Annotated in this window: 269 protein-coding genes, 8 tRNA genes, 1 other RNA gene and 2 pseudogenes (1 of these 280 cut by a window edge); 138 read left to right on the top strand and 142 right to left on the bottom strand. The window is 42.8% G+C overall.

Translation table 11 applies throughout. The features are described from left to right. The first annotated feature begins 469 nt into the window (after window positions 1-469). Window positions 470-2,539, top strand: coding sequence for a TonB-dependent receptor domain-containing protein (locus ACT3S4_RS02330; protein WP_444760348.1), 2,070 nt, complete (start codon window positions 470-472; stop codon window positions 2,537-2,539). Between the two features lie 146 nt (window positions 2,540-2,685). Beyond that, entirely contained in the window at window positions 2,686-4,080 is a 1,395-nt protein-coding gene (locus ACT3S4_RS02325; RefSeq protein ID WP_444760347.1) for a PepSY-associated TM helix domain-containing protein, read from the top strand. Window positions 4,081-4,119: 39 nt separating this feature from the next. On the opposite strand, the gene ACT3S4_RS02320 is transcribed toward ACT3S4_RS02325, so the two are convergent. The 4 genes from ACT3S4_RS02320 to ACT3S4_RS02305 all read right to left on the bottom strand — a co-directional run bounded on the left by ACT3S4_RS02320 (window position 4,120) and on the right by ACT3S4_RS02305 (window position 8,437). Further along, on the bottom strand, window positions 4,120-4,890 hold the full coding sequence (locus ACT3S4_RS02320) for an iron ABC transporter ATP-binding protein (protein ID WP_444760346.1): 771 nt from the start codon (window positions 4,888-4,890) through the stop codon (window positions 4,120-4,122). A 101-nt stretch (window positions 4,891-4,991) separates the two neighbouring features. Beyond that, window positions 4,992-6,053: an iron chelate uptake ABC transporter family permease subunit gene (locus ACT3S4_RS02315; protein WP_427548644.1), complete on the bottom strand. Its 1,062-nt coding sequence runs from the start codon at window positions 6,051-6,053 to the stop codon at window positions 4,992-4,994. 116 nt (window positions 6,054-6,169) lie between these two features. Next, window positions 6,170-7,270 (bottom strand): ABC transporter permease, encoded by a 1,101-nt coding sequence (locus ACT3S4_RS02310; protein ID WP_265089717.1) that lies wholly within the window; start codon window positions 7,268-7,270, stop codon window positions 6,170-6,172. A gap of 117 nt (window positions 7,271-7,387) precedes the next feature. Continuing rightward, window positions 7,388-8,437, bottom strand: a complete 1,050-nt coding sequence (locus ACT3S4_RS02305) for a siderophore ABC transporter substrate-binding protein (RefSeq protein WP_427548641.1) — start codon at window positions 8,435-8,437, stop codon at window positions 7,388-7,390. A gap of 515 nt (window positions 8,438-8,952) precedes the next feature. Between ACT3S4_RS02305 and ACT3S4_RS02300 the strand changes: the two genes are divergently transcribed. The 3 genes from ACT3S4_RS02300 to ACT3S4_RS02290 all read left to right on the top strand — a co-directional run bounded on the left by ACT3S4_RS02300 (window position 8,953) and on the right by ACT3S4_RS02290 (window position 11,216). Beyond that, complete coding sequence (locus ACT3S4_RS02300; protein WP_444760345.1) at window positions 8,953-9,927, top strand: TonB family protein; 975 nt, start codon at window positions 8,953-8,955, stop codon at window positions 9,925-9,927. A gap of 115 nt (window positions 9,928-10,042) precedes the next feature. Then, on the top strand, window positions 10,043-10,732 hold the full coding sequence (locus tag ACT3S4_RS02295; protein ID WP_443558316.1) for a MotA/TolQ/ExbB proton channel family protein: 690 nt from the start codon (window positions 10,043-10,045) through the stop codon (window positions 10,730-10,732). Window positions 10,733-10,814: 82 nt separating this feature from the next. Then, window positions 10,815-11,216: an ExbD/TolR family protein gene (locus ACT3S4_RS02290; protein WP_045444454.1), complete on the top strand. Its 402-nt coding sequence runs from the start codon at window positions 10,815-10,817 to the stop codon at window positions 11,214-11,216. A gap of 157 nt (window positions 11,217-11,373) precedes the next feature. On the opposite strand, the gene ACT3S4_RS02285 is transcribed toward ACT3S4_RS02290, so the two are convergent. Next, window positions 11,374-11,847, bottom strand: a complete 474-nt coding sequence (locus tag ACT3S4_RS02285) for a DUF2799 domain-containing protein (protein WP_250162997.1) — start codon at window positions 11,845-11,847, stop codon at window positions 11,374-11,376. Window positions 11,848-12,347: 500 nt separating this feature from the next. On the opposite strand from ACT3S4_RS02285, the gene ACT3S4_RS02280 reads away from it, so the two are divergent. Both ACT3S4_RS02280 and topA read left to right on the top strand, forming a co-directional pair. Beyond that, window positions 12,348-12,944, top strand: coding sequence for a hypothetical protein (locus ACT3S4_RS02280; protein WP_238035162.1), 597 nt, complete (start codon window positions 12,348-12,350; stop codon window positions 12,942-12,944). A gap of 287 nt (window positions 12,945-13,231) precedes the next feature. Next, window positions 13,232-15,898: a type I DNA topoisomerase gene (topA, locus tag ACT3S4_RS02275; RefSeq protein ID WP_444760344.1), complete on the top strand. Its 2,667-nt coding sequence runs from the start codon at window positions 13,232-13,234 to the stop codon at window positions 15,896-15,898. A gap of 116 nt (window positions 15,899-16,014) precedes the next feature. On the opposite strand, the gene ACT3S4_RS02270 is transcribed toward topA, so the two are convergent. The 3 genes from ACT3S4_RS02270 to lon form a co-directional block, all read right to left on the bottom strand. Continuing rightward, entirely contained in the window at window positions 16,015-16,572 is a 558-nt protein-coding gene (locus ACT3S4_RS02270; protein WP_250162995.1) for a superoxide dismutase family protein, read from the bottom strand. 171 nt (window positions 16,573-16,743) lie between these two features. Next, window positions 16,744-17,895, bottom strand: a complete 1,152-nt coding sequence (locus tag ACT3S4_RS02265) for a hypothetical protein (protein ID WP_443558320.1) — start codon at window positions 17,893-17,895, stop codon at window positions 16,744-16,746. A 143-nt stretch (window positions 17,896-18,038) separates the two neighbouring features. Continuing rightward, window positions 18,039-20,471, bottom strand: coding sequence for an endopeptidase La (gene lon, locus ACT3S4_RS02260; RefSeq protein WP_444760355.1), 2,433 nt, complete (start codon window positions 20,469-20,471; stop codon window positions 18,039-18,041). Window positions 20,472-21,087: 616 nt separating this feature from the next. Between lon and ACT3S4_RS02255 the strand changes: the two genes are divergently transcribed. Beyond that, window positions 21,088-22,461 (top strand): Na+/H+ antiporter family protein, encoded by a 1,374-nt coding sequence (locus ACT3S4_RS02255; protein ID WP_444760343.1) that lies wholly within the window; start codon window positions 21,088-21,090, stop codon window positions 22,459-22,461. A 94-nt stretch (window positions 22,462-22,555) separates the two neighbouring features. On the opposite strand, the gene ACT3S4_RS02250 is transcribed toward ACT3S4_RS02255, so the two are convergent. The 3 genes from ACT3S4_RS02250 to ACT3S4_RS02240 form a co-directional block, all read right to left on the bottom strand. Continuing rightward, window positions 22,556-22,993: a hypothetical protein gene (locus ACT3S4_RS02250; RefSeq protein WP_444760342.1), complete on the bottom strand. Its 438-nt coding sequence runs from the start codon at window positions 22,991-22,993 to the stop codon at window positions 22,556-22,558. Window positions 22,994-23,134: 141 nt separating this feature from the next. Further along, complete coding sequence (locus ACT3S4_RS02245; protein WP_444760341.1) at window positions 23,135-23,383, bottom strand: hypothetical protein; 249 nt, start codon at window positions 23,381-23,383, stop codon at window positions 23,135-23,137. Then, window positions 23,383-24,117, bottom strand: coding sequence for a 5-formyltetrahydrofolate cyclo-ligase (locus ACT3S4_RS02240; RefSeq protein WP_444760340.1), 735 nt, complete (start codon window positions 24,115-24,117; stop codon window positions 23,383-23,385). Before ACT3S4_RS02240 ends, ACT3S4_RS02245 begins: the two co-directional genes overlap by 1 nt. A gap of 111 nt (window positions 24,118-24,228) precedes the next feature. On the opposite strand from ACT3S4_RS02240, the gene fumC reads away from it, so the two are divergent. Then, window positions 24,229-25,632 (top strand): class II fumarate hydratase, encoded by a 1,404-nt coding sequence (fumC, locus tag ACT3S4_RS02235; RefSeq protein ID WP_444760339.1) that lies wholly within the window; start codon window positions 24,229-24,231, stop codon window positions 25,630-25,632. A 248-nt stretch (window positions 25,633-25,880) separates the two neighbouring features. Then, window positions 25,881-26,615 (top strand): HNH endonuclease, encoded by a 735-nt coding sequence (locus ACT3S4_RS02230; RefSeq protein WP_444760338.1) that lies wholly within the window; start codon window positions 25,881-25,883, stop codon window positions 26,613-26,615. A gap of 129 nt (window positions 26,616-26,744) precedes the next feature. On the opposite strand, the gene ACT3S4_RS02225 is transcribed toward ACT3S4_RS02230, so the two are convergent. From ACT3S4_RS02225 to ACT3S4_RS02210, 4 genes are all read right to left on the bottom strand, one after another. Next, a complete protein-coding gene (locus ACT3S4_RS02225) occupies window positions 26,745-27,557 on the bottom strand; it encodes a MipA/OmpV family protein (RefSeq protein WP_444760337.1) in 813 nt (270 codons plus the stop codon). A gap of 230 nt (window positions 27,558-27,787) precedes the next feature. Further along, window positions 27,788-28,762: a rhomboid family intramembrane serine protease gene (locus ACT3S4_RS02220; RefSeq protein WP_444760336.1), complete on the bottom strand. Its 975-nt coding sequence runs from the start codon at window positions 28,760-28,762 to the stop codon at window positions 27,788-27,790. A gap of 145 nt (window positions 28,763-28,907) precedes the next feature. Beyond that, window positions 28,908-30,095, bottom strand: a complete 1,188-nt coding sequence (locus ACT3S4_RS02215) for an alpha-hydroxy acid oxidase (protein ID WP_444760335.1) — start codon at window positions 30,093-30,095, stop codon at window positions 28,908-28,910. Between the two features lie 36 nt (window positions 30,096-30,131). Further along, window positions 30,132-30,449: a glutaredoxin family protein gene (locus ACT3S4_RS02210; RefSeq protein ID WP_087814428.1), complete on the bottom strand. Its 318-nt coding sequence runs from the start codon at window positions 30,447-30,449 to the stop codon at window positions 30,132-30,134. Window positions 30,450-30,676: 227 nt separating this feature from the next. On the opposite strand from ACT3S4_RS02210, the gene mtgA reads away from it, so the two are divergent. The 6 genes from mtgA (at window position 30,677) to ACT3S4_RS02180 (ending at window position 35,482) form a co-directional block, all read left to right on the top strand. Further along, window positions 30,677-31,363 carry a monofunctional biosynthetic peptidoglycan transglycosylase gene (mtgA, locus tag ACT3S4_RS02205; RefSeq protein ID WP_045453173.1) on the top strand — a complete coding sequence of 229 codons (687 nt, stop codon included), beginning with the start codon at window positions 30,677-30,679 and terminating at the stop codon, window positions 31,361-31,363. Between the two features lie 237 nt (window positions 31,364-31,600). Next, window positions 31,601-33,808: a polyphosphate kinase 1 gene (gene ppk1, locus ACT3S4_RS02200; RefSeq protein ID WP_444760354.1), complete on the top strand. Its 2,208-nt coding sequence runs from the start codon at window positions 31,601-31,603 to the stop codon at window positions 33,806-33,808. Window positions 33,809-34,180: 372 nt separating this feature from the next. Next, complete coding sequence (locus ACT3S4_RS02195; protein ID WP_201599979.1) at window positions 34,181-34,351, top strand: hypothetical protein; 171 nt, start codon at window positions 34,181-34,183, stop codon at window positions 34,349-34,351. Between the two features lie 75 nt (window positions 34,352-34,426). Continuing rightward, entirely contained in the window at window positions 34,427-34,678 is a 252-nt protein-coding gene (locus ACT3S4_RS02190; RefSeq protein ID WP_372814791.1) for a hypothetical protein, read from the top strand. Between the two features lie 124 nt (window positions 34,679-34,802). Next, window positions 34,803-35,201 (top strand): hypothetical protein, encoded by a 399-nt coding sequence (locus tag ACT3S4_RS02185; protein ID WP_201599985.1) that lies wholly within the window; start codon window positions 34,803-34,805, stop codon window positions 35,199-35,201. 80 nt (window positions 35,202-35,281) lie between these two features. Further along, window positions 35,282-35,482 (top strand): hypothetical protein, encoded by a 201-nt coding sequence (locus ACT3S4_RS02180; RefSeq protein ID WP_193008751.1) that lies wholly within the window; start codon window positions 35,282-35,284, stop codon window positions 35,480-35,482. Between the two features lie 155 nt (window positions 35,483-35,637). On the opposite strand, the gene ACT3S4_RS02175 is transcribed toward ACT3S4_RS02180, so the two are convergent. Beyond that, complete coding sequence (locus ACT3S4_RS02175) at window positions 35,638-36,333, bottom strand: tRNA-(ms[2]io[6]A)-hydroxylase (RefSeq protein ID WP_444760353.1); 696 nt, start codon at window positions 36,331-36,333, stop codon at window positions 35,638-35,640. 689 nt (window positions 36,334-37,022) lie between these two features. Here ACT3S4_RS02175 and ACT3S4_RS02170 point away from each other — a divergent pair. The 11 genes from ACT3S4_RS02170 to ACT3S4_RS02120 all read left to right on the top strand — a co-directional run bounded on the left by ACT3S4_RS02170 (window position 37,023) and on the right by ACT3S4_RS02120 (window position 51,268). Further along, window positions 37,023-39,221, top strand: a complete 2,199-nt coding sequence (locus tag ACT3S4_RS02170) for a malate synthase G (protein ID WP_444760334.1) — start codon at window positions 37,023-37,025, stop codon at window positions 39,219-39,221. A gap of 733 nt (window positions 39,222-39,954) precedes the next feature. Further along, window positions 39,955-40,998: a porin gene (locus tag ACT3S4_RS02165; protein ID WP_109589414.1), complete on the top strand. Its 1,044-nt coding sequence runs from the start codon at window positions 39,955-39,957 to the stop codon at window positions 40,996-40,998. Window positions 40,999-41,193: 195 nt separating this feature from the next. Next, window positions 41,194-42,828, top strand: coding sequence for a CTP synthase (locus tag ACT3S4_RS02160; protein ID WP_045444494.1), 1,635 nt, complete (start codon window positions 41,194-41,196; stop codon window positions 42,826-42,828). A 230-nt stretch (window positions 42,829-43,058) separates the two neighbouring features. Beyond that, window positions 43,059-43,934, top strand: coding sequence for a 3-deoxy-8-phosphooctulonate synthase (kdsA, locus tag ACT3S4_RS02155; RefSeq protein WP_444760333.1), 876 nt, complete (start codon window positions 43,059-43,061; stop codon window positions 43,932-43,934). 30 nt (window positions 43,935-43,964) lie between these two features. Next, a complete protein-coding gene (locus ACT3S4_RS02150) occupies window positions 43,965-44,219 on the top strand; it encodes a heavy-metal-associated domain-containing protein (RefSeq protein WP_198329356.1) in 255 nt (84 codons plus the stop codon). Window positions 44,220-44,451: 232 nt separating this feature from the next. Continuing rightward, on the top strand, window positions 44,452-44,676 hold the full coding sequence (locus tag ACT3S4_RS02145; RefSeq protein WP_011280902.1) for a heavy-metal-associated domain-containing protein: 225 nt from the start codon (window positions 44,452-44,454) through the stop codon (window positions 44,674-44,676). 219 nt (window positions 44,677-44,895) lie between these two features. Beyond that, entirely contained in the window at window positions 44,896-47,256 is a 2,361-nt protein-coding gene (locus ACT3S4_RS02140; RefSeq protein ID WP_444760332.1) for a heavy metal translocating P-type ATPase, read from the top strand. A 320-nt stretch (window positions 47,257-47,576) separates the two neighbouring features. After that, the gene (gene eno / locus ACT3S4_RS02135; RefSeq protein WP_444760331.1) at window positions 47,577-48,893 is read left to right on the top strand and encodes a phosphopyruvate hydratase; all 1,317 of its coding nucleotides are present in this window, start codon (window positions 47,577-47,579) and stop codon (window positions 48,891-48,893) included. 118 nt (window positions 48,894-49,011) lie between these two features. Further along, window positions 49,012-49,320 carry an FtsB family cell division protein gene (locus ACT3S4_RS02130; RefSeq protein ID WP_055125147.1) on the top strand — a complete coding sequence of 103 codons (309 nt, stop codon included), beginning with the start codon at window positions 49,012-49,014 and terminating at the stop codon, window positions 49,318-49,320. A 150-nt stretch (window positions 49,321-49,470) separates the two neighbouring features. Next, window positions 49,471-50,238, top strand: a complete 768-nt coding sequence (ispD, locus tag ACT3S4_RS02125; RefSeq protein WP_444760330.1) for a 2-C-methyl-D-erythritol 4-phosphate cytidylyltransferase — start codon at window positions 49,471-49,473, stop codon at window positions 50,236-50,238. 406 nt (window positions 50,239-50,644) lie between these two features. Continuing rightward, complete coding sequence (locus tag ACT3S4_RS02120) at window positions 50,645-51,268, top strand: BLUF domain-containing protein (RefSeq protein WP_045444510.1); 624 nt, start codon at window positions 50,645-50,647, stop codon at window positions 51,266-51,268. A 382-nt stretch (window positions 51,269-51,650) separates the two neighbouring features. Here the strand turns inward: ACT3S4_RS02120 and ACT3S4_RS02115 are convergent. From ACT3S4_RS02115 to pyrC, 4 genes are all read right to left on the bottom strand, one after another. After that, window positions 51,651-51,726: transfer RNA gene (locus ACT3S4_RS02115), tRNA-Glu, on the bottom strand. A gap of 53 nt (window positions 51,727-51,779) precedes the next feature. Beyond that, window positions 51,780-51,977 (bottom strand): hypothetical protein, encoded by a 198-nt coding sequence (locus ACT3S4_RS02110; protein WP_140412980.1) that lies wholly within the window; start codon window positions 51,975-51,977, stop codon window positions 51,780-51,782. Window positions 51,978-52,275: 298 nt separating this feature from the next. Beyond that, window positions 52,276-52,935, bottom strand: a complete 660-nt coding sequence (rnt, locus tag ACT3S4_RS02105) for a ribonuclease T (protein WP_201600334.1) — start codon at window positions 52,933-52,935, stop codon at window positions 52,276-52,278. Window positions 52,936-53,226: 291 nt separating this feature from the next. Beyond that, on the bottom strand, window positions 53,227-54,297 hold the full coding sequence (gene pyrC, locus ACT3S4_RS02100; RefSeq protein ID WP_444760329.1) for a dihydroorotase: 1,071 nt from the start codon (window positions 54,295-54,297) through the stop codon (window positions 53,227-53,229). A gap of 327 nt (window positions 54,298-54,624) precedes the next feature. Here pyrC and ACT3S4_RS02095 point away from each other — a divergent pair, with 327 nt between their 5' ends. Beyond that, a complete protein-coding gene (locus ACT3S4_RS02095) occupies window positions 54,625-55,863 on the top strand; it encodes an argininosuccinate synthase (RefSeq protein ID WP_055125142.1) in 1,239 nt (412 codons plus the stop codon). Between the two features lie 155 nt (window positions 55,864-56,018). Here the strand turns inward: ACT3S4_RS02095 and ACT3S4_RS02090 are convergent, their stop codons facing one another. Next, window positions 56,019-57,317 (bottom strand): hypothetical protein, encoded by a 1,299-nt coding sequence (locus tag ACT3S4_RS02090; protein WP_444760328.1) that lies wholly within the window; start codon window positions 57,315-57,317, stop codon window positions 56,019-56,021. Window positions 57,318-57,463: 146 nt separating this feature from the next. On the opposite strand from ACT3S4_RS02090, the gene ACT3S4_RS02085 reads away from it, so the two are divergent. Next, the gene (locus tag ACT3S4_RS02085; RefSeq protein WP_444760327.1) at window positions 57,464-58,003 is read left to right on the top strand and encodes a L,D-transpeptidase family protein; all 540 of its coding nucleotides are present in this window, start codon (window positions 57,464-57,466) and stop codon (window positions 58,001-58,003) included. A 214-nt stretch (window positions 58,004-58,217) separates the two neighbouring features. After that, on the top strand, window positions 58,218-58,832 hold the full coding sequence (locus ACT3S4_RS02080; protein ID WP_444760326.1) for a nitroreductase family protein: 615 nt from the start codon (window positions 58,218-58,220) through the stop codon (window positions 58,830-58,832). A gap of 330 nt (window positions 58,833-59,162) precedes the next feature. On the opposite strand, the gene ACT3S4_RS02075 is transcribed toward ACT3S4_RS02080, so the two are convergent. Continuing rightward, on the bottom strand, window positions 59,163-60,854 hold the full coding sequence (locus tag ACT3S4_RS02075) for a CYTH and CHAD domain-containing protein (protein ID WP_444760325.1): 1,692 nt from the start codon (window positions 60,852-60,854) through the stop codon (window positions 59,163-59,165). 251 nt (window positions 60,855-61,105) lie between these two features. Here ACT3S4_RS02075 and ACT3S4_RS02070 point away from each other — a divergent pair, with 251 nt between their 5' ends. After that, a complete protein-coding gene (locus tag ACT3S4_RS02070) occupies window positions 61,106-62,338 on the top strand; it encodes a DUF4349 domain-containing protein (protein WP_444760324.1) in 1,233 nt (410 codons plus the stop codon). A 137-nt stretch (window positions 62,339-62,475) separates the two neighbouring features. Here ACT3S4_RS02070 and ACT3S4_RS02065 read toward each other — a convergent pair whose 3' ends face one another. Continuing rightward, a complete protein-coding gene (locus ACT3S4_RS02065; protein ID WP_444760323.1) occupies window positions 62,476-64,062 on the bottom strand; it encodes an isocitrate lyase in 1,587 nt (528 codons plus the stop codon). 689 nt (window positions 64,063-64,751) lie between these two features. Here ACT3S4_RS02065 and ACT3S4_RS02060 point away from each other — a divergent pair. Both ACT3S4_RS02060 and ACT3S4_RS02055 read left to right on the top strand, forming a co-directional pair. Next, the gene (locus ACT3S4_RS02060; protein ID WP_045444529.1) at window positions 64,752-65,741 is read left to right on the top strand and encodes a LysR family transcriptional regulator; all 990 of its coding nucleotides are present in this window, start codon (window positions 64,752-64,754) and stop codon (window positions 65,739-65,741) included. A 418-nt stretch (window positions 65,742-66,159) separates the two neighbouring features. Then, window positions 66,160-67,542, top strand: a complete 1,383-nt coding sequence (locus ACT3S4_RS02055) for an NAD-dependent succinate-semialdehyde dehydrogenase (RefSeq protein WP_444760322.1) — start codon at window positions 66,160-66,162, stop codon at window positions 67,540-67,542. Window positions 67,543-67,692: 150 nt separating this feature from the next. Here ACT3S4_RS02055 and purN read toward each other — a convergent pair whose 3' ends face one another. Both purN and purM read right to left on the bottom strand, forming a co-directional pair. Further along, entirely contained in the window at window positions 67,693-68,400 is a 708-nt protein-coding gene (gene purN, locus ACT3S4_RS02050) for a phosphoribosylglycinamide formyltransferase (RefSeq protein ID WP_444760321.1), read from the bottom strand. After that, window positions 68,400-69,449: a phosphoribosylformylglycinamidine cyclo-ligase gene (gene purM / locus ACT3S4_RS02045; protein WP_444760320.1), complete on the bottom strand. Its 1,050-nt coding sequence runs from the start codon at window positions 69,447-69,449 to the stop codon at window positions 68,400-68,402. The genes purN and purM overlap by 1 nt, the downstream gene beginning before the upstream one ends. Before the next feature lie 341 nt (window positions 69,450-69,790). Between purM and ACT3S4_RS02040 the strand changes: the two genes are divergently transcribed. The 3 genes from ACT3S4_RS02040 (at window position 69,791) to ACT3S4_RS02030 (ending at window position 72,798) form a co-directional block, all read left to right on the top strand. Then, window positions 69,791-70,897 (top strand): AI-2E family transporter, encoded by a 1,107-nt coding sequence (locus tag ACT3S4_RS02040; RefSeq protein ID WP_045444540.1) that lies wholly within the window; start codon window positions 69,791-69,793, stop codon window positions 70,895-70,897. Between the two features lie 332 nt (window positions 70,898-71,229). Further along, window positions 71,230-72,033 carry a DnaA regulatory inactivator Hda gene (hda, locus tag ACT3S4_RS02035; protein WP_060491634.1) on the top strand — a complete coding sequence of 268 codons (804 nt, stop codon included), beginning with the start codon at window positions 71,230-71,232 and terminating at the stop codon, window positions 72,031-72,033. A gap of 75 nt (window positions 72,034-72,108) precedes the next feature. After that, entirely contained in the window at window positions 72,109-72,798 is a 690-nt protein-coding gene (locus tag ACT3S4_RS02030; protein WP_193008733.1) for a DUF2057 family protein, read from the top strand. A gap of 267 nt (window positions 72,799-73,065) precedes the next feature. Here ACT3S4_RS02030 and ACT3S4_RS02025 read toward each other — a convergent pair whose 3' ends face one another. Then, the gene (locus ACT3S4_RS02025) at window positions 73,066-73,542 is read right to left on the bottom strand and encodes a Dps family protein (RefSeq protein ID WP_426241531.1); all 477 of its coding nucleotides are present in this window, start codon (window positions 73,540-73,542) and stop codon (window positions 73,066-73,068) included. A gap of 409 nt (window positions 73,543-73,951) precedes the next feature. Then, the gene (locus ACT3S4_RS02020; RefSeq protein WP_045453124.1) at window positions 73,952-74,611 is read right to left on the bottom strand and encodes a YcxB family protein; all 660 of its coding nucleotides are present in this window, start codon (window positions 74,609-74,611) and stop codon (window positions 73,952-73,954) included. 433 nt (window positions 74,612-75,044) lie between these two features. Here ACT3S4_RS02020 and serS point away from each other — a divergent pair, with 433 nt between their 5' ends. Both serS and tkt read left to right on the top strand, forming a co-directional pair. After that, complete coding sequence (gene serS, locus ACT3S4_RS02015; protein ID WP_444760319.1) at window positions 75,045-76,331, top strand: serine--tRNA ligase; 1,287 nt, start codon at window positions 75,045-75,047, stop codon at window positions 76,329-76,331. 256 nt (window positions 76,332-76,587) lie between these two features. After that, window positions 76,588-78,585 carry a transketolase gene (gene tkt / locus ACT3S4_RS02010; protein WP_444760318.1) on the top strand — a complete coding sequence of 666 codons (1,998 nt, stop codon included), beginning with the start codon at window positions 76,588-76,590 and terminating at the stop codon, window positions 78,583-78,585. A 79-nt stretch (window positions 78,586-78,664) separates the two neighbouring features. Here the strand turns inward: tkt and ACT3S4_RS02005 are convergent, their stop codons facing one another. Beyond that, window positions 78,665-79,792 carry a Shedu immune nuclease family protein gene (locus ACT3S4_RS02005; protein ID WP_444760317.1) on the bottom strand — a complete coding sequence of 376 codons (1,128 nt, stop codon included), beginning with the start codon at window positions 79,790-79,792 and terminating at the stop codon, window positions 78,665-78,667. 97 nt (window positions 79,793-79,889) lie between these two features. Here ACT3S4_RS02005 and ACT3S4_RS02000 point away from each other — a divergent pair, with 97 nt between their 5' ends. After that, window positions 79,890-80,909: an NERD domain-containing protein gene (locus ACT3S4_RS02000; RefSeq protein ID WP_444760316.1), complete on the top strand. Its 1,020-nt coding sequence runs from the start codon at window positions 79,890-79,892 to the stop codon at window positions 80,907-80,909. A gap of 12 nt (window positions 80,910-80,921) precedes the next feature. Here ACT3S4_RS02000 and ACT3S4_RS01995 read toward each other — a convergent pair whose 3' ends face one another. From ACT3S4_RS01995 to exaC, 9 genes are all read right to left on the bottom strand, one after another. Continuing rightward, complete coding sequence (locus tag ACT3S4_RS01995) at window positions 80,922-81,893, bottom strand: peptide ABC transporter ATP-binding protein (protein WP_444760315.1); 972 nt, start codon at window positions 81,891-81,893, stop codon at window positions 80,922-80,924. Beyond that, window positions 81,890-82,972 carry an ABC transporter ATP-binding protein gene (locus tag ACT3S4_RS01990; protein WP_444760314.1) on the bottom strand — a complete coding sequence of 361 codons (1,083 nt, stop codon included), beginning with the start codon at window positions 82,970-82,972 and terminating at the stop codon, window positions 81,890-81,892. The genes ACT3S4_RS01995 and ACT3S4_RS01990 overlap by 4 nt, the downstream gene beginning before the upstream one ends. Before the next feature lies 1 nt (window position 82,973). Continuing rightward, window positions 82,974-83,888, bottom strand: coding sequence for an ABC transporter permease (locus tag ACT3S4_RS01985; protein WP_087814459.1), 915 nt, complete (start codon window positions 83,886-83,888; stop codon window positions 82,974-82,976). A gap of 142 nt (window positions 83,889-84,030) precedes the next feature. Further along, entirely contained in the window at window positions 84,031-85,047 is a 1,017-nt protein-coding gene (locus ACT3S4_RS01980) for an ABC transporter permease (protein WP_045453107.1), read from the bottom strand. Window positions 85,048-85,253: 206 nt separating this feature from the next. Further along, window positions 85,254-86,894: an ABC transporter substrate-binding protein gene (locus tag ACT3S4_RS01975; protein WP_444760313.1), complete on the bottom strand. Its 1,641-nt coding sequence runs from the start codon at window positions 86,892-86,894 to the stop codon at window positions 85,254-85,256. A 457-nt stretch (window positions 86,895-87,351) separates the two neighbouring features. Further along, window positions 87,352-88,995 (bottom strand): GMC family oxidoreductase, encoded by a 1,644-nt coding sequence (locus tag ACT3S4_RS01970; RefSeq protein ID WP_444760312.1) that lies wholly within the window; start codon window positions 88,993-88,995, stop codon window positions 87,352-87,354. A 196-nt stretch (window positions 88,996-89,191) separates the two neighbouring features. Continuing rightward, entirely contained in the window at window positions 89,192-89,518 is a 327-nt protein-coding gene (locus tag ACT3S4_RS01965; protein WP_201560332.1) for a DUF779 domain-containing protein, read from the bottom strand. Window positions 89,519-89,724: 206 nt separating this feature from the next. Further along, a complete protein-coding gene (adhP, locus tag ACT3S4_RS01960; protein ID WP_444760311.1) occupies window positions 89,725-90,753 on the bottom strand; it encodes an alcohol dehydrogenase AdhP in 1,029 nt (342 codons plus the stop codon). A 97-nt stretch (window positions 90,754-90,850) separates the two neighbouring features. Continuing rightward, window positions 90,851-92,377 carry an acetaldehyde dehydrogenase ExaC gene (gene exaC, locus ACT3S4_RS01955; protein WP_201539987.1) on the bottom strand — a complete coding sequence of 509 codons (1,527 nt, stop codon included), beginning with the start codon at window positions 92,375-92,377 and terminating at the stop codon, window positions 90,851-90,853. 290 nt (window positions 92,378-92,667) lie between these two features. Here exaC and ACT3S4_RS01950 point away from each other — a divergent pair, with 290 nt between their 5' ends. From ACT3S4_RS01950 to ACT3S4_RS01930, 5 genes are all read left to right on the top strand, one after another. Continuing rightward, window positions 92,668-94,596: an AAA family ATPase gene (locus tag ACT3S4_RS01950; protein ID WP_444760310.1), complete on the top strand. Its 1,929-nt coding sequence runs from the start codon at window positions 92,668-92,670 to the stop codon at window positions 94,594-94,596. A gap of 175 nt (window positions 94,597-94,771) precedes the next feature. Beyond that, window positions 94,772-95,962 carry a type I glyceraldehyde-3-phosphate dehydrogenase gene (locus tag ACT3S4_RS01945; protein WP_250162960.1) on the top strand — a complete coding sequence of 397 codons (1,191 nt, stop codon included), beginning with the start codon at window positions 94,772-94,774 and terminating at the stop codon, window positions 95,960-95,962. 162 nt (window positions 95,963-96,124) lie between these two features. Further along, window positions 96,125-96,215: transfer RNA gene (locus tag ACT3S4_RS01940), tRNA-Ser, on the top strand. Window positions 96,216-96,298: 83 nt separating this feature from the next. After that, window positions 96,299-96,389 (top strand) — tRNA-Ser (locus tag ACT3S4_RS01935). A 262-nt stretch (window positions 96,390-96,651) separates the two neighbouring features. Beyond that, the gene (locus ACT3S4_RS01930; RefSeq protein WP_444760309.1) at window positions 96,652-97,530 is read left to right on the top strand and encodes a hypothetical protein; all 879 of its coding nucleotides are present in this window, start codon (window positions 96,652-96,654) and stop codon (window positions 97,528-97,530) included. Between the two features lie 120 nt (window positions 97,531-97,650). Here the strand turns inward: ACT3S4_RS01930 and ACT3S4_RS01925 are convergent, their stop codons facing one another. The 3 genes from ACT3S4_RS01925 to ACT3S4_RS01915 form a co-directional block, all read right to left on the bottom strand. After that, the gene (locus ACT3S4_RS01925) at window positions 97,651-98,385 is read right to left on the bottom strand and encodes a hypothetical protein (protein WP_444760308.1); all 735 of its coding nucleotides are present in this window, start codon (window positions 98,383-98,385) and stop codon (window positions 97,651-97,653) included. A 326-nt stretch (window positions 98,386-98,711) separates the two neighbouring features. Further along, a complete protein-coding gene (locus ACT3S4_RS01920) occupies window positions 98,712-99,053 on the bottom strand; it encodes a hypothetical protein (protein WP_055125114.1) in 342 nt (113 codons plus the stop codon). A gap of 374 nt (window positions 99,054-99,427) precedes the next feature. Then, window positions 99,428-99,503 (bottom strand) — tRNA-Asn (locus ACT3S4_RS01915). Window positions 99,504-100,020: 517 nt separating this feature from the next. Between ACT3S4_RS01915 and ACT3S4_RS01910 the strand changes: the two genes are divergently transcribed. The 14 genes from ACT3S4_RS01910 (at window position 100,021) to ACT3S4_RS01845 (ending at window position 114,899) form a co-directional block, all read left to right on the top strand. After that, the gene (locus tag ACT3S4_RS01910; RefSeq protein WP_055125113.1) at window positions 100,021-100,365 is read left to right on the top strand and encodes a DMT family transporter; all 345 of its coding nucleotides are present in this window, start codon (window positions 100,021-100,023) and stop codon (window positions 100,363-100,365) included. Window position 100,366: 1 nt separating this feature from the next. Continuing rightward, entirely contained in the window at window positions 100,367-100,939 is a 573-nt protein-coding gene (locus tag ACT3S4_RS01905; protein WP_109589373.1) for a TetR/AcrR family transcriptional regulator, read from the top strand. A gap of 171 nt (window positions 100,940-101,110) precedes the next feature. Beyond that, the gene (gene betB, locus ACT3S4_RS01900; RefSeq protein ID WP_109589371.1) at window positions 101,111-102,625 is read left to right on the top strand and encodes a betaine-aldehyde dehydrogenase; all 1,515 of its coding nucleotides are present in this window, start codon (window positions 101,111-101,113) and stop codon (window positions 102,623-102,625) included. A gap of 117 nt (window positions 102,626-102,742) precedes the next feature. After that, window positions 102,743-104,443 (top strand): choline dehydrogenase, encoded by a 1,701-nt coding sequence (gene betA / locus ACT3S4_RS01895; protein ID WP_109589630.1) that lies wholly within the window; start codon window positions 102,743-102,745, stop codon window positions 104,441-104,443. A gap of 257 nt (window positions 104,444-104,700) precedes the next feature. Next, entirely contained in the window at window positions 104,701-106,746 is a 2,046-nt protein-coding gene (betT, locus tag ACT3S4_RS01890; RefSeq protein WP_444760307.1) for a choline BCCT transporter BetT, read from the top strand. 190 nt (window positions 106,747-106,936) lie between these two features. Continuing rightward, the gene (locus ACT3S4_RS01885; protein WP_045447188.1) at window positions 106,937-107,428 is read left to right on the top strand and encodes a M48 metallopeptidase family protein; all 492 of its coding nucleotides are present in this window, start codon (window positions 106,937-106,939) and stop codon (window positions 107,426-107,428) included. 163 nt (window positions 107,429-107,591) lie between these two features. Beyond that, window positions 107,592-108,077 carry a hypothetical protein gene (locus ACT3S4_RS01880; protein ID WP_444760306.1) on the top strand — a complete coding sequence of 162 codons (486 nt, stop codon included), beginning with the start codon at window positions 107,592-107,594 and terminating at the stop codon, window positions 108,075-108,077. A 200-nt stretch (window positions 108,078-108,277) separates the two neighbouring features. After that, on the top strand, window positions 108,278-108,712 hold the full coding sequence (locus ACT3S4_RS01875; protein WP_444760305.1) for a tetratricopeptide repeat protein: 435 nt from the start codon (window positions 108,278-108,280) through the stop codon (window positions 108,710-108,712). Window positions 108,713-108,831: 119 nt separating this feature from the next. Beyond that, a complete protein-coding gene (locus tag ACT3S4_RS01870; RefSeq protein ID WP_444760304.1) occupies window positions 108,832-110,016 on the top strand; it encodes a flavin monoamine oxidase family protein in 1,185 nt (394 codons plus the stop codon). A gap of 3 nt (window positions 110,017-110,019) precedes the next feature. Next, complete coding sequence (locus tag ACT3S4_RS01865) at window positions 110,020-110,961, top strand: DMT family transporter (protein ID WP_444760303.1); 942 nt, start codon at window positions 110,020-110,022, stop codon at window positions 110,959-110,961. A gap of 389 nt (window positions 110,962-111,350) precedes the next feature. Further along, window positions 111,351-113,111, top strand: a complete 1,761-nt coding sequence (locus ACT3S4_RS01860; RefSeq protein ID WP_201605047.1) for a TrkH family potassium uptake protein — start codon at window positions 111,351-111,353, stop codon at window positions 113,109-113,111. A gap of 57 nt (window positions 113,112-113,168) precedes the next feature. Further along, window positions 113,169-113,870: an NAD-binding protein gene (locus ACT3S4_RS01855; protein ID WP_443215413.1), complete on the top strand. Its 702-nt coding sequence runs from the start codon at window positions 113,169-113,171 to the stop codon at window positions 113,868-113,870. Between the two features lie 43 nt (window positions 113,871-113,913). Then, a complete protein-coding gene (locus tag ACT3S4_RS01850) occupies window positions 113,914-114,456 on the top strand; it encodes a DUF3124 domain-containing protein (protein WP_444760302.1) in 543 nt (180 codons plus the stop codon). Between the two features lie 29 nt (window positions 114,457-114,485). Then, window positions 114,486-114,899, top strand: coding sequence for a PaaI family thioesterase (locus ACT3S4_RS01845; protein ID WP_444760301.1), 414 nt, complete (start codon window positions 114,486-114,488; stop codon window positions 114,897-114,899). 91 nt (window positions 114,900-114,990) lie between these two features. Here the strand turns inward: ACT3S4_RS01845 and ACT3S4_RS01840 are convergent, their stop codons facing one another. The 7 genes from ACT3S4_RS01840 to ACT3S4_RS01810 all read right to left on the bottom strand — a co-directional run bounded on the left by ACT3S4_RS01840 (window position 114,991) and on the right by ACT3S4_RS01810 (window position 121,699). Further along, window positions 114,991-115,605 (bottom strand): YceI family protein, encoded by a 615-nt coding sequence (locus tag ACT3S4_RS01840; protein ID WP_444760300.1) that lies wholly within the window; start codon window positions 115,603-115,605, stop codon window positions 114,991-114,993. Window positions 115,606-115,779: 174 nt separating this feature from the next. Continuing rightward, a complete protein-coding gene (locus tag ACT3S4_RS01835; protein ID WP_444760299.1) occupies window positions 115,780-116,571 on the bottom strand; it encodes a PAP2 family lipid A phosphatase in 792 nt (263 codons plus the stop codon). Beyond that, window positions 116,568-117,041, bottom strand: coding sequence for a diacylglycerol kinase (locus ACT3S4_RS01830; RefSeq protein WP_250162943.1), 474 nt, complete (start codon window positions 117,039-117,041; stop codon window positions 116,568-116,570). Before ACT3S4_RS01830 ends, ACT3S4_RS01835 begins: the two co-directional genes overlap by 4 nt. A gap of 236 nt (window positions 117,042-117,277) precedes the next feature. Then, a complete protein-coding gene (locus ACT3S4_RS01825; RefSeq protein WP_444760298.1) occupies window positions 117,278-118,624 on the bottom strand; it encodes a sensor histidine kinase in 1,347 nt (448 codons plus the stop codon). Window positions 118,625-118,696: 72 nt separating this feature from the next. Further along, window positions 118,697-119,383 (bottom strand): response regulator transcription factor, encoded by a 687-nt coding sequence (locus ACT3S4_RS01820; RefSeq protein ID WP_250162941.1) that lies wholly within the window; start codon window positions 119,381-119,383, stop codon window positions 118,697-118,699. Between the two features lie 40 nt (window positions 119,384-119,423). Beyond that, the gene (locus ACT3S4_RS01815) at window positions 119,424-121,127 is read right to left on the bottom strand and encodes a phosphoethanolamine transferase (RefSeq protein WP_444760297.1); all 1,704 of its coding nucleotides are present in this window, start codon (window positions 121,125-121,127) and stop codon (window positions 119,424-119,426) included. 131 nt (window positions 121,128-121,258) lie between these two features. Beyond that, on the bottom strand, window positions 121,259-121,699 hold the full coding sequence (locus tag ACT3S4_RS01810; protein ID WP_444760296.1) for a CopD family protein: 441 nt from the start codon (window positions 121,697-121,699) through the stop codon (window positions 121,259-121,261). A 63-nt stretch (window positions 121,700-121,762) separates the two neighbouring features. On the opposite strand from ACT3S4_RS01810, the gene ACT3S4_RS01805 reads away from it, so the two are divergent. Next, window positions 121,763-122,242, top strand: coding sequence for a hemerythrin domain-containing protein (locus tag ACT3S4_RS01805; RefSeq protein WP_444760295.1), 480 nt, complete (start codon window positions 121,763-121,765; stop codon window positions 122,240-122,242). A gap of 24 nt (window positions 122,243-122,266) precedes the next feature. Here ACT3S4_RS01805 and modA read toward each other — a convergent pair whose 3' ends face one another. The 14 genes from modA to ACT3S4_RS01735 all read right to left on the bottom strand — a co-directional run bounded on the left by modA (window position 122,267) and on the right by ACT3S4_RS01735 (window position 138,903). Next, on the bottom strand, window positions 122,267-123,112 hold the full coding sequence (modA, locus tag ACT3S4_RS01800; protein ID WP_444760294.1) for a molybdate ABC transporter substrate-binding protein: 846 nt from the start codon (window positions 123,110-123,112) through the stop codon (window positions 122,267-122,269). 94 nt (window positions 123,113-123,206) lie between these two features. Then, window positions 123,207-123,698 (bottom strand): molybdenum cofactor biosynthesis protein MoaE, encoded by a 492-nt coding sequence (locus ACT3S4_RS01795; RefSeq protein ID WP_444760293.1) that lies wholly within the window; start codon window positions 123,696-123,698, stop codon window positions 123,207-123,209. Between the two features lie 59 nt (window positions 123,699-123,757). Beyond that, entirely contained in the window at window positions 123,758-124,048 is a 291-nt protein-coding gene (locus ACT3S4_RS01790; protein WP_055125092.1) for a MoaD/ThiS family protein, read from the bottom strand. A 60-nt stretch (window positions 124,049-124,108) separates the two neighbouring features. Further along, entirely contained in the window at window positions 124,109-124,627 is a 519-nt protein-coding gene (gene moaC, locus ACT3S4_RS01785) for a cyclic pyranopterin monophosphate synthase MoaC (RefSeq protein ID WP_250162936.1), read from the bottom strand. 35 nt (window positions 124,628-124,662) lie between these two features. Continuing rightward, a complete protein-coding gene (gene mobA, locus ACT3S4_RS01780) occupies window positions 124,663-125,472 on the bottom strand; it encodes a molybdenum cofactor guanylyltransferase (protein ID WP_444760292.1) in 810 nt (269 codons plus the stop codon). 3 nt (window positions 125,473-125,475) lie between these two features. Beyond that, on the bottom strand, window positions 125,476-126,006 hold the full coding sequence (gene moaB, locus ACT3S4_RS01775; protein WP_068404978.1) for a molybdenum cofactor biosynthesis protein B: 531 nt from the start codon (window positions 126,004-126,006) through the stop codon (window positions 125,476-125,478). 67 nt (window positions 126,007-126,073) lie between these two features. After that, window positions 126,074-127,189 carry a GTP 3',8-cyclase MoaA gene (gene moaA, locus ACT3S4_RS01770; RefSeq protein ID WP_444760291.1) on the bottom strand — a complete coding sequence of 372 codons (1,116 nt, stop codon included), beginning with the start codon at window positions 127,187-127,189 and terminating at the stop codon, window positions 126,074-126,076. 334 nt (window positions 127,190-127,523) lie between these two features. After that, window positions 127,524-128,819 carry a molybdopterin molybdotransferase MoeA gene (locus tag ACT3S4_RS01765; protein WP_444760290.1) on the bottom strand — a complete coding sequence of 432 codons (1,296 nt, stop codon included), beginning with the start codon at window positions 128,817-128,819 and terminating at the stop codon, window positions 127,524-127,526. Window positions 128,820-128,963: 144 nt separating this feature from the next. Continuing rightward, window positions 128,964-129,863, bottom strand: a complete 900-nt coding sequence (locus tag ACT3S4_RS01760; protein WP_372862747.1) for a peptidylprolyl isomerase — start codon at window positions 129,861-129,863, stop codon at window positions 128,964-128,966. A gap of 296 nt (window positions 129,864-130,159) precedes the next feature. After that, the gene (narI, locus tag ACT3S4_RS01755) at window positions 130,160-130,885 is read right to left on the bottom strand and encodes a respiratory nitrate reductase subunit gamma (protein ID WP_045447153.1); all 726 of its coding nucleotides are present in this window, start codon (window positions 130,883-130,885) and stop codon (window positions 130,160-130,162) included. 14 nt (window positions 130,886-130,899) lie between these two features. Continuing rightward, window positions 130,900-131,754: a nitrate reductase molybdenum cofactor assembly chaperone gene (narJ, locus tag ACT3S4_RS01750; RefSeq protein WP_444760289.1), complete on the bottom strand. Its 855-nt coding sequence runs from the start codon at window positions 131,752-131,754 to the stop codon at window positions 130,900-130,902. 1 nt (window position 131,755) lies between these two features. Continuing rightward, window positions 131,756-133,294: a nitrate reductase subunit beta gene (gene narH / locus ACT3S4_RS01745; protein ID WP_055125087.1), complete on the bottom strand. Its 1,539-nt coding sequence runs from the start codon at window positions 133,292-133,294 to the stop codon at window positions 131,756-131,758. 122 nt (window positions 133,295-133,416) lie between these two features. Continuing rightward, entirely contained in the window at window positions 133,417-137,175 is a 3,759-nt protein-coding gene (locus ACT3S4_RS01740) for a nitrate reductase subunit alpha (RefSeq protein ID WP_444760288.1), read from the bottom strand. A gap of 348 nt (window positions 137,176-137,523) precedes the next feature. Then, on the bottom strand, window positions 137,524-138,903 hold the full coding sequence (locus ACT3S4_RS01735; protein WP_055125085.1) for a NarK family nitrate/nitrite MFS transporter: 1,380 nt from the start codon (window positions 138,901-138,903) through the stop codon (window positions 137,524-137,526). A 401-nt stretch (window positions 138,904-139,304) separates the two neighbouring features. Between ACT3S4_RS01735 and ACT3S4_RS01730 the strand changes: the two genes are divergently transcribed. The 3 genes and pseudogenes from ACT3S4_RS01730 (at window position 139,305) to ACT3S4_RS01720 (ending at window position 143,284) form a co-directional block, all read left to right on the top strand. Beyond that, on the top strand, window positions 139,305-141,338 hold the full coding sequence (locus ACT3S4_RS01730) for a histidine kinase (RefSeq protein WP_444760287.1): 2,034 nt from the start codon (window positions 139,305-139,307) through the stop codon (window positions 141,336-141,338). Between the two features lie 74 nt (window positions 141,339-141,412). After that, window positions 141,413-142,030 carry a response regulator gene (locus tag ACT3S4_RS01725; RefSeq protein WP_444760286.1) on the top strand — a complete coding sequence of 206 codons (618 nt, stop codon included), beginning with the start codon at window positions 141,413-141,415 and terminating at the stop codon, window positions 142,028-142,030. Window positions 142,031-142,051: 21 nt separating this feature from the next. Beyond that, window positions 142,052-143,284 (top strand): annotated as a pseudogene (locus ACT3S4_RS01720) (IS3 family transposase). On the opposite strand, the gene ACT3S4_RS01715 reads toward ACT3S4_RS01720, so the two are convergent. Continuing rightward, window positions 143,285-143,926, bottom strand: coding sequence for an MFS transporter (locus ACT3S4_RS01715; protein ID WP_444760285.1), 642 nt, complete (start codon window positions 143,924-143,926; stop codon window positions 143,285-143,287). It abuts the pseudogene before it with no gap. 322 nt (window positions 143,927-144,248) lie between these two features. Between ACT3S4_RS01715 and ACT3S4_RS01710 the strand changes: the two genes are divergently transcribed. After that, complete coding sequence (locus ACT3S4_RS01710; protein WP_444760284.1) at window positions 144,249-144,650, top strand: DUF1971 domain-containing protein; 402 nt, start codon at window positions 144,249-144,251, stop codon at window positions 144,648-144,650. A 78-nt stretch (window positions 144,651-144,728) separates the two neighbouring features. Here ACT3S4_RS01710 and ACT3S4_RS01705 read toward each other — a convergent pair whose 3' ends face one another. Beyond that, window positions 144,729-145,856: an alkene reductase gene (locus tag ACT3S4_RS01705; protein ID WP_238035363.1), complete on the bottom strand. Its 1,128-nt coding sequence runs from the start codon at window positions 145,854-145,856 to the stop codon at window positions 144,729-144,731. A gap of 178 nt (window positions 145,857-146,034) precedes the next feature. Here ACT3S4_RS01705 and ACT3S4_RS01700 point away from each other — a divergent pair, with 178 nt between their 5' ends. After that, complete coding sequence (locus ACT3S4_RS01700) at window positions 146,035-146,931, top strand: LysR family transcriptional regulator (protein ID WP_444760283.1); 897 nt, start codon at window positions 146,035-146,037, stop codon at window positions 146,929-146,931. 141 nt (window positions 146,932-147,072) lie between these two features. Here the strand turns inward: ACT3S4_RS01700 and ACT3S4_RS01695 are convergent, their stop codons facing one another. Both ACT3S4_RS01695 and ACT3S4_RS01690 read right to left on the bottom strand, forming a co-directional pair. Then, window positions 147,073-149,007 carry an oleate hydratase gene (locus ACT3S4_RS01695; protein WP_444760282.1) on the bottom strand — a complete coding sequence of 645 codons (1,935 nt, stop codon included), beginning with the start codon at window positions 149,005-149,007 and terminating at the stop codon, window positions 147,073-147,075. A 203-nt stretch (window positions 149,008-149,210) separates the two neighbouring features. After that, the gene (locus tag ACT3S4_RS01690) at window positions 149,211-149,687 is read right to left on the bottom strand and encodes a hypothetical protein (protein WP_444760281.1); all 477 of its coding nucleotides are present in this window, start codon (window positions 149,685-149,687) and stop codon (window positions 149,211-149,213) included. A gap of 630 nt (window positions 149,688-150,317) precedes the next feature. Between ACT3S4_RS01690 and ACT3S4_RS01685 the strand changes: the two genes are divergently transcribed. Together ACT3S4_RS01685 and ACT3S4_RS01680 are read left to right on the top strand one after the other, a co-directional pair. Then, window positions 150,318-152,675: an ATP-binding protein gene (locus ACT3S4_RS01685; RefSeq protein WP_444760280.1), complete on the top strand. Its 2,358-nt coding sequence runs from the start codon at window positions 150,318-150,320 to the stop codon at window positions 152,673-152,675. 33 nt (window positions 152,676-152,708) lie between these two features. Continuing rightward, window positions 152,709-153,647 (top strand): response regulator, encoded by a 939-nt coding sequence (locus tag ACT3S4_RS01680; protein ID WP_444760279.1) that lies wholly within the window; start codon window positions 152,709-152,711, stop codon window positions 153,645-153,647. Between the two features lie 75 nt (window positions 153,648-153,722). Here ACT3S4_RS01680 and ACT3S4_RS01675 read toward each other — a convergent pair whose 3' ends face one another. The 4 genes from ACT3S4_RS01675 to ACT3S4_RS01660 form a co-directional block, all read right to left on the bottom strand. Further along, window positions 153,723-154,625 (bottom strand): urease accessory protein UreH domain-containing protein, encoded by a 903-nt coding sequence (locus tag ACT3S4_RS01675; RefSeq protein WP_444760278.1) that lies wholly within the window; start codon window positions 154,623-154,625, stop codon window positions 153,723-153,725. Between the two features lie 88 nt (window positions 154,626-154,713). Continuing rightward, window positions 154,714-157,017, bottom strand: coding sequence for a TonB-dependent receptor domain-containing protein (locus ACT3S4_RS01670; RefSeq protein ID WP_444760277.1), 2,304 nt, complete (start codon window positions 157,015-157,017; stop codon window positions 154,714-154,716). Between the two features lie 467 nt (window positions 157,018-157,484). Continuing rightward, window positions 157,485-158,075, bottom strand: coding sequence for a hypothetical protein (locus ACT3S4_RS01665; protein WP_444760276.1), 591 nt, complete (start codon window positions 158,073-158,075; stop codon window positions 157,485-157,487). Window positions 158,076-158,569: 494 nt separating this feature from the next. Next, window positions 158,570-158,959, bottom strand: a complete 390-nt coding sequence (locus ACT3S4_RS01660) for a hypothetical protein (RefSeq protein ID WP_444760275.1) — start codon at window positions 158,957-158,959, stop codon at window positions 158,570-158,572. Window positions 158,960-159,498: 539 nt separating this feature from the next. Here ACT3S4_RS01660 and ACT3S4_RS01655 point away from each other — a divergent pair. Then, window positions 159,499-159,759: a hypothetical protein gene (locus tag ACT3S4_RS01655; RefSeq protein WP_444760274.1), complete on the top strand. Its 261-nt coding sequence runs from the start codon at window positions 159,499-159,501 to the stop codon at window positions 159,757-159,759. Between the two features lie 95 nt (window positions 159,760-159,854). On the opposite strand, the gene ACT3S4_RS01650 is transcribed toward ACT3S4_RS01655, so the two are convergent. The 4 genes from ACT3S4_RS01650 to ACT3S4_RS01635 all read right to left on the bottom strand — a co-directional run bounded on the left by ACT3S4_RS01650 (window position 159,855) and on the right by ACT3S4_RS01635 (window position 164,348). Continuing rightward, on the bottom strand, window positions 159,855-160,562 hold the full coding sequence (locus ACT3S4_RS01650; RefSeq protein WP_444760273.1) for a hypothetical protein: 708 nt from the start codon (window positions 160,560-160,562) through the stop codon (window positions 159,855-159,857). Window positions 160,563-161,010: 448 nt separating this feature from the next. After that, entirely contained in the window at window positions 161,011-161,997 is a 987-nt protein-coding gene (rluF, locus tag ACT3S4_RS01645) for a 23S rRNA pseudouridine(2604) synthase RluF (protein WP_444760272.1), read from the bottom strand. A gap of 216 nt (window positions 161,998-162,213) precedes the next feature. Continuing rightward, window positions 162,214-163,404 carry a low temperature requirement protein A gene (locus tag ACT3S4_RS01640; RefSeq protein ID WP_444760271.1) on the bottom strand — a complete coding sequence of 397 codons (1,191 nt, stop codon included), beginning with the start codon at window positions 163,402-163,404 and terminating at the stop codon, window positions 162,214-162,216. Between the two features lie 38 nt (window positions 163,405-163,442). Next, entirely contained in the window at window positions 163,443-164,348 is a 906-nt protein-coding gene (locus tag ACT3S4_RS01635; protein WP_444760270.1) for a LysR family transcriptional regulator, read from the bottom strand. A 144-nt stretch (window positions 164,349-164,492) separates the two neighbouring features. Between ACT3S4_RS01635 and ACT3S4_RS01630 the strand changes: the two genes are divergently transcribed. The 3 genes from ACT3S4_RS01630 to ACT3S4_RS01620 are packed head-to-tail and all read left to right on the top strand — an operon-like array spanning window position 164,493 to window position 166,214. Continuing rightward, window positions 164,493-164,885, top strand: a complete 393-nt coding sequence (locus ACT3S4_RS01630; protein ID WP_444760269.1) for a DoxX family protein — start codon at window positions 164,493-164,495, stop codon at window positions 164,883-164,885. Window positions 164,886-164,938: 53 nt separating this feature from the next. After that, window positions 164,939-165,493: an NADPH-dependent FMN reductase gene (locus ACT3S4_RS01625; RefSeq protein ID WP_201503061.1), complete on the top strand. Its 555-nt coding sequence runs from the start codon at window positions 164,939-164,941 to the stop codon at window positions 165,491-165,493. Further along, window positions 165,486-166,214 (top strand): YoaK family protein, encoded by a 729-nt coding sequence (locus tag ACT3S4_RS01620; RefSeq protein ID WP_444760268.1) that lies wholly within the window; start codon window positions 165,486-165,488, stop codon window positions 166,212-166,214. Before ACT3S4_RS01625 ends, ACT3S4_RS01620 begins: the two co-directional genes overlap by 8 nt. Before the next feature lie 83 nt (window positions 166,215-166,297). Here ACT3S4_RS01620 and ACT3S4_RS01615 read toward each other — a convergent pair whose 3' ends face one another. Continuing rightward, window positions 166,298-166,624, bottom strand: coding sequence for a GNAT family N-acetyltransferase (locus tag ACT3S4_RS01615; RefSeq protein WP_201503059.1), 327 nt, complete (start codon window positions 166,622-166,624; stop codon window positions 166,298-166,300). Between the two features lie 219 nt (window positions 166,625-166,843). Between ACT3S4_RS01615 and ACT3S4_RS01610 the strand changes: the two genes are divergently transcribed. The 3 genes from ACT3S4_RS01610 to ACT3S4_RS01600 all read left to right on the top strand — a co-directional run bounded on the left by ACT3S4_RS01610 (window position 166,844) and on the right by ACT3S4_RS01600 (window position 169,230). Beyond that, window positions 166,844-167,557 carry a pirin family protein gene (locus ACT3S4_RS01610; protein WP_444760267.1) on the top strand — a complete coding sequence of 238 codons (714 nt, stop codon included), beginning with the start codon at window positions 166,844-166,846 and terminating at the stop codon, window positions 167,555-167,557. A 56-nt stretch (window positions 167,558-167,613) separates the two neighbouring features. After that, window positions 167,614-168,552: a pirin family protein gene (locus ACT3S4_RS01605; protein ID WP_372862832.1), complete on the top strand. Its 939-nt coding sequence runs from the start codon at window positions 167,614-167,616 to the stop codon at window positions 168,550-168,552. A 69-nt stretch (window positions 168,553-168,621) separates the two neighbouring features. Next, a complete protein-coding gene (locus tag ACT3S4_RS01600; protein WP_444760266.1) occupies window positions 168,622-169,230 on the top strand; it encodes a nitroreductase family protein in 609 nt (202 codons plus the stop codon). 323 nt (window positions 169,231-169,553) lie between these two features. Here the strand turns inward: ACT3S4_RS01600 and ACT3S4_RS01595 are convergent, their stop codons facing one another. The 4 genes from ACT3S4_RS01595 to ACT3S4_RS01580 all read right to left on the bottom strand — a co-directional run bounded on the left by ACT3S4_RS01595 (window position 169,554) and on the right by ACT3S4_RS01580 (window position 174,548). Beyond that, a complete protein-coding gene (locus tag ACT3S4_RS01595) occupies window positions 169,554-170,951 on the bottom strand; it encodes a hypothetical protein (protein ID WP_444760265.1) in 1,398 nt (465 codons plus the stop codon). An 87-nt stretch (window positions 170,952-171,038) separates the two neighbouring features. Further along, window positions 171,039-173,378 (bottom strand): TonB-dependent receptor, encoded by a 2,340-nt coding sequence (locus tag ACT3S4_RS01590; RefSeq protein ID WP_444760264.1) that lies wholly within the window; start codon window positions 173,376-173,378, stop codon window positions 171,039-171,041. Between the two features lie 816 nt (window positions 173,379-174,194). Further along, on the bottom strand, window positions 174,195-174,404 hold the full coding sequence (locus ACT3S4_RS01585) for a MerR family DNA-binding protein (protein WP_372862265.1): 210 nt from the start codon (window positions 174,402-174,404) through the stop codon (window positions 174,195-174,197). Next, window positions 174,405-174,548, bottom strand: a complete 144-nt coding sequence (locus tag ACT3S4_RS01580; RefSeq protein WP_443558411.1) for a MerR family transcriptional regulator — start codon at window positions 174,546-174,548, stop codon at window positions 174,405-174,407. It abuts the gene before it with no gap. Window positions 174,549-174,693: 145 nt separating this feature from the next. On the opposite strand from ACT3S4_RS01580, the pseudogene ACT3S4_RS01575 reads away from it, so the two are divergent. Beyond that, window positions 174,694-174,936: pseudogene (locus ACT3S4_RS01575) on the top strand (DUF2938 family protein); the annotation flags it as partial. On the opposite strand, the gene ACT3S4_RS01570 reads toward ACT3S4_RS01575, so the two are convergent. Further along, a tRNA-Val gene (locus tag ACT3S4_RS01570) sits at window positions 174,887-174,963 on the bottom strand. The pseudogene ACT3S4_RS01575 and the gene ACT3S4_RS01570 overlap by 50 nt on opposite strands. A 309-nt stretch (window positions 174,964-175,272) precedes the next feature. Between ACT3S4_RS01570 and ACT3S4_RS01565 the strand changes: the two genes are divergently transcribed. Next, window positions 175,273-176,250, top strand: coding sequence for a glutathione S-transferase family protein (locus ACT3S4_RS01565; protein WP_443558413.1), 978 nt, complete (start codon window positions 175,273-175,275; stop codon window positions 176,248-176,250). A gap of 104 nt (window positions 176,251-176,354) precedes the next feature. On the opposite strand, the gene hemB is transcribed toward ACT3S4_RS01565, so the two are convergent. From hemB to ACT3S4_RS01540, 5 genes are all read right to left on the bottom strand, one after another. Further along, window positions 176,355-177,362, bottom strand: a complete 1,008-nt coding sequence (gene hemB, locus ACT3S4_RS01560; protein WP_444760263.1) for a porphobilinogen synthase — start codon at window positions 177,360-177,362, stop codon at window positions 176,355-176,357. Between the two features lie 241 nt (window positions 177,363-177,603). Further along, entirely contained in the window at window positions 177,604-179,415 is a 1,812-nt protein-coding gene (locus ACT3S4_RS01555; RefSeq protein ID WP_444760262.1) for an efflux transporter outer membrane subunit, read from the bottom strand. Beyond that, a complete protein-coding gene (locus ACT3S4_RS01550) occupies window positions 179,412-182,642 on the bottom strand; it encodes an efflux RND transporter permease subunit (RefSeq protein WP_109589278.1) in 3,231 nt (1,076 codons plus the stop codon). Before ACT3S4_RS01550 ends, ACT3S4_RS01555 begins: the two co-directional genes overlap by 4 nt. Window positions 182,643-182,676: 34 nt before the next feature. After that, complete coding sequence (locus ACT3S4_RS01545; protein WP_045447023.1) at window positions 182,677-184,074, bottom strand: efflux RND transporter periplasmic adaptor subunit; 1,398 nt, start codon at window positions 184,072-184,074, stop codon at window positions 182,677-182,679. Window positions 184,075-184,694: 620 nt separating this feature from the next. Next, window positions 184,695-185,720: a polyprenyl synthetase family protein gene (locus ACT3S4_RS01540; RefSeq protein WP_227675969.1), complete on the bottom strand. Its 1,026-nt coding sequence runs from the start codon at window positions 185,718-185,720 to the stop codon at window positions 184,695-184,697. A 551-nt stretch (window positions 185,721-186,271) separates the two neighbouring features. On the opposite strand from ACT3S4_RS01540, the gene rplU reads away from it, so the two are divergent. The 3 genes from rplU (at window position 186,272) to lolA (ending at window position 188,073) form a co-directional block, all read left to right on the top strand. Continuing rightward, a complete protein-coding gene (gene rplU, locus ACT3S4_RS01535; protein WP_010199185.1) occupies window positions 186,272-186,583 on the top strand; it encodes a 50S ribosomal protein L21 in 312 nt (103 codons plus the stop codon). Window positions 186,584-186,674: 91 nt separating this feature from the next. Further along, window positions 186,675-186,932, top strand: a complete 258-nt coding sequence (rpmA, locus tag ACT3S4_RS01530; protein WP_055123782.1) for a 50S ribosomal protein L27 — start codon at window positions 186,675-186,677, stop codon at window positions 186,930-186,932. Between the two features lie 454 nt (window positions 186,933-187,386). Continuing rightward, the gene (lolA, locus tag ACT3S4_RS01525; RefSeq protein ID WP_201581828.1) at window positions 187,387-188,073 is read left to right on the top strand and encodes an outer membrane lipoprotein chaperone LolA; all 687 of its coding nucleotides are present in this window, start codon (window positions 187,387-187,389) and stop codon (window positions 188,071-188,073) included. A gap of 166 nt (window positions 188,074-188,239) precedes the next feature. Here lolA and scpB read toward each other — a convergent pair whose 3' ends face one another. From scpB to mrdA, 8 genes are all read right to left on the bottom strand, one after another. Further along, entirely contained in the window at window positions 188,240-188,785 is a 546-nt protein-coding gene (scpB, locus tag ACT3S4_RS01520) for an SMC-Scp complex subunit ScpB (RefSeq protein ID WP_413786818.1), read from the bottom strand. Between the two features lie 136 nt (window positions 188,786-188,921). Continuing rightward, window positions 188,922-189,728: a segregation and condensation protein A gene (locus ACT3S4_RS01515; RefSeq protein WP_201560177.1), complete on the bottom strand. Its 807-nt coding sequence runs from the start codon at window positions 189,726-189,728 to the stop codon at window positions 188,922-188,924. A 158-nt stretch (window positions 189,729-189,886) separates the two neighbouring features. Continuing rightward, window positions 189,887-190,987 (bottom strand): tryptophan--tRNA ligase, encoded by a 1,101-nt coding sequence (locus ACT3S4_RS01510; RefSeq protein ID WP_444760261.1) that lies wholly within the window; start codon window positions 190,985-190,987, stop codon window positions 189,887-189,889. Window positions 190,988-191,142: 155 nt separating this feature from the next. Beyond that, window positions 191,143-192,234 (bottom strand): LpxL/LpxP family acyltransferase, encoded by a 1,092-nt coding sequence (locus tag ACT3S4_RS01505; protein WP_444760260.1) that lies wholly within the window; start codon window positions 192,232-192,234, stop codon window positions 191,143-191,145. 231 nt (window positions 192,235-192,465) lie between these two features. After that, window positions 192,466-192,852 carry a 30S ribosomal protein S9 gene (rpsI, locus tag ACT3S4_RS01500; RefSeq protein WP_045451158.1) on the bottom strand — a complete coding sequence of 129 codons (387 nt, stop codon included), beginning with the start codon at window positions 192,850-192,852 and terminating at the stop codon, window positions 192,466-192,468. A 10-nt stretch (window positions 192,853-192,862) separates the two neighbouring features. Next, complete coding sequence (gene rplM, locus ACT3S4_RS01495) at window positions 192,863-193,291, bottom strand: 50S ribosomal protein L13 (protein WP_045447009.1); 429 nt, start codon at window positions 193,289-193,291, stop codon at window positions 192,863-192,865. A 210-nt stretch (window positions 193,292-193,501) separates the two neighbouring features. After that, complete coding sequence (gene rsmD, locus ACT3S4_RS01490; RefSeq protein ID WP_443558430.1) at window positions 193,502-194,188, bottom strand: 16S rRNA (guanine(966)-N(2))-methyltransferase RsmD; 687 nt, start codon at window positions 194,186-194,188, stop codon at window positions 193,502-193,504. A gap of 36 nt (window positions 194,189-194,224) precedes the next feature. Continuing rightward, complete coding sequence (gene mrdA / locus ACT3S4_RS01485; protein ID WP_443558432.1) at window positions 194,225-196,210, bottom strand: penicillin-binding protein 2; 1,986 nt, start codon at window positions 196,208-196,210, stop codon at window positions 194,225-194,227. Window positions 196,211-196,688: 478 nt separating this feature from the next. Here mrdA and ACT3S4_RS01480 point away from each other — a divergent pair, with 478 nt between their 5' ends. The 6 genes from ACT3S4_RS01480 (at window position 196,689) to adk (ending at window position 203,682) form a co-directional block, all read left to right on the top strand. Then, window positions 196,689-198,023, top strand: coding sequence for a hypothetical protein (locus ACT3S4_RS01480; protein WP_087815527.1), 1,335 nt, complete (start codon window positions 196,689-196,691; stop codon window positions 198,021-198,023). 253 nt (window positions 198,024-198,276) lie between these two features. Next, window positions 198,277-200,307 (top strand): heme lyase CcmF/NrfE family subunit, encoded by a 2,031-nt coding sequence (locus ACT3S4_RS01475; protein ID WP_443558434.1) that lies wholly within the window; start codon window positions 198,277-198,279, stop codon window positions 200,305-200,307. A gap of 1 nt (window position 200,308) precedes the next feature. After that, window positions 200,309-200,968 (top strand): DsbE family thiol:disulfide interchange protein, encoded by a 660-nt coding sequence (locus ACT3S4_RS01470; RefSeq protein WP_055123790.1) that lies wholly within the window; start codon window positions 200,309-200,311, stop codon window positions 200,966-200,968. After that, window positions 200,965-201,528 carry a cytochrome c-type biogenesis protein gene (locus ACT3S4_RS01465; protein ID WP_426138662.1) on the top strand — a complete coding sequence of 188 codons (564 nt, stop codon included), beginning with the start codon at window positions 200,965-200,967 and terminating at the stop codon, window positions 201,526-201,528. Before ACT3S4_RS01470 ends, ACT3S4_RS01465 begins: the two co-directional genes overlap by 4 nt. Continuing rightward, window positions 201,525-202,805, top strand: coding sequence for a c-type cytochrome biogenesis protein CcmI (gene ccmI / locus ACT3S4_RS01460; RefSeq protein WP_193008326.1), 1,281 nt, complete (start codon window positions 201,525-201,527; stop codon window positions 202,803-202,805). The genes ACT3S4_RS01465 and ccmI overlap by 4 nt, the downstream gene beginning before the upstream one ends. 220 nt (window positions 202,806-203,025) lie before the next feature. Next, window positions 203,026-203,682 carry an adenylate kinase gene (adk, locus tag ACT3S4_RS01455; RefSeq protein ID WP_444760259.1) on the top strand — a complete coding sequence of 219 codons (657 nt, stop codon included), beginning with the start codon at window positions 203,026-203,028 and terminating at the stop codon, window positions 203,680-203,682. A gap of 241 nt (window positions 203,683-203,923) precedes the next feature. Here the strand turns inward: adk and secB are convergent, their stop codons facing one another. The 4 genes from secB to rsgA form a co-directional block, all read right to left on the bottom strand. Continuing rightward, window positions 203,924-204,376, bottom strand: a complete 453-nt coding sequence (gene secB, locus ACT3S4_RS01450; RefSeq protein ID WP_045446997.1) for a protein-export chaperone SecB — start codon at window positions 204,374-204,376, stop codon at window positions 203,924-203,926. A gap of 168 nt (window positions 204,377-204,544) precedes the next feature. Further along, on the bottom strand, window positions 204,545-204,808 hold the full coding sequence (grxC, locus tag ACT3S4_RS01445) for a glutaredoxin 3 (RefSeq protein WP_045446994.1): 264 nt from the start codon (window positions 204,806-204,808) through the stop codon (window positions 204,545-204,547). Between the two features lie 318 nt (window positions 204,809-205,126). Beyond that, window positions 205,127-205,582 carry a rhodanese-like domain-containing protein gene (locus ACT3S4_RS01440; RefSeq protein WP_045446990.1) on the bottom strand — a complete coding sequence of 152 codons (456 nt, stop codon included), beginning with the start codon at window positions 205,580-205,582 and terminating at the stop codon, window positions 205,127-205,129. A 180-nt stretch (window positions 205,583-205,762) separates the two neighbouring features. Beyond that, window positions 205,763-206,866, bottom strand: coding sequence for a ribosome small subunit-dependent GTPase A (gene rsgA / locus ACT3S4_RS01435; protein WP_444760258.1), 1,104 nt, complete (start codon window positions 206,864-206,866; stop codon window positions 205,763-205,765). A gap of 230 nt (window positions 206,867-207,096) precedes the next feature. On the opposite strand from rsgA, the gene orn reads away from it, so the two are divergent. Beyond that, window positions 207,097-207,684 carry an oligoribonuclease gene (gene orn, locus ACT3S4_RS01430; protein ID WP_444760257.1) on the top strand — a complete coding sequence of 196 codons (588 nt, stop codon included), beginning with the start codon at window positions 207,097-207,099 and terminating at the stop codon, window positions 207,682-207,684. 132 nt (window positions 207,685-207,816) lie between these two features. Here the strand turns inward: orn and ACT3S4_RS01425 are convergent, their stop codons facing one another. Together ACT3S4_RS01425 and ACT3S4_RS01420 are read right to left on the bottom strand one after the other, a co-directional pair. Then, window positions 207,817-208,671 carry a UDP-2,3-diacylglucosamine diphosphatase gene (locus ACT3S4_RS01425; protein ID WP_109589257.1) on the bottom strand — a complete coding sequence of 285 codons (855 nt, stop codon included), beginning with the start codon at window positions 208,669-208,671 and terminating at the stop codon, window positions 207,817-207,819. 115 nt (window positions 208,672-208,786) lie between these two features. Further along, window positions 208,787-209,302, bottom strand: coding sequence for a peptidylprolyl isomerase (locus tag ACT3S4_RS01420; RefSeq protein WP_045446977.1), 516 nt, complete (start codon window positions 209,300-209,302; stop codon window positions 208,787-208,789). A 273-nt stretch (window positions 209,303-209,575) separates the two neighbouring features. On the opposite strand from ACT3S4_RS01420, the gene ACT3S4_RS01415 reads away from it, so the two are divergent. The 5 genes from ACT3S4_RS01415 to ACT3S4_RS01395 all read left to right on the top strand — a co-directional run bounded on the left by ACT3S4_RS01415 (window position 209,576) and on the right by ACT3S4_RS01395 (window position 215,284). Then, window positions 209,576-211,315, top strand: a complete 1,740-nt coding sequence (locus tag ACT3S4_RS01415; protein WP_444760256.1) for a glutamine--tRNA ligase/YqeY domain fusion protein — start codon at window positions 209,576-209,578, stop codon at window positions 211,313-211,315. Between the two features lie 146 nt (window positions 211,316-211,461). Continuing rightward, on the top strand, window positions 211,462-212,223 hold the full coding sequence (locus tag ACT3S4_RS01410) for a phospholipase D family protein (RefSeq protein ID WP_444760352.1): 762 nt from the start codon (window positions 211,462-211,464) through the stop codon (window positions 212,221-212,223). Between the two features lie 237 nt (window positions 212,224-212,460). Continuing rightward, window positions 212,461-213,099: a peroxiredoxin gene (locus tag ACT3S4_RS01405; RefSeq protein WP_201605010.1), complete on the top strand. Its 639-nt coding sequence runs from the start codon at window positions 212,461-212,463 to the stop codon at window positions 213,097-213,099. Window positions 213,100-213,333: 234 nt separating this feature from the next. Beyond that, complete coding sequence (locus ACT3S4_RS01400; protein WP_109589253.1) at window positions 213,334-213,996, top strand: glutathione S-transferase family protein; 663 nt, start codon at window positions 213,334-213,336, stop codon at window positions 213,994-213,996. A 307-nt stretch (window positions 213,997-214,303) separates the two neighbouring features. Next, complete coding sequence (locus ACT3S4_RS01395) at window positions 214,304-215,284, top strand: META domain-containing protein (protein WP_444760255.1); 981 nt, start codon at window positions 214,304-214,306, stop codon at window positions 215,282-215,284. A gap of 129 nt (window positions 215,285-215,413) precedes the next feature. Here the strand turns inward: ACT3S4_RS01395 and ruvC are convergent, their stop codons facing one another. Next, window positions 215,414-215,998, bottom strand: a complete 585-nt coding sequence (ruvC, locus tag ACT3S4_RS01390) for a crossover junction endodeoxyribonuclease RuvC (protein ID WP_045446965.1) — start codon at window positions 215,996-215,998, stop codon at window positions 215,414-215,416. A 259-nt stretch (window positions 215,999-216,257) separates the two neighbouring features. On the opposite strand from ruvC, the gene ACT3S4_RS01385 reads away from it, so the two are divergent. After that, the gene (locus ACT3S4_RS01385; protein WP_238035222.1) at window positions 216,258-216,878 is read left to right on the top strand and encodes an FxsA family protein; all 621 of its coding nucleotides are present in this window, start codon (window positions 216,258-216,260) and stop codon (window positions 216,876-216,878) included. Window positions 216,879-217,011: 133 nt separating this feature from the next. On the opposite strand, the gene ssrS is transcribed toward ACT3S4_RS01385, so the two are convergent. Beyond that, window positions 217,012-217,207, bottom strand: a non-coding RNA gene (gene ssrS, locus ACT3S4_RS01380) — 6S RNA. A gap of 260 nt (window positions 217,208-217,467) precedes the next feature. Here ssrS and gpmI point away from each other — a divergent pair. Together gpmI and ACT3S4_RS01370 are read left to right on the top strand one after the other, a co-directional pair. Then, window positions 217,468-219,126 carry a 2,3-bisphosphoglycerate-independent phosphoglycerate mutase gene (gene gpmI / locus ACT3S4_RS01375; RefSeq protein ID WP_444760254.1) on the top strand — a complete coding sequence of 553 codons (1,659 nt, stop codon included), beginning with the start codon at window positions 217,468-217,470 and terminating at the stop codon, window positions 219,124-219,126. A gap of 352 nt (window positions 219,127-219,478) precedes the next feature. After that, on the top strand, window positions 219,479-220,981 hold the full coding sequence (locus ACT3S4_RS01370) for a S41 family peptidase (RefSeq protein ID WP_444760253.1): 1,503 nt from the start codon (window positions 219,479-219,481) through the stop codon (window positions 220,979-220,981). 75 nt (window positions 220,982-221,056) lie between these two features. Here ACT3S4_RS01370 and ACT3S4_RS01365 read toward each other — a convergent pair whose 3' ends face one another. The 3 genes from ACT3S4_RS01365 to ACT3S4_RS01355 all read right to left on the bottom strand — a co-directional run bounded on the left by ACT3S4_RS01365 (window position 221,057) and on the right by ACT3S4_RS01355 (window position 225,497). Then, window positions 221,057-222,772 (bottom strand): sigma 54-interacting transcriptional regulator, encoded by a 1,716-nt coding sequence (locus ACT3S4_RS01365; RefSeq protein WP_444760252.1) that lies wholly within the window; start codon window positions 222,770-222,772, stop codon window positions 221,057-221,059. A 100-nt stretch (window positions 222,773-222,872) separates the two neighbouring features. Then, window positions 222,873-224,666 (bottom strand): sensor histidine kinase, encoded by a 1,794-nt coding sequence (locus ACT3S4_RS01360; protein WP_444760251.1) that lies wholly within the window; start codon window positions 224,664-224,666, stop codon window positions 222,873-222,875. A gap of 195 nt (window positions 224,667-224,861) precedes the next feature. Beyond that, complete coding sequence (locus ACT3S4_RS01355; RefSeq protein ID WP_055123802.1) at window positions 224,862-225,497, bottom strand: response regulator; 636 nt, start codon at window positions 225,495-225,497, stop codon at window positions 224,862-224,864. Between the two features lie 427 nt (window positions 225,498-225,924). Here ACT3S4_RS01355 and ACT3S4_RS01350 point away from each other — a divergent pair, with 427 nt between their 5' ends. Both ACT3S4_RS01350 and ACT3S4_RS01345 read left to right on the top strand, forming a co-directional pair. Next, on the top strand, window positions 225,925-227,013 hold the full coding sequence (locus ACT3S4_RS01350) for a serine hydrolase (protein WP_045451193.1): 1,089 nt from the start codon (window positions 225,925-225,927) through the stop codon (window positions 227,011-227,013). A 171-nt stretch (window positions 227,014-227,184) separates the two neighbouring features. Further along, window positions 227,185-227,853, top strand: coding sequence for a thiamine phosphate synthase (locus ACT3S4_RS01345; RefSeq protein ID WP_444760250.1), 669 nt, complete (start codon window positions 227,185-227,187; stop codon window positions 227,851-227,853). 48 nt (window positions 227,854-227,901) lie between these two features. Here ACT3S4_RS01345 and ACT3S4_RS01340 read toward each other — a convergent pair whose 3' ends face one another. Next, window positions 227,902-228,231 carry a TraR/DksA family transcriptional regulator gene (locus ACT3S4_RS01340; protein WP_193008300.1) on the bottom strand — a complete coding sequence of 110 codons (330 nt, stop codon included), beginning with the start codon at window positions 228,229-228,231 and terminating at the stop codon, window positions 227,902-227,904. A 355-nt stretch (window positions 228,232-228,586) separates the two neighbouring features. On the opposite strand from ACT3S4_RS01340, the gene ACT3S4_RS01335 reads away from it, so the two are divergent. From ACT3S4_RS01335 to ruvB, 5 genes are all read left to right on the top strand, one after another. Next, a complete protein-coding gene (locus ACT3S4_RS01335) occupies window positions 228,587-229,801 on the top strand; it encodes a phosphoglycerate kinase (RefSeq protein ID WP_193008298.1) in 1,215 nt (404 codons plus the stop codon). Between the two features lie 259 nt (window positions 229,802-230,060). Beyond that, window positions 230,061-230,447, top strand: coding sequence for a hypothetical protein (locus ACT3S4_RS01330; protein ID WP_055123806.1), 387 nt, complete (start codon window positions 230,061-230,063; stop codon window positions 230,445-230,447). Window positions 230,448-231,002: 555 nt separating this feature from the next. Beyond that, a complete protein-coding gene (fba, locus tag ACT3S4_RS01325; RefSeq protein WP_045446949.1) occupies window positions 231,003-232,040 on the top strand; it encodes a class II fructose-bisphosphate aldolase in 1,038 nt (345 codons plus the stop codon). 81 nt (window positions 232,041-232,121) lie between these two features. After that, window positions 232,122-232,742, top strand: coding sequence for a Holliday junction branch migration protein RuvA (ruvA, locus tag ACT3S4_RS01320; protein ID WP_045446946.1), 621 nt, complete (start codon window positions 232,122-232,124; stop codon window positions 232,740-232,742). Window positions 232,743-232,944: 202 nt separating this feature from the next. Next, window positions 232,945-233,925, top strand: coding sequence for a Holliday junction branch migration DNA helicase RuvB (gene ruvB / locus ACT3S4_RS01315; protein ID WP_045447074.1), 981 nt, complete (start codon window positions 232,945-232,947; stop codon window positions 233,923-233,925). 91 nt (window positions 233,926-234,016) lie between these two features. Here ruvB and ACT3S4_RS01310 read toward each other — a convergent pair whose 3' ends face one another. The 5 genes from ACT3S4_RS01310 to ACT3S4_RS01290 all read right to left on the bottom strand — a co-directional run bounded on the left by ACT3S4_RS01310 (window position 234,017) and on the right by ACT3S4_RS01290 (window position 240,340). Beyond that, entirely contained in the window at window positions 234,017-235,432 is a 1,416-nt protein-coding gene (locus ACT3S4_RS01310) for an FAD-binding oxidoreductase (RefSeq protein WP_201560141.1), read from the bottom strand. A gap of 357 nt (window positions 235,433-235,789) precedes the next feature. After that, a complete protein-coding gene (locus ACT3S4_RS01305; RefSeq protein WP_201560140.1) occupies window positions 235,790-237,451 on the bottom strand; it encodes an ABC1 kinase family protein in 1,662 nt (553 codons plus the stop codon). Between the two features lie 137 nt (window positions 237,452-237,588). Continuing rightward, entirely contained in the window at window positions 237,589-238,293 is a 705-nt protein-coding gene (locus tag ACT3S4_RS01300; protein WP_201560139.1) for a ubiquinone biosynthesis accessory factor UbiJ, read from the bottom strand. A gap of 118 nt (window positions 238,294-238,411) precedes the next feature. After that, window positions 238,412-239,548 carry a bifunctional demethylmenaquinone methyltransferase/2-methoxy-6-polyprenyl-1,4-benzoquinol methylase UbiE gene (gene ubiE / locus ACT3S4_RS01295; protein WP_444760249.1) on the bottom strand — a complete coding sequence of 379 codons (1,137 nt, stop codon included), beginning with the start codon at window positions 239,546-239,548 and terminating at the stop codon, window positions 238,412-238,414. An 81-nt stretch (window positions 239,549-239,629) separates the two neighbouring features. Next, window positions 239,630-240,340 (bottom strand): FFLEELY motif protein, encoded by a 711-nt coding sequence (locus ACT3S4_RS01290; protein WP_045451210.1) that lies wholly within the window; start codon window positions 240,338-240,340, stop codon window positions 239,630-239,632. A 253-nt stretch (window positions 240,341-240,593) separates the two neighbouring features. On the opposite strand from ACT3S4_RS01290, the gene ACT3S4_RS01285 reads away from it, so the two are divergent. Both ACT3S4_RS01285 and ACT3S4_RS01280 read left to right on the top strand, forming a co-directional pair. Next, window positions 240,594-242,222: an ATPase gene (locus tag ACT3S4_RS01285; RefSeq protein ID WP_201560137.1), complete on the top strand. Its 1,629-nt coding sequence runs from the start codon at window positions 240,594-240,596 to the stop codon at window positions 242,220-242,222. A gap of 607 nt (window positions 242,223-242,829) precedes the next feature. Beyond that, window positions 242,830-244,437 carry an inorganic phosphate transporter gene (locus ACT3S4_RS01280; RefSeq protein WP_444760248.1) on the top strand — a complete coding sequence of 536 codons (1,608 nt, stop codon included), beginning with the start codon at window positions 242,830-242,832 and terminating at the stop codon, window positions 244,435-244,437. 109 nt (window positions 244,438-244,546) lie between these two features. Here the strand turns inward: ACT3S4_RS01280 and ACT3S4_RS01275 are convergent, their stop codons facing one another. Next, window positions 244,547-246,190 carry an aminotransferase class I/II-fold pyridoxal phosphate-dependent enzyme gene (locus tag ACT3S4_RS01275; protein ID WP_444760247.1) on the bottom strand — a complete coding sequence of 548 codons (1,644 nt, stop codon included), beginning with the start codon at window positions 246,188-246,190 and terminating at the stop codon, window positions 244,547-244,549. A 474-nt stretch (window positions 246,191-246,664) separates the two neighbouring features. Between ACT3S4_RS01275 and msrB the strand changes: the two genes are divergently transcribed. The 4 genes from msrB to ACT3S4_RS01255 all read left to right on the top strand — a co-directional run bounded on the left by msrB (window position 246,665) and on the right by ACT3S4_RS01255 (window position 248,245). Beyond that, on the top strand, window positions 246,665-247,090 hold the full coding sequence (gene msrB / locus ACT3S4_RS01270) for a peptide-methionine (R)-S-oxide reductase MsrB (RefSeq protein WP_045448234.1): 426 nt from the start codon (window positions 246,665-246,667) through the stop codon (window positions 247,088-247,090). Window positions 247,091-247,251: 161 nt separating this feature from the next. After that, window positions 247,252-247,737, top strand: coding sequence for a glutathione peroxidase (locus ACT3S4_RS01265; RefSeq protein WP_444760246.1), 486 nt, complete (start codon window positions 247,252-247,254; stop codon window positions 247,735-247,737). A 304-nt stretch (window positions 247,738-248,041) separates the two neighbouring features. Continuing rightward, window positions 248,042-248,117, top strand: a tRNA-Val gene (locus ACT3S4_RS01260). 51 nt (window positions 248,118-248,168) lie between these two features. Further along, window positions 248,169-248,245 (top strand) — tRNA-Asp (locus ACT3S4_RS01255). A gap of 287 nt (window positions 248,246-248,532) precedes the next feature. Here ACT3S4_RS01255 and ACT3S4_RS01250 read toward each other — a convergent pair. Continuing rightward, window positions 248,533-250,014, bottom strand: a complete 1,482-nt coding sequence (locus tag ACT3S4_RS01250) for an ATP-binding protein (RefSeq protein ID WP_444760245.1) — start codon at window positions 250,012-250,014, stop codon at window positions 248,533-248,535. 1 nt (window position 250,015) lies between these two features. Continuing rightward, entirely contained in the window at window positions 250,016-250,783 is a 768-nt protein-coding gene (locus tag ACT3S4_RS01245) for a heavy metal response regulator transcription factor (protein WP_087815471.1), read from the bottom strand. Window positions 250,784-251,006: 223 nt separating this feature from the next. Here ACT3S4_RS01245 and ACT3S4_RS01240 point away from each other — a divergent pair, with 223 nt between their 5' ends. The 3 genes from ACT3S4_RS01240 to copM all read left to right on the top strand — a co-directional run bounded on the left by ACT3S4_RS01240 (window position 251,007) and on the right by copM (window position 253,024). Then, on the top strand, window positions 251,007-251,615 hold the full coding sequence (locus tag ACT3S4_RS01240) for a DUF411 domain-containing protein (protein WP_444760244.1): 609 nt from the start codon (window positions 251,007-251,009) through the stop codon (window positions 251,613-251,615). Between the two features lie 81 nt (window positions 251,616-251,696). Then, window positions 251,697-252,164: a DUF305 domain-containing protein gene (locus ACT3S4_RS01235; protein ID WP_227675967.1), complete on the top strand. Its 468-nt coding sequence runs from the start codon at window positions 251,697-251,699 to the stop codon at window positions 252,162-252,164. Window positions 252,165-252,289: 125 nt separating this feature from the next. Further along, window positions 252,290-253,024: a CopM family metallochaperone gene (copM, locus tag ACT3S4_RS01230; RefSeq protein WP_227675966.1), complete on the top strand. Its 735-nt coding sequence runs from the start codon at window positions 252,290-252,292 to the stop codon at window positions 253,022-253,024. Between the two features lie 259 nt (window positions 253,025-253,283). On the opposite strand, the gene ACT3S4_RS01225 is transcribed toward copM, so the two are convergent. From ACT3S4_RS01225 to ACT3S4_RS01180, 10 genes are all read right to left on the bottom strand, one after another. Next, a complete protein-coding gene (locus tag ACT3S4_RS01225; RefSeq protein WP_201560131.1) occupies window positions 253,284-253,997 on the bottom strand; it encodes a GAD-like domain-containing protein in 714 nt (237 codons plus the stop codon). A 267-nt stretch (window positions 253,998-254,264) separates the two neighbouring features. Beyond that, complete coding sequence (locus ACT3S4_RS01220; protein ID WP_444760243.1) at window positions 254,265-255,479, bottom strand: hypothetical protein; 1,215 nt, start codon at window positions 255,477-255,479, stop codon at window positions 254,265-254,267. A gap of 45 nt (window positions 255,480-255,524) precedes the next feature. Next, window positions 255,525-256,634: a hypothetical protein gene (locus ACT3S4_RS01215; protein WP_444760242.1), complete on the bottom strand. Its 1,110-nt coding sequence runs from the start codon at window positions 256,632-256,634 to the stop codon at window positions 255,525-255,527. A gap of 196 nt (window positions 256,635-256,830) precedes the next feature. Further along, window positions 256,831-257,529, bottom strand: coding sequence for a hypothetical protein (locus tag ACT3S4_RS01210; RefSeq protein WP_201560129.1), 699 nt, complete (start codon window positions 257,527-257,529; stop codon window positions 256,831-256,833). Between the two features lie 9 nt (window positions 257,530-257,538). After that, window positions 257,539-258,915: a hypothetical protein gene (locus ACT3S4_RS01205; protein WP_201560128.1), complete on the bottom strand. Its 1,377-nt coding sequence runs from the start codon at window positions 258,913-258,915 to the stop codon at window positions 257,539-257,541. Continuing rightward, complete coding sequence (locus ACT3S4_RS01200) at window positions 258,915-261,602, bottom strand: DUF2345 domain-containing protein (protein ID WP_444760241.1); 2,688 nt, start codon at window positions 261,600-261,602, stop codon at window positions 258,915-258,917. The genes ACT3S4_RS01205 and ACT3S4_RS01200 overlap by 1 nt, the downstream gene beginning before the upstream one ends. Before the next feature lie 172 nt (window positions 261,603-261,774). Beyond that, a complete protein-coding gene (locus ACT3S4_RS01195; protein WP_055123824.1) occupies window positions 261,775-262,611 on the bottom strand; it encodes an OmpA family protein in 837 nt (278 codons plus the stop codon). 110 nt (window positions 262,612-262,721) lie between these two features. Next, window positions 262,722-263,702 (bottom strand): type VI secretion system-associated protein TagF, encoded by a 981-nt coding sequence (gene tagF, locus ACT3S4_RS01190; RefSeq protein ID WP_444760240.1) that lies wholly within the window; start codon window positions 263,700-263,702, stop codon window positions 262,722-262,724. Continuing rightward, entirely contained in the window at window positions 263,699-267,742 is a 4,044-nt protein-coding gene (gene tssM, locus ACT3S4_RS01185; RefSeq protein ID WP_444760239.1) for a type VI secretion system membrane subunit TssM, read from the bottom strand. Before tssM ends, tagF begins: the two co-directional genes overlap by 4 nt. 66 nt (window positions 267,743-267,808) lie before the next feature. Then, window positions 267,809-269,605, bottom strand: a complete 1,797-nt coding sequence (locus tag ACT3S4_RS01180) for a hypothetical protein (protein ID WP_444760238.1) — start codon at window positions 269,603-269,605, stop codon at window positions 267,809-267,811. 417 nt (window positions 269,606-270,022) lie between these two features. On the opposite strand from ACT3S4_RS01180, the gene ACT3S4_RS01175 reads away from it, so the two are divergent. The 4 genes from ACT3S4_RS01175 to icmH all read left to right on the top strand — a co-directional run bounded on the left by ACT3S4_RS01175 (window position 270,023) and on the right by icmH (window position 274,073). Then, window positions 270,023-271,072, top strand: coding sequence for a M15 family metallopeptidase (locus tag ACT3S4_RS01175; protein ID WP_444760237.1), 1,050 nt, complete (start codon window positions 270,023-270,025; stop codon window positions 271,070-271,072). 31 nt (window positions 271,073-271,103) lie between these two features. Then, window positions 271,104-271,790, top strand: coding sequence for a hypothetical protein (locus tag ACT3S4_RS01170; protein ID WP_201560122.1), 687 nt, complete (start codon window positions 271,104-271,106; stop codon window positions 271,788-271,790). A 9-nt stretch (window positions 271,791-271,799) separates the two neighbouring features. Next, window positions 271,800-273,146 (top strand): type VI secretion system baseplate subunit TssK, encoded by a 1,347-nt coding sequence (gene tssK, locus ACT3S4_RS01165; RefSeq protein ID WP_198330582.1) that lies wholly within the window; start codon window positions 271,800-271,802, stop codon window positions 273,144-273,146. A gap of 114 nt (window positions 273,147-273,260) precedes the next feature. Continuing rightward, a complete protein-coding gene (icmH, locus tag ACT3S4_RS01160; protein WP_201560120.1) occupies window positions 273,261-274,073 on the top strand; it encodes a type IVB secretion system protein IcmH/DotU in 813 nt (270 codons plus the stop codon). Window positions 274,074-274,327: 254 nt separating this feature from the next. On the opposite strand, the gene ACT3S4_RS01155 is transcribed toward icmH, so the two are convergent. Further along, window positions 274,328-274,403, bottom strand: a tRNA-Asn gene (locus tag ACT3S4_RS01155). Between the two features lie 307 nt (window positions 274,404-274,710). After that, entirely contained in the window at window positions 274,711-275,913 is a 1,203-nt protein-coding gene (locus ACT3S4_RS01150; protein WP_201560119.1) for a pyridoxal phosphate-dependent aminotransferase, read from the bottom strand. A 541-nt stretch (window positions 275,914-276,454) separates the two neighbouring features. On the opposite strand from ACT3S4_RS01150, the gene ACT3S4_RS01145 reads away from it, so the two are divergent. The 8 genes from ACT3S4_RS01145 to ACT3S4_RS01110 all read left to right on the top strand — a co-directional run bounded on the left by ACT3S4_RS01145 (window position 276,455) and on the right by ACT3S4_RS01110 (window position 284,702). Next, a complete protein-coding gene (locus ACT3S4_RS01145) occupies window positions 276,455-277,192 on the top strand; it encodes an SDR family NAD(P)-dependent oxidoreductase (RefSeq protein ID WP_444760236.1) in 738 nt (245 codons plus the stop codon). 60 nt (window positions 277,193-277,252) lie between these two features. After that, the gene (locus tag ACT3S4_RS01140; protein WP_444760235.1) at window positions 277,253-278,968 is read left to right on the top strand and encodes an NAD(P)/FAD-dependent oxidoreductase; all 1,716 of its coding nucleotides are present in this window, start codon (window positions 277,253-277,255) and stop codon (window positions 278,966-278,968) included. A gap of 41 nt (window positions 278,969-279,009) precedes the next feature. Then, window positions 279,010-279,990, top strand: coding sequence for a DUF1365 domain-containing protein (locus ACT3S4_RS01135; RefSeq protein WP_444760234.1), 981 nt, complete (start codon window positions 279,010-279,012; stop codon window positions 279,988-279,990). Window positions 279,991-280,073: 83 nt separating this feature from the next. Then, the gene (locus tag ACT3S4_RS01130) at window positions 280,074-281,567 is read left to right on the top strand and encodes a class I SAM-dependent methyltransferase (protein ID WP_444760233.1); all 1,494 of its coding nucleotides are present in this window, start codon (window positions 280,074-280,076) and stop codon (window positions 281,565-281,567) included. Window positions 281,568-281,668: 101 nt separating this feature from the next. Next, complete coding sequence (locus ACT3S4_RS01125) at window positions 281,669-282,079, top strand: DUF2177 family protein (protein ID WP_444760232.1); 411 nt, start codon at window positions 281,669-281,671, stop codon at window positions 282,077-282,079. 126 nt (window positions 282,080-282,205) lie between these two features. Next, window positions 282,206-282,751, top strand: coding sequence for an acyl-CoA thioesterase (locus ACT3S4_RS01120; protein WP_055123836.1), 546 nt, complete (start codon window positions 282,206-282,208; stop codon window positions 282,749-282,751). Window positions 282,752-282,857: 106 nt separating this feature from the next. Then, window positions 282,858-283,979, top strand: coding sequence for a cation diffusion facilitator family transporter (locus tag ACT3S4_RS01115; protein ID WP_444760231.1), 1,122 nt, complete (start codon window positions 282,858-282,860; stop codon window positions 283,977-283,979). A 15-nt stretch (window positions 283,980-283,994) separates the two neighbouring features. Further along, window positions 283,995-284,702, top strand: a complete 708-nt coding sequence (locus ACT3S4_RS01110) for a DUF2059 domain-containing protein (RefSeq protein WP_444760230.1) — start codon at window positions 283,995-283,997, stop codon at window positions 284,700-284,702. Window positions 284,703-284,879: 177 nt separating this feature from the next. On the opposite strand, the gene dps is transcribed toward ACT3S4_RS01110, so the two are convergent. Next, window positions 284,880-285,362: a DNA starvation/stationary phase protection protein Dps gene (gene dps / locus ACT3S4_RS01105; RefSeq protein WP_045445281.1), complete on the bottom strand. Its 483-nt coding sequence runs from the start codon at window positions 285,360-285,362 to the stop codon at window positions 284,880-284,882. Window positions 285,363-285,733: 371 nt separating this feature from the next. Between dps and uvrB the strand changes: the two genes are divergently transcribed. The 4 genes from uvrB (at window position 285,734) to ACT3S4_RS01085 (ending at window position 291,405) form a co-directional block, all read left to right on the top strand. Further along, window positions 285,734-287,845: an excinuclease ABC subunit UvrB gene (gene uvrB, locus ACT3S4_RS01100; RefSeq protein WP_444760229.1), complete on the top strand. Its 2,112-nt coding sequence runs from the start codon at window positions 285,734-285,736 to the stop codon at window positions 287,843-287,845. Between the two features lie 239 nt (window positions 287,846-288,084). Further along, window positions 288,085-289,149, top strand: a complete 1,065-nt coding sequence (locus tag ACT3S4_RS01095) for a pyridoxal phosphate-dependent aminotransferase (RefSeq protein WP_444760228.1) — start codon at window positions 288,085-288,087, stop codon at window positions 289,147-289,149. Between the two features lie 547 nt (window positions 289,150-289,696). Continuing rightward, complete coding sequence (locus tag ACT3S4_RS01090) at window positions 289,697-290,749, top strand: pyridoxal phosphate-dependent aminotransferase (RefSeq protein ID WP_444760227.1); 1,053 nt, start codon at window positions 289,697-289,699, stop codon at window positions 290,747-290,749. A gap of 278 nt (window positions 290,750-291,027) precedes the next feature. Beyond that, entirely contained in the window at window positions 291,028-291,405 is a 378-nt protein-coding gene (locus ACT3S4_RS01085; RefSeq protein WP_087815765.1) for a hypothetical protein, read from the top strand. 152 nt (window positions 291,406-291,557) lie between these two features. On the opposite strand, the gene ACT3S4_RS01080 is transcribed toward ACT3S4_RS01085, so the two are convergent. Together ACT3S4_RS01080 and ACT3S4_RS01075 are read right to left on the bottom strand one after the other, a co-directional pair. Next, window positions 291,558-291,947 (bottom strand): hypothetical protein, encoded by a 390-nt coding sequence (locus ACT3S4_RS01080; RefSeq protein WP_201539954.1) that lies wholly within the window; start codon window positions 291,945-291,947, stop codon window positions 291,558-291,560. A 196-nt stretch (window positions 291,948-292,143) separates the two neighbouring features. Further along, complete coding sequence (locus ACT3S4_RS01075) at window positions 292,144-292,377, bottom strand: hypothetical protein (RefSeq protein WP_201560108.1); 234 nt, start codon at window positions 292,375-292,377, stop codon at window positions 292,144-292,146. 204 nt (window positions 292,378-292,581) lie between these two features. Here ACT3S4_RS01075 and ACT3S4_RS01070 point away from each other — a divergent pair, with 204 nt between their 5' ends. After that, entirely contained in the window at window positions 292,582-292,896 is a 315-nt protein-coding gene (locus tag ACT3S4_RS01070) for a hypothetical protein (RefSeq protein WP_201560107.1), read from the top strand. 109 nt (window positions 292,897-293,005) lie between these two features. Here the strand turns inward: ACT3S4_RS01070 and ACT3S4_RS01065 are convergent, their stop codons facing one another. Next, complete coding sequence (locus ACT3S4_RS01065; protein ID WP_055123847.1) at window positions 293,006-293,521, bottom strand: hypothetical protein; 516 nt, start codon at window positions 293,519-293,521, stop codon at window positions 293,006-293,008. Window positions 293,522-293,841: 320 nt separating this feature from the next. Between ACT3S4_RS01065 and recJ the strand changes: the two genes are divergently transcribed. Next, on the top strand, window positions 293,842-295,671 hold the full coding sequence (gene recJ / locus ACT3S4_RS01060; RefSeq protein WP_444760226.1) for a single-stranded-DNA-specific exonuclease RecJ: 1,830 nt from the start codon (window positions 293,842-293,844) through the stop codon (window positions 295,669-295,671). Window positions 295,672-295,744: 73 nt separating this feature from the next. Here the strand turns inward: recJ and ACT3S4_RS01055 are convergent, their stop codons facing one another. The 7 genes from ACT3S4_RS01055 to ACT3S4_RS01025 form a co-directional block, all read right to left on the bottom strand. After that, the gene (locus ACT3S4_RS01055; RefSeq protein WP_087815759.1) at window positions 295,745-296,410 is read right to left on the bottom strand and encodes a trimeric intracellular cation channel family protein; all 666 of its coding nucleotides are present in this window, start codon (window positions 296,408-296,410) and stop codon (window positions 295,745-295,747) included. A 112-nt stretch (window positions 296,411-296,522) separates the two neighbouring features. Then, entirely contained in the window at window positions 296,523-297,158 is a 636-nt protein-coding gene (locus ACT3S4_RS01050) for a trimeric intracellular cation channel family protein (protein ID WP_201539950.1), read from the bottom strand. Window positions 297,159-297,264: 106 nt separating this feature from the next. After that, window positions 297,265-298,419, bottom strand: coding sequence for a multidrug resistance efflux transporter family protein (locus ACT3S4_RS01045; RefSeq protein ID WP_444760225.1), 1,155 nt, complete (start codon window positions 298,417-298,419; stop codon window positions 297,265-297,267). Window positions 298,420-298,480: 61 nt separating this feature from the next. Beyond that, entirely contained in the window at window positions 298,481-299,212 is a 732-nt protein-coding gene (gene queE, locus ACT3S4_RS01040; RefSeq protein ID WP_444760224.1) for a 7-carboxy-7-deazaguanine synthase QueE, read from the bottom strand. Window positions 299,213-299,453: 241 nt separating this feature from the next. Beyond that, window positions 299,454-300,275 carry a 2,3,4,5-tetrahydropyridine-2,6-dicarboxylate N-succinyltransferase gene (gene dapD / locus ACT3S4_RS01035; RefSeq protein WP_444760223.1) on the bottom strand — a complete coding sequence of 274 codons (822 nt, stop codon included), beginning with the start codon at window positions 300,273-300,275 and terminating at the stop codon, window positions 299,454-299,456. A gap of 143 nt (window positions 300,276-300,418) precedes the next feature. Further along, on the bottom strand, window positions 300,419-301,375 hold the full coding sequence (locus tag ACT3S4_RS01030) for an alpha/beta fold hydrolase (RefSeq protein ID WP_201560101.1): 957 nt from the start codon (window positions 301,373-301,375) through the stop codon (window positions 300,419-300,421). A 135-nt stretch (window positions 301,376-301,510) separates the two neighbouring features. After that, a complete protein-coding gene (locus tag ACT3S4_RS01025; RefSeq protein WP_444760222.1) occupies window positions 301,511-303,244 on the bottom strand; it encodes an amidohydrolase in 1,734 nt (577 codons plus the stop codon). Between the two features lie 534 nt (window positions 303,245-303,778). Between ACT3S4_RS01025 and arsS the strand changes: the two genes are divergently transcribed. Genes arsS through ACT3S4_RS01005 form a run of 4 tightly spaced genes read left to right on the top strand, consistent with a single transcriptional unit; the run spans window position 303,779 to window position 307,074 of the window. Then, window positions 303,779-304,777, top strand: coding sequence for an arsenosugar biosynthesis radical SAM (seleno)protein ArsS (gene arsS, locus ACT3S4_RS01020; RefSeq protein WP_201560099.1), 999 nt, complete (start codon window positions 303,779-303,781; stop codon window positions 304,775-304,777). Window positions 304,778-304,789: 12 nt separating this feature from the next. Beyond that, window positions 304,790-305,653: a DUF547 domain-containing protein gene (locus ACT3S4_RS01015; protein WP_444760221.1), complete on the top strand. Its 864-nt coding sequence runs from the start codon at window positions 304,790-304,792 to the stop codon at window positions 305,651-305,653. Window positions 305,654-305,692: 39 nt separating this feature from the next. Further along, window positions 305,693-306,418, top strand: coding sequence for a TIGR04283 family arsenosugar biosynthesis glycosyltransferase (locus ACT3S4_RS01010; protein WP_444760220.1), 726 nt, complete (start codon window positions 305,693-305,695; stop codon window positions 306,416-306,418). 17 nt (window positions 306,419-306,435) lie between these two features. Further along, entirely contained in the window at window positions 306,436-307,074 is a 639-nt protein-coding gene (locus ACT3S4_RS01005) for a TIGR04282 family arsenosugar biosynthesis glycosyltransferase (protein ID WP_444760219.1), read from the top strand. 112 nt (window positions 307,075-307,186) lie between these two features. On the opposite strand, the gene mtnP is transcribed toward ACT3S4_RS01005, so the two are convergent. Continuing rightward, window positions 307,187-308,098 carry an S-methyl-5'-thioadenosine phosphorylase gene (gene mtnP, locus ACT3S4_RS01000; protein ID WP_444760218.1) on the bottom strand — a complete coding sequence of 304 codons (912 nt, stop codon included), beginning with the start codon at window positions 308,096-308,098 and terminating at the stop codon, window positions 307,187-307,189. 517 nt (window positions 308,099-308,615) lie between these two features. On the opposite strand from mtnP, the gene ACT3S4_RS00995 reads away from it, so the two are divergent. From ACT3S4_RS00995 to ACT3S4_RS00985, 3 genes are read left to right on the top strand one after another with little or no spacing between them, the layout of a single operon-like run. Next, the gene (locus ACT3S4_RS00995; RefSeq protein WP_444760217.1) at window positions 308,616-309,635 is read left to right on the top strand and encodes a TAXI family TRAP transporter solute-binding subunit; all 1,020 of its coding nucleotides are present in this window, start codon (window positions 308,616-308,618) and stop codon (window positions 309,633-309,635) included. Further along, window positions 309,616-310,176 carry a DUF1850 domain-containing protein gene (locus ACT3S4_RS00990; RefSeq protein ID WP_444760216.1) on the top strand — a complete coding sequence of 187 codons (561 nt, stop codon included), beginning with the start codon at window positions 309,616-309,618 and terminating at the stop codon, window positions 310,174-310,176. Before ACT3S4_RS00995 ends, ACT3S4_RS00990 begins: the two co-directional genes overlap by 20 nt. Then, window positions 310,148-312,238: a TRAP transporter permease gene (locus ACT3S4_RS00985; protein WP_444760215.1), complete on the top strand. Its 2,091-nt coding sequence runs from the start codon at window positions 310,148-310,150 to the stop codon at window positions 312,236-312,238. Before ACT3S4_RS00990 ends, ACT3S4_RS00985 begins: the two co-directional genes overlap by 29 nt. Before the next feature lie 125 nt (window positions 312,239-312,363). On the opposite strand, the gene lipA is transcribed toward ACT3S4_RS00985, so the two are convergent. Both lipA and ACT3S4_RS00975 read right to left on the bottom strand, forming a co-directional pair. Continuing rightward, entirely contained in the window at window positions 312,364-313,407 is a 1,044-nt protein-coding gene (gene lipA, locus ACT3S4_RS00980; protein ID WP_055123860.1) for a lipoyl synthase, read from the bottom strand. A gap of 174 nt (window positions 313,408-313,581) precedes the next feature. Further along, window positions 313,582-314,007 carry a carboxymuconolactone decarboxylase family protein gene (locus tag ACT3S4_RS00975; RefSeq protein WP_444760214.1) on the bottom strand — a complete coding sequence of 142 codons (426 nt, stop codon included), beginning with the start codon at window positions 314,005-314,007 and terminating at the stop codon, window positions 313,582-313,584. Window positions 314,008-314,447: 440 nt separating this feature from the next. On the opposite strand from ACT3S4_RS00975, the gene acnB reads away from it, so the two are divergent. The 3 genes from acnB (at window position 314,448) to ACT3S4_RS00960 (ending at window position 318,559) form a co-directional block, all read left to right on the top strand. Continuing rightward, a complete protein-coding gene (acnB, locus tag ACT3S4_RS00970; protein ID WP_193007569.1) occupies window positions 314,448-317,051 on the top strand; it encodes a bifunctional aconitate hydratase 2/2-methylisocitrate dehydratase in 2,604 nt (867 codons plus the stop codon). Window positions 317,052-317,328: 277 nt separating this feature from the next. After that, window positions 317,329-317,901: a hypothetical protein gene (locus ACT3S4_RS00965; RefSeq protein ID WP_444760213.1), complete on the top strand. Its 573-nt coding sequence runs from the start codon at window positions 317,329-317,331 to the stop codon at window positions 317,899-317,901. A gap of 214 nt (window positions 317,902-318,115) precedes the next feature. After that, window positions 318,116-318,559, top strand: a complete 444-nt coding sequence (locus ACT3S4_RS00960; protein WP_444760212.1) for a PACE efflux transporter — start codon at window positions 318,116-318,118, stop codon at window positions 318,557-318,559. A gap of 125 nt (window positions 318,560-318,684) precedes the next feature. Here the strand turns inward: ACT3S4_RS00960 and ACT3S4_RS00955 are convergent, their stop codons facing one another. Further along, window positions 318,685-319,482, bottom strand: a complete 798-nt coding sequence (locus ACT3S4_RS00955; protein ID WP_055123862.1) for an enoyl-CoA hydratase/isomerase family protein — start codon at window positions 319,480-319,482, stop codon at window positions 318,685-318,687. 471 nt (window positions 319,483-319,953) lie between these two features. Here ACT3S4_RS00955 and ACT3S4_RS00950 point away from each other — a divergent pair, with 471 nt between their 5' ends. Continuing rightward, complete coding sequence (locus ACT3S4_RS00950; protein WP_444760211.1) at window positions 319,954-320,766, top strand: alpha/beta fold hydrolase; 813 nt, start codon at window positions 319,954-319,956, stop codon at window positions 320,764-320,766. 179 nt (window positions 320,767-320,945) lie between these two features. Here ACT3S4_RS00950 and ACT3S4_RS00945 read toward each other — a convergent pair whose 3' ends face one another. The 3 genes from ACT3S4_RS00945 to ACT3S4_RS00935 all read right to left on the bottom strand — a co-directional run. Then, window positions 320,946-322,010: an HpcH/HpaI aldolase/citrate lyase family protein gene (locus ACT3S4_RS00945; protein ID WP_444760210.1), complete on the bottom strand. Its 1,065-nt coding sequence runs from the start codon at window positions 322,008-322,010 to the stop codon at window positions 320,946-320,948. 213 nt (window positions 322,011-322,223) lie between these two features. After that, entirely contained in the window at window positions 322,224-323,420 is a 1,197-nt protein-coding gene (locus ACT3S4_RS00940; RefSeq protein ID WP_444760209.1) for a cysteine protease StiP domain-containing protein, read from the bottom strand. 63 nt (window positions 323,421-323,483) lie between these two features. Continuing rightward, a protein-coding gene (locus ACT3S4_RS00935) for an HAD hydrolase family protein (RefSeq protein WP_444760208.1) crosses the window boundary here: on the bottom strand, window positions 323,484-323,838 show its final stretch. The gene runs 473 nt beyond the window's last position; 355 of the gene's 828 nt are visible here — the last part of the coding sequence; the start codon falls outside the window, past its right edge; its stop codon occupies window positions 323,484-323,486.

The following is a 323,838-nucleotide window of genomic DNA, read 5'->3' as shown; positions in this document are numbered from 1 at the left end:
AGTCGTAGGTTTAAACCTGACTAATTGGTCAACTATCTAAGGGTATAGTGAAAGGGTTGGCCATTGCAACGTTTTTTTTCATGTTGATGGCTTTATTTCTTAAATAATAACAGTCTATTAGACGAACATAGCGCAGTGGATTTGGTTTGCTCGCTATTTTGACTTGTCTGAAAACAGTAAGCAACAAAACGGAATAAGCCAGCCAGATTTAGCGCTATTCTTTAATATTAAATTTCTCGCATTAATTATTGCCAAATTGTTAATACTTCGTTATTATGCCTCTCATTATTTAAATGCTAACAATTATCATTAACATTGTTATTCGTATGAAAGGTTTTGGCTTTGTCAAGACTCCAATCGTCTAAAAAATGGTTTTCAACAATAAGCGGTGCAACTGCCACAAGCTGTGCTCAACAGTAAATAGCTTTTAAAAATTCTAATTTGTGATAGTCAACAAGGTGAGTGTGTTATGCGTGAAGTAAAGTTATCAAAACTATCTAGTCAAATGACGGTATTGTCCATGGGCGTGGCAGCGGTATTATGGTCACAAGCAGTCAGTGCAGCACCTGCAGAAGACATGCCAAGCACCACGTTGCAGACCATTACGGTGACAGCCAATAGCTCAGTACGTGATAAAGTGCAAACCGATTCTGTTTACATAGAAGACTATACGCCAGCGCAGCAAGCCAGCCATTTAAGCGATTTTTTGAATGTCGTTCCTGGGGTTACGGTAGGTGGTACCTCAGCGGTCAATCAGCGTATTCGTATTCGTGGTCTTGAAGACAGCAACCTAAAAGTCACTATCGATGGGGCGCGTCAAGAAGGCAAACTTTTTTATCATATGGGTGATATTACTATTGACCCTGATTTGCTTAAGCAAGCAGATGTCTCAGTTGGCAACAATTCTGTCACGCTCGGTAACGATGCCATTGGCGGGGCGGTGGCTTTTAAAACCGTTGATGCAGTGGATTTGCTGAAACCGGGTCAAAGAATAGGGGCTAAAGTTCACGCAGGCTATGCTAGTAATAATGACGAGCTACTAACGTCAACGACTGTATATGCCGCACCAACGGACAATGTTGACTTACTGGCTTACTATGGCAAGCGCGATAGCGATTCTGGCGAAGATGGTAACGGTCGTGAGCTGTTTGAAGACAGTAAAACTGAAAGCATCTTATTAAAGGCGGGTGCTTATATTGCGGATGACCATCATATTGGCGCAAATTTCAGCCAAACTGAAAAGAAAGGTATTTTCCCATTCCGTCCAGACTTCCCTAGCCGCTCTGAGCCTCCAATTCCGCAACAGGTGAAGCGCGATACTTATGGTATTGATTATAGCTTTAATCCTAGCAACCCACTGATTGATGTAGATACCAACGTGTATCAAACCAAAACCCGCATTTTGCGCGATTCTGATTATATCAATGATCCAGGTTTTGATTTTAACGCTGAAGTTCAAACCACAGGCGCAAAAATCCAAAACACCAGTGACATTGCTACGAATGTTGGCACACACAAGCTTATCTCTGGTATTGAGCATTACAAAAAAGAATCGGAGATGGAGCGCGACTTCGTCAAAGCAGGGTCAGACGAGGCAACCAATACATCAGTATATCTAGAAGACCAATGGAAAAATGGTAAGCTCACTTTAACACCTGGTGTGCGTTATGACCGCTACAAATCTCCTGAGTTTATCTCTGGTGGCAAAACCTATGATAATGTCGTTGGTGCACTTGCCGCAAGCTATGAGATTGCACCATTGACGCAAGTATTTGCTAGCTACACGCAGTTATTTAATGGTCCTGACTTAAGCCAAACCATTTTTAATTCAAATGGTGACAAAACGTACGTTAATAATGACTTAAAAGCAGAAGAAGGGTCTAACGCTGAAGTGGGTATAGTCACAACCTTGCGTGATCTAACGGTAGCTGGTGATGCACTACAACTAAGCGGTAAGTACTTTGAAACCGATATCGAAAACTACATCGAATTTGTTCGTTCCGGCGGAACTCGCGTTGGCTTAGACTGTGTCACTGGACAATTAGGTGGTGAATGCCAAGGTGTCATCAATAAAGATGAAGATTTTAAAATTAAAGGGGTTGAGCTCGCTGCCGACTATAAAATGAATAACTTTAGTATGGGTTTGAGCTATTCACGCGCACGCAGCAAAGGTGAAAAAACGGGCTACAGCATTCCTTCAGTGACTGGAAGCAGCTCAGAATCAGGCGATAAATATATGGTCAATCTGGCTTATGCCCCAACAGAGACCACAGATATCGGCTGGCGCAGTACGTATGTTGCTTCAGTGATGCCGAATACGTCTGAAAATGAGATTGAAAAACCAAGCTATAATGTTCATGATATTTTTATGAACTATTCGCCAAAACAAGTTGATGGATTAAAAGCCACGCTTGGCGTTTATAATCTTTTTGATGAAGCTTATGCGAGCCACTCATCTCGTCTAAATCCGATTGATGATGTTGCTACTGACTTTGAGAAAGGTCGTAATATCAAAGCGTCATTGACGTATCAGTTCTAATCTTATTGTCACTTGATGATAGATGAAAGGGCCAGCTGTCTGTATAGGATAGCTGGCTTTTTTATGGTCAGTAAATGGCGAAGCATGTGATAGCAATTACAACTTTTTTTGAATACCAATCAAAATAACCAATGAATAAAGAAACGATGAATAAAAAACCAATACTAATGACTTTATTTCCCCTTACGTTGCGTCAGAGCTGTTTATGGATTCATCGTTATACTGGGCTTGCGATGGCCGCCTTTTTGATCATTGCTGGTATCACGGGCACGCTATTGGCGTTTCATGATGAGCTAGATGATGTGTTCAATCACAAGCTGGCAAATATTGAAGCGCAACACAAGCCGCCACTACCGATCGCCTTACTGCATGATGCTGTTATCAGCGCCTATCCACAGTATCAATTTTCTAGTATGCCAACGTCAGTAGAGCTGAACAAATCAGCGGTTTTTTCGGTCGATAGAGTCCGAGGTGAAAGCGCCAAAAATCAGCCCAAAGCGCCATTTCAAGAGGTCTATATCAATCCCTTTACGCGTGAAATCATCGGTACACGTGATAAAGAGGCGTGGGCATGGCGCAATACGATGTACAAGGTATTTTGGTTGCACCGAGATTTATTGCTAGGTGATATCGGCAAATTAATACTGGGTATCGTGTCTTTAATCTGGACGATTAATTGCTTTATTGGCTTTTATTTAACCTTTCCAAGAGCAGTTAGTGCCAATAAATCTCAACAAACCGCATTGAGAAAATCATCTGGCAAACCCCGCGCTTCGTTTTTTAAACGCTGGCTACCTGCTTGGAAAATCCGCCGTAAGACCAATGCTTTTAAGCTCAATTATGACTTGCATCATGCGTTTGGCTTATGGTTATGGCTCATGTTGTTTGTCATTGCGTGGTCGAGTGTTGGTTTTAATTTAAAACCGATATATCAGCCCGTAATGCAAGCGCTGGTAGGACTTGAAGGTAGAGATGAAGGCAAAGGAGATAAACAAAATAAGCCTGCGATAAACACTGAATCTAGTAGTGATGAGGCGACTACTATTGGCACTAATATGAACAGTACTAATAAGGTAGACAAGGCTAATAGCATTGCTTATTTAAGCAGGCAGGCAGAGATCGCCGCGCAAAAAAATGGCGTCAGTGTCCAGCAGCTATTGGGAGTGCGTTGGGTAGAAGAAGACAATCAATGGCAAATGCGCTTTAAAACCAATAAAGATATCGGTAAAAAAGGCGGTGCGTCATCTATCACGGTTGACGCCGCAACAGGCAATGTCGAGCGTGTTAATTTTGGGTATCAAAGCTCATTTGGTAATCAAGCTGATCAATGGATGACAACGCTACACATGGGACATATCAGCCATGGCGTAGGTCATTTGTTGTATCAAATATTTTTAGCATTGACGGGGTTAGCCGTGGCGGTATTGTCTGGCACAGGTGTGTATTTATGGGTCAAAGGGCGTCAAAGTCGGTTAAAGCAAAAGCAAAAATTGACGGTTAAAGACAACTCTTTGAAGCGATTACGCGAAACCAGCCATTAACAATCAGCTATAAAAAATGGGCTATAGAACACACTGTACTTAAACCGCATCGACAATCACTGGGCGACCTTGATGACTGAGCACGGTAACATCGACGTTATACAGATCCTTCATGGTTGCTTGGGTGATGACCTCTGCAGGTTGACCAACAGCCATCACCTGACCATCTTTCATGGTGACCACGGTATCGGCAAATTGTGCGGCTTGATTGATATCGTGCAGCACGATGACCACCGTTTTTTGCTGAGTATGGCTTAACTCACGCAGCTCACGCATCAAGCGACCAGCATGGTACATATCCAAATTATTCAGCGGCTCATCGAGCAACAAATACGGCGTATCTTGGCAAACAATCATCGCAATTAACACCCGCTGACGCTGACCACCCGATAGTGTCGATAAAAAACGCTCGGCTAACGGCGCAAGCTCAAAACGTTCGATAATTTCTTGCACTTTTTGCTGATCGTCCGCCGTCGGTTGCCCTTGGTGATAAGGATAGCGCCCAAACATCAGCAGCTCATGCACGCGCAGTCGCCCTTGTACTTGGTTGTCTTGTCCAAGCATCGCCACAGTTTTGGACAAGGTTCGCGCATGACAGCTAACAATATCACGTTCCTCATTATCTACAGCGAAACGGACCTGTCCCGACTGTAGCGGTTGCAAACGTGCCATCACCGAAAACAACGTGGATTTACCGGCACCATTGGGACCAATCAGGGCAATCACTTGTGCACTTGGTAACGACAACGTAATGTTATGAAGAATTTGCTGTTTGCCAATATGGTGCGAGATGTTATTAAGTTTAATCATAGTGGTTCTTATTTTTACAAAGGATCTAATTTTTCATTACTATATCAATGGCCAATTAGATAATTGGCTACTAGGTTAATGGTTACTAAATAATCGCGGTCTTAACGACGCTGAGTCATAAAAATCAATATTAAGAATACCAAACCACCAGCCAATTCAATGACCACCGATAGTACCCCTGCCATGCCCAATAGTTGCTCAAATATCGTCTGACCGAGTACCAAGCAAATCATCGCCACCAAACAGACCAATATCAGACGCTCGCTGTGATACATATGGCGAGCGATACGATTGGTTAGCGCACAAACTAACAGACCAAAGAAAGTCACTGGACCGACCAATGCGGTTGCCGTGGCGACCAATACCGCAATGACCGTTAATAGTCCAAACGCTAGGCGTTGATAATTGATACCGAGGTTAATGGCTTGTGATTTGCCAAGCATCAATACGTCACATTGATAACGCCAGCGCCAGATAAATAGCGCGCTAATGGCACAGATAACAATGCTGATACCAAGCAGCTGCGGATTGACCGTATTAAATTGCGCGTAACTGGCAGATTGCACAACGACGAAATCATCAGGATTAATTAGCCGTGCAATCAGCGCCGATAAGCTGCGAAACAAGACCCCAAAGATAACGCCCACCAATATCAGTCGCGTCAGATCCTGACTGCTTTTTGAAAATAGCAGCTTAAATAATAATAATGACGCGCCAAACATTAAAACAATTTCAAGGGTGAATTTGGCAAGAGGATTGATACTAGTAAAACTTATTGCACCCAAAAAGAAAACCAACAGGCTTTGTAATAAAACGTATAGAGAGTCAAAGCCCAGCAATGACGGCGTCAGGATAGGGTTGTGCGTTAAGGTTTGAAACAATAAGGTCGATACGCCAATCGCATAACCGACCACCATTAACGCCAGTAATTTCTTACCTCGCAGTGGTAGTGCAAAGTCCCAATGCCCGTTGACATTGACTGTCAAAAATAGGATGGTTGAGATCAGCAATATGATAGCGGCAATGGATTTTGGGTGATTGACTATAAATGTCCAGAGTCGCGCAAGACAACTTTGTCCAAAAGTAGTTTTGTCGTTATTTACTGAAGCACTGTCATCTAGAGTGTTATTGGCTGTGGCGCTAGGCTTAGACGGTAAAAACATGCGTAAATCCTATAGTGCTAGGCTTATCTAATCAGACAAAACAACGATAAAAGAGAGAGAAGAGGCAAAGAGGTTTGATCAGTCGTTATGAATAAAAAACTTTATGGCGAGTTATTTTATTGCTCAGCAGGCGCACGTAATAATAGCCATAAAAACAGTACCGTACCAACGACTCCAAAAACTGTTGCCACAGGCACTTCAAATGGATAGCGAATCGAGCGTCCAATAATATCGCACAATAGCACTGCCGAAGCGCCCAATAATGCCACCGCTGGTAAGCTACGGCGCAATTTATCCCCCATCAGTCGGCTGACGATATTAGGCACGACCAAACCAATAAAAGGAATCATGCCAACGGTTACAACGACAACTGCACTCATCATCGCCACCATACCAACGCCAACCCATGTTACTTGTCGTTTGCTGATGCCTAAATTGAGCGCGATATTGTCACCCAAACCGACGATGGTCAGCTTGTCAGCAATGATATACGCCAGCACGCACAATCCGCCCGTCAGCCATAGCAGCTCGTAACGACCTGCTAAGACGCCAGAGAAATCACCAAATTGCCAAACGCTGAGCATCTGTAACGATTCTGTTTGATAGGCGATAAAGGTCGTCACTGCCTCGATAATGCCACCGAAGACGATACCAATTAGCGGGATCATCAAAAAATCCGTCGGCGGAATACGATGAATCAGCAGCATAAACAGCATCATGCCAAATACTGCGGCGATGGTAGCCACGCCCATTTTGACAATGAGCGCACTGGCTGGAAATAGCAGACTAACCACCAATAATCCCAGTGCGGCGCTTTGAGTTGCACCGACCATCGATGGCTCAACGAAGCGGTTTTTGAGCACCACTTGAATAATCATCCCAGCAACTGCCATGGAAACACCGGTCAAGATAATAGCGATGGTACGCGGTAGGCGACTGACCAGTAGCAGTGAGCTATCGGAGTTGGCGCTATGGTTGATAAGGCTGTGAAATATACCTGACCATGAAAAATCAGCCACCCCAATTGATAAGCTTAATAACACCAAAAGCCCCATAATAATGAGGCTGCCCGTGTTGATGACCCACGGCGGTATAGAAGCACGGCGATTTTTAGAACTTAGACCATGGCTTGCGCTTTTTTGCCAACTCGTTGATGCGGCTGGTAAAGTAGGGCGGGCTTTAACGCTGGTCTGCGCACGAGAGGAAAATAATGGCATATCAGCTACTGGCTTAAAGTTAGGGTTGGCAACTGACAGTGATGACAGTTGCCTAAAAACGAATGACGCTTATTTAACATGTTGCTTGTGTAGCATATTGCTTATTTAACGCATCATTTACTTAGCGTTAGCAAAAGCCTCTTTAATGGTCGTCAAATCCTGCATCCATTGATAATAACCGCCAAAGGCAAGATATGAGTCTGGGCTAAGGTAAACCACTTGATTTTTACTCCATGCGTTGGTTTGCGCGACCAATGGATTGTCCAATACGGCTTTGGCACCAGCACCATCTTCACCAATGGCGGCACTGCGATCGACGACGAATAACCAGTCTGGATTGGTTTTTTGGATGTATTCAAACGAGATTGGCTGACCGTGGCGCGCATCGGCGATTTGGTCATCTGCCATCGGAATATCTAGCACGGTATGGATAAAACCGTAGCGGGATTTGTCGCCGTAGGCAGACAGCTTATTGCCATTGACCATGACCACTAAGCCTTTACCTTTATCTTTGGTTAATGTTTTGGTCTCATCAATGAGCCCATCGATATTACCTTGCAGTTTCGCTGCTTGAGCACTTTTACCGAACAATGCACCCAAATCATGCAAACGCTGCTTACTAGATTCATAGATATTTGCCGTATCAATCGTCATGTCGAGCGTTGGCGCAATACTGGACAGCGCATCATATTTTTCTGCCATGCGTGAGCCGACCAAGATAGCTTGCGGCTGCATCGCGTTCAACGCCTCAAGATCTGGCTCAAATACGGTGCCGACTGTTTTTGGTTCAGGCTGTGTTTTAGAGTGTAAATTGTCTAATTTTAGACCGCTTGGCATGCCATCGACAGCAACATCAAGCGCGGCCAAATCCTGCATCAATGTCATATCATAGACCACCAACGGCGATGGATTCATTGCCAAGTCGACCTTACCTTTTGTCGTATCAACGGCAATGGTTGCCACAGAAACATTGTCATTATTGGCAATATTCGAGGCATTATCTGCCGTTGGATTTTCATTCTGGGCATCGGCTGGTTCAGAGTCGTTAGACTCAGGTGAGCTACAACCTGTCACACTGATCGTAGCAACCAGAGCGGTCACCATGGCAGTCAGTAAAGGGCGTTTGAAAAAAGGAGTAGAGCGGTTAGGCAATAAAGTAATAGACATAAATAACTCGGTATATCAGCTGGTTGGACAAAGGATGTATCAAATAATCGGTCATATAAAAGTAAAAAGAACTTCATCGATGTGATGCTTCACACCATACAATGCTCGACGGTATTACTTTTGAAGTTATGATTTTTTATGGGTTGTTTTTACGCTTAGCTATTGAGACGTTCAACATGCCTTAATATCTTGAGATTTTGTAATCTTAAAAGATACGCAGTCGATTAGGGGCTATGATAAATTAATTGAGACTCATTATCAATACAAATGATAATGGTTTTTATTACGTCACTTTATTACATGGGGTTTGACTGCCTTGGCACAATAAGCATGCATAGCGATATTTGAGAAAGGGTGGTCGAATGCCTAAGCAAATTTTGCTTATTAATAACGCTAAATGATAGGCCGATTATTTGCCTGATAAGCAAAATTATTATAAATTTATTATTGATAATAATTATCGTTTGCATTATTATCTACGCCATTCTACCTCGGTTAATGAATATTAGGGTGTTATGAGTTCAACGGATTTAGACGCGCCACCACTTAAATTGATACTCGCAGCCATTATTATAGTGGTGGGCTTGCACGTGCTGACGGCAGTCGCATTGGTGGCGATCAAGACGCCTGAGATAAAAGTTGAACCAAAAAAAGACACACCACCTATCGAGATAGAGATGGTGACGTTACCTGTCAAAACAGCCGTCCCTGAAGTAGAAAAAGTTCAGGAAATAACGCCCAAAAAAGCAGCGCCTAAAACAGAGTCAAAACCTGAACCTAAAAAACCGGCACCGTCAAAACCTAAAGTAGCTCCAGTAGTGAAGGCCAAGCAAAATACACCAGAAAAACCAGTGGTAAAAGCCAAAAAGGCTGATATAGCACCTGTCGTAAAAGTAGAAAAAAAGAAGCCGGATATTATTAAAAAAGAGGTATCGAAAAAGCCAATAGTAGAATCGAAAGTGGATACCTCAATGGCTGATAGTCAACGTGAAGCTGAAGAACGACGTAAAATTCTAGCAGCAGAATCACAAAAGGCCGCTCAAGAAGCCCATGATAGAGCAGTGCAAGACGCTAAGAAAATAGCCGATGCCAAGGCTGCCCGAGAGGCTCAAGCCGAAGCGAATGCCAGAAAAGCAGCGGAAGAGAAAGCGGCTAAAGATGCCGCGCAAAAAGCAGCAGCCACTGCAAGCAATGAACCCGTGAGCTTTACTGCTGGTGATGCGGAGATGATAAAGACACCACGATTTAGTGTTCCTGATTCTGTTCTAAGAAGGGCCAAGACGGGTGATACTTTTAATGTACTATTGAAAGTGACGGTGGATAAACAGGGCCGGGTTAGTGATGTGCTTTTAGTTGGAAAATCAGGCAATAGTATAGTAGACAAAGAGGCGGTAAAGAAGATGCACTCTGCTAGGTTCAGACCTTTTATTAAAAATGGCGTGCCCGTGGTAGGTGTTGTGACTCTACCAGTAAGCCATGTCGTAGACTAATACTAGTATTCAAATAATTTTTTCAAAAAATACTCATTCATAACTGTCATGATGAGGCTGGCGGCGCTCTGCACAGCATTATCATGTAATGGCATTAAACACTAAGGAGTCTGACATGGACTTTATGCAATACTGGCAAATCAGCGACATGGTGACAAAAACCTTGTTCTTTTTGTTGCTTGCTTTATCTATTCTTTCTTGGGTGACTGGCATTATTCGTGTGCTACAAAGCCGCAAATTGGCCGCCAATGTTGCAGATGATTTGAGTCAACAGATTCAAGTAAAGCAGGCTGAGATGATAGCAGCAGATGCCACTACTCGCCGTTTGGTTACTGAGCAGATCTTGCTCAAGCATATTGGTCGTTACCGTTTTGCTAGTGAGCGCGGCTTACCTATTCTTGGGACGACGGCCGCAATTGCGCCATTTATTGGTTTGTTTGGGACGGTATGGGGTATTTTTCATGCGTTACATAACATTGGCATGAGTGGGCAAGCAGGCTTGGGACAAGTAGCAGGGCCAGTCGGTGAGGCACTTATCATGACAGGTTTGGGGATCGCCGTGGCGATTCCAGCCGTGGTGTTTTATAACCTTGCAGTGCGTATCAATCGCCGTGTGATGTATCACGCCAACGATAGAGCGCATGACTTATTGGCACGTTCTGCCGAAATGGTCGTTACCCAGCAGACGTTAACGGACAGCAAATCGACTGTTACCCAAGATTCGTTAGCAAAGGGTATGCACTCAAACACAGCAGATGCTCAGCGAGTGACTCATTATCACAGTTCAGCCGCGTCGCAGCCTTAACGACTATCCATTGATGGGGCAGTTCGTTAGGCGATAGTCAAGCGAGCTATATTGCGAATAACCAAATGTATTGAGAGTGATTATGGCATTTCAATTGGGTGATGATGACAGTCAAAGTATGAGTGAGATGAACCTCATTCCGCTTATCGACATCATGCTGGTATTGATGATTATATTTCTATTGACGGCGACCGTACTGAATCCGACAGTGCCACTAGAGTTGCCGAAGACCAGTGCTGCGTTAAATGAGGCGCCACCAGAGGCTATTCAAATTAGCATCGATAAAGACGCAGGGATATTTTGGGACAGCGATGCGATTAGCATGGAGGAGTTAGAGGCACGGTTACAACAGCAAAGTGCTGGAGGTAAAGACCCCTCTGTACAATTGCGTGCTGACAAAGACAGTAAGTATGACACGGTCGCTCAAGTGCTAGCCGCTGCCAGTCAAGCAGGACTTACGAAGATAGCCTTTGTCAATGAATAAGGCGAGTCTATAAAAAACGTGATTATCATATGATGTTTGCTAGATAGCCAACCATCAAAAAGGTAGCTAATATAATAATAAAACAAAAATAATAAACTTTTCTCCAGCCTCAATGAGTACTTAAACCTCAAATTAAGTACTCATTGGGGTTTTCTTTTTACCAGCCATAGCCAAAGGGATGATAGCCGTAACCGAAGCGCCCAGGCCCGTAGCCAAACGGATAAGGCGAACGTAAGTAATCGAGATCACGTTGACGGATATAGTAGTAACGTCCTTGCGCGTAAGCTTCTTCTAGCTTTTCGATGCCTTCGAGCGGACAAACGGGCTGCCAGTCGTAGCCTTCGCGACCAAGTTTATAAGCATTGAGCTCGGTGCAGTAGCTTTTGAGACCTTGCTGTCGCCCTTGCTCCCATTGTATGCGGTTGGGCAGGGGACCACCTACCTTTGCGCAGCTATCAGCGTAATGACCAAAATAAGCACCTGAACGCCCTTGTAAGCCATCAGCGTAGCCGACTTCTTGCCAGTTGCTTTCCTGACATTGCTGCGGGGTGAGACTTTGCGTCGTTGCACAGCCTGATAGGGTAAATAAGGCAGCGCTTACTAGCGAGAGGGTAAGCCCAGTTTTACTCATGAGTTTATGGACACATTTGCTCGCTAGTGAAGCGGTCGATGAGTTTCGCTTAAGAAGATAATTCATAATAAACCTGCGCGCGTTTAAAATTATGGTTTATCATAGCACTTTTTGATGCTGACAACTTTTTGTATCTCGTTATTATGCTGTTTTTTATTCGAGTTAAGTGTTTGATCTATTAGCACATATAGCCAAACCATCGAGATTCGAAAACGCGAGTGGTTGATGGTTATCAACTCATCATGCTTGATTTTTAACGGTTCGTGCTCATTATAAGCATCTATATAGTAGCCAGTATTCAGACAATCATTTATTAAACAGTCGCTTATCAGGATGCTACTGGTTAGAAAATTACTGGTTAAAAAGTTACTGCTCAAACAATCAATGATTGCTTTTTTATAGTTAGTTGGGCAATCACTGTCTTTGTTGTAGCCTGTTGTATAGATAGTAGCGGTTTTATTTTTTAGTACATTTTCATTTATCCAAAAGGCCGGACCATCATGGGAACATTCATTGGCGTTATCATTGTACTATTTGTATTAGGGAGTATGATGGCGCTCAAACCTAACGGTATCGATCAGCGTTTGGATAAGCTGCGCATGACTGCGCGTCGTTTGCAATTGAATCCAAAGCTGGTGAGCTGCCCTGATTGGATCAAAGGTAAAGACAACGAATATGGGCGTGGAATGTTAGGTCAATACTGTTTAGTGTTAGATGATGTGCAGCTGCCGCACACGCGCTATCAAGTGATTGATGGGCAATGGCGACCAGATAGTAGTTTCGTCGATACAAGCAAAGATGATGTTAAGCTCACGATTCCAAGTGCGATTCGTGCTAATAACAGCCCTAATAATACGATTATCAAGAAGACCAATTTTAGCTTGGATAAAGCGCCCCTAGACTTGCCAGTCAGTATTGAGCCATTTGTTAAAGGTTTGCTGACTAAGGCCAATAGTATCGTGATTTATTGGGAAGATATCGCTTATGTGCGTCCTTCATCCAATCCTGCTTATCAGCAAAAATTGATTGAAGCAGATTTGTTGGTGCTCAAAAAACAGCTTGAACAATGGGCGTCAGAGATGCAAAAGCGCCTATAAAACGGCTACAAGGTAGAAAATAATTTTTTAATCTCCATTTATAAGCAATATGCAAGCACTTTTGGCAAACTCTCAGTCATTTACAGTTGACAGTGTAACGCTTAGCAGTGTAACGTCTTTATAACTGACTCTTTATCTTATGGTTATTGTTTGTTTTATAAACGTTTTTTTAAGCAGCTATTACTATAATGATTCACCGCGCTACTATAACTCACAATTATAAATTGCCATGCTGCTGTATTTATTCTTACTCTTAATTTACTCATATAATAATGGTGTCGTCACATATGGCAAAAACCGCAACCAAAAAAAGTCCAGCACCCGCTGCTGTTAATCCCAAAGGCAGTCCAAAGGGCAAGTCTTTGGTGATCGTAGAATCACCTGCCAAGGCAAAAACAATCAATAAATACCTTGGCGATGACTTTATCGTGCGCTCCAGTATTGGTCATGTCCGTGATCTACCGGTTGGCGCAAGCAAAAGTGCAAAAAAACCAACAACGACCAAAAAAGATGACAGTCTAAGCAAAGAAGAAAAAACCCAGCAAGCCTTGGTGCGGCGCATGGGCGTCGATCCAGAACATGATTGGGCAGCAGTTTATGAAGTATTACCTAACAAGACTAAGGTTATCAAAGAGCTAAAAGCTTTAGCCAAAGACGCTGACAAAATCTATCTGGCGACGGATATGGATAGAGAAGGGGAAGCGATTGCGTGGCACCTAAAAGAAGTCATCGGCGGCGCTGACAGTAAGTATGAGCGCGTGGTTTTTAACGAGATTACCAAATCCGCCATTCAAAATGCCTTTAAGCAGCCCTCCAAACTTGATATCGATCGTGTCAATGCCCAACAAGCGCGGCGCTTTTTAGACCGTGTCGTTGGCTTTATGGTATCGCCGCTGCTGTGGCAAAAGGTTGCTCGCGGTCTCTCTGCAGGTCGCGTCCAGTCAGTTGCTATGCGTTTGGTCGTAGAAAGAGAACATGAAATTCGCGCCTTTATACCAGAAGAGTATTGGCAAATTCATGCCGATACTCACGTTGCCAGTAGCAAAAAGGACGCTGAGCAAATTGCGATTCGCTTAGAGGCGACCAAGCAAGGCGGCAAAACGCTTAAGCTCGTTAATAAAGAGCAAACAGATAAAGTCTTAGAAATTCTTAACTCAAGTGACTTTATCGTCAAAGAGCGCGAAGAGAAGCCAACGCAATCGCGTCCGAGTGCGCCATTTATCACCTCGACATTACAGCAAGCCGCCAGCACGCGCTTGGGTTTTTCGGTTAAGAAAACCATGATTTTGGCACAGCGCTTATATGAAGCGGGTCATATTACTTATATGCGTACCGACTCGACTTTCTTATCTGGTGATGCACTTGCTGCGGTACGTGGCTATATCGAAGACAGCTATGGCGCAAAATACGTACCAGAAAAGCCAAATTTTTACGGCAACAAACAAGGCGCACAAGAGGCGCATGAGGCGATTCGTCCTTCTAACGTCAATATGAAGTCAACGCAGCTTAGAGGGGTTGAGCGTGATGCCATCCGCTTGTACGAGCTGATTTGGCGTCAGTTTGTCGCTTGTCAGATGCTGCCAGCAAAATACTTGTCAGTGAATCTATTCGTCGCTGCCAATGATGTCGAGTTAAAAGCACGTGGTCGTACGTTAGTATTTGATGGTTACACCAAGGTTATGCCACCAGCGAAGACTGACGATACTTTGCTTCCGGATGTCAAAAAAGGCGATAAACTAATACTAGATAAGCTCGATCCGAGTCAGCATTTCACCAAGCCGCCACCGCGCTATACCGAGGCAAGTTTGGTGAAAGAGCTTGAGAAAAAAGGTATCGGTCGTCCATCGACGTATGCGTCTATCATCTCGACCATTCAAGATCGCGGCTATGTGAAGCTTGAGAACAAGCGCCTGTTTGCTGAAAAAATGGGTGATATCGTCACCGACAGACTAACCGAAAGCTTCCCAGATTTGATGGATTATACCTTTACCGCCGCGCTAGAGGACAAGCTTGACCATGTAGCAGAAGGTGATACAGATTGGAAAGATGTCCTTGATAATTTCTATGGCGACTTTAAAACAACGCTTGATCGCGCCAAAGAAAAAGACGGTATGCGTCCAAATGATCCAACTGACGTACCAGACGTGCATTGCGATCTTTGCGATCGTCCAATGCAATTACGTACTGGCTCAACGGGTGTATTCTTAGGGTGTACTGGCTATAATTTACCGCCAAAAGAGCGCTGTAAAGGCACTAAGAATTTAATGCCCGTCGAAGCTTTTGCCAATCTTGATGAGGCAGAAGGCGATGATGAAGCGGCAGAAGTTCGAGATTTGATGGAGAAAAAGCGTTGCCCGAAATGTAGCACGGCAATGAATGGCTATATCGTCGATGGCGGTTTGAAACTGCATGTGTGTGGTAACAATCCTGATTGTGATGGTTATGTCTTAGAAGAAGGCAAGTTTGAAGTGCCTGGCTCTGATTCTCCAACCATTGACTGTAATAAGTGCGATGGACAAATGGAGCTAAAGACGGGACGTTTTGGTCCTTACTTCGCTTGTCAGCAATGTGATAATACGCGTAAAGTGCTAAAAACAGGCGAAGCCGCACCGCCGCGCATGGATCCTATTCATCTGCCAGAGCTGAAATCAACCAAGCACGATGATTACTTTATCTTGCGTGAAGGGGCAGCTGGGATGTTCTTGGCGGCGTCTAAATTCCCGAAAGTACGCGAGACACGCGCACCAAAGTTGGCTGAGCTACGCCAAATCAAAGATAAAATGGAAGATAAATTTCAGTATCTGTTTGAAGGTCCAGATGAAGATCCAGATGGTAATCCCACCATTTTACGCTGGTCACGTAAGAAGAAAGAGCAATATATCGGCTCTGAGAAAAATGGCAAGGCCACACGTTGGGGTGTGTATTGGCGTAATGGCAAATGGGTAGAGGAGTAAGTCTGTCTTACTTTTACCATCAATCGCTTTAAATAAAAAAACCTCTTAGATAATCTAAGAGGTTTTTTTGTGCTATTCATAGTTGTGCTATCAATAACAGCTAAGTTCAGATGCTATTAGTTCTTTTCGATGATACCGCAAGCAACGCGGTCGCCTGCATTACCAGCTGGTTGGCTAGTATAGTCATCAGCACCGCTATGCACGATAAAGGCTAGACGATTAACGCTATATTTACCTGCATCCGCGACAGAGATTTTCTTATTCACATAGTTAATAGTAGCCACGCCATCTGCATTGGCAGTCAGGTTAGGTAAGTCGCCAGCATGACCATTCATGTCGTCAGGGTTAGAGTGAGGCTTATTGTCTGGATTAAAGTGACCACCTGCCGCTTTACCCATATCAGCACAGCTACCCGTTTCATGAATATGTAATGATACTGTTTTGCCCGGCTGCAAATTCATCAGCTTACCGTAGACTTGTACGCCGCCATCAACTGGACGTAAGAATACTTGACCCACTTCATTTTTATTGCCAGCGACTGCATTGATAGTAGATTTTAAGGCAGGTTGGCTAAGTGGATTGCCAGTTTGCATTTGACCTTCGACCGTTTGGCAACCCGTCATTACTAACGCTGAACCACATAATAGCGCGCTTGCAAGAATCGTCTTATTCATTATTATCTCCATTTATATTTAATCATTATGATGAGTTTCTATAGTTTTGGTTAAGATATTCAAATATTGCCTAATACCGCAACCAGTATAGCCAAGCGTTAGATATAGTTATTCATCAAATGCGCAACAATCGGTTAATAAATGTAAGTATCGTATGGGTTTGAAAATTGTTTACGGTATTTTCTTTACTTCGTTTTGCCATACTAGAGTTTCGCCAGTCTCCATCGTTTGCAATAAATTATAGCGAGGCATATCAGTCTGATCGTCTGCTGTTGGCGATATTGATTGTGAAGGTTGCAAACTCAAACTAAGAGTGCTCTGGCTATTACTGATAAGCTTAGCAAGCTCGCCCTCAATTCTATTACCAGTAACACCGCAGCCCATGAGCGTTTGTGGCCCCGAGCCAACTAGCAATGTATAATCTTTCATCAAAATATAAGGACCACCGATACCATTGCAGCTAGAACTAAAAAATGCGTATTGACTATCGTCATACCCTCTAAATTTTAGCGACACTGGAAACTCTGGATGATAAAAATGACCAATAGACTCTCGAGATATTACCTGCCCTTTGTCATTAAAAGTATTACGAACGGCGCTAACCAGCCGCCAGTCATAGTGCTCTAATAATGCCTTATCAATAGGGAGTCCAGTCGGTTCTTTAAATGTCCTAGGCGTACCATCAAATGTTAACGTATTGCCATTTTCGATTTTAATGAACAAGCTTTTCGATGCCATTTGAGTATTAACGAGTTTGCTTTTTGCGACTGGTAATAGCTCAACATCTAACTTAATAATATTATTATCGTTAGGAAATAACTTTTTGATATTTGTATTACTTACTTTATTTTCAGGAGCATTTTTGCAGGTTGAGGGTCTTTCTCTGAGCTCGCTACCATACTCAAAAGGCGGTGCGGACATCCATACGAATTTGATATCAAAATGTTGGCAGCCTTGAAACAAGCTTAACGAACTGGGCGCAATTTCTAAAGTAATCGGCGCGTCAGTGTTAATATTAATAGCGTTACTTTTTTTGTCTTTAACTTGTGTTAACTGCCAATAATAATTACTTGCCCATTGCAGCGTCGTAACTTCATTAGCTGTTTCATCAGCTACCACTACAATTTTTTCTTCCAGCTTTTCAGTTTTTATGATGGGCTGATATGATATTGGAGCAGAAGTGCTAGAGCCAGTCACTATTGAGTTAGCAGGTGTAGAATTATCTTTTGCAAGATTAGACTGACAACCTATTAGCGCTGCTGGAAAAGAGATAGCGAGCAATAAAGATAGCGTTAAGCGGTTTAAAATCAGGTGGTTTAACATTATAGCTATTACCAAATAAACATTTGTCTAAAATATAGCATAAGGTCTTAACCAGATTGTTGTTTATTATTACCAAAAGAAGCCGCCCATCGTTATGATGAGCGGCTTTCTGATTTATAAGACTGGATTAATAACTAATCAGATTAGTTATGCAGCGCCTTGCTTGAGGTTTTATCAACCGTCACTTTCGCAGGCTTAAGCGGAACTGGCATACTGACCAAAGCAACTTTTAATATCTCATCAATCGTTGCCACTGGCTGAATGGTCAGACCAGCTTTCACGTTATCAGGAATATCGGCCAAGTCACGCTCATTAGTCGCTGGAATCAACACATGCTTGATACCACCGCGATGGGCGGCCAATAGCTTCTCTTTTAGACCACCGATACGCAGGATTTTACCGCGCAGTGTAATCTCACCTGTCATGGCGATATCTGGACGAATAGCAATGCCCGTCAATGCAGAGACTAGCGCTGTGGTAAGAGCACCACCAGCAGAGGGACCGTCTTTCGGGGTCGCACCTTCTGGCATATGCACGTGGACATCCGTGGTTTTAAAGGTCTCATAATCGATACCTAAGCTATCACCGCGAGCACGTACCACGCTCATGGCAGCGCGAATCGACTCTTTCATCACATCGCCGAGTGAACCCGTAAAGCTGAGCTCGCCTTTACCTTTCATCGCCACCGCTTCGATGGTTAATAACTCACCACCGACTTGTGTCCAAGCAAGACCAGTGATACGACCAATCTCAGGCTCTTCTTCAGCCAGACCATAGTCATACTGATGGACGCCGAGATAGTCATCGATGTTTTTGTCATCGACCACAATTAGCTGACGTTCTGCTTTCTTCGGAGCACGTGCACCATGAGTTTCAACCGAACCGCGAACCACTTTACGGCAGATTTTATTCACTTCACGCTCAAGGTTACGCACACCAGCTTCACGCGTATAGCTTCGCACGATGCTATGCAATGCCGCTTCAACAATCTCAATCTCGCCTTCTTTGAGACCGTTATTCTTGATCGCTTTTGGCACAAGATACTTCTGCGCGATATTGACCTTTTCTTCTTCGGTATAGCCCGGCAGACGAATGACTTCCATCCGGTCAAGCAGGGCAGGCGGGATATCCATGCTGTTGGCAGTACAGATAAACATCACTTGCGATAAATCTAAGTCCATATCTAAATAATGGTCGTTAAAAGTATCGTTCTGTGATGGATCTAACACTTCAAGCAACGCTGATGCTGGATCACCGCGGAAGTCTTGCGCCATCTTATCGATTTCATCTAATAAGAATAGCGGGTTTTTAACTTCGACTTTAGCCAGTGACTGAACGATTTTACCTGGCATCGCGCCGATATAGGTACGGCGGTGACCACGAATCTCTGCTTCATCACGCACTCCGCCTAGTGCCATACGTACAAACTTACGACCAGTCGCACGGGCAATCGACTCGCCTAATGAGGTTTTACCAACACCTGGAGGACCGACTAAACAAAGAATCGGACCGCGAAGTTTTTTCACTCTTGATTGCACGGCGAGGTATTCTAAGATGCGATCTTTCACATCTTGCAAGCCGTAATGATCTTCGTCCAATACCGTTTTTGCTTTTTCTAAATTGATGGAAACCTTGGTTGTGGCATTCCACGGTGTGTCCAAAATCCATTCAATATAGTTGCGCACCACGGAAGACTCTGATGAGGCAGGTGGCATCATTTTGAGCTTTTTCAGCTCCTGATCCGCTTTTTTGCGCACATCTTCTGGCAAGTCGGCATCTTCTAGACGCTGCTCTAGCTCAGCCACATCATCTTCGCCATCGAACGCGCCGTCATTCATATCTGACAGCTCATTTTTAATGGCTTTCATCTTCTCATTTAAGAAGTATTCGCGCTGATTGTCTTCCATTTGCTGACGGACAGCTTCTTGGATATCTTGTTCGATATTTTGTTCAGCACTCTGCTTAACCAAATATTCGGTTAAGGTATTGATATGGGTTTTAAGATCATCATTTTCTAAGAATGATTGCTTAATATCTAAATCCATCGACACACGGGTCGAGATGAAATATACCAACTCAAGCAAGTCATCGATACGTTTTGCCACACGAGTCAGCTCGCGAGCATTACGCAGACGCGCATCCGCATAGCTTTCAAATAATGTGGTTAATGCTTGAATCGTGTTTTTCTGCTGGCTCTCATCCATACTGACATCAAGGTCAGCACGCTCAAAGCTTGCCATTAATAATGTATCGTGATTTTCTATATTATCAACGCGCGCACGATATTGACCTTCGATCAATACTTTGATGCAGTTCTCATCACTGTCATGCGGCATGGTACTGACGATGCGGCAAACCGTCCCGTATTGATACAAGTTGTCTTGATCAATGTCTTCAGTCAGCGAGTCTTTTTGTGCCACGACCAAGACTTTATTGCCATACTCAGTCTGTGCCAATTCAACGGCTTTTACCGATGGCTCACGACCGACGAACAAGGCAATCTGCATGTGCGGATAAACGACAACATCGCGCAATGCCAGTAGTGGTAAATAGTTTTCTGTACCGTCACCTTTTATACTATCGTCTTTCGCGTCATCGTCTTCAATAGTGTTGTCCTTGTCTTCATTATCTTTATCATCACTATCTTTGCTATCACTATCTTCAACGCGATCAGCTGTTGCAGCTACATCACCTGTCGTATCGTCAGGCGCGCTGTCTCGCTCCTGATCATTAGCAACAGTAGATGAAACGTCGACATCGATGTCGATATTGTCTTGGGCAATTTTATGTTCACTCATATATTCTTCCTCGTTCACCAGACTTGTAAAGTCAAGTTCGTGGTTCATGTTTAGATAAATGGTGCTCACCGATAAAATTGCAAGGCTTGTGGGCAAAGTCACACGCTTATCTGCGCAAAATAGTTATATCTATCTAAAGACTGCGAGTCATATTGTTATTTATAATTTTAAATATTAGCTGAAATTTAATGTATACAGAGCATGGGTAATAAGTGCATAGCTAACACCTATTGGGTTCTGTGCGTAGGATTTGTGTGCAAAATAAGGTAAACTGACGCGCGTATTAAACGGTGGTTTTAGCGTCAAGCGGTTTAGAGGCGAGGATGATATCCATCATCCATGAGATATTAATAGGTCTTCATCAGGCTATAGCAGACAGAATAAGAGGCAATATATGACCATCAATGCGGTACTGCTGGCAGTCATCATCATGCTAGGGCTGTCTTTGGCGCGTGTACACGTGGTACTCAGCTTATTAATCGGGGCGCTGGCAGGCGGACTCATCGCTGGTTTGGGTATGACTGATACTTTGAATGCCTTTCAAGAAGGTATCCGTAATGGCGCGCAAATCGCGCTGTCTTATGCGCTGCTTGGGGCGTTTGCGGTGGCAATCGCGCATTCTGGCTTGCCACAGTCACTGGCAGGGGCGGTGATCAAACGCATTGATGCTGGCGTCGCAGGTATAGGGGCAGGTGGCATGATTAAATACATGCTGTTTGCAGGTTTAATCACCATGAGCTGCTTTAGCCAAAACTTAATCCCTATTCATATTGCCTTTATTCCATTGCTAGTACCGCCATTATTACTCGCCTTCAATCGCATGCACATTGATAGACGTTTAATTGCTTGTCTACTGACTTTTGGTCTCGTGACTACTTATATGTTTATTCCGTATGGCTTTGGTGATATTTATCTCAATCAAATCATGCTGAAAAACGTCGGCGAAGCAGGCATTGATATCAGTAACATCTCAGTCACCAAAGCCATGGCAATTCCGGCTTTGGGTATGTTTGTAGGCTTACTCGTCGCCGTATTTATCAGCTACCGTAAACCGCGCCAGTATCAGCAGCTAGCAATTGATAAAGCTGCGCATGATGAAGTGTTAGAGGGTGACGCTTTAAGCAAAACTGCAGCTAGTGCGCAAACACAAAGCAAGATGAAAACGCTGGTTGCGCTCGCCGCAATTGTGACGGCATTTGTGGTGCAGATGTATACCGACTCACTTTTGCTTGGTTCAATGTTTGGCTTTGGCGTCTTTATGGCAACGGGCGTCGTTAAATGGAGTGAAGCCGATACAGTCTTTAATGACGGTATCAAATTGATGGCGATGATTGGCTTTATTATGATTACCGCGCAAGGCTTTGCAGAAGTGATGAAAGCAACTGAGCAGATTCAGCCATTAGTTGATGGTGCCGCATCATTATTCGCAGGTAATAAAGCGATAGCCGCATTTATTATGCTATTAATTGGTTTAATTGTGACGATGGGTATTGGTTCGTCATTCTCGACCATTCCTATCTTGGCCGCGATTTATGTGCCGCTATGTATCTCTTTAGGGTTTTCGCCTTTAGCAACCGTGGCGATTATTGGTACGGCTGGCGCGTTGGGCGATGCAGGTTCTCCAGCGTCAGATTCGACTCTTGGACCCACTTCTGGTCTAAACATCGACGGTCAGCATGACCATATCAAGGACAGCGTAGTGCCGACATTCTTGCATTACAATATTCCATTATTGATATTTGGTTGGATTGCGGCGATGGTGTTGTAAGGTTGTAAAATACCTAAGTTATAAGATAATGAAAAAAAGACGCTTTTCTAAGCGTCTTTTTGGTTTTCAAAAAATCATTTAATTAGGAAAAATCTTAAGAAACCAATGTTATCTCTTCATTGTGTGAGCCTTGTTTAAAGTCTCTTATCCCTTTAGATAGAAGGTATAGAAAAAATAACTCAATCACAGGATCATAAATCCGCTCTAGTTTTAGATTGCCATTACTGTAGTCTATGATTGATAAACCAAATAAAACTAGCAAAATTAATAAGACTATAGGAGAAATTATGGCAATAAAGCGGTGAAAAAATATATTATTAGGCTGCCTTATTCGTTTTATTTCAATATAAGTTGTCAATGCAAAGGTAAAAAATGCAACTAACGCAAAAGAAAAACTTCTCAGCTCGGCAATATCAAAATCATTGTAATCATAAATATAAGCAGCTGGTGTGAGAAACAACATAATTACCCAAAAGTAAAAGCAGACTTGTAATGAAGCGGGTGACATGAACTCTTTTTTTGCTTTATTCATGGTAGATTGAACCAGTGTTGTAATGATAATTATTTACAGTAATTGTATTTCATAATTTAAAAATAAACAATAGTCCATATCATGTAATATATCAAGAGGTTACTAATATAGTAGCTCTTCAATTGACCAGTTGGTGATTTCTTAGTTATCTGTACTTTTATCAAAATCTTTCAACTCACCATTCAAATTACTCAAAAAAGCATCACTTTGCGCCAGTAATTCATTTAAGCGTTTCTCATTAACCACCTTTGCTAATTCATCGGAGTCGAAGGACTGTTCTTGACTGTAGTAACGCAACTCTCTAGCGTCCTCGTTACCTAACGTTTGCAAATACTCATCCACATTATCAGCGCTAGAGTTAGTATCCATTGCTTGCTTATCATCTTTCATCAAAACCACCTTATGCCGCTTGGCGTAATTAAGCCATCTAGTGGCACATCCCACGGTTGCCGCTGTAATTGTTCAACCACTTGAAAATCATAACACCAGCCAATTTTTAATGGCTTTTTAGAGCCTGACCGATAGCTTTTGTTAAGGGTCGTATCATAAAAGCCGCCACCCATACCCATACGATTGCCGTTGAGGTCTACCGCTACTAATGGACAGATAATCACATCCAATTCTTGCGCCCAAAGTAAACGGCGATGATGGTTTTGCTTCATCCCTAAATGATGAATCCGTGTCGGTATGTTAAGTAGCTTTGAATGATAAACAGGCACAAAGCGCAGGTGTTTATCCTCGTTGCCATTGCTAGTACGACCGAGCGAACCAACCACAGGCAGATAAGGTAAATAGCCTAAGCGTTGACACCAGTCTAATATTGGCTGAGTAGGTAGCTCACCAAAGCCATCGTAATATAAGCCAATACGCGCACGCGGAGGTAAGCGCTGTTGCAACTTGATTAAATGCAAGCTTGCAGACTGAGCATATTGTCTGCGTGTGCCATCACTTAATTGGCGGCGCTGGCGGGTAAATAGCCGTCTGGGCGGATTGCTAAAGGTAGATGTATTCGACTCAGCATTTTTTAACTCAGGATGCATAGATATACTATCCAATAATGTATTAAATTGATGATGGCTGTTGTTTTTAGAGAGCAGCAATGGCGATTTGTGAATATTCAACACGCCTTAGTCATGCTATCATAACGCCACTTTACAGCGTATTTTCCTTTATGTGCAGCGTGTGTTGCACTTTTTTCGAAGCAGCTATACAACAAACCATCAAAGAGGGTAGTTATGTCGACACAGAATCAGGCAACTCGTACCGAAAAAGATACCATGGGCAATGTGGAAGTCCCAGCTGACGCTTATTGGGGTGCGCAAACTCAGCGTAGCCGTGAGAACTTTAAAATCGGTGGCGAGACGTTGCCACGTCCAATGATTGAAGCAATGGCGCTAGTGAAAAAAGCCGCTGCGATTACCAATGCCAGCCTTGAGCGTATCGAAGGCGATAAGCGCGATTTAATCGTGCAAGCCGCTGACGAAGTCATCAACGGTGGTCTAACCGATCAGTTCCCATTGGTTGTATGGCAGACGGGTTCTGGTACCCAGTCAAATATGAACATGAACGAAGTACTCGCCAACCGTGCCAACGAAATCGCTGGTTCTGAGCGCGGCAGCTACACGCCGATTCACCCAAATGACCATGTCAACCATGCACAGTCTACCAACGACAGCTTCCCAACGGCGATTCGTGTTGCCGCTGCGCGTGAAATCAACGGTTTATTGATTCCAGCCGTAAAAGCACTACGTGATACCTTGGCTGCTAAAGCGAAAGAATTTGATAGCATTGTTAAAATCGGTCGTACGCATTTGCAAGACGCCACGCCTTTGACCTTAGGTCAAGAATTTAGCGGCTATGTAAGTCAACTTGACCATTCATTGGTACGTATTGATAACGCGCTACAAGGCCTATACGAATTGCCACTAGGCGGTACTGCGGTTGGTACCGGTCTAAACGCTCATCCTGACTATGCGGTAAAATCAGCTGAGCAACTATCTACCTTGACAGGCTTACCATTTGTGACGTCACCAAATAAATTCGAAGCACTAGCCGCTCGTGATGCTGAAGTATTTGCGTCAGGTGCACTAAAAACCCTAGCCGCTAGCTTAAACAAAATCGCTAACGACGTCCGTTGGTTGGCATCAGGTCCTCGCTGTGGTCTAGGCGAATTAACGATTCCTGAAAATGAGCCAGGTTCATCTATCATGCCGGGTAAAGTAAACCCAACCCAATCAGAAGCAATGACGATGGTTGTGGCGCAAGTGATGGGTAACGACGTCACTATCAGCATGGCAGGCGCGTCAGGTAACTTTGAGCTAAACGTTTATAAGCCAGTGATTGCGTTCAATCTATTGCAATCTATCAAGCTGCTTGGTGATGCGTGCAATAGCTTCAACGAAAACTGTGCTGTTGGTATCGAGCCAGTCAAAGACAAAATCGATGACTTCTTACATAATTCATTGATGCTCGTTACTGCGCTTAACCGTCATGTTGGTTATGAGAATGCTGCGAAAATCGCTAAGACGGCTTACAAAGAAAACAAAACCTTGAAGCAAGTTGCAGTTGAGTTAGAGCTATTAACTGAAGCACAGTTTGATGAGTGGGTAATTCCTGCTGATATGGTACATCCTAAGTAAGCAGTAGACCAAATAATGACCTGCTACGGCGTCAGACTCGCTTAATGTACGATCAGTACAATTTGCACTCGTCTTTCTTGTAGCAGCGTCATATTTGTTCCACTGAGAATTTAGAAATAAAAAGACCTTGTCATATGACAAGGTCTTTTTTATTTTTTGAGCTAGCTCTGTCCTTTGTTTATGTAAGTCAGTAAAATGTGCAATAATCCAAATTTATAGACGCTTTCAGTCATTTAGGCGAAATAATTATGTATAAGAATTTGCCGAATATATGTTATGAGTGTGGAGCTACACTAGATAAAGAGAGCCTAACAAAGGAGCACGTACCTCCTAAATCTTTTTTTCCTAAAAGTGATAGAGACTCTTTGATAACTGTGCCCGCATGCGTAAAACACAATGGCGGTAAATCTGATGATGATGAGTATTTTTTTCAAATTATATGCATGCAAATCCAAGCTAATGAAAAAGGACAAGATATTGCTACAAACAAAGCTGTAAGGGGTGTATTAAGAAATAGAAAGATAACTAAAGACCTAGCTAGTAATGCCACTCAAGTCTATATTGATGAAGATAGAACGGGACAGCTCAAACCTACCTTCGCATTCAAATTCGATGACGAAAAATTAGATAATAGTATATCCTCTATTTGTAAAGCATTATACTATTACGAGTTTCATAAAGTTTTTATTGGTGACATCAAAACTTACTATGAATTTCAAATATCACTTGATGAAGACTCAATAAAGCAGAATCAGGAGTTTGAAAAAATCAGGCATTTAATAAATAAAAACTTTTCTAACATCGAAAAAAAGGGTAAAAATCAAGATGTTTTTTACTATCAGGTAATGGAGATACCTAAAGGTTTAGAGTTCTCTCTTGCTATTAGACTCTGCTTTTATGGAGGTGTGGGTATCGTTGCTCTTTTGAAAAAAGAGCCAAAATTCAAATTTAATGCATTTATGAGCGCATTAATTAAAATGTAATAATGATCATCTTTATAAATACTTGAGCTGTATCTGACAGCTTTTACAGTCAAGTTAATTCAGCCAAATCATCCACAAAAAAAGCCAAGCAAAATGCTCGGCTTTTTTATATCAAACATCTAATCTCAACTAGAACTTATAAAGCAAACCAAGCGTCGAAGTTGACTCAGTACGCGAGTCAACCATTGGGCTATCGTATTGTTCATTCGGCAAATAGCTTAAGCTTTGATTGGCAAACAATGCCCAGCGTTCATTGAAATCATAGTTGGCACTAATGTTAACGTAAGGGTTCAAGCTCGAATTAGACTTATAAGCGGCGACGCCTGTTTCCGCTGACTCTTTTTCACTGACGCCATAATAGTATTCATTATAGTCAGCATCGTTGTATTCAAAGCCAATGCTTGGATAGACCGTTAGCTTGTCTTTCGTAATTCTAGCAAGATACGTCAAGCGAGCTGTGTTACCACCGCTACGGTCAAGCACATCAGTACCTATCTGAGCGCGAAAGCCGCCGATAGGGGTACGGCGTTGATAGCTTAAACCAGCTTCTACTGATGACTTACGTTCATCAAGACCTTGTAATGCACCTCTAGCATCATCAGGATCGAAATCGTTGCCAGCGAGCTGAGCATAAGCCGACAGCTGATTGACGCCATCATTGATTGCATAGACACCGGCTTGAGCGCCACGCACATAGAATCTATTGTTGTCATAAAACGCGCCTGGCAACACACGTACATCGAGGCTGTCTTCCATATCGTAGGCTGAGTTGACGGCTATGACGTTGACGCCCACGCTTAATACAGCGTCTTGGTCAGTAGGTAAATTGTCCTTAAAAAGTGCAGCATTGGACATACTGGCGACACTAAATAACGCGGTAGCCGTTAATGCGCTAAGCATGACGCGCGTAGAAATATGAGGTAGCGCTACAGGTTTAAACATAATAGAGTCTCGTGAATGGATGAAATAATTGGGGGCAATCGTGTATAGTCAAGGAATTTTAGAATCGCTACAAGGCGACCGACCGCAGATAGTAAACTGAGTACATCTAGAGCGGGTAACACCGTAGCGGTTTAAAAGTGCTCTGACTTATAGCAAGAAGCGAGTAAGAAAAACCTAACCAGTAAGCTGTTATCATGAACTATTTAGCAATGATAAATAACTATGAAGGTTTACTCAATGGTTTTTAATACTTGTAGTATTTGATCATGAATATCTTGCCACCACCAAATAAAGCCAATGCTAATCAGTAGCATCATTAGCCATGGTAGTAATTGCCAAATAAAGATAGATTTGGTCGCTGTTTCTTGTTCACTAAGGTGGCTGTGATTAGCATGAGTATTTAAGTGTGAGTTTACAGCAGAGTCGGGGTGGAAACTGCTGTTATTGTCAAAATCAACATTATTAAAGTGCTCATTATTAGCAGAAGAATTAGTATCGCTGCTTGCTGGAAAATTAATATAAGTCGTTCGATAACGGTCGTCATAAGTGGCTGGGTTAGGCATATTCTGTAACGCTATTGTCATACGCTGACGGTAGGCGATTGCGAATGCCAGCGCAATCACTAAGCCAGTCACCGCGCCGCCAATATGCCCCGCATTGTCGATACCCGGTACGGCAAAACCATAAACAAGGTTGATGCCCATGATAAATATCAAGCTCTTAAGATTGAGCACCATGCCATTGACCGATATTTTAAACAGTGCGGCTATTAATAGTGCTGCGCCGATACCCATGATGCCCCCTGACGCCCCAGCCGATAGCCCCGGTTGACCAGTTCCTTCTACGATACTGTGCCACGTGACATAGTTATTCAGTAAGTTGCCCCCGATCGCCGCCAGTAAAAACAATGCCAGAAACTTGGCTGAGCCAAACATCGGCTCGGCAATCTGCCCAAAGAAATACATGGCAAATCCATTAAACAATAAATGCATCAAGCCAATGTGTAAAAAGGCACTGCTGACCAAGCGCCACGGCTCATCACCCATGGTAAACGGCAATGCATTGGCACCCCATTTTAAGAGTGCCTCAGTCGATGGATTATTGGCATCGACGCCTGTCAATACCTGCATGATGAATAACCCAATAAAGCTGATTAATAGCAAAGTAGTGACAGGGGCTGTTTTTAATAATTGTTGAATGGTCATAAAGGTGAGATATCATTAGAATGTTATAAATAGAGTATAAAGGGTATGATCAAATAATGTCATACATCTGCATGACATTATGATTTAACGACTAGTACTCTTAAACAATTAGTGCCCTTAATAGTGGATCGTTTTAACGACATGTTTAACGATTAGCAACTTTGAGGTTCTCATAAGTGCCTTTTACCAATATATCAGTGGTGACCTTATTGATATCGGTATGACCACAGAACGCCATCGATAGATCGCATTCTTTATGAATGATTTCCAGCGCACGGCGCACGCCATCTTCGCCATAAGCGCCCAGACCGTAAAGAAAAGCACGACCAATCATCGTGCCTTTTGCACCCAATGCGCGCGCTTTTAGCACATCCTGACCCGAGCGAATGCCGCTGTCTAACCACACCTCGATATCGCTATTTTCAGCCTGCACCGCTTGTACGATATCGGATAGGGCAGAAATGGAGGAGAGGGCGCCATCTAATTGACGCCCACCGTGGTTTGAGACGACCAGTGCATCGGCACCGCTACGAGCAGCCATAATGGCATCTTCAGGTTCCATGATACCTTTAATAATTAATTTGCCGCCCCACATATCTTTGATGCGCGCCACGTCATCCCAGCTCAAGCGCGGATCAAATTGCTCTTCCGTCCAAGCGGTGAGAGAAGATAAGTCATCGACGCCTTTCGCATGACCGACGATATTGCCAAAGCTATGACGTTTGGTGCCCAGCATATTCATACACCACTGAGGCTTGGTCATCAAGTTGACGATATTGGCAAATGTAGGTCTAGGCGGTGCAGACAAGCCATTTTTGATGTCCTTATGGCGCTGTCCCAGCACTTGTAAATCCGCGGTGAGGATCAATGCCGAACAATTGGCATCTTTCGCCCGCTGAATGAGATTGGCCACATAGTCATGATCGCGCATCACATATAGCTGAAACCAAAAGGGCTTGCTGGTATGAGTGGCGATATCTTCGATAGAGCAGATACTCATGGTCGATAGCGAAAACGGCACGCCGAATTTTTCTGCTGCCCGCGCGGCATGAATCTCACCATCCGCCCACATCATACCGGTAAAGCCAGTGGGCGCGATGGCGACGGGCATTTTTACCTCTTCACCAATCATCTGGGTTGCTAAACTGCGATTGTCCATATCTACCAATACCCGCTGGCGTAACTTGATACGGTCAAAATCGGTTTCATTGCTACGATAAGTCGTCTCAGTCCATGAGCCTGAATCGACATAATCATAAAACATACGCGGTACTTTACGTTCGGCAACGCGGCGCAGGTCTTCAATTTCAGTAATTTTGCTCAAATTTTTCATTATGTTCTCACTACATCGTTTTTTATTGTTGGCTTGCTATGATTGTATGAAAAGTTGCTGTAAATCCATGACTGAAAATGGATAGTTTAATCGTGTTGATGGTGTCAAAATCACCGGAATAGTGGTGGCAAATTCCATCATCAATGGTTCATCGAAATGTGCGATATCGACCTGTTGACAGGCAATCGGCTGTACAGCTTGAAATTGAGTCAGCACTTGCTTCGCGATGTCGCACAAATGACAGCCAGACGTTCCAAGTAGCCACCATTTATCATTATTTTCAGCATGACCAAGATCGGGGTTTGCAGCAACCATACGTTCTCGTAAGGCTTTTATATTATTATCATCGTACATATTTATTCTCTTGTCTTAATACTTGTCACAAAGTTTCGGTTTTTAGGACTTCGATTGCCAGTATAAATACGGCCTGATCTTTTTTACGTAGACTCTATGGCATGATAAAGAAGTGGGGTAAGTAATGACAGCGATTGTGAGATTAGGTAAGATGACCTGCTGTTTTTAATTACTGGCTCTTCAGCTCATCTTATCTTATTACCTTTTCAATCACTTGGATATCGCGCATGGCAAGTTTTGGCAAATTTTTCAAACGATTATTGATGGCAATCATGCTATTGGTCGTCGCATTTCATGTATTAGTTGCTGGGCTACTATTAATTTGGAAAACGCAGCCGATTAATAACAGCATGTTTATGCTGACTCATCGTTTGACGGGTGGTACTGTCACCCAGACTTGGGCTGAATACGATGCCATCGCAAAATCTGCCAAACAAGCCGCGATAGTGAGTGAGGATTCGACATTTAGTCAGCACAATGGTTTTGATTTCAAAGGCATTGAGGCGGCACGTAAGAAAAATGAAGAGACGGGTAAGATGTCCGCTGGTGGCTCGACGATTACCCAGCAACTAGCAAAAAACTTGTTTTTGACCTCGCATCGCTCGTATGTGCGTAAAATTGAGGAAGCGATTATTACTGTCATGATTGAAACATTATGGGACAAGCAGCGTATCTTGACCGCTTATCTCAATGTGGCAGAGTTTGGCAATGGTATTTATGGTATCGAAGCAGCAGCTCAGCATTACTTCGATAAATCTGCGGCCAAGCTGAACCGTGATGAATCAGCCTTACTTATCGCTATGTTGACCAATCCAAAATACTACGAAGACAATCAGGGTGATAGACGTTTACGCAATAAACAACGTATTATCAAAAAGCGCATGAGCAATGCGGTGTTACCACAATCAGCTTAATGGATTGTACCTATGACCATTTAATAAATAGCGCCGTGTTTTTGCATGATAGTTTTAATTGATAGTTTTAAGTGACGGTTTTAAGTGACGGTTTTAAGTGATAGTTTTGAATGGCAGTTTCGAGTAATAATGAATGAAGAAAGAACCCTGATAAATTTCTTAGTGGAAAAGCGATTATAAAAGACAATTGGTATTGAAGATGATGGCGTATCGATAACGCAAAGGAGTAGTGACGTGATGGATGTGAATAATAAGCAGGACACTGATAGCAATAATACAGTGATAGCAGTTGATAATAAAAGCCATACAGAGAGCCACAATGACAATTTAACTGAGGTTGCATGGCAGCGTTCAGAAGACGGCAGCTATTCACCCAGCAGTTATATCAATCGCGACTTGTCTTTATTACAGTTTCATTTACGTGTCTTAGCGCAGGCGGCAAGTCCTCGTCATCCGCTACTTGAGCGCTTGTTTTTCTTGATTATTTTCTCATCGAATATCGATGAGTTTTTTGAGATTCGTGTCGCAGGCATTATGCAAAAGCTCAATATTGGTGATGTTTCGACCAGTGTTCATGGCATGCGTCCCAGTGAAGTGCTGAATGAGATATCTACCGTAATGCACGACGCTATCGCTGAGCAATATCGTATTCTCAATGAAGATATCTTACCAGCACTGGCGCTTGAGGATATTCGTTATCTAAAACGCGATGAGCTAAATGCTGAGCAGTCGGCATGGATGAAGCGCTACTTCACTGAGCAAGTATCGCCAGTGTTGACACCGATTAGCATCGATCCGGCGCATCCGTTTCCGCGTTTGGTCAATAAGAGCTTAAACTTTATCGCCACTTTAGAAGGTAAAGATGCCTTTGGTCGTGATATCAATCTAGCGATTGTGCCCGCACCGCGCAGTTTGCCGCGCGTGATTCGCCTGCCTGATGAGCTGACAGGTGGCAAAGAACATCACGTCATGCTCTCAGCTATTATTCATGAGCATATCGGTGAGCTGTTCCCTGGTATGAGTGTGACGGGCTGCCATCAGTTTAGACTGACGCGCAATGCCGATTTAGATTTGGCTGATGATGTTGAAGATATTGCTAAGGCTCTGGAGGGCGAGCTAGAAAACCGCCGCTTCGGTGATAAAGTGCGGCTAGAAGTCACCACCGATTGTCCAACGCCTATCAGCGATTATTTGCTCAATGAGTTTGAGCTGCATGACAATCAGCTGTACCGCGTCAATGGTCCTGTCAACCTAACGCGCTTATTGTTTGATTTCAATATTCCAGCGCTGCGCTATCAGCCCTTTACCCATGTAGTGCCAAAAGAGTTCCGCCGTGAGATGGATAAGCTGGACAAAGCAACCAGTATGTTTGCCGCCATGCGTAAAAGCGATGTGCTGGTGCACCATCCTTTTCATGCATTTTCACCGATTATCAATCTGCTTTGGCAAGCGGCGAGCGATCCTAAAGTGTTAGCGATTAAGCAGACATTGTACCGCTCAGGCACCAATTCAGAAATTGTTAAAGCATTGGCGGCTGCTGCTCGCAATGGCAAAGAAGTCACTGCCGTCATCGAGCTGCGTGCGCGTTTCGATGAAGCCTCTAATATCGCCGTCGCCAATTATTTGCAAGAAGCGGGTGCGGTCGTCGTGTACGGGATTGTCGGCTATAAAACCCACGCCAAGCTGATGCTTATTGTGCGCCGTGAGGATGATCGAATCCGCCGCTATGTGCATTTAGGGACGGGCAACTATCATGCCGCCAATGCCAAAGTTTATACCGATTATGGTTTATTTAGCGCAGATCCTGATATCTCAGAGGATGTACATAATATATTTCAAGAGCTGACGGGAATGGGTAAGCCTGCCAATCTCAAAAAGCTGCTGCATGCGCCTTTTACCTTGCATGATAAGTTGATAAGTTTTATCGATGATGAAATTGCTCATGCGAAAGCCGGCAAGCGCGCTCATATTATCGTTAAGGTTAACGCTTTAACCGAACGTCGATTGATTAGCAAGTTTTATGATGCCTCGCAAGCAGGCGTCAAAATCGAGCTCATCTTACGCTCCATGTGTTGTTTGCGTCCGCAAGTAAAAGGTCTGTCAGAAAACATTACTGTACGCTCTGTTATTGGGCGTTTTTTAGAGCATACGCGTGTTTATTATTTCTATAATAATGGCGACGAACGCTTATATTGTGGTAGTGCAGACTGGATGGATCGTAATTTATTCCATCGCGTCGAAGTGGCGTTTCCAATCGAAGACAAAAAACTGTTTAAACAAGTATATCAAGACGGTTTACTTAACTATCTGAAAGATAATACCCAAGCATGGATACTTAGCGGTGATGGTGCTTGGCAGCAGCTGCAACCAGCCGCAGGTGAAACGCCGCATACCGCTCAAGAGTATTTATTAAAAGTGATTAATGGCGTTGATGCATCAAGCTAGCTTAATATTTCAACGACATCTTCAAAGCGATAAAGACGTCTTTACAATCAATAAATATCAAGCAAAAAACCAAGTGTAGAGTATTCTCTATGCTTGGTTTTTTTTGGATAAACGATTTTTCTAAGTTACAAACTGTCTTGTAACCTCACATTTATTCACATATTGATACGGCAGCACACTGGTGCAGTCCGTTATCTCATCCTTATAATCAAGGTCAGCCCTCACGCTATTATTAAACGGATTTGATGGTTTAATAAACCATTAGCACTCTAGTAATTCATGCAAAATTGATCGTATTACTATCATTGATCGTATTACGAAAAAGAGCAGGGACTGCCTAAATCAACGAATTATAAAAATAGGAAACACCTTATGAGCAATACCGATAATGACACATCAGATATCAAAAAAGCTGCTGAGCAAGCAGACAGTCAGCAAATTGCGCGAAATCTCAAAGACAATAAAGAGGTCGATGCGCCTGAAGCATTAAGTAAAGACGAGCAAACCTCTTTTATTGAAGATGATTTGCGTACGGATAAATGATAAATAAGCTGTGATATAAACATTTGGATTAACTTATTTTATCTATTAATGACATATTGATGCGAGGGATCTGCAATGCCAAATAATACTCATCCAAACTATGAAGAAGCGGTACCAGTTCGTGATCCAGCCGCTTTACACCCAGACAATGCACAAGACAGTTATGAAGGTCGTAAGCACGAACCTAATATCGATGGTCCACAACAAGAGTCGCAAGAAACCGACGAGATATATGTTGACCCTCGTAAAGAAGAGAATTTACCCGCTGGTGGCAAGAACGTCGCAGATTTGAATGCCTATGACCTAAGCCAAGAAGGCAATGAATAGTATAAATTGCTGGCTAGGTTGAGTTGGGCATTAAATCAGGCTCACCATTTGCTAAACCGCCATAAAAACCCTAAGCACATTAAGCAATTGCCAAAACACGAATAACAATAATAAGGATATAGCCATGCAAACCAATGATCCAGCACTCACCAAGACACGCATCAGTGAAAATGATGACTTAATCGATAGTCATGATTCTGCTAATAGCTTCTTTAGTAGTCCTACTTCTAATGACAAGGAGCATAGTGATACTGATAGTGGCATTGAAAAGAACATCACTGAAAATAAAGGAACGGATACTTTCAAAGAAGGCGTCGTCAATTCAGAGCATGTCAATGATAATGACAACCCCGCACGTCAGCCTGATCGTCGAGACCAAGAAGGTAACGCCTTTGATGATGGCGTGAATGAGCATACGATGGTTAGCGAGACATTCAAAAGCGAAGGTATTAACAACATGAATCGTTATGCAAATATTGATAATGCCCAAACACGAGTGTTAAATCCTGACGAAAAGGATTAATAGCTTTTTATAAAAAATCGAATGAATACAAATTTTTTATCTTTATAGAATGATTATGATGATAATAATAAGGAGTAATGATGAATACGCCAGATGACAAGGCTGTCAACCAAGTCCATGAGTTAAGAGATGCGAACGATAACCATGGTATCGTACCTGATGATGCGCTACAAAAAGTCAATCCAGCAGCGGCAGAAAGGGCAACCGATGATCACGATCCTCATCATGTTGCGAAGGATAGTAAACAGTACGACAGCTCATTAATGAAGGATGATAAATAACCATTCATTTTGCTATAACGAAGTTCAAATAAAAGGCTAATAAATGAAGTAACAGATCAAAGCATGAAACTTGGCTAGTTACTTCACTTTTTTGCTGTATAAATTTTACTGTATAAGAGGGTATATAATATAAAGTGATACCTAATCTTACGTATTTAAGCAGGTGTGCCGCTATGAAAGCGTAGCTCATGATCTGGGCTAGAAATCAGTTCTGCTTCTACTTCTTTAAAAAATGCGACACGCTCATCAATATCATCCTCAGACAGTGATTGAGCCAAGGCTAAATAATCCTCAAAGTGACGACTCTCTGACTTAAGTAAGTAGCGATAATACTTTGCCAAGCGTTCGTCGTCGATGACTTCAGCAAGGGCGGCAAAACGTTCACAAGAGCGTGCTTCGATAAATGCGCCAATTATCAATACATCAACCATCGCTGCTGGCTCATAAGTACGTTTGTGTTTTAACATGCCTTTAGCATAACGTCCAGCACTCAGATATTTCCACGCCTGACCACGGTCATTCATAATACCTAAGACCTGCTCATAATGCAGCATTTCTTCACGTATCAATTGCGCCAATTTACGCTGCAAATCATAAGAAAACTCATAGCGGAATATGAGATTCATGGCAGTGCCAGCGGCCTTTTTTTCGCAATTGGCATGATCTTGAATGATCAGCGGCACATTCGCAATCGCCGCATCAACCCAAGCTTGTGTTGTGCGCGCACCCAAAAAATTATAAACAGCAGATAGGTCAACCTTAATCGGGGTGCGTAGCTTTGCGATATCGACATCGTCCTCATCTATCTCGTCTTTTACTATACTAGGTTCTTCTATATTGCTGTCTTTCATAACTTTGTCGTTACTGTTCTTGGTTCTTATATCTTCTTTATTCATAGTTTTTGCCATAATCGAACGTTTAAAAGGTCTTTTTCTAATATTAAATAGATAACAGTTAAGCATAAATCCGTGAGGTAATGATTACTGACAGTTTGTCTATGCGATATCAGGTACTAATCAATGAGTACTAATAAAGCCTCTTAGCGCCTGTGTCACATAGGTTATCATTATAATACAACCCCAGTATTTATTTAATGAATGATGTTTTCTTGTTTATTTCTTTATTTGATAGTAGGATGATATTTTGCTTAAGCGCTATTTTGCCTTACTATTGATGTGTCGCTATATTGTGTTGTCGCAGTGATGATGCTTGCCAATGTTATGCAGTTGAAGCCGTTTACAGTAGGTGCAAGGCAACCGAGCTCAAATCATACACTGAGCACGTTAAGCAAGGTTGATACCATCATCCGTTATAAATGCTTTGACCATGCTAATGGCTAATGGCTAATGCGGCAAGAATATAGGTTAATAGCATAGCATAAATAGTTAATTCGCTATTCACCACAAGCTTGTATGATATATCAGTAGGTTTGCTTAGTATTTCATCTAAATTTGGAATAGATGTCTAAGACCGACAATGTGTAATCATTGCGGTAGCAACTTCGTATTCACACCCCTCACGAACAGATAAGGATAACAACATGAGCCAGTCTTCTAACGCCAATCGTATTCAAAAAGGCATTCTTGCCATCGACCAGCAATTGTATGACTTTATTGAAAACGAAGTGCTGCCGAAAGTCGGTGTTGATTCAGATAGTTATTGGTCAGGTTTTGAAAAAGTCATTAAGGAGTTTACGCCGCGCAATAAAGCATTGCTTGCAACTCGTGACAAGATTCAAGCGCAGATTGACCAGTGGCATCTGCAACATCCTGCCAAAGACGGCAACATTGATTATCCTGCTTACAAAGCATTCTTACAAGAGATTGGCTATCTGTTGCCAGAAGGCGATGATTTTAAAGTTAGCACAGAAAATGTCGATGATGAGATTGCTCATATTGCAGGGCCGCAGCTAGTCGTACCAGTACGTAATGCGCGCTACGCATTGAACGCAACCAACGCTCGTTGGGGCAGCTTGTATGATGCTTTATATGGTACTGACGTTATCAGTGACGAAAATGGTCAAGAAGCAAAAGGTGGTTACAATCCAACTCGTGGCGCTGCTGTCGTTGCTTATGCCAAACAATTCCTAGATGAAAACTTTGCATTGGCGTCAGGTTCATATAACGACGCGACCGGCTTTAAAGTGGTCGATGGTAAGCTTGAAATTGTCCAAGGTGATAGTAGTACTGAGCTAAAAGATGCCGAAAAATTCGTTGGTTTCGTCGGTGATGCAGAAAGCCCAACGGGTATTTTATTAAAAAACAACGGTTTGCATGCAGAAATTCAAATAGATGCCAACCATCCAGTCGGTAAAGACGATCCTGCTCATATCAAAGATGTGCTACTAGAGTCAGCCATTACGGCGATCCAAGATTGTGAAGACTCAATCGCTGCTGTTGATGCAGAAGAAAAAGTGGAAGTGTATCGCAATTGGCTTGGTCTCATGAATGGTGACTTGCAAGAAACCTTTGAAAAAGGTGGCAAAACCCGCACACGTCAGCAAAATCCAGATCGTGAATACACCACCCCAGATGGTGGCAAGCTTATCCTGCCAGGTCGTTCATTATTGCTGATTCGTAACGTCGGTCACCTCATGCAAAACCCTGCAATATTGGTCGACTTGGGTGATGGTCAAGAACAAATATTTGAAGGCTTGATGGATGGTCTGATTACGCCACTATTAACGCTCAATGACCTTAAAGGTAAAAATGAGCTATCGAATTCACGTAAAGGTTCAATGTATATCGTGAAGCCAAAAATGCATGGCCCTGAAGAAGTCAAAATGGCCAACGATTTATTCAATGCAGTAGAAGATTTATTAGGCTTAGAGCGTAATACCATCAAAATCGGTATCATGGATGAAGAGCGCCGTATGACGGTCAACTTAAAAGAAGCCATCCGCCAAGCGAAAGAGCGTGTCATTTTCATCAACACAGGTTTCTTAGATCGTACTGGTGATGAGATGCATACCAGCATGAATGCAGGCCCATTTGTACCTAAGGGTGAGATGAAGTCACAAGCATGGCAGCCAGCCTACGAGCAGTGGAACGTTGATATCGGTTTAGAGACTGGTTTACAAGGTGTTGCTCAGATTGGTAAAGGCATGTGGGCGAAGCCTGACGAGATGAAAGAGATGATGGACACCAAAGCTGCACATCCTAAGTCTGGAGCCAGTACCGCATGGGTACCATCACCAACAGGGGCAACCTTGCACAGCATGCACTATCATCAAGTGAGTGTTGCTGATGTTCAAGACAGCCTAAAATCACGTGAGCGTGCCAGCTTAGACGACATTTTGACCATTCCTTTAGCAAAAAATACCAATTGGACTGATGAAGAGAAACAGCAAGAGCTAGACAATAATGCTCAGGGCATCTTAGGATATGTTGTGCGTTGGGTAAACCAAGGCGTTGGTTGTTCTAAAGTACCGGATATCAATGATGTGGGTCTAATGGAAGACCGTGCGACTTTACGTATCTCAAGTCAACATATTGCCAACTGGTTGCATCACGATGTCGTGAGCGAGCAGCAAGTGATGGATACGATGAAGCGTATGGCAAAAGTGGTAGATGAGCAAAATGCAGGCGATAGCGACTATCAGACGATGGCAGATAGCTTTGACCACTCTTATGCATTCAAAGCGGCCTGTGACTTAGTGTTTAAAGGTCGAGAGCAGCCGAGTGGCTATACTGAGCCATTATTGCATCAGGCACGCCTTGATCTAAAAGCAGGCTGTTAATATTACGCAGGTTAATATTAAAATATGACATACTTGACATTCTATTATGATACTGTCATGACTAAATGAGGCTTGTTGTTGGCTTTTATACTTAATAAGGAGTCTGTAATAGCCATTGACTAAGGTTATAGTCTGGAAACAAGAGCAGTGAAAACGCCTTTTTTACTGTTCTTGTAGCAATTTTCCGATCTCAATTGTGACTGTCAGTATGTCATAAACCACATTTATTATTTTTTATTAGCCGTACTTGTTAATGAACAAGTACGGCTTTATTTTTGTTAATGAAAAGGTATTCATTACGCTAGTTTCAAGTTCTTGGTAATTATATTAATCAATAATATCTTTATCTATTTGAGCAGATAGGGGTTTTTTTACAATGACCCATATTCTATAGTAGATATGGTGTTCAACAAATACTGGGTTTAAAAAGCAAAAAAAAATGTTGCAAATTATGTCAAAGTTGTTATGCTTGTATTCGAAGTATGAGTTTGGTAACGGATGTTACGCAACGGAGCGATAAAGACCTAAGATTACATGGCAGTTACTTTTTAATCCCAGTTATGTAAGTCATTGTTTTTTTCATCTTACTGTAATAGAACTTCGCCACACTTGTTTCTGACTAATCTCGGTAGCCAGTTACACATTATATCTTTGAGGATTTGTGACGATACCATTATGAGCACCAGCTAATCATAGCTAGCTTATTACTAAAATTGTAAAGTGGAGATACCCCATGAAAAAACTACTTTTAGCTACAGCAGTTGCTGCCTTATCTGTATCTGCAGCCAATGCAGCTCCAACTATCTACGGTAAAGCATTCGTAACTGCCGATTATGTCAATGCTGAAATTGACTACCCAAATGGTGCCGATAATGCAGACAGAGATTCTGACTCAGTACAGATTAACTCAAATTCTTCACGTATCGGTCTAAGAGGCTCTGAAGCCATGACTGCTAACACTGATGTTATCTATCAGTTAGAGTATGGCACACGTGTCGATGGCGATAGCGATGGTTTTAGCAATCGTGATACGTATCTTGGTGTTGTAAACAAGCAGTTTGGTGAGTTCCGTGCTGGTAAAAACCAATCTACTTTAGACAAGATTAACAACGTTGTTGTAAACGATGGTTATTGGGATAACTTAGGTGGTAATAAGCTTGAAGAAGACGAAAACTATGGTGGCCTAAATATGGCTGATAGTAGACGTATCAATAGCTCAGTTATTTGGATGGCTCCAAAGTATAACGGTCTTCCATTACAGCTTTCTGTAATGTACAGTGCTGACGAAAGCTTTGTTGAATCAAGCAAAGATCGCGATAGTGGCTTTGGTGCTGCATTAATGTTTGACCAAGGTACTGGCTTCACTGCTGGTGTTGCTTACGACAAAGACCAAAATATTGCTGGTGATATCATCCGTGGTACAGCGACTGTAGATTTAGGTAAATACATGGCAGCTCCTGTGACTCTAGGTGCTTTGTATCAAGTAGCTGATTTTGACTATGATTATTCTACTAAGAAAGAAAAAGGTCTAGTAGTTAGTGGTGCTTTAGGCCTATCTAACTTTGCTCGCCCAGCAACTGTATATGTTCAGTATAATAAAACTGATAACTTGGATGGCATTAACAACTTTGACTCAGATCAAATCGTTGTTGGTGGTAAATACTTCTATCAAGACAATATGATTGTGCACGCTTATGCTGGTAATAACTCAGCTGATATTGGCAATGCTGATGCTGACGTACTAGCTATCGGTGGTGGTCTAGAATACTTATTCTAATCTAAGCATTAGAATCTGATTATAAAAACTCATCCTTCGGGGTGAGTTTTTTTTGTTATGTCCTATTTGAGTGGGTAGTTCGTTATAATAGCTAAGTACTAAAAATTGAATGTTTCAAAGAGTTTATGCTTTTGCCCTATATTTTTTGACGTATTTTTAGTAAAATCCTTCTTTACCAATTACCGACAGAGTACTATGACCAAGTTTATATTTGTGACCGGTGGGGTAGTGTCCTCACTAGGAAAAGGTATCACCGCAGCCTCTCTTGCAGCGGTCTTAGAAGCCCGTGGCGTGACTGTCACGATGACCAAGATGGATCCGTACATCAACGTCGATCCAGGTACGATGAGCCCATTCCAGCATGGCGAAGTATTCGTCACCGAAGATGGTGCAGAGACTGATTTAGATTTGGGTTACTATGAGCGCTTCTTACGCCATTCAAAAATGAGTAAGAGCAATAACTTTACTAGTGGTCGTATCTATCAAAACGTGCTAAATAAAGAACGTCGTGGTGAATATCTTGGTGGTACAGTACAAGTTATTCCGCATATCACTGATGAAATTAAGAGTAAAATTTTAGCCAGTGGTGAAGGTTATGATATCGCCATTATTGAGATTGGCGGTACCGTTGGTGACATCGAATCGTTACCATTTATGGAAGCCGTCCGCCAAATGCAAGTGGAGCTTGGTCGTAATAGAGCCATGTTGATGCATTTAACGCTAGTTCCTTACATTGCTAGTGCAGGCGAGACCAAAACCAAACCAACGCAGCATTCAGTAAAAGAGCTGCGTTCTATCGGTTTGCAGCCTGATATATTGATTTGCCGCTCTGATCACCACATCTCGCAAGACAACCGTCGCAAAATAGCGCTGTTCACCAATGTGGAAGAGCGTGCGGTTATTATGTGTGAAGATGCGCAAAGTATTTATCAAATACCACGCACGCTTCATGAGCAGGATCTTGATGATTTGATCTGTGAGCGTTTTGGTTTAGATGTACCAGAAGCAGATTTGAGTGATTGGGATAAAGTAGTTGAAGCGCAGCTTAATCCTGAAATGAGCCTGACGGTAGCGATGGTTGGTAAATACGTCGAGTTACCTGATGCTTATAAATCGATCAACGAAGCACTGCTGCATGCTGGTATCACTCATAAAGCCGATGTCAAAATTGACTATGTTGATGCTGAGCGTCTAGAAGATGATGACAGCTTATTGGCGCAGCTACACAATGCTGATGCCATCCTAGTACCGGGTGGTTTTGGTGAGCGTGGTACCAATGGTAAGATAAAAGCCATCACTTATGCTCGTGAAAACAACGTGCCATATTTAGGTATTTGCCTTGGTATGCAGTTAGCAGTGATTGAATACGCGCGTAATGTACTCAAAATCGATGCCAATTCTTCTGAGTTTGATCGCAAAACGGCAGAGCCTATCATTGGTCTCATCACTGAGTGGTTAGATGAGCGCGGCGAATTACAGATTCGTAGCGATGACTCTGACCTTGGCGGCACTATGCGTCTAGGCGCGCAGCAAGCCGAACTGGTTGCTGGTAGCAAGCTTAGCCAAATCTATGGCGCCAAAAATATCACTGAGCGTCATCGCCATCGTTATGAGATGAACAATCGCTATATCGAGCCATTAGAGCAAGCAGGCATGACCATATCTGGTTATTCTGCCAAACAGCACTTAGTAGAATCGGTCGAGATTGCTGATCATCCTTGGTTTGTCGCCGTACAGTTCCATCCTGAATTTACCAGCTCGCCGCGCGGTGGTCATCCACTGTTTAACAGCTTTGTAAAAGCGGCTAAGAACTATAACGAAAGCAAATAATCGTTAATGTATAAAAATTTACATGTATAAAAAAGACTGATCTTCGGATTGGTCTTTTTTTTGCGTTTCATTTTATGACTGTGGTTATGAATGAGATTATTTTTAAGTAATACACATGACAATTTTTCTAATGGTTGGTCAGCAATTACGCTTAACCCCTTTTTTTACTGAGTCTATCGGTTACAATATGGGAGAGAAATATTAATAACAATAAAGAGGGTAACGACTTCATGGAACATTTATCAACAGCGCAATCACATATCAAACTTACTACGCCAAATGGCAACACTCTTAATATCGGTAACGACCAACCATTTGTATTATTTGGTGGTATGAATGTTTTAGAATCAAAGGAATTGGCCTTCGAGATTGCAGAGCAATATATCGAAATATGTCAGCGTTTGGGCATTGGCTATGTCTTCAAAGCCAGTTTTGATAAAGCCAACCGTTCAAGCCTGCACTCATATCGAGGTCCTGGATTAGAGCAGGGTATTGATTGGCTGGGGCAAATCAAAGAAAAATTCCAAGTTCCTATTATCACGGATGTACATGAGCCGTATCAAGCGGCACCCGTCGCTGAAGTCGCAGATATCATCCAATTACCAGCATTCTTATCGCGTCAGACAGATTTAGTACATGCGATGGCGAAGACGGATGCGATTATTAACATCAAAAAAGCGCAGTTTTTAGCGCCGCATGAGATGCGTCATATCATTAACAAATGCCTTGAAGGTGGTAACGATAAGTTGATCCTTTGTGAGCGCGGCAGTGCCTTTGGTTACAATAATTTGGTCGTTGATATGCTTGGTTTTGATACCATGAAGCAGATGAATATCCCTGTGTTTTTTGATGTGACGCATAGCTTACAGCAGCCAGGCGGCCGTAGCGATAGTGCGGGTGGACGCCGTGAACAAATTACAACCTTGGCACGAGCAGGGATGGCGACAGGACTGGCAGGGTTGTTTCTAGAAGCGCATCCAAGCCCAGAGACTGCAAAATGCGATGGTCCGTGTGCGCTACGTATGAGCCAGTTAGAGCCGTTTTTGCGTCAGTTGAAGCAAATTGATGACTTGGTCAAAGGCTTTGAGGTGTTAGATACCCATTAATGTATTTACAGACAATAAGAGGCTGAGATTATGGCGATGCAAACAGCAACAGTCAGTATCGAAAATATCGATGATGATGAAGGATTAAAGAGTGTGATGACAGCGCTGAAAAATATCACAGGGGTGACGGCCATCGAGCTTGATCCTGATAATCATGTTGCCACCATACGTTATGAAGATACAGACACCAGTATCCATGCGTTTACGGCGGCAATTAGTACTGTCGATTATGTGACCCAGCCGTTTCCTCTTGATGCACCGCAAAACCCACGTCATGATGATTAGACGTTATTCTAAAATAAGCGCTATTGTCTGTCACTTAGGCATAAATTCACGGTTCTATTAATAAAGTGATAATCAAAGAGCCTTGTTGTTAACCGTGATAGGGTTTAAGCTGGTTAAGTGCTATTTTTATAACGTCTTAAAAGATAGCCGTCTTAAAAAGACAATTATAAAAGCAGTTCTTTAATAAAAGTATTTACCTATAAAACCCAGTTACAAAAATAAGGAGCCTCTCATGGCAAACCAAACACGTATTATTAAAATTGATGGCATGACTTGTGGTGGCTGTGTGGCCAGTGTGCATAACGCCACTGCCGATATCGATGGCTTAGACGATATCAGTATTGAGCTGGCAGATAATCAAGCGACGGTTACTTTTGATGATAGCAAAACCAGTGTAGAGACAATTGCTGCTGCTATCGACGATGCTGGCTTTGATGCCACTGTTGCCAATGCTTAACCTGTTTCATTTGTATTAAAAAACCGGCTATAAAGGCTGGTTTTTTAATGGTTAAAAATTATTGATAGTAGCGTACTCATTATTCAGTTCGACCATACCAATATCAAATTTAAAAGTGTGCTATTTGTTTGACTTAGATATTCCATCCACTGAGTTGCTGTCCTAGCTCAGACGACTTTATAACGCCATAACGCATAAACGCCATACCGAGTTTTATTTATGAATGATACTACCCAAACCGACAATCATGACGCCTACGATGTAAAAACTGATATTCAATCCAATACGCCGCTCGCGCCGCAGCGTGCACATTTGCAGCTGGCCATTGATGGGATGACGTGTCAAGCCTGCGCCTCGCGAATTGAGAAGGTGCTCAACAAAAAGCCGTCGGTATACGAGGTGAGTGTAAACTTCGCTGGCGAGACTGCGAATGTTGATTATGACCCAACGCAGACCACGCCTGAACAAGTGACAGAATGGGTAAATAAAACAGGCTTCGTTGCCAATTTGCAGGCGGCCGATAGTTTGTTCGCAAAAACAGACGAAGATACCGCGACTCAGTACCCATGGCGTTTGATTGGGTTATGGATTTGTTTGGTGCCATTTTTAGTTGGTATGGCAGGTATGCTCGTTGGGCAGGGTATGGCGTGGATGCCGCCGATTTGGATTCAATTTATATTAGCGACCATTGTACAGTTTGGATTTGCCTTGCCATTTTACAAAAGCGCTTGGGCGTCTATCAAAGGTGGTCTTGCCAATATGGACGTGCTAGTCGTCATTGGTACCGTGACTATTTGGGCGTATTCAACATATCTGTGGCTGACCCATGGCGATGGCACTTTAAACAGTTTGCTGCAAAGTGGTCATGCTGGTGGTCACGGTGCGGATGGCAGTCCTGCGGTGTATTTTGAAGCAGGCGTCATGGTCATTGCTTTTGTACGTACGGGTAAGTATCTAGAAGAGCGCACCAAAAAACACAGCCTCAATAGTATCGATTTATTATTGTCCTTAACGCCCGATGAAGTCGAACAGCAGCAGCCTAATGGTGATTTTCATAATGTTGCTCTTAAAGACGTGCAAGTTGGTGATATTTTGCGTGCCAAGCAAGGCAGCCGAGTTGCAACCGATGGGGTGGTTATCGATGGTGCTGGCTGGTGTGTCGAGAGTCATTTAACGGGTGAGTCGGTACCGCTTAAAAAAGAAGTGAGAGATAAATTATTGGCAGGGGCGTTGGTTGAAAATGGCAGCTTATTATACCGCGTCAGTGCTAAAGGTAGTGATACAAAGCTTGGTGATATGGTACAGGCGCTCAGCGATGCCCAAGGCTCAAAAGCCAATTTAGCCCGTCTTGCCGATAGAGTGACGGCAGTATTCGTACCAGTCGTCGTTGCCATTGCGCTTATCACCTTTGGGGTGACGTGGTGGCTGACTGGGATGATGGATACTGCCTTGATGCATGCCGTCTCGGTGTTGGTCATTGCATGTCCTTGTGCTTTAGGTTTGGCAACGCCAGCCGCTATCATGGCTGGTATGGGCGTTGCTGCTCGTCATGGTGTCTGGTTCAAAGACGCACAAAGCCTTGAAGCGGCAGGCAATATCGATACGGTGGTGCTCGATAAAACGGGCACATTAACCATCGGTAAGCCGACTATCGTGGACCATGTGATGGTGGATAAATCGATCGCAGTCGATGATGTGTTACAAATTGCCGCAAGCGTTGAAGCACATGCCAGTCATCCACTAGCAACAGCATTGGTTAACGCGGCTATTGAGCGAAATTTGCCGTTGATGAATGTGACTGATATTAGTGTCATTAAAGGCGCTGGTATACAAGCCAATATTGAAGGTTTGGGTGTGGTAAAAGTTGGTACTGCAGAGTTTGCTAATTTAACACTGCCTAAGCTGATGCCAAAGGTATGGCAAATTGCCAGTACCGTTGCCGTTAGTATTAATGATGAAGCTTTGGGTGCTTTTGCTCTAGCTGACGACTTAAAAGTAGATACTCCGAAGGCTATTACTGCGCTGCAAGACGCAGGTATCAATGTCATTTTGATGAGTGGTGATAAGCAGTCTGTGGTCGATCATGTGGCAGGGCAGCTGGGCATTGAGCAAGCTTATGGTAAAATGAGCCCACGCGATAAGGCCAGTCAAATTGCCTTGTTGCAAACGGCTGGTCATAAAGTTGCAATGGCAGGCGATGGTGTCAACGATGCGCCAGCGATGGCAACTGCCGATGCAAGCTTTGCCATGTTTGAAGGCACAGACGTCGCCCAGCATAGTGCGTCAGCCCGCTTGATGGGTGAGTCGCTGATGCATATTGATGCCGCGCAAAAAATAGCTAATGCAACAGTGCGCAACATCAAGCAAAATCTGTTTTTTGCTTTTATTTATAATTGCCTTGGTATTCCGCTGGCCGCTTTTGGTTTCTTAAACCCTATGATTGCCGCCGCTGCGATGGCGCTTAGCTCTATTTCAGTATTAATGAATGCCTTACGATTGACCCAATTTAAAACAAAGGTTGAGCTGGATAACACAGTATCTGGCTCCCACGCTAAAACAGAACGTCTAACAAAAGCATAAGAGTCATATGGCTCTTAATATTATAGGTGCTGAGACAAATCCATAATTGGTAATTTGTTTATCTAAGTGTGATTTTATCAGCGCCAGTCGGTGCAAGATAAGGGAAGTTTGGCAAAATTTATGCTATGATGCCAAGCACTATAGCTAACGGTTAAAGTATTAAAACTACCTTTAATCCTGCTCAAAACTTGCTGACTATATAGATAAGCAAAGCTGGTTTGAGCATAGCACTATACGATATTTTGCTTTATCTTTTTTGTATTCTAGTTGCCGTTATTTATCCCACAAACTTGGCATGACCAAAGGAATTAACAGACATTATGTACGCTGAAGAAACCACCAACGTCACCGCAATTAAAGACATTCGCGCCCGTGAGATTTTAGACTCGCGTGGTAACCCAACCATCGAAGCTGATGTAATCTTAGCTGATGGCACTATCGGCCGTGCTGCTGCCCCAAGTGGTGCATCAACTGGTTCACGCGAAGCGCTTGAGCTACGTGATGGTGACCAAAGTCGCTATATGGGTAAAGGTGTTAAGAAAGCCGTTGCTAACGTCAATAGCCAAATTCGCAGCGCGTTGATGGATAAAGACGTCACCGAACAGCAAGGCATTGATGATGCAATGATTGCGCTAGATGGCACAGAAAACAAAGACAGCCTTGGTGCTAATGCCATGCTAGCGGTGTCTCTTGCCACTGCAAAAGCCGCTGCCAAGTCACAAAATCTGCCATTACATCAATATATTGCAAACTTGCGCAATCAGACGTCGCTGACGATGCCTGTACCGATGATGAATATCTTAAACGGTGGTGAGCATGCGGATAACACGGTTGATATCCAAGAGTTCATGATTGAGCCTGTTGGTTTCACCAGCTTCTCAGAAGCATTGCGTGCTGGTACAGAAATTTTCCACAGCTTGAAATCTGTGTTGAAATCACAAGGTTTAAATACTGCGGTTGGTGATGAAGGCGGTTTTGCGCCAAACCTGCGTAGCAATGAAGAAGCCATCACCGTTATCATGCAAGCGATTGAGCAAGTCGGCTATAAAGCGGGCGAAGATATTCATTTGGCGCTAGACTGTGCGGCTAGCGAATTTTACAAAGATGGTCAATATATCTTGGCAGGCGAGGGCAACAAAGCCTTTGATAGCCAAGGATTTTCAGATTATCTAGTCGGCTTGGCGCGTCAATATCCTATTATCTCTATCGAAGACGGGCTTGACGAGTCTGATTGGGATGGTTGGAAATATTTGACTGAGCAGATTGGTGATAAAGTTCAGTTGGTTGGTGATGATTTATTTGTGACCAACCCTGCTATCTTGCAAGAGGGTGTTGATAAGCATATTGCCAATGCAATTTTGATTAAGTTTAACCAAATCGGTACCTTGTCAGAAACGCTAGATGCGATCTATCTAGCGAAGAAAAATGGCTATGCAACCATTATCTCACATCGTTCAGGTGAAACTGAAGACAGCACCATTGCAGATTTAGCCGTTGGTACGGCTGCTGGTCAGATTAAAACTGGCTCTCTATGCCGCTCAGACCGTGTGGCAAAATACAATCAGCTGCTACGTATCGAGCAACAAGTACGTGCAAGCTACCGTGGTCGTGAAGAGTTCATCGGTCTACGTGGTTAACAAGCCAGATTTCTTGCTACAGCTAGGCGATATCTCATCATTAATATGGTGATATATCGCTTAGCAAGCTGGTTTTTTATTTTATTATTGTCTCTATGTTGTTCGGCGTTATTATCTTATGAAATACTTTAGCCAATTTATGCTACTTGCTCTAGCCGTTGCCGTCCTTTTGGGATTGCAATATCAGTATTGGCTGGGCGAAAATGGTCGCTTTGAGCATAATAAATTGCTGACTCAAATCGAAGAACAACAACGCTTAAACGAAAACCAAGTGGCAGCAAATAACTTATTGCGTACTGATGTGCATGACTTAAAAACTGGTCTTGAGGCAGTGGAAGAGCACGCTCGTTTAGACTTGGGTTTGATTAAGCCGAACGAGACCTTTGTACAAGTATCTACGGCGCCCACGACGCATAGCCGTTATTAATTGCTCTTAACTGTCTAAAATTATGATCTTCTATTGTCTATAATAGAAATCTTATTCACCTGAAATTCGTTACTTCTCTTATTCCTCGTCTATCCCTAGCAATACTATCATGGGCTCTAACCATGAATACTACTTTATGAATATTGCCTTATGAATATCACACCTAATGTACATGCCATGATCGTTGCTGCGGGTCGCGGTAGTCGTTTTGGTGCCTCTATTGCCAAGCAATATACGATGTTGCAAGGGCAGACCTTGCTACAGCATAGTGTGGCACGGCTTGCTAGTAGTGCTTATATTGATACATGTTTATTAGTCGTCGCAGCAGATGACAGTACAGCACAAACATTGAATTTTGCGCTACCCATACATTATGCCATGGGCGGCGCTGAGCGCTGGCAGTCTGTACAGGCAGGGGTAAAGGCGATTATTGAGGCGGGAGCTGACGATTCAGATTTGGTTATTATTCATGATGCGGCGCGTCCTGCGGTTCCCAGTCATGATATTGAACAAGTCATCGAAGCGGCGATGCTAGAGCCCTATGGTGCTATCTTAGCGACACCGGTGGCTGATACTTTAAAGGAATCCTATCCGCAGTCTACCGCTCAATCTGAGCTTGTAGGTGAGACGCCTGTAGTTAACCTGACAGTGAGTAGCAGCCCACATTCTTACGCTAAACGTACTATCGATCGCCGTCATATGTGGCAAGCACAAACGCCGCAAGTGTTTCGCTTAGGTCAGCTGCAAAAAGTATTAACTTATGTCGCTGAACACGAGCTCACCATTACTGATGAAGCCAGTGCATTTGAATATTTAGACCTACCCATTCGCCTCGTGACTGGCAGTCGCCAGAATATCAAGCTCACCTATCCTGATGATGCTATCTTGCTCGCAGCGATTATTACCGCTCAGTTCTGAGTAGACAAAAAATAATTAAACACTCGCAATAGTCATCAGTCTGTATCAATCTCATTAATGAGCCGGTAGTCTTATCGCTCATTGGTGACGGCTTTTATCATTACTTTCCCCTCCCATATTACCTATTTATCCTATTGCTTCCCAAAAACTACAGTGTAAACTCTCAATATAAATAATTGCGAATTATTGTTTGGTTTTCTCAATTAATGATATAAGATAAACATATATTGCTTTGATGACTAAACTAGCCTATGATGTAACCAACTTAATACAATTAATATAAACATTTATAAAATCAATAATATACCAAGCCTATTTGATATTTTCAAAGATCTTGTTTCTATGTTTTTTCTAAATTTAGTATGGTTGTCTTAGCTACATTTACCTAAAAATAGGGAGAAGCTGATTGTCAACAATCAACGATTCGACAAATCCAGTGACGACAGATCTCTGCCAGCTTATATATATAAGCCAAATTACTTCGACTGGTCTTTCAAGTCCCAGCACGCTTAACGACATCTCAGAGGTCGCGATTGAGCGTAACCAAGCCGATAATGTTACGGGTATTCTTTGCTATGGCAATGGCTACTTTTTTCAATGTGCAGAAGGGTCAGAACAAGATTTAACCAATCTAAAGAATCGCTTATTATTAGACGATCGACATAAAGAATTAAAAATCTTAGATTTTTCAGAAATTACCGAACGCCGTTTTTCGAACTGGTCTCTACGCTCCATTACACTTGAACGTTGGATGACCAAAGAGCCTGAGCTGAAAAAACTCATGCCATTTAAACCCTATGATTGGGGCTCTAACGCATGGCGCGAATTTTTAGATATCTTACAAGGGTATTATGAGGAACAAGCAAGAACTGGCAATATTGACACGCCACCTATCAAGTACAGCACGTTAGGGGTGACGTTAAGTAAGGTTGTTGGTCAGCATCAAGCATTCTTCTTGATTCAAACAGTACTCGGTATCATGATTGTGATGACATTGTTGTGGCTAATGCTATCAGATAAGATTTGGTAGTTTTTGTAAAAATAGACTGTTTGACTTAAAAATCCAGTATTCAATGCTGGATTTTTTTGCTTAAATTTATGATAAAAAATTCAATAAATAAACAAAACATCAAGTTAGGTATAGAAACCATAGATAGCGACACTTAGTAAATATACCTTAATATCTTGAGCGAACTTAATACCGAATCTTATCTATAAAATTAATTATGCTTCATTTATCAAGTAAATCGGCGATGACGAACTGAGTGCTAAGATATCAAGAACCTCATGATATAAAAAACAGGCATACAAAAGCCCAATCACAAGAGTATGTGATTGGGCTTTTTGGTGGTACGCTTATTAGTCTTATCAGATGCTTTGCAGCAAACTTGCTAATAAGTGACGCCAAATAGTGGCGTCCCCAGGGGGATTCGAACCCCCGTTACCGCCGTGAAAGGGCGGTGTCCTAGGCCTCTAGACGATGGGGACTAGTAACACAACACCTCAGCTGCTTTCACCTTTATGCTGAAGTGGTGCGTATTCTAATAGCGTCTGCGCTTGCTGTCAAGCCTTTTTCTTCTTCTTTTTAAAATTAAGTATCTTTTTTTGATCGCACGGCGAGGATGTAAGTCATTACGCTTTAAATGATAGCGAATCCATAGAGAAGTACAAGCACTAATAGTCAATGCGAGCAGCATATAACCGAGGATGGTTCCCCATAACTTAAGCTGTGGATCCATAAGAGAGTCCCTCCTATTACGCCTCGATAGCATGAATCGTACTGGCTATCGAGACAATGTGGGCAACTTAAACCATCTATAGGATATAACGAGACGTTCTAATGTGAGTAATTACAGCAACTTGTCTGGTTTTTGAATTGTTTTACACAATATGATATTCAACGGTTAGACAAGTTGCTGATTTATTGTGATATCAATCATATCCCTATTGATTGTAAAACCAAGATGTCAAAGTCATCAAGTATTACAAATAGCACTATTATGGGTAGTTGGCAATATAGGATATGTGATAAATGGATTATTTGTGACTACTCTCAGTCGAATCCTCTTTATTTTCTTCAGTATGCATCGCATTAGCCAGCATAGGATAATGGTTTAGGATATGACAAAACAGCTCAGCAGTCTTTTGTGTATCGTATAGGGCAGAATGTGCGTCATTACCATCGAAATCAAGCCCTGCTGCCTTACAAGCACGTGCTAGTACTGTCTGACCAAATGCCAGCGCAGATAAGGTCACTGTGTCAAAAACTGAAAAGTTATGAAACGGGTTGTGACTTTTGTTATTGGTACGCAGCACTGCCGCATTCAAAAACGCTAAGTCAAAATGGGCGTTGTGCCCAATTAAGACGCACTGGCGGCAGTCCTCAGTACGGCGTACTTCTTTTAACCCCTTAAAGATACGGCGTAGTGCTGTTTTTTCATCTTCGGCAATGGCTTTACGCATTGGATTGTTGGGATCAATGCCAGTGAAGGCAAGGGCACTTGGCTCAAGATTCGCGCCTTCAAAGGGTTCGATATGAGCATTGAATGCTTCCCCAGGATAAAACACACCTTGCTCATTCAGTAGTACAGGAATGCAGGCAATCTCTAGCAAAGCATCTGTTTGCGCATTAAAGCCGGCAGTTTCCACATCAACGACGACAGGCAGAAACTTACGAAATCGGTCTTTTAGACGCATGGGTGCTAGCTCGTCTGCTGCGGTATCTTCTGTGTGACTATGTGACGCGATCTTAAGGCTATTTTCTACAGGGTTTGATGGGTTTTCGTCAGGTAAGGCGGCATCGTTTGGAGTGGTCATATCTGGTTAAATCGCTTTTATCAGTCGTACTGTTATATTGAATTGAGACATTAAATGAAAAATAAATAACCTATGATACAAATCACACTACTGGTTAGTAGATGTCATTCTTATCATAGGGTTAAACTTCTCAAGTTAAAATAGAATACAGATGGTTTTGCTTAGTGCGTTTTATGCTTTGATAGACCAAGGCAGTGTCTCGCCTGCCATAAGCGGGGTCAATGATGAGCCATCATAGTAGGGATAGGCTGCTGGCACTTGCATAGGCGTATTGACAAGCATAATCGTGCTTTCATTGACTGGCAGTCCATAGAACTGAGCACCAAAACGACTGGCAAAGCCTTCTAACTTGTCTATTTTTCCCACGCTATCGAAAGCGGTGGCATACAATGGCAAGGCAGTTGCAGCGCTATAGCAGCCAGCACAGCCACAAGCGGCTTCTTTTTTATCCGTCGCATGTGGAGCTGAATCAGTGCCTAAGAAAAACTTAGGGTTGCCACTGGTTGCCACATCTAGTAATACTCTTTGATGGCTTTCACGCTTCAAAATAGGCAAGCAATAAAAATGTGGCTTGATACCGCCAACCAATAGATGATTGCGGTTAAACATTAAATGCTGCGGAGTGATAGTGGCGGCAATATGATTGCCTTGTGCTAAGACAAAGTCTGCCGCATCACTGGTAGTAATATGCTCGACGATAATCTTTAATGTAGGGAATTTGACAATGATTTGCGCCAACACTTCGTCTAAAAAGCGCTTTTCACGGTCAAAGATATCCACATGATCTTGCGTCACTTCGCCATGTATCAATAGTGGTAGGTTGTACTTTTCTAATGCTTCAAAAACATCGACACAGGCGTTAATATTGGTGACACCATCAGCCGAATTGGTAGTCGCGCCAGCAGGATAAAGCTTGACCGCTTGGACGATACCTGATTGTGCTGCCATCTCGATATCTTGGGCAGTGGTTTTGTCAGTGAGATATAAAGTCATACGTGGATCGAATGCAGTTTTGCGCTCAGCACTCAGCTCACTGGCTACTAAGTGCGCCATGATACGGTCGCGATAGGCGCGCGCATCGTCAGTGTTCTTAACAGGAGGCACTAAGTTTGGCATACATATGACACGGTTAAAGCTGTTTGCTGCGTGCGATACAGTAGTGCTCAATGCTTTGCCATCACGCAAATGGATATGCCAATCGTCTGGCTGAAGGATGGTCAATTCTCTAATCGAATCAGTCATAATGTCGTCGCGCTCTATATCGTCATATACGGAAATAAAAGGAAGGGATACTGTACCGCTATCATAACAGATTTGCCTACTTGACTAAATATGCGGCTAAATATCTGTACATAATACATGGGTTGTTTTTTAATTTGCGGCAATCAACTGTCACCTATATGTGAATAATTGAAATTTATTGACCCAAAATTTAAATCAAAAGCTTATGCCATGGGGCAGTTGCACTTTTGCCTATAGTAAATATGATGTACACTGAGCAAGTAATTTATCTTTTGATTGAATATTAGCGCTTTTCCTAACACTAAATGCTCACAATAGGAGTTCTTCATGGCTCAACTTGATCCAAAAAATATTAATAAAATCGTCTTGGCCTATTCAGGTGGTCTTGATACCTCCATCATCGCTAAATGGCTGCAAGAGACTTATGATGCAGAAGTGATTACCTTTACTGCTGATATCGGTCAAGGCGAAGAAGTTGAGCCAGCCCGCGCCAAAGCTGAAGCCATGGGCATCAAACATATCCATATTGAAGACTTACGTGAAGAATTTGCCCGTGATTATGTATTCCCGATGTTCCGTGCCAATGCCATCTATGAAGGCGAGTATCTGCTAGGGACTTCTATCGCCCGTCCGTTAATCGCCAAGCGCTTGGTTGAGATTGCTAAAGAACACAATGCCGATGCGATCAGTCATGGCGCGACTGGTAAAGGGAATGACCAAGTCCGTTTTGAGCTTGGCGCCGTTGCTTTATCGCCTGACGTGGTTACCATTGCCCCTTGGCGTGAGTGGGACTTGTCTAGCCGTGAGAGCTTGATGGAATATGCCAAAGAGCATAACATTGCGATTGATTATGCGGGCAATAAGAAAAAATCTCCGTACTCAATGGACGCCAACTTACTACACATCTCTTATGAAGGCGGTATTTTAGAAGACCCTTACGCCGAAGCAGAAGATGATATGTGGCGCTGGTCAGTCAGCCCAGAAGAAGCGCCTGACGAAGCACAATATCTAGAACTAGAATACAAAAAAGGCGACATCGTTGCCATCGATGGTGAAGCACTTAAGCCGTATGAAGTGATGATTAAGCTAAATGAGATTGGCGGTCAGCATGGTATCGGACGCCTAGATATCGTAGAAAACCGTTATGTTGGCATGAAATCACGCGGTTGCTATGAGACGCCAGCGGGTACCATTATGCTAAAAGCGCATCGCGGTATTGAGTCACTTACACTCGATCGTGAAGCGGCGCATTTAAAAGATGAGCTGATGCCACGCTACGCCAAAACGATTTATAACGGTTATTGGTTCAGTCCTGAGCGTATGATGCTACAAGCATTGATTGACAAGTCACAAGAATATGTCAATGGCACAGTACGTGTGAAGTTATACAAAGGTGCTGTGAGCGTTGTTGGTCGTAAGTCAGATGATTCGTTGTTTGACGAAAAAATCGCGACTTTTGAAGATGATGCGGGCGCTTACGATCAAAAAGACGCAGAAGGTTTCATCCGTCTAAATGGTCTACGTTTGGCGATTGAAGCCAGTCGTGGTCGTGATTTATCGAAGTAAGCCGGTCTTAATAGACTGTGCTAGATAAAGCATGAATAAAAAATATGAATAGAAAAGGCGCTATATGAAAAGCGCCTTTTTTTTGTGGATTTTTTGAAGGTTTGTTCGATGATTTTTTGCTAGTCAAAAAGTTCTGTATTCAGAGCTTTTATTTATTATTGAGACGCTTTTGTTTCTTTATCATCAGACTCATCATCGTCCACCATGACAATAGCCACATCCTGCTGTTGACGCTCTTCGATAATATCTTGTTCTATGACCTCTTCTGTCGCCAGTAACACACCGTCAGATTTTTGGCTTTGATACTTGAGCGCTGCAAGCCCGCCAAGTACACTGATAACAGCAATAATAATCAGGATAACCGGATTTTTCCAGAGGGGTATTGATGCCTCGTATTCAATGGGCTTTTCGCTGGTGGTGGTCGGCGTATTGTCGTTATTACCACCAACTAAACCTAAGCTTACCAAAGGCGGTTTGGGTGCGCTGGCAGGTTCGGAGGTAATACGTAGGCGATTACGACTGAGGTAGATATCTGAGATTTTTGCGAGCTGTAATAGCCAGCGTTGGTGTGGCAGAACAATGGCTTGCATTTCTGTAAAGACTAGCATGTCGTTATGGCGACCTTGCTGCAGGTTATCAGGGGAGCGCCCAATGGCTTTTAAATAATTACCAGTTGCCAATTGCATATCTTGCACAGGCTGTTGATTTTCAGGCTTGAATGTTGTCAATTCATGCCAGTAAGGATTGAACGCTGGTGGGGTGTCAGCGAGCTGCTCTGTACTTAATAAGGCACGTTCTGTATTAGGATTGTTTTCGGATTTGGCGGCTGCCTTTGTTTTTACTGTCGAGTCTAAATTGACCTCTGATATTGCGACTAGACTGTTATCTTCATTTACCCCATTGAATTTAACAGAGACAGACGCTGGCTCATTCATGGCAAAGCGAGCAGCTGATAAAAACTGTGGCTGTAAAGCGAACCATTTATCCATCTCGTCGTTATCAAGTTGGCTATAGTCAGCTAAAATAGCCAGTTCACGTAAGACAATCACGCATAGAGACGTGAGGAGTATCTGTACTTGCTGCGTTGTTGCGTCAATCTGCAGAGCAATATAGTCACTCGCTTTAATCACGCGAGCATTATCATAAAATATCGCATCCGCCGCTTCATGGCGATGATATAACGTCGCATTCATCGTCGAAAAATTCATCGAATTATATTGGCGTAGCTCTTTGACAGCGCCGCGACTAAATAGCTTTTTGCTCACAGCTTGTCCGTCGTTATGCTGCTGGTAAGCAAGTAAGGCACTGATAATGGCTTGCAAACTGGCATCCATTGCCAATCGAGCTTGTGGTAATGAAAGCTTGGCGGCATCGGCCAATAAAGATACCATTGGCTTAGTATCTTGATAGAGAAAATCATACATCGACACACGTGTCGGTGAAATAGTCGTCATAATCTGCTAGCATCAAAAAGTGTGCCCCTATATTACGGTGCCAAAAGCCTTGATACAATCCCTTAATAATAGAAAAAATCAATCCACTTACTTATCACGCGGTCAATAATGATATCTATTGGGTAAATGACCGTTGGAAACATTCTATGACAAATAACGAAAGCTATAACGAGAAAAATAACGAAAGTTCTGATGTGCAGTTGGTGGTTAATATTGCTAAGCAAACATTAACGCTCTACCAGCATAATAGAGAATTGGCTCAATATACGGTGTCTACTGCTAAAAATGGCATTGGCAGTCAGCAAGATAGCGGCTGTACACCTCTTGGCAAACACTTTATCGCCAAAAAAATTGGCGCAAATGAACCCATGAATGCCGTGTTTATCGGACGCGTCCCTACGGGCGAGAGATATAGTGCTGAGCTTGGTGAACGACATCCTGAACGCGATTGGATATTAAGCCGTATTCTTTGGCTAAGTGGTGTGGAAGAGGGCTTTAATAAAGGCAGTAACAGTCAAGGTGGCTGTGATACTTATCAGCGTTATATTTACATTCATGGTACGCCAGACAGTGAACCGATGGGCGCGCCACTCTCGCACGGCTGTATACGTATGCGTAATAAGGATATTATTGAATTGTTCGACCAAATTGCAGAGGGCATATTGGTGACGGTTGTCGCTCATTAACCATTTTTAGCCCATTTAGGTACTTTCATTCAGGCTCAGGACATGCCCTAAGTAAAACAGAATAACTTCATAGAGTGATTGATAAATAAATATTTATAGAGTCTAGATATTATTTAGCATATTGCTATAATAGCTTGCTTATGAATGATCGACTTGCCATACTAAACATGGCTCGTTTGACCTATATTTTATGATAATTATAAGGATAATATCGATGTCTAAAGAAAGCCTAGTTACTTTACAACAAGCTTTTGATGAACGCCGGTCAATATATGCTTTGGGCAATGAGCTGCCAGTAGAGCCACAAGCAATTGTCAATATGGCAGAGCGTGTTTTATTACATACCCCTTCTGCTTTTAATTCACAATCTTCGCGTCTGGTCGTACTGTTTGGTGCCGAGCACCAGGAATTGTGGGATATCGCTGAAGAAAAACTGCGTGCAGCCGTCGGCGATGGCGACTTTTCTGGGACTAAGCAAAAACTAGATGGCTTCCGTGCGGCGGCGGGTACGGTGCTGTTTTATGAAGATAAAAACGTGACTGAGTCATTGCAAGAGCAGTTTGCGTTATATGCAGATAGATTTCCAGTTTGGGCGCAGCAAACCTCAGCCATGCATCAGTATGCGATGTGGACAGAGCTACGTACTTTAAATGTTGGTGCCAACCTACAGCACTACAATCCGCTTGTGGATGAAGACGCAGCTAAGGCTTTTGCTATCCCAGATAGTTGGGAATTGGTGGCACAAATGCCATTTGGCAACATTGTTGAGCCTGCTGGCGAGAAAACGTATCAGCCAGTTAGTGAGCGTATGAAAGTGCTAGGTTTATAAAAGCGCTGAGCTGACAAAAGAGCTAGACTTAGAAAACCAATATCAATCTTCGATATTTAATTGGCTGAGTTAAAGCGTTAATTTTTTAATATAGTTTAGTTCACTTATCCAATCGGAAAAAGCCCTTTAAAAAACGCACTTCAAAAAAAGACAGCCCATATAAAGTGCGCTGTCTTTTTTTATTCTAAGCTTAGTTTATTTTAAGCTTGGTTCATGTTGCTATAGTCGATTCAATTTAAAAGTAGTACAAGGCAACCGAGTGTATATGTGATACTTCAAGCGAGGCTAACGCTGTAATGCTTTTATAGTGGAATGACTATAAGAGCATTTTTACCGCAATACAGAGCTGTCTGTCACTTTCGCCAAGCGTTTTTCTGTGCGCTTAAGGTCTCTCACTAGCATGGCTGCAAACCACCCAGCGCCATATAACGCACTGCTATCTGTCTTCGATTTTAATTGATAGCGCTGTTGGTACATTTTATGATTATGATATTTATTCAAAGTCTTTTGCGCTTTTGCTAAGTATTTTAGCCAGCGTTTGCTTTCCTTTTTCGCTTTTTTCTTTTTTGACTTTTTCTTATCTAATAATGGCGTGGCAAACTCACTGATATAAAGTAAGGTGGTTAACTGCTCATGCAGCTCGTGCTCTGCATTATTACCGTCTAGATCAATATTTTCTATATCGTCACTTTTTGACTCTACGTTTTCTAAGTCACTATCGTCTAAGTCAACACTTTGTAAATCATCATCTTTTAAATCATTGCTTTCTATATTAATGTTATTTGAGCCAACGTCTTTTTTACTCTGTAGCTTTTGCACTGCTTCGCCAAGCTTTGCCTGCTGTTTGGATAAGGTTTTTGCCAGTTTATCGATGGCGAGTTGATCAGCCTGCGGTTCAAGGCTTGGGTCGCTCATGGTAAAGGCGATCAGCTCAAGTAAGGCCATCTGAAAATCGTTGGCACTGATGACATCTTTCGGAGTAATCTTCAGCGCATCCATATCTGTTGCCCAATCGACAGTAGGTGCACCTTGTTGTTGCAAATTAGGCTCTATATGTGAGGCAAGATGGGCAAGCTCTCGATATTCATTCAATAACATGGCTGTTTGTTTTAGTATCGGCAGCCAGTCTGGATTGATTTCGTCAGAATAGCTGGCAAATGCTTGTAGGGCAGCTTGTAAGCGGGTAATACCAATGTATAGTTGTAATGCATGGTCGTCCTCTTCGCTGCCAGCGACGATAGCGCTGCTATTGGGCAGTATTTGCAACAGACAGTTATGTACCGCTGCACGCACAAAGGCAGGCATACTGATTTTCTTATCGATATTTAGCTGATCAAGGTCAGCGTGGACAGCTGGACTATGCTGCTGTTCTGTGATGAGTAAACCACCGCGCTCAGCTTTTGTCACCGTAGACAAACAAAGCTTGTAGCGCTTACACCAAGTTTTGGCGGTTGCAAATAAAAAATCGATATCTCCTGATATCAGCTCAAACTCAATCTCTTGAATAGCATCACGCTGAGTATCATCATTACCGTGAATAATTTCTCCATAATCGTACGCCATCTCGACATGGTTATTTGCATCACCATCACTACCACTATCATCCACTAGCAATCGTGTGGTGCGCTCTACATCGGTCACATATAACCGTGTGAGATTTTTAGCCAGTTTTTTTAGCTTAAATTCAGCCAGGGCAGGGGCGACAGAGGTGTTTTTATAAATAGTTAAATCAGGCATGAGCGTATTATTATCGAGCATCGCTTGTACTTGTTCATTATCCAGTACCGCATTATGCTCTAGGCGTGCTGCAATGCCATCGCCGCCCGCTTTGATGGTCTGTACCCAAGCATCGCCTTCTTTACGGATACGCAAGCCAATGCCTGCCTCTGCAAGCTGTTGGTCTGGGGTATCATAATAATGGGCAGCCAGTTGTGTCACCTCAGAAGACTTGACTCGTGCTTGGCGCATCAAACCTTTCAGTCGCGACTCTGGTACCAAAAACTTTAGCTCTATCTCTTGCATGATGGCTCCCGATTATTTTAATAAATTTGAATGACTACCATCGTATGAAAGCTATCGGCGAATAACAAGCAAAATTTTTTCTATAAATAATTTGAGCCAATATTAGAGATATACTTTTAGTAAGTAATCATTATAATTAACGTTAATTATTAAACAAAAGTAGGATAAAGGTGGTTGGCTTTACAATAGAAGCTAAAATATTTTTATCCAATATGTTTACCATATCTCATAAAATGCCGGATTATAAAATAATGACGCAATGCAATCAAAAGAAGTATGACATTCAGCAGTCTCATTCAATATTACTGCCTAAAGCCTTGTTTCCATCAGTTTTATGTCTACCAATAATGCTTGGGTCTGTGTTATTGATAGGCGGCTGCGATAGCTCTTCTGAATATGCAGAGAGTAGTGCTGATATGGAGTCGGTTCAGTCTGCAACGGAGGAGGTTGCTGATAGTGAGATGGTCGGCATCATGTCAGATGCCGCAGTCGACAATGCATCCAATGGCTTAGAGGTTGCAAACCTATCGAGCACTAGTGAACAGACCCTTGGTAGTCAGGCAGCAGACATTAAAATTGCTGGCAAAGCGCTATTGATAACTGCCAGTGCTGATTTTAAAGTTGAAGATGTTGTCAAAACTAGTGATGCTATTGAGAGTTTGACACGGCAACAGGCTGGTTATGTGGCACTTAGCAATATTAGTAATCATCCACGTGATAGTCGAACCTTTGTACAAGGCAATAAAAATATCACGATTACAACCTACACTCGTCAAGCTGACATGACGGTTCGTATTCCTCGCGCCAATGTCAGTAAGTTCCTAGCGCAATTACAACAGCAAGTCGCATTTTTAAATGGGCAGCAGTTTAGTGCTCAAGATGTGACATTAGATATTTATCGTGAACAGCTAGCGAGTCAGCTAAATAGTGATATGGCAAGCGAGCTTAGCCAAGAACGCCTGAGTAGTAAAAATGATAAAGACCAAGGCAGCAATGTTGATGCTATTACCGCGACTTATGCGGCACGTCGTCAGCAAGAGCTTGCCAAGCTTGAGCAACTGGCTATTGCTGATAAAGTTCAATATAGCACCATTAACCTGACCTTTATGCAGCCAGATATCAGTTATAAAGAAACCACACAAAATCTGGATGTGCTATTAGATGCTGAGCAGCCAAGTTTTAGTAGTCAAGTGGGTCAAGCATTTAAAGATGGCTGGGAGATACTTAGATCAGTAGCGCTTGGATTGATACAACTGTGGTGGCTGCTTGTACTTGGCGGTATTTTTTATCTAATTTACAGAATGATAAAGTCAATCTATCGTAAATTTTTTAAACATGATCCCCGTATAAAAAATATGAAGCGTGAGCTGATGGGTGAAAATCCAAAAAGTCACGATTCAGTCGGTATACAGAGTAGTCAGGAAGAGGATAATAGCAATAATATGAAAGAGGCTGATAGTAAGGATAATAACCACACAAATTAAGAATTAACAAGCTCACAATGCTCAAAATCTTACAATAATAGAGTGCAAATAAGCAGACATAAAAAAGCCGCCCTACAAGATAGGACGGCTTTCTCTATAACTGGTACTTACGAGATGTACTTATAAGTGGTCGGTGATTAGAACTGGTTCATCGTGTTCTTGCCGCCGCCAGCTTTAAGGGCGTTTTCACCTGAGAAGATCTCTTTGTGATCATCGCCAAGGTCAGAGCCAGCCATTGCTTGGTGCTTCACACAAGCGATGCCTTCACGGATTTCTTTACGTTGTACGCCAGCAGCATAAGCAAGCATACCATCTTCACCGAAGTAGCCTTTAGCAAGCTCATGCACGCTAAGCGCAGTGGTGTGATAAGTAGGTAGCGTGATTAAGTGATGGAATACACCTGCTTCACGTGATGCATCACGTTGGAAGTTTCTAGCCGCTTCGTCAGCTGCGGTATCAAGTTCAGTACCATCGTAATCCGCACTCATCAAGTCATCTTTATTGTAGGCAGATAGGTCTTTGCCTTCTTCTTCCCACTGAGCGATGATTTGCTTACGGAAGTTAAGCGTCCAGTTGAATGATGGGCTGTTGTTGTATACAAGCTTGGCTTTTGGCTGTTGCTCTTTAATACGATCAACCATCATTTTGATGTGTGCGACGTCTGGAGTCGGTGTTTCGATCCATAGTAGATCAGCGCCATTTTCTAGAGCCGTTACACAGTCAAGTACGACACGGTCGATGTTCGTTTCTTCACGGAACTGATATAGACCGTTTGGTAAACGAACTGGACGTACTAGTTTGCCGTTATGCTTAAGCAAGCTGTCGTTCTCTTTGGCGTTTTCTAGCGTGACTTCTTCCATCTCGATAAAATCGATGTACTGAGAAGCAAGATCGCCTGGCTCATTTGATACTGGAATTTTTTGCGTTAGTGACGCGCCTTCAGAGTCAGTACGAGCAACGATAACGCCGTCTTCAACACCAAGCTCTAAGAATGCATAACGAATAGCGTTGATTTTTGCGATATAGTCTTCATGCGGTACAGTGACTTTACCCGCTTGGTGACCACATTGCTTAGCGTCAGATACTTGGTTTTCAACCTGAATGGCACAAGCACCAGCTTCGATCATTTGCTTGGTTAGCAAGTAAGTGGCTTCTTCGTTACCGAAACCTGCATCGATATCAGCAATGATTGGCACAACATGTGAATCAAAGTTTTCGATTTTGGCTTGGATTTCAGTCGTGTCTTGACCCGCTTCTTCAGCAGCGTTTAGCTCACGGAAGTAGTCGTTCAATACTTTAGCATCTGCTTGACGCAAGAACGTGTAGATTTCTTCGATTAGCTTAGGTACTGAGGTTTTTTCATGCATTGATTGGTCAGGTAGAGGACCAAACTCAGAGCGAAGGGCTGCAACCATCCAACCTGATAGGTAGATGTAAGTTTTAGACGTAGTACCGAAATATTTTTTCTTAGCGTACATAGTTTGTTGTGCCACAAAACCATGCCATGCACCTAAAGACTGCGTGTACTGAGACGTATCATTGTCATAGTCTTCCATGTCTTGACGCATGATTTTTGCAGTATATTTGGCGATATCTAAGCCCGTCTTAAAACGGTTTTGTGACATCATACGTGCCGCATCGGTTTCGCTGATATTCTGCCAGTTACCGTGCTTTTGCTTTAATTCACGTACTAAGTCGATCGCTGATTTATATGCAGTTGACATCTATGTCTCCTTGGGGTGGTGAAAATTAGTAACTTAGAAAATTACAAGTATTGAGGTAATTTTGATATATGTAGAAAGATGCTGGCAGAAGTAAAAATCTAAAATATAAACCTTGTGCGTTAGCAATCTCTACTAAACTATAAGAAAATTATGATAAAAGCAAATAAAACCTGTCGAATTGGTCAGCTTTTATTATTGGGTCTTTCGTTTTAGGTTGAATGCGCTTTTTTATAAGTCTTTTTAACTGTTAAAGTGCTTATTGCCCTAAAAAGTGCCAACTACTCATTCAAGCTTAAAAACAAATGAGAGCAAAAAATTAAGTTTGCGTAATAAATGTTATGTCCGTATTTCCGCATGAAAATGCGATAAAATACCTGTGGTAGTCAATCCATCAAAACGCACGGCGACAGCCTAACATTAAACAAGGACTAATTAAGCGCTTGCTAGCCACTATAGCTAGGTTGCCTTGATTTATCTAGTTTATGATTATTATCTTGGGTATTTAGTTTTATGATAGTATATATAAAACAATGACTTATAATTAATGATTTCAGTTATAATAAGCGTATATCAAAATAATTAATATAAAATTGTCCTTATTTCATGCTGTTATAGATGATTTATACTAAATAACAGGGCAAAAAACGCCGCGTTTGTAGTGGTATTTATTTTAAGGTAAAGAGACATATATGAATTTGCAGCGGGTAGATTTAAATTTATTGGTACATCTAGATGTGTTGTTACGAGAAAAAAACGTCACTCGTGCAGCTGAGCAGCTTGGCATTACCCAACCTGCGATGAGTAATATTTTGCGCCGGCTGCGTAAGCTATTTAATGATCCGTTGCTGGTACGCTCATCCGAAGGCATGACGCCGACTGAACGCGCTTTGGAGTTACAGCCTCGTATCCGTGAAATACTGGCAGATTTGACACAAGTATTAGAGCCACGCACAGAGTTTCGTCCTTATAGTACCTCGCGCGTTTTTCGTATCATGACCTCAGACTATGCTGAAGCGACATTGGTACCAAAATTGGTCAAAGCATTGCGCTCAGAGGCACCAAATGTCATCTTGGATTTCCTAACGCCATCGGACGTCTCATATCGTGATATGGAGCAGGGGCGAGTGGATTTGGCGATCAACCGCTTTAATGAAATTCCGCAAAGTTTCCACCAAGTTTTGGTCTGGCGTGATACCTTTAGCTGCCTATTGTCCTCTGACAGTCCTTATGCTCATCGCTTTAATCTCAAAAATTATCTTAAGGCGCAGCACGTTTGGGTCTCTAAAACTGGTATGGGTGTGGGATTTGGTGTCAATCCAGAAAAATCTGGTGGCCTAGGTTCAATTGATCAAGCACTGCAACGTTTAGGTCAAAAACGTCAAATCAGTGTTTTTACCCGCCACTATCAAATGCCAGCCATGCTTGCAGCCAATAAAGATTTGGTTGCAACTTTGCCTACGCGTGTGGCAAAAATGCAGGCTAATAACGATAGTATCATGATGGTCGAGCCACCATTTTTTATCCCTGAATTTGAGCTAACAATGGCGTGGTCGCCTTTGTTGCAGCATCATCCCGCCCATCGTTGGTTGCGTCAGCTTATCATGCATGTGGCTCGTCAAATTGTTGACGAAGAAGAGAATCCACCACAAGAAATTCCTGTGATGAATCATTTGTTTTAAGCCATTTATTTTTGGTTATCGATTGCTTATTTATTAAACCAGCCCAAGCGCTGGTTTTTTTATTGGCGTAATTTTACTGAAAAATCTCGTCCAAGATTTTGACCCAATAAATCAGTCAGTCACATTCTTAACATCTTACGAACACTTCTTTATAACTTGTAAAACTACTCGTTGCACATTTTGCTATGATAAATCCCACTTAAGAAAAAAGACAAATACATAGCCTATTGTTAAGTTATACGACAGTATCGGATTTCATAAAATCGTTGATGAAGTTGTTCAATTTAATCATATGCGTTCACAAAAATGACCATTCTTGGCTTATGTGTTTCTAAGGTTTATGTGTTTCTAAGATTTCAGATATTGAAGCGATCAATTTTAAACCAATAAAATAGTTGAATAAATAAGGATAATAATCATGGCAGATATTACTACTATAAACCCAGCAACGGGTGAAGCGATCAAAGAATACGATTACATGAGTAATGACGAGGTGAACAAGATTGTTGAATCCTCGCACCAAGCATTTACTGAGTGGCGTAAAACCAGCCATGAGGCGCGTGCAAAAGTCATCATTTCCATCGGTGAGACATTGCTTAAGTACAAAGAAGAGTTGTCTAAACTTATGACTGAGGAGCGTGGTAAGCTCTATAGTCAGAGTTTGCAAGAAATAGATTTGTGTAAAGCAATTTGCGACTATACCGCAGAAAAAGGGGTGGCTGCACTTGCTGACGATGAACGTGATATTGAAGGCTTGAAGAAAGGTATTGTGACTTATCAGCCTATCGGTGTCATCTATGGCATGCAGCCATGGAATTTTCCTGCTTACCAAGTATTCCGTTATACCATCGCAAATCTGATGGCAGGTAATAGTATTTTACTCAAGCACGCGTCAAACGTGACTGGTTCAGGCTTGTTAATCGAAAAAATCTTCCATGAGTCAGAGTTACCAAACGATTTGTTCCGTACGATTTTAATCGATCACGACCAATCAGAAGCATTAATCGGTCATGACAAAGTGCGCGGTGTCACACTGACAGGTAGCGACGGCGCTGGTAGCATTGTGGGTCAGCAAGCAGCAAAAGCCATTAAAAAGGTGGTGCTAGAATTAGGCTCAAACGATGCCTTTATTGTCTTAGAAGATGCTGATGTAGAGTTAGCGGTCGAAACTTGTACCCAAGCGCGTCTCATTAATAATGGTGAAACTTGTGTCGCCGCTAAGCGCTTTATCGTCGTTGATAGTTTATACGATGATTTCCGTGAACGCATTGTCAAAAAGTTTGCAGATGCTAAATCTGGCGATCCGATGGATGATGCCTCTGATCTTGGTCCATTAGCCCGCAAAGATTTACAAGAAAAGTTGCATGAGCAAGTAGAAGACAGTGTGGCAAAAGGTGCAACGATTGCTGTTGGTGGTCAATTGCCAGAAGGAAAAGGCAGTTTTTATCCAGCAACTATCTTGGAGAATGTCGAAAAAGGCCAACCTGCCTATGACGACGAATTATTTGGTCCTGTCGCCTCATTAATACGAGCCAAAGACCAAGATGATGCATTACGCATTGCCAATGACAGTCGCTACGGTTTGGGCGGTGCTATCTTCTCTAAAGACGAAGACAAAGCCATTCGCCTAGCGCGTGAAGAGTTTGATACGGGCATGGTCTATATCAATGGTTACGGTCTTGCAAATCCAGCGTTGCCATTTGGTGGAGTAAAAAACTCAGGTCATGGTCGCGAGCATGGCGGTTTTGGTATCAAAGAATTTGTAAATATTAAAGGGTTACATGTTCATAAAAGTCAATAATAGCTGACGTCTTCGGGATTAATATGCTTTAGAAGATTTTAAAGGTAGCTATTAGAAAGCCCAGTCATTCATTGAGTGACTGGGCTTTTTTATGCGAAGAGTTTAAGTTTGACAATTGGTGCCTGATAATTTGTGACTGTCGCTATTTACTCAGTCGTTCAAATATAGTTTTAACGGTAGCGTTGGTAAAGACATACTTTGTTGATTGGATGCTTGAGCATGGTCTAGCGAGAGTGCGCCTTTGGCCAATAATAAAATCGTCCAAGGGAGCAATTGATGCTCAAGCTTTTGCACGCGTACTTGCAAGCTATCGGCAGTGTCTTTTTGATGTATCTCTAACAGCGCTTGGGTCAAAACAGTACCCGCGTCGAGCTCAGCGGTGACGACATGAATACTACAGCCATGATGTCGCTCACCTGCTTGTATCGCACGCTGATGGGTATCAAGGCCTTTATAGACAGGTAGCAAAGAGGGATGTAGATTAATCATCGGTGCGGGCGCACTATCGATAAATGAGCCACTCAAGACACGCATAAAACCAGCTAACACAATGAGATCTGGCTGCCATGCGCTTAATTGCTCGCTGGCATGACTCTCAAAAGTCTTGATTCCCATGCGTTTGCCGCTAGCAACATGTGACAATACTGCCACAGGAATGTCAGCGTCTTTTGCACGGGTAATGGCATAAGCATCCTCACGGTTACTAATGACGCCAACAATCTCAATCGGCAGTGCGCCAGCTTGCATCGCATCTATCAGTACTTGCAAGTTGCTACCACTACCAGATACCAAGACAGCAATGCGCAAAGGCTTGCTGTCTTGGCGTGTATTGGTTGATATTAACGATATTTCTGACATTAACGGTACACCACAGCATCCGCTTCGCGCTTCACCATTTCACCTAATTGCCAAGCTTTTTCACCAGCATCATTCAAAGTTTGAATAGCCGCATCTGCTTTATCTTTAGGCACGACAATGACAAAACCAACGCCGCAGTTAAAAGTGCGGTACATCTCGCTTTGTTCAATATTTCCTTGGGTTTGTAACCAAGTGAATAGCTCTGAGAACTGCCAGCTAGTTGTATCAATGCTAGCAGCTAAACTCTCTGGTAATACACGTGGTAAATTATCGGTTAAGCCGCCACCAGTGATATGTGACATTGCATGCAGCGCTGAGCTACCAAGAGTATCTTGTAGCGCTTTAATCGCTTTAACATAGATGCGAGTAGGGGCCATTAACGCATCTTGGATAGGCTGACCGTCTAATTGCTCATCACTGCTAGTCACATCAATGCCGCTGACTTCGATGACTTTACGTACCAATGAATAACCGTTTGAGTGTGCACCACTTGAGGCAAGAGCGATCAATACATCGCCTTCCGCGACGTTTTCGCCAGTGATGACTTCCGCTTCTTCAACCACACCGACACAAAAGCCTGCCAAGTCATAATCGTCGTCTTGATACATGCCTGGCATCTCAGCCGTTTCACCGCCGATCAGAGCACAGTTTGATAGCTTACAGCCTTCACCAATACCAGTGACCACAGTCGCTGCTACATCAATATCAAGCTTGCCAGTTGCATAATAGTCTAAGAAAAATAATGGTTCTGCACCGCACACCAATAAATCGTTGACGCACATGGCGACCAAGTCGATACCGATCGTGTCGTGACGGTTTAGCTGTAATGCCAGCTTGAGCTTAGTACCGACGCCGTCAGTGCCCGACACGAGGAGAGGAGAGGTGTAACCAGTTGGTATACGACAAAGCGCTCCAAAGCCGCCAAGTCCGCCCACAACCTCAGGACGAGAGGTGGCTTTTGCCACTGATTTAATACGCTGTACCAACGCATCGCCAGCATCAATATCAACACCAGCATCTTTGTAGCTTAAAGAAGGCTTGTTACTCATGGTCATCTCACAAATTTTATAGGGAATGAAGGTCTGTCAGTAGAAAATCGAGTTGGTCGTGTTAATTCTGAATATAGTGGGCGCATTATACCCAAAAATGACCCTTACTCGCAAAGCAACTTACGGATATTTGGCGGATATTTCACGAAGACTGACTTTAAGTGGGAAATAAAAAGTTAAGAAACAAAAAATGACGGATTTTTTGCTGTACTCTGCGATAATGGAACGCTAAATTTATTGTCGATAACAGTTCGCTATTACACCGTTGTTGTACGATAAGACGTATCATTTCTTTCAATTATGCTCCCATCTTAAATCAGCCTATCATAGGATTCCTTGTCATGATGAACCAACCAATAGATCCTTTTTTTCGGCGCTTATTTATTGTCGTTGCGATGGTGGTGGGTATATTATTACTGTATTTGATGATGCCAGTCATTATACCGTTTGTCTTTGCTTTCGTACTGGCTTACTTGTTCAATCCGCTGGTCAAACGCTTATCGAAGTATATCAAGCGCTGGGTGGCGATTATCATTGTCTACTCCACCATCACTCTAGGAATGGTGCTACTGCTTTGGTGGTTGATACCGACCTTGTGGCATCAGTTGCAAGCGGCGTGGGAGTACCTGCCTAAGGTCTTAACTTGGTATAATGAAGTCGTACGTGAATGGTTCGTTAACAACAGTCGTATTAATCTGCCAGAGTTGGAGTCTAAGGGGTTTTCTGAGACATTGGTTGAATACATGCAGACCAATTATAAGTTTGAAGATGCCAGTACCATGATGAACCAAATATTGGTGTCGAGCATGAACTTTATCAATAATGCTGGACTCATTGTGCTGGTGCCGATTCTTACCTTTTATTTCTTATTTAATTGGGATCAGCGTCTGCAAACATGGAAGCTGGCGATTCCCGCTGCGTATAGCAAAAAAGTCATTCAAATTGCTCGAGAGTGTGACCTTGCGTTGATGGCATTTATCAAAGGTCAGCTATTGGTGATGGTATTATTGGGTGCTATTTATGCGGTGCAATTACAGCTTATTGGGCTTGAGCTTGGGCTGATTATTGGTATGGTTGCCGGTATTGCTAGCTTTGTTCCTTATTTGGGTTTTGGCATTGGTTTTATCGCTGCCATTATAGCCTGCCTGTTCCAGTTTGGGCTAAATTGGACGTATTTGTCGCTGATCGTCGGAGCTTTTTTAGTTGGGCAAGCCGCAGAAGGTTATATTCTACAGCCGTTATTATTGGGTGATAAGATAGGTCTATCGCCGCTGTGGGTGATTTTTGCCGTATTGGCAGGCGCAAGCTTATTGGGTTTTGTTGGTATGCTAATTGCTTTGCCAGTTTCTGCCGTGCTTAATGTACTGTTTCGCCATTTATACATCTACTATCGTTCGACAGATTTTTATAAAGGTCGTAAGCAATTGGCTTTATTCGAGAAGAGATAAGTATTTTATCGTTACATTGATAGAGTCATGGGGAATTAATAGTAAATGGTGTGAGAGGTAAACAGTGATGGATAAGGCTTAATAGGTAAAAGACTTGTCAGTCATTTTGCAAATATGTTATATATAGGCGCAGTATTGACAGTATCAGCCGTTATCCAGTTGGTCGTTAACAAGATGACTTTTGATTAGGTGATTCTCAGATATACTCTCGATTAAAACAACGAGATGCTAACGCAGCAAGTTTATATCAGGTAGTATAAGAGCATCTCAAAGACAGTTATTAATAATTTATCCTTTTATTTATTGCATTACGCAAAACGAGTTGATGATTCATGGCAGAAGCACAGCTAAGTCTCAATCTGGACATTAAGCATGATGCAAGTCTAAGTGACTTTGCCGGTCCTGGTTGGATGTCGATTATTGATGCAGTGCGGCAACTACATGTCGGCCTGATCGGTCAGCTGTACCTATTTGGCAGTCCTGCTACGGGCAAGTCGCACTTATTATCTGCTATCTGTGAGTCATTTATTGAGATGGACAAGTCAGCGATTTGTTTGTCACTCAATGAGTTGATTCATACCGATGTGCACGTCCTCTCCTCTCTAGAAAACTTCGATCTAATCGCGATCGATGATTTAGAGGTGCTAGAGCAGAGCAGTCAATGGCAAGAAGCCTTATTTCATTTGATTAACCGCAGTCGTGAAGGTCAGCGTCAATTGTTGTTTGCAGCCAATAAGCCTGCTGGTGATTTGCCCTTTCAATTGAGGGATTTGCTGACTCGTTTGGCACAAGCACCTACGTTTAAAGTACCCAATGGTCATGACTTAGCCGACCGTCAGGCGTTATTACAATCTATCTTGCGTCGACGTGGTTGGCAGTTTGATGATCGAATTATTGATTATTTGCTTACTGAAGGACCACATCGCATCGGTGCGATGATGGAAGTACTCAATTATATTCAGCCAATGTTCTCGAACCTTGGGCGTAGCAATATATCCAAAGCCGTCATCACTGACGCATTGCGTACCATTGATGAGCAGACACTAGCAGCAGAGCTTGCTGATATTGCGCAAGAGACACAAGTAGATAACGATTCAGCGGAACAAGATCAACATACGATGCCACTCGATTTTTAGCATTAAAAACTAAAGTCTTTTATCCAAAGCGCTTTTACTATTGCCAAAACGTTTTCACTATTAATGGAATCACTTATGAAATCCAATGCTTCTTTGCTAAAAAAACTGACCATCAGCACGTTGCTTATTGGAGCAGGCTCGGTCTCTATGCTGTCGCATGCTGAAGTAACGCTACTGGTTGATGACCATATCAAAGTCACGGCTATCAATGGGCAAGAAGTGCAGCAGAGCGCTTTTCAACCATTGACTAAAAAGTTCACGCTTCAGCCGGGTCAACATGCGATTACTGCGAAGTATGATCGCTTATACGACTTGCGCCGTGATGAGCATGATTATTTACGTTCGGGTAATGTGAGCGTGACGGCAGAATTGGCGGACAATCAAACCTATCGTCTGACCATGCCGAATCAGCCAGAAGAGTATGCAGCAGCTAAAGAATATGCCAAGCGTCCGATACTGGCAGTAGAGAAAAACAATACTGTGGTTGCAAGTCAGCAAGGTATCGCTGGTAATCAAGGTGGCTTGTTGTCAGGTTTAGGCAAGGCGTTCGGCGGTGTATTTGGTGGGGCAGATGATGCAGAGCTACAGAATCAGCGTGCGATTGCCGCATTAGATCAACCAAATGTGAATACGGGTACGGTAGCGACTACTAAGCAAACCACTAGCGTTAATTCATCTGCTAATACCTTAGATCAATTTATGCAAATTTGGTTACAAGCCACGCCTGCCGAGCGCGAAAAAATGCGTCAATGGATGCAAAAGTAAGGTTTCATTAGCAACAGCAAGCACAAAAAAAGCACCTAAAGTAGGTGCTTTTTTATGATCTAGATTTTAGGGCGTGTCCTCAATTCAATCAATTACTCTCTAAATGGGCTAAAAATGGCTAAATTTTGTTAAACATCGTCAAATAGCTTATCAATATCTCGATATTAACAGCGCTATTTTCCTTGGTTAACTGCAATTTATCTCATTTTTATCACCATTTTTAAAATGAGGACACGCCCTAGTGATGTACTGTTTTTTTAGCAATGATTAACCCAAAAAGGCATTATACATCCAGATGAGCTTTTCTTGCTCTTGTACATAGGCATCTACCAGGTCAGCTGTCCCTTGATCTTCGCTGTCTGCTGCTAGAGCCGATACTTTACGCTGCTCTGCAATTAAAGCTTGTAAACCCGTTACCACGCCTTTCACACAAGCATTGCCATCTTTGACGTTTTTATCTTCTTGAATGCTAGTATGCTGAGTAAAATCGCTATAAGCGTGCAGCGGTGTGCCGCCCAAAGTTAAGATACGTTCAGCGATTTCATCAATTTGTAACTGTAGCGCAGTATACAGTTCTTCAAATTTTGGATGCAAGGTGAAAAAATGCTCGCCTTTTACATTCCAGTGATAGCCACGGACGTTTAAATAAAAGACGTGATAAGTTGATAATAAATTGTTTAGTTGTGCAATGACTTCGCTCATGTCAGCTTTTTCTAGACCGATTTGATTAGTAGCGTTACTCATAATATTATCCTTATAGTTTGAGTGTTGAGATAAAACATTAAATGAAGAAGATGAGAAGTGTAGCAACTCGTGTGCTGCATTACTATGCTCGTTAATATATTAACGCTTTTCAGCCTTAAAAAGTAACAATCTTAGAAAATAGTATGATAAAACTGCCATATAGAATGGCGTCAGCTTAAGCTAAAATCATAACTATACATTCATGTAATTTAGAGCAATTATCACCTTTCTTTCTTTTGATAACTATTATAATAGCAGAGCACCATCGATAATTTAATTTCAATAAATTTATAATTACGATTGGTTTTGTAAAAAGTATTTTTTATTGATCATTTCTTTATTGATCATTTCTTTATTGATCACTTCTTTATCGCTCATATAATAAGCGATAAAGAAGTTTTCTACTATTTTATGCTGGCGGCTGTAAGTTTTCAGGGTTTAAACCTTTAACGGGGATAACTTCTTGCAAATGCTGACGTACCGTATCGATTGGGAACTTCTGTGCTTCTAAGCGCTTTGGCACAATTTGGCTGCCTTGTTGACCTTTCATCTCAAACATCATAAAGATATAGTCGTCCGTCTCATCCCAGCTTTTGACAGCTGACCATGGAATGACGGCTTGCTGGGTCGTGCCTGCTCGCATTTGCATGCCGCGCATTTGGTTGTTATTAAATGTGTCAGGCTGATTCACTGGCATCGCCATGACGAGGCCATGCTTTTGTACGCCCAATTTCATCTGACGCATCTCATCCGGCATTTCTTGATCGGCCACTTGCTTGTCAAACTCTCTTTTGACATACCATTTAAAGCCAAGGGTACGAACCAGTAAATAAATGACGACTGAAACTAGCATCAGCCAAAAGATAATGGTTGAGTAGCCTGTCACAAAAACCAACCCTGCGATCGCTAGTACCACGGTTACCGCCATAATGATCCATTCTTTCGTTTTGATACTTTTTAGACCGAAAGAAGGGCTGGCACTGGCAAATAGCTCGTATTGTGCTTGGTGAAATTCTGCCTCAGTTAGGTTTAAGGCGACAGGTTGTAGCGTATAGGGGTACAAGGCCATAAAGGTTTCTCAAATACTTGTATTGAAAGTGTTGGGTTTAAATCGACAAAACGTAGCAGCTACGTCGTACTAGGCTAGAAGTCGAATAAAAGGTATGCGCTTATCTTACCGAAAAGTACCCCTAAATGAAACATATAAGCCGCTCTGTTCGTTGATAGAGGTGATATTAATGGTTTTAACAAAGATGGGCGAGGCTTATTGAGGTAAGCTGAACTTTGAGAGATGCATTTAAAGCAAATATAACTGGCTACAGATAATGAAAGTAATAAATGAAAATTCAATCAGCAGAGGTCAAAACATGGTCAAATCTGCTGTGTCTTGGTATTATAGCGGCTATCACTTATTTTGATAAAATCAGCACCTTTAAAAACAGTATCTTTAAAAATAACACTTTCGAACCTCTTCCTCACTTCTAGCGTTACAGGCAACTATTATGATTGATCCAAAACTCTTACGCGGCGATTTAAGCGATTTACAACAGCAACTGGCCACTCGTGGTTATGCACTTGACATAGATTTTTGGCAAACGGTTGAGTCAGAACGTAAATCTTTGCAGATCAAAACCGAAGAGTTGCAGTCGAGCCGTAACGCTGGTGCTAAGCAAGTGGGTGCTTTGAAAAAATCAGGCGAAGATGCCAGTGCGCTATTGGCTGAGATGCAGAATGTCAGCGGTGAGATTAAAACAGCCGAAGACGAGCTGCGCACTCTACAAGAGCGTATCAACAAAGCTGCTATGCAAATTCCAAATATTCCAGCAGCCGATGTGCCAGTGGGTACGTCAGAAGAGGATAACGTAGAAGTGCGCAAGTGGGGCACGCCACGTACTTTTGACTTCGAGATTCAAGATCACACTTATATTGGCGAGACACTTGGTATGCTCGACTTTGAAGCCGCGACTAAGCTGACTGGCAGCCGCTTTAATGTGCTAAAAGGACAGTTGGCGCAAATGCATCGCGCCCTGATTCAATTTATGCTCAATACCCATACTATGAAGTACGGCTATCTTGAGACCTATGTGCCTTATATTGTGAATTCAGACAGCCTCAAAGGTACAGGACAGCTGCCTAAGTTTGAAGATGATTTATTTAAGCTGAAAAATCATACAAACAACGAAGACATGGATTTTTATCTCATTCCTACTGCCGAAGTGCCAATGACCAACTTGGTACGTGGCGAGCGTTTAGACATTAGCGAGCTGCCACTTAAATTTACCGCGCACACGCCTTGTTTCCGTAGTGAGGCGGGCTCTCATGGTCGTGATACTCGTGGTTTGATCCGTCAGCATCAGTTTGAAAAAGTTGAGATGGTCAATATTGCCACGGCTGAGCAATCTGATGACTTATTAGAAGCAATGACTGGACAAGCAGAATATATCTTGCAGCAGTTGAACCTACCATACCGCACCGTTCAGTTATGTACGGGTGATATGGGCTTTGCAGCACAAAAGACCTATGACATCGAAGTATGGTTACCGAGCCAAGATACCTATCGTGAAATCTCAAGCTGCTCTAACTGCGGTGATTTCCAAGCGCGCCGTATGGGAACACGTGTCAAAGATGGCAAACAAACCAGCTTGGCACACACGCTAAATGGTTCAGGCTTGGCAGTGGGTCGTACACTATTGGCAGTGATGGAAAATCATCAAAACGCTGACGGTAGTATCACGATTCCAGAAGTATTGCGTCCGTTTATGGGCGGTGCTGAGACTATTTCAGTTTAATATCTATATTGCTTGTACTAGCTGTGAGTTACTAAGATGACTCACAGCTTTTTAATATAGGGTAGTTTGATAAAACTGATATGAATAATTATTAAACACAAACGATTCTGTCATACCATTTCTTGGCTAGCCTCATAGCAAATATGTTAATATTACACTTTGATTTTATAGTCTATAACTTAGGGACGCATTTGGCGTCCTTATGCTTATACTCCTTTGAGTAAACTCTCCTCTTAGCCCAATACTAGGACACTCTATGCCAGCTCCAATTAGCGAACGTAAATTAGCCAATGCCATCCGTGTACTGTCGTTTGATGCGGTTCAAAAAGCCAACTCTGGACATCCAGGCGCGCCAATGGGTATGGCCGATATTGCCGAAGTTTTGTGGCGCAAGTTTTTGAAGCACAACCCAACCGATCCACAGTGGCACAACCGTGATCGCTTTGTCTTATCGAACGGTCATGGCTCAATGCTTATTTACTCATTGCTGCATTTATCTGGTTATGATGTCAGCGTTGATGATCTGAAAGGGTTCCGTCAATTGCATTCGAAAACCCCAGGTCACCCTGAGCTTGGCTATACACCTGGTGTCGAAACGACCACTGGTCCACTAGGACAAGGTATTGCTAATGCCGTTGGTTTTGCTATCGCTGAAAAAACCTTAGCCGCACAGTTCAATCGTGATGGCCACAACATCGTTGACCACAATACCTATGCATTCTTAGGCGATGGTTGCTTGATGGAAGGTATCAGTCATGAAGTGTGCTCACTGGCTGGCACGTTAGGTCTTGGCAAGCTTGTCTTCTTCTACGACGACAACGGCATTTCTATCGATGGTAATGTCGAAGGTTGGTTCACTGATGATACCGAAGCGCGTTTTGAGTCTTACGGCTGGCAAGTGATCAAAGTTGACGGTCACGATACTGATGCAATCACTCAAGCAACTGAACAAGCGCTAAAAGAGACTACTAAACCAAGTCTTCTGATTTGTAAAACGACGATCGGCGCGGGTAGCCCGAACAAGCAAGGTCTAGCGGCCAGTCATGGCGCACCGCTAGGTGATGACGAAATCGCTTTAACTCGTGATGCGTTGTCTTGGAAGCATGCTCCATTTGAATTAGATGATGAAATCTATGAAGCATGGGATGCTAAAGCTAAAGGTGATGTACAGCAGAAAAATTGGGATGCAGACTTTGACGCTTATAAAAAAGTCTATCCTGAATTGGCGTCTGAATTGTTACGCCGTTTAAATGGTGACTTGCCTGCTGACTTTGATAATCAAGCACAAGCCTATATTCAGCAAACTCAAGAAGCGGGCGGCGATGTTGCCAGCCGTAAAGCCAGTCAAAACGCTATCAATACCTTACAGCCATTATTACCAGAATTGCTAGGCGGTTCAGCGGATTTAGCTGGCTCAAACCTGACGCTATTCAAAGGCGCTAAGGGCATCGAAAAAGACGCTGACGGCAACTATATCTATTATGGCGTACGTGAGTTCGGTATGACCGCGATTGCCAATGGTATCGCATTGCATGGCGGCTTTATCCCTTACGTAGCAACCTTCCTGATGTTTATGGAATACGCACGTAACGCGGTACGCATGGGCGCATTGATGAAGCAGCGCGTCATCCATGTCTATACGCATGACTCTATCGGTCTGGGTGAAGATGGCCCAACGCATCAGCCAGTTGAGCAATTGACTAGCCTACGTACCACGCCAAATCTACGTACATGGCGTCCGTGTGATGCGACTGAGTCTGCAAGCGCTTGGGTAGAAGCAATCAAATCAGAAAACAATCCATCAGCATTGATCTTTAGCCGTCAAAGCTTGCCACATCAAGCACGTGACAGTGAGCAAGTAGCGAACATTACCAAAGGTGGTTATGTACTGGCAAAAGAACAAGGCGAGCTAAAAGCCATCATCATTGCAACTGGTTCAGAAGTTGGCCTTGCGATGGAAGCGTACGAAACATTGAACGCAAATGGTGTTGGCGTCCGTGTGGTCTCTATGCCATGTGCTGAGATTTTCGTTGAGCAAGATGCTAGCTATCGTGAAGCCGTATTGCCTGCCAATATCCGTGCTCGCGTCGCTGTAGAAGCGGCTCATGTAGATTACTGGTATAAATTCGTTGGTCTAGATGGTAAAGTCATTGGCATGACTACCTATGGCGAATCTGCTCCTGCAGACCAGTTATACAAAGAGTTTGGTATCACTACCGACGCTGTGGTTGAAGCGGTAAATAGTTTGGTTTAGCAAACTATTTGAATAACTTTAAAGCCCTAAGCTAATTAGATTAGCTTAGGGCTTTTTCAATTCTATACAGTAGGAAAAATTACGATTTGTGTTCAACGATAAATTTGGCTCTTTCATATAACTCATCATAGGTAATGATTTCAACGTTTCGAGAGTCTCTACGAAATAATTCAAAAGTTTTCAGTTTTATCTTTTTTTCTTTGTCAGAGCTTTTACTCTCTTCTAAATTTGTTAACGAACCAATAATTAAGAAAGTTTTAGAGTCGCACGCACTTTGTGTAATTGTTTTTCCATCCTCGTCAAACAGTTCTTTTTGTTCTACCTTTATTTCACCACAAGCTTTTTGCTCAAGAATTTGTGAGTAAGAGTCAAGTAACTCAGGAGATAATTTCCAGCAACCAGCTCGATTTTGAGAGTTCTTGAACAAAGTAGTAGTAGGAAGTTTGATTTCTACGAAGGATGTAAATCTCTTATCACCAAGTAAAAAATCTGATATTACCCCGTCTTTACCCGCGGCATCTGTATCAGAAGCATGAAATTCTTTCTGCAATATACCTTGGAATCGGTAGTCTAGTCCGTAACCAAATATCCATTGGTTTAAAGTGAAAAATTCCTGCCAAGCTGTTTCATCTTTTGTGTTTGGTTTGTCTAAAACCTCTCTTTTATATTCAGACATATAGTCTTCATCTAATAGCATTCTAAATATTTCTAATTGGGATTTTCTATATCCAGTGCTAACAATGTCATGAGATGTGATGTTATCAGATGCTAATATTTGCTTCAAAATATCTTCACCTTCTCCATTTTCCATTATTTTCATAAAATTTTTGAATATTTCTGCATTATCGTTATTTGAAGAAAGAGTTGTTTGCTTTTCATTAAAGCTACTAACATCGATATCAATTAGAAAAGATAAAAAGGCTTTAAGTTGATTAGTACAAATTTTATTTAAACGCAAAGTCTCTTTTTCTTTTCCTCCAACAAATTTTGCTATTTCCAGTGTTCGAGCTTCACTACTATTTTTGCTAAATATGATTTTTATCTGAGTTCTTGAAGCGAGTTTGATCAAGTAAGTTGATCCATTTTCAATAATTTCCTCAGAAATTATTGAAAAGAACTTTCCCCCTTCAAATTCATGTTGATAGATTGTATCCAGTTTTGAGTTGAAAATAATTTCTTCTTCATTGGGCTTTGTTAAATCAAACATGATTGGTTTATCTCTTTTTTATAGACTATTGTTTATAATAGAATGTATCATAAGTATGCTCGATAGTATTAAGTATTTTTCTAGTTTAAGGAAAGAGATGTCCCTAAAATCCAGCTTCAAAGGTTTCCTAGGCGAGACCGTTATCAACGTCGCCATGTGGTTAAAACTAGAAAAAGACGTCTACCACCGATTAAATGGTATTACCTTGCCAAGAGCTAATGGTGGTAGTACCCAAATCGACCATATTATCGTCTCCGTATACGGCATCTTTGTCATCGAAACCAAAAACTACAAAGGCTGGATATACGGTAGCGAAAACCAAAGACAGTGGACACAAGCTTTCCCAAATGGCAGTAAATTCAAATTCCAGAACCCATTGCGCCAAAATTATCTGCACATTAAGACGCTCGCGGATCTATTAGGGTTGGAGCTGTGCTACTTTCATTCAATGATTGCTTTCATCGGTGAGTGTGAGCTGAAAACCCGTGATGAGTTGCCTGAACACGTATTGACAGGTGGTATGGTCTCTTATGTGAAGAAGAAACAAGATGAGATACTGACTGAAGACGAGGTTAAGTCCATCGTTGAGCAGATTAATAGCAAAAGATTTAGCAAGTCTTGGCGCACTAACAGAGAGCATAAAGCCTATCTAAAAGACAAGCATAGCCCGTTTAATCAGCAGTCTAGCGGTAACGCTACTGATAAACCAATTGCTAAAGTGGCTAATCAGCCTAAACCAGAGCCGATAGTAAAAGAAACCACTAAACGAGCCGCGCTGAAAAGTAGAGAAGTGCTGCAATGGTCTGGTCAGACTGAGATTGAATCTAGCGAATTAATAACTGACAGTCTGAATATTCAGCAGACAAATACACCATATGATATGGACAATAAAGTGTTCCTTACACCGTTTGAAATTGTAGAGCCTGAGCCACAGGTGGAAGCACCTACAATATTTGAGGCGACAAACCCTACTGTTAATCTCGTCCAAGCGCCAACTTGCCCGAAATGCAACGGCGAGATGGTCAAACGCACTGCAAAAAAAGGCGCACGCCAAGGACAATCCTTTTATGGGTGCGCGCAGTTTCCTAAGTGCCGATCCGTAGTAAATATTGCTTAGCCTTTAATCCTCTTAACCATATATTTCTTCTAAACGTAAACAAGCCACCAATCGACCATCCCATTCGCGCAGTTGTGGCTCTACTTCGCTGCATTGTGGTTTGGCATATGGGCAGCGTTTATGCAAGGCGCAGCCACTCGGTGGATTCAGCGGGCTTGGTAGCTCACCTTGTAGCGTTAAGTCGTTCTTATGGCCGTTCACAGTTGGTGCAGCCGCTAATAAAGCGATGGTATACGGATGTTTTGGTGCGTTATAAATCGCCTCTTTGGGTCCGTGTTCGACCGCTTGACCTAAGTACATCACCATCACATCATCTGCCACATGGCGCACGACAGATAAGTTGTGCGAGATAAAGACGTAAGCAGTATGATATTCGTCCTGTAAATCCATAAATAGATTCAATACTTGTGCTTGAATCGATACATCGAGCGCGGAAGTCGGCTCATCAGCGACGACAATCTTTGGATTCAGCATCATAGCGCGGGCGAGGGCAATACGCTGGCGCTGACCCCCTGAAAACATGTGTGGATAACGGCCAGCATGCTCTGGACGCAGACCAACATTTCTCATCATCTCATTAATCTTGTCGCGCTTTTCTTCCTTTGACAGTTTAGTATGAATATCTAATGGTTCAGTCAATTGATAACCGACAGTATGGCGCGGGTTTAAGCTACCATAAGGGTTTTGAAAGACCATTTGAATTTCGGTACGCAAGTCTTTTAGTGCTTTTCTGCTGTAGTCGGTCGTCCCTTCATCATTGATAAACAGCTGACCATCAGTAGGAGATTCGATGAGCGTTAGCTGGCGGGCAAGCGTGGACTTACCACAGCCTGACTCACCAACGACGGCCAGTGTCTTGCCAGCCTCAAGCTCAAACGACACACCATTCAATGCTTTAACGTAAGCTTTTGCTTTACCCAACCCTTGAGATACAGGGTAGTGCTTGTGTAGGTTGTCTGCTTTTAGGACCACTTTATTACTCATACTTGTGACTCCAAGGTAGCAGCGTGAGAGGTAGATAGGTGAGAAGGCAAGCTGGGTAATTCTGAGTGAATACAGCGCACTTTGCCATTGGGCGTATCTAAAATGGGCGGTGGCACTTCACAGGCAGGCTCTTTGTACGGGCAGCGAGGAGACAACAAGCAACCACTCGGACGATCGTATTGGCTGGGCACGACTCCGGGTAAGCTGTTCAGACGGTCTTGACCGATAGCCAGCTCTGGGATAGCTTGCAGCAATGCTTCCGTATAAGGGTGTGCAGGTTTTTGAAAAATCTCCGGCACGGTACTGGTTTCGACCACTTGTCCAGCATACATGACCGCGACATCACGCGAGTTTTGCGCGACCAAACCCAAGTCGTGGGTAATCAGTATCATTGCCATCTGTTTTTCGCGTTGTAATCGGTTGAGCAAATCCATGATTTGTGCTTGTACCGTGACATCGAGCGCGGTGGTAGGTTCATCAGCGATGAGTAGTTTGGGCTCACAAGCAATTGCCATCGCAATCATGACCCGCTGACTCATACCGCCTGATAACTGATGCGGATAAACCTTGAGTCGGTTTTTGGCATCGGGCATCTCGACCAGCTCTAACAGCTCTAAGATACGCGCCTGTACGGCTGAACCACGCAAACCAAGATGCTTACGTAAGACTTCGCCCAGTTGCATCTCAACCGTGAAGCTTGGATTTAAGCAAGACATGGCATTTTGAAAGATCATAGAGATGTCTTTGCCAATGATACCGCGTTTTTCTTTTGCTGACATACTGAGCATGTCTTTATCATCGAACATAACGCGCTTGGAACGGACAGTTGCAGAGGGTGGTAGTAGCCCCATCAGTGCCATCATAGTGACCGACTTACCCGAGCCAGATTCACCCACGACAGCGATGACCTCACCTTGTGTAATCTTTAACGACACATCATCGACTGCACGAAAAGCGCGCACACCTTGCCCGAAAGTCACTGAAAGATTTTCAATATCTAACAGCAATGGTGATTCTTTTTTTGATGCGTCATTCATAGAAGTGTGAGTGATAGGCGTTTTAATTAATGGTTCAGTCATCTTAGGTCACCTGCTTTAATTTGGGATCTAGCGCATCGCGTAGGCCATCACCAGTCAAGTTAATCGACAATGCGGCTAAGAAAATAGCGACACCGGGCCAAATCGCTAGCCAAACATTACTTTGAATATATTGACGCGCCGTACCAAGCATTGCACCCCATTCAGCATCGGGTGGCTGAACACCAAAGCCTAAGAAACCAATCGCACCTGCTTCTAAAATAGCAGAAGAGAAAATCATCGTCGCCTGCACGATGAGCGGTGCCATACAGTTGGGCAAAATGGTGATAAATAACAATCTAAGCACACCAGCGCCCATCACTTGTGAAGCGATAAAATACTCACGCTGTAGCTCTACCATCGCGGTAGCACGAGTCAAACGAATAAAAGGTGGTGTACAGACCAAGGCGATCGTAATAATCGTATTGGTCATAGAAGGCCCTAAGATAGCGGCAATGATGATGGCCAATAGTAAGCTCGGGTAAGACATCAAGATGTCATTGACCAGCATGACGGCTTTGCCCCAAACCTTGGGCCAAAATGCAGCACTAAGTCCCAATGAAACACCGACTAACATGGCAAGAGTCGTCGCGCTCAGACCGATAAATAGAGAATAACGCGCGCCATACATCACCCGAGACAAGGTGTCTCGTCCAGCATCATCCGTGCCCAGCCAAAACATGGTATTGCCGCCATCCAGAAAGGCAGGCGGCAACTGCTCTTGACCAGTAAATAACTCGTAAGGGTCATGGGGCGCAATGGCAGGCGCAAGGATGGCAATAATGACCATCAATGCCAGTACAATAAAACCAAGCACCGCGCCTTTATTTCGGCAAAACGTCGATAAAAATAGCTGCCAAGATGACGGCGGTGTGGCGGCCATAAGATTGACATCAGAGGGAAGAACAGAAGGCTTCATGAGCAGTTCCTATAGTGGCTAGCGCGTTGAAAGTATGTAGAGTTCCATTTCTAGCAATCATTTAAAATGTGCTAAAACTTACTCAAGACCATACAAACACCAATAACCACTATTTATAATATGAGTATTTATCAATGTTAAATTAAGAAGTATGTCGAATACGCGGATTGATCAGACCATACAAAATATCAATAAATAAACTAACCAAAATCAGGGCAGTGGCGACCAATAAAATACCGTTTTGCACGATAGGATAATCACGAGTGAAAAACCCATCAAGCAGCCAATTACCAACACCTGGCCAACTAAAGATAGTCTCAGTGATAATAGCCCCCGCGAGCAAGGTCGCCATCTGTAAACCAATCACAGTCACCACAGTAATCAAGGCATTGCGCATGACGTGTACCAATATCACGCGGCGCGGCGATAGGCCTTTGGCGCGCGCTGTACGCACGTAGTCCTCATCTAACACCTCTAGCATCGCCGAGCGTGTCATGCGTGCAATCATTGCGAGTGGTATGGTCGATAAGGCAATAGACGGTAGGATAAAGTGTTTGACCACGTCCCAAAACGCGCCAGGTTCTCCTGATGTTAACGAGCCCAATAACCATGATCCATATAAAGGTTTGACGTCTAAAAACTGCGCGACAGATATGACACCAGCAACGGGCAACAGGCCGAGATAATGGGCGAATATACCCGTGAGGATAGGTCCCAATAAATAGATGGGCATAGAGTAGCCAGCCAGCGCCCCTGACATTAGAGTGTAGTCAATCCATGTACCACGTCGTAGCGCGGCAAAGATACCTAAGCTCACACCGACAACACTGGCAATGACAATGGCACACAAAGCCAGCTCTAAGGTTGGTACAAAATGCGCAAAGAAATCTTGTAATACCGGAGTACGAGTACGAAAGGATTGACCAAAATCACCGGTCAATATTCCGGTTAAGTAATCCCAATATTGGACAATGAGGGGTTTGTCTAAGCCAAGTCTTTCTAACGCGCGAGCATGTAGCTCTGGATCTACCATACGCTCACCCATCATAATCTCGACAGCATCTCCAGGGACGAGCCGAATTAAGGTGAATGTCGATAGCGTTAAGCCAAGATAGACAGGAATTAGAATGGCAATGCGACGCAAAATGTAAAGTAGCATGGGCTGCTCAATTCAATAGTTGTGGTTCAATCGTTTGAGATCGATGAGTAGAATGTTGGCAGAGATGAGAGAGTCGGTGACAAAATGCTTAAAAAATGCTTAATAAGGCGCTTAACTCATATAAATACGGCTGGAGCAGAGTGTCTGACCCAGCCGAATATAAATTAAACAATCATGCATGTCTTACCGGACGTCATCAGATCAGGTTATTCAACCTTTACACCATCGAAGCGTATTGAGCCAAGCGGACTAATTTTATAATCGACGACGTTTGGTGCGGTGAATACCGTGACCACCGAATGCGCCATTGTCGTCCAAGGCAATTGCTCTTTGAATATCTTCTGAGCTTGTACATAGTCGTTGACGCGCTCATCTTGATTGGTAATCTGACGGGCGTTAGTCACCAAAGTGTCAAAGTCTTTATTACACCAACGTGAGTAGTTATTGCCACCGACCGCATCACAAGATAATAGCGTACCAAGCCAGTTATCAGGATCCCCATTGTCACCAGTCCAGCCCGCTAGAATGACATCAGGCTCACCTTTAGCAGCGCGGTTTAGATACTCGCCCCATTCATAAGTCACAAGCTTGGTATCGACACCAATTTTTGCCCAATCTGCTTGTAGCATTTCAGCCATGAGTTTGGCATTAGGATTGTATGGGCGTTGAACGGGCATATACCATAGATTAATGGCAAGTTTGTCCGCGCCTGCTTCTTTGATAAGGGACTTGGCTTTTTCCACATCATAAGGCGCATCTTTGATAGATTTGTCGTAACCCCATTGTGTGGGCGGCATTGGATTGGTGGCTTTTAATCCTTCGCTTTGATAAACCGCATTGATAATAGCGTCTTTATTAATTGCCATGTCTAATGCTTGGCGAACCTTAAGGTCGCTAAGCTTCGGTTTTTCAACGTTATATCCGACATAACCGACGTTAAAGCCGGGTTGATCGAGAACGGTGGCCTTACCAGATTTTTTAACAGAGTCAATTTCGGCAGGTTTTGGATAAGCGGACACATGACATTCGCCTGCTTGCACTTTTTGGGCACGAACTGCTGAATCTTTGGTGATGACAAAGACTAGATTATCAATATGAATATCATCTTTGTTCCAGTAGTCTGGATTTTTGGTATAACGAATTTGCGCGTCTTTTTGATAAGAAGTAAAGACGAAAGGTCCTGTACCAACGGGCTTGGTGTTGATATCAGCAGCATTACCAGAAGCCATTAACTTTTCTGCATACTCAGCAGAATCGATATAAGCGAAGGGCATCGCTAGGTTCTGTAAAAATGGCGCATTGGTTTCGCTGAGCGTGATTTTGACGGTAGAGTCATCAACCTTTTCGATATTGGAGATAATATCAGGTAGCCCCATACCGACCGAATAGGGGAACTCAGCAGGATAGGCTTTATTAAATTCAAACTCTGGATTGGTGATACGCTCTAGCGTAAAGACAATGTCATCTGCGTTGAAATCACGGGTTGGGGTAAAGTAATCGGTCTTACCATATTTAACCCCTTTACGTAGGTTAAAGGTATAAGTCTTGCCGTCTTCACTAATATCCCAGCTTTCGGCTAAGGCTGGCTGAATCTCAGTACCATCTCTTTTGAACTCCACTAAGCCGTTGTAGATGGGAAAGGCGCTCGCATCAAAATCTGTACCTGCAGTGTACTGTGCTGGATCGAATCCAGCCGGACTACCTTCTGAGCAATAAAGTAAGGTTTTGGCTGCTTTAGCATCTGAGCTGGCAGCAGATTCATCGGTGGTTTTGTTGTCGCCGCTACAGGCACTGATGCCTAGAATAACTGTCGCCAACATCGTCAATTTGAAGAGTGATTTTTGCATTATTACATCCTATGTAATGATAAATAGTCGCCAATATATTTATAAGATCGTTTTTGACCTATAAATATAATGAGCGTGCTTTTAATTCCCTTTAAAGCAATTGTTTATATCGTGTTTTTGATATGCAAAATAAAAAATATTTCAGGTTGTATTAACCATTATTCAGATTTGCAAAAAATACCGATATAAATAAGTGGTTTAAATATACTCTGTTCAACAGTGGTAATGCAAGACATCCGTAAGGTAATTTGATAGAAAACGTTCTGTTTTACTATCTTTATTGCCGAATTTGTTAGAGTTTCTCCTTATTTTAGAAATGCTGATAAAAATAACCACGAAAAAATATGGGTTGAATTTTTATACAATCTGCTTATTTTCATTTTATTGAATATAAAGTTTTAGTAGATAAGCTTCTTAAATAAAAATACTAATTATAAGACGCATATCTTCCCATGTTTTATGGCGTGATTCGTTCGATATGACCGTGACTTGCTTTGATAATATCTGCTAGTTTTTCAGCAATCATAATCGTTGGCGCATTGGTATTACCGCTGATTAGAGTCGGCATGATTGAGGCATCAATGACCCTTAATCCATTTACACCGCGTACTTTTAATTGCAAATCGACCACTGAATTGCTGTCTGAGCCCATACGGCAAGTGCCGACAGGATGATAAATGGTATCTGACTTGTTGCGAATATAGCCGAGCATACCGTCTTTTTCGATATAGGGGGCAGGGTAGTCTTCAGTAATATATTTGGCAATGGGTGATTCTTGCATGATGGCGCGCGTACGCTCCGCGCCTGCAATCATATATTCCACATCTTTTGGGTGCGAGAGGTAGTTTGGATCAATCAATACCGCGTCTGAGGGGTCGGCGGAGTCCAGTCTGACCGTACCGCGGCTTTCAGGGCGTAGGTAGCAACTGTGACAAGAGACCGCAAAGCCACGTCTGAGATCACGACCGTGCTCAATCACGCGGGATATGACAAAGTGCAGTTGGGTATTTGGCCACTCTTTTGGATCATCACCGACACTAAAGAACGCGCCCGCTTCAGCATAGTTGGTAGACAAAAGGCCTGTACCATCCTTTCTCCACTGCCGAATACTTTTGGTCAATGTCGAAATCGTCGCCATACCAATACCGATGACGTCAGTGGTATTGACCTCGTAATCAAAAACGACATCCAAATGATCTTGTAGATTACCACCAACATCGGGCGCATCTACCACGACGTCGATGCCATGCGATTGTAGATGCTCAGCAGGTCCAATACCTGACAACATCAGGACTTTGGGTGAGCCAAAAGTGCCCCCAGATAATATCACTTCATGACGCGCCATAACCGCATGCTCGACGCCATCTTTTTCATAAGCGACACCAACGGCTTGTTTGTCTTCAAAAATGACGCGGTTGGCTTGGGCGTGGGTGATGACGGTCAGATTTGATCGGTTTTGTACTGGATGTAGATAAGCCGCTGCCGCAGAGCAGCGTTGACCTTGTTTTTCGCCATGAAAATGGGTGACTTGATATAGCCCTGTACCGTCTTGCTTTTCGCCATTAAAATCTTGATTATGCTCTAAACCATTGGTGATGGCGGCTTCTACGAATGCTTTGGAGATATCACGCGGACTTAGTAAGTCGCTGACATGCAGTGGTCCGCTATCACCATGCAGCTCGCCGCTACCATGAATATTATTTTCCGCTTTGATAAAATAGGGCAGTACATCATCAAATCCCCAGCCAGTACAGCCTTGTTCTACCCAACGTTCATAATCGAGCGCACTACCACGCGTATAAATCATGGCATTAATAGCCGATGAGCCACCCAAGCATTGACCACGTGGTTGGAAGCCACGACGGTTGTTCAGGTGCGCTTGCGGCGTAGTTTGAAAGCACCAATTATTCAGTTTCAGCGGCTTGCCTGGTACCATCAAAATCAGTCCGGCAGGGACACGGACAGCAAGGTCTTTACCTTCACCGCCATATTCTAATAAGCAGACACTAATGTCTGAGTTTTCTGTTAATCGGCTAGCAAGTACGCAGCCAGCTGAACCACCACCAACGATGACGTAATCAAATTTTTTATCAAACTCCATTTTATATTCCTTCTAGCATCCATGCTGAGTAAAACGTGCTCGTTAAAACGCGTTTATTGAAATAGGGTACGCATTACAGTATCTATTATTTTGCTGGAATAATAAAATAAAAATGACTAAGGGGTGTTTGTCGATCAACATATTGCATGGCAAAACAATACTAGGTCGTTAAAACGCTGGTATATGCTATTTAAACTTATATAGCACATATCTCTGAACGTACGATAAAGCGCTTACCTTCTGGTATTTCAAGCGAAAAACTGGCTCCGCGCCCATCGACCACATCTATCGTTAGGTCGGTATGTTGCCAGAGCTTATGCTGAGCTTTACCCATATAAAATGGACAGCCAACCAGCTCGCCGATGAGTACGTCTTGTCCGCCTACTTTAAATTCGTCCAATGGATAACACATGGGTGAACTGCCATCGCAGCAGCCGCCTGATTGATGAAACATCAGCTCGCCGTGCTTAGATTTTAGTAAGTCGATTAATGCTTTACAGGACTCTGTCGCTGTGACGTTCATAATGATTTCCTTATCGTTAGACCCGAACGAATGTCTTTCATAATCATACTGAATAGAAAATAAAGGGTCGCATCATATTCACTCACATCATTTATCATATGTGGTTGAAAGTGATACGACCCTTTACTGATGGTTACTCTAGCCAGTCATTGAGACGGTATTACGAGTCTCAAAATATCATAAAGCATGTGGCTAGATAATGGTTGCTACAGACTATAGTCAATGACAATGCGACCTTCGATTTTGCCATCACGCATACGATCAAAGATATCATTGATATTTTCTAGTGGCTCAGCGGCAACGGTGGCTTTTACTTTGCCTGCTGCTGCCATGTCTAGTGACTCTTGCAAGTCGAGACGCGTACCAACGATTGAGCCACGAATGGTAATACCATTTAAAACAGTATCAAAAATGGATACTGGGAATTCGCCCGTTGGTAGACCATTACAGACCAAAGTACCACCGCGTCGTAACATGCCTAATGCTTGATCAAAGGCTTTTGAAGATACTGCTGTCACGAGCGCACCGTGAGCACCGCCGATTTCTTTTTGTAGATATTTAGCAGGGTCAGTATTTTTCGCATTGACAGTGACTTTGGCACCCAGTTTTTTAGCGAATGCCAGTTTTTCATCATCAATATCCACAGCAGCAACGTTCAATCCCATTGCAATGGCATACTGAACTGCCATATGTCCAAGTCCACCGATACCTGAAATGACAACCCAATCGCCTGGCTTGGTGTCGGTCATTTTAAGACCTTTGTAAACCGTGACGCCTGCACATAACACTGGTGCAATTTCAATAGAGTCAACGCTTTCAGGAATGATACCGACATAGTTGGCATCTGCTAGCACGTATTCTGCAAAGCTGCCGTTTACAGAATAACCAGAGTTTTGTTGGCTTTCGCATAAAGTTTCCCAACCACCTAAGCAATGAGTACAGTGGCCACAAGCAGAGTAGAGCCAAGGGATACCGACTCGGTCGCCTTCTTTGACATGATGCACATTGTCACCAACGGCAGTGATAAGACCAACGCCTTCGTGCCCTGGGATAAACGGTGGGCTAGGTTTGACTGGCCAATCGCCCTCAATGGCATGCAAATCGGTATGACAGACACCTGATGCCTGCATTTTTACGACGATTTGACCAGCACCTGCGGTTGGAATATCTACTTCTTCAATTTCTAAGGGTTGTCCGAATTCATGCAGTACGGCCGCTTTCATTTTATTACTCACGTTGTAACTCCTTGTCATCGTTCTTTACATTAAGATGCTCGGCGAGCATCGAGGTCGCACTTTACGGTTTTGCCATAAAGTGCTTTGAAAAACAGAATTAAAAGAAGCCCATTGCTTTAGGACTATAAGAGACCAGCATATTTTTGGTCTGCTGATAATGGTCTAGCATCATTAAATGGTTTTCGCGGCCGATGCCTGATTGCTTGTAGCCACCAAATGCTGAGTGTGCAGGGTAGAGGTGATAGCAATTCGTCCATACTCGACCAGCTTTGATGCCACGACCGAAACGATAAGCACGAGTACCATTACGCGTCCAGACACCAGCACCAAGACCATATAAAGTGTCATTGGCTAGCGCCATCGCTTCTTCATCGTCTTTAAAAGTGGTGACAGCAAGTACAGGGCCAAAGATTTCTTCTTGGAACACACGCATATCATTCGTGCCTTCAAAGATAGTCGGCTGCACATAATAACCGTTTGCCATATCGCCATCATGCTTGGCAAGTTCACCGCCAACAAGGACTTTTGCCCCTTCTTTTTTACCAATATCAAGATAAGATAGGATTTTTTCTAACTGATCTGAGCTGGCTTGCGCGCCAATCATGGTGTCAGTATCGAGCGGGTTGCCCATTTTGATGGCTTTCACGCGAGCGATACAGCGTTTCATGAATTCATCATAGATGCTTTCGTGGACGAGGGCGCGTGATGGGCAAGTACAAACTTCACCTTGGTTTAGCGCAAACATGACCAAACCTTCAACCGCTTTATCTAAGAAGTCATCGTCTTCATCCATGATATCAGCAAAGAAGATATTTGGGCTTTTACCGCCCAGCTCTAGCGTGACTGGAATGATATTTTCACTGGCGTATTGCATAATTAAGCGACCAGTGGTGGTCTCACCAGTAAAGGACACTTTATCGATACGCGGGTTGGAAGCGATTGGTTTACCAGCTTCTACACCAAAGCCGTTAATGACGTTTAGTACGCCTTTAGGTAAAATATCCGCCGCGCCTATGACGTCAAGCATGTATAAAACAGAAGCTGGAGTTTGCTCGGCAGGCTTGAGGACGATACAGTTACCCGCAGCAAGGGCGGGGGCAATTTTCCAAATCGCCATTAAAATAGGGAAGTTCCAAGGAATAATTTGACCAACGACGCCTAGAGGCTCATGGAAATGATAGGCAACGGTATCTTCATCAATTTGACTAATGCCGCCTTCTTGTGCGCGGATAACGCCCGCAAAATAACGCAAATGGTCGATGGCGATTGGGATATCAGCGGCGAGAGTTTCGCGAACTGGTTTACCGTTTTCATAGCTTTCAGCGATAGCGATTGCCTCTAAATTGGCTTCGATACCATCAGCAAGTTTGAGCAACATATTAGAGCGATCAGTGACACTGGTTTTGCCCCATGCGTCTTTTGCGGCATGAGCCGCATCTAGCGCCGCTTCAACATCGGCAGCTTTAGAGCGCGCAATCTGACAGAAAGTTTTACCATCGATTGGACTTGAGTTGTCAAAGTATTCACCATCGATTGGTGCGACCCACTCACCATTGATGAAGTTGTCATATTTTTTGCGGAATTGAACAGGACTATTTTCAGTATTGGGATAGGCGTATAACATTAACGACTCCTTGTTGTGTATTATGGCTAGTTAAGAACAAACGACTTAAGCATAAATATTTGGCCATCCTGACCAAGCTATGACCCTATCGTACTGAGCTTTAGCGATGAGCGATAATGACTTTTTATAATGATATATTTCGTATCGTATAACTTTAAGTTATGTGGCTTATCAGGGTTAAAGTCGTCCGCGAAACGGATGTAGCTGCTATAATTGTTGGCAGCTTTTTCTCTTATTGTTTGCTCTTAAGCTGTTTTTCTTATTACTATTAACTTAATTGGTTTAGATATATGCGTCAATCTTCTGCTCTTGATATCTTAAAAACGGGTCAAAATGTCTTTTTGACTGGCTCAGCAGGTTCAGGTAAGACTTATACGCTCAATCAATATATCGACTATCTGCGTGCGCGCCGTGTGCCTGTCGCCGTCACTGCGAGTACCGGTATTGCTGCCACACACATGAATGGCACAACGATTCATAGCTGGTCCGGCATCGGTATCAAAGATGAGATAAGCGACCGCGACTTGACTACGTTATCACGCAAGCAGTTTTTGGCAGACCGACTAAAAGACACCGCGGTATTGGTCATTGATGAGATATCGATGTTGCATGCTAAGCAGCTCAATTTGGTCAGCCAAGTACTCAAGCATATCCGCAAAAATGACAAAGCCTTTGGTGGTATCCAAGTGGTCGTAGCTGGCGATTTTTTCCAGCTGCCGCCGATTGGTAGTAAGGGTGAAACCAACCGTGAAAAATTTGCCTTTATGTCTGAAGCGTGGCTTGATGCCAAGTTCCATATTTGCTATCTGTCTGAGCAACACAGGCAGGTTAGTGAAGCGGCCAATGGCGGGCTTGATTTGGACGATATTCTCAACCAAATTCGTCGTCAGGAAGTCACTTTTGAATCGATTGCCGCGCTGGAGGCAACCTTTGATCAAAATGTCGATATCAAACGTACTCGTCTTTATACGCACAATCTCAACGTTAATAGCATCAATGATAAAGAGCTTGCCGCGTTAGAGGGCGAGATGATGCGCTTTACCGCCACGTCTACGGGCGACAGTAAATTGGTTGAGACCCTTAAAAAAACGGTACGTACCCAAGACGATTTGGTACTAAAAGTCGGTGCTAAGGTGATGTTTATCAAAAACAATACCGAACTTGGTGTGTCCAACGGTACGATGGGTGAATTGATTGGTTTTGCCGCTGTTAAAATCGATGATGATAGCAAAGACAGCAGTGATGATTTAATCGAAGACGATGACGACAGTGCTGAAAGTGAGACTGATAAGAATGTAAAAGGCAAAAGTAAAAAAGCCATAAAAGAGAAATCCAAAGCCAAAAAGCCAACGACGCAAAAAATGCCCGTGGTTCGGCTCAATTCAGGGCGTGAAGTTGTTGCTGAACCTGAAGAATGGATCATCGAAGATGAGACAGGAGATGTGCTGGCAAGCTATGAGCAAGTACCGCTTTGTTTAGCATGGGCGATTACCATTCATAAGTCACAAGGCATGACCCTCGATGCTGCTGAGATTGATTTATCGCGTACTTTTGAGCTGGGGCAAGGTTATGTGGCATTGTCACGATTAAAATCGCTGGCAGGTCTGCAGTTGCTGGGTATGAACGACATGAGTTTACAGCTTGATCCGCTAGCACGCGGCGCGGACAAACGGTTTTTGGTGCTGTCCGATGAGGCTGATGCCAATTATTCGATGCTTGATGAAGAGAGCATGACGCAGGCACATGAGAAATTTATTTTAAAATCGGGCGGTACGCTGAGTAAGTCAGTGATTGACGCTTACTCCACTTTGCAAAAAAAGCGCCGCGAGCAACAACAGGCGCAAATAGACAAAAAACAGAAACTGGGCAATCAAGTTTCAGATAAGTCGGACAGTACCTTGCTTGCGACGCGATTATTATTAGAGGAAAGCTTGTCGATTGCAGAAATCTCGCAAGCCCGTCAGCTTTCACAATCAACGATTATGCGTCATATTGCTGATCTAAAATCACAAGATCAAAGTCTTGCCTGCGATCACTTGCGTCCAGAGGATGAGGTGATGACTGCTGTTGGTAATGCTTATGTCGCCATCAAGGTTGCCAATAATCCAAACGACTTTAATGATGATGGTAGTATCAAACTGCGCCCGATATTTGATTATCTTAAACAAAGTATCGACTACAACACCATTCGCTTAGCACTGATTTTTATAACGCCTTAATGCCGAATGGCGTCTTGATACTGAGTATGACAATTCAGGGTTCAAGCATTCACCAAAGCCATTTAGCTTTTATATAACAATTCTTAGAGCCGATTAACAACTTGTTGGTTTTGTTTCATTGTAGCGCTGACTTTGTAGTGCTCAATTTTTTATCCCTTTATAGCGATATCTTTTTATGCCTGATTTTTCGAGCGCCACTTATCAATTAACGTCTGACCCAGTAGCAGCAGCGGCGTTTTATGCATCTAGTGATGACACACAGCCACTGAGGGTTGTTATCAATGGTTTTGGACGTATAGGGCGCAACGTTTTGCGGGCATTGCTAGAGCGCTTTGAGGTATTAGGCCGTGCGATCCATGTCGTGGCAATCAATGATTTAGCCCCTGCTGACATTCTGTTGCACTTATTAAAGTTTGACAGCACGCATGGTCGCCTAAGTCGCCTTGGGGTCAGTGCTGATATTGTGGCGAGTAGCAACGATGAAGCGAGCGATGACGGTAACAATGACAGCGCCACACAGCTTTGTCTGACAAAAAACAATTATACCTATTGTATCAATTTATTCTCAGAACGTAACCCTGCGCAGTTGCCTTGGCAGGCGCTGGGTGTCGATGTGGTACTAGAGTGTACCGGACATTTTCGCTCTTATGAGCAAGCACAACTGCACATAGTGGCTGGGGCGCAGCAGGTGATTATCGGTGCGGCACCATTCGATGATGTCGATGCTTGTATCGTTATGGGCGTTAATACTGATGAGCTAACACGTGAGCTGCCGATTATATCGAGCGTTTCTTGTACCACGCAGGCCTTGGTTCCCTTGATTGCGACGCTTGATACCGCATTTGGGGTAAAGTCAGCGATGATGACGGAGATTCATGCGGTCACCGCTGATCAGACAGTGCTTGATCAAGCGCACCGTGACCCAAGACGCGCGCGCGCGTCTGGTTATAATATTATCCCAACCACCTCTAGCAGTATCGCGGCGACAGAGCGTGTGCTACCTGCTATGGTAGGCAAGATAAATGGGCATTCGATACGAGTGCCTACCATTGATGTCGCAGCTATTGATGTGACCTTTGTTTTTGATACGCCCGATGTGTCTGTCGAGGCAGTCCGCGAGGCACTCAAATCTGCCAGTCAGGCACATTTGCGTGACATCATGGCTTATACGGATGAGCCATTGGTATCCAGTGATTTTATCCATCAGACTGAGTCTTTGATCATTGATGGTCAGCAACTCATGCAAGTGGGTAGTCAATACAAGGTTTTTGCATGGTATGACAACGAATGGGGTTATGCCAATAGACTACTAGATATGTGTCTACATCTGGCTTCTTATGAAAAACCTATCGTCAATCCTCTATAAAAGAGTGACCGTGTTAACCTTGCTTGAAGTATTACATATACCTCTGCATGCAGTTGCCTTGACTCTCTTTTAAACGGAATCAACGATAGCATCAAAATAATTTAAATTCGTGCAATTAATTGCTTGCATTCTTACGTTATATCGCTATAATAACGCACAAATGGAGACGTGGCAGAGTGGTTGAATGCACCGGTCTTGAAAACCGACAAGGGTTTGTAGCCCTTCGAGAGTTCGAATCTCTCCGTCTCCTCCAAATTCGAAAGCCGCAATCATTATTAATGATTGCGGCTTTTTTTGTTGCATTTTTATTTTATATCGTTATAATAATGCACAAATGGAGACGTGGCAGAGTGGTTGAATGCACCGGTCTTGAAAACCGACAAGGGTTTGTAGCCCTTCGAGAGTTCGAATCTCTCCGTCTCCTCCAAATTCGAAAAAAGCCCTAATCAGTGATGATTGGGGCTTTTTTTATGTTCAAAAAGCAATTTTTATATAGTTTCTGTATTGATTATCGTTGGATTATCATCTTTTTAATTAGTGGATTATATTGATAGACATACTCTGTGGTTACAAAATTGTGAAAAGCATCAGTTAAAAAATATAGTATATATTCTAATAAGTAAATATAATAAAGTTGTATTTAATATGCCTAATATCGCCTTGTAGCTAAATAACCTGAGGATAATCTAATGAATAAAATAGCATTATACTTATTGGCTAGCACTCTACTTTTAGGTTGCGGCGGTGATGATTCTGAGTTTAACTCTAATCCGACACCGACACCGACACCGACACCGACACCGACACCGACACCGACACCGACACCGACACCGACACCGACACCGACACCGACACCGACACCGACACCGACACCGACACCGACACCGACACCGACACCGAGCGTTAAGTTAATACCAGGCTTTTATGCAGGTAGTAACAATGAAGGTGAGCTTTTAGACGCTCTCGTAGATGACGATAGTAACTTGTGGCTTACATATATAGAAATTGATGATTCAAATGGAGACGAGAATCCTATAGGTTTTATTAAAAGTAATAACTCAGTATTAATTAGTAATAGTAAATTTAATGTTCCAGCAAAAAATTATTCTTTTGATAGTCGTCCTTCCCGTGATATTAACGTTAGTGGAGATTATAAGTTAGGTGTTATCGACGGCAAATTAATAGAATTACCTTCAAACTCAATAGCGTATAATTTAAATTTTAATCAAGCATCATTTAAAAAGCATAACTTTAACCAGATTGATAATAAAACATTCGCAGGTCCTTTATATGTGACTAGTGGAACGAATATAATTTCTGCAACCATTAAATTTACTACTAATGGTAATTTTAATGGTGTGGATAGCAAAGGTTGTAATATGATAGGAAAGTTCACACCAGCTGCTTCAGGAAGATACTATATAAGCACTATAACTTTTGGCCAAATCAACTGTGCTGCTGCTGGAGAAACTCTAACAGGTAATTCAATATTGGATGATAATGACAACAATCTACTGCTTCGTGCTACCAATGGTAGTGGAGATATAGGTATGTCCTTTGGGAGCTAATATCAGTAAAAAAAACAATACTCTTTGATCGTATTTAAAAAATCCTAATCAGTGATGATTGGGGCTTTTTTTATGCTGGATATTTATCCTATTATTTTATAAATATTCTGCAGCACTTTTTTATCTCATTAGCGACTCATCAAACTTAATTTCCTGCCCATTCTCCAATATCAATGTGCCTTTACTGATCATGATGGTCAAGTCTTTGGTATTTTTAATAGCACGCATAACATTGATGTCTTCAATACTGCTCTCGATGATGATCTTACCAGACTGCTCTGGTTTAATAGGCGGGTCAAACTGTGTTAGTGGTACGTTAAAGCTTTTGCCCTGCGCCAAGTTAGCATCTTGCATGGTCAGTGTGCCCTTAAAGCTTTGAATGGCGACCTTGCCGTGATTAGAGAGCATAAACTGTAGTTTTACTTGATTTAAGCTGTCACTATCGCTGGTTTTGACTGGTAGTAGAGCGACAGGATAGTTCTGCGCATTGGCACTATAAGCTGGCTGACTGCTGACGATGGGGCTTTTTTTACCTGTTGGATTGTTTGGATGTAGTCGTTCGTATTCACGCTGTTGCACAAGGGCTTGCTTGATAGTGGTACGCGGCATCGCCCCCGACTCATAGGCACCGCTGAGTTTCATTCGCAACATGTAGCGGCTGAGTAATTGCTGCTCAGATTCAGGTAACTGCTCAAAAGTGGTGCCGAGTTTTTTCTGCCACTGATCTGAGTTGGTCGGTATGGTTTTTTTGGTTGGATCCGCGGTTGGCTGTGAGCAACCAGAAACGATTGGTAGTATCGCTAAGGCAATCGTCAATAACAAAGCTTTATTCAAGCGTTGATGTAAACTCGCCATCGTACACCTCCTTAAAAATCTTTATGGATAATAAAGAATGACAACAAAATAATGAGCGTTTTCTTAATATACCTCGTTTGATGAAAGGTTGTGTTTAATTATCGCTAAATGCTGTATCGCAAGCAAAATAGGCATATTTTTGTTATATGACAGCAAAAAAGGGCAGGAGACGTACTATTTATAATAAGTTCTGACAAGCAATCATGATCGGTATTTTTATTCACAATAGATATTTTTATTACGCCCACAAAAAAAAGACTGAGTGCCGTTAAGCAAACTCAGTCTTTTTTATTAACAGCAGTAACAGCTAACGACTGTTTGAATAGTTAGTCATGAGCTTGGTCATTTTCTTGCAGCTCAGATAGTGAGTGAGTAATATTATTATTGTGGGTCACGACAATAGCCTCATCAATAATACGCTGGCTGACCCCGCGTTTACGCAGGCTTTCGATGAACACCTCGTCATGGGCTAGGGTGTAGTCTTGATGATCGCGGTCAAGCCCTTGGCGAATATATAAACGAATAAGCCCTTGGATGCGTTTAAACCCCAACTCTTTTGAAGTGGCTTCTAATAGCGAAATCATCTCTTCAGACAAACGAATACTGATCGGGCGCATGATTTTTTGCGGATGATCAGAAAACTTATTTTTCACACGTACAGGTATCATAATAAACCATTATTTTTAGTGAGTAGGAGTAAAGCACTCAGACAAAAACTAACCCAATCAAAACTATCCTTACCATACAACAAAAACGCCTAAAAGAACACCGTAGCCATGCCAATCGTACTAGGGCGTGTCCTCAATTCAATCTATTAACCTCTAAATGGGCTAAAAATGGCTAAATTTTGCCAAACATCGTCAAATAGCTTATTAATATCTCGACATTATTTGTGCTACTGTCCTTGTTTGACGGCAATTTATCTCATTCTTGTCACCACTTTTAAAATGAGGACACGCCCTAAGATTGCGACTATCTTCTTAATTGAAAACGGCAACCATAAAAAAACCTTCATCAAATAATGATGAAGGTTTTTAGTATATGGCTCTCCAACCTGGGCTCGAACCAGGGACACACGGATTAACAGTCCGTTGCTCTACCAACTGAGCTATTGGAGAATAAGTTGGTATAACGATATGTTAGATAAGCGCTATTGCTTGTCTTGTTTGCGTTATGTGGGGCACATTTTAGCCAAGTTGTTATAGGCTGTCAACCTTATTATGCCATTAATTATAAATATTGTTGTTATCTATCAAAAATAACCAGCAATCCCTTATAAAGCGGGCTGTTTTGGCAAATTTTGACCGCTAAAATATTATTTTTTGACTAGGGCGTGTCTTCAATTCAATCGATAAATCTCTAAATGGGCTAAAAATGGCTAAATGAGTTAAAGAATGAGCTAAAAGTGGTCAAAACCCTTATTTATGTAAGTTGGATATAAAATCTAGCGCTAATTTGATTAGACAAGTCGCCTATCTTTTTGAATAGTAAAACAATCTGTACCTCCCTCGAAACAAAAAAATCAGAAACAGCCCTTCACATTGCTAGAATATTTCTATAGAATACCGACCGTATGGTTTCTTTAATGTATATACATTATTAATATGTGATCAATCTGAGACAGGTAACCTAATTATGAGTCCCACCACTATTGCCTACGGTTATCTAGCCATCGCCATTATTTGCGAAGTGGTTGGCACGACCTTTTTAGTCAAGTCAGAGCAGTTTACGCGTTTGGTGCCGACCCTGATTATGGGTGTGCTTTATGCCATCTCGTTTTACTTATTAACTCAAACCATCAAAACCATACCGCTTGGTATTGCTTATGCACTATGGGGCGGGTTGGGGATTGTGCTGACATCGCTCGTAGGCTTGATGTTTTTTAAGCAAAGTCTTGATACAGCAGCTGTGGTTGGTATCGCTATGATTGTGGGCGGTGTCGTGGTGATGAACTTATTCTCTAATTCTGTGGTGCACTGATATGGAAATGGAAAACGCTTACAAACGTAAAAAACAGCCCGAAGTTGTCCGTCGTGCGCTACTAGATCAGGCAGCGCGAATCACGTTAGAGCAGGGCTTATCAAAAGTGACCTTTCAGGCGGTCGCTGATGCGGTCGGGGTGACCAAAGGCGGGGTGATGCATCATTTCACCACTAAAAATGCACTCATCCTTGAAGTGTTTCATGATGCGATGGCAAAATTTGAGGCAGAAGTCAATCAAGCCATGGCAGAAGACCCTGTGCGTTATGGCTCTTTTACTCGTGCCTATATCAATGCCACGATTAGCTTAGGCGAAAAAGGGCAGGAAGAGCTCGATAGTCAAGCAACCTTATATGCATTGATGCTAGGCGATAGCGAGTTACGTGAGTTGTGGGCCAAGTGGGCAAATGCGCAATTAAAGAAACATCAAGCAACCGACAATACCGAAACCTTATGTATGGTACGTCTGGTGGCTGATGGTATTTGGCTCTCTGATTTTTCGGGGATTAGTATCTCAGATAAAACCTCTATTCATAAGCGTTTGATAAAAATGACGCAACCTGAGAATGAATAAAATACTGTTCTTAAATGATTGATCAAAGCAGCTTTTTTATTAAAAAAGCATTGAAAGTCAGGCTTGTAGTAATAGCCACTATAAATTTATTTTAAACATTTAACCCATGACGACATTATTTAGCATTAGCTTGTTTATAAGGCTTTTGCCAGTCGTTAATAGGAGCACCGCATGACAGATTCAAAAACACACCTAAGCAACTTAACAGACATCATTGATTTAGAGAAGGTTCAAACTGCTTATATTAATGGTCGTTACTTAGCAATCGACGAATCGCTTGCTACTTTTGAAGACATCAATCCAGCCACGGGTGAAGTGTTAACTACCGTTCAGCAAACGACCAGTGAACAGATTAATGAAGCGGTAAAAGCGGCACAAAAAGGTCAAAAGGTTTGGGCGGCGATGACGGCGGTTGAGCGCAGTCGTATTTTGCTAAAGGCGGTTGCGATATTACGTGAGCGCAACGATGTACTCGCGTTACTTGAAACTAAAGACACGGGCAAAGCGCTCTCTGAAACCAAATATGTCGATATCGTGACTGGTGCTGATGTCGTTGAGTATTACGCAGGGCTTGCGCCGATGATTGAAGGTCGTCAGATTCCATTGCGTGATACTAGCTTTGTCTATACTCGCCGCGAGCCGCTCGGCGTCGTCGCAGGTATCGGCGCGTGGAACTATCCGATTCAAATCGCGATGTGGAAAGCAGCACCAGCTTTAGCCACTGGGAATGCGATGATTTTTAAACCTTCTGAAGTCACGCCATTGACTGCATTAAAGTTAGCGGAAATATTGACAGAAGCGGGTCTGCCAGATGGCGTCTTTAACGTTGTGCAAGGCGATTATAAAGTCGGCGAAGCGTTAACACAGCATCCTGATATCGCCAAAGTCTCATTTACCGGTGGTGTACCAACGGGTAAAAAAGTGATGGCGAGTGCCGCATCTTCGTCGCTGAAAGACGTAACCTTGGAGCTTGGCGGTAAGTCGCCCTTGATTATATTTGATGATGCGGATATCGATACCGCCGCTGATATCGCGATGATGGCGAACTTCTATAGCAGTGGTCAGGTCTGTACCAATGGCACGCGTGTGTTTATCCCTAAAGCCTTACAAGCTAAGTTTGAAGAAGCCATATTATTGCGTGTCGAGCGTATTAAATTGGGCGATCCGATGGATGAGAACATCAACATGGGTCCATTGGTCAGCTTCCCACATATGGAAAGAGTGCTTAGCTATATCGAGCAAGGTAAAGCGAGTGGTGCACGACTGCTAACAGGCGGCGACCGTATCACGTCAGGCACACTTGCCAATGGCGCCTTTGTCGCACCAACCGTATTTACCGATTGCAGCGACGATATGACTATAGTACGTGAGGAAATCTTTGGTCCCGTGATGTCGATATTGACTTATGAGACTGAAGAAGAAGTGATTCGCCGTGCCAATGATACCGAGTATGGTTTGGCTGCAGGAGTCGTGACTGCTGACTTGACCCGAGCGCATCGCGTGATTGCACAGATTGAAGCGGGTATTTGCTGGTTAAATACGTGGGGCGAGTCGGCTGCACAAATGCCAGTGGGCGGTTATAAGCACTCAGGTATCGGCCGCGAAAACGGCATTGAAGCCCTTGAGCATTATACGCAGACCAAGTCTATCCAAGTAGAGCTTGGTAAGTTTGAATCGGTATTTTAATCACTTTTGCTGTGAAATTTTTAAAACGGTAAGGCTGAATTATTAGGACTAATTTGTCCTTTTGGCACCGCCTTACTGATATGAAATGATGGATTTTTTAATATTATGGAGCGTTTTATGACATCAACCACACCTGAATATGACTACATCATCGTCGGCGCAGGTTCAGCAGGAAATGTGCTGGCCACCCGCTTGACCGAAGATGCCAACATTAAGGTGTTGCTGTTAGAAGCGGGTCGCCCAGACCACCGCTTAGACTTTCGCACGCAGATGCCAGCAGCGCTCGCTATGCCGTTGCAAGGTACTACTTATAACTGGGGTTATAAAACCGATCCTGAACCCTATATGAATAACCGCGTCATGGATTGTGGTCGCGGTAAAGGGTTAGGTGGCTCATCACTGATTAATGGGATGTGTTATATCCGTGGTAATGCCTTGGATTTTGACGATTGGGCGAAAATCAAAGGTTTAGAAGATTGGACCTATTTGGACTGCTTGCCGTATTTCAAAAAGCTAGAGAATCGCGATGCTGGTGAAAATGACTATCATGGCGTCGGTGGTCCTGTCGAGATGACCACTTCAAAACCAGGGGTCAATCCGCTGTTCCAAGCGATGATCGAAGCAGGCGTGCAAGCAGGCTATCCAAGTACCGATGATTTAAACGGCTATCAGCAAGAAGGTTTTGGGCCGATGGACCGCTTTGTCACGCCTAATGGTCGCCGCGCTTCGACTGCTCGCGGTTATCTCGACCGTGCCAAACCGCGTAGCAATATCACCATTTTAACGGGTGCATTGACTGACGTGATTTTGTTCGATGGCAAGCGCGCTGTCGGCGTTAAGGTAGAACATCAAGGTCAAACCAAGAATTTCTACGCGTCTCGTGAGGTGATTGTTTCATCAGGTGCGATTGCCTCGCCGCAATTATTGCAGCGCTCTGGTATTGGTTCTGGTCAATGGCTCAAAGATTTGGGTGTCAATGAGATTTTAGATTTACCGGGTGTTGGTAATAATCTACAAGACCATTTAGAGCTGTATATGCAGTACGAATGTAAGCTGCCAGTGTCGATTGCGCCTGCCAATAAATGGTGGAATAAGCCAGCCATTGGTGCCGAATGGTTATTTAATGGCACAGGACTTGGCGCCTCAAATCAGTTTGAAGGTGGCGGTTTTATTCGTACCGATGAGAAGTTTACCCATCCTAATATCCAGTACCACTTCTTGCCATTAGCAGTGCGCTACGATGGTCGTAGTGCAGTGAAGTCGCACAGTTTCCAAGCGCACGTGGGCTCATTGCGCTCGCCAAGTCGTGGTCGCGTCAAGCTGACCTCAAAAGACCCAAGCGTGCATCCGAGCATCTTGTTTAACTATATGTCTCACGACCAAGACTGGCACGAGTTCCGTGCGGCAATGCGTATCACCCGTGAAATTATGCATCAGCCAGCGCTCGATCCTTATCGTGGTCGCGCCATTGCGCCAACGGATGATCTAGTGACCGACGCACAGCTAGACGAATATGTCCGTAATCATAGCGAAACGGCTTATCATCCGTCGTGTACCTGTGCGATGGGTGAAGGTAATGATTCAGTCGTCAATGGCGAAGGACTCGTACACGGCATCGATGGCTTGCGCGTCGTTGATGCATCGATTATGCCAAATATCATCAGTGGTAATTTAAACGCCACCACCATTATGCTTGCCGAAAAAATCGTCGATAAGATGCGCGGCAAGCAGTTGCCACGCTCGACGGTAGACTATTACGTTGCCAATGGTGCACCGCTTAGAACTGAGCCGATGCGCGCTTACCGCTCTACTGTCTAAAGAGCTATATGAGCTATTAGGCAATGAAATATATAAGCAATTTCAATAAGAAGACCTTTCCACGCAAAGGTCTTTTTCATCAGCGCTAACGTATTAAATATTTTTAATACTGTTGTGGCTGCCTTTGATTGTCATTTAAATTTTTATTTACATCGCAATTTTCATTTATTGGTACTGCTTTGTGCGTCATACAGTCATCAAGTTATGACGGACAAATCAATATCAGACCCTGTTTAATTTACCTATTGAGGTCTTTTATGTACAGCTCGCCATCAAAAGATGCGACGAAACCCCTGACTCTAAACAAGACGGTTTTTTTAGGTTCAGCTATTATTTCTATTTTATTAATTATCTGGACGATTGCGTTTCCAGATTATAGTGAGACATTGTTAAGCTCAAGCATGGCATGGGTATCAGAGAGTTTTGGCTGGTATTACATGCTGGTGGTTGCCGCTTATAGTATATTTGCACTATTTGTTGGTTTTTCTAAATACGGCGATATCAAGCTTGGGCAAGATCACGAAAAAGCCCAGTTTCCTTTCCTAGCATGGGCCGCGATGCTGTTCTCTGCGGGTATCGGTATTGATTTACTGTTTTTTGGTGCCTCTGAGCCATTGATGCATTATTTAACGCCGCATACGGGGCTGGAGCCTGCCAGTGCAGAAGCCATGCGCGAAGCACTTGCGCAAACCTTTTTACATTGGGGTCTACACGGTTGGGGTATTTATGCCTTAATCGGTATGGCACTGGCGTATTTTGCGTATCGTAAAAACATGCCATTGGCACTGCGTTCACCACTGACGCCTATCTTTGGTGAGCGTTTAATTAAGGGCTGGCTTGGCGATGGCATTGATACCTTTGGTGTTGTTTGCACCTTAATGGGTATCGCCACCAGCTTAGGCATTGGGGTATTGCAGGCCAATGCGGGTTTGACTCATGTTTTCGGTATCGAGTCTAGCAAAATGGTACAGAGCCTGATTATCTTAGGGGTGGTTGTTGCTGCGGCTATCTCTGCGATGACGGGTGTTGAAAAAGGCGTACGCCGTTTATCTGAATTTAATATGCTATCGTCGATATTGCTATTAATCGCCATATTGGTGATGGGTAATACAGTGTATTTGCTGAATACCTTTACCCAAAATATTGGTCAATATTTCCAAACCATTCTCTTTAAAACTTTCGATGTATATGCCTATGACGGTACTGCTGGTGCCGATTGGAAATCAGGCTGGACGATATTTTTCTGGGCATGGTGGGTCGCTTGGGCACCATTTGTTGGTCTATTTATCGCGCGTATTAGCCGTGGTCGTACCTTACGTGAGTTTGTCTTTGGCGTGATGTTTATTCCGCTGGGTTTCATTTTTGCCTGGTTCTCTATCTTTGGTAATTCGGCGATAGACTTGGTTGCTAATGGGGCAACTGAGCTTGGCGAAATCGCCGTCAATGATGCCGCGATGGGTATGTTTGCCTTGTTTGAGTATTTTCCTTACAGTGACGTTTTATCATTCGCTGGTGTGGTCATTGGTTTAGTATTCTTTGTGACTTCAGCGGACTCAGGCGCTTTAGTATTAGCGAATTTGAGCTCACGTGGCATGACTAATGACACCGATGCCCCGGTTTGGTTGCGTCTGTTTTGGGCAGCAGCAACAGGTCTTATCACTTTGGGATTATTATTCGCTGGTGGCTTTGCCTCATTGCAGTCAGTATCTGTGATTGCTGGTTTGCCATTCTCGCTTATCCTTGTGCTCTATATGATGTCAATGTGGAAGTCGCTAAAAGAGGAAGGTAATAAACGTAAGGCCAGTACGATTGGTACGGCTAATGTGCTGGATAGTGGTAAGAGCTGGAAAGCACGCTTGCAACGCATTGTCAGTTTCCCTAGACATGCACAAGTTGAACGCTTTTTACAAAATGTGGTTAGACCTGCCATGACGGAAGTTGAAAAAGAATTTGCTGCAGGCGGTCTAAAAACCTCTTTGGACATCCGTAACCCTGAACATATCGGACAAGATATAGATGAAGGCATGGATGAAAGTAGCGGTCAAATAGATGGTCTAAAATTGCGAGTTGGACATGGCGATGAAGATGACTTTATTTATGAAGTGAATTTGATTAAAGCGGAGCGTCCTAACTTTACTTTGAGCACGTCAACTAAGAATGCAGAGTACTATTATCGTGCCGAAGTGTTCTTGAGCGAAGGCTCACAAGAGTATGACTTGGTAGGTTACTCCAAAGAGCAAGTGTTGGTCGATATCTTAAATCAGTACGAGCGCCATTTGCAGTATCTACATTTAGAGCGTTAATTGATTTATCAACACGTCCTGAATATTTAAGTAAAAACACTTAAGTAAAAATATGGTAAGAAATAACCCCATAAGTTGAATGCAGCTTATGGGGTTGTTTTATGAAAAATAAAATAAGTAGATATAGGGTAAAATATATAAAGATGCGTTTCGGATTATCAGTTTCGAAATATTAGCAAAGGATAAGTTTGTGACCACATTAAAGTACATCGCTCATTATTCTGAGCAAGTTCAAACCCAAGCGGCATTGCTGATTAGCGATGGTAAATTGGGCGCATATCTAGAAAAAAAGTATCCCACTCAGCACCAAATAAAAAGTGATAAGGCGCTTTATCAGTATATCAATGAGATAAAAAACCAATATATGCGCAAAGTGGGACAGCTATCGAATGTCAGCTATAGCAGTAAATTAACGGTCCTCAAACATGCGCTAGGTATTCATACCACCCAGTCTCGCATACAGGGCAGTAAGCTAAAATCCCACAACAGCATCACCGTGGCGAGTTTGTTTCAAGAAGCGCCGCCTGAGTTTTTGCGCATGATTGTCGTGCATGAATTGGCGCATTTTAAAGAGCATGAGCATAATAAAGCTTTTTATCAATTATGCTGTCATATGGAGCCTGAGTATCATCAGTTTGAGCTTGATACGCGGTTGTGGCTGCACTGGCGCGAACTGAGTTGATCGCAGTGCTGTATTCTTTTCTTCTCAAAATGAGGACACGCCACAGATTGTATTTCTTATCATAACTTTCTTATCATAAATAATATTATACCTTTTATTAATATATTTTAGTGTATAGTTTAATAACGATGATTTTAATGATTGTTGATAAATGGAGAAGATGATGAAACGGATAGTTGCTACTGCACTTGCTATAAGCGCCGCCTCACTGATGGTTGGCTGTACAGCGACCAATGCCATGTCACAAAAGAGTGACGTCATTCCAGAGAATAAAAAACCGACGCCATCGGTGTTGATAAATGTGACATCAGACGATGCTCAAGTGCAGCTCATGTCGATGGTGCTAACTATGCAATCCGCGCAGCAAGGTGCCAATACTCGAGTATTGCTCTGCGGTCCAGCCGGTGATATGGCGCTCCGTGACGCACCCAAAAGTGTGACCACAGCACAACCGCCTAAAAATATGAGTCCACAGGGTTTGATGCAAATGGTCATGAAGAATACCAATACTAAGGTTGAGGTTTGTGCACTTTATCTACCGAGTAAGGGTATTGACCAGTCGGCACTGATTGACGGCGTGAGTGCTGCTGATCCTGCTGCCATCGGGGCGTTAATGGTCGATCAAACCACCAAGATAATGAGCTTTTAGGCAGATAAAAAACAATTAGTAGTTTGATGAATAAAAAGGGTGTGATATCGACTATCGCATCCTTTTTTTGTGCCAATCCTCTTAGCTGGTGGAATTGCGTTATAATCCCAGCTAAGCACTGTTTACCAAGTAATATTCGCCAAGTACTCTTGGCTGAAAAACAAGTACCATAGATCCTAATTCATAAAAGGTTATGAGCAATGATTAATACCAAAATTTATAAAGCAATTTATACCTTAGCTGAAGAGTTATTGGAAGCTGATCGTATAGGCAATCAAGCAGCATTTGATGGATTTTATGCCGAATTAGAAGCCATTTGTAATGATAATGAAAATACCGATAAAGACCATCCAGAACAGTGGGAAACATTGGCTGACTTTACCGAAGATTTAGACGAAGCCTTAGTTATTTATGACAAGGCCTTAGCCAAAGCGACTGCGATCAATTCAAAAGATCATCTGTCGTCGATTGCTTTTTCTATGGCGGTACTACAGCTTGAGACAGGTAACAAAGAAGCGGCTATCCTAAACCTACAGAATGCCAAAATTACGGCTAATAAGATTGAGGATAAAGAGTTTAAGGTTGAGATAGACGAGCTGCTGACCAAGTTGTTGGCTGAAGAATCTCAACTATAATCAATCCTCTATAAATTGAGTACGGTGTTAGTCTCGCTTAGCCTACTAATTGTAGTACTTTCACTCGGCTTCCTTGTATCCAAATTATATTGAACCGACTATAAATAGGGTGATCCGATATGCAATACAAACCTGTGGTGATAGTTGGCGGTGGTTTGAGTGGGTTGTATGCGGCGTTTTTATTGGAACAAAAAGGCATCGATTATATCCTGTTAGAGGCTCGCGATAGATTGGGCGGGCGCATCGCTGTTGCGAAATCATCAGTAGATCAGAATGCTAGTAGACAAAGTGTCGATAATGAAAAATCAAACGATGGCTTCGACTTAGGGCCATCGTGGTTTTGGCCAGAGTATCAGCCGCAGTTGAGCAGCCTTATTGAAATGTTGAGTTTACCACGTTTTGCGCAGTTCGAGGACGGTGATATGATGGTTGAACGTGCCGCCGATAAGTTACCTATCCGTACCCAAGGCTATCAAAGCTCGCCACCGTCTATGCGTCTCGTCGGTGGTATGGCAGCGCTCATTGATGCTCTGTATGCGCGCTTAAATCCTGCGCGCATTATCACGGGGCAAATTGTAAAGCATGTAACCAAGACTGAGCGCTGTATCAGCATAGAGAGCGAATGCAGCGCTGAACAGATGACAGCTGGTCAAATAACTACTTATCAAGCGCAACATGTGCTCCTTGCGCTACCGCCTCGTTTGGCGGCGAATAACATCAAGTTTGAACCTGCTTTACCACAGCCATTGATAAAAGAATGGCAAGAGACCGCGACATGGATGGCGCCACATGCCAAATATGTGGCGGTTTATGATTCGCCATTTTGGCGCAATCAAGGATTATCAGGGTCAGCGAGAAGTGCAATAGGGCCACTTACTGAGATTCATGATGCGTCCTTGGTAGAGGGCGAAGGTGCATTGTTTGGCTTCTTTGGCGTTCCTGCTTACGTCCGTCAAAGCGTCTCAGAAATGGAGCTAAAAGCCCATTCCCGAGCGCAGTTGGTACGTTTATTTGGTGCACAGGCAGAGACGCCAACGGCTGAGTATCTGAAAGACTGGGCGCAAGATTCATTGACCGCGACGCCTGCTGATGCCAGTGGCGCAGGTCAACATGCCGTAGCACCTACCGCTAAGCCGAATACAGGTGCATGGCAAAACTGCCTAACGGGTAGCGCAAGCGAATGGTCAGAGGCGTTTCCTGGTTATATTGCTGGTGCTATCGACGCAGCAAATAAGGCAGTACAAGGTTTAGATTTAGGTTTGTCTGATGAGCTATCGTCATCAGCGTCGCTACCAATAGGATAGTTGATGAGTGAGTCTTTAGAACAGCAAGCTTCTCGCAACACCAGCACATGGCTCCTCCCTTTTGCTTGCTTGTTAGGCGGAGGAGGTCTGATTGGTATTTCTACCAATTTGGCAAAATATGCTAGTGAGATAGGTATTACACCACTGGCATTTCTCTTTTGGTCCATCACGGGCGCTGCTGCTATTTTATTGATCGTTGCCTTCATACGGCACGAATTACCTCCCTTAAATGCGCGTAGCTTTGAATACTATTTTGTGGCCGCGCTCATCAGTGTTGCAGGTTCTAATTTACTACTGTTTTCGGCTATCCCACATGTGGGTGCAGGTTTCGTCGCGCTCATTATCTCGCTTCCACCATTGTTGACTTATCTTGGCGCATTGGCACTGCGGATGGAGCGATTTAATATCGTCCGCGCTTTGGGTGTGGCCGCGGCGCTTCTTGGCGCAGGAGTATTGGCAGCGCGTAAGTTTACAGCACCCGATGCCAGTGTTTTTTGGATTTTGATCGCGCTTTGCGGGCCAGTATTACTGGCTATTGGTAATATATATCGTACCTTACGCTGGCCTGATAAAGCGTCGCCTAGTGCACTCGCGCCAGGTATGCTAATAGCGGCTTCGCTGTTGCTGCTGTCATTTAGTGTATTGCCTAATTTTTCAGTGAATATGCCACTAGACTGGGTGCTGCTAGGTTTGATTGGCATACAAGCCGCCGTATTTGCAGGTCAATTCTTATTGTTGTTTTTACTACAAAAAACTGGCGGTCCTGTTTTATTAAGTTTATTAGGATCGGTCGGCGCAGTTGTCGGTGTGCCAGTGGCCATTTTTCTGCAGGGTGAGGTGCCGCCAGAAGGGTTGTTTCTGGGTGCTTCATTGATCGCACTGGGCGTTGGTTTGGTGACATGGGGCGGGGTGAAAATGGCGACCACATCGACAGAAACTACGTAAATATGATTATTGGGATATAGCGCTCATAAATACGCCAACCTATAGACTAATGAACCTACTAGAGCATATGTTTGCACTGCAACTATCCAAAAATGTAGCCATGTAAAAATGTCGCTATATAGAAATGCTACTATTTAAAAATGTCATTAAGCGACCCTCACAGTGATCATTTTTTATCTAATCCAACCTCACAAAACCTCGTTAAAACGTAAATATTACCGTCACTGCCAATCTATAATTTATCTACAGCCATCTTAGCAATCAGTATGGCTAGGTATGAGCGTTCAACAGGGCATCATAATTGGTTACGATTATCTAAAATCAGTTTTTGTGAGTAACACAAAAAAGGAGTATAAATATCGTGGTTATTCCTATCATGGATTAGGGCGATGCATGCAGCCAAGCGTTATCGATTGTTAAATAATGTCACGATTGTCATTAGTATTATCGGCGTAGCCATTGCTTTATTAGACAGTGGTTTCACGCTGCCGATGTGGCTACAACAGGTTTTCCATATTTTTTATCTGGCGATTATTTTTTTAGGCTTTGTTGTGACGGCAGGGCGTTACCTCTATAGCAAAAAGCCGCTGACTCTAAATAAAGTTGCGGTCTTTGACTTACTGACCAGTATCGCGATTGTCATTTTACTGGTAGCGCATTTCACTGATTTGGTGCGTTCTGGGATGTCGGTCGCTGTTGATGGCTTCGTTGCCATCAAAATTGCTGTCTTTGTGACCTTTATTCGTGAAATATCTGACCACGATTTTAATCTCAATCGTACCTTTCTAAACCCTGCACAGTTTTTTATCTTAAGCTTCCTGTCATTGGTATTGGTCGGTGCATTGCTACTGATGATGCCCAATGCAACGACGCAGCCGCTGTCTTTCATTGATGCGCTCTTTACCGCGACCAGTGCTGTCTGTGTGACTGGTCTCATCGTGGTAGATACGGCGACTTATTTCACGACTTTTGGGCAAGTCATTATCATGGGGCTGATACAGATCGGCGGCTTGGGTATTTTGACTTTTGTGACGTATTTTAGTTATTTCTTTAAGGGCGGTGTCAGTTATGAGACGCAGGCGAGCATCAGTGAGATGTCTTACATGCGCGGCATGGGTGATGTGGTATCGACCCTCAAGTCCATCCTATATGTGACATTTGCCGTTGAGGCAGTGGCTGCGGCACTCATTTATATCAGTATTTATGACATACCAGATATGGATTGGTCTGAGCAGTTATTCTTCTCTGTTTTCCATGCGATTTCTGCGTTCTGTAATGCTGGATTTTCTACATTTAGCGCTGGCATGTATGATGACGCGCTACGTTTTAATTACCCATTACAACTGATTATCGCTACGACCTTTATCTTTGGCGGCATGGGTTTTGTCATTGTGGTCAATGTGCTGCGTTATTTACGTGATCGTGCCGAGCGCCTGATCTATCGCCATGATCAGCGTTATATTTATCGACCATGGTTGCTTAATATTAATAGCCGCATAACCTTGATTACGACGGGCGCTTTATTGTTGGTAGGTCTCATCGGTGTGATGATATTTGAATATAACAATGTGCTGGCAGACCATCGCAGTTTTTTCGGTAAGCTTGTCACAGGGCTGTTTACTGCTGCCACGCCGCGAACCGCAGGATTTAATACCATCGACATGGGTGAACTCGCGTTTCCCACGATTATGTTGACGATATTTTTGATGTGGATTGGTGCCTCGCCAAACTCGACGGGCGGTGGTATCAAAACCAGTACGTTTGCGATTGCCTTGTTAAACACTTTGAGTTTGGCACGTGGTCAGACCAATGTTGAGGTCTTTAAGCGGCAGATTGCTGACATCTCGATTCGCCGTGCATTTTCTATTATGTGGCTGTCTTTATTGGTCATCGGTATGGGCGTGACGCTCATCAGCTATGATCAACCAGAGCTTGATTTAATCAAGGTGGTTTTTGAGTGTTTTTCAGCTTACAGCACGGTGGGATTAAGTTTGAATTTGACGACAGAGTTATCAGATTTTAGCAAAATAGTGGTGTCAGTCATTATGTTTGTTGGGCGTGTCAGCATGTTGACCATCTTTATTGCCCTACTTAAAAATAGACGCCAGCGCAATTATCGCTATCCAACTGAAGAAATCACGATCAATTAAATGGTCGTAAATAAGCCATTTCATCATTAAAAAATACTGAAAAAGGTTAATAAGGTTATGAAATATATCATCGTAGGGTTAGGGAACTTTGGCTCATCGCTAGGCATGGCGTTGACCCGTCAGGGGCACGAAGTGATTGCCATTGACAGCAGCATGCAAAAGGTTGAGGCGTATAAGGAAGTCATCTCTCATACCATCTGTATGGATGCCACGGATGAATATACCGTCAATGGTTTACCGATTGTCGACACCGATATCGTTATTGTCGCAATCGGTGAAGACCAAGGCGCAAACGTCATGGCGACTGCATTATTTAAAACCCTAAAAGCAAAACGTTTGATCAGCCGTAGTATTAATCCACTGCACGAAAAAGTGTTGCAAGCTATCGGCGTTGATGATTTGATTCATCCTGAAAAAGAGGCGGCCAATCGCTGGGCCAAACGGCTGTCGCTACGTTATTTCGTCGACTCGTTTGAGCTGAGTGATCATTTCAGTATGGTAGAGATTAGCATTCCTAAGTCGTTGATTGGTCAGACCGTTGATGACTTGCAATTGGAGCAAAAGTTCAATATTCGATTGCTTAGTACCCTGCGCTATGAGTATTATGAAGACAGCTTTGGTCGTACGCAAAGTAAGCCTAGTATTAAAGGTTTGGCTGCGCCTGAGCAAGTATTGCAAGATAAAGACGTATTGGTCATCTACGGTGCTAACAAGCATATCAACGAGTTTCTGCGTAGTGTCGGTGTAAACATCAAATAAACATTTGCAACAGCCATGACATGAAAAGGCAAAGGGGAAACTTATGAGTAAGCGCACTATATCCATCTTGTTGCTTGCGACGATGGCATTGTTGTCAGGCTGTGACCCGACGCCGCAAGACCCGAACGTGTTGTATTCAGAAAAACATCAAGACCCCATTCAAGAGCTGGAGATGACAACAGCGGTTGATCGTAGCCAGTTTGCCTATAAACAAACCTTTTATGTGCCCATTTATTCTGACATTTATACCGATAGAGACAATCGTAAAGTCTTGCTATCAGCGACTTTGAGTGTACGCAATACCACGCTAAAAAAATCACTGTATATCAATAAAATTGACTACTATGGCACTGATGGAACCTTTATAAAATCCTATTTAAACAAACCGATTGAGCTTCCAGCAATGGCCACGCTCAATTATATCGTCGAAAAAGAAGAGGATAAAGGCGGATCGGGCGCCAACTTTATCATCGAAGTCGAAGGGATAGACGAGACGGTCAAGCCTGTCATTGAGGCGGTGATGATTGGTAATTTTAGCAATAAAGGCTTTGCATTTAGTACAGAAGGTACGCCAGTGGTGCATTGATTAAGGATAATAAAATCCAAGGAAGAGATATGTCTGCAACCAAAGAAGAAATTGTCGCCTTTATGGCGTTGGAATTTCCACAAACCAAATGTGTCATCGAGGCAGTCGGCGACAATCGCTCGATCTTATCACACGATATTGGGATCAATGAATTGCGTCCCGGTGGTACGGTCTCTGGACCAGTATTGATGAGCATCGCTGATGTGGCTCTCTATGTGGCGATACTTGGTAAAATAGGTATTGTGCCATTAACGGTGACGACGAGTTTGACCATTAACTTTTTGCGCAAACCCTCAGCAGAAGCACGTATTATCGCTGAGTGTACGTTGATAAAAGTAGGTCGCACGCTAATCGTTGGCGAGGTTGCGCTTTATTCTGAAGGCTCTCGCGACATGGTGGCTCACGTAGTTGGCACGTATTCCGTACCGCCTCAGCCTGTTTAGCTATTTTTAGCCCATTTGTAAAATGAGGACAGGCCCTAAAAAAGCAGTGCTATAAAAATTAATGTCATAAAATTAATGCTGATAAGGACTGCTACTGTTTGGTTGCCTCGACCTGAATGTTTAAATGAAGGTTTTTAGTGACGCCAAACCACGCATATTTATCGATATTCCATTTGGTGCGATCAATCATCGCCGTAAAATCCCCACCACAAATATCTTTTTTGAGCGTGGGATGTAGATAACAGTCAAACTTAGTCGCTGTTAAGCTAATAGGGTGGGTTTCGCCATGCAGCGTTAGATGACCGTCTACTTTTGTGACCATTGGGCGTGATTTGTCTTGGCTAAAATACCATTTGTTAGAATCAAAACGTGCCAATGGAAAGCGCTGCATATCAAAGAAGCTAGGGCCTGTCAAAGTCTGGTTAAATGCTTTATTCCCCGTATTTAGAGAGCGGATCGGAATGACCAAGGAGATATTGCCAGTTTTTAAACTTGAGTCATATTGCAGTTGACCTTGGACATTATAAAAGCCGCCCGCAGTGGCAGGGGATTGGAAGCGTTCAATGGCAAAGCGCACATGGGTGCCAGCAGGATTGATGGTATAACTGGCGGCATGGCTGCTATGTGCAGCGCTTATTATTAATAATGTCAGTGTCAGTAAAGGGTAGATAGGTGATCTTTGTAGAACAAAAGATAGGATGCTCATAGCTACATTCCTTTGCGGGCTATTGATAAATAAAGAACGTCGTCGATGAGCGCAATCCATGCTGTTACTCAATGTTAAGTCAGTCAGCAATAACTATTTATACATTATTTATCAAATGCTTAGTAGCTTTATTTTCATAAGGGTATCATTGTTAATTTGGCTATTATTCAACAGTTAAGATTGGGTTTTCGACGATTTTTGAAAGCTTGCCGCATCAGGTTTTTTGCCATTAGCATTGATACTGTTGGCTTTATTCGCTACTGGGTATTTAAAAAATAGCGTTGCAAGCGCGCAGGTTATGGTCAATGATAGAAGCATCGATACTAATGTATGACTAAAAAAATGATCACCAAACAGCATCTTATACAGTCCCATCGTCCATCCTACGACCGTGACTATTTCAAATATTCTATAGCGATACTGATGTAGAGTGGGTAAAAATGCCAAGCCATATAGAGAAAATCCGGCACTGGCATGAGCCGCTGGGAAGCACTTGGCAGGCGTGTTAGCGACTATATTTTGCCAAATATTTAGATAAGGCAAGTCGCCACCAAACAGTATTAAATGATTGGGGCAACTGACATGAGTCACACCTTTGAGTAGCGCAATCATACTGGGAACGGCAATTAAAACAAGCAGTAGATAACTTATTTCACGCGTGGATAAAGGCGTGAGCAATTTATCGTACTTAGTATTTTTTATTACCAGATTGATGTCTGAATTCTGTTTATGTCTCAGAATTAGAATGGTTATGAGATAAATGCCAAGTAAGATGAGTAGCAATTTAGGCAAGTCATAAAAAATAAAGGCGAAAGGTTGTGTGCCTTTTTCTAGTAGCCAGTGTCCATTAGTGTAAAAAATCTCACTAATATGAATGTCTAATTGGCTGTGCTCAAACAACAGTGTCGCTATGATGGTCAAGCATAGGAGTTTAAGCCAGACTCCATTGGCTGAATATGTTTTCAAAATACAACACTCAATAATGCCATCATCCACAAGATAAATAGCAGCATTAATGCCAGAAATTGCGCCGCAGAGCCAACATCTTTGGCTATCTTTGCCAGTGGATGCTTGGCGGTCGATGTGTGATCGACACTGGCTTCGATTCCAGTGTTAATGAGTTCGACAATTAATGATAAGAAAGAAGCGACGACCAGCAGCATTTTGATGCTGATAGTGAAAGGGCACAATATAATAGCCATGAATAATATGAGATTAAGCCAAAATACTTGTCGAAAAGCCGCCTCAAATTTGTAAGCTGCTTTAAAGCCATCTAGAGAGTAACCAACGGCTTTTATAATACGGTAAAATCCTGTTTTACCCTTGGCGTCACTAGCATAGCTATGAGGTAGCAGTTGTTTTTTGCCTGTTATTGGGCTTAAAACCCCACGACTGGCAGACTGGTCTTCAAGATTAATAGGATTTGCTTTATTCATGTCAAATGCTTCACAGTCTATTAATATCAAGGTATGCGATAAGTTTCAATCATTCAATCATTCAATCATTCAATCATTCAATCATTCAATCATTCAATCATTCAATCATTCAATCATTCAATCATTTAACTATTTAATCGTGGAAAAAATAAATGGACAAAATAAATCAGCAGATATTAAGTATAAGCGGGCAGGCATTAAGAAAACGTTAAGCTTTTTTAAAATAGAGATCTTCTCTAATGATAATTGATGATAAAGGTACTGCCACCTAACGGGTTGACTTGATGGGTAAGCTGCCAGCCCATATGTGTCATGATGCGCTGTATGATACTGAGTCCCAAGCCTGTGCCTTCTGCTGGATAATGGGCGTCAGCTGCCGATGACGATTCTGTATCCAATGAGATGTCTTTATACTGCTGCTCTAGACGCTCAAATCTCTCATATAGCAGCGGCATCATCACCTCAGGAATACCTAGACCAGTATCAGTGACGGTGATTTTTTCAGCATCGATAGTGATGATGACCTCACCCTCATCGGTGTACTGAAACGCATTTTTTATCAAATTACCCAGTGCCATTTTTAGTAGTTCAGGTCGTACGTGTGCGACATACAGCTGTTCTGCCACTACTTTACAGGTGACTGACTTATGGCGAAGCAAGTAATTTAAGCGCTGTACTTCATTTAACGCGATGTCATTGATAGACGTTGGCGGTGCATCCAGTTTTTCAGGAGCACGAGACAGCAATAATAAGGCGCTGATAATCTCCGAGGTTTCTTTGGCGGTCGTACTGATACGAGTGGCAAATGCGCTCAAGTGAGGGTCGTTTTCTAGTTGTGAGGACAATACTTCTGATGCCCCCATGATAATCGTCAAAGGCGTGCGCAGCTCGTGACTGACATCACCAGTAAATAGCTGCTCGCGTTTGAGGTACTGCTCAAGTTTGTGGTTTTTTTCATCGATTGCGCGTGCTAACACGCCAACCTCGGAGGGCAGATGCGTCAATTCCGTCAAGTTGCGATGATCTGTTTCTACGGCTTGCTTTAAGTCTAATAAAGGTTTAATGATTTGCTTGGAGGACAGCGATGAAAATATCGCTGCAATCAATAAGCTCAAAATGACTGCTACTTTTAGGGCGTTGGCAAATATGTCTTCTAAATGCTCAAATATGGCCAAAACAGGGTAATTCCCCATCACCATTTCAGTGTTTTCTAAGTAGGTTAAAATGTAGTTTTCTTTGTCTTTTTTATAATTAAAAAAATGTAACTCTGTTGTCGATTGACCATTTTTAGTGGTGACAGTGACGGGCATTTCTTGTACGGTTTGGGTGGTCAGTTTTTGCAGATTGCTCGGTGCGTTATCGAAGCGATAAATTTTAATACCCGGTTCAGCGCTATAAATAGGCTGATCGCCTTCTTTTTCTTGGCTAAGCTCTAACTGTTGCAATAAGCGAGCTTTGACCAGCTGTTGCTCCATTCTGACTTCGGCATACATGAAAATACTGACGAAAGTGGCACACAGTAATAGGGCAAATAACAAGTAGGAGAGTCGAAACTTATTGGCAATGGAGTCGATATTAAACATGGTATTTACTTCGTTGTGAAAGACAATATGAAAGACAGTGAAAGTCAAATAAGGACATCAGCCGATGATTTTTTAGGCTTTATCAGGATCAATAATCTGATAACCGACACCGGGCAACGTGACTATCATGATTTTATCGAACGGCTTATCTACCTGCGCACGAACCCCGTGCATGTGAGTGCGCAGTGCATCACTGCTTGGTATGTCTTCGCCCCATACCTTTTCTTCCAGCTCGGTTTTGCTAACTACGCGTGGCGCGGCGCTCATTAAGGTATGCAGTATTTTGAAGCCTGTTGGTGTGAGTTTTAGCGACTTACCTTCACGTGTAATCGTATGCTCACTATGATTTAAAGACAACGTGCCAACGGTTAAACCATGCTCAAAATGATCATCTTTATGTCGGCGTATGAGAGCCTTAATACGAGATTCTAATTCCACCAATGAGAAAGGCTTAACCAGATAATCGTCAGCGCCACTATCGAATCCTGCCACTTTATCTAAAATCGTATCGCGAGCGGTCAGCATCAATACTGGCGTTTTGTCATGCAGCTCTTCCCTGAGCTTTTTGCACAGTTTAGTGCCATCCATACCTGGCAGCATGACATCTAACAAGATGACGTCATATCGATTATTCGATGCGAGCGTTAAGCCACTAATGCCATTATGGGCATTGTCTAGCTCAAAGCCTTTCGGCTCAAAAAAAGCATAAATATTGGCGACGATATCGGGATTGTCTTCAATGATGAGTATCTTGTGCATGAGTATTATTACCTAAAAAGGCGGAGCGATGATAAAGAATTCAATTAGTCACTTTAAAAAAGGTGGGTGCTGCTTTGGTTTCGTCAGTGGTGATACCAAAAAACTGAAGCAAGGTTGGCGTAATAAAATCATGTGATACGGGCTGATCAATCATGTTAGCAAGGCTACTGTTAGCAATAGTGCTGCTAGCAATGCCGTTGCCAGTCGGTGACCAAATAATCACTGGCACGTGCTTTTGTGCATTTGGCGCAATAGCGTATGGCAGACCATGCAAGTAAATATTGTTTTCGCCCAAACTTTCTCCATGATCACTAATATATACCATCACCACCTCATAATCTTGCTCATAGGGTTTTAATGTGTCGATCACGCTATTTAAAAAATAATCTGTATAACGAATGGCATTGTCATAACCATTGATAACTGATTGGTTGTCGCATTTTGATAGCTCATTGGTCATACAGACGGGCTGATATTCTGCAAAATCTTTAGGGTAGCGCTTAAAATAGGCGGGTCCATGATTGCCCATTTGATGCAGCAAAATAAGTGTGTTTTTAGGTGTCTCTTTCTGTGAGCTGCCTGACTTAACCAGTTTATCAAAACCATCAAGCATGCCTATATCTCGACACTCAATATCACAATCTGGATTGAGCGCGGCTGTTTTATAATCCTCAAAAGTTACGCGGTCAGCCACCCCTTTGGCACTAGAGTTATTGTCTCGCCAAACGACATTGACGCCTTGCTTGTGTAGCGTATCAAGCACGTTTTCATTGTAGTTAGCGCTATCAGGGTCATAATTTTTTCTATTGGCGTAGCTAAACATGCAGGGTACTGAATAGGCGGTGGATGTGCCGCATGACGAGGCGTCTTTAAAGCTGTAAATGTCTGATTGTTTTGAAAGCAAAGGCGTGGTGTTGCGCTCGTAACCATTTAAGCCAATATGGTCAGCTCGAACGGTTTCTCCTACTACAAATACCATCAACTTAGGTTTTACAGCGCTGTTGCTAGTGTTGCTGCGTTTTGCATCTGTGGCATGAGGGATTAGCGTATCGGGACGACGGCGCTCAGCGATATAATCAGTACCCAGTTTGATAACAGAGTAAACAGGGGTAATAGGATTGACATAACTACGGACTATTTTGTGCTGGCGAAAAAAGCTGGCGTATTGGTCACCAAATGGTACCAGACACACCGCTACCAATACGATAGGTAATAATAGGGTGACTGATTTTTGAAGGGTTGCTTGTTGCCAAGACAATCGCTTTAGACGAATGTTACCAATCATGAAAGCAGGCACTATACCTAATAGAAACAGGCGAATAAATAGACTGGGTGCCATTAATCCCATGGCTTCTGCTTGATCGGTTTGTAAGCCGTTAATGAGCATATCACGATTAAATATCGTCCCGTAGGCGTCGGTAAAGTAACCACAGATGGCTGCAATCAGCACCATTATGATGAGCACTACTTTTGCCGTTGAGCGATAACACAGCAGTGACAACACCAACCACATCAGCCCAAATAATAAGCCTATGATGGAAAAAATAAAGCCCGTGTTTGTGCTCAATGGATAAACGCTGAGTACTTGCTCAAAAAAGCCAATATTCGCCGTCGCTACTAAGTACAGAGCAACGGCTATGATCAGATGATTGAGATTGATCTCACGATCATATAGCTTGCTCAGGGAGCGGCTTTTTTTATTAGCTTTGGGCGCATCGATTTTGGCGGCTTGAGATATTGACATACAAGTACTTCTCAACAGGATGGTAAGGAGTGTAATGCCTTACAGTAACAAGTACGCTGTTAAGAAGATGTTAAGGTAGTTAAATTCAATGAGATATTAGGACATATCCACAACCTAAACGATGACACATCCTAATTTAAACCTGTGCGAAAGAGCGTGCCAACGACAACAAAGGCGACAGAAAATAAAGTGACCAATATGATATTGATTGAAAATCCTTTCAGGGTCTGAATAGACAATCTGGGTATTCGATAGAAACGAGCGTGCAGGGCAACCAAAACAGTCATTAGCAATAATAGTAATTTGAGACTAATAAGAATACTAAAATCATTATCAAGTTTAAACCATGCAGCAATGTTGGGTAATAGCTGGTAGGCCATCCAAAGTCCAGTGATTATTTGCAGCACCAAAGCTGGGATCCCAACCCTCTCAAACAGCTGCTCAAACTGCATCAGACCATCAATATTTCGGGATGATAGCGCTTTTGGTAAGACCACCAAGGTCAAAATCAGATGACCACCTGTCCAGACAGTAGCGCCTAACAAGTGTAGTATGAGTATATAGTTAAGCATAGATAACAATCCTTAAATGCCACTGACATAGGGCTTTATGTCGATTAACTGAGGTACTTAATCATGAAACGCGCCGCACAATTACAACCATTATCTCGTCAACATCATCTAGGTCTAAATCTATCTCGCCATGCTAAAGAGTGTGCTGATGAACCTAACGCAATTGCCGAGCATTGGCTAAATATCACGTCTTATATTAACGAGATGCAACAGCATTTTCAGATTGAAGACAATCTAATTGCTCATGCCCTACAGCCTCATAGCAGCTCCAAACCTGAGGTGGCATCGGTACTAAATACACTTGATGCGCAGCACAAGTCCCTGCATGCACTCATGGCAGAGGTTCAAGGTTTGCCGCACTCTCAAAGCAATCACGTCACCGTTGGACAAGTCAAAAAACTCGCCACCTTGCTATATGATCATATTCGTTTTGAAGAACGAGAATTGTTTCCTATCGTTGAGCGCTATCTGACAACAGAAGAATTAGAGGCTATTTATGATGCCAGTCCAGACAGTATCAAACGCTCCGATGAGAACCGTTAGAGCACGTTTTTTATCAAAGTTGTCTTACTCTATAGCGAGATAACCTGCGTCAGAAAAATACTGTTGTCCAGCAGGCGAGCGCAGATAGTTTGAAAAATCTGTCGCGGCAGTAGTCTCACTAATCACCAACCCGTCTTGCAAAATAGGGGGATAAGTGTCTGGCGCTAACGTATAGAACTGCTCAGGCGTGGCTTTAATCGCTGTCAGTTGTGATTGAGCGATAAAGCCATAATCGACATTACCAGTGTGCGCATATTGAAACGCTTGCCCGATATTTTCAGCTTGAATAATGCGACTTTGCTCAGTGAGCGTGTCAAAGATTTTTTGTGTTTGTAGATAGGCTTGTGCCGACTTGCCATAAGGGGCAAGTTCTGGATTGGCAATGGTGATTTTGCTATCAGATTCAGACATCAATAATGCATTTAAAGTAGTAGTATTGAGTCCTTTAAGGGATTTGTTAACACTATAAAGTGCCAGCTGACCTTGGGTATAAGTAAAGGGCTCGTGGGTTGCTTCGTCAGCAGATTTTGCGTTATCTAGTTTTTCTTTGGCAAGTTTGGCAGGGAATTCTTGATTGGCGGATAAAAATATATCGTAAGGTGCGCCAGAGGTAATCTGCGCATATAACTTACCTGAAGAGGCATACGTCACGTCAATCGCTTGTGCAGGCAAGTTCTTATCCATTTTATAACCCGCAATAATCTCAGGCAATACATCTGATAAGTTGGCAGCCGCTGCGATGCGCAGTGTTTGACTTTGCTCAGTGGTGTTTTCGACATCTGATTGGAATGGCTGAGTGGTTTGCTCTTTGCTACAAGCAGTTAGCATTAACGCTAAGCAAGCTGATGATATCGTTATTATTTTAATCATTATTATAAAACCTTCTTATTATTGCTCTCCAGTGTCGCTCACTGTTATTGCTAAAGGTTAGCTATCGCTTTGAGTAGTCATTTGAAGCGCATTATTACCCATTATTACTAAGCCATTTAGAGGAATCATCTTGGTAATATTCTTGCTTCCAAACTGGAATGTCGGCTTTAATAGTATCCAATATCCAGCGACAAGCATCAAAGGCAGGATAGCGATGCGCTGAGACGACGCCAACCCAAATAGCGACATCACCAATCTCTAATGCACCGATACGATGGATGGCAATGGCATGGGTAATCTCAAAGCGCTTTTTGGCTTCTTCAATAATGGCGCGACCTTGATTGATGGCAAGGTCTTCATAACCATAATAGGTCAAACGATTGACGCTACTGGCATTATTGTGATTGCGTACCCGTCCTTCAAAGCAGACAAACGCGCCGCAGCTGTCATTATCAAGTATGCTTTTAAGCCGACTTTCATCAATATCGGTATCTAAAAGTGCAAAACCATCACGTTCAGCGATGAGATACGCCTCATCGATGCTACGCTTGATGCTCATCGACTGCCCATGTACATTGTCTGTCATAACCATTTTCTCGTATTATTTTTAAGATTCTTAGTGATACAAATGATATTTAAATGGTTTTAACCACCAGCCACTGGGGTGATAAAAACCACGCTATCGCCGTCATAAATCTCATCGGTCCACTTGGCAAAATAGTCATTTACCGCCACGCGCAGCTCTGACTGCGGGCGACTAAAGCGATGCTTTTGGCGTAGTTGTTCGTACAATTCGGTCAATGAAGTCGACTGTGGCACCTTGATTTTTTCTTCATGGCAATTGGCTTCATCGGCTAAGCTGGCAAAATATAAGACGTTAATATTCATCAAGGCATCTATCTCTGAATTTGTATTGCTTTCTACTAAAGTGCTCATAGAAATCTCCATTATTTATTCATTACTAAGCTTTTTGTAGATGGTATTCATAAAGCCAATTTAAGCATGTTGATAGTCGGACTTACCGCCGGTTTTTTTCATGAGATGGATATTATCAATCACAATGTCATGCGAGATGGCTTTGGTCATATCATAAATGGTTAAGCAAGCGACACTGACGGCGGTTAATGCTTCCATTTCTACCCCAGTTTTATGAGTAACTTTGACGGTAGCAGTCACAGTGAGACTGTTTTGGTCATCATCGTATGCAAAGCTTAAGCTAATTTTATCTAAGGGCAAAGGATGGCAAAGTGGAATCAAGTCGTGGGTGCGTTTGGCTGCCATGATACCGGCAATATGAGCAGTCTGAGTGATGCTACCTTTTTTGGTCATGCCGTCAGCGGCTTTGATTTGCGTATAAATGTCTGCAGGAAAAACCACTTGTCCGCTTGCATGTGCTTCTCTGGTGCTAGCCGTTTTGCCACTCACATCGACCATGGTAATATCACCGTCGCTGTCTAAATGGGATAAGCCAGATTGATTGTTTTTATTATTGTTGTTCACTTGGTCGCTATTCATTTTTATTTCTCTTAAATGGTCAGTTTTTCTGAAAGCTAGTTTCTCTCAATAAACCTTTTTATAAGTCGTTTAGTTTGTAAGTCGTTTAAAGCTAAATAGGCATGCTCAAAATCTTTAGGCGTATTGAAATTGGTCAAATACTGCCAGTTTTTTGCAAAAGGGACGGGCTGCACAATCGGTTTAATAAACTTCATCACTTGCCGCTGTCCATCGTCAATATAATCCTTTAAATCAGGCTCAATACTTAAACGATATAAACCTAACAATGGATATAAATGACTGTCATCGGTCAGGCAAATAACAGTTTTATCAGGATTTTTCGTCATATAAGGTTGCAGTTTTTGCCATAAATCGGTGACAGGAATTAAGCTGTCACAGCTGATAACCATCAACCAAGATTGCTGCCAGCTTGCGTCTTTTGTTAATTGGTTTGAACTTACCAAACTCTTTAATGATTGCAGCGCTGCTTCAATCGCTACCAACGCGCCACCTGTTTCAATCGGCTTATCATCTTTTTTAGAAACACTTTTACTAGAAAGAGTGTTAGTAGAAAGATAATCAGTAATATGGAAAATTGGCGACGGCAGTTTTTTCTTAGACAAATCTGCATTGACGCTAAAACCACGTCCGTTATCAGCAATCATAATAGGTAGATTGCTCATCATCGCAGCGCTTAATTCAAGCGCTTGTCTGACATGATAATCAAGCAAACGCTCACCTGTTGGCAAGATAAGCTCAGCTTTTGGCGATCCCATACGTTTGGAGGCGCCGCCTGCTAAGATAACGATACCGGCTAAGCGGCTGAGTTCATCAGCTTTGATTAAGCTGTCTGCAACTTCCAGCATCAATCAATCGTGACCTGGATTGGTGCGCATAAAGTGCGGCACAAAGTTACAAGGGCGCGTGCGGCTATCGAGCTGCTCTTGTAAGATACCTTCCCACGCAGTGCGGCAAGCACCTGACGAACCGGGCAGGCAAAAAATGCCCGTACCGTTTGCCATACCAGCAACGGCGCGAGATTGGATGGTAGACATGCCGATATCGTCTTTTGAGATTAAGCGGAACATTTCGCCAAAGCCATCGACTGATTTATCAAATAATACGCCAACCGCTTCTGGCATACTGTCGCGGATATAAAAACCAGTACCGCCCGTGGTGATAATAGCGTGCACATCTGGGTCGGCAATCCAGTTACTGATGACGGCTCTGATTTTATAAATGTCATCAATTATCAGTTGACGATCTGCCAGCTGATGCCCTGCTGCGGACACTTGGTCGACCAAATACTGCCCTGAGGTGTCTTCTGCAAGAGTACGGCTGTCAGAAACCGTCAAGATGGCGATATTAAGCGGGGTAAAAGGGGCTTGCAGCTTACTCATGAATAATCCTTAATAAATAGGCTTGTTATAAAAAATGAGAAATTTAATTATTGGTATATTTTTGATTCTAACCACCAATCATCGACAAGTTATTCATCATGCCGCTATTGGATTCATGAAGATGATGATGTTCAGGTTTGATTGGCATAAAGCTATGGAGGGTATTAACAAGCCCTGCCACATCGTCTTGTTCCAGATGCTGACGAATATCGTAATTACCTTGGTCAAATAGGCATAAATGTACTTTGCCTTGACTGCTAACCCGTAAGCGATTGCAGCTATCACAAAAATGGGCAGCGTAAGGGGCAATCATACCGATACGACCTTTATAATCTGGATGGCTGTATTCTATCGCTGGTCCATCGTTGCTGCCACGTATATGAGTTTGCCAGCCATTTTTTAATAAGTAATTGGTAATAATATCGGACTGTGCATGCTGCGCAAAAAATAAATCGCTATTATCACTGGTCTGCATAAATTCAATAAAGCGATAAGTGACCGCTCTGTTTTTAACATAGTCGATGGCATTCATCAGATTTTCAAAGGCAGTTTCTGCCATTAAAATACTGTTAATCTTTAGCTTAATATCTGTGGTTGCCAGTAAGGTATCCATATCAGCTAAGAGCTGCGGCAACATATCAAAGCCAGTCATCTTATGAAAAGTCGCGGCATCAAAGCTGTCCATACTGATATTCAGCTGATTCAGCCCAGCGGCTTGCCAGCTAGCTAAGTGCTTACCAAGCTTATAACCATTACTGGTCATGGCAACGGTTTCAATGCCTTTGGTGTTTTTGATGGTTCTGATAATGTCTACCACGTCACGACGTATAGAAGGTTCGCCGCCTGTAATCCTGACTTTTTTAGTACCAACTTCCGCAAATCCGCGGATTAACGTGGCAATTTCAGTAACGCTAAGCTCGTTTTGTGGTGGTTTGCCTTGATAGCCATCTGGCAGGCAATATTCACAGCGAAAATTACAGAAATCAGTAATCGATAGACGCAAATAGGTGAGACGTCGTGCGAAACCATCGGTTAATGGTTGAGAGAGCGTGACCGGAAAATACGTCGACGTGCTAGCAGCTCTCGTCGCAACGTTCGATGATGAGTCACCATCAAAAATAACGGGTGCAGCGGCAGGCGAATACAATTGCGCATTACCTAGGGTAGGGGCAAGATGGTTCATAGATGATTACCATTAATATTAAGTATAGTGTGTACTTTTAGGCGTTGCCTCAGGTTGTGAGTGGGAAGTTCTATTTAGTTATGATTATGACAGTTTACACGCAAATAACCATTCACCGTAAGTGACCCAAAAACTACCACTAAAGTAGTAGATGCTACTTGGTTGTGATTCTTAAAATCAACATACGCCACAAGCAGTTTCTCATGATTCATGGCTAATCAACAGTATAAAGAGTTATTAACTGTGTAACTCTTTACACCCTTGATTAGCCATGCAGCTTTTTAGCTATACTGTTATTAATGATTCAATTATTTAGCTGTTTTTTAGCTATTATTCAGCGATGCAACCAAGGGAAAGGTTGCACTTTTACGGTTTCACCAGCGGGTACATTGCCAGAATCTTGTGCTAGTACAATAAAGCAATTGGCGTGGCTTAGTTGTTTGATACGGTGCGATTGTTGCTTGGTAAAGCTTTCAACTTGGAAATCGCCAAGTTCGTTTTGGGACAATATACCTCTTTGAAAATCCATCCGTCCTGTTGATTTTTTGACATCATTTTTAAGCGTTGCAGTGAGACTTAACTGCATGGGTCGCTCTTGTGGCGCAGCGCCTGCCATTTGCCACAAGGCTGGGATCACAAATTGTAGGCTACCAACGATGGTCGATAGCGGATTGCCGGGTAAGCCAAAATATAGCACGGGCTTGGCAAGATCTTTAGTTAGCTCGCCAAAGACAAATGGCTTACCGGGTTTCATCGCAACTTTATAGTGGTTAATCTGCCCAAGCTGCTCAATAACCGTGGTTAAAAAGTCATAGTCGCCAACCGATACGCCAGCCGTAGAGATAAGGACGTCGCACTCTTGCATGGCTTGGGTTACGGCGGTGGTGGTTTTGTCTAAATCATCAGCAATGATGCCATAATCACGAATAGTAATGGGTAAATCAGCGAGTAAGCTTTTTAGGGTAGGCGTGTTCGAGTTATAGATTTGCGCCAAACTCGTCAGCTCATTGCCAATGGCCACTAGCTCATCACCGGTTGCGAGTACACCAACGGTTAAAGGCTGATAGACCGTCACTTGACCAAAGCCCAAATTCGCCAATAAGCTAATATCAGCAGGATTTAGGCGTTTACCTTTTAATAAAACCGCTTCGCCAACTTCAATTTCTTCGCCTTGTTTACGGATATTATCATCAGGCTTAGCGTCTTGACTGAGAGTAATAGCATAAGGGTGTGATTTATCAATGCTATCTTTTATGGCGGTAAAGTTGGTATTTTCTTGCATAATGACCGTATCACAGCTGTCAGGAACGACCGCACCGGTAAAAATACGCACCCCTTGTCCTGCTGAAATGTCGCCACTATAAGGACTGCCCGCTTGTGATTCACCCACGATATCAATCGTGCTGTCTGCTGCAAGCACGCTGTCTTTAGCGATCGCATAACCATCCATCGCCGATAGATTTTGTCTTGGTATAGCAAAAGGCGAGACGATATCTTCTGCCAATATATGATGACGGCTGTCTAATAAGTCGTAGCTTGCGACCACTCTTTTATATAGCGGATAGTCGTTAGTATTATAAGTTTCTATGCGCTGCTGTATTTCAGAGATAAGTCCTGCAACCGTAATCATAAACGTCTACTCATTTTATTAATATTGAACTGTGTTATTGATATTGAACGACACATAGCATAAAAAGGGTGTTGTATCACAAGAACCTTTATACCATAGCAGCTACTTTATAACATAAGAATTAAGTGACCGACAGCGGACTGCTTAGCCACGGAATATATTCTCTTGCTCAAGCGTCATCTCGATACCTTGGATATCAGCTTCATGCGCTAAGGTAAACAAGTAATCGCATAATGATTGGTGAAAGGCTTGTTGGCTCAGTTTATTATGGATCGCAGGGCTGACTTGCTCATAAGTCATCTGTATCCCAGGTTCTTTATTGAGCACCTCAACGATATGAAAACCGTAACGGCTTTCAATAGGGCTTGGCGCAAGTCCTTTATCGAGCTTAAACAATACACCTTCAAATTCTGGTACGGTTTGACCTTTGCTAATCACACCCAGTTCGCCACCTTGCTCTTTTGAAGGGCAAGCAGAATGCTGGCGTGCTAACTGGATAAATTCTGCATCAGGATTGGCGTTATTTTTGATTTGTTCGATAAACTCATACGCGGTCTTTTTAAGTTTTAAGCGTTCATCGCCATCTTCAGGCGGGCATGCCAATAAAATATGGCGTACAGTCATGATGGGATCAGTTTTAAAGTCAGTCATATTCTGCTTATAATAGCGCTCACAGGTTGCCATATCTGGCATCGTTGCTTGAACGTTTTTGTCTATTAAAGTAGAGATAGCTTGCTCTTCGTCGTTTTCCCATGCTGCTTCACCAAGGCTTGGCTCATCTAAAACCGCCAATCTCAGTAATTCGCGCACAACCAGTGCTTGCGTCGCTAAAAAGACGGCGTCTTCTTTGTTTTCTGCTGGATGATATTGCAGCTCTTGGGCGATATTGGTTCTATCTATCATCACCCCATTGACCGTCACTGAAGGCAGCTCATCACGGCTAGAGGCAATCAGGTTTTTATGGTTACTGCGCTCTTCTGCCATTGCTTTTTCGATGAACTCTTGGTCAGAATGCGGTTTTTGCAAATCAGACAAGGTTGGCATTACTCTAAGAATATCATCACCGCGACCAGTAGGAGTGTGATCGGCATGACTGTGACTGTGATTGTCATTATCATGGCTGTGATGTTTACCACTGTGCACATGAGCGTTTTGGTTGGTCGCATGGTCGGCTGGATTGTAGGTACTGACAGTCATGGCTTTGCTCCACTAAGGATTCTGGTAATAGAAATTCTAAAATATAGGGCGTGTTGATTCATCGTTAAAGGTAGGGTAAAGAGCAGTATCTAGGTGAGGGTAGGGTTAAAAATGCCATTCCATTTAGATACTGCTCTACAGCCTTACTGAGAGTTCTTTTGTCTGACAATTTGATAGCGACGGCCGAAATACCAAATTGGCGCGCTGATGATATGAATAAGCCGTGTAAACGGAAATATCGCAATCAGGGTGATGCCTAGCGCCATATGCAGCTGATAAATTAAGTCAGTTTGCTCAATGCGCGCCGCTGCCTGCAAAGGTCTTAAAATTGTGATGTCCTGTGCCCAGCCTGCCAAATTCATCATGGTGTAGCCATCTAAATGCTTCACTGACGTAAAGATGGACAGCAGACCCAAGTTCAGCTGGATAAATAACAGCACCAGTACTAGCTTGTCTGAGAACGATGAGGTGTTTGAGATACGGTCATCGGTAAAGCGTCGCCACATGAGCATGACTAAGCCAAACCAACAAAACACGCCTGCGATACCCCCAACGACCACTGCTAAAATCTGCTTATGTCCGGCGCTGATAAATCTGTCATAGAGAAAATGCGGCGTCAACATTCCAAATAAATGACCGAGGAGCACCACGATAATGCCAACGTGGAATAAGTTGCTGGCAAGGCGCATGTTTTTGCTTCTGAGCATCTGCGTCGAGCCTGTCTTCCATGAATACTGAGATAAATCAAAACGTACCCAAGTACCAATAATAGCGATGGTCAATGCCACATACGGATAAACGCCAAAAAGGAAAATTTGTAGCCAGTTTAGGTTGGCTAAAGACTGCACACTAGGATCTGCGATATTCATGTCCTTTCTCCTTATTATGATTTAACCGGCTGGTTGGTTTTAAAATCTACCCAGTGCACTGGGGCATCGACCGCATTAGCAGCAGAGGCATTTTTTATACCAGCTTTTGCTGCAAGGTTTTGGGTACTTGTTTGTGACGGGCAGCGCTCTTCTTGTTGCGCATCCAAAAACGTCACCACTTCTTCTTCCCATTCTTTATCTAATGCTTCAAAGCTGTCATCACGCTTCTCTTTGCTGATTTTTTCTTGATACTCTTCAACGATATCGAGCGGTTTACCAGCGATTTGCAATAGCGCATTGAAGCAGCCTTTATACAAGCTACCGCGACCCTCTAATCTGGCGGCAAGCAAAGCGAGGATATGGCTCACATCAGCGATATCCATACGAATTTGAATGTCGTCTTCAATAATGGTTGCTTGATACGCTAAAAATTCGAGATATAAAGGCAGATAATCAGGCAGCTCTTTGACGCTAATCTCAAAGCCCGCTTCTTGATATTGACCCATCAAATCGACCATCGCTTGACCACGGTCGCGCGACTCGCCATGTACGTGCTCAAACAACCACAATGATAAAGAACGACCGCGCTCAAACAGACCGTCATAACGCGCTTGCGCCTCAAGAGAGCCGGTATCGATTAAATCTTCAATCAAATCGATGATTTGTGTCCGTACTTCTGGGCTAATCAGTGTTGATTTAGCGACAATCTCTGTGCAATCGGCAAGCGTATCACCGAGAAACAGCTCATTACTTGGATAGTCGATAAGTAGACTGAGTACCTTGAGTAGCTTCAAATTCGAGTTGCCGATGGTTGGTTGGGTAATTGGCTCATGCACTGAAGTGCTGTTATTAAGTTGAGTAGTTTGCATCTTATGACTCCCACTTTTGGACAGTATCGATGAAATCGCGGCGATTGGTTTTGCGTTGTCCAAACATGCTATTGTCCGAATGTCCTGAACAGCCTTCGCCAAAGGTGAATCCGCAACCATTACGCTCAGCGAATGCATCACTCAATGCTTCTTCACGATGCGCCGTTGGAATCACAAAGCGATCTTCGTAGTTAGCAATAGCGAGATAGCGATACATCTCTTCCACTTGCAGCTTGGTCAAACCCACATCATCCAAGATACTTTGGACTTCTTGTTTTTCAACCAATTGCATACGCTTGTAGCTACGCATAGCAAGTAGGCGCTTCAATGCCAAACGTACTGGCTCTTCATCGCCTGCGGTAAGCATGTTTGCTAAATAGCGCAGTGGAATACGTAAACTGTCGACATCTGGAATGAGACCATCCATACCGACTTTGCCTGCTTCAGCAGCATTTTGAATCGGTGATAATGGCGGTACATACCAAACCATCGGTAGCGTGCGGTATTCAGGGTGTAGCGGTAGCGCAAGCTTCCAATCCATCGCTAGCTTATAAACTGGTGAGCGCTGGGCTGAATCAATGACCGATTGCGGTACACCGTCTTTTAATGCTTGGGCTATAACAGCAGGGTCATTTGGATCTAAAAATACATCCAACTGCGCTTGATAAAGGTCTTGCTCGTTAGGGGTGCTTGCTGCTTCAGCGATTTTGTCAGCATCATAAAGCAGTACGCCCAAGTAGCGGATACGACCAACACAAGTCTCTGAACAAACCGTTGGCAAGCCTGCTTCAATACGCGGATAACAGAAAATACATTTTTCAGATTTACCCGATTTCCAGTTGTAATAAATTTTCTTATAAGGGCAGCCTGAGATACACATGCGCCAACCGCGACATTTTTCTTGGTCAATCAAGACGATGCCATCTTCTTCACGCTTATAAATCGCGCCACTTGGGCATGATGCGACGCACGTAGGGTTCAAGCAATGCTCGCAAAGACGCGGCAAATACATCATAAAGGTGTTTTCGTATTCGCCATAAATCTCCGCTTGAATGTTGTCGAAGTTTTTATCTTTACGACGTTTTTCAAACTCTGAACCTAAGATTTCTTCCCAGTTAGGACCCCATTCAATCTTTTGCATACGTTTGCCGGTGATGGCTGAGCGCGGGCGAGCAATAGGCTGATGGTTGCTGATAGGGGCGGTATGTAGATGCTGATAATCAAAATCAAACGGTTCGTAATAATCATCAATCTCTGGCAAATCAGGGTTGGCAAAGATATTGGCCAATACTCGAAATTTACCACCGATGCGCGGATTGATGGTGCCGTTGGCATTACGTATCCAGCCGCCTTTCCATTTGGTTTGGTTTTCCCACTCTTTGGGATAGCCGATACCGGGTTTTGACTCAACGTTGTTAAACCACGCATATTCCATACCTTCACGGCTGGTCCAGACGTTTTTACAGGTGACTGAGCAGGTGTGACAACCGATACATTTATCAAGGTTAAGCACCATGCCGACTTGCGAACGAATTTTCATGGATCTGTGCTCCAAATATTAGTAGAAAAAGCAGCCTTTATTCTTCATTGATGTCGTTTCAAAAGATGTCGTTTTAAAAATATGTCTTTTAAAACGACGGATTTTCAATAGAAGAAAACGCTTTAATCCTCAATGGTGGTTGGTAATGGGCGTGGTAATTCGTTATCGGGTTTGTCCTCGAGCCAATCGATTTTTGACATCTTACGAATCACGACAAACTCGTCACGGTTACAGCCAACAGTGCCATAATAGTTAAAGCCATAAGACTGCTGGGCATAGCTACCAATCATGTGGGTCGGCTTCAAAATCGTCCGAGTGACCGAGTTATGAATACCGCCGCGCGTGCCTGTTTGCTCAGAACCGGGAATATTGACCAGTTTTTCTTGGGCGTGATACATCATGGTCATGCCTTCTTTGACCCGCTGGCTGACGATGGCACGAGCGGTGATAGCACCATTGGCATTGAACAGCTCAATCCAATCGTTATCGACGATGCCAGCTTTTTGAGCATCGACTTCCGACATCCAAACACAAGGGCCGCCACGGCTTAGGGTTAGCATGAGCAAGTTTTCAGAGTAGGTACTGTGGATGCCCCATTTTTGGTGTGGTGTTAAGAAGTTCAGGACAATCTCTTTATTACCATTTGGCTTAGCGTCTTTGAGCAGCTCAGTGGTCTTGGTATCAATCGGTGGACGATACTGCTGCATTTGCTCGCCAAACGCCTGCATCCAAGGATGGTCTTGATAAAACTGCTGGCGACCAGTAATCGTGCGCCAAGGAATCAGCTCATGGACGTTGGTATAACCGGCGTTATAACTGACTTCATCTGATTCAATACCTGACCACGTTGGGCTTGAGATGATTTTGCGTGGTTGGGCGACGATATCTTTAAAGCGGATTTTTTCATGTTCGCTAGATTTAGCAAGGTGAGTATGGTCGCGACCGGTGAACTCAGAGAGTGCAGCCCAGCCTTTTACCGCCACATGACCATTGGTTTCAGGCGCGAGCATCAAAATCATCTCAGAAGCGTTAATCGCCGTATTAAGACGCGGTCTGCCTTCAGAGATACCCGTTTCAGTCACACGGTGATTTAAATCGCCAAGCTGTTTGACCTCGGTTTTCATATCCCAATTCAGACCTTTGGAGCCATTGCCTAATTTTTCTAGGGCAGGGCCCATAGAAGTAAACTTCTTGTAAGTGTTTGGATAATCACGCTCAACCACTTTAATCATCGGGCAGTTTTTACCCGGTACAGGTTTTTCGCCAGCCGTTTTCCAGTCAGTGCCACCAAATGGCTGGGCCAATTCACCCGGCGTGTCATGTTGCATCGGCAAAGTAACGACGTCAGTCTCAACGCCTAAGTGACCTTTTGATACTTCAGAGAAGCTCTTGGCAATGCCTTTATAAATTTCCCAATCGGTTTTAGATTCCCACGCAGGGTCGGTTGCCGCAGTTAATGGGTGGATAAAGGGGTGCATGTCGGAGGTATTCATGTCATCTTTTTCGTACCACGTTGCTGTTGGTAGTACGATGTCAGAATACAAACAGGTAGATGACATACGGAAGTCTAGGGTGACAACCAAATCTAATTTGCCAGTAGGGCCTTTTTCTACCCAATCAACTTCTTTTGGTTGCAGGTGACCCTCTGCATTTTCCTTATTGAGCAAGCCGTTTTTGGTGCCCAAGAAATAATGCAGCATATATTCATGGCCTTTACCTGATGAGCCCAATAAGTTTGAGCGCCAGATAAACATATTGCGCGGGAAGTTGTCAGGATTATCAGGGGATTCACAAGCAAAGCGTAAGCTGCCGTCTTGTAGAGAATCGACCACATACTCTTCCACATCTTTGCCGCAATCGGCGGCTTTGGCGGCGATGGTCAGTGGGTTACGATTGAGTTGTGGTGCTGAAGGCAACCAGCCTGCGCGTTCTGCTTGGATGTTGTAATCAAGCATATGCTCAGGGAAAAACTTTTTATCAACGAGAGGCGAGAGGATTTCATGGGCAGAGATGGTCTCATGACGCCACTGTGAGCTGTGATTGTAAAAGAAGCTCGTGCCATTCATATGACGCGGCGGACGATGCCAATCAAGCGCAAATGCCAATGGCAACCAGCCGGTTTGAGGGCGTAGTTTTTCTTGCCCAACATAATGCGCCCAGCCGCCGCCAGATTTACCGATACAGCCGCATAGCATGAGCATGTTAATCACGCCGCGATAATTCATATCGAGGTGATACCAGTGGTTCATACCCGCGCCGATGATAATCATCGATTTACCATGAGTTTTATGGGCGTTTTCAGCGAATTCACGCGCGACTTGGATGACGCGCTCACGGCTCAGACCGGTGATGACTTCTTGCCAAGCAGGTGTGCCCGGTACGGTTGCATCGTTATAATCGTCGGTGACGTGCTCGCCGCCGACACCATTATCAACCCCAAGGTTGGCAACGGTTAAATCAAAGACGGTCGCCACGATAGCGGTGCTGCCATCGGCCAAAGTAATGGTTTTACAGGGGACGGTTTTTTGCTGTATCGCTTCGCCTGGTACTGAGGTGAAATGCGGATGATCCACATGACCAAAGTAATCAAAGCCGACTTTGCAGGTTTCATTGCTGTCTTTTAAAGTCAGCGTTAGGTCAATATCTGCGCCTGTGGTGCCGTTTTTTTGTTCAAGATTCCATTTGCCTTTTTCGCCCCAACGGTAGCCGATTGAGCCAAGTGGAGAAACCAGCTCGCCATCACTGTTTAGACCGATGGTTTTCCATTCAGGATTGTTTTCTTGACCTAAATTATCGATTAAGTCAGAAGCACGCAGATAGCGACCCGCATGGCGCGCGCCTTCTTCACCTTCTAGCATGACGAGCACAGGTAAGTCGGTATAGCGCTTGGCGTAATCTAAGAAATAGTCACTAGGCTGCTTAAGATAAAACTCTTTGATAATCACATGACAAAATGCTTGCGCGACTGCCGCATCAGTACCTTGTTTTGGGTTTAACCATAAATCAGTTAATTTCGATACTTCCGCATAGTCAGGGGTGATAGAGACGGTTTTGGTGCCTTTATAACGCACTTCGGTAAAAAAATGCGCGTCAGGTGTACGCGTTTGCGGAACGTTTGAGCCCCACGCAATAATATAGTCAGAGTTATACCAATCGGCTGATTCTGGCACGTCGGTTTGCTCGCCCCAAACCATTGGCGAGGCTGGCGGCAGGTCACAATACCAATCATAGAAAGATAAGCAGACACCACCAATCAACGATAAATAACGACTACCGGCGGCGTAACTGACCATCGACATCGCAGGAATCGGAGAGAAGCCAACGATACGGTCAGGACCAAAGGTTTTGGCAGTATAGACGTTACTAGCGGCGATGATTTCATTAACTTCTGCCCACGTTGAGCGAATAAAACCGCCCAAACCGCGCTTGGATTTATACTGTTCTGCTTTGATAGGGTCTTGGACAATGCTGCCCCAAGCATCGACAGGATCAGGATACTGCGCTTTGGCTTCACGCCATAATTTTAGAAGCGGCTTACGTACTTTAGGGTATTTCACACGGTTCGCTGAATACATGTACCAGCTATAACTTGCGCCACGAGGACAGCCACGCGGTTCGTGGTTTGGTAAGTCTGGACGGGTTTCAGGATAGTCAGTTTGCTGCGTCTCCCACGTGACCAAGCCGTTTTTTACATAAATTTTCCATGAGCAAGAGCCGGTACAGTTGACCCCATGCGTTGACCGCACGACTTTGTCATACTGCCAACGGCTACGATACACATTTTCCCAGTCACGAGACTCATCGCGCGTCTCACCATGCCCATCGGAGAATTCGCCCTTTTTACGTTTAAAAAAACGGAATTGGTCGAGTAAATGGCTCATTTCGCTATCCTCTGTATTATTGCCTATGGGGTATCTAAAGCTGAATGGCGTGGTAAAAACAACCCTTTGCCCAAGCTGTAAATGTTTTTCGATGGTATTATTTTAAGTAAGCCATCGCCCTCTTGCTATCCGCTAACATGAGCAGAGCACTACCACCTTAGTAGTAGCGGTAAATGATAAAATTAGCTTAAAAAATCGTTAAGTATTTATGAGTTGGGCTTATTTATAAGCAAAATATGGATTGGTGAAAATAAAAAAAGTGCTACTTACGCTGGCAAGTAGCACTATAAAGAGAGATGTTTTTAATTTAAAAATCTGTTTTTAGAGGATGATTTATACAAGGCTGCTTTAGCAAGGAATCTCAGCATTAGGGCGACTGTAATACCACCATGTCAACACAATACAGAGAACATAAAAGACAATTAAAGCGATAAAAGTACCATCAACACCCAGCCCTGAACCAAACATTTTTGGGACAAAGAATGCGCCATAGGCCGCTATCGCTGAGGTAAAGCCAACCACTGCTGCTGATTCTTTACGTATCTCGACAAACAAGTCCTCTGTACCTGCTTTTTGAGGTTCAAGGCGTTCATGAAAGGTTCTGAAGATAACGGGAATCATGGTAAAGGTAGAGCCGTTACCGATACCCGTGGTAATAAACAGCACCATAAAGGAGATAAAGTATCCGACAAAGCTGCCCTCATGAGTCTCGCTAGGGAGGAAATACATCACCGCCACTACCGCCAATACCATCACGATATAGTTCCAAAAAGTCACTTTTGCGCCACTGGTTTTATCAGATATCCAGCCACCTAAGGGGCGAAATAGCGCACCAACTAAAGGACCCAAGAAGGCAAATTTAAGCGCATCAATGGCGGGAAATGAGTTTTTAATTAGCATCGGAAACGCGGCTGAAAAACCAATGAACGAGCCAAAGGTTGCCATATATAGGATACACATGATCCAGTTATGTTTGCGTTTAAAGATAACGGATTGGTCTTTAAAGGAAGCTTTAGCAGTGGCAATATCGTTCATGCCAAACCATGCCAGTGCTGAAAATAGCAGAATAAAGGGTACCCAAATAAAGCCTGCATTTTGTAGATAGAACAGCTGACCGCTTGCAGAGACTTGTGGGTCGCCGCCTAAGCTACCAAAGGCTGCTACCAATATAATCATCGGTACAACGAACTGCATCACCGACACGCCAAGGTTACCCAAACCCGCGTTTAGCCCAAGAGCAGTGCCCTGTTCTGCTTTTGGAAAGAAGAACGAGATGTTGGACATGGAGGAGGCAAAGTTACCACCACCGAAGCCACAAAGTAGGGCAATGATGGCAAATATCATAAATGGCGTATCAGGGTTCTGAACCGCAAAGCCCATCCATAATGCTGGAATTAACAGGGATAAGGTAGATATTGCTGTCCAACGTCGCCCACCAAAGATAGGCACCATAAAAGAATAAAAAATTCGCAGCGTTGCCCCTGATAGTCCGGGCAGCGCGGCGAGCCAAAACAACTGCCCATCATCAAAATCAAAACCAATCTCTGGCAGACGGACGATGACGGCACTCCATACCATCCATACTGCAAACGCCAATAGCAACGATGGAATGGATATCCATAAATTTCTACGCGCAACCTTTTTGCCGCCTCCTTCCCAAAATTCTTCTACTTCAGGTCGCCAGTCAGTGATGAGCTTACCACCTTTAAAGTTGTAATTATTGCCCATGTTATTCCTCACTTAGTATCAGCTATGCCTAGTTATGTTCAGTATTTTTTATCATCAAATGGCTGTCTAAACTTACAGTAAACCGTAGCGCTTACTCTTGTTATTGTTGATAACAAAGAGCCGCCATAATGGCTTATGAGCGCTATGAATCACTTGCTCTATCAAAAAATGATAACTCACGGTACTGTGTTATCACGGTGAGTAGTATTCATACATAGTGGTATACTGATGACTAAAAGGGGTATATTGCGGGCAGGTTTATCAATAAAGTTTTGCTTGTCGATGGACTGATAAGTGTGCTGTAGTATTTTTTATGCTGTGTGTTTTTTGCTTTTGCGACGTTCAATTTTAAGATCTCAAATCTTTTGTGCGGCAAATGTTTGATGGGAGCGCTATTAATCATGTCTAATCTACGACGGCAGTCTTTGTTCCTTCATACTTGGATTGCTATTACGATCATCGCTACTTTGTTTTTGATGTCAGCGATAGGCAGCGGTGCGCTCGCTTGGGTCGCAAAGTCTGATGCTGAGGCGATTAATACCGCAGGCTCGATACGCATGGCAACGTATCGTATTAGCTTTCAGCTAGCGACTGACTTTGCGGATAACCATCCCTTTAGCTCAAGCCTAAATATCAAACAAGATGGCTTAGATAGTGACAATGCGCCGCAGGTAGAAAAGCAAGACAGACTGGATTTCTCTAATAAAAGTGAGTCTGAAAAAATAGACATACTGGTTGAAGACATGGAGAGTCGTCTCAACAAATTACAAGCGTATCAACTGACCAGTGCCAACAGAGATAAGGCGATCAGTGAGCAATGGAGCCAGATAAAATCACAATGGTTTCGTGATTTAAAACCAGCATTGTTGGCACAAGACAAGCAAGGCTTTTATAGTGATTCAACCAAGTATATTGACGATGTTAATCGTTTTGTTGGCGCGTTACAGGATAGAAATGAGCAGCGTCAGACATGGCAGCAAAATCTACAAATACTCTCACTGATACTGAGCATGATTATTATGCTGATAGGCGTACGGAGATTACAGAACTCAGTGCTAACGCCTATTCAACAACTCATTAAAGCCAATCGGGCGTTTAAAGAAGGCAAATATGATACGAGAGTGTCTATCAGCGGTTATAGAGAATTTGAAGCACTTGGCAATTCTTTTAACGGTATGGCCAGTACCATTGAGAGGTATCAGCGCTCACTTGAGAGTGAGGTACAGACAAAGACCCAGCATCTGGTAAAAGCCAACCAAGCCTTATCATTGTTTTATGATTTCTCAAAGCAATTGACCAGTAGTCCTGTGAGCTTACATCGGCTTGATGAATTGATTACTGGCTTTGGGTGTATATTCCCATATTTAGATTTTACGCTGTGTATCCAAAGCAATATTCTCACCAATAAAAACTCTATAGCCCTACACGATGATAGGATGAAGGAGCTATGTACCAAACTCACTTGTGAAAGCTGCTCTATTAAAGAAGACGTTTATACCAAAACGTTTCCGATTATTCATCAAGATATAGAGTTTGGTGAGCTAAAGGTAAGACCGAAATCTGTCTTAATGACCAATAAAGCTTATGCAGAAGATGAGAAAAAAAGCGAGGAAGATTCAACACGCATCAAAGTAGTAGAGGTGGATAGTAGTTATTTAATTGCTAAAAACAATGAGTTGATTGTTGTGCTGACCAATCTCGTCAGCACCGCCTTATCGCTACGCAGACAAAGGCAGCAAGACCATCAGCTTATTCTACTTGAAGAGCGCTCGACCATTGCTAGGGAGTTGCATGATTCTTTAGCACAGTCATTGTCTTATCTAAAAATACAAGTCAGCGTGCTCGAAAAACATTTGCAACTGTCTGCTGATAAAGACAGTGGGCTGGTGGTATTTGATGAGCAAAGTCAAATCAAGGTTGGGCAGCATATCAGTCAAATAAAAATGGGTCTGAACTCTGCTTATCATGAGCTGCGAGACTTATTGACGACTTTTCGCTTGACGATTGATAGCGGCACTTTTGATGAAGCTTTATATGAGGCGGCTGATGAGTTTGCTGTAAAAGGGCAGTTTGACATAAAGGTCAACAATCAAATCCTATCCTTGAATCTAACGGCAACGGAACAAGTGCATCTCATTCAAATTATAAGGGAGGCGTTGTCGAATATCAGTCGCCATGCCCACGCTAACAGCGTCACTATCGATTTGGTTTATGATGATGAAAGTAATTATGTAGCGATGATGGTCAATGATGACGGCATCGGCATATCAGGGACTGTCAATCAGACCCAGCATCATGGTCTAATGATTATGAAAGAGCGTGCCTATAAATTAGGCGGTGATTTGATTATCTCTAATAATGTACCCGCAGGTACCAGCGTCATTGTCAGGTTTGTACCCAGTTTCTTTACGGATTATATGGCTGAGCAAAACTAAGTGAATAGGCTTAGTAAACGCTCTTAACCACTGCATTGTGTTTTTTGTAGCATTTTTCAATTTGTGAGTATTTTATGACTACTAAAGTTTATACGTCTGCTTCTCCGGCTCGGCTGTTATTGGTCGATGATCATCCTATGCTGCGCCGCGGTGTCGCAGAACTGCTCAGTCTCGAAAGTGATGTCACCGTCGTTGGTGAGGCAAATAACGGACAAGAAGCGTTGGATTTTTTGGCAAACAATCCGGTCGATCTGGTCATTCTAGATCATAAAATGCCAGTGTTGACTGGTATCGAAACCTTAAGAGAAATCAAAGCCAGAAATATTGACGTGGCTACCTTGCTATTTACAGTTTCTGACAGCGGAGAAGACGTACAAGAAGCGTTGAAATTAGGGGTGGATGGTTATTTGCTAAAAGATATGGAGCCTGAGTTAATCATCGTCGATATTAGAAAAGTGTTGCGCGGTGAGCTGGTTATCAGTCCCAATTTGGCTTCAATATTGGCGCAAACATTACGTGCACCAAGCATTGAAGATATCGCTGGCAATCTCACCACTAGAGAGTTGCAAGTGATTCAAATGATTGCTGAAGGCTTAAGTAATAAAATGATCGCCAACAAACTGGATATCGCAGAATCCACAGTAAAAGTGAGCTATGCTGAAAAAACTGTAGAACCAAACTTGGTAAACTAACGACTCAATGAGGAGTTTATCATGACTAAGAAAATCAGAACCTATAGTGCAGCATTCAAAGCAGAGGCCGTTAAAAAGATAGCAGATAATGATGGCAATGTTTCAGTAACGGCAAAGCAGCTTGGCATCGCTATGCAGACCTTATCTAACTGGCAAAACAAAGCTAATAAAGGCAAGCTAATCGGTACTAAAGAATATGATCCTGAGCTTATGACTATACTAGAAGAGAATAAACGTCTTAAACGTGATCTCAAAGTTGCTCAAGAAGAGCGAGACATTCTAAAAAAGGCCACGGCGTACTTCGCCAATGAGGAACGTTAAGAAACAGTCTAGTAGACTGTTTTAGTGACGCAAGACGTAGGGCTATGCCCGCAGTGACAGTTGATGAAGTACGTCTTTATCAAGGATAACCAGAAAATATTTAGCATCACCTGCATGTGTCACGTATTAGATGTTAAGCCATCAAGCTATTACAACTGGATCAATCGTGGTGTCAGTAATCAGCAGATTCATCGCAATCAGTGTGAGTTGCTAGTTCGCGTGGCTCATGATGAGACTAAGCAGCGCTATGGCTATGAGCGATTGCATGCTTACCTTACAAGGCAAGGATATGCCATAAGTAAATATATGGTTAGACGCATTAAAGAAGAGTGCGGCATTAAATGCCGTCGCCATAAACGCTTTAAAGTCACCACCAACTCAAACCATAACAAGCTTATCTATCCAAACCGTCTAGAACAGAAATTTAATGCCAATCGCCCTAATGAGGCTTGGGTCAGTGACATCACTTATATTTGGACAGATGAGGGTTGGCTATACTTAGCAGGTGTTAAAGACTTATACACCAAAGAGCTTGTCGGTTACGCTATTAACAAGCGTATGACCGCAGATTTAGTATGCCGTGCACTCAACATAGCGATTAAGAATAAACGACCTACTAAAGGGCTAATCGTTCATTCTGACAGAGGCAGTCAGTACTGTAGCCATGCCTACCACAAGATCATTAAACAGCATCAGTTTACAGGATCTATGAGTGGCAAAGGCAATTGTTTCGACAACGCTCCGATAGAAAGTTTCTGGGGCGTATTAAAGAATGAGTTGGTGTATCACGAAGACTATAAAACAAGGTTCGAAGCCATCAGCGATATCATTGGCTATATTGAGCTGTACTACAACCAAACGAGGATTCAAAAGGGTTTGGGCTATAAAACGCCAAGACAGGTGTGGTTTGATTATTATCGTCAGGCTGCGTAACTAAAATCTCCCAAGTTTAAGTCTACGGGATTGACGGCAGGGGTCAGGGCCATCGGTGATTAAAAACCAATAGGCCACCCCATAAGCGGCCATCAGTAAGCCAGATAATGCAATTGCCCAGCGCCAACCGTCATCACCACCAAAGAACTGTAGCGCAACCGTAGGAATGGTAATCGCTGCGGCAGCTGAACCAAAATTACCCCAGCCTGCATAAAACCCTTCGGCAAAGCCAATGTCTTTTGGCTTAAACCAAAGGGCAGTCATGTGAATGCCAACGACGAACCCTGCGCCCACGATAGACATAAATAGGCGAGCGACGAACAGCTGCATTGCGGAATCACCAAAAGCGAAGAACCATGTCGGTATCGCCATGACGACCATCAGTATGGAAAACACGCGACGCGGACCGAAGCGATCCAATGCCATGCCAACCACCACTCGCCCTGGAATGGTCAAAGCAACGTTGGCAATGAGAAATAATTTGATATGTTCAGAAGTTAAGTAGCTTTCGGCCTCTAGCATAGAAGTGGCTAGTGGCGCCATATTGAACCAGACATAAAAGGTCAGAAAAAAAGCAATCCACGTATAGTGGAGCGCTCTTATATCACGGCGTTCAACCTCAAGTAGCTCTTTTGCATGCATGACAAGTATTCTCCACCGTCGAACTGGATAGTTTAGATGGAGTTAATGTAGCAATAAGTAAGCTCGCTAACCATTAGGCGAAAGCAGTATGAATGTCATTTCACATACTACTTAATGGGGATTAAAAAGTGGCTTTAATATCCTATATATTGATGGTTAACTAAGATGATATGAGGATAGTAATACATTTGAAAATATGATGCGCTATAGTAATAACCATTACTGTACGTGTTTTTCTCGTTTACCAATAAAATTTTATTCTCAAGTACGCTGTTAATAAAAAGGATTTGGATACACCCATCAAATTAGCCAAGGAGTTACCATGAGTCATACTGTCGCCTCAAACCCCATCATACCCAGCCATTGGAAAATAAAACGTTCGACCCACTTTTTTACTAAAGATAAAGTCCCAAAAGCCTTGTTGACTCATCACAATACGGCAGAGGGCGTATACGGCCAAATTTGTGTCATGCAAGGCACGGTAACCTTTTATGGCTTTGCTGATGAAGCCGCTACTGAACCTGAAAAAACCATTGTTATTAAAGCAGGGCAGTTCGCTGTCAGTCCGCCTCAATATTGGCACCGCGTAGAATTAAGTGATGATGCCCAATTCAATATTAATTTTTGGACAGAAGCGGATACTGGTAATAAGTCGCTGTTCAATAGCTCAAAGATACATAGCAAGCCTATCAAAGAGTTATTTGATCAGTCGGATGAATCATAAGGGCTATATATATGAATCAGCTATTAAAAATATCCTATTCATAAGCAAAAAAATAAGGCCATGAATGGCCTTATTGTATTAAGAGTTTTGATAATAAGGATAATCATTATAGCCAATTTCGGTGCCACCATACATCGTGGTAGGATCTGCCTCGTTGAGTGGCCAATGATTGGCAATGCGCTCAGGTAAATCGGGATTAGCAATAAAAGGACGACCAAAAGCAAATAAATCGCCATAACCTTTAGCTAGCATATGCACCGATTTTTCCGTCGTGTATTTACCCGCATAGATAATACGTCCTGAAAACTCCGCTCTGACGGCTTGATAAAACGTCTCTGGTAAATCAGGAGCATTGTCCCAGTCAGCTTCTGCAATAGATAAATAAGCGATGCCCGCTTGTTCAAGTACTTTAATTGCTTCAATATACGTATGATGTGGATCTGATTCCACCAGCCCTAAATATACGCGAGTCTCATCTGTGCTAGCAAACAGCGGTGCGAAACGTACGCCTAAGCGATCAGCACCAACCACTTCACTGACGGCAGCCACGATTTCTTTTAAGAAACGCAAGCGATTGGTCAATGAACCGCCATACTGATCATCACGTGTGTTGCTATGCTCAGAGATGAACTGATTCACCAAATAGCCATTGGCACAGTGCAGCTCGACGCCATCAAAACCTGCCTCCAATGCATTGCGCGCGGCTGCCGCATACATAGCGACCAGTTCACTAACTTCATCAGTACTGAGTGCGCGTGGCTCACTAGGATCGGCTAACGCGCCTGCACCTGGTGCTGTTTCGATAAATACTTTTACATTGTCAGCAGTGATAGCTGATGGTGCAATTGGCTGAGCGCCTTGTGGTTGTAAGCTGGTATGAGACACGCGACCCACATGCCAAAGCTGAGCGAAAATGATACCACCTGCTGCGTGTACCGCTTGAGTGACCTTTTTCCAGCCTTCGATTTGGGCATGCGAATGTATGCCTGGCGTCCACGCATAACCTTGACCCCTTGGCTCAATTTGCGTGCCTTCAGTGACCATAAAACCAGCAGAGGCGCGCTGTGTATAGTAGCTTGCCATTAATTCATTAGGAATATTGTCCGGTTGCGTGCTGCGAGAGCGTGTCAACGGTGGCATGACAATACGGTTTTTTAACGTATATGGTCCAAGTGTGACAGATGCAAATAATGGGCTGGTATCGATATTAGATGGTTCCATAAAACTCTCTTTTAAAACAAATAGATTGGGTTATTGTTTAAACCATTGAGCTTGTTTTGATGCTTTATTACTGCGTAAGTAAGGTTGGCAAGCATAGAGTTTTATGGATACAATCGGAAACAGGATTTTGTTGTTTAAGATACAATTATAAATGGTACATATTATGAATGGAATTAACCGACTTGATATCAAGCAGTTGCGAGTGCTACATGCGTTGCTTGATCTAAAAAATCTCTCACAAGTCGCGCGCAAAATGGGGCTGACACAGCAGGCAATCAGCGAACAATTACGTAAGCTGCGTGATTTGTTTGATGATCGTTTGTTTATTCGTCAAGGCAATAGCATGGTGGCAACTCCCAAAGCGCTATCGATGCAGCAACCCATTAGTCGTATATTAGAGCAGTTAGAAGCACTGTTAGAGCCAGATGTGTTTTCGCCGCAGATTTATAAAGGCGTATTTACGATTAGCGCGACCGACTATGCGACGCAGGCATTATTACCGCAGTTGTTTCATATAACGCGCCGCGCCGCGCCTGATTTGAAGTTAATCGTACGTGATTTTGCCTCAGACAATGTCAATCAGCTTATTGCGGCAGGCGAGCTTGATCTGCTGATTACTTTCCCAGAATTTATCCCTGATAACTTGGTTTATGTGACGCTGCTTGAAGAACAACATTTCTGCATTACTGGTTGCAATAATAGTTTTACAACAGAGCCGCTATCACTGGCGCAAATTGCCGCACACTCGCAGCTGGTGGTGTCACCTTCACGCGCTAACTTACGTGGTTCTCATGATCAGTGGTTTGCAGAAAAAGGTCTTAAACGAAATATCGTTATGTCCGTTCCTAGCTTTTCTGCGGTGCCAGATATCCTTTATACAACCGATATGATTGCATTTTATCCCTCGCGTTTATTGCCAAACAGTCGGGTTAAAGAGCTCAAAGTGGAAGCCCTGCCACCCACATTTAAGGTGATAGCAGCATGGCACCCACGTACCAGTCACAGTGGTATACACCGTTGGCTGATTGAGCAGTTACAGCAGTTATCCAAGTCTAACTAAGGCCTGTCCTCATTTCTATCTGCATTTTTAAAATGAATGCATCCCCTAGAGCGTTATCGCTTTTATTTTTCGTTATTAGTTTTACTAAAGCTATTTTCATCAAAGCTGCTTTTATCAAAACTAACATTACTTATGCCAGACCTACTTATGCCAAAGCCCTTTGATTGCTTCCCATTGCTGAGTAAATATTGAGTCATTGCCGTTGGTGGATTGATTGGCTTTTGGCAATATGTGCTCGTAATAAGTACCTTTAAGAAGCTTAGTTAATAGACCTTCGCCGATGAAACCTTTACCATCGTTGAGTGTATTCGCGGCTTTCAATAATTGACGGATATCGTATTGTAATGGGTTTATATCGGGGACTTGTTTTTGCACATTTAGTAGCTCATAAACTGCGACACGAGCAGTACGAACAGAGCTCTCCATGGTAAATACCACATCATTATGTGTCTCGACGAACTGACCGACTAGACCCATATTGACACAACCATCAGGGACTATCTCAGGACGATCGCCTTTAGCACGGGGCATAAACATCGAGGTAATGTAGGGCATATAAGCCGTTCTGACGATGGTATTGGCCATGATATTTTCTATATCATCGAGGATGCCAAGGTGATGACAGAGTTCGCTCAAGATCTCTTTGCCTGTACATTCTGTGATGGGTTTTTTGACATAATTGCCTTCTTTATCCATAAACAAGGCATATAGCCATACGACTAGCGTGTCTTCTGGCTGATCAGGGAAATGCGGTTGACGGTTACAAGTAAAGCTCATCAACCAGTTTGAATCCGTAATCGTAATAATGCCACCGGTCACTGTTTTACCCTTATAAGGATCGTTGACAGACAGAGTTTTGAGCTTATCAATAAAGGCAGACGGCTGGCAGGTCAACGTCGCCGACATCCAAGCAGATTTATCCACATGCTGATTAAATTTTTCTGGGTGACCAAAGACGGCAGATTGCTTAGCCAGATTATTCCATACTTTCCAACCAGACGATTGCCCCATGCTGTCTTTTGTGAAGTCTAGCGTCGGCGCAGTATTGTCATCACCATAGCGGGTATCTTCGGTCATGGAACCAGTCGTCACGATGACGAAATCATTGCTACCCATAGGAATGGTGGTTTGCTCACTCGCTTTCTCCGTGATGATCGCTTTGACCTTTTTGGTGCCTGTTACCTTGTCAGCATGCTCAAATTCAATGTCTAAATCGGTAACGAGCGTGTCATACTGAAACTGCACGCCTTTATCTTTTAAATAATTTTGTAGTGGCTTAACAAAGCTATCAAATTGATTATATCTTGGGAATACCAGCGCAGACATGTCGTTTAGACCGTCCAATGCGTGTAAAAATCGATGCGTATAAAGCTTAAACTCAAGTAAGCTGTGCCAGTTTTCAAAAGCAAACATGGTTCGCCAAAATGTCCAGAAGTTGCTGCTCAAAAAACTGTCATCAAAATAATCTTCAATAGTGATATCGTCTAGCTCTTCCTTGGGTTTTAATAGCAAGCGAATTAACGCGAGTTGGTTGGCTTTACTCAATCCCAGTTGACTGAAGTCTTTTATCTCGCCTTGCTTATGGATCAGGCGTGCAATAGAGTAATTGGGATCGGTGTCATTTGCTATGCGATACTCATCCAAGGTGCTATAAGGCGCAGGCATTTCGAGAGCGGGGATATCTTGGAATAAATCCCAAAAGTTTTCGTAAGTGAAATCCATTTCACGACCGCCGCGCACCATATAACCCGTTTCAGGATTGCCGCTACCATCTAAGGAGCCACCTGCCACGTCAAGATGCTCTAAAATAGTAATGTTTTCAGCGGGTACTTTGCCATCTCGGATGCAGTAATAAGCACTGGCCAAACCTGCAATACCGCCCCCAACAATATAAACCTTACTGTCCTGATAAGCGTCAGTGGGCGCCCCAATATTGCGCTGATAATTACCAATTTGGTCAGGAAAGGGTAAGCGCTTGCCTGGTATGTTTGCTACACGGGTTTTACTGGCATCAGGCTGATGGATAAATGTGTCGTGGTCTACCGGATTATTGATTTGAGTCTTTATAATTTTCATAGGTTCATCCTTATTGAGTAAGACTGATATAAAAGGTTATTTGACTAAAATTAAGGGTTTATAGACAGACTATAGGGTATTTTTATTAAACAATAATGACATCGGTTGAAAGTAATATAAGTACTTATTTGCCAAATTATGCGTTATCCATTGGCTAATGGCTGGCTATTTATGATGTGCTAACCACAATAAATTCTATGCAATTACGTAGGTGCTGTTTCATACGCTCCAGCAACGGCACAACCTTGATAGCTTTTATTATCATAAGTTAACGTCACCGTAAATTCATTCTGATAGCCATTATCATCGGTACAAATCTGGCTATTTATATTCATAATGATAGGTTTGCCGCTAACGGTACTCACGTATTCCACACCTTCGGCATAGGTCGAACGAGAGACAACGATGGTCGTTGGTTTCAAAAAATCTGCTTCAATGCTGAGTTGGTTGCCATCAATTACTGTGCGCCAACTTTTTTCTGTATTACCAAAAGCGGTGAATGCTGATAACGGTTCTTTGGGGCTGGACGGCTCCACGCTTAGCTGTTCGTCAGCGTTTTCTTTTGTTGTGTTGGTAATGATAGCTGTTGATTCTTTTGCCGTGGTTGGTGGATGACTACTACAAGCCATTAGTGAAAGACTGCTTGCTAAGCACAAAGTACTAAAAAACAAAGAGCGCATCGCTTTTCCTTTAATATTTAAAAGAGAAAGACTTTGTGAGCGCCTTTCTTTAGGGTTAGTTGAATAGCTGTATGAGCGAGTTATATCAAGCTCTGAGTGTACAACAGATAGGCTTTGCAATCAGTGATAAGTGACGGTGATCCGCGATATTATATAAAATACAAACACACCCTCTATATTAGTATTATTAATATAACATATGTATAAAATTTCACAGTACAGAACAAGATAAACTTGGTAGATTCTATAGTCATAGAGATATTGATGACATAAATAGAAAAATTAGGGACTGACTTGAATATGAAGAAGCCACTTAAAAAATAAGTGGCTTTTTTGTGCCTTGCAATAGCTGATAGTACAGCTATGCGCTCAATAAGCTGCATGATGTTATTGATGATAAAAAGAGAGCAGCGCTAAATGATTGCAAGGTTGTATTTACCAACCGCAAGCTAATTGTTGTTAATTAAAAGATGCTGGTCAACAGATAAGAAAACAAAACTTTTGTCATCATATTGTCATGATGGCATCGTATCCTTGAGCCCACTATAAATGGTGGTTTCGTATCACTGATGTCTTTATTCATTAAGTGATTCATTGATGATGGTAGACGCATCAATATAAGGTTTATCTATGAGTGTTGCTGGTCGGCTTGGTAGTATTTCCACACGCATGCTGATTATTTTAGCATTGGCTTTTTTACTAATTATCCTGATGGTGTACTGGGTCATCGAAACCCAAGCTAAGCCTCGTATACTGGAGATGACTTCAGAGACAGTGGTTGAAACGGGTAACGAAGCCATTAATAGCATTATGGCGAATATCAGCCATGTCGACGGACTGGCAAAGGCAACCAGTGCGATGGCGGGCGGCTTGCCAAAAGAAGACATACTTTATAGAGAAACCTTTGGTAATCTCATGCAACAGACCGATCAACGGATTGTGGGCGGCGGCGTGTGGTTTGATCCAAATATGTACGCTCAAAACCGAGAGCGCCAGTCCTTTGTGTGGGCGCGGGATGACTCAGGCAACATGCAACCGTTAGAGCAGTATAATCAAGTGCGCCAAACGCCGAGTCCCTATTATAGAGAGTGGTGGTACATTCCTGCGATGTACGCACGTCATGACCACTGTGTCTGGAGCCGTGCGTATGTTGATCCGCAAAGCAATCAGCCGATGATGACGTGTGCCAAGGCATTGTATGACAGTCGCAATCAGGCTTTTGATGGAGTGGTGAGCTTTAATCTGCTATTAGATAACCTCGATGACGCTATGAAAAAGTGGCAAGATAAGCTGGGTGGTTATGTCTTTTTGGTAGACTTGGACAATCGATTTTTGACCTTTCCTGATCAATCTATGGTCACGCAAGCGACTGAAGATAATCCGCAAGGCGAAATGGTAACCGCACATCAATTGGCCGAGAAACATTCAAGCTTTGCCCCTATTGCGGACAGCCTAGATAGCATTAATCAAACACTCATCGATGAGGCTGTTGCCAGAGATGAAAGTCGTTATACGCTCGCGGCACGTAGTATTTTGAGTACGACCAATCTTGATAAAATCAGCGAACAAGAATCCAAGTTGCTGTCAGCATTGCTGCTATTGAATATTGACCAAACGTTTAATCTGGTAGACAGTCACTTGATTGAGACCATCGCTGTGCCCAATGATTTTGTGTTGCAGCAGTCCGCCACCGCCTTTGTGTTTCGTATGCCATTTACCTATTGGAAGATGGTCATCGTCAAGCCCAATAATGACATGATGAGCGTAGCAAATGCGTTGTCGAACCAACTGATTCAAACCATGCTACTGGGTTTTATTCCTATCCTGTTGTTGACCGCGTGGGTGTTCCGTCGCTACTTTACGCGACCGCTAAAATATATGGCACTAGCAGTGGCTGATATGGGCGCATTAATTGAGCAAAAAAAATATCAACAATTAAGCGCCCTTAAATTGCCACACTCAAATGTCAGCGAAATTCAAATCATCAGCGAGCAGACCAACCAATTGATCGACCGCGTCGTCGAAAATGAAGGCGCGCTTGCCGAAATCAATGTCCATCTAGAAAAACAAGTCGCCGCCCGTACGCAAGACTTGCAGCAAGCCATGGATGAGTTAAAAGCCTCACAAGTGCATCTAGTGCGTTCTGAAAAAATGGCTACATTAGGTCAAATGGTGGCGGGCGTGGCGCATGAGGTCAACACACCGCTGGGCTATGTGCGTAGTAATATGGAGTTGGTCGGTGATAATCTCGTGCGTTTTGATGAGCTGCTACAGCATACCGATCAATTATTGCAGGCGTTAAAAGCGCCAACTATCAATCAAGAGCAAGTCAAGATACTGATAGAAGAGACTTTACAATGCTGTGAAGAGATTAAAGAAGATGAAGTCAGTGAAGATTTGGCAGATTTAATCAAAGATGGACTGTATGGCGTCGATCAAATTGCTGAACTGGTCGTCAGCTTGCGCGACTTTTCTCGACTAGACGAATCCAAAGTAAAAGATGTCGATATCAATGATTGCATCAATACCTCATTGATTATGGCTCGCAATAATTTAAAAACCTTAGACATCAATACCAATCTAGCCGAGCTGCCGCTCATTCAGTGTAATCCTTCACAAATTAACCAAGTATTACTAAACCTATTTAATAATGCCGCGCAAGCCATGCCGCCAGATCATAAAGGGACATTGCAAGTCAGCTCGTCTGTCGATGAGGCGCAGCAATATATCGTTGTATGCATTATAGACAATGGTGTCGGTATCGCAGAGCATATTTTAACGCATATCTTTGAGCCGTTTTTTACCACCAAAAAAGCAGGCGATGGCACAGGTTTAGGATTGGCCATTACGGCACAAATCATCGAACAACATGGTGGGCGCATTGAGGTTAGCTCAGTCGTTGGCACGGGCACGACGTTTACCCTCATGCTACCGATACAGTCTATCGCTTATGAAAAGAAACCTTTGCAAGCCTTGTTTGAAAGTTGAGAGACTTCCAACCATTTATTTAAAGAGAGCGTCATGCAAAAACCAAAAATCGCTTTTATCGATGATGAGCCGCGTATCTTGCGCAGCTTAAAAATGCATTTTCGCCAGTCACATGATGTATTTATTACTACCGATGCCACTGAGCTAATGGAATATATCAGCACGAATGAAGTACAAGTGGTCATCAGCGACCAACGCATGCCAGATAAGCAAGGTACGGAAGTATTGAGTGACATCAAAGCAGCTTCACCAAATACTATTCGTATCTTGTTAACTGGTTATGCGGATCTGAATGCTGTGATGGATTCTGTGAATGAGGGCGAAATTTATCGCTATATCACTAAGCCATGGCAAAATGATGAACTTAAAAAAATCGTTAATAAAGCCACAGAAATTGCTCAGCAAACGCAAGAAATCACACAAAACACTATGAAAAATGATGCAACTCAAAACCGTGTTAATAGTGGCACGGTTAGCAATCGCCATATATTGGTACTAGACGATGATGAGAGTGTCTATCAACAAATAAAAAGTCATTTTAAGAGCGCTTATACCGTGAGCTGGGCGAGTAACCTTGAACAGGCCGCAAAGTTATTACAAAAAAAATGCTTTGGTGTCACGATTACAGATTCGACGCTCAATAAAGAAAATATTACGCCCATCGTTTATGCCTTAAAAAATATCCAGCCAGATCTGATGGTTCTGATGTTGACTGAGTTCAAAGATGCCCATATGGTCATTGATTTAATTAATAAGGGTCAGGTATATCGCTGTCTACCACGTCCGACTAACTTCTCTATCATGAGTATCAGTCTTGATCGGGCTTTTGATCATCACGAAAGATTGGTGCAGCAGCCGATACTGGCAGCTCGTCATCATGTTGAAGAAGTGCCGGAGTCAGAGGCTTTTAACTTTTCTGAAAGGCTAAAAGGTTTCTTTGCTAAATTCAGAGGTTGGCGCATTAGTAGATAAAAAAATAGGGCACGCTAAAAATGCCCTATCCATAGTTTAAAATATCATTGCCTCCTATGTACATGAGAGACGTTTTTATTGCTCGTGATTCATTTGCTCGTGATTCATTTGCTCGTGATTCATTTGCTCGTGATTCATTTGCTCGTGATTCATTTGCTCGTGATTCATTTGCTCGTGATTCATTTGCTCGTGATTCATTTGCTCGTGATTCATTTGCTCATGGTTCATTTGCTCATGGTTCATTTGCTCATGGTTCATTTGCTCATGGTTCATTTGCTCATGGTTCATTTGCCCGTGTCCACCATGCATATTGGCCATGACCATCGGCACCGCTATGACGGCTAAGCCAGATAGCATCATGATTGCGCCATTCACTTGCCTTAGGCGCAAACGCCCGATTTGATTGCGCATCCAGTTGACTGTTTCGTGCGTGGCGACGAGCATGGGTACGGTTCCTAGACCAAAGACAAACATTAACACGGCACCTGTGAGCGGGTCATGACCGACGACCGCAATAAGTAATGCGCCATAAACGAGACCACAGGGTAAAAATCCCCATAATAAACCTGCTGTTAATGCTCGAGGAAAGGTGTTTAAGGGGAATACTTTTTGCCGCAGAGGTGATAGAGCTTGCCAAAAATGCATACCAAGACGTTCAAGCTTGTTTAAAAAAGGCAACCCTAGCATGGTTAATCCGACAAATACCAAGACCAACCCTAGTAGAATGCGAGGTGTGCTATTGCCAACCATCAGAGGGGTTAATACCGTGGTGCCAATCACTCCAGCAATTAAGCCCAATAGGGCATAACTGAGTAAGCGCCCCAAATGATAAGTCGCAATGAGGCCGCGTTTTTTTGCTGGACTGGTTTCTTTCATCGATAGTCCGAATGCGGTGACGATACCGCCACACATACCTAAGCAATGCGGCGAACCAAAAAATCCCATTAAAAATGCTGCAATTAATAGTGCCATAGTCATGAAGGTGCTTCCTAAGATATAAGATAAATAAAATCTGTTGAAGGTTTAATCGTTATGTTAGTCAGTTAATGACCTATCTTAATGACACCTAGAACTTATAGTTGACACCCACATATAATGATCGTCCCGCGCCAGGAACGGCAGTACCCCAGTTAGAACTGTTGCCTATTTCGCCATTCATCGACATGGTTTTGCCTTGACCCATGTATGCGCCCCCTAGAGGTAGGTCATGGTTTTTATCAAATACGTTATCGATACCAGCCTCAATCGATACCTCTTTAAACTGATAGCCTGTACTGAGATTTAAGAGACCATAACCCGCCGTTTTAATTTCGTTACGAGGGGTTGAGATATCATTTTTAGCCGCGACGCCCACCACTTCGATTTGGTTTGTCCAACCGTTATTTTCCCGATTCAGGGCAACACTGCCATTGAATGGCATGATGTTATATAAGTCTGAGCCGCTGTCTTTATTTTCCCCTTTGGTATAGCTTAAGGAGCCTACTATATCCCAGTGCCCCCAAGCATTTGCTGCCAGCTGCCGATTGGCTGAGATATCTATGCCATATATCTCAGCATCTTGGTTGGTATAGCGCAGCACATTATATTGATTCGCTGTTTGAGTGCTAGCTGCTGTGTTTGCCATGGGGTTCCACTGTATGGCATCGACATAGTCATCAATTTTTGAATAGTAAGGAGTGGCTTTGATGCCCCAGCTATCATCAGCACCGCGCCAGTCTAAGGTGGCAGATAGAGTGTTGGATTTTTCTGGGCGTAGATTAGGATCACCAAAATAGCCATTACCGTCACCAACGGTATTATTCATGATGGCCGCCATTTTCCAAGTGGACCAGGTATAGCGTTCATATAAGCTTGGCGTGCGCTCTTTGTGCGATAGACCTAAGGCTAGATTTTTTTGTGAATCAATGTCGTAGCGTGCGAGTGCAGTAATATCAAAGTTGTTATCGGTGGTTCGGCGGTCACTGGCATTAAAGTTAGCGCTATCTCGCAGCTGATTGGTCATATTGTTTTGACCATCGATTTGATAGCCATGTACTTCATCAGCACTGGTACGTACGTTTTCATAGCGAGCGCCAAGCTGGGTGCTCCAGTCAGGCGAGATGTCTTTTTCCCATTCGCCATAGATACCGATACGCTGACGCTGACCATTGTTGATATTTTGAAAGTCATTTGGCGACATCATACCGTCGCCAGATGCCGCCCATGTGTCATCAAGGGTATAGTCTTGATATTCAGCACCTATATTGAGCGTGCCTTGGTTGGTTAAATCAATAATACCTTTAAGATTGGCACCGATGGTCTCGCTACTGGTGTACATCGGCATACCTTTGGCATTACCGTACACGAACTGTTTGTCTTCCCCAAAATTCATATAGTGATCGACATCTTCATGATAGGCCTGTGCTTCTAACTGCCCCCAATTTAACTCGCTTTTGTAGCGCAAATTAATGCGGTCAAGCTGATTGTCGAGCATGTCCATCCGCTGATTTGGATATAGCTCTTTTGGGATGTTTTGCCACAGATAAGTGCCTTGTAGCAGATGATTGCCGTTCTTATAAGCCACATCTACTGACTGGTTTTTGCTTTCATAGGCGGTTGAACCAACTTCGTCTTTCGCTAAGGTTTTACCAGCGCTCCCTGTCTCTGTATAAGATTTAAAATCACCACCAGCTTTATAATTATCCGCCTGCGCAAAGCTGCCTTTATAGGTGAGGCTAAGCTGCTCGTTTGCCGCTGTGGTAGATAAGTTAGCACCATAGGCGTCACCATTACTACGATAAAATGTGCCGATTTCACCTGAAGTTAATATGTCGCTATCCGTTGAAAACATAGGCTCTGCTGTTTCGACGACGATGGTACCGCCAATACTATTACCACCGACACTCACAGGCGTCACACCTGCATAGACGGTGGTCTTCTCTATAGCGCTGGGCGCAATATAAGACAAGGGTGAGTTCATACTGTTTGGACAGGAGGCGATTGAGTCAACGCCATCCACTAAGATACGCAGACGGTTGTCCGCCAAGCCTCTCATCACGGGCAAGTTTGAGATACCACCGGCACTTTGGACATTTAGACCAGGTATTTTTGTCAGTATGGTGGCCGTATCACTGCTTGCCACTTGTTTACTGTTAATAAATTTTTGATCAAGGGTGGCTGCTGTCCCAAGTGCATTGGTACTAGAGCGCTTATCTGCTGCTGTCGCATAAACGACGATTTCTGGCAATTGAATATGTGGCTCATCATTAGTAGTAGGCATGTGCGCCTTTACGGTTGTGGAATCCGCATAAGCGCTACTGATATGCAATAAAGACAAGGCTAAAACACTTAGTTTTAAAATAGGTACAGCGTTCATTGACGAAGATAACATCTTACTTTCCTAGAAATTCGCAAAAATATTTTATGACATCGGTTATTCAGTTTTTACCAAGAGGCAAGGTAAGCCAAGCCATTTATGGACTTAGACTAAGCATTTACCGAATATTTTCCGATATAAATAGATAGCATTTTGAGCACAATATTATGAGCACAGTTTTGAGCGCAATGTTTTAGGTAAACGCATACAAGTGCCTCAATCAGAGCGTCAAATGAGCGCGTTGATTGAGAGCATTGTCACTAATGCTCTAGGGCGTGTCCTCAATTCAATTGATTACTTTCGAAATGGGCTAAAAATGGCTAAATTTTGCCAAACATCATCAAATAGCTTATTAATATCTCGATATTATTTGCGCTACTTTCCTTGTTTGACAGCAATTTATCTCATGTTTATCACCATTTTTAAAATGAGGACACGCCCTAAAAATATTGGACTATAAATGTGGATAATTATGTAGATAGTTATGTGAGTGTGACTGGTGGAGCGCGTGCGAGGGGGCGTAAAAAATTACTAGGATAGTAAGTATGTGAGCGATACAAAAACGTGACTGAGACAATAGACAGCTCAATCAAAGCCGAGTCAGTATGTGTAAAAGCGACTGGCAATAGTGCCGCAGACATGGCAGTGCAAAGGTCACAGCCAGTGTATTTTACGGCATCAGGGTTAGATTCAGAGCTTGCAACCTTATCTTTGCTATATGAGGCTTCCTGCGAAGGTGCGACGTCAACCGTTATGACTGGCTCAACGGTCGCAGGCGATGTTAAAGATAAGGATGCATTATGATGAAGGAGATGACGAGCGGCACTATCAATGGGTATGTTGTGATTCGTTTGCGCAATATCAGTCTGTATTTGCTCATACTGCTTAGCTGCCGATACAATCGGTGCAAGCTCTGCACAGATACTATGACCTAAGTGGGCATTATCATCCCATAGAGGTGTGAGCAACAGCGTGATGTGCATGATCCAAGCAAAACATGCGACCAACATGCCGAACCACATCGTTACCGGTGATGAATATCGTAAAACAAGCTTGCGGCGCTTAGTAGACATGATAGGGTCATCGTATTACCAGCATGCTGATGATGCATAGGTAACATTTATAAGTAAGGAGGTGTGCTAACTTGAAACGTCAGTTTAAAGCATTTTAGAAAGAATACTTAACAAAATAGACATTATCATTAACAATGCCATTCTAAGACAAGGGGTATGCTCTTTACAAGTCTTGTATAGAGATATATCGGGCATTCTAGAGAAATCGGGCATTCTAGAGAAATCGGTCACAGCGTCGTCATGTTTGCTCAGCCTTCTATTTTCCGTACTTTAATTTTCCGTATTATCCTTTGCTGTACCTATTCATCTTGTACTGAGAAGACTATATGACTGAAGTAGCTAGACGATAACCAAGCAAATGGGAAAGAGCTAATAAAACCCAGCGGAAAAGATAGGCTAATGTAATGCGGAGTGCGATTTTTTGTTTTACGCGACCAATATTGATGGTGGTAAAGACTTAAAAATAGTGAGATTTTTCGGTAAAAAAGAACAAATTAACAACTATTGCTCTCTATATTGTTTTTCTCGATAATATCGATTTTTCTCTCTAATTCTATAATCTGTAACTTACAGCTCTTATAGTGATCTTCTTGGTTGCCCTCTATGTCCTTAAGGGTTCTTTGATAGATACGGTTGTACAGTGAGGTTAGGGCTTTTTTAATTGCTTTGATTTCTTTTGAAGATAAATCCATTTGTTTATCAAAATCAGGTGCTTTTATTTTTGCACATAGCTCAAAAAGTGTGAGATTAAAATCTTGATAGTATTGCTGCACTGAGTTTTCTGTTGATTGATCGCTATATTGGATGTTTTTTTTCATCAGAATGAGCAAAGCACTATCAATCAAGTTTTTTTCATAATCTGTCAAACATAAGTAATGGTTCATTACATTGATTCTCAGTTATTTCAAAATTGCTATTCAGAAGGCCATCAGTTGGCTACTTTAAAAAAATCCACATGCCAAAGACCCTTGCAGAATACTTATCTAGCCTACTTGGTTTGGTATTTACTCTTTAAAAGTCTTTATTGTGATGCGGCATATCGTCAATGGCTTTGAATAATCAACGCATTTTATAGGGTGAAAATGAAAGTATCGTGACAACGTCTACGCTTTATAAAAAATATGCCAAAGCCAGTCACCCTAAGCTATATATAAGATATCTTTTCATTCGCTATTACTTGCCTGTCTAGAAAAGCGCCAATATGACGCTTATAGCGTACCACTTAAGAAACCTTCCCTCATTAAGGTTACCTTTCTTTAATCTTCATAAATCTACTTAACGTTTGCATCATTTATCATTCTCGTTGTCGATAGAGCAGATTTTTATCATGATGCTTTTTATCACGTGAATGCTTTACTCGATATTGAGTAAGGCAGTTTCAACCACAACTCATAACCAATATGACTTTATACGAGAAAAAATAATGAAAAAAATAATGATAAGTTCAATTCTAGCCATTACTGCTTGCTTCACAATGGTTAGCCAAGCAAGTGCTGCGCCGCAAATTGCTAAACATCATGTTGCTCAAGTGAAGCATCAAAAGGTCAATGCAAAGTTTGGTAATAAACATCAGCATGTTAAAAAAAAGGCAGTAATGTCAAAGCATCAATCAAAAAAACCAGCGGCTCATCTCAAAGCAAAAAGCAAATATCAAGCTAAGCATACTCATGGACATCGTTCTTAATCGTTCAGCTTACTGATATAAAAATAGCGCCCATACTAGGCGCTATTTTTTTGTTTCGTTGTTATGTAATAAGTGCTATGTCACAAAGATAATCACTACTGACTGTTTAAAGTAATCGTCTTAGTAGTACCATTACTACTAGGCTGACTCAGTGTCACTTTGCTTGCTAAGATATCGCCTTTGGCATTGATCTTGTAGCATTCTGATGAAGTACCTGCAGGGTCAAAGCTGAGTAATAGATTGCCTGAGGTTTCTATACAGAACCATGCGGTATTATTCGTATCACGCGACAAAGACCAGTCTTGGTTATAAGTCCCTATCTTATTACGCATACTGCTATCGGCATAGACATTTTCCGTCAGTAGCTTACTAGAAGCGCCCACCGTCGCCATTTTAGGAATGGTGGTCGTCTGGTTAGATAGTGAGTATTTACCTGTACCGTCTGTAAAACCATGGAATATCAGTGGATTCAGGGTGAAGTAATTGATAGCGACTGATTGATTGGTGATTTGATTATTCATCTTATTAATGGTGTTTATTTCGGTACCTTGTACAGACTTATTATTAAATACCATACTGCCTTTAGGCGTCACTTGAATCTCTGCTGACACGCTTTGACTGCCGACAACCGCAACTAATTTATCACTGCGTTGTTTGGTATAGATGTTGAGCATGGCAGTCTCAACAGGGTATTGAGTGACGATACCATTGACATTATTGTTTTGACCCGTGTTCCCTGTCATTCCACCAGCACAAGCGCTTAAACCTAGTCCTGCTGCAATACATAAACTTAGTGTCTTCATTATTTTGTCCTCAACTTTTAAATGTATGATTCGATATCTACTATAATCGAATTTTTAAATAATGACATCTGCTAACTGTCTTAGACTCTGCTATTTTTAGTCGACCTATACCAACGGTACTTTGTGAAATTAACGATAGATTACTGAGAGATTACTGGTGCAAAGCGATGACAGTCGCCAACGATTTTATAGTATGCCAGCGCCGCAGCAATTATGACCAAATGTTCTATCGATACCGCATTAAGAGAGTTTAATGACTTAGTAGAGCAGGGGATGCCGCAAAAATTTCAAGCTTCGGGGTGTCGTACGAGTTATGAGTTGGCTTTATAATAAAAATTATTTGGTTGAGAAATACTGCACAAAAAGCCAGACAATTTAAGTTGTCTGGCTTTTTGTGCAGTATTTCTTATCAGCTGTCTTAACCATTACCCATCGATCTATGGTTGCGCTACCGCTTAGAACTTCGACCTTTTGCAGGGCGCTTACCATTTGCAGCAGGTTTGCCATTGCCCACAGCCTTCTTGCCATTACCAAAAGGACGTCTATCTTTACCTTTAGAACCCGCTGGTTTTCTAGCATCATCCTTGGCGTGTTTTTTATTGCCCTTTGCTGCCCCCGCTGATTTTGAAGACGTTTTTGTCTTTGATGAATCATCAGTACGAGCATTTTTTCGTGGCGCATTACGAGGTTTCTTGCCCGGATTACTGGCATCTGAAGAAGAACCTTCTATGGACTTAAGTAAAACAGACAACTCTTTTTCGGTTAAATCTCGCCAATCTCCAACGGGAGTACCTTTAAGACTGACATTCATAATCCGCGTACGCTCAAGCTTCACCACTTCATAGCCAAAATGCTCACACATACGACGAATTTGACGGTTTAAACCCTGCACTAGCGTGATGTTAAACACGGTGGGTGCCACCTTAGTAACCGGGCATTTCTTGGTCATCTTCCCAAGCATTGGCACGCCACCAGCTAAACCCTCAATAAAACTATCTGTTATCGGCTTGTTCACCGTCACCAAATATTCCTTCTCGTGGTTATTACCAGCACGAAGTACTTTATTAACCAGATCACCATTACTGGTCAAAAAGATTAAACCCTGAGAGTCTTTATCCAAACGTCCAATTGGAAAAATACGTGTACTATGTCGAACGAAATCAACGATATTATCTTTTTCTGAAGCTTCTGTAGTGCTCACAATACCCACGGGTTTATTCAAGACAATAAACACAAAATCATCCGCCTCTCGCGGCTCAATGAGTTGCCCGTTGACTTTTACCGTATCTCCAGCAACCACTTGATCGCCTACTTGAGCACGCTTACCATTGATGTATACATTACCTTGTTCAACAAAGCGGTCAGCGTCTCGCCTGGAGCAAATACCGCTTTCGCTGATGTATTTATTTAAACGAGTTGAGGAAGCGTTAAACATAAAGCACCGTTTTACCTGATAAGCAGCATTTTTTTACTAAGAAAAAAGCCTAAATTAAAGGGGTTATCAACAAAGAGATGGCTCACATTATATAGGAAATTCAATATCCATTTCGGGAGAGAAGGGCAAAACCTTAGAAATATATCCAGTATCGTATTTGTACCTATTAAAATCAATATTATCCCAATTTTGTTTCTACGGATTTGACGGTAGAGCTTAGGCTTGCCACTGCTTATTGTCTTGATGAAAGTACCACGTCATTATTATAGGCGCGAGCAGGCTTAACCAAATACCATAAGTAATCGATAGCCCTTGCGCTACTACGGTATAGCTCAGCAAAACAATAAAGGTGGCAAGAATAAGAGCGGTCATATTGTGACTTGATTTGCGGCACATCAAGGCTCGAAGTAAGGTTAGGGTCACTAAAAAGCCAAATAGCATTATCATCAATAATCCCATAGCATAAGGCTGGGTGACCGTACGATTTAGAGTATCTGCCCAAGCATCGGTCACTAAATTAAGCGCGCTGCCTAACGCAGCAAGTGTAGCGAAAACAAAAAAGTGCCCATAGCCAAATAAGAATAAATCATAACGGCGACGCTCATTGTTCAAAATAGTACCAAACGGGATCGTAAAATAGAGCCACCATAAGGCAAAAACCAATGCTACAAGGCTTGAACCTAATAATATAATAGCGCTAGCAGCAGACTCGGAGTTGACTAAAAAGGTGCGAATACTATTACTAACTCCTAGCACGCCTTCGCCTAAAACGATAATGGTCAAGAGACCATAACGTTCAGCCATGTGATGAGGATGCCAATTGATGTTCTGTGCGGCACGCGCCCATATTGGCATCAGTAATTCAGCCGCTATAAATAAAAATAACGCAGGCGTTTGTATCGAAGCAGGTAGAAACAACCAAAGTATCCAAACACTTTGTAGCGTTAGTAAGCCAATAATACTGCGACCAGCCACCCGTTTGTGACCTTCTACTTGGCGATAGACACGCCACCACTGGCTACAGCTGGCCAATCGCATGATCGCATAACCAGTGACTCCTATCCATGTTAATCCTTGCTCGAAAAACTGATTGATGTTGGCGGCAATCATTAATGAGCCAAACATTTGTAGCAATACTGAGAGACGATAGTACCAATCATCAGGATCGTAGCCGGAAGCAAACCATGTGAAGCTCGTCCAAGCATTCCATAAAATAAAGAAGGCTATAATAAAGGTCAAAAACCCTAAAAAGTCATGCTCAAGCAAGCGCTGGTGAAGACCGCTTGCTGCTGCTGAAACGGCAATGACGTAGACTAAATCAAATAATAACTCAAGCGTTGTTGATGCCCGATATGGCTCATTGGGATCGCGGGCACTTATGTTATTGAGAGCAGGTATAGTGTTCATTTAAGCTTGTCCGTTAAGTGTTGAGCCGTAAATGCTTATCAAAACTTATCCCAGTACGGATTATCACCAAAACGCTCGGCAATGAAATCAATGAGATAACGACAACGTTGCGATAAAAATCGATTTTTAGGATAGACCGCATAAGCGTTTAAAGTAGGTAATTGATACTGCTGGAGGATAGGCACAAGCTCACCGCTGATTAAGGCTTGATACGTAATAAAAGTTGGCAGAAAAGCAATACCATGACCTTTGACTGCCATCTCCCGCAAAAAGTCCCCATTATTGGCTTTGATTTTACCGTTTACGGCGACTTGATGTTTCTTACCTTGCTTATCTATCAGTTCTATCGCGCTAGATTTACTCATACCATATTGTAAAAACTCATGTTCTGACAGATCGTCAAAAGTCTTTGGCGTACCCATTCTCTCTAAATATTCGGGACTGGCGCATAACGCATAACGAATCAGTGCTAGACGTTTGGCTTGATAACTGGAATCTTGCAACTCTCTAATACGAATCGCTAACTCGAACCCTTCCTCAATCAAATCAGTATGCCGATCAGAAAAATCTAGCTCAAACTTTAACTCAGGATGCTGATTGGCGTATTCATCGATGACATCGTTTAAATGCATTAAACCAAAGGACAGTGGCGCAGTCATCTTTAATGTCCCTTCGATACGCGTCGGAGTACCACTCGTTTCTTCATTCAGCGCATCCACTTCACTGAGTATATGGTGCACCTTTTGATAATACTGCTCACCAGCTTGGGTTAAGTTTGATTGACGCGTGGTTCGGCTAATCAGTTGACTGCCCAAGCGCGTTTCTAACTCTTTTAAACGCCGGCTTACCGCAGATTTTGCGATGTTCAGTTGTTCTGCGGCTTTGGTAATACTGCCTGCTTCGACAACACGCACAAACATTGCCATATCTTCTAATTGTCCCATGTAAACCACCTCTTAATTGTTCTACAAATAAGAACTTACATTTGTAATTATCACGGTTTATCTAATTATAAGCAACGAATACAATACTACCGTCGCATAATCAAATAAAAGCTTAAAAAAACATTCTATTACTGGAGAAAACCCATGGACAACCTGCAAGCGTTAAGCGCGCCAATTGGACGCCTTTTTTTATCAATGATTTTTATCTTTTCAGGCTTTACCAAAATTACCGGTTATGCCGCTACTCAAGGTTATATGGAAGCAATGGGTGTACCTGGGATGCTATTGCCTTTGGTTATTGCTGTTGAACTTTTCGGCGGCCTTGCTATTCTCTTTGGTTTTAAAGCGCGCTTAGTAGCGATTTTAATGGCTGGTTTTAGCGTTGTCTCAGCGCTGCTTTTTCATCAATTCTGGATAGATGAATCACAGATGAACCCTTTCATGAAAAACATTGCGATGGCGGGTGGTTTCTTGATGATATTTGCTCATGGAGCAGGTGCTTATTCAATTGATAACAGTAATCATCGCAGAATATAGTAGAGTAAATGGCTGAGAAAATATTGTCTTATCATCATAATCAAGGAGCCGCTATGAGCGCATCCATAAACATCGCCTTAATTATTGGCAGCTTGCGAAAAGAATCTATCAATCGTAAATTTGCAGAATATATGGTGTCGCAGATGCCTGAAAGCGTGTCTATAAAAGAAGTCTATATCGCAGACTTACCGCTTTATAATCAGGATTATGATGATACGACTATCGATAGCTATGAGCGTGTGCGTCAGCAGCTGAAAGGCGCTGATGCCGTATTAATTGTCACACCAGAGCATAACCGCACTATGCCTGCCGCCTTGAAAAATGTCGTAGATATCGCCTCACGTCCTTATAAAGAAAGCGTGTGGACCCATAAAAAAGTTGCGGTAGTGACGGCCTCGCCAGGCAGTTTTGGCGGTATCAATAGTGGCCTTGATGTCAGAAAAAGCATGCAAATGCTTTCGGCACAAATGATGATTGATCCTGAAATTCATTTAAGTCGTGCAACTGACAGCTTAAATGATGATGGCAGTGTTAGCCGGCGCACACAGAAATTCTTACAGCGCTTTGTGACTGATTTTGTGGATTTTGCAAGGAATACCAGTGCCTAAAGCTGTCGCTGATAACAATACTCTAGATCGTAAGACACCAAGCTTTTGGCAACGCTATCAAGCGCCTATACTATTAACGATAGTTGGTGGAGCGATTGATACCATTGGCTTTATTACTTTATTTGGCTTTTTTACCGCTCATGTCACGGGTAACTTAGTACTGGCTGGTAGCGGTTTGGTTAAAGGTGAAGATGGCTTATGGATCAAGCTGGCATCGGTGCCACTTTTTATAATAACGGTGGTTATTACCAAAATATACATTGATAAAAGTCGGAAGCAAACGTTAGTACTCAGTCATTTATTTTTGGCAGAAGCGCTATTTTTAAGCGCATTTATGATAGCAGGATTGTCCTTTCAACCTTTCACTGAAGCAGGCGATATAACCGTCGCCATCACTGGTGGTTTGGGCTTAACGGCACTTGCCATTCGTAATACGGCTAGTAAAACAGTCATCAAACATATGAGTCCAACGGTATTAATGACAGGCAATACCACCCAACTGGGTATTGGTCTGTCAGATTATATTGCCAACCGTAGCGCTGATAATGCCAAAAAATTGGGGCATAGCGCGGCATTGGTTATCAGTTTTGTGATTGGCGCGCTACTCGGCGCGGTACTGTATGTGAATCTTAGTTATTGGGCAGTCGGTTTGTTTGTCATTCCTGTGTTGTACTTATCACTACTAGCGCGTAATTCAGAGTTCTTACAGCATATTAGTTAATAAAGGTCCTACCGTTATTAAGTAATGTCATTAATCGTAAAAAGCCATGATGGTTTATCGTGGCTTTTTTTATGCATATTGTCTTAGGCTTTCGCACCATGAAACACCGAATTGGCTTGGTATTCTGGGTGCTTATCAATATAGGATTTCACATAAGGACAGGTTGGTTTAACGCGTAAATTTCTAGAAGCGGCATTATCTAAGATGATTTTGACTAAATAACCAGCAATACCACGACCACTAAGCGACTCAGGCACGAATGTGTGCTTATACTCAATACCTTCTTCACCTGTGGATGTGGTAAAAAACTCATACTCTTCAAAAGAAACCTGATCGTCGATATGAATCTCAAAACGTTTTTGAGCCTTGTTATCGATAACTTCATTATTCAATGTATGTAGATTTGACATGGTTTCCCTCTCTTTATCATTAATATTTTTTACACCTACTTATTGGTACTAACGGGTGACGCGAATGATGGCGTGACTACTATATTACGTTAATTCTAAGCACCTATTGTTCTATAAATAAGAATAGTTATTTGCAATAAGCACTGTTTATCTATATCTGCTCAACAATTATAATAGGACCATAGCTTAAACAAGCCAATTAAAAATAAAGGATAACTTATGAAAACGATTTATCATACAGCAGATTCTCGTGGCGATGCTAACCATGGCTGGCTCAAAAGCAAGCATACTTTTAGCTTTGCCAATTATCATAATCCAGAGCGTATGGGTTTTGGCGCACTACGAGTCATCAATGATGACTTTGTTATTGGTGGTCAAGGTTTCGGCAAGCACTCACACCGCGACATGGAAATTATCAGTATTCCCCTATCTGGCAAGCTTGGTCATGGCGATAATATCGGTAACGAAGGCATCATCGAAACGGGTGAGATTCAGGTCATGTCAGCGGGCACAGGTATTACTCATAGCGAGATGAATGGCGATGCCAATGAACCTGTCAAGTTTTTACAAATTTGGGTGATTCCCAACAAAATGGGCGTGACGCCGCGTTATCAGCAAGTGCGTATGGATGAGCACATGAAAGCTAATGAGTTCAACCAAGTGCTATCTCCAAACGCGGACGACGCGGGCGTTTGGATTCATCAAGACGCTTGGTTCCATATGGGTAATTTCAATAAAGGCGTGACTCAGACTTATGATTTAAAAGATGTCAACAACGGTGTTTATGTCTTGGTACTAGAGGGTAAAGTTACTATCAACGGTAACGTACTTGATACTCGAGATGGTCTTGGTATCTCAGACACCAAAAGCTTCACGATGGATGCTGATGAGGACGCTAGAGTATTGTTAATGGAAGTACCTATGATAATCTAAACTCGTCTTTATGATTATCATTATGAATAATAATTAATTAGGAAAGGAGTTATCTTATGAGTATTCAAACCCTAGAGCCAAGGTTGGCTGATGTCGGTGGTATTCCGATTGCCCGGTTATTACCCAATAAAGGAAAACAGCCTATCGGTGCGTGGTGCTTTTTAGATCACGCTGGTCCTGCTGACTTTGGTGAAGATGAAACCGGTATGCAAGTCGGTCGTCATCCGCACACCAATCTGCAAACTTTTAGCTGGATGTTAAATGGCGAAGTACTGCATAAAGATAGCTTAGGTAACGAGAAAGTCATTACTAAGAACCAAGTCAACGTCATGACAGCTGGTACAGGTTTGAATCAAGGTATCAGTCATACAGAACAAAGCGTCTTTCCAGACACTGGTGGTTCGTCAGAGGCGGCGCGTGCTATCAGTATGGTACAGCTCTGGATTGCACTACCGACGGATCAAGAGATTGAGCGCGGTTTTCACCATTATCCTGAGCTACCAACGTGGACGGAAGATAGTGTTGAGATGATTCTGACCACCGGTAGCTATACCAATGCCTCAGGTCAGCACTTTGAAGCGCCTACTATCCAATACTCCAAGCTAGTCGGTATCGACGTGTACTTTACCCAAGATGGCGAGGCTACACTGACTTTAGAACCAGGCTTTGAATACGGCATCTTAGTCTCAGAGGGTGAGATAGAATCTGAAGGAAAGGTATGTAAGCAGGATCAACTCTTTCGTTTCCACGATAGCGATGTTGCTAATAACGAAAGCATCAAGCTGGTCGCCAAAAAAGGCACCCGTGTGATGTTTATCGGCGGTGAGCCATTAAACAACCAAGTGCTACTGTGGTGGAACTTTGTTGCGGACAATAAAGCAGAGATCGAGCAATCCATCATCGACTGGAATAATGGTCATGAGCGTTTTGGTAATGTTGACTCAGATATGCAACGTTTGCCAGCACCTGAATTACCTCAAGGTTTTAAAGGCTAAAAGAAGGCTAAAGATTAAAAGCCTTTTATCATTTACTATATTTTTAATATAAACCTAACGGAGAACATCATGTCAAATCTAAAAGATTTACAACAATTGGCAGAAAAGCGCCGTTCTATTTATGCGCTTAGCGACAATCTACCCGTAACGAATGATGAGATTGTCGATTTGGTGGAACATGCTATTTTGCATACGCCATCCGCTTTCAACTCACAATCAGCACGTACTGTGGTGTTATTTGGTGAAGATCATAAAAAATTATGGGACATCACTGAAGAGACACTCAAGGTGATTGTTGGCGATGACGAGAAGTTCCAAGGTACTAAAGATAAAATCGCAGGCTTTAGAGCGGGTGCGGGTACAGTATTGTTCTTCGAGGACAAAGGCGTCGTGAGAAACATGCAAGAAGCCGCCCCTTTATATGCGGATAAATTCCCAATCTGGGCACATCAAACCAGCGCGATGCATCAATATGTAATTTGGACTGCATTGGCAAGCATTGATGTCGGTGCTAACTTGCAGCATTATAACCCTGTCATCGATCAGAGAGTTGCTGATGCTTGGGACATAGCTGAAGATTGGGAATTGAATGCGCAAATGGTGTTCGGCGCTATTGAGCAGCCAGCAGGTGACAAAGCGTTTCAGCCAATTGATGAACGTATGAAAGTATTCGGCTAATAATTTTTAGCGTTAAAGACCGTATAACCAATGAAACTGCTATGAAAATATCATAGCGGTTTCATTGGTTTTTTTATAATTATAAACTGGGGTAATATGATTTTATAGCAGACTATAACTAATGTAGTAAATCCTACTAGCCCAGTTGTTTAAGATATGCCTATAGAAGAATTCAAGATCATCGAGCGCTTTAATCGGATGCTTCGGAATTTAAGAAGCGTCGGATTAAGGGTTATCTTGAATACTAGCGTTTATAAATATATTTAATAGCCAATTACTGTCAGCAGTCATTAAACTATCTTTATTAGATGAGGTGCTAAGCGCTAATGGCTATGTTCATCATCATGTCCAGCTTTCACACCAAACCAAGTCACATGAGAAGGTGTGAAATTTAGTGTTATTTTTGACTCGATTTTACCATCATGAGGATCAATCTCGATAATTTGCTGGTTTGAGTCATCCATCATATAAACCATTTGCGTGTTTGGGTTAACAATAAATGAGGGAACCGCTTTGCCTTCGATGCCATTAGGGAAAACATTTAATACGGCGGTTTGCTTATAATTTTGTGCAACATCGAGTATATATAGTTTGCCGGTATCATCGAGTAGCATTAAATGCTCTCCATGGGCATCAAAATCATAGCTGACAACACGGCGACTGCTGTCTGTAGTCCAGACAATCGGTGTCATGTTTTTACTGATAGGATCAACACGGTAAGGCTGACCGCAAGCGCTGCCAATGGCATAATTATGATGGTGGTTAGTGATGAATGAGCCAATCCGAGCAGGACTACTACTTGTACCATCACATTGAATATTGGTTAGGCTGCTGGGATAGGCAATTTTTTCGGCGCTGAAAATGTCTCCGGTCTGTTTGACGCTTAAAACGCCATCGCTACAAGCAAAGACACTGTAATCTGTGACGCTGCCACTGCCATGTAACCCCATGCATTTTGTCTCAAAGGTTTGGCTTATATGATAGTGATCATCATGCTGTTCAAATACAGAGAGCGTATCAGCCAGTGAGCTACCGGTTGTCTGATAACGCTGTGAGGCAATCACATAATTGCCTCTAGGTTCCGCTGTACCGTGCATGCTGGTATTAAGCTTTTGATAAGGCAGTGTACCGTCAGCTATACCGGTATCTGTTACAAGTACAAATCCAGCTTCTTGTACAGGGTTTTCTATGGGATTGCCTGTCGCACCTAAGCCGTCAAAAAACAGCCCTGCTTGCTCTCCAAAAGTTTGAAAATGTACTGGGCGGGTATAGTTGAGCTGTAATGGCATTTTTGCCGCATCACGAGCATATGGGTGATCATGATCGCCATGGTTTTCAATATCAAGCCCACTATGATAAAAATTGACCGCGTTGTTAGTACGATCCATGATGACGGCGTAATGACCATCTGGACTACTTTGTACGGCATCGGCTTGACCTGTCAAAGGTAGGGTTTGTATCACTTTATCTTGAGCAAGGCTATAAATGTAAGCTTGACTGCCATCTTTTGCAGTGATGAATAAACGACCTTGTTCCATTTCAGTGCTGACAGCAGATTCATCATCATGGTCATGATCGTCTCCATGGTCGTGGTCGTGTTCTGAATCTATGATTGGTGTTTTCCTATCATCTGATGATCCGCAGCCGCTAAGTGCTGAAACGGCGATTAAAGAAGAGAAGGCGAGCGCGATGGCACGGCTCAAAGGATTTATTTGATTCATAAAGGACTCCAGTCATAAGTTATGAGGCTTATGACAATTGATTAAGGATTGCTAGTTACTGGTGACTAATGAAAAGAGAGTAAGCTGTTAGAAGTTATAGGTGATACCTGCGTTTAACGAGCGTTCTGGCATTGGCACTTGTTCAGCCAAATAAGAGGCATGATTATAGGCAAGCTCGTTTAAAATGTTTTCGACTTGAAAAAAAGCGGTGTAATCATGAGTGCTCGAACTGTGGTAGACAAGCTTGGCATCAACCATGTTGTAGCTCGGTGTATTGGTTTCAAAATCAGCAATGTGATCTTGCTCAAAACGATGATATCCAGACAGCACCAAGTCAAACTGACCAAATTGAGAGGTAATATCACCACCAATACGGGGCGCTACCAATCTTGGCGCGTACTTCCGTGTAAGGCTCGCATCATCTAGCGTGATGAGTGCAATGTCGGCAAAGCTGCCAATACTAATATTGTTATTGAGATAATAGCGTGATTGAATTTCACCACCATAATGTTTGGCATCGCTTTGGACATAATCCACTAAACGGAAACCAGCAGACTCTCCTTCAGTAGCAATATCTTGAGTTTTGGCATAAATATAATTTGTACTGTCGTTATAAAAGACAGAAATACTACTATCAAAACGATTGCCATTGTCGTAACGCAGAGTGAGCTCTATGCCATCAGTAGATTCTTCTTCTAATTGCCCATTACCACGCTCCCAAGTATTGGTTGCAAGATGGGCGCCATTAGAAAACAACTCTTGTGGAGAAGGCAATCTTTCAGAATGACTGATTCTGGCTGACAACTGCGTATTAGGCGTAAGATATTTGCCACCTTCTAAACTGACAGACGTTCCGGCATGTGTTTTTTCGATGTTATTGTCGTTATCTATTAGATTTTGAAAATCTTGACGACCGCCAAACTCAATATACCAAGGACTTTTGCCTTGTTTTCTTAAAATACTAGACGTATCGAGAGGAGCGTCTTTCGTCGTCTCACCATGATTATGACCAGCATGGGCATCACTTGTAGATAATGATTGACCTGCAAATTTATCAGAATTCTGTATTTTTGCGCCAAAATAATCTGGCGTGAGTCGTTCAATAAAGAACAAACCGACCTGTGTACGATCAGTTTGCGGCAAATAACCTTCTAGCCCAACAGCAGAAAACCGGCTGTTTGTGTAATCTAGACCGACCACACCTTTCATAAAGCCTAGATTGCCTGTTTTATACGTGCTATGTGTGGCTTGAGCTTGAGCACTAATGGCTTTGTTTTCAAAAGTTGTGCCCACCGCACCTTCATCTATTTCATCGTGACGATAATCGGTATAGCTGAGTTTCGTATTGATGCTATCGACGCCTATCATGGGTAATTTTCGCTCTGCATGGAGCTGATAGACGTTTGACGTCATATCGACATAGGGCGCTTCACCATGATCGTGGTCATGTTCGTGATCCGCCTCACAGCTCAGTTGGTTGGTCAGTACGCTATCAGGTGAGCATTCATTATGCACATGAAAGGGCAAGCCATATTCTGAGGATAGGCGCTCATATGATGCACCGATATAGCCCATATCAGTCACATAAGACAAGCCAACGCTACCGTTATCTTGCGTGTACCAACTGTTTGCAATCTCATTGGTATCCAAATGTGGTACTTGGATATTGCCTTTATCCGTCTTTTGGTAATACCCACTCCATAGCCAATTTTCACCGATACTACCATTGAGCTCTGCATATCCTAGGTAACCATCTGTGGCCTGTTGGCCAACCAATGCCACTTTTCCGTTGATGTTGTTTTTAGGCTTTTCTTTAGGAATAGTGTCATTAACAATATTGACCACACCACCGATAGCACCGCCGCCATACATCAACGCTGACGTGCCTTTGATTACTTCAACTTGTTTGGCATCTAGTACAGGTACCGCCACTTGATGGTCTGGTGAGATTTGTGACGCATCTTGTACGCTCAAACCATTTTGCATGACTTGGACACGCGGGGCGCTTTGCCCTCGAATAATGGGTCGGCTCGCGCCTTGCCCAAAACTATCAGTAGACACGCCAACTTCATTTGCTAGTGCATCACCAAGCGTACTGCTTGTCTGAGTAGTGAGCGCATCGCCAGTAACAATACTGGTTGCGGTTGCCATTTCATTCGCTTGTGGCAATAAAGGGTTAGACGTCACCACTATGGTGTCTAGAGTCACCGAAGGGTGGGTCGTATCAGGAGAGTTTAGGTGAAAAGATGAGGATGTCATAGGTTTGATATCTACCATCGTATCCTTCGCATTTACTGACAAACTTGCCATACCTAAAGCTGTCGTTACTGAGAATACAGTCGTTACCCGGCGAATACTAAAATTAACTGAAGATACAGAAGTATAATCAGGTTCTCTTAATCTGTTGATATGAAAAATTGGAGACATGAGATTACCAAAATAAGAAGTTATATAGGGATAAATAACGATAAGAGTAAATATTTTCGTTATGTTATAATATAACATAAAGATATACAAACTTTATATTTCAGTAAGGTGTGCATATTAGCTACGCTTACACGAGGTAACTTCAATATTTGACTCTCTTTGTGAGTGATAAATGTCACAGTCATTCAATGAATGTGTTGGTACTGAGATAATAATGAGTATGTCGAAAGTTAGAAAAATGAATGTGTTAAGAACTATGGTTCAGGAGAATATCAATCATAAAAAGCCTTATAGATCTCTGGTCAATGAATTGATACGTCTGAAATATAGAGCACTTTGTAAGCCAGTCTCTGAAGAAATAAGAAATAAGAAATGGAAACGGTAGGCAATAAATCAATAATAGATCGTCTGGACTAATGACAGTTTGCAGGAATTTAGCACCAGAGTTTAGGATTTCATATGGCTGAAAGTGTTATATTTTGGAAGTTTAAAACCAACTTTGAGTGATAACTTGAATAAAAAATAGCTAGTTTAGCTTTAACGACAGCTGCTAAGAGCAAACGTTATATGAGGGGACAGGCTTTAGAGTAGGTTTGTCTTTATTTACGAATGCTACTCTATACGTTTGGCACAATTGAATAGCTGGCTGTAGGCTATTAATATCAGTAATCTAGATTTTTTGGATAATCGCAGTGTATTTGTTAAGCAGTTCAATATTATTTGAGTGACCTAATCACCTAATAGAATCAGCTCTATTGCTTATTTATGCAAGGTGTTACCTTTAATAGCGCCAGTGGCTGCTAGATTCATTAGACGTCAAAACCTCGGACAATCCAAGTGGCTAGGCGCTGTGTAAGTTGCCGCATGTTTCATCCCATCACGGATAGCGACTAATTTTTGAATCATTTCATCCAGTTCAGAGGCTTTGTTCAGCAACAAATCTCGATCAACATCTAGAGTTTTTTCAGACCCTAATATCCCAGCAATCTCATCCAATGAAAACCCTGCAACACGTCCTAAAGCAATTCAGGCCAGACGCTCTAATATATCTTTGCTGAAAACTCGGCGGATACCTTGCCGACCAACAGAGCAAATTAAGCATTTTTTCTCATAAAATCGTAACGTTGAAGCAGGAACACCAGACTGTTTAGCACCCTGCGAAATATCCATAATGCCCTCTGGACTTAAAATTGTATGTAATCATCACATTGATACTGAAACCAGTAAGAGAGTCATCATGGATAACGTCATTTTTATAATATTAATCGGTATTGGCGCTACCGCTGTGATGGACTTATGATCATTACTCAATAAGTATTCATTTAATATTCCACCGAGCAACTGGGGAATGGTGGGGCGTTGGATTGCTTACATGGGTCAAGGGCGGTTCCGTCATGACGCTACTGCAAAATCTAATACTATTCATGGTGATCTTTTTATTGGGTGGACAGCCCATATATTACAGACAAAAAAAGCCCCAATCGTGAGATTGGGGCTTTCTAAATATTTGGTAGGCATAAGCAGACTCGAACTGCTGACCTCTACCATGTCAAGGTAGCGCTCTAACCAACTGAGCTATACGCCTATTTAGGTTGAGTATTCTATCAAGTTTTTGAGATTTTACAAGCTTTATTTCTAATAAATTTTTTTATTAGCATAATAATGATTATCTCACTTTATATTAAGTAACTTTTAATATTTTTTTATGTAGTTATATTAAATAGTGATTGAAATTGGTTTATTTTTTATTGTCAGTAGAACTACAAACCCTAATAGCTAGGTGATATATAACTGGTATCATCATTCTCAAAATAAAGTGAGGATTGTGATAATAGTTTCACAGTACTCATAGTTCACAAAAATTATATCAAAATAGAATGTTGAGGAGAGTGACATGGGTCTATTGGTTGATGGTCAATGGCAAGACAAATGGTATGACACGGAGGCGAGCGGTGGACGCTTTGAGCGAGAAGATGCCGGTTTTAGAAATTGGGTCACGGTCAATGGCAGCGCAGGCCCATCAGGTGTTGGCGGTTTTAAAGCCGAAGCTGATCGCTATCATTTATATATCTCGCTTGCATGTCCTTGGGCACATCGTACCATTATTTACCGTCAGCTAAAGGGTTTGCAAGACCTGATTTCGCTGTCAGTGGTGCATCCATTCATGGGCGATAAGGGCTGGACGTTTGCAGAGGGCGCAGGCGTGATTGCTGATCCTATTGTAAATGCTAATTACTTATATGAGATTTATACGGCGGCAAAGCCTGACTATACAGGACGGGTGACGGTGCCAGTATTATGGGATAAAAAAACCAATACCATCGTCAGTAATGAGTCCTCTGAGATCATTCGTATGTTTAACTCAGCTTTTGATGAGGTTGGGGCGCTAGCAGGTAATTTTTTACCAACCGAGTTATTAGCAGAAATTAATGCAGTTAATGAGCTCGTTTATTATGCGGTTAATAATGGCGTTTATAAAGCAGGATTTTCAACCACACAAGAGGCTTATGAAGAAGCGGTGACGGAGCTATTCGATGCATTAGAGACACTAGAGGCACGTTTGACAGGCCAGCGTTATTTGCTAGGCAATACGATTACTGAGGCGGATTGGCGCTTATTTACTACGCTGGTGCGTTTTGATGCGGTATATGTCGGACACTTTAAATGTAATATTCGCCGTATTGTTGATTATCCCAATCTTTGGGGTTATTTGCGTGATTTATATCAAGTGCCAGGTATTGCAGAGACGGTAAGCATCGAGCATATTAAGCAGCATTATTATACTAGCCATGCCAATATCAATCCCACGCGTATCATTCCTGTTGGTCCAGCGCTTGATTTTAATGAGCCACACGAGCGTACACGTTTATAATTTTTAGTGAAGTTTTAATATAAGGCAATAAAAATCGCGCCAGCTGATGGATCACAGTTGGCGCGATAGATTGACGGTATAAATAAAAAGCTGCTTAATTCATATTACGCATTATTCAACTGACGAGCGGCTTCTAGCGCAAAATACGTCAAAATTCCATCAGCGCCCGCACGGCGGAAACCAATCAACGATTCTAAAATCACCGCATTGGTTAGCCAACCGTTTTGAATAGCAGCCATGTGCATGGCATATTCGCCAGACACTTGATAAGCAAAGGTTGGTACGCCAAAGGTATTTTTAACTTCACGAATAAGGTCTAGATATGGCTGACCCGGCTTAATCATGACCATATCTGCACCCTCGGCTATGTCCATCGCCACTTCGTGCAACGCTTCGGCACGATTGCCGAAATCCATCTGGTACTGTTTCTTGTGTCCGCCTTTTAGGTTGCCAGCACTGCCGACTGCATCACGGAACGGACCATAATATGCAGAGGCGTATTTGGCAGAGTAAGCCATGATAGCGGTATTCACAAAGCCTTCGGCTTCAAAGGCGTCACGCATGGCTTTGATACGGCCATCCATCATATCACTAGGCGAGATGATGTCAGCACCAGCGCGAGCGTGTACCAATGCTTGCTTGACCAATACTTCGACCGTTTCATCATTAATCACATAGCCTGAATCATCCAGCAGTCCATCTTGACCGTGTGAAGTATAAGGATCCAACGCCACATCGGTCATTACCACCATTTCAGGCACAGCATCTTTGATCGCTTTTACGGTACGAGCAGTAAGGGCATTTTCATCATAAGCTGATTTACCGTCGGGTGTTTTTAAGGAATTATCGATAACAGGGAAGATGTCGATAGTGGTGACGCCCTCGCTTAATAATTCTTTGGCATAGTTGATCAGTAGGTCAATCGATAAGCGCTCGACGCCTGGCATACTAGCGATTGCTTCGCGCTTATTTTTGCCTTCTAGTACAAAGACAGGAGCGATAAAGTGCTTAGGATGCAGCTCAACTTCACGAATCATCGCGCGTACGTTATCGTTGTAGCGTAGTCGACGTAGACGAGTTTCAGGGAATTGACGGTTAAAGGTATAAGTCATGATTTGTCCTCATTAGATTTTAGTCATTGTTATTTATCAGCTTGATTAAATAAGCTGTTTTGAAGCATATGTTTTTTTATATCACGGACATTAATAAGTGGATAAAAGTATGTGTAAGCTAATTTGTCTACTATAACTAAAAGCGCCTTACAAAAGCAAAAAGCCCTACCAAGTCGGTAGGGCTTTTTGTACTTATCGACTATCAATGTGAAGGAAATTACCTCACACTATTTATGAGTGTTTAAGGCTCAACGATCTGCGTGACCGGTACTTGCTCAACGCTGGTTTCGTTATACGTCGTCTGTTTGGTAACGACTCCTACGGCAGCATCTTTTTTGCCATCATTATTGACATCAACGACAGCGGTTGGCTCAAAGGTGGCCGTTTCCGATGGTTGCGCTTGTTTAATGGCGTTTGCTTCTTGTGCAGAAGCAACTCGCGCTGAGCTAGCCGCATCGATAGCATTTGCCGCTTTTGCTTTATTGCTATTGGCAGGTAGATTCACTAGTTGCACTAAGTTTTTATGCGGTACAGGAATCGCCGTTGGTACATCCAGATTGGCACCGCCACCCAGCACTTGGTATAGCTCGACTTGGCTCACAATTTTTTGTAGCTCTAAATCCAAAATACCTTGCTGCGTTGAGAACAATGAACGCTGTGCATCTAGCACATCTAGATAGTTGGCGATACCTGCTTTAAAGCGTGCATCTGCTATCTGGAATGTTTGTTCAAAGTTATCTTGTAGACGGTATTGTGCTTCAAGCTGCTCACCCAGCGTGGCTCGTGTCGCGAGTACGTCTGACACTTCACGGAATGCGGTTTGGATAGATTTCTCGTAGCCTGCGAGCGTTTGTTCACGCTCAATTTTAGCCACATCGTAATTGGCATCTAGGCGACCAGCGTCAAAGATAGGCACGCTAATGCTTGGACCAAACGACCAACCGACAGCGCCGCTTTTGAATAAGTCATCTAAACTGCCGCTACTAACCCCAATGCTACTGGCTAAGCTGATAGACGGGAAATAAGACGCGCGTGCCACTTCGATATTGGCACCAGCGGCTTTTAGGTTGTATTCTGCTTGCAGTACATCTGGGCGATAACGTAGCAACTCACTTGGTAAGCCTGCACTAAATATCTGCTGGCTAGTGATGTTGCTGACTGCTGGTGTTGGAATTAGATTGGTTGGAATCGGTCCACCCACCAAGAACTGCAAGGCGTTACGTGATTTTAAAATGCTACTTTGTGCCCGTAGGACAGCAAGTTTGGCATTTTCTAATGATGCACTGGCTTGCAAAGATGGCAGCTTCGGATCAATGCCTGCTTCAAAGCGTTTATCAGCGATAAACAAGGACTTTTCACGACTCTCAACCGTGGCTTCTGCCAGCTTTAACTGCGCTAAGCTATAGCTCAAGTTGGCATAGCTCTGAGCGATGTTACTAATCAAGCTGATTTGGGTCGAATCTTTGGCCGCTGTAGTGGCTAAGAAATTCTGTAGCGCTTGATCTTTTAAGCTAGCAATTTTACCCCAAAAGTCCAACTCGTAATTAGCCAAGCCGAGGTTGACGTTATAACTACTGTTGGGGTTTTTGTCGGTTCTATTTTGTGCTTGACGCGTGTATCCACCATTACCATTAATCGCTGGTAGATCATTAAGATCGGTAATTTGATACTGTGCGCGTGCTTTCTCGATTGCTAAACGAGCACTTTCAAAATCTTTGTTGTTCTCTAACCCTAAAGCAATCAAGCCCTTTAAACGCTCGTCACTATAAAAATTCTGCCAGCGTTGACCCGCAATACTTGCTTGATCAGCGCTACTAACCGTTTCTTTATCGAATGCCCCATAGGTTTGTTCGATAGGGATATTTGGCTCAGCAAGCACAGGGCGCATATCTGCTTTTGGAATCGTGTTACAAGCAGCCATGCTCATCGCTAAAACGGTCAAGCCGATTAGGCGACCAGCATTTCTGCGCATATGTGAGCACGCTGGTTGCGCAGTGATAGCAATATTTGCTACCGCTGCTGAGTTGGTGTTATATGTTTTCTGAACACTCATTGTGTATTGTCTCCAAAGCTTGCAGGCTGATAATTCTCAGAAGGCGTTGGGTCTTGTGGATCAGGCGTACCATGACCATCATCTTTATCATTTGGTTTATTATTCTCGTATTTGTACGGGAACATACTACGTACCCAAATATAAAACATGGGAATAAAGAAGATACCTAACAATGTCGCGGTCACGACGCCACCTAGTACACTGGTACCAATGGCATTTTGACTGCCTGAACCAGGACCTGTGGCGATAAATAATGGCACAACACCCAGTCCAAAGGCAAGCGAGGTCATGATAATCGGGCGCAAACGTTGACGCGCGGCTGTCATAACGGCTTCTCTCAGACTATAACCTTCCTCTTGGTGCTCTTTTGCAAACTCAATGATTAAGATAGCATTTTTGGCGGATAGACCAACGACTGTGAGTAGACCTACCTGCAAATAAATATCGTTATTAAATCCACGTAGCCAAGTAAAGAGGACTGCACCTAATACCCCAAGTGGAATGACCAATAGCACAGAGAAGGGGATGGACCAGCTTTCATACAAGGCTGCTAGACATAAGAATACCACCAAGATTGAAAGCGCATATAGCATCGGTGCTTGTGCACCTGACTTTTGCTCTTCAAGTGACATACCTGTCCACTCATAGCCCACACCTTCAGGCAGATTCTCCATCATCGCTTCCATCGAGCTCATTGCTTCACCCGTACTTAGACCGGGTGCAGCACTACCTTGAATATTCATCGATGGTAAGCTGTTATAACGGGTCAGACGCGGTGAGCCAGATTGCCATTCGCTGCTAGAGAACGCATCAAATGAAATCATTTCACCTACATCGTTGCGTACATACCATTTAGCAATATCTTCAGGATTGGTACGGCTGCTTGGTTCACCTTGAACAAAGACGCGTTTAATACGCCCGCGATCGACGAAGTCATTAATATAACTTGAGCCCCAAGCGGTAGAAATAACGCTATTAATGCTAGCAAGTGACAAGCCATAAGCAGCAGCTTGCTCTTGATTAATATTCACTTTTAACTGCGGTGCATCTTCTTGACCATTTGGACGAACGCCTGCGACTTTGTCGTTTTGCGCAGCCATGCCAAGCAGCATATTACGTGCTTCGAGTAGACCCTCATGTCCAAGGTTACCCGTGTCTTGAATCATTAAGTCAAAACCACTGGCGTTACCAAGTTCGGTAATGGCTGGCGGTACAATCGCAAATACTTGTGCTTCATTTAGTTGGGTAAAGAAGTAACCCATGGCGCGATCAGCGACAGCCTGTGCAGTGTTTTCTTCACCGGGACGATCAGCCCAATCCGATAAACGTACAAAGGCCAGTCCCATATTCTGCCCTTGTCCTGCAAAACTAAAACCTGCGATCGTAAAGACTGAAGCGATATTATCGCCTTCTTGGGTACTGTAATAATCACTGACTTTATCGAGCACTTCTTGCGTTTCATCAAGCGTCGCGCCAGCAGGTAACTGAACCAAGGTAAACATAATACCTTGATCTTCTTCTGGTAAGAACGAGCCGGGAATACGTAAGAATACCACTGCCATAATACCGATAATGGCAGCATAAAGAATTAAGTAGAGCCACTTCAAGCGGAAACTTTTTCCAACTAAATTCTCGTAACTACGACTGACTTTATAAAACGAGCGGTTAAACCAACCAAAGAAGCCTTTTTGCTCTTCTGTATTGCCTTTATCATGGCTCTTGCTACGCTTGAGTAAGGTCACACAAAGGGCAGGGGTAAAAATAAGCGCTACTAAGGCCGATAGCACCATACTGGTAATCAAGGTGATAGAGAACTGACGATAAATCACACCTGTTGAGCCACCGAAGAACGCCATCGGTACGAATACGGCAGAGAGAATCAGCGCAATACCAATAACGATTTTACTAATCTCGCCCATTGATTGTACGGTAGCATCCTTAATAGAGATATCAGGATCTTCTTCCAAGATACGCTCAACGTTTTCGACGACGACGATCGCATCATCGACCAACAGACCGATGGATAGTACCATGGCAAACATGGTCAAGACGTTAATACTAAAACCAGCGATGTAAAGTACAGCGAAGGTGCCAAGTAGTACGACAGGTACGGCAAGAGTAGGAATGATAGTCGCACGCCAGTTCTGTAAGAAAACGAACATGACGATAAATACGAGAACAATTGCCTCAAGCAGTGTCATAACCACTTGTTCGATAGACAGGCGCACAAATGGTGTGGTGTCATAAGGGATAACGGATGTTAGACCTGCTGGGAAGTTTGCTTCCAGCTCTGCCATACGAGCCCCAACGGCTTCACGAGTTTCCAGTGCGTTTGCACCACCCGCCAATGAAATACCAAGACCAGCTGCTTCTTTACCATTGTATAGCGACACTACGCCGTAGTCTGCACTACCAATCTCAACCTCTGCCACATCACCTAAACGCACTTTTGCGCCAGCGGTATCCGTTTTTAATAGAATGTTTTTAAATTCATCAGGCGTTTGTAGGTAGCTTTGAACCGTGACAGTCGCATTGATAACCTGTTGACTGGTATCAGCAGGTGCTTGACCTAGCTGACCGGCAGATACTTGGGCATTTTGTGCACGTACTGCCTCAACCACATCCGCTGGCACCATGTTATAGCTACGTAAGCGCGCCGGATCTAACCAAATGCGCATGGCATAAGCAGAACCGAAAACTTGTACTTCACCAACACCTTCCACACGGCTTAACTGATCAACAACGTTTGAGTTGACATAATCGGCGATATCCGCACGATCCATACTGCCATCTTCAGAGATAAAACCTTGCACCATTAAAAAGCTGCTAGAGGATTTATTAACGTTGACGCCTTGACGCTGTACCGACTCGGGTAGTGAGCTCATGGCGGCTTGGAGTTTGTTCTGTACCTGTACCTGTGCAGTATCAGAATCTGTACCATTTTCGAAAGTGAGCGTAATGGATGCAGCACCATTCGAGGAGCTCGATGACGACATATACATCAGACCATCAAGACCCTTCATGCGTTGCTCAATAATCTGAACGACTGAATCTTCAACCGTCTGAGCATTAGCACCAGGATAGCTTGCGCTGACTGAAATCGTCGGTGGTGCAATACGTGGATACTGCTCAATCGGTAAGTTAATGACCGATATCACCCCGATGAGCATGACTAAAATAGCCATAACCCATGCAAAAATAGGGCGATTAATAAAAAAACGTGACATAGTATATTCCTAGTCTTCCTATCTTTGAATGGAATTAGTTAGCGGTAGACTCTGCTGGTTTCTGAGCAGTGGCATCTTTGCTAGCTGGCTTATCCATCGCTTTAGCAGCTTGCGGCGGCGTCTGGGCATTAGGGGCACCTTCTTTAGCTGGTGCTGGGTTTGGATTCTCTAATGGCTTAACGACCACCTCTTGTTCAGGCTTAACTTTTGAGCCGCCGATAACAACTATCTTGTCCCCTGCTTGTAAGCCGTCAGTGACAACCCACTGGCCTTTATAGGTGCCATTAATAGTGACAGGACGTACTTGGATTTTATTATTCTCATCAACAATGTAAACTTGCGTCTCACTTTTCGGTGTACGCATCACGGCGCTTTGCGGTACCAATGCAGCATTGGTAATCACGCTTTGTGTCAAACGTGCCGTCACATACATACCAGGCAGCAAGATATTATTGCTGTTGGGGAAAATAGCACGCAATGTCACAGCGCCTGTTGACTCGTCAACCTTTGCTTCAGATAAAGCAAGCTTGCCGCGTGCTGGGTAGACTGAGCCATCTTCTAATACCAACTCAACCGAGTTCATTCCTGCTTGTGCTTTGCCTTCAGCGATTTGCTGACGCAGTTTTAATAGCTCAGAGGATGATTGGCTGATATCAACATAGATAGGATCTAAGCGTGAGATAGTCACCAGCGGATCAGCTTGACCTGCGCTGACCAAAGTACCAGCGGTGACACTAGAGCGGTCAGTACGACCTGACAGCGGGGCACGTACGATGGTACGGTTAAGATCTAGGTTACTAGCATCTAAACCCGCTTGAGCAGTTTGAATGCCTGCTTTTGCACTTTCGATGCCTGCTTGTGTCTGTCCAACAGCGGCGGCCGCACTTTGTACCGCTGCTTGTGCAGTACGTACTTGTGTTTGTGCTTGCTCATACTGCTGCTTTGAGATGGCGTCGATGCTGACCAAGCCTTGTAAGCGCTGTAAATCATTTTGCGCTTGTGCCAATGATGCCTGACGGCTGGCTAGCTCGGCTTTTGCATTGGCATTATTTGCTTGTGCTGTCTGGTAATTTGCTTGTGCTTGTTGCACTGCTGCTTGACCACTGGTGACAGAAGAAGCGTAGTTATCAGTATTGATACGATAAAGTGGCTGACCTTTTTTGACGTTGCCGCCTTCACGGAACAATACTTCGTCAATAACGCCATTAACTTGTGGGCGGACGTCGGCAGTCTGATAAGCCGTGGTACGTCCAGAAAAAGTCTGTACTTGGGGTACAGTATCGAGCGTGACAGTCTGGACGTTAACAACCGCAGGCGGCATCTGCTGCTGTGCGGCATCTGCGCCAGCGGCGTCCTCGTTTTTGTCACAGCCAATCAGTACAGCTCCAGATAGTACAGATGCTATTACAAGCGCAAGAGTAGAGTGCTTCATCAATGTCCTCGGCAATAGGTATAAAATAAGTAATGACAGTATAAAAAGTTTATCAATAAATCTAAGCGTATTGAATATAAAAATGAGTATTGATTCTAATGATCTTTACTTTCTCGGCTAAATTTGTTCTTAATAATATGAATTTAGCCAAACATCACCATTAGAACCTCTAATAGCGATATAAGTATCAAGTATCGGTGTAAGAATCTTAAGCATCAAAGCTGTAGCCAAACCACAACCTTGATTAGTAAAATTAACGAGTAATTATAAACTATCGGGATAACCCCACAGTCAAGTAGTTGAGCGCAGGATTTATGGTTAGAAATCGTAATATCAGCTTTTGTGAATGCATTAAATGCTGTCATGGCAAGCGCCATCTTCATTAACAGCTAATGTACAGTCATACAACGGTCAATGAGAAATAATTGTAAACTTTTGTGAAAATGGCATAACCATATACATTGTAAGGTCTTTAATGAGTGATAAATAAGGTTTGCCAACAAAACAAAAACTTTAGCAACTATTAACTGTGACCATTAACACAATTACTCATTAATGGTCTTTGCCAACAGTTAATGGCTGCTAGCCGCAAGTATTGACAGCTGTTATGACGATACTGACTACAGCAAGCGTGCGCTAGCCAATTCAGTCAATTGATATAAGCCTGTGCGATAACGATTGTCAGGTAGCGTACTCAATGCTTGTTGCGCCAGCTTGGTTTCTTCCCAAGCTCGCTGCTTACAGTAATCTAATGATCCTGAGCGGCGCACTAACTCAATAAGCTGCTCAGCGTTCGGTGTCTTTCCAGTTTGTACAGCGACACGCAACTGCTCATAGCCTTCGATGTCGCTGTCTTTGAGCAGCTCAAGCGCTTTGATGGTTGGCAGGGTTGGCTTGCCTTCAGCGAGGTCGTCTCCTAGGTTTTTGCCCATTACCTCACTATCACCACTATAGTCGAGTACATCATCGATAATTTGAAAAGCATTGCCAAAGTGCTGACCAAAATCGCCTAAAGCCTGCATATGCTCTATTCTGTCTTGTAGAATTGCAGCGCCTTGAGTCGCCATCATAAACAGACGCGAGGTTTTACCATCAATAATGCGCAAGTAATCCTCTTCTGTCGCAGCAGGGTTATGCTGATGCTGGAGCTGTAATACTTCGCCTTCAGCGATATCGCAGGTGCCATCTGAGAATACTTGCAACAGTGGTAAGCTTTGGAAGCCAACTAATAAATTAAAGGCGCGAGCTATCAGATAGTCACCGACCAGTACCGCGGTGGCATTATCCCATGTGGCATTAGCAGTCGGCTTACCACGGCGCTGTCCTGACTCATCAATCACATCATCATGAACCAAGGTCGCTGTATGCAGCATTTCAGTAATAGCGGCTAGATGCATGGCTTTTTCTGAGGGCTTGTCCTCAAACATGCGTGCACATAACAAGGTAATCAGCGGGCGCATACGTTTGCCACCAGCATTGATTACATGCTGTGAGACGCTCATTACCAGCTGAACTTTGGAATTAAGACTACCGAATACTTGCTTGTCCATAATCTCAAAATCATCCGCCACGATACTTTGAATATCAGCATAATTAGGCGTTGATTGAGTCATTGAATCTGTTTTATGTGAAGGGATGCTGGTCATAATAAATAGTCATATTAATAAGAATAAAGAGAATTTTTTATAGCCTTAGTTTTATAGATAGGTCAGGCATTATTTTCTATAATAGCATAGCTATGCCTTTAGATTGTGGGTTAAAACGTGCCTAAAACATCGCGCCTATCTTTCATATAAGATTTACTATATATAGAAATTGACATAAAAGCTGTAAAAATTGGCTGAAATTTCACTAGAATTAATGGTCATTTATCGGCGACATTTAAGCTCATTTAAGAGATGTATAAAAGGCTGTAAGTCGCTGATTATATAAGTTATAATAGCCGCTATTATTATATAGTGTTTTTTTGTTGGAGTAGCATCTTAGATGCGCTCCTAATCAGCAGTAGATATAATAAAAAGTGAGGTGGTTATTCGTGTAACTGCCTTACAAAAACCAGTCAAACAAGTGAGATAGACGGCTTGCTTTTATGAGCAAAAAGCCGTAAAATCTTGCCTTTAATTTTTCCCTGTCGTGTTCGTCGTAAAAGCGTTGGTATAACATCAGCCACGGCACACGGGTTAAACGGAGTCATACAATGTACGCAGTAATCAAAACTGGTGGTAAACAGCACCGTGTAGTTGTCGATGAGTTGCTTAAAGTTGAACTACTAAAAGCAGAAACTGGCGCAACAATTAAATTCGAAGATGTATTGATGATTGTTGACGGCGAAACTGTCAAAATCGGTCAGCCTATCGTTGAAGGTGCTAGCGTTGAAGTTGAAGTGGTTGAACATGGTCGCGGCGAAAAAATCCGTATCGTTAAGCACAACCGTCGTAAGCATTATCACAAAGAGCAAGGTCACCGCCAATGGTATACCTTGTTAAAAATCAAAGCTATTAATGCCTAATTATCCACTTAGCAATTACTGCTAAATAGTGCACTAAATGCTTAAGAGTTATCGCATCAGCGATAAGTCAAATTAACAAGGAGATTTTCCCATGGCACATAAGAAAGCTGCCGGTTCAAGCCGTAATGGTCGTGATTCAAACCCAAAAATGTTAGGCGTTAAAATCTTTGGTGGCCAAGCTATCACAGCTGGTAACATCATCGTTCGTCAACGTGGTACAGAATTTCACGCAGGCGAAGGCGTTGGCATGGGTCGTGATCATACTTTATTTGCACTGAATGACGGTGTGGTAAAGTTTGCGACCAAAGGTAAGTTCAACCGTCGTTATGTAATGGTTGAAAGCGCATAATTGCCCATCTAGGTTGTTTTAGTCAAAGACTAAAATAATCCGATGACTAAAAAGCCTCTATTACCGTTTGGTAGTAGGGGCTTTTTTTTAGTTATTTTCGTAGGGGTTATGGATACTAAATGGGCTTTATGCTGCTAAACAACATTACGAAATAACGTTAGGAAATAATGAATAGTCAAAAAACTCACCATCCATGTGGTTTATTATTGTGTAGCCACTTATGATCACAATAATGGTCAAAAGAGTAGTTACAAGCGTGTATGGCAGCGGTAGTAAAGATTGCAAATCATGACTAGGCGTGTAATAAAAAAACTGGCACACTGTTGTCATTGTTTATGAGCCGCTATTTTATGGCTGCTAGATAAACATTTATGGAAAACAAAAATTTTAATAAGATGTCTTATTTTAAAGCGACAATTTTTAAGCGATTATGCATTTTTAGAGAGGATTTATAATGACTTTATTAACCAACAAAACAACTTTAAAACAAAAAATGATGAGCGGTGCTTTAGCTGGTGTATTAATGACATCGCTTGGTGTTGCAGCCCCGATGATGGTATTGACACAATCAGCTACTGCTGCACCAGCTGATAATTTGACCGCTGCCAAACGTTTAAACAAGCTGCTGACAAATACCAAAAGCATGACGGCTAACTTTAGCCAAACGACCAAAGGTGCCAACAGTGGTACTTTTACGGGTACGATGAGTGTACAACGCCCCAATAATTTTCGCTGGGAAACAAAGTCGCCGTCACAGCAACTGATCGTCGCTAATGGTAACTCCATGTGGGTTTATGACAAGGATTTAGAACAAGCGACCAAGCAAAACGTTGACAGCCAAGTTGGTAATACGCCAGCACTGCTGTTATCAGGCGACCCAAGCCAAATTGACAAGAATTTCAAAATTACCCAGCCATATGACAATAAAAATTACTACGTGCTGTACCCAAAATCAGACAGTGCTAGCTTTAAGAGCTTGTCAATGAGTTTTAGCGGTGGTAAGCCAGTAATGATGGTGCTAAATGATAGCCTTGGTCAAACCACTTCCATCAAATTTAGTGGTATCAAACTGAACCCAAGCATTAGTAGCAGTCAGTTTAAGTTTACGCCACCAAAAGGCGTTGATGTTATTAATCAATAACAGGCCGTTATCAAGAGCCAATTATTAATGGCTAATCAAAGACTTTATTGATTAAATAAAAAAGACAGATCCTATGCGGTCTGTCTTTTTTTTGAATGAAGATTCTCTGGAAAATACTGCTAAATCTCTTCTATACTATGTTTTAAATGCTTAACGCTCTAAAGGCTTAAGACATCGCTTTGATGGCGCTCATATCTGGCATCGGTGGTAACTTGCTCAACTCACTCAGTCCAAAGGCATCTAAAAATTGTGGCGTGGTATGTAGCAATGCTGGGCGACCCAAGGTTTCTTTGTAACCTTTCTCTTCAATCCAGCCTTTATCAAAAAGCTGGCGCAATATATTGCTGGATAGCGTCACACCGCGCACGTGCTCTATGTCGCTACGAGTCACTGGCTGCTTGTAAGCAATCACACTAAGCGTCTCAAGTAAGGCTTGGCTCAGGCGTTCTTGGCGCTGCGGGAAGACGCGTTGAATTAAAGCACTATAGTTATTCGCGATTTGCAGTCGATAACCGCTAGCAGTTTCGTGCAAGCTTAGCACGCCCATATCTAAGCGTTGTCTTAGTAGCGCCAAAGCCTGTGTTAGCTCTTTAGCCGTTAAGGACAGGTGTTTTCTTAAGACAGTGGCGGTGAGGGGCGCTTCTGACGCATGTAATAGCACTTCGATATGCTTGCTTAAGTCTTCTAGATGCTGTCGCTGCTCTTCGGTCAATGACAGTAAAGCGGTCGATAATGAGGATGGTTTGTCATGATCTTGCTTGGTATTGTCAGTATCTGTCATTAGAAAGCGACTCTTTTTAAATGATAATGTGTATCGATATTTATAGGAATAGATAGGTGAATAATAACTATGCCAACCACTGTAACGTTAAGGGTTTAATATGACGGTCTTCAGCATCATTATTGTCAGTAGTAGGATGACTTTCTAAATCAGTATTTATAATACCAACCAACTGTCGTTTTATCAGCTCTAGTATGGCGACGAAGCTGACAACCACACCTATTTTACCTTGTGTTTTATCTAGTAGCTCATAAAAAGAGCGCTCGCCATCCGTACTGAGCTGTCGGCTAATACTGGCAATACGATCAGCAAGGGGAACAGCATCGACTTTGATGGTATGCATTTGATAATCGGGCTGCAGTTGCATTTTAAACAGGCTGTCAATCAAAAGGTTTGGCGAATAGCTAGGTAGTTCCGCATTCATGGCGTCTTGACCGGGCATACTGACCATGGCTAAAAACACATCACGCTCAAGACGTACCAGATTATCTAAGCGTTGACTGGCTACTTTGATTTGCGCATATTCTTCAAGGCGCTCAATCAGTTCTGCTTTTGGATCACGCTCATCGCTCGGAGTTTCAGGCTTGGGCAGCAATAGCTCGGTTTTAATGGCAATCAACGTGGACGCCATCAACAGATAATCGCCTGCCAATTCAAAATGCTCGGTATCTAATTCGCTGATGTAAGCCAAATACTGCTCCGTTATGGGTAGTATAGGCATTTGGGTCAGATCAACGTTATTTTTTTTGACCAGATATAGCAAGAAATCTAATGGTCCGGCAAACTGCTCAAGCCAAATGGCAAAGGCTTGCGGCGGCACATAGAGATCTTCTGGTAGATGTTGTACGGATGTCTGGTAAATGCGTAAAGACATATCATTAATAACTGAGCCGTCGTGTGCGCGCTTAGTATCTAAAGAATCAGAGGCTTGAGGCACAGTTAGAAGAAGAGCGGCTTTTGGTAAAGCCGCTTGTTCATTTTTTAGCTCAGTCTGCACGCTTAGCATCCATCTTGGTTAACATAATCAAATGATTATTTAAGTTTGGCAAGTGGACGGATACCAATGGCACGACGAGTCTTGTCTAGTTGCTTACGGCTATGACGACGGGCTTTTTCTGCCCCCATTTGTAAGATTTCTTCTAGCTCTTTTGGGTTAGCCATAAGATGCTCATAACGCGCGCGGAAGGGTGCTATTTCCGTATTTATTTTCTCAAACAGGGCTTGCTTGGCATCGCCCCAGCCAATACCAGCAGCAAACTGCGCGCGCATATCAGCAATTTCTGTAGGAGTAGCAAAGGCTTTGTAAATCTCAAAAATAGCCGAATCGTCAGGATCTTTTGGCTCAGCAGGTAATTGTGAGTTGGTCACAATTTTCATGATGGCTTTATGCATCTGCTTTTCGGCGCTAACTTGTGGATTAGAATCACCAAATAGCGGAATGGTATTGCCATAGCTCTTACTCATCTTGCGACCATCCAAACCCGTTAGTAATGGGATATCGTCATCTACAACGGCAGATGGTAAGGTAAAGAGCGTTTTATAGCGATGATTAAAGGTACCAGCAATATCACGTGCCATTTCAACATGCTGAATTTGGTCGCGACCGACAGGTACATGTGTGGCATTAAACATCAAGATATCTGCTGCCATGAGTACAGGGTAGCCAAACAATCCCATATTAATACCTTGATCAGGATCGACGTCTTCTTTTTTCATATTAATATCAACAGCTGCTTTATAAGCATGAGCACGATTCATTAAACCTTTGGCACATGAGCAGTTCAAAATCCAAGCAAGCTCTGGTATTTCCGGCACATCTGATTGACGGTAAAAAGTGACGCGCTCAGGATCAAGTCCACAGGCAAGCCAAGTCGCTGCAATGGCTTTGGTCGATTCGTGAATAATAGCAGGATCATAACAACCGATAATGCCATGGTAATCTGCTAAAAAAAAGAATGCTTCGTCATCACTGTTTTGGATAGACTGAATGGCTGGACGAATCGCGCCAACGTAATTTCCTAAATGCAAGGTACCCGTCGGTTTGATGCCCGTCAAAATGCGCTTGGCTTGCGTTGAGTGATCAGGAGCTTGGTTGTCAGAACTTTGGTTATCAGAAGTATGAGTGTTATTCATGGTAAATCCATTATTTGGTTCATCAAGGTTTTATTTATAAAAGTTTTGTTTTTCAATTTATTATAAATTCATTGTTATTTATATGTAGGTAATATAAGAAATATAAGCTGCAAAGTATAGCAAATTTTCTGACGATTTTTCGTAGCAATACACGCTTACTTATAGATATCAGTACGACCATCAGGACCGTTTTTGAAGCGACGATGGAACCACATCCACTGAGTGGGATCAATACGAATCAATCCCTCTAGCAACTCATTGACTCGCGTCGCATCAGCCAATTCATCGTTACTTGGATAGTTTTTAATTTCTGGGGTAATCGTTAGATGATAGTGCGGGCGTTTGCCTTTGGGTAAGCTGTCTGGTGTCTGCCGGTAAGTATGCAGCGCCATTAATGCGGGTGGATGTGCCTTGTCGCCCAATTTTGCCATGCGCCGTGATGCTGTAATAGTCGCTGCTGGCACACCAAAGAATGGTGCCATGACGCCTTGTTTTAGACCATAATCTTGGTCAGGTGAGTACCAAATCACGTGACCAGCTTTAATTGACTCAACAAAACTGCGCATGTCACGACTGGCTATTTGCTTGCTAAGAATACTGGCACGACCATTATAAACAAACCAATCAAGTAGCGCGTTATTCTGCGGACGATACATCCCATCCATCGGAAAAAATTGTGTACAGAGCATGCCGCCCAGATCAAGCATCGTATAATGAGCGCCCAGTAAAATGACAGGACGACCCTCATTCTGTGCATTGACAACGTGCTGTAATCCCGAAATTGAAACGGTACGAGTAAAAACATTTGGACGATACCAAGCACATAAAGTTTCAAACACGCCAATGCCCTGATTGACAAAGACTTGTTTTGCCATTAATTCGCGCTCGACGTCTGGTTTTTCTGGAAAAGCCAGTTTCAAGTTGATAAGCGTATCACGCCGACGTGAGCCTGCTATTTTATAGATAAATATGCCCAGCTGACGTCCCAGCCAAAACTGCCAACGTAGTGGCAAATATATGATGGGTAAGATCATTGCTGCCAATAGCCAAATGCCCCAATATTTAGGCAATAAAAACTGCCATTGAAAAGGCTTTTTTTCAATGGGTGCTGTGCGCTTATGATTTTGGGTAATCGTTGGCATGCCAGCAGGGATCGCTGGGGACTTAGCAGGCTGCTGCGTACTTGATGGTGGCAGGCTGCTTTTGGTAGATGGTTTGCTGGGGTCGTATTGTTCAGGCGCTTTCATAAAATTGTTACTAATAATGAAAAGTTATCATCATGATGGGGTAGTCAGCATTGCTTTGCAAGGTGGTTTACGCACAAAATCACGAGCAAATGCAAAAGTCATCAGCCATAAAAAAACCTTATAAGCTGCGAACAGCTTATAAGGTTTTGCAAATCTACTCTTTTCTTTAAGATTGTGACTGTCGCTCTGAGATAAAGACAACAGCCACAAAAAGATAAGAGATAGCTTTGATTAACGTTTCGAGAATTGTGGACGTTTACGTGCTTTACGTAGACCCAATTTCTTACGTTCAACTTGACGTGAGTCACGAGTAACAAAGCCAGCTGCTTTTAGTGCAGGTTTGTTGGCTTCGTTTAGCTCAATCAATGCACGCGTGATGCCGTGACGGATTGCGCCAGCTTGACCACTAATACCGCCACCTTTTACAGTGATGTAAAGGTCATAAGCAGTAGGTGAGTCAAGTAATTCTAGAGGCTGACGAACAACCATACGTGAAGTTTCACGGCTAAAATACTCATCAAGTGGCTTACCGTTAACAACGATGCTACCAGTACCTTTAGCTAAAAAGACACGAGCAGTAGACGTCTTGCGGCGACCAGTTCCGTAATTGCGTTCCATAAGTATATCCTTAGATGTCTAGTTCTTTAGGTTGCTGTGCAGTATGTGGATGTTCAGTACCCGCATATAGCTTCAGCTTCTTGATCATCGCATAGCCAAGAGGGCCCTTTGGAAGCATACCCTTAACTGCTTTGTGTAGAACATCTTCAGGCTTATGTGCAAGCAACTTACTGAAGTTGGTTTCCTTGATACCACCTGGGTAACCACTGTGACGATAGTATTTTTTATCTTGCGCTTTTTTACCCGTTACCGTGATTTTATCAGCATTGATGACAACAATGAAGTCACCAGTGTCAACGTGCGGCGTAAAAGAAGGCTTATGCTTGCCACGTAAGCGACTAGCGATTTGAGTGGCTAAGCGACCAAGGGTTTTGCCGTCAGCATCTACGACATACCAGTCATGGGTCACTTCAGCTGGTTTTGCACTAAGTGTTTTCATGATAAAACCTTAAAATTAGAATTCGTTGAGAGTTTAGCTGGGAACGGGGCTCTCAAAAAACAGACTGCACATTATAAGCAGTAGTGCCTACGCTTGCAAGCTGCATTGGGGTTTATTTTCGCCTTATATACATTAAACTGCAGCGTTGGCCAGTTTTTAGCGGTTCTAAACATTTGTAAAATTTGTTAATGGCAGGCATTAACCCGACAATTATGACGATGATAAACGATAAAGTCCAGCAACAACTTGTCCAACCTTGGTCTGTTTCACACATTCAAAGCGGATTATTTGCTGAATAGTACCTGATTGGATATCTGGATTTTTATTAAGCGTCTCTTCCAGTTGCTTCAATTGACTTTCTAAATCTTTATCCGCTTCTAGATAAATCAGTGTTTCACTATCAATTAACGACTGGGTAATCAGTGCTATTAAAATAGGTTGCCACAGATCTTGAGCATACGGTGGATCGATGAATACAATATTGAAAGGGCGCGGAACAATCTGCTCTTGCATCAATACTCTTTCTGCAGTGCCTTGGATAATTTGATGAGTATCAGCGCTCAGATGCAACTGTTCAGCACTTTGACGCAGCATATTACTTTGCGCAGGATTTATTTCGATAAAGGTGGCGTGCGCGGCACCACGAGACAGTGCTTCAAAACCTAAGACACCACTACCAGCACAGCTATCAAGCACATAAGCGCCATGAATATCAGGAAGTAGCCAGCTAAACAGCGTCTCTCGCAAGCGATCTGGGGTCGGACGTAGACCCTCTGCGTCGATAAAACGTACAACACGGCGTTTAAATTGACCACCAATGATCCGCACGTCGCCCGCAGCTATATTTTTGTTCTTATGATTGTTCCTATGCTCGCGGCTGCTTATAGATTTTTTCATAATATTTATATTTACCGTATCTGGTTTAGCGTACTTTTACTCAGAGGTTGTGGCGGCTGTGGCTGCTTCCACCTCTGCCTTTTCTTCTAGCACTTTTTCTTCTTCTTCACGCTGGGCATCACGCATCAATTTTTCAAAAGCTTTTTGGCGTTTGATGACTTTTAGTTGATCAGCCGTTGGTGGCAAGATAGGGTCGTTTTTGCGCTGTAATATCCAGTAGTCAAATAGTGCGCGACCGATAGGTGCTGCAACCACACTACCACCGCCACCGTTTTCAACCAGTACTGCAAGCGCAATCTCAGGATTTTCTACGGGTGCAAAACCATTGAACCAAGCATGATCCCAGTGACGTTTGTCTATGGCAGATTTATCATAGCGTTTGCCTTGCGCAATGGACTTGACTTGCGCAGTACCCGTTTTGCCCGCAATACGATAGCGCGGCGTATAAATCCCACGTCCGGTACCTGCCTTGACGGTTTCTTCCATCGCATCGTGCATACGTAGCCAGTCAGACGGTTTGCCGTTATATTCGATTTTACCATCGGGTTTGGTGATTACGTTAACTTGTGCTGCACCATCGCTACTTTTTAGTAGATGCGGAGTAATGTGATAGCCTTTGTTCGCTGTCATGGCGGTTGCATTGGCAATCTGTAATGGTGTGGCTAAGAAATAACCCTGCCCGATACTGACTGAGATGGTTTCGCCCGGCAACCAGCCTTTATCATAGGTATCTTTTTTCCATTTTGGTGACGGCATAATTCCTGATTTTTCATTAGGCAAATCAATACCTGTTGGTTCACCAAATCCAAAACGTGCCATCCAATCATGTAGGCGCTGAATACCCATCTCATAAGCCAATTTATAATAATAGGTATCCACTGACATCACGATAGATTTTTTGAGATCTACCGTACCGTGACCACCACGCTTCCAGTCACGGAATCGATGTGAGTCTCCTGGTAAGCTAAAGTAACCGGGATCATAGATAGTGGTTTCCCAATTGCGCAGCCCATAATGAATGCCGCCTAAGCCTTCAAAAGGTTTAATCGTAGAGCCGGGTGGGTATGTCCCTTGTAGCGCACGATTATAGAGCGGCTGATCCAAATCTTCACGCAGATTGCCATAATCCTTAAAAGAGATGCCTGAGATAAAAGGGTTGGGGTCATAGCTTGGATTACTGACAAACGCCAATACGTCGCCATTTTTTGGATCGATTGCCACGATAGCGCCGCGACGACCGTCTAGCTGCTGCTGGGCGACTTGCTGTAAGCCATAATCCAAGCTCAGCGTAATGTCATTACCAGCTACAGGTGGTTTAGTGTCTAATTGACGCAAAATATTGCCAAGAGCATCGGTTTCTACCGACTGATAACCCGGTTGCCCTAGCAATATGTCCTCGTAATAATCTTCGATACCGATTTTACCGATAAGGTCAGTGCCAGCGTAGCGATCTTTGTCAATGCGTTTGGTTTCTTTATCATTGATACGCCCAACATAGCCGATGACGTGTGCGAATAGCTCGTCATAAGGGTATGAACGTGTCAGCTTGCTTTGAATGGTCACACCGCGAAAAAAGGGTTTGCGCTCACTAAACTGTGCCAATTGGGCATCGGTTAAGTCAATTTTGATGGTCACAGGATCGTTTTTGCTTTTACTCAGTCGCGCTAAAATATCGGTAATATTCTCATCTGTTAGCTCAAAAATAGGCGCAAGCAAATTTAGCGTACGCTCTGGATTTTCGACTTCATCAGGGCTTAACATGGCCGTAAATACGGGCTGGTTGTCTGCCAATATGATCCCATTGCGATCATAAATATAGCCGCGGCTGGGCGGTGCAGAGATCAGTTTAATACGGTTATTGTCTGCTTGCGTCGTATACTTATCGTGCGCATAGACTTGCAGGTAACCATAACGCACGATCAAGCCGCTCAATCCAATAAATATCAGAATTCCAAGGATAATAATACGACTGGTGAAAACACGATTGACCTGTTCAGTATTGGGGGTTAGCGGTTTATTCATAGAAAGTAAGAGCCCAAACGGTCAGTGAGTCAATAAAAGAGAGTAAAAGGGCAGGGTCGTTCACCAAAGTGCGGCGAGCATAAAGGATAATAATAAGAATTTCAATTACATGGACTGATATGAGTTGAAATAATAATCCCTCAATCTATATACAGCGATGTGCGGTCATACAATCACAAATTATAACAGAACAAATGAGCCGCCGCAGTACACCGCCATTTATTTTGTGGTCGTTATTATCTAAAGCGCCTGTAGATGATATTAATATTGTTACTATCGAAAGTAATAGTAAAACGTGTCATCCCTAGTCACAACTTACCTAGGCTCGACGTGTGCTAATGAATGGCAAGTATGCTAAAATCAGGCGATTTATTTGATAATAATTATCATGGGCAGAGCGGCTTTTTGTTAAGCGTTCTAATTTGCTAATCCTTTTTAATTAGCGACGACAATTAACCTGTCAGGGGCAAGATAAGTCATGGATGCAACTTCATTGTGGCAGACAATAGCTGAACACCCAGAGTTTTTTGCCATGCTGACTATTCCGCCTGTGACCGCATTTGTCACATGGATACACGTGTGGATGGCGCTTAAAATGCTGTTCTATCCGATTAAGTTTCGGGGTATTCGTATTCCAAACTTCCCGTTTTTTGGGTTGCCGGGTATTGGCTGGCAAGGTATCGTCCCACGAAAGGCTGGCAAGATATCAGGCGTTATCGTGGATCAAACGCTGTCAAAGCTTGGCTCGCTTGATGAGTTTTTTCAGGCGATGGAGCCTGAGCAGATGGCGGTATTTATCACGGATACCGTGGACAAAAACCTTGAAGCATTGATTGATGAAATCATGTTGGACCATTCGCCAGCGCTGTGGGGTAATCTGCCTTATGCGTTGAAGCGCCGTGTCTACGCTCAAGCGCATCAAGAGCTGCCTAATATCATGCAGTCTTTGGTGACTGACTTGACCCATAACGTCGAAGACTTGGTTGATATGCGCAAAATGATTGTTAACACGATGGAAAGTGATCGTCGTTTAATGGTCAATATGTTTTTGAAGGTTGGTCAAAAAGAGATCGATTTTATTTGGCATATCAGTGCTTTGATTGGTTTGGTCTTCGGTATTATCCAAATGTTTATATTTTTGGTGGTGCCGCAGCATTGGACAGTGCCGTTTTTTGCCGCTATTTGGGGTTTTCTTACCAATTGGATTGCTATTTGGATGGTGTTTAACCCTGTAGAGCCGCGATTTATTCCTTATGTGAAGTTTTTTGCCGTCCAGAGTCGCTTTCCCTTTATTAGACCGCAATTACCACATATCGCCCAGTACCGTTTGCAAGGCGGTTTTATGAAACGCCAAGAGGAGGTTTCTGAGGTTTTTGCTGAGATTGTCGTAAAAGATTTGGTGACGCTTGAGAACATCATGAATGAGATGATGTATGGCGACCGTGCTGCGCAAACGCGTGAGTTGATGAAGTCGCATTTATATAAAGTGCTAGAGTCGCCAGTGATTAGTACGACACTGCGCCTAGGCTTGGGTCGCCGCGAATATGGACAGCTAAAAAACACCATCATTGATAAGTCAATTGTTGCGACAATGGTGCCATTGCGAGATCCTGAGCTCAATGAAAGCCGTGCCAGTAAAATTTTTGGGCTGTTTCGTGACCGTATTCGCGCGCTGACGCCAGATGAGTTTCAGAACTTATTACGTCCCGCTTTTCGTGAAGATGAAATGACATTAATCGTGTTGGGTGGTTTGACAGGGTTTTTAGCAGGCTGGTTGCATCTGGTCTTAGTGTTTTTTCCTGCGATTCAGTAATGACGCATTTTTTATGTCCTTTATACACATCGCATACAGAGTGGATACAGAAACGTGACAAGTTGACGCTAATGTACCTTGCTGTAAGCGCCCTCAGCTGCAATGGCTAATGGCGCTTTTATAATAAATAATACTAATAAAGATCAGCAGTATAAATACTCGTAGTAACGATTACTGGATGCTTTCGAATATCCTAAAAAACCAATCCCTAAAATAAACAATGACCGTATTAAGGTAAACAAGGTTAGACCGTATGTTAATCACAGAATTGGGTTATTTTGCCTTGCTAGCCGCCTTTATATTGGCGATTTTGCAGGTGGTATTACCAACCGTCGGTATTATGCGTGACCACGTTGCGTGGCAGCGTTTGGCACCAAGTCTGGCGTGGGCACAATTTGCTGCCATGATCACATCATTTGCCGCGCTGATGGCAGGCTTTTATTATAATGACTTCAGCCTCGTCTATGTCACTCAGCATTCTAATACGCTGTTGCCTTGGTATTATAAGCTGTCGGCAACTTGGGGTGGTCATGAGGGTTCATTGCTGCTTTGGATGACCATCATGGCTACTTGGTGTGCGCTGGTCTCTTACTTTAGCCGTGGTTTGCCACTGTCTATGCGTGCGCGAGTGTTGGTAATTTTGGCTGGCGTGCAGATGATGATGCTAGCGATGCTGATTTTTACCTCGTCGCCATTTGATCGTACATTACCAAATTTGCCTGTTGATGGTGCGGATCTAAATCCTGTGCTACAAGATTTCGGTTTGATTATTCATCCACCGATGCTGTATATGGGCTATGTGGGTTTGGTCGTGCCGTTTGCCTTTTGTATGGCGGCATTGTGGGAAGGTCGTTTAGATGCAGTGTGGACACGCTGGTCGCGTCCGTGGGCATTGGCGGCTTGGGGCTTTTTGACCGTTGGTATCGCGCTTGGCTCATGGTGGGCCTATTATGAGCTTGGCTGGGGTGGTTGGTGGTTCTGGGATCCAGTAGAGAACGCTTCATTGATGCCATGGCTGGCTGGTACCGCGCTGCTACATTCGCTCGCGGTCACAGAAAAACGTGGTGTCTTTAAAGCATGGACGATTATGCTGGCGATTTTTTCTTTTGCACTCAGTCTATTGGGCACCTTTCTCGTGCGTTCTGGCGTTATTACCTCGGTGCATTCGTTTGCCGCAGACCCAACGCGTGGTCTGGTTATTTTAGTCATTCTCGGTGTGATCATCGGCGGTGGCTTGTTGATGTTTGCGGTACGTGGTTGGCGTTTAACGGTCGAAAGTCAGTATCAGCTGATCTCACGCGAGTCATTTTTAGTCATTAACAACGTTATTATTTTGATTTCGACTTTGGTCGTACTACTCGGCACGCTCTATCCTATCATTGCTGACTCCTTTAATTTAGGTCAGGTGTCTGTCGGCCCTCCTTACTTTAATGCGCTATTTGTACCGCTCACGTGGCTGATATTAGTGGCAATGGGTATGGGCTCGAACATTCGCTGGAAAAAAGACAGCCGTCCGCTATTGGGCGCTGGTATGGTCATTGCAGCCAGTAGTTTAGTGCTTGCAGCAGTTATCACGTATTTTGTGAGCCCGTCTGCGATGCTTAATATTGGCGTTACCTTAGCGGTCAGTTTTTGGGTACTGCTATGGATGGTGGTTGATTTCAAAGACAAAACCAAAAACGCACCCAGTTTTGTTAAAGGGTTACGCCAGTTACGTCTGAGCTATTGGGGTCAACAGACCGCTCATATTGGTGTCATTATTGCCGTCATCGGCGTCGCATTTACCAGTACGTTAAGTATTGAACGTGATGTCGCGCTTGGACCAAACGATAGTGTTCATGTCCAAGGCTATGACTTTACCGTTAAAGGCTTTCGTGAAGTCAAAGGCAGTAACTTTGATGCCACCCAAGCTGAGGTTGAAATCAGCAAAGATGGCCGTGCTGTGACTACGCTGTATCCTGAAAAACGTAATTACATCATTAGTATGATGCCAGTCACAGAAGCCGCGATTGATGCTAGCCTCATGCGTGATGTTTACGTGGCACTGGGCGAACCTATCGCCGAAGATAGCAACGAATGGGCAGTACGTATTTATGTGAAACCGCTTATCCGCTGGATATGGCTAGGCGCTCTGATTATGGCGTTTGGTGCAGTACTGAGTATTCTTGATCATCGGTATCGTATTAAGAAAACCAAGACACCTGCACAAATTGCGGCGAATAAAGCAGGCTTTACCACCGTCGCCGATTTGGATGCGTCAGCATTAAAGACAGGGGATAATTAATATGAGCACATCAAAGCAATCCCCTGATCAGAATGCAAAGCAAGATAAGGTAGGTGGCACGAAAACCATGAATAAAAAGCAACTTAAGCTATGGTTTTTGATTCCACTGATCGTTTTCATTGGCTTAATCATCATGCTATATCTGCGTTTGGGTAAGCCGACGGATATCGTTACCAATACGGCACTTGAGCGCCCAGTGCCCGCTTTTGAGCTGCCATTATTATCAGATACCAGTCGTATCATGACCAATGAGAATCTGCCTGATAAGCCCTTTTTAATGAACATTTGGGGCTCTTGGTGCCCAACTTGTATTATTGAGCATCCTTTTCTTATGCAACTAGAGGAGCGCGGTGTCAATCTGGTCGGGGTCAACTATAAAGATGATATTGGTGATGCTCTAGGCTACTTAAACCGAGGTGGCGATCCGTTCTCGATGTCTATTCAGGATTTATCTGGTCAGTTTGCTTTGGACTTAGGTTTGACGGGTGCGCCTGAGACTTTCGTAGTCGATGGTAATGGTATTATTCGTCAGCACATCATTGGTGAGATCAATGAAAGCAACTGGCAAAGTCGTATTACGCCTTGCTTGATGGTACTCAATGAAGCCAATAATAACAACGTCAGTCCAGATCCGACTCAGGTTGCGGAGGCGTGTAAATGATAGCCAATAAAATAACAGCCGTTACGTTAAAAGTCGCGAGCTTATTGATAGCTTGTCTAATAAGTATGGCAAGCTATGCTGCTATTGAGGTTTATGACTTTGATTCTGTGCAGCAAGAAGCCCAATATCGTGGTCTCATCGAAGAGCTGCGTTGCCCAAAATGTCAAAACCAAAATCTTGCAGGATCGGATGCGCCCATTGCTCAAGATCTAAAGCAAAAAACCTATGATTTGATAAAAGATGGTCGTAGTGATGGCGAGATTCGTGCTTATATGCAGGAACGTTATGGCGATTTCATCACTTATAAGCCGCCTGTCCGTCCATCAACGTGGATTTTGTGGTTTTTTCCGCCACTATTACTCATCAGTTTACTCATAGGCTGGTTCTGGCAAAGCAAACGACGTCAGCTTGTCGCTAGTGGTGAAAGCGGGGTAACGGTCAATAGTACGGCTGCTGCTCTATCTGCGGCCGAAAAAGCCGAGATTGATCGTCTGTTATCACGTGCTTCGAGCGATGAAAAAAACGACCATGATATTACAAGCCTCAAGGACAAAAAATGACCATATTCTCTACTGTGGGCTTATTTATTGCTCTAAGCTTACTCATCGCCCTAATACTCGCTGTTATTACTATCATGCCTTGGCTGCGAGCATCACGCTCGCCAGAAAAGCCTATGGACAATCAGCTTTTGGATATCAACGTTGCTGTGTTCCGTGAGCGTCTAGCAGAACTAAAAACAGATAAAGACAATGGCACTATCGATGACAGCCATTACCAGAACCAAAAACTGGAGCTTGAACGCCAGTTATTGGATGCTCAGCGTGAAGTCACACCGATGGTCGCGCCTGGCATCAAAAGCCGATTGATTATTACTGTCTGGGTGCCTGTCTTGGCAGCGATGGCGTATTTGATGGTCGGCGATCGTACGCCTGTGTTCGAGCTTTGGGCAGCTGAAGACAAAGTGGGTCAAGTGGCTGATGACTTATTAACGGGTAAGATTGATCAGCCGCCTGCTTGGGCGATTGAAGATGGTCAACAGCTGATTAGTGCCATGCAAACCAATGTCTATCGTCATGCTGATGATCCAGATCGCTGGATGCGTTTATCAGAATTATTCTTATCATTAGAAGCCACTGACTCCGCAATTGAAGCCTTGTCGCGTGCTTATCGTTTGTCACCAGACAATGAAGAGATTGCAACCACCTATGCACAGATTAGCTTCTTTGCCAATAAAGGCCAATTAGACGCTAATAGTCGCCGAGTGCTACAAGACGTGTTGGCTAAAAATCCAGAGCATGAGGGCGCGCAAATGCTCATGGCAATGGGTGAGGCACGGAGTAGTAATTTTGATCAAGCACAAGGCTGGATTAAGCGTCTACGTGACAGTATTGCGGCTAAACCTGGTGATCATACCAAAGCATTGGCGAGTCTAGATGAGCTAAGTGCTAATGTCACCGCTCAGCAACAGCAAGCCTCTGAAGGTGTTGAAGTGACTGTTACGATTAATGCTAGCCTGCTGCCGTTAGTCAAAGCCGACGATGTGTTGTTTGTGGCTATACGTGATGTCAATGGTGGCCCACCATTTGCTGCCAAACGTTTGCCTATCAGTGTCATCAAGCAAGGTGAAGCCAGCATTAGCCTAAGCGATTTGGATGCCATGATGCCTGAACGTACTTTGAAATCGGCTCGAGCGGATAAAGTTCAGTTGGCTGTCATCGCTCGTATCAGCCATAGTGGTACTGCCAGTGCAGAGTCAGGGGATTTGTCAGGTAATCCAGTGGTGATTAGTGCGGAACAAAATCAGGTCAATGTTGAAATTAATCAACAAATTCCATAGTATTTATATCTGTTGTTGTCAGCACCTCTGACGTAAGCGCTGTTGTCCGATACAGCAGCGCGCAACAGCATTATATGAACAGATAAGTCATGACAACTTATCACTGCAAATAATGAAAATACTTGAGCTTTGCCAAGCCACAAGGTAAGGTAGCTTGGCAAACAACCAATCCCTGAGTTTTATTAGTCCCAAAATCCTATCTATTAAGGAGAGTCGTGTAATGATGCGTATTATTTTGCTAGGTCCACCAGGCGCCGGTAAAGGTACCCAGGCCCAGTTTATTTCTAAAGAATATGATATCCCGCAGATCTCAACTGGCGATATGCTGCGTGCAGCAATCAAAGAAGGCAGCGAGCTTGGCAAAAAAGCCAAAGACATCATGAATGCTGGTGGTTTGGTTTCTGATGACCTCATTATTAACCTAGTGAAAGAACGTATCGCTAAGCCTGATTGTGCCAATGGTTGTATTTTGGATGGTTTTCCGCGTACGATTCCACAGGCTCAAGCACTTGCAGATGCTGACGTTGCTATCGATCATGTAATCGAAATCAGTGTGCCGGATGACGAGATTGTCAAGCGCTTATCTGGTCGTCGCCAACATCCTGGTTCAGGTCGCGTTTATCACGTTGATCACAATCCACCCAAGATTGAGGGTATCGACGATGTGACTGGTGAAGCGCTAATCCAGCGTGAAGATGATAAAGAATCTACCATTCGTGATCGTCTAGCGACTTATCATGAGCAAACATCAGCGCTTGTTGGTTTTTATCAAGACAAGGCCAAAGAAGGTGCCGATGCCCCTAATTATGATAAGTTTGATGGCACGCAAGGCATCGATGAGGTTAAGCAACAAATTTTATCAGCGTTAAAAGGTTGATCATCGATTTCGAATAATTGATGACGCGATTGAAGACCCTGTTTATTAGCAGGGTTTTTTTATGTCTAATGGTTTTAACTGTATGTCTCACAATATTACTAAGCAGAACTCTCGTTGCTCAACGATTCTTTTGAGTAAGCGCTTAAACAGCATCCACAAAAAAGCCGCTCACTCCTAATGAGTAAACGGCTTTTTTATTAAAATATACTGCGAATAAAGCTAGCACATTTTTGCTTAAAACTTATGCATTACCTTCAGCATCAACTTGTGCTTGTTGCTGGCTTTGTGCGTAAGCTTGGTCAAAGTTGACAGGGGCTAGCAATAACTGCGGGAAGCTACCACGCGTTACGATGTCGCTGATGACTTCACGAGCATATGGGAACAAAACGTTCGGGCAGTATGCACCTAAGATTTGACCGATTTGGTCTTCTGGGATGTCTTTTAATAAGAAGATACCTGCTTGATGCACTTCAGCGATAAATGCCGCTTCTTCCGCATTTTTTGCTGTAACGCTCACCGTTAAGATGACTTGATAATGATCGTCATCGAGTTTTTCAGCATTGCTAGACAAATTGATATCAAGCTCTGGGTTCCACTCTTTGGTGAACACACTAGCGCCTGGGACTTCAAGTGACATGTCTTTTACGTAGATACGCTCTAGTGCTAATTGTGGTTGTGCTTGTTCTTCAGCCATGATAAATCCTCTAAAAGTTAATCAAATAGTTGGACAAACTGTCATTTTAATAAAAGTTCATTGTAATATAAATCGAGACAAAATCTGGATGTTTTTATTACTCTCTTTTATCTTTGCCGCTGTCTATCATTGCACAGGCAAAGACAGACAGCAACGAAAAGTAGCAGATTAACCTGCTAATAGCTCGTCAAGTTTGCCTTGTTGGTTCATTTGATTGAGCTCATCAAAACCACCGACAAAGGTCTCACCGACGAAAATTTGCGGTACAGTACGATAGTTATTGGTTTTTTTCATTAATTCTTGACGCTCTTCGCGGCTCATATCGTGCATGCCAATTTCTTCATAGTCAACGCCTTTAGTTTTTAAGAGTTGTTTGGCGTTTGAGCAATATGGGCAGATAGGCGTCGTATAAACTTTAACAGCGACAGTCATGGTAAATCCTTATTTATAAGTTTAGAAGGTAATCGTTTTATTATAAAAAGTATTATAAATAATTATTTGATAAAAATTCTTATAATCCGTTACCAGCAAGTAAATTGAAGATAGATTCGGTGATGCTCGTTATTAAAGTGGGGATGAGTAGAGCAAATTCAAGATGTTTGAGTATAAAAGCGCTGACGGTAGCATAAATGCCACAAACAAAAAAACACCTATCGATAAGGTGTCTTTTTTATTTGTGAATATTCAACGCGCCTCAATCATATACCAATTGATACGGGCTAAATATTTTTTAAACAGCAGTATAGCGGACTACTTATGTAGACTTGGTTTGGCTTTGCCTTTATTTTTAGGCTTTGCGTCTTTTAAACCAACCAATGGCATGCCCGCTGCTTGCCAGCCGCCGATACCACCTTCTAAGCGATAGACACTGTCCTTGCCGATCATCTGAATCGCCGCGCCTGCTTGCACACCCATATCACAAATGATAATCACTGGCTGCTCAATTGCACGGATTTCTTCTAAGCGGTCTTTAAGCTCAGTGAACGGTATGTTACGGCTGCCTTGGATGTAACCGGTCTCAAACTTCTTTTTGGCACGAATATCGATTAGCTGCGCGTTTTGCGAGTTAACCATCATACCTAAGGTATTGGGCGATATTTTTCTGCCACTACGTTTGTTTTCAATCGTAAAAAATAGCACGGCAAGTACGGCTAATATACCAAATAAAAACGGGTGGTTGCCCACAAATTCCAGCGCACGATCCAAACCATACCTCCAAAAAAATAAGTGTTCGGTTAAGCTGAGAAGACAGCCTAACGATACTGAACAAGGCGCTATTATACCGATTAGACCATCCATAGTAAACGGGCGATGGTCAACCGAGCGATTAACGACCCATAAGGCAGCGATTATGATTAATAAGCCCTATTAATAATGCAAATATTATTAATAGGGCTTAGTATCAGCCTCTTCTCTTAGGGTAACGAGGTTTTCCACACGGCGCTGCAATACCACGCCGTCAGCAACTGCCTCCCATAATGCGCAGCCTTTGCTGTTGTGAGTATGACGACAATCACGGAACTGACAGTTGCCAGATAACGGTGCAAGCTCTACAAATCCTGAAATGATATCATCGGGTGTGAGGTGCCAAATGCCGTACTCGCGGATACCTGGCGTATCGACGATACCGCCTTGGGTCAAGTCGGCTGGATTAAATGGTAATAAGCGACTGGTGGTGGTGGTGTGTTGACCAAGTTTTGAGTTGTCAGAGATGATATTGACGCTTTGTGCCGATTCAGGTAGTAGTGCATTGATTAAACTGCTTTTACCGACACCAGATTGCCCCGCAAAAATCACCAGTTTTTTATCGATATAACGTTTTAGCTCATCCAGCCCTTTTTGCTCATCACTGTTAGCGATGTTTTCAGGGCAATCGACTGAGGTCAAGACGCTCTCATAACCGAGAGAAGCATATTGTGCCAGTAATTCTTTGGTATCGACGCCGTTTTCTTCTGCCAATAAATCGGCTTTATTAAGCACCAACAACGGCTTTACGCCAGCATGATGACAGACGACCAAATAACGATCGATGAGGGTTGGCGCGGCAGCAGGTAGCGGCGCGAAGACAATGGCCAAAATATCAACATTGGCGGCGACAGGTTTAAGTTTATGATAACGATCAGGACGCGAGACCAGAGAGGTACGCGGCTTAACCGATTCAATACGTCCAAAGCCAGTATTAGGGTCAGCACTCCAGCGTACTTGGTCACCAGCGGCTAGCATCGGTAAATTGGTACGCACATGACAACGCCAAATATCGCCTAATGCCAGCTCTTGCCAAAACGGCTCAGGATCATCGGGTGCAATCTCCGGTTGTACGGGTATCACCGCAGGCAAGCTGGTCACTTGTACTTCCAACTGCTTGCCATAATGCGCCATGACCACGCCATCCATCAAACTGTCATCGATGCTGTCTTGACTTGCCAGCTGTTGTTTGTCGATGCGACGAATCTGTTGCTTAGTCAGTTTGCGTTGCCGAATTAATGCCATGGGTTTTGAACCTATTAAAAAAATATTGCTAAGTGTAGCGTGAAAGTTTGATAACATACAGCCTAAAGCGCCTGCTGCAGACAGAGATTTTGTAACGTTTTAAGGGTTATAAATCAGTAGATGCAACGTTTTGCTACAGTTTGCTACTTAGCCATGAACATTAACAGGCGATTTATTTAATTAATATTGCTCCAAAGTTGTTCTAAACTTTATTGACCATAGGATATTTTATGAGTACCGGTGACCACCCCAACAAGATTAAAATCAGAAACCAAGGCAAAAAAGGGCTGGTATGGATTGACCTAGAAATGACCGGACTGGATACCTTGAATGACGAGATTATCGAGATTGCTACCGTTGTCACTGATGAAGATTTGAATGTCCTTGCCGAAGGGCCAGTGTTCGCTATAAAAGTATCGGATCAAACGTTAAATAAAATGGATGATTGGAATACTAAGCAGCATAGTCAGTCAGGATTGGTCGACCGTGTCCGCCGTAGTACCGTGACATTGGCAGAGGCCGAAGCTGAAACCATTAAGTTTCTCAATAAATGGGTCGATAGTGGTAAGTCGCCAATGTGCGGCAATTCCATCTGTCAAGATCGCCGTTTTATGGCGCGTCAAATGCCGGAGCTTGAGCGCTTCTTCCATTATCGCAATCTGGATGTGTCGTCAATCAAAGAGCTTTGCTTCCGCTGGCGTCCTGATATTCTCAGAAACTTTGAAAAAGGTGGTAGTCACTTAGCGTTAGATGACATTCGTGATTCTATTCGTGAGCTAAAGCACTATCGTCAACATTTCTTTAAATTAATACCGTAAAGTAAGAGTTGAGTGATCAATAGTTTCACACTTAAATTCGCTTCAATTATGCAGTGTAATTTAAAGAAAAAAGGTCTATTGATAATTCAACAGACCTTTTTTATTGTTCAGAGGCGCTCAAAAAAAATGATATTAAATGAGCGACTTAAACTCAATCAATCTAAATTCAGCAGCATTACTACTAAAACTGTCATTTGAATGCTCGTCGCCTGTGACTGCGCCAATCACCGCACTTACTTTTGGCTGGCGAGTATCTTTATCTAACAATCTCCAGTCGCCGAGCACGTAGCGTTTTTTATCAGTGGTAGCCTGACGAATATCTGGACGATGGGTGTGACCATGTAGTAATGCATCGCTATCAGCCACTGCTTGTATCACTGCATCTTTATTGACATCCATGATATGCGCCGCTTTATTGGCATTATTCTGCTGGCTTTTTTGCCGCATTTTATCGGCGATAGCCAAGCGTTTTTCTAATGATTTATTGAGCAAATACCACTGAGTCAAACGATGACGCATGATTTTACGAAAAAACTGATACTTTTTATCATCAGTACACAAGGCATCACCGTGCTCTAGACGATAATTTTGCTGACCGACAGTCAAAGTATACGGCTCGTAAATAAGCTCGCCACCAAATAGATTGCAGAATGGCTGACCTAACAAAAAATCACGGTTGCCATGCATGACCAAAATCTCACAACCAGCTACCCGTAGTTTTTTTAATTTAACGATAAGCGGAGTGAGCCAATGACTTTGTCGTTCCTCGTCGGATAAAGACAAATAAAAATCATCACCGAGCCAGACCTCAAACCAATCACCTAAGATAAACAAGCGTTTGAGCGCAGGCAGAGCAAGGCAATCATCAAGCAGCGCCAAAAAAGCCTGCACTAAGGCAGGCTCTTCAGGCGATAAATGCAAATCGCTAATCAATACTTGCCGCACCTCATGAGGGCGGGTGGTAATTAGGTGGTCAAAACTTTGCATTTATCCTTATCCTCGTAATTTTAAACAGTAACGACTCATAAGCTTTTACAGACTCATCGCTACTGAGTAATAACTATTGAAGAATGATTACTGAGAGACAGTTATTTAGTAGCAGTTACTTAGTGATAATAGTTGCTGAGTTGATAACCACTGGCTCTTTTGGCACATCAGCATGCATGCCGAAACGACCAGTAGGTACGCCGCGCATTTTTTCGATGACGTCCATACCGCTGGTTACTTTACCAAATACGGTGTAGCCCCAACCTTGCATGTTTTTGCCAGAATGGTTTAGGAAATCGTTGTCTTTTACGTTAACGAAAAACTGGCTGGTTGCTGAATGCGGATCTTGCGTACGCGCCATCGCAATCGTACCAGCGTCGTTTTTTAGACCGTTGTCTGCTTCGTTTTCAACTGGAGCATTGGTCGCTTTTTCATTCATTTCAGCGTCCATTCCGCCGCCTTGAATCATAAAGCCGTCAATAATGCGATGGAAAATCGTACCGTCATAATGACCAGATTTTACATAGTTTAAAAAGTTTTCAACGGTTTTTGGTGCTTTTTCTTCATTGAGTTCGATAACGATCGCACCCATATTGGTGTCTAGTTCTACTACTGGTGGCATGTCTACCATGTGATATTCCTCTTTGATTGCAACGCCTAAAATGACGCTGTTAAGTGGTGGCTAAAAAGTTGGTGGTTAAAAAGTTATGGCTAGTCTAACGGCTTTTTTATCTCGTGTCATGTATCAGGCTGTTAATGCGTTCGCAAAAGCTGATAGAATAACGCAACTTTAGCTTTTTATTATCATTTTTAATAACTTGTTTTTAATGATTTGGTTTGAATTTTCCATGCTGCGTGATGGCACGTAGCATGAACTGACAATTTGCGTTAGGAGCAATGCCCGATGAGTGAGCACTCAAGCAACAATGCACAAAAAGACGAACAAAAAAACGATTTTATTCGCAATATCATTCGTGACGATGTCAAGGCGCAAAAATACCCACAAATCGTGACGCGCTTTCCGCCAGAGCCAAATGGCTACTTGCATTTGGGGCACGTAAAATCTATCTGCCTAAACTTTGGCGTAGCCAAAGAGTTTGGTGGTGTTTGTAACCTGCGTTTTGATGACACCAACCCAACCGCAGAAAAGCAAGACTTCATCGATAATATCGAGAACGATGTGAAATGGCTAGGATTTGAGTGGGCAGGAGAGGCGCACCATGCGTCAGGCTACTTTGACCAACTTCATGCTTGGGCGATTCAGCTTATCAAACAAGGCGACGCTTATGTAGACTTGCAATCGCCTGAGCAAATTAAAGAAAACCGAGGCTCATTCAATGAGGCAGGCACAGCGTCACCACATCGTTCTGCCAGTGTTGAAGAAAACTTGACCCTCTTTGATGACATGAAAGAAGGCAAGTTTGCCGAAGGCAAAGCGGTACTGCGTGCCAAGATTGATATGGCAAGCCCAAATATGAATATGCGCGACCCTGTTATCTATCGTGTTATGCACCAAACGCATCATCAGACGGGTGATAAATGGTGTATTTATCCGATGTATGATTTTGCCCATCCGCTCTCTGATGCACTCGAAGGCATTACCCATTCGTTAGGTACGCTGGAATTTGAAGACCATCGTCCGTTTTATGATTGGGCGGTTGAAAAAATTGGCTTTGATGTGCCGCCGCACCAGTACGAGTTTAGTCGTCTAAACGTCGACCATACCTTGACCAGTAAACGCAAATTAAAGCAGTTGGTTGATGAAGGTATCGTTAGCGGTTGGGATGATCCACGTATGCCGACGATTGCAGGTATGCGCCGCCGCGGTTATACGCCGGAGGGTTTACGTGACTTCTGTGAGCGTGTTGGCGTGACCAAAGTAGACAGCGTCGTCGACTTTCGCTTATTAGAATTCAGCATTCGTCAATCATTAGAGACGACCACAGGTCGTGGTATGGCGGTACTTAAGCCATTAAAAGTGACCATTACCAACTTTGCCGAAGCGGTCAGCAGTTGGGAGTCGCAAAAAGCGGACAGCGTCAATGCTCGCTTTGATGATGCTTCGCAAACCTTATGGCTGACGCAGCCAAATCATCCTAATGTCGATATGGGCGAGCGTGAAATTCCGTTTACCGAAACCCTTTATATTGACCAAGGTGATTACGAAATTGAGCCGCCAGCAGGTTATAAGCGTCTATCACCAGAAAAGCCAGAAATTCGTCTGCGTAATACCTATGTATTGGCAGTGACTGAGCACATTACAGATGAAGCGGGCAATGTCGTTGAACTAAAAGCGACGATTGATCCGGCGACTTTGGGTCAAAATCCTGAAGGTCGTAAGGTTAAAGGCGTGATTCATTGGGTATCAGCTAGCCAAGGCATCCCAGCAACGGTGCGCATGTATGAGCAGTTATTTAGTGTCGAAGACCCAAGTGGCGTCGCTGACGTCCATCAAGCATTGAATCCTAACTCGTTGACTGAACTCAATACCGTGGTGGAACCGTCATTGGTGAATGCGGACGCTGGCACACGCTTCCAGTTTGAGCGTGAAGGTTACTTTATCTCTGATAGCGAAGACCATAGCACTGATAAACCAGTCTTTAACCAAATCGTGAGCTTGCGTGACAGCTATAAGCCAGCTTAATTTATCACTATTAGCGGCATTAGCGCTTATTTGAAAAGCTACTGAACAATAGTAGTTTGCAAGCTTGCCCATTTCTAGTACGCTAGGGATGGGCTTTTTTGTGCATGATTATAAAGTGATTGATCGTAAGATTTGAGGAAAGAATAATAGCAAAATTTTTAAACAGCAGTGGCACGACTTACTATTTAGAAGAATTGATTAAAAATGCGTCTGATAGGTTGATTATCATCAGTCCTTATCTAAAGCTGAATGAGCGTATTAAAGAGCTATTAGAAGATCGTAATCGCCTAAAAATCGATATTCGCATTGTCTATGGCAAGAATGATTTGCACCCAGAAGAGATAAACTGGCTCAAAAATCTGACTTTTATTCGCACCAGCTTTTGCAAAAACTTGCATGCAAAGTGTTATCTGAATGAAAACGAATGCATTATTACCAGTTTGAACCTTTATGAGTTTAGCCAAGTCAACAATAATGAAATGGGCGTGCTGATTTATCGTAATGAAGATGCCAAACTATATGCCGATACTTATGAGGAGGCACAGCGCATTATTCGTATCAGCGATGAAGTGCGCATGTCGCTTGAAAAAGTGACCGAATCTGATGGTAGGACTGATAATACTGCTACTGCCAGTCATACAATGTCCAGCAATAATGCTAATACAACGGTCGCACTTACTGCTACAGAAGCGGCAACGCCTAATTACTCTAAGCTGACCACAGCAAAGCTTGCCAAAGAGCTGGGTTTTAAGACCCAAGAGTTAAATGATAAGTTGCTTGCAGCGGGATATTTACAAGAGCAAGAAGGTGAGCTTACATTAACAGATGCTGGACGTGCAGCAGGTGGTACCAGTAAAAAAGGTAAATTCGGTGATTTCTGTTTGTGGGATTCTGGAATGGTGATTTGATTCATTCGTTAAGTCTATGCTAAATTACTTAGTAATAAACAGAATAACCGCATTACAATCCTTCACAAGACAGTCATAACCAGTTTGCTAAGATAAAATAGAATTTTTGCTGACGTGCTTTGAGTAATTGTGTAATATCTGACAGGGCACGTTGATAATAAAAAGTACGTTGATAATAGAGCACGTGAATATCTTTGGATATTAGTGCTCATCACTAACATAGCTAAGGAATTAAGCATGGCACATTTACGTTTAGGCGATACCGCACCGAATTTTGACGCTGCAACCACGGAAGGTGACATCAACTTTCACGAGTGGGCAGGCGATAATTGGGTCGTTTTTTTCTCCCATCCAGCTGATTTTACGCCAGTATGTACGACTGAGCTTGGCCGTGCTGCGGCACTGAATGGCGAATTTCAAAAGCGTGGTGTCAAGCCAATCTGTATCTCTGTTGATGGTATCGATGACCATCATGCGTGGGCAAAAGACATTGGTGAGACGCAAGGTACTGAGCTAAATTTTCCAATCATTGCTGATCCGAACAAAGAAGTCGCTGAGCTATATGACATGATGCATCCAAATGCAGATAGCACGCATACGGTACGCAGTGTCTTCATTATTGATCCAAATAAAAAAATCCGCTTAACGCTGACTTATCCTGCGAGCTGTGGTCGTAATTTTGACGAGATTATCCGTGTCATTGATGCTCTGCAACTGTCTGATGAATATAATATTGCGACGCCAGTTGACTGGAAAGACGGTGATGATGTCATCATTCCACCAAGTGTTAAAAACGAAGATATTGCGGCCAAATACCCTAAAGGTTATACAGAAATTAAGCCTTATTTACGTACCACGCCTGCACCCAATAAATAAGTAGCATGATTGGATGAATGAAATGAAGCCTCATGACGTAACGTTGTGGGGCTTTTTGTTGTTTAGTCTCTGATCAAAAAAGCAAGCCTAATAAGGCTTTGCTATGATGAGCAGAGTAGGATATAACAGTTGTACAAAGGATGGCCAGTCTTTATCTATCATCAGCAGCGTAATAACCATAATAAAACCAGATAGCGTTGAATCGCTTTTGTTCAATCTTACAAGGAGTTTGCCATGAAAAAACTATACGTTACCCGTACCGCGCCCAATCCACGTAAAGCCCTTATTTTGTTAGCATCAAAAGGCATCGATGTCGATGATATGGATGATGTGGACGTGATTGACATTGATTTTGCTGCCAATGAGCAAATGTCAGACGAGTTCACCAAAATAAATCCAATGCAGACCGTGCCAGTTCTAGTACTAGGGGATGGCACGGTACTTAATGATTCACAGGCTGTATGTGAGTATCTCGACCGTGTCTATGGTGAGCGTTCGGTGATGGGTAATGATGTAATACAACGTGCGCAAGTGTGCGCTATGCGCCGCATTGCTGAGTTTGAGGTATTATATAATTTTATGCTGGCTTTTCAGCACAGTCATCCGTCCAAAGCCCAACGCGTTGAGCAAGTCCCAGAGTTTGTCGCGCCATCTGTTGCACGAGCTGTTAAAGCCCTTGCTTATTTTGAAAATATTTTAGAAGGTCGTGAGTATTTGGTCGGTGAACAATTAAGCTTTGCTGATATCGTCTTATATCTCGGTTTGGATTTTGGTAAAGTCCTTAACGTGAATCCGAATGAGCAGGGCGAAAATCTTGCGCGTTTTTATCAAATGATGAATGAGCGTTTCAGTATTAAAAATATGGCAAAAGCCAAAATTGCTCATACAAACGAGTAAGACTAGCGAGTAAGACTAGCGCGAAAAATTAAAAATGCGACATCACTGATGGTCTTGAATAATTGATGAAATTTTCAATTATCTGAGACCATTGATTTTTTATGGTACTTTTAAATATTAAAATAGCAGTTACGATGAATTCATAAAAATAAACACTTTGTTACAACCATAGTAATCAACGGCGCTATAGTGGTGAATTGTGACGCTTTAATTAAGTGGATATCATCAGCCCCTTATTGTTAAGTATTTAACCTGATTTTTTAAATACTTTGACTTAAAAAAGGGATAACCACAAGGTATAACTGCTATGACCTCATCTGTTAAAAAACGGCCAATTCGATTCACTTTACTACCAAGTTTGTTGGCACTAAGCTTGGCATTAAGTGCTTGCCAAGATGCTTCTTTACCCAATGAAAGTGACGTACAAGAAGGTAATCAGACAAGCGCTGATGCAATAAATGATGATGGCATAGATATGAATGCTGATGCAGTAACGGATGATACTCAGATGGATAAGATGAGCGATGAAGAGAAAATGATTTCCAATCTTTCACGTTATCGTTGGACATTGATGTCTGTAATGGACAAAGGCGCACAGCCATTAAACATGCTGACGGATATTAAAGACCAAGTGCGTTTGTCTTTTAATCAATACCAAGGTGAGAATACGTTAAGTTATAGCGTTGGTTGTAATACCATGAGCGCCGGTTACCAATTGCAAGGTCATACTTTGACTGTTGAAGAGGGTATGAGTACGAAAATGTCTTGTGGCGAGCTTGATAAGGCTGAAAATAGTTTAAGTCAGCTGATGCAAGGTGAAAGCCAGTTAACATTAATGAAAGCTAACAGTGCCAAAGATGGCGACGTTAAAGACAACAACTCTCAGGATGATAGTCTCAAGGGTGATAAGCCAATATTAACCCAAGTCACCAGTGATGGAGCAACGTTGGTTTGGCAAGGTAGGCTTACCTCACAAGCCAAGTATAATAGTAAAGGTGAGACCGTATTCTGGGCAGTAAGCTCGAAAATGATACCTTGCACCGATAATGGCTTAGAGATGTGTCTACAAGTGAAACCCATTACCTATGATGACCAAGGTATTAAAACGAGCGAAGGCAAGTGGGCAGTCTTTACGGGTGAAATCGATGGCTATCAGCATGATGGCATGCATGATGAAGTATTACGTCTACAGCGCTACCCATTAGACAGTGACGATAGCAATAGTACAGAAGGCGAAGAATATGCTTATGTGTTGGATGCAGTGATTGAAAGTGCCGTCGCAGAGTAGTCGGTTTAAGCCGTTGCATTTTTATAGTAAAGCGATTTTATAGCAAAACGATAGTGTAAATAACTTAGACAGTTCGAAAAACACGCGGCATTCGAACGCGTGTTTTTTATGCTTGTGTTATAAGCGTTCTTAACGCAAGTTCCCCAGATCTTCTTCTGTTAAACGCCAGCGACCTTTTTTCTTAGACGCACCGCGCCCACGCATGGCACTGTTTAATATTAATTTATTCATGGAATGGCTTGAATGCGCATGACAGATGGCGCAGGCAAGACCATCGGCGGCATCTTGTTGCGGCACGACATCCAAAGATAGTATACGGCAGACCATCTCTTGCACTTGCTCTTTTGCCGCTGCGCCATAACCGCAAACGGCTTGCTTAATCTGGCGCGCGGTATATTCCGATACTTCTAAATCTAGAGCAACCATGGCGGCAATAGCAGCACCTCGCGCTTGCCCAAGTTTCAACGCTGAATCAGGGTTTTCTGCCATAAACACTTGCTCAATAGCCGTATAGATAGGCTCATCAGCATATTTCAAATGATGCTGTGTGATGCGCGTCAAGCCATTAAAAATCCGCTTTAGACGTTCAGGCATCTCTTTGGTGTCGGTACGTATGGTACCTGCATCGATATAGGTGAGTTTGTCGCCCGTCTGTTGGACGATGCCATAACCGGTCATGCGCGAACCAGGATCAATTCCAATAATAATTGCCATAATATCCCATCTTGCTTATATTTTATTTTATATTCAATCCTATATAATTTGGATACGGTGTCAGACTCGCTCAGTCTACTACTCGTAGTACTTTTACTCATCTTCCTTGTATCCAGATTATATCTTACCGACTATATGGCTTAAAAATTAGCCTTAAGTTTGATAGTATAGCAATCAATCCCCATATACATCATATGTTAGCCATCTTAATTTGCATGGCGCTCAATTTATTGGTTTTTATTTTATAGGACGACACTTTATGGGTCAGATAGTTGGTATTGCCATTGTTTGGTTTATTATCGAAATGCTACTTTGGTATTTGCTTGCTCAGTTTATGAGTGGTTGGTGGGTATTTATATGGTTTATTATCGCCGCAGTCATCGGTATCTCCCTCTTGCGTAAAGGGATGGCTGCCCTCAATCCAATGGCACAGCAGATGAAAGCAGGTGGCATGATGAACCCATCGATGCGTCCGCAAGAATCAACCATGATGAAAAGTGTGGCCATGGCAGCGGCTGGTATTTTGCTACTCATTCCAGGTGTGCTGAGCGATTTACTCGCATTATTGGTGATATTGCCACCCGTGCAAAAGAAGCTCAAAGACTTTGCTAATAATTATGTCATGAATAATCAGCAAAAAATGATGGAAATGATGGCCAAGCAGATGGGCGGACAGATGGGCGGCGGACAAAATCCGTTTGGGGGTATGGGCGGTCAAAACCCGTTCGGCGGCGCAGGTGGTATGAATAATCAAAATCCATTTGGTCAACAACAAAACCCGTTTGGTGATGGGTTTAAACAGCATACAACGATTGATGGGACAGCAAAAACCATTCCCAAAGATGTGAAAAAAATCACCAAATCTGCCAATGACGAATAGTTGAATTAATAGGCAAGCATAGAAAAACCCCCTTTTATCAATGATAAAAGGGGGTTTTTAATGGTTATTACTAAGTCTTTATGAGTTGATAAGTAAACCTACCGAATATAAATAAAATAATAATTAACCGAATAGAACAACCGAAGTGCCGCTGTAAGATGGTGACCCATGAACCGTGAAGTTCAGGGCGGATGCGTCACTGCCTCTGCAGGTTTCCTGATACACCGCAAGCGGTGCAGGCATACACAATGAAGCAATAGGTACCACATCCTGGTAAAGCATTATCGGCTCAGGGAATAAACATCTACTAGCCAACACTTCAGAATATAATTATCTTAACGAATGGTTTGAATGATTGCAAGTATGATTTACAGATTGATACGTAGATTTAGAGATTGGTATTATTGCTATTAAGTTTTAACTGCCTTTTCTACTGTATAAATGTGCTTTAAATAAGTATGCTTTAACGCTTAAGAGTGGGCGTAAAATGACGATTTTTCAGCTATTTTAAGATGTGTGTTAATATAGAGGGCTTTAAACATCCTAATATAGCATTATAGGCGTTCATTCACTTGAGGAGCGGTAATCCATGACCAATAACCAGCAACAATCAGCATTTATCGATGATAATCAGGCTCAGCTCAATAGTAAGCAGGATGGCGATCAAAATAAAAAAGTGCCGCATGTCTTAATGATATTAGATGGTTTTGGGCATCGTGAAGACGATAAGGATAATGCGATTGCTGCCGCCAATATGCCAAATTTGGATAGGATTTATCAGCAATATCCGCATGGATTGATATCTGCTTCTGGAGAAGATGTTGGTTTGCCAGATGGGCAGTTTGGCAATTCAGAAGTTGGGCACATGAACTTGGGCGCGGGTCGCGTTCTGTATCAAGATTCGACTCGTATCTCAAGTGAAGTGGCCAATCGTGAATTTTATAAAAACGAAGCCTTAGTCAATGCGGTAAAAGCCGCGAACGAGTTGGGTGGTAACGTCCATATCATGGGTTTGCTGTCAGACGGTGGCGTCCACTCTCATCAAGATCACATCGAAGCGATGTGCCACTCGGCGTTAGTGCACGGCGCCAAAAATGTCTTTGTACATTGTTTTTTAGACGGACGCGACACCCCACCTAAATCGGCGGATAAGTATATTAATCGTCTGCGGGACCATATCAATAAGCTTAATGCTCATTATGAAGGCGGCCGCGTACAGATTGCCAGTATCATTGGGCGCTATTATGCAATGGATCGTGACAATCGCTGGGATCGCGTGCAAAAAGCCTATGAGCTTATCACTGAAGGTAAAGCCGATCGTCTGTCTACGCGTGCAGATGGCGCAGTACAAGCTGCTTATAAGGCACGCGAGACCGATGAGTTTATCAATCCAACGGTAGTGATTGGCCGTGATGAGGTGCCATATACCGTTGATGACAATGACGCTCTTATCTTTATGAACTTCCGTGCTGACCGTGCCCGTGAGCTGGCGCAAGCTTTTGTCTTGCCAGATCATGAGTTTTCAGGATTTGCCCGCAATAAGCAGCCAAAACTTGCGGCATTTGTGATGCTGACCAAATATTCTGACGTTTTAGCAGACAATCCAAAAACTAGCGTTGCTTATTATCCCACGTCATTGACCAATACGCTTGGCGAATATTTGCAAGACAATGGTAAAACTCAGCTGCGTATCGCTGAAACTGAAAAATACGCGCATGTGACGTTTTTCTTTAGCGGTGGTCGTGAAGAAGAGTATGAGGGCGAGACACGTATTCTCGTACCCTCTCCAGATGTGGCGACTTATGATCTGAAACCAGAGATGAGTGCGCCTGAAGTGACCGATAAATTAGTGGCTGCCATTGAATCAGGCAAATATGACGTGTTAATTGTCAACTATGCCAATGGTGATATGGTAGGTCATACGGGAATTTTTGATGCGGCCGTAAAAGCAGTAGAGGCACTAGATGTCTGTGTTGGCCGCATCGAGTCAGCGGTACGCGCTGCTGGCGGTGATATGCTTATCACGGCAGATCATGGCAACTGTGAGCAGATGCAAGATTACGAAAGTGGTCAAGTACATACTCAACATACCACTGAACATGTACCGCTCATTTACGTGGGTGAGAAAAAGCTACAAGTACGTAGTCGTGGTAAGTTGAGCGATGTCGCACCGACTATTTTGGCGCTGATGGATATTGAGCAGCCTGCTGAAATGACGGGCGAGAGCTTACTGGTTCCAGCGTTGTAAGTTAGGCATTTAATACTATTATATTGACAACTTACTAGCGTTGTTAGAAGTAATAGAAAGGGGAGAGATATTTATTGTCTCTCCTTTTTTTGATTTGTTTTTTAAGAGATATTTGGCTGACTTTATTTATCTTTAAATGTTTGGATAGTGAGAAAAATAAGGGCAATCATGATATTTCGCCTGCTAAACAAACTTGACACTGCTACTCATCATTTGATGAAATCATATTAGTTATCGTGAATGTTACTTGCAATACTCTCCTAGTCTTAGACTGGCTCTTGATGCTATCTTATGAGGTAAATATTCATCCATATATCTATAAAAATAATTCTATTATTAAACGAGTTCTCTTATGCGTTCTATTTATTTTATGCGCTTACCAGTGACGAAGCGATTGGGCAAACAAGCAATGAAGGTATTCACTGCGCCGACTATTTTTAAACCTGCATTGATGATAGGTCTGATTGGGCTCAGCACTGCTAGTATGTACGCACAAGCAGCGAGGTCACCAGCTAATGCGACCATCAATAATCCCACCGCCAGTCTACAACTGATTAGCTTAAATGCTGATGAGATAGCCACAGAAGATGACACTAATAATTTATCAGATGTCGCTGATATGCTTGAGTCGGCCGACCAAGTTGACGATTCGATAGACAGTGTCGCAGATGAGAGTGCCTTGACCGATGACACGAATGAGATCGATGTCAGTATTCCACCTGAGGTTGCGCAAGTATCATTGAATGCCATTTCTCCAGAAACGCTCAAGACGTTTGTTGCGGTAGTGGATTTGGTACGCCGTGAATATGTAGATGCGGTCAATGATGAAGAGCTGTTCAATAATGCGTTGAGTGGTATGTTGACTAAGCTAGATAGTCATGCTGAATTTTTAGATGCTGAGGCTTATGAAAACTTGCGTGCCTTTACCGAAGGTGATGTGGGTGACGTCGGTATCAAAGTCAATTATCAGCCTACAGATGGCTATTGGGTGATTACAGAGGTTATTGACGCATCGCCTGCAGATAAAAAGGGCATTGCGGTTGGCGATTATTTACATCAAGTCGGTGATTTCAAGCTTGATGAAGATAAAGAAAGTAAAGATATCGAGCAACTTTTGACAGGGATTGCGGGTACGCAAGTGGATGTTGTTACCTCAAAAGCTGGTCGCCGCAAACATACCACGACCTTGCAGCGTAATAACAGCCACCCTCAAACGGTCGAGGCAAGTCTCATTGACGGTATCGCTGTTATTAAGTTACCTGCCTTTCAAAATAATAGCCGTGAAAAACTCTTGGAAGGCTTGATAGATCTAGACGCACCTATTTCAGGTATCTTGCTAGATATGCGTGATAATCCAGGCGGGGTGCTAACGTCGGCGGTGAGCGTGGCCAGTTTGTTTATGAGCGACACTGATGTGGTACAAGTAAAGGGTCGTCAAAGTGATACGCGTACGCTATCCACTCAAGGTCTGGCGATACTTGAATCATTGCCAGTGGTGGTGCTGCAAAATCGCTATTCGGCGTCAGCGGCAGAGGTGCTGGCCAGTAGCTTACAAGCACAAAAACGTGCCACAATCGTTGGTGAAGTTAGCTATGGTAAAGGGTCTGTACAGTCGGTCATCCCACTGAATGATGAGCAGGCTGTCAAACTAACCGTCGCCAACTACATGACAGCGTCAGGCAATAAGATCGATGGAATCGGGGTAGAGCCTGATATGACCTTGTCAGGAAGTGAAAGTACATGGGAGCAGCAAGCGCTCGCTTTACTAAAAACAAAAGCGCTTGATTCGGGCATTCGTTTTGTCCGAAAACCTGCCAAAGTCGATAAAGCAGTAGCAGGAAATAGGGTTCAGTAAGGCTCACTTAAAGACAGGCTATCGCGATGTATTAACGTTAAAATATTATTTGTCATTATTCAAAAATGGCAAATGCTATGGATCAAATTGATCCTCAGCTATCTCTAGTTTTTTCATGCGATAGCGTAAAGAGCGAAAAGTCGTGCCTAGTAATTCAGCTGCTTGCGTTTTATTCCAAGCAGTTTGTTTTAGCGCGGTAATAATCAACTGTTTTTCTTGTTCTTGTAGGTAGTGTTCTAACCCTTGAGATGGTAACTGACCATCCTCTAATTTGCTTAGAATTGCTTTTTCATCACTTCCTTGCAGAATAGATCGATGAGTGACAGATTCTTCGTGATTGTGACGGGCTGTATGGTTTGAGCTTTCTGTATGGTTGCTTTCTGAACGCTGTATCATAGAAGGGTAGTGCTGAGCGTTAGTACGATAAGGGTGCAAGTTGGTCGTCACTTGCTTGACCTGTGGCGCTATTGTCTCATCCATAGATTGAATGACTTTTTCTCTATTTTCTATCGATTGAGCGACCATTTGGTTGCTTGTTTGACGCTCAGAATATTGAGTATTATTGACAACCGCAGGCTCACTCTTCTGATCTTGAGAGACTGCGCGGTGATGGGTTATATCAATATCAGGCAAACCCAAGTGGCTGATGTCAATGTGCGGTGTCTCTGCTAGGGTTACTGCGCGTTCAAGGACGTTACGCAGTTCACGAACATTGCCCGCAAAGTTATGATCTTGCAAACGTTCGCATGCCTCAACAGTGAGTATCGGTGGGTTCTCTAACTGCCATTCATCAGCAATTAATGCTAAAAAGTGCTTGGCTAATACAGGGATATCATCACGACGTGCATTGAGCGTCGGCAGTTTTAACTCAATCACATTGATACGGTAGTACAAATCTTGTCGAAACGCACCGTCTTGCACCAATTGGTTTAGGTTTTTGTGGGTGGCGGACAAGATACGAATATCTACGGGAACCTCTTTGGTATCACCAATGGCTCTCACCGTTTTTTCTTGAATGGCGCGCAGTAGTTTTACCTGCATAGCTAAAGGCAAGTCTGCCACTTCGTCTAAAAATAACGTGCCGCCATTGGCCTGTTGAAACAGCCCTTGTTTGTCAGCGACAGCTCCCGTAAAGCTGCCTTTTTTATGACCAAAGAACTCTGACTCCATCAGCTCTGATGGTATTGCTCCACAGTTTACTGGTACAAAGCTACCATCACGGCGTGGGCTTAAATCATGAATCAATCGGGCAACCACTTCTTTACCAGTACCCGAAGCGCCTGACAAAAATACAGGTGCTTGTGAGCGTGCCAATTTTAAAATAGTATTTTTCAGTGGGTGCATCACCGCAGAATCACCAATGAGTCTACTATCTAACAGTTTTTGTTCGGGTGAGCATTCGGCTGTGGCTTTTGCTTCATTGTCTTGATGAATAACTTTTAAAGCATTTTCCACCAGTTGACGTAGGCGCGGTAACTCAAGAGGTTTATTCACAAAGTCAAAAGCACCAAGTTTCAATGCTTCAATGGCGAGATCCATACTGCCGTGAGCAGTAATCACGGCAATGGGCGTACTAGAGCTATTGCTAATTTCTTTTACCAACTCTAGTCCTGACCCATCAGGCAGCTTTAAATCGGTCAGACAAAAATCGTAATCATTGTCTTGCCAGTATGATCTTGCTTGTGACAGAGTATATGCTACATCACTTTTAATGCCCATTTTGGTCAAAGTAATTTGCATCAATCGGCACAGATCCACTTCGTCATCAACGACTAGCGCGGTTGTTGTCATACATCATCTCATCGTATTCAATAGCTATAAAATGGTAAAAACCAAGAGGCCTTAATGGCAAAGTATTCCATATAATGTTAATACTTGGTAAGGTTGATTTTTATAAAATACTGGTATTAACATTATGTTCAGTTTTATTTACATGAGTATCAGCACCAACAGCAGGTGCTATCAAGCGAAAACAGGTTTTCTCATGTTCAGGAATATAAAGCAAGCGAGTTTGGTTGGCTTCACAAAAAGCTTGTGATAAATACAGTCCTAAGCCTGTCCCTGCTTGGTCTGTCGTAAAAAATGGATTAAACAAATGTTCCAAATCTTTGGTGCTAACCCCGTGACCAGCATCTAAGATATCAATTATAACATCGTTATCCGCACAATAAATCTCGATTTCCACATAGGCATGAGGGTGGGCGTAGCTACTGTAGCGCAAGCCATTGTTAATTAAATTGATTAAGACTTGCTCTAGTTGATGCGTGTCGAATGATATGGTCGGTTGTGTTTTTACATGTAGAAAAACATCGTGTCCTTGAAAGTAGTTCTCTAAAAATGTTGGCATCCAGTCTGCCAGTATAATCGCTTGCTGGTTTGCGGTTTGCTGGCGAGACAATTTTAGTACATCTTCGATAATGCGATTCACGCGTTTTGTTTGTGAAAATATTATTTGATAAAGCTCATGATTCGCTGCCATATCATCATTTGAGATAGTCGCCGTTATCGTATTATCTGCTGTATCGACTTCTAGATTGGCTTCTATAATATCTTCCATTAATAATTGGCTGGCTTGTGATATCGCTGCCAAAGGATTCCTTATTTCATGGGCGATGCTCGCCGTCAATTGCCCTAAAGAAGCCAGTTTCAATTGTTGGGCACTGGCTTGCTCGCGGCGTAAGTCCTCTAATATTATCAGTTTACTGTCATCTTTTAATGGAATAATTTGTACGCGCAGTTTACCGAATATGGAAGCGTTTGCGACTGCAGGCAAATCATAAATAAAGGTGCGTGATTGGCCTGCCGCTACTGACAAACAGGCTTTAAATAGCTGAGTATGTTGTTGGCCAAGCTGCTGCTGAAAGTTAGATAAGAGTGCACTGCGAGTATTGTTTCGAGTATCTTTTGTATCAATAGAGGTGCTGTGCAATGATGCGGAAGGGCTGTGTGAAAGGCTAAGTAATTGGTGAGCGGCAAGGTTTGCTAAAACGATATGCTGTTTATCGATGACGATGACACCATTAACCATTTGCGTGATGACTTCTTGGTTGATAACGTTTAATCGTTCAACTTCTTTAGCGTGACTCGCTGCTACTTTTTCAAGTTGTACCAAACGCTGTGAGATGGACCAGCTCAAACCACCAACCGCCAAAAAGCTGGCTGACATGAGCAATGCGTCCCCTAAATTTGCTAAGCTCATGCTATTGGCAATGGCATAAAAGAATTGCTGATAAATGACAAAAATAATAGCGAGTAGGGTAATAATTAAGGCTTGTGAGCCGTGTAGTAACATAAAACTCGCTGCGACGACCACCATATATAACATGGTCAACTGTAAATCAGGCGCACCCGCTGTATATAGTAATAAGCTTAATATAATGACGTCTAATACTAAACCAAAGGCTAACTGTCGCCGCATTTGCTGATTAACGACATAAAACAAGCCAAGTAAAATAAGACTAAGTAGGAAATAAAAGCTAAGCGTTGTTTGTTGTAAAAAGCTTGGTAGAGAGAGGCTGTTGTCAGAGTGAGCGGTGATATAAACCATCAGTAGAGAAAACAGACTAACAGCAAAGCGGTAACTGCTATAAATAAGCCCCAACCTGCGCAATTGAGGTGGAGATAGCGTGTCATCACGATGCAAATAGTGAGTAACAGCAGAGACGATATTAGTAGCAGGCTTCATAGATTGACCGCAATAAGGGAACAGTTGCTAGGGCGTGTCCTCATTTTAAAAATAGGGATAAAATGAGATAAATTACAATCAAACAAGGAATATATCGTCATTAATATCGGGATATTTGACGATACTTGATAAAATTTAGCCATTTTCAGCCCATGTAGATGTCCATCAATTGAACTGAGGACACGCCCTAATGAGTTATGGCTGAATTAGACCATGACGAATGGCCAAATGTGTTAACTTCACATCGCTATCAACCCCAACTTTTTCATAAATACGATAGCGGTAAGTGTTGATGGTTTTGACACTCACAAATAGCTGATCGGCGATTTGCTGCGGGCTTTGACAGTTAACAACCATCATTGCCACCTGTTTTTCGCGATCACTCAGTAAGTCAAAAGGTGAGTTGGCATTATCTGACAGCAAAACATCAGCCAGTTGCTCAGCGACATCTTGGCTAAAATAACGACCACCTTGATAGATTTTTTTGACAGCGCGAATCATCTCATCGAGCGGCGTGCCCTTCGTGATATAGCCATTGACCCCCGCTTTGATAAGCATCGAAGGATACGGCTGCGCTGACATACTGCTGACGGCCAATATTTTGATACCCATATCCAGCTGAATTAAGCGTTTGGTTGCTTCAAGCCCACCAATATTAGGCATATTGACATCAAGCAAAACCACATCAGGGCGCAATTGTTTGGCCAATTTGATGGCCATGTCACCGCTGTCCGCTTCGCCGATTACTTCGATATCGATACTATCTGACAACATGCGGCTAATACCCATTCTCACCAAATCATGATCATCTACTACCAGTACTTTAATCATAACGATACTCTTTGTTGTTTGTCAGAATGAAGGCTTTTATTGACGCTAAATGACAAAAAATAAAATCATTAGAGTCGTTTTTTTAGTTTTTGAAAAAAATAAAATATTGCTAATCTTTTAGATAGATACCATTGTTTAATATAACAAAAAACGAATAATTACAGTGTTCAAAGTTAAGATATATTGCTGAAATGTGAGTCAATGTTTCTGTAATATAAAGTGGTTGTAGTAAAATTTGAATTACACCAAAATAAATTATTAAATCAGCTTGATACATTAAACTTAAATGCAAACCATGATACACTAAAAATACAAAAACTCTATACGAGTACTTATAAACCCATTCATAAACGCTACGTACGTTGTTGCTATTGGTTAGTATGTAACTGATTCTCTAATTAACAGCATCGTGACAGCAGGAGGCATAATGAAGCAACTACCATTAACCAAACAGCAATTAATCGCTGCTATGATTTCATTGAGTTTGGGCAGTGTTGCACAAGCCGCACTTACTATTAATGGTAGCGCTGACACTAGCTCTAGTGCTCGCATGAGTTGGGGCGGTGCCGATAGTTTGTCTGAAGCACGCAATATTATGTATAAATCCAAAGGCTCAGCTATCAAGAAAGTTGATAGTGGCAATGGTACGACCAGTATCACCAACGCCAATAGCTTCGGTAGTAGTAATAACAGTTACAATAGCAGTAATAGCTACAATACAACGTATCGTGGCTCATTTGGTAGCAGTAACATGATACCGATCAGCACTGATTCGCGTAGTGTTGCGGTCATCGATGCTGAAACGGGCGAATCTATTTATGAAAAAGATGCTGACATTGCACGTCCAATGGCCAGTATCTCTAAAGTGATGACGGCCATGGTCGTATTGGATGCTGGTCTCGATATGCGTGAAGAGCTCACACTCGATCCAGAAGATTTCGTCGGTCCTAAGCGTGCCAGCTCTAACCTCAAATCAGGCGATCGTTTGAATCGTGCTGAGATGTTGCTTATGGCATTGATGAAATCAGAAAACCCAGCAGCAAAGAGTTTAGCGCGTAATTATCCAGGTGGCTATACTGCCTTTATACGTGCCATGAATCGTAAGGCTCAAGATCTGGGTATGACCACGGCTTTCTTTGGTGATCCAACGGGTCTTGATAAGCGTAACGTCGCTTCATCAAACGATTTGGTTAAAATGGTTCGTGCGGCGGGTAACTATGACGTAATTCGTCGTTTCTCGACCACCAAGAGCTATGACTTTTATGTGTCTAACTACTCAAGTGGTAACCGTACTTATAAAGCCAATAACACCAGTAGCTTGGTTCGTGCCGGTGATTATCCAATTGGTATCTCAAAAACAGGTTTCATCAATGAAGCTGGTCGTTGTGTGGTCATGGAAACGCGTGTGAATAACCGCCCAGCAATTATCGTTATCTTAGGAGCGAACAGCTCAGCCACACGTTGGGGTGATGCCAAAAATATTCTAAACAGTCTAGCGACACGCCGCACGGTATAACTTTACTGTTTTAGCATTTATAAAAAGGCTGTTATTCGATATAACAGCCTTTTTATTGTGTTGAATTTAAGGTGTGTCTTTAATTTAATCAATGGACTTCTACAAGGGCTAAAAATTTATCTCATTTTTATCTCCATTTTTAAAATGAGGACACATTCTAGGAAAAATAATATGACTCAAACATCGATTGTTATATCAGCACCAAAGCTATATTTACTGACCAATGACGATGAGTTTGCGCTGCTGTATCGCAAATTAGAAGCAGCATTAGCAACAGGATTCATTGCGCTGTTACAAATTCGTCGCAAGCAGATATTGGCGCTACCTGATGGTGAGTCTCGTCTATACGAAGAGGCTAGGCAAATAGTTGAGTTGGCGAAAGCGTACAGCGTACCAGTCGTCATCAATGACAATATTAAACTGGCTGCCAAGCTCGGCGTTGGTGTGCATTTGGGTCAACAAGATGGCGAAGTTGCCGATGCTAAGCACGAACTACAACCAAACCAAGTGATCGGACGCACTTGTCATGGCAAGATAGAACTGGTTGAAGAAGCAAAAAACGAGGGCGTAAGCTATGCTGCTATGGGTGCGATTTTTACCTCAAATACAAAACCTAACGCCAATATTATCTCGCGCCAGCAGCTCATAGATGGCTGTCAGAAAAATATAGCGATATGTGTCATCGGTGGCTTGACGGTAGAAAATGTCACCGAGCTGGCAGGTTTGCGGATTACTTACGTGGCGGTCGTTGGGGATATTATGGATTTGCCTGTGGATCAAATCGCTGCGCGCTGTCAACAATGGCAGCAGGCATTCTCTCAATGGAAAATGCCTACTTGATCACTAGAACTTTGATTTGGAATGGCTGTCGTAGAGTAAAATGGGTCGTTATTCAGCATGTTCCATACATAGGGTAGCGTAAGGCAGTGCTTGTAAGCGCTGTTCTTCAATTTGCTCACCGCAGACTTCACATTTACCATAAGTCCCGTTTTCAATACGGCTTAGTGCATTTTCGACATAGATCAAACTTTGACGGGCTTCAACCATCAAATTTGTACGCATGTCGTTTTGACGATAAGAGATGGCTTGGTCTTCCCAATGCTCATTGAGGTCGTCTTGCGGGTTTTGGATATGATCTTCGATTTTATCGATACGAGTCTCATATTCTTCTTTAAGTGTCAGTAGGTCTTGTTTGGCAGCTTGAAGGTCGATACTCATTGGGTTCTCCTAATGGGTTATTTTTATTGTAGGTATTATTTATTATCAGTACTAATAGCATCTTAAACAGCCTTATTACTAAGTGCCACCACGAAATGTTACTGATTTTTATTAAAATTTAGCCATTTGTCTTATTTTTATCCCCATTTTCAAAATGAGGACACGCCCGAGTAAAATTTAATAGTGCGTTCTTTATGAGCACTTGCTAGAAAACTGCTAGAATACACCGCCTCAAATTCTTGCTTGGTTGCTTTTATACAGCCATGGACAAGAGCAGCCGATTTGATAAATATTTTCAGTAATGAGTAAAAAGCCAACCGATAGATTAACAAGAGATGATGCATAGGAGCAGGTAATGAATTTTTTGCGTATGAGTGAGCTGAGCTTAACGGATAAAGTGGTGTTGATTCGTGAAGATCTCAATGTGCCTATTAAAAACGGTAAAGTCGCCAGTGATGCACGCCTGCAAGCCAGTTTGCCTACGATTAAGATGGCGTTAGAAAAAGGCGCGGCCGTTATTGTTTGCTCACACTTAGGTCGTCCAACTGAAGGCAGTCCTGAGTCGATATATTCGCTAGCACCAGTTGCTGAGTATTTAAGCGATAAATTAGCCACGGAGTTATCAAAGCCCGTTAGCTTAAACAATGACTACCTTACTGAAGGCGTGGCAATTAAAGCAGGCGAGGTCGTGCTATTAGAAAACGTGCGCTTTAATCAGGGCGAAAAGAAAAACGATGCGGATTTAGCACAGAAATACGCTGATTTATGCGATGTATTCGTGATGGATGCATTTGGCACCGCACATCGCGCACAGGCCTCAACAGAAGGCGTTACCCAAGCTATGCATCGAGCAGGAAAAACAGCTTGTGCAGGACCTTTATTGGCGGCTGAGCTTGATGCGTTAAGCTTGGCACTTGAGACCCCAGCACAGCCAATGTTGGCAATCGTTGGTGGTTCAAAAGTATCGACAAAGCTAGAAGTGCTGCACAGTTTGTCTGAATTGTGCTCGCAGATTATCGTTGGTGGCGGTATTGCAAATACATTCCTAGCCGCGCAAGGTCATAGCGTTGGTGCATCACTTTATGAAGCGGACTTGGTTGAGACAGCTCGTGACATTATGACTAAGACTGAGATTTTATTACCTGAATATGTTGTCGTTGCTGATAAAAATGAGATTGATTTTGCTGACTTCACAGGCTCATTACAACAAGCCACTGCGACCATCAAATCTGTCGATGCGATTGGCGAAAATGACATGATATTGGACATCGCTCCAGAAAGTGCTAAGCAATTAGCGGATGCTATTATCAACGCAAAAACCATTTTATGGAATGGTCCAGTTGGTGTTTTTGAAGTCGATGCTTTTGGTCAGGGCACACAAATCATAGCAAATGCCGTTAAAAACAGCGAAGGATTTTCGATCGCTGGTGGTGGTGATACGCTTGCTGCAATTGATAAATATCAAGTGGCAGATGGCGTTAGCTACATGTCAACAGGTGGTGGCGCATTTTTAGAGTTTGTAGAAGGCAAGGTATTGCCTGCGGTTGCTGCTCTACAGGTTGATGCGTAACGCTTTAACGATATTTAGCAGATGAGTAACATTAGCCGTACAATTTAGCCTCATCATCTCATGTACGCTGTATCAATAATATTTTGGCTACTATTCTTATGTTATTGTTTTAAGAGAAATAAGAGTCAGTGGCCACTCATTATTATTAAGTAGTAATTATTTGTTTCTATACTGAAAATTATGATTGCATGTCTAATTTGCACTCTATAAAATAGCGCAAATCATGTATTTGACATGCTTTATTTATGAGGGATTTATTATGTTAAAACGCCATTTATTACTTGCTAGCGTACTTGCTGGTACTTTTGCAATCACTGCATGTAGCCAACAAACAGAAGAGAACGCCGAAGCTGCAGTTGAGTCTGCTGGTGATGATGTTGCTGCTAACGCTGATACTGCCGCTGCTGAAACAGAAGCCGCTGCTGCTGAAGCTGAAGTTGCTGCAAAAGATGCTGGTACTGAAGTTGCCGAAGGCGCTGAAACTGCCGGTGTTGCTGCTACAGATGCACTAAAAAACACTGGTGAAGCAGTTGTGGTAGGCGCAAATGAAGCCGTTGCCAAAACTGCTGAAGTGGTTGCCGATGGCGCATCTGCTGTTGAGAATAAAGCCAGTGAAAACGCAGTAGAAGCAGAACAACAGTACTAATCATCAATACATAAGCAACTGAACCTAAGCCATTGATCTACTCATTTGTTGATTGATGAATAGCTTATTAAGCTGTTGGTTGCAGATATTGATTGCTGTATAAGCCCTCAAAATATTTAAAAAGCTTTGGTGATAGCCAAGGCTTTTTTGTATTTAAAATCATAATCTAGAGGTTAGGGTGTGTCCTCATCTTTAGCGCATTTAAATATCCATTGATTGAATTGAGGGTAGGCCTTAGTCAGTCAAAAATATGGTGCACAAGGTTTATCCGTTTTTTCAATTAGCTGCGTATCATATGGAACTTATCAAGTTCCTTTATAAAACTCGCTATCATTCTGTTTGTTGAATCAAGCAAAGAAAGAAATAGTCGGTTAACCGCTACGAAGCGCTGGCAATTTTTGCTATAATCACGGCGTAATAATTACGATCAAAAAACACTGGTTTTTTGCTGGTCTGACTATTATCAGGCTAGGGTTTTAGGGCAATTGTTGCAACATCGTATTTTTAAGAATGATTTCTTAATATCATATTCAAAATTTAATCAGAGAGCGTCTTATGGCTTTAATATCGTTACGTCAACTTCTAGATCATGCCGCCGAAAATAACTACGGTGTCCCTGCTTACAATGTTAATAATTTAGAGCAGATGCGTGCAATCATGATGGCAGCCGACGCCTGTGATTCTCCTGTTATCGTACAGGCTAGTGCTGGTGCACGCAGTTATGCAGGCTCTGCATTTTTGCGTCATCTGATTATTGCTGCTATCGAAGAGTGGCCACATATTCCAGTCGTTATGCATCAAGATCATGGTATGTCACCAGCGATTTGCCAACGCTCAATTCAGCTTGGCTTCTCATCAGTGATGATGGACGGCTCGCTTGGTGAAGATGGTAAAACGCCAATGGATTATGATTACAATGCCAGCGTGACTCGCGAAGTTGTCAAGATGGCACACGCGTGCGGTGTTTCAGTAGAAGGTGAAATTGGTTGCTTAGGTAGTCTTGAGACTGGTATGGCTGGTGAAGAAGACGGCTCTGGCGCAGAAGGCGTATTAGATCACGAGCAGCTATTGACCAGTGCTGATGAAGCAGAACAGTTCGTTAAAGACACCAACGTCGATGCGTTAGCCATTGCTATCGGTACCAGTCATGGCGCTTATAAATTCACCCGTCCACCGACAGGCGACATCCTATCGATTGAGCGTGTAAAAGAGATTCATGCCCGTATTCCTAACACCCATTTGGTCATGCATGGCTCGTCATCAGTGCCGCAAGAGTGGTTAAAAGTTATCAATGAAAATGGTGGCAACATCGGTGAGACTTATGGTGTACCGGTTGAGCAAATCGTTGAAGCGATTAAGCATGGTGTGCGTAAAGTAAATATCGATACCGATTTACGTTTAGCATCAACGGGCGCTATTCGTAAATTCCTTGCTGAAAACCCGAGTGAATTTGATCCACGTAAATACTTCAAAGCCTCTATGGTTGCGATGTCAGATATCTGTACCAATCGTTTCGAGGCCTTTGGTTCTGCGGGTCAGGCACATAAAATTCGCCCAATTAGCCTTGAAGGTATGGTCGATTTTTATAAATAAGCTTAATTAAGAGATATCGGCTAGTTATTGAGTGGCAACTAGGCTAATTTTTTATAATAGCTCTAATAGAGGTAGTGGATTATGATTGGATTGATTAGTGGTCAAGTGCAGTATTTGATGGCACCGACTGCCTGTGTCATGACTACTTCTGGTGTCGGCTACGATATAGAGCTGCCGCTACCGTCATTTTGCCAGTTGCGTCTCAATGAGCAGGCGAGCATTTGGACGCATTTTCATGTACGTGAAGATGCGCAGCTGCTTTATGGTTTTATCGATCGCAAAGAGCGTGACGTCTTTCGTCAATTGATCAAGATCAATGGCGTTGGCGCAAAAATGGCGTTAGCAATGCTATCTGCGATGTCAGCTGCTGAGCTAAAGATGCATGTCGAGCAAGAGTCAGAGACGGCATTAACCCGTATTCCCGGTATCGGTAAAAAAACAGCGCAGCGCTTATTGATTGAGCTAAAAGATAAGCTGAAAAATATCGAAGTCGATAGCAGTCATTTAGAGTTTGCCATGCAACCTGCTGAGGTGTCTCACGAGGGCAGCATCATCGCTGAGGTAGAAGGCGCGTTGATTAGCTTGGGCTATAAAGAAAGAGAGGCACAGCAAGCGATTAAAGCTGCTAAGAGTAATGGTAATACCTTTGCCGATACGCAAGGTTTACTAAAAGCCACATTGCAACAGTTGTCAGGATTTTGATTCATATAGCTCACTACCCTTGATAAGTATCAATAAGTCTTAAACAGATAAGCGACATTCATTGTCGCTTATTTTCGTTTTAGGCTGTGCTTTATTTAGTCGCTGCTTTATGATGTTTTGCATGACTTATACGTAGCGTTTGGTTATGCTATTTATACCTATTCTTTAAAAATAATGATTTAATATAATGATAAAACCTATGATGCAAGATCGTTTGATTAATCCATTCGAAGGGGCAGGCGATGCGCCTGATTCTAATATTCGACCGGCATTACTGGCTGAATATATTGGTCAGCCAGTGGTACGTGAGCAGATGGAAGTATTTATTGGCGCAGCGCGTGGTCGGGGTGAGGCATTAGATCATACTTTGATTTTTGGTCCGCCCGGTCTTGGAAAAACGACGCTTGCCAATATTATTGCTCGTGAAATGGGTGGTAACTTGCGTTCTACCTCAGGACCTGTGCTTGAACGCCCCGGTGATTTGGCAGCCATGCTAACCAATCTAGAAGAGGGTGATGTGCTATTTATCGACGAAATTCATCGATTGAGTTCCGTTATTGAAGAGATACTGTATCCCGCCATGGAAGACTTTCAGCTGGATATTATGATTGGTGAAGGGCCTGCGGCACGCTCTATCAAGCTGGATTTACCGCCGTTTACCTTAGTCGCGGCAACCACGCGAGCAGGATTATTGACCTCACCACTGCGTGATCGTTTCGGCATTGTGCAGCGGCTCGAATTTTATAATATTGCTGACCTAACCACGATTGTGAGTCGTGCCGCACGTTTGATGCGTGTACCTATGAGTGAAGATGGCGCGGTGGAGATTGCTCGCCGTGCGCGTGGTACGCCAAGGATTGCCAATCGTCTATTACGCCGTGTACGTGATTATGCTGAAGTGAGAGGCGACGGTAGTATCAATGGCGCGATTGCGGGCAGTGCGCTCGATATGCTGGCAGTTGATAGACGTGGTCTTGATCATTTGGACAGACGTTATATTGAGATATTGCACGAACGCTTTGATGGTGGTCCAGCTGGCGTTGAAGCGGTAGCAGCAGCAATGGCTGAAGATCGCGGTACGCTTGAGGATGTGATTGAGCCATACCTTATTCAGCAAGGCTACGTATTACGTACGGCGCGTGGTCGTGTATTGACGCAAATGGCGATTGATCAGATGTTATGAAATTAGCCTAAAAAATGCGCCTACGTTTAATACTCTAGTTAAACGTAGGCGCATTTTTAGGCTTTGATTTCTTATCAGCAATATTCAACAGTTAAACAGTGGGTAAAGCCACAGGCCATATTTTACCAGGGTTAAGTATGTTTTTAGGGTCAAGAGCTGACTTGATCGCTTGCATCAGCACTAAGGCGTTACCGTGCTCTTGCTGCATATATTTTTGTTTGCCTTGCCCGATGCCATGCTCACCTGTACAAGTGCCATCCATTTCAATAGCGCGGGTAGCTAAGCGGCTGATAATGCCGTCAGCAGTAGCGATTTCTTCAGGGTTTTCGGTATCGACTAATAACAAAACATGAAAATTACCATCGCCAACATGACCGACGATAGGCCCAATCATGCCCGACGCTTCGATATCTTTTACTGTTGCACTGACGCATTCTGCTAATCGTGAAATGGGCACACAAGCATCCGTCGATAAGGCGCTGGCGTCAGGACGTAAAGCAGAGCTGGCATGATAAGCGTTATGCCTTGCTTGCCACAGACGCTTGCGCTCGGCTTCATTGGTATCCCAAGCGAAGTCACGACCGCCGAATTCTTCGATAATATCCGTAAACAGTTGAGCTTGTTCAGCGACGCTGGCATCTGTGCCATGAAACTCTACAAATAGGGTAGGCGTCTCATCCAGATCAAGATTGGCATATTGATTACAGGCTTTAATTTGCATGGCATCAAGTAGCTCAATGCGTGCAATCGGCAAGCACATTTGAATGGTCAGCATTACTGCCTGACAGGCATCCTCAATCGTTGGGAAATGGCAAATACCGCTACCAATACATTCGCTGATGCCGAATAGTTTAAGTGTGACTTCGGTGACGATACCGAGCGTACCCTCTGAGCCGATCATTAATCTCGTCAAGTCATAACCCGCCGCAGATTTTTTGGCACGGGTACCAGTGCGGACAATCTCTCCACTAGCGGTGACTATCTCAAGCGCGAGTACCACATCTTTCATGGTGCCATAGCGGACAGCATTGGTGCCTGAGGCGCGAGTCGCGACCATGCCGCCGATACTGGCATTGGCGCCAGGGTCTATGGGAAAGAACAGCCCGGTATCACGTAAGTAGTGATTGAGCTGCTCACGTGTGACGCCTGGTTGTACGGTAACGGTCAGATCTTCATTATGTACCTGCAATATTGCATCCATCGCGTGCATATCGATGCATAATCCACCATATGGGGCATTTAATTGACCTTCTAAGGATGAGCCAATACCAAATGCAATCACTGGCATTTGATACTGATTGCAAATCTCCACCGCAGCTGCTACCTCGTGCTTATCTTGTACTGTCAAGACGGCATCGGGTGGCTGATTGGCAAGCCACGTCATCGTATGCCCATGCTGCTCACGTACCGTTATATTGGTAGTAAGTTGTTTACCGAAACGAGTTTGTAAGGCAGCAATAGCCTCGCTGTGGTCTTTCTTAGCAATTGATATTTTAGCGGTAGACATGGGTGATTCCTATACAGGGCGTCTTTTTTACCGAGCCAATGAGAAATGAGGCAATGTAAAAACTAAGCTCTCACTCACTTTAAATGTCACTAAAAAGCAATGAAAGTGAGTGAGAGCTTATTGAACAAATACTAGGGCGTGTCATCAATTAGCACATTAATGTATTTAGTGGCCTTAAAATGGCTAAATTTTGCTAAACATCGTCAGTAATTTTGTCAATATGTTCATATTGACGGCAATTTCTTCCTTGTTTATCTACAATTTTTCTCATTTTAAGCCTCACAATCTAATTGATGACACGCCCTAGATAGTACTGGCTATTAACCAATACTTATTTTTATTAAAAATAACAGAGCGTTAGGCTAAAATACGCCAAACGACAACCAAAATAGCCAATATATAAAAGATAGGCGAGAGCCAGCCAACAACCTGTGTTGCAATGGCAATGAAAATGGCAAAACCTGACAGTGCTAGCCAATCTCGGCGTCGATCATTAAGCATATCCGCACGAATTTGTTGTATTTCTCGCAGTTGACTGTCTTGGCGTGATCCTTGTGAGGCAAGGCTTTGTAAGCCTTGATCCAATAGCTTTGGAATATCAGTCGTCGATAATAAAATCTCTGGTAACTGCTGACGCAGCTGTTGCAAATTACGCATCGGATCGAGCTGCTCTTTAATCCAACTGCTTAAGATCGGCTTGGCAAGTGACCAGATATCAAGGTCAGGATACAAGTCGCGACCGAGTCCTTCGACATGAACCAAGGTCTTCAATAGCAGCATGAGTTGCGGCGGGATACTCATATGGTGACGACGGGCGATATCTAAAATTTGCATTAAGACACCGGCAAAGTCGATATCATTGATAGATTTTTGCAGCATTGGACCAACCGTGCGTTTCATATCGCGCATCAGGGCATGCTTGTCTGTATTTGGTGGAATCCAGCCAGCTCTACTGACGATATCAACCATCGCCGTAAAGTTGTTATTCATCACCGCCAACAGCATGCGCGCCACAATGAGCTGATCGTCTTTTGATAGCGTACCCATGATGGCGCAATCAAGCCCTATATAGCGCGGCTCGTGTCCTAAGTCAACCGCTGCCATATCTGCGGTGAGTGTTTTAACCGGCGGCGTCTCTACAAACACATTACCCGGATGCATATCGGCATGAAAAAAGTTATCGCGGAATACTTGGGTAAAAAATATCGTTAAGCCTTTTTCTGCTAGTGCTGCTCGGTCATAACCAAGTTGATCAAACACTGCAACTTGCGAGATAGGAACGCCTTGGATACGCTCCATGACCATCACATTTTTGGCAGAATCATAGACTTCTGGTACATACATCAATGCGGAACCCAAGAAGTTGTTGCGCATCTGAGTGGTATTGTCTGCCTCTAAGGTCAAATCCAGCTCGTTTAACATCACTTGGCGATAGTCTTCTACAATATCGACGATATGGATGGCACGTGCCGCTTCAATACGCGCTGATGCCCAATCGGCCAGCTCGCGTAGTAGCTCAAAATCAGCAATGATGGTGGTGCGGATATCAGGACGCACCACTTTTACCACTACTTCACGCCCATCATGCAATGCAGCAGTATGTACTTGGGCAATAGAAGCCGCCGCTAGAGGTTTGACATCAAAGCGTGCGAACAATGTGCCAATCGATTGACCAAGACCGTGTTTAGGGTCTTGGATTTGGGTAATGGCCACATCAGAATTGAAAGGTTTGACTTTGTCTTGTAGCTGAACCAATTGCTCGATAATCTCAGGCGGCACTAAATCGCGACGCGTTGACAGCAGTTGGCCAAGCTTTAAAAACAGCGTGCCCATGTCTTCAAGCGCATATTTAATCGCATTGGGTTGGTGTTTTTTACCCCACGCCGCTGGATGTAGGCGAATCAAACGCGCCAAAGGTTGCAGCTGTGGCGCGTCTTCGATAGAAAGATGAGTATCGATGCGATAAATTGCGGCGATACGCCAAAGCTCAAGTAAACGGGCGCGATGAGATAATAGCATGAGGTATGGGTACTCTAAAGAAAGTCGAAAATAGGGTGGGCACTGCACTTATTTATAAACTGTGCTTGTCTATAAATTGCACTTATCTATAAACAGTGCTGTCGATAATAGGATTTAGCGATCATCGACGACAACAGTTATTGATGAAACGAGTTATTGAGAAAACGTGCCTGTTCATCTTTGATAGCAGCAAGTTTGGCCTCTTCACGTTCGACATCAGCCCGCAGCTTTAACAGTTGCTGCTTAAGATCGTTTACTTCTGCTGCCTCGAGAGGATCAGGAGCACTATTACCTGCTACCTCATTAGCCCAGTCGCTGACGTCATCAAAAGCGCGTTTGGCACTATGACGCCAGCTACCTTTTAGCTGTGATATAAGTAGATGTAACTGACTGGCCATCGGCTTACCAATAAATGGCTCAAGCTGTCCTGCAACATCTGGGTCGAAACCTGCGACCAGTTGTTTGAGCTGCATGAGTACCTTATAATCACCCGCGATAGGTAAATTGCCTTCGGCACCACGCATCAGATTCAGCAGTTGCGCTGGGTTATCTACAGTAATGGTACAGTCTGGGCGACTATGACCAATCCGTGCGCGCTCCATAGTGGCTTGTTGGTGCTCGTTCATCGCGCCACTTTGCTCAAACACACTCTCGGTTGTCACCGGCTCAAAACGCAAACGCTCATGAGTGAATAAAATATCCAAACGAATCTCAGGCATTGCCATATTGAGTCGCAATACTTTGCCAGCAAGCGGTGCCAATCCTGATTTGGTAATCTCATCACTCGCAATAGCAAGGTTAATCAGCTTTTCGGCACCCGCCAAAAGTAGAACAGTCAGCATAAGGCTCTCGCATAGTCAGTTGAGCGCCTTAAAAGAGCGCATCATTTGTAAAGGTCAGTTGCCACCATTTTACGTGATGGCATGTCTATTACTATGTAATGTAATTTAAAACTTAATCTTACGCTTTAAAGCCGCGATGGACAGCGACAATACCAGCCGTCAAGTTATGATAATCACAATTTTCAAAGCCCGCTTGCTGCATCATTTGTTTCAGCGTCTGTTGATCAGGATGCATACGAATCGATTCGGCCAAGTATTGATAACTCTCAGAATCATTGGCAATCAGCTTGCCCATAATAGGTAAGGCGGTAAATGAGTATAAATCATAGGCCTTAGACAATGGCTCAAATACAGGTTTTGAGAATTCTAAAATTAATAAACGTCCACCTGGCTTAAGTACACGGTACATAGATTTGAGCGCTGCGTCTTTGTCCGTGACATTACGTAGACCAAAGCTGATAGTGACCAAATCAAAGCTATTGTCATCAAATGGTGCGAGTGTTTCTGCATTGGCCAATACAAAATCGACGTTGTTGCAGCCAGCATTGATTAAGCGTTCACGACCGACTTCGAGCATGGCGGCATTGATATCTGATAACACCACATGACCATTTCTGCCGACTTCACGGCTAAAGACTTTGGCTAAATCACCCGTACCGCCAGCGATATCAAGCACATGTTGACCCGCACGCACGCCTGATAAGCTGATGGCATAACGCTTCCATAGGCGATGAATACCAAATGACATTAAGTCGTTCATGATGTCGTATTTTTTGGCAACTGAGGTAAAAACATCGGCGACCCGTGCTTGCTTTTCAGCCTTATTGACGGTCTTGTAGCCAAAATGCGTTTCTTCATTACCGTCAGTATCAGGCGTATGTGGATTATTGATGTCATCACGCTGATTAAAAAGTGTTTGTTTGGCGGTTTGTGTTTGTGCAGATGTATTGTCTACAGTGTCGCTATTGGCGTTGTTGCTGGTAGTATGGTTTGGCATAGTGGTTTGTTGGCCTTGTGGCGTTCCCGTTGGTAGGTCTTGGACTTGTGTAAAGTCATTTCTCTTGCTGTTTTCGATGCCAGCATCAATACCCGTATTAAGCGTGGTATTATTTTCATAGCTTTGACGTGCTTGCACCTGTGCCGTAATATTTTGATTGTGGGTGATGCTATCTCTGACCAATTTATCTTGTAAATGACCATTGATGGTAGGTTTTTGATTGAGATGCGCGTTGTTATTATGGGTGTTATCGGTCATAGCATTATCCTGTGATTCACTTTTATGATTATTGGTTTGCAAGGTATAAAATAGCAGCTAACCAAGCAAATGATGCGTCTATCATACACCAAACGTCATTGGCTTACCGCCATTATCCGTCTCATGAACACGGTCAATAATCTCAAGCTCACGCTCACAAAACGGTTCAATAAAGCCGCTGACACTTTTTAGTGGTTTCATCGCTTTAAAGCCTGAATCGATAAATTCATACAAAGGCTGATAGTTGTAACGGTAGGCGGTGCCTTTAGCCAAGGCAAAGGCTTTTTGCAACATAAAAGAGTTTATATATTTATCGGTACGATAGCACACCTCTTTTAAATGACCGATTTGGATACGTCTGGTGTCGGCTTCATTGACTACGCGATAGGCGTTCAGCATGTTGTCTTCGTTAACGGCTAAATCTTGAGCCAATAGCCATTCTGCTAAATGTAAATCTAGCTCTATCGCTAAGATAGCTGCTTGTATTGCCATGCTGCCAGTCTCTAAAGCCGCTGCTGGCGCAAAACGTTCAACTTTTTGCGCTTTAGGCACAATACGTTCTAACTGTCTGGCCAGCAATTTAAACTCATCGCCGCCATACAATTGTGTCAAAAAATAATCTGCCATCAGCTGATTTTGAGGTTGCTCGAACAAGTCTTTGTGAGTGTTCTGAATACGATCTCGTTGCCAAGCTTGCACCTCACTAAGTTTATCGTTTAATGCCAAATCTTCATGATAAGGCAGTGCCCAAAAACGGTTCAAATGTTGTTGTAAATCGGCTAAAGAGGCCATGGTCAGTAAACCTGCATAAAAGTAAAGAGGATTAAAAGGTTGCGAATAAAAAGCTCAGGATAAACCGTGTTTTATACTTTTGGTTTTTGTATTTATAGAGCGTGATTACAGCATGTGTCTGAGATTGTGTTCACCTTAAAAGAAAATAAAGCAGAATACAAATGTCAAACTGTTACATAGCAGCGTTATTTACCGAATTGCTGCAATGCTATGATGGCGCTAACACGCTTTCAATCATAGGATGATGACAGTTATGAGCAAAAATAATAAGACGACTGAACCCACCGCACCACAAGCGCTAACTGCACAATTTAGTGAGCAGATTATCGATGAGCGCTTAACTCCCAATCCCCTGAGCCAGTTTTCTATGGACAAAGATGCACTGAGATTGGCACTGGTCACGGCCCAATATGCTCTACGAGCAACGCGGCAACAGACGCCGCCAATCCTCAATAAACCAACAGGGCTATTGGTATTGGTCAATGGTATGGAGCAGGCAGGCAAGGGCACAGCTGTTAAGCAATTGCGCCAATGGGTAGATCCTCGACTACTTAAAGTTGAGGCAACCGTTGGTGATTGTCCCTTAGCGTATCAGCCGATTTGGCAGGCACATATCAAGGCATTACCCCGTCATGGCGATGTGATGGTTTATTTTGGCAACTGGTATGCTGACTTGCTTTATAACGTCATGCGTATGACAACGTCAGACAACGACAAAGCGTTACCGACTGCGCAATGGCAAGCCTATTTACAGCAGCAGCTTATTAAGCTACAAGCATTCGAACAAGACCTAGCTACCAATCAAACCCGACTGCTTAAATGCTGGTTTCATGTCGATATCGAAACATTGCAAGCGCGATTGAATGACGATGAAGCCGATCCGCAGTTTTTATACCAAATTGACTGGAATAGTAAAAAAGTTATCGAAACCTTTAATCAAGTGGCTACCGTTCTGCTACGCCAGCAAGATGATTGGATCATCATTGATGGTGATGACAAGTCAGATGCGGCTGACCACTTTTGCCATGAAGTGCTACAAGCGATGCAAACCGCGCTAATGAATAGTAAAAAAAATACAGTAAAAATCTCTGATAAATCAAAGGCTAAGAAGCAAGCTCAGCAAGCACTCAAATCAGCAAAGTTTGAACCTGTAAAAATTCCTAAATTTTTAAAAGATATCGATGATGCAGAGATTGATAAGTCGGACTATCGTGATGCGTTGGTAGAAAAACAAGTTCGCCTTGCCCAGTTGCTGCGTGCGCGCAAAGGGCGTCATATCGTTTTTGCCTTTGAAGGAATGGACGCTTCTGGCAAAGGTGGCGCGATCAAAAGATTGGTGGCGCCGCTCGACCCACGCGAGTATCAAATTTATAATATCAGTGCGCCAATGCTATATGAGCTGCAACATCCTTATCTATGGCGTTTTTGGACCAAACTTCCGAACGAGCAAACCGACCGTATCAGCCGTATTGCCATTTTTGATCGGACTTGGTATGGGCGCGTTTTGGTTGAGCGCATTGAGGGTTTTGCCACGGATGAGGAATGGCAGCGTGCTTACGATGAAATCAATCGTTTTGAGGCGGATTTAGCCGCGGCGGGGACAATCGTTATCAAATACTGGTTGGCTATCGATAAAAAAGAACAGCTTAAACGTTTTGAGGCACGTCAGGAGACACCGCACAAGCAGTTTAAGCTGACGGACGATGACTGGCGTAACCGTGATAAATGGTCGGATTATGTGCAGTCTGCGGCGGATATGCTGGCACGTACCGATACAGAGTACGCACCGTGGTGCGTCATCGCGACCAATGAGAAGCGTCAAGCACGTTTGGATGTTTTAGATCATGCGATTAAGCAACTATCAGCGGTGTGTGGCAGCTGATATGCGATTGGTCATTATTATATATTTAACGTTAAATAAATTCAGGGAAAGAGAGTATAATGCGGCGTTACAGCAGGATGTTTTCTAACACATATGCTGGCAGTTACAAATCTTGCAATATCATCATGCATTATGCGCTTATATTTAATATAATAGGCGCGTAATAGCTCCTGCTGTGCACTAAACTCACTGAGTGAGTAGCGTGTTTTATCCTTTGACACAGACATTTTAATCACTCTGGTTAATAAGTTTGGTAAAGGTTCTTACAATAGCAGTTATTAGCATCAAAATTATTACTACGACATCTCTAAGCCGCAAGCTGCTGTAATCAGACGATTTGGCAATATTCCTTGCGGCTTTGTGACATATTGAGTGATGTGTTTTACCTTATTTACTATCTTTACGTACAATAAAATACGAGTAAATATAAGGTAAGCGCTAGGGTAAAGCACCAAGATAGCAGTAAGAAAAACCGTTTTTAGCAAGCATATTGCGCGTTTCATATACGTTATATTAATGTCAGAAGCTATCACGAGCATTATTAATAGCCGCGCAATGTCATCAACCGCCTATAATTTCAATCAGCTTACGCAGGACGTATCAACGTATGGGTATTAGCAACAGTTCTACAGAGCCAGTCAAATCAGTCGGTTCTATGAGAATAAATCTATTTTTTGCCATTTTACTGATTGCGATGACCGCCTACTTTTTGTGGTGGGGTCTAGATTACACGATGCGTCAACAGACGACGCTATTTATTGTGGCCACCGCTTTTGGTGTCTTTATGGCATTCAATATTGGTGGTAACGATGTCGCCAACTCCTTTGGTACCTCAGTAGGTGCAGGGACGTTGACTATCCCGCAAGCGCTGGGTATCGCAGCGATATTTGAAGTGTCCGGAGCCGTACTGGCAGGTGGTGAAGTCACCGATACCATTCGAAGCGGCATTGTCGATTTAGATGGTCTTTCAGTAACGCCCAACCAATTCATTTATGTCATGCTGTCAGCGCTCATCGCTGCCGCATTTTGGCTATTATTTGCCACCAAAAAGGGTCTGCCCGTTTCGACCACGCACGCTATTATTGGCGGCGTTGTTGGTAGCTCTATTGTATTAGGTATCACGTTAGGTGGTACTGAAATGGCATTATCAACGGTGAATTGGAGTACGATTGGCACCATCGCGATTTCTTGGGTATTATCACCGCTATTGGGCGGCGTTTTGTCCTATGTATTATATGGACAGATTAAGAAAAACATCATTGAATATAATGATAGAACAGAGGCGCACATTGCGACTTTGAAAGGCGACAAAAAAACCTTAAAACAAAACCACAAAGAGTTTTTGGACGGTTTAACAGAATCAGAACAGTTGGCTTATACGTCAGCGATGTTACGTGATCAAGAAATCTACAAAGATGACGATTGCGATGTTGAAGATTTAGAGACTGACTACTATAAACAGCTTTATGAGATTGAAAATGAACGCAGCAACCTTGATACGCTAAAAGCGTTGAAGCAATGGGTTCCTATCATTGCGGCTGCAGGCGGCGCGGTCATGGCCTCTTTGGTCATCTTTAAGGGTCTAAAGAATGTCAATAATGGCATGACGACGCTGCAAGGCTTTTTAATCATGGGTATGATCGCGGCGCTGGTGTGGCTTGCGACCTTTATCTATACCAAGAGTATCCGCGGTAAACATAAAGAAGATTTGACCAAAGCGACGTTTATTATGTTTAGCTGGATGCAAGTCTTTACCGCCTCTGCTTTTGCCTTTAGCCATGGCTCAAACGATATTGCCAATGCAGTCGGTCCTTTTGCTGCGATTATGGATGTTATCCGTACCAATAGCATTGCAACTGAAGCCGCTGTACCGCCTGCGGTTATGCTGACCTTTGGTGTTGCGCTTATCGTTGGTCTTTGGTTCATCGGCAAAGAAGTCATTCAAACGGTTGGTACCAACTTGGCAAAAATGCATCCCGCTTCTGGTTTTTCAGCTGAATTGGCTGCGGCTGCAGTGGTAATGGGCGCGTCAACCATGGGTCTGCCCGTATCGAGCACGCATACCTTGGTCGGTGCAGTACTTGGCATCGGTATTGTCAATAGAGACACCAATTGGGCGTTGATGAAACCTATCGGTTTGGCATGGATCATTACTCTTCCTGCAGCAGCGGCAATGTCTGCAATCAGTTATATCATTTTGGTCAATGTTTTTTAAAATGTACGCTTATTAAGTCTTATTTAACGTTATTTATAAGCACGTTTCCAAATAAAAAACGCTTATCAGCATCACGCCGATAAGCGTTTTTTTTATGTCAAATTAAGGTTTATTCGGTACCAAATTGTTTGCGCTTTTTGGCAAAGAAGCGATCTAAGCGGTCCATGGCATCCTCTAAATCATGTAGGTTTGGCAAAAATACCAAGCGGAAATGATCGGGCTTATCCCAGTTAAAGCCTGTTCCTTGCACCATTAAGACATTTTCTTCAACAAGCAAATCCATCATAAATGCCATATCATCTTCGATAGGGTAAATATCAGGATCCATCTTTGGAAAGCAATAAAACGCGCCTTGTGGCATGGTACAAGAGATACCTTTGATCGCATTAAGCCGTGACACAGCCATTTCACGCTGCTTATATAAGCGCCCACGCTCTGACGTGAGCTCTTTCATGCTTTGATAGCCACCCATTGCCGTTTGGATGGCATACTGACCTTGGACGTTGGAACACAAGCGCATAGACGCTAACATGTCCAAGCCTTCGATAAAGTCAGTGGCATGGTGCTTTTTGCCAGACACCATCATCCAACCTGCACGGAATCCCGCGATACGATGCGATTTAGATAAGCCATTGTATGAGAGCACTAGCACATCATCAGTCAAGGTGCTCATTGGGGTGTGTACCATATCATCATAAAGAATACGATCATAAATTTCATCGGCCATAATAATTAAATCATGCGCTTTAGCGACCTCAATAATTTGTTTCAGTAATTCATCACTATAAAGTGAACCTGTTGGATTATTAGGGTTAATCACCACGATACCTTTGGTTTTAGAGGTGATTTTAGATTTAATATCTTCGATATCAGGATGCCAATTATCGTCTTCATTACAGCGATAATGTACCGCTGTGCCGCCAGCTAAATTCGCCGCTGCCGTCCAAAGCGGGTAGTCTGGCATTGGGATAAGCACTTCGTCACCATCATTCATCAAAGCCTGCATGGTCATTACAATCAGCTCAGAAACTCCGTTGCCCAAATAGACGTCACGGACATCAACTGCCGATAGCAACCCTTTTGATTGGTAGTACTGTAGGACGGCTTTACGCGCTGAAAAAATCCCTTGCGAGTCGGAATAGCCGGTCGCGTCTGGTAGGTTCATCGCCACATCGCGCAAAATCTCATGCGGGGCTTCTAAACCAAAGGGGGCTGGGTTACCGACATTCAGCTTTAATATACGTTTGCCTTCTGCTTCCATCTTATTGGCTGTTTGTAATAGCGGGCCACGAATGTCGTAGCAAACATTTTGTAATTTATCCGATTTTTTTATTGTGTTCATAGTGTGGCCACTCATAGGGTTGTTTTGTGAGTTTGTATCTATAGTAGGAGTTGTAGTCGTTTGATTGGCTTGGGAGTCATGTATCTTGTCAGTTTGAGAAAATGACATGTTTTGACTATTTTTGTTATGAGAATGAGTGATTTCACTCACCTCTTTATTATTATCACTGTCGTTTTTTAGTTCACCGCGTAACAGATAGCCTTCGCTGCAACCTAAAATGTGTGCTAGCGTTGGTAGTTTAGATGACACAATACCATTGGTGCCACGCTCCCAATTCGAGATAGCACCGCGACTGACTTTTGCGCCTGCTGCGGTCATGGCTTGCGCTAATTGCTCAGCAGTCAGCCCTTTATCACGACGTAGCTGTACCAGTCTTTCGGCTTGTGAGCCTTTATTCTTGTCATCAGCCATAGTCATTCAAGCCTTTATTTATTAGTTGGTAATCGAGAGAAGGAAAGCAGGCATTTGTTTTAATTAAGCCTTAATGCAAGATATTATTGCATTATCAGTATCAATGCAAGCTGTTTTTAAGGGTAGTATATTTGCCAATGCAAGAATAACTTGCATTGGCAGTATTATCGTTGCCTCATTGCTGCTATACTAGATATCAAACTTCTTTCAGAGAGTTATTATCATGGCTACATCTGTATTCATTGATACGTTAAGAAAATTTGCTGTATTTTATTTATCATAGCTTTTTCAATACCTTACGCTATCACTTGTTTATGATAGTTTTCTTGTAATGTATGCCTTGAATATTGAGTGGATAAACAATAGATAAGGCCCATCGTTTTTATAAAAATATGGCGATAAAGTGTTAGTTAATAGCAGATAAAAGCTAATGCTAATGGATGAGATAATACATACCCAAATTAAGGATACATTATGCAAGACAATCAACTTAGCCAAGAAGAAATCAGCCAATTAACAGAAGCTGATTGGAAAGAGCGTTTGAGTGCTGATGAATATCACGTGATGCGTGAAAAGGGTACAGAACGCCCATTTACGGGCGTCTATAATGATGCGACTGATGATGGTATTTATCGCTGCAAAGGCTGCGGTGCGAGCCTATTTGACTCAAGCAATAAATTTGATGCCAGCTGTGGTTGGCCAAGTTTTGACCAAGGAGTTGATAACAGCGCTATCGAGGAGCATGTGGATAATTCGCTTGGCATGACGCGGACAGAAGTGACCTGTAGTAACTGCGGCGCACATTTAGGTCATGTCTTCCCTGACGGCCCAAGCGAGACGACGGGGATGCGCTATTGCATCAATTCTGTATCTATTGATTTAGATAAATCTGAAAAGTAATTGGTAAAACAAATTGCTTAGAGTATTTTAGAATCATGGCAGGGCAGCGCGAGATGCTGCCTTGCCAGTTATTAGCATTATTAATGTTTTCACTGTTATTGAAAAATGAGCACGGCTTAAAAGAATATCAAAATAATAACTAATCGATTTAAGGACAAATGATGAGCACGATTTATGATTTTACTGCTGAGCGCATGGACGGAACTGCACAAGCCTTTGCTGATTATCAAGGTAATGTGTTATTAATCGTCAATACCGCGAGCAAATGTGGGTTTACGCCGCAATTTGAAGGCCTAGAGGCAATATATCAGCAATATAAAGATCAAGGATTGGTCGTTATTGGTTTCCCTTGTAATCAATTTGGCGGACAAGATCCAGAGAGTAATGATGAGATTGGCGCATTTTGTCAAAAGAACTATGGTGTCAGTTTTCCAATGATGGCGAAGGTTGATGTCAATGGCAAAGACGCTCATCCTATTTTTGATTGGCTCAAAGAGCAAAAGGGTGGTGTATTGACAGATGGTATCAAATGGAATTTTACTAAGTTTTTAATTGGTAAAGATGGACAGGTCATTGACCGCTATGCGCCAACCACCAAACCAGATGCCATAAAAATGGATATCGAACAAGCATTAGCCAGTAAATAGGGTCATGCTTGAAAATTTATTGGTTTTTTATAAAAATATAAATCCAATGAAAACATAAGCTTGTCAGATTAATAAATAAAAATCTATAAAATAGGTTAAAAAACTGAAAATACTGTTTGACAGCCATGTGTAAATCTATATAATACACACCCACAGCAAGGGGACTTAATTAAGTTCAATGTTGTTAGAATTTTTACTGACTTAAAGCGTGACAACTTTAAAGATTAAACTTTCTATAAAATTCCCTTTAAGGAATTTTAATTTGTGAAGTTAGAATTGCAGTGCAATTTTTTAAAGCTTCTTAGGGTGATTAGCTCAGTTGGTAGAGCGTCTGCCTTACACGCAGAATGTCGGCGGTTCGAATCCGTCATCACCCACCACTCTTTTTAGCGAGTGTCTCTGTAATAAGAGAAGATGCTAAGACGACCTAAGCAGCGGTAGTTCAGTTGGTTAGAATACCGGCCTGTCACGCCGGGGGTCGCGGGTTCGAGTCCCGTCCGCTGCGCCATATTTAGTAAAAAGCTAAAACAAATTTTAAACTCTCGAGTTTAAGCAAGTTTCGCCTCAAACATAATTTTGTTTGGGGTTTTTTTGTGTCTAAAATTCTTCTTACAGCCTTTATCTATAAAGGTTGGCTTTTTTTCCTTATCAACTCTTAGGGACTAGTCTATCTTCGATAAAGTATTCTCTATAAGTTTGTTTGCATACATTCTAACTTTTGAAAATCGCTGATCACCTCCTTGCTGACCACCTGCTCGGTGACCAAAAGGTGACCATTTCTCGATTAAACACGCCCTATGATTCTTTTAATAACTGTACGTTAACTTGAAAGTAATACTCATCCTTAATGGTAATACTGACTTTGCCGTTATGGGCATTGACGATCGCTTGTACGATGGCCAATCCCAGCCCTGTGCCCGAATGCTGATTATTGGATTTGTGATGACGATAAAAGCGTTCAAACAGTCTATCTGCTTCCGCTTGAGTTAGAGGCGTCTGCAAGCGATTAGTGATGGTGATGTTTAGCGATGGCTGCTGAGCCGTTTCTCTAAGGGCGTGAGCGTTATGTTTTATGAGGCTAGCAGTCTTAGAAACGGCGGTAATAGTAATGATACTGTCGCTGGCGGCGTAGTAAATCGCATTAGATATCAAGTTGGCAAACAGCCTTTGTAACAAGCTCTCATCCCCTAATACCACATCAAATGCCCCTTTTTTCTCAAAAGAGATACCGCGCTCTTCGGCTATCAGCTCAAAATAATCGATGAGCTTAATTATCAGTGAGTCGGTATCGACAAGATGACGTTGTGAGTCGTATAGGCCTTTTTGAGTTTTTGCCAGCAATAGCATATTGTTAATTAGCAGGGATAGTTGCTTGAGCGTGTCGTGTTGATGATGTAACTGCTCGACATATTCTTGATGGTCTCTAGGTTTACTGAGCATCACTTGAGTTTGGGTGCTTAACGTTGCCAGTGGTGTGCGCAGTTCGTGAGCAATGTCATCTGAAAACTGTGATAATGAGGCAAAGTTGTGTTCGAGTTTATCCATCATGGCATTATAAGCGTCAGCCAAGGGTCGCAACTCGCTTGGCATTTCAGAGACGATGATTCTATCGTCTAACTGCTCGGCGTTGATACGTGCCATTTTTTGACTGATGGTCGCTAAGGGGGCGAATCCTAAATAGACGCTAAAAGCCGCCACTGATACCAAGATAAAAGTGATCGCAATAAGTATCAGAATAAGATGGTGATTAAACTGGGCAAGGTATTGATGATGCACATCAATCGGTAGCGCGATTAATGCCAAGCGATTAGAGTGCTCAATGACCAGCGCGCGATAATGACGATGATTAAGCTGCAAGTCAAAGGGTTGATCGCGGTGCTGCTGCCATAGTTTTTCGACCAATTGGGAGTCATTGAGTTTATCAATAAAATCCTTTGGCTGACTATTAATGACATGTCCATTATGGTCAGTGATAATTGTTTTGACTTCATAATCTGGTCGAAAAATATCTACCACGGATGATGCTGTATTAGCGAGATGAGCAGGGTCGGCAAGGTTGTCAGAGCGCTGATCATCCGATGTCACCTCTGTCATATACTGTCGTAAATTAAACGCAGCATGAGTCAGGATCTCTGAGTCCATTTGTTCAAAATGATCATTAACCGAACGCTGTATCCATATGTACAAAAAAGCTTGAGATATCAGCACACATAAAGTTAATACTAGGGTAGTGCGCCACAGTAATGACAAGCGTCGATGCTCTGATTTGTATGCCATGCTATTTCACTTCAACGTGATTGAGTTTAGAAACCGTATCAGCTTCATTACTCATATCAATGTTGGTGTCATTATTGACTGTAACGGCGCTATTGTCCGCTTCTAGTTTATAACCCATACCGCGTACAGTATGAATGAGCTTATTTTCAAAGCCATCGTCGATTTTACTTCGTAAGCGTCTTATCGCCACATCAATCACATTGGTATCGCTATCAAAATTCATATCCCATACTTGTGAAGCGATGACAGAGCGGGGCAATACTTCGCCTTGATGCTCAAGTAAAAACTGCAATAGCGCAAATTCTTTGGCCGTCAATTTGATAGAACCCTTATCTCGATGCACGCTACGTTTAGCGATATCCAGTTTTAAATCAGCGATTTGAAGCACTGTGCTGGCGTAATCTGCTTGATTGGCACGGCGTAGCAAGCTTTTGATTCTGACTAGCAGCTCAGCGAAGGCAAAAGGTTTAGTGAGATAATCGTCACCGCCAATCTCAAAGCCTTTTATGCGGTCGCTAAGGTCGTCTTTTGCGGTCAAAAATAATACAGGGGTGGTGTTACCAGCAGCGCGATAGTTACTGACCAGCTCAAAACCACTGACATCAGGCAGCATCACATCCATCACCACGACAGTGAAGTCCTCAGTCATCAGAGCATGATAACCATCTAAACCGGTGGTTCTATGCTCAACGATAAAACCTGCCTCGCTTAAACCTTTTTTAATATAATCGCCAAGCGATAACTCATCTTCGACTAACAATACTTTCATAGCATACTCGCGCCAATTATTTAGGATGAGATCAATATAAAATGTCTCTATTATTATCAATCATAGAGGAATACTGGTAATAAACCTATGCTCAGTCTATAAGATGACAAAATTGTCATCTTGGTGTCATCTGACTGTCAGAGTGGCTATGCTAGTTTGGCTTCAGTACATCCTAATTTTAATATTCAACACCATGAAATATTCAACACTATGAGAAGCCTCTATGATTCCTTTTACCGTTAAGTTTGTTCGAGGGTCAGCGGTCTTATTAACCTCTGTCATATTATCAGCGTGTGGGCAATCTGACAGCAATGCTTCTAATGCTAGCACCTCTACTGCCAATGCCGCTAACGCCAGCAGTGGTGAGGCAAACGCTATACAGAGTAAGCAAACAGTGACAGAGACACCAGCCAACAACCCAGACCTGCTCAAGAACGTGTCAGCCACTGTCTATAAAGATGCCAATTGTGGCTGTTGTAAAGAATGGATAGGGCACGCAGAAGATAATGGGTTAACGACAACTGCCCATGATGTTGCAGACTTGTCATTATTTAAAGAGCGTTACGGTGTGCCTGCTGAGATGCGTTCTTGCCATACCGCCGTTACCAGTGATGGTTATGTCATCGAAGGTCATGTTCCTGCCAAGTATGTGGCTGAGTTTTTGCAAAATCCACCAAAGCAAGCCATTGGTTTGGCGGTACCGGGTATGCCCGTCGGTAGTCCTGGTATGGAATATCAAGATAAGTTTATGCCGTACCAAATTATGCAAATCAATAAAGATGGCACAAACCAAGTATACGCTGAGATTGAGTCCGCAGAGCAGCAGCTATAAGCCAATACTTTATTTAGATAGATTGTTTAAATTTCAGCTACTCATTGTAGTACTGATAGCAGCATTGATGGAGACTGACTGATGAATCATGCAGAGCAAAAACAGATGAACCCTTATGTAAAGTTTACCCTCATGATTCTGACGTCTACCGTGGTGATGTATATCATGATGTACTTCAATACTTATGAGTGGGATCATATTTATTTTAGTGAGACCAGAGCCTATATGGCGCTATATATGGGCGCAGGCATGGCAGTGATTATGCTCGCCTTTATGAGCAATATGTACAAGAAAACTAAGGTCAACTTAATGACTTATGGTCTGAGCGTATTGCTATTTACCGTGGGTATCTGGGGCGTCAGATCTCAAGCAACCGTCGATCAAGTGGATTGGATGCAGGCTATGATACCGCATCATTCAATTGCGATCTTAACCAGCTCAAGAGCCGATATAGAAGATCCTAGAGTACAGCAACTTGCTGACGACATCATCGAAGCACAAAAGCGTGAAATTAAAGAGATGCAGGCACTGATCGAAGCATTAGAATAAATAGCCTTAAAACACACTGCTCTTAGTACATAAATTAAATGATTTTTCCAACTGGTGGATCTTAGCTGATTTGCCAGTTTTTATATGAACCATAACTACCAAATGATCGTAATTAAGGATCTACCATGAAAATGATAAGAAATTCACGTCTTGCCATGCTTGCAGTTAGTGTCAGTGCCGTGATGATGCTTAGCGCTTGTCAGCCGACGAATGACGTAACAGAGGCTACTGTCAAAGACGAGGCGGCTCCCGTTAATAATGCTACAACAGACACTAGCGCGATGGATGCGCATGCAGGTCATGATATGTCAGGCGATGCGATGACGGGCATGCATGGAGAGTATAATGACTCTATGACTAAAATGCATGATGAAATGATGGCAGGCATGGCATACAACGATCCCGATGCTGCCTTTGCCCAAGGAATGCTTGGTCATCATATAGGTGCTGTTGATATGGCAGAGATTCAGCTAAAGTATGGTACGGATGCAGAAATGCGTCAGTTGGCACAAGAGATTATTGACGCTCAGAAAGCTGAAATCGAGCAAATGCAGAACTGGCTTGCCAACCATCCTGATGCTGCTGAGCCAACGTCTGATACTGAAGCCATGCAGACAGCTTATGCTAAAGGTATGGATACGATGCATAGTGAAATGATAGCAGGTATCGCTGACCCTAACCCAGATATGGCATTTGCTCGTGGTATGTTGCCGCATCATATTGGCGCAGTAGATATGGCAAAGATACAGCTAAAGTATGGCAAAAATGAAGAAATGCGTCAATTGGCACAACAAGTAATTGACGCGCAGCAGGCTGAAATTGAGCAAATGCAAAACTGGATAGCCAAGCATAATAGTTAAATAATGAGTGCTTAAGAATGGATGTATTTTAGATAAAAAGCAGTGTCTTATATTTCTTAAGGTACTGCTTCTTCTACTTTACATTTCTTAATCTTCTCTAAAATTTCGCTAGTGCCTGTATCAATATGCGCGTCGCCACCTTTGTCTACCATAAGCCTTAAAAGGTTGAGTCTCCTAGGTACGCCATTGATATGAGTAAGACTTGCTAGGATAGTGTATCTGTGTTTAAACCACCCGAAGGTGGCTTAGTCGTAATTAATCACTCTAAACTATCTAAATCAGGCAAGTTTGATGAATCTTCAACACCAAAAGCCATTTGTCCTAAGCGTTTGAAGTCGATATGTTGAATTTCAATCAAGTCGGGTAAAAGATTGAGATGTACAAAGATATTCATCTTATCTATATTTTTGATAGAAGCATTGTCACTAATCGCAAGGGCAGGGACAAAGCCAAACATTTCATCGTATTCAAGAGCGCCAATTTTTTTAATGCAACGGTCAAATAGTGGTTTACCGTTATTGTCTTCCATCTCAATATATTTAATTTGTTGAAAAGCAAAAAATAATTCTAACTTTCTATCCTCAAGCCCAGTGGCTATATCTTTTGCGTCACCTTGTTTTAGCCTTACCCACCCGAGAGTAGGGGTGATCTCAAAAGCAAACCCTGTCTTCTCTCCCCAAACGTATAATTCACCGAAACCACTACGAGCAATGACATAGTAGCTATCTTGCTTTGAAATATCTTCACCTAGCCAAAGCGCTAGCTCATCTTCATAATCAGCTGGATTGACTATCCAAAACAGACCTTGTTTAAAACGACAAAAACCAAACTGTTGCCAATAGAATAGAAGTCTATTAGGTAATTTACCCTGATAGTAATTTAAGGTAGCTTGATCAACAGGTTGTTGCCAGTCAGGTTGGCCGAATTTTTCTAAAAAATAATCAAATCCTTCATCTATAATAAAGTGACTCATTTTTCTATCCTTTAGATGTTTATTTGTACATATTAATCAGTGTCAATGATATTTGTTGGTAGGTGTTGGCTTGCTATTTATTATTACTGTTTAATAATGCCTTATTAATTGCCCTGTGGTCGTTTAATTCTCTATCAAGCCCTAGTTGCATCAAAGTAGCAGGATGATACTGGTAGTTGTCCAGTTTGTTATTGGAGCTCGAGCTTGAGTTGAGAGTCATAAATATAAAAAACCACACAAAGGTGGTTTAAGTAAAATAATAACAAACTAACCTTTCTTACCCTCAAACTGCCAAATCACTTCACCCCAGTTGTTGTTTGGATAGTCTGGCATGGTTTCGCCTTGTCTAAAGTAACTACGGCTGTCTGCTTTGGCTAAAGTAAACCAGTAGCCTGATTTTGAGCAAGGTTGTCCTGCTGGGCAACGTCCTTGGACTTGACTGGTTATTTCAGGCTTAGCCTTTGGCTGATTTTCATAATAAGGAGTCATGTCTTCACCAGCTTTTTTACGTTCGATAAATTCTTCGTAAGTGATTTTGTAGGGGTCTATTGAGATGAATTTGCTGGTATCGATGCCAGTTCTTTCTAAAACGATAGGTAAGGTGTAGTCAGGTTGATTTTGCTGGATGTCTAAACCTATTTCTAAAGCTTGGGTTTCAGCGTATAACCTAGACGTAGGTAAGTCTGGATAAGCCTTTGTAAAGAGTGATTCCATAGTGTCGTTTGGATTGTCATAACTGATATAACTATTAATATAATTTTCTTCAGACCTAAAATCTAAGCTGACCATATAGACGTAACTACCAATTTCTTCTTCAAAGTTGTATTGCATGTCAACCGTTAAAAAAACATCAGTACCATGTCGCAAGCTCCATGTTTGTAAGCTCGGTAGTTTTTTGAATTGATTAAAAGTTAAAGGGTATTGATAATTTACAAAATCATCTGCAACGTTTTCGCTAGTACCGTAAGTATAGCTATCTTGAATAGATATACGAGGGTCGTCAATGCGGTGATCATCTAACCAATCTTGCTCTTCTAGCTGTTTAAACAACTTTTGCATGGCGACATAGGCATCTTTTTTCGTAACACCATAACTACCTTGCGCATTTTCGATAAAGAAACGAACTGCAGAAGACTCTATGCCTCGTTCTGGTCTATCGTGACTGTAGAATCCTGAAGTACTACTAACATTTTGGATAGTAAATGACGGAACATTAGGGTAAGTAAACGTAACAGTGGCATAATTATCGCTAGGAAAACGTAATTTATAAAAAGTAACGCCTAAGCTACCAATATTGAGAGGATTATCATCAAAACTCCAATACTGTTTAATGTCCTCATTATTTTTTTTAAAGGTTTCAGGGCTTTCTTCTACTGAAACATAAGCATGAGGGGGGATAACAACCTCTTTTTCTGCTTGGCAGGCAGTCGTTAGAAAGGTCAGACTAAAACAAATGAGAATACTGAGAGATCGCTTAAACATAACTCAAAACCTGTCTTAGTCGTATAGATCAATAATGCAATATACCTAACCTGTCTTACCCTCAAACTGCCAAATCACCTCACCCCATTGGTTATTAGGATAATCTGGCATGATGTCGTCTTGCTTAAAGTAGGCTCGGCTGTCTGCTTTGGCTAAAGTAAACCAGTAGCCTGATCTAGGGCAAGGCTGGTTCGGCAAGCAACGACCTTTTGCTTGACTGGTGATTTCGGGTTTATTGGGTTTGGTTTGATTCTCATAATAAGGCGTCATGTCTTCACCCGCCTCAGAACGCTGCATAAACTCTTCATAAGTGATTTTGTAGGGGTCTATTGAGATGAATTTGCTGGTATCGATGCCAGTTTTTTCTAATACAAGGGGGAGGGTATAGTCAGGTTGATTTTGCTGAATTCTTAGACCCATATTGATGGCAGAAGTTTCATTCTCTAATCTCCAAGAGGCTATTTCTGGATAGGTTTCTGGATAGGTATCTTGCCATCTGATTCTATCCTCAGAGTTTAAATTGGTTTGAATTTTTTCTAATTCGTCATAGACATCTAAACTAATTAGATAATGACGATTACCAGTAGATGGATCTGTTTGTCTATTTATCCTAATGTCCATATAGATTTCTGTGCCATATCTTAATCGCCATAGCTGTAGATCACTCAGTTGCATCCATTCTTTAAAAGTAAGTGGGTAACTGTAGTCAAGATATAATTCTGAACCTTCATCTGTCGTTGCAAATGTAAAACTGTCTTTGGCAGTCAACCTAGGAGCACTATTTGAATGCGCATAAGTCCAACCCTTATCTTGTAGTTCTTTAAAGAAAAACATCATTTTTTTATAAGCATCTTCGTCTGATATACCGCTGTCTGTCTCATCGAAGAAAAAATCAACTGTAATTTTATTCAACCCTCTCTGCTCGCTAGTTACCTTATCCATAGCTAAAATAGTGACAACTTGGTCAATATTGAAACTATCATCAGAATAATGGAAAATTACTTTCCCCATGTTGCTTGTTGGAAAGTCATAACCTTGAAAAGTAACCCCCATAGGCTGAGCGTCCGCTTCTTGGAAAGCTTTATACTCAGGGTTAGCATCGTATAAATCTTTAGCAGTCATGTTTAAGGCAATTTCTAAAGGTTTATCAGGCATAATAACCTCTTTTTCTGCTTGGCAGGCAGTAGCTAAAAAAAGGAAGCTAAAGCAAATCAGAGTAATGAAAATTTGTTTAAACATAATACCAAACATGCCTTAGTTGCTTGAATAATGGGATTTTATATCCTTACCCTTGTTGACCTTCAAACTGCCACATGACTGGCGTAGTTAGTTTGATATGATTTGCCTTATTCTAAGGGTTAGATTTAGAGTTATATAAAGACAAATCTGTTCTGTTATCAAACTCACATGATGTCAAATCCACCATCGCATATTTTGATTGTTTTTGTTGAACAGTACATCCTTTGTATTTGGTGATCTTAGGGCTGCTGATGAGCTCTTGGAAAAATAATTCAGGGTTATCTGCCCCGCTGATTTCTAATATTTTATAGATGATATCTTCATCGAGTCTATTAAACGGGTCATGTGGTTGATATTTTCCAGCTAAGGTAAACCTCTTCACAAAATATTTATTATTCACTTTATCCAGTGAGTAATCTAAGATAGTGCCATCATCATATTGAATGACAACAAAAAAGCCATATGCTGTTTCTTCAAATTGTTTACTATTTATTTGGTTTAAATTATAGTCTTTGTGGAATAAGTTTTTAGTTTCTTTTACATTTTCGTTAGGTAAAAAAAATGGTTCTCGGGCTTGTTTTGCTGGTGTTCTCGTAATAAGCGGAGCCCAGTCTATTGTAGTGACTTCCTGTTGTATTCGAGGTTCAGTATTCGAGGGTGATACGTGCTCAGCGCTATTATATTCATCCAGTTTTATAGCAGATTCGATCACTTGATCGGACTCGGTAATAAGTGAGTCAGAATAAGTGGTGTCACAAGCGGGAAATAATGCAGTAACCATTATAGTAAGTGTTAGTTTGGTTGTTTTCATATAGACCTCTTATAGTTTATATATACTGGGATCTTTTTGCATCAGGTACCATTGATACCTTGCAAATGAAATACGTGAATTTGGGTTATTAGGTGCAATACCTATTTGCCAAGTATAATCCATCACTTTATCACTAAACCCTTGATAGAATTTATATTGGTTAGAAAAACCAGGCTCAAATATGTGATGTACTCCCAGACTATGGGCTATTTCATGGACTAAAGTTTCGTAGTTGTCTAAACCTGATTTTAAAACGATGGCAACATTACCCCATGCAAATTGTCCAGTGGAGTAATCTGCAGGTGCATTACCGTCCAAGCCTGTTACATCGAAATCTAATAGAAAAATATAAGTCTTTTTGTGCCCTATTTGATTAATAGATAAGGCATTACCTTTTTTATCTTTATGCTTTCCCAGTCCATATTTATCATACGCACTAATAATTCCGTCACTTGCTGATTCTTGAGTATGGCTATTTTTCTTTACTCGCTTTATATAAGAATTTATATGTGTGTGGGTATCAAATTTATTCAAATCGAAGTGCTCTTCAGTTTTAATTTCTGCTCTTATAAGTGCTTGGTTGAATGATTTGTATTTTAAATACCACTCTATAGATTCTAAGGATTTTTTATTTATACCGGTAGATGTTTTAGTAGGCACCAATACTAAATCAGCTTTGTATGTCTGATTGTTTTTATGTACCATCAACTCTCCTACTAAGTCTTTAGAGTTAGCAGAAATAGCGTAAACAGCGATACTTTCATGTTTGCTAAGTAGTTGGTTCTTTACCCCCTTAACCAATACTGCTCTTTTAAGAATATAATCCTTCCGAGTTTTCTTATTAGCATTATCAACCATGGTGGTTTTATGTCCTCGATTGATAAAGTTTTTAATTGAAATGCTTGAAGGCGAAACAATGAGTTTACTTGGATTCGAAGATACAAACTCTAGCTTCGTATATTTACTGGCTGATAGTTTAGAGGTGTCCCCAATTAGTTGCTGAAGCTCAATATCTAATTTTATTCCATCTTTGTGAATAGATGAGCCACCTCTATAAATACTGTTTGTTGTATACGGGAAGATAGCCAACCATGCAGGTAAATAATTGTATTTATGCAATAGTGGTGAATACATAGCATCTTTAAGATAAATATCTTTAAAATTAGAAATATTACCTCTAAATAATGCTTTATGAGTACGCTTACCTGTTGTAGGTTCTGTTACCTCTTCCATAGGATATCTATCAGCATCTCTAGGATAATCAAAACCATAACGTCCAGCCATATCCTTTGGCTGTCTAAAATGAACCGTAAACTCACGACGGCTGATCCTAAGCACTTTAAAAGGATCAGAAGGACCAGTAGTACCATTAGAGTTTTTACTCATTATTCTTCACCTTTTAGTTCATCATTCTGCCAATCAAGCTCCAGATGAATTTCAATCTCATCCTCGCTATCAGAATGGAAACGTTCGGACCAGCCATCTTCATCAGTTACCCCATTGAATCCTTCGCCTGTAAGCTTATTCACCGCTGTATAAGGCGTATTAGCATAAGGCTCATCATCGTCATCCAAAAACTGGTAGGCCAAACTATAAACCCCATCCATCATCGTCTTTTTATGAGGAACTAAGCTGGGCAACCCCGCCAAACCCATCCCATCCCTTCCACCCCCAGCCTTACTATGCTTACCACCTTTCTCCGTAAACTGCTTTGCGGCTATCGTAATATTTGCGCCATCCAAAGTGATACTTGCACCACCAGCGGTCAGCGTAATTTTATTCGTCGCTACTATCTCAACCTCTTTGGTCGAAGAGGCGATATTGACATCTTGCTTAGCCGTGGCTTCAAGCTTACCCGTATGGGCGGAGAGGGTGATATTCTCTTTGGCATTGGTCATGCTAAATTGACCATCGGCTATGATATTTAGAGACTCGCTACTGACTTGGTTATGACTCTCCCCACTACTGATCATCATATCTTGCTGCGTAGTACTAATCATCTCACCCATACTTCTGTGAATCAGCGTATCGTCACTGACATAAGCACTGTCTGCTGCGCTATCGATTAGTGTGTAGGGCATCGTTTGATGGGTTTTGGTTTGCTGTTCCTCTGCGATAGTCTCAAGCTGCGTCTTAATCGCTTTGTGGTCATTGACATGACGTCCAAGCCCTGTCGCCAATTGTGTTAAACGTTCGGCTAAGTGCTGACCACCAAGACCAGTTTGGGTGAGAGTCGGGGTGTGCTGCTGGTAGTTATGCTGTCCAGATTGCGTATGAGTTTGCGGTTGAGTGGAAAGGACGAGGGCTTCGCCTGATTTGATATTGATTTGGGCATTGGTAGCTGCATTGATGCCTTCGCGTTTGGCGGTGTCTGATGGATTGATGACCCCCATCTTTAGACTGGCAGATATCCTAGCACTGTCTACTTTTAGCTGAGAGTAAGCTTTTTCTGTACGATGATCAGTAATCCATTCTGATAAACCATTGTCCGTGTTGCGATAACCGCTTTCAATGGCTTGTTCATTGTCCGTGGCAAATAGGCTAGGGCGAGTCGATGACAATAAACTGCCAGTGTTAATTAGATGCTCGCTATCGCCGATAGACTGCATCAGGGTTTGGTCGTCCGCTCTATGGGTGAAGTGTGTGCCGTAGTTCGCGCCAGCTTGCGCCTCCAATCGGTTGATAGGCTGAGCTGGGCTATCCAGTAAATAGCTGCGCGTGGGCGTCATATGGTTACGGCTATCCATCTCATTTTGCATTTCAGTGATCCCAGTCATCGGCGGTAGGGCATGTCTGCCATATAGATGACCGACCCATGGGGTATCAGCGGTAATGAGGCGCAGCTGAGTTAAATGAATGCCAGCTTCTAAAGAGGAGGCATGACGCTGTTGGTGGCGTGAGCTTTGGGTCAGCCCTGTGACATGCGCTAGACTATTGCGTGCCAAATGAATGATATGGGTAGCACGGTAGTGCTGATTGAGCGCACTGTGATCGACAAGCATAAAAGTATCAGCAACACTCAAATCCGTAGCATGGGCTAGGGCATGATAGATGCTATATCGATTTTGATGACTGTTTGCCACGATGGTTGCTTCGTCTATGGTTTCAGTCTCTGTTACTGGCGCAAAAGCAGCTGGCGTGTCTAACGTGAGTGTGTGGTCATTCGAATGGCTTACGTCATCAGGGTTACGGCTCATCGCAACGTCAGCGGACTGCGTTGGGTGTGCAACACTGCTGCTATTAAAACGCTGCATCTTTACTGAGTTTGGTTGGGTGATGACCTGCTCACTCAATGCCAATACTGGTGCATGGACACGGTCATGTAACACTTGCTGGTAACGCAGCGCGCCAATATTTAGGCTGATTCCATCGCTATCACTTGGGTCTGCGGTGGTAATGATGAGCTTTGGTGGACTGTGCTCGTCCGTTTGCTCATGGCGCAGATATGCGGTCAGTCCTTGACGCGCGAGCCGCTCGCAAATATGTGTCCAGTCGCTTATTTGCCACTGGGTCATGCGTGCTGGTGACCAGTTAGCATCTTCACCATTGTTAGTGTCATCGATTATTTCTATATCCAGCGTAGCCGTGCGCTCTGCTACCATAGCTTGTACGGTCAAATGAGTATCAATATGACCGCGTATATGCTGATGCAGGCGATAAGTGATGGGCTGGGCGAGCAGGCGATAATAGCCGTAGCTGCCATCATGATCTAGCTGATGCACAGCCGTTATATACAGATGACGAAAGCTTAGGCCCCTCGGAATATCAAAGCTCAAGGTCAGAGGGCTACCGATGAGATTGGTCAATGGCATAAAGGGAGGGTGATGCCGCTCATGGATATAAACATGTAACACATAAGTATCGATACCGTGCTGCTGGTATTGGCGCTTACCATTGGGGTTTAGTTGAGCAATGATATCGGCTTCATCAGCGCTATGCATGAGCTTATCTTGCCAGGCACGATGAGCATTGATGTCTTGGCGCGCGCTCGGATAGGGCGCTTGAGTGCTACCTTCACTGGCATAGAGCCGATCAGGATGCATAGGCAGCACGGTATTGGTCAAGCGTAACATAGTTATGTCCCTATTTTTTTAGCGGTGGCTCTCTTTTAGCATTGGTGTTTTTTGTAGCATCGACATCTCTAGTAGCAATGACAGTATGTTTTTCAGCATTATCAATCCAGCTATCAGCACTTAACCGTCATTGCTTAGTTGCCGTTATCGTCATACGTTCTACATAGCGATGTTATTCATTAAGGGTAAATTCGATACGGCGATTGCGAGTGCGACCTTCTTCGTTGTCGTTACTAGCGATAGGATCTGAGTCCCCTTTACCAGTAGTACTGAGACGAGTTGCATTTATATTTCGACCGATCAAATATTGTTTGACGGCTTCTGCACGCTTATTTGATAGGGCAAGATTGGCAGTAGAATTGCCGACATTATCGGTATGACCGGTGATAAGAACAGGCTTATCACCGACCCGCTGTAACACCCCTGCCATATCGTCTAAGATACCAAGGCCCATCGGCGTTAGATTGGTGCTACCAGACTCGAACTCGACAATGCGGTTGCCTAAAGTTTCGTCTATGAGGCGTTGTTCACCTTCTACCACGACCAGCTGATTTTCTAATTGATAGAGATCAGTTAGGCGCGAGTGAATACGGTTTTGAATGGCTTGCTTTTGTTCAAGGCTGCTTACCTTGCCATGTAAGCTAATGGTCGTACCATGAATGTCGATACGCCCTTGACGAATGTTAGAGATATCGCTATCAATGATAGTCGTGGCTATCTGTTGCCAGTTGGTTGGTATACTGATGTTCGAACGTACTTCGATTTCATCTCTGACAGGTTTATCAGGATACTGTGCTTTTAGTTTGTCGAGCAGTTGCTGTTTGTCTGAGCTGGTAGCGACCACACCCTTGATGACCACTGGCACATTTTGTGAATTATTTGTCACATGAGTGTCGTTATGTTCTGCAAATACAACGGCGCTCATAGGTAGTGTGATAGCGGCGGCTAATAGCAGGTTTTTCGTGTGATTTGTTCGCTTGGATTTTGTTATTCTAGAGAGGACTTTCATTCAAGTACCTTTTTAATCTGTCTATTATTGAGCAGTGACTAATTGCAGGGGTATGATGCATGGCGGCTACTATCAGCTGTTACGAATCAGCAGTTATCGTGAGCCATTATTTATTGTGCTAAAAAAGTTTTTTTAAACAATTGCCTAGTATCATACAGATATAAATTGTCTTGTAACAATACTTTATTGAAACGGGTCAACCCAATGTCTTCATCGATATAGCCTTGAGTCCAGTCGCTATGAGCGATGACCACCCAATCTTCAGGATAAGTTTTTTCACTTTCTGATATTTGCTTGAGTATAAGTCCATCGGGTTTAGTAAAACTCATGAGCAGGCGATAGCAATTAGCGACACGATATAAGTAGGTATTCAAGTAGAGCTGGTGTGGCTGATAAAAACCATTGATGAGATCGTGCCAAAAAGTGGCCATGTGTATCGAGTTTTCTCTATCAGAGGTAAGTGACCAGCAGATGGCTTTATTCAAGCCATGGAAACCCTTAGTAAAGGTCGGTAAAAATAACAGGCCAGTGGCAATGATTTGCTGTATCAGCTGCGCTTTATCGATGTTCATTAAGATCGCTATATCATGCAACGTAGTGGTATTGATAAAATCATAGTAGTAAGTACTGGCATTGTTATCGATGCTGAGTTGGCTATGGTTGAGGTGCTCCATCAGATCGGTATTGTCAGTTTTGGATTTAGCCATACTCAAAACTTCATAAGTGTCATTCCAAAGCGCTGATGACTTGACGGGCAGATAGTTCATCCAGTTTTTCGGTTTATCGAGATGAAGCACGCCAAAACCTATTAATGGGTAATTTCTATAGCTACTATCGTGACTAGGGATCAAAACACCGGTGATAATCTCATTAGCTCTAGTATCGATATGACTGAAGTTTAAAAAGGCAAAGTTATGATTATTGATATTATCTATCGGAATTCCGCTAAATACACTTTCCGACACGGCTAGCGCTTCGCTGACCCATTCATCAATGGCATTGGTCTCAGAGATATGAGCGCGCGCCCGTACAAAGTCCCCGCGAGCAGGCAATTTTCCAAAATATACTAAAGGCAAGGAGTCTGGAGTCATGGCGTTTGCTCCTGCTGTTCAGTCACGGCTGAACGATCATCAGTAGCCGTCGTGGTATCAGTAGGCGGTTGCACTGGTGGACTATTTTCACTATTGGTATTAGGGACTACAGTAGATACGCGGGCTGGCGGCGTGACATTGCTTATATTTTGCTCGCCAGTCGGTACTGGCTGATTGGTGCCAGAACCCGCATTAGGAGTATCGCCATCAACAGCATTATCATCAGAAATTGGCCTTGCTGTACGTGTGACACCAAGGGCAATAATCTCCTCTGGTAGTTTCATGCCGGTAAAGGGATTGGTAGAGCGACCTTGACCGGTAGTGGTACTACCACTGCCGCTGATGATTCTAAAGCGTACAGAGATAGTGATGCCGTCACCAGACCATGCCATCTCAAAGATATCATTGCCCAGTTCAGTACGGCGTGCACTATTAATCAGCTTTTCTACCCCAAAGCTACCTGCCTCTTCAAAGACAGTAAAGTCTCTGCCATCATAGTCTTTGGCTCGAATACTGGCACCCGGTTGGCTACTTGGGTTCGGCCATACAAACGTTGTCCATGCTTGAGTACCCATGCGATAACGCAACTGCTGACCATCGACCACAATGGTATATTCAGTCAAACCGCTGACGGGTAATGGCATGATTTGAAAAGTGGTTTGATTGGCAGCGCTACCAGTATTATTCGCACCAGCAGCACCTGGGCTATTACTACCCGTATAATTGGTAAAGTAACGGCCAAAATCAGCGACAAACTGCGGGTTAAGACCTAGACCTGCACCATTCCAGATTTTACTGGAGATTTGATCGCCGCGGCGAATGATAAAGGGCGATAACGTTTCGTTGACGAATCGCGCCACATAGCCATCTTCGCCGAAGAATTGACCGATCTCTGCAGGCGTCGCTTCTAAGTTTGCATTGGCGGTAAAGGGATACTTACTGCCTAAATTATCGAGGAAAGGCTTATAGACCTGCGCTTTCCAAACTTTATTAATCTCTGCCTTGGTGGGCGTCAGCAGCATATTAAATGAACGAGTTAGTGGCTCACTCAACAACGGACGAACCAGCTGTTTTATTTCAGAGTTGGCTTGACTTAGGATCTGCTCATCTAATATCTGTAGAGATTTGGTTAACTCTGAGCCTTCGGGGCTGAGGGTTTGTGAGGCAAACAACAAAGCATCAGGGCCGATGTCGTCACTACGAGCGATATTATTAAAGCGGGTTCTGATATCGCCTAAACTGACTAAATAGCTGTCTAATAATGACAGATCCTGATTTTCTTCTCTTGGCGTTACTAGCGCATGTATAGAGGAGAATTCTTGAGCAATCACACCTGAGCTTGCTTGTGCTACAGGCGCAGCGTTACTAGAGCTGCCACCATTATTCATCGCAGCTTCTGCTTGCCGCAGCTCAGCAGGGCTTTGACGCAGGATGGTTTGCTTAAACCAATTGACAAATGAGCGACGAGATTCGCCACCATTGCCAGCTGCTTGATTAGCCGCTTTATTGTCCCATTGAGTTTGGCGATCTACTGTCTCAAACAGGGTTTTTAACGGTGACTCTGTGGCATTGGACAGCTGGTTTAATAAGACCGCATGATCATCGAAGCCTGTGCTATCCCGAACATACACTTGAGATAAAAAACGTTTCCATTCACTGACATATTCTTGCTTATAGCGATTGACCAGATATTGTCGTATCTGTTCAGGACTACCCGTCAAGGTAAGATCATCTTGGCTGCTGGTGGCCAACACCCAATCATCGGCGACCACTCTCGTAGTGGCAGCTTTATCAATCTCATCACTGACGAAAGCATCCCATGCCTCTTTAGTAAAAGTGCCTGAAATGACATAACTACCAAGCAGTGTTTCATTAGCATTGTTTTGCGTAATCTGTGCAACCGTGACCGATGGGAAGCGGGCAGATGCACGCATTTTAATCTCAGAGTAAACCCGCTCACGAGCAGGTTGACCTTTGCTAACCTTGGATAAATTGCTACGGGTTTTGTCTATCAGCCCTAAGTCATTTTGGATCAATGGAAAGGCGGGGTCGTCGACATGAGCCAAGGTGAAACTCAAGATACGCTCAGCTTGGCGAATCATCTTGTCACGCGGCATGTCAGCGCGATTGGCTTCGAGCCAGTTGCGCCAAAAACGGGTCATCTGATCACTCAAATGACTGGCCTCTAAATTGTCATGATTGCCAAGCATGAGATAAGCTTTGAGCGCGTTATAAGCATCTTCAACGTCTGTGGGGTCCGACTGGATATAAGCATCATTAACGGCAGCATCAGAGGTGTCATCAGTGTTTGAGTCTCCTGTACGGACTTCTAATTGATCGGCATTGGTATTTACTTCGGTCAAAAACGTTTCGATATTTTGTTTGGTTGGCGCTAAGACGATGATGCTGATGCCGTTATAATATTCTGCTAGCAATTTTTGCTTAAGCTTATCGCCTTGATAGAGGCCAAAACTTAAAGACAGCGGCTTGTCGTCTTCATAGCCTTCAAGCTGCTCGATTCGACTTTGTAGAATATTGAGCGACTCGAGCTGGGATTGTAAATCACCGTTAGAATTTTTTTGTAGCGCTGCGACTTGCTGTAAGTCAGCCACGACACGCTCAGTGAGCTGTTTATTATTGGCATAAGACCATGTCCACAGACCGACAGCCGCACACAAAGTCACGACAGCAGCTAGCGTCGCAAGCGCACGATGACTGCGCTTGTGTCGGTTTTTATGCTGCTTGACCAAATGCTTGTCTTTTAAAATGACTTTAGAAAATAGATCTTGTAAAAAATAAGGCTTGTCTGCGGCTTCTTGCTGCGCATTGAGCGGTATCGCAGGTGGGTGCAAATCGTAATTTTGTACCATTTGCAACGTCATTTGGCTGCTAACTTGCCCGTCCTGCAAGGCACTGGTAAAGTAAAAGCCACGCAATATGGGCTTAAATTGGAAAGGGTTGTCCTCAAACAGAGCATGCATCAGCGTCCGTATCATGGGACGTAACGACTGAAATTCCATTGGGAAAGTCATTAGACTGGGAGATACCGTGCGCTGATGACGTAAGGATAGCTTAGTGGTGCTCAAATCTTTTAGACCATTGACCAATACGCCAAAATGCTCTTCGAATACGTCAGTGATATTGATATTTTCTGGGTCTTCAGGGTAGGGGATGGTCGCGCCCCATACTTGGCTGCGCTCTTCTTGCTCATAGTCATTAAAGAAGTCACGGAAGCCTGAAATCAAATCCATTTTAGTAAAGACCACATAGACAGGCGCATAAACTTCTAACTGTTCAGTTAAGTCTTGCACACGGCTGCGCAGATTCTTGGCCAAATCCAAAGCATAGTTTGGGTCATTTTTGGTGAGTTCGGCGATACTAACCGCGATGATGATGCCATTGATCGGTGCTTTAGGTCGATTCTTTTTGAGTAGGCTTAAAAATGACAACCATTCTGAGCGATCTTCTTCATAGACGGAGTAACGTCCTGCGGTGTCGAGCAAGATACCTTCAGTCGAAAAAAACCAATCGCAGTTACGTGTACCGCCGACGCCTTTAACGGATAGCTTGTTACCTTGTTCCATAAAGGGAAATTTTAAGCCAGAGTGTAGCACTGCAGAGCTTTTGCCTGCCGCGGGATTACCAATGACCATATACCACGGCAGCTCATATAACGCCGCTTTGCCTGTTTGATCGCCTATCTTTGATTTGCGAATGGTTTTAATGGCATCTTGCATTTGCTGACGTAGCGCCTGCACTTCTTGAGCGTTTTCATCTTTGGCCACATGAGGGCTATTGTCACCTTGGCTCTCGTTGCCATTATCCTCCACTAAGTTTGCCAGCTCATCGGAGGCAAGCTTACGTTTTTTCCACAGGTAATAGCCAAGCGCCCCCAGCACCGTACATGTGATTAGGACACCAATGATGATGACAAAGGTTTTAATAGTCACATAATCATAAAGTAAGACTAGGGCGACTATGAGCCCCAGCGCCAATAATACTCTTGGGTTATAGATAAGATGAAAAAACCTTGAAAACATGCGTGCTACCTAGTGTGAACTTAAGATAATAAAACGAGTATTTACCACGACAAAGCACCATTAAAACTACGACTCAGATGCTTGAGAAGAGTCTAGCAACCAAAGCATATTGCAGTGCTTATGTTGAGTAATTAGAAATGATCTGTCTGACTCTTGTTGGTCTTCTTTGGCTAAGTCAATGAATAACGATAAGCTGATAAATGGCTTCAACCAATTATTCAATGGCATATAATGCCCTAAATGATGTTCATTTACCAGAGCGCCTTGTGCTATAAATGCTTCAAGAAAGCTCATATACGTTGATAAGTCATAAGGCTGCTTTAATGGATTAATGTCAGATATGGCGGTAATGGCCATGTCTGTTATAGCAACATTAGTCTTGTTTTTTTCTTTGCTATTGATATCAGACGATTTTTTTTCGGACTTTACTGTCTGTTTATCAGGGGTTTTTAGCGTGGTCGTATCGGTCGGTGACAGTGAAAGCATATTGTCTATTAATAGGTTTTTGATAGTCGTTAAATGATTCAAATAGCGACGATTATCACTCAAAAGCTCAGTGCGATGAGCTGTAGCTATCTCCGTTAATAAAATACAGGTATTAGCGTCAATATTGAGTAGCTCTTGAGCCGCTTGATTCGAGAATAGCAACAGCGCACCCGCCTCAGTTGGAATGACATTGGTCATTTGCTCAGCATACAAATGATTATCTAACCATTCTTCACTTATCTGTGAATCTGCAATGAGAATTAAGCAAAGATCAGGCGCAGTTAATTTAGATAAAGGCAGCAGATGTCTATGGATGAATTCTGTAGGTGTGGCAATGGTGCTATTGTTAGCGCTATTATTTGCTACGGTGTTTGCGACGTCAGTGCCGTCAGTTATGATGGTCGTAATAGCAATCCGTGTATCAGGAATACCGTAAGTTGCTAACTGTTCTTTTATGGTCGCGATTAAAAATGCTGAATCGGCGCTGGAAGGTAAGCATAAACAGATAGGAAGATTGGTTAAATGACCAGTAGAGGCTGCTGTCATTTTGTCATCACCGTTCTCTTTACGGCTGTTATTTTCACTACTTACTTCGTTGGCACTCACCAAATAATGTTGCTGCCATTCGGGATGAATATGAATGGCTGCGTTGGACTGAGTCGTATCTTGTGGGTGATGTTGATAAAAGTGTTCGGCAAGGCTAGACAGCATCTCCTCGCTCAAGACTAGCTGCTCATAAATTAATGCCTGTAAACGTAAGGTAGTATCATTTAACGCTACTTTACGTTCAGTAAATCTCTCATCATCGAGATGGCTGTCTAAACTACTGTCTAAATCATTGTCTAAATTACTGCTCGAATCTAAATAATGGTCTGAATAGCTATCGTCAAACTCTGAGTCTGCTGAATAGGCATCAGACAGACTAGGATATGGTAGGGCGGATACATCAGGGAGTCTTGCAATCGGTTTGACCAACATTGGCATACCATCAATATCTGTCAAATCCTCGCTCAATACGGTTAGGTCTGCATCATTATCCACCACCTCAGACCAACAGTCTCCTTCTGGTAGGCAGACACGGCTATAGATGAATAACTGATAAGTATTGGGCGGCTTAATAGCGTCTGTTTTATCTGTTGTTCCATCAAGTATCTCTGGTGAATCGGTTGTTTGTTTATCCAGTTTTTTTTGCCACCATAAGAGCGCCATGATAGAGCCAAGAAACAATAAAGGGATGGTAACAAACCATAGTAATAAGCCAGATGAGGTCAGCTGTCGCGCATTGTCTTTAAAGTACATCCAGACCAAAATGAGATACAACACCAAAATCATGACTAAAACAGATCGGCCGTATGACAGTATTTTTTTTGCGCCCACTTATTTAAACTCCCTATTTGTTGGGTTGTTATTATGATTATTACCATGTAGACAAGCTTTGCGATCCAAATTTTATGATATCTATAAGCTTGTTTTTACTATGCTAGTTAACTTTATTTGTCTTATTTATAATTCGGTTGTAATGATAGGAATCACTTTGAAAATGTTGTTAAACTATAAATTCGATAACCAGTGAGGGTTTTAGGAATTATTAAGTAAATTTTTATAATGAAATGGTATTTTTAAGTTGTCTCTAGATAAGCGAATGGATAGAAATAAATAAAAATTAGTGTAATTAAGTTAGCTTTATTTTAAAAGGAGATGATTTGTCTATATAATACTGACGAAATCATAATTATCAACGCCTGTTTATTATTATTTTGTTTTTATCGTCTCAACTGTCGCTGACTCTTGCCTATGATTTACTTGACTGTATCGGTCTTTACATTGCTCTCTATCCTCATGATGGTCATGCTTTTTGATCGGCAGCTATGTGGACGACTATTAGATAAGGTAATGGTGTTTTTTCATCGATTGCCTAGCCTAAAATTCAAGCGTCCATCAATAAAGATACCAAAAAAGGCATTTCATTATCGTATCAAGCAGTTTATTCGTTTTATTTCGGATATAGATGTTTCTCGTATTCCAGTGATATCGGCATTGTCTTTTTTGATTGTCATGGCAACGGTTGGATTGTGTTATGCCCTGATTACCAATCATTCTCTGGAGGTTTATCATGCCAACGATACCGTGGCTAGCACGACAAATTTGCAAATCAGTCAACTACTCATAGGAGAGCGTCTGCGTCCACCGTCGCCTCCGCCAGAGGAACTGTTTGCTGAACTAGAAGCCGAGGTTGCAAGCTACCAAGCTGACAAGACAGAGGAAGGGTATTGGCCGGATAATCAGACAAATATACCTCAGATTGATAGACCGCTCATGCTCCCTGAGCCTGATTTGTCTGACTTAAACACGCAAGATCATAGCACTGGCTATTCAGGTGACATGTTGGCTACACATCTAAACAACGGTCATATCAATATTAAGAATGCTGACCGTAATTGGCAAAAAATGAACTCAGATTTTGTTCAACGGCTGTTGACTGTGTATAAAGTAATGAGTGACCAATATGGCTATGACATGGTGTTGTTAGAAGGCTATCGTAGCCCTGCAAGGCAAGCAAGACTATTGAAAAAAGGCACTCATGTAACGAAGGCAGGATCATACAAGAGCTATCATCAGTTTGGTTTGGCGGGCGATAGCGCCTTTATCAGAAATGGTAAAATTGTCATAAGCGAAAAGGATCCTTGGGCAATGCGGGGCTATAAATTATATGGTAAAGTAGCCAAATCTGCCGGACTTGTGTGGGGTGGTGATTGGCGTATGATGGATCTTGGGCATGTCGAGCTGCGCAAAAAAGGCGTGCTCGGTCGCCCAGAAATGGCTGAGATTTTGACCAGTCAATAATGATAATAACAAGCTAAGGTAAACTGAAAGTATGAATAAATGTATGACATTGCCAGTATCATTAATCGCCGCCACTTGCTTGCTAAGTGGTGCGATCGCCGGATGCAGCACTGATAAATTGAGCAAGTCAAATGACAAGGTATCGGCATTGGCAGGAGAGCCTCCTACTATAGATGCCATGAGCCATATCGTTGATAATGGCAAAAATAGTGCTGATTTGCAAAGTTTAAAAGCACAGTTAGAGCTGCAGCAACAGCAGCTGGCGACCATGAGTGCTGAGCAGCAAGCATTGCAAGAAAAAATGAAGCGTCAGCAGATTACCCTAAATATCAAACCCACCACTAATGCCAATGCAGGGCGTACCAAAGTAGGCACAGCAAGTACGGCCTATATCGCATTTTTGGAGGAGGAGAGTCAGTTTACGGATATTGAAGCACTGGCGGCCAAAGAGATCAGTATTATTCCAAATCGTGAGAGCAGTCTGACCGTGAACATTCCACAAGACGCGCGCTTTATCGCTATTAAAGTGGGGCTGAGATATACCAAAAAGCGCTCACAGTTTCTTATCCCACTTGCCAGTCTCAATTTTGATACGCCACTGGCGATCAATATTGGTGGATGCGATGTCAGCATTACTGAAGGTGTTGACCCAGCACTGACACCTACATTTACCACCAAACTTAAATATTATCAGCAGCCACTAGTCAGCTGTTCTTAGGAGATTGTCTTGAGTAAACACAGGGTATTATGGGGAGAAGGGTTGTTTTTGCGACCCCAACATTTTCAGATTCAAGACACTTATCATGACTCGCAACGAGCTTTGAGTATGATGCTGGTGCATCCTTATGCTTATGGCGTATCTGATGTTCAGATTGATAAGCAACTTTTGGAAAGCAATTTACTAAGCTTTCAAAGTATTTATGCGGTATTGCCCGATGGTACGATATATCATGCGCCTCGTACCGACACTTTACCGAAAGCCATTACCTTAGATACCCAAGACAATGGCGATGAAGTTTTCGTATTTTTGAGTTTAGAGATTGTCCATAGTGGCGGCAGCAATATACAGACGGATCGTAGTGACAACCCAACACGCTATGTGAGGGGTGCTATTGAGGCACAAGATCTATATAGCCAAGCGGCTGAAGCAGTCATTGACGTGATTAAACTGTCGCCAAGTTTGCAATTAAGTCATTCTGCGCAAGCGCCTAGCCAAGATACCGTGTCCTTATTGGTAGCCAAGCTCGTGCGTACCACTCAAGGCGTCTATCAAGTCGATGATGATTATATCGTCCCAAGTGTGCATATTACGAGTAACCCTGCGCTTATTGGTCACGTATATCGTTTGATGACGATGATTAATACCAAGTCTACGTCACTGTATGACCATCATCGTCAGTCTAACAATGACTTACTGGAGTTTCGCTCCTCAGATATTGCCTCTTTTTGGCTATTGCATACGCTAAATACCGCATACTCTCAGCTCAGTCATTTATATAATAATGCAAAACTACATCCAGAACGCCTTTATGAAGCATTATTAAATGTCGCCAGCCAATTGGCTACTTTTAGCTCATTATATAAGGTGGGCGACTTACCTTCTTATCATCACGATAATGCCAATGACTCATTTGTCAGTATCATTTTAATCATTCGTGAGCTACTCAATACTGTCATTGCCAGTAACTTTATCTCGATTCCATTGCGTCAGAATAAGCCATCTTATTATACAGGCGAGCTAAGTAGTGACAAGATCACGCGTGGCTCACAGCTGTATCTGTCTGTTAGCTCATCATTACCGATGCACGAGCTCATCGACATCGTACCACGCCGATTTAAAATTGCGACGCCTGACTCAGTAGAGAAACGTGTGTTGTCAGCGCTGCCAGGCTCTTCTATTTCACATGTCAGCCAAGTACCCAGTGCGATACCAGTGAGACCAGGCTTTAGCTACTTCACCATCGAACCGGTAGGCGAGCTATATGACGAAATGCTCAAATCTGAATCTATCTGTATTTATGTGCCAAATGGCTTTGATGATTTAAAAATAGAGCTGATGGCTATCGTACAGTAGTTCTTTTTGTCTCTAGAGGTGCTGAGGTTGCAAGATGAGTATGCACTAGGGTGCGCTCTCATTTTGAGGACACGCCCTCAATAGTATTTGAAATAATAAGTATTAGGAATAATCATGTCAGGGAATAATTCAATGGGTTCTGCACCTTCGTTGTTAGATTCAGGCGAGGTGGCTTCAAAGGTCTCAGCAACTGGTCTAGATAAGCGTATCAGTAGTCAGTCGCTGGTAGACATCATGTATGACGGCTTTTACTTGGTGTTTTTATTGCGCAATCATTATTTCAGTACAGAGCCGCGACAATTTCGTCAAAAAATATATGATTTCTTAGATAAATTCGAGATGAATGCGCGCAAAAAAGGATTTCTGTCAGAAGATATCCATGAAGCTAAGTATGCGTATTGTGCGTTGATTGATGAGACCATCATGACCTCGCAAGAGCCAGAGTTTCAAACCCTCAAAGATGCTTGGGAGCTAAATCCTTTGCAATTGGATTTATTTGGCTCACAAATTGCTGGTAATGAGTTCTTTGAGCGTTTAGATGGGCTACGCGAGCAAGGAGAGAGGCGTCTGCCTGCTCTGGAGGTCTATCACTATGCGATGCTACTTGGCTTTCAAGGAAAGTATCGTTTAGAGGCGCCAGAGAAAATTCGTTATCTTATCTCACGCTTAGGGGATGAAATTGAGCATCTACGGGGTAATAAGAACGAGTTTTCGCCTTTTTGGGCGATACCGGACCAAATCAAGCACACGCTCACGAGCGAAACGCCACTATGGGTCATACTCACGGTCATGGCAGTGTTGTTGACCGCGATATTTGCTACCATATGGCAGTTTACCAATAGTTTCTCGAATGAGCAGCTGTCAGCATACGACAATGTGATTCAAGAAAACAAAGAGCAAGCTCATATCTCAATTTTTCTACCTTAATTATTTTCCTTACTTTAAATGCTAACTTTTTTAACAGTTTTTATTTCAGCTGCATACGTTGTGCTGAAATAGAAACTGTTAGGACAGCCCCGATTGTTATATCGTTGGCTACTTATTTTTCTACTGAGTTTTATATAAGTTTCTTTATGCCAATGAAAAGAACAGCAATAAAAAAACCCTCATCAAAGAGATGAGGGTTTTGGCAAATGCCATAATTGAATTAAAGATAATTCAAGAAATTTACAACTAAAATGTGGCTCTCCAACCTGGGCTCGAACCAGGGACACACGGATTAACAGTCCGTTGCTCTACCAACTGAGCTATTGGAGAATAAGCTGCAAGTGTTTAAAACCTTACAATGAGCCTTAGAAGCCTCTAACGAGTTCTTGCTAAGTGGGGCGTATTCTAGCAAAAATAAAAAATACGTCAAGCCTTTTTTGCATAATTATCAAAGATAATTATTTTAATAGGGGGATAAGGCGTTTTTCGAGGTTTTTTGCCAAAAAAACTCCCAATTGTGAGATGAATAAAAAAGACGCCACATAAAGGATAGAGGATAGGTGGCGTCTTCGTTTATAAGCACATTTCTAAGCACATACTTAAGCGTAGTAATTTTAAGACAGTGGCTGTTTAGTCTTTATTCAGCAACGTCTAGATCAGCCACCGCTTTTTCGATACGTGATAAGGCATCTTTTAGCGTCGCTTCATCAGTTGCGTAAGAGATGCGCATATAGCCACCAAGACCAAAGGCGTCACCAGGCACCACTGCAACGCCAACTTTCTCTAACAACCATGCTGAAAATTCAGTACATGATGACAGACCAGCGGCTTTGATGAGTGGTTTGATATCAGGATATACGTAGAAAGCGCCATCAGGACGCAGGCAGGTAATACCTTTAATCGCGTTCAAACCATCAACGACTAGATCACAACGCTTCTCAAATGCTTCTACCATCGGCGTGAGCACGCTTTGATCGCCACTGATAGCGGCTTCGGCAGCCACTTGGCTGATCGATGTTGGGCATGAGGTTGACTGTGATTGTACTTTTTTCATCGCCCCAATCAGCTTGGCAGGGCCACCAGCGTAACCAATACGCCAGCCAGTCATCGCATATGCTTTTGACACGCCATTTAAAGTAATTGCCCGCTCTTTTAGCTCAGGTGCGGCATTCAAAATATTGTAGAACTTATCGCCCGTCCAGCGGATGTGCTCATACATGTCATCTGACACAACATAAACTTGTGGGTGCTTTTTCAGTACTTCAGCGATGGCTTTTAGCTCATCCAACGTGTAAATCATACCAGTTGGGTTAGAGGGGCTGTTCAATACCAGCATTTTAGTTTTGTCAGTGATGGCGTCTTCTAATTGCTCAGCGGTGATTTTGAAATCTTGCTCAGCAGGGCATTTGACGATGACTGGCACACCTTCTGCAATGATGATCATGTCAGGATAGCTGACCCAGTAAGGTGCTGGAATGATGACTTCATCACCTGGATTGATAAAGGCTTGCGCAAGATTAAAAAATGATTGTTTACCACCGACCGATACTAGGATTTCATTGGGCTCATAGCTGATGTTGTTATCACGTTTGAACTTCTCAATGATGGCTTTTTTGAGCTCTGGCGTACCATCGACAGCGGTGTATTTGGTAAAACCGTCATTAATGGCATCGATTGCTGCTTTTTTGATGTGCTCTGGCGTATCAAAATCAGGTTCACCCGCACCCAGACCGATTATGTCTTTACCAGCTGCTTTTAACTCTTTGGCTTTATTGGTAATCGCTAGCGTAGGCGATGGCTTGATGTTGTTGACGCGGTCAGAGAGTTGCAATTCGCTCATGAGAGATCCTTTTTATAGTGGAGTGGGATTGGTGAAGCACTATCATTAATTGTATAACGTTTGAGATGTTATTAGGACACGATATCAGGCAGTTTCAAAAACTGTCGCAAGGGAAGTTGATTTTTGAAAATAAATAACCGTTAATAAAGACAAGCGCTTTTAACAAGTTGGATATTTTCATGATAAATACGCTGACTAATCAGCCCTTTAATGTAAAGCTATTTTTGATTTTTAGTATTGTAGCATGCCGTAATTAGGCTGTCTTATAAGGCTAGTAACATAAAACAACAGACCTAAGAGCAATTTTTCCAGTGCGCGAGAGTAGACAGGTTCAGTCAATTGAGAGACGCATTGATTGCGAAACCACAACAATAAATCGATAGCCTTGCGCTATGATTGTTTAGATTTAATAAATAAAATGGATGATACCTTAATAAGAAAAGGTTAATGCCATCAGCTGACTAAAGATGATAAGCAAGTATTTGATACCTGAATGCATGGGAAGTTTTGTACTATCAGCACAAATAAAAGGACGTTTACGATGACTGACTCTACTAAGAAATTACATATACTTATTACTGGCGCGACGTCTGGTATTGGCAATCAATTGGCAAAAGACTATCTACTAGACGGTCATCATGTCTATGCCGTTGGTCGAGACGATAGGGCATTGGCTGCGCTTGAGTCATTAGGCGCAGAAACGGTTGACTTAGATCTCATGGATCGGGATAAAGTTATCGATGCTTTTGAAAAAATTGAAGAGGTTGATTTGGCGATTTGTGGCGCTGGCATGTGCGAATATTTGGACATGCCAAACTTCGATAGCGCCTCGTTTATGAAAGTGATGTCGGTAAATATGGGTACGTTGTCACATGCTATCGAAGGGATATTGCCAAAGCTAATCGCCTCAAAAGGTCGCTTGGTGGGCATTGGTTCAGCATCTGCTTATGTGCCGTTTGCTCGTGCCGAAGCTTATGGCAGCTCAAAGGCTGCCATCCATTACCTAATGAAAACTTTGCAAATTAGCCTTGCACCGCATGATGTGTCGGTAAGCTTGGTCGTGCCTGGTTTTGTCGAGACGCCAATGACTAAGCAAAACGATTTTCCCATGCCGTTTATCCAAACAACAGCGCAGGCAAGCCAAGCTATTCGTGATGGTATCGCGAGTGGTCACGATGTGATCGAATTTCCCAAAAAGCTCACTTTACCGTTAAAGGTGTTGGGTACGCTGCCAGATTTGGTGTGGCAGCAAGTCAGTGAAAAAATTAATAAAAAATAGCTTATTATATTGAAAAATTGCAAAAAATAAATTACTAAAAATATGGAAAGGAACGCATCAATGCTGTTTAACCACCGTAAACGTAAGAACCTAGAGACAGTCTCTCATGAAGCCAGCAGCCTCTCAAAACAGACGACTAACCCTCAAGCTAAAAAACGTATTGCTATCATTGGTTCGGGTGTATCAGGATTGACTTGTGCTCATTATCTAGTGGCGCAACATGAAGTGACAGTGTTCGAGGCTAATGATTATATTGGTGGTCATGTAAATACCATCGATGTGGCGCTACAAGACGGCAAAAAAGCAAAGAGCAGCAATGTGGAAAAGAGTGCCATAGATACTGGCTTTATCGTCTTTAATGAGCGTACTTATCCCAATTTCTTTCGGCTACTGCATGAGCTACAAGTGCCGTTTCAATCGACTGATATGAGCTTTTCGGTAAAGAATACAGCGCGCCATTTTGAATACAATGGTCACACGCTCAATACTTTATTATCGCAGCGTAAGAATGTCTTCAATCCAAAGTTTTGGCAATTTATCAAAGATATTTTACAGTTCAATAAGCATATCAAGCAGCTACGCCAAGACTACGAAATGGCACGTACTAAAGGGCAAGATGTTAGTGTTTTTACTGAGCAAACACTGGGCAGCTATCTCACAGAAAAAAGTTATGGCAAGCTGTTTATAGATAACTATTTGCTGCCAATGGTTTCTGCCATTTGGTCAACCAGTCTGCATGAAGTGCAAGACTTCCCACTGGTGTTTTTTGCACAGTTCTTTGACAATCATGGCTTGCTTGATGTGGTTAATCGTCCGCAGTGGTTTACGATCAAAGGTGGCTCAAAACAGTACGTCAATAAGTTGATTCCACGCTTCATCAAAGCGGGCGGTGAGGTGAGAGTAAACAGTCCAGTCCAGTCTGTGGTTCGCGATGGTGAGCAAGTATTATTGACGGTTAAAAATAAAAGCATTACTGACAACAATATCGAAAGCTTAAACGAAAAATTGGTATTTGACGAAGTTATCTTTGCTTGTCATGCAGACACCGCACTCAAAATTTTAACAGACGCCAGTAAGTATGAAAATGAGGTGCTGAGTCATTTTCGCTTTACCAAAAATACCGCCGTACTGCATACCGATATCAGTGTCCTACCGAACAAGCCATTGGCGTGGGCCAGCTGGAATTACCTGATTGATGAGAATCTCGCAAATCAAAAAGCGCAAACATCAGCAAAACCAGTGCTGACTTATAACATGAATATTCTGCAACGCCTGACCAAAAAGCACAATTATTTGGTTACGCTGAATCCAGAAACCGTTCATGAAAATATTGACGATAAGCACGTCATCAAGCGCATCGATTATAGCCATCCTGTGTTTGATAAAGCGATGATTAAGGCGCAAAGCAGATGGTCGAGTATCTCTGGTAACGACATGCACACACATTTTTGCGGTGCCTATTGGTTTAATGGTTTTCATGAAGATGGCATACGTAGTGGTCTACGTGTTTGTCAGGCGCTCGGTCATGATATTGCGATAAAGGACGAGGTTGATCCGACTCATCTGCCTGATGCCGAGAGCGCACATACGCCGTTTCGTTATAAGGACCTGCCGGTAAAGGCAGATAGCAAATTGCGCACACTTAATAAGCGTGAGGTGGTCACGGCGCTCACCAATCAAGAGCTGATTGAGTACATTGAACGTTTACAACCGACTGTTAAAAATGATGAACCAAAGCGAAAGCGTCGCTTATTTGGTCGTCATAACGTGCAGTGATTTTGGTCGTGAGATCAACGAACATTATTGAAGAGAATGCTATGTCTATTGAAACCGACACGCCTAATAAGCTGTTACCCCATCAGTTGTTCCATGGGACGACTTGGCACAGTCGGTTACTGCCAAGTGTGCATAAATTTGCGTATCCATACCGTTATTGGGGCATCAATATCAGCGCATTGGCTAAAGGGCTGGAGCTTCCTGAAGTAAGTACAGATATTAGTAGTAAAAATAAGCTTTTAAACAAGTTGCTTTCAAAAGGGCGGCTGACCAAAGGATTGCCATTATTTTCAGCAAAGAAAAAAGCCTTGCAGCAGTTTTGTCCTGATGATTACTTACAAGGTCTACCTTTACAAGAGTCAAATAGCCTAAGTAATCTATCAATGAGTGATAAGCAAGATAATTGCCGTTCAAATTCTGTTCAGACACTTAATCATCGCTTAAACCAAGCGTTTACTGAGCAAACGGGTAGTGCGCCAACAGGCGATATTATTGGGATGCTCGTTTGCCGCAATGCGGGCATATATTTTAGTCCAGTCAATTTTTACTTAGGTTTCGATGAGCAGCAGATGCCCTCGCATTTATTGGCTGAAGTCTCTAATACACCATGGGATAAGCGCCATTATTATGGGTTTACACTCAATGGTGCGAATACTGAATTTTGTCATAATAAAGATTTTCATGTCTCACCTTTTAACCCGATCGATCAGCTATATCGTTGGCAGGTTAAGGTAAAAAAGCAGCCGGATAATTGCTTGCAAGTTCGTATAGCTATTGATATCAGCGATGAGCGCGGTGAGGTATTAAAAACGGGTATAAAAATGGTTGGCGTTCCAATGACCGCCACAACGATTCGCAACAGTTTGCGAAAAAATCCGCTAATGAATATGACCTCTGTAACCCGTATTTATTGGCATGCTTTCAAGCTTTATGCGATTAAAAAAGTGCCTTATATTCATTATGATGAAAAACTGGCCGATAGCCAACAAAACAAAGCACCGACTCCAAAAGATATTCTTTGATAGTTGAAGGGCTAACGATCAGCCAAAGAAAATTATCAGCTTAACGCTTAAGTATAGAGCATTTAAACAAGGATGAATATACGATGTCAGCACGACCAACCGACCGAGCACCCGTTTCAACATTAGGAAAATTGACCGCACAGATAAGTAAGGTCGTCAATGAGAGCGTCATTTTTCAGCCCGTCAGTACGGGAATGAATCAATTGGCAAGAAAACTCATCTTCCGCGCATTAGCGCATATCCAGTTTGGTAGCCTGACTATAGTCGAAGCATTCGATGAGCAAGCACCTAATACCGTTAGCTTCGGTAAAGTATCCGATAGTGTCGCGAGCAGTTCGGCAGTGGGTCGCCATTCACTACACGTCACCTTGATGATTCATGATCCTACTGTCTATCGGCAGCTGTTGCTTGGCGGCTCTATTGCGCTAGCAGACAGCTATATCAATGGTGAGTGGGATACGGACGATTTGACCGGGCTGATTCGGTTGGCAGCGCGTAACTTGGCGGTGTTGAATAAGTTAGAAAATCGCTTTGCAGGTGTGAGTAAGGCGTTTGAAAAAGCGAAGCATCGGCTACGCAGTAATGATCAGTCTGGGGCTAAGTCCAATATTTTAGCGCATTATGATTTGGGCAATGATATGTATCAGCGTTTTTTGGACGATACAATGATGTATTCAGCAGCAGTCTATCGTACGCCTGATGTATCACTGAGCGCAGCGCAGCAGCATAAACTGGCGCTCATTTGCCAGCGATTACAATTGACGCCTGATGATCATGTGATAGAAATTGGCACAGGGTGGGGTGGTTTTGCTATTTATGCCGCCACACATTATGGCTGTCACATAACGACGACGACCATCTCTGACGCCCAGTATGATGAGGCGCAGCGCCGAGTCGCTGCGGCAGGACTGTCTGATAAAATTACCCTGCTGAAGCAGGACTATCGTGAGCTGACAGGGCAGTACGACAAGCTAGTCAGTATCGAGATGATTGAAGCCGTTGGGCACGAGTATTTGCCGACGTTTTTTGTCAAATGTAATAGCTTGCTCAAACCCACAGGGCTGATGGTGCTGCAAGCGATTACTTTTAATGATCAACACTACCAAGATTATGTTAATTCAGTCGATTTTATTCAGACGCACATTTTCCCTGGTGGTTGTTTGCTCTCCAATCAAGAGCTAAATACACAGTTTACGGAACAAACCGATATGGTCATCAAGCAGCTACATGATTACGGTTTTGACTATGCTCATACCTTGCGCGACTGGCGTGCGGCGTTTATGGCACAGCGTGAAGAAATTAAGGGGCTTGGTTATGATGATGCCTTTATTCGCTTGTGGGATTTTTATTTTTGTTACTGTGAAGGTGGGTTTTTAGAGCGCACCATCGGCGTGGTACAGTTGACCGCAGTGAAGCCAGACAATATTGATGTGATGCATTTCTCTGATTTGTCTTCTCATGACACTCTCACCGATGAGCAAAGCAGCCGTCTGATTCACGATATTATGAATTCTAATGAAAGCGGTAATGCCAACAGTGATGGCCAAGACGCCTCCAAACGAAACATAGCGTCTTAACAAGTTACGTTTCAACAGGTAGTGTCTTAACAAGCACTGACTTAACAAGCGATGATGGAAATAAGCTGGGATTAAAAAACGCTAATTAAAAGGATGTGGTTATGGGTTATGTATTTATATATCTGGCTGCTGTGCTTATATTTTTGGGTATTGACGCAGTTTGGCTCAAGACCATGACGGGCTTATTTTACGAAAAGCGTATCGGGCATCTGCTTGCCGATGAGCCAAACATGATTGCTGCTGGCGTGTTCTATATGTTTTATCTACTGGCTCTCTGTGTCTTGATTTTATATCCACAAATCAAAGCAGGCGCTTCGATTGGTCATATATTCTTGCTTGGTGGCTTGATAGGGCTGATGGCTTACGGTACTTATGACTTTACCAGTTTAGTGTTGTACAAAGGCTTTACACTGGATACAGCGTTGGTTGATTTTGCTTGGGGCGGTATCTTGACAGGTTCAGTGAGCGCCATTGTTGCTTGGCTTGCTTATCGTTTTCATTGGTTGAGCTAAAGTTAAATAGCTTAAGGTTTACATAACCTAGACCATTCAATGACAGAGTGCTGTTTGTGCTCTCTTGTGAGCTGCTGTATAAATGATACTTACTATCAACACGCCCTAAATCATTCAAGGATTTTTATGCCGCAATACAATACCAGCTCTACTGCCAAAAAAGCCCCATTAAATCATGAGCTATATATGTCGATACTTATGACGCCTGATATGGCGAATTTTATTGGCAATGTGCATGGTGGTGATTTGCTTAAGATGCTAGATCAAGTCGCTTACGCTTGCGCCAGTCGCTATAGCGGCAATTATGTGGTGACGCTGTCTGTTGACCAAGTGATGTTCCGTGAGCCTATATATGTTGGCGAATTGGTTACCTTTGCGGCAAGTGTTAATTATGTGGGAAATACTTCAATGGAGGTCGGCATTCGCGTCGAAGCAGAAGACGTTCGAGCCCGTACTGTACGCCATACCAACAGCTGCTATTTTACGATGGTCGCTATCGATGATAATGGCAAGCCCACACCTGCGCCGCCACTTGATATCAAAAATCCCATGCAGCAATGCCGCGCTGATGCAGCACTAGAGCGTAAAAACCTGCGTCTGGAAAGCTCACATCGACCCAGTTGTGATATCGGGGATATGGTTGGTGAGCTGGCTAATTCTCATGATCGTTAAGATGAATAGACCCTGTATAGTCAGTTAAAATGCTTTCAATATACGGTCTATTGATCTGGTTAAATATATACATATCTGCGTTCAAAAAGCCTATATCGAGATTATTATGAGCTTAAAACCATCGGAAGCCGAGTCACCTCCTGCTATTTCTCATCAGCCAGCGCCGCATAATAGTCGTGCTCGGGGTGCTGGCACGCTCATTACAGACACCACTTCTGATGGTAATTCTCACTCTGTATTAGACGGTTCTGCTAAGTCGACAACCAATAAAGACAAGCAACATTCCGCTTCATTGGTGACGGTATTAATTGCTGTTGGAGCCAACCTTATCATTGCGATTGCCAAAACGGTTGCAGCATTTATGACGGGTTCTGCTTCTATGATCGCAGAGTCAGCGCATTCGTGGGCAGATGCAGGTAACGGTACTTTATTAATTGTCGCCGAGAAAAAGGCGATCAAACCTGCTGATGAAAGCCATCCCCTCGGCTATGGCAAAGAAGCTTATGTCTGGTCGATGATAGCCGCTTTTGGTGTCTTTATGGCAGGTTCGATTGTCTCCATTTATACCGGTATCACCGAGTGGAATGCTGCGGAAAGCGAGACTAACTATACCATCGGTTTTATTGTATTGGCGATTGCGTTTGTGCTCGAAGGGTTTTCGTTAGGACAAGCTTACTTACAAAGCAAAAAGCATGGTGAAGCGATAAATGTCAGCGCCATTGGCTATGTGGTCGATACGTCAAACCCAACTTTACGTGGTGTATTCTTTGAAGACTTGGCAGCTGTCATTGGCTTGGTTGTCGCTGCTGCTGCCATGGGTATGCATGCTTATACGGGACAGCCGTTTTGGGATGCGCTCGGCTCTATCATTGTCGGAATATTATTAGGTGCGGTAGCCATTTTTTTAATTAGCCGTAACCGTGACTTTTTGGTCGGTTATAAAGTATCAGAGAGGATACATGGCTATGCATTGACCGAGTTACTCAATCATCCAGATATCGATAGTGTGTCGTACTTACATTTGGAGTGGGTGGGACCCAAAAAGATATTTATGGTGGCAGCAGTCGATATCGCTGGCAATCAAAAAGAAAAAGAGATTGCCCAAAAATTCGAAATTATTGAAAGTCAGTTCCGTGCCAATCCTTTATTTCAGGAAGCTATCCTGACATTATCTGTACCCAATGCTGAAACTTTGAGCTTACCCAATAGTTATAATCAAGATGCCTGATAAAGAGAAACTAACATGAAACTAAGTCTTCAGTCTGCTATAGAGAGCTCTGTTGGGCGTTCACTCATGGTTCGCTCATTAAGTATGACAGTTATCACTATTAGCGCAGTAGCCAGTCTGACTCAAGCACAGGCTGAGCTGGTAATTCATAGTGAGCCTGCTCAACAGCAGACAGTAAGTATCAATAGAATAAGTGCGAATAGCGCTTCTATTAACAATACCGCTTTTATGAATAATAATATCTCCCCAACAGATACGTCTATTGTGAAGCTGATGGAAGTGATGCATATTGATGAGCAAATAGAATCTATCGTTAACGGGCAACAAGCGGCTATCGATGCTATCAATGTACAAACGCAAAATCGTACTGAGTCAGTAGGTGATGGTAACTTAAATAAACGCCAACAGGCGCTACAAGAGCAGATTCAAAAAGTGCTAGGTCAATATGCCAAGATAATGACCAATGGTATAGGCAATGCTACTGACAAGCAGACGTTGACGCAAGCATATATTAACGCAGCAAAAACTTACTATACGCAAGCGGAAGTTGATGCTCAAATTGATTTTTATGATACGGTAATGGGTCAAAGTATCTTGTCGAAACAGCCACAGATTACAGCGGCATTTCTAAAGCAATCTTTGCCTGAGGATACCAGTGAGACAGAGGCGCAGCTGGGTGAGCTTTTACCGCAGATGCAACAAATAATCCAAGGTGTTTTTTAACTAATAACTGACAATTTAGCTACTTTAAAGCCCGTTTCTGAGCGCGAATCTTAAAGTTATTACACATAAATTAGTACGCACAAAAAAGGTCACTATAAAAGTGACCTTTTTTGCTGATATAGACTGTCTTATTGATATACCTGTTTTATTGGTATAACTGGTTTGAGTACAAAGATATTATTTCTTTGGTGCGTTGGCACCGATGAACCATGCATCTTTATCGACCGTACGGCTTATTTCCGTTAATAAGTCAGCGGTATCTTCATCACCTGCATCACCAGCAGCATCAATCCCTTCACGCAATGATGCCGCAATGGTCTTATAACGATTGGTAAGCTCACGAACATGCTGATCAACGTCAGTGATATCAGTAGGGTAAGTCTCTAAGATAGAGTCCTCAACGACGCGTTTAGAGATACCATTGGCTTTACCGCCAAGGATAACAATACGCTCAGCGACCGTATCATAAGCTTCAGTCAAGCGACCATAAGTATCATCTAATAACTGATGAACACCGATAAAGCCAGTACCTTGCAAATTCCAATGACATTGCTTACTGTCCATACTCAAATCAATGAGATTCGCTAGATTAGCGTTCAATAAGTCGATCATTTTCTTTGCGGTTGCATCATCTATTCCACTTGCGTAACGTTCTCTCATGTTCTACTCCGTTATGTGTATTATTTTAATGAAAATCTCATTTGTTGTTATTGGTATCTTACTAATGAACTACTTGTTGATTCGTTATAAATAATAGCAGCTTAAATGAAGATTGAAAGCCTCAAGCGTTAGGCTTTATTAGGTGGTCGTGTAATGAGTTTGTTAATCATGAAAAGCTTTGTAAATTTAGCGGATGCTGTGTGCGTTTTTTATAACGAAGGTACTATTTATTCGTTATAAATAGGGCGTGTGACGTCATATCTAGATGCTAATATCGTAAGAGAAGATGACAAGATAAAACCCTTAATTACCTTTAAAAATCCTAGCTTAGACCCCACATTGTTATAAACCTTCAGAAGAAGAAAGCCATTATGCGAATGCCTGAACCGCGCTCGTCGCGTCAGTTAAACCAATTGGCCACTCAGCTACAGGGCGAAGCTGAAATTAGTGGTGTCAATGCGTCTGGTACGCAAATATCCAGTCGCGCCTTTGAGATGATTACCGAATTTGAGCCAGCAGGCGATCAACCGCAAGCAATTAAAAAGCTCGTTAATGGTATTAATTCTGGTATGGATGAGCAGTTATTATTGGGTGTGACGGGTTCTGGGAAGACCTATACCATGGCAAAGGTCATCTCTGAGACCCAGCGTCCAACCATTATCATGGCGCATAATAAGACCCTTGCCGCACAGTTATATGGCGAATTTAAATCATTCTTTCCCAATAATGCGGTTGAATATTTTGTCAGTTATTACGACTACTATCAGCCGGAAGCGTATGTCGCAGCGAGCGATACCTTTATCGAAAAAGACAGTGCCATCAACGATCATATCGATCAGATGCGTCTGTCAGCCACGCGCGCTTTACTAGAGCGCCGTGATGCCATCATTGTGGCGTCAGTATCTTGCATCTATGGTTTGGGTGATCCAGAAAGTTATCTAAAAATGCTGCTGCACGTCGTCGTTGGGGACAAAATCGATCGTACTGCTACCATTAAACGCCTCGTTGAAATGCAATATACGCGCAATGAGCTAGACTTTGGACGCGGTACGTATCGGCTGCGTGGCGAGCTGTTAGATATTTATCCTGCTGAGTCTGAGCAGCTGGCGGTACGTGTGCACTTATTTGACAATGAAGTGGAGAAAATCACGTGGTTTGATCCATTAACAGGTAAGACGGTACGTAGCGTGCCACGTATTACTATCTATCCAAAATCGCATTATGTGACGCCGCGTAATAAACTGGAAGCTGCCAGTCATACCATTCGTGCTGAGCTAGAGCCGCGTCTGGAGTATTTCCGTGAAAACAATAAACTGATTGAAGCACAGCGTCTGAAAGAGCGTACTCAGTATGACCTTGAGATGATTCAACAGCTCGGTTACTGTAACGGTATCGAAAACTACTCGCAGCATCTGTCTGGTCGTCCATCAGGGGAAGCACCGCCGACTTTGTTTGATTATATTCCAGAGGATGCGTTGTTATTCCTTGATGAGTCGCACGTCACCGTTTCGCAAATCGGTGCAATGTATAAAGGCGATAGATCGCGTAAAGAAAATTTGGTCAATTATGGCTTTCGTCTGCCAAGCGCGATGAACAACCGTCCGATGAAGTTTGAAGAGTGGGAGCGTATCAAGCCTAAGACTATTTATGTGAGTGCCACACCAGCATTATATGAGCTTGAGCATAGTGAGCAAGTCGTTGAGCAAGTCGTCCGTCCAACGGGTTTGATTGATCCTGAGATTGAGATTCGTCCTGTATTGACGCAAGTTGATGATGTGTTATCAGAGATTACTAAGCGCCGAGAAAAAGATGAGCGCGTACTGATTACCACTTTGACCAAGCGTATGTCAGAGGATTTGACCAGTTATCTAAAAGAATACGACGTCAAAGTTGCTTATCTGCATTCGGACATCGATACCGTTGAGCGTATGCAGATCATTCATGAGTTGCGGACTGGCGTGCATGATGTATTGGTCGGTATTAACCTATTGCGTGAAGGGCTAGACATGCCAGAAGTGTCATTGGTCGCGATATTTGATGCCGATAAAGAGGGATTCTTGCGTTCTGAGCGTGCTTTGATTCAGACCATTGGTCGTGCTGCGCGTCACATCAATGGTAAGGCTATCCTTTATGCTGATCGCATTACCAACAGTATGCAAAAGGCGATAGACGAGACCGACCGTCGCCGCGAAAAACAAGTAGCATTTAACCTTGAGCACAACATCACCCCAAAAGGCGCGCGTCGCAGTATCACCGATAAAATCGATACGGGTGACGATCAGAATGCCAATGACAATCAAGTGATTCCTATCAAGAGTAATTTGCCTGATGTGGATATTAGTATCTTACGCAGTCCTGATTTACTGGCGAAAGAAATCAACCGTCTTGAGAAACTGATGAAGCAAATGTCGCGTGACTTGAAGTTTGAAGATGCAGCAAAAACGCGTGATAAAGTGCTCGAATTAAAGGCGCACTTAATCTAATAGGTTATTTGAACTGCCGTTAATATCAGTTTGTATCTAACAAAAAGGTGAGTTGCTAATGGCGCAGCTCACCTTTTTTATGGTCTTCTTATCAGCAAAACAACCTCGCTTTTGTTCGAGATTATTAATAACTAATAATTGGTAATATCAAAACTTGTGTTTATACCAAATGCCCCTTAATATGATATCAATGAGCAATATGAACTTATAACAACGGACGTTAAGGCACATAATCCATCATGCAAAATAATAAATTCTTAGAATTAAATGCGAATGAAAACTCACTAGGTATGGCAGATTCTGCCAAACAAGCCATTATAGAGTCTTTAGGTGAGGGCTTTCGTTATCCAGATAATCCACGCGCGGCGCTCATCAGCAAAATTGCCACCATCCATGGTGTGGCAGAAAACCAAATCTCCTTAGGCAATGGCTCGACTGAAAATATTCGAGCTACCTTACAAATGTTGCAAAACAAAGCATTGAAAGAGGGTAAGCAGTTTCAAATGGTGATTCCTGTGCCAACGTTTGATTGTGCAGAGATGTATGCAAATTCCATTGGCGTGCCTGTGGTCAAGATACCACTAACCGCTGAAAACTATGATTATGATTATGATTATGATTTTGATGAGCTACAAAAAGCCGCTGACGATTTTGATGGCATCAGCCTACTTTATATTTGCAATCCGAACAATCCAACGGGCATCATTACATCAACGTCAAAGCTTAAGACTTGGGTAAGTAATGCACCAGATAACCATTACTTCTTGCTAGATCAAGCTTACTTGGAGTATGTGTCAGATCCAAGCTTTGAGAGCGGTATTGAGTGGGTGAAACAAGGGTTATCCGACAATCTTATTGTTATCCATACTTTCTCAAAGCTATGTGCCTTAGCAGGTATGCGAGTGGGCTACGCAGTTTCTAACCCGCAAGCTATTGAGAGTGTCGAAGCTTTTATGTCTATGGACAACACCAACTTGTCAGGTGCGGTTGCTGCTATTGCGACGTTAAATGATGCCAAGTTTTTAGCGCTAAGTTTGCGCAATACCAATCAGTCGCGCCAGATGATTGAGGCAGTATTGGACGATCTTGGATTGCGTTATTTACCCTCACAGACCAATTTTATTTTTCATGAAATAAAAGGTGATTTAAAAGCTTATATCGATAGAATGCGTGACCATGGCATCAAGGTTGGTCGCGAGTTTCCACCTGTTACAGGTTTCAACCGTCTAACACTTGGCACGCCTGATGAGATGGCAGCATTTATTAAAGTATTAAAGCTGTTCCGTGAAAAAGGCTGGGTCTAAGTAGTACATTAGAAAACTGCTAATTTGAAATATCGATAAACTAACAAGACTAGGACGTGTCCTCAATTCAATCGATTACTTGCTAAATGGGCTAAAAATGGCTAAATTTTGCCAAAAATCGTCAAATAGCTTCTTAATATCTTGCTATTATATGCGCTACTTTCCTTGTTTAACGGCAATTTACCTCATGTTTATCACCATTTTTGAAATGAGGACATGCCCTAGTATTAGCAAAAATGCTAAGAGTTTTACAAAGTGAGTTGCCTATAGGGTGGCTCTCTTTTATTTAACGGATACTATCAATAAATGAGCATCTTACTCATAACAGCTGCTAACGAGTTTCATCGCTCAGAGCGCTTGTAATCAGGGTAAATGCCACTTACCATAACCATTATTATCCGAATGCATCTTACCATCCATATATAAACCCTACTAAATAATCAGAGTAGCAAAAAAGACGAGCGCAAGTGCTACGTCCGCTGGCTGAGCGAGTTTGACATTGTTCATCGCATATTTGGTATGGGTATCAATTAGGCGTATTACTATTGTGCTTACCAATCCATTAATAGAATTAAACTCTAACGAAAACTCACTGGGTATGGTAGACTCTGCCAAAAAAGCGGTTATCGATGCTTTAGATATCGGCTTTCGTTATCCAGATGACCAGCGTGCAGCCTTAATCACTAAAGTTGCGAAAATTAATGACGTGACTGAAAATCAAATATCTCTAGGCAGTGGCTCCAGTGAGAATATCCGCACGGTCGTACAAATGCTGCAAAACAAAGCGTTAAGAGAAGGCAGAAATTTTCAAGTAATTGTGCCGCACCCAACCTTTGCTTATGCGGAACTATATGCAACCTCTATCAATGTGCCCGTGGTAAAAGTAGCATTGATGCCTGAAAGCTATTCTTTTGATTTACAAAATATGCAAAAAGTGGCTAATGATTTTGATGGTATAAGCTTATTTTATCTCTGCAACCCCAACAATCCTACAGCGACGATTACTGACACAGATGAGTTAAAATCGTGGGTAGGAACGGCACCAGACCATCATTTTTTCTTGCTAGATGAAGCCTATTCAGAATACGTCACTGACCCAAGTTTTGAGAGTGGGATTGCGTGGATAAGAGAGCAGCGCTCAGACAATATTATCGTGGTTCGGACTTTCTCCAAACTGTGTGCGCTAGCAGGTATGCGTGTCGGCTATGCCGTTGCCAGTCCGCAAATGATCACTGAGCTAGAGGCGTTTATCTCAGTGGATAACACCAATCTGTCTGGTGCTGTCGCCGCGATAGCAACTTTGAATGATGAGGCGTTTTTGGCGTTGAGTTTGCATACTGCCAATCAATCGCGTCAGCTGGTTGAGCAGACGTTGGATGAGCTTGGACTACGCTACTTACCATCACAAGCCAGCTTTATATTCCACGAAATCAAAGGCGATGTACAAACCTATATCGATAGAATGTGCGACCATGGCATCGCTGTTGGTCGCGAGTTTTCGCCTGTCACTGGCTTTAATCGTTTGACGCTTGGCAGACCTGATGAGATGGCAGCGTTTGTTGAGGTGTTGAAATCGTTTCGTGAGAAAGGCTGGGTATGATTAAGCCAGATAGAGTAGTTCCATCATTAAAAAAGGGGACACGCCCTAGTGCACAGCTTCCCTTTTTTATTGCAATAGGATAAAGGAGCTACAGCTAACATTCTATTTTTACCAACATCAAACGCAGTTTTACATATCCTGTCTTAAAAAATATCACGTCATCTTATAGTATTGATTCATAAAGCACGAACGAACAAGCAGCAGATTACATGCTGGACAGTGGCTGTAAAATCAGTCGTGCTAACGTATATTATAATTTTAAGGTCAGGAATATATCCATGTTTGATATCAAATCATTTTTTAAGAGAGAAGTAGAAAAAAAACTCATCAACGTAGATGATTATATTTTTATGCCTGAGCGAGTAGAGATGGAGCTGGAGGGCGGAGTATTAAACTGTGTACTCAACAGTGATGGTCGAGTCGATATTTTTTATAGTAAGCAAGGCGTGACAGAGGTCGGCTCGGCATCGCGTAAGCATCCCTTTACGGCATTCGAAACTGAACTATATCATGGCGTTTATGATGACGTTATTAATGATTTGATCAAAGAAGTAGATAAGATTATTGATAGCTCTTCTAAGTATTTTAGCCGCAGTAAAATACTGCCTTTTACAGCAGCTTTGTCACAGAATCCAGTTGACAAAAACAAGTTCTAAGCCAAGTTAATAAGATAAGTGATGGTACAAAGACTTAGCAATAAAAAGGGTGCGTTATTTATAACGCACCCTTTTTATGGTTTTATTTTAATGTCTTAAAACTTGAATGTTGTACAACTATATCTACTGTACATCAGTAGATATATCATATTTTATTTCATAAAACTGGTATAGCAACTTTGTAGAGATTTTGCGACGACTTTCGTGACCAGCTGTGTGCGATATTGCGAATCGATAGCAGCATTACCCAATTCAACGAGCGTCACTTGTTGCGGCGCTTGCTCACTGACGCAGCCACAAACATTACTTTTTACAGCTTCTTGTTGTGTGTCGGTCATAGCCACGCTAGCCACACGCCAAGCAGTTTGCTTTTCAATCTGACTGCGGCATTGGTTATCAATCGCTGATTTAAAGACATTCATACCAATCTCATTGGCAGTACCGATAGCAGTACCTGCATTATTATTCATGCCATCAGTCGTTGTGCATCCAGATAGAGCGAGGGTAGCGAGCATAGCCGTTGATATTAAGATTTTTTTCATGGGTCTGATCCTTTAAGATTTTTATTGGTTTGAAGGTTTATGCTTAATAGAAACTGGCATTTGGTACGAGTTGATGTTTGCTAATTGAAATGTATTTTCTCCCAGCAGGTCGTATATTATCAGCAAAATTAGTGCATGACATCATTAACCACTACTAGCACAGAATTAAGCCATTTTGTATCAAAGCTTGACGTTATCAATCCAGCCGCGCATAAGGGTAATAATATGCATAGGCTTTATAACCAATATAGCCGATAATCATCAATAAACCACCGACGATAAATAACCAAGTGGTGAGGTGTTCCCACGAACAAGCATCAAAATAGTCATTGAACGCCGCAGAAATACTGGCGATGAAAAGAATGAGGCAACCCAATAGCAATATCAGTGTTGAGGTTAGCTCATAACTATCTACGCTAAAGTGCAGCATACAAGAATCCATGAATAAAATTTATCTTACTTTAACGATTTTAATCAATAAGGCAGGTGAATTGTTCATGAAGTATTGCTATATTTGGTGGTGGTTTTTGCCATTTTCCACTGTTGATGCTATGCATCGAGATATCATGAAACATACATGGACAGGAATATTTATTTCATCAAAATAGGTTTCCTAAATTCAATTAGAGATTCAATGAATAAAAAGCTATCAATACCCTGTCTTTTAATTGCTTTGATACCCAGCCTGTTTTTTATAAGAAGTGTATATGTGATGTCTGATTATCACGTACAGCAGTGTCATTGGAAAGGCTCTACATCAAAAGTCATGGGAGATGGATTTAGTTTTGATAACGATGTTCGGCTCGAAGATGGCGTCATTCTCATAAAGAACAAACCAGCGGCAAAAATAATGGTTAGAAAGTATCGTCCTTATGCAGATAACCTTATTATAATTAGTGATATAGAGTATTTTGAGTTAGAGATGTATTATGAAAAAGGCTGTTATTAAATTGAAAAATTAAACCCATATATGCGTAGCTCAGCACAAAAAAACCAGCTAAGGCAATGGCTCTTAGCTGGTTTTATTTTATAAAGTTGATGTCAGTTTTTTAACTGTTTTAGACATTCTTACCGTGTTGCTTTTGCTGAATGTCTTTTGCGAGCTTGTAGCACTCATTGATGTGGTCATTGGCGATTTTTTTGAAAATCATATAGCCCATTGTAGCAGCAACCATTTGACCCCCTAATGGGATAAATTTCGTTACTTGCTTGGCAGCGATACGACCACCGAAGCCTTGTACGGTCTTTTTAACAATACCACGTGTCGCCATCAACCCTGCAAAATCGACAGTACGATCTTTTAATGCGCCCCAATGAATGGCTCGTGATTCTAAATCAACTGCCGCCTTACGGTCTTCAAGTAAGCCAAATCGCTCGCTAATGTCAGGTAATAGTTGAGTAAGCATACCTGCGTCTACTGCGACATCAAAAAATGGTACAGGAACGATGGCAACACCAGCAGAATATTTGGCACGTTTTTTGACCAACTTTTGACATTCCTTTTTTACTTGTTCGAGATCCAAGCTAGGGTCAATAGTATTTGGTAGTTTTTCAGCCAGTGGTGTGGTTTTCATAAAGCATCCTTATAAATGGTTAAAATAAAAAATCAAACAAAAAATCTTAATAGATAGCAAGTATCTCAGTTGTTTACCATTTTATGGATTTCTGAGCGGCATACAATCATTGCTTTGTAGCAAAATGCAGAAAAATGCAGTCGCTATACACCGTTTTTGTAAATGAAATATTATGCATATTATATGCACAGAGTATGAATTATTTGCTCTATGCTAGTATTAAACTATGGCTTATCACAATGTGCTGCAACAAAAAAAGATAAACCAATCCGCCAAAAATTGTCATTGTGACCCTCTGCTAAAGCCAGTAGAATATGCACATGCTAAATTTAACCCCCCGTTATACCAGTACTCGCATCGACGAGTTGCCCGCTGCGCTGCAACCACTTGCCGCCCAATCATTGACGCTTGCCCGCTTGTACGCAGGTCGCGGCATTACTCAGCCTGATGAGCTAGAGACGCAACTCTCTGCGCTATTGCCAGCCGAAATGCTGCATGGTGTTACCGAAGCAGTGCGTCTATTAGACGTCGCCATTGATGACGGTCAGCGTATCCTTATCGTGGGTGATTTTGACTGTGATGGTGCGACCAGCACCGCATTAATGATGCGCGCGCTCACAAAAATGGGTGCAGTCGTTGACTTTCTAGTGCCCGACCGTTTTAAGTACGGCTATGGTTTGACACCAGAAATTGTCGAATTGGGTATTGAGAAGTATCATCCTGAGGTGATAGTGACCGTCGATAACGGTATCTCAAGCCATGAAGGCGTGGCACGTGCGCAAGCCGATGGCATCACCGTGATTATTACTGATCATCATTTGACGACTAAAGAAACACCGCCTGCGGAGGCTGTGGTTAATCCCAATCAGCTCGATTGTCACTTTAGTAGTAAAGCGCTCGTAGGGGTGGGCGTGGCATTTTATGTGCTTGGACGCTTGGCCAAGCTGCGCCGCGAAGCTGGTAAATCTACCGTGCAAGTGAGTCAATATTTGGATTTGGTGGCATTAGGGACGATTGCTGACGTTGGGGTGCTTGATAAAAACAATCGCATTTTAGTGCATCATGGACTGGCGGCTATCCGCCAAGGGCGCTGCTCGCTTGGTATCTTGGCACTCCTTGAACAAGCAGGGCGAGATCCTAAGCAGTTGCAGGCACAGGATTTTGGGTTTGTCTTAGGACCTCGTATCAATGCCGCTGGTCGTATGGACAATATGCGCATCGGTATTGAGTGTTTGTTGACGGATGACTGGAGTACGGCGCAGCGTTTGGCGCAAGAGCTTGAGCAGTTAAACCGGACGCGTCGGCAGGTAGAAGGCGAGATGCGCGCGCAAGCGGATAGCATCGTACAGACATTAGCCGCTGCGGATACAGACATGGACGATGAGGCTACGGCGGATAACCGTGAAAGCGGGGATATTATTGTTCAAAATAGATCTGAGAAAAAGACGAATAATAATCATAAACGCAGTATCGTTTTATACCAAGATGATTGGCATCAAGGCGTCATCGGCATCGTCGCTGGACGGTTAAAAGAAAGTCATTATTTGCCAAGTATCGTCTTTGCGCCCGCGGATACAGAGCGTACCGCTGAAGATGACCCTATCAAAGGCTCGGCGCGTTCTATCGCTGGCGTTCACATTCGTGATGCGATTGAACAGGTTGCCGAGCGCTATCCTGATTTAATCAGTCATTTTGGTGGTCATGCGATGGCAGCAGGCTTAACGATCAAACGCCGTAACTTTGATGGGTTTGTTATGGCTTTTAATGACGTCATGGCACAGATGGATAATGAAGTGTTTGCTGAGCAAAAATTCACTGATGGCGCGTTGCAGGCGAGTGACTTTAGCTTGTGGTTTGCTGAACACCTAGCTGATGCTAATATTTGGGGTCATGGCTTTGCACCGCCAATATTTGACGGGGTCTTTGAAGTGTTAAGCTTTAAGATATTAAAAGACAAACACCTTAAACTGTCGCTGCGTTACCCTGATGTGCAATATCCGATTGAAGCAATTTATTTTAACTTTGATAGCGAGATATGGGATTATCGTGCGGAAAAAGTGCATGTATTATTTCAGCTAGACATCAACGAGTGGAACGGCAAACAAAGTCTACAGTTGATGATAAGGGATTTAGCAGTCGTACAGGAATGATGGCATTATCTTATTATAAGATACTCAACCAGTATCAAATATAGCGTCGACTTTGTTTAAGGTTGACGCTTTTTTAGTATTTCCATTCGATGGTTGGAAACTGCCAGTCATAACGAATGGCGAGCATGCGTAAGGTAAAAATCGTACCCATAGTAGCGATGTCAGCAATCCAAGCTGTCACACCCAGATTGTGTAGGGCGAAATAGAGGATGCCGCCAGCCAAGGCTGCCGAAATATAAATCTCTTGCTGCAACACCAGCGGAATCTCATTGCAGATCATATCGCGGATAATACCGCCGACAATAATGGTAATCACCCCAAGTAATAATGCCACGGGCACATTTGCACCCATACTATCGGCAACCTTGATACCGATTAAGGTAAAAACTGACAGTCCAATAGTATCTGAGAGTTTGAGGAATTTATTAACGCGTTTAGAGTTGGGGTGAAAGAATATTTGCATCACTAATGAAGAGATGGTAATAACAGTCAGGTAGCTCATATCCACCATCCAAAATAATGGATGGCGATCTAAAATGACATCACGCACAGTACCGCCACCAATAGCGGTGACAATAGACACCAGTAAACAACCAAAAACATCGAAATTTTTGTGTTTTGCCAGTATCGTGCCTGAAATACTACAAGCGATAATACCAATCATATCAAAAAGATAAATGAGAGAGCGTGGGTCAAACGTAGTGATTAGTGCTGAAGGGTTCAATGCGATAGCCAGCATGAGCAAGTCTCACTAAGTTTGTATGATGATTGTCTGATTATTTTTAGCCCATTTAGAAAGTAAACGATTGAATTGAGGACACGCCCTAGTGTTTAAACCATATATATCGGTCTTATTTCACCAAACGTATAGAAGGCAGGTGCCAATCAAAACGCAATGCTAGCATCCGTACAGCAAAGATAACGCCCAGCATAATAAATTCATTCAATCCAGCATTAACACCCAAACGATCAAGCAGCAGATAAGTGATCGAACCTACAATACTAGCAGAGATATAAATCTCGCGTTGAAGTAACAGTGGTATCTCATTACAGATGATATCGCGTAGCAGACCACCAATAATAGCCGTCCAAACCCCCATCATAATAGCGATAATAGCTGACATATCTTGTGTCAATGCTATCTTAAAACCAATCACGCTAAAAGCCGCTAACCCAATGGCATCGAACAGCTTCAATGCCTTATCAATCTTATGATACAGATGAAAGAATATTTGTAAAATAAGCGATGTCACTGTGATGACGATCACATAATTGAGGTCAGTCATCCAAAAGAGCGGATGACGGTCTAGCGCCATATCACGTAGTGTACCGCCGCCGATAGCATTGACCATCGCAACCAAGATACAGCCAGCAATATCAAAGCCTTTGTGCTGTGCCAGCAGTGTACCTGCGATCGCACAAGCAATCACACCAACCATATCTAATAAATATAATAAAATATCAGGAAAAATTAAATCATTAACCATGATTATATTACCAATATAATGGCCATCAAAATAGATTGGCTGGGCTGGTTTTGAAGGTGTTTATATCAATAATTTAAATAGAGTTAACCTAATTTTAGGTAGTAGTTTAGCCATCTTTTGCAAATAGAATAAGCCCAACGATAATCAGAGCAATACCTATTAAGCCCATCGCTGATGGCAGGGTATTATTGAGCAATAGCATACCGCCAATTAAGGCAAATATCACTTCACTTGCCTGAGTGGCATCAACCCCAGCCACTTCGCTTGAAGTTTCCGCTTTTTCACGGGCATATAAAAAGATACTGGTTGCCGCCACACCTGCCAATAAAGCCACAAGTAAGGTATTGAATACCTGTTTAGTATCAGGCAAATCCGGATGAACGACAAGACCCAAAACCAACCAAAATGGCAGACTGCCCAAGGTCATTAACCATACTTTGTTAAAGGCATTTTGTAGGAGGGTAGTTTTGATAGCAGGTATACGTGCGATTAAAGTTTGCAGCAAAGAGCTCGGCAAGGTTTGAGTGGGGTGGTTAAGGTTTAAGGAATCGACCGCGTCCGCCGTATAAGTCATATCAGCTGACAATGCAGGTGCTTCTGTAATAAGTGAGGTGGTTTTTTTACTAATCTCGTTGGCTTGGATATCACTTTTTTGAGTGCTAGTAGGCTCGGCACTACGCTTGCGAGCGTTGTAAGATACCTGCCAAACCAACTGATTACCAATGGGATAGCTAAAGGCGGCTATTAGGGCAGGCACGGCACCATAAAGCAGCATATCTTTCATAGGCACTGCATCAGCATCTAGCAAAGAAGCAGCATGCAGCCCTTCACTAATATTGACCAGTACCACGCCAGCAAATACTAATAACGCATATGCAATGAATTTTTTATCAAAACGTTGTCCGAATGCTAGCAAAACGAGTAGGCTTGCAACCACGGTAAACATAAAAGTCGCGGCGACTACCCAGCCTGCGACATGATCAGCCGCGTAGCATATTCCTGTATAAAAAATTCCAAAACCTATACTGCCCGTAATACACCAAAAGCCCCAATGTTGACGGAATATAGTCATCAGCTCCGTAATACGCCCAAAACCATGCTGCATAATTATAATAGCCGTGAGTATTAGCCACATAAATGCATAGCGAAGGCTAGCTGACCAAAACCAATGCCCACCAGCCGCACTCATAACTTCGTTTAACACAAACGTCGAGCTAAAAAATGCTCCCGATAATAAGCCCAATAAAATGAGTTTGACCATACCTATATTCCTATCCTTGGGTCGCTATTTATGTTGAATATCCGTTTAGATGATTGGACTATTATTTGCCTTTAGCATCTGCCCAGATGATTTTATGCAGTTGCAATTGGAAGCGTACGGGCAGCGCGTCAGCCAACATCCATTCTGCAAGTTCGCGCGCCAACACAGGTACATCGGGGCTGACTTCGTCGTCGATATCCTCTGCGACATTAAACATCGGAGAGAACCAAACCGTTCCGACCAAATCGTTTAGCTCATGCTCGATCAACATGGCTTTCGCCCAGTCGTAATCTTCACGATTCATGATGACAAATTTAATTTGGTCATGCTGAGTGAGGTGAGTGAGGTTTGACCATAGGTTTTTATCGACTTCACCTGAGCTTGGCGTTTTGAGATCCATGACTTTACTGACTGCTGTTGGCACGTTTGCTACCGTGAGCGCGCCTGCGGTTTCAAGCGAGATTTCATAACCGTCGCTCAGTAAGCGCTTCATTAGTTCAATGGCGTTCGGCTGAGCTAAAGGCTCGCCGCCAGTCAGACAAATACGCTTGCAAGGATAGCTTTTGATGGTCTCTATAATGGTTTCTAGCGACTGCCGCTCGCCGCCAGTAAAGGCGTATTCAGTATCGCAATAGACACAGCGAAGTGGACAGCCGGTCAAGCGTACAAATATCGTTGGCAAGCCTGAGGTCAGCGCTTCACCTTGCAAAGAATAAAAAATTTCTGTCAAACGTAGACCGGCTTCAGGATCAGTGACAGGAATGGCGGCGGTGCGTAATAGTGATTCACTCATAATATGTCAAATACAGTTAAAGATTGCTAATGGGATGAGGCATTTATCAATCGTAATAAAAAGGCAGGTTCTGGTATGGGCGTTTTGCGTTTGGATAAAGCCAAACCAAAAAAAGGGATTATAACGCACCACCCTCTATTAAGCTGCAAAAAAGACGCTGAAGTTTTCTTCAGCGTCTTTAATAAAGAGGATCTGTCGCTGTCCGTACGGTTTGGGTACGAGACTCTAAGTATTAAAAATACTAAGCTAAACGCAATAGCTCATTGACTGATGTTTTAGCGCGGGTTTGTGCATCGACTTTTTTGACGATGATAGCAGCATATAAGCTATACGTACCATCTTCTGATGGCAAGCTACCCGGTACGACAACAGAGCCTGCTGGTACACGGCCACGATGAATCTCACCCGTTTCGCGATCATAAATGCGCGTTGATTGACCAATAAATACACCCATCGAGATAACAGCACCTTCTTCGACGATTACGCCTTCAACGATTTCAGAACGTGCACCGATGAAGCAGTTGTCCTCAATGATTGTTGGATTCGCTTGCAATGGCTCTAATACGCCGCCGATACCAACGCCACCTGATAAATGGACGTTTTTACCAATTTGGGCACATGAACCCACGGTCGCCCACGTATCTACCATCGCGCCTTGATCGACATACGCGCCGATGTTGACATACGATGGCATCAATACCGCACCTGCTGCGATGAACGAGCCTTTACGAGCAACAGCGGGTGGTACAACACGTACGCCTGATTCTTTGAACTGTGCTTCGGTCCAGTTGGCAAACTTAGTCGGCACTTTGTCATAGAATTGCACATGTTCGCCCGCTGCCTGAACATAGTTGTCGTTTAAGCGAAAAGAGAGCAAAACGGCTTTTTTTGCCCACTGGTTCACGACCCATTCGCCATCCTTTTTTTCTGCAACGCGCAATGTGCCGTTATCTAATTGCTCAAGTACTTGATTAATAGCATCACGCACGTCCTGTGGCATCGTGCTTGGGCTGTATTCGTTGCGTTTTTCAAAGGCTTGTTCGATGGTTTGTTGTAATGACATAAAGGTTCCTAAAGTTAGTGGAAGGTAAAGCATATATTATCGTTAAATAACTCGCATGACTTGGCGTAAAAACTTGCTTGCCGTATTGTCGCTAATTTGGCGACTTTTAGCAAACGAGTTAACTGCCAAGATGAGCGCTGCTGTTAATTGCCTGAGCTATGGCTTTCTATCCATTCTAAGATATCTTCATAAACGGTTTGATGGTCTTTTTCATGCAAAGGCTCATGACGCATATTTGGATAGAGTTGGATATCTACCTGACTGAAGTTTTGCTTGTTTAAGCGCGTGACAATTTTGCGGATACCGTTGCCCATATCTCCAATAGGATCATCTTCGCCGCTGATAAATAGCATCGGGAAGTTTTTTGGGATAGTCATTGCCCAGCCTTTGTTTAAGCCAGTTTCCATCAGAAAGAATAGTGTCATAAAGCCATTATTGGTGAAATCAAATCCCGTCAGTGGATCTGCTTCATAGGCTTCAATGGCGGCAGGGTTTTCAGTTAACCATGCAAATTCTGATGAAGAGATGCGATCTTCAAGCTTACTATTCAAGACTTTATTCATCACCTTGGCAAACATTGCATTTGGTTTTTTAGGGGCTACTTTTGCCAGTATTTTATTGACTGGGAGTAGCACTTTAGTCAAGGGGTTGGCATCTGCTGTACCCATCAAAATAGCACCTGTAAAATTGTGTGCATGGTGCTTTAGGACATTACGCACAATAAACGAGCCCATAGAATGACCCATTACAAAGTGTGGCACGTCAGGATGGCGGTTTTTTAAGCTATCTGCCATGACAATGACGTCTTTTAGCAGGGACTGTACTGGATGCTCTTCACCAAAAAAACCTAAATCTGCTGATGTTTTGACGGTCTTTCCATGTCCCAAATGGTCATAAGTTGCCACTGCGATACCATTATCCGCTAAAAACTGAGCGAAGTCTGCGTAACGTCCGCTATGCTCTGCCATACCATGAACAATTAGTAATGTGGCTTTTACCGCTGTGTTTTCATGGCTTGGTTCAAAAAAACTATGATGCAAGTAATGAATATTATCGGAGGAGAGAATGTGGTCGTTACCTGTATCGGTGTTGATACTCATATAGGGTTCCTTAAACAGTTTTAATGAATGTTTTTAATAAATAGCTTTAACGGTTCATCATCTTAATGAATAGCAGGCATGATGATTTGAAATCGCCTGCTAAAATTTGGCTTATTATACGGCGCTTACCATGAACTATTGTACTGGACGTTGGTAAATCGTTTGACCTTCTTTAATGGTTGTGATGACTTTGATGTCTTTGAGCTTGCTTGCCTCTATGGTTAATGGGTTGGCATCCAAGATAACCAAATCAGCCAGTTTCCCTGGCGTCAAAGTGCCTTTGCTGTCTTCTTCAAAATACTCATAAGCAGCATTGCTGGTAATGGCTTTTAACGCTTGATACGGCGTCGCTCGCTCATTTTTACCAATGATTTTACCTGAGCGCGAAGTGCGATTGACTGCTGACCAGACTGTAAATAGCGGGTCAACAGGTGTCACTGTGTCATCAGAGTGATTGGTGTATCTAAGTCCCATTCTATCAGCAGTGGCAATCGGGCTTGAAAAGTCGGCACGTTTTTTACCTAAGTTTTTAACGTGTACATCTCCCCAAAAGTAAGTATGGTTGGTAAAGAAGGACGGCACCATATTGTATTTTTTGAATGCTGCTAGCTGATCAGGTCGGGCAAATTGAGCATGGATGGGCACAGTACGGCGATCTTTATCAGCTGCTTGACCAGTCTTTTTGACGGCATACTCGTGTGCCTTGATGAGCATATCGGTTGCGCCATCACCATTATTATGAATAAAGAGCTGATTGTCACGAGCATAGGCTTTGACAAACATCTCGTTCAGCTCATCTTGGCTGACACTTGGTAGACCACGGCAGTCCTTTTCACAATCTGGAACTGGTGTGAGATAAGGTTGGCTAAAATAGGCGGTCTTGCCTTGTGGCGAGCCATCTGCGACGATTTTGGTACCCTGTACTTTAAAACCATTTTGATAGGTTTTCCATACGAAGTTTTTATCAGCCAAATTCTCATCTAAGTCACTCACTCCTGCCAGTGCGACCAAGTCAATTTTAAGTTTACCTGCATCGGCTTGTTTTTGAAAAAACTGAATGGTGTTTCGAGCCGTTGAGCCATTTTGTGCCGTCGTTATGCCATTCTTTGCATAATACTCTTGCGTCTGCTCAAAGAATTTGCCTTGATTCGGCGCTAACACTTCTAGCATATTGCGCATGAACGGATACATCGCCGTTTCTTGTACGAGACCGTTTGGTTCATTAGAGCCTTTAATTCGAGCAATATTACCGCCTGCTGGATTTTTACTGTCAGCAGTGATGTTCATCATGGCAAGCGCCTTGCTGTTTGCGACGCCCATGTGACCACTTGTGTGTTGTAAATACACTGGATTGTTTGGCAGTACTTTATCAATCTCGCTTTTGGTCGGATGACGCCCCTCGGCGAGCTGAGTTTCATCATAACCCCAACCAAAGATCCAGTCGCCATCAGCAATGTTATTGTCCACTTTATACTCTTTTAGCGTTTGCATCATTTTTGGAATACTATCGACTTGACCGATGGGCGGCGGGTTGAGATTGACCTGACCCATGGTGTTTGACACCATATCAAAATGACTGTGCGGATCGATAAAGCTGGGTAATAAGGTTTTATCTTGTAGATTAATCTGCGCGGCATTTTTATATTTCGATTGCGCCTCTTGTAAATTGCCCACATAGGCAATCTTGCCCGCTTGGGTGACTAAGGCTTCAGCCATTTGTGGCTGATCGCCCTCCATCGTGATGATGTTGCCATTGTAATAGACAGTTGCTGAGTTGCTCATATCCTTGGGCGCGGTCTGCATGGTAGTGCAACCTATGACACTCATTAATCCAATGCTCAGTACAGTTGGTTTTAGTAATGTGCTCATATTCATTACGTTATCCTTAAAGGTGATTTGATGCTTACATCCGTGTGTCATAAGCATTGGGACGTGGTGGGCTTTCTATATTCTAAAAGTATTCATATTTTATCAGTGACTGTTGTTTTAAAAGATAGGAATATTGCAACCAATTTAGCGATAAAGCCTTGTACGGTCAATGCTATTTAAGAGTTTTGCACTGACAAATGTGGTATTGCCAATTGGATGAGAAGGTCGATCTATAAAGCTGCCAAATATAGTATCTTAAAAGCCAAATTGAGAAGTGATGTATGACATCCTACGAGACGTCATGCTCATTTGGCATAAAAGACGAAAATCACGATATTAGTTGTCAATACCGTTTCACAACCAGGTATGATTAATTAGATAAAACGTAAAGTGACAAGGCTAAAAATGAGATGGTAATTTTATGAAATAGTCATAAGAAGCAATTGCTTGCGTGTGAATTTGTCTTTTTTAACCTTTTATTTTTGCGTCATCCTTTTTGCTTTAGAGGTGCTACCAACGGGGTTTTATACCATTATGAAATCAACTATCGAATTACTCGAGCACACGGATTTCCCAGCGATCAAACGTCGTGAGTTAACCACGCTACAGGTCAATATGGGTTACTTATGCAATATGTCTTGTGTGCATTGTCATGTGGCTGCCAGTCCTTACCGCACAGAGATGATGTCGCGTGAGTTGGTTGAGTTGATTCTAGAAGTCTTGCAAGCACAAAATATTGATACGCTTGATTTAACGGGCGGTGCGCCTGAGATGCACGAAGACTTTAAGTATTTGGTTACAGCCGCGCGCGCCTTGGGTGTAAAAGTGATTGATCGCTGTAATCTAACTATCCTGATGGAAGAAGGCTTTGAGGACATGGCACAGTTTTTGGCAGACAATGCGGTCGAAGTAGTGGCTTCTCTGCCATGTTATTCATTAGAAAATGTCGATAAGCAGCGCGGTAAAGGCGCATTTGATAACAGTATATTGGGACTGCATAAACTCAATGCCTTAGGTTATGGCAAAGCTGGCTCAAACTTAACGCTTAATCTCGTCTATAATCCGCAAGGTGCGACGCTGCCGCCCAATCAACAGCAGCTTGAAGCAGATTATAAGCGCGAGTTAAAAGCGCATTTTGATATCGAATTTCATCAGTTATTTGCCTTGACCAATATGCCGATTCAGCGTTTTGGTGCGGTGCTATTGGCCAAAAACCAATTCTATCCCTATATGGATTTGCTCAAAGCCAATTACGTGGCCGCCAATTTAACCGAAGTCATGTGCCGATCGACCATTAGCGTTAATTGGTTAGGAGAGTTGTTTGATTGTGACTTTAACCAGCAATTAGAGATTCCAGTGCCCAACAAGTCCCGTCGGCATCTAAGCGATTTATTAACGCAAAATCCTGCTGGCGATGACATTGCCATTGCAGATCATTGCTATGGCTGTACGGCAGGGCAAGGAAGTAGCTGCGGTGGTGCGCTAGAAGAAGAGACAACAGATCAGACGATAGAAAAAATATCATTGATTTAAATGGAGTGACTCATGTCAGTATTGAATAGCCGAAGATTTAATAGTACAAGACTTAATAGTAAAAGCCTTTTTTTAAGCAGTGGTTTATTAATCAAAACGGCAGTGACCACTTCTATCCTGTTAGCCAGTATGGCAAGTTATGCGGATTTTAATCACAGCACTTGGGATAGTTTACTGAATAAAAACGTTACTATGACCAATGATGGCAAAGCCTCAGTCGTTAATTACAACGGTATGAAAGCCGATAAGAGCAAGCTTGATAGCTACATGGCAGCAACTAGCAAAGTCAGTCAATCAGAGTTTAATGGTTGGAGCAAAGATGAGCAATTGGCATTTTTGATCAACGTCTATAACGCTGGCACTGTAGAGCTAGTCTTGACTAAATATCCTAACATCAAGTCGATTAAAGATATTGGTGGAATATTTGGTTCGCCATGGAAACAAGATTTTATCACGCTATTAGGCAAAAAGCGCTCGCTTGATGACATCGAGCACAATCTAATCCGTGGCTCCAAACGCTATAACGAACCACGTATTCACTTTGCCGTAAACTGTGCGAGTATTGGCTGTCCAGCATTGTTGAATGATGCTTTTACAGGTAGTAAATTGGATAAACAGTTGGAGCAAGTGACCAGTAAATTCCTTGCAGATAGTAGTCGTAATCGTCTCAAAGGTAATACGTTAGAGATATCACCAATTTTTAAATGGTATAAAGAAGACTTTGAGACTAACTGGCGCGGTACTAACGATTTAGAAGGGTTTTTGGCTCGTTACAGCTCGTCTTTAGGGCTTAACAAGTCGCAAACGGCTGAGCTAAAAGCAGGAAAAATGAAGATTGGTTATACCGATTATAATTGGAGCCTTAATAAGAAATAATGGTAACAACAAGTAAGAGTACTGCTAACTATGACGGCTATGGCAACGGTTTCTATCATTATTCCAGTACTCAATGAGGCAGATAATTTGCCTTTATTGTTTGATAATATCAATAGGCTAAATCCAAACCCACAGCAAGTGATACTGGTCGATGGTGGTTCAAACGATGATTCTATTGGCATAATCCAAAGTTTTATTAATGAGTTAATGCCTGATAATAATAGTAAAATTGATTGGCAAATGACTGAGTCTAAAGCAGGGCGCGCGCTGCAAATGAATACAGGCGCAGCGTTAGCAACTAGCGATGTATTGCTTTTTTTGCATGCCGATACGCAATTGCCACTGCACGCTATCGATAGCGTTTCTGAAGCGATGAAACGGGCAGAGTGGGGACGTTTTGATGTGCAAATAGCCAGTCGTCAACCGACACTGCGATTGGTCAGTCAAATGATTAATTGGCGCTCACGGTTGAGCGGAATCGCGACAGGCGACCAAGCTATTTTTATTAGCCAGTCTTTATTTGAGCGAATCGGTAATTATCCTAACCAAGCCTTAATGGAAGATATTGAGCTTTGCAAACAGCTAAAAGGTAAGCAGTTAAAAGGTATGGCTAAACCTGCTTGTTTAAAAAGCAAAGTCATCACATCAGCAAGACGTTGGCAACAGCACGGCACTTGGCGGACGATTATTTTGATGTGGCATCTACGTTTTGATTATTGGCGCGGCGTATCAGCTGATAATGTCAAAGCGCGTTATTATAAATAAATGAACAAACTCTTACTATGAATCAAAACCAACAAACTTGCATTATTCTCTTTGCCAAATTCCCCGCACAGGGCATGGCAAAAACGCGCTTGCAGCCAGCTCTTGGTATTGAAGGTGCCGCGCAAATGGCGCATAAACTGCTATTGCATAGTATAGAGCAAGCCGTCGCTACTGGCTTCACGGTTGAGTTATGTGTCAGCCCTGCGCCAACACATCCATGCTGGCAAGCGCTTAATTTGCCTGACTCGCTGCAATGGTCAGCACAAGCAGATAGTGATTTGGGTTTGCGTATGTTAACCGCCAGTCAGCAAGCATTAGCACATTTCGAGCACGTTATCGTAATAGGTACGGACTGTCCGAGTCTTACAACCATTCGTATTCGACAAGCTGCCCAGCAATTAGAAACGCAAGATAGCGTGATGATTCCTGCTTTTGATGGTGGTTATGTGCTGTTTGGTTTTAAGCAAGTTGCTGCTCGCTTATTTAGCACTATCGAATGGAGTACGGCGAGCGTCGCAAAGGTTACTCAACAGCGCTTGGCAGAATTGAGCTGGTCTGTAGCGTTGTTAGCGCCTTTGCCTGATATCGATGAGCCTGAAGATTTACAGTACCTGACAAGTGGCTGGCTTGATGGTTATAAAGTTATTGAGAATTGAGCAGGCCTTATCATTCTGGTTTTTAGGTATAAAAAAGCCATCAAACTATTGTGTAGACCTTATTGGGTTGATTATAGTTTGATGGCTTTTTGTTGACCATAAATGCGTACTGCTAAGGCAATAATGCTGAAAGTCTGGTCTTGGTCTCTTCACTCATCGCCTCAACAGGCGTGACTAACGCTTGTGCTAAAGCCATATGGGCAATAGAGTCAGGCTGTTCAGCAGCTAACAAAGCAACCGCTTCTTTGATGACCTGCTGCGCATTACCCACATTTTTCATTAAATTTTGAATAGCATAATCGGCACTAACGGCTTCCTCCGTCGGATGCCAACTATCAAAGTCTGTGACCAATGCGAGCGTTGCGTAAGCCATACTCGCTTCACGAGCAAGCTTAGCCTCTGGCATATTGGTCATACCAATGATGTCAGCGTTCATTTGGCGATACCAGTGTGACTCTGCACGAGTGGAGAACTGCGGCCCTTCGATACAGATATAAGTGGCTTTTGCATGACATTGACCTTCGGCTATCTGCGCATGAACATAAGCACGCGTTAGAATATCCGCGACTTTAGGACATAAAGGATCAGCCATCGTGACGTGTGCCACTGCACCTTCCCCAAAGAAACTGCTGTTTCGATACTTAGTCATATCGATCATTTGATCGGGAATGACCATATCTAAGGGTTTAAGCGCTTCTCTTAGCGACCCCACTGCCGATACCGAAATGACGTAGCGTACGCCCAAATTTTTGAGGGCATAAATATTGGCACGATAAGGCACTTCGGAAGGGGTGAATTTGTGACCTTGACCATGACGAGTTAGAAAGGCGACCGTCACGCCATTTAATTCACCTAAGACAATATCATCAGAAGGCGTACCGTAAGGCGTCGATATGCTGACACTACGTTTATTGGTTAAATCTTGCATCTGATAAAGACCGCTACCGCCAATGATGGCGATATCAGCGGATACCGATACCGATACTGATACTGCCGCTGACTTTTCTACACTAGATATTATCATAAAGTTTTTCCCTATTTTTAGAGTAACAGATAACGTTGCCAAGATATGTGGTGACGAATTTATAAATTTAGACGGGATCTACTTTAAGTCAGCTGCCTTACAAGATAACCGCTTAGGATTTATACATTAAATATCATCAGTCCTACAGTATGATAAAAATGCATTAAGAACGACCATTTAGTCATTTTATATCAGTATTTTTTGGTTAAATAACAAATAGTCTCGTTTGTATTTAGACGATTATAAAGGTTTACAATAGACACAGACTTTGGTTAAATGAATTGTCCAATGAAACATTGTTCCGCATAGCAAAACTATATTTAGCTATTGATTCATTATAAGAACTGCTGCTCCTTTACTTAAATAGCTTCGCATATAAAGTATAAGTGTAGAGGGAGTCTGGATGGCAGTTTATTTATAGCAAGAATTGCTATATTATTACAGGTCTGTAACGCATCATTATCGATATATTGGTGCCGTTAAGTGTATTAACTCGATTATTTCAAGGATGAATTCAATGCTCAACTCTCTAAAATCCCCGTTACTTTTATCAGCAATGTTAAGCGCCACTTTAGGTCTGACAGCATGCTCATCACCAAGTTCAGAAAGTACAGACAGTACGGCAACAGATAGCGCTGCTACTGACTCTGCCGCCGACAAGCTTGATACCAAGTTTCTTACCATCGCCACTGGCGGAGCATCTGGCCCTTATAACATCATCGGTACTTCATTATCAGAAGTCTATGTCAAAACCTTTGGGGTCAACTCAAAAACGCAAACCACTGGCGCTTCAGTCGAAAACGTCAATCTATTGACCCAAGGAAAGGTCGATATGGTGTTGGCGCTTAGTGATGTGGTCACCGACGCGATCGAAGGCAAAAACAACTTTGATAAGCCGATAACCAACATCCAACAGATTGCGGTTTTATACCCTAATGTGGTGCAAATTGTCACCACCAAAAAATCTGGCATCAAAAATATTGAAGACCTACGTGGTAAGCGCATCGCTGTGGGCGATCAAGGCTCTGGCACAGAAGTAAATGCTCGGACGCTATTAGAAGGGTTTGGTATCACATATGATGATGTGACCGTTGACTATTTAGGCTTTGCGGAAGCAGCGGACGGTATGAAAGCGGGTAAAATTGAAGCGGCTTTCTTTAGTAGTGGTCTGCCAAACTCTTCATTGATGGAGCTGGAGCAGGGTTTAGATTTACAGTTGATCACCATCAATCAAGACAAGCTAAAAGAAATCATTGCGACTAAGCCTTACTTTAAGACTTTTGAGATTCCTGCCGGCACTTATGGCAATGACGCCGCGATTCCAACCGCAGCAATCATGAATGCTCTATTGGTTAGCTCTGAGTTGTCTGAAGCAGATGGTTACAAGCTGACCAAAGCGTTATTTGACAATTTAGACGGTCTAAAAACAGCGCACCAAGCGGCCAATGATATTAGCTTAGCAACCGCTCGTGAAGGTATGGTCGCACCTATCCATCCTGGCGCTAAAAAGTACTATGATGAGCAAGCAGCTAAATAAGCGATTAGGGTTATTAATTGGCGTGGCAGGCATTGCCGCGCTGGTTTTTTTTACGCTATGGCATCTCTTTGTCCGTCAGCCTGTGGTGGAAGTGCGTGTCGCAGGCGTTGATGGTGCTAATGATAAAGTTTGCTACTTTGTCGAGCCAAATTTTCAATTGCGCTGGATACACTCTGTAGAAAAACAATGGTGGGAAGAGCAATACCAACGTATAGACAGCAGTAGTACAGAAGACGCTGAATTGCTGCTGACCACCACTTATTTTGAAGCTTTTGGGGCGGGTACACCCTCAACCGAAGCGCTTGCTCCCATACAAAAACCTGGCTATCTGGGTTATCAAATCAATGAGAAATTGCCTAAGCTCAATTGGGTGGTCTCACGGCTTACCAAAGGTGAGATTGACTATGGTAACTACCAGATGTTCATTCATCGCTGGGTGCCAGACTATTCTGAAGTAACGATCATGCCGAAAACGTATGGTTTCATTGATAGATTTAACAAGGATTTGTGTCATGAACTCCCAAGTGATGGATCACAATAATGTGACAACGATGTCAGATAACCATATCAATAACGACTTGCCTATACATTCCAACACGGATGCTGATACTCAGGTCGACGCTGAACTAGAGGCGCAAGCCCACAATAAAGCCATATTAGAAAAGTATGATAGAGAATCCATCACAAGGCACATCACTCAAGGACCAGTGAAGTATTTTATCGCTGGACTTTGCATTTTATATTCACTGTTTCATTTATATATCACCTTTAATCCCATGCCAGCGTTGCTACAGCGCTCTGTACACGTGGGCATTGGTTTTGCCTTAATTTTCTTAATTTTCCCCGCAAGTAAAAAAAGCAGCCGTCAGCGCGTTGCATGGTATGACTGGATTTGGTTTGCTCTGTCATTGTCTGGGATGGCTTATCTGATATATGAATATCAAGATATCGTGACCTCACGTGGCGGTATGGCCAATCAGATGGATGTGATATTTTCGTTGATTACAGTGGTCTGCGTATTAGAAGGCAGTCGCCGTATCACAGGTTGGATTTTACCGATATTGGCAGGGATATTCTTGGCGTATCCGTTTGTCAGCCACTTAGACTTTATGCCCGATAGGCTGCTGACGCGTCCTTATGACATGGGTGATATCTTTGGTCAATTATTCCTAAAAACCGAAGGCTTATACTCTGTTGCGATTGGTGCATCGGTCACTTTTATCTTCTTATTCATTCTTTTTGGTGCATTCTTAGCGCGCTCAGGGATGGGACAGCTGTTTAATGATTTGGCATTGGCAATTGCGGGTCATAAAAAAGGTGGTCCGGCAAAAGTAGCGGTCATCTCCAGTGGCTTTATGGGCAGTATTAATGGCTCTGCTTTGTCAAACGTAGTCAGTACTGGTGCGTTTACCATTCCGCTCATGAAAAAGGTTGGTTACCACAAAGATTTTGCCGGTGCAGTAGAGGCAAGTGCCTCTGTTGGCGGGCAAATATTACCGCCGATTATGGGCGCGAGTGCCTTTATCATGGCAGAAACAACAGGCTTGCCGTACAGCACGATTGCGTTGGCAGCATTATTACCCGCGATATTGTATTATCTTGGCGTCATTGCGCAGGTGCATTTTCGCGCTGGTCGTCGTGATCTAAAAGGTATCGCTAAAGAAAGCTTGCCAGCCGTGAAAGAAGTGTTAAAAGCCCGCGGTCATATGCTGCTACCGATTGTATTTTTGATTTTCTTATTAATCAGAAATGTGCCCGTCGGATATGCAGCGGCTTATACCATTGGTTTTACTGTCGTGGTTAGTATGCTGCGAAAAGAGACCAGGATGGGTTTCTCTGACATTTTGGGGGCATTAGAAGATGGTGCACGCCAATCGCTCGCGGTAATGGCTGCCTGTGCAGTCGTCGGTATTATCATCGGAGTCGTGAGTCTAACCAGCTTTGGAACGGTGATGACCTCATCAATTGTCACACTTGGTGCAGGGTCATTATTTTTCACGCTCATTTTGACCATGCTTGCCTCGATGGTATTGGGCATGGGACTGCCGTCTATTCCTGCCTATATTATTACGGCAACGATGGCAGCACCAGCCTTAGCTGGCTTTGATATTCCAATTTTGTCGGCGCACATGTTTGTTTTCTACTTTGGTATTTTTGCCAATATTACACCGCCTGTGTGTCTAGCCGCCTTTGCTGGTGCGGGCATATCTGGTGGCGATCCGATGAAGACAGGATTTTTATCGCTCAAACTGGCACTCGCCGGATTTATCGTGCCGTTTATGTTTATCTATAGTCCAGCGATGTTAATGATTGATCCTACTGGGCTTGCGGTAACTGCTAAGGACTTCCCGCTACCACCTATTATCGATATTATCACGGTAGTATTGACGTCAATTACGGGTGTTATCGCACTTAGTGCAGCATTAGAGGGTTATTTTAAAAGCGATATGAGCCCAGTAACACGCGTTATTTTGGCAATCGGAGCTTTGCTGTTAATCTATCCTGGAATAACGACTGGTCTAGTGGGTGGCATGATCGTTATTGCTATCGCCATCCTTAATACTAGAAACAGTGGCGAGCCAACGCCCACTTTAACCATTTAAGACGTTGCGGTTGAGGGTTTTAAAATCTACTAAAGCTAAAAAAAGGGTGAATAACATAAAATGTTATTCACCCTTTTTACATGCTCAACTTAATTTTTAAGTATTAGCTCATTAAACCCCGACACTTAGCAGCCAAGTTTGCCTTCTGCTGCCAATGCTTTTTTGCTACGAATCGGTGCAGGGCAGTCTTCACCGTAATATTGACGATCGGCAAAGTAGCTTGAGCGTACCATAGGACCTGCCCAAATGTTAAAGAAGCCAATTTTTTTACCGTAGTCCATGTAGCGTTGGAACTCGTCTGGATGGACGTAACGATCGACAGGCGCATGGTTTTTACTGGGTTGCAGATACTGACCAACCGTAATCATATCCACGTTATGTGCTTTTAGGTCATCAAGCAATGCATAAATCTCTTCTTCAGTCTCACCAAGACCGACCATAAAACCGCACTTGGTCGCGATATCAGGGCGACGCTCTTTATAGAGCTTGAGTAAATCTAATGAATGCTGATAGTCAGAACCTGGACGGAAGGCTTTATATAAACGAGGCACGGTTTCGATGTTATGGTTAAAGACATCTGGCGGTGTTTCAGTTAACAAGTCTAGCGCGATATCCATACGACCACGGAAATCAGGCACCAATATTTCAATTAAGCAATTTGGGCTGAGTGCGCGAGATTCATTGAGCACTTCAACGAAATGCATCGCGCCGCCATCTTTTAGATCGTCACGATCCACAGAGGTGATTACCGCATACTTAAGCTGCAAACCTAAAATAGTCTCGGCAGTGTGACGCGGCTCATCTGCATCTAGCTCATTAGGACGACCATGACCGACGTCACAGAACGGACAGCGACGGGTACAGATATCACCCATAATCATAAAGGTCGCGGTGCCATCAGCGAAGCACTGCGGCAGGTTAGGGCAGGCCGCTTCCTCACAAACGGTATAGAGCTTTTGCTCGCGCAAAGTGGCTTTGATACGCGCCACTTCAGCAGGCGAGGACATTTTAACCCGGATCCAATCTGGCTTTTTCTTGGCCTCGATGGTCGGAATCACTTTAATTGGGATGCGGGCAACTTTATCGTAGCCACGTAGTTTTTCGCCTTGAATGGCTTTTTTAGGTTTGACCTTAGCAGCAGGCACATGTGTTTGTACGGCAGTTGTCATAATAAAGTATCTCTTAACCCTTTATAGTATAAGGGTTTATGGAATTATTAGAATGTGTTGTGAGTGAGGACATTATAGCAGAAACTTAGGGGCTAATTTTCAATGAATAATGTTTAACTGATCATTTTGAGGTGGATCATTAAGGCTACTATGGTTTGTCTCGCAACCATAGTTTTAAATATCTATATCAATATTCAACTCATTCAGTACATCTATGGCAGCACGAAACGCTTCTTGAGTGGCAGGTGCCCCGCAATAAGGCAAGCTGTGCATTAATACTTCTCGAATCTCAGCGACACTTGCGCCATTATTGATGGCACCTCGAATGTGCCCTTTTAGCTCAGTTGGGCTTTTTTGCGCAATTAAAAAAGCAATAGTGATTAATGAGCGGTATTTGCGCGGCAGTACTGAGTCATCTTGCCATGTGCTGCCCCAAGCGTGCTCAATGATCCAATCCTGTAATGGCTGAGTGAACCCAGTCGCTGTATCCAGTGAGCGTTTGACATGTGCCTCACCCATGACCTCGGTGCGAACTTTGAGACCGTTTTGATAATTAGCGTTACTCTTCATATGGCTGTTTTCCATTGCACTACTATCCATATCATCATCCTTAATGTTTATTCGTTTAATATATGGTTAATAAAAGTTGTTTTTTCAAGCGCTATTTTTTTAAGTGATATTTTCTCTAAGCTATCGTATCAAGATGATATTTTATCAAATAATATCCTACAAAGCGTCTAGCAGTCACAGCGTATGTATTTACTCATAAATCGGGCGGTGCTTGACTAAAATGACAAGCTGTATATCGATTGTGTAAGGCTGCTCAATCATATTGTTGATGGTACTATTTATATAATAAATGTTCAATATGAGCCCTTTATAACCGCTTTATGAGCCTTTTAAAGGCTGAGCCATTAACATTTAGGGCGTTTTAAGCTATGATTGCACCAATAATTATTCCATCTAGTATATAGACGCAGGCGGTCATGCTGACTACCCACGTAATGTACTAATACTCCCAACTGACGAGGACGACTATTGTGTTAGAAGCTTATCGTAAACATGTCGAAGAACGTGCTGAGCTAGGAACGGTTCCGCTACCACTGAATGAAAAACAAGTAGCAGAGTTGGTTGAACTACTAAAGAATCCACCAGCAGGCGAAGATGCGTTCTTGATGAACCTGCTAGAAAACCGTATTCCTGCTGGCGTTGACCAAGCGGCATACGTTAAAGCGGCGTTTTTAGCAGCGATCCTTAAGGGTGAAACCTCTTCACCACTTATTAGCAAGCAAAAAGCCGTTCAAATCCTAGGCACGATGCAAGGTGGCTACAACGTTCAACCATTGGTTGCGGCACTGGATGACGCGGAAGTGGCACAAGATGCTGCTGAAGCGTTGAAAAAGACGTTACTGGTGTTTGACGCGTTCAATGACGTGACTGAAAAAGCAGAAGCGGGCAATGCTATCGCTAAAGAAGTGGTTCAATCTTGGGCTGACGCTGAATGGTTCTTGAACCGTGATGCTGTACCAGCAAAGACGACTTACACGACGTTTAAAGTGACTGGCGAAACCAATACCGATGACTTGTCGCCTGCGCAAGATGCGTGGAGCCGCCCTGATATCCCATTGCATTCATTAGCCATGCACAAAAACTCTCGCGACGGCATCACTGCTGACGAAGAGGGCGTTGTCGGTCCAATGAAGCAAATCGAAGCGCTTAAAGAAAAAGGCCATCCACTCGCTTATGTTGGTGACGTGGTAGGTACAGGCTCTAGCCGTAAATCTGCGACCAACTCAGTATTGTGGCTCATGGGCGATGATATCCCTAACGTGCCAAACAAACGTGGCGGCGGTCTAGTACTTGGTAACAACATCGCGCCTATCTTCTTCAACACGATGGAAGATTCTGGCGCATTGCCAATCGAAAAAGTAGCCGTTGATAACCTAAACATGGGTGATGTGTTTGACATCTATCCTTATGAAGGCAAAATCACTAAGCATGATTCAGATGAAGTGTTGTCTACGTTCAAATTGAACTCACCAACATTGCTTGATGAAGTTCGTGCTGGTGGTCGTATTCCATTGATCGTTGGTCGTGGTTTGACCAATCGTGCTCGCGCATACATGGGTCTTGGACATTCAGATATCTTTGCTAAGCCAGAAGAGCCAGTTGATACGGGTAAAGGTTTTACCCTTGCACAGAAAATGGTCGGTAAAGCTTGTGGTCTAGAGGGCGTACGTCCGGGCATGTACTGTGAGCCTAAAATGACGACTGTAGGATCGCAGGATACGACTGGTCCGATGACTCGTGATGAGCTAAAAGATTTGGCTTGCCTAGGTTTCCAAGCAGACTTAGTAATGCAGTCATTCTGTCACACTGCCGCTTATCCAAAGCCAGTTGACGTTGAGACTCAGCATACACTACCTGACTTTATCATGAACCGTGGCGGCGTAAGCTTACGTCCTGGTGATGGTATCATTCATAGCTGGTTGAACCGTATGCTACTTCCAGATACCGTTGGTACTGGTGGTGACTCGCATACGCGTTTCCCAATGGGTATCTCATTCCCAGCAGGTTCTGGTTTAGTAGCATTTGCCGCAGCGACTGGTGTTATGCCACTTGATATGCCTGAATCTGTCCGTGTACGCTTCGTTGGCGAACGTCAGGCTGGTATCACGCTACGTGACCTAGTACATGCGATTCCTTATCAAGCGATTAAAGAAGGTCTATTGACCGTTGATAAGAAAGGCAAAATCAACGAGTTCAATGGTCGTATCTTAGAGATCGAAGGTCTAGAAGATTTGACCGCTGAGCAAGCGTTTGAGCTATCTGATGCCTCAGCTGAGCGTAGTGCTGCTGGTTGTACCATCACTTTGTCTGAAGCGTCGGTGACTGAGTATTTAAACTCAAACATTACACTACTTAAATGGATGATCTCAGAAGGCTATGGCGATGCGCGTACTATCAGCCGTCGTATCGAGCAGATGCAAGAATGGTTAGCGAACCCAAGCCTATTACGTGCTGATGCTGATGCAGAATACGCCATCGATATGACTATCGATATGAGCACTATCAAAGAGCCTATCCTTTGCTGCCCGAACGATCCAGACGATGCAAAAACATTGGCTGATGTCGCTGGCGATACCATTGATGAAGTGTTCATTGGTTCATGTATGACCAACATCGGTCATTTCCGCGCTGCGGGTAAACTGCTACAAGACGTACCAGCAGGTAGTTTGAAAACTCGTCTATGGATTGCGCCACCTACTAAGATGGATGCGCGTCAGTTGATGGAAGAAGGTTACTACAACATTTACGCTCAAGCCGGCGCTCGTACTGAAATGCCAGGTTGTTCGCTATGTATGGGTAACCAAGCACGTATCGCACCGAAGTCTACGGCGGTATCGACGTCTACTCGTAACTTCCCGAACCGTTTGGGTCAAGGCGCTAACGTATATCTAGCTTCTGCCGAGCTTGCAGCCGTCGCAGCGGTACTTGGTAAATTGCCAACCAACGAAGAATATCAGCAGTACGCTGGTATGCTTGATAGCATGGGCGAGGAAGTGTATCAGTACATGAACTTCGATCGTATGGATTCTTATACTGAAGAAGCAGATAAGATTAACGTTGCTCAGTTGACCTAATATTTGCTTTAAATCTTAAGTTAAAAATTTTTAAGTTATAAAAAACCCCGTATCGTGATGATGCGGGGTTTTTTGATTAAGTTTACTATAGCTTCATGATTATTTGATCAATAAATTCATATAAAATTTTAGCAACTTATAGATTATAAGTTCTTAAAAAATAGCGCTTATAATCTTACATCTATAGAATGATATATAATATTGATTTTAAAATATATGAGCATATATAAAGGTTTTATTTTTCCCATACTTTAGTCATAAAAAACGAGGAACTCACATGGAAGGTTTTTTAGTTATTTTACAGATACTGACTTTACTTGGTATTGGGGGTATTTATTTTTTTAAGAAATATTTATTTTCTTACTCATCTGAAAAAGGAAAAAACCTTGCTACAAAAGAAGACATAGAGGAAATAACTAGAAAAATAGAAAATGTAAAGTCTGAATATTTAATTGAGCTTGAAACAGTTAGAGTTGAACTTTCAAAGTCGCTACATCAAAAGAATGAAGTTTGGATAATGAAAAGGAATGCTTGTTTAAAGGCTCTTAATCTAGCAAATGCTATTTTAAGTAATTATAAATATACTAATATATCTGAAGGTGATATGACTCCACAGCGAGAAAGCATTGAGTCTGCACGTTCATGTTTTAATGAACTAGCCTGTACTTGTGAAGGTTCAGAGGTAATCAAAGAGTTGAAAAAAATAGTGCAGGGATCTATTTCGCCTGATTCGATAGTAGATCTAAGAAATGCAGTTCGTAAAGAGCTTGGATTTGAAAATGAATCAATCGACTTAGATAGAGAGTTTGCGTTTATTGGCAAAATAAACTGTGATGTTGATAGAAGTTAATTATAGTAAAGTGTTGTCATAGTAAACTCATATCGAATTGATGTGGGGTTTTTATATTATCATTACATGTGCTTATTTTTTGTATCATCTTCTGTATAATATAAGGGCAGGCGGAAACCGTGGCTCTGCACTGAATCTATCTTTTCTATCTCGGGACGGACCGATACTTTGATAGGCACTTTTTTGTTTACACTCTAGTGCTTTGGAGTTTTGGTTGATTACTTTATCCCCACTCAAACGTCGTATCGTCTATGTGACTGTCTTTGAGCTTATCGCTATCATTTCTTCTACTTTTGTATTGATGAAGCTGAGCGGTAGCGACGCGGCAGAATCATTACCAGTTGCTGTGATGGTGTCATTGGCAGCAGTGATTTGGAACTTCTTATACAATACAGCTTTTGAAGCGTGGGAACGTCGCAAGCAGGTGGCAAAGCGTACCTTACTCATTCGCAGTGCGCATGCTTTAGGATTTGAAGGCGGATTGGTATTGATTTGCTTACCACTTTATATGATTTGGTATGATGTTGGTTTAATCAAAGCCTTTATGATGGAAGCAGCGTTACTGCTATTTTTCTTGGTTTATACCTTTATCTTTACCTTGGGTTTTGACAAGATGTTTACTTTACCGCATCACTATAAGACAGCATCTGATTCTTAAGAGTTAAAAGTGTCACTTAAAGATATGTTTAATACGGAATTTTCTTGATATTGTATGACCTAAAAAAAAGGCTGCCATTAGGCAGCCTTTTTGATGATAGCGCAAAAAAGAGTGTGATCAGGTTATTATTTACCTTGATAAACAGGCTTACGTTTTTCCATGAATGCGGTAATACCTTCTTTAAAATCATCCGTTTTAGCAAGCATGGTCTGTTGATCTACTTCCATATCGAGCGCTTCATTGAGACCCATATAAGCGTGCGTGTTAATCATATGCTTCATTGACGCCAATGCTTTTCCGGGCAGATTGCTCAGGCGCGTTGCCAATGCCAATACGCTAGCATCCAGCTCGTCGCTACTGACCACATCATTAACCAAGTTTAAGCGTGCCATATCTTCCGCTTTGAGTTTATCGCCAAGCATAACCATCTCAGTGGTTTTAGCCACACCGATCAATTGATTCAGTAAATAAATGCCGCCAGCATCTGGTATTAGACCGATATTGACAAAGGCTTGCACGAATTTGGCATTATCAGCGGCTATGCGAAAATCACAAGTCAGTGCCAAGTTCATGCCAGCACCTGCCACTGCGCCTTCTAATTTGGCGATAATAGGCTTATGAATATTACGCAACTTTAAGCTAATCTCAGCGACTTCGCCAACCATAAAGTTTAGCTTATTCGACAGTGCCTCGCTTTCCATGCCGTTTTCTAACATCTCACCGATATGCCCGCCACTTGAAAAGTTATTGCCTGCGCCTTGCAGGATGATGACTCTGACGTCTTTATCTTCATCTGCGTTCGTCAGTGCATTCATCATGGCATCTTTGAGCACTGTGCTAAAGGCATTCAGTGTTTTGGGATCGTTCATCGTGATGGTTGCGATATGGTTCTCTACTTGATATTCGACGAGAGGGTGTGACATGGTTGATATCCTTAATTGAGTTTTCTATAAAACGTTTTTGGTAACACTAGCTATTGGCAGTAAATGTGACAAATAATGCAATGCCAAATACTATAGCAGTTTGAGCTTATTATAAAAGCAGGATGTGTGCGCGCTTAAGACATGATTCAGGTATAGTGTTTTTTGCTGCTATCATATTGCTAAAGTTATTAAACCTACCATTCAAAAATAAGGCTACTATCTGTAGAAAGGTTGAATTATGCTAAGGCATGTCCTCAATTCAATCGAGCATTCTCTAAATGGGCTAAAAATGGCTAAATTTTGCCAAACTGCGTCAAATAGCTGATGAATATCTCAATATTATTTGTGCTATTTTCCTTGTTTGATGGCAATCTATCTCATTTTTTTCACCATTTTTAAAATGAAGACACGCCCTAGAAGGCAGGTTTTAAAGACTGATTTTTTATTTATTAAACCAACAAGGAAGTGGTTATGCCAATTATTCATGTCAATAATATTGAACTTTATTACGAAGACAGCGCGCCGAACGATAAGCAAAAACCCGTCATGGTATTTGCCCACGGTCTACTGTGGAATACACACCTATTTGACAAGCAAGTCGAGTACTTCAAAGCCAGTTATCGCTGTATTACGTTTGATTTTCGAGGACAAGGTCAGTCTGAAATAACCAAGTCTGGCTATGATATGGAAACCTTAACCGAGGATACATTGGCATTATTAGAGGCACTAGATATTCATAAATGCCATTTGTTAGGGTTGTCGATGGGTGGGTTTGTCGCCCAGCGTGTCGCACTCAAACGCCCTGAGCTATTGCTGTCGCTTACCCTGTTAGAGACTTCTGCTGATCCTGAAGATCTTAAAAACGTGCCGCAGTATCGTAAGCTGGTCAAAGCCATTCGTTGGTTGGGTCTCAAACGCGTGAGTAACAAGGTCATGCCTATTATGTTTGGCAATACTTTTTTGACAGATAAGTTACGTAAGTCTGATCGTAAGCAGTGGTTAACGATGCTACAAGGCAATCGCAAAGGTGGAGTTATTAAGGCAACGACGGGCGTCATTGAGCGGTCAGGTACCTACGATCAGCTAGGGAGTATTACGGTGCCGACATTAATCGTGGTCGGTGATGAGGACACAGCAACCCCTTATTCAAAGGCTGAACGTATGCATTTTGCGATTGCAGGGTCTAAATTAGCAGTAATCAAGGGCGCTGGTCATACCGCAACCGTAGAAGAGCCTGAGCAGGTCAATCGAGTAATTAACACCTTTTTAGCGGACTGTGTCTAGTTTTGAGTTGGTCTTGAAATAGCCTTAAATAAGGCATCGTTTTAATAATAATAGAGTAATGGAACCTTTGTGCTAAAAAAAGCCGTTATCTTGAATGTGATAACGGCTTTTTTATTGAGCGCATGTAAAAGAGTGCATTTAAAACATTAATTAAAGAGCGGTAATATTAAAATTTCTATTTATAACCGTGCCGTATAGTCATTATTACCGTCATCAAGGGTGCCACATGCCTCGGCACGATTGACGATTTCTGTTGCCCAAGCGCGATGGGTAGCAGGCTCTAGCATGGTATTGTTATATTTAAACACCGCTTTCGCCTCGCTATGCAAGATTGCTTGCGCCTCATCTAAAATGCTCAATGGTACGCAATAGGCTTGTTGCACCAGCGCAATTTGGCTTGGATGAATGACTGTTTTGCCGACCAATCCTAAGCTAACATCGCGGGTTAGCTCTTGCATAAATAGCGTTGGCTGATCCAAATATTCAAAGACAGGCGCTGTTAAATAAAAGCCATGCGGCACAAAGCAGCCGAGCAGCTGATAGGCAAGGGTGCCGATAGGGGTATCATAAACGATGCTGTTTTTGGGACGTCGCAAACGCAATGCTGCAAACAAATCATTGCCGCCGATACGTAAGGCAAATACAGGCTGGCTAAAAGCTTCTTTAAAACCAATGGCCAATTCCTGATTATGATGCGGATTAAATAACGCTGCGGTTTCAAGCGTCGGCATCAATAGTTGCTCAGTACTCAGATTTTGACAGGCCATACGCCAATTAGACAGACTATACATATCGACTTTTGGCATGACAAAGCCATCAATCAAATCGATATGGGCAAAACCTGAGAGCTGCTCTAACATTGCTGGATGACGCGGACGTATAAATACCAGCGGGCGTGTTGGTTGCTCAATCTGAATGTCGGCATGTTTTGATGGGTCATTGATGCTATCGACATGCGTCGCCCACGTATGCAGCAACGTTTGCAAGCGCTGAAGTGCCAGCTCAACATCACTATGGCTGACGGCATCTTCTAGGCAGATGATAATACTATTAATCGTTGGCAACTTATCACGCTTAATGACTTGCCAAATATCTTGGCGAGTTGCTGGCATGTATAGGCTAGCCCCCAACTGATACGGGTGATGCGCCTGTGGTTTGAGCATCGCATGACGCTCAGTAATGAGGTGAGCGTAAGACTGGGTGTTTTGATAAAGAGTAGACTCGTTGTTTTGCATATCTGACATAATTGGCATCATCAATAGTGATAAGTGAATGGGTATAAAATCTAAGAGGTATCATCAAGTAATATGGCTTAGCAGCAATGACCGCAAACCCAAAAATACGTTTGGTAATGTCAAATTCGTTTAGCTGACAAGAAATATTACTTGTACTTTTTTCTTTCGCTGCTTTGAGTTTGAGACGGGTCTGGTTTATAGAAACCGCGAGTGTAGCAATGATTAATGGTCTTCGCTACGTTGCTTGATAAGCGTGATGGCTTGATAGGGATGTATTTTATCACCTAATACACTAACAATGATATTTCGCTGGGCACATAAATGTCTTAGCAGTATGGTATCAGGATGATCAGCGCTAGCTAATAGTATGCGTTCAGGGTCACGGCGCAATATCGCCCGTGTCGCCTCTGCAATTGTCGGCTTAATACGATTGCGATTACTGATTTGATAGTTTTTTGCCAACTCATTAATTAAATCAGCAGTCTGATAGCGCGGCTGCTGAAACGTCGGCAAGCACGGCAAAGATGGGGCTAATGCACGGCGCGCTGCATCGATATGAGCGATGAAAGCTAAGCTATGGTCTACCTCAATTAAGTTATCATAAAACACGCTGCGGTGTAGCCCCAATGCTGGCTCAGTATATAAGCTACGTGATATAAGCCCCGAAACCGTACTATTTAATAGCCCTGAGGGAATCAGCCAGTCATCAATGCTAGCTGCAAGCCAAGCAACGCCAGCTGGATCAGCGAGCGTTAATAAGGGAATAACATCTGCCCCTTGATGAAAGATATTGGCAAAGTTTGCATGGCTAGGATCGCTAAATTTTTCTAAACTATGAGCAAGCTCTTGATAAATCGCGCCTTTGCCTGTCCAGCCATCAACAAATACGATAGGACTGTGTGGATGAGCGTTCAATATCATCTGTAACGCAACTGGATCAAGTCCGCGGTCGCGAATGATGCTGATTCCATAATGCATGCTCGGCAAAGCAGAGCTGCTATTAACGTCTGCTAACGCACGCTGCAACAAAACGCCAACTGGCAAACCTGCGCGCACCAAACTGACTAAGACTAGCGGGCGCTCAGTATTAACGATATTTTCATTTCGAGATTTTTGAAAAATATGATGTAACGTATAAGCCAAATTAGCAATATCAGTGGCAGTCCTCTCAGCTCCTTGCTCTAATGCTTGCGTATATAGCTGCTCATGCATAGCAGTAGGCGCTTGCTCCAAGGTCAACATATCAGAATAATGACGTTGCCCACTTTGAATAAGTGCTTCTTTTTGACTGACTGGTACATCGGCGACCGCGTCTTTAGCGACTATGTCGAGGAGTACGGTCACATCACTGGCAAGATAGCTGCCAGAGCCATATGCTTCTAATTTTTGAACATTAGGGTTCGTTATATGATGGGTCATAAAGTGGCTTCTACTTCTATAAACGGCGGCGATTATTGTTTTTATTTAGGAGAGATTAAGTGTTTAGAATGATTGAGAGCTAAGTCGTTCATGTAACTGACCATGATTGGGCATACCATACCAGTCAAGCAGCTGTAAAAATGGTAAATCTGCCAGACTGTCACCAAATCCAAAACTTGGTCGCTGACTGTCTAAATGATTAGCTAACAAGAACTGTACCGCATGGCGCTTATGAACTGCGTGCGGCAATATCGCTAGATTATTAGCATTCACGTGCACATAAAAATCCTGCTCAAAGTCTCGTATTAACGTTGGCAGTTTTGCAGCGAGATCTACTAATGCTTGATGGTCTTTTTGCGCATGTTTGATAGCCAGATAAATGGTTAATTCTTTATTATCAGCGCCATTACTAAAGCTA

The organism is Psychrobacter sp. AOP30-A2-5, from assembly GCF_052378115.1.
In the GTDB taxonomy this organism is placed as follows: domain Bacteria; phylum Pseudomonadota; class Gammaproteobacteria; order Pseudomonadales; family Moraxellaceae; genus Psychrobacter.
The sequence above is the reverse complement of the archived record's forward strand: the minus strand, read 5'-3'. Positions and strand labels throughout refer to the sequence as shown.

What these genes read in the sequence shown, in the direction of transcription:
- ACT3S4_RS02330 (WP_444760348.1), top strand. Translation starts at nt 470, where the DNA reads ATGCGTGAAGTAAAGTTATCAAAACTATCTAGTCAAATGACGGTATTG.
- ACT3S4_RS02325 (WP_444760347.1), top strand. Translation starts at nt 2,686, where the DNA reads ATGAATAAAAAACCAATACTAATGACTTTATTTCCCCTTACGTTGCGT.
- ACT3S4_RS02320 (WP_444760346.1), bottom strand. Translation starts at nt 4,890, where the DNA reads ATGATTAAACTTAATAACATCTCGCACCATATTGGCAAACAGCAAATT.
- ACT3S4_RS02315 (WP_427548644.1), bottom strand. Translation starts at nt 6,053, where the DNA reads ATGTTTTTACCGTCTAAGCCTAGCGCCACAGCCAATAACACTCTAGAT.
- ACT3S4_RS02310 (WP_265089717.1), bottom strand. Translation starts at nt 7,270, where the DNA reads ATGCCATTATTTTCCTCTCGTGCGCAGACCAGCGTTAAAGCCCGCCCT.
- ACT3S4_RS02305 (WP_427548641.1), bottom strand. Translation starts at nt 8,437, where the DNA reads ATGTCTATTACTTTATTGCCTAACCGCTCTACTCCTTTTTTCAAACGC.
- ACT3S4_RS02300 (WP_444760345.1), top strand. Translation starts at nt 8,953, where the DNA reads ATGAGTTCAACGGATTTAGACGCGCCACCACTTAAATTGATACTCGCA.
- ACT3S4_RS02295 (WP_443558316.1), top strand. Translation starts at nt 10,043, where the DNA reads ATGGACTTTATGCAATACTGGCAAATCAGCGACATGGTGACAAAAACC.
- ACT3S4_RS02290 (WP_045444454.1), top strand. Translation starts at nt 10,815, where the DNA reads ATGGCATTTCAATTGGGTGATGATGACAGTCAAAGTATGAGTGAGATG.
- ACT3S4_RS02285 (WP_250162997.1), bottom strand. Translation starts at nt 11,847, where the DNA reads ATGAGTAAAACTGGGCTTACCCTCTCGCTAGTAAGCGCTGCCTTATTT.
- ACT3S4_RS02280 (WP_238035162.1), top strand. Translation starts at nt 12,348, where the DNA reads ATGGGAACATTCATTGGCGTTATCATTGTACTATTTGTATTAGGGAGT.
- topA (WP_444760344.1), top strand. Translation starts at nt 13,232, where the DNA reads ATGGCAAAAACCGCAACCAAAAAAAGTCCAGCACCCGCTGCTGTTAAT.
- ACT3S4_RS02270 (WP_250162995.1), bottom strand. Translation starts at nt 16,572, where the DNA reads ATGAATAAGACGATTCTTGCAAGCGCGCTATTATGTGGTTCAGCGTTA.
- ACT3S4_RS02265 (WP_443558320.1), bottom strand. Translation starts at nt 17,895, where the DNA reads ATGTTAAACCACCTGATTTTAAACCGCTTAACGCTATCTTTATTGCTC.
- ACT3S4_RS02255 (WP_444760343.1), top strand. Translation starts at nt 21,088, where the DNA reads ATGACCATCAATGCGGTACTGCTGGCAGTCATCATCATGCTAGGGCTG.
- ACT3S4_RS02250 (WP_444760342.1), bottom strand. Translation starts at nt 22,993, where the DNA reads ATGAATAAAGCAAAAAAAGAGTTCATGTCACCCGCTTCATTACAAGTC.
- ACT3S4_RS02245 (WP_444760341.1), bottom strand. Translation starts at nt 23,383, where the DNA reads ATGAAAGATGATAAGCAAGCAATGGATACTAACTCTAGCGCTGATAAT.
- fumC (WP_444760339.1), top strand. Translation starts at nt 24,229, where the DNA reads ATGTCGACACAGAATCAGGCAACTCGTACCGAAAAAGATACCATGGGC.
- ACT3S4_RS02230 (WP_444760338.1), top strand. Translation starts at nt 25,881, where the DNA reads ATGTATAAGAATTTGCCGAATATATGTTATGAGTGTGGAGCTACACTA.
- ACT3S4_RS02225 (WP_444760337.1), bottom strand. Translation starts at nt 27,557, where the DNA reads ATGTTTAAACCTGTAGCGCTACCTCATATTTCTACGCGCGTCATGCTT.
- ACT3S4_RS02220 (WP_444760336.1), bottom strand. Translation starts at nt 28,762, where the DNA reads ATGACCATTCAACAATTATTAAAAACAGCCCCTGTCACTACTTTGCTA.
- ACT3S4_RS02215 (WP_444760335.1), bottom strand. Translation starts at nt 30,095, where the DNA reads ATGAAAAATTTGAGCAAAATTACTGAAATTGAAGACCTGCGCCGCGTT.
- ACT3S4_RS02210 (WP_087814428.1), bottom strand. Translation starts at nt 30,449, where the DNA reads ATGTACGATGATAATAATATAAAAGCCTTACGAGAACGTATGGTTGCT.
- mtgA (WP_045453173.1), top strand. Translation starts at nt 30,677, where the DNA reads ATGGCAAGTTTTGGCAAATTTTTCAAACGATTATTGATGGCAATCATG.
- ppk1 (WP_444760354.1), top strand. Translation starts at nt 31,601, where the DNA reads ATGGATGTGAATAATAAGCAGGACACTGATAGCAATAATACAGTGATA.
- ACT3S4_RS02195 (WP_201599979.1), top strand. Translation starts at nt 34,181, where the DNA reads ATGAGCAATACCGATAATGACACATCAGATATCAAAAAAGCTGCTGAG.
- ACT3S4_RS02190 (WP_372814791.1), top strand. Translation starts at nt 34,427, where the DNA reads ATGCCAAATAATACTCATCCAAACTATGAAGAAGCGGTACCAGTTCGT.
- ACT3S4_RS02185 (WP_201599985.1), top strand. Translation starts at nt 34,803, where the DNA reads ATGCAAACCAATGATCCAGCACTCACCAAGACACGCATCAGTGAAAAT.
- ACT3S4_RS02180 (WP_193008751.1), top strand. Translation starts at nt 35,282, where the DNA reads ATGAATACGCCAGATGACAAGGCTGTCAACCAAGTCCATGAGTTAAGA.
- ACT3S4_RS02175 (WP_444760353.1), bottom strand. Translation starts at nt 36,333, where the DNA reads ATGAAAGACAGCAATATAGAAGAACCTAGTATAGTAAAAGACGAGATA.
- ACT3S4_RS02170 (WP_444760334.1), top strand. Translation starts at nt 37,023, where the DNA reads ATGAGCCAGTCTTCTAACGCCAATCGTATTCAAAAAGGCATTCTTGCC.
- ACT3S4_RS02165 (WP_109589414.1), top strand. Translation starts at nt 39,955, where the DNA reads ATGAAAAAACTACTTTTAGCTACAGCAGTTGCTGCCTTATCTGTATCT.
- ACT3S4_RS02160 (WP_045444494.1), top strand. Translation starts at nt 41,194, where the DNA reads ATGACCAAGTTTATATTTGTGACCGGTGGGGTAGTGTCCTCACTAGGA.
- kdsA (WP_444760333.1), top strand. Translation starts at nt 43,059, where the DNA reads ATGGAACATTTATCAACAGCGCAATCACATATCAAACTTACTACGCCA.
- ACT3S4_RS02150 (WP_198329356.1), top strand. Translation starts at nt 43,965, where the DNA reads ATGGCGATGCAAACAGCAACAGTCAGTATCGAAAATATCGATGATGAT.
- ACT3S4_RS02145 (WP_011280902.1), top strand. Translation starts at nt 44,452, where the DNA reads ATGGCAAACCAAACACGTATTATTAAAATTGATGGCATGACTTGTGGT.
- ACT3S4_RS02140 (WP_444760332.1), top strand. Translation starts at nt 44,896, where the DNA reads ATGAATGATACTACCCAAACCGACAATCATGACGCCTACGATGTAAAA.
- eno (WP_444760331.1), top strand. Translation starts at nt 47,577, where the DNA reads ATGTACGCTGAAGAAACCACCAACGTCACCGCAATTAAAGACATTCGC.
- ACT3S4_RS02130 (WP_055125147.1), top strand. Translation starts at nt 49,012, where the DNA reads ATGAAATACTTTAGCCAATTTATGCTACTTGCTCTAGCCGTTGCCGTC.
- ispD (WP_444760330.1), top strand. Translation starts at nt 49,471, where the DNA reads ATGAATATCACACCTAATGTACATGCCATGATCGTTGCTGCGGGTCGC.
- ACT3S4_RS02110 (WP_140412980.1), bottom strand. Translation starts at nt 51,977, where the DNA reads ATGGATCCACAGCTTAAGTTATGGGGAACCATCCTCGGTTATATGCTG.
- rnt (WP_201600334.1), bottom strand. Translation starts at nt 52,935, where the DNA reads ATGCGTCTAAAAGACCGATTTCGTAAGTTTCTGCCTGTCGTCGTTGAT.
- pyrC (WP_444760329.1), bottom strand. Translation starts at nt 54,297, where the DNA reads ATGACTGATTCGATTAGAGAATTGACCATCCTTCAGCCAGACGATTGG.
- ACT3S4_RS02095 (WP_055125142.1), top strand. Translation starts at nt 54,625, where the DNA reads ATGGCTCAACTTGATCCAAAAAATATTAATAAAATCGTCTTGGCCTAT.
- ACT3S4_RS02090 (WP_444760328.1), bottom strand. Translation starts at nt 57,317, where the DNA reads ATGACGACTATTTCACCGACACGTGTGTCGATGTATGATTTTCTCTAT.
- ACT3S4_RS02085 (WP_444760327.1), top strand. Translation starts at nt 57,464, where the DNA reads ATGACAAATAACGAAAGCTATAACGAGAAAAATAACGAAAGTTCTGAT.
- ACT3S4_RS02080 (WP_444760326.1), top strand. Translation starts at nt 58,218, where the DNA reads ATGTCTAAAGAAAGCCTAGTTACTTTACAACAAGCTTTTGATGAACGC.
- ACT3S4_RS02075 (WP_444760325.1), bottom strand. Translation starts at nt 60,854, where the DNA reads ATGCAAGAGATAGAGCTAAAGTTTTTGGTACCAGAGTCGCGACTGAAA.
- ACT3S4_RS02070 (WP_444760324.1), top strand. Translation starts at nt 61,106, where the DNA reads ATGACGCAATGCAATCAAAAGAAGTATGACATTCAGCAGTCTCATTCA.
- ACT3S4_RS02065 (WP_444760323.1), bottom strand. Translation starts at nt 64,062, where the DNA reads ATGTCAACTGCATATAAATCAGCGATCGACTTAGTACGTGAATTAAAG.
- ACT3S4_RS02060 (WP_045444529.1), top strand. Translation starts at nt 64,752, where the DNA reads ATGAATTTGCAGCGGGTAGATTTAAATTTATTGGTACATCTAGATGTG.
- ACT3S4_RS02055 (WP_444760322.1), top strand. Translation starts at nt 66,160, where the DNA reads ATGGCAGATATTACTACTATAAACCCAGCAACGGGTGAAGCGATCAAA.
- purN (WP_444760321.1), bottom strand. Translation starts at nt 68,400, where the DNA reads ATGTCAGAAATATCGTTAATATCAACCAATACACGCCAAGACAGCAAG.
- purM (WP_444760320.1), bottom strand. Translation starts at nt 69,449, where the DNA reads ATGAGTAACAAGCCTTCTTTAAGCTACAAAGATGCTGGTGTTGATATT.
- ACT3S4_RS02040 (WP_045444540.1), top strand. Translation starts at nt 69,791, where the DNA reads ATGATGAACCAACCAATAGATCCTTTTTTTCGGCGCTTATTTATTGTC.
- hda (WP_060491634.1), top strand. Translation starts at nt 71,230, where the DNA reads ATGGCAGAAGCACAGCTAAGTCTCAATCTGGACATTAAGCATGATGCA.
- ACT3S4_RS02030 (WP_193008733.1), top strand. Translation starts at nt 72,109, where the DNA reads ATGAAATCCAATGCTTCTTTGCTAAAAAAACTGACCATCAGCACGTTG.
- ACT3S4_RS02025 (WP_426241531.1), bottom strand. Translation starts at nt 73,542, where the DNA reads ATGAGTAACGCTACTAATCAAATCGGTCTAGAAAAAGCTGACATGAGC.
- ACT3S4_RS02020 (WP_045453124.1), bottom strand. Translation starts at nt 74,611, where the DNA reads ATGGCCTTGTACCCCTATACGCTACAACCTGTCGCCTTAAACCTAACT.
- serS (WP_444760319.1), top strand. Translation starts at nt 75,045, where the DNA reads ATGATTGATCCAAAACTCTTACGCGGCGATTTAAGCGATTTACAACAG.
- tkt (WP_444760318.1), top strand. Translation starts at nt 76,588, where the DNA reads ATGCCAGCTCCAATTAGCGAACGTAAATTAGCCAATGCCATCCGTGTA.
- ACT3S4_RS02005 (WP_444760317.1), bottom strand. Translation starts at nt 79,792, where the DNA reads ATGTTTGATTTAACAAAGCCCAATGAAGAAGAAATTATTTTCAACTCA.
- ACT3S4_RS02000 (WP_444760316.1), top strand. Translation starts at nt 79,890, where the DNA reads ATGTCCCTAAAATCCAGCTTCAAAGGTTTCCTAGGCGAGACCGTTATC.
- ACT3S4_RS01995 (WP_444760315.1), bottom strand. Translation starts at nt 81,893, where the DNA reads ATGAGTAATAAAGTGGTCCTAAAAGCAGACAACCTACACAAGCACTAC.
- ACT3S4_RS01990 (WP_444760314.1), bottom strand. Translation starts at nt 82,972, where the DNA reads ATGACTGAACCATTAATTAAAACGCCTATCACTCACACTTCTATGAAT.
- ACT3S4_RS01985 (WP_087814459.1), bottom strand. Translation starts at nt 83,888, where the DNA reads ATGAAGCCTTCTGTTCTTCCCTCTGATGTCAATCTTATGGCCGCCACA.
- ACT3S4_RS01980 (WP_045453107.1), bottom strand. Translation starts at nt 85,047, where the DNA reads ATGCTACTTTACATTTTGCGTCGCATTGCCATTCTAATTCCTGTCTAT.
- ACT3S4_RS01975 (WP_444760313.1), bottom strand. Translation starts at nt 86,894, where the DNA reads ATGCAAAAATCACTCTTCAAATTGACGATGTTGGCGACAGTTATTCTA.
- ACT3S4_RS01970 (WP_444760312.1), bottom strand. Translation starts at nt 88,995, where the DNA reads ATGGAGTTTGATAAAAAATTTGATTACGTCATCGTTGGTGGTGGTTCA.
- ACT3S4_RS01965 (WP_201560332.1), bottom strand. Translation starts at nt 89,518, where the DNA reads ATGAACGTCACAGCGACAGAGTCCTGTAAAGCATTAATCGACTTACTA.
- exaC (WP_201539987.1), bottom strand. Translation starts at nt 92,377, where the DNA reads ATGTTATACGCCTATCCCAATACTGAAAATAGTCCTGTTCAATTCCGC.
- ACT3S4_RS01950 (WP_444760310.1), top strand. Translation starts at nt 92,668, where the DNA reads ATGCGTCAATCTTCTGCTCTTGATATCTTAAAAACGGGTCAAAATGTC.
- ACT3S4_RS01945 (WP_250162960.1), top strand. Translation starts at nt 94,772, where the DNA reads ATGCCTGATTTTTCGAGCGCCACTTATCAATTAACGTCTGACCCAGTA.
- ACT3S4_RS01930 (WP_444760309.1), top strand. Translation starts at nt 96,652, where the DNA reads ATGAATAAAATAGCATTATACTTATTGGCTAGCACTCTACTTTTAGGT.
- ACT3S4_RS01925 (WP_444760308.1), bottom strand. Translation starts at nt 98,385, where the DNA reads ATGGCGAGTTTACATCAACGCTTGAATAAAGCTTTGTTATTGACGATT.
- ACT3S4_RS01920 (WP_055125114.1), bottom strand. Translation starts at nt 99,053, where the DNA reads ATGATACCTGTACGTGTGAAAAATAAGTTTTCTGATCATCCGCAAAAA.
- ACT3S4_RS01910 (WP_055125113.1), top strand. Translation starts at nt 100,021, where the DNA reads ATGAGTCCCACCACTATTGCCTACGGTTATCTAGCCATCGCCATTATT.
- ACT3S4_RS01905 (WP_109589373.1), top strand. Translation starts at nt 100,367, where the DNA reads ATGGAAATGGAAAACGCTTACAAACGTAAAAAACAGCCCGAAGTTGTC.
- betB (WP_109589371.1), top strand. Translation starts at nt 101,111, where the DNA reads ATGACAGATTCAAAAACACACCTAAGCAACTTAACAGACATCATTGAT.
- betA (WP_109589630.1), top strand. Translation starts at nt 102,743, where the DNA reads ATGACATCAACCACACCTGAATATGACTACATCATCGTCGGCGCAGGT.
- betT (WP_444760307.1), top strand. Translation starts at nt 104,701, where the DNA reads ATGTACAGCTCGCCATCAAAAGATGCGACGAAACCCCTGACTCTAAAC.
- ACT3S4_RS01880 (WP_444760306.1), top strand. Translation starts at nt 107,592, where the DNA reads ATGAAACGGATAGTTGCTACTGCACTTGCTATAAGCGCCGCCTCACTG.
- ACT3S4_RS01875 (WP_444760305.1), top strand. Translation starts at nt 108,278, where the DNA reads ATGATTAATACCAAAATTTATAAAGCAATTTATACCTTAGCTGAAGAG.
- ACT3S4_RS01870 (WP_444760304.1), top strand. Translation starts at nt 108,832, where the DNA reads ATGCAATACAAACCTGTGGTGATAGTTGGCGGTGGTTTGAGTGGGTTG.
- ACT3S4_RS01865 (WP_444760303.1), top strand. Translation starts at nt 110,020, where the DNA reads ATGAGTGAGTCTTTAGAACAGCAAGCTTCTCGCAACACCAGCACATGG.
- ACT3S4_RS01860 (WP_201605047.1), top strand. Translation starts at nt 111,351, where the DNA reads ATGCATGCAGCCAAGCGTTATCGATTGTTAAATAATGTCACGATTGTC.
- ACT3S4_RS01855 (WP_443215413.1), top strand. Translation starts at nt 113,169, where the DNA reads ATGAAATATATCATCGTAGGGTTAGGGAACTTTGGCTCATCGCTAGGC.
- ACT3S4_RS01850 (WP_444760302.1), top strand. Translation starts at nt 113,914, where the DNA reads ATGAGTAAGCGCACTATATCCATCTTGTTGCTTGCGACGATGGCATTG.
- ACT3S4_RS01845 (WP_444760301.1), top strand. Translation starts at nt 114,486, where the DNA reads ATGTCTGCAACCAAAGAAGAAATTGTCGCCTTTATGGCGTTGGAATTT.
- ACT3S4_RS01840 (WP_444760300.1), bottom strand. Translation starts at nt 115,605, where the DNA reads ATGAGCATCCTATCTTTTGTTCTACAAAGATCACCTATCTACCCTTTA.
- ACT3S4_RS01830 (WP_250162943.1), bottom strand. Translation starts at nt 117,041, where the DNA reads ATGAATAAAGCAAATCCTATTAATCTTGAAGACCAGTCTGCCAGTCGT.
- ACT3S4_RS01825 (WP_444760298.1), bottom strand. Translation starts at nt 118,624, where the DNA reads ATGTTTAATATCGACTCCATTGCCAATAAGTTTCGACTCTCCTACTTG.
- ACT3S4_RS01820 (WP_250162941.1), bottom strand. Translation starts at nt 119,383, where the DNA reads ATGCACAAGATACTCATCATTGAAGACAATCCCGATATCGTCGCCAAT.
- ACT3S4_RS01815 (WP_444760297.1), bottom strand. Translation starts at nt 121,127, where the DNA reads ATGTCAATATCTCAAGCCGCCAAAATCGATGCGCCCAAAGCTAATAAA.
- ACT3S4_RS01810 (WP_444760296.1), bottom strand. Translation starts at nt 121,699, where the DNA reads ATGCTTAACTATATACTCATACTACACTTGTTAGGCGCTACTGTCTGG.
- ACT3S4_RS01805 (WP_444760295.1), top strand. Translation starts at nt 121,763, where the DNA reads ATGAAACGCGCCGCACAATTACAACCATTATCTCGTCAACATCATCTA.
- modA (WP_444760294.1), bottom strand. Translation starts at nt 123,112, where the DNA reads ATGATTAAAATAATAACGATATCATCAGCTTGCTTAGCGTTAATGCTA.
- ACT3S4_RS01795 (WP_444760293.1), bottom strand. Translation starts at nt 123,698, where the DNA reads ATGACAGACAATGTACATGGGCAGTCGATGAGCATCAAGCGTAGCATC.
- ACT3S4_RS01790 (WP_055125092.1), bottom strand. Translation starts at nt 124,048, where the DNA reads ATGAGCACTTTAGTAGAAAGCAATACAAATTCAGAGATAGATGCCTTG.
- moaC (WP_250162936.1), bottom strand. Translation starts at nt 124,627, where the DNA reads ATGAATAGCGACCAAGTGAACAACAATAATAAAAACAATCAATCTGGC.
- mobA (WP_444760292.1), bottom strand. Translation starts at nt 125,472, where the DNA reads ATGCTGGAAGTTGCAGACAGCTTAATCAAAGCTGATGAACTCAGCCGC.
- moaB (WP_068404978.1), bottom strand. Translation starts at nt 126,006, where the DNA reads ATGAGTAAGCTGCAAGCCCCTTTTACCCCGCTTAATATCGCCATCTTG.
- moaA (WP_444760291.1), bottom strand. Translation starts at nt 127,189, where the DNA reads ATGAACCATCTTGCCCCTACCCTAGGTAATGCGCAATTGTATTCGCCT.
- ACT3S4_RS01765 (WP_444760290.1), bottom strand. Translation starts at nt 128,819, where the DNA reads ATGATTACGGTTGCAGGACTTATCTCTGAAATACAGCAGCGCATAGAA.
- ACT3S4_RS01760 (WP_372862747.1), bottom strand. Translation starts at nt 129,863, where the DNA reads ATGCCAACCTTGTCTGATTTGCAAAAACCGCATTCTGACCAAGAGTTC.
- narI (WP_045447153.1), bottom strand. Translation starts at nt 130,885, where the DNA reads ATGAATATCGCAGATCCTAGTGTGCAGTCTTTAGCCAACCTAAACTGG.
- narJ (WP_444760289.1), bottom strand. Translation starts at nt 131,754, where the DNA reads ATGCAAACTACTCAACTTAATAACAGCACTTCAGTGCATGAGCCAATT.
- narH (WP_055125087.1), bottom strand. Translation starts at nt 133,294, where the DNA reads ATGAAAATTCGTTCGCAAGTCGGCATGGTGCTTAACCTTGATAAATGT.
- ACT3S4_RS01740 (WP_444760288.1), bottom strand. Translation starts at nt 137,175, where the DNA reads ATGAGCCATTTACTCGACCAATTCCGTTTTTTTAAACGTAAAAAGGGC.
- ACT3S4_RS01735 (WP_055125085.1), bottom strand. Translation starts at nt 138,903, where the DNA reads ATGGGCAATAATTACAACTTTAAAGGTGGTAAGCTCATCACTGACTGG.
- ACT3S4_RS01730 (WP_444760287.1), top strand. Translation starts at nt 139,305, where the DNA reads ATGTCTAATCTACGACGGCAGTCTTTGTTCCTTCATACTTGGATTGCT.
- ACT3S4_RS01725 (WP_444760286.1), top strand. Translation starts at nt 141,413, where the DNA reads ATGACTACTAAAGTTTATACGTCTGCTTCTCCGGCTCGGCTGTTATTG.
- ACT3S4_RS01715 (WP_444760285.1), bottom strand. Translation starts at nt 143,926, where the DNA reads ATGCATGCAAAAGAGCTACTTGAGGTTGAACGCCGTGATATAAGAGCG.
- ACT3S4_RS01710 (WP_444760284.1), top strand. Translation starts at nt 144,249, where the DNA reads ATGAGTCATACTGTCGCCTCAAACCCCATCATACCCAGCCATTGGAAA.
- ACT3S4_RS01700 (WP_444760283.1), top strand. Translation starts at nt 146,035, where the DNA reads ATGAATGGAATTAACCGACTTGATATCAAGCAGTTGCGAGTGCTACAT.
- ACT3S4_RS01695 (WP_444760282.1), bottom strand. Translation starts at nt 149,007, where the DNA reads ATGAAAATTATAAAGACTCAAATCAATAATCCGGTAGACCACGACACA.
- ACT3S4_RS01690 (WP_444760281.1), bottom strand. Translation starts at nt 149,687, where the DNA reads ATGCGCTCTTTGTTTTTTAGTACTTTGTGCTTAGCAAGCAGTCTTTCA.
- ACT3S4_RS01685 (WP_444760280.1), top strand. Translation starts at nt 150,318, where the DNA reads ATGAGTGTTGCTGGTCGGCTTGGTAGTATTTCCACACGCATGCTGATT.
- ACT3S4_RS01680 (WP_444760279.1), top strand. Translation starts at nt 152,709, where the DNA reads ATGCAAAAACCAAAAATCGCTTTTATCGATGATGAGCCGCGTATCTTG.
- ACT3S4_RS01675 (WP_444760278.1), bottom strand. Translation starts at nt 154,625, where the DNA reads ATGACTATGGCACTATTAATTGCAGCATTTTTAATGGGATTTTTTGGT.
- ACT3S4_RS01670 (WP_444760277.1), bottom strand. Translation starts at nt 157,017, where the DNA reads ATGTTATCTTCGTCAATGAACGCTGTACCTATTTTAAAACTAAGTGTT.
- ACT3S4_RS01665 (WP_444760276.1), bottom strand. Translation starts at nt 158,075, where the DNA reads ATGTCTACTAAGCGCCGCAAGCTTGTTTTACGATATTCATCACCGGTA.
- ACT3S4_RS01660 (WP_444760275.1), bottom strand. Translation starts at nt 158,959, where the DNA reads ATGAACCATTACTTATGTTTGACAGATTATGAAAAAAACTTGATTGAT.
- ACT3S4_RS01655 (WP_444760274.1), top strand. Translation starts at nt 159,499, where the DNA reads ATGAAAAAAATAATGATAAGTTCAATTCTAGCCATTACTGCTTGCTTC.
- ACT3S4_RS01650 (WP_444760273.1), bottom strand. Translation starts at nt 160,562, where the DNA reads ATGAAGACACTAAGTTTATGTATTGCAGCAGGACTAGGTTTAAGCGCT.
- rluF (WP_444760272.1), bottom strand. Translation starts at nt 161,997, where the DNA reads ATGTTTAACGCTTCCTCAACTCGTTTAAATAAATACATCAGCGAAAGC.
- ACT3S4_RS01640 (WP_444760271.1), bottom strand. Translation starts at nt 163,404, where the DNA reads ATGAACACTATACCTGCTCTCAATAACATAAGTGCCCGCGATCCCAAT.
- ACT3S4_RS01635 (WP_444760270.1), bottom strand. Translation starts at nt 164,348, where the DNA reads ATGGGACAATTAGAAGATATGGCAATGTTTGTGCGTGTTGTCGAAGCA.
- ACT3S4_RS01630 (WP_444760269.1), top strand. Translation starts at nt 164,493, where the DNA reads ATGGACAACCTGCAAGCGTTAAGCGCGCCAATTGGACGCCTTTTTTTA.
- ACT3S4_RS01625 (WP_201503061.1), top strand. Translation starts at nt 164,939, where the DNA reads ATGAGCGCATCCATAAACATCGCCTTAATTATTGGCAGCTTGCGAAAA.
- ACT3S4_RS01615 (WP_201503059.1), bottom strand. Translation starts at nt 166,624, where the DNA reads ATGTCAAATCTACATACATTGAATAATGAAGTTATCGATAACAAGGCT.
- ACT3S4_RS01610 (WP_444760267.1), top strand. Translation starts at nt 166,844, where the DNA reads ATGAAAACGATTTATCATACAGCAGATTCTCGTGGCGATGCTAACCAT.
- ACT3S4_RS01605 (WP_372862832.1), top strand. Translation starts at nt 167,614, where the DNA reads ATGAGTATTCAAACCCTAGAGCCAAGGTTGGCTGATGTCGGTGGTATT.
- ACT3S4_RS01600 (WP_444760266.1), top strand. Translation starts at nt 168,622, where the DNA reads ATGTCAAATCTAAAAGATTTACAACAATTGGCAGAAAAGCGCCGTTCT.
- ACT3S4_RS01595 (WP_444760265.1), bottom strand. Translation starts at nt 170,951, where the DNA reads ATGAATCAAATAAATCCTTTGAGCCGTGCCATCGCGCTCGCCTTCTCT.
- ACT3S4_RS01590 (WP_444760264.1), bottom strand. Translation starts at nt 173,378, where the DNA reads ATGTCTCCAATTTTTCATATCAACAGATTAAGAGAACCTGATTATACT.
- ACT3S4_RS01580 (WP_443558411.1), bottom strand. Translation starts at nt 174,548, where the DNA reads ATGGATATTTCGCAGGGTGCTAAACAGTCTGGTGTTCCTGCTTCAACG.
- ACT3S4_RS01565 (WP_443558413.1), top strand. Translation starts at nt 175,273, where the DNA reads ATGGGTCTATTGGTTGATGGTCAATGGCAAGACAAATGGTATGACACG.
- hemB (WP_444760263.1), bottom strand. Translation starts at nt 177,362, where the DNA reads ATGACTTATACCTTTAACCGTCAATTCCCTGAAACTCGTCTACGTCGA.
- ACT3S4_RS01555 (WP_444760262.1), bottom strand. Translation starts at nt 179,415, where the DNA reads ATGAGTGTTCAGAAAACATATAACACCAACTCAGCAGCGGTAGCAAAT.
- ACT3S4_RS01550 (WP_109589278.1), bottom strand. Translation starts at nt 182,642, where the DNA reads ATGTCACGTTTTTTTATTAATCGCCCTATTTTTGCATGGGTTATGGCT.
- ACT3S4_RS01545 (WP_045447023.1), bottom strand. Translation starts at nt 184,074, where the DNA reads ATGAAGCACTCTACTCTTGCGCTTGTAATAGCATCTGTACTATCTGGA.
- ACT3S4_RS01540 (WP_227675969.1), bottom strand. Translation starts at nt 185,720, where the DNA reads ATGACCAGCATCCCTTCACATAAAACAGATTCAATGACTCAATCAACG.
- rplU (WP_010199185.1), top strand. Translation starts at nt 186,272, where the DNA reads ATGTACGCAGTAATCAAAACTGGTGGTAAACAGCACCGTGTAGTTGTC.
- rpmA (WP_055123782.1), top strand. Translation starts at nt 186,675, where the DNA reads ATGGCACATAAGAAAGCTGCCGGTTCAAGCCGTAATGGTCGTGATTCA.
- lolA (WP_201581828.1), top strand. Translation starts at nt 187,387, where the DNA reads ATGACTTTATTAACCAACAAAACAACTTTAAAACAAAAAATGATGAGC.
- ACT3S4_RS01515 (WP_201560177.1), bottom strand. Translation starts at nt 189,728, where the DNA reads ATGTCTTTACGCATTTACCAGACATCCGTACAACATCTACCAGAAGAT.
- ACT3S4_RS01510 (WP_444760261.1), bottom strand. Translation starts at nt 190,987, where the DNA reads ATGAATAACACTCATACTTCTGATAACCAAAGTTCTGACAACCAAGCT.
- ACT3S4_RS01505 (WP_444760260.1), bottom strand. Translation starts at nt 192,234, where the DNA reads ATGAAAGCGCCTGAACAATACGACCCCAGCAAACCATCTACCAAAAGC.
- rpsI (WP_045451158.1), bottom strand. Translation starts at nt 192,852, where the DNA reads ATGGAACGCAATTACGGAACTGGTCGCCGCAAGACGTCTACTGCTCGT.
- rplM (WP_045447009.1), bottom strand. Translation starts at nt 193,291, where the DNA reads ATGAAAACACTTAGTGCAAAACCAGCTGAAGTGACCCATGACTGGTAT.
- rsmD (WP_443558430.1), bottom strand. Translation starts at nt 194,188, where the DNA reads ATGAAAAAATCTATAAGCAGCCGCGAGCATAGGAACAATCATAAGAAC.
- mrdA (WP_443558432.1), bottom strand. Translation starts at nt 196,210, where the DNA reads ATGAATAAACCGCTAACCCCCAATACTGAACAGGTCAATCGTGTTTTC.
- ACT3S4_RS01480 (WP_087815527.1), top strand. Translation starts at nt 196,689, where the DNA reads ATGGATGCAACTTCATTGTGGCAGACAATAGCTGAACACCCAGAGTTT.
- ACT3S4_RS01475 (WP_443558434.1), top strand. Translation starts at nt 198,277, where the DNA reads ATGTTAATCACAGAATTGGGTTATTTTGCCTTGCTAGCCGCCTTTATA.
- ACT3S4_RS01470 (WP_055123790.1), top strand. Translation starts at nt 200,309, where the DNA reads ATGAGCACATCAAAGCAATCCCCTGATCAGAATGCAAAGCAAGATAAG.
- ACT3S4_RS01465 (WP_426138662.1), top strand. Translation starts at nt 200,965, where the DNA reads ATGATAGCCAATAAAATAACAGCCGTTACGTTAAAAGTCGCGAGCTTA.
- ccmI (WP_193008326.1), top strand. Translation starts at nt 201,525, where the DNA reads ATGACCATATTCTCTACTGTGGGCTTATTTATTGCTCTAAGCTTACTC.
- adk (WP_444760259.1), top strand. Translation starts at nt 203,026, where the DNA reads ATGATGCGTATTATTTTGCTAGGTCCACCAGGCGCCGGTAAAGGTACC.
- secB (WP_045446997.1), bottom strand. Translation starts at nt 204,376, where the DNA reads ATGGCTGAAGAACAAGCACAACCACAATTAGCACTAGAGCGTATCTAC.
- grxC (WP_045446994.1), bottom strand. Translation starts at nt 204,808, where the DNA reads ATGACTGTCGCTGTTAAAGTTTATACGACGCCTATCTGCCCATATTGC.
- rsgA (WP_444760258.1), bottom strand. Translation starts at nt 206,866, where the DNA reads ATGGCATTAATTCGGCAACGCAAACTGACTAAGCAACAGATTCGTCGC.
- orn (WP_444760257.1), top strand. Translation starts at nt 207,097, where the DNA reads ATGAGTACCGGTGACCACCCCAACAAGATTAAAATCAGAAACCAAGGC.
- ACT3S4_RS01425 (WP_109589257.1), bottom strand. Translation starts at nt 208,671, where the DNA reads ATGCAAAGTTTTGACCACCTAATTACCACCCGCCCTCATGAGGTGCGG.
- ACT3S4_RS01420 (WP_045446977.1), bottom strand. Translation starts at nt 209,302, where the DNA reads ATGGTAGACATGCCACCAGTAGTAGAACTAGACACCAATATGGGTGCG.
- ACT3S4_RS01415 (WP_444760256.1), top strand. Translation starts at nt 209,576, where the DNA reads ATGAGTGAGCACTCAAGCAACAATGCACAAAAAGACGAACAAAAAAAC.
- ACT3S4_RS01405 (WP_201605010.1), top strand. Translation starts at nt 212,461, where the DNA reads ATGGCACATTTACGTTTAGGCGATACCGCACCGAATTTTGACGCTGCA.
- ACT3S4_RS01400 (WP_109589253.1), top strand. Translation starts at nt 213,334, where the DNA reads ATGAAAAAACTATACGTTACCCGTACCGCGCCCAATCCACGTAAAGCC.
- ACT3S4_RS01395 (WP_444760255.1), top strand. Translation starts at nt 214,304, where the DNA reads ATGACCTCATCTGTTAAAAAACGGCCAATTCGATTCACTTTACTACCA.
- ruvC (WP_045446965.1), bottom strand. Translation starts at nt 215,998, where the DNA reads ATGGCAATTATTATTGGAATTGATCCTGGTTCGCGCATGACCGGTTAT.
- ACT3S4_RS01385 (WP_238035222.1), top strand. Translation starts at nt 216,258, where the DNA reads ATGGGTCAGATAGTTGGTATTGCCATTGTTTGGTTTATTATCGAAATG.
- gpmI (WP_444760254.1), top strand. Translation starts at nt 217,468, where the DNA reads ATGACCAATAACCAGCAACAATCAGCATTTATCGATGATAATCAGGCT.
- ACT3S4_RS01370 (WP_444760253.1), top strand. Translation starts at nt 219,479, where the DNA reads ATGCGTTCTATTTATTTTATGCGCTTACCAGTGACGAAGCGATTGGGC.
- ACT3S4_RS01365 (WP_444760252.1), bottom strand. Translation starts at nt 222,772, where the DNA reads ATGACAACAACCGCGCTAGTCGTTGATGACGAAGTGGATCTGTGCCGA.
- ACT3S4_RS01360 (WP_444760251.1), bottom strand. Translation starts at nt 224,666, where the DNA reads ATGAAGCCTGCTACTAATATCGTCTCTGCTGTTACTCACTATTTGCAT.
- ACT3S4_RS01355 (WP_055123802.1), bottom strand. Translation starts at nt 225,497, where the DNA reads ATGATTAAAGTACTGGTAGTAGATGATCATGATTTGGTGAGAATGGGT.
- ACT3S4_RS01350 (WP_045451193.1), top strand. Translation starts at nt 225,925, where the DNA reads ATGAAGCAACTACCATTAACCAAACAGCAATTAATCGCTGCTATGATT.
- ACT3S4_RS01345 (WP_444760250.1), top strand. Translation starts at nt 227,185, where the DNA reads ATGACTCAAACATCGATTGTTATATCAGCACCAAAGCTATATTTACTG.
- ACT3S4_RS01340 (WP_193008300.1), bottom strand. Translation starts at nt 228,231, where the DNA reads ATGAGTATCGACCTTCAAGCTGCCAAACAAGACCTACTGACACTTAAA.
- ACT3S4_RS01335 (WP_193008298.1), top strand. Translation starts at nt 228,587, where the DNA reads ATGAATTTTTTGCGTATGAGTGAGCTGAGCTTAACGGATAAAGTGGTG.
- ACT3S4_RS01330 (WP_055123806.1), top strand. Translation starts at nt 230,061, where the DNA reads ATGTTAAAACGCCATTTATTACTTGCTAGCGTACTTGCTGGTACTTTT.
- fba (WP_045446949.1), top strand. Translation starts at nt 231,003, where the DNA reads ATGGCTTTAATATCGTTACGTCAACTTCTAGATCATGCCGCCGAAAAT.
- ruvA (WP_045446946.1), top strand. Translation starts at nt 232,122, where the DNA reads ATGATTGGATTGATTAGTGGTCAAGTGCAGTATTTGATGGCACCGACT.
- ruvB (WP_045447074.1), top strand. Translation starts at nt 232,945, where the DNA reads ATGCAAGATCGTTTGATTAATCCATTCGAAGGGGCAGGCGATGCGCCT.
- ACT3S4_RS01310 (WP_201560141.1), bottom strand. Translation starts at nt 235,432, where the DNA reads ATGTCTACCGCTAAAATATCAATTGCTAAGAAAGACCACAGCGAGGCT.
- ACT3S4_RS01305 (WP_201560140.1), bottom strand. Translation starts at nt 237,451, where the DNA reads ATGCTATTATCTCATCGCGCCCGTTTACTTGAGCTTTGGCGTATCGCC.
- ACT3S4_RS01300 (WP_201560139.1), bottom strand. Translation starts at nt 238,293, where the DNA reads ATGCTGACTGTTCTACTTTTGGCGGGTGCCGAAAAGCTGATTAACCTT.
- ubiE (WP_444760249.1), bottom strand. Translation starts at nt 239,548, where the DNA reads ATGACCGATAACACCCATAATAACAACGCGCATCTCAATCAAAAACCT.
- ACT3S4_RS01290 (WP_045451210.1), bottom strand. Translation starts at nt 240,340, where the DNA reads ATGGCCTCTTTAGCCGATTTACAACAACATTTGAACCGTTTTTGGGCA.
- ACT3S4_RS01285 (WP_201560137.1), top strand. Translation starts at nt 240,594, where the DNA reads ATGAGCAAAAATAATAAGACGACTGAACCCACCGCACCACAAGCGCTA.
- ACT3S4_RS01280 (WP_444760248.1), top strand. Translation starts at nt 242,830, where the DNA reads ATGGGTATTAGCAACAGTTCTACAGAGCCAGTCAAATCAGTCGGTTCT.
- ACT3S4_RS01275 (WP_444760247.1), bottom strand. Translation starts at nt 246,190, where the DNA reads ATGGCTGATGACAAGAATAAAGGCTCACAAGCCGAAAGACTGGTACAG.
- msrB (WP_045448234.1), top strand. Translation starts at nt 246,665, where the DNA reads ATGCAAGACAATCAACTTAGCCAAGAAGAAATCAGCCAATTAACAGAA.
- ACT3S4_RS01265 (WP_444760246.1), top strand. Translation starts at nt 247,252, where the DNA reads ATGAGCACGATTTATGATTTTACTGCTGAGCGCATGGACGGAACTGCA.
- ACT3S4_RS01250 (WP_444760245.1), bottom strand. Translation starts at nt 250,014, where the DNA reads ATGGCATACAAATCAGAGCATCGACGCTTGTCATTACTGTGGCGCACT.
- ACT3S4_RS01245 (WP_087815471.1), bottom strand. Translation starts at nt 250,783, where the DNA reads ATGAAAGTATTGTTAGTCGAAGATGAGTTATCGCTTGGCGATTATATT.
- ACT3S4_RS01240 (WP_444760244.1), top strand. Translation starts at nt 251,007, where the DNA reads ATGATTCCTTTTACCGTTAAGTTTGTTCGAGGGTCAGCGGTCTTATTA.
- ACT3S4_RS01235 (WP_227675967.1), top strand. Translation starts at nt 251,697, where the DNA reads ATGAATCATGCAGAGCAAAAACAGATGAACCCTTATGTAAAGTTTACC.
- copM (WP_227675966.1), top strand. Translation starts at nt 252,290, where the DNA reads ATGAAAATGATAAGAAATTCACGTCTTGCCATGCTTGCAGTTAGTGTC.
- ACT3S4_RS01225 (WP_201560131.1), bottom strand. Translation starts at nt 253,997, where the DNA reads ATGAGTCACTTTATTATAGATGAAGGATTTGATTATTTTTTAGAAAAA.
- ACT3S4_RS01220 (WP_444760243.1), bottom strand. Translation starts at nt 255,479, where the DNA reads ATGTTTAAGCGATCTCTCAGTATTCTCATTTGTTTTAGTCTGACCTTT.
- ACT3S4_RS01215 (WP_444760242.1), bottom strand. Translation starts at nt 256,634, where the DNA reads ATGCCTGATAAACCTTTAGAAATTGCCTTAAACATGACTGCTAAAGAT.
- ACT3S4_RS01210 (WP_201560129.1), bottom strand. Translation starts at nt 257,529, where the DNA reads ATGAAAACAACCAAACTAACACTTACTATAATGGTTACTGCATTATTT.
- ACT3S4_RS01205 (WP_201560128.1), bottom strand. Translation starts at nt 258,915, where the DNA reads ATGAGTAAAAACTCTAATGGTACTACTGGTCCTTCTGATCCTTTTAAA.
- ACT3S4_RS01200 (WP_444760241.1), bottom strand. Translation starts at nt 261,602, where the DNA reads ATGTTACGCTTGACCAATACCGTGCTGCCTATGCATCCTGATCGGCTC.
- ACT3S4_RS01195 (WP_055123824.1), bottom strand. Translation starts at nt 262,611, where the DNA reads ATGAAAGTCCTCTCTAGAATAACAAAATCCAAGCGAACAAATCACACG.
- tagF (WP_444760240.1), bottom strand. Translation starts at nt 263,702, where the DNA reads ATGACTCCAGACTCCTTGCCTTTAGTATATTTTGGAAAATTGCCTGCT.
- tssM (WP_444760239.1), bottom strand. Translation starts at nt 267,742, where the DNA reads ATGTTTTCAAGGTTTTTTCATCTTATCTATAACCCAAGAGTATTATTG.
- ACT3S4_RS01175 (WP_444760237.1), top strand. Translation starts at nt 270,023, where the DNA reads ATGATTTACTTGACTGTATCGGTCTTTACATTGCTCTCTATCCTCATG.
- ACT3S4_RS01170 (WP_201560122.1), top strand. Translation starts at nt 271,104, where the DNA reads ATGAATAAATGTATGACATTGCCAGTATCATTAATCGCCGCCACTTGC.
- icmH (WP_201560120.1), top strand. Translation starts at nt 273,261, where the DNA reads ATGTCAGGGAATAATTCAATGGGTTCTGCACCTTCGTTGTTAGATTCA.
- ACT3S4_RS01150 (WP_201560119.1), bottom strand. Translation starts at nt 275,913, where the DNA reads ATGAGCGAATTGCAACTCTCTGACCGCGTCAACAACATCAAGCCATCG.
- ACT3S4_RS01145 (WP_444760236.1), top strand. Translation starts at nt 276,455, where the DNA reads ATGACTGACTCTACTAAGAAATTACATATACTTATTACTGGCGCGACG.
- ACT3S4_RS01140 (WP_444760235.1), top strand. Translation starts at nt 277,253, where the DNA reads ATGCTGTTTAACCACCGTAAACGTAAGAACCTAGAGACAGTCTCTCAT.
- ACT3S4_RS01135 (WP_444760234.1), top strand. Translation starts at nt 279,010, where the DNA reads ATGTCTATTGAAACCGACACGCCTAATAAGCTGTTACCCCATCAGTTG.
- ACT3S4_RS01130 (WP_444760233.1), top strand. Translation starts at nt 280,074, where the DNA reads ATGTCAGCACGACCAACCGACCGAGCACCCGTTTCAACATTAGGAAAA.
- ACT3S4_RS01125 (WP_444760232.1), top strand. Translation starts at nt 281,669, where the DNA reads ATGGGTTATGTATTTATATATCTGGCTGCTGTGCTTATATTTTTGGGT.
- ACT3S4_RS01120 (WP_055123836.1), top strand. Translation starts at nt 282,206, where the DNA reads ATGCCGCAATACAATACCAGCTCTACTGCCAAAAAAGCCCCATTAAAT.
- ACT3S4_RS01115 (WP_444760231.1), top strand. Translation starts at nt 282,858, where the DNA reads ATGAGCTTAAAACCATCGGAAGCCGAGTCACCTCCTGCTATTTCTCAT.
- ACT3S4_RS01110 (WP_444760230.1), top strand. Translation starts at nt 283,995, where the DNA reads ATGAAACTAAGTCTTCAGTCTGCTATAGAGAGCTCTGTTGGGCGTTCA.
- dps (WP_045445281.1), bottom strand. Translation starts at nt 285,362, where the DNA reads ATGAGAGAACGTTACGCAAGTGGAATAGATGATGCAACCGCAAAGAAA.
- uvrB (WP_444760229.1), top strand. Translation starts at nt 285,734, where the DNA reads ATGCGAATGCCTGAACCGCGCTCGTCGCGTCAGTTAAACCAATTGGCC.
- ACT3S4_RS01095 (WP_444760228.1), top strand. Translation starts at nt 288,085, where the DNA reads ATGCAAAATAATAAATTCTTAGAATTAAATGCGAATGAAAACTCACTA.
- ACT3S4_RS01085 (WP_087815765.1), top strand. Translation starts at nt 291,028, where the DNA reads ATGTTTGATATCAAATCATTTTTTAAGAGAGAAGTAGAAAAAAAACTC.
- ACT3S4_RS01080 (WP_201539954.1), bottom strand. Translation starts at nt 291,947, where the DNA reads ATGAAAAAAATCTTAATATCAACGGCTATGCTCGCTACCCTCGCTCTA.
- ACT3S4_RS01075 (WP_201560108.1), bottom strand. Translation starts at nt 292,377, where the DNA reads ATGCTGCACTTTAGCGTAGATAGTTATGAGCTAACCTCAACACTGATA.
- ACT3S4_RS01070 (WP_201560107.1), top strand. Translation starts at nt 292,582, where the DNA reads ATGAATAAAAAGCTATCAATACCCTGTCTTTTAATTGCTTTGATACCC.
- ACT3S4_RS01065 (WP_055123847.1), bottom strand. Translation starts at nt 293,521, where the DNA reads ATGAAAACCACACCACTGGCTGAAAAACTACCAAATACTATTGACCCT.
- recJ (WP_444760226.1), top strand. Translation starts at nt 293,842, where the DNA reads ATGCTAAATTTAACCCCCCGTTATACCAGTACTCGCATCGACGAGTTG.
- ACT3S4_RS01055 (WP_087815759.1), bottom strand. Translation starts at nt 296,410, where the DNA reads ATGCTGGCTATCGCATTGAACCCTTCAGCACTAATCACTACGTTTGAC.
- ACT3S4_RS01050 (WP_201539950.1), bottom strand. Translation starts at nt 297,158, where the DNA reads ATGGTTAATGATTTAATTTTTCCTGATATTTTATTATATTTATTAGAT.
- ACT3S4_RS01045 (WP_444760225.1), bottom strand. Translation starts at nt 298,419, where the DNA reads ATGGTCAAACTCATTTTATTGGGCTTATTATCGGGAGCATTTTTTAGC.
- queE (WP_444760224.1), bottom strand. Translation starts at nt 299,212, where the DNA reads ATGAGTGAATCACTATTACGCACCGCCGCCATTCCTGTCACTGATCCT.
- dapD (WP_444760223.1), bottom strand. Translation starts at nt 300,275, where the DNA reads ATGTCATTACAACAAACCATCGAACAAGCCTTTGAAAAACGCAACGAA.
- ACT3S4_RS01030 (WP_201560101.1), bottom strand. Translation starts at nt 301,375, where the DNA reads ATGAGTATCAACACCGATACAGGTAACGACCACATTCTCTCCTCCGAT.
- ACT3S4_RS01025 (WP_444760222.1), bottom strand. Translation starts at nt 303,244, where the DNA reads ATGAGCACATTACTAAAACCAACTGTACTGAGCATTGGATTAATGAGT.
- arsS (WP_201560099.1), top strand. Translation starts at nt 303,779, where the DNA reads ATGAAATCAACTATCGAATTACTCGAGCACACGGATTTCCCAGCGATC.
- ACT3S4_RS01015 (WP_444760221.1), top strand. Translation starts at nt 304,790, where the DNA reads ATGTCAGTATTGAATAGCCGAAGATTTAATAGTACAAGACTTAATAGT.
- ACT3S4_RS01010 (WP_444760220.1), top strand. Translation starts at nt 305,693, where the DNA reads ATGGCAACGGTTTCTATCATTATTCCAGTACTCAATGAGGCAGATAAT.
- ACT3S4_RS01005 (WP_444760219.1), top strand. Translation starts at nt 306,436, where the DNA reads ATGAATCAAAACCAACAAACTTGCATTATTCTCTTTGCCAAATTCCCC.
- mtnP (WP_444760218.1), bottom strand. Translation starts at nt 308,098, where the DNA reads ATGATAATATCTAGTGTAGAAAAGTCAGCGGCAGTATCAGTATCGGTA.
- ACT3S4_RS00995 (WP_444760217.1), top strand. Translation starts at nt 308,616, where the DNA reads ATGCTCAACTCTCTAAAATCCCCGTTACTTTTATCAGCAATGTTAAGC.
- ACT3S4_RS00990 (WP_444760216.1), top strand. Translation starts at nt 309,616, where the DNA reads ATGAGCAAGCAGCTAAATAAGCGATTAGGGTTATTAATTGGCGTGGCA.
- ACT3S4_RS00985 (WP_444760215.1), top strand. Translation starts at nt 310,148, where the DNA reads ATGAACTCCCAAGTGATGGATCACAATAATGTGACAACGATGTCAGAT.
- lipA (WP_055123860.1), bottom strand. Translation starts at nt 313,407, where the DNA reads ATGACAACTGCCGTACAAACACATGTGCCTGCTGCTAAGGTCAAACCT.
- ACT3S4_RS00975 (WP_444760214.1), bottom strand. Translation starts at nt 314,007, where the DNA reads ATGGATAGTAGTGCAATGGAAAACAGCCATATGAAGAGTAACGCTAAT.
- ACT3S4_RS00965 (WP_444760213.1), top strand. Translation starts at nt 317,329, where the DNA reads ATGGAAGGTTTTTTAGTTATTTTACAGATACTGACTTTACTTGGTATT.
- ACT3S4_RS00955 (WP_055123862.1), bottom strand. Translation starts at nt 319,482, where the DNA reads ATGTCACACCCTCTCGTCGAATATCAAGTAGAGAACCATATCGCAACC.
- ACT3S4_RS00950 (WP_444760211.1), top strand. Translation starts at nt 319,954, where the DNA reads ATGCCAATTATTCATGTCAATAATATTGAACTTTATTACGAAGACAGC.
- ACT3S4_RS00945 (WP_444760210.1), bottom strand. Translation starts at nt 322,010, where the DNA reads ATGTCAGATATGCAAAACAACGAGTCTACTCTTTATCAAAACACCCAG.
- ACT3S4_RS00940 (WP_444760209.1), bottom strand. Translation starts at nt 323,420, where the DNA reads ATGACCCATCATATAACGAACCCTAATGTTCAAAAATTAGAAGCATAT.